This window comes from Micromonospora sp. NBC_00858 (genome assembly GCF_045207365.1).
Lineage (GTDB): Bacteria > Actinomycetota > Actinomycetes > Mycobacteriales > Micromonosporaceae > Micromonospora.
Genome location: NZ_CP108828.1, coordinates 5436199 through 5894133 on the forward strand (window position 1 = coordinate 5436199; position 457935 = coordinate 5894133).

General features: G+C 72.0%; 436 protein-coding genes, 4 tRNA genes, 4 pseudogenes and 1 riboswitch (1 of these 445 only partly in view). Of the genes and pseudogenes, 195 read left to right on the plus strand and 249 right to left on the minus strand.

Features of this window, described 5'->3' with window-relative positions; genetic code table 11:
* Window positions 1–690, minus strand: the 5' portion of a protein-coding gene (locus OG990_RS25245; protein WP_386985157.1) for a biotin--[acetyl-CoA-carboxylase] ligase. 186 nt of this gene lie to the left of the window's left edge; only the first 690 of its 876 coding nucleotides appear in the window; it begins with the start codon at window positions 688–690; its stop codon lies off the left edge, out of view.
* A gap of 84 nt (window positions 691–774) precedes the next feature.
* Here OG990_RS25245 and OG990_RS25250 point away from each other — a divergent pair, with 84 nt between their 5' ends.
* Complete coding sequence (locus OG990_RS25250; protein WP_406077384.1) at window positions 775–2358, plus strand: acyl-CoA carboxylase subunit beta; 1584 nt, start codon at window positions 775–777, stop codon at window positions 2356–2358.
* A gap of 29 nt (window positions 2359–2387) precedes the next feature.
* Here OG990_RS25250 and OG990_RS25255 read toward each other — a convergent pair whose 3' ends face one another.
* The 4 genes from OG990_RS25255 to OG990_RS25270 form a co-directional block, all read right to left on the minus strand.
* Entirely contained in the window at window positions 2388–3254 is an 867-nt protein-coding gene (locus OG990_RS25255; RefSeq protein WP_406077385.1) for a hypothetical protein, read from the minus strand.
* Window positions 3247–3750 (minus strand): SigE family RNA polymerase sigma factor, encoded by a 504-nt coding sequence (locus tag OG990_RS25260; protein WP_406077386.1) that lies wholly within the window; start codon window positions 3748–3750, stop codon window positions 3247–3249. The genes OG990_RS25255 and OG990_RS25260 overlap by 8 nt, the downstream gene beginning before the upstream one ends.
* Window positions 3751–3812: 62 nt before the next feature.
* Window positions 3813–4796, minus strand: a complete 984-nt coding sequence (locus OG990_RS25265; protein WP_406077387.1) for a ketopantoate reductase family protein — start codon at window positions 4794–4796, stop codon at window positions 3813–3815.
* Window positions 4797–4857: 61 nt separating this feature from the next.
* Window positions 4858–5601, minus strand: coding sequence for a M50 family metallopeptidase (locus tag OG990_RS25270; RefSeq protein WP_328423485.1), 744 nt, complete (start codon window positions 5599–5601; stop codon window positions 4858–4860).
* Window positions 5602–5774: 173 nt separating this feature from the next.
* Here OG990_RS25270 and OG990_RS25275 point away from each other — a divergent pair, with 173 nt between their 5' ends.
* Complete coding sequence (locus tag OG990_RS25275) at window positions 5775–6530, plus strand: GH25 family lysozyme (protein ID WP_406077388.1); 756 nt, start codon at window positions 5775–5777, stop codon at window positions 6528–6530.
* Window positions 6531–6639: 109 nt separating this feature from the next.
* Here OG990_RS25275 and OG990_RS25280 read toward each other — a convergent pair whose 3' ends face one another.
* Entirely contained in the window at window positions 6640–6873 is a 234-nt protein-coding gene (locus OG990_RS25280; protein WP_328423481.1) for a hypothetical protein, read from the minus strand.
* Window positions 6874–6962: 89 nt separating this feature from the next.
* Window positions 6963–8945, minus strand: a complete 1983-nt coding sequence (locus tag OG990_RS25285; protein WP_406077389.1) for a protein kinase domain-containing protein — start codon at window positions 8943–8945, stop codon at window positions 6963–6965.
* A 90-nt stretch (window positions 8946–9035) separates the two neighbouring features.
* Here OG990_RS25285 and OG990_RS25290 point away from each other — a divergent pair, with 90 nt between their 5' ends.
* From OG990_RS25290 to OG990_RS25315, 6 genes are all read left to right on the plus strand, one after another.
* The gene (locus OG990_RS25290) at window positions 9036–9248 is read left to right on the plus strand and encodes an acyl-CoA carboxylase subunit epsilon (RefSeq protein WP_406077390.1); all 213 of its coding nucleotides are present in this window, start codon (window positions 9036–9038) and stop codon (window positions 9246–9248) included.
* An 88-nt stretch (window positions 9249–9336) separates the two neighbouring features.
* Window positions 9337–9795 (plus strand): hypothetical protein, encoded by a 459-nt coding sequence (locus OG990_RS25295; RefSeq protein ID WP_386985170.1) that lies wholly within the window; start codon window positions 9337–9339, stop codon window positions 9793–9795.
* Entirely contained in the window at window positions 9792–11156 is a 1365-nt protein-coding gene (locus OG990_RS25300; protein ID WP_406077391.1) for a hypothetical protein, read from the plus strand. The genes OG990_RS25295 and OG990_RS25300 overlap by 4 nt, the downstream gene beginning before the upstream one ends.
* Window positions 11157–11196: 40 nt before the next feature.
* Complete coding sequence (gene mycP / locus OG990_RS25305) at window positions 11197–12306, plus strand: type VII secretion-associated serine protease mycosin (RefSeq protein ID WP_406077392.1); 1110 nt, start codon at window positions 11197–11199, stop codon at window positions 12304–12306.
* Window positions 12307–12480: 174 nt separating this feature from the next.
* A complete protein-coding gene (locus OG990_RS25310; RefSeq protein ID WP_355602466.1) occupies window positions 12481–13149 on the plus strand; it encodes a Maf family protein in 669 nt (222 codons plus the stop codon).
* On the plus strand, window positions 13146–13799 hold the full coding sequence (locus tag OG990_RS25315; RefSeq protein WP_355602464.1) for an O-methyltransferase: 654 nt from the start codon (window positions 13146–13148) through the stop codon (window positions 13797–13799). Before OG990_RS25310 ends, OG990_RS25315 begins: the two co-directional genes overlap by 4 nt.
* 77 nt (window positions 13800–13876) lie before the next feature.
* Here OG990_RS25315 and OG990_RS25320 read toward each other — a convergent pair whose 3' ends face one another.
* The 3 genes from OG990_RS25320 to OG990_RS25330 all read right to left on the minus strand — a co-directional run bounded on the left by OG990_RS25320 (window position 13877) and on the right by OG990_RS25330 (window position 16341).
* Complete coding sequence (locus OG990_RS25320; RefSeq protein ID WP_355602462.1) at window positions 13877–14632, minus strand: ABC transporter permease; 756 nt, start codon at window positions 14630–14632, stop codon at window positions 13877–13879.
* 17 nt (window positions 14633–14649) lie between these two features.
* Window positions 14650–15609 carry an ATP-binding cassette domain-containing protein gene (locus tag OG990_RS25325; RefSeq protein ID WP_328423465.1) on the minus strand — a complete coding sequence of 320 codons (960 nt, stop codon included), beginning with the start codon at window positions 15607–15609 and terminating at the stop codon, window positions 14650–14652.
* A 120-nt stretch (window positions 15610–15729) separates the two neighbouring features.
* Window positions 15730–16341: a PadR family transcriptional regulator gene (locus tag OG990_RS25330; protein WP_328426303.1), complete on the minus strand. Its 612-nt coding sequence runs from the start codon at window positions 16339–16341 to the stop codon at window positions 15730–15732.
* 147 nt (window positions 16342–16488) lie between these two features.
* On the opposite strand from OG990_RS25330, the gene OG990_RS25335 reads away from it, so the two are divergent.
* Complete coding sequence (locus OG990_RS25335) at window positions 16489–18240, plus strand: acetyl/propionyl/methylcrotonyl-CoA carboxylase subunit alpha (protein WP_406077393.1); 1752 nt, start codon at window positions 16489–16491, stop codon at window positions 18238–18240.
* 100 nt (window positions 18241–18340) lie between these two features.
* Window positions 18341–19780, plus strand: coding sequence for a GuaB1 family IMP dehydrogenase-related protein (locus OG990_RS25340; RefSeq protein WP_406077394.1), 1440 nt, complete (start codon window positions 18341–18343; stop codon window positions 19778–19780).
* 27 nt (window positions 19781–19807) lie between these two features.
* On the opposite strand, the gene OG990_RS25345 is transcribed toward OG990_RS25340, so the two are convergent.
* Window positions 19808–20368 (minus strand): TetR/AcrR family transcriptional regulator, encoded by a 561-nt coding sequence (locus OG990_RS25345; RefSeq protein WP_386985180.1) that lies wholly within the window; start codon window positions 20366–20368, stop codon window positions 19808–19810.
* An 82-nt stretch (window positions 20369–20450) separates the two neighbouring features.
* Here OG990_RS25345 and OG990_RS25350 point away from each other — a divergent pair, with 82 nt between their 5' ends.
* The 4 genes from OG990_RS25350 (at window position 20451) to OG990_RS25365 (ending at window position 25231) form a co-directional block, all read left to right on the plus strand.
* Window positions 20451–20897, plus strand: a complete 447-nt coding sequence (locus tag OG990_RS25350) for a DoxX family membrane protein (RefSeq protein ID WP_406077395.1) — start codon at window positions 20451–20453, stop codon at window positions 20895–20897.
* A 25-nt stretch (window positions 20898–20922) separates the two neighbouring features.
* A complete protein-coding gene (locus OG990_RS25355; RefSeq protein WP_355602452.1) occupies window positions 20923–21405 on the plus strand; it encodes a MarR family transcriptional regulator in 483 nt (160 codons plus the stop codon).
* Complete coding sequence (locus OG990_RS25360) at window positions 21399–23132, plus strand: ABC transporter ATP-binding protein (protein ID WP_406077396.1); 1734 nt, start codon at window positions 21399–21401, stop codon at window positions 23130–23132. The genes OG990_RS25355 and OG990_RS25360 overlap by 7 nt, the downstream gene beginning before the upstream one ends.
* A 164-nt stretch (window positions 23133–23296) precedes the next feature.
* A complete protein-coding gene (locus OG990_RS25365) occupies window positions 23297–25231 on the plus strand; it encodes an ABC transporter ATP-binding protein (protein WP_406081875.1) in 1935 nt (644 codons plus the stop codon).
* 59 nt (window positions 25232–25290) lie between these two features.
* Here the strand turns inward: OG990_RS25365 and thrS are convergent, their stop codons facing one another.
* Complete coding sequence (gene thrS / locus OG990_RS25370; protein WP_406077397.1) at window positions 25291–26508, minus strand: threonine--tRNA ligase; 1218 nt, start codon at window positions 26506–26508, stop codon at window positions 25291–25293.
* 518 nt (window positions 26509–27026) lie between these two features.
* Here thrS and OG990_RS25375 point away from each other — a divergent pair.
* Together OG990_RS25375 and OG990_RS25380 are read left to right on the plus strand one after the other, a co-directional pair.
* A complete protein-coding gene (locus tag OG990_RS25375; RefSeq protein ID WP_406077398.1) occupies window positions 27027–27647 on the plus strand; it encodes a DedA family protein in 621 nt (206 codons plus the stop codon).
* A 105-nt stretch (window positions 27648–27752) separates the two neighbouring features.
* The gene (locus tag OG990_RS25380) at window positions 27753–28391 is read left to right on the plus strand and encodes a DUF998 domain-containing protein (protein ID WP_406077399.1); all 639 of its coding nucleotides are present in this window, start codon (window positions 27753–27755) and stop codon (window positions 28389–28391) included.
* Here OG990_RS25380 and OG990_RS25385 read toward each other — a convergent pair.
* Window positions 28369–29772, minus strand: coding sequence for an NAD(P)H-quinone dehydrogenase (locus tag OG990_RS25385; protein ID WP_328423445.1), 1404 nt, complete (start codon window positions 29770–29772; stop codon window positions 28369–28371). The two genes, OG990_RS25380 and OG990_RS25385, sit on opposite strands and share 23 nt — an antisense overlap.
* A gap of 106 nt (window positions 29773–29878) precedes the next feature.
* Here OG990_RS25385 and OG990_RS25390 point away from each other — a divergent pair, with 106 nt between their 5' ends.
* The gene (locus OG990_RS25390) at window positions 29879–30334 is read left to right on the plus strand and encodes a gamma-glutamylcyclotransferase (RefSeq protein ID WP_328423443.1); all 456 of its coding nucleotides are present in this window, start codon (window positions 29879–29881) and stop codon (window positions 30332–30334) included.
* A gap of 72 nt (window positions 30335–30406) precedes the next feature.
* On the opposite strand, the gene OG990_RS25395 is transcribed toward OG990_RS25390, so the two are convergent.
* From OG990_RS25395 to OG990_RS25410, 4 genes are all read right to left on the minus strand, one after another.
* The gene (locus tag OG990_RS25395) at window positions 30407–31366 is read right to left on the minus strand and encodes a GNAT family N-acetyltransferase (protein ID WP_406077400.1); all 960 of its coding nucleotides are present in this window, start codon (window positions 31364–31366) and stop codon (window positions 30407–30409) included.
* A gap of 59 nt (window positions 31367–31425) precedes the next feature.
* On the minus strand, window positions 31426–32181 hold the full coding sequence (locus OG990_RS25400; RefSeq protein WP_328423441.1) for an SCO6745 family protein: 756 nt from the start codon (window positions 32179–32181) through the stop codon (window positions 31426–31428).
* Between the two features lie 104 nt (window positions 32182–32285).
* Window positions 32286–33263, minus strand: a complete 978-nt coding sequence (locus OG990_RS25405; protein WP_386985193.1) for a hypothetical protein — start codon at window positions 33261–33263, stop codon at window positions 32286–32288.
* A gap of 4 nt (window positions 33264–33267) precedes the next feature.
* Window positions 33268–33897, minus strand: coding sequence for an MBL fold metallo-hydrolase (locus tag OG990_RS25410; RefSeq protein ID WP_406077401.1), 630 nt, complete (start codon window positions 33895–33897; stop codon window positions 33268–33270).
* Window positions 33898–33990: 93 nt separating this feature from the next.
* Here OG990_RS25410 and OG990_RS25415 point away from each other — a divergent pair, with 93 nt between their 5' ends.
* Window positions 33991–34974, plus strand: a complete 984-nt coding sequence (locus OG990_RS25415) for a DUF4349 domain-containing protein (RefSeq protein ID WP_386986647.1) — start codon at window positions 33991–33993, stop codon at window positions 34972–34974.
* On the opposite strand, the gene OG990_RS25420 is transcribed toward OG990_RS25415, so the two are convergent.
* Both OG990_RS25420 and OG990_RS25425 read right to left on the minus strand, forming a co-directional pair.
* The gene (locus OG990_RS25420; protein ID WP_355602435.1) at window positions 34931–36190 is read right to left on the minus strand and encodes an amidohydrolase; all 1260 of its coding nucleotides are present in this window, start codon (window positions 36188–36190) and stop codon (window positions 34931–34933) included. The genes OG990_RS25415 and OG990_RS25420 overlap by 44 nt on opposite strands.
* A 543-nt stretch (window positions 36191–36733) precedes the next feature.
* Window positions 36734–38317 (minus strand): methylmalonyl-CoA mutase, encoded by a 1584-nt coding sequence (locus OG990_RS25425; protein WP_406077402.1) that lies wholly within the window; start codon window positions 38315–38317, stop codon window positions 36734–36736.
* Between the two features lie 206 nt (window positions 38318–38523).
* On the opposite strand from OG990_RS25425, the gene OG990_RS25430 reads away from it, so the two are divergent.
* Window positions 38524–40587: a protein kinase domain-containing protein gene (locus OG990_RS25430; RefSeq protein WP_406077403.1), complete on the plus strand. Its 2064-nt coding sequence runs from the start codon at window positions 38524–38526 to the stop codon at window positions 40585–40587.
* Between the two features lie 48 nt (window positions 40588–40635).
* Window positions 40636–42315, plus strand: coding sequence for a phospho-sugar mutase (locus OG990_RS25435; protein WP_406077404.1), 1680 nt, complete (start codon window positions 40636–40638; stop codon window positions 42313–42315).
* Between the two features lie 61 nt (window positions 42316–42376).
* Here the strand turns inward: OG990_RS25435 and OG990_RS25440 are convergent, their stop codons facing one another.
* Entirely contained in the window at window positions 42377–43054 is a 678-nt protein-coding gene (locus tag OG990_RS25440; RefSeq protein ID WP_328423431.1) for a GPP34 family phosphoprotein, read from the minus strand.
* Window positions 43055–43128: 74 nt separating this feature from the next.
* Window positions 43129–43761 (minus strand): uracil phosphoribosyltransferase, encoded by a 633-nt coding sequence (gene upp / locus OG990_RS25445; protein ID WP_328423429.1) that lies wholly within the window; start codon window positions 43759–43761, stop codon window positions 43129–43131.
* 133 nt (window positions 43762–43894) lie between these two features.
* On the opposite strand from upp, the gene deoC reads away from it, so the two are divergent.
* From deoC to OG990_RS25495, 10 genes are all read left to right on the plus strand, one after another.
* Window positions 43895–44854 carry a deoxyribose-phosphate aldolase gene (gene deoC, locus OG990_RS25450; RefSeq protein ID WP_406077405.1) on the plus strand — a complete coding sequence of 320 codons (960 nt, stop codon included), beginning with the start codon at window positions 43895–43897 and terminating at the stop codon, window positions 44852–44854.
* Between the two features lie 6 nt (window positions 44855–44860).
* The gene (locus tag OG990_RS25455; RefSeq protein ID WP_406077406.1) at window positions 44861–46291 is read left to right on the plus strand and encodes an aldehyde dehydrogenase family protein; all 1431 of its coding nucleotides are present in this window, start codon (window positions 44861–44863) and stop codon (window positions 46289–46291) included.
* A complete protein-coding gene (locus tag OG990_RS25460) occupies window positions 46284–47108 on the plus strand; it encodes an aldehyde dehydrogenase family protein (protein ID WP_406077407.1) in 825 nt (274 codons plus the stop codon). Before OG990_RS25455 ends, OG990_RS25460 begins: the two co-directional genes overlap by 8 nt.
* Before the next feature lie 314 nt (window positions 47109–47422).
* Entirely contained in the window at window positions 47423–47881 is a 459-nt protein-coding gene (locus OG990_RS25465) for a BlaI/MecI/CopY family transcriptional regulator (protein ID WP_328423421.1), read from the plus strand.
* Between the two features lie 6 nt (window positions 47882–47887).
* A complete protein-coding gene (locus OG990_RS25470; RefSeq protein ID WP_406077408.1) occupies window positions 47888–48793 on the plus strand; it encodes a M56 family metallopeptidase in 906 nt (301 codons plus the stop codon).
* A gap of 284 nt (window positions 48794–49077) precedes the next feature.
* On the plus strand, window positions 49078–50328 hold the full coding sequence (locus tag OG990_RS25475) for a cytochrome ubiquinol oxidase subunit I (RefSeq protein WP_406077409.1): 1251 nt from the start codon (window positions 49078–49080) through the stop codon (window positions 50326–50328).
* Between the two features lie 10 nt (window positions 50329–50338).
* Window positions 50339–51346 carry a cytochrome d ubiquinol oxidase subunit II gene (locus OG990_RS25480; RefSeq protein WP_406077410.1) on the plus strand — a complete coding sequence of 336 codons (1008 nt, stop codon included), beginning with the start codon at window positions 50339–50341 and terminating at the stop codon, window positions 51344–51346.
* Complete coding sequence (cydD, locus tag OG990_RS25485) at window positions 51343–53019, plus strand: thiol reductant ABC exporter subunit CydD (RefSeq protein WP_406077411.1); 1677 nt, start codon at window positions 51343–51345, stop codon at window positions 53017–53019. The genes OG990_RS25480 and cydD overlap by 4 nt, the downstream gene beginning before the upstream one ends.
* A complete protein-coding gene (gene cydC / locus OG990_RS25490; RefSeq protein ID WP_406077412.1) occupies window positions 53016–54851 on the plus strand; it encodes a thiol reductant ABC exporter subunit CydC in 1836 nt (611 codons plus the stop codon). The genes cydD and cydC overlap by 4 nt, the downstream gene beginning before the upstream one ends.
* 68 nt (window positions 54852–54919) lie before the next feature.
* On the plus strand, window positions 54920–55594 hold the full coding sequence (locus OG990_RS25495; protein WP_406077413.1) for a permease prefix domain 1-containing protein: 675 nt from the start codon (window positions 54920–54922) through the stop codon (window positions 55592–55594).
* 13 nt (window positions 55595–55607) lie between these two features.
* On the opposite strand, the gene OG990_RS25500 is transcribed toward OG990_RS25495, so the two are convergent.
* Window positions 55608–55952: a helix-turn-helix transcriptional regulator gene (locus tag OG990_RS25500; RefSeq protein WP_328423409.1), complete on the minus strand. Its 345-nt coding sequence runs from the start codon at window positions 55950–55952 to the stop codon at window positions 55608–55610.
* Between the two features lie 200 nt (window positions 55953–56152).
* Here OG990_RS25500 and OG990_RS25505 point away from each other — a divergent pair, with 200 nt between their 5' ends.
* Both OG990_RS25505 and OG990_RS25510 read left to right on the plus strand, forming a co-directional pair.
* A complete protein-coding gene (locus OG990_RS25505; protein ID WP_406077414.1) occupies window positions 56153–57103 on the plus strand; it encodes a DNA primase in 951 nt (316 codons plus the stop codon).
* A 39-nt stretch (window positions 57104–57142) separates the two neighbouring features.
* Complete coding sequence (locus OG990_RS25510; protein WP_406081877.1) at window positions 57143–59542, plus strand: transposase; 2400 nt, start codon at window positions 57143–57145, stop codon at window positions 59540–59542.
* Window positions 59543–59774: 232 nt separating this feature from the next.
* Here OG990_RS25510 and OG990_RS25515 read toward each other — a convergent pair whose 3' ends face one another.
* From OG990_RS25515 to OG990_RS25530, 4 genes are all read right to left on the minus strand, one after another.
* Window positions 59775–60368: an ATP/GTP-binding protein gene (locus OG990_RS25515; protein ID WP_328423405.1), complete on the minus strand. Its 594-nt coding sequence runs from the start codon at window positions 60366–60368 to the stop codon at window positions 59775–59777.
* A gap of 1 nt (window position 60369) precedes the next feature.
* Window positions 60370–60747: a DUF742 domain-containing protein gene (locus OG990_RS25520; RefSeq protein ID WP_030329021.1), complete on the minus strand. Its 378-nt coding sequence runs from the start codon at window positions 60745–60747 to the stop codon at window positions 60370–60372.
* A 98-nt stretch (window positions 60748–60845) separates the two neighbouring features.
* Window positions 60846–61250: a roadblock/LC7 domain-containing protein gene (locus OG990_RS25525; RefSeq protein ID WP_007455462.1), complete on the minus strand. Its 405-nt coding sequence runs from the start codon at window positions 61248–61250 to the stop codon at window positions 60846–60848.
* On the minus strand, window positions 61247–64834 hold the full coding sequence (locus OG990_RS25530) for a nitrate- and nitrite sensing domain-containing protein (protein ID WP_406077415.1): 3588 nt from the start codon (window positions 64832–64834) through the stop codon (window positions 61247–61249). Before OG990_RS25530 ends, OG990_RS25525 begins: the two co-directional genes overlap by 4 nt.
* 193 nt (window positions 64835–65027) lie before the next feature.
* On the opposite strand from OG990_RS25530, the gene OG990_RS25535 reads away from it, so the two are divergent.
* The gene (locus OG990_RS25535; protein ID WP_328423400.1) at window positions 65028–65630 is read left to right on the plus strand and encodes an ATP-binding protein; all 603 of its coding nucleotides are present in this window, start codon (window positions 65028–65030) and stop codon (window positions 65628–65630) included.
* A 4-nt stretch (window positions 65631–65634) separates the two neighbouring features.
* On the opposite strand, the gene OG990_RS25540 is transcribed toward OG990_RS25535, so the two are convergent.
* From OG990_RS25540 to OG990_RS25555, 4 genes are all read right to left on the minus strand, one after another.
* Window positions 65635–66714 carry an adenosine deaminase gene (locus OG990_RS25540; protein ID WP_355602404.1) on the minus strand — a complete coding sequence of 360 codons (1080 nt, stop codon included), beginning with the start codon at window positions 66712–66714 and terminating at the stop codon, window positions 65635–65637.
* 155 nt (window positions 66715–66869) lie between these two features.
* Entirely contained in the window at window positions 66870–67283 is a 414-nt protein-coding gene (locus tag OG990_RS25545; RefSeq protein ID WP_328423397.1) for a PPOX class F420-dependent oxidoreductase, read from the minus strand.
* Window positions 67280–67849: an NADPH-dependent FMN reductase gene (locus OG990_RS25550; RefSeq protein ID WP_406077416.1), complete on the minus strand. Its 570-nt coding sequence runs from the start codon at window positions 67847–67849 to the stop codon at window positions 67280–67282. Before OG990_RS25550 ends, OG990_RS25545 begins: the two co-directional genes overlap by 4 nt.
* Window positions 67837–68484 (minus strand): YitT family protein, encoded by a 648-nt coding sequence (locus OG990_RS25555; RefSeq protein WP_386986653.1) that lies wholly within the window; start codon window positions 68482–68484, stop codon window positions 67837–67839. The genes OG990_RS25550 and OG990_RS25555 overlap by 13 nt, the downstream gene beginning before the upstream one ends.
* A 41-nt stretch (window positions 68485–68525) precedes the next feature.
* On the opposite strand from OG990_RS25555, the gene OG990_RS25560 reads away from it, so the two are divergent.
* The 5 genes from OG990_RS25560 to OG990_RS25580 all read left to right on the plus strand — a co-directional run bounded on the left by OG990_RS25560 (window position 68526) and on the right by OG990_RS25580 (window position 74047).
* Entirely contained in the window at window positions 68526–68999 is a 474-nt protein-coding gene (locus tag OG990_RS25560; RefSeq protein WP_386985228.1) for a MarR family winged helix-turn-helix transcriptional regulator, read from the plus strand.
* Between the two features lie 114 nt (window positions 69000–69113).
* The gene (locus OG990_RS25565; RefSeq protein ID WP_406077417.1) at window positions 69114–71291 is read left to right on the plus strand and encodes an MMPL family transporter; all 2178 of its coding nucleotides are present in this window, start codon (window positions 69114–69116) and stop codon (window positions 71289–71291) included.
* Window positions 71288–72505: a sensor domain-containing protein gene (locus OG990_RS25570; RefSeq protein WP_328423389.1), complete on the plus strand. Its 1218-nt coding sequence runs from the start codon at window positions 71288–71290 to the stop codon at window positions 72503–72505. Before OG990_RS25565 ends, OG990_RS25570 begins: the two co-directional genes overlap by 4 nt.
* Complete coding sequence (locus OG990_RS25575; RefSeq protein ID WP_328423387.1) at window positions 72493–73137, plus strand: response regulator transcription factor; 645 nt, start codon at window positions 72493–72495, stop codon at window positions 73135–73137. The genes OG990_RS25570 and OG990_RS25575 overlap by 13 nt, the downstream gene beginning before the upstream one ends.
* Window position 73138: 1 nt before the next feature.
* Window positions 73139–74047, plus strand: coding sequence for a putative RNA methyltransferase (locus tag OG990_RS25580; RefSeq protein ID WP_406077418.1), 909 nt, complete (start codon window positions 73139–73141; stop codon window positions 74045–74047).
* Window positions 74048–74086: 39 nt separating this feature from the next.
* Here the strand turns inward: OG990_RS25580 and OG990_RS25585 are convergent, their stop codons facing one another.
* The 12 genes from OG990_RS25585 to OG990_RS25640 form a co-directional block, all read right to left on the minus strand.
* Window positions 74087–74767, minus strand: a complete 681-nt coding sequence (locus OG990_RS25585) for a DUF4272 domain-containing protein (protein WP_406077419.1) — start codon at window positions 74765–74767, stop codon at window positions 74087–74089.
* Between the two features lie 112 nt (window positions 74768–74879).
* Complete coding sequence (locus OG990_RS25590; protein ID WP_406077420.1) at window positions 74880–76163, minus strand: thymidine phosphorylase; 1284 nt, start codon at window positions 76161–76163, stop codon at window positions 74880–74882.
* A gap of 98 nt (window positions 76164–76261) precedes the next feature.
* Entirely contained in the window at window positions 76262–76990 is a 729-nt protein-coding gene (locus OG990_RS25595) for a cytidine deaminase (RefSeq protein WP_386986656.1), read from the minus strand.
* Between the two features lie 50 nt (window positions 76991–77040).
* The gene (locus OG990_RS25600) at window positions 77041–78321 is read right to left on the minus strand and encodes an ABC transporter permease (RefSeq protein WP_328423380.1); all 1281 of its coding nucleotides are present in this window, start codon (window positions 78319–78321) and stop codon (window positions 77041–77043) included.
* 3 nt (window positions 78322–78324) lie between these two features.
* Window positions 78325–79680 (minus strand): ABC transporter permease, encoded by a 1356-nt coding sequence (locus OG990_RS25605; RefSeq protein WP_406077421.1) that lies wholly within the window; start codon window positions 79678–79680, stop codon window positions 78325–78327.
* Complete coding sequence (locus OG990_RS25610; RefSeq protein ID WP_406081879.1) at window positions 79677–81329, minus strand: ABC transporter ATP-binding protein; 1653 nt, start codon at window positions 81327–81329, stop codon at window positions 79677–79679. Before OG990_RS25610 ends, OG990_RS25605 begins: the two co-directional genes overlap by 4 nt.
* A gap of 195 nt (window positions 81330–81524) precedes the next feature.
* Window positions 81525–82592, minus strand: coding sequence for a BMP family ABC transporter substrate-binding protein (locus OG990_RS25615; RefSeq protein ID WP_328426289.1), 1068 nt, complete (start codon window positions 82590–82592; stop codon window positions 81525–81527).
* 277 nt (window positions 82593–82869) lie between these two features.
* Window positions 82870–83211 carry a hypothetical protein gene (locus OG990_RS25620; protein WP_328423376.1) on the minus strand — a complete coding sequence of 114 codons (342 nt, stop codon included), beginning with the start codon at window positions 83209–83211 and terminating at the stop codon, window positions 82870–82872.
* An 81-nt stretch (window positions 83212–83292) separates the two neighbouring features.
* Entirely contained in the window at window positions 83293–85098 is a 1806-nt protein-coding gene (locus tag OG990_RS25625; protein ID WP_406077422.1) for a glycoside hydrolase family 13 protein, read from the minus strand.
* A gap of 54 nt (window positions 85099–85152) precedes the next feature.
* Window positions 85153–85968: a sugar ABC transporter permease gene (locus tag OG990_RS25630; protein ID WP_328426286.1), complete on the minus strand. Its 816-nt coding sequence runs from the start codon at window positions 85966–85968 to the stop codon at window positions 85153–85155.
* 116 nt (window positions 85969–86084) lie between these two features.
* Window positions 86085–87722, minus strand: coding sequence for an ABC transporter permease subunit (locus OG990_RS25635; protein ID WP_406077423.1), 1638 nt, complete (start codon window positions 87720–87722; stop codon window positions 86085–86087).
* A complete protein-coding gene (locus tag OG990_RS25640) occupies window positions 87722–88969 on the minus strand; it encodes a maltose ABC transporter substrate-binding protein (RefSeq protein WP_328423370.1) in 1248 nt (415 codons plus the stop codon). Before OG990_RS25640 ends, OG990_RS25635 begins: the two co-directional genes overlap by 1 nt.
* Before the next feature lie 199 nt (window positions 88970–89168).
* On the opposite strand from OG990_RS25640, the gene OG990_RS25645 reads away from it, so the two are divergent.
* Complete coding sequence (locus OG990_RS25645; protein WP_328423368.1) at window positions 89169–90254, plus strand: LacI family DNA-binding transcriptional regulator; 1086 nt, start codon at window positions 89169–89171, stop codon at window positions 90252–90254.
* A gap of 184 nt (window positions 90255–90438) precedes the next feature.
* Complete coding sequence (locus tag OG990_RS25650) at window positions 90439–92076, plus strand: glycoside hydrolase family 13 protein (RefSeq protein ID WP_406077424.1); 1638 nt, start codon at window positions 90439–90441, stop codon at window positions 92074–92076.
* Between the two features lie 199 nt (window positions 92077–92275).
* Here OG990_RS25650 and OG990_RS25655 read toward each other — a convergent pair whose 3' ends face one another.
* The 6 genes and pseudogenes from OG990_RS25655 to OG990_RS25680 all read right to left on the minus strand — a co-directional run.
* Window positions 92276–92713, minus strand: a complete 438-nt coding sequence (locus tag OG990_RS25655) for a hypothetical protein (RefSeq protein WP_328423365.1) — start codon at window positions 92711–92713, stop codon at window positions 92276–92278.
* A gap of 81 nt (window positions 92714–92794) precedes the next feature.
* Window positions 92795–93163 (minus strand): GntR family transcriptional regulator, encoded by a 369-nt coding sequence (locus OG990_RS25660; RefSeq protein WP_386985249.1) that lies wholly within the window; start codon window positions 93161–93163, stop codon window positions 92795–92797.
* A gap of 17 nt (window positions 93164–93180) precedes the next feature.
* A complete protein-coding gene (locus tag OG990_RS25665; RefSeq protein ID WP_355602373.1) occupies window positions 93181–94104 on the minus strand; it encodes a YhjD/YihY/BrkB family envelope integrity protein in 924 nt (307 codons plus the stop codon).
* Between the two features lie 108 nt (window positions 94105–94212).
* Entirely contained in the window at window positions 94213–94794 is a 582-nt protein-coding gene (locus OG990_RS25670; protein WP_406077425.1) for a 2'-5' RNA ligase family protein, read from the minus strand.
* Between the two features lie 13 nt (window positions 94795–94807).
* Window positions 94808–95833 carry a tryptophan--tRNA ligase gene (gene trpS, locus OG990_RS25675; protein WP_328423356.1) on the minus strand — a complete coding sequence of 342 codons (1026 nt, stop codon included), beginning with the start codon at window positions 95831–95833 and terminating at the stop codon, window positions 94808–94810.
* A gap of 216 nt (window positions 95834–96049) precedes the next feature.
* Window positions 96050–97057, minus strand: a pseudogene (locus OG990_RS25680) (hemolysin family protein); the annotation flags it as partial.
* A 247-nt stretch (window positions 97058–97304) separates the two neighbouring features.
* Here OG990_RS25680 and galE point away from each other — a divergent pair.
* On the plus strand, window positions 97305–98234 hold the full coding sequence (gene galE / locus OG990_RS25685) for a UDP-glucose 4-epimerase GalE (RefSeq protein WP_406081881.1): 930 nt from the start codon (window positions 97305–97307) through the stop codon (window positions 98232–98234).
* Between the two features lie 174 nt (window positions 98235–98408).
* Complete coding sequence (gene galK / locus OG990_RS25690) at window positions 98409–99578, plus strand: galactokinase (RefSeq protein ID WP_406077426.1); 1170 nt, start codon at window positions 98409–98411, stop codon at window positions 99576–99578.
* A 253-nt stretch (window positions 99579–99831) separates the two neighbouring features.
* Here galK and OG990_RS25695 read toward each other — a convergent pair whose 3' ends face one another.
* The 9 genes from OG990_RS25695 to OG990_RS25735 all read right to left on the minus strand — a co-directional run bounded on the left by OG990_RS25695 (window position 99832) and on the right by OG990_RS25735 (window position 108548).
* A complete protein-coding gene (locus OG990_RS25695) occupies window positions 99832–101148 on the minus strand; it encodes a GTP-binding protein (RefSeq protein ID WP_355602363.1) in 1317 nt (438 codons plus the stop codon).
* Window positions 101148–102059: a sulfate adenylyltransferase subunit CysD gene (gene cysD, locus OG990_RS25700; RefSeq protein WP_386985256.1), complete on the minus strand. Its 912-nt coding sequence runs from the start codon at window positions 102057–102059 to the stop codon at window positions 101148–101150. Before cysD ends, OG990_RS25695 begins: the two co-directional genes overlap by 1 nt.
* Window positions 102060–102133: 74 nt before the next feature.
* Complete coding sequence (locus tag OG990_RS25705; RefSeq protein ID WP_328423344.1) at window positions 102134–102964, minus strand: inositol monophosphatase family protein; 831 nt, start codon at window positions 102962–102964, stop codon at window positions 102134–102136.
* Window positions 102965–103151: 187 nt separating this feature from the next.
* Window positions 103152–103742, minus strand: coding sequence for an aminoacyl-tRNA hydrolase (gene pth / locus OG990_RS25710; RefSeq protein WP_328423343.1), 591 nt, complete (start codon window positions 103740–103742; stop codon window positions 103152–103154).
* 83 nt (window positions 103743–103825) lie between these two features.
* A complete protein-coding gene (locus OG990_RS25715) occupies window positions 103826–104524 on the minus strand; it encodes a 50S ribosomal protein L25/general stress protein Ctc (protein ID WP_328423342.1) in 699 nt (232 codons plus the stop codon).
* Window positions 104525–104868: 344 nt separating this feature from the next.
* Window positions 104869–105849, minus strand: a complete 981-nt coding sequence (locus OG990_RS25720) for a ribose-phosphate diphosphokinase (protein WP_328423340.1) — start codon at window positions 105847–105849, stop codon at window positions 104869–104871.
* Window positions 105850–105906: 57 nt separating this feature from the next.
* Window positions 105907–107442 (minus strand): bifunctional UDP-N-acetylglucosamine diphosphorylase/glucosamine-1-phosphate N-acetyltransferase GlmU, encoded by a 1536-nt coding sequence (gene glmU, locus OG990_RS25725; protein WP_355602596.1) that lies wholly within the window; start codon window positions 107440–107442, stop codon window positions 105907–105909.
* Window positions 107443–107549: 107 nt separating this feature from the next.
* Window positions 107550–107621 (minus strand) — tRNA-Gln (locus OG990_RS25730).
* Window positions 107622–107789: 168 nt separating this feature from the next.
* Window positions 107790–108548, minus strand: coding sequence for an SDR family NAD(P)-dependent oxidoreductase (locus OG990_RS25735; RefSeq protein WP_386985259.1), 759 nt, complete (start codon window positions 108546–108548; stop codon window positions 107790–107792).
* A gap of 437 nt (window positions 108549–108985) precedes the next feature.
* Between OG990_RS25735 and OG990_RS25740 the strand changes: the two genes are divergently transcribed.
* Both OG990_RS25740 and OG990_RS25745 read left to right on the plus strand, forming a co-directional pair.
* The gene (locus tag OG990_RS25740; RefSeq protein WP_406077427.1) at window positions 108986–109951 is read left to right on the plus strand and encodes an acyl-CoA desaturase; all 966 of its coding nucleotides are present in this window, start codon (window positions 108986–108988) and stop codon (window positions 109949–109951) included.
* A 224-nt stretch (window positions 109952–110175) separates the two neighbouring features.
* On the plus strand, window positions 110176–110862 hold the full coding sequence (locus OG990_RS25745; protein ID WP_328426281.1) for a TetR/AcrR family transcriptional regulator: 687 nt from the start codon (window positions 110176–110178) through the stop codon (window positions 110860–110862).
* A 6-nt stretch (window positions 110863–110868) separates the two neighbouring features.
* On the opposite strand, the gene OG990_RS25750 is transcribed toward OG990_RS25745, so the two are convergent.
* From OG990_RS25750 to OG990_RS25775, 6 genes are all read right to left on the minus strand, one after another.
* A complete protein-coding gene (locus OG990_RS25750) occupies window positions 110869–111345 on the minus strand; it encodes a DUF4383 domain-containing protein (RefSeq protein WP_328423334.1) in 477 nt (158 codons plus the stop codon).
* A gap of 217 nt (window positions 111346–111562) precedes the next feature.
* Entirely contained in the window at window positions 111563–112018 is a 456-nt protein-coding gene (locus OG990_RS25755) for a DUF4383 domain-containing protein (protein WP_386985264.1), read from the minus strand.
* A 100-nt stretch (window positions 112019–112118) separates the two neighbouring features.
* Window positions 112119–113924, minus strand: a complete 1806-nt coding sequence (locus OG990_RS25760; protein WP_406077428.1) for an ABC-F family ATP-binding cassette domain-containing protein — start codon at window positions 113922–113924, stop codon at window positions 112119–112121.
* Between the two features lie 171 nt (window positions 113925–114095).
* The gene (locus OG990_RS25765) at window positions 114096–115046 is read right to left on the minus strand and encodes a 4-(cytidine 5'-diphospho)-2-C-methyl-D-erythritol kinase (RefSeq protein WP_406077429.1); all 951 of its coding nucleotides are present in this window, start codon (window positions 115044–115046) and stop codon (window positions 114096–114098) included.
* Window positions 115047–115153: 107 nt separating this feature from the next.
* Window positions 115154–116023: a 16S rRNA (adenine(1518)-N(6)/adenine(1519)-N(6))-dimethyltransferase RsmA gene (gene rsmA, locus OG990_RS25770; protein ID WP_328423325.1), complete on the minus strand. Its 870-nt coding sequence runs from the start codon at window positions 116021–116023 to the stop codon at window positions 115154–115156.
* Between the two features lie 43 nt (window positions 116024–116066).
* Window positions 116067–116966 (minus strand): TatD family hydrolase, encoded by a 900-nt coding sequence (locus OG990_RS25775; RefSeq protein ID WP_328423323.1) that lies wholly within the window; start codon window positions 116964–116966, stop codon window positions 116067–116069.
* Between the two features lie 155 nt (window positions 116967–117121).
* Here OG990_RS25775 and OG990_RS25780 point away from each other — a divergent pair, with 155 nt between their 5' ends.
* Window positions 117122–118369 carry a hypothetical protein gene (locus OG990_RS25780; protein ID WP_406077430.1) on the plus strand — a complete coding sequence of 416 codons (1248 nt, stop codon included), beginning with the start codon at window positions 117122–117124 and terminating at the stop codon, window positions 118367–118369.
* A gap of 73 nt (window positions 118370–118442) precedes the next feature.
* Here OG990_RS25780 and metG read toward each other — a convergent pair whose 3' ends face one another.
* Window positions 118443–120245 carry a methionine--tRNA ligase gene (gene metG / locus OG990_RS25785; RefSeq protein WP_406077431.1) on the minus strand — a complete coding sequence of 601 codons (1803 nt, stop codon included), beginning with the start codon at window positions 120243–120245 and terminating at the stop codon, window positions 118443–118445.
* A gap of 674 nt (window positions 120246–120919) precedes the next feature.
* Here metG and OG990_RS25790 point away from each other — a divergent pair.
* On the plus strand, window positions 120920–121636 hold the full coding sequence (locus tag OG990_RS25790; RefSeq protein ID WP_406077432.1) for a hypothetical protein: 717 nt from the start codon (window positions 120920–120922) through the stop codon (window positions 121634–121636).
* A 34-nt stretch (window positions 121637–121670) separates the two neighbouring features.
* On the opposite strand, the gene rsmI is transcribed toward OG990_RS25790, so the two are convergent.
* Window positions 121671–122510 (minus strand): 16S rRNA (cytidine(1402)-2'-O)-methyltransferase, encoded by an 840-nt coding sequence (gene rsmI, locus OG990_RS25795; RefSeq protein ID WP_386985272.1) that lies wholly within the window; start codon window positions 122508–122510, stop codon window positions 121671–121673.
* 93 nt (window positions 122511–122603) lie between these two features.
* On the opposite strand from rsmI, the gene OG990_RS25800 reads away from it, so the two are divergent.
* From OG990_RS25800 to OG990_RS25815, 4 genes are all read left to right on the plus strand, one after another.
* On the plus strand, window positions 122604–124316 hold the full coding sequence (locus OG990_RS25800) for a dolichyl-phosphate-mannose--protein mannosyltransferase (protein ID WP_406077433.1): 1713 nt from the start codon (window positions 122604–122606) through the stop codon (window positions 124314–124316).
* A 376-nt stretch (window positions 124317–124692) separates the two neighbouring features.
* Window positions 124693–125070: an MmcQ/YjbR family DNA-binding protein gene (locus OG990_RS25805; protein ID WP_406077434.1), complete on the plus strand. Its 378-nt coding sequence runs from the start codon at window positions 124693–124695 to the stop codon at window positions 125068–125070.
* A gap of 111 nt (window positions 125071–125181) precedes the next feature.
* Window positions 125182–126465: a VWA domain-containing protein gene (locus tag OG990_RS25810; RefSeq protein WP_355602339.1), complete on the plus strand. Its 1284-nt coding sequence runs from the start codon at window positions 125182–125184 to the stop codon at window positions 126463–126465.
* Window positions 126465–127247 (plus strand): peptidase, encoded by a 783-nt coding sequence (locus OG990_RS25815; protein WP_406077435.1) that lies wholly within the window; start codon window positions 126465–126467, stop codon window positions 127245–127247. The genes OG990_RS25810 and OG990_RS25815 overlap by 1 nt, the downstream gene beginning before the upstream one ends.
* A gap of 49 nt (window positions 127248–127296) precedes the next feature.
* Here the strand turns inward: OG990_RS25815 and OG990_RS25820 are convergent, their stop codons facing one another.
* Entirely contained in the window at window positions 127297–127566 is a 270-nt protein-coding gene (locus tag OG990_RS25820) for a hypothetical protein (RefSeq protein WP_406077436.1), read from the minus strand.
* Between the two features lie 211 nt (window positions 127567–127777).
* Here OG990_RS25820 and OG990_RS25825 point away from each other — a divergent pair, with 211 nt between their 5' ends.
* Both OG990_RS25825 and OG990_RS25830 read left to right on the plus strand, forming a co-directional pair.
* The gene (locus OG990_RS25825) at window positions 127778–128434 is read left to right on the plus strand and encodes a 4'-phosphopantetheinyl transferase (RefSeq protein WP_386985282.1); all 657 of its coding nucleotides are present in this window, start codon (window positions 127778–127780) and stop codon (window positions 128432–128434) included.
* A 189-nt stretch (window positions 128435–128623) separates the two neighbouring features.
* Complete coding sequence (locus tag OG990_RS25830; RefSeq protein WP_406077437.1) at window positions 128624–129688, plus strand: hypothetical protein; 1065 nt, start codon at window positions 128624–128626, stop codon at window positions 129686–129688.
* A 35-nt stretch (window positions 129689–129723) separates the two neighbouring features.
* On the opposite strand, the gene OG990_RS25835 is transcribed toward OG990_RS25830, so the two are convergent.
* The gene (locus tag OG990_RS25835) at window positions 129724–132846 is read right to left on the minus strand and encodes an AfsR/SARP family transcriptional regulator (RefSeq protein WP_406077438.1); all 3123 of its coding nucleotides are present in this window, start codon (window positions 132844–132846) and stop codon (window positions 129724–129726) included.
* A 184-nt stretch (window positions 132847–133030) separates the two neighbouring features.
* Here OG990_RS25835 and OG990_RS25840 point away from each other — a divergent pair, with 184 nt between their 5' ends.
* Genes OG990_RS25840 through OG990_RS25850 form a run of 3 tightly spaced genes read left to right on the plus strand, consistent with a single transcriptional unit; the run spans window position 133031 to window position 134761 of the window.
* Window positions 133031–133741, plus strand: a complete 711-nt coding sequence (locus OG990_RS25840; RefSeq protein ID WP_406077439.1) for a hypothetical protein — start codon at window positions 133031–133033, stop codon at window positions 133739–133741.
* The gene (locus OG990_RS25845) at window positions 133738–134259 is read left to right on the plus strand and encodes a hypothetical protein (RefSeq protein ID WP_355602329.1); all 522 of its coding nucleotides are present in this window, start codon (window positions 133738–133740) and stop codon (window positions 134257–134259) included. The genes OG990_RS25840 and OG990_RS25845 overlap by 4 nt, the downstream gene beginning before the upstream one ends.
* On the plus strand, window positions 134246–134761 hold the full coding sequence (locus OG990_RS25850; RefSeq protein ID WP_406077440.1) for a hypothetical protein: 516 nt from the start codon (window positions 134246–134248) through the stop codon (window positions 134759–134761). Before OG990_RS25845 ends, OG990_RS25850 begins: the two co-directional genes overlap by 14 nt.
* A gap of 34 nt (window positions 134762–134795) precedes the next feature.
* Here the strand turns inward: OG990_RS25850 and OG990_RS25855 are convergent, their stop codons facing one another.
* Window positions 134796–135587 (minus strand): ferritin-like domain-containing protein, encoded by a 792-nt coding sequence (locus OG990_RS25855; RefSeq protein WP_406077441.1) that lies wholly within the window; start codon window positions 135585–135587, stop codon window positions 134796–134798.
* A 141-nt stretch (window positions 135588–135728) separates the two neighbouring features.
* Entirely contained in the window at window positions 135729–136814 is a 1086-nt protein-coding gene (locus OG990_RS25860; protein ID WP_406077442.1) for a Gfo/Idh/MocA family protein, read from the minus strand.
* Between the two features lie 91 nt (window positions 136815–136905).
* Here OG990_RS25860 and OG990_RS25865 point away from each other — a divergent pair, with 91 nt between their 5' ends.
* Complete coding sequence (locus OG990_RS25865; RefSeq protein ID WP_406077443.1) at window positions 136906–137664, plus strand: hypothetical protein; 759 nt, start codon at window positions 136906–136908, stop codon at window positions 137662–137664.
* An 86-nt stretch (window positions 137665–137750) separates the two neighbouring features.
* Window positions 137751–138074 carry a pentapeptide repeat-containing protein gene (locus tag OG990_RS25870; RefSeq protein WP_406077445.1) on the plus strand — a complete coding sequence of 108 codons (324 nt, stop codon included), beginning with the start codon at window positions 137751–137753 and terminating at the stop codon, window positions 138072–138074.
* Between the two features lie 37 nt (window positions 138075–138111).
* Here the strand turns inward: OG990_RS25870 and OG990_RS25875 are convergent, their stop codons facing one another.
* Entirely contained in the window at window positions 138112–138585 is a 474-nt protein-coding gene (locus OG990_RS25875; protein WP_406081882.1) for a DUF4279 domain-containing protein, read from the minus strand.
* Window positions 138586–138632: 47 nt separating this feature from the next.
* Window positions 138633–139079, minus strand: a complete 447-nt coding sequence (locus OG990_RS25880; RefSeq protein WP_406077446.1) for an Lrp/AsnC family transcriptional regulator — start codon at window positions 139077–139079, stop codon at window positions 138633–138635.
* 94 nt (window positions 139080–139173) lie between these two features.
* Between OG990_RS25880 and OG990_RS25885 the strand changes: the two genes are divergently transcribed.
* A complete protein-coding gene (locus tag OG990_RS25885) occupies window positions 139174–140025 on the plus strand; it encodes a TIGR03619 family F420-dependent LLM class oxidoreductase (protein WP_406077447.1) in 852 nt (283 codons plus the stop codon).
* Window positions 140022–140447 carry a nucleoside deaminase gene (locus OG990_RS25890; RefSeq protein WP_355602311.1) on the plus strand — a complete coding sequence of 142 codons (426 nt, stop codon included), beginning with the start codon at window positions 140022–140024 and terminating at the stop codon, window positions 140445–140447. Before OG990_RS25885 ends, OG990_RS25890 begins: the two co-directional genes overlap by 4 nt.
* 239 nt (window positions 140448–140686) lie before the next feature.
* On the opposite strand, the gene OG990_RS25895 is transcribed toward OG990_RS25890, so the two are convergent.
* From OG990_RS25895 to OG990_RS25905, 3 genes are all read right to left on the minus strand, one after another.
* A complete protein-coding gene (locus OG990_RS25895) occupies window positions 140687–141181 on the minus strand; it encodes a GNAT family N-acetyltransferase (protein ID WP_406077448.1) in 495 nt (164 codons plus the stop codon).
* Window positions 141182–141192: 11 nt separating this feature from the next.
* Complete coding sequence (locus tag OG990_RS25900; RefSeq protein ID WP_355602307.1) at window positions 141193–141576, minus strand: hypothetical protein; 384 nt, start codon at window positions 141574–141576, stop codon at window positions 141193–141195.
* A 65-nt stretch (window positions 141577–141641) separates the two neighbouring features.
* Complete coding sequence (locus tag OG990_RS25905; protein ID WP_406077449.1) at window positions 141642–142175, minus strand: hypothetical protein; 534 nt, start codon at window positions 142173–142175, stop codon at window positions 141642–141644.
* An 80-nt stretch (window positions 142176–142255) separates the two neighbouring features.
* Between OG990_RS25905 and OG990_RS25910 the strand changes: the two genes are divergently transcribed.
* Complete coding sequence (locus tag OG990_RS25910) at window positions 142256–142882, plus strand: MerR family transcriptional regulator (protein WP_406077450.1); 627 nt, start codon at window positions 142256–142258, stop codon at window positions 142880–142882.
* Between the two features lie 179 nt (window positions 142883–143061).
* On the opposite strand, the gene OG990_RS25915 is transcribed toward OG990_RS25910, so the two are convergent.
* Both OG990_RS25915 and OG990_RS25920 read right to left on the minus strand, forming a co-directional pair.
* Entirely contained in the window at window positions 143062–143184 is a 123-nt protein-coding gene (locus OG990_RS25915) for a hypothetical protein (protein ID WP_406077452.1), read from the minus strand.
* Between the two features lie 383 nt (window positions 143185–143567).
* Complete coding sequence (locus tag OG990_RS25920) at window positions 143568–143822, minus strand: hypothetical protein (RefSeq protein WP_406077453.1); 255 nt, start codon at window positions 143820–143822, stop codon at window positions 143568–143570.
* Between OG990_RS25920 and OG990_RS25925 the strand changes: the two genes are divergently transcribed.
* From OG990_RS25925 to OG990_RS25935, 3 genes are all read left to right on the plus strand, one after another.
* Entirely contained in the window at window positions 143817–144473 is a 657-nt protein-coding gene (locus OG990_RS25925) for a sulfotransferase family protein (RefSeq protein ID WP_406077454.1), read from the plus strand. The genes OG990_RS25920 and OG990_RS25925 overlap by 6 nt on opposite strands.
* Window positions 144474–144771: 298 nt before the next feature.
* Complete coding sequence (locus OG990_RS25930) at window positions 144772–145950, plus strand: low temperature requirement protein A (RefSeq protein ID WP_406077455.1); 1179 nt, start codon at window positions 144772–144774, stop codon at window positions 145948–145950.
* 136 nt (window positions 145951–146086) lie between these two features.
* Window positions 146087–146329 carry a tyrosine-type recombinase/integrase gene (locus OG990_RS25935; RefSeq protein ID WP_406077456.1) on the plus strand — a complete coding sequence of 81 codons (243 nt, stop codon included), beginning with the start codon at window positions 146087–146089 and terminating at the stop codon, window positions 146327–146329.
* A gap of 62 nt (window positions 146330–146391) precedes the next feature.
* On the opposite strand, the gene OG990_RS25940 is transcribed toward OG990_RS25935, so the two are convergent.
* The 6 genes from OG990_RS25940 to OG990_RS25965 all read right to left on the minus strand — a co-directional run bounded on the left by OG990_RS25940 (window position 146392) and on the right by OG990_RS25965 (window position 153685).
* A tRNA-Ala gene (locus OG990_RS25940) sits at window positions 146392–146468 on the minus strand.
* Window positions 146469–147206: 738 nt separating this feature from the next.
* On the minus strand, window positions 147207–147989 hold the full coding sequence (locus OG990_RS25945) for a hypothetical protein (protein ID WP_328423270.1): 783 nt from the start codon (window positions 147987–147989) through the stop codon (window positions 147207–147209).
* A 177-nt stretch (window positions 147990–148166) separates the two neighbouring features.
* The gene (locus OG990_RS25950; RefSeq protein WP_406077457.1) at window positions 148167–148817 is read right to left on the minus strand and encodes a GNAT family N-acetyltransferase; all 651 of its coding nucleotides are present in this window, start codon (window positions 148815–148817) and stop codon (window positions 148167–148169) included.
* 195 nt (window positions 148818–149012) lie between these two features.
* Window positions 149013–150326, minus strand: a complete 1314-nt coding sequence (gene glp / locus OG990_RS25955) for a gephyrin-like molybdotransferase Glp (RefSeq protein WP_328423266.1) — start codon at window positions 150324–150326, stop codon at window positions 149013–149015.
* Window positions 150323–151285, minus strand: coding sequence for a UTP--glucose-1-phosphate uridylyltransferase (locus OG990_RS25960; protein WP_328423264.1), 963 nt, complete (start codon window positions 151283–151285; stop codon window positions 150323–150325). Before OG990_RS25960 ends, glp begins: the two co-directional genes overlap by 4 nt.
* 9 nt (window positions 151286–151294) lie before the next feature.
* Window positions 151295–153685 (minus strand): diguanylate cyclase, encoded by a 2391-nt coding sequence (locus OG990_RS25965; protein ID WP_406077458.1) that lies wholly within the window; start codon window positions 153683–153685, stop codon window positions 151295–151297.
* 86 nt (window positions 153686–153771) lie between these two features.
* Between OG990_RS25965 and OG990_RS25970 the strand changes: the two genes are divergently transcribed.
* Entirely contained in the window at window positions 153772–154449 is a 678-nt protein-coding gene (locus tag OG990_RS25970) for a 5-formyltetrahydrofolate cyclo-ligase (protein ID WP_406077459.1), read from the plus strand.
* A pseudogene (locus OG990_RS25975) lies at window positions 154446–154652 on the plus strand (FmdB family zinc ribbon protein); the annotation flags it as partial. The gene OG990_RS25970 and the pseudogene OG990_RS25975, both read left to right, overlap by 4 nt.
* Before the next feature lie 14 nt (window positions 154653–154666).
* Here the strand turns inward: OG990_RS25975 and OG990_RS25980 are convergent.
* The gene (locus tag OG990_RS25980) at window positions 154667–154936 is read right to left on the minus strand and encodes a hypothetical protein (protein ID WP_328426883.1); all 270 of its coding nucleotides are present in this window, start codon (window positions 154934–154936) and stop codon (window positions 154667–154669) included.
* A gap of 176 nt (window positions 154937–155112) precedes the next feature.
* Here OG990_RS25980 and OG990_RS25985 point away from each other — a divergent pair, with 176 nt between their 5' ends.
* Entirely contained in the window at window positions 155113–155715 is a 603-nt protein-coding gene (locus tag OG990_RS25985) for a flagellar biosynthesis protein FlgA (protein ID WP_386985312.1), read from the plus strand.
* A 19-nt stretch (window positions 155716–155734) separates the two neighbouring features.
* Here the strand turns inward: OG990_RS25985 and OG990_RS25990 are convergent, their stop codons facing one another.
* The gene (locus OG990_RS25990) at window positions 155735–155917 is read right to left on the minus strand and encodes a hypothetical protein (protein ID WP_328423254.1); all 183 of its coding nucleotides are present in this window, start codon (window positions 155915–155917) and stop codon (window positions 155735–155737) included.
* A gap of 104 nt (window positions 155918–156021) precedes the next feature.
* Between OG990_RS25990 and OG990_RS25995 the strand changes: the two genes are divergently transcribed.
* Window positions 156022–156354, plus strand: coding sequence for a hypothetical protein (locus tag OG990_RS25995; protein WP_328423252.1), 333 nt, complete (start codon window positions 156022–156024; stop codon window positions 156352–156354).
* Window positions 156355–156373: 19 nt separating this feature from the next.
* On the opposite strand, the gene OG990_RS26000 is transcribed toward OG990_RS25995, so the two are convergent.
* A complete protein-coding gene (locus OG990_RS26000; protein WP_406077460.1) occupies window positions 156374–156856 on the minus strand; it encodes a DUF2231 domain-containing protein in 483 nt (160 codons plus the stop codon).
* 203 nt (window positions 156857–157059) lie between these two features.
* Between OG990_RS26000 and OG990_RS26005 the strand changes: the two genes are divergently transcribed.
* Together OG990_RS26005 and OG990_RS26010 are read left to right on the plus strand one after the other, a co-directional pair.
* Window positions 157060–157488 carry a Fur family transcriptional regulator gene (locus tag OG990_RS26005; RefSeq protein WP_328423248.1) on the plus strand — a complete coding sequence of 143 codons (429 nt, stop codon included), beginning with the start codon at window positions 157060–157062 and terminating at the stop codon, window positions 157486–157488.
* 61 nt (window positions 157489–157549) lie between these two features.
* On the plus strand, window positions 157550–158413 hold the full coding sequence (locus OG990_RS26010; RefSeq protein ID WP_328423246.1) for an oxygenase MpaB family protein: 864 nt from the start codon (window positions 157550–157552) through the stop codon (window positions 158411–158413).
* A 27-nt stretch (window positions 158414–158440) separates the two neighbouring features.
* On the opposite strand, the gene OG990_RS26015 is transcribed toward OG990_RS26010, so the two are convergent.
* The 11 genes from OG990_RS26015 to OG990_RS26065 form a co-directional block, all read right to left on the minus strand.
* The gene (locus tag OG990_RS26015; RefSeq protein WP_406081884.1) at window positions 158441–159268 is read right to left on the minus strand and encodes a RecB family exonuclease; all 828 of its coding nucleotides are present in this window, start codon (window positions 159266–159268) and stop codon (window positions 158441–158443) included.
* Between the two features lie 138 nt (window positions 159269–159406).
* On the minus strand, window positions 159407–160021 hold the full coding sequence (locus OG990_RS26020; RefSeq protein WP_328423242.1) for a MarC family protein: 615 nt from the start codon (window positions 160019–160021) through the stop codon (window positions 159407–159409).
* A 40-nt stretch (window positions 160022–160061) separates the two neighbouring features.
* Window positions 160062–160934, minus strand: coding sequence for a PHP domain-containing protein (locus OG990_RS26025; protein ID WP_386985321.1), 873 nt, complete (start codon window positions 160932–160934; stop codon window positions 160062–160064).
* A gap of 66 nt (window positions 160935–161000) precedes the next feature.
* On the minus strand, window positions 161001–162203 hold the full coding sequence (locus OG990_RS26030; RefSeq protein ID WP_328423238.1) for a hypothetical protein: 1203 nt from the start codon (window positions 162201–162203) through the stop codon (window positions 161001–161003).
* A gap of 56 nt (window positions 162204–162259) precedes the next feature.
* Window positions 162260–163033 (minus strand): SigE family RNA polymerase sigma factor, encoded by a 774-nt coding sequence (locus OG990_RS26035; RefSeq protein WP_406077461.1) that lies wholly within the window; start codon window positions 163031–163033, stop codon window positions 162260–162262.
* A 101-nt stretch (window positions 163034–163134) separates the two neighbouring features.
* A complete protein-coding gene (locus OG990_RS26040) occupies window positions 163135–164010 on the minus strand; it encodes a PH domain-containing protein (protein WP_328423235.1) in 876 nt (291 codons plus the stop codon).
* Window positions 164011–164016: 6 nt separating this feature from the next.
* Window positions 164017–164175 (minus strand): hypothetical protein, encoded by a 159-nt coding sequence (locus OG990_RS26045; RefSeq protein WP_165942702.1) that lies wholly within the window; start codon window positions 164173–164175, stop codon window positions 164017–164019.
* Window positions 164176–164274: 99 nt separating this feature from the next.
* Entirely contained in the window at window positions 164275–165036 is a 762-nt protein-coding gene (locus tag OG990_RS26050; protein WP_386985326.1) for a DUF6758 family protein, read from the minus strand.
* Window positions 165037–165046: 10 nt separating this feature from the next.
* Window positions 165047–165670, minus strand: a complete 624-nt coding sequence (locus OG990_RS26055) for an RNA methyltransferase (RefSeq protein ID WP_328426273.1) — start codon at window positions 165668–165670, stop codon at window positions 165047–165049.
* 52 nt (window positions 165671–165722) lie between these two features.
* On the minus strand, window positions 165723–166238 hold the full coding sequence (locus tag OG990_RS26060) for a hypothetical protein (RefSeq protein ID WP_328423230.1): 516 nt from the start codon (window positions 166236–166238) through the stop codon (window positions 165723–165725).
* 111 nt (window positions 166239–166349) lie between these two features.
* The gene (locus OG990_RS26065) at window positions 166350–166865 is read right to left on the minus strand and encodes a MaoC family dehydratase (protein WP_145786186.1); all 516 of its coding nucleotides are present in this window, start codon (window positions 166863–166865) and stop codon (window positions 166350–166352) included.
* Window positions 166866–167413: 548 nt separating this feature from the next.
* On the opposite strand from OG990_RS26065, the gene trxA reads away from it, so the two are divergent.
* The 3 genes from trxA to OG990_RS26080 all read left to right on the plus strand — a co-directional run bounded on the left by trxA (window position 167414) and on the right by OG990_RS26080 (window position 169321).
* The gene (gene trxA / locus OG990_RS26070) at window positions 167414–167776 is read left to right on the plus strand and encodes a thioredoxin (RefSeq protein WP_124771302.1); all 363 of its coding nucleotides are present in this window, start codon (window positions 167414–167416) and stop codon (window positions 167774–167776) included.
* A gap of 154 nt (window positions 167777–167930) precedes the next feature.
* Window positions 167931–168371 carry a hypothetical protein gene (locus OG990_RS26075; RefSeq protein WP_355602271.1) on the plus strand — a complete coding sequence of 147 codons (441 nt, stop codon included), beginning with the start codon at window positions 167931–167933 and terminating at the stop codon, window positions 168369–168371.
* A complete protein-coding gene (locus OG990_RS26080; protein ID WP_406077462.1) occupies window positions 168368–169321 on the plus strand; it encodes an MFS transporter permease in 954 nt (317 codons plus the stop codon). The genes OG990_RS26075 and OG990_RS26080 overlap by 4 nt, the downstream gene beginning before the upstream one ends.
* Here OG990_RS26080 and OG990_RS26085 read toward each other — a convergent pair.
* On the minus strand, window positions 169285–169704 hold the full coding sequence (locus OG990_RS26085) for a thiol-disulfide oxidoreductase DCC family protein (RefSeq protein ID WP_406077463.1): 420 nt from the start codon (window positions 169702–169704) through the stop codon (window positions 169285–169287). The genes OG990_RS26080 and OG990_RS26085 overlap by 37 nt on opposite strands.
* A 93-nt stretch (window positions 169705–169797) precedes the next feature.
* On the opposite strand from OG990_RS26085, the gene OG990_RS26090 reads away from it, so the two are divergent.
* The 5 genes and pseudogenes from OG990_RS26090 to OG990_RS26110 all read left to right on the plus strand — a co-directional run.
* Window positions 169798–170847: an Rv2578c family radical SAM protein gene (locus OG990_RS26090; RefSeq protein WP_406077465.1), complete on the plus strand. Its 1050-nt coding sequence runs from the start codon at window positions 169798–169800 to the stop codon at window positions 170845–170847.
* Window positions 170848–170873: 26 nt separating this feature from the next.
* A complete protein-coding gene (locus OG990_RS26095) occupies window positions 170874–171281 on the plus strand; it encodes a CoA-binding protein (RefSeq protein ID WP_328423217.1) in 408 nt (135 codons plus the stop codon).
* A 32-nt stretch (window positions 171282–171313) separates the two neighbouring features.
* The gene (locus OG990_RS26100) at window positions 171314–172048 is read left to right on the plus strand and encodes a hypothetical protein (protein ID WP_406077466.1); all 735 of its coding nucleotides are present in this window, start codon (window positions 171314–171316) and stop codon (window positions 172046–172048) included.
* Window positions 172049–172290: 242 nt separating this feature from the next.
* Complete coding sequence (locus OG990_RS26105) at window positions 172291–173472, plus strand: Cmx/CmrA family chloramphenicol efflux MFS transporter (RefSeq protein ID WP_406077468.1); 1182 nt, start codon at window positions 172291–172293, stop codon at window positions 173470–173472.
* Window positions 173469–173595 (plus strand): annotated as a pseudogene (locus OG990_RS26110) (IS481 family transposase); the annotation flags it as partial. The gene OG990_RS26105 and the pseudogene OG990_RS26110, both read left to right, overlap by 4 nt.
* An 88-nt stretch (window positions 173596–173683) precedes the next feature.
* Here the strand turns inward: OG990_RS26110 and OG990_RS26115 are convergent.
* Both OG990_RS26115 and OG990_RS26120 read right to left on the minus strand, forming a co-directional pair.
* Window positions 173684–175081 carry an IS30 family transposase gene (locus OG990_RS26115; RefSeq protein WP_406077293.1) on the minus strand — a complete coding sequence of 466 codons (1398 nt, stop codon included), beginning with the start codon at window positions 175079–175081 and terminating at the stop codon, window positions 173684–173686.
* A gap of 113 nt (window positions 175082–175194) precedes the next feature.
* Window positions 175195–176391, minus strand: coding sequence for an acyl-CoA dehydrogenase family protein (locus OG990_RS26120; protein WP_328423211.1), 1197 nt, complete (start codon window positions 176389–176391; stop codon window positions 175195–175197).
* A 177-nt stretch (window positions 176392–176568) separates the two neighbouring features.
* On the opposite strand from OG990_RS26120, the gene OG990_RS26125 reads away from it, so the two are divergent.
* Window positions 176569–177093 carry a DUF4190 domain-containing protein gene (locus tag OG990_RS26125; RefSeq protein ID WP_355602261.1) on the plus strand — a complete coding sequence of 175 codons (525 nt, stop codon included), beginning with the start codon at window positions 176569–176571 and terminating at the stop codon, window positions 177091–177093.
* A gap of 36 nt (window positions 177094–177129) precedes the next feature.
* On the opposite strand, the gene OG990_RS26130 is transcribed toward OG990_RS26125, so the two are convergent.
* On the minus strand, window positions 177130–177966 hold the full coding sequence (locus OG990_RS26130) for an SDR family NAD(P)-dependent oxidoreductase (RefSeq protein WP_328426269.1): 837 nt from the start codon (window positions 177964–177966) through the stop codon (window positions 177130–177132).
* A gap of 186 nt (window positions 177967–178152) precedes the next feature.
* On the opposite strand from OG990_RS26130, the gene OG990_RS26135 reads away from it, so the two are divergent.
* Entirely contained in the window at window positions 178153–178710 is a 558-nt protein-coding gene (locus tag OG990_RS26135; RefSeq protein WP_406077469.1) for a DUF4190 domain-containing protein, read from the plus strand.
* A 67-nt stretch (window positions 178711–178777) separates the two neighbouring features.
* On the opposite strand, the gene OG990_RS26140 is transcribed toward OG990_RS26135, so the two are convergent.
* A complete protein-coding gene (locus OG990_RS26140; RefSeq protein WP_406077470.1) occupies window positions 178778–179734 on the minus strand; it encodes an HpcH/HpaI aldolase/citrate lyase family protein in 957 nt (318 codons plus the stop codon).
* Window positions 179735–179863: 129 nt separating this feature from the next.
* On the opposite strand from OG990_RS26140, the gene OG990_RS26145 reads away from it, so the two are divergent.
* Both OG990_RS26145 and OG990_RS26150 read left to right on the plus strand, forming a co-directional pair.
* On the plus strand, window positions 179864–180688 hold the full coding sequence (locus tag OG990_RS26145) for an SDR family NAD(P)-dependent oxidoreductase (RefSeq protein ID WP_328426267.1): 825 nt from the start codon (window positions 179864–179866) through the stop codon (window positions 180686–180688).
* A 9-nt stretch (window positions 180689–180697) separates the two neighbouring features.
* Complete coding sequence (locus tag OG990_RS26150) at window positions 180698–180973, plus strand: hypothetical protein (protein ID WP_328423203.1); 276 nt, start codon at window positions 180698–180700, stop codon at window positions 180971–180973.
* On the opposite strand, the gene OG990_RS26155 is transcribed toward OG990_RS26150, so the two are convergent.
* From OG990_RS26155 to OG990_RS26165, 3 genes are all read right to left on the minus strand, one after another.
* On the minus strand, window positions 180970–182385 hold the full coding sequence (locus OG990_RS26155; RefSeq protein ID WP_406077471.1) for a hypothetical protein: 1416 nt from the start codon (window positions 182383–182385) through the stop codon (window positions 180970–180972). The two genes, OG990_RS26150 and OG990_RS26155, sit on opposite strands and share 4 nt — an antisense overlap.
* Window positions 182382–182906 (minus strand): SigE family RNA polymerase sigma factor, encoded by a 525-nt coding sequence (locus OG990_RS26160; RefSeq protein WP_355602251.1) that lies wholly within the window; start codon window positions 182904–182906, stop codon window positions 182382–182384. The genes OG990_RS26155 and OG990_RS26160 overlap by 4 nt, the downstream gene beginning before the upstream one ends.
* 102 nt (window positions 182907–183008) lie before the next feature.
* Window positions 183009–183974, minus strand: coding sequence for a DMT family transporter (locus tag OG990_RS26165; protein WP_406077472.1), 966 nt, complete (start codon window positions 183972–183974; stop codon window positions 183009–183011).
* 106 nt (window positions 183975–184080) lie between these two features.
* Here OG990_RS26165 and OG990_RS26170 point away from each other — a divergent pair, with 106 nt between their 5' ends.
* On the plus strand, window positions 184081–184788 hold the full coding sequence (locus tag OG990_RS26170) for an HAD family hydrolase (RefSeq protein ID WP_406077473.1): 708 nt from the start codon (window positions 184081–184083) through the stop codon (window positions 184786–184788).
* Between the two features lie 9 nt (window positions 184789–184797).
* Here the strand turns inward: OG990_RS26170 and OG990_RS26175 are convergent, their stop codons facing one another.
* The gene (locus OG990_RS26175) at window positions 184798–185328 is read right to left on the minus strand and encodes a hypothetical protein (RefSeq protein ID WP_406077474.1); all 531 of its coding nucleotides are present in this window, start codon (window positions 185326–185328) and stop codon (window positions 184798–184800) included.
* A 17-nt stretch (window positions 185329–185345) separates the two neighbouring features.
* The gene (locus OG990_RS26180) at window positions 185346–186215 is read right to left on the minus strand and encodes a PhzF family phenazine biosynthesis protein (RefSeq protein WP_328423191.1); all 870 of its coding nucleotides are present in this window, start codon (window positions 186213–186215) and stop codon (window positions 185346–185348) included.
* A 33-nt stretch (window positions 186216–186248) separates the two neighbouring features.
* On the opposite strand from OG990_RS26180, the gene OG990_RS26185 reads away from it, so the two are divergent.
* The 3 genes from OG990_RS26185 (at window position 186249) to OG990_RS26195 (ending at window position 189414) form a co-directional block, all read left to right on the plus strand.
* On the plus strand, window positions 186249–187535 hold the full coding sequence (locus tag OG990_RS26185) for a magnesium transporter MgtE N-terminal domain-containing protein (RefSeq protein ID WP_386985350.1): 1287 nt from the start codon (window positions 186249–186251) through the stop codon (window positions 187533–187535).
* Window positions 187528–188178, plus strand: a complete 651-nt coding sequence (locus tag OG990_RS26190) for a DUF1003 domain-containing protein (protein ID WP_386985352.1) — start codon at window positions 187528–187530, stop codon at window positions 188176–188178. The genes OG990_RS26185 and OG990_RS26190 overlap by 8 nt, the downstream gene beginning before the upstream one ends.
* An 87-nt stretch (window positions 188179–188265) precedes the next feature.
* Window positions 188266–189414 carry an Mrp/NBP35 family ATP-binding protein gene (locus OG990_RS26195; RefSeq protein ID WP_109819779.1) on the plus strand — a complete coding sequence of 383 codons (1149 nt, stop codon included), beginning with the start codon at window positions 188266–188268 and terminating at the stop codon, window positions 189412–189414.
* Between the two features lie 153 nt (window positions 189415–189567).
* On the opposite strand, the gene OG990_RS26200 is transcribed toward OG990_RS26195, so the two are convergent.
* Together OG990_RS26200 and OG990_RS26205 are read right to left on the minus strand one after the other, a co-directional pair.
* Entirely contained in the window at window positions 189568–189990 is a 423-nt protein-coding gene (locus OG990_RS26200; RefSeq protein WP_355602237.1) for a preprotein translocase subunit TatB, read from the minus strand.
* 76 nt (window positions 189991–190066) lie between these two features.
* Entirely contained in the window at window positions 190067–191527 is a 1461-nt protein-coding gene (locus OG990_RS26205) for a S1C family serine protease (RefSeq protein WP_386986682.1), read from the minus strand.
* Window positions 191528–191808: 281 nt separating this feature from the next.
* On the opposite strand from OG990_RS26205, the gene OG990_RS26210 reads away from it, so the two are divergent.
* Window positions 191809–192396 (plus strand): O-methyltransferase, encoded by a 588-nt coding sequence (locus OG990_RS26210; RefSeq protein WP_328423181.1) that lies wholly within the window; start codon window positions 191809–191811, stop codon window positions 192394–192396.
* 6 nt (window positions 192397–192402) lie between these two features.
* Here OG990_RS26210 and OG990_RS26215 read toward each other — a convergent pair whose 3' ends face one another.
* Both OG990_RS26215 and OG990_RS26220 read right to left on the minus strand, forming a co-directional pair.
* On the minus strand, window positions 192403–193878 hold the full coding sequence (locus tag OG990_RS26215; protein WP_406077475.1) for a leucyl aminopeptidase family protein: 1476 nt from the start codon (window positions 193876–193878) through the stop codon (window positions 192403–192405).
* 147 nt (window positions 193879–194025) lie between these two features.
* Window positions 194026–194193, minus strand: coding sequence for a DUF3117 domain-containing protein (locus tag OG990_RS26220; protein WP_007455245.1), 168 nt, complete (start codon window positions 194191–194193; stop codon window positions 194026–194028).
* A 189-nt stretch (window positions 194194–194382) separates the two neighbouring features.
* Here OG990_RS26220 and OG990_RS26225 point away from each other — a divergent pair, with 189 nt between their 5' ends.
* Window positions 194383–195201: a PaaX family transcriptional regulator C-terminal domain-containing protein gene (locus tag OG990_RS26225; protein WP_328423177.1), complete on the plus strand. Its 819-nt coding sequence runs from the start codon at window positions 194383–194385 to the stop codon at window positions 195199–195201.
* Between the two features lie 4 nt (window positions 195202–195205).
* Window positions 195206–195997 (plus strand): enoyl-CoA hydratase-related protein, encoded by a 792-nt coding sequence (locus tag OG990_RS26230; RefSeq protein ID WP_328423175.1) that lies wholly within the window; start codon window positions 195206–195208, stop codon window positions 195995–195997.
* Between the two features lie 12 nt (window positions 195998–196009).
* Here OG990_RS26230 and OG990_RS26235 read toward each other — a convergent pair whose 3' ends face one another.
* Genes OG990_RS26235 through OG990_RS26250 form a run of 4 tightly spaced genes read right to left on the minus strand, consistent with a single transcriptional unit; the run spans window position 196010 to window position 198407 of the window.
* Entirely contained in the window at window positions 196010–196633 is a 624-nt protein-coding gene (locus tag OG990_RS26235; protein ID WP_386985357.1) for a hypothetical protein, read from the minus strand.
* A gap of 13 nt (window positions 196634–196646) precedes the next feature.
* Window positions 196647–197228: a DNA-3-methyladenine glycosylase I gene (locus tag OG990_RS26240; protein WP_328423171.1), complete on the minus strand. Its 582-nt coding sequence runs from the start codon at window positions 197226–197228 to the stop codon at window positions 196647–196649.
* Window positions 197229–197286: 58 nt separating this feature from the next.
* Window positions 197287–197784: an SRPBCC family protein gene (locus tag OG990_RS26245; protein ID WP_328423169.1), complete on the minus strand. Its 498-nt coding sequence runs from the start codon at window positions 197782–197784 to the stop codon at window positions 197287–197289.
* A complete protein-coding gene (locus tag OG990_RS26250; protein WP_406077476.1) occupies window positions 197781–198407 on the minus strand; it encodes a DivIVA domain-containing protein in 627 nt (208 codons plus the stop codon). The genes OG990_RS26245 and OG990_RS26250 overlap by 4 nt, the downstream gene beginning before the upstream one ends.
* Window positions 198408–198559: 152 nt before the next feature.
* Here OG990_RS26250 and folP point away from each other — a divergent pair, with 152 nt between their 5' ends.
* Entirely contained in the window at window positions 198560–199429 is an 870-nt protein-coding gene (gene folP, locus OG990_RS26255) for a dihydropteroate synthase (protein WP_355602225.1), read from the plus strand.
* Between the two features lie 67 nt (window positions 199430–199496).
* Here the strand turns inward: folP and ndhC are convergent, their stop codons facing one another.
* Window positions 199497–199874 (minus strand): NADH-quinone oxidoreductase subunit A, encoded by a 378-nt coding sequence (gene ndhC / locus OG990_RS26260; protein WP_328423163.1) that lies wholly within the window; start codon window positions 199872–199874, stop codon window positions 199497–199499.
* 129 nt (window positions 199875–200003) lie between these two features.
* On the opposite strand from ndhC, the gene OG990_RS26265 reads away from it, so the two are divergent.
* The 3 genes from OG990_RS26265 to OG990_RS26275 all read left to right on the plus strand — a co-directional run bounded on the left by OG990_RS26265 (window position 200004) and on the right by OG990_RS26275 (window position 204639).
* On the plus strand, window positions 200004–201449 hold the full coding sequence (locus OG990_RS26265; RefSeq protein ID WP_406077477.1) for a hypothetical protein: 1446 nt from the start codon (window positions 200004–200006) through the stop codon (window positions 201447–201449).
* Window positions 201450–201764: 315 nt separating this feature from the next.
* A complete protein-coding gene (locus OG990_RS26270; RefSeq protein WP_328423159.1) occupies window positions 201765–203612 on the plus strand; it encodes a 2-oxoacid:acceptor oxidoreductase subunit alpha in 1848 nt (615 codons plus the stop codon).
* Window positions 203605–204639 (plus strand): 2-oxoacid:ferredoxin oxidoreductase subunit beta, encoded by a 1035-nt coding sequence (locus tag OG990_RS26275; RefSeq protein WP_406077479.1) that lies wholly within the window; start codon window positions 203605–203607, stop codon window positions 204637–204639. The genes OG990_RS26270 and OG990_RS26275 overlap by 8 nt, the downstream gene beginning before the upstream one ends.
* A gap of 69 nt (window positions 204640–204708) precedes the next feature.
* Here the strand turns inward: OG990_RS26275 and OG990_RS26280 are convergent, their stop codons facing one another.
* A complete protein-coding gene (locus OG990_RS26280; RefSeq protein WP_328423155.1) occupies window positions 204709–205353 on the minus strand; it encodes an NAD(P)H-dependent oxidoreductase in 645 nt (214 codons plus the stop codon).
* A gap of 82 nt (window positions 205354–205435) precedes the next feature.
* Here OG990_RS26280 and OG990_RS26285 point away from each other — a divergent pair, with 82 nt between their 5' ends.
* Complete coding sequence (locus OG990_RS26285) at window positions 205436–205921, plus strand: MarR family winged helix-turn-helix transcriptional regulator (RefSeq protein ID WP_328423153.1); 486 nt, start codon at window positions 205436–205438, stop codon at window positions 205919–205921.
* Between the two features lie 16 nt (window positions 205922–205937).
* Here the strand turns inward: OG990_RS26285 and OG990_RS26290 are convergent, their stop codons facing one another.
* Complete coding sequence (locus OG990_RS26290) at window positions 205938–206951, minus strand: potassium channel family protein (RefSeq protein WP_328423151.1); 1014 nt, start codon at window positions 206949–206951, stop codon at window positions 205938–205940.
* A 168-nt stretch (window positions 206952–207119) separates the two neighbouring features.
* On the opposite strand from OG990_RS26290, the gene OG990_RS26295 reads away from it, so the two are divergent.
* From OG990_RS26295 to OG990_RS26315, 5 genes are all read left to right on the plus strand, one after another.
* Window positions 207120–207632, plus strand: coding sequence for a SigE family RNA polymerase sigma factor (locus OG990_RS26295; RefSeq protein ID WP_406077480.1), 513 nt, complete (start codon window positions 207120–207122; stop codon window positions 207630–207632).
* A 13-nt stretch (window positions 207633–207645) separates the two neighbouring features.
* Window positions 207646–208764 carry a hypothetical protein gene (locus OG990_RS26300; protein ID WP_406077481.1) on the plus strand — a complete coding sequence of 373 codons (1119 nt, stop codon included), beginning with the start codon at window positions 207646–207648 and terminating at the stop codon, window positions 208762–208764.
* Window positions 208765–208878: 114 nt separating this feature from the next.
* Window positions 208879–209376, plus strand: a complete 498-nt coding sequence (locus OG990_RS26305; RefSeq protein WP_328423147.1) for a helix-turn-helix domain-containing protein — start codon at window positions 208879–208881, stop codon at window positions 209374–209376.
* A gap of 135 nt (window positions 209377–209511) precedes the next feature.
* Window positions 209512–210111, plus strand: a complete 600-nt coding sequence (locus OG990_RS26310) for an ATP-dependent Clp protease proteolytic subunit (protein WP_328423145.1) — start codon at window positions 209512–209514, stop codon at window positions 210109–210111.
* Between the two features lie 293 nt (window positions 210112–210404).
* On the plus strand, window positions 210405–211169 hold the full coding sequence (locus OG990_RS26315) for a hypothetical protein (protein ID WP_406077482.1): 765 nt from the start codon (window positions 210405–210407) through the stop codon (window positions 211167–211169).
* A gap of 89 nt (window positions 211170–211258) precedes the next feature.
* On the opposite strand, the gene OG990_RS26320 is transcribed toward OG990_RS26315, so the two are convergent.
* From OG990_RS26320 to OG990_RS26375, 12 genes are all read right to left on the minus strand, one after another.
* A complete protein-coding gene (locus OG990_RS26320; protein WP_406077483.1) occupies window positions 211259–211918 on the minus strand; it encodes a response regulator in 660 nt (219 codons plus the stop codon).
* Window positions 211915–213069: a sensor histidine kinase gene (locus tag OG990_RS26325; protein WP_406077484.1), complete on the minus strand. Its 1155-nt coding sequence runs from the start codon at window positions 213067–213069 to the stop codon at window positions 211915–211917. The genes OG990_RS26320 and OG990_RS26325 overlap by 4 nt, the downstream gene beginning before the upstream one ends.
* The gene (locus OG990_RS26330; RefSeq protein ID WP_328423137.1) at window positions 213069–213905 is read right to left on the minus strand and encodes a type II CAAX endopeptidase family protein; all 837 of its coding nucleotides are present in this window, start codon (window positions 213903–213905) and stop codon (window positions 213069–213071) included. The genes OG990_RS26325 and OG990_RS26330 overlap by 1 nt, the downstream gene beginning before the upstream one ends.
* A gap of 155 nt (window positions 213906–214060) precedes the next feature.
* A complete protein-coding gene (locus tag OG990_RS26335) occupies window positions 214061–214534 on the minus strand; it encodes an HIT family protein (protein ID WP_406077485.1) in 474 nt (157 codons plus the stop codon).
* Between the two features lie 130 nt (window positions 214535–214664).
* Window positions 214665–214740: transfer RNA gene (locus OG990_RS26340), tRNA-Arg, on the minus strand.
* 989 nt (window positions 214741–215729) lie between these two features.
* Window positions 215730–216101 (minus strand): winged helix-turn-helix domain-containing protein, encoded by a 372-nt coding sequence (locus OG990_RS26345; RefSeq protein ID WP_406077486.1) that lies wholly within the window; start codon window positions 216099–216101, stop codon window positions 215730–215732.
* Window positions 216073–216225, minus strand: coding sequence for a hypothetical protein (locus OG990_RS26350; protein ID WP_406077487.1), 153 nt, complete (start codon window positions 216223–216225; stop codon window positions 216073–216075). Before OG990_RS26350 ends, OG990_RS26345 begins: the two co-directional genes overlap by 29 nt.
* A 41-nt stretch (window positions 216226–216266) precedes the next feature.
* Window positions 216267–217166, minus strand: a complete 900-nt coding sequence (locus OG990_RS26355) for a hypothetical protein (protein WP_406077488.1) — start codon at window positions 217164–217166, stop codon at window positions 216267–216269.
* The gene (locus tag OG990_RS26360; RefSeq protein ID WP_406077490.1) at window positions 217163–217678 is read right to left on the minus strand and encodes a flavodoxin domain-containing protein; all 516 of its coding nucleotides are present in this window, start codon (window positions 217676–217678) and stop codon (window positions 217163–217165) included. Before OG990_RS26360 ends, OG990_RS26355 begins: the two co-directional genes overlap by 4 nt.
* 94 nt (window positions 217679–217772) lie before the next feature.
* Complete coding sequence (locus tag OG990_RS26365; RefSeq protein WP_406077491.1) at window positions 217773–218810, minus strand: zinc-dependent alcohol dehydrogenase family protein; 1038 nt, start codon at window positions 218808–218810, stop codon at window positions 217773–217775.
* Window positions 218811–218917: 107 nt separating this feature from the next.
* Window positions 218918–219379 carry a universal stress protein gene (locus tag OG990_RS26370; protein ID WP_406077492.1) on the minus strand — a complete coding sequence of 154 codons (462 nt, stop codon included), beginning with the start codon at window positions 219377–219379 and terminating at the stop codon, window positions 218918–218920.
* A 124-nt stretch (window positions 219380–219503) separates the two neighbouring features.
* Window positions 219504–220133 (minus strand): DoxX family protein, encoded by a 630-nt coding sequence (locus OG990_RS26375; protein ID WP_406081886.1) that lies wholly within the window; start codon window positions 220131–220133, stop codon window positions 219504–219506.
* 608 nt (window positions 220134–220741) lie between these two features.
* Between OG990_RS26375 and OG990_RS26380 the strand changes: the two genes are divergently transcribed.
* The 4 genes from OG990_RS26380 to OG990_RS26395 all read left to right on the plus strand — a co-directional run bounded on the left by OG990_RS26380 (window position 220742) and on the right by OG990_RS26395 (window position 225280).
* On the plus strand, window positions 220742–221752 hold the full coding sequence (locus tag OG990_RS26380; protein WP_406077493.1) for a zinc-dependent alcohol dehydrogenase: 1011 nt from the start codon (window positions 220742–220744) through the stop codon (window positions 221750–221752).
* Window positions 221753–221938: 186 nt separating this feature from the next.
* Complete coding sequence (locus OG990_RS26385; protein WP_406077495.1) at window positions 221939–224320, plus strand: phosphoketolase; 2382 nt, start codon at window positions 221939–221941, stop codon at window positions 224318–224320.
* A 375-nt stretch (window positions 224321–224695) separates the two neighbouring features.
* On the plus strand, window positions 224696–224872 hold the full coding sequence (locus OG990_RS26390) for a hypothetical protein (protein ID WP_406077496.1): 177 nt from the start codon (window positions 224696–224698) through the stop codon (window positions 224870–224872).
* Window positions 224873–225091: 219 nt separating this feature from the next.
* Window positions 225092–225280, plus strand: a complete 189-nt coding sequence (locus OG990_RS26395; protein ID WP_406077497.1) for a hypothetical protein — start codon at window positions 225092–225094, stop codon at window positions 225278–225280.
* Window positions 225281–225361: 81 nt separating this feature from the next.
* Here OG990_RS26395 and OG990_RS26400 read toward each other — a convergent pair whose 3' ends face one another.
* Window positions 225362–225946 (minus strand): TetR/AcrR family transcriptional regulator, encoded by a 585-nt coding sequence (locus OG990_RS26400; protein WP_406077498.1) that lies wholly within the window; start codon window positions 225944–225946, stop codon window positions 225362–225364.
* 177 nt (window positions 225947–226123) lie between these two features.
* Here OG990_RS26400 and OG990_RS26405 point away from each other — a divergent pair, with 177 nt between their 5' ends.
* Together OG990_RS26405 and OG990_RS26410 are read left to right on the plus strand one after the other, a co-directional pair.
* Window positions 226124–226804, plus strand: coding sequence for an NADPH-dependent F420 reductase (locus OG990_RS26405; RefSeq protein ID WP_406077499.1), 681 nt, complete (start codon window positions 226124–226126; stop codon window positions 226802–226804).
* 685 nt (window positions 226805–227489) lie between these two features.
* Window positions 227490–227618: a hypothetical protein gene (locus OG990_RS26410; RefSeq protein WP_406077500.1), complete on the plus strand. Its 129-nt coding sequence runs from the start codon at window positions 227490–227492 to the stop codon at window positions 227616–227618.
* Window positions 227619–227700: 82 nt separating this feature from the next.
* Here the strand turns inward: OG990_RS26410 and OG990_RS26415 are convergent, their stop codons facing one another.
* The 5 genes from OG990_RS26415 to OG990_RS26435 form a co-directional block, all read right to left on the minus strand.
* Complete coding sequence (locus tag OG990_RS26415) at window positions 227701–227838, minus strand: hypothetical protein (protein ID WP_406077501.1); 138 nt, start codon at window positions 227836–227838, stop codon at window positions 227701–227703.
* Window positions 227839–228142: 304 nt separating this feature from the next.
* Window positions 228143–231502: a S8 family serine peptidase gene (locus OG990_RS26420; RefSeq protein WP_406077502.1), complete on the minus strand. Its 3360-nt coding sequence runs from the start codon at window positions 231500–231502 to the stop codon at window positions 228143–228145.
* A 165-nt stretch (window positions 231503–231667) separates the two neighbouring features.
* On the minus strand, window positions 231668–232519 hold the full coding sequence (locus tag OG990_RS26425) for a hypothetical protein (RefSeq protein WP_406077503.1): 852 nt from the start codon (window positions 232517–232519) through the stop codon (window positions 231668–231670).
* The gene (locus OG990_RS26430; protein ID WP_406077504.1) at window positions 232516–233037 is read right to left on the minus strand and encodes a SigE family RNA polymerase sigma factor; all 522 of its coding nucleotides are present in this window, start codon (window positions 233035–233037) and stop codon (window positions 232516–232518) included. The genes OG990_RS26425 and OG990_RS26430 overlap by 4 nt, the downstream gene beginning before the upstream one ends.
* Before the next feature lie 1048 nt (window positions 233038–234085).
* The gene (locus tag OG990_RS26435) at window positions 234086–234736 is read right to left on the minus strand and encodes a DoxX family protein (RefSeq protein ID WP_406077505.1); all 651 of its coding nucleotides are present in this window, start codon (window positions 234734–234736) and stop codon (window positions 234086–234088) included.
* Window positions 234737–235569: 833 nt separating this feature from the next.
* On the opposite strand from OG990_RS26435, the gene OG990_RS26440 reads away from it, so the two are divergent.
* Window positions 235570–236799 carry a trypsin-like serine peptidase gene (locus tag OG990_RS26440; RefSeq protein ID WP_406077506.1) on the plus strand — a complete coding sequence of 410 codons (1230 nt, stop codon included), beginning with the start codon at window positions 235570–235572 and terminating at the stop codon, window positions 236797–236799.
* Window positions 236800–236873: 74 nt separating this feature from the next.
* Here the strand turns inward: OG990_RS26440 and OG990_RS26445 are convergent, their stop codons facing one another.
* The 6 genes from OG990_RS26445 to OG990_RS26470 form a co-directional block, all read right to left on the minus strand.
* The gene (locus OG990_RS26445) at window positions 236874–238019 is read right to left on the minus strand and encodes an alanine racemase (protein ID WP_406077507.1); all 1146 of its coding nucleotides are present in this window, start codon (window positions 238017–238019) and stop codon (window positions 236874–236876) included.
* On the minus strand, window positions 238016–239614 hold the full coding sequence (locus OG990_RS26450) for an IucA/IucC family protein (RefSeq protein ID WP_406077508.1): 1599 nt from the start codon (window positions 239612–239614) through the stop codon (window positions 238016–238018). The genes OG990_RS26445 and OG990_RS26450 overlap by 4 nt, the downstream gene beginning before the upstream one ends.
* Window positions 239611–241236, minus strand: coding sequence for an IucA/IucC family protein (locus OG990_RS26455; RefSeq protein WP_406077509.1), 1626 nt, complete (start codon window positions 241234–241236; stop codon window positions 239611–239613). The genes OG990_RS26450 and OG990_RS26455 overlap by 4 nt, the downstream gene beginning before the upstream one ends.
* Window positions 241233–242402: an acetyl-CoA carboxylase biotin carboxylase subunit family protein gene (locus OG990_RS26460; RefSeq protein ID WP_406077510.1), complete on the minus strand. Its 1170-nt coding sequence runs from the start codon at window positions 242400–242402 to the stop codon at window positions 241233–241235. Before OG990_RS26460 ends, OG990_RS26455 begins: the two co-directional genes overlap by 4 nt.
* A 79-nt stretch (window positions 242403–242481) precedes the next feature.
* The gene (locus tag OG990_RS26465) at window positions 242482–243969 is read right to left on the minus strand and encodes an MFS transporter (RefSeq protein ID WP_406081888.1); all 1488 of its coding nucleotides are present in this window, start codon (window positions 243967–243969) and stop codon (window positions 242482–242484) included.
* A 92-nt stretch (window positions 243970–244061) separates the two neighbouring features.
* Complete coding sequence (locus OG990_RS26470) at window positions 244062–244784, minus strand: siderophore-interacting protein (RefSeq protein WP_406077511.1); 723 nt, start codon at window positions 244782–244784, stop codon at window positions 244062–244064.
* A gap of 136 nt (window positions 244785–244920) precedes the next feature.
* On the opposite strand from OG990_RS26470, the gene OG990_RS26475 reads away from it, so the two are divergent.
* Complete coding sequence (locus OG990_RS26475; RefSeq protein ID WP_406077512.1) at window positions 244921–245481, plus strand: GNAT family N-acetyltransferase; 561 nt, start codon at window positions 244921–244923, stop codon at window positions 245479–245481.
* 11 nt (window positions 245482–245492) lie between these two features.
* On the opposite strand, the gene OG990_RS26480 is transcribed toward OG990_RS26475, so the two are convergent.
* On the minus strand, window positions 245493–247382 hold the full coding sequence (locus tag OG990_RS26480; RefSeq protein ID WP_406077513.1) for a sigma-70 family RNA polymerase sigma factor: 1890 nt from the start codon (window positions 247380–247382) through the stop codon (window positions 245493–245495).
* Window positions 247383–247731: 349 nt separating this feature from the next.
* Here OG990_RS26480 and OG990_RS26485 point away from each other — a divergent pair, with 349 nt between their 5' ends.
* The 3 genes from OG990_RS26485 (at window position 247732) to OG990_RS26495 (ending at window position 249855) form a co-directional block, all read left to right on the plus strand.
* Window positions 247732–247917 (plus strand): hypothetical protein, encoded by a 186-nt coding sequence (locus tag OG990_RS26485; protein WP_328423083.1) that lies wholly within the window; start codon window positions 247732–247734, stop codon window positions 247915–247917.
* A gap of 248 nt (window positions 247918–248165) precedes the next feature.
* Complete coding sequence (locus OG990_RS26490) at window positions 248166–248972, plus strand: SigB/SigF/SigG family RNA polymerase sigma factor (RefSeq protein ID WP_406077514.1); 807 nt, start codon at window positions 248166–248168, stop codon at window positions 248970–248972.
* A gap of 82 nt (window positions 248973–249054) precedes the next feature.
* Window positions 249055–249855, plus strand: coding sequence for an SDR family NAD(P)-dependent oxidoreductase (locus tag OG990_RS26495; RefSeq protein ID WP_386985403.1), 801 nt, complete (start codon window positions 249055–249057; stop codon window positions 249853–249855).
* Window positions 249856–249893: 38 nt separating this feature from the next.
* Here the strand turns inward: OG990_RS26495 and OG990_RS26500 are convergent, their stop codons facing one another.
* From OG990_RS26500 to OG990_RS26525, 6 genes are all read right to left on the minus strand, one after another.
* Entirely contained in the window at window positions 249894–250961 is a 1068-nt protein-coding gene (locus OG990_RS26500) for a DUF2855 family protein (protein WP_406077515.1), read from the minus strand.
* 122 nt (window positions 250962–251083) lie between these two features.
* The gene (locus OG990_RS26505) at window positions 251084–252571 is read right to left on the minus strand and encodes a glycoside hydrolase family 130 protein (protein ID WP_406077516.1); all 1488 of its coding nucleotides are present in this window, start codon (window positions 252569–252571) and stop codon (window positions 251084–251086) included.
* The gene (locus tag OG990_RS26510) at window positions 252568–253593 is read right to left on the minus strand and encodes a glycosyltransferase (RefSeq protein WP_406077517.1); all 1026 of its coding nucleotides are present in this window, start codon (window positions 253591–253593) and stop codon (window positions 252568–252570) included. The genes OG990_RS26505 and OG990_RS26510 overlap by 4 nt, the downstream gene beginning before the upstream one ends.
* Before the next feature lie 23 nt (window positions 253594–253616).
* On the minus strand, window positions 253617–254753 hold the full coding sequence (locus OG990_RS26515) for a glycosyltransferase (protein ID WP_406077518.1): 1137 nt from the start codon (window positions 254751–254753) through the stop codon (window positions 253617–253619).
* Window positions 254754–254870: 117 nt separating this feature from the next.
* A complete protein-coding gene (locus tag OG990_RS26520; RefSeq protein ID WP_328423072.1) occupies window positions 254871–255938 on the minus strand; it encodes a glycosyltransferase family 4 protein in 1068 nt (355 codons plus the stop codon).
* Entirely contained in the window at window positions 255935–256108 is a 174-nt protein-coding gene (locus OG990_RS26525; RefSeq protein ID WP_328423070.1) for a hypothetical protein, read from the minus strand. Before OG990_RS26525 ends, OG990_RS26520 begins: the two co-directional genes overlap by 4 nt.
* A gap of 652 nt (window positions 256109–256760) precedes the next feature.
* Here OG990_RS26525 and OG990_RS26530 point away from each other — a divergent pair.
* Both OG990_RS26530 and OG990_RS26535 read left to right on the plus strand, forming a co-directional pair.
* The gene (locus OG990_RS26530) at window positions 256761–257312 is read left to right on the plus strand and encodes a DUF5994 family protein (RefSeq protein WP_386985414.1); all 552 of its coding nucleotides are present in this window, start codon (window positions 256761–256763) and stop codon (window positions 257310–257312) included.
* A 99-nt stretch (window positions 257313–257411) separates the two neighbouring features.
* Window positions 257412–258596 carry a low temperature requirement protein A gene (locus tag OG990_RS26535; protein ID WP_386985416.1) on the plus strand — a complete coding sequence of 395 codons (1185 nt, stop codon included), beginning with the start codon at window positions 257412–257414 and terminating at the stop codon, window positions 258594–258596.
* 190 nt (window positions 258597–258786) lie between these two features.
* On the opposite strand, the gene OG990_RS26540 is transcribed toward OG990_RS26535, so the two are convergent.
* Window positions 258787–259119: a nuclear transport factor 2 family protein gene (locus tag OG990_RS26540; RefSeq protein WP_406077519.1), complete on the minus strand. Its 333-nt coding sequence runs from the start codon at window positions 259117–259119 to the stop codon at window positions 258787–258789.
* A 146-nt stretch (window positions 259120–259265) separates the two neighbouring features.
* Here OG990_RS26540 and OG990_RS26545 point away from each other — a divergent pair, with 146 nt between their 5' ends.
* Window positions 259266–259781, plus strand: coding sequence for a winged helix-turn-helix transcriptional regulator (locus OG990_RS26545; RefSeq protein ID WP_386985422.1), 516 nt, complete (start codon window positions 259266–259268; stop codon window positions 259779–259781).
* Window positions 259782–259865: 84 nt separating this feature from the next.
* On the opposite strand, the gene OG990_RS26550 is transcribed toward OG990_RS26545, so the two are convergent.
* Entirely contained in the window at window positions 259866–260759 is an 894-nt protein-coding gene (locus tag OG990_RS26550; RefSeq protein ID WP_386985424.1) for a LysR family transcriptional regulator, read from the minus strand.
* A gap of 79 nt (window positions 260760–260838) precedes the next feature.
* Here OG990_RS26550 and OG990_RS26555 point away from each other — a divergent pair, with 79 nt between their 5' ends.
* Both OG990_RS26555 and OG990_RS26560 read left to right on the plus strand, forming a co-directional pair.
* Window positions 260839–261669: an NAD(P)-dependent oxidoreductase gene (locus tag OG990_RS26555; protein ID WP_406077520.1), complete on the plus strand. Its 831-nt coding sequence runs from the start codon at window positions 260839–260841 to the stop codon at window positions 261667–261669.
* Window positions 261666–262073: a RidA family protein gene (locus tag OG990_RS26560; RefSeq protein WP_328423054.1), complete on the plus strand. Its 408-nt coding sequence runs from the start codon at window positions 261666–261668 to the stop codon at window positions 262071–262073. Before OG990_RS26555 ends, OG990_RS26560 begins: the two co-directional genes overlap by 4 nt.
* Before the next feature lie 22 nt (window positions 262074–262095).
* On the opposite strand, the gene OG990_RS26565 is transcribed toward OG990_RS26560, so the two are convergent.
* Window positions 262096–263673 carry an MFS transporter gene (locus OG990_RS26565; RefSeq protein WP_406077521.1) on the minus strand — a complete coding sequence of 526 codons (1578 nt, stop codon included), beginning with the start codon at window positions 263671–263673 and terminating at the stop codon, window positions 262096–262098.
* A 184-nt stretch (window positions 263674–263857) separates the two neighbouring features.
* On the opposite strand from OG990_RS26565, the gene OG990_RS26570 reads away from it, so the two are divergent.
* On the plus strand, window positions 263858–264337 hold the full coding sequence (locus tag OG990_RS26570) for a winged helix-turn-helix transcriptional regulator (RefSeq protein WP_406077522.1): 480 nt from the start codon (window positions 263858–263860) through the stop codon (window positions 264335–264337).
* A 9-nt stretch (window positions 264338–264346) separates the two neighbouring features.
* Here the strand turns inward: OG990_RS26570 and OG990_RS26575 are convergent, their stop codons facing one another.
* The 6 genes from OG990_RS26575 to OG990_RS26600 form a co-directional block, all read right to left on the minus strand.
* Window positions 264347–265522: a zinc-dependent alcohol dehydrogenase gene (locus OG990_RS26575; RefSeq protein ID WP_406081889.1), complete on the minus strand. Its 1176-nt coding sequence runs from the start codon at window positions 265520–265522 to the stop codon at window positions 264347–264349.
* Between the two features lie 126 nt (window positions 265523–265648).
* Complete coding sequence (locus tag OG990_RS26580; RefSeq protein ID WP_406077523.1) at window positions 265649–267868, minus strand: glycoside hydrolase family 27 protein; 2220 nt, start codon at window positions 267866–267868, stop codon at window positions 265649–265651.
* 47 nt (window positions 267869–267915) lie between these two features.
* Entirely contained in the window at window positions 267916–270003 is a 2088-nt protein-coding gene (locus tag OG990_RS26585) for an alpha-galactosidase (RefSeq protein ID WP_406077524.1), read from the minus strand.
* Window positions 270000–270821 (minus strand): carbohydrate ABC transporter permease, encoded by an 822-nt coding sequence (locus OG990_RS26590; RefSeq protein WP_406077525.1) that lies wholly within the window; start codon window positions 270819–270821, stop codon window positions 270000–270002. Before OG990_RS26590 ends, OG990_RS26585 begins: the two co-directional genes overlap by 4 nt.
* Window positions 270821–271738: a sugar ABC transporter permease gene (locus tag OG990_RS26595; protein ID WP_328423042.1), complete on the minus strand. Its 918-nt coding sequence runs from the start codon at window positions 271736–271738 to the stop codon at window positions 270821–270823. Before OG990_RS26595 ends, OG990_RS26590 begins: the two co-directional genes overlap by 1 nt.
* 1 nt (window position 271739) lies before the next feature.
* Window positions 271740–273035: an ABC transporter substrate-binding protein gene (locus tag OG990_RS26600; RefSeq protein WP_406077526.1), complete on the minus strand. Its 1296-nt coding sequence runs from the start codon at window positions 273033–273035 to the stop codon at window positions 271740–271742.
* A 159-nt stretch (window positions 273036–273194) separates the two neighbouring features.
* On the opposite strand from OG990_RS26600, the gene OG990_RS26605 reads away from it, so the two are divergent.
* The 8 genes from OG990_RS26605 (at window position 273195) to OG990_RS26640 (ending at window position 280371) form a co-directional block, all read left to right on the plus strand.
* Window positions 273195–273941, plus strand: a complete 747-nt coding sequence (locus OG990_RS26605; protein ID WP_386985438.1) for an SDR family NAD(P)-dependent oxidoreductase — start codon at window positions 273195–273197, stop codon at window positions 273939–273941.
* Window positions 273942–273978: 37 nt separating this feature from the next.
* Complete coding sequence (locus tag OG990_RS26610; RefSeq protein WP_328423036.1) at window positions 273979–274689, plus strand: FadR/GntR family transcriptional regulator; 711 nt, start codon at window positions 273979–273981, stop codon at window positions 274687–274689.
* Window positions 274686–275831 carry a galactonate dehydratase gene (gene dgoD / locus OG990_RS26615; RefSeq protein ID WP_355602151.1) on the plus strand — a complete coding sequence of 382 codons (1146 nt, stop codon included), beginning with the start codon at window positions 274686–274688 and terminating at the stop codon, window positions 275829–275831. Before OG990_RS26610 ends, dgoD begins: the two co-directional genes overlap by 4 nt.
* Window positions 275825–276664 (plus strand): hypothetical protein, encoded by an 840-nt coding sequence (locus OG990_RS26620; protein ID WP_406077527.1) that lies wholly within the window; start codon window positions 275825–275827, stop codon window positions 276662–276664. The genes dgoD and OG990_RS26620 overlap by 7 nt, the downstream gene beginning before the upstream one ends.
* 11 nt (window positions 276665–276675) lie before the next feature.
* Window positions 276676–277296: a bifunctional 4-hydroxy-2-oxoglutarate aldolase/2-dehydro-3-deoxy-phosphogluconate aldolase gene (locus tag OG990_RS26625; RefSeq protein ID WP_328423030.1), complete on the plus strand. Its 621-nt coding sequence runs from the start codon at window positions 276676–276678 to the stop codon at window positions 277294–277296.
* Window positions 277293–278234 carry a sugar kinase gene (locus OG990_RS26630; RefSeq protein WP_355602147.1) on the plus strand — a complete coding sequence of 314 codons (942 nt, stop codon included), beginning with the start codon at window positions 277293–277295 and terminating at the stop codon, window positions 278232–278234. The genes OG990_RS26625 and OG990_RS26630 overlap by 4 nt, the downstream gene beginning before the upstream one ends.
* Window positions 278235–278279: 45 nt before the next feature.
* Window positions 278280–279164, plus strand: a complete 885-nt coding sequence (locus tag OG990_RS26635; RefSeq protein WP_406077528.1) for an SMP-30/gluconolactonase/LRE family protein — start codon at window positions 278280–278282, stop codon at window positions 279162–279164.
* A 103-nt stretch (window positions 279165–279267) separates the two neighbouring features.
* Window positions 279268–280371 (plus strand): L-dopachrome tautomerase-related protein, encoded by a 1104-nt coding sequence (locus OG990_RS26640; RefSeq protein WP_406077529.1) that lies wholly within the window; start codon window positions 279268–279270, stop codon window positions 280369–280371.
* A gap of 96 nt (window positions 280372–280467) precedes the next feature.
* On the opposite strand, the gene OG990_RS26645 is transcribed toward OG990_RS26640, so the two are convergent.
* Window positions 280468–281223 (minus strand): dienelactone hydrolase family protein, encoded by a 756-nt coding sequence (locus OG990_RS26645; RefSeq protein ID WP_406077530.1) that lies wholly within the window; start codon window positions 281221–281223, stop codon window positions 280468–280470.
* Window positions 281224–281388: 165 nt separating this feature from the next.
* Here OG990_RS26645 and OG990_RS26650 point away from each other — a divergent pair, with 165 nt between their 5' ends.
* From OG990_RS26650 to OG990_RS26665, 4 genes are read left to right on the plus strand one after another with little or no spacing between them, the layout of a single operon-like run.
* A complete protein-coding gene (locus OG990_RS26650; RefSeq protein ID WP_328423020.1) occupies window positions 281389–281844 on the plus strand; it encodes a hypothetical protein in 456 nt (151 codons plus the stop codon).
* On the plus strand, window positions 281841–282344 hold the full coding sequence (locus OG990_RS26655; RefSeq protein ID WP_328423018.1) for a universal stress protein: 504 nt from the start codon (window positions 281841–281843) through the stop codon (window positions 282342–282344). The genes OG990_RS26650 and OG990_RS26655 overlap by 4 nt, the downstream gene beginning before the upstream one ends.
* Entirely contained in the window at window positions 282341–282862 is a 522-nt protein-coding gene (locus tag OG990_RS26660) for an SAV_915 family protein (RefSeq protein ID WP_406077531.1), read from the plus strand. Before OG990_RS26655 ends, OG990_RS26660 begins: the two co-directional genes overlap by 4 nt.
* The gene (locus OG990_RS26665) at window positions 282798–283391 is read left to right on the plus strand and encodes a winged helix-turn-helix domain-containing protein (protein ID WP_406077532.1); all 594 of its coding nucleotides are present in this window, start codon (window positions 282798–282800) and stop codon (window positions 283389–283391) included. Before OG990_RS26660 ends, OG990_RS26665 begins: the two co-directional genes overlap by 65 nt.
* Before the next feature lie 26 nt (window positions 283392–283417).
* Here OG990_RS26665 and OG990_RS26670 read toward each other — a convergent pair whose 3' ends face one another.
* The 6 genes from OG990_RS26670 to kdpF form a co-directional block, all read right to left on the minus strand.
* Window positions 283418–284098 (minus strand): response regulator, encoded by a 681-nt coding sequence (locus tag OG990_RS26670; RefSeq protein ID WP_328423012.1) that lies wholly within the window; start codon window positions 284096–284098, stop codon window positions 283418–283420.
* On the minus strand, window positions 284095–286647 hold the full coding sequence (locus OG990_RS26675; RefSeq protein WP_406077533.1) for a DUF4118 domain-containing protein: 2553 nt from the start codon (window positions 286645–286647) through the stop codon (window positions 284095–284097). Before OG990_RS26675 ends, OG990_RS26670 begins: the two co-directional genes overlap by 4 nt.
* 94 nt (window positions 286648–286741) lie before the next feature.
* Window positions 286742–287623, minus strand: a complete 882-nt coding sequence (locus OG990_RS26680) for a potassium-transporting ATPase subunit C (protein WP_406077534.1) — start codon at window positions 287621–287623, stop codon at window positions 286742–286744.
* Window positions 287623–289830, minus strand: coding sequence for a potassium-transporting ATPase subunit KdpB (gene kdpB, locus OG990_RS26685; RefSeq protein WP_406077535.1), 2208 nt, complete (start codon window positions 289828–289830; stop codon window positions 287623–287625). The genes OG990_RS26680 and kdpB overlap by 1 nt, the downstream gene beginning before the upstream one ends.
* Window positions 289831–289850: 20 nt before the next feature.
* A complete protein-coding gene (gene kdpA / locus OG990_RS26690; RefSeq protein WP_406077536.1) occupies window positions 289851–291506 on the minus strand; it encodes a potassium-transporting ATPase subunit KdpA in 1656 nt (551 codons plus the stop codon).
* A complete protein-coding gene (gene kdpF, locus OG990_RS26695) occupies window positions 291506–291595 on the minus strand; it encodes a K(+)-transporting ATPase subunit F (protein ID WP_036390805.1) in 90 nt (29 codons plus the stop codon). Before kdpF ends, kdpA begins: the two co-directional genes overlap by 1 nt.
* A 481-nt stretch (window positions 291596–292076) precedes the next feature.
* Between kdpF and OG990_RS26700 the strand changes: the two genes are divergently transcribed.
* Window positions 292077–292913 carry a transposase family protein gene (locus OG990_RS26700; RefSeq protein WP_406077537.1) on the plus strand — a complete coding sequence of 279 codons (837 nt, stop codon included), beginning with the start codon at window positions 292077–292079 and terminating at the stop codon, window positions 292911–292913.
* 290 nt (window positions 292914–293203) lie between these two features.
* Here the strand turns inward: OG990_RS26700 and OG990_RS26705 are convergent, their stop codons facing one another.
* A complete protein-coding gene (locus OG990_RS26705) occupies window positions 293204–294244 on the minus strand; it encodes a TRM11 family SAM-dependent methyltransferase (protein WP_406077538.1) in 1041 nt (346 codons plus the stop codon).
* Between the two features lie 72 nt (window positions 294245–294316).
* Between OG990_RS26705 and OG990_RS26710 the strand changes: the two genes are divergently transcribed.
* Window positions 294317–295108: a zf-HC2 domain-containing protein gene (locus OG990_RS26710; protein WP_406077539.1), complete on the plus strand. Its 792-nt coding sequence runs from the start codon at window positions 294317–294319 to the stop codon at window positions 295106–295108.
* 57 nt (window positions 295109–295165) lie between these two features.
* Here OG990_RS26710 and OG990_RS26715 read toward each other — a convergent pair whose 3' ends face one another.
* Both OG990_RS26715 and OG990_RS26720 read right to left on the minus strand, forming a co-directional pair.
* On the minus strand, window positions 295166–295840 hold the full coding sequence (locus tag OG990_RS26715; protein WP_386985465.1) for a TetR/AcrR family transcriptional regulator: 675 nt from the start codon (window positions 295838–295840) through the stop codon (window positions 295166–295168).
* Window positions 295841–295929: 89 nt separating this feature from the next.
* On the minus strand, window positions 295930–297180 hold the full coding sequence (locus OG990_RS26720; RefSeq protein ID WP_406077540.1) for a DUF222 domain-containing protein: 1251 nt from the start codon (window positions 297178–297180) through the stop codon (window positions 295930–295932).
* Window positions 297181–297484: 304 nt separating this feature from the next.
* On the opposite strand from OG990_RS26720, the gene OG990_RS26725 reads away from it, so the two are divergent.
* From OG990_RS26725 to OG990_RS26760, 8 genes are all read left to right on the plus strand, one after another.
* A complete protein-coding gene (locus tag OG990_RS26725) occupies window positions 297485–298651 on the plus strand; it encodes an acyl-CoA dehydrogenase family protein (protein ID WP_406077541.1) in 1167 nt (388 codons plus the stop codon).
* Complete coding sequence (locus tag OG990_RS26730; protein WP_406077542.1) at window positions 298641–299855, plus strand: acetyl-CoA C-acetyltransferase; 1215 nt, start codon at window positions 298641–298643, stop codon at window positions 299853–299855. The genes OG990_RS26725 and OG990_RS26730 overlap by 11 nt, the downstream gene beginning before the upstream one ends.
* 14 nt (window positions 299856–299869) lie before the next feature.
* On the plus strand, window positions 299870–302038 hold the full coding sequence (locus tag OG990_RS26735; RefSeq protein ID WP_406077543.1) for a 3-hydroxyacyl-CoA dehydrogenase NAD-binding domain-containing protein: 2169 nt from the start codon (window positions 299870–299872) through the stop codon (window positions 302036–302038).
* Window positions 302035–303180 carry a CaiB/BaiF CoA transferase family protein gene (locus OG990_RS26740; protein WP_406077544.1) on the plus strand — a complete coding sequence of 382 codons (1146 nt, stop codon included), beginning with the start codon at window positions 302035–302037 and terminating at the stop codon, window positions 303178–303180. The genes OG990_RS26735 and OG990_RS26740 overlap by 4 nt, the downstream gene beginning before the upstream one ends.
* Window positions 303181–303457: 277 nt before the next feature.
* A complete protein-coding gene (locus OG990_RS26745) occupies window positions 303458–303718 on the plus strand; it encodes a hypothetical protein (RefSeq protein WP_406077545.1) in 261 nt (86 codons plus the stop codon).
* A 521-nt stretch (window positions 303719–304239) separates the two neighbouring features.
* Window positions 304240–305499, plus strand: a complete 1260-nt coding sequence (locus tag OG990_RS26750; protein ID WP_406077546.1) for a DUF2786 domain-containing protein — start codon at window positions 304240–304242, stop codon at window positions 305497–305499.
* 148 nt (window positions 305500–305647) lie between these two features.
* Window positions 305648–306004 (plus strand): YciI family protein, encoded by a 357-nt coding sequence (locus OG990_RS26755; RefSeq protein ID WP_328426259.1) that lies wholly within the window; start codon window positions 305648–305650, stop codon window positions 306002–306004.
* Window positions 306001–307254, plus strand: a complete 1254-nt coding sequence (locus OG990_RS26760; protein WP_406077547.1) for an RNA polymerase sigma factor — start codon at window positions 306001–306003, stop codon at window positions 307252–307254. The genes OG990_RS26755 and OG990_RS26760 overlap by 4 nt, the downstream gene beginning before the upstream one ends.
* Window positions 307255–307382: 128 nt before the next feature.
* Here OG990_RS26760 and OG990_RS26765 read toward each other — a convergent pair whose 3' ends face one another.
* The 7 genes from OG990_RS26765 to OG990_RS26795 form a co-directional block, all read right to left on the minus strand.
* On the minus strand, window positions 307383–308858 hold the full coding sequence (locus OG990_RS26765; protein ID WP_406077548.1) for an alpha/beta hydrolase: 1476 nt from the start codon (window positions 308856–308858) through the stop codon (window positions 307383–307385).
* A gap of 125 nt (window positions 308859–308983) precedes the next feature.
* The gene (locus tag OG990_RS26770; protein ID WP_386985483.1) at window positions 308984–309262 is read right to left on the minus strand and encodes a hypothetical protein; all 279 of its coding nucleotides are present in this window, start codon (window positions 309260–309262) and stop codon (window positions 308984–308986) included.
* Entirely contained in the window at window positions 309259–309606 is a 348-nt protein-coding gene (locus OG990_RS26775; RefSeq protein ID WP_355602098.1) for an ArsR family transcriptional regulator, read from the minus strand. The genes OG990_RS26770 and OG990_RS26775 overlap by 4 nt, the downstream gene beginning before the upstream one ends.
* A gap of 165 nt (window positions 309607–309771) precedes the next feature.
* Window positions 309772–309945, minus strand: coding sequence for a CsbD family protein (locus OG990_RS26780; RefSeq protein WP_252416040.1), 174 nt, complete (start codon window positions 309943–309945; stop codon window positions 309772–309774).
* An 84-nt stretch (window positions 309946–310029) separates the two neighbouring features.
* Complete coding sequence (locus OG990_RS26785; protein ID WP_406077549.1) at window positions 310030–312297, minus strand: heavy metal translocating P-type ATPase; 2268 nt, start codon at window positions 312295–312297, stop codon at window positions 310030–310032.
* Between the two features lie 11 nt (window positions 312298–312308).
* Window positions 312309–313280: a hypothetical protein gene (locus OG990_RS26790; RefSeq protein ID WP_406077550.1), complete on the minus strand. Its 972-nt coding sequence runs from the start codon at window positions 313278–313280 to the stop codon at window positions 312309–312311.
* A 16-nt stretch (window positions 313281–313296) separates the two neighbouring features.
* Window positions 313297–313506 (minus strand): heavy-metal-associated domain-containing protein, encoded by a 210-nt coding sequence (locus OG990_RS26795; RefSeq protein ID WP_386985490.1) that lies wholly within the window; start codon window positions 313504–313506, stop codon window positions 313297–313299.
* 154 nt (window positions 313507–313660) lie between these two features.
* Here OG990_RS26795 and OG990_RS26800 point away from each other — a divergent pair, with 154 nt between their 5' ends.
* Complete coding sequence (locus OG990_RS26800) at window positions 313661–313957, plus strand: metal-sensitive transcriptional regulator (protein WP_328422960.1); 297 nt, start codon at window positions 313661–313663, stop codon at window positions 313955–313957.
* A 6-nt stretch (window positions 313958–313963) separates the two neighbouring features.
* Here the strand turns inward: OG990_RS26800 and OG990_RS26805 are convergent, their stop codons facing one another.
* The gene (locus OG990_RS26805) at window positions 313964–316051 is read right to left on the minus strand and encodes a copper-translocating P-type ATPase (RefSeq protein WP_406077551.1); all 2088 of its coding nucleotides are present in this window, start codon (window positions 316049–316051) and stop codon (window positions 313964–313966) included.
* Between the two features lie 311 nt (window positions 316052–316362).
* Here OG990_RS26805 and OG990_RS26810 point away from each other — a divergent pair, with 311 nt between their 5' ends.
* Both OG990_RS26810 and OG990_RS26815 read left to right on the plus strand, forming a co-directional pair.
* Window positions 316363–317751 (plus strand): YibE/F family protein, encoded by a 1389-nt coding sequence (locus tag OG990_RS26810; protein WP_406077552.1) that lies wholly within the window; start codon window positions 316363–316365, stop codon window positions 317749–317751.
* Between the two features lie 166 nt (window positions 317752–317917).
* Window positions 317918–318049: riboswitch (cyclic di-AMP (ydaO/yuaA leader) on the plus strand.
* Between the two features lie 3 nt (window positions 318050–318052).
* Window positions 318053–319072 carry a hypothetical protein gene (locus OG990_RS26815; RefSeq protein ID WP_355602086.1) on the plus strand — a complete coding sequence of 340 codons (1020 nt, stop codon included), beginning with the start codon at window positions 318053–318055 and terminating at the stop codon, window positions 319070–319072.
* Between the two features lie 55 nt (window positions 319073–319127).
* Here OG990_RS26815 and OG990_RS26820 read toward each other — a convergent pair whose 3' ends face one another.
* Window positions 319128–319865, minus strand: a complete 738-nt coding sequence (locus OG990_RS26820) for a carbonic anhydrase (RefSeq protein WP_406077553.1) — start codon at window positions 319863–319865, stop codon at window positions 319128–319130.
* A gap of 202 nt (window positions 319866–320067) precedes the next feature.
* Between OG990_RS26820 and OG990_RS26825 the strand changes: the two genes are divergently transcribed.
* Window positions 320068–320403: a MarR family winged helix-turn-helix transcriptional regulator gene (locus tag OG990_RS26825; protein WP_355602082.1), complete on the plus strand. Its 336-nt coding sequence runs from the start codon at window positions 320068–320070 to the stop codon at window positions 320401–320403.
* A gap of 51 nt (window positions 320404–320454) precedes the next feature.
* Window positions 320455–321696: a type VII secretion-associated serine protease mycosin gene (gene mycP / locus OG990_RS26830; RefSeq protein WP_328422949.1), complete on the plus strand. Its 1242-nt coding sequence runs from the start codon at window positions 320455–320457 to the stop codon at window positions 321694–321696.
* Window positions 321697–321768: 72 nt separating this feature from the next.
* Here the strand turns inward: mycP (OG990_RS26830) and OG990_RS26835 are convergent, their stop codons facing one another.
* The 3 genes from OG990_RS26835 to eccCa form a co-directional block, all read right to left on the minus strand.
* Window positions 321769–322047 carry a WXG100 family type VII secretion target gene (locus OG990_RS26835; RefSeq protein WP_328422947.1) on the minus strand — a complete coding sequence of 93 codons (279 nt, stop codon included), beginning with the start codon at window positions 322045–322047 and terminating at the stop codon, window positions 321769–321771.
* A gap of 26 nt (window positions 322048–322073) precedes the next feature.
* Window positions 322074–322382: a WXG100 family type VII secretion target gene (locus tag OG990_RS26840; protein ID WP_234590029.1), complete on the minus strand. Its 309-nt coding sequence runs from the start codon at window positions 322380–322382 to the stop codon at window positions 322074–322076.
* 271 nt (window positions 322383–322653) lie between these two features.
* Window positions 322654–326619 carry a type VII secretion protein EccCa gene (gene eccCa, locus OG990_RS26845; RefSeq protein ID WP_386985501.1) on the minus strand — a complete coding sequence of 1322 codons (3966 nt, stop codon included), beginning with the start codon at window positions 326617–326619 and terminating at the stop codon, window positions 322654–322656.
* A gap of 166 nt (window positions 326620–326785) precedes the next feature.
* Here eccCa and eccD point away from each other — a divergent pair, with 166 nt between their 5' ends.
* Complete coding sequence (gene eccD / locus OG990_RS26850; protein ID WP_355602074.1) at window positions 326786–328183, plus strand: type VII secretion integral membrane protein EccD; 1398 nt, start codon at window positions 326786–326788, stop codon at window positions 328181–328183.
* Window positions 328184–328242: 59 nt separating this feature from the next.
* Here the strand turns inward: eccD and OG990_RS26855 are convergent, their stop codons facing one another.
* Window positions 328243–329430: a type VII secretion protein EccE gene (locus OG990_RS26855; protein WP_355602072.1), complete on the minus strand. Its 1188-nt coding sequence runs from the start codon at window positions 329428–329430 to the stop codon at window positions 328243–328245.
* Window positions 329431–329589: 159 nt separating this feature from the next.
* On the opposite strand from OG990_RS26855, the gene eccB reads away from it, so the two are divergent.
* From eccB to OG990_RS26895, 8 genes are all read left to right on the plus strand, one after another.
* Window positions 329590–331116: a type VII secretion protein EccB gene (eccB, locus tag OG990_RS26860; protein WP_406077554.1), complete on the plus strand. Its 1527-nt coding sequence runs from the start codon at window positions 329590–329592 to the stop codon at window positions 331114–331116.
* A gap of 89 nt (window positions 331117–331205) precedes the next feature.
* Window positions 331206–331574: a hypothetical protein gene (locus tag OG990_RS26865; protein WP_406077555.1), complete on the plus strand. Its 369-nt coding sequence runs from the start codon at window positions 331206–331208 to the stop codon at window positions 331572–331574.
* Entirely contained in the window at window positions 331567–332829 is a 1263-nt protein-coding gene (locus tag OG990_RS26870; protein ID WP_406077556.1) for a WXG100 family type VII secretion target, read from the plus strand. Before OG990_RS26865 ends, OG990_RS26870 begins: the two co-directional genes overlap by 8 nt.
* Before the next feature lie 204 nt (window positions 332830–333033).
* Window positions 333034–333390: a hypothetical protein gene (locus OG990_RS26875; protein WP_406077557.1), complete on the plus strand. Its 357-nt coding sequence runs from the start codon at window positions 333034–333036 to the stop codon at window positions 333388–333390.
* A gap of 264 nt (window positions 333391–333654) precedes the next feature.
* Entirely contained in the window at window positions 333655–334452 is a 798-nt protein-coding gene (locus OG990_RS26880) for a hypothetical protein (protein WP_406077558.1), read from the plus strand.
* A gap of 101 nt (window positions 334453–334553) precedes the next feature.
* Window positions 334554–334895, plus strand: a complete 342-nt coding sequence (locus tag OG990_RS26885) for a YkvA family protein (protein WP_328422926.1) — start codon at window positions 334554–334556, stop codon at window positions 334893–334895.
* Between the two features lie 31 nt (window positions 334896–334926).
* Window positions 334927–335334 carry a TIGR03618 family F420-dependent PPOX class oxidoreductase gene (locus OG990_RS26890; protein ID WP_355602061.1) on the plus strand — a complete coding sequence of 136 codons (408 nt, stop codon included), beginning with the start codon at window positions 334927–334929 and terminating at the stop codon, window positions 335332–335334.
* Between the two features lie 379 nt (window positions 335335–335713).
* Window positions 335714–336376, plus strand: a complete 663-nt coding sequence (locus OG990_RS26895) for a C39 family peptidase (protein WP_328422922.1) — start codon at window positions 335714–335716, stop codon at window positions 336374–336376.
* Between the two features lie 10 nt (window positions 336377–336386).
* On the opposite strand, the gene OG990_RS26900 is transcribed toward OG990_RS26895, so the two are convergent.
* On the minus strand, window positions 336387–337712 hold the full coding sequence (locus tag OG990_RS26900) for an FUSC family protein (protein WP_406077560.1): 1326 nt from the start codon (window positions 337710–337712) through the stop codon (window positions 336387–336389).
* Window positions 337713–337911: 199 nt separating this feature from the next.
* Here OG990_RS26900 and OG990_RS26905 point away from each other — a divergent pair, with 199 nt between their 5' ends.
* A complete protein-coding gene (locus tag OG990_RS26905; RefSeq protein ID WP_386985518.1) occupies window positions 337912–339054 on the plus strand; it encodes an AI-2E family transporter in 1143 nt (380 codons plus the stop codon).
* Here OG990_RS26905 and OG990_RS26910 read toward each other — a convergent pair.
* Window positions 339049–339729 carry a dienelactone hydrolase family protein gene (locus OG990_RS26910; RefSeq protein WP_355602053.1) on the minus strand — a complete coding sequence of 227 codons (681 nt, stop codon included), beginning with the start codon at window positions 339727–339729 and terminating at the stop codon, window positions 339049–339051. The two genes, OG990_RS26905 and OG990_RS26910, sit on opposite strands and share 6 nt — an antisense overlap.
* A gap of 165 nt (window positions 339730–339894) precedes the next feature.
* Here OG990_RS26910 and OG990_RS26915 point away from each other — a divergent pair, with 165 nt between their 5' ends.
* Window positions 339895–340074, plus strand: a complete 180-nt coding sequence (locus OG990_RS26915; protein ID WP_328422914.1) for a hypothetical protein — start codon at window positions 339895–339897, stop codon at window positions 340072–340074.
* 74 nt (window positions 340075–340148) lie between these two features.
* Here the strand turns inward: OG990_RS26915 and OG990_RS26920 are convergent, their stop codons facing one another.
* From OG990_RS26920 to OG990_RS26930, 3 genes are all read right to left on the minus strand, one after another.
* Window positions 340149–342521 carry a glycoside hydrolase family 65 protein gene (locus OG990_RS26920; protein WP_406077562.1) on the minus strand — a complete coding sequence of 791 codons (2373 nt, stop codon included), beginning with the start codon at window positions 342519–342521 and terminating at the stop codon, window positions 340149–340151.
* Window positions 342518–343309: an HAD family hydrolase gene (locus OG990_RS26925; RefSeq protein ID WP_406077563.1), complete on the minus strand. Its 792-nt coding sequence runs from the start codon at window positions 343307–343309 to the stop codon at window positions 342518–342520. The genes OG990_RS26920 and OG990_RS26925 overlap by 4 nt, the downstream gene beginning before the upstream one ends.
* A gap of 61 nt (window positions 343310–343370) precedes the next feature.
* On the minus strand, window positions 343371–343835 hold the full coding sequence (locus tag OG990_RS26930; RefSeq protein WP_406077564.1) for a DUF4442 domain-containing protein: 465 nt from the start codon (window positions 343833–343835) through the stop codon (window positions 343371–343373).
* A gap of 287 nt (window positions 343836–344122) precedes the next feature.
* Between OG990_RS26930 and OG990_RS26935 the strand changes: the two genes are divergently transcribed.
* Window positions 344123–345292 carry an acyltransferase family protein gene (locus OG990_RS26935; RefSeq protein ID WP_406077565.1) on the plus strand — a complete coding sequence of 390 codons (1170 nt, stop codon included), beginning with the start codon at window positions 344123–344125 and terminating at the stop codon, window positions 345290–345292.
* A 13-nt stretch (window positions 345293–345305) separates the two neighbouring features.
* Here OG990_RS26935 and OG990_RS26940 read toward each other — a convergent pair whose 3' ends face one another.
* The 7 genes from OG990_RS26940 to OG990_RS26970 form a co-directional block, all read right to left on the minus strand.
* Complete coding sequence (locus OG990_RS26940; protein WP_406077566.1) at window positions 345306–346367, minus strand: hypothetical protein; 1062 nt, start codon at window positions 346365–346367, stop codon at window positions 345306–345308.
* Window positions 346368–346460: 93 nt separating this feature from the next.
* Window positions 346461–347813, minus strand: coding sequence for an ABC transporter ATP-binding protein (locus OG990_RS26945; RefSeq protein WP_406077567.1), 1353 nt, complete (start codon window positions 347811–347813; stop codon window positions 346461–346463).
* Window positions 347814–347894: 81 nt separating this feature from the next.
* On the minus strand, window positions 347895–350105 hold the full coding sequence (locus OG990_RS26950) for a bifunctional glycosyltransferase family 2 protein/CDP-glycerol:glycerophosphate glycerophosphotransferase (RefSeq protein ID WP_355602040.1): 2211 nt from the start codon (window positions 350103–350105) through the stop codon (window positions 347895–347897).
* Between the two features lie 15 nt (window positions 350106–350120).
* Complete coding sequence (locus OG990_RS26955) at window positions 350121–352199, minus strand: DUF5941 domain-containing protein (protein ID WP_406077568.1); 2079 nt, start codon at window positions 352197–352199, stop codon at window positions 350121–350123.
* Complete coding sequence (locus OG990_RS26960) at window positions 352196–352942, minus strand: ABC transporter ATP-binding protein (protein WP_357988412.1); 747 nt, start codon at window positions 352940–352942, stop codon at window positions 352196–352198. The genes OG990_RS26955 and OG990_RS26960 overlap by 4 nt, the downstream gene beginning before the upstream one ends.
* Window positions 352943–353770 (minus strand): ABC transporter permease, encoded by an 828-nt coding sequence (locus OG990_RS26965; RefSeq protein WP_328422898.1) that lies wholly within the window; start codon window positions 353768–353770, stop codon window positions 352943–352945.
* 71 nt (window positions 353771–353841) lie between these two features.
* The gene (locus OG990_RS26970) at window positions 353842–355212 is read right to left on the minus strand and encodes an L-serine ammonia-lyase (RefSeq protein ID WP_355602034.1); all 1371 of its coding nucleotides are present in this window, start codon (window positions 355210–355212) and stop codon (window positions 353842–353844) included.
* A gap of 649 nt (window positions 355213–355861) precedes the next feature.
* On the opposite strand from OG990_RS26970, the gene OG990_RS26975 reads away from it, so the two are divergent.
* Window positions 355862–356071 (plus strand): PspC domain-containing protein, encoded by a 210-nt coding sequence (locus OG990_RS26975; RefSeq protein ID WP_139584028.1) that lies wholly within the window; start codon window positions 355862–355864, stop codon window positions 356069–356071.
* A gap of 255 nt (window positions 356072–356326) precedes the next feature.
* Here OG990_RS26975 and OG990_RS26980 read toward each other — a convergent pair whose 3' ends face one another.
* From OG990_RS26980 to pdxH, 7 genes are all read right to left on the minus strand, one after another.
* Window positions 356327–357118 carry a DUF4230 domain-containing protein gene (locus tag OG990_RS26980; RefSeq protein ID WP_386986696.1) on the minus strand — a complete coding sequence of 264 codons (792 nt, stop codon included), beginning with the start codon at window positions 357116–357118 and terminating at the stop codon, window positions 356327–356329.
* A gap of 96 nt (window positions 357119–357214) precedes the next feature.
* Entirely contained in the window at window positions 357215–358378 is a 1164-nt protein-coding gene (locus OG990_RS26985) for an acyl-CoA dehydrogenase family protein (protein ID WP_406077569.1), read from the minus strand.
* 44 nt (window positions 358379–358422) lie between these two features.
* Window positions 358423–358728, minus strand: coding sequence for a type II toxin-antitoxin system VapB family antitoxin (locus tag OG990_RS26990; protein WP_007454850.1), 306 nt, complete (start codon window positions 358726–358728; stop codon window positions 358423–358425).
* Window positions 358729–358915: 187 nt separating this feature from the next.
* Complete coding sequence (locus OG990_RS26995; RefSeq protein WP_386985541.1) at window positions 358916–359518, minus strand: nitroreductase family protein; 603 nt, start codon at window positions 359516–359518, stop codon at window positions 358916–358918.
* Between the two features lie 22 nt (window positions 359519–359540).
* Window positions 359541–360470, minus strand: a complete 930-nt coding sequence (locus tag OG990_RS27000; protein ID WP_406077570.1) for an aldose 1-epimerase family protein — start codon at window positions 360468–360470, stop codon at window positions 359541–359543.
* Between the two features lie 18 nt (window positions 360471–360488).
* Window positions 360489–361787 (minus strand): MFS transporter, encoded by a 1299-nt coding sequence (locus OG990_RS27005; RefSeq protein ID WP_406077571.1) that lies wholly within the window; start codon window positions 361785–361787, stop codon window positions 360489–360491.
* Window positions 361784–362458: a pyridoxamine 5'-phosphate oxidase gene (gene pdxH / locus OG990_RS27010; RefSeq protein ID WP_406081892.1), complete on the minus strand. Its 675-nt coding sequence runs from the start codon at window positions 362456–362458 to the stop codon at window positions 361784–361786. The genes OG990_RS27005 and pdxH overlap by 4 nt, the downstream gene beginning before the upstream one ends.
* A 280-nt stretch (window positions 362459–362738) precedes the next feature.
* Between pdxH and OG990_RS27015 the strand changes: the two genes are divergently transcribed.
* The 4 genes and pseudogenes from OG990_RS27015 (at window position 362739) to OG990_RS27030 (ending at window position 367565) form a co-directional block, all read left to right on the plus strand.
* Window positions 362739–363845 carry a citrate synthase 2 gene (locus OG990_RS27015; RefSeq protein WP_328422882.1) on the plus strand — a complete coding sequence of 369 codons (1107 nt, stop codon included), beginning with the start codon at window positions 362739–362741 and terminating at the stop codon, window positions 363843–363845.
* 266 nt (window positions 363846–364111) lie between these two features.
* Entirely contained in the window at window positions 364112–365239 is a 1128-nt protein-coding gene (serC, locus tag OG990_RS27020) for a phosphoserine transaminase (RefSeq protein ID WP_406077572.1), read from the plus strand.
* A gap of 185 nt (window positions 365240–365424) precedes the next feature.
* Window positions 365425–366501 carry a septation protein SepH gene (sepH, locus tag OG990_RS27025; protein WP_328422878.1) on the plus strand — a complete coding sequence of 359 codons (1077 nt, stop codon included), beginning with the start codon at window positions 365425–365427 and terminating at the stop codon, window positions 366499–366501.
* A gap of 78 nt (window positions 366502–366579) precedes the next feature.
* Window positions 366580–367565 (plus strand): annotated as a pseudogene (locus OG990_RS27030) (aldo/keto reductase).
* Window positions 367566–367587: 22 nt separating this feature from the next.
* On the opposite strand, the gene thpR reads toward OG990_RS27030, so the two are convergent.
* The 5 genes from thpR to OG990_RS27055 form a co-directional block, all read right to left on the minus strand.
* Window positions 367588–368166, minus strand: a complete 579-nt coding sequence (gene thpR, locus OG990_RS27035; RefSeq protein ID WP_406077573.1) for an RNA 2',3'-cyclic phosphodiesterase — start codon at window positions 368164–368166, stop codon at window positions 367588–367590.
* Between the two features lie 12 nt (window positions 368167–368178).
* Entirely contained in the window at window positions 368179–368688 is a 510-nt protein-coding gene (locus tag OG990_RS27040) for a hypothetical protein (protein WP_328422872.1), read from the minus strand.
* 146 nt (window positions 368689–368834) lie between these two features.
* Complete coding sequence (locus tag OG990_RS27045) at window positions 368835–370118, minus strand: MFS transporter (protein ID WP_386985552.1); 1284 nt, start codon at window positions 370116–370118, stop codon at window positions 368835–368837.
* 73 nt (window positions 370119–370191) lie between these two features.
* Complete coding sequence (locus tag OG990_RS27050) at window positions 370192–370641, minus strand: MarR family winged helix-turn-helix transcriptional regulator (protein ID WP_406077574.1); 450 nt, start codon at window positions 370639–370641, stop codon at window positions 370192–370194.
* A gap of 115 nt (window positions 370642–370756) precedes the next feature.
* Window positions 370757–372235: an NCS2 family permease gene (locus tag OG990_RS27055; protein WP_328422863.1), complete on the minus strand. Its 1479-nt coding sequence runs from the start codon at window positions 372233–372235 to the stop codon at window positions 370757–370759.
* 88 nt (window positions 372236–372323) lie between these two features.
* On the opposite strand from OG990_RS27055, the gene OG990_RS27060 reads away from it, so the two are divergent.
* The gene (locus OG990_RS27060) at window positions 372324–372569 is read left to right on the plus strand and encodes a DUF2530 domain-containing protein (protein WP_328422861.1); all 246 of its coding nucleotides are present in this window, start codon (window positions 372324–372326) and stop codon (window positions 372567–372569) included.
* Between the two features lie 36 nt (window positions 372570–372605).
* Here OG990_RS27060 and OG990_RS27065 read toward each other — a convergent pair whose 3' ends face one another.
* Window positions 372606–373535 (minus strand): DUF3027 domain-containing protein, encoded by a 930-nt coding sequence (locus tag OG990_RS27065; RefSeq protein ID WP_355600477.1) that lies wholly within the window; start codon window positions 373533–373535, stop codon window positions 372606–372608.
* On the opposite strand from OG990_RS27065, the gene OG990_RS27070 reads away from it, so the two are divergent.
* Window positions 373534–375123, plus strand: coding sequence for an MFS transporter (locus OG990_RS27070; protein ID WP_406077575.1), 1590 nt, complete (start codon window positions 373534–373536; stop codon window positions 375121–375123). The two genes, OG990_RS27065 and OG990_RS27070, sit on opposite strands and share 2 nt — an antisense overlap.
* Window positions 375120–375770 carry a futalosine hydrolase gene (locus OG990_RS27075; RefSeq protein ID WP_406077576.1) on the plus strand — a complete coding sequence of 217 codons (651 nt, stop codon included), beginning with the start codon at window positions 375120–375122 and terminating at the stop codon, window positions 375768–375770. The genes OG990_RS27070 and OG990_RS27075 overlap by 4 nt, the downstream gene beginning before the upstream one ends.
* 17 nt (window positions 375771–375787) lie before the next feature.
* Here OG990_RS27075 and OG990_RS27080 read toward each other — a convergent pair whose 3' ends face one another.
* Window positions 375788–376663 (minus strand): GNAT family N-acetyltransferase, encoded by an 876-nt coding sequence (locus OG990_RS27080; RefSeq protein WP_406077577.1) that lies wholly within the window; start codon window positions 376661–376663, stop codon window positions 375788–375790.
* A gap of 482 nt (window positions 376664–377145) precedes the next feature.
* Here OG990_RS27080 and OG990_RS27085 point away from each other — a divergent pair, with 482 nt between their 5' ends.
* Entirely contained in the window at window positions 377146–377994 is an 849-nt protein-coding gene (locus tag OG990_RS27085) for a 1,4-dihydroxy-6-naphthoate synthase (RefSeq protein WP_406077578.1), read from the plus strand.
* On the opposite strand, the gene OG990_RS27090 is transcribed toward OG990_RS27085, so the two are convergent.
* A complete protein-coding gene (locus OG990_RS27090; RefSeq protein WP_030329652.1) occupies window positions 377955–378341 on the minus strand; it encodes a cold-shock protein in 387 nt (128 codons plus the stop codon). The two genes, OG990_RS27085 and OG990_RS27090, sit on opposite strands and share 40 nt — an antisense overlap.
* 28 nt (window positions 378342–378369) lie before the next feature.
* Window positions 378370–378993 (minus strand): HAD family hydrolase, encoded by a 624-nt coding sequence (locus OG990_RS27095; RefSeq protein WP_406077579.1) that lies wholly within the window; start codon window positions 378991–378993, stop codon window positions 378370–378372.
* 84 nt (window positions 378994–379077) lie between these two features.
* Here OG990_RS27095 and OG990_RS27100 point away from each other — a divergent pair, with 84 nt between their 5' ends.
* The gene (locus tag OG990_RS27100) at window positions 379078–381564 is read left to right on the plus strand and encodes a helicase-associated domain-containing protein (protein WP_406077580.1); all 2487 of its coding nucleotides are present in this window, start codon (window positions 379078–379080) and stop codon (window positions 381562–381564) included.
* Window positions 381565–381601: 37 nt separating this feature from the next.
* On the opposite strand, the gene OG990_RS27105 is transcribed toward OG990_RS27100, so the two are convergent.
* Both OG990_RS27105 and OG990_RS27110 read right to left on the minus strand, forming a co-directional pair.
* A complete protein-coding gene (locus OG990_RS27105; protein WP_355600491.1) occupies window positions 381602–381838 on the minus strand; it encodes a hypothetical protein in 237 nt (78 codons plus the stop codon).
* A 96-nt stretch (window positions 381839–381934) separates the two neighbouring features.
* On the minus strand, window positions 381935–382816 hold the full coding sequence (locus OG990_RS27110) for a L,D-transpeptidase family protein (RefSeq protein ID WP_406077581.1): 882 nt from the start codon (window positions 382814–382816) through the stop codon (window positions 381935–381937).
* Between the two features lie 174 nt (window positions 382817–382990).
* Here OG990_RS27110 and OG990_RS27115 point away from each other — a divergent pair, with 174 nt between their 5' ends.
* A complete protein-coding gene (locus OG990_RS27115; RefSeq protein ID WP_406077582.1) occupies window positions 382991–384670 on the plus strand; it encodes a DNA repair helicase XPB in 1680 nt (559 codons plus the stop codon).
* A gap of 141 nt (window positions 384671–384811) precedes the next feature.
* Here OG990_RS27115 and OG990_RS27120 read toward each other — a convergent pair whose 3' ends face one another.
* Window positions 384812–385039 (minus strand): winged helix-turn-helix domain-containing protein, encoded by a 228-nt coding sequence (locus OG990_RS27120; protein ID WP_355600497.1) that lies wholly within the window; start codon window positions 385037–385039, stop codon window positions 384812–384814.
* A gap of 367 nt (window positions 385040–385406) precedes the next feature.
* Here OG990_RS27120 and OG990_RS27125 point away from each other — a divergent pair, with 367 nt between their 5' ends.
* Together OG990_RS27125 and OG990_RS27130 are read left to right on the plus strand one after the other, a co-directional pair.
* Window positions 385407–385682 carry a DivIVA domain-containing protein gene (locus tag OG990_RS27125; RefSeq protein ID WP_386986701.1) on the plus strand — a complete coding sequence of 92 codons (276 nt, stop codon included), beginning with the start codon at window positions 385407–385409 and terminating at the stop codon, window positions 385680–385682.
* Window positions 385679–385942, plus strand: coding sequence for a hypothetical protein (locus OG990_RS27130; protein ID WP_406077583.1), 264 nt, complete (start codon window positions 385679–385681; stop codon window positions 385940–385942). The genes OG990_RS27125 and OG990_RS27130 overlap by 4 nt, the downstream gene beginning before the upstream one ends.
* Before the next feature lie 506 nt (window positions 385943–386448).
* On the opposite strand, the gene OG990_RS27135 is transcribed toward OG990_RS27130, so the two are convergent.
* Both OG990_RS27135 and OG990_RS27140 read right to left on the minus strand, forming a co-directional pair.
* Complete coding sequence (locus OG990_RS27135) at window positions 386449–387411, minus strand: zinc metalloprotease (protein ID WP_406077584.1); 963 nt, start codon at window positions 387409–387411, stop codon at window positions 386449–386451.
* A gap of 187 nt (window positions 387412–387598) precedes the next feature.
* Window positions 387599–388351, minus strand: a complete 753-nt coding sequence (locus OG990_RS27140; protein ID WP_406077585.1) for a TIGR03089 family protein — start codon at window positions 388349–388351, stop codon at window positions 387599–387601.
* Between the two features lie 141 nt (window positions 388352–388492).
* Here OG990_RS27140 and OG990_RS27145 point away from each other — a divergent pair, with 141 nt between their 5' ends.
* Both OG990_RS27145 and OG990_RS27150 read left to right on the plus strand, forming a co-directional pair.
* On the plus strand, window positions 388493–389602 hold the full coding sequence (locus OG990_RS27145; RefSeq protein WP_406077586.1) for a hypothetical protein: 1110 nt from the start codon (window positions 388493–388495) through the stop codon (window positions 389600–389602).
* A gap of 60 nt (window positions 389603–389662) precedes the next feature.
* Window positions 389663–391966: an esterase-like activity of phytase family protein gene (locus tag OG990_RS27150; RefSeq protein ID WP_406077587.1), complete on the plus strand. Its 2304-nt coding sequence runs from the start codon at window positions 389663–389665 to the stop codon at window positions 391964–391966.
* Window positions 391967–392096: 130 nt separating this feature from the next.
* On the opposite strand, the gene ligD (OG990_RS27155) is transcribed toward OG990_RS27150, so the two are convergent.
* Together ligD (OG990_RS27155) and ligD (OG990_RS27160) are read right to left on the minus strand one after the other, a co-directional pair.
* Complete coding sequence (ligD, locus tag OG990_RS27155) at window positions 392097–393011, minus strand: non-homologous end-joining DNA ligase (protein ID WP_406077588.1); 915 nt, start codon at window positions 393009–393011, stop codon at window positions 392097–392099.
* Window positions 393001–393942, minus strand: coding sequence for a non-homologous end-joining DNA ligase (gene ligD / locus OG990_RS27160; protein WP_406077589.1), 942 nt, complete (start codon window positions 393940–393942; stop codon window positions 393001–393003). The genes ligD (OG990_RS27155) and ligD (OG990_RS27160) overlap by 11 nt, the downstream gene beginning before the upstream one ends.
* A gap of 85 nt (window positions 393943–394027) precedes the next feature.
* On the opposite strand from ligD (OG990_RS27160), the gene OG990_RS27165 reads away from it, so the two are divergent.
* From OG990_RS27165 to OG990_RS27190, 6 genes are all read left to right on the plus strand, one after another.
* Window positions 394028–395062 (plus strand): Ku protein, encoded by a 1035-nt coding sequence (locus tag OG990_RS27165; protein ID WP_355600514.1) that lies wholly within the window; start codon window positions 394028–394030, stop codon window positions 395060–395062.
* 73 nt (window positions 395063–395135) lie between these two features.
* Window positions 395136–395774, plus strand: coding sequence for a DUF4241 domain-containing protein (locus OG990_RS27170; RefSeq protein WP_406077590.1), 639 nt, complete (start codon window positions 395136–395138; stop codon window positions 395772–395774).
* Between the two features lie 112 nt (window positions 395775–395886).
* Window positions 395887–396597 (plus strand): FKBP-type peptidyl-prolyl cis-trans isomerase, encoded by a 711-nt coding sequence (locus OG990_RS27175; protein ID WP_328422809.1) that lies wholly within the window; start codon window positions 395887–395889, stop codon window positions 396595–396597.
* A gap of 188 nt (window positions 396598–396785) precedes the next feature.
* A complete protein-coding gene (locus tag OG990_RS27180; RefSeq protein WP_406081893.1) occupies window positions 396786–397610 on the plus strand; it encodes an SCO6745 family protein in 825 nt (274 codons plus the stop codon).
* Window positions 397611–397642: 32 nt separating this feature from the next.
* Window positions 397643–398299 carry an HAD family phosphatase gene (locus tag OG990_RS27185; RefSeq protein ID WP_328422807.1) on the plus strand — a complete coding sequence of 219 codons (657 nt, stop codon included), beginning with the start codon at window positions 397643–397645 and terminating at the stop codon, window positions 398297–398299.
* Window positions 398300–398465: 166 nt separating this feature from the next.
* The gene (locus tag OG990_RS27190; RefSeq protein ID WP_406077591.1) at window positions 398466–399476 is read left to right on the plus strand and encodes an NADPH:quinone reductase; all 1011 of its coding nucleotides are present in this window, start codon (window positions 398466–398468) and stop codon (window positions 399474–399476) included.
* A gap of 189 nt (window positions 399477–399665) precedes the next feature.
* Here OG990_RS27190 and OG990_RS27195 read toward each other — a convergent pair whose 3' ends face one another.
* Window positions 399666–401315 carry a fatty acid--CoA ligase gene (locus OG990_RS27195; RefSeq protein ID WP_406077592.1) on the minus strand — a complete coding sequence of 550 codons (1650 nt, stop codon included), beginning with the start codon at window positions 401313–401315 and terminating at the stop codon, window positions 399666–399668.
* Window positions 401316–401371: 56 nt separating this feature from the next.
* Between OG990_RS27195 and OG990_RS27200 the strand changes: the two genes are divergently transcribed.
* Entirely contained in the window at window positions 401372–401863 is a 492-nt protein-coding gene (locus tag OG990_RS27200; protein ID WP_386985595.1) for an NUDIX domain-containing protein, read from the plus strand.
* A gap of 53 nt (window positions 401864–401916) precedes the next feature.
* On the opposite strand, the gene OG990_RS27205 is transcribed toward OG990_RS27200, so the two are convergent.
* Window positions 401917–402285 (minus strand): aldo/keto reductase, encoded by a 369-nt coding sequence (locus OG990_RS27205; protein ID WP_406081894.1) that lies wholly within the window; start codon window positions 402283–402285, stop codon window positions 401917–401919.
* Here OG990_RS27205 and OG990_RS27210 point away from each other — a divergent pair.
* Window positions 402209–402601 carry a hypothetical protein gene (locus OG990_RS27210; protein WP_406077593.1) on the plus strand — a complete coding sequence of 131 codons (393 nt, stop codon included), beginning with the start codon at window positions 402209–402211 and terminating at the stop codon, window positions 402599–402601. The genes OG990_RS27205 and OG990_RS27210 overlap by 77 nt on opposite strands.
* Window positions 402602–402647: 46 nt before the next feature.
* Here OG990_RS27210 and OG990_RS27215 read toward each other — a convergent pair whose 3' ends face one another.
* Window positions 402648–404324: an MDR family MFS transporter gene (locus OG990_RS27215; protein ID WP_386985601.1), complete on the minus strand. Its 1677-nt coding sequence runs from the start codon at window positions 404322–404324 to the stop codon at window positions 402648–402650.
* A 245-nt stretch (window positions 404325–404569) separates the two neighbouring features.
* Between OG990_RS27215 and rfaE2 the strand changes: the two genes are divergently transcribed.
* Entirely contained in the window at window positions 404570–406462 is a 1893-nt protein-coding gene (gene rfaE2, locus OG990_RS27220) for a D-glycero-beta-D-manno-heptose 1-phosphate adenylyltransferase (protein ID WP_406077594.1), read from the plus strand.
* Window positions 406459–407337 carry a glycosyltransferase gene (locus OG990_RS27225; RefSeq protein WP_328422791.1) on the plus strand — a complete coding sequence of 293 codons (879 nt, stop codon included), beginning with the start codon at window positions 406459–406461 and terminating at the stop codon, window positions 407335–407337. The genes rfaE2 and OG990_RS27225 overlap by 4 nt, the downstream gene beginning before the upstream one ends.
* Before the next feature lie 20 nt (window positions 407338–407357).
* On the opposite strand, the gene OG990_RS27230 is transcribed toward OG990_RS27225, so the two are convergent.
* The 3 genes from OG990_RS27230 to OG990_RS27240 are packed head-to-tail and all read right to left on the minus strand — an operon-like array spanning window position 407358 to window position 409543.
* Window positions 407358–408479, minus strand: coding sequence for a glycosyltransferase family 9 protein (locus tag OG990_RS27230; RefSeq protein ID WP_406077595.1), 1122 nt, complete (start codon window positions 408477–408479; stop codon window positions 407358–407360).
* A gap of 9 nt (window positions 408480–408488) precedes the next feature.
* Entirely contained in the window at window positions 408489–409040 is a 552-nt protein-coding gene (locus OG990_RS27235) for an Hsp20/alpha crystallin family protein (protein WP_406077596.1), read from the minus strand.
* Window positions 409040–409543, minus strand: a complete 504-nt coding sequence (locus OG990_RS27240; protein ID WP_386985610.1) for a DUF2231 domain-containing protein — start codon at window positions 409541–409543, stop codon at window positions 409040–409042. Before OG990_RS27240 ends, OG990_RS27235 begins: the two co-directional genes overlap by 1 nt.
* A 183-nt stretch (window positions 409544–409726) precedes the next feature.
* Between OG990_RS27240 and OG990_RS27245 the strand changes: the two genes are divergently transcribed.
* Complete coding sequence (locus OG990_RS27245) at window positions 409727–410344, plus strand: pyridoxamine 5'-phosphate oxidase family protein (RefSeq protein ID WP_328422782.1); 618 nt, start codon at window positions 409727–409729, stop codon at window positions 410342–410344.
* A gap of 19 nt (window positions 410345–410363) precedes the next feature.
* Here OG990_RS27245 and OG990_RS27250 read toward each other — a convergent pair whose 3' ends face one another.
* From OG990_RS27250 to OG990_RS27260, 3 genes are all read right to left on the minus strand, one after another.
* Window positions 410364–410924 (minus strand): DUF4240 domain-containing protein, encoded by a 561-nt coding sequence (locus tag OG990_RS27250; protein ID WP_386985611.1) that lies wholly within the window; start codon window positions 410922–410924, stop codon window positions 410364–410366.
* Window positions 410925–410956: 32 nt separating this feature from the next.
* Window positions 410957–411364, minus strand: coding sequence for a VOC family protein (locus tag OG990_RS27255; RefSeq protein ID WP_406077597.1), 408 nt, complete (start codon window positions 411362–411364; stop codon window positions 410957–410959).
* Window positions 411365–411518: 154 nt separating this feature from the next.
* Window positions 411519–411989, minus strand: coding sequence for an NUDIX hydrolase (locus tag OG990_RS27260; protein WP_406077598.1), 471 nt, complete (start codon window positions 411987–411989; stop codon window positions 411519–411521).
* 163 nt (window positions 411990–412152) lie between these two features.
* Between OG990_RS27260 and OG990_RS27265 the strand changes: the two genes are divergently transcribed.
* Window positions 412153–412620, plus strand: coding sequence for a hypothetical protein (locus OG990_RS27265; RefSeq protein WP_386985617.1), 468 nt, complete (start codon window positions 412153–412155; stop codon window positions 412618–412620).
* A gap of 383 nt (window positions 412621–413003) precedes the next feature.
* Window positions 413004–414047, plus strand: coding sequence for a hypothetical protein (locus OG990_RS27270; protein WP_406077600.1), 1044 nt, complete (start codon window positions 413004–413006; stop codon window positions 414045–414047).
* 213 nt (window positions 414048–414260) lie between these two features.
* Here the strand turns inward: OG990_RS27270 and OG990_RS27275 are convergent, their stop codons facing one another.
* Window positions 414261–414611 (minus strand): helix-turn-helix domain-containing protein, encoded by a 351-nt coding sequence (locus OG990_RS27275; RefSeq protein ID WP_355600550.1) that lies wholly within the window; start codon window positions 414609–414611, stop codon window positions 414261–414263.
* Window positions 414612–414660: 49 nt separating this feature from the next.
* Between OG990_RS27275 and OG990_RS27280 the strand changes: the two genes are divergently transcribed.
* Entirely contained in the window at window positions 414661–415545 is an 885-nt protein-coding gene (locus OG990_RS27280; RefSeq protein ID WP_406077601.1) for an NAD(P)-dependent oxidoreductase, read from the plus strand.
* Window positions 415546–415609: 64 nt separating this feature from the next.
* On the opposite strand, the gene OG990_RS27285 is transcribed toward OG990_RS27280, so the two are convergent.
* Window positions 415610–415683 (minus strand) — tRNA-Thr (locus tag OG990_RS27285).
* Between the two features lie 90 nt (window positions 415684–415773).
* Here OG990_RS27285 and OG990_RS27290 point away from each other — a divergent pair.
* A complete protein-coding gene (locus OG990_RS27290; protein ID WP_406081895.1) occupies window positions 415774–417591 on the plus strand; it encodes a metallophosphoesterase family protein in 1818 nt (605 codons plus the stop codon).
* Between the two features lie 113 nt (window positions 417592–417704).
* Here the strand turns inward: OG990_RS27290 and OG990_RS27295 are convergent, their stop codons facing one another.
* The 6 genes from OG990_RS27295 to tmk form a co-directional block, all read right to left on the minus strand.
* Window positions 417705–418544: a stage 0 sporulation family protein gene (locus tag OG990_RS27295; protein ID WP_406077602.1), complete on the minus strand. Its 840-nt coding sequence runs from the start codon at window positions 418542–418544 to the stop codon at window positions 417705–417707.
* Window positions 418545–418843: 299 nt separating this feature from the next.
* Window positions 418844–419524 (minus strand): hypothetical protein, encoded by a 681-nt coding sequence (locus OG990_RS27300; RefSeq protein ID WP_406077603.1) that lies wholly within the window; start codon window positions 419522–419524, stop codon window positions 418844–418846.
* Window positions 419524–419829, minus strand: a complete 306-nt coding sequence (locus tag OG990_RS27305; RefSeq protein WP_386985627.1) for a hypothetical protein — start codon at window positions 419827–419829, stop codon at window positions 419524–419526. Before OG990_RS27305 ends, OG990_RS27300 begins: the two co-directional genes overlap by 1 nt.
* A gap of 1 nt (window position 419830) precedes the next feature.
* A complete protein-coding gene (locus tag OG990_RS27310) occupies window positions 419831–420160 on the minus strand; it encodes a YbaB/EbfC family nucleoid-associated protein (RefSeq protein WP_406077604.1) in 330 nt (109 codons plus the stop codon).
* A gap of 145 nt (window positions 420161–420305) precedes the next feature.
* A complete protein-coding gene (locus OG990_RS27315; RefSeq protein WP_355600564.1) occupies window positions 420306–421559 on the minus strand; it encodes a DNA polymerase III subunit delta' in 1254 nt (417 codons plus the stop codon).
* Complete coding sequence (tmk, locus tag OG990_RS27320) at window positions 421559–423658, minus strand: dTMP kinase (protein ID WP_406081896.1); 2100 nt, start codon at window positions 423656–423658, stop codon at window positions 421559–421561. Before tmk ends, OG990_RS27315 begins: the two co-directional genes overlap by 1 nt.
* Before the next feature lie 308 nt (window positions 423659–423966).
* On the opposite strand from tmk, the gene OG990_RS27325 reads away from it, so the two are divergent.
* On the plus strand, window positions 423967–425175 hold the full coding sequence (locus OG990_RS27325; protein WP_406077605.1) for an amino acid deaminase/aldolase: 1209 nt from the start codon (window positions 423967–423969) through the stop codon (window positions 425173–425175).
* A 53-nt stretch (window positions 425176–425228) separates the two neighbouring features.
* On the opposite strand, the gene OG990_RS27330 is transcribed toward OG990_RS27325, so the two are convergent.
* On the minus strand, window positions 425229–425828 hold the full coding sequence (locus OG990_RS27330; RefSeq protein WP_406081897.1) for a TetR family transcriptional regulator: 600 nt from the start codon (window positions 425826–425828) through the stop codon (window positions 425229–425231).
* Between the two features lie 226 nt (window positions 425829–426054).
* Here OG990_RS27330 and OG990_RS27335 point away from each other — a divergent pair, with 226 nt between their 5' ends.
* The 4 genes from OG990_RS27335 to OG990_RS27350 all read left to right on the plus strand — a co-directional run bounded on the left by OG990_RS27335 (window position 426055) and on the right by OG990_RS27350 (window position 430682).
* Entirely contained in the window at window positions 426055–427371 is a 1317-nt protein-coding gene (locus tag OG990_RS27335) for a D-arabinono-1,4-lactone oxidase (protein WP_406077606.1), read from the plus strand.
* Between the two features lie 124 nt (window positions 427372–427495).
* The gene (locus OG990_RS27340) at window positions 427496–428395 is read left to right on the plus strand and encodes an ATP-binding cassette domain-containing protein (protein WP_406077607.1); all 900 of its coding nucleotides are present in this window, start codon (window positions 427496–427498) and stop codon (window positions 428393–428395) included.
* Window positions 428392–430023: an ABC transporter permease gene (locus OG990_RS27345; protein WP_406077608.1), complete on the plus strand. Its 1632-nt coding sequence runs from the start codon at window positions 428392–428394 to the stop codon at window positions 430021–430023. Before OG990_RS27340 ends, OG990_RS27345 begins: the two co-directional genes overlap by 4 nt.
* Before the next feature lie 158 nt (window positions 430024–430181).
* Window positions 430182–430682: a MarR family transcriptional regulator gene (locus OG990_RS27350; protein ID WP_328422737.1), complete on the plus strand. Its 501-nt coding sequence runs from the start codon at window positions 430182–430184 to the stop codon at window positions 430680–430682.
* Between the two features lie 58 nt (window positions 430683–430740).
* Here OG990_RS27350 and topA read toward each other — a convergent pair whose 3' ends face one another.
* From topA to OG990_RS27380, 6 genes are all read right to left on the minus strand, one after another.
* On the minus strand, window positions 430741–433557 hold the full coding sequence (gene topA / locus OG990_RS27355; protein WP_406077609.1) for a type I DNA topoisomerase: 2817 nt from the start codon (window positions 433555–433557) through the stop codon (window positions 430741–430743).
* 371 nt (window positions 433558–433928) lie between these two features.
* Complete coding sequence (locus tag OG990_RS27360) at window positions 433929–434699, minus strand: hypothetical protein (RefSeq protein WP_406077610.1); 771 nt, start codon at window positions 434697–434699, stop codon at window positions 433929–433931.
* On the minus strand, window positions 434690–435232 hold the full coding sequence (locus OG990_RS27365; protein WP_386985643.1) for a hypothetical protein: 543 nt from the start codon (window positions 435230–435232) through the stop codon (window positions 434690–434692). Before OG990_RS27365 ends, OG990_RS27360 begins: the two co-directional genes overlap by 10 nt.
* A gap of 115 nt (window positions 435233–435347) precedes the next feature.
* A complete protein-coding gene (locus tag OG990_RS27370) occupies window positions 435348–437696 on the minus strand; it encodes a sodium-translocating pyrophosphatase (protein WP_328422731.1) in 2349 nt (782 codons plus the stop codon).
* A gap of 317 nt (window positions 437697–438013) precedes the next feature.
* The gene (locus OG990_RS27375) at window positions 438014–438451 is read right to left on the minus strand and encodes an ATP-binding protein (protein ID WP_328422729.1); all 438 of its coding nucleotides are present in this window, start codon (window positions 438449–438451) and stop codon (window positions 438014–438016) included.
* A complete protein-coding gene (locus OG990_RS27380) occupies window positions 438448–438804 on the minus strand; it encodes an STAS domain-containing protein (RefSeq protein ID WP_074316127.1) in 357 nt (118 codons plus the stop codon). The genes OG990_RS27375 and OG990_RS27380 overlap by 4 nt, the downstream gene beginning before the upstream one ends.
* 188 nt (window positions 438805–438992) lie before the next feature.
* On the opposite strand from OG990_RS27380, the gene OG990_RS27385 reads away from it, so the two are divergent.
* Both OG990_RS27385 and OG990_RS27390 read left to right on the plus strand, forming a co-directional pair.
* The gene (locus OG990_RS27385; RefSeq protein WP_406081899.1) at window positions 438993–441377 is read left to right on the plus strand and encodes a DEAD/DEAH box helicase; all 2385 of its coding nucleotides are present in this window, start codon (window positions 438993–438995) and stop codon (window positions 441375–441377) included.
* A 292-nt stretch (window positions 441378–441669) separates the two neighbouring features.
* Entirely contained in the window at window positions 441670–442248 is a 579-nt protein-coding gene (locus tag OG990_RS27390; protein ID WP_328422721.1) for a hypothetical protein, read from the plus strand.
* Between the two features lie 150 nt (window positions 442249–442398).
* Here OG990_RS27390 and OG990_RS27395 read toward each other — a convergent pair whose 3' ends face one another.
* The 9 genes from OG990_RS27395 to OG990_RS27435 form a co-directional block, all read right to left on the minus strand.
* Window positions 442399–442899, minus strand: a complete 501-nt coding sequence (locus tag OG990_RS27395; protein ID WP_406081900.1) for an Rv3654c family TadE-like protein — start codon at window positions 442897–442899, stop codon at window positions 442399–442401.
* 32 nt (window positions 442900–442931) lie between these two features.
* A complete protein-coding gene (locus OG990_RS27400) occupies window positions 442932–443297 on the minus strand; it encodes a TadE family type IV pilus minor pilin (protein ID WP_406081901.1) in 366 nt (121 codons plus the stop codon).
* 77 nt (window positions 443298–443374) lie between these two features.
* Window positions 443375–443542: a DUF4244 domain-containing protein gene (locus OG990_RS27405; protein ID WP_151492073.1), complete on the minus strand. Its 168-nt coding sequence runs from the start codon at window positions 443540–443542 to the stop codon at window positions 443375–443377.
* A gap of 22 nt (window positions 443543–443564) precedes the next feature.
* A complete protein-coding gene (locus tag OG990_RS27410) occupies window positions 443565–444209 on the minus strand; it encodes a type II secretion system F family protein (protein WP_406077611.1) in 645 nt (214 codons plus the stop codon).
* The gene (locus tag OG990_RS27415) at window positions 444209–445180 is read right to left on the minus strand and encodes a type II secretion system F family protein (RefSeq protein WP_406081902.1); all 972 of its coding nucleotides are present in this window, start codon (window positions 445178–445180) and stop codon (window positions 444209–444211) included. The genes OG990_RS27410 and OG990_RS27415 overlap by 1 nt, the downstream gene beginning before the upstream one ends.
* A 212-nt stretch (window positions 445181–445392) precedes the next feature.
* Window positions 445393–446604 carry a TadA family conjugal transfer-associated ATPase gene (locus OG990_RS27420; RefSeq protein ID WP_406077612.1) on the minus strand — a complete coding sequence of 404 codons (1212 nt, stop codon included), beginning with the start codon at window positions 446602–446604 and terminating at the stop codon, window positions 445393–445395.
* Window positions 446601–447704, minus strand: coding sequence for a septum site-determining protein Ssd (ssd, locus tag OG990_RS27425; RefSeq protein ID WP_406077613.1), 1104 nt, complete (start codon window positions 447702–447704; stop codon window positions 446601–446603). The genes OG990_RS27420 and ssd overlap by 4 nt, the downstream gene beginning before the upstream one ends.
* 221 nt (window positions 447705–447925) lie before the next feature.
* Window positions 447926–448936: a CU044_5270 family protein gene (locus OG990_RS27430; protein WP_406077614.1), complete on the minus strand. Its 1011-nt coding sequence runs from the start codon at window positions 448934–448936 to the stop codon at window positions 447926–447928.
* Window positions 448936–449487: an RNA polymerase sigma factor gene (locus tag OG990_RS27435; RefSeq protein ID WP_406077616.1), complete on the minus strand. Its 552-nt coding sequence runs from the start codon at window positions 449485–449487 to the stop codon at window positions 448936–448938. The genes OG990_RS27430 and OG990_RS27435 overlap by 1 nt, the downstream gene beginning before the upstream one ends.
* Before the next feature lie 223 nt (window positions 449488–449710).
* Between OG990_RS27435 and OG990_RS27440 the strand changes: the two genes are divergently transcribed.
* Both OG990_RS27440 and OG990_RS27445 read left to right on the plus strand, forming a co-directional pair.
* Complete coding sequence (locus OG990_RS27440; RefSeq protein ID WP_406077617.1) at window positions 449711–450391, plus strand: TMEM175 family protein; 681 nt, start codon at window positions 449711–449713, stop codon at window positions 450389–450391.
* Between the two features lie 348 nt (window positions 450392–450739).
* Window positions 450740–451543 (plus strand): HAD-IB family hydrolase, encoded by an 804-nt coding sequence (locus OG990_RS27445; RefSeq protein WP_328422683.1) that lies wholly within the window; start codon window positions 450740–450742, stop codon window positions 451541–451543.
* Between the two features lie 105 nt (window positions 451544–451648).
* Here OG990_RS27445 and OG990_RS27450 read toward each other — a convergent pair whose 3' ends face one another.
* The gene (locus tag OG990_RS27450; RefSeq protein WP_406077618.1) at window positions 451649–452395 is read right to left on the minus strand and encodes an oxidoreductase; all 747 of its coding nucleotides are present in this window, start codon (window positions 452393–452395) and stop codon (window positions 451649–451651) included.
* A gap of 469 nt (window positions 452396–452864) precedes the next feature.
* On the opposite strand from OG990_RS27450, the gene acs reads away from it, so the two are divergent.
* Window positions 452865–454829, plus strand: a complete 1965-nt coding sequence (acs, locus tag OG990_RS27455; protein WP_406077619.1) for an acetate--CoA ligase — start codon at window positions 452865–452867, stop codon at window positions 454827–454829.
* 267 nt (window positions 454830–455096) lie between these two features.
* Entirely contained in the window at window positions 455097–457892 is a 2796-nt protein-coding gene (locus OG990_RS27460; protein ID WP_406077620.1) for an immune inhibitor A domain-containing protein, read from the plus strand.
* Window positions 457893–457935 lie beyond the last annotated feature (43 nt).

The following is a 457935-nucleotide window of genomic DNA, read 5'->3' on the forward strand; positions in this document are numbered from 1 at the left end:
GGCCACGGCATCCCCGCCAGCGGCGCGCCAACGGTCGTACCAGTCGGCCACCGCCCGTAGCAGCGCCCGGAGCAGCGGGTCCCGGTCGGTGGCCGCCGCGCCGGCCAGTTGCAGCGAGGTGGCCGGCAGCCCGGTCGGGTTCACCGGCAGCTCGTCGGCGCGCAGCGTCACGTTGAGCCCAATGCCGAGCACGATGGCTGGCGGCTGGGCCGGTGCGCGCCCGGGAATCCCCTCGGCCAGCACGCCGGCGCACTTCGCGCCGCCGATCAGCAGGTCGTTGGGCCACTTCAGGCTGGCCTCCAGCTCGGCCAGCCGGGCCACCGCCTCGACCAGCGCGACGCCGGCCAGGAGCGGCAGCCAGCCGTACCCCGTCGGTGGCGCCGCCGGCCAGCCGCGGTCCGGCACGGCCTCGCCCGGCCGGAGCAGCACGCTGGTGGCGATCCCCGCCCGCGGCGGCGACTGCCAGACCCGGCCGCGCCGGCCCCGCCCGGCGGTCTGCCGCTCGGCGACCACGACCAGACCCTCCGGCTCGCCGGCCCGCGCCGCCTCGGCCACATCGGCGTTGGTGGAGCCGGTCTCGGCGCGCAGCTCCAGCCGGGCCCACGGGCCGTGCGGCGCGACCAGCGCGCGCCGCAGCCGGGTCACCGACAGCGGCGGGCGGTCCAGATCGGTGTACGGGGAGCCCGGCATTCCGCCAGCCTACGGCGGTGGCCGGACCGGCATTGAGGCGTACTGCACAGCAGCGTCGGCCTGAACCATCGTTATATTCCCTGGGTGACTACCGAGACCGGGACCAACATCCACAGCACTGCGGGCAAGCTGGCGGACCTGGAGCGCCGGGTCGACGAGGCGGTGCACGCCGGATCGGCGCGTGCGGTCGAGAAGCAGCACGCGCGGGGTAAGAAGACCGCCCGTGAGCGGATCGAGATGCTGCTCGACGAGGGCTCCTTCGTCGAGCTGGACGAGCTGGCCCGGCACCGGTCCACAGCCTTCGGGCTGGAGAAGAACCGCCCGTACGGCGATGGCGTGGTCACCGGCTACGGCACGGTGGACGGCCGACAGGTCTGCGTCTTCGCCCAGGACTTCACGGTCTTCGGTGGCTCACTCGGCGAGGTCTTCGGCGAGAAGATCGTCAAGGTGATGGACCTGGCCATGAAGATCGGCTGCCCAGTGGTCGGCATCAACGACTCCGGCGGGGCGCGAATCCAGGAGGGCGTGGTCTCCCTCGGCCTCTACGGCGAGATCTTCTTCCGCAACGTACGGGCCTCCGGGGTCATCCCGCAGATCTCGCTGGTGATGGGGCCCTGCGCCGGCGGCGCGGTCTACTCCCCCGCGGTCACCGACTTCACCGTGATGGTCGACCAGACCTCGCACATGTTCATCACCGGCCCGGACGTGATCAAGACGGTGACCGGCGAGGACGTCGGCATGGAGGAGCTGGGCGGAGCCCGCACGCACAACTCGCGCAGCGGCAACGCGCACTACCTCGCCAGCGACGAGGAGGACGCGGTCGACTACGTCAAGGCGCTGCTGTCGTACCTGCCGTCGAACAACCTCGACGAGCCGGTGGTCCTCGAGGCCCCTGCCGACCTGGAGATCAGCGACGACGACCGCGAACTGGACACGCTGATCCCGGACTCGGCCAACCAGCCGTACGACATCCACCGGGTGATCGAGCACGTCCTCGACGACGGGGAGTTCCTCGAGGTCCAGCCGCTCTACGCGCAGAACATCGTGGTCGGCTACGGCCGGGTCGAGGGACGACCGGTCGGCGTGGTGGCCAACCAGCCGATGCACTTCGCCGGCACGCTGGACATCGCCGCCTCCGAGAAGGCCGCCCGGTTCGTCCGCACCTGCGACGCGTTCAACGTCCCGGTGCTGACCTTCGTGGACGTGCCCGGCTTCCTGCCCGGCACCGGCCAGGAGTGGGACGGCATCATCCGCCGGGGCGCCAAGCTCATCTACGCGTACGCCGAGGCGACCGTCCCCAAGGTCACTGTGATCACCCGCAAGGCGTACGGCGGGGCGTACGACGTGATGGGCTCCAAGCACCTCGGCGCGGACCTGAACTTCGCCTGGCCGACGGCGCAGATCGCGGTGATGGGCGCGCAGGGCGCGGTGAACATCCTCTACCGCTCCGAGCTGGCCGGTGCCGAGGACCCGGCTGCGGTCCGGGCCGAGAAGATCGCCGAGTACGAGGACACCCTGGCCAACCCGTACGTGGCGGCCGAGCGTGGGTACATCGACTCGGTCATCCCGCCGCACGAGACGCGCACCCAGATCGTCCGGGCGCTACGCGTCCTGCGCACCAAGCGCGAGACCCTGCCCCCGAAGAAGCACGGCAACATCCCCCTCTGAGCGCGACGGGCGCGGATCAAGAACCGGCGTCAGCACGACGGGTTGGCGGCGAGGCACATACGGCGGGCGGCCGTCTCGGCGAGGCGGCTCAGCTCCGGCTCGGTGCCGTCCTCGCCAAGGGTGAGCACCGCGATCAGGTCGCCCACCTGCACCACCGCGATGCTGGTCGACCGGGGTCCACCCCCGATGGCCTTGCCGGTCTTCTGATCGCGGGGCTGCGAGACGGTGTGGCGCAGCAGGGCTGCTCCGTCGCCCGCGAAGCCTCGCTGGACCACCGCCCAGCGGTGCACCGCCTCGCCGGTACCCGTGCGTCCGGCCACCTCGTAGGGCCCGACGCTGCGCCATTCGGCGCAGGGTGCCACCCGCCGGTCGAGGTCGCCGAAGAACGACTCCGCCGCATCCGGCGTCACCCGGTACAGGTCCTGGCTGAGCAGCACATCGGTGGGGGTGAGGGCGGCACCATCAGGGCCTTCCCGCAGCAGGGTCTGCGATCGTGACCAGCGGGACGTCTCCCAGACGGGTGTCATCCCCCGGCTCTGCCGGCAGTAACCCAGCATGTCCTCGATGAGGACCGGCTCCCCCAGCCCCGACTGGCTGAGCTGCACCTGCGCTGGCTGGGCCAGATCGGCCGGCTGCACCAGGGAGTCAGCGGTGATCTCGCCGCGGGCGGGTGCGTTCGGGGAGGCCGAGGCCGCCACCTGAGGCGGTGCCAACTCCTTCCCGCCTGAGGTCACCACGAAGGCGGACACGCCCGCGAGCGTCAACACGACCGTCGCCGCCACGGCGGCACGTCGGCTGCGTCGCCGGGCCCGCGCCCGGATCTCCTGCGGCTCTGGCCACCGCACATCCCCCAGGTCCCGGTGGACCCGCTCGATGAATGCCAGGTCGTCACGCATCGGTAGCCTCCTCCAGATCAGAGACGGCGAGCAGACCGGCGAGCGCGGCGCGCCCCCGGGAGAGTCGGGCCTTGACCGTGCCGACCGGTGCATCGGTCTCCCGCGCCACCTCGGCGACCGGCATGCCGACCAGGTAGTACAGGGCGATGGCGGTGCGTTGCTCCTCGGGCAGCCGGCGCAGCGCGGCGACCACCTCGACGGTGTCGGTGCCCGGGCCGGGAACGGCTTCGGTGGTGGCCCCGTGCCGCAGGTACGCGCTGGCGCGGCTGCGCAGGCTGCGCCACCGGCTGACCGCGATCCGGCTGGCCACCACCCGCACCCACGCCTCCGGCTCGTCGTACCGGCTGACCGTCGACCAGCGCTGCCACGCCCGGATGTACGCCTCCTGCACGGCGTCCTGCGCCTCGACCCGATCGCCGGTGAGCACGTAGACGAAACCGAGCAGCCGTTGTCGGCTCCCGCGGTAGAACTCGTCGAACCCGTCGACGTCCGGCACCCGCTACCTCCCCGTGTCGGTCGCAGGGAACACGCGTCGGGCAGGGTCGTCGGTTGCCCCGATCAGGCGATCATCTTCTCCAGCTCGGCGAGCGGGAACGCACCGGCCGCGATCCGCTCCCGGACCGCTCGGCGCACCGCGCGCTGCACGGCCACGTTGGCCGGCGTCGGTACGCCGTGCAGCCGGCCCAGCAGCGCGATCTCCCCGTTGAGGTGGTCGACCTCGGTGGAGCCGGCGCCTCGGGCGAGGCTCTGCCAGGTGGAGCCGCCGGAGCGCTCCGCACCGGCCACCGGCCGCTGCTGGACCAGGTCGCCGCGTTCGGCCTTCTCCTCCTCGGGCGAGGTGTGCGCGATGCTCGCGGCGGCGAACGCGGCGAGGCCCTCGGCGCGTACCCGCTCGGACAGCGCCTCCGGGATGTCCCGACCGAGCAGCGCCTGCAGGCCGTTGCCGAGGTTGTTGAGCAGCTTGCCGTACTTCCAGCGCAGCACATCCGGGCGGACCGGGGCCATGAACCCGGCCGCGCTCAGGTCTGCAGCTATCGCCCGATCGGTGTCGTCGGCACCGGTCGGGTACCGCCCGATATGCAGCATCCCGGGGTGCGGGTAGCCGTTCGCCACCACCACGCCCGGATCCAGGTGGGTGGCCGGCAGCCAGACGCAGACCGGGTGCACGTCGGCGAAGAGCCGCAGCGCGGCCCGCTCGTTCGCGACCCCGTTCTGCGCGGTGACCAGCGGCAGCCGCTCGCCCGCCACGCCGCCACCGGCCACCGGCGCGTCGACCCAGGCTGCCAGCGCGCCAGCGGTGTCCTGCGACTTGACGGTGAGGATCAGCACCGTGTCGGCCGGCAGCGGCTGGTCACCTGGTCCGTCCACGGCGGCGAGCCGGGCGGTGACCTCGCCGTCGGGCTGGCGCAGGGTCAGGCCCCGCGCGCGAATCGCGTCCAGGTGCGCGCCCCGGGCCACCAGGGTCACGTCCCGGCCGACCTGGGACAGCCGTACGCCGATGGTCCCGCCGACCGCGCCCGCCCCGATGATCACGTATCGCATGGCCTCATTCTGCCCGCCCAGCGAGGGGTCCCGGTGCTCGCTCCGTGCGGCGCCCTGGCGGTCAGCCGGTCAGGCCGGCGTCGGTGAGGATCGGGCCGGCGAGCAGCAGTGCGCCGGCGACGAGCGCTACCAGGTTGACCAGGGCAAAGAAGGTCACCCAGAAGAACGCCGGGAACGGGGTGAGCCCGGCGAGCTGGTCGGCGTCGGAGGCGGGCATCCGGCCACGCGAGCGCAGCCGTTGCAGCTCCACCACCGGCCGTACCCCGCCGAGCAGCAGGAACCACACCCCGGTGTACGCGAACGCGGCCTGCACCTGCGGGGTGGCGTACCACGAGACGGCGAGCACCAGCGCACCGGTGACCAGCAGCGACACCACGCCGAAGGCGTTGCGGATCATGACCAGCATGGCGAGCAACAGCACCACCGCGACCCAGAGCAGCAGGGTGATCCGGTTGCCGCCGAGCAGCCAGGCACCGGCCAACCCGACCAACGGCGGGGCGACGTAGCCGGCCAGCAGGGTGAGAATCATGCCCGGCCCGCTGGGCCGGCCGGCGGAGAGCGTCAGCCCGGAGGTGTCCGAATGCAGCCGGATGCCCCGCAGCTTGCGACCGGTGAGCAGGGCGACCAGTGCGTGCCCGCCCTCGTGCGCGATGGTGATCGCGTTACGGGCGATCCGCCACGGCAGCCGAGTGGAGACCACCACCAGCGCGACGACCGCGGTGATCAGCACCAGCAGCGGGGGCGGGTCCGGCTGCGCGCCGAACAGCGTGTCCCACAGGTCGCCCAGCCCGTCGATCGACATCATGGGGCGCGAGCCTACCGGTGCCGTTCAGTGCCCCGGGCCCTGCGCTGATCGTTCCGCTCCGGTCACCGGGCCGACTTACGCCCGTTGATGAAGATTTTCTTAACCAGTCTTGTGATCTAAGGCAGTTATCTCCAAAGATGGACGTCAATAGACCGACGTCCTTGGAGGCAGCCATGGCCCGTACCAGATCATCGCTGCGCCGCGTGCTCGCGGCCGGCCTCACCGTGCTCGCCACCGCGGCGGCGGCCCTGGTCGCGACCGCTGGCCCGGCGGCGGCAGCCACCACGCCGGGCATCGACGTGTCCAACTACCAGGGCTCCATCAACTGGACCAGCGTCCGAAACTCCGGCATCCAGTTCGCGTTCATCAAGGCGACCGAGGGCACCAGCTACAAGGACCCGCGCTTCAACGCGAACTACGTCAACGCGTACAACGCCGGGGTGATCCGCGGGGCGTACCACTTTGCCCGGCCGAACATCTCCGCCGGCTCGACCCAGGCCAACTACCTGGCCTCCAACGGCGGCGCCTGGTCGGCCGACAGCCGGACGCTCCCCGCCGCGCTGGACCTGGAGGCCAACCCGTACGCCGGCGGCTACTGCTACGGGCTCAGCACCACCGGGATGCGCAACTGGGTGCAGGACTTCCTGAACACCTACCGCTCCCGCACCGGCCGCTACGCGGTCATCTACACCACGGCCAGCTTCTGGAACCAGTGCACCGGCAGTTGGACCGGCCCGTGGGCGAACCACCCGCTCTGGCTGGCCCGCTGGGCGAGCACGCCGGGCGCCCTGCCGGCGGGTGCGCCAGTGTGGAGCTTCTGGCAGTACACCAGCACCGGCGCCGTCTCCGGGATCAGCGGCAACGTGGACCGCAACTACTGGAACGGCGACCGCACCCGGCTGGTCGCGCTGGCCAACAACACGGCCTGATCCGCGCCGCTCCGCCCGATCCGCCTGGGGAGGCAGTTGGCGGCAGCGGGATCGGCTGTCACCTCACGGTCGACAATCGGTCCGGCTGCCGCCACTGGGCCGGTACGGGTCAGGCCCGCCGCCGGCTCATCGCCGGAACCACCACGGGAGCGTCCTCGCGCGCCAGGGTCGATCTCCGGCTCAGCCGCCAGGCGCCCACGCCGCAGACGGCAACGGCCACGACGCTGAGCAGTGCGATGAGCGCCGAGATCCCCACGCTGACCAGCAGCAGGACCGCGTCGCCGAGTGCGACGAGCATCCACAGTGCCAGCCGGGGCCGGGCATCCCTCCGTCGGTAACCCATGTCGTACCTCCTTCCGTCGTCGATGGTCAGATACCCCAGACGACGGAAGGTCATGCGAATCAGTTCCGTACCGGCGCGAATCCCGCGGCTCAGTCCTTGCGGTCGGGCACGAACCCGGTGGCGATCCGCTCGAAGTTCGGCAGGTTGGCCTGCCAGTCCTTGTCGGCGACCTCCCACCGGATGGCGTACCCGCGGTTGGTGGCCGTCACGAAGCCCCGATTACGGACGTGGATCCGGGTCCCGTCGCGCGTCTCCAGCCACTCCCAGTCCGCGCAGGTCTTCCAGAAGTCGCACCGCTTGATGTCGATGTACTGGTAGTTGTTGACGAACTTCCTGCGGTCCGGCTCCTTGTCCCGCCAGTCACTGACCGCGTCCGGTGCCGGGCTGCTGGTCCACTGCACGAGCAGCTCGCCCGGCCCGTTGGACTGGTCGAAGACAACCGTGCTGCCATCGACCGGCCGGCGCACCCAGCCGTCGGGCAGCGGCAGGGCGAACCCGGCCGGGTCCTTGTGCAGCTTCCAGCCTGGCGGCAGCGCGTTCGGGTCGACCGAAGGAGTGGCCGACGGCGTCGGGCTGGGAGCGCCGCTGGTGGGCGGGGGCACCGACGGCGCGGAGGTCTGCGGCGCCGAGGTCCCGGCCGCGCCGGTCGGGCCGGCCTCCGGGGTCTCGTCCTCTTTGCCGAGCAGCGGCACGATCACCGCGAGGCCGATGAGCAGCAGGGCCACCACGGCCCCGATCAGCAGATTGCGTCGGGTGTTGTTCGGCTTCGTACCGTCGGACGGCAGCACCGCCGCGCGCCCGACCGGGTCGACCGCAGCCGCCATGACCGCCGTCGGGGTGGTCGGCCTGCGCTGCTCCGGCGCCACCGGCGGACCGTCGACCACGGTCGGTTCGTCGTCGTCGGCCGCCCTCGTACCGTCGGCGGGTGTGTCGCCCGGAACCGCGACGCTCGCGGTGGGCTCGGCGTCGGAGGTCGCCGGGCGGTCGACCGCGGCGGTCGGGTCGTCCGCCGGCACCGTCTCGGTCGGGTCAGCGTCCGCCCCGGAGGGCACGACGGCAGTCGGCGTGGCGTCGACAGCGGGGGTCGCGGCAACGGCCGCTGGTGGCGGGGTACGCGGCGCAGGTGGCGACACCGGCTGGTCGGCGCGATTCTCGGCGGGCCGCGGGACCGGCACGTGTGGCGGGCGCGGCTCGCGCGGACCGTTCGGCCCCGGCCGGCGTACGCCATCCAGCAGCGAGATGCTGCGTGCCCGCTTGCCCCCGGCGCGGCGCAGCAGCCGCTCGGCCACCTCAGCGTTGATCCGCTCGTTCGGGTCCTTGCGCAGCAGCCCGTTGAGCACGGCCTTGAGCGGGCCGGCGTTCTTCGGCGGCGGCATCGGCTCGGTGGCCAACGCGGCCAGCGTGCCGATCGCCGACGGCCGGGCGTACGGCGACTTGCCCTCCACGGCGGCGTAGAGCGTCGCGCCCAACGACCACAGGTCGGCCTCCGGCCCGGCGGTGCCGTCCCGGGCCCGCTCCGGCGAGATGTACGCCGGCGAACCGAGCACCATGCCGGTGCGGGTGACGTTCGGGTCGCCCGGAATGGTGGCGAGTCCAAAATCGGTCAACACCACCCGGCCGTCGTCGCCGAGCAGAACGTTGCCGGGCTTGACGTCGCGGTGCATGACGCCAGCCTTGTGCGCCGCGTTGAGGGCGCCCAGCACGCCGAGCCCGATCTCGACCGCGCGGGCCGGCGACACCGGCCCGTCCTCGGCGAGAGTGTCCTGCAACGACCTCGACGCCACGTACTCCATGACGATCCACGGGTCGCCGTCAGTGCGGAGGACGTCGAAGATGCGGACGACATTGACGTGGTTGAGCCGGGCGATGGCCCGCGCCTCCCGCAGCGAGCGCTCCCGCATCTCGCGGCGCTCCTCGTCGGTGAGGCCGGGAGGCGGCACCAACTCCTTGATGGCGACGTCCCGGTGCAGCACCTCGTCGCGCGCTTTCCACACCCGACCCATGCCGCCCTGGCCGAGCGGCGAGAGAAGCCGGTATCGGTCAGCGACAAGTTGGGGAAGCGCGTTCGACATCGGTGAGACGGTACCCGGAGGGCCCGACCCTCACACCGCCGGCACGCCACTCTGCGTTCCCCACAACTTCGCGCCGCGTACCCTGGCGGCATGTCTGCCGAAGAGCCCCTGTTCCGGGTCGTCCGCGGCGTGCCCACCGCCGAGGAGTTGGCCGCCCTGGTCGGTGCGATCGTCGTCCGATCCCGCCCGGCCGCCGCCCCCGCGCGAGTGGACCCCTCCGTCTGGGCCCGCAGCGGTCGACCGGCCGGCACGGCGCTCGCGGCCGGTCCGGGCGGGTGGCGCTCCGCCGGCCTGCCCCGCTGACCCGACCCGCCGTACGGGGGCTGTCAGCGTCGCTCCCAGCCGTTAATCTCACTCAGGGAAACGGTGCAGTAACGGGTAGGGAGGATCAATGATCCCCGAAGAAGACCGCCCCACGCCCTGGCTGCGCAACTACGGCGGCATCGAGGCCGACATCCGTCAGCTCCGGGAGTTCGCCGACCGGCTCGCCGCCGAGGTCGAGAGCAACTACGCGCCACACCTGTCGTACATCGCCGACGACATGTCCGCGAAGGTGCCCAACCCCTGCGACGCCTTCATCGAGCTGGTCACCTTCCTGCACGCCCATCACGAGACACAGCAGGCCACCACCGACATGGTGTACGCGGTCCGAGGTGCCACCGGCCACCTCGCCGCCGTCGCCGACCGGGTCGCCACCCAATACGCCGACACCGACGTCTTCTCCGCCGCCCGGGTGGTGGACGTCCAGCGGGCCCTCACCGACCCGGGCACCGTCCTGCCCGGCGGCCCGACGCCGATGCTGACCGACCCGACCAGCCCGGACAGCGAGAGGCCGGTGGTCCTACCGTGATCGAACGGGGCAGCGGCCGCACCTCCGGCCTCACCGACTGGCAGCTGATGGACGTCAGCAGCATGTGGGCGTGCCTACAGGACCACGACACCGCCAACCACTGGAAGCAGGTCGCCGGCTGGCGCAAGGTCTGCGACCTGGCGCAGATCCACCTCGGCCGACTCCAGGACTACCGGCGCGGGCTGGCCGAGGCATGGCCGCCGGAAACCAGCGCCGCCTCCGTCACGTACCTCGCCCAGCTCGACGAGCTGATCGACAAGGTGCGGCACACTCACGACGCCGCCGCCGCCAACTACACCGCACTCTCCGCCGCCACCGAGGCCATCGGCACCACCCGCGCCGAACTCCGCAAGGTTTATGAGGAGTACGCGACCAAGCTCCAGCAGAAGCAGGCGTACGAGGCGACGGCCGCCGACCCGAAGGCGATCATGGGCAGCCGGGTCACGGCATCACCGGTGACCGACGTCGAGTTGGAACGGCTGAACGTGCAGGCGCGCGCCATGATGTTCAACCTCAGTGGCGAACTCCAACAAGCCCAAGCCACCCTCCAAAAACCACCCCCTCCACCAAGGGGTAAACCCGTCGCCGATCAGGGAAACCCTGACATATACGCCGGGGCAACTGCCCCAATTATTCCTCCAATCGTGCCCGTTCCTCTGACGACAACTCCCGGAGTTCGGCCGCAGACAACTGTCCAGCCCGTTCCCACGCCGAATGCTCCCGGCTCCGGTCCTATCCTTGGCGCGGCGGGCAGCGGTCTAGCCAACGCTCCGGCCAACACCGGTCCAGGGCTTGCCCCCAAAGCGCCAACTAACCCAACTCTCGGCCTCGGATCACCGCCTCTATCGCCCGGCATCCCACCAATTGCTGGATCCGCTAGACCTCTTAGCTCTCAGCCGCACACCATCGGCCGTCCTGGCAGCGGCAATGGGACGCCGTCCCATACAAGCCAACCTGCATACCCGCGTTCGATGCCTCCCGGTGGCATGATCGGGGGACTCCCCGGAAGCGGCCTAGGGCAACCTGGTGCAGGCACTCCACCTCGTCGTGTCAACCCGGTTGGCGGCGTAATAGGCGGTGGAGGCGCGGGAACTGGACCGACAGGCGGAGCCGGTTCCCGACCGGGTAGCGGCCGCAGCCCCGGCTTGCCACATGGATTCACCCCCTTCGGCGGCGCTCCAAACATCAACCCCGCAGGTGGTGGCACCTCTCGTCCGGATCCCCGGGAAGCCCGCCGCGGTGAGAAGCCTTGGGATCCCGATCATCCATGGGAGACCGATCAGGGTGTCGATCCAGTCGTCCGCCCGCCCGACCAACCGGATCCTATCGATCCCGGCCCCGCCATCGGCTTTGATCGGTAAGCCGCACGCCGCTTGGGCAGTCCTGGCGAGCTTTAGCACTATGGCCGTCCTACTGCAAACCCCATTGCCGGCGCAAGCTATGCCCGACCCGCAGGGCGTGGAGCTGATTCGTGGCGATCAGTGGCATCTGAAATACCTTCACGCCGCTGAAGTCCAGAGAATCAGCAGAGGCAACGGAGTTACTGTGGCAGTGCCAGACACCGGCGTGGAGAAACATCCGGACCTACAGAGCAACCTGCTACCTGGTATCGACATCATTTCCGATGGCACCGGCGACGGTCGGAAGGATGCGAGCAGCCACGGCACTGGCATGGCAGGCCTAATTGCTGCGCATGGACGTAGCAAGACCACTGGAGCCCTCGGCATCGCCCCAGAGGCTAGCGTTCTCCCTATCCGCATCCAAATGACGGACGAGGAGGGCGATAGCGACAATCTTGCCGCCGGGATCGAATACGCTATAACCCGCGGAGCCGAAGTCATCAGCATCTCGTCTGTTGCTGGATCAAACTCGAATTTGCAAAGAGCCGTAGAAGCCGCCATACGGGCGGATATCGTCATCGTTGCAGCAGCAGGCAATAAGCCACGCGATCAGTACGTCAGCTTCCCGGCCTCTTATGCAGGAGTCATCGCTGTCGGCGGGATTGACCAGGAAGGGAATCATGCTGCTGTCTCGGTAACCGGACCGGAGATCGACGTGGTTGCACCGGCGGTCGACATCTACAGCACGAGCATCAACGGCCAGTACCGCAAAGGCACCGGCACCTCCGACGCGACCGCGATCGTGGCGGGGGCGGCGGCGCTGATCCGTTCCAAGTACCCGTACCTGCCGGCGCAGGAGGTGGCGCACCGGCTCACGGCCACGGCCGTCGACAAAGGGCCGCCGGGGCGCGACGACGAGTACGGCTATGGCGTGATCGACCTCGTGGCGGCGCTGACGGCGGACGTACCCCCGTTGGGGTTTGAGTCGGCGAGCGCGCCGGCCGGTGGTGGTCCGACTACGACGGCCGCCGTTCAGCCGGGCGACGACGGCGGTGCGACGGTACGCGGCCTGGCCACCCTAGGGGTGATCGTGGCTGCCGGTGTTGGATGGGCGCTGGTGGTGCGGCGGAGGCGGCGAGGCGACGACCCGCCACCCCGAATCAGTCGCTGACGGGTCGACGGCACGGTGATCGACTCAAGGTCGGCGATCTGGGGGCGTCCGCGAGATGGGATAGCGCGATGTCGGCGATATGGAGTGGATCAAGGCGTTCGGCGCGCGAGCTGGGGCGGCTGGGTGGTCGTGGTGCGCGGGTCGTGGGGGCGGTGGGCCGGTAACGTCGGTCGCGTGTCTGTATCTCTGCCGCTCCGCCTCGTGCTCGCCTCGGCGAGCCCTGCCCGTCGCAAGTCTCTCCAAGCCGCTGGCATCGAGCCGGACGTGCTGGTCAGTGGGGTGGACGAATCCCTGGTGGTGACCGAACGAGCCGAAGAGCTGTGCCTGGAGCTGGCTCGGCTCAAGGCGCAGGCGGTGCTGACCCGGCTGAGCCCGGCCACCGACCAGCGGACGTTGGTGATCGGCTGTGACTCGGTGCTCGCGTTCGACGGGGAGATCCTCGGCAAGCCGGCCGACCCGGCGGACGCCACCCGGCGGTGGCAGCGGATGCGGGGACGCAGCGGCGTTCTGCACAGTGGGCACTGCCTGATCGACGTTGCCGCCGGGCGTCGCGCGGAGGCGGTCGCCTCGACCACCGTCCACTTCGCCGACATCAGCGACGACGAGATCGCCGCGTACGTGGCCAGCGGCGAGCCGCTGGCCGTGGCGGGCGCGTTCACGATCGACGGGTTGGGCGGGCCGTTCGTGGAGCGGATCGAGGGTGACCCGGGGACGGTGGTCGGGCTCTCGATGCCGTTGCTGCGCCGCCTCCTCGCCGAGTTGGGCCTGCGGATCACCGACCTGTGGACGAAGGTCGCGCCTGGAGGCCAGACGATCGAGCCACTCGGTAACGTCCGGTCATGACCACCAAGTCGATCCCGCTCACCGACGAGCTGCACGCGTACCTGGTCGCGCACGGCTCTCCGCCCGACGAGATCATCCGGGACCTGGCCGAGGAGACCCGGTCGGTGCTCCCGGAGCACGCCACCATGCAGGTGGCCCCGGAACAGGCCGCGTTCCTGACCTTCCTCACCCGGCTGCTCGACGCGCGGCAGGCGGTCGAGGTCGGCACGTTCACCGGGCTCTCGGCGCTGGCGATCGCCCGAGGACTGCCCGAGGACGGGCGGCTGACCTGCTTCGACATCTCGGAGGAGTTCACCGGCATCGCCCGGCGCTACTGGGCTCGGGCCGGCGTGCAGGACCAGATCGACCTGCGTATCGGCCCGGCCGGGGACAGGCTGCGGGAGCTGCCGCACGAGCGGTACCTGGACTTCGCGTTCATCGACGCGGACAAGACCGGTTACCCGGTCTACTGGGCGGAGTTGGTGCCCCGGATGCGTCCGGGTGGGGTGATCGCCGTTGACAACGTGCTGCGCGGCGGCCGGGTGATCGCGCCGCAGAACGAAGCCGACCGGGCCATCGCCGCCTTCAACGACGAGGTGCTGGCCGACGTGCGGGTGGACCCGGTGATGCTGCCGGTCGCGGACGGCCTGACGCTCGCCCGGGTGCGCTGAACGGCGGCAACCGCTGAACGCGGATATCGGGGTGTCCACGTGCGAAGGACACCCCGATATCCAGGAACTGGGTCGCGTCAGCGCACGCTGCGGGCGAACTGGCGGGCGGCCCAGACGACCCCCGCCGCGGCGAGCACCGTGGTGATGGTCAGGCCCTGCCAGACCTTGTCGCTGCCCAGGTCGCCGGCGAACAGCGCCCGGGTGCCGTCGACCGCCCAGGAGAACGGGTTCCAGTCGGCGATGCCCTGCAACCAGCCGGGCGCGAAGGTGAGCGGCAGCAGGATGCCGGAGAGCAGCAGCACCGGCTGAGCCACCGTGTTCATCAGCGGGGCCAGCGCGTCCTCGCTCTTGACCTTGAGCGCGACGCCGTACGAGACGGCCGAGGTCATCAACGCGATCAGGGCGAGCATCAGGTACGCCAACAGCAGGTCCCCGATGAACACGCGCAGGTCGAACAGGAGCGCCAGCAGGGTGATGATGACCGCCTGCACGAGGAGCGAGACCACGTCGCGCAGCGAGCGGCCGAGCAGCAGTGCGAGCCGGCTGATCGGGGTGACCCGGGAGCGTTCGATGACCCCGGCGCGCAGCTCGGCGATCAGGCCGAAGCCCTGGAACAGGCCGCCGAAGATGGCCAGCAGCACCAGCAGACCGGGTACGAAAATCTTGTAGGCGGCGGCCTGGGTGGGCGCGTTCAGCGCCGGCTTGAGCAGCGGGGCGAAGAGCAGCAGGTACATCACCGGCTGGAAGACGCCGACGAAGACCCAGACCGGGTTGCGCAGCAGCAGCTGGGTCTGCCGCTGGAAGATCAGCCAGGTGTCACGGGCGAATTTCATGAGTCGTCTCCGGGTGGTCAGGACTCGCGCAGCGAGCGGCCGGTCTTGGTCAGGAAGACGTCGTCCAGGCTGGGCCGGTGCAGCTCGATCGAGCGCAGGTCCAGCCCGGCGTGGTCGAGTCTGCGCAGGACCTGCGGGATGGCGACGGCGCCCTCTTCGACGTAGAGGCGCAGGCCGCCCTCGTCGGCGGTCTCCAGCTTGTTGACGTACGGCTCGCCGTCGAGCACCTGGGCGGCCTGCGGGGTGGCGGCCAGGTCGAGGCCGACCAACACCACGTCGCCGGAGATCTCCCGCTTGAGCTCGGCCGGAGTGCCTTCGGCCACCACCTCGCCGTTGTCCATGATCGCGATCCGGTCGCAGAGCGCGTCGGCCTCGTCCAGGTAGTGCGTGGTGATGAAGACGGTCATCCCGTCGCTGCGCAGCCGCCGGATCTCGTCCCACATGTGGGCACGGCTCTGCGGGTCGAGGCCGGTGGTCGGCTCGTCAAGGAAGACGATCTTCGGCTCGTGGATGATGCCGAGCGCGATCTCCACCCGCCGGCGCTGGCCGCCGGAGTAGGTCTTGCACTTGCGGTCGGCGTACTCCGTGAGCTGGAAGGCGTCCAGGGCTCGGGCGGCGCGCTGCTGCGCGTCGGCCTTGCGGATGCCGTACATCCGGGCGTGCAGCACCAGCTCCTCGCGCGCGGTCGACTCGTCCCAGGTGCTGCCGCCCTGCGGGACGTAGCCGATCCGACGGCGCACCTCGGCCGGGTCCTTGCGCAGGTCGGCGCCGGCGATGGTGGCATCGCCGCCATCCGGCTCGATCAGCGTGGCGAGCATCCGCAGCGTGGTGGTCTTGCCGGCGCCGTTCGGGCCGAGGAAGCCGAAGATCTCACCCTCGGCGACCTCAAGGTTGACGCCCCGCACGGCGTCCACGGTTTTCGTCTCTCGACCCGCGCGGGAGCGGAACGACTTCCGCAGCCCCCTGGTCTCGATCATCTCTGCTCCTGGTCGTCCGGGCCGGCCGGGCCGGCCGTCAAGGGGGACGACGCCGGACGGCGCACTCCCCGCTGTGCCGTCAGCAGGCTAACGCGATATAGCTTTTGTGGTCAACGTTGATTATTTCGTGTCGGGAGCGGCCGGCTCTCCGCCGTCCGTCCACTGCGGCCAACCTTCGGCGTTCGTCAGCTCAGCAGGCAGGTACGACACTCCGGAGTCGATCCGTTCCGCGATCCGCTCGCACCAGCTCATCTCCGCCTCCGCCCGCGCCGACCAGAGCTCGAACATCCAACCGACGTGCACCGGTTTGGTGTTGCGCACCCAGTCCGACTCCAGCGAGGCGCGCATCGACTCGATGCCCGCACGCAGCAGGTTGGCCCGGTTGCGCAGGGCCGCCGCCGCCTCGGACCGCGGCATCGCGGGCAGGAACGAGAACGCCGCCGTGAACGGGTCCGTCGGCTCGTTGAAGTTCCACCAGAGGTTGCGCAGCAACGTCTCGAACTCGTCCTCCCCCTTGGCGGTCACCTCGTACGTGGTGCGTGCCGGACGGGCGCCGACCTGCTCGGTGGCGACGGCGCGGAGCAGTCCCTCCTCGGTGAGTTTGCGCAGCGCGTGGTAGATCGACCCGGGCTGCACGTTGGCCCACTTGTCGGCGCTCCAGCTCAGCAGCTCGCGGCGCACGTCGTAGCCGTGCACGGGCTGCATCCACCGCACCAGCCCGAGGATCATCATCCGAGTCGCAGACACCACACAAGCGTATTAGCCAAGTTTGACTAGAGGCGGCAGGGACAGTGCGGCATCCCACACTGAGCGATCGTTAGGGCCACCAGGGTGGCCGATACACTCCCGGTCAGTAACCTGCCGGGAGGAGCCACGAAGGTGCGCAAGGTACTCATCGCCAATCGCGGCGAGATCGCCGTCCGGGTGATCCGCGCCTGCCGCGATGCCGGCCTGGGCAGTGTCGCGGTCTACGCGGACTCCGACCGCGACGCCCTGCACGCCACTCTCGCGGACGAGGCGTACGCGCTCGGCGGGGACAGCGCGACCGAGACGTACCTGCGCATCGACAAGCTGCTCGACGTGGCCGCCCGGGCCGACGCCGACGCCGTGCACCCCGGCTACGGCTTCCTGTCCGAGAACGCCGACTTCGCCCAGGCGGTCATCGACGCCGGGCTGACCTGGATCGGCCCCACCCCGCAGGCCATCCGCGACCTGGGCGACAAGGTCACCGCCCGGCACATCGCCCAGCGTGCCGGCGCACCGCTGGTCCCCGGCACCCCCGACCCGGTGGCCAACCCGGACGAGGTGATGGCGTTCGCCGTGGACCACGGCCTGCCGGTCGCCATCAAGGCCGCCTTCGGTGGCGGCGGGCGCGGCCTCAAGGTGGCCCGGACCATGGAGGAGATCCCCCAGCTGTTCGAGTCGGCCACCCGGGAGGCGGTCGCGGCGTTCGGCCGGGGCGAGTGCTTCGTCGAGCGCTACCTGGACCAGCCGCGGCACGTCGAGGCGCAGGTCCTCGCCGACCAGCACGGCAACGTGATCGTGGTGGGCACCCGGGACTGCTCGTTGCAGCGGCGGCACCAGAAGCTCGTCGAGGAGGCGCCCGCGCCGTTCCTCACCGACGCTCAGCGCGCGCAGATCCACGACAGCGCCAAGGCGATCTGCCGCGAGGCCGGCTACCACGGCGCCGGCACGGTGGAGTACCTGGTCGGCGCCGACGGCACCATCTCCTTCCTGGAGGTCAACACCCGGCTCCAGGTCGAGCACCCGGTCACCGAGGAGACCGCCGGCATCGACCTGGTCCGCGAGCAGTTCCGGATCGCCGACGGCGAGAAGCTGCGGATCACCGAGGACCCGACGCCGCGTGGGCACTCCATCGAGTTCCGGATCAACGGCGAGGACCCGGGCCGCAACTTCCTGCCCGCCCCGGGCACGGTCACCGCGTTGCGGCTGCCCACCGGCCCCGGCGTGCGGGTGGACACCGGCATCTCGGCCGGAGACGTGATCGGAGGCAACTTCGACTCGCTGCTGGCCAAGGTGATCATCACCGGTGAGACGCGGACCGAGGCGCTGGAGCGGGCCCGGCGCGCGCTGGACGAGATGGTGATCGACGGGATGGCCACCGCGCTGCCGTTCCACCGGCTGGTGGTGCGGGACGAGGCTTTCACCGCCGAGCCGTTCACCGTGCACACCCGGTGGATCGAGACCGAGTTCCACAACACCGTGCCGCCGTTCGCCGGGGCCGCCAGCGCCGCCGAGGCGCCGGCCGAACGCGAGACCGTGGTGGTCGAGGTGGGTGGCAAGCGGCTGGAGGTCAGCCTCCCCGCCGGCTTCGGCGGGGGTACGACCACCGCCGCGCCAGCCGCGCGCAAGCCGACCCGGCGCGGCGGCGGAGCCAAGGCCGGCGCTCCGGTCGGCGGCGACGCGCTCACCTCACCGATGCAGGGCACCATCGTCAAGATCGCGGTGGCGGACGGCGACACCGTGGCCGAGGGCGACCTGGTGGTGGTCCTGGAGGCGATGAAGATGGAGCAGCCGCTGCACGCCCACAAGGCGGGCACGGTCAGCGGGCTCACCGCCGAGGTCGGTGCCGTGATCACCGCCGGTGCCGCCATCTGCACCATCGCCTGACGTACCCCTTCCGCACGCTTTGTCCGCAGGCGAGGCGTTGCGGGGGTGGTTTGCGGCACCGACGGGGGCACGGGTGGCCGCAGGCAGGAATGATGGCCGGGTGCGGTTCCTTCACGGCGCGGTCCCCGCGCACGACCTGACCTACACCGACGTCTTCATGGCGCCGGCCCGCTCCGACCTGGCTTCCCGGCTCGATGTCGACCTGTCCACCGGCGACGGCACCGGCACCACCATCCCGCTGGTGGTGTCCAACATGACCGCGGTCGCCGGCCGGCGGATGGCCGAGACGGTGGCCCGGCGGGGCGCGATCGCGGTGATCCCGCAGGACATCCCGATCGAGGTGGTGGCGAACGTCGTCGCCTGGGTCAAGCAGCGGCACCTGGTCTACGACACACCGATCACCCTGGGCCCGACCGAGACCGTGGGCGACGCCATCCACCTGCTGCCGAAGCGCTCGCACGGCGCGGTGATCGTGGTCGACGAGGCCGGCCGGCCGATGGGCGTGGTCACCGAGGCGGACACCCTGGGCGTGGACCGGTTCGCCCAGCTGCGGCACGTGATGTCCACCGAGCTGCACACCGTTCCGGCGGACGCGGACCCGCGCGCCGGCTTCGACCTGCTCTCGGCGGGTCGACGCCGACTCGCCCCCGTGGTGGACGCCGACGGCCGGCTGATCGGGGTGCTGACCCGGCAGGGCGCGCTGCGGGCCACCCTCTACACGCCGGCGGTGGACGATCGGGGTCGGCTGCGGATCGCCGCCGCGATCGGGATCAACGGGGACGTCACCGGCAAGGCCGCCGCGCTACTCGAGGCGGGGGTGGACACGCTGGTCGTGGACACCGCGCACGGCCACCAGGCGCGGATGATCTCCGCCCTCCAGGCGGTCCGCAAGCTGGACCCGGGGGTGCCGGTGGCGGCCGGCAACGTGGTCACCGCCGAGGGGGTACGCGACCTCGTCGAGGCGGGTGCCGACATCATCAAGGTCGGCGTCGGCCCGGGGGCGATGTGCACCACCCGGATGATGACCGGGGTGGGCCGGCCGCAGTTCTCCGCCGTGCTCGACTGCTCGGCGGCGGCCCGGGAGCTCGGCCGGCACGTCTGGGCCGACGGTGGCGTACGGCACCCGCGCGACGTGGCGCTCGCGCTCGCCGCCGGCGCCTCGAACGTCATGATCGGTTCCTGGTTCGCCGGCACCTACGAGTCTCCCGGTGACCTCTACACGGACGCGGACGGCCGGCGGTACAAGGAGAGCTTCGGGATGGCCTCGGCGCGGGCGGTCAGCGCCCGTACCGCCGACGACAGCCCGTACGACCGGGCCCGCAAGGCGGTGTTCGAGGAGGGCATCTCCTCGGCCCGAATGCACCTGGACCCGGCCAGGCCCGGCGTCGAGGACCTGATCGACGAGATCATCGCCGGGGTACGCAGCGCCTTCACCTATGCCGGCGCGCGGGACCTGACGCAGTTCCACGAGCGGGCGGTCGTCGGCGTACAGAGCGCCGCCGGCTACACCGAGGGGATGCCGCTGCCCACCAGCTGGTGAGGGTCGGCGCAGGCCGCCACGCGGTGGTCAGTTGACGAGCCGGCGCAGTACGGCACGGGCGGCCACGCGTGGGTCGTCACCGACCCGGTCCGGCAGTGCGCCCGCCAGCCAGAGGGTCGCGAAGCCGTGCGCGATCGACCAGGCCGCGAGCGAGTCCCGGTCGGCATCGGCGGGCGCGCCACGGGCGGGCAGTGCGCCCACCCCGGCCCGCAGTGCGGCCCGGGCCTGCCCCTGCGCGGCGACCAACTCGGCGTCGTCGGCCCGGTAGAGCTCGGGCCGGAACATCACCTCGAAGTGCGCCCGGCGTTGGACGGCGAAGTCGACGTACGCGACACCGGCCGCCAACATGTCGTCACCCGCCCTGACCAGCGCCTGCGCCAACAGGTCGAAGCCCTGGGCTGCCAGCGCGGTGAGCAGACCCGCCTTGTCGCCGAAGTGGTGCGCGGGCGCGGCATGCGAGACGCCGGCCCTGCGGGCTAGATCGCGCAGGCTCAACGCGGCCGGCCCGACCTCCTCGATCGCCTCCACCGCAGCGGCGAGCAGGGCACGGCGCAGGTCGCCGTGGTGGTACGCGCGCGTTTCGGTCATGCCCGAATCATATCTTGCCATTGACAAGATGCCGGTCCAGGCCGCAATCTTGTCACTGACAAGTTTTCCCGAGGAGGATTCGATGGCACCCCTGATCGCCCTGGTGGTCGGCACCGCACTGGCCCGCCTGGCCGGCCTGGCCGGCATCACCGCACTGGAGGGCTGGCACCCCGCACTACGGGTCGGGCTGGCCCTGATGTTCGTGTTGACCGGCGTCGCGCACTTCGTCGGCCAGCGGCGCGCCGGCCTGATCGCGATGGTCCCGCCCGCCCTGCCCAGGCCGGCCCTGCTGGTCACCCTGACCGGCGTACTGGAACTGGTCGGCGCGGTCGGCCTGCTGGTGCCGGCGACAGCCCGCCTGGCCGCGGCCGGGCTCGGCCTTCTCATGCTCGCGATGTTCCCGGCCAACGTCTCGGCCGCCCGCCGAGGGCTGACCCTGGGCGGGAAGCCGGTCACCCCGCTCGGCCCGCGCACCGCCCTGCAGATCGTGTTCGTGGCTACTGCGGCGGTTATTTCATTTGGCCCCTGACTATCAGGGGACTAACCTGCCTTCCGTGGAACTCGTCTCACTCCAGGATGTGCCGCTCGGCCGGCTGGTGGTGGTGGCCGGGCACCTGGTCGGGCAGCGGTGGAACCGCTACCTCGCCGAGGAGCACGGCCTCACCCAGGCTGGCATGGTGACGCTGATGACGCTCGCCCGACACGGCGAGCTGCCCCACCGGAAGGTCGCCGAAAAGGGCTTCGTGCGCCCGGCGACCCTGACCGGCATCGTGGACACGCTGGCCCGCGAAGGGCTGGTCGAGCGGCAGCGCGACGAGAGCGACCGGCGCAGCGTCCGGCTCGCCATCACTCCCGCCGGGCGGGAGCGGGTGGCGGCGCTCACCACGCTGATGCACTCCGGAATTCCGCTCACCTCGGTCGACGCCGACCCGGCGAAGGCCCAGGTCATCCGCGAGTTCCTGCTCGAGGTCATCGGCAGCGGGGACGACCCGCGGATGGCCGGACGTGACACCGAACCGAAGGATCCGTCGTGCTGATCCGACTGTTACGCAGTCACCTGCGTCCCTACCACCAACCGTTGACGGCGGTCGTGCTGCTCCAGTTCGTGGGCACCATGGCCTCGCTCTACCTGCCCAGCCTCAACGCCGACATCATCGACCAGGGCGTGGCCCGGGGCGACACCGACTACATCGTGCGCACCGGCGGCTGGATGCTGCTGGTCAGCCTGATCCAGATCATCTGCTCGATCGCGGCGGTCTACCTGGGCGCGCGGATCGCGATGGGCTTCGGTCGGGACGTCCGCGCATCGCTGTTCGGGCACGTCAACCGCTTCTCCGCCCGCGAGGTGGCCCGGTTCGGCGCGCCGTCGCTGATCACCCGCAACACGAACGACGTGCAGCAGGTGCAGATGCTCGTGCTGATGAGCTGCACCATGCTCGTCGCCGCACCGATCATGAGCGTCGGCGGCGTGTTCATGGCGCTGCGGGAGGATCTCGGGCTCTCCTGGCTGATGCTGGTCAGCGTGCCGGTGCTGGCCGTCGCGCTCAGCGCGATCATCCGCCGGATGGTCCCGGGGTTCCGGCTGATGCAGACCCGGATCGACACGGTCAACCGCGTGCTGCGCGAGCAGATCACCGGCATTCGGGTGGTCCGCGCCTTCGTCCGCGAGCCGTACGAGACGGATCGCTTCGGCGTCGCCAACGCCGACCTGACCGCCACGGCGCTGCGTACCGGCCGACTGCTGGCCCTGATCTTCCCGGTGGTCATGCTGGTGCTGAACGTCTCCAGCGTGGCGGTGCTCTGGTTCGGCGCGCAGCGGGTCGACGCCGGTGCGATCCAGGTCGGCGCGCTCACCGCCTTCCTTCAGTACCTGATGCAGATCCTGATGGCCGTGATGATGGCCACCTTCATGCTGATGATGGTGCCCCGGGCCGCGGTCTGCTCCGAGCGGATCATCGAGGTGCTGGACACCGACTCGTCGGTGGTCCCCGCCGCCGACCCGGTCACCGAGCTGCCCACCCGGGCCGAACTGGAGCTGCGCGGGGTGCGTTTCCAGTACCCGGGCGCGGTCGAGCCGGTGTTGCGGGACATCTCCTTCCGGGCCACCCCGGGCACCACCACGGCGATCATCGGCAGCACCGGTGCCGGCAAGACCACCCTGCTGTCGCTCGTTCCCCGCCTGGTCGACGTCACTGCCGGGGCGGTGCTGGTCGACGGGGTGGACGTACGGGAGCTGGCACCCGACGAGCTGTGGCGGCGCATCGGCCTGGTGCCGCAGCGGCCGTACCTGTTCACCGGCACGGTCGCCAGCAACCTGCGCTACGGCAACCCGGACGCCACCGACGACGAGCTGTGGGCGGCGCTGGAGATCGCCCAGGCCCGGGACTTCGTGGCCGAGATGCCCGGCGGGCTGGACGCCCCGATCGCCCAGGGCGGCAGCACGGTCTCCGGTGGGCAGCGGCAACGTCTGGCCATCGCCCGGGCGCTGGTCCGGCAGCCCGAGATCTACCTGTTCGACGACTCGTTCTCGGCGCTCGACCTCGGCACGGACGCGCGGCTGCGGGCGGCGCTGCGCCCGGTCACCGCGCAGGCCGCGGTGGTGATCGTGGCCCAGCGGGTCTCCACGATCGTCGACGCCGACCAGATCATCGTGCTTGAGGACGGAGGGGTCGTCGGAGTGGGACGACACGAGGAGTTGCTGGAGAGCTGCCCGACGTACGCCGAGATCGTGGCCTCCCAGCAGACGGCGGAGGTGCCGGCATGAGCGAGCCCGACGAGTCGCGGACCGCGGCCGTACCCACGCAGAAGCCGGCCGGCGACGCGCGGACGCCGGAGGGCGACGCGCAACAGCCCGGCGGCGACGCGGCGACGCCGAAGCGGCTGCCTCCGGGCCGCCAGGGCGGCGGGCCGCCGTGGGCGGGCGCCGGGATGCCCGCCGAGAAGTCGATGAACTTCGGGCCGTCCGCCCGGCGGCTGCTCGGCCGGCTGCGCCCACACCGGCTGCACCTGACCGCGATCATCACGCTGGCCGTGGTGAGCGTCGGCTTCAGTGTCGCCGGGCCGAAGATCCTCGGCCACGCCACCGACCTGATCTTCAACGGGGTGATCGGCCGGCAGTTGGAGGCGGGGACGACCACCGAGCAGGCCGTCGCGGCGGCCCGGGCCGGCGGCAACGAGAGCTTCGCCGACATGCTGGCCCGGATGGACATCGTGCCCGGGGCGGGCATCGACTTCAGCGCCCTGAGCCGGGTGCTTTTGTTGGCGCTCGGGCTCTACCTGGCCGCGAGTGTGTTGTCGTGGTGGCAGGGCTGGCTGCTCAATGGGGTGGTCCAGCGCACCGTGCTGCGGCTGCGGGCGGAGGTGGAGGAGAAGCTCAACCGGCTGCCGCTGCCCTACTTCGACCGGCAGCCCCGCGGTGAGCTGCTCAGCCGGGTCACCAACGACATCGACAACATCTCGACCAGTCTCCAGCAGACCCTCAGCCAGCTGCTCACCTCGCTGCTGACCGTGATCGGCGTGCTGGGCGTGATGTTCTGGATCTCGCCGCTGCTGGCCCTGGTGGCCCTGGTCGCGGTGCCGTTGTCGGTGCTGGTCACCCAGCGCATCGCCAAGCGCTCGCAGCAGCAGTTCATCGCGCAGTGGAAGCACACCGGCGAGCTGAACGGCCAGATCGAGGAGGCGTACACCGGTCACGAGCTGGTGAAGGTCTTCGGCCGGCAGCGCGAGGTGGAGGCCGCGTTCGCCGCGAAGAACGAGGAGCTGTTCCGGGCCAGCTTCGGCGCGCAGTTCATCTCCGGGATCATCATGCCGTCGATGATGTTCATCGGGAACCTCAGCTACGTGGCGATCGCCGTGGTCGGCGGGCTGCGGGTGGCGTCCGGGACAATGAGCCTTGGCGACGTGCAGGCGTTCATCCAGTACTCCCGCCAGTTCACCCAACCCCTCACCCAGCTCGCCTCGATGGCCAACCTGCTCCAGTCCGGGGTGGCCTCGGCCGAGCGGGTCTTCGCGGTCCTCGACGCCGAGGAGCAGAGCCCCGACCCGGTCGAACCGGCCCGGGTTCTCGACCCGCACGGCCGGGTCGAGTTCGAGCACGTCTCGTTCCGCTACGAGCTCGACAAGCCGCTGATCGACGACCTGTCACTGGTCGCCGAGCCGGGGCACACGGTTGCCATCGTCGGCCCGACCGGCGCCGGCAAGACCACACTGGTCAACCTGGTCATGCGGTTCTACGAGCTGGACGCCGGGCGGATCACCCTGGACGGGGTGGACATCACCACCATGCGCCGCGACGACCTGCGCGGTCGGATCGGCATGGTGCTCCAGGACACCTGGCTCTTCGGCGGCACCATCCGGGACAACATCGCCTACGGCCGGCCGGACGCGACCGAGGAGGAGATCCTCGCCGCGGCCCGGGCCACCTTCGTCGACCGGTTCGTGCACAGCCTGCCGGACGGCTACGACACGGTGATCGACGAGGAGGGCAGCAACGTCAGCGCTGGCGAGAAGCAGCTCATCACCATCGCCCGGGCGTTCCTCGCCGAGCCGTCCCTGCTGATCCTGGACGAGGCGACCAGCTCGGTGGACACCCGCACCGAGGTGCTGCTCCAGCGGGCGATGGCGGCGCTGCGCTCGGATCGGACCAGCTTCGTCATCGCGCACCGGCTCTCCACCATCCGGGACGCCGACCTGATCCTCATGATGGAGAACGGTCGCATCGTCGAGCAGGGCACCCACGAGCAGTTGCTCGTCGCTCAGGGCGCGTACCACCGGCTCTACCGCTCCCAGTTCACCGGCGCCGCTGTGGACGACGACTCCGCCGCCCCGGCCGCGCCCGCCAACGCCCAGCCCGCGTCGGTCTAGGGCGGATCGCCGTGCGCCTTGTTCGGTCGACGACGATCCGCCCCGGATCGGCGGGTGGGTCAGTCCGGCGGCAGCAGGTCGGCCGCGCGGCTGGCGACCTGTCGGCTGATCAGGGCGAGCGCGGCGGCGGCGGGCATCGGGTCCGGGGCGCGGCCGCCGCGCAGGCGCAGCGCGAGGTGCCCGTCGGCCGCCTCGCGGGAGCCGAGCACCCCGAGGTACGGGACGCGGCGGCGGGCCGCGTCCCGGATCCGGGCGCCCAGCGAACCGGCGGCGTCGACCTCGACCCGCAGGCCGGCGTCGACGGCCCGCCGGGCCAGCTCGGTCACCGCGTCGACCTGCCCGTCATCCACCGGCAGCAGCATCAGCTGGACCGGCGCGTACCAGGCCGGGAAGGCGCCCTCGTGCACCTCGATGAGGTACGCGAACAGCCGCTCCATGCTGCCGACCAGGCTGCGGTGCACCATCACCGGCCGCCGCCGGCTGCCGTCCCGATCGGTGTACGACAGGTCGAACCGCTCCGGCTTGTCGAAGTCCAGCTGGATGGTGGAGATGGTCGACTCCCGGCCGGCCGCGTCCACGATCTGTATGTCGATCTTCGGGCCGTAGAAGGCGGCCTCCCCCGGCGCCTCGACGTAGTCCACCCCGGCCAGCGCACCCCGGAGCAACTCCTCGGCGCGGGCCCACTGCGCGTCGTCGCCGACGTACTTCTCGCCCGGCCCGCGCAGCGACAGCCGGAAGCCGGCCGGGCGGACGCCGAGCGCGGCGTGCGCGGCGCGGATCAGCCCCAGGATCTCCACGACCTCCTCGCCCACCTGGTCCGGAGCGCAGAAGGTGTGCGCGTCGTTGAGCGAGATGGCACGTACCCGGGACAGCCCGCCGAGCACCCCGGAGCGCTCCGAGCGGTACATCCCGCCCAGCTCCGCGATCCGCAGCGGCAGCTCCCGATAGGAGCGGCCCCGGGCCCGGAAGACCAGCGCATGGTGTGGGCAGAGTGCCGGCCGGAGCACGAACTCGTCGTCGGCGCTCAGCCGCATCGGCGGGAACATGTCGTCGGCGAAGTAGCCGAAGTGCCCGGAGAGTTCGAAGAGTTCCCGCTTGCCCAACGGTGGCGAGTAGACGTGCTGGTGGCCGGAGCGGCGCTCCAACTCCCGGACGTACTCCTCGACGGCGTGCCGGGCGGCGGCGCCGGCCGGCAGCCAGATCGGCAGGCCGGCGCCGGCCAGCGGGTCGGAGACGAACAGGTCCAGCTCCCGGCCGAGCCTGCGGTGGTCAATCATGTCGCGCTCCTGGATCGGATACGACCCGGAGGCGACCTGTACTCCGAACGCCGCGCGGCCCTCGGGGGCGGATCGCCCCGGGGCCTGGTCGACGGTGGTTACGTCAGAGCGGCACGCCGGGGACACCCGGCGTCGTGGTCACCACTACCGCGCTGCGCATGCGGCGACGGTACCCGCCGGGCGGACGCGGACGCACCCGGATTTGTGGTGCCGAAGGAAGGGGCGGGCCGCCGGCGCGGGACCCGCCGGCGGCCCTGGGCGGCCCGAATCGTCAGGAACGGGGGACCCGACGGACGGGGCCGCGCGCACAACGGTACGCCGACGGACGCCGATCCGCCGACCCCACGCGGGCCCGGTGGGACGGTGGTCGAGCCGTCACCCGAGGACCGTTCGCCTCGTTGTACAGGGGTGGCCCGGCAGTGTCGACGGTCACGACGGGACGGGGCTGTCCACGGTGACGCCGGACACGCCGTCAGGCTCAGGACACTCAATCGGCCGCATCCGGCGAGGTGGCAGGCGTGCCCGAACTACTGACTGACGTCGCATCGCCGACGTGGGCGTACCTCGTGCTGCTTAGCCTGCTGATCGCGGACGCCTTCGTTCCGGTGATCCCCACCCAGATCATCATGATCACCAGCGGCGCGCTCACCGTCTACGGCGGGCTCAACCTGCCGGTCACCATCGCCGTCGGCGCGCTCGGTGTGTTCGCTGGCGACCTGGCCTGCTACCTGCTCGGTCGGAGTGCACCGGACCGGCGGGCGCCCCGGCACACCGAGCCGAGCCGTGCCCGCCGGATGGCCAGCCGGGTCACCCAGGGGCTGCGCCAGCCTGGGCCGGTGGTCATCCTGCTGTGCCGGTTTGTGCCCGGCGGTCGGATGGCGGCCTGCTTCTCGGCCGGCCGCAGCCGCTACCCGTACCGGCTGTTCGTGCTCTACGAGGCGGTCGCCGCACTGGGCTGGGCCACCTACGGCGCACTGGTCGGGCACCTGGGCGGCACCGCGCTGACCGAGTCGGCGTGGCGGCTGGCCATCATCGCCACCGCCGCGGCGGCCGGCTTCGCCGCGGCCGGCTGGGCGATGACCCTGGTCAGCGCCCGGCACGCCCGCGCCGCCGCCGCAGCCGACATCCCCATCGACTGAGGGTCGCACCGGTCGCTGTCCGGGTACCTCTAGGGGTGGTCCCCCGGGACGATTTCGGTGGCCATCCCGGATCCGGCTCGGGTCTCTGCGGCGACAGGCTGAGGCATGCCTGGAACCCGGAGCACCGGCCTGCTCGCCCTCGGCGGAATCGCGCTGGCGGCGCTGCTCACCGTGATCGGTCACCTCGAAGTCAACGACGACCTCAATCCGTGGGCGCTGACCATCAGCGACTTCGCGGTCTCCGACCGGGGCGGCGTCATCGACATCGCGATGGTGGTGCTCGCGCTCGCCACCGTGGCGCTGCTGTACGGGCTGCGCCGCACCGGACCGCCCCAGCCGGTCTCCGATCGACCGACCGAGCTGCTTCTCGGCGCGTGGGTGGCCGGGCTGCTGCTGGCCGCGGTGGTGCCGACGAACGAGCCGGGCACCGCCATGACCACCGCCGCGTACCTGCACCGGTACGCCTCGGTGGTCGCCTTCCTGGCGCTGCCGGCCGCCGGCTGGCTGCTCGCCCGCCGGCCCGACCTGGCACCCGCCGCCCGGACGCTGCGCACCCTCGTCCTGCTCAGCCTGGCCCTGGCGGCGGCGATGATCTGGTCCGCCTACCCCGGTGAGCGCCTGCTCATCGGCCTGGCCGAGCGCCTGCTCATCCTCACCGAGGTGGCAGTGCTCGGCACCGTCGCGGTGACCCTGGCCCGGACGCCGGTCGCCCGGTGGCGGGTCACTCCAGCTCGTGGAGCATGAGCTGGCGGGCCGCCTCGGTGATCGAGCCGGACAGCGACGGGTAGATGGTGATGGTCTGTGCCAGCTCGTTGACGGTGAGGTTGTTCTCCACCGCCATGGTGATCGGCAGGATCAGCTCGCTGGCCTTAGGGGCGACCACCACACCGCCGACCACCTGACCGCTGGCCGGCCGGCAGAACAGCTTCACGAAGCCGTCGGAAAGATCGTCCATCTTGGCCCGGGCGTTGCCGGACAGCGGCAGCATCACCTGCCGGGCCGGCACCTTGCCGGAGTCCACCTCGTCCTGGGAGACACCCACCGTGGCCAGCTCCGGGTCGGTGAAGACGTTCGCCGCGACGGTGCGCAGCCGCAGCGGGCGGACCGCCTCGCCGAGCGCGTGCCACATCGCGATCCGGCCCTGCATGGCGGCGACGCTGGCCAGCAGCAGCACGCCGGTGCAGTCACCGGCGGCGTAGATGCCGGGCACGTTGGTGCGGGACACCCGGTCGACCGTGACGTAGCCACCCCGGCCCAACTGCACGCCGTACTCGGCGAGGCCCAGGTCGGCGGTGTTCGGGATCGAACCGACCGCGATCAGCGCGTGGGAGCCGAAGACCTTGCGGCCGTCGGAGAGCTCCACCTCGACGCCGTCCGCGGTACGCCGGACCGCGTCGGCCCGGGAGTTGTTGAGGATGTTCATGCCCCGGTTGCGGAACACCCGCTCGATGGCAGCGGCAGCGTCGGCGTCCTCGTGCGGCATCACCCGGTCCCGGCTGGAGACCAGGGTGACCTCGACCCCCATCGCCAGGTACGCGCTGGCGAACTCGGCGCCGGTCACGCCGGAGCCGACCACGATCAGGTGCGCGGGCAACTCCGGCAGGTCGTACACCTGACGCCAGGTCAGGATGCGCTCGCCGTCCGGTACGGCGGTGGGCAGTTGGCGGGGCGTCGAGCCGGTGGCCACCAGCACGGTGGACGCGGCGATCGAGTACTCCTCGCCGCCGCCGGCCGGGGTGACGATGACCCGGTGGGTGTGCCCGAGAGCGTCCTCGCCCAGCCGGGCGGTGCCGGCCACGAAGGTGACACCCGCCTTGAGCAGCTTGGCGTGGATGTCGGCGGACTGCGCCAGCGCGAGTCGCTTGACCCGCTCGTGCACCGCCCGCGCGTCGACGGTGACCGCCTCCAGGCCGTCCGAGTGCACCCCGAACTCCTCGGTGTCCCGGTAACCGGTGACCACCCCCGAGCTGGCGATGAAGGTCTTCGACGGTACGCAGTCGGAGAGCACGCAGGCCCCGCCCGCGCCGTCCGCCTCCACCACGGTGACATCGGCATCCAGCTGGGCGGCGACCAGCGCCGCCTCGTACCCGGCCGGCCCCCCGCCGATGATCACGATCCGGCTCACAACGTTCGCCCTTCGTCGATGCTCACAGTGACTTTCTTCTCCCGAGCGCACCCGACACGCACAGTCGTATTCTCCCCCACCCGTCGGCAGGGCTATCGTCATCGCCGTGCGTCATCACGCCGCCTACGGCTCAAATCTCGACCCCGCCCGGATGCGCGCCTACTGCCCGCATTCGCCGATGGTGGGCACCGGCTGGCTGGAGGGGTGGCGGCTGACCTTCGCCGGGGCGGACGTGATCGGCTGGGAGGGCGCGGTGAGCACTCTGGTCGAGTCCCCCGGCGACCGCGTCTTCGTGGCGATCTACGACATCCACCCGTACGACGCGGCCCAGCTCGACGAGCTTGAGGGGGTGGCCGCCGGCACGTACCGCAAGCTGCACGTCCGGGTCTCCACCCTCGACGGCGACGTGACCGCGTGGATCTACGTCTTCGACGGGTACGAGGGCGGCCTGCCGACGTCGTGGTACCTCTCGGAGATCGCGAACGCCGCCGAGAAGGCGGGCGCGCCGGACGACTACGTCACCGAGCTGCGGTCCCGCCCCACCGGCACCGCGTCGGCGTAGGGCGTATCGCACGCCCTCAGTCTGCTCCCGCAGCCAGCCGGACCGTTCGTCGGCCCCGGCCGGGGTCGTCAATCACACACCGGCCGCCGGGACGAGCACCTCGAACATGTCGGTCCACCGCGTCTGCCGCAGGCCCACCGACCGGTAGAGCGACAGCGGCGCGGTCGGGTTGGTGAGGTCCACCCCGAGGCCGGCCGCCTGCCGGCCCTTCTCGGCGTAGCGGGCGAAGGCACGACGCAGCAGCGCGGCGCCCACCCCCCGCCGGCGGTACGCGGGCAGCACCGACAGGCTCCGCACGAAGCCCTCCTGCTGGTCGAGCGCCTGGTCCGAGGACTGCAACGCACCGGCTGGTACCCCGTCCACCTCGGCGACGAACCACTCGTCCCAGGCGGTCACGTCACCGATCCGGGCCCGCCACCGCTCGTACGACAGCGGCTCGTGGTCCGGGGTGTCGCCGAAGGCGATGTCGTGGATCCGGTGGAACTCCCGCAGCTCGGCCTCGTCGTCCGGGCGGACCGGTCGCACCGTCACGCCGGGCGGCGAGGGCGGCTCGGCGGGCAGGTCGGCCAGCGGACGGCTCATCCGGACGTACCGCTTGGCCAGGGTGAACCCGGCCGTGCGCAGGTCCCGTTCCCAGTCGCGTTCCGGCTCGAAGACCGCGCACCGGACGGTGAGCGCGGGCAGCCCCCGCTCGGCCGCCCGCTCGGCGACCCGGTCCAGTTGCCGGGCCAGCAGCGGAGCCCGCACCGCGGCGGCCCGCTCCGGGTCGACGTAGACCTCCACGAACTCCCGGCCGACCCCGGTCGGGTTGTCCAGGGTCGCCCAGGCGACCACGGCGTCGTCCGGGTCCACCGCCAGCCAGGAGTCCCGCGCGGGGTCGAAGAAGGGGGCGCCCAGCGACTCGGCGACGTCCTCGGCGTCGAAGTCGGGATGGCCGATGGCGAAGGTGTCGGCGGCGTGCACCACCGCGAGGATCGCCGGAACGTCGTCGAGGGTGGGCCGGCGCGTGGTCCAGCCAGCGGGAAGGGTCACGGCAGGTGATCCTGACAGCCGACCGCCGCCGGCGCCGCCCATTTTTGGACAGCCCGTCGTCACCGGCCGAGGGGCAGCGTGGGGGCGAGGTCGGCCCGGGTCCGGTGCAACAGCTCCACCAGCTCGGCGCCGTCGGCGGCGCCGAGCACCGCGAACGCCGGCGCGGCCAGCCGGTTGGTCACCGCCTCCGCCCAGAGCCGCCGACGCACCAGCGGCCCGACCGGCGGGTACGGCGGCGGCCAGCCACAGGCCACCGCGCCGGCCTCCCCCTCGGGCCCGGCCAGCACGGCCTCCAGCGGGGTCATTCCGGCGGCGCGCACCGCCAGCAGGTAGGCGCCGGTGAAGTGTTCGCGGAGCAGTCGCAGCCCCGCGGCGCTCCGTGCGCCGGCGGAGAGATCCGGCAGCGGCATGGCCCGCCAGGCGGCGAAGAGCGGCATGCCACTGGCGTCCGCCGCCGTCACCGCGCGCTCGACCAGCCCGGCCAGGCGCTCGGTGCCGGGCAGCGCGCCCAGGTGCTGCGTCCCCCACCGGCAACACTCGGCGAGGCTCGCGGCGGCCACCTCGGCCGGCCGGAGGACCCGGGCCGCGGCGTCCCAACCGTCCGCGACCGCGTCCGGGGCGATGAAGCCGAGGGCGGCGGCGGCCGTCTCGGCCCGTACGTCGCCGAGCGCGCCGGCCCTGCCGCTGATGTAGAAGGCCCAGCCGGAGATGCCGAGCAGCCGAGCCCGGCGCAGCGTGGTCGGGCATCGACTGAACCCGTCGCCCAGGTCGAGCACGACCGGCTTGCTGGCGGCGGCGACCTGCTCCGGCGTCATCCGAACGCCACCCCCGGGCGCACCGGCCCACCAGCCACGGCGCCTTCCCGATCCGGGACTGCCAGCCCGCGACGGCCCGCCCGCTCGTCGTCGTCCATCGATGGTCAGTCTGCCGGGCCACCGCCGGAGTCCGCAGTCCCCTCTTCGGCCGCCAGCGCCTCGACCGCCGCCTCGACCTCGCCCGCGCGCCGCCGGGCCACGGTGACCGCCCGCTCGGCCGCGCGCCGGGCCAGCTTGGCCCGGCTGAGATCCTGCTCCGCGACCGCCCGCCGCCGCTCCAACTCGGCCAGCTCGGTCTCGATCCGATCGAGTACGGCGGCGCCGTCGCGCTCATGGTCGGTCGCCTCGGTCAACTCGGCTTCGGCACGCTCCTGGTCGGTGCGGGCCCTGGCCAGTTCCCGGTCCAGTGCCCGGCGCTGCCGGTCCCGCTCGGCGCGGGCCGCCCGCTGCGCCGCCCGCTCGGCCCGCTCTGCGGCCCGGTCGGTACGGGGGGCCGCCTCCTCGGGGCGGGCCCGCTGGGCACCGGGGCGGCGGACCGGGCGTTCCACGGCCGGCCCCTCGTCGTCGCCGGTGACCAGCCGCAACTGCGGGCGGGGCACCTCGCCGAAGCCGGCGTAGCTGGCCGCTCGGATCAGGCGTCCGGCCCGGACCTGCTCGGCGACCTCGGTGTCGGAGAGCGCCGCGTTCAGGGTCGCCTCCACCTCGGCCAGCGGCAGCTTGCTGGCCGGCGGGGCGTCCGGCTCCGCTGCGGCGAGCTTGCGGACCTCGGCGACCAGGGCGGCCACCACCGCCCGACGCTGCGCGGACAGCTCCCGGAGCCGAGGCCCGCGCAACTCCCGCTGGGCGGCACGCAGCGCGTCGGCGAGCTGGACGAGGTCGGCGACCAGCTCGGGGCGGTGGATGGCGAGCAGGTTGACCAGCCAGGCGGCCACCGTGGGGCGGCGCAGTCGGGCCAACTGCCGGGCGGTGGTCGGGTCGCCGGCGCGGCGGGCCTCGGACACGGCGGCGTCCCGGGCGGCCACGAACCGCTCCGGTGGGGTGCGGTAGAGCTGCTCCACCAGCTCCGGGGAGGGGCCGGGCATGGCCTCAGACGTCCACCCGGCTACCGGGCTCCAGACGCTGGTACTCGGTGCCGGACAGCGCGGCGTACTGCCGGTCGAGCACGCCCAGCCCGTTTGCGTTGAGCAGCCCGTCATGCAGCGCGTACGCACGCCGCGGGGCGACCGCCCGGATGAAGTCGACCACCTCGGAGAACTTCGACCAGGGGGCGTGGATCGGCGCGAAGAGCGTGTCGACCGGGGTTTCGTCCGGCACCACCAGGGCGTCCCCGGGGTGGTAGACCACGTCGTTGATCAGGAAACCGAGGTTGTCCACCACCGGGATGTCCGGGTGGATCACCGCGTGCCGCCCGCCGTACGCGCGGATGGCGACCCCGGCGGCGGTGAACGACTCGCCGGCCGCGACCGGGTGCAACGCCTCGGCCGCGTCGCCGAGGGTGCCGGCGAGCGAGGCGGGCCCGTGGATCGTGAGCGGTCCCCGGTCGAGCTGGAGACACACCGCCGCCACATCGAGGTGGTCGGCATGTTCATGGGTGACCAGCACCGCGTCCGCACCTTCCAGCGCTGCGGGATCGCTGAACACCCCGGGGTCGACGACGAGCACTCCCCCGTCGTGTTCCACCCGGAGGCAGGAGTGGGCGTACTTGGTGAGCCGCATCGTGACTCCTCGATTATCGAATCGTGACGTCCTCAGCGCAGTCTGCCGGAACCAGCCGACGAGCGCGCCGCGTCCGAGGTATCGCCACACCGGCTGACGACAGAAGGAGCGGGGATGGACGAACGGGCGGGACGACGCCACGGCACACTGCTGGCGGTAACGGCACTGGCGGCGGCACTGGTGTTGACGGGGTGCGGTGCCGGCGACAGCGGGGCACGGGACACGGCCGGCTCGGCGGCCGACGCGCCGGCCGCGAACGGCGGCGCGGACAAGGACAGCGCCGCGGGCGCACCGGAGGCGGCCGGGGCTGGCGGGCCCGGGGCGGCCGGGGCCGGCGCACCGGACCTGCGGATCGACCAGCGGGCGATCATCTACACCGGAGCGATGCGGGTCCAGGTGAACGATGTGGACGCGGCCGCCCGCGAGGTCACTGCCGTGGTCACCCGGGCCGGTGGCTTCATCGGTGGCGACCAGCGACACAGCGCCGAGGCCGACGCGGTGGCGGAGTTGCAGTTGCGGGTGCCGGCGCCGAAGTTTTCCGGCGTGGTGGACGAGATCGCCAAGCTCGGGCGGCAGCAGAGCCGGGAGATCAGCACCCAGGACGTCACCGAGGAGACGGTCGACCTGGACGCGCGGATCATCAGTCAGCGGGCCCGGGTGGACAGCGCCCGCCGGCTGCTCGCCCGCGCCACCTCGATCACCGACCTGGTGTCGCTGGAGAACGAGCTTGGTCGCCGGGAGGCGGACCTGGCCTCACTGGAGGCCAAGAAGCGGCGGTTGGCCGACCTGACCGCCCTCTCCACGATCACCGTGTCACTGGCCGGCCCGGCGGCGAAGACCACCGAAGAGAAGACCGAAACCGGCTTCCTGGTCGGGCTGAAGGGCGGCTGGAAGGCGTTCGTCGCCTCGCTGACCGTCCTGCTCACCGTGCTGGGCGCGCTGCTGCCCTGGCTGGTGGCGCTCGGCGTACCGCTGGCGGTGCTGCTGCTGGTGCTGCGCCGGCGGCGGAAGGATCCGGCCCTGGTGGCACCGGTCAGCGCGCCGCCGCCAGTGCCCGCAGCGCGGTCTGCACCATGACGCGTACGCCGGCCGGGATGGCCCGCTCGTCCACGTCGAAGGACGCGCGGTGCAGGTCGACGTTGGGGCCGGAACGGCCCACGCCGAGGCGGGCGAGGGCGCCGGGGACGTACTCCAGATACCAGGAGAAGTCCTCGCCGCCCATGCTCTGCGGCGTCTCGGCGATCCCTTGCGGGCCGAGCGCGGCGGCGGTGGCTGCCGTCAGCACCTGGATGGCCCGGGAGTCGTTGCTCACCGGCGGCCGGCCGCGCAGGTACTCCAGGTCGACCGTGGCGCCGGTCGGAGCGATCACGTCGCGGACCACCTGAGCCACGATCTTGGGAGCCTGCTCCCAGGTGTCGCGGTCCATCACCCGCAGCGTGCCCGAGGCGCACGCCTCGGAGGGGATGACGTTGTAGCGGGTGCCGGCCGAGGCGTGGCCGAAGACCAGCAGCAGCCCGCTGTTGGCCGGCACCCGGCGGCTGACCAGGGCGGGCACCTCGGTGATCAGCCGGCCGAGCGCGTCGACCAGGTCGACCGTCAGGTGCGGGCGGGCGGTGTGCCCGCCCGGGCCGGAGAGCCGGACGGTGACGTTGTCGGCGGCCGCGGTGATCGGGCCGACCCTCAGGCCGACCTGACCCACCGGCAGGTTCGGGTCGCAGTGCAGCGCGAAGATCTGCACCACGTCGTCCAGGCCGCCGGCCTCGATGACCTCGAGCGAGCCGCAGGGCAGGATCTCCTCGGCGGGCTGGAAGATGAGCCGGACCCGGCCGTCCAGCTCACCGAGGTCGGCGAGCTGGGCCAGCAGCATGCCGACGCCGAGCAGGATCGAGGTGTGCACGTCGTGGCCGCAGGCGTGGCAGACGCCCTCCACGGTGGACCGGTAGGGGACGTCCTTGGGATCGTGCAGCGGAAGGGCGTCGATGTCGGCGCGCAGCGCGATGACCGGGCCGTCCGGGCGGCCGTCGACGTCGCAGATCACGCCGTTGCCCTTGGGCAGCAGTCGTGGGTGCAGCCCGGCCAGTGAGAGCTCCCGGGCGATCAGGGCGGCCGTCTCGAACTCGGTGCCGGAAAGCTCTGGGTGCGAGTGGAGGTGACGGCGCGTAGCGATCAGCCCTGGTACGCGGAGCGCGAGGAGGTGGTCCAGATCGCGGGGCAGAGGGATGGACCCGGGCGGCGTTTCCGGCCAGGACGACGCCAGCTGGCTGCCCGTGGGCAGCGTCAACGCACTCGTCACGTCGAATTCTCGATCACTAGAGATGGATGGATCATCGGGGACAGCAGACAGCCTAGACCTCCGGCGGTGACGCTGCGCAACCTCGTTACGGTAATGATCAGACCGCGCAGCGTCACGTATGCCCTGCTGAGGGCGCTCGGAGATGTGTGGGACAGCAGGTAGATCACGGTCGAACGCCGTCATCCGCCCCTCACCTCCTACAACGCGTAACCGATCTCGGCGGTCACGAATCTCGGCGCCACTCGTAGGCCCCCGTTGCGAATTGTCGCATTAGTCCGGCTGATGAACGGACACTCCGACAATTAGCCGACCACGCTCCGCAACGAGCCGGATAAAGACGCTCACACGCACCCGTCCGTCGTGACCGCACACCGTGTGCGTCCGCGTTCACCCGGTCGGGTTACCCCTAAACCTGGTGGACACACCCCGGACGCCGTCGGGGGCCACGCCGCCCCCGGCCCAGCCGGGGGATCCGCTTCCGACTGTAGCTCCGCCGACGCCCAGCAAACCCGCCTTGACCTGGCAAAACAGCCGATCGTCCGATCAGAACCGGTCGGTGGGCCGGTACAGCCCCCACGCCTCGCGCAGCGTCCCGCAGACCTCACCGACCGTGGCCCGGGCCCGCAGCGCCTCCTTCATCGGGTACAGCACGTTCTCCGTCCCGTCGGCAGCGGCCCGGAGCCCGGCGAGGGCCCGCGCCACCGCGTCGGCGTCCCGTTCGGCGCGCAGCCGGGCCAGCCGCTCGGCCTGAGCCGCCTCGATCGTCGGGTCGACCCGCAACGGCTCGTACGGCTCCTCCTCGTCCACCGCGAACCGGTTGAGCCCCACCACCACCCGCTCGCCCGAGTCGATCTCCTGGGCGATCCGGTACGCGGACTGCTCGATCTCCCGCTTCTGGAACCCGGCCTCGATCGCGTCGACCGCCGAGCCGTGGTCGGCCACCCGCTCCATCAGCTCGACGGCGGCGGCCTCGATCTCGGCGGTCATCGCCTCCACCACGTACGAGCCGGCGAACGGGTCGACGGTGGCGGTCAGGTCCGTCTCGTACGCCAGCACCTGCTGGGTACGCAGCGCGAGCCGGGCCGCCTTCTCGGTGGGCAGCGCGATCGCCTCGTCGAAGCTGTTGGTGTGCAGCGACTGGGTGCCACCGAGCACCGCGCCCAACCCCTGCACCGCCACCCGGACCAGGTTCACCTCCGGCTGCTGGGCGGTGAGCTGCACGCCCGCGGTCTGGGTGTGGAAGCGCAACATCATGGACTTCGGATCCTTGGCGCCGAAGTCGTCGCGCATCAGCCGGGCCCAGATCCGCCGGGCGGCGCGGAACTTCGCCACCTCCTCCAGCAGCGTGGTGCGGGCCACGAAGAAGAACGACAGCCGGGGGGCGAAGTCGTCCACGGCCAGCCCCGCCGCCAGCGCGGCCCGGACGTACTCCACGCCGTTGGCGAGGGTGAACGCGATCTCCTGCGCGGGCGTCGCTCCGGCCTCCGCCATGTGGTAGCCGGAGATGGAGATGGTGTTCCACTTCGGCACCTCCTTGCGGCAGTACGCGAACGTGTCGGCCACCAGGCGCAGCGACGGCTTCGGCGGGAAGATGTACGTCCCCCGGGCGATGTACTCCTTGAGGATGTCGTTCTGGATGGTGCCGTTGAGCGCCGAGCCGGGGACGCCGTTCTCCTCGGCGACGAGCTGGTAGAGCAGCAGCAGCACCGACCCGGGCGCGTTGATGGTCATCGAGGTGGAGACCTTGTCCAGCGGGATGTCGGCGAAGAGCAGCCGCATGTCGTCGATGGAGTCGATGGCGACGCCCACCTTGCCGACCTCGCCGTGCGCGATCGGCTCGTCCGAGTCGTAGCCCATCTGGGTGGGCAGGTCGAAGGCGACCGAGAGGCCCATCGTGCCGGCACGCAACAGCTGGTGGTACCGCGCGTTGGACTCGGTGGCGGTGCCGAAGCCGGCGTACTGGCGCATGGTCCACGGGCGGGAGGTGTACATCGTGGGGTAGACCCCCCGGGTGTACGGGAACTCGCCCGGGCCGCCCAGGCGGGTGTCCAGGTCCTCCGGAAGGTCGGCCGCCGAGTAGACGTCCTTGATCGGGAAACCGGACTCGCTTGACCGCCGTTCGCTCATCCCCGGATGGTAGGACCCGTGGGCGCGCCGTCGGGTGAGGGATACCGCACAGTGCGTCCCGACAGCTCAACAGGAGGTGAACGGTTGGCCACGTTCTGTCGAGTTGGATAAACGTCCGTCGCGTCGGCTTTCGCATCGGGCGTCGGAACCAGCAAGATAGGGGGGTTGTGTCCCAGCCCCCCTCGATTTCCCCCGGTGGCTTTTCTGTGACTCAGATCCCGACGTGGAGCGGCGGACCGGTTAGTTCCGCCAACGGACGAGCGGCGCCCGGCACCACCATCGGTGGCCGGTACTCGCTGCGGTCCTCGGTGGGCAACGGCGGCATGGGTACGGTGTGGCGCGCCACAGACACCCTGCTGCGCCGGGACGTGGCGGTGAAGGAGGTCGTCCTGCCCCCGGGGCTGGCCCCCAGCGACCGCGACGCCATGTACGAACGCACCCTGCGCGAGGCCCGCGCCGCGGCTGCCATCCAGCACCCCGCGGTGGTCCAGGTGTACGACGTGGTCACCGAGGCCGGCCGGCCGTGGATCGTCATGGAGCTGCTGGACGCCCGCAGCCTCGCCGACATGGTGATCGAGGACGGGCCGGTCGCGCAGCGCGCGGTTGCCAAGATCGGCATCGCGCTGCTCGGCGCGTTGGAGGTCGCACACGCGATCGGCGTGCTGCACCGCGACGTCAAACCGGCCAACGTGCTGATCTGCACCGACGGGCGCTGCGTGCTGACCGACTTCGGGGTCGCCCGGATGCCCACCGACGTGCAGCTCACCACCCCCGGCATGGTGCTCGGCTCGCCGCACTTCATCTCGCCTGAGCGGGCCATGGGCCAGGAGTTCGGGCCGCCGAGCGACCTCTTCTCGCTGGGCGTGACGCTCTACACGGCGGTCGAGGGGCGGCCCCCGTTCGACAAGGGCGACCCGATCGAAACCATGCACGCCGTCGTCGAGGACCCGCCCGCCCCGCCGCAGCGCAGCGGTCCGCTGACCCGGGTGCTGATGGGCCTGTTGGAGAAGGACCCGGCCCGCCGGCTGGACGTGCACACCTCCCGGTCCATGCTGCGCGAGCTGCTCGCCGGCCCGCTGGGCAGCACCGCCACCGCCGTGCACTCGGTCACCGACCCGTACGCCGTGGTGCCGGTGCAGCAGCGACCGGCGCCCCTCGCCCTGCCGGCCCAGCCGGAGCCGAAGCCGGACAACCAGATCGGCGGCCGGGCGATGCTGGCCCCGGGCGAGTCGTTGACCGACCGGCTGGCCGCGCTGCGCCGGGGCGAACGCCCGCAGCCGGCCGGCGCGGCCGGCGCCACCGGGCTCGACGAAACCAGCGCCGACGCGCTGGCCGGCCCGCTGCACACGCCCACCGGCGCCATGCCGGTTCCCGGCCGACCCACTACCGGGCGCACCTACGGCGGCAACGCGGACGCCACCCAGCGGGTGGACGCCGGCGGGCACCCGGACGCCACCCAGCGGGTCAGTTACGGCAGCCGGTCCGACGCCACCCAGCAGGTCGCCTACGGCGGCGCGCCGGAGGCCACCCAGCGCATCGGCGGCACCTACGGCGGTGGAAACCAGTGGTCGGTGCCCGGCACCGGGCAGCCCTGGGCCACGCCGCCTGCCCCGTCGGGCGGCGGCGCCCTCGGCAAGGTCCGTGCCACCGGTGGTCAACTGGTCAGCACCGTGAAGGGCTGGCCGCGCAAGGTGCAGTTGGCCGCGGCCGGTGGGCTGGTCGTGGTGCTGCTGCTCGGCATCGTGGCGCTGTCCAGCGGCGGCGACGAACCCCCGCCGGTCACCCCCCAGGCCCAGCCCACCGCGTCCGCCCCGGCTGATCCGGGGGTGGAGATGCAGGAGCACTCCGCCCGGGGCGTCCAGGTGCTGGTGCCGAAGGGCTGGAAGAAGTCCACCGGCGGCAGCTACACCGACTACATCGACCCGGAGGACGACGGTCGCAAGATCCGGATCCTCACCGAGAAGTGGACCGGGACGCCCACCCGCTGGGCGGAGAGCGCACAGAACTTCCTCCGCACCAAGAGCACGTCCTGCAAGAAGCCGTACGAGCAGGTCGCCATCAGCGAGCGGGAGTCGGCGGGCAGCCCCGGCGTCGAATTCGAGTACACCTGTGGCGAGGGTGGCGACATGCGCCACGGGGTGTGGCACGCGGTGGTCAACGACGGCAAGGCCTACTCGTTCTACCTGTCCTCCAGCGACACCCGGTACGGCGAGAGCAAGCCGATCTTCGACGAGATGGTCCGGACGTTCCAGCTCACCGGCGACGGCTGAGCCGGAGGGAACCGACAGCGGTGATCCGCCGCCGTGCTATCAAGGGGCATGGCGGCGGACACCACTGACATCGACGACATTCGCGAGCAAGCCCGGCGCTGGCTCGCCGACGACCCGGACCCGGCCAGCCGGGATGAGCTGACGGCAGTGCTCGACCGGCTGCCGGCGAGCGCCCCGGAGTTGGCCGACCGGTTCGCCGGGCCGCTGACCTTCGGCACCGCGGGCCTCCGCGGCCCGCTGCGCGCCGGCCCCAATGGAATGAACCTCGCCGTGGTCACCCAGGCCGCCGCTGGCCTGGTCGGCTGGCTCGCCGCCCAGGGCGGCACCGGCCCACTGGTGATCGGGTACGACGCCCGGCACGGCTCCCGCGAGTTCGCCGAGCGGACGGCCCAGGTGGCCACCGGTGCCGGCCGGCCGGCGCTGCTGCTGCCCCGCCCGCTACCCACCCCGGTGCTGGCGTACGTGGTGCGCCAGCTCGGCGCGGTCGCTGGCGTGATGGTCACGGCCAGCCACAACCCACCGCAGGACAACGGCTACAAGGTCTACCTCGGCGCCGAGCTGGGCGGGGAACTGGGCGCGGGAGCGCAGATCGTGCCGCCCGCCGACGCCGGCATCGAGGCCGCCATCCGCGCGGTCGGCCCGCTGACCCAGGTGCCGCTGGGCCAACCCGGTCAGGTGCTCGGCGACGACGTGGTCGCCTCGTACGTCGAGCGGGCCACCGCGGTGATCGCGCCGGACGGGTCACGGGACCTGACGGTGGCGTACACCCCGCTGCACGGGGTGGGCGCCGCGGTGCTCACCGCCGCCTTCGCCCGCGCCGGCTTCCCGGTGCCCGGTGTGGTGCCCGATCAGGCCGAACCGGACCCGGAGTTTCCCACCGTGTCATTCCCCAACCCGGAGGAGCCGGGAGCGGTGGACCGGCTGATCGCGTTGGCCGACTCCACCGGTGCCGACCTCGCCATCGCCAATGACCCCGACGCGGACCGCTGCGCGGTGGTGGTCCGCGACGGCACGAGCGACGGCGGGCAGGGCTGGCGGATGCTGCGCGGCGACGAGGTGGGCGTACTGCTCGCCGACCACCTGATGCGCCGCGGGGTGACCGGGCTCTACGCCACCACCATCGTCTCGTCGTCACTGCTCCGGGCGATGTGCGCGGCCCGGGGGCTGCCCTACGACGAGACGCTGACCGGCTTCAAGTGGATCGTCCGGGCCGGCGGCGGGAGCGCGCCGCTGGTCTACGGCTACGAGGAGGCGCTCGGCTACTGCGTCGCCCCGGAGCACGTACGCGACAAGGACGGCATCACCGCCGCGCTGACCGTGGCCGAACTGGCCGCCGGCCTCAAGGCGCAGGGTCGTACGCTGACCGACCGGCTGGACGAGCTGGCCGCCGAGTTCGGCGTGCACCACACCGACCAGCTCTCCGTCCGGGTGGACGACCTGCGGGAGATCGCCCGAGCGATGGCCCGGATCCGCGCGGCCACCCCGACCACGCTGCTGGGCCACCCGGTCGACAGCACCCAGGACCTGCTGCCGGAGGCGGACGTGGTGATCCTGCGCACCGGGGCAGCCCGGGTGGTGATCCGGCCGTCCGGCACCGAGCCGAAGCTCAAGGCGTACCTCGAGGTGGTCGAGCCGGTCACGGACGGTGACGTCGCGGCGGCCCGGACCCGCGCGCAGGCCGCGATCGCGCAGCTCCGCACCGAGATCGCCGCCGCCCTCGGCCTCTAGTGCGAGGAAGGGCCCCTTGCCGACGCCTGGTGCGTGGGCAAGGGGTCCTTTCGTGTCGGGGTCAGGCGCGCTTGCCGAGGGCCTGGTCGACGGCCTTCGCCAAGGCGGCGACGACCAGGCCGACCGAGGGGCGGACCACCGAGTCGTCGGTGCTCACCTCGCCGGAGAAACCGGCGCCGGTGGCGATCTCCGCCAGCCGGCGGCGGGCGTCCGCGGCGGCCTCGCCGGTCACCCCGAGCGCCGATTCCATCCGGAGCACCACGACCAGGGTGGCCAGCGCGGCGGTCCGCTCGTCCGGTGCGGCCACGCCGGTCAGCGCCTCGGCCAGCCGCAGCCGGGTTTCCGCCTCGACGGACGTGTCCACCACCGGGTAGCGGTGCACGTGGATGAAGCCCAGCTCGGTCTCGTCGATGTCCCGGACCACGCCCTGCCGGCACAGGTCACCGAGGATCCGGTCGCGCAGGCCGTGCCGCAGGCGCTGCACCCACGAGGCCGGGGTGTGCGGGGTGTCGGCGGCGATCCGGCCGAGCACCTCGTCGGTGACCGGCTCGCCGGTGGGCGTCGGGTCGACCACGGTCAGGGACCCGTCGGCGTACGCGATCCGGCCGGCCAGGGCCAGCTCGACCAGGACCGCGGCGGCCATGCCCAGGTCCAGGCTGATCCGCGGCATGGTCGCCTTGCCGGTCGTGTCGTCGTAGGCGAGGAGCAGCAACTCCTCGGCGAGCGCAACACCAGTCATGGCCGGAGACGGTAGCGGGTCCGCGCACCACCGCGCGCGAACCCGCCGGACCCGGCACCGACCGGGGTAACGCGTCAGAAGCGGGGCATGCCGCCGAACTGGCGGTCGCCAGCGTCACCGAGCCCGGGGACGATGAACTTCCGGTCGTTGAGCCCCTCGTCGATCGAGGCGGTGACCAGCCGCAACGGCAGGCCGGAGCGTTCCAGCCGCTCGATGCCGACCGGCGCGGCCAGCACGCAGAGCACGGTGATGTCGGTGCAGCCCCGATCGGCCAGCAGCCGGCAGCAGTGCTCCAGCGAGCCACCGGTGGCCAGCATCGGGTCGAGCACCAGCACCGGCAGCCCGGACAGCTCCCGGGGCAGCGACTCCATGTACGCGCGCGGCTCGTAGGTCTCCTCGTCGCGGGCCAGGCCCACGAAGCCCATCGAGGACTCGGGCAGCAGGCCGAGCGCGGCGTCCGCCATGCCCAGGCCGGCCCGCAGCACCGGCACCAGCAGCGGCGGGTTGGCCAGCCTGGTGCCCACGGTGGCGGTGACCGGCGTCTGCACCGGGTACCGCTCGACGGGGAAGGAGCGCGCCGCCTCGTACACCAGCATGGTGGTCAGTTCGTGCAGCGCGGCCCGGAACGTCGAGGAATCGGTGCGCGAGTCCCGCATGGCGGTCAGCCGAGACTGGGCCAGCGGGTGGTCAATGACGTGTACGTCCACGATCGCTCAACCTACCGGTCCGTCCGGCGTGGCGGTGCGGCTGCGGCCGGACCAGCGACGCCGCTCACGCCGGCGCGTCACCGGGCGGGCGTGAGCAAGATCACTCAGTGGTCCCGTGCGTAGACTTCTCGGCATGACGGCGACAACGACGTCGGCCCGGTCGGAGCTCTCCGAGCTGGGACGATCCGAGACCGCTCTGCGGACCTTCCTGCACGGCCTGCCCGGCGTGGACCAGGTCGGCGCGGAGCAGCGGGCGGCACAGCTCGGCACCCGCTCCATCAAGACCACCGCGAAGGCCCAGGCGATCGACCTGGCCATCCGGATGGTCGACCTGACCACCCTGGAGGGGGCGGACACCCCCGGCAAGGTGCGCGCGCTGGCCGCGAAGGCGCTGCGCCCGGACCCGGCCGACCCGTCCTGCCCACACGTCGGCGCCGTCTGCGTCTACCCGGCGATGGTCCCGTACGTCGCCGAGGTGCTGCGCGGCAGCGGAGTGCACCTGGCCAGCGTGGCGACCGCCTTCCCATCGGGCCAGGCGCCGCTGGAGATCAAGCTCGCCGACACCCGGGCCGCCGTCAAGGCCGGTGCCGACGAGATCGACATGGTCATCAACCGGGGCGCGTTCCTGGCCGGGCGGTACAAGGAGGTCTACGACGAGATCGTGGCCACCAAGGAAGCCTGCGGGGACGCCCACCTCAAGGTGATCCTGGAGACCGGCGAGCTGGCCACCTACGACAACGTGCGTCGGGCCTCCTGGCTGGCCATGCTGGCCGGCGGCGACTTCATCAAGACCTCCACCGGGAAGGTCCCGGTCGCCGCGACGCTGCCGGTGACCCTGGTGATGGTGGAGGCGGTCCGCGACTTCCGGGCCGCCACCGGGCGGCAGGTCGGCGTGAAGCCGGCCGGCGGCATCAAGAACACCAAGGACGCGATCAAGTACCTGGTGATGGTCAACGAGACCGTCGGCCCAGACTGGCTCGACCCGGACTGGTTCCGCTTCGGCGCGTCCAGCCTGCTCAACGACCTGCTGATGCAACGCACCAAGCTGACGACCGGCGCCTACTCCGGTCCCGACTACTTCACCCTGGACTGATAGCCGATGTTCGAATACGCACCCGCCCCCGAGTCCCGCTCGGTGGTGGACCTCAAGCCCTCGTACGGGCTGTTCATCGACGGTGAGTTCGTCGACCCGACCGACGGCGGCAGCTTCAAGTCGATCAACCCCGCGTCCGAGGAGGTGCTGGCCGAGGTATCCGAGGCCGGCACGCAGGACGTGGAGCGCGCGGTACGCGCCGCCCGCAAGGCGTACGAGAAGGTCTGGGGTCCGATGCCGGGCCGGGACCGGGCCAAGTACCTGTTCCGGATCGCCCGGATCATCCAGGAGCGCTCCCGCGAGCTGGCCGTGCTGGAGTCGCTGGACAACGGCAAGCCGATCAGGGAGTCCCGCGACGTCGACCTGCCGCTGGTCGCCGCGCACTTCTTCTACTACGCCGGCTGGGCCGACAAGCTGGAGCACGCCGGCTTCGGGTCGAACCCGCAGCCGGTCGGTGTCGCCGCGCAGGTCATCCCGTGGAACTTCCCGCTGCTCATGCTGGCCTGGAAGATCGCCCCTGCCCTCGCGGCGGGCAACACGGTGGTGCTGAAGCCGGCGGAGACCACCCCGCTGACCGCGCTGCTCTTCGCCGAGATCTGCCAGCAGGCCGAGCTGCCGGCCGGCGTCGTCAACATCATCACCGGCGCCGGTGACACCGGCCGGACGCTGGTCGAGCACCCCGGCGTGGACAAGGTCGCCTTCACCGGCTCCACCGACGTCGGCCGGGCCATCGCCCGGTCCGTCGCCGGCACCCGCAAGAAGCTCACCCTGGAGCTGGGCGGCAAGGCCGCCAACATCGTCTTCGACGACGCACCGATCGACCAGGCCGTCGAGGGGATCGTCAACGGCATCTTCTTCAACCAGGGGCACGTCTGCTGCGCCGGCTCCCGGCTGCTGGTCCAGGAGAACGTCGCCGACCGGGTGCTCGAGTCGCTGAAGCGGCGGATGGCCCAGCTGCGGGTGGGCGACCCGCTGGACAAGAACACCGACGTCGGTGCGATCAACTCCGCCGCCCAGCTGGAGCGGATCCGCGAGCTGTCCGACGCCGGCTCGGCCGAGGGCGCCGAGCGGTGGTCGCCGCCGTGCGAGCTGCCCGACCGGGGCTTCTGGTTCGCGCCGACCATCTTCACCGGGGTCACCCAGGCGCACCGGATCGCCCGCGAGGAGATCTTCGGCCCGGTGCTGTCGGTGCTCACCTTCCGCACCCCGGCCGAGGCCGTGGAGAAGGCCAACAACACGCCGTACGGGCTGTCGGCGGGGATCTGGACCGACAAGGGTTCCCGGATCCTCTGGATGGCCGACCGGCTGCGCGCCGGCGTCGTCTGGGCCAACACGTTCAACAAGTTCGACCCCACCTCGCCGTTCGGCGGGTACAAGGAGTCGGGCTACGGTCGCGAGGGCGGCCGGCACGGGCTGGAGGGCTACCTCAATGTCTGAGCGGGTCGCGGTACGCAAGACGTACAAGCTCTTCATCGGCGGGAAGTTCCCGCGCAGCGAGTCGGGACGGTCGTATCTCGTGCAGTCCTCGAATGTGTCACTGGCCTCCCGCAAGGACGCCCGGGACGCGGTGGTCGCCGCCCGCGCCGCCGTGAAGGGCTGGGCCGGGGCGACCGCGTACAACCGGGGTCAGATCCTCTACCGGGCCGCCGAGATGCTGGAGGGTCGCCGCGAGCAGTTCGTGGCCCTCGGCGTGCCGGGCGACGAGGTGGATGCCGCGGTGGACCGCTGGGTCTGGTACGCCGGCTGGTCCGACAAGCTCCCCCAGGTGTACGGCGGCGCCAACCCGGTCGCCGGGCCGTACTTCAACCTGTCTTCGCCCGAGCCGACCGGCGTGGTCGCCGTCGTCGCCCCGGAGCGCCCGGCGCTGCTCGGCCTGGTCAGCGTGATCGCACCGGCGATCGTCACCGGTAACACGGTGGTGGTGGCGGCGTCCCCGACCGAGCCGCTGGCGGCGGTGACGCTGGCCGAGGTGCTGGCCACCTCCGACCTGCCCGGCGGGGTGGTCAACATCCTCACCGGCAGGATCACGGAGACCGCGCCGACGCTGGCCGCCCACATGGACGTCAACGCGATCGACCTGACCGGGGTGACCGACGCCGAGCTGGCGGCCGAGCTGGAGGTCAGGGCGGCGGAGAACCTCAAGCGGGTGCTCCGGCCGGCCCCGGCCGACCACGACTGGTCCGTCGACCCCGGCCTGGCCCGAATGACGAACCTGCTGGAGACGAAGACCGTCTGGCACCCCAAGGGGGTGTGATCGGTCGGTCCCGGCCGTGGGGTTTCGGGGGGGGGAGCCCGCCCGCTCCGGGCGGTCAGGCTTGATCCCTCCGCAGGCGGGCTCCCCCCGAAACCCTGACCTGGGCCGGGCCCGCCCGGGTATTCGATCTTGCTGGCCGGTGCCTCCTGTGGGAGTCACCGGCCAGCGGTGTATCCGGTCGACCGACCACGCCGGTGATCATGGGGTTGGCGAGAGGATCGATCTCGCCCGACCCAGCCAACCTGGTGATCGTCGGTGGCGGGGCGGGTGACCTCTCGGGGTGGCGGATCTACTACCGGGGGTAGGATTGCGGAGTGACTCGGTTGGGCGATCTTGAGCGTGCGGTGATGGACGTGCTGTGGGACGTGGTTCCCGGCACGTCGGACGGAGTGACCGTGCGCGAGGTGGCCGACGCGCTCGACGGCCGCGAGCTGGCGTACACCACGGTGATGACCGTGCTGGACCGGCTCGCCGGCAAGGGCATGGTGCAGCGGGAGCGGGAGGGCCGGGCCTGGCGGTACCGGCCGGCGGCCAGCCGCGAGGCGCACATCGCCCAGCTCATGCTCGACGCCCTCGACCTGGGCGGCAGCCGGGACGCCGCGCTGGTGCGCTTCGCCCGCTCGGTCACCGGCACCGAGGCCGAGGTGCTGCGCGCGGCCCTGGGGAGCGAGGCCGGGCTGACCCGGCCCGCGCCCACCGAAGGGGCCGAGCTGACCGACCGGGTGGACGGACCGGCGGGCCGGCGGGCAGCCGACGAGGCAGCGGAGCGGTAGGGCGCCATGGCGTACGCCGCGCACTTCGCCGCCACCATGCTGGCCTGCTATCTGACCGCGCAGGTACTGGCCCGGTCGACCTGGACGTGGCGTAGCCCTCGGGTGGCGATCATCTGCTGGCAGGCCGTCGGGTTGGCCCTGGGCCTCTCCGCGATGGGCCTGCCGATGGCGCTCGGAGTGAGCGGGTACGACCTGCCGACCGGCAGCGCACTGCTCGCCCTGACGACCGACCTCGCTCACGGCACCCTGCCGGTCGGGGAGACCGCCTTCCACCTGGCCGGTGTGGGCGTGGGCTTCGGCATCGGGGCGGTGCTGGTCACCACGACCGTGCGCAGCATCCACGGCACCGTACGCGCCCAGCGCCGCCACCGGGACCTGCTCACGCTGGTCGCCCGGGACGACCCGGCCGCGCCCGGCGCGCTGGTGCTGGACCATCCGAGCGCCGCGGCGTACTGCCTGCCGGGGGTGAAGCCGCAGGTGGTGGTCAGCGCCGGCACACTGACCCTGCTGGACCGGGCCGAACTGGCGGCGGTGCTCAGCCACGAGCGGGCGCACGCCCATGAGCGGCACGACCTGGTGCTGCTGCCGTTCACCGCGCTCTGCCGCGCGTTGCCGTGGTTCCGCTGGGTCCGTGACGCACACGAGCGGGTCGCCCTGCTGGTCGAGATGCGCGCCGACGACAAGGCACGCGAGCTGCACGCCGAGGCACCGCTGGCGGGCGCGCTGCGCCGGTTCGCCGCCGCCGGCCACCGGATCACCCCGGCCGGGGCGCTGGGCATGGGCGATCGGGACCTGGACGTACGCGTGCAGCGCCTGCTGGTCAGCGACCAACCGCCCCGGATCCTCGGCGCCGCGGCCCTCGCGGTCGCCAGCACGCTGGTCGCCCTCCCGATCAGCCTCTTCCTGAACTGACCCGCACCCGCGCCCGCGCCCACTGCACCGCACACCGCGCGACTTCGCGCCGCGCCGCCGTGCCCGTGCCTGCACCCATTCAAGATCGCGCTAGATCCAGGATGTAGTGGCCTCTCGGGTCCGTGAGGCCACTACATCCAGGTTCGAGCGCGATCTTCCCCGAACCCCAGAACTACTACGTCCTGTCGTAGACTGTCTTACGACAGGACGTAGTAGTTAATGTGTAGCCAAGCTACGTGTAGGGTGGCTATGACAAGGGAGCCAACGCTTACGGAGAGCCGGCCATGGACACGCTGCTCCTCGCTCGCCTGCAGTTCGCCACCACCACCTCGATCCACTTCCTGTTCGTGGTCGTCACGCTCGGGCTGGTCACCCTGCTGGTCGGGATGCAGACCGCCTGGGTGGTCACCGGCAACCCGACCTGGGAGCGGCTCACCCGGTTCTGGGGTCAGCTCTACGTGATCAACTACGTGCTCGGCATCGCCACCGGCATCGTCATGGAGTTCCAGTTCGGGCTGAACTGGAGCGGCCTGTCGCGCTACGTCGGCAACGTCTTCGGCGCACCGCTGGCCATCGAGACACTGGTGGCGTTCTTCCTGGAGTCCACGTTCCTCGGCATGTGGATCTTCGGCTGGCACCGGCTCCGCAAGGGCGTGCACCTCGCGCTGCTCTGGGGCGTGGCGCTCACCGCGTACGCCTCGGCGTTCTGGATCATGGTGGCCAACTCCTGGTTGCAGCATCCGGTCGGCTACGAGGTGCGCGACGGGATCGCCCACCTCACCGACTTCGGCGCGCTGCTCACCAACCCCAGCCTCGGCATGGCCTTCGGGCACGTGGTCTCGGCGGCGTTGCTGGTCGGCGGGATGCTGATGGCGGCCATCAGCGCCTGGCACCTGATCCGGCGCACCCCCGACTTCGCGCTCTTCCGCACCTCGCTGCGGATCGGCCTGGTCACCGCAGCGGTGGCGATCACCCTGGTGCAGGGCTTCGGCTTCGCCCAGTTCGGCCCGGTCGGCGCGGTGCAACCGACCAAGTTCGGCCAGGGCCCGGAGGCGCAGGCGCTGATCGCCGAGTGGACGGCCCGGTTCGGCCCCGGCGACTACACCCCACCGGTGCTGGCCAGCGTCGGGCTGGGCTTCATGATCCTGATCGGCTTCACCCTCGGCTGCGTCTGGTTCCTGCTCCCCCTGCTCTACCGGGACTGGATCATCCGACTGCGCTTCCCGCTCTGGCTGGTCCTGCTCGCCCTGCCGCTGCCGTTCGTCGCGGTGATCCTCGGCTGGATCTCCCGGGAGGTCGGCCGTCAACCCTGGGTGGCGTACGGGCTGCTCCCCACCGAGCAGGCGGTCTCCCCGGTCGGCGCACCGGTGATGCTCGCCTCGCTGATCGGCTTCAGCCTGCTGCTGGGCACCCTCGCCGTCACCAACTGGGTCCTGCTCGCCCGGCACGCGGCCCGCGGCGCGGGCGACCCGCCGCTCGGCCGCCCGCCGGCAGTGCCGCACGAGCCGTCCCAGCCCGAACCCGCCCTCGCCTGAGGAGATCTCCGTGGACCTCGCCTGGTACGCCCTGCTCGGCCTCTTCTTCTGCGGGTACCTGGTGCTCGCCGGGTACGACTACGGCGTCGGGCTGCTGCTCGCCCGGGGTGGTGGTCCGGCCGGGCGGCGGGCGACGCTGACCGCGCTCGGCCCGTTCTTCCTCGGCAACGAGGTCTGGCTGGTCGCTGCCATGGGCATCCTCTTCGGTGCCTTCCCGGTACTGGAGGGCGAGTTGCTCTCCGGGTGCTACCCGGCCGTCGCCGGCGCGCTGACCGGAGTGATCCTGGTCACCGCCGGGGTGCAGCTTCGCAGCAGACCGACCGACGAACGGATTCGGGCCCGTTGGGACCGGGTCGTGGTGGTCGGCAGTGCGCTCGCCGCGCTGGGCTGGGGTGTGCTGCTGGCCGCGCTGCTGCAGGGCATGCCGCGGCAGGCCGACGGGCACGTCGCCGGGGTGTCGCATCTGGCCACCCCGTTCGCGGCCACCGCCGGGCTCACCATGGTCGCCCTGGTCGCGGTGCACGGTGCGACCTTCCTCACCCTGCGGCTGCCGGCCGCCGACGCCGCCGCGGTCGGCCGGTTGGCCCGCCGGCTGGTACGGGTGGCGCTCACCGCGGTCGCCCTGGCCACCGTCGTGGGCCTGCTCTCCGCCCGGGTACGCGACGCCGTCCAGCGGCCCGCAGTGGCCGTACTCCTGCCGGTGCTGCTGGCGGCGGCGCTGCTGGTGGCCCGCGCGGCGCTGACCAGGCATCGGCCGGGGTGGGCGCTGATCGCCACCGGCGCGGCCCTGGCGCTGCCGGTGGCGCTGGTCGGCGCGGCCCTCTGGCCCTACGTGCTGGTGTCCACGACCGACCCGGACGCCTCGCTGACGGTGGCCGACGCCGCCGCCAGCGCACCGACGCTGCGGCTGCTCGGCTGGGTGGTGCTGCCCCTGCTGCCGGCCCTACTAGGCTTCCAGGCAATGTGTTGGTGGGTTTTCCGGGGACGGACCGACGGCAGGGCACCGGTGTACTGGTGAACCGCCGTCCCTTCGACCCGCGTCTGCTGCGCCGGGTCCCCGAGGCCCGGCGTGATCTTGCCGTGCTCGCCCTGCTCGGCGTGCTCGCCGCCGGGTTGATCGTCGCGCAGGCCACCGCGCTGGCGACGGTGCTGGCCACGGCCTTCGACGGGCGGCTGGACCGGCCGGCGCTGGCCGGCTTCGTGCTCACGGTCGCCGCCCGTTCGGCGTTGGTCTGGGCGCAGGGCACGGTCTCGGCGCGGGTCGCCGCCACGGTCAAGGCCACGCTGCGGGCCGACCTGCTCGGCGCGGTGGGCCGGCACGGGCCGGCCTGGGTGGCCGGTCAGCGGGCCGGTCAGCTCGCGACCCTGACCGGGCGCGGGCTCGACGCGTTGGACGCGTACTTCACCGGGTACCTGCCGCAGTTGGTGCTGAGCGTGACGGTGCCACTGGCGGTGCTGGCCCGGGTCGTCCTCGCCGACTGGAGCTCGGCGGTGATCATCGCGCTGACCCTGCCGCTGATCCCGGTCTTCGGCGCGCTGCTCGGCTGGCAGGCGCAGGCCGCCACGGAGCGGCAGTGGCGCCGGCTCTCCCTGCTGGGCGGGCACTTCCTCGACATGGTCGCCGGGCTGCCGACGCTGCGCGCGTTCGGGCGGGCCCGGGCGCAGACCGAGGTGGTCCGCCGGATGGCCGACGGGCACCGGGTCGCCACCATGAAGACGCTGCGGATCGCGTTCCTCTCCGCGCTGGTGCTGGAGCTGGTCGCCACCCTCTCGGTGGCCCTGGTCGCGGTGCCGGTCGGCATCCGGCTGCTGGGCGGCGGCCTGGCCCTGCAGACCGCGCTGCTGATCCTGCTGCTCACCCCGGAGGCGTACCTGCCGCTGCGGGCCGCCGGCAGCCGCTTCCACGCCAGCATGGAGGGGCTCACCGCGCTGGACGAGGCGCTCACCATCTCCGCCGCGCCGGCCGCACCCCGGGCCGCCGAGGGCGCGGCCACTCCGGACGGCCGGGGCGAGGTCCGGTTCGAGTCGGTGACCGTGGCGTACGAGCGGACCACCGCACTGCACGACGTGACCCTGACCGTCCGGCCCGGCGAGCGGATCGCCATCATCGGGCCCAGCGGCGCCGGCAAGAGCACACTGCTCGGCCTGCTGCTCGGCTTCGTGACCCCGACCAGCGGCCGGATCACGGTGGGCGGGGTCGACCTCGCCGCCGCCGACCCGGACGCCTGGCGCAGGCAGTTGGCCTGGGTGCCGCAACGGGCCCACCTCTTCGCCGCCTCACTGGCCGACAACATCCGGCTCGGCGCGCCGGACACCCGGCCCGAGGCACTCGCCGCCGCCGTACACGACGCGGCCCTGGACGACGTGGTGGCCGGCCTGCCGGACGGGCTGGACACGCTGCTCGGCGAGCGCGGGCATGGCCTGTCCAGCGGGCAGCGGCAACGGGTGGCCCTGGCGCGGGCGTTCCTCCGGGACGCCCCGGTGGTGCTGCTCGACGAGCCCACCGCCCGGTTGGACACCGCAGCCGAGGCCGTGGTGCTCGACGCCACCCGCCGGCTGGTCGCCGGGCGGACCGCGCTGCTGGTCGCGCACCGGCCGGCGCTGCTGGCCGACGCCGACCGGATCCTGCGGATCGAGGACGGCCGGGTCACCGAGCTGACGCCCGAGCCGACCGGGAAGGTGACCCGATGAGCACGGCACCCGATCCCCTGGCGGCCGGGCCGGGCCCGCTGGACGCGATGCCGGAGTTGGCGGCTGGCGCGGCACCGGCCGGGCGGGCGACCGCCGAGCGGACGGTGCTGCGGCTGGCCCGGCCGTACCTGAGCCGGCTCGTCGGCGCAGGGCTGCTCGCCGCTGCCACCGAGTTCGCCGGGCTCGCCCTGATGGCCACCGCGACCTGGCTGCTGATGAGCGCCGCCGGCCAGCCGCCGCTGGACCGGCTCACCGTGGCGATCGTCGCGGTCCGGGCACTGGCGATCAGCCGGGGCGTGTTCCGCTACACCGAACGGCTCGCCGGGCACGACGCCGTGCTCCGCATGATCACCGACGTTCGGGCCCGGGTCTTCGCCACCCTCGCCGCCCGCCGCACCGCCGGGCACCGCTCGGGGGACGTGCTGAGCCGGCTGGTCTCCGACGTCGAGGCGGTCCAGGACCTGCTGCTGCGGGTGCTGGTGCCGGCCTCGGCGGCAGCCCTGGTCGGGTTGTTGGCGGTGGGCGGGGCGGCGCTGATCTCGCCGCCGGCCGCCGGTGTGCTCGCCATCGGCCTGCTCGTGGCCGGGGTGGCGCTGCCCGTACTGGCCACCGCGGTCACCCGGCGTAGCGCGGCCGAGGTGGCCCCGCTGCGCGGCGCACTGGCCACCGACGCGATCGACCTCACCCACGGCGCCGCCGACCTGGCCGCGTTCGGCGCGACCGACACCGCTCTGCACGCCGCCGAGCAGCGGGCCGGACGGCTGGCGCGGCTGGAACGCCGGCTGGCCGCCACCGGGTTCGCGGTGGACGCGGCGGGCGTTCTCGTCGCCGGCCTGACCGCTGCCGCGGTGGTGCTGGTCGCGCTCGCCGCCGACGTGCGGGGCGTACTGATCGGCGTGCTGGCCGTCGGCACCCTGACTGCCGTCGAGGTGGCGCTGGCCCTGGTCGCGGCGTCCCGCCAGTGGACCCAGCTACGGGCCGCCCTGACCCGCGTTGCCGCCCTGCTCGATGCGGACGCACCGACTCCCCCGGCCGCCGATCTCAAGCCGGACGGCGTGGACCCGGGCGGCCCGCACGAGCTGCGCTTCGTCGACGTGACCGTGCGGTACCGGGCCGGTGCCGCGCCCGCGCTGGACCGGGTGAGCCTGGACCTGCCGGCCGGGCGGCGGATCGCGGTGGTCGGCCCGAGCGGCGCCGGCAAGAGCACCCTGGCGGCCGTGTTGACCGGCGCGGTCCGGCCCGCGTCCGGCCGGGTCACCCTGGACGGCCACGACCTGTCGGCGTACTCCCAGGAGGAGCTGCCCCGCGCGGTCGGCGGGCTGCTCGCCGAGGCGTACGTCTTCCACGCCACCGTGCGGGAGAACCTGCTGCTCGGCCGGGCCATGGCGGACGACGAGGAGCTGACCGCGACGACCGCCGCCGCTGGCCTGCTGGACTGGGTACGCGCCCAGCCTGCGGGTTGGGACACCCTGGTCGGCGAGGAGGGCGCCCAGCTCTCCGGCGGCCAGCGGCAGCGGCTCGCGCTCGCCCGGGCCCTGCTCGCCGCGCCGTCGGTGCTGGTGCTCGACGAGCCCACCGAAGGGCTGGACCCGGCCGCCGCGGACGCGGTGCTCGCCTCCGCCCTCGCCGCCACCCCCACCGGGCACTCGGTGTTGCTGATCAGCCACCGGCTCAGCGGGCTGGCCGACCTGGACGAGATCGTCGTCCTCGACGGCGGCCGGGTGATCCAGCGCGGCCGGCACGCCGAGCTGATCGCCACCCCCGGCTGGTACCGGGACCAGTGGCTGCTCCAGGCGGCGGCCGAACGCGGGTATCTGGCCCTCGCCCCCTGACCGGCCTCCGGGACCGACCAGGGTTTTCCCGGACGTCCGCGCACCGACGTCCGTGGCAGGGTGGTGCCATGCCGCGCTGTGAGGACGTGTTGGTGGAGGAGCACCTCCGGGAGCTGGCCGCCCGGTTGCAGGGGCCCGCGCGGCTGAAGACCGACCTGCTGACCGAAGCCCGGCACGGGCTGCTGGACGCCGTCGAGGCGTACCGCGAGGACGGGGTGCCGCCCACCGAGGCGCAGCGGCGGGCGGTGGCCGAGTTCGGCACACCGGCGCAGTTGCTCCCCTCCTGGCAGGCCGAGTTGGCGGTGGGTGCGCTGCGCGGGCTCTCGCTGCGGATGCTGGCCGTGGCCGGGGTGCTGGTGGTGGCGGGCGACCTGACCTGGAGCGGGGCGGCCTGGAGCGATGGCCCGCGCCCGCCGGCCGTCTACCTGCTGCTCTCCGCCTCGGTCGACTGGATCTGGATGGGCGCGCTGCTGTTCGCGGTGGCCGGTCTGCTGGTGGTGGTGGCGAGCGGCCGGTCCGCCCGGCCGGGCCTCGTGGTGGCGCAGCGGGCGGTGGGCGCCGGCCTGACCGGCACCCTGGTCCTCGGCATGCTGGCCGGCGGCGCTCTCTTCGCCTGGTCGATCGGGCTCTGGGACGCGGCGCTGAGCTGGCCGCCAATGATCATCGGCGCGGTGCTGATCAGCGCCGCCTACTTCTCGCTGACCCGCGCGGCGCGCGGCTGGTTGCGGGCCACCGCCCGCTGAGTCGGCGGGCGGCTCAGGCCGGGGTGCCGGGAGGTGGGCTGCCCGGGTCGAGGAACTGGCCGACCGTCGTGCGGAACTCGCGCCAACCCGCCCGCTCCCCGGCCAGCGCCCGCCGGCCGGGGTCGGTGAGCTGATACGTCCGCCGCTCCCGGCCGTTGACCGTGCTCCAGGTGCTCGCCACGTGCCCGGCGCGCTCCAGCCGGCGCAGAGCCGGGTAGATGGTGCCGGTGGGCAGGTCGAGGTTGCCGTCGCTGCGCGCCCGCAGCGCCTCGATGATGGCGTAGCCGTGCAGCGCGCCCTGTTCGAGAACGGCGAGCAGCAGTGCGTCGAGGTGGCCGTGCAACGCCTGGGCCTTCATGCGTAGCAAGGCTACTTGTCCGACGGCCGGTCCGCCACCGGCAGCCCCCGGAGACGCCGGCGGTAACCTGTGGCTGCCGGCGCTGACCCGGAGGCCCGAACCGGTGCACCGCCCGGCCTTCGGGGTGCGGGCACCGGCCACCCAGACCCGCCGACTAGGGTATGTGCCCAGAGTCACTCGCCGGTCGGAGACGCCGGCGGGTGGGCAACCCGAAGCACACGGAGGTCAGCGTGGCCCGCCAGTCGCCCCAACGGCCCGACGCCGACGAGCCCGAGCTCGACGACACCACCGGCCCGGCCGAGCCAGACGAGACCGGCCGCGCGTCGACGCCGGCCGACCGGTCGCTCTGGGACGAGGTGCGGATCGACCCGGTGGAGATCGCCCTGCCCGCCGGCACCGGCTTCACGCTGCGGGCGTACCGGACGGCGGGGGAGCTGACCCCGACCGACGTGACCGAGCGGGACCAGGACGACCCGTTCCTCGCTCGCCGTCAGGTGGTCGAGGAGGAGGACGACGAGACCGTCGTCATCCTCGACGAGGAGTTGGCCGAGGAGTTCGCCGAGAGCGACGAGGAGGAGCCGTCGCGCCGTCGCCGCGACGGTGCCACGGACGCCGACGCGACCAAGGACGACGAGGACGAGGACGTCGCCAACGAGGCGGACGACGAGGAGGTGCCCGCCTTCCTCAGCCACCGGGGCAAGCTGCTGCTGTTCAAAACCCCCGAGTCGTTGGTGAGTTTCATCCGATCCGGCGCGCCCAACGATCTGTCCCAACTGGACAGCTGGAATGAATTGGCCGAACGGGTAGAGCCGGCCGATATCGCGCCGCTGGAAGAGGACACCTACGAGCTCGACCTCGTGGTGGAGAACCTGCGCGGCGGGCACGACAGCTGGGATTCGACCCTGCTGATCGAGGCTGGTGAGGTCGCCCGTGACCTGTCGTACGCGTTGCGGCTGCCTGCGGTGTTGGACATGCTCTCCGCCGGGTCCAGCCTCGACGATCTGGACGAGGCGCTGCGGGCCACCGTCAACGGTGGGATCGGCGGTTTCATGGGCCGACGGCGGCTGAAGAAAATCGGGGCACAAACCGCAAGTCTGGGTTGGCGCACCATTGTCGGCAAGATCTCTGCGGTCGTGGACTGGCGCGACTGACCCGTACCGGGGAGCATCAGTTGCTGGCAGAGGAAAGACCTGTCCCGGGAGGAGGACGACGCCGTGGCGCTCGTGCGCGTGTACTGCGGTCTGGCCTCGGCGGACCCGGCTGATCGATCGGCCTCGGCCGGTTCGACGCTGACGTCCGCTGTGGTCGACGACGCAGGCCGTCTGCTGCATGTCTGCGAGATCGGCGACGACCCGGCTGGCTACGCCCAGCTCGTCGCGCTACTCGTGGAGCGGTCGGGCGGGCCGAGCGGTGCGGCCATCGCCGCCGACAGCGACGACCACACGGTCACCTCGCTGTTGAGCGCGGCGGGTCGGCCCCTGGCGATCGCCGACGACGACTCGGTGGACGACTTCGCCGAGCGGTTCGCCGACGACGACTCCCTGGAGGAGATGCAGTCGCCGCCGGCCGAACGTCGGGCTGTCGGCCTTGCCCGCGCGTTGCAGGCCGGCGCGCTCTCCGCGGTCACCCTGCCAGCACCGCGGGACCTCGCCGGCTACAAGCAGGTGCTCTCCGCGCACGCCGCGCTGGCCAGCGGTCGTCACTCCGCCGCCGTGGCCCTGCGCGAGGTGCTGCGCGAGCTCTACCCGGCGGCGCTGCGCGCGTACCCCGATCCGGCCGAGCCGGTCTCGCTGGCGGTGCTGGACGCGCTGCCCGAGCCGGGCATGCTCGGCGGCACCGTCGCCCGGGGCCGCGAGGTCTCGGTGGCGGCCGACGCCATCGCCGCGCACCTCGCCGCGGACGGGGTGGCCGACGCCGACGAGATCAACGATGCGGTCACCGCGTTGCGGGTCGCCATCTCCGAGACGCCGCGCCGCGCCGCGGTGAACCGGGCGCTCACCTCAGCGGTGGCCGAGACGGTCCGGCAGGCGGTCGCCTCGGTGCGCGCCTGCGACGCCGGTTGCGAGGCTCTGGTGAGCGCGCTCAGCTCGCGGGTCAGCACTCCCGCACCGGCGCCCGGCCGCCGGGCCGCCACCCGTCGTGGCGAGTCGATCAGCGACCTGGCCGGCATGGCCAACACCAGCACCGGGTTGCGGACGGTCCGGCCGACCTCGGCCCCGGCCGCCGCCGAGCCCGCACCCACCGGTGGTCGGCGCAGCCGCCCCGAGCCGGTCCCGGGCGGCGCCCCGCTGGCGTCGCCCCGCCCACTCGGGCCGCCGCCGGTCGCACCGGCTCCGGTCACCCCGCCGCCGGTCGCGCCCGCTCCGGTGGCCCCGGCCGCGTTCGCCGGCCCGCCGGTGTCCGCCCCGCCCGGGCGAGCCGAGTTCGGCCCGAGCCGGATCGACGGTCCGACCAACCGGCCGGTCTCCTCGCCGCCGCCCCCGCCTCCGGGGATCACGCCGATCGCACCGGCGCAGCGCGGCACGGTCCCGCCGGCCGAAGCCGGCGAGCCGTTCCGGCCGACGCTGACCACCGCCGCGATCAACAACGCGCGGGCCGAGCGGCAGCGCACCGTCATCCCGCCCCGCCCGAAGACCAACGGCCAGCCCCGCCCGAACCACCTGCAGCGTCCGGTCGAGGAGCCGCCCACCGGCGGGTTCAGCGCCACCGACCTCAGCATCCCGGTGCCCATCCCCCGGCCCGACCAGGAGTCGGCAGCGCCGGGCTCCCGGGCCAACTGGCCGCTGGTCAACAACCCGGAGGACCCGGCCGACAGTTCGCCGAACAACCCGGCCGCCTACTCGTACGGCGGCGGCCGTGGCATCGACGCCCCGACCGACCCGGGTCGCGCCGACGGCCGCGTCACCCCGCCCTGGCTGGCGGACGACCTGCCCCAGGAGCCACCCATGCTGCGGCTGGTGGAGCCGCCGCCGCTGGCCGATCGGGCGCTGCGCGAAGGGCTCAACCCGTCCGCCGACCCGCGCCTGGAGACGCCGCCGCTGCGGTTGGTCGACGCGGAGCAGGCCGCTCGCAACAGCCGCCCCGCAGCCCGCGCCGAGCGCGCTCCCGAGCACCGGCCGGCGCCCCCGGTCGAGCACCGGCCACCGCCGGTAGCAGACGAGGGCGACGGTGACCTCCTGATCTTCGCGCAGGCCAAGTCGGCCTGGTTCGTCGGGCAGCCCGAGGAATCCGACCTGGACTGGTCGACGAAGGCCGACACCGGGTGGCAGGCCGCCGAGCAGGCCGCCCGCCCCGCGGTGGGTGCCGAGACGACGGCCGGGCTGCCAAAGCGGGTGCCGCAGGCCAACCTGGTCCCGGGTTCCCCGCTGCGCGAAGAGCGTCCACTGCGGATAGTTCGTGACGCTGCGAGCCTCGCCGAGAACACCACCGGCTACTTCCGCGGTTGGCGCCGCGGCCAGGAGATCGGCGGGTTCGCAGTGGGCGGTCGGCCGGGTCGCGAGGCCGCTGGCGGCTGGGACTTCAGCCGCGACCACGGCGACCGCGATGACGACCGGGAGTACGAGTACCGCTCCGCCGGCTACCAGTCCTGAGCACTGTCAGCCACTCCGACTGACGGCGCAGCGACACAAGCGCAGACCGACGACAAACGTCCGGGGTGAGAGGTCTCACCCCGGACGACGTCTATGTAAAGACCTTGGAAGGGGCCTGCCCCTCCAGGGGTCGGATCCTTCCACGATCTCCGACGGTCGCGCACCGACCGGTCCTGGACAGCATTTAGCGCCCGGTGGCGGCCGAAGCTACCACCGGGCGCTGATCGCCCGATCAGGCCGGGGCGACGGCGCGCGTACGACGCATGGTGAGCACGTACTCGACCAGCGAGATCAGCACGTGCTTCGTCGACTCCCGGTTACGGGCGTCGCAGGCCACCACCGGCACGTCGCTCGAGATCGCCAGCGCGTCCCGAACGTCCTGCGGGTCGTGGTACTGCATCCCGTCGAAGCAGTTGATGGCCACCAGGTACGGAAGCCGCCGGTGCTCGAAGAAGTCGATCGCCGCGAAGCAGTCGGCCAGCCGGCGAGTGTCCACCAGCACGACCGCACCGATGGCGCCCCGGACCAGTTCGTCCCACATGAACCAGAATCGGGTCTGACCCGGCGTACCGAACAGGTACAGGATCAGGTCACGATCGATCGAGATCCGGCCGAAGTCCATGGCCACCGTGGTCGTCGTCTTGCCCGGCACCTGCCGGGTGTCGTCGACGCCCACGCCGGCGGAGGTCATGATGGCCTCGGTGGTCAGCGGCGTGATCTCCGAGACCGAGCCGACCAGCGTCGTCTTGCCGACGCCGAATCCACCGGCGATAACGATCTTCGCCGACGTCACGCGCGCGCTCGGGTTCGGCGGGCGGTGCGACATGTCAGAGCCTGCGAAGTCCACTCAGCACCCTCTCCAGCAGTTCAGTGCCCACCGCGTCGTCGGAGTCGTCCAGGATGGTCGGCTCGTGGACTGCGACCAGGCCGTCCGTCGCCATGTCGGCGATGAGCACCCGGGCCACACCGAGCGGGAGCTGCATCCGCGCCGCGATCTCGGCGAGCGATTGCACGCGTCCGTCACACAGCGCGGCGATGTACTGGTGTTCGCGGCCCTGGCCGCCGTTGCCATTGGCAGCGGCCCGACCGCGCACCGTCGTCTCGACGAGCGCCTCCAGCGCGATGTCGAGCCGGGGACGGGTACGACCACGGGTAACGGCGTATGGACGGACCAACGCTCCGGTCGGTTCGTCACGATCGGCCATGTCGCCGGTCACCTCCTTCGTACCCCGTACCGGCTCCCACCGGTGACACCCGTCGTTGTTGTCGTTGCAGTTGCGCCGACCTCACGATCGGCGCGACGTCAGCCCAGCATTCCCGCGGCCGCACGCGGCTGCGGGGTCAAGGCGTCGCCCACCCGGTCGACCAGCAGCGCCATCTCGTAGCCGACCTGCCCGACGTCAGAGCTGCGGGCGGCCAGTACGGCGAAGGACGAGCCATCCGAGATGGACATCAGGAACAGGAAGCCATTGTCCATCTCCACGACGGTCTGCAGTACGGCGCCTCCCTCGAAGCAGCGAGCCGCCCCCTGGGTCAGGCTGACCAGACCGGACGCGATCGCGGCGAGCTGGTCGGCCCGGTCCCGTGGCAGATCCCGTGACGACGCGAGGAGCAGGCCATCCGCCGAGACGGCGACCGCATGCGCGACACCGGGAACCCGGTCGGCGAAGTTGGCCAGCAGCCAACCAAGATCCTGCGTAGTTGTCATCCTTCTTGCTCCTTCTGCCCGCTCCCGGCCGCTGAGCCTGAGCCAGACTGCGAGGATTGCTGCCCTCCCGGAGTCGCCTCCGGGCTGGTCGGGTTGTCCGAGGTGCTACGCCCTCGCTGCACGCCCCGGTGGTAGGCGGAGAGCAGGCCACGGACCGCCTCCGGGGAGCGCCGCTGGACCGAGGTGGTGGGCTTCTCCACCGCGCCTGGCACCAGCTGCGCCATCGGCTTGCGCTTCGGCAGACCGGTCGTGGTGGTCTCGCTCACTGGCGCCGTGCTGGCCGCTGCCGTGGCGGCACGCCAGCCGTCGTCGGCGGCGGTCTGCCAGCCGTTGGTCTGCTGCGGTTGGGGCCGGCGGGTCGGCAGGCTCTCGGCGAGGCTGGGGCGAGCGCCCCCGTTCGCTGTAGACCCGTTGTCCCGCGGCGCTCCTCCGGCCGTCGGAGTGTCTGCCATCGGCGTGTTACCTGTCGTCCCGGGTGGTGTCTTGTGGACGGCCCGACCGCTGGCCTCGACCGTAGCGAACTGCTGTGTCGCGGTGCCGCCGTTCGCCGCCGGCTGGGCTGCCGGGGCCGCCGCCTCATCCGTACCCGGCCGGCGGGTACGGAACCAGGCCGACTCGAGCTCCCGGAAGATCGGCAGCTCCATGGTCTCGTCCGCGTACCGCTGCCTGTTCTGGGCCTGCGGCTGGCGCGGCGCGGGCCGGCTCTGCGCCGGTGCCGGCGGGGTCGGTGCCGGCGGCTGGGCCGCGGCGGCCGACTGCTCGGGTCGTTGCACCCGTGGCAGTTCCGTCGTCATGTCCAGGGCGGCGGCGAGCCGCTCGGGAACCGGCGGGGTCGCCGCGTCCCGGTCGCCACCCGGCACCGGCGGCCAGGCCGGCGGTGCGGGAGCGCTCGGCGTCGACGCGGGCGGGGCGGATCGGGGCGCGAAGCCGCTGAACGACTGGCCGGAGGCCGGTGGCGCCGAGTACGGCTGACCGGACGCCGGGGTGGCCGAGACCGGCGACGCGGACACCGGAGGACCGGCGTACGGCTGCCCGGAGGCCGGGGCGGCGGACACCGGCGAACCGGTGTACGGCGCACCCGAGTACGGCTGCCCGGAGTACGGCTGGCCGGAGGCTGGCGAGGCGGAGACCGGCGCACCGGAGTAGGGCTGGGCAGAGACCGGCGGCAGTGGCGGCGCGGAGACCGGCGGCGGCGAGTACGGGCGCGTCTCCGGGCTGCTGGGCAACTGCCTCGGGATGGCCTGCTGCTGACCGGTGTTCTGGGGCTCGTCACCGGACCGGCGCTGCGGCAGCGGGTCGATCGGCTGGCCGTTGGCCGTCCGCGGGGTGAACCCGTCCCCGCCGTTCGTCCCGGCCGCACCGGTCAGGTCCGACCAGGCCGGCATCGAGCGGTACGCACCGGTGTTGGCGGGGGTGCCGGCGCCGTTGCGCGAGGCCGGATCGAACGGGCGACCGCCCAGGGTGACCTGGTTGCCGGACTCGCTCGGGCGAGGGCCGTTGCCCAGTGCGGGCAGCGCGCCGAAGGCCGGCGCGGGCCCACCGTGCTGCTGCGGGCCGCCGGCAGCCGGCAGCGCCGGCGGCTGCTGCACCCGGCCGGAGAGCGCCCGGGGCACCAGCACCGAGGTCGGCAGGGTCACGTCGGCGACCGTGCCACGGTCACCGCCGGGACGCAGCTCGACCCGGACCCCGTGCCGGGACGCCAGCCGGGCGACCACGACCAGGCCCATCATTCGGGACACGGCCACGTCCACCTGCGGCGGCGTGGCGAGCCGCTCGTTGAGCTCGTACAGCTGCTCGCGGCTGATGCCGATGCCGCGGTCCTCGACGTAGAGCGAGGCACGGTCGCCGACCCGGCGGGCCTCGACCATCACCTGCGAATCCGGCGGGGAGAACGCGGTGGCGTTGTCGAACAGCTCGGCGACGAGGTGCACCAGGTCGTTGACCGCGTGTGCGGCGACCTCGATGTCCCGGTCGATGACACCGAACTCGATCCGGGTGTAGTGCTCGACCTCGGACTGCGCGGCGCGCAGCACGTCGATGAGCGCAGCCGGCTCGCGCTGGACGCGGGTGGAGTCGGCGCCGGCGAGCACCAGCAGGTTCTCGTCGTTGCGGCGCATCCGGGTGGCCAGGTGGTCGAGCTGGAACAGCTCGGCCAGCCGGTCCGGGTCTTCCTCGCCGCGCTCCAGCCGGTCGAGGTGACCGATGAGGCGGTCGACCAGGATCTGCGATCGGCGGGCCAGGTTGACGAACATGGTCGCGACGGAGGCGCGCAGCGCCGCCTGTTCGGCGGCCGTCCGGACGGCCTCCAGGTGGACGGCGTTGAACGCCTCGGTCACCTGGCCGAACTCGTCCTTGCTGCGGACCGGCAGCGGCTCGGCGATCTGGTTGGCCAGCTGCACCGGGGACAACTGCCCGACGACCTGCGGGTCGCGCAGCCGGGCCACCGCCTGCGGCAGACCGTACTGGGCGACGGAGAGGGCGCCCTGCCGCAGCTCACGCAGCGAGCGGGCCATCGAGCGGGCGACCAGGTAGGCGAAGAGGATGGCCAGCAGCAGCATGCTGAGCAGCAGGCCGGTCTCCAGGAACACCTGGCGCTGGACGTCCGAGCGCAGGTTGTCGGCCTCGGCGACCACGTCGCGGTCGAGCTTCGTCTCGACCGAGCGGATCAGCTTGGCGTTGGCCGTCATGGCCGAGTCCCACTGGTCCGGACCGAAGATCGCGCCGCGCATGTCGCCGGTGGTGTTGCCGTCCATCCAGCCGATGTAGTTCTGCGCCTCGCGACGGTCACCGCCGGCGATCGTCTGATCGTGGAACGCGGCCTCTTCAGGGGTGGCGACGGCCTTGAAGCTCTGCTCCGCCTGCTGCTGGCCGGTGCCGCTGGCGATGTAGTCGGTACGCAGCACCGGGGTCAGCTGCTTCTGGTCCAGTGCGCGGTGCACGACGACCCGGCGTACGGAAAGGAACTCCTTCTCCCGGGCGACGGCCGCAGCGGCTCGCATCCGGTCGCTCAGCTCGTTGTTACCGGCGAGCTGGGTGGCCGACTCACGGATGGCGAGCAGGTTGTTGATCAGACCCTCGTACGCCTGGACGGTCTCGGTGAGCTTGAGCTTGCTGTTGTACACCTGGCTGCGGGCGCCCGGCAGATCCTTCAGGTCCTGGTCGATCTGGTCGAGCAGGCCCTCCAGGCTGGCTGGCAGGTCCTCGATCTCGGCCCGCTGTTGCAGGTAGGGACCCTTCGCCTGGTCGACCCGGGAATTCACCCGGTTGTAGGCCTCCTGGTACTGCGCCTTCGGCTGCAGCCCGTCCGCCGCGGACAGCAGCACGGCGGCCGTCCGCTCGTCCTGCAGCGTGTCGACCAGGTCACCCGAGTAGCTCGACAGGTTGGCCAGGTCGCCGGCCCGGTTGGCATTGTTGAGGGTCTCCAGGTGGTCGACCAGACCACTGGTACCCACAACGACCGTGGCGATGGTCGGCACGATCATGATGAGACCGAGCTTGGACCAGATCGGCATGTCCCGGAGCCGGCTGGCCGGCCGGCGCAGCCGCGACAGGAAGGAGCCCGCCGTCTTTGGCCGTTTGCTCACGTCACCGCCCTCGCGATTACAGCTTCAGCGCGTTGCCCCGGGCAACGCCCAGCGACCGACCCGGCGGGTCGGACCCCCGAGATTCCACCATGTCGCCCGGCAAGAAGAAAGCCCAGGTTGTCACCGGCCGAATGTGTGATGAGATGTTGATACGATTTGATAGCAGTCCGTCTGGCCGGAGTAACTGAAGGTAATGGAACATCCGCACCGCGTTGTCCTGCTCGCCGGCCCTTCTGGCTCCGGAAAGTCCTACATAGCACAGCAAACCGGCCTACCGGTGCTCTGCCTGGACGACTTCTACAAGGACGGCGATGACCCTACGTTGCCGCACCGAAACGGTCAGGTCGATTGGGAATCACCTGAGTCGTGGGACGCCCTGACCGCGGTGGAGACGATTGCCCGCCTCGCCCGCGAAGGTCGGGCGGAAGTGCCGGTTTATGCGATCGGCGCAGATCGACGGGTGGCCACCCGGCCATTTGACGTCGCCGGATCGCCACTTTTCGTGGCCGAAGGGATCTTCGCCGCCGAGATTGTCGAGGAGTGCCGGCGCCGAGGGCTGCTCGCTGGCGCGTACGCGCTGCGCCGCCCGCGCGGCGCGACCTTCCTACGCCGGTTGGCCCGCGACCTGTCCGAGCAGCGCAAAGCGCCCCGCGTGCTGGTTCGACGCGGCGTGGCGCTGCTGCGCGCCGAGCCCGCGGTGTTGCGCCGGCAGACCGGGCTGGGTGCGGAGGCGGCCCGGGCCCGGGAGGTGCTGCACCGCGTGGCCGGCCTGCTCGCCGGACACCCGCGCGGCTGACCGGTCAGGGCAGCAGCTTGGCGTACGCCGGCTTGATCACCTCATCGATGATCCGCAGCCGCTCGTCGAACGGGATGAAGGCGCTCTTCATCGCGTTGATGGTGAACCACTGCAGCTCCCGCCAGCCGTAGCCGAACGTCTCCACCAACAGCGCCATCTCCCGAGACATCGAGGTGCCGCTCATCAGCCGGTTGTCGGTGTTCACGGTGACCCGGAAGCGCAGGTCCCGCAGTAGGCCGATGGGATGGTCCGCGATCGAGTCCACCGCACCGGTCTGCACGTTCGACGACGGGCACAGTTCCAGCGGGATCCGCTTGTCCCGGACGTACGCGGCCAGCCGGCCGAGCACCGGCACCCCGCCCGGGGTGATGTCGTCGACGATCCGTACCCCGTGGCCGAGTCGGTCCGCGCCGCACCACTGGATCGCCTGCCAGATCGACGGCAGGCCGAACGCCTCGCCGGCGTGGATGGTGAAGTGGAAGTTCTCCCGCTGGAGGTACTCGAAGGCGTCCAGGTGCCGGGTGGGCGGGAAGCCCGCCTCGGCGCCGGCGATGTCGAAGCCGACCACCCCGCTGTCCCGGTGCCGCACGGCCAACTCGGCGATCTCCTGCGAGCGGGCCGCGTGCCGCATCGCGGTGAGCAGAGTGCCCACCCGGATGCTCAGACCCGCCTCGACGGCCTGGGCGGTGCCCTCGGCGAACCCGCCCAGCACCGCCTCGACCACCTCGTCCAGGCTCAGGTCCTGTTCGAGGTGCTGCTCCGGGGCGAAGCGCACCTCGGCGTAGACCACGCCGTCGGCGGCCAGGTCCAGCGCACACTCGCGGGCCACCCGGCGCAGCGCCGGCGCGGTCTGCATGACCGCCACGGTGTGCGCGAACGTCTCCAGGTAGCGCTCCAGGGAGCCCGAGTCGGCCGCGTCGACGAACCAGCGCCCGAGCGCCTCCGCGTCGGTGGTGGGCAGTTCGTGGCCCACCTCGGCGGCCAACTCGACGATTGTCGCCGGCCGCAGCCCGCCGTCGAGGTGGTCGTGCAGCAGCGCCTTCGGGACCTTGACGATGTCCTCGTAACGGATTGTCGCGACCATGCTCAGACCCTAGTCGGCCGCACCGGGCCGGCCGACGGGACCGGCACGGACCGGTGGTCGGTGCGCCGCCCCGCCGGCACCAACTTCCGCACCATTCCGGCCGGACGCCCCGCGTCGCCCGGCCGCAACGGCCGGCATGGCCTGACCGGCGCCGGTCAGGGACGCCAGCCGTACACCCGCTCGACGGCGAGCCGGAGCACCAGCCGGCCGTCAGCGACCATCGCCGCCCGGTACTCGGCCCAGTCGGGGTGCTCGCCGCGGATCCGCCGGTAGACCTCGACCAGTTCCTCGACGCCTGCGTCGTCGAGCGCCGCCGCCGGCGGGGTGAATGTGACCACGCCCTCCGCGACCGCATACGCCCCGCCGTCGGCGGTGGTGACGTGCAGGCTGGCCCGGGGATCGCGGCGCAGGTTGCGCACCTTGGCCCGGTCGCCGGTGGTGGAGCAGCGGATCAGGCCGGGTTCGGCGAGGTAGTCGAGGTTGGACAGCTGGGGCCGCCCGTCGCGGCGCAGGGTGACCAGCACGCCCCGGCCCCGCTCCCCGAACAGCTCCCACAGCCGTGCGTTCACGCCGGCACCCGCAGCGGGGCGAGGGCGGCGGCGAGCCGGTCCAGCTCGCCGAGCATCGTCTCGGCGGCGGCGTCACGCGCCGGGTTCGGCACCAGCTCGCCGGCATCGTCGAGGGCCTCCCGCAGGAACACGGTCACCGCCTCGTTGGCCGGCATCATCTTGAGGGTGGTCACCACCTGCTTGATCATCTGGACCGCGCGCAGGCCGCCCGAGGTCATGCCGTAGCTGACGAAGCCGACCGGCTTGTACTGCCACTCGGTGTAGAGGTAGTCGATCGCGTTCTTCAGCGGCGCGCTGAAGCCGTAGTTGTATTCCGGCATGACGAAGACGAAGGCGTCCCCGGCGTCGACGGTGGCGCTCCACTCCCGGGTGTGCCGGTGCAGGTAGTGACCCTCGGAGGGGTGGTGCGGCTCGTCGTGGAAGGGCAGGCCCACCTCGGCTAGGTCGACGAGGCGTACGTCGTCGAAGGCGTCGTGTGCGGTGGCGATGGCGGTGAACCAGTCGCCGATCCGGCGGCCCACCCGGCCGGGCCGGGTGCTGGCGACGATGACGGTCAGGCAGGGCATGGCGGTGTCGCTCCTGTGGTGGCGGGCCGGCGCGGGGCCGGCACGGTGAACGTGGGGATGAGGCGCTGCGCCAGCGGTCCGATGCTGACGGCGAAGAGGAGGGTGCCGGGGCCGACGGTGCCGCCGAGCGCCCAGCCCAGCGCGAGCACGCCGAGCTCGATGGCCGTGCGTACCCGCCCGATCGGCAGGCCGCGGGCGGCCAGCCCGGTCATCAGGCCGTCGCGTGGCCCGGGCCCGAGGCGTGCCCCGAGGTAGAGGGCCGTGGCGAACCCGTTGAGCAGGATGCCGGCGACCAGCAGGCCGATCTGGCCCGCGACCGGGGTCACCGGCGGCAGGACGGCGAGCGCGGCGTCGGCGGTGAACCCGACCACCACCGCGTTCGCGAGGGTGCCGACCCCGGGGCGCTGCCGCAGCGGGATCCAGAGCAGCAGCACGACCACGGCGACCAGGTTCACCACCTGGCCGAGGGGCAGCCCGGTCCGCTCGGCCAGCCCTTGATGCAGCACGTCCCAGGACGCGAGGCCCAGGTCGGCGCGGACCATCAGGGCCACGCTGACGCCGAACAGCACGAGGCCGGTCAGCAGGCGGACCAGCCGGCCCGGCAATCTGGTTGACATGTCACCAACCTTAGGCAGTGGATTGATGACATGTCAACCAGATGGCTAGGATGGTCGGCATGGACGAACCACGCTGGCTCGACGAGCAGGAGCAGAGCGCCTGGCGGGGCTACCGGCAGATGCGCCGCCTGCTCGACCTGGAACTGGCCCGCGAGCTGATGCGGGACGCGGGGCTCTCCGAGCCCGACTACGACGTCCTCTCCGACCTGTCGGAGACTCCCGACCAGCGGCTGCGACTCAGCGAACTGGCCGACCGGATGCTCTGGTCACGCAGCCGGCTCTCCCATCACCTGACCCGCATGCAGCAGCGCGGCCTGGTCACCCGCGAGGAGTGCGCGACGGATGGGCGGGGTGCCGTCGTCGCGCTCACCGCCGAGGGTCGACGCGCCATCGAGGCGGCGGCCCCCGGCCACGTGGCGGCGGTCCGCCGGCACTTCATCGACCTGCTCACCCCCGACGAGATCGTCGCGCTGGACGCGCTGGCCCACCGCGTGGTCGACCACCTGACCGGCCCGGACGACGCGCGGCGGTGACCGATGGTGGTGCAGGCACCACCATCGGACCGGCGTACGCGCACCATCGAAGTGACCCGTCCGGCTGCCTAGCGTCAACGGCATCACCAGAAGCCGACGCGGGGAGAGTTGCACGTGTTCACCACATTGGCCACAGCGGTGGTCCGCCGTCCGGGTCGGGTGATCGCCGGCTGGCTGCTCGCCATCGCCGCGCTCACCGCCGCCACCTTCGCCGTCTACGGGCCGACCGGACCGCGCCCCGCCGACAGCCAGGCCGACTTCCTGCCGGCCCGGTACGAGTCCGCGCAGGCCGCCGGCATCGCGGCGCGGATCTTCCCCGCGCAGCCCGGCAGCAGCGCGGTGCTGGTCGTCCGCCGGGCCGACGGGACCCCGCTGACCGCCGACGACAGCGCCCGCATCGACCGGCTGCCGCAGGAGCTACGGGTCGCCGGCGTCACCGAGGTGACCCCCGGCGCGGTCGCCCCGGACGGGCGGCTGCGGCTGGCCGAGGCCCGCCTGTCCGGGGACGCGTACGAGGAGACCACCATCGCGGCCGTCGGGCGGCTTCGGGACGCCACCGACGACGCTCTGGCCGGCAGCGGACTGGTCGCCGGCTGGACCGGGGAGGCGGCCGGCGCCGCCGACAGCTTCCTGCTCGACATGATCGTCAACGGCGCCATGATGCTGGTGATCCTGCTCCTGCTGCTCGTCGTCTTCCGCAGCCCCACGATCGCGCTGGTCAACCTGTTCCTGGTGCTGCTGGTCGCGCAGGCCGCCACCGGCCTGCTCGCGCTGGGCGGAAAGGTCTTCGGGTACGCCCTGGACGCCTCCACCACGGGCCTGCTCCCGGTCGTGCTGCTCGGCATCGGCACCGACTACGCGGTCTTCCTGCTCTTCCGCTACCGGGAACGGCTGCGGGCCGGCGAGGACCGGCGCGCCGCCATGGTCCACGCGGTCGGCCGCATCGGCGGCCCGGTCACCGTGTCCGCGCTGGTCGTGGCGGTGGCGTTCGGCGCGCTGGTGCTCTCCCAACTGGCCTCCTTCCGGGTGCTCGGGCCTGCCCTGGCCGTCGCCGTCCTGCTCATGGTGGCGGCCGCGCTGACGCTGTTCCCCGCGGTCTACTCGCTGCTCGGCCGCCGGGCGTACTGGCCGGCGAAGCTGGTCGCGTCGGGTGACGGCGGGACGTCGGGTGACGGTGCCGCCGCGCCGACCGGTCTGGCGGCCCGCGCCGGCCGGCTGGTCGCCCGCCGGCCCGCCCGGGTCGTGCTGGCCACGGTCGCCGCGCTCGGACTGCTCGGCCTCGGCGCGCTGCACCACCGGCCGAGCTACGAGCTCGACGCGCTGCCACCCGGCTCCGAGTCGGCCCGGGCCCTGGACTGGCTCCGCTCCGGGCTGCCGGCCGGGACCCTCTCCCCGACCGTCGTCTACCTCACCGGGCCCGGGGTGGACGGGATCACCGCCGAACGGTTCGCCGCACGGCTCGCCGAGGTGCCCATCGTGGCGGCGCCGGGCGGGGTCGAGGTCAAGGGGGACGTGGCCCAGGTTCAGGTGCTGCTCGCCGAGCCGCCGTACTCGCAGCGGGCCATGGACGCGGTGGAGCACCAACTGCGGCCGGCCGCGCACGCCGCGGCGCCGCCCGGCACGCAGGTGTACGTCGGCGGGGAGACCGCCACCTTCGCCGACATCCGGACCGTGCTCGACGAGGACCTCCGGCTGGTCTTCCCGGTGGCCGCCGGGCTGATCGGGCTGCTCCTGCTGCTGATGCTGCGCGGCCTGCTCGCCTCGCTGGGACTGCTCGCCGCCGTCGCGCTCGGCTTCGCCGCCACCCTCGGCACCAGTGTGCTGGTGTTCCAGGTCCTCGGCGGGCAGTCCGGGCTCAACTTCCAGCTGCCGCTGGTCGTGTTCCTCTTCGTCACCGCGATCGGAACCGACTACAACATCCTGATGGTCGCCCGGCTCCGGGAGGAGCTGCGCGCGGGACGCTCGCCCCGCCAGGCCGCCGAGGAGGCGGTACGCCGGGCCGGGCCCGCCGTCGCCGCGGCCGGGGTGATCCTGGCCGGCAGCTTCGGGGTGCTCGTGGCGTCGCCGATGATGGCCCAGATCGGGCTCGCCGTCGCCGTCGGCGTACTGATCGCCACGTTCGGGCTCTCCTGGTTGCTGGTGCCGGCGTCGACCGCGCTCACCGGCCGAGTGGCCTTCTGGCCGGCCCGTACCCGTCCCGAGCCCGGTGCGGCCACCCTGCCGGCGAGCGACACGGCCTCGGCCCCCGCGCTGGCGGCGGACGCCGTGACGGCTGGGACAATGGCCCGATGAGCGGGGTGCGGCGGGCCTGGGGCGAGCTGAACCAGTTGGCCGTCACGGCGGGGCTGGCCTGCGCGGGCATCGGCTTCGCGCTGGCCACACTCCTGACCGCCGGGCTCAGCCTGCTCGGCGTCGGCCTGCCTCTGCTCGACCGCACCCTCACCGGCACCCGGGCGCTGCTGGAGCGGCAGCGTCACCGGGTGCCCGACCCGCCGATCCGGTCGGCGTACCGGCCGGTGTCGGGCGGGCTGACGGCCCGGCTGCGGACGATGGCCGGCGACCCGGCCACCTACCGGGACCTCGCGTTCCTGTTCGCCCACTTCGCCTACGCCCCGGTCGCCGTGGTGCTCGCCGTGGGTATCTGGCTCGGCGCCGCGCAGGGCCTCGCCATGCCGGCGATCCACACCGTGGCGCCCGGCGCCGTCGACAACTACCTGGGCCTGCCGATCGACTCACTGGGCAACGCGGGGCTGGCCGTGGTGCTCGGGCTGCTGGTGGGGGTCGGGGCGTACTGGCTGCCCCGAGGGCTGGTCCACCTGGACGAGGCGCTGACCCGTGCGCTGCTCGCGCCGACCGCCCGGGCTGCCCTCGCCGAGCGGGTGGTGGAACTGGCCGACACCCGCGCCCAGAGCGTCGACGCGCAGGCGGCCGAGCTGCGCCGCATCGAGCGGGACCTGCACGACGGCGCGCAGGCGCGGCTGGTCGCGATGGCGATGAACCTCGGCCTCGCCGAGGAGCTGCTGGCCCGCGACCCGGAGGCGGCCCGCGGGCTGGTCACCGAGGCCCGTACGAGCGCCGGCACCGCCCTGTCCGAGCTGCGCGACGTGGTACGCGGCATCCACCCGCCGGTGCTGGCCGACCGAGGGCTCGCCGGCGGCCTCGCCGCCCTCGCCCTCGGCGCGGCCCTGCCGGTCGACCTGGACGTCGACCTGCCCGATCGGCTGGCACCCCCGCTGGAGTCGGCGCTCTACTTCACCGCCGCCGAGCTGCTCACCAACGCGGCCCGACACAGCGGGGCGGAGCGGGTGGCGATGCGGCTGCGCCGGGTCGGCACCACGGTCCGGCTGACCGTCTCCGACGACGGCCGGGGCGGCGCCGACCCGGAGCGGGGCACCGGGCTGGCCGGCATCCGGCAGCGGCTCGCCGTCTTCGACGGCCGCGTCCGGATCAGCTCGCCGGCCGGTGGGCCTACCGTGGTCGACGTGGAGCTGCCGTGCGAGTCGTGATCGCCGAGGACCTGGCACTGCTGCGCGACGGGCTGATCCGCCTCCTCACCGCGTACGGCGACGAGGTGGTGGCCGCCGTGGAGACCGGCGACGAACTGCTCGCCGCCCTGCTGGAGCACCGTCCCGACGTGGCGGTGGTGGACGTCCGCCTCCCGCCGACCCACACCGACGAGGGGCTGCGCGCCGCGCTGACCGCCCGGGAACGGCTTCCCGGCCTGCCGGTGCTGGTCCTCTCCCAGTACGTCGAGCAGCTCTACGCCCGGGAGCTGCTCTCCGACGGCGCCGGGGCGGTGGGCTACCTGCTCAAGGACCGGGTGGCCGATGTGACGCAGTTCGTCGCCGCGGTGCACCGGGTCGCCGACGGCGGGATGGCGATGGACCCCGAGGTGATCTCGCAGTTGCTGGCCCGGCCCGCCCGGGCCGCACCGCTGCGCCGGCTCACCCCGCGCGAGCACGAGGTGCTGGCGCTGATGGCCGAGGGACGCTCCAACGGCGCGATCGCCCAGCGCATGGTGGTCACCGAGAAGGCGGTCAGCAAGCACATCAACTCGATCTTCGCGAAGCTCGACCTGCGCGACTGCGACGACGACCACCGCAGGGTCCGCGCGGTGCTGACCTACCTGGACGCCTGACGTGGACCCCCGCATCGTCGACCGGCTCCGCTGCCCGGTCTGCGCCGAGCCGCTGGCCGAGGTCGCCGCCGGCGGTGCCAGCGCGCTGCGCTGCCCGCGCCGGCACAGCTTCGACGTGGCCCGCCAGGGCTACGTGAACCTGCTCGCCGGCCGCGCCCCGCACGTCGGGGACACCGCCGAGATGGTGGCCGCCCGCGCCGACTTCCTCTCCGCCGGCCACTACGACCTGATCTCGACCGCCCTCGCCGCCGCCGCGACACAGGCCGTTGAGCACCTGGCCGGGGAGCACTTGGCCGAGGAGTGCGAAGCCGGGGAGCGCGCCGTCGGGTCGTACCCCCTGGTGGTGGATGCCGGGGCGGGGACGGGCCGGCACCTCGCGGCGGTGCTGGCGGCGCTGCCGGACGCCGCGGGTCTCGCCCTGGACGTGTCGAAGCCGGCGCTGCGCCGGGCCGCGCGGGCGCACCCGCGCGCGGCGGCGGCGCTCGCCGACACCTGGCAGCGGCTGCCCCTGGCCGACGCCGGCACGGCCGTGCTGCTGAACGTCTTCGCCCCGCGCAACGGGGCGGAGTTCCACCGGGTGCTCGACCCGGCCGGGTCTCTGCTCGTGGTGACGCCGGCCGAGGACCACCTCACCGAACTGGTCGGCGCCCTCGGCCTGCTGCGGGTGGACCCGGCCAAGGCCGACCGGGTCGCCGAGAGCCTCGGGGGGCATTTCACCCCGGCGACGTCGAACGTGCACCGGCGGGAGCTGGCACTGACCGGCCCGGAGGTCGCGACGCTGGTCGGGATGGGCCCCAGCGCCTGGCACACCGACCCGGCCGGGCTCGCCGCCCGGGTGACGGCCCTCGCCGAGCCGGTACGGGTGACCGTCGCGGTGCGGCTGACCGTCTGGCGCCCGATGCCCCGCTGACCGCCCGCCGCTTCCCGTGCCGGCACCCGACCGGGCCGGTCAGGTGGAGAGGTCGACCTCTTCCCAGCCGGGGGGCTCGTCGTGGTACGGCCCGCGCAGGATCACCGCCCACTCCAGCGCCCAACGCCGCTGCCCGATCGCGTTCGCGTCGACCAGCCCGGGCACCGGCCGGCCGCTCCGCTCGGTCTCCAGGTACGCCCAGTCCAGGCAGTAGTGCAGGTCGAGCAGGGCGGCCACATCGGCGGGGTGCTGCGGCGCGGTGAGGATCCGGGATCGCCAGTGCGGGAACATCTCCCCCGCGGCGATGTGCGGCAACCGCTCCATCAGCTGCTCGTCCACGGCGAGGGTCGGGTCGAGCTGCTTGGTCAGCCCGAGCACCCAGGCGAGCGCGAAGAGCGCGTCGTGGTGCAGCACGAACGAGCGGTGGTCGCCCTTGCCGCCCATCACGAACTGCCATTCCGGCGGGGTGACCATCTCGACCAGGTGCGAGCCGAGCAGCCAGCTCATCGCCGCCTGCGGGGGCATCCCGAAGCAGCGGGCCAGGATCAGGTGCAGCACGGCGATCCGCGCCTCGATCTCCGCCGTGGGACGCAGCTCGATCTTGTCACCCGGCTCCCAGACGAGCGGGAACTGGGCCGGCGGCAACGGCAGGCCGAGCCGGGACAGCTCGTCCAGGCTCGCCTCGCGCACCTCACGGGGGTTGGGGGCACGTACGGTCACGGCGGAGTCTTCCTGTCTGCTCGCGACGGCTCAAGGCCGGCTATCCCCCCTTGGCCTGCGAGAATAGCGCCCCCTGGTGACGGGCACCATGCCACCCCGACTCCGCGCTTGGTCAGCCGATCCGCTCGATGACCAACGGCCTTGCCGCTGGTGCGGTCGGCGCGATCCGCACGGCACGGGCAGCCTCTGCCAGCGCCGCCGGGATCCGCGCCGGGTCCTCGGCGCGGAGCTCGTAGAGGGGGTCGCCGGCCCGTACCGGGTCGCCCGGCCGCTTGTGCAGCACCACCCCGGCCGGCACGCTCACCGGGTCCTCCTTGCGAGCCCGGCCCGCGCCGAGCCGCCAGGCCGCCACCCCCATGGCGTACGCGTCGACGGCCGCGACGTGCCCGTCCTGCTCGGCGCGGACCACCTCGACCTCCGGGGCGACCGGCATCGGCGCGTCCGGGTCGCCGCCCTGCGCCCGGACCATCGCCCGCCAGGAATCCATCGCCCGGCCGTCCCGCAACGCCGCCGCCGGATCGGCGTCCGGCAGGCCGGCCGCGTCGAGCATCTCCCGGGCCAGGGCCAGCGTCAGCTCCACCACGTCGGCCGGCCCGCCACCGGCCAGCACCTCGACCGACTCGGTCACCTCGACCGCGTTGCCGATCGCCAGGCCGAGCGGCGTGGACATGTCGGTGAGCAGGGCGACCGTCCGGACACCGTGCGCGCCACCCAGCTCGACCATGGTGCGGGCCAGCTCGCGGGCCTGGTCGACGGACTTCATGAAGGCGCCGGAGCCGACCTTGACATCGAGGACCAACGCCCCGGTGCCCTCGGCGATCTTCTTGCTCATGATCGAGCTGGCGATCAGCGGGATCGCCTCCACCGTGCCGGTCACGTCGCGCAGCGCGTACAGCTTGCGGTCGGCGGGGGCGAGCCCAGCGCCGGCCGCGCAGATCACCGCGCCGACGTCGCCGAGCTGCGTGATGAACTCGTCGTTGCTCAGCGCGGCCCGCCAGCCCGGGATGGACTCCAACTTGTCCAGCGTGCCGCCGGTGTGGCCGAGGCCGCGCCCGCTCAGCTGCGGCACGGCCGCGCCGCACGCCGCCACCAGCGGGGTGAGCGGCAGGGTGATCTTGTCGCCGACGCCGCCGGTGGAGTGCTTGTCGACGGTCGGGCGACGCACCGCCGAGAGGTCGAGCCGCTCACCGCTGGCGATCATCGCGGCGGTCCACCGCGCGATCTCCGGCCCGGTCATGCCGTTGAGCAGGATCGCCATGGCCAGCGCCGACATCTGCTCGTCGGCGACCACCCCCCGGGTGTACGCGTCCACGACCCAGTCGATCTGCGCGTCCGACAGCACACCCCCGTCCCGCTTCACCCGAATGACATCAACAGCAGCAAAACCACTACTCATCAGAAGATCTCTCTAGTCGTATCGAGATACCGGCCCGCAACCGTGACCGACGTACGGCCGTGCCCACGACGGGGCCGGGGCGCAACCAGCAACAAAGATCAAGACCAGCGAACCGGGATCTCCATCGGCGGCTCACCCTCACCGGCCCAGAAGATGGTCCCGGTCGCGTCGACCACCACCACCCGGGGCGTCCGGGCCATTCCCCAGGTGATCGCCTCTGCGGGGTCGTCCCAGCTCGGGGCCTCCTCCAGCACACCGGTCTCGGCGCCCGCGTCGTCCCCGGCCGACCGCTCCCAGTACGCCGTCCAGACCTGCTGCCCGGCGGACATGTCCGGGTGCACGAAGACGGTGCCGCGTCCACGCCAGGCTGCCAGGCGCTCCGGAACCACCGGCACCGGCGTCTCGCCGGTCACCGCCTCCAGGTCCTCCACGCCGAAGGCGTGTGGCAGCAGCTCGGCCATCCGCAGCGGGCGGTCCCTGGTCTCGATCAGGCACTCCGGCCCACCGTGCTCCCAGAGCAGCTGCCGGCACCGGCCGCACGGCATCAGCGGCTCACCCGTGGCGTCGACGCAGGAGAGCGCGACGAGCCGACCGCCGCCGGTGGCGTGCAGGCTGGAGACCACCCCGCACTCGGCGCAGAGGGTCACCCCGTACGCGGCGTTCTCCACGTTGCAGCCAACCACCACCCGGCCGTCGTCGACCAGAGCGGCCGCACCGACCGGGAACGTCGAGTACGGCGCGTACGCATGCCGCATCGCATCCGTGGCGGCGGCGCGCAGGCGCGCCCAGTCGATCTCGGTCATCCCATCATTCTGCCGCACCGCCATCGTGGCCTGCGGCGGGACCACCTCGGCCCCGCCGCGTCGGCCACCGGGCGTCAGCCCTTGATGTACGGCTTGCCGTCGGCGGCCGGTGCCCGGACCCGGCCGACCAGCCCGGCCACCGCCAGGATCGTCGCCAGGTAGGGCAGCATGGCCAGGAACTGGCTGGGGATCGCGCTGTTGATCGCACCGAGATAGGTGGCGAGCTGGTCGGCGAAGCCGAAGAAGAGCGCGGCGAGCAGCGCCCCGGTCGGGTTCCACCGGCCGAAGATCAGCGCGGCCAGCGCGATGAAGCCCTTGCCGCCGATCATGTTCTTGGTGAACGAGTAGAGCGCCAGCGTGTAGGAGGCACCGCCGATGCCGGCGACCACACCGGCCAGCAGCACGTTGCGGTACCGCACCCGCAGCACCTTGACGCCGAGCGTGTCGGCGGCGGTCGGGTGCTCACCGACCGAGCGGGTACGCAGCCCCCACCGGGTGCGGAACAGCGCGATGTGGATCACCAGCACCAGGAGCAGGCCGAGGTAGAGGAAGATGTTGCCGCGGAACAGCGCCGGGCCGAGCACCGGGATGTCCTTGAGCAGCGGGATCTCCCAGTTGCTGAACCGGGGAGCGCTGTTGTACCGCTCGATGTTGGTCTGCATCAGCCGCTCGTAGAGGAAGCCGGTGACGCCGACCGCGAGCAGGTTCAGCACGATGCCGATGACCACCTGGTCGACCAGGTAGCGGATGGCGAAGATGGCCAGCAGCAGCGAGATGAACGCGCCGCCGAGGGCGGCGGCCACCAGGCCCACCCAGACGTTGCCGGAGATGCTGCCGAAGAGCGCGCCGCTGAACGCGCCCATCAGCAACTGCCCCTCGATGGCCACGTTGACCACACCGGAACGCTCACAGAGCACGCCGGCCAGCGCACCGAAGATCAGCGGCAGAGCCAGGATGAAGGTGCCCCGGATGATGTTGACCAGCGGCATGAAGTTCTGCCCGGTCGGCGCGGCGGAGACCTGCCAGCAGAGGAACGACAGGACGAAGCCGATCAGCCCGACCCCGAGCACGGTGGTGAACCAGCGCTTGGGCACCCCGGCGAGCAGGGCCGCGCCGGCGGCGATCGCGATGATCCCGAACAGGATCGCGCCGATCGTGCCGTTGATCTCCAGCGCGGCGCCGCCCGCGTCATCGCTGAGCGTGAACCGGGCCTGCTGGTCGGTGGCGAGCGCGCCGAAGAGCACCGCCGAGAGCAGGCCGAGCGCGAGCAGCACGAGGCCGACCTTGCGGTTCCGGGTCCAGAAGCCCTCGTCGACCGCGGCGACCGCCACGTCGGGGACAGCCATGGTGGACATGAGTTACCAGCCCTTCGCCAGGCTCGTCTGCAACCGGGCTGCTCGTGCGGCCCGGAGCTGGAAGATCGCCTTCACCAGGGCGGGCGCGGCGATGAAGATGACGATCAGGGCCTGGAGCACCGTGACCAGCTCCAGTGAGATCCCCGAGTACGACTGCATCCGGTTGCCGCCGGCCTGTAGCGCCCCGAACAGCAGCGCCGCCAGCAACACCCCCCAGGGCTTCACCCGCCCGAGGAGCGCCACCAGGATGCCGTCGAAGCCGATCTGCGCGACCACCAGCGGGGTCAACGCGCTGGCGGTGGAGCCGAGCACCATGTTCGAGCCGCCGAGACCGGCCAGGATCCCGGCGAAGACCATGATCAGGATGTACGTCCGGGTGACGCTGATGCCGGCGGTGCGGGCGGCGTCCGGGTTGGCACCGACCGCGCGCAGCTCGAAGCCGAGCGTGGAGCGGTTGAGCAGCCAGGCGACCGCCCAGGTGGCCAGCACAGCGAGCAGGATGCCGGCGTGCACCCGCAGGTTGTCACCGAGCAGCCGGGGCAGCTGCGCGGAGCTGTCCACCGCCTTGCTGATCGCGTCGGTGCGGGTCGGATCCTGCACGCCGTTCTGCACGATGAGCCAGGTCAGGAAGTACGTGGCGACGTAGTTGAGCATGATCGTGTTGATCACCTCGTGCGCACCGGCACGGGCCTTGAGGATGCCGGGGATGAAGCCCCAGATCGCCCCGCCCAGAGCGCCGGCCAGCACCGCCACCAGCAGGTGCAGGCCGGGCGGCAGCGGCAGCAGGAAGCCGGCCAGCGCGGCGAAGATCACGCCGATGGTGGCCTGGCCCTGGGCGCCGATGTTGAACAGGCCGCCACGGAAGGCCAGCGCCACCGACAGGCCGGTGAAGACCAGCGGCGCGCTGTAGGTGAGCGTCTCGGAGATCGGCGCGAGCACGGCCTCCCAGCCGCTCGTGCCGTTCAGCCAGCCGGAGAACGCCTCCGGGTCGAAGATCGAGCCCTTGAACAGGTTCGCGTACGCCTCGCTGACCAGCGTCCAGCTCGAATTGAGCGCGTCGGACGGGCGGGAGGTGATGTACGAGTAGGTGGCGAGCACGTCCGGATCAGAAATGATCATCAAGACCGCGCCGACCACGATCGCCAGCACCAGCGACAGCAGGGTCACCGTGAAGGTGTTGGCCGCCCAGAGGTTGTCCAGGAACAGCCGGCCCAGGGCGGGCTTCGGCTCCGGCGCCGGCCGGCCGGGCGCGGTCGCCGACTCGGCCTGTTCGGTGTTACCCAGAGCGGTCTGCGCGGCCTGCGCCTCGCTCGCCGGTTCCTTGTCCGGCGAGCCGGACTGCGGGTTGGGGTGGCTCATTCCTCGTCCTCGCTCGCGGGGCGTGCGGCGCTCGCCGGGCCCCCGTCGGTCACCGGGCCGTCGGTCGGCGCACCGCCGGTGGCCGTGCCGTCCGTGGCCGTCCCGTCGGTCGGCGCGGCGTCCGCACCGCGCTCGGGAAGCGCGTCGGGGCTGATGCCGGCCATCAGCAGGCCGATCTCCTCGCGCGGGGTGTCCGGGCCGACGATGCCGATGATGCGGCCCCGGTACATCACCGCGATCCGGTCGGCCAGCCCGATCACCTCGTCGAGTTCGCTGGAGACCACCATGACGGCGGTGCCGATGTCCCGCTCGCGGATGATCCGGCTGTGGATGAACTCGATCGACCCGACGTCGACGCCGCGGGTCGGCTGGGCGGCGATGAAGAGCTTCAGCGGCCGGGACATCTCCCGGGCCACGATCACCTTCTGCTGGTTGCCGCCGGAGAGGGTGCCCACCGGCGCGTCGGCCGATGAGGTGCGCACGTCGAACTGCTCGATCCGCTCCTTCGCCGACGTCGCGATCGCGTCCGGCTTGAGCGCGAGCCCGGCGCCGAACGGCGGCCGGTCGTAGATGTCCAGCACGAGGTTCTCCGCGACGCTGAACTCCTTGACCAAGCCGTCCACGCTGCGGTCCTCGGGCACGTAGCCGACGCCGGCGCGGAGCACCTTCTTGGTCTTCCAGCCGTCGATCCGGTCGCCGGCCAGGCTGACCGTGCCGGCGAGCAACGGGCGCAGGCCCATGATCGCCTCGATCAGCTCGGTCTGGCCGTTGCCCTGCACGCCCGCCACGCCGAGCACCTCGCCCGCGCGCACGGTCAGGTCCACGCCGTCGACCGCCCGGATCTGCCGGTCGTCGTCGACGACCAGCCCGGCCACCTCCAGCACCGGCTCGCCCGGCGTGGCCGGGGACTTCTCCACGGTGAGCCGGACGTTGCGCCCGACCATCAGGGCGGCCAACTCGTCGCGACTGGCCTCCGGCAGGGCGGTGCCGACGGTCTTGCCGCGCCGGATCACGGTGATCCGGTCGGCGATCGCCTTGACCTCGCCGAGCTTGTGGGTGATGAAGACGATCGACTTGCCGGCGGCCTTGAGCGACCGCATGACCGTCAGCAACTCCTCGGTCTCCTGCGGGGTGAGCACCGCCGTCGGCTCGTCCAGGATGAGCAGGTCGACATTGCGGGTGAGCGCCTTGACGATCTCGACGCGCTGCTGGATGCCGACCGGCAGGTCCTCGATCACCGCGTCCGGGTCGACCCGCAGGTTATAGCGCTCGGACACCTCGGCGACCTCGCGCCGGGCCCGCCGCCGGTCCAGGAAGCCGGCGATGCCGCCCCGGACCTGCTCGGCGCCGAGCATGATGTTCTCCGCCACGGTGAAGACCGGCACCAGCATGAAGTGCTGGTGCACCATGCCGATCCCGGCGGCGATCGCGTCGGACGGGCCCTTCAGCTTCAGCGGCTTGCCGTCGACCAGGATCTCGCCCTCGTCGGGCTGGTAGAGCCCGTAGAGGACGTTCATCAGGGTCGACTTGCCCGCGCCGTTCTCGCCGAGCAGGGCGTGAATCTCTCCAGGCTCGACCGTCAGATCGATGTGGTCGTTGGCGACCAGATCACCGAACCTCTTGGTGATGCCGCGCAGTTCGAGTCTCAGCGCAACCTCCTGGAGTGCGAGCGATGGTGCAGCGTAGCTGCCGTTGACCGAGCCGGACTGGCCCGGTCACCGTGGCGCGCGATCGGCCGCTCCGGCCCCACGGGTGGTTAACCCGCGGGGCCGGAGCGGCCGGATCGGTCGTACCTGTCCCCCGCCGACCCTCCCGATGATCTCATCGGAGGGACCGGCCGGTCGTCACTTGGTCGGCTGGGCCTTCGAGGTGACGGTGATGGTGCCAGCGGCGATGTCCGCCTTGATCTTGTCGACCTCGGCCTTCAGCTCGGCCGGAACCTTGCTGTCGAAGTCGTGGTACGGGGCGATCGAGACACCGGTGTTGGCCAGGGTGCCCACGAAGCCCGGCTTGGCCTGCAGCTTCTCGCCACCGGCAGCCTTGAGCACGGCCTCCTTGACGGCCTCCGGGATGTTCTTGACGACCGTGGTGATGATCGCGGAGCAGTCCGGCGTGCTCTCGCAGCCGTCGACGTCCACCCAGATGGTGTTGTACTTGCCGCCCGAGGCCTTGGCCGCGGAGGTGGTGCCGAGGCCGGCGCCGCCGGCGACCGGCATGATGATGTCCGCGCCCTGGGCGACCAGCGCGTCGGAGACCTTCTTGCCCTCGTCCTGCTTGGCGAAGTCGTTGGTGAAGGAACCCTTCTGGGTCTCCTTGTTCCAACCCAGCGCCTGGACGTTCTTGCCCTTGGTCTGGTTGTAGTACGCCACGCCGTCGACGAAGCCATCCATGAAGATGGTCACCGGCGGGATCGGCAGACCGCCGTAGGTGCCCACCTTGCCGGACTTGCTCATCCCAGCGGCCAGGTAGCCGGCCTGGAACGCGGCCTGCGCGGTGTCGAACTGCATCGGGTAGACGTTGGCGTCACCCGGGTTGGCGTCGACGATGCCGAACGTCTGGTTCGGGTTGGCCTTGGCGATCTTCGAGGTGGCGTTGGCCATCAGGCCACCGACCGCCAGGATGAAGTCGCACTTCTGGTTGACGTACTGCGTCAGGTTCGGCTCGTAGTCGGCCTCGGCCTTCGACGCCACGAACTTGGTCTCGATGTTGCTGTTGGCGGCCTTGGCCTCCTCGAGACCCTTCCAGGCCGAGGTGTTGAACGACTTGTCGTCGATGCCGCCGACGTCGGTCACCATGCAGGCGCTGAACTTCTTGGCGCCACTGCCGGCGTTGTTGTCATCATCGGGGGCCTCGCCACACGCGGCGGCGCTGAGCACGAGCCCACCCACCGCGAAGATCGAGGCGATCCGCATCCCACGCACCGAGCGCAAGACGTCTCCTTCCCATTGCACACCGCGCCTAGTGCGGTGGCAGCCCATCAGCCGACCTGCGGTGTGCCGCCGGCTGTCCCACGTTACGGACGGGAGCGTACGCCCGCGCCCACCCACCGGCCGACAATCGTGCACGACTGTTGAGCGCCTGTTACCCGCGTGTAACCCTTGCGTGGGGCAAGTCACTCATCGTGCTGGTAGGCGAGCAGCCGAGGCGCCCTCAAAGTCCCGTTTTCGAGGGGTGGCCCCCCGTCGGACGTTACCGCCAAAAGACCGCGACCGCCGCGTTGACCAGGGTCAGACCGGCAATCGCGAGGAAGTGGCCGCGGTTGACCGCGTCCCGCTTCCGGGAGAAGAAGACCATGACGAAGATCAGCAGCGCGAGCACCAGCTTCGTCACAATCTTCGCCGGGGCCGGCTCGTCACCGTCCCGCAGCGGGGCGGAGAGCCCGATCCCGGTCAGCAGACCGATCACGGACCCCCACAGCATGGCCGGGTTGATCCGTAGCCGGCCGCTGACGTACTGGGCGATCGTGCCGCCGAGCAACAGGGCGAACCCGATGAGATGGACATAGAGGAGAGTCAGTCTCAGTGCTTCCACGCCGCCCATCTTCCCCTATCAACGACAGTTTGTAGTAGCCCGGTCGTGGCGTTCGGCGCGTCCGAGCCACCGCGGCGGCGTTCAGCACAGCCGCCAGACCTGGAAGGTGGGGCCGTCCGCGGGCAGGGTCAGCGCACCGTCCGGGCCGGGCCGCAGCGCCGGCGCGCCGCCGTACACGTTCTCCGCCGCCGGCAGCCCGGCCAGCCGCACCGGCGCCCCGGCCGCCCGCCGAGCCAGCACCAGCACCGCCCCGGTCGGTGCCTCGCGCAGGAAGACGATCGTGTCGGGGTCGTGGTGCAGCCGGCGTAGGCCGCCGTGGCGCAGCGCCGGCTCGCCGCGGCGCAGCGCGATCAGCGCCTGGTACGCGGCGAGCGTGCCGGCGTCCCAGCTCTGCGGGCGGTGCCACGGCATCGGGGTACGCGAGGACTCGCCGTTCGTGCCGACCAGACCGAGCTCGTCCCCCGCGAAGATCATCGGGATACCGGGCATGGTGGCGAGCAGACCGGCGGCCACCTCCTGCCGGGCGGCGTCGCCGACCACCGTCCGGATCCGGGCCGAGTCGTGCGAGCCGAGCAGTTGCCAGGAGTGCGTGTACGAGCGCCAGGAGATCAGCGACCGGTAGGCGTCCATGGTGCCGAGCACCGCGTCCGCGTCCCGCCGTGGCACCCCGCCCGGGGTGCCGAGGAAGTTCGGCACCGGCTGGTCACCGTGCCGCAGCCAGGACCAGACCGGGTCGGTGAAGCCGACGTAGTTCATGGTGCCGTGCCAGCCGTCGCGGTCCAGGTCGCCGGTGTGGTCGTGGCCGTGCTCTGCCATCAACAGGCCGTCCGGCCGATCCCGGGCCAGCACCGAGCGGAGCAGCGCCGCCACCTCGTGGGTGTACGCGTCGGCGCCCCGTCGGCCGGTCATGTTCGCCACGTCCACCCGCCACCCGTCCAGCCCGTACGGCGGGCGGAGCCAGCGGCGCAGCGCCGCGTCGTCGGCGGTGGCGAAGCGGCGGCGCAGCTCGGCGCTGCCCCAGTTCAGCTTCGGCAGCGACTTGATCCCGTTCCAGGACTCGTAGTCCCCGGTGATCTCGTCGAAGTAGTACAGCTCCCGCTCCGGGGCACGCACGTCGGAGGAGGCGGCGGTGAACCAGTCGTGCGCGTCGCCGGTGTGGTTGCTGGTGATGTCGCCGAGCAGCCGCCAGCCCCGGGCCCGTACCGCGTCCGCGAGCCGGGCCAGCGCGGCGTCCCCGCCGAGCAGCGGGTCGACCCGGTCGAAGCTGGCCGCGTCGTAGCGGTGGTTGGAGCGGGCCGGGAAGATCGGGGTCAGGTAGACCGTGTTCACCCCGAGCCGATCCAGGTGGTCCAACCGCTCGGCGATCCCGTCCAGATCGCCACCGTAGAGCTGGTGCGACGTTTCCGGGCCACGGCCGACCACGGGAGTGTCCCAGTGGCACGGGATCGCCCAGTCCGGCAGCGGCCGGGCGTCGGCCGCGGCGGACCGGGCGAACCGGTCCGGGAAGATCTGGTAGATCACCGCGTCCCGCGCCCAAGCCGGTGGCGGGGCGTGGGTGACCAGCTTGAAGTCGCCGTGGTCGGGCACGTCGTGGTCGACCAGCCCCGCCGCGGTCAGCCACCGGGGACCGCGCCGCCCCGAGAGCAGGAAGCGGTAGTTGCTCACCGGGTTGCGGGCCGGCACCTCGGCCCGCCACCAGACGTCTCCGCCGTCGGTGCGATCCACCACCGCCTCGGTGAACCTCGGCTCACCGTCACCGGTGGTGCGTACGTGTACCTGGCGGACGTCGGCGCCGGCCGGCGCCCGGACGAAGACGTCGACGACCTCCCCCAGCGTGGGCTCCTGCTGCGGGACGTAGCAGGCGGATCCGTCATGGTGCGGCTGCACGGCTGGCTCTCCTCTCGGGTGCACTCGGGGGTACTCGCAGACGGGCGCCGACGGCTACCCCTTCACGGCGCCGGCGGTCAGCCCGGAGACGATGTAGCGCTGGAGGAGCTGGAAGACCAGCACGGTGGGGATCGCGGTGAGCAGGGTCCCGGCGGCGAAGATCCCGAAATTGTTGTTGCGCTCGTTGCCCTGCAACATGCCGTACATGCCGACCGCGAGCGTCTTCGAGTCGCTGCTGGTGAGGAACACGTTGGCCATCAGGAACTCGTTGATGGTGCCGATGAACGCCAGTAGCCCGGTCACCGCCAGGATCGGCGCCACCAGCGGCAGCATGATCCGGAAGAAGACCTGGGCGTGCGAGGCCCCGTCCATGGTGGCCGACTCGTCCAGCTCCCGGGGCAGGGTGTCGAAGAAGCCCTTCATCAGCCAGGTGTTCACCCCGAGCGCGCCACCCATGTAGAGCAGCAGCAGCCCCCACGGGGTGTTGAAGCCGATCGACGGCCACAGGTCGGTGATCGTGCCGAAGATCAGGTAGATCGCCACGATCGCCAGGAACTGCGGGAACATCTGGATCAACAGCAGCGAGAGCAGCCCCACCCGCCGGCCGCGGAACCGCATCCGGGAGAAGGCGTACGCGGCCAGCGCGGAGAGGAACACCGACGCGAACGAGGCCACTCCGGCGATCAGCAGCGAGTTGACGAACCACCGCTCGAAGGCGGTCCGTTCGAACAACTCGCCGAAGTTGCCGAGCGACACCCCGCCGGTGGGCACCAGCTCGGTGGTGGAGAGCGTGCCGAGCGGGTTGAGCGCGGCGGAGAGCACGAACACGATCGGGAAGAGGCTGAACAGCACGCCGAGCACGGCGACCAGGTGCCGCCAGCCGACCTGGGCGAACCAGCGGTTGCGGCGCCGGCCTGTGGCGTTGCGGTTGGCCGCGGGCGGCCGGCCCGCCGTGTCGCCGGTACGCGCGGCCCCGGTGAGTGTGGTCACGAGTACACCTCCTCCTGCTTGCGGGTCCGCCGGAAGCTGACGGTCGAGACCACCGCGACGATGGCGAAGATGAACAGCGAGATCGCGGCCGCGAAGCCGAACTCCGCGCCCTGCCCGCCGAAGGCGAGCCGATAGGTGTACGTGATCAGCAGATCGGTGGCGCCGTTGGTCGGGTTGTCGGCCGGGAAGGGCGCGCCCTCTGTGGTCAGGTAGATCGCGTTGAAGTTGTTGAAGTTGTACGCGAACGACGAGATCAGCAGCGGGGAGAGTGCGATCAGCAGCAGCGGCAGGGTGACCGCGCGGAAGGACTGCCAGGGCGAGGCCCCGTCGACCGAGGTCGCCTCGGTCAGCTCCCGCGGGATGGCCTGCAACGCGCCGGTGGCCACCAGGAACATGTACGGGTAGCCGAGCCAGAGCTGCACCAGGATGACCGCGAGGCGCGCCGTCCACGGCTGGCCGAACCAGTCCACGTCCAGTCCGAACAGGTTGTTGATCAGCCCGAAGTCGGCGTTGAACATGTCCCGCCAGGCCAGCAGCATCGCGAACGACGGCATGGCGTACGGCAGGACCAGCAGCACCCGGTAGAGGTTGCTGCCGCGCATCCGGGGCGAGTGCAGCACGAGCGCGATCATCATGCCGAGCAGGAACGTCCCGCCGGTGGACGCGATGGCGAAGGCGAAGTTCCAGATCAGGGTGCTGAGGAAGGGGCCGGAGATGTTCTCGTCGGTGAGCACCCGGGTGAAGTTGCTCAGCCCGACGTTGACCTTCCAGCCCTGGGCCAGCCGCTCGCCGTCGGCGGCGACGAAGGCGCCCACCTCCTCGTCGGCGGTCCAGGTCTGCCCGGTCCCGGTGTCCCGGACGCAGTCGCAGCCGGCCTCGTACGCCCGCACCGCCTTGCCCTCGTAGGCGCGGGACAGGCCGCTGGAGCGCAGCGCGCCGCCGGCGGTGGGCACCACCAGGTCGGTGATCTCCTTGCTGCGGGCGCTGGCCTGGCCGAAGTTCAGCACGGTGTAGCCCTCGGCGGCGGTGACCTTGCCGCCCGCGGCGACCGTGACGTCGGCGGCGTCGAGCTGGCGTAGCCCACCGGTGTCACCGGCGGAGACCGTGCCGGTGGTGGGGTCGGTGACCAGGAAGACCAGCGGGGCGGAGGCCGGGTCGCCCTTCGTGGCGATCGACAGGGCGTACTCGGCGGAGCCGGGCACCTGGGTGACCGAGGAGGTCTGGATCGCGACGATCGCGTCGTCCTTGCTGCCCCGGTGCCCGTCACCGAAATTGGTGAAGGCGGTGCTGGCGGTGTACAGCACCGGGAAGACCTGGAAGGCGATCAGGAACAGGGTGCCCGGGACCAGGTACTTGGCCGGGATGTGCCGGCGGGTGAGGTACAGGTAGAACAGTCCGGCGGTGGTCGCCGCCAGCAGGGCCAGGCCGGCCCACTTTCCGCCGTCGATGAGCGGGAAGGCCGCCCAGACCGCGATACCGGCGGTCAGGCCGAGCAGGAGCACCTTGCCGGCGAGGCCGGTCAGGGTGATCGGCGCGTGGTCACGCGCGGCACGGGAGCGCGGGGGCCGGGAGCCGACCGGCCCCCGGCCCGGGGTCCGCGTGGCGGACCCCGGGCCGGACTGCGGCGTGCTCATTACTTGATCTGGCCCGAGATGGTCTTGCCGGCCGCGGTGATGGTGCTGGTCGGGTCGGCCCCACCGATGACGGCGGCCTGGGCCTTGCCGAACGGGTCCCAGATCGCGGCCATCGCCGGGATGGCCGGGAGCACCTGACCGTTCTTGCCGGCCTCCTGGAACTTGGCCAGGTCCGGGTCACTGCCCTTGACCTGGTCGAGGGCGGCGGTCAGCGCCGGCGGCCGGGGCTCGGCGTTGTACAGCGCGACGGCCAGCTCGGGCGTCGTGGTGTAGTTGGCCACGAACTCCTGGGCCAGCGCCTTGTTCTTGCCCTTGGCGGCGACGTAGAACGCCTGCACGCCCACGAACGGCTGGGCCTCCTTGCCGCCGGCGAAGCCGGGGATGGCGGAGATGTCGTACTTGATGTTGGCCTTCTTGACGTCGGCCACCGCCCACGGGCCGGAGACCAGGTAGGCGCACTTCTTACCGGTGAAGGTGGCGATCGAGTTGGTGTCCGAGATGGAGCGCTTGAGCACGCCCTCGCCCTTCTCGCCCAGCGCGCCGATCTTCTTGAACGCCTCGATCGACGCGGGCTTGCCCACGCCCAGGTCCTTCGGGTCGTAGTCGCCGTTGGCGCCGGCACCGAAGAGGTAGCCGCCGGCCGAGGTGTACAGCGGGTAGATGTGGTACGCGTCGCCGTTCTGGCCGACCTGGAGGCAGAGCGTCTCGGTGGCCTTCTTCGCCGCCTTGAGCTGCTTGCCCTGGGCGACCAGGTCCTCGATGGTCTTCGGCGCCTCGGGGGCCAGCTCGGTGTTGCGGATCAGCGCCAGGTTCTCCTGGGCGTACGGCACGCCGTAGAGCTGACCGTTGAAGGTGACCGCCTTGACGGCGGTCTGGTTGAACCCGCTCTTCTGCTCGGCGGAGAGCTGCACCGGGTCGATGGCGCCGTTCTGCACCAGGTTGCCGATCCAGTCGTGCGCGCCGACCACCACGTCGGGGCCGCTGCCCTGCTGCGAGGCGGTGACGAAGTTGGTCTGCAGGTCCTTGCTGACGGCCTGGACCTCGACGGTGACGCCGTTCTCCTGGCCGAACTTCTCGGCGAACGGCTTGAGAGCGGCGGTCCGCTTGTCGTCTGCCCAGATCACCAGTTTGCCGCCGGCCGCCTTGGGGGACTGGTTCGCGGCCGGCTCGTCGCTGTCGCCACCACAGCCCGAGGCGGCGAGCGCCAGGGCGAAGAGGGCGACCACACCCGCGGTACGGATGCGCATCGGTACTCCTGTCGTCATGGCGGGTCCGCCGGGGGAAGGGCGGCCCACCGATGGGAAGCTCTGGAAGTTTTTGCCTACCGGCGCTCGGGTGCTGCGCCGCTGCTCTCGCATGTTGCGGGGACGTTAGCAAGAGGTTGCAGATTATGGAAGCGTTTGCAGAGCGCCCCGCAAGAACTTGCCGGTGGGCTAAAGTGCCGCCATGCGCGCTCGACTGTCCGACATCGCCCAGCAGGCCGAAGTCAGCGAGGCCACGGTGTCGCGGGTGCTCAACGACCGCCCCGGCGTGGCCCCGGAGACCCGGCAGGCCGTCCTCACCGCTCTCGACGTGCTCGGCTACGAGCGCCCGGCTCGGCTGCGCAAGCGCAGCGCCGGGCTGGTCGGCCTGGTGGTGCCGGAGCTGGACAACCCGATCTTCCCCGCCTTCGCCCAGGTCATCGAGTCGACCCTGGCGCAGAGCGGGTTCACCCCGGTGCTCTGCACCCAGACCGCCGGTGGCGTCACCGAGGACGAGTACGTCGAGATGCTGCTGGACCGTCAGGTCTCCGGGATCGCCTTCGTCTCCGGTCTGCACGCTGACACCGCCGCCAACCACGACCGCTACCGGGCGTTGATCGCCCGGCCGTTGCCCGTCGTGATGATCAACGGGTACGTGCCCGGCATCGGTGCCCCCTTCGTCTCCTGTGACGACCGGGAGGCGGCCGAGCTGGCCGTGGCCCACCTGGTCGCGCTCGGGCACCGTCGGATCGGCCTGATCACCGGCCCGGACCGCTTCGTCCCGGTGCAGCGCAAGGTGGCCGGCTGGCGCTCCGCGATGACCCGGCTGGCCGGGGTCGCCGAGGCCGACCTGGGCCCGCTGGCCGAGCTGTCCCTGTTCGGTGTGGAGGGTGGCGAGGCCGCGGCCGGCCGGCTGCTGGACCGCGGCGTGACCGGCGTGGTGTGCGGCTCGGACCTGATGGCGCTCGGCGCGATCCGGGCGGCCCGCCAGCGCGGCCTGACCGTCCCCGGCGACCTCTCCGTGGTCGGCTACGACGACTCGCCACTGATGGCCTTCACCGACCCGCCACTGACCACCATGCGGCAGCCGGTCATCGCGATGGCGGTGGCCGCGGTCCGGGCCCTGGTCGACGAGATCAACGGGCACGGCGCCCCGCACTCGGAGTACCTGTTCCGCCCGGAGCTGGTGGTGCGCGGCTCCACGGCGGTCGCCCCGGCCGGCACCCGGACCGGCGGAGGCGGATCGAACCGGCACCGACCCGGCTCGTCGGCGCTGGCCGTCCCCGCCTGAGCGGCACCCCACCAGGCTGGGCAGCCGACTAACGCAGCAGCAACCCCGGCACGTCTTGCGCAAGAACTGCTTGACTCTTGCAGTGTTCGGGCGGCATATTGCTCAGACACCCGCGCTGCCACCGTCCGCGCCGCGCCGGGTGCCGCCGCCGCACCTGACCCGAGACAGACGGGGAACGCCAACGATGACCGTCAGCACCACCACCCCGCACCACACCGCCGACGACGACTGGTGGCGCTCCGCGGTCGTCTACCAGGTCTACGTGCGCAGCTTCGCCGACAGCGACGGCGACGGCATCGGTGACCTCCAGGGCATCCGGCAACGCCTGCCGTACCTGCGCGACCTCGGGGTGGACGCGCTCTGGCTGACCCCCTTCTACACCTCCCCCATGGTCGACGGCGGGTACGACGTCGCCGACTACCGGGACGTCGACCCGATGTTCGGCACCCTCAGCGACTTCGACGCGATGATCGCCGACGCGCACGCCCTCGACCTGCGGATCATCGTCGACCTGGTGCCCAACCACACCTCCGACGTCCACCGCTGGTTCGCCGCCGCCCTCGCCGCCGGCCCCGGCTCCCCGGAGCGGGCCCGCTACCTCTTCGCCGAGGGCCGGGGTGCGCACGGCGAACTGCCGCCGAACGACTGGGAGAGCATCTTCGGCGGCCCGGCGTGGACCCGGGTCGCGGACGGCGAGTGGTACCTGCACCTGTTCGACCCGGCTCAGCCGGACCTGAACTGGCGCCACCCCGAGGTCCGCGCCGAGTTCGAGGACGTGCTGCGGTTCTGGCTGGACCGGGGCGTGGACGGCTTCCGGATCGACGTGGCCCACGGCATGATCAAGGCCGAGGGGCTGCCGGACGTCGGCTTCAGCACGATGACCACCGGCCAGCGCCAGGTCGAGCTGCTCGGCAAGGGCCGGCTGCCCTACTTCGACCAGGACGAGGTCCACGAGATCTACCGCGCCTGGCGGCCCATCCTGGACAGCTACCCAGGCGGCCGGATGGCGGTCGCCGAGGCGTGGGCCGAGACCCCGCAGCGGCTGGCCCGCTACATCGGCCCGGACGAGCTGCACCAGGCGTTCAGCTTCGACTTCCTCGACGCCACCTGGTCGGCCGACTCGTTCCGCAAGGTGATCGACACCGCGCTGTCCGAGTCGACGGTGGTCGGCGCACCCACCACCTGGGTGCTGTCCAACCACGACAAGCAGCGGCACGTCACCCGTTACGGTGACGGCGCCGAGGGGCTGCGCCGGGCTCGCGCCGCCAGCCTGCTGATGCTCGCCCTGCCCGGCTGCGCCTACCTCTACCAGGGCGAGGAGCTCGGCCTACCCGAGGTGCTCGACCTCCCCGACGAGCTGCGCCAGGACCCGGCGTTCCTGCGCACCGGCGAGAGTCGGGACGGCTGCCGGGTGCCCATCCCGTGGAGCGGCGAGCTGGCCCCGTACGGCTTCGGGCCGGCCGGCGGCGAGCTGAGCTGGCTACCGGCCCCGGCGACCTGGCGGGCCCTGTCGGTCACCGCGCAGACCGGCGTGCCCGGCTCGACGCTGGAGCTGTACCGGGCCGCGCTGCGCATCCGGCACGAGCACCCGGCGCTGGCCGTCGACGCTGGCGGGGTGACCTGGCTGGAGAGCGAGCCGGGCGTGCTGGCCTTCTCCCGCACCTCCGGCGCGACCGTGCTGACCTGCGTGGTCAACCTCAGCGGCGCGCCGGTCCTGATCGACGGATACGGCCAACCGCTCGTCGCCAGCGCGGCGCTCACCGAGCAGGGCTCCGGCCATCTGCTTCCGGTTGACGCGGCCGCCTGGTTGGAACGGCGCTGAGCGGGTAACCCGTCACCAACCTGGTCGTCCGTCGTGCCCCGCGCCGGCGGGCGACTGGGCTACCGGCCCCTTGTGGTGGGGGGTGAGGTGGCACCGGCGCCACGCGGAGTCCGCTCCGGGTGGCGCCGGTGTCCGTCTGCGCCAAGGTGTGCTCCGCCCGCTGACCGCCCCGACGCGCGGCGTCCCGGTCCGGAGCGGCTCACTTCGCGGTGAGCAGCGCCGCGATGCGGGTGAAGCCGGCGCGTACCTCGGCCTCGTCCGGCGGCTCGGCGGGCTCGCCGTGGCCCGCCTCGTCAGCAGCGGCGTCCAACTCCTCGTCGATCACGTCCTCGAAGTCGCCGTACAGGTCGGCCCCCTCGACCTGGCGGTCCTCGTCCTCGGCGGCGACCTGCGCGGCGGCGATCTCGCTGCGGATCTCGTCGGCCGACAGCGCCGGCAGCAGCGGCTCCACGACGGCTATCAGCTGCTCGTCGGCCACCACCGCCTCGGCCAGCGCCAACGCGTGCGGCCGCTCGTACGGCCCGCAGACCACCGGCTCCCACTCGTCGAGGTCACCGAGTGGACCAAAGGTGATGATCCACGGCAGACCGAGCATCGGCGAGTCGGCCGGCAGGTCCAGTGTCATGAGTGCGCCCACCGGCTCATCATGGTCCGCGAACACGAGCGCCGACGCCGTTCGCCTCAGTTTCCGCCCGCCGGGCGCCAGATCAGCGACCGGTCAGCCGGGACGGGCGGCGTCCAGGGCGGCGCGGACCAGGGCGAGCGCGGTGGCGGGCGGCACGCCCAGCCGGGTCGCCTCGGCCGCGTACCCGGCTGCCGCCCGGTGCAGTCGGTCGACGGCGTCGTCCCGGCCGGGAGCGACGAAGGTGCCGTTGCGCCCCCGGGTCTCCAGCAGCCCGGCCGCCTCCAACTCCCGGTACGCGCGGGCCACCGTGTTCGCGGCCAGCCGCAGGTCGGCGGCGAGCTGCCGGACGGTGGGCAGTCGGCTGCCCACCGGCAACCGGCCGTCGCCGATCAACTCGGCGAGCTGCCCGCGTACCTGCTCGTACGGGGGCACCGACGAGTCCGAGTCGACCGAGATCGTCACCTGCGCACCTTCCGCCATCAGCCCGCACCGCCCGGCGTACCGGGATCGGTGTCCTCGTCGAGAGCCACCGGCGGGGCACCCTCCGCCAGATCCAACACCCGCCCACGCTGACTGGTCGCGAGGAGCGCCGCCCCGAACAGCACCAGCTGGTTGAGCAGGTAGAGGTAGAGCAGCAGGCCGACGGCGCCGGCCACCACGGTGTACGCCGGGTTCCGCTCGGTGCGCACCACGTAGTACCGCCCGACCGTGTTGAGCAGCGTGATACCGATCGCGACCAGCACCACCACCGGGCGCAGCCGGGACCGGCTCACCCGCAGCCGGGGCACCGCGACCAGCAGCGCGGTCGCGAGCACCGCGTTGATCAGCACGCTGAGGATCGCGCTGATCGTGGTCAGACCGACCGAGCCGGTGCTGCGCAGCAGGAAACGCAGCAGCGACTCCAGGGCGTCCACCGCCGCCACCGAGACACCGAGCAGCACGAAGACGCCGATCATCACCCCGAGGTCGACCAGCCGCCGGATCACCAGGTTTCCGGGTTGCTGGTTGAGCCGGTACATCAGCCGCTGTGAGGAGCGGATCGCCTCCACCCAGCCGATCCCGGTGAAGACCAGGATGACCAGGCCGACCACGCCGACCGTGCCGCTGGAGTTGGCGATCTGCTCCGCGTCCAGGAACGGCAGGTTCTCCTTCAGGAACCCGGCCGCCGCCGCGCTGACCTCGTCGTTGTCCTCCAGGATCGCGCCGAAGATCGAGTACGCGACCAGCGCGAGGGCGAACACCGCGAAGAAGCCGTAGTAAGCGATCGCAGCGGCCAGCCGCCCGGCCAGCAACTCGGCGTAGAGCGCGCCGGCCCGCCACACGTGGTCGAATAGCCCCGACCGGGAGCGCGCGGCGCTCACCCAGCGGTCGATGCCCGCCTCGATCGCCCCGATCACGTTCACGCGATCATCCTCGCCGATCTCCCGCCGCCATAGGGGCAACCGGCTCCCGATGCTCGCCGACCGGCGCGTCGCCGAACGATGCGTCGCCCCCGGCGCGTCGCCGAACGGTCAGCCGCCGAGGCGGAAGTACCGACGGGGCTGCCACCGGGCCTGCCCGCTGTGCGAGAACAGGGTGAACGCGTCGACCTCGAACATCGCGGAGAAGTCGGCCAGATCCTCGTACGCCTTGTCCAGCGCCTCCGGTGCCACGTCCTGTGCCACGGTGACGTGCGGATGGTACGGGAAACGGGTCTCGCGGTGCAGCTCCGGTGCCGCGCGGATGGCGCCGGCCAGCAGCTCGCACTCGCTGATCCCGGCTGCCACCGCCACGAACACCACCTGGGTCACCGGGCGGAACGTGCCGGTGCCCCGCAGGTGCAGCGCGAACGGCAGGTGCGCGGCGGCGACGGCGGCCAGGTGCCGTTCGACGGCGGGCAGGGCGGCCGTCGGGATCTCGGTCGGCCCGAGCAGCGTCACGTGCGCGGGCACCGCCAGCGGGTCGCCGGCCTCAACCCGCCGTCGGGTGAGCTGCGCCCCCCACGGCTCCGGGATGTCCACCGCGATGCCGACCTGGATCGTGTCGCCGGCTGGCGGCACCCCGCCACTGCGATCCACGCTCCGCGCCGCCCCTTCGGCCACCGACCCGCCCACCTGTCCCGGGGCGCTATTCGCCGCGTACCGGCGGGAAGAACCCGACCCGCTCGTACGCGGACCGCAGGGTCGGTCCGGCCACCGCACGGGCCTTCTCCGCGCCGGCGGCGAGCAGCTTGTCGAGCTGCGCCGGGTCGTCGAGGTAGGTGCGGGTGCGCTCCTGGATCGGGCGGACGAACTCCGCCACCACCTCGGCCAGGTCCTTCTTCAGGTCGCCGTAACCGCGACCGGCGTACGCGGCCACCAGATCGTCGATGCCGCGCCCGCTGAGCGCCGAGTGGATGGTCAGCAGGTTGGACACGCCCGGCTTGGTCTCGGCGTCGAAGACGATCTCCCGGCCGGTGTCGGTCACCGCCGAACGGATCTTCTTCGCCGACCGGGCCGGGTCCTCCAGCAGGTCGATGATGCCGGCCGGCGAGGACGACGACTTGGACATCTTCGCGGTCGGGTCCTGGAGGTCGGTGATCTTCGCGGTGTCCTTGACGATGTGCGGCGCGGGCACCGTGAACGTCGGGCCGAACAGCGAGTTGAAGCGCTGGGCCAGGTCCCGGGAGAGCTCCAGGTGCTGACGCTGGTCCTCGCCGACCGGCACCGCGTTGGCCTGGTAGAGCAGGATGTCGGCGGCCTGCAGGATCGGGTAGGTGAACAGGCCGACGCTGGCCCGCTCGTTGCCCTGCTTCTGTGACTTGTCCTTGAACTGGGTCATCCGGCTGGCCTCGCCGAAGCCGGTGATGCAGCCGAGCACCCAGGCCAGCTGCGAGTGCTCAGGCACCTGTGACTGCACGAACAGGGTGCTGCGCTCCGGGTCCAGACCGACCGCGAAGAGCTGGGCGGCAGCCACCCGGGTCCGCTGGCGCAGCAGCACCGGGTCGTGCCCCGCGGTGATGGCGTGCAGATCCACGACGCAGTAGAACGCGTCGTGGGTCTCCTGCAGGGCCACCCAGTGCCGCACCGCGCCGAGGTAGTTGCCGAGGTGGAAAGAGTCGGCCGTCGGCTGGATGCCGGAGAAGACGCGGGGGCGGGCGGGAACGTCGGACATGGCGATAATTCTGTCAGCAAGCGACGGGGTCCGTCATGACGGGCCGGCGGGTCGGCCGCGGCCCGCCGCTGTCGGGGCGTTGACCTCGCGCGGGTCCCCCTGGCCGACCCGGCGGATCGGCCCGACCACGGCCCCGCGTTGCTGCCCGGCCACCGGCTCCGACGACCACCGCGCGCCGGCCTCCCTCGACTGCCCGGTGCCAGCCTCGCGGCGCTGCTCGGTGCCGGCCTCCCTCGACTGCCCGGTGCCGGCCTCGCGGCGCTGCTCGGGCATCCGCACGGCGGAGACCGCGAGCCGGGCCACCCGGCGTCCATCCAGCGTCAGCACCCGCAACAGCCAGCCGCCCGACGGGTCGGCCGGGTCGGGCCCGTCGGCGTCGACCGGTTCAGCGGGCACCGGTACTTCGTCGCCGGTCACCGGCAGCCGACCCAGCGCGGCCATCACGAACCCACCGACCGTCTCGTACGGCCCGGCGGGCAGCACCAGCCCGGTCCGCTCGGCGAAGTCGGCCAGGTTGAGCCGACCGTCCACCACGGCGGGCAGGCCGTGCACCGGGTCCGGCTTGGTGTCGTACTCGTCGTGGATCTCGCCGATCAGCTCCTCGATCAGGTCCTCCAGGGTGACGATCCCGGCGGTGCCGCCGTACTCGTCGACCACCACCGCCAGGTGCTGACCCTCCCGGCGCATCTCGGTGAGTGCGGGCAGCACCCGCTTGCTGCCGGGCAGTCGCTTCACCTCCCGGGCCAGCTCGCCGACGGTGACGCACGGGTCGGCGTCCGGGCGCAGCAGTACGTCGCGCAGGTGCACGAAGCCGACCACGTCGTCGTGGGTGCCGTCGGTGACCGGGTAGCGGGTGTGCGTCTCGGCCCGGACCAACCGGGCGGCCTCGGCGATGGTCAGCCGGGCGGGCAGGAAGACCACCTCGGTGCGGGGCATCATCACCTCGCGGATCAGGCTGGCGCCGGCCACCAGGACCTCGTCGATGATCCGCCGTTCGTCCGGGTCGAGCACCGTGTTCGCGGCGACCAGGTCCCGCAGCTCGGCCTCGGAGATGCGCTCGCGGCCGGCCGCCGGGCCAGCTCCGAGCAGGTCGGTGACGAGGCGGGTGGCACCGTCGGCGGCGCGGACCACCATCCGGGCGACAGCCCGGGCGAGCGGACCGGGGTCACGGCGGGGCCGCCCCCGCGCGCGTCGCCGGAGCCCCGTATGGGCCGCTTCCCGCATGACAGAGATGGTAGACATCGACGGCCCATCGCACCGGGGATCACGCACGCCCGACGGCTATGTTCGGGTCTGTTTAATCGTGAGAGATTATGATGGAATGTGGATGGCGGCATGGTCGGTCGGGGTACACCCGCCGCCGTAGGGTGATCACCGAAGGGCCACGTCCCGGGCGGGCCAGGCAGGAGGCAACGACGTGAAACTGCTCGTCACGGGGGGCGCCGGCTTCATCGGCAGCGTAGTGACCCGAATGCTGCTCGACGCGGGCCACCAGGTCGTCGTCCTGGACGACCTGCGCACCGGCCACCGCGAGGCGCTCGCTCCGGACGCGACCCACGTCGAGGCGTCCATCCACGACGCCGCCCGGATCGTCACCCCCGACGCAGGCTTCGACGGGGTGCTGCATTTCGCCGCCCTGATCGCCGCCGGCGAGTCGATGGTCAAGCCGGAGCTGTACTGGCAGACCAACACTGTCGGCACCCTCGCCCTGATCGACGCGGTCCGGGCCGCCGGGGTGCCCCGGATGGTCTTCTCCTCCACCGCCGCCGTCTACGGCAACCCCACCGAGCTGCCCATCCCGGAGACCGCGGTCAAGGCGCCCACCAACACGTACGGCGCCACCAAGCTCGCCGTCGACATGGCGCTCACCTCCGAGGCGATCGCGCACGGGCTGGCCGCCGTGTCGCTGCGCTACTTCAACGTGGCCGGCGCGCACCTCGACGGCGACGTCGCGCTCGGCGAACGGCACGACCCGGAGACGCACCTGATCCCGATCGCGTTGGAGGTCGCCGCCGGCCGGCGGGAGAAGCTCCAGCTCTTCGGCGACGACTACCCCACCGTGGACGGCACGTGCGTCCGCGACTACATCCACGTCGCCGACCTGGCCCGAGCCCACCTGTTGGCACTCGACGCCGCCGCCGCGGGCCAGCACCGGATCTACAACCTGGGCAACGGCAACGGTTTCACCAACCGGCAGGTGGCCGACGTGGTCCGCGAGGTCACCGGGCATGCGCTGCCGGTCGAGGTGGCGCCACGCCGCGAGGGCGACCCGGCCGAGCTGGTCGCCTCCTCCGCTCTGGCCCGCGACGAGCTGGGCTGGGTGCCGCAGAAGCCGACCCTGCACGACATGGTCGGCGACGCCTGGGCCTTCTACCGCACCCACATCCTGGAGCAGCGGTGAGCGCGAGGAGTGAGCCGGTGTTGCGAGCCCCGCAGTCGCGAACGGCGCAGGCAGCGGTGAGCGCGAGGAGTGAGCCGGTGTTGCGAGCCCCGCAGTCGCGAACGGCGGAGGCACGGTGAGCGCGAGGAGTGAGCCGGTGTTGCGAGCCCCGCAGTCGCGAACGGAGGAAGCAGCGTGACCGGCCACACCGGTGACGTCGCCGAGCGGGCCGCCGCCGGCTTCACCGAGCAGTACGGCGGTCAGGCCGCTGGCCGCTGGGCGGCTCCCGGCCGGGTCAACCTGATCGGCGAGCACACCGACTACAACGACGGGTTCGTGCTGCCCTTCGCGCTGCCGCTGCGTACCGTGGTCGCCGCCGACCGGCAGGACGGGGAGCGCTGGACGGTCTGGTCCGAGCTGTCCGGCGAGACGATCACCTTCGGCGCGGACGACGTGACCCAGCCGGGCCGGGTCACCGGCTGGGGCGCGTACGTGGCCGGGGTGGTCTGGGCGCTGCGCGAGGCCGGCCACCCGGTACCCGGCGCCCGGTTGGCGATCGCCTCCGACGTGCCGCTGGGCTCCGGGCTCTCCTCCTCGGCCGCACTGGAGTCGGCCGTGCTCGCCGCCCTGCTCGACCTGGGTGGGGTGGAGCTGGCCGCCGAACGGCAACCTCGGCTGGCGCAACGCGCGGAGAACCTCTACGTCGGTGCACCGACCGGAATCATGGACCAGTCCGCGGCGATCCGCTGCCGCGCCGGGCACGCCCTCTTCCTGGACTGCCGCGACGAGTCGGTCGAGCACATCCCGTTCGACCTGGACGCCGCTGGGCTGGCCGTGCTGGTCATCGACAGCCGGGCGCCGCACCGGCACGCCGACGGCGAGTACGCCGCCCGCCGCCGGTCCTGCGAGGCGGCGGCCAAGACCCTCGGCGTCGCCGCGCTGCGTGACGTCGCCATCGACCAGCTCGACACCGCGCTGGCCCGACTCGACGACGAGGAGACCCGGCGGCGGGTCCGGCACGTGGTCACCGAGGACCAGCGGGTGTTGGACACGGTGGCACTGCTGCGCGCCGGCCGGGTCCGGGACATCGGCCCGCTGCTCACCGCCTCGCACGTCTCGATGCGCGACGACTTCGAGATCACCGTGCCGGAGATCGACACCGCGGTCGAGGCGGCGCTGGCGGCCGGCGCGCTGGGTGCCCGGATGACCGGCGGTGGCTTCGGTGGCTGCGTCCTCGCCCTGATAGCGGCGGACCGGACCGACGCGGTAGCCGCCGCCATAACGGCCGCCTACGCCGAACGCGGCTTCACCGCACCCACCACCATCCCAGTCCTCCCATCCCCCGGCGCCACCCGCCTCAACTAACCCCACCCACCCCACCCCACCGGGTTGATCAAGAGGTTTGCGTCAGTCCGAGCCCGGATCCTGACGCAAACCTCTTGATCACCGGTGGAGGTGGTGGGGGGTGGGTCGGGTTCGGGGTCGGGGTCGGGGTCGGGGTCGGGGTGAGATCGTGCTCGTTCTTGGAAGTAGTGGCCTCGCCCATCGGGCGAGGCCACTACTTCCTGGATGGAGCGCGATCTTGCGGGCAACCGGGCCGGGTCGGGCCGAGCCTCGATCAGCTGGCTTCGACGATCATGCCGGCGCCGACGGTGCGGTTGGTGGCCTCGTCGATGATGACGAAGCCGCCGGTGGTGCGGTTGCGCCGGTACTCGTCGGCCAGCAGCGGCACCGTGGTGCGCAGCCGCAGCCGGCCGATCTCGTTGAGCCGCAGCTCATCGGCCGACTCGTCGCGGTGCAGCGAGTTGATGTCCAGCCGGTAGTGCAGCCCGCGCACGATCGCCCGCGCCGACCGGGTGGTGTGCTTGATCGCGTACCGGCCGCCGACCCGCAGCGGGCGGGTCTCGTCCATCCAGCACACCATCGCCTCGATGTCCTGGGCCACCGCGGGAGCGTTGTTCGGCCGGCAGATCATGTCGCCCCGGGAGATGTCGATCTCGTCGGCCAGCCGTACCGTCACCGACATCGGCGGGAACGCCTCCGCGACCGGCCCGTCGGCGGTCTCCACCGCGGCGATCCGGCTGGTGAAGCCGGACGGCAGCACCATCACCTCGTCGCCCGGCTTGAGCACGCCGGAGGCGACCTGACCGGCGTAGCCGCGGTAGTCGGTGACCGTGGTGGACTGCGGCCGGATCACGTACTGCACCGGGAACCGGACGTCGACCAGGTTGCGGTCGCTGGCGATGTGCACCCGCTCCAGGTGGTGCAGCAGCGACGAGCCCTCGTACCACGGCATGTTCTCCGACCGGGTGACGATGTTGTCGCCACGCAGCGCGGAGATCGGCACCACGGTCAGGTCCGGCACGTCGAGCTTCGCGGCGAACGCGGTGAACTCGTCGGCGATCCGCTCGTAGACCTCCTGCGACCAGTCCACCAGGTCCATCTTGTTGACGCAGAGGACCAGGTGCGGCACCCGCAGCAGGGAGCAGAGGAACGCGTGCCGGCGGGACTGCTCGACCAGGCCCTTGCGCGCGTCCACCAGGATCAGCGCGAGGTCGGCGGTGGACGCCCCGGTCACCATGTTGCGGGTGTACTGAATGTGCCCCGGGGTGTCGGCGATGATGAACTTGCGCCGCGGCGTGGCGAAGTACCGGTAGGCCACGTCGATGGTGATGCCCTGCTCCCGCTCGGCGCGCAGGCCGTCGGTGAGCAGCGCCAGGTTGGTGTACTCGTCGCCGCGGGCCGCGCTGACCGCCTCCACCGCGGCCAACTGGTCGGTGAAGAGCGACTTGGTGTCGTAGAGCAGCCGGCCGATCAGGGTCGACTTGCCGTCGTCCACGCTGCCCGCGGTGGCGAACCGCAGCAGGTCCATCGGCCGGGCCTCCGGCCCGGACCCGCTGGGGACGGCGGCCGGTGCCACGATCTCGGTGGTCATCAGAAGTAGCCTTCCCGCTTGCGGTCTTCCATGGCGGCCTCGCTGACCCGGTCGTCACCACGGGTCGCGCCGCGCTCGGTGATCCGGGTGGCCGCCACCTCCTCGATGACCTTCTCCACGGTGTCCGCGTCGGAGCGGACCGCGGCGGTGCAGGAAGCGTCGCCCACGGTGCGGTAGCGCACCTGCGCCTTGAACCGCTCCTCGCCCGCCCGTGGACGGAAGAACTCGTTGACCGCGTAGAACATCCCGTCCCGCTCGATCACCTCGCGCTCGTGCGCGTAATAGATCGACGGCAGGGGGATCCGTTCCCGGGCGATGTAGTGCCAGACGTCCAGCTCGGTCCAGTTGGACAGCGGGAAGACCCGGATCGACTCGCCCGGGTGGTGCCGGCCGTTGTACAGCGACCACAGCTCGGGCCGCTGGTTCTTCGGGTCCCACTGGCCGAACTCGTCCCGGAAGCTGAACACCCGCTCCTTGGCCCGGGCCTTCTCCTCGTCCCGGCGGGCGCCACCGAACAGCGCGTCGAAGCGGTGCTTCTCCACCGCGTCCAGCAGCACCGGTGTCTGGATCCGGTTACGCATGCCGTCGCCGGACTCCCGGACCAGCCCGCTGGCCAGGGCCTCCGGCACGCTCGCCACCACGAGCTGCAACCCCAGCTCGGCGACCCGCTGGTCGCGGTATTCCAGCACCTCGGGGAAGTTGTGGCCGGTGTCGACGTGCATGACCGGGAAGGGGATGTTGGCCGGAGCGAACGACTTCTGCGCCAGCCGCAGCATGACGATCGAGTCCTTGCCGCCGGAGAAGAGCAGCACCGGGCGTTCCATCTCGGCGACCACCTCGCGCATCACGAAGATGCTCTCCGCCTCCAGGGCGTCCAGGTGGGAGACCCGGTAGGCCGCGGGGGTGGTCATGACACCGGCTCGATTCGCTCGCTCATCCGATTTCCAGACCTTTCCGGTCGGACATGTCAAGAAGTGCGCCCAGGCTACCCGGAATGCCTCTGCAGCGCTGCAAGCAACCGGGAGGCGAGATCCTTGCGGCAGACCAACAGGTCCGGCAGGCGTGGATCCGCCTCGTTGTATCTCAGCGCAGAACCGTCGATCCGGGAAGCGTGTAGTCCGGTGGCCGTCGCCACAGCCACCGGCGCCGCCGAATCCCACTCGTACTGCCCACCGGCGTGGATGTACGCGTCCACCTCTCCGGTGATGACCGCGGCGATCTTCGCGCCGGCCGAACCCATCGGCACCAGCTTCGCCCCCACGTCCTCGGCCAGGTCGGTGAGGAACACCGGCGGCCGGCTCCGGCTCGCCGCCAACCGGATCACCCGCGCGCCGGCCGTCGCCGCCTCCACCGTCATCGGCGGGTACGCCGGCGGGTAGTCCGTGCCCAGCACCCGGTGCTGTGCCGGCAGCCCCACCGCCCCGGCGACCAGCCCGTGCGGGCTCGGCGCGCTACGCGCCCAGAGCGCCACGTGCACCGCCCAGTCCGAGCGGCCCTCCTCGGCGAACTCGCGGGTGCCGTCCAACGGATCGATGATCCACACTCGGTCTGCGGCCAACCGGGACACCGCCTCGGCGTTCACCTCCGCCGCCCAGGCCAGCCGCGACCCCTCGTCCTCCTCGGAGAGCACGGCGTCCCCCGGCCGCCACTTCGCCAACTCCGTGCGGATCAGGTCGTGCGACACCTTGTCCCCGGCCGACTTCAGCGCGCCGGCGTCGCCGAAACCCAGCTCGGCCCGCAGGTCGAGCAGCGCCTGACCGGCCCGGGCCGCCAACCACCGGGCGAACGCACCGTCGATCATCGGAGGACTGCTCATCTGCCCGCTCCCGTCGCCTCGCCGCGACCCGTGCCCGCACCGGCCGCTCCGCCGCGACCCGCGTCGTCGGTCGCGGCACGCCGAAGGCGCAGACTACCGGCCGATCGACCCCGATCCGGTACGCCCCGCCCGGCTCAGAGACTGTCGGAAAGTCCCGAGGCGAGCGAGGCGGGGCTTCCCGACAGTCTCAACCGCCGTGGTAGAGGTTCTGAGTCGGCTCCACGCCCTTGACGACCACCGACTCCACCACGTCGGCGGCCCGGTCCACCAGGAAATCCAGCTCCTTGCGCTCCGCGGCGCCGAAATCCGACAGCACGTAGTCCGCCGGGTCCTGCCGCCCGGGTGGCCGGCCGATGCCGAACCGCACCCGGACGTACTCCTTGGTGCCCAACGACTTCGACATCGAACGCAGGCCGTTGTGCCCGCCCTCGCCGCCACCGCACTTGACCCGCACCTGGCCGTACCCGATGTCCAGTTCGTCGTGCACCGCGATCACCTGTGCCGGCGGCACCTTGTAGAACTGCGCCAGCGCCGCCACCGGCGCGCCGGAGAGGTTCATGTACGTCAGTGGCTTCGCCAGCACCAGCTTCGGCCCGCCGAAACCCAGTCGACCCTCGGCCACCTCGGCCACCGCCCGCTTGTGCCGGCCGAACCGCGCGCCCACCCGTCCGGCCAGCAGGTCAGCCACCATGAACCCGACGTTGTGCCGGTTCCCGGCGTACTCCCGACCCGGGTTGCCCAGGCCGACCACCAGCCACGGCCCCGCCTCGTCCGTCACGACCCGTCCCTCCCGCCGAACTCCCGATACGCCGACAGGCGCCCCCGAACGCTCGGGGACGCCTGCCGCACAGTACGAACCGATCAGGCCTCGGTGCGCGCCTCGGTGTTCTCCGCGCCCTCGGCGGTCGGGGCGGCGTCCGCACCCTCGGAACCCTCGGTGACCTCGCCGACCTCGGCCTCGGCCTCCTCGGTGGCCTCCTCGACCTCGGGCAGCGTCGCCTCGAGCTGCTCGGCGGTCGGCGCGGCGGTCACCGCAGCGACCGGCAGCGTCGCGTCGACGGCCAGCTCGACACCGGCCGGGAGCTGCACGTCGCCGGCGGTCACCTGGGAGCCCGCCTCCAGGCCCTCGATCGACGCCTCGAGGTGGTCCGGCACCTTGGTGGCGTCGGCGGTCACCGAGAGGGTGTCGTGGTCGTGCACGATCAGGGTGTCCCGCGCGGCCTCGCCGGTCAGCTGGACCGGGACCTCGACGGTGACCTTCTCGCCCCGGCGGACCAGGATGAGGTCCACGTGCTCGAAGGTGTCCTTGATCGGGTCACGCTGAATCGCCTTCGGCAGCGCCAGCACCTGCGTGCCGTCGGTGATGTCGATCGCGAACAGCTGGTTGGCGCCACCCTTGCGGATCGCCGCGGCGAACTCCCGGGACGGCAGCGCGATGTGCTTGGGCTTCTCGCCGTGGCCGTACAGCACGGCGGGCACCTTGCCGGCCCGGCGGGTACGGCGGGCACCACCCTTGCCGAACTCGGTACGGGGCTCGGCGCTGATCTTTACCTCGGACACGGGGAAACTCCTGATGCTTTTCGCTGCGGCGGCTTGTCGTCTTGCGGTGCTGGGGCGAGGGGCTCGCTGGGGCTCATGCGTCATGAACGACTGCCCGGAGCACCGCGTCGATGACGGTACCTCCGTGCGGCGCTGTTCAGCGGCCCGCCGGGCACCCTCGCCGTGGCAACCGCACCAGTCTACCCGAGCTGATTCCGGGGTTTCCGGCAGTCCCCGGTCACGGGCCCAGGCCGGCGCGTCGGTGGCGTTCCCACCAGCGTGCCAGCCCCGTTTCCACCAGCTTGGCAGCCCCGGCCCGGCCGGAGCGCCGGATGGCGGAAACGGGGTTCACCGCAGTGCGACGCTCAGCTCAGGCCACCGAAGAGGGTGGTCACCGAGCCGTCGTCGAAGACCTCCCGGATCGCCCGCGCCAGCAGCGGCGCGATCGACAGCACGGTCAGCTTGTCCAACTGCTTCTCCGGCGGCAACGGCAGCGTGTTGGTCACCACGACCTCACTGATCGAGCTGTTCTTCAGCCGCTCGGTGGCCGGATCCGACAGCAGCGCGTGGGTGGACGCGACCACGATCTCCGCCGCGCCCGACTCCTTGAGGATGTCCGCCGCGCCGGTGATCGTGCCACCGGTGTCGATCATGTCGTCGACGATCAGGCAGACCCGACCCTCCACCTCGCCGACCACGCGGTTCGCCACCACCTGGTTCGGCTTCATCGGGTCGCGGGTCTTGTGGATGAACGCCAGCGGGCAACCGCCCAGCCGGTCGGTCCACCGCTCGGCCACCCGTACCCGGCCCGAGTCCGGCGCCACCACGGTCATCGGCCGGCCCGCGTACTTGTGCTCCACGTACTCGGCGAGGATGTCCATCGCGAAGAGGTGGTCGACCGGACCGTCGAAGAAGCCCTGGATCTGCGCGGTGTGCAGATCGACGGTGAGGATCCGGTTCGCGCCGGCCGTCTTCAGCAGGTCCGCCACCAGCCGGGCCGAGATCGGCTCGCGGCCGCGGTGCTTCTTGTCCTGACGTGCGTACGGGTAGAACGGCAGCACCACGGTGATCCGCTTGGCCGACCCCCGCTTCAGCGCGTCCACCATGATCAGGGTCTCCATGACCCAGGTGTTCACCCCGTGCGTCACGGACTGCACCACGAAGGCGTCCGAACCACGCACCGAGTCCTTGAACCGTACGAAGATCTCGCCGTTGGCGAACTCGTACGCGTCGGCCGGCGTCGGCGCCACGCCGAGCACCTCACCGATCTCCTTGGCCAGCTCCGGAAAGCCACGTCCGGAAAAGAGCATCAGGCTTTTGCGGTTTTCGGCGACGATGCTGCCCATAGGCCCGTCTGCTCCCGTTTCTCGGTGGTACCCGGCCCGGTGGTGGTGGCGCGGGGACTATTCGGTTGCAGTATCTCCCGTGCCGGACGCACCGCCCACCGTCTCGGCCCTCCCGTGCATTGCCTCACTGTCGCTTGCGGTGGGGGCCACACCCGACGCACCCTCGCCGGCGCGGGCCCGCTGCGCGGCCTCCGCCGCGGCCGTGCCGGCCCGCCGCTTCACCACCCAGCCCTCGATGTTGCGCTGGCGTGCCCGGGCGACGCCCATCGCGCCCGCCGGCACGTCCTCCACGATCACCGAGCCGGCCGCCGTGTACGCCCCGTCGCCCACCTCGACCGGCGCCACGAACATGTTGTCCGCCCCGGTCCGGGCGTGGCTGCCGATGACCGTGCGGTGCTTGTTGACCCCGTCGTAGTTCACGAAGACCGACGCCGCGCCGATGTTGCTCTGCTCGCCGATCGTCGCGTCACCTACGTACGTTAGGTGCGGCACCTTGGAGCCGGCGCCGATCTGCGAGTTCTTCACCTCGACGAACGTGCCGACCTTCGCCTTCTCGGCCAGCCGCGCGGCCGGCCGCAGGTACGCGTACGGACCGACGCTGGCGCCCGCGCCCACCTCGGCACCCACCGCGTGGCTGCGCACCACCGACGCGCCGGGGCCGACGATGGTGTCGACCAGCGTGACGTCCGGCCCGACCAGCGCGCCGGTGCCGACCACCGTGCCGCCGCGCAGTTGGGTGTTCTGGTCGACGACCGCGTCGCGGTCCAGCGCCACCGTCACGTCGATCCAGGTGGTCGCCGGGTCCAGCAGGCTCACCCCGGTACGCATCCACGCCTCGTTGACCCGGTCGCGCAGCAGCCGGCGCAGCGTCGCCAACTCCACCCGGTCGTTGCAGCCCAGCGTCTCCACGTGGTCGACGGCCACGTGCACCGCCACCGGCTCGCCAGCCGAGCGGAGCAGCCCGAAGACGTCGGTCAGGTACTCCTCGCCCTGGTCGTTGTCGGTGGAGAGCTTGCCCAGCGCGGCGCGCAGCCGCACCGCGTCGAACGCGTAGATGCCGGCGTTGATCTCCCGGATCGCGCGCTGCGTCGCGTCGGCGTCGCGCTCCTCGACGATCTGCTCCAGCCGACCGTCGGCGTCCCGGACGATCCGCCCGAGCCCGGTCGGGTCGGGCACCTCGGCGGCCAGCACGGTGGCCGCCGCGGCGGCCTCCTCGTGCGCGGTCACCAGCGCGCCGACCGTCTCCGGCCGCAGCAGCGGTACGTCCCCGTTGATCACCACGACGGTGCCGGCGCCGTCCGGGACAGCGTCCAGCGCGATCCGGACGGCGTGCCCGGTGCCGAGTTGCTCGGCCTGGAGGACCGGCGTCGTGTCCGGTGCGATCTCGGTCAGGTGTCCCCGGACCTGGTCGGCGCCGTGGCCGACCACCACGACGGTGCGGTCCGCGGCCAGCGGAGCGGCCGCGCTCAGCACGTGGCCGAGCAGCGTCCGACCGAGCAGCGGGTGCAGCACCTTGGGCAGTGTCGACTTCATCCGCTTGCCCTCACCGGCGGCAAGTACGACGACGGTACGGAGGTGGGGCTGGGGCACGATGTGGCTCCCGTCGGGACGGCGGACACTCTCGCGGCCATGCTAACCGCGGTGCCAGGCGCGTTCCCGTCTTACCCCCACTGGAACCTAAAACGGACTTAGGGGGGCAGCTCGGCCGCCAGGGTTCGAACCTGAAATACGGGTACCAAAGACCCGGGTGTTGCCAATTACACCACGGCCGATCAGCGACGCGAGCGCGTCACATCAGGGATGAGCATCCCGCGCTACACCTTAGCGCCCCGGCCGCCGGACGCCATCGCTCATTCCGCCACGCCCGGCGACCGGCGGCGCGCCCGGACGGCGTCCGGGCGGGCAGTCCGAACCGGGCCCGGACGCCGCAGACGGGTTGACTAGAGGTTGTACCCGCCGGCGACCTCGATGTTCTGCGCGGTGATCCAGCGGCCCTCCTCGCCGAGCAGCGTGGCGATCACCATGCCGATGTCGTCGGGCTCGCCCACCCGACCGAGTGCGGTCTTCGCTGCGAGAAGCGGAATCACCTCGGGGAACCGCTCGAAGGCGTTGTCGGCGAGGCGCGTCCGGGTGGAGCCCGGGGCGACGGAGTTGACCCGGATGCCGCGGTTGCTGAACTCCTTGGCCATGTACCGGGTCAGCACCATGAGGCCGCCCTTCATCGAGGCGTACGCGGAGTAGCCGGGCTCAAGGCCGGAGGCCAGCGCCGAGTTGCTGCTGGTGTTGACGATCGCGCCGCCGTCGGCCAGCAGTGGCAGCAGTGCCTGGGTGAGGAAGAACGGCCCCTTGAGCAGCACCCGCATGAACCCGTCGAACAGCTCCTCGGAGGTGTCCTCGAAAAGCGCCATCCGCGCGAACCCGGCGTTGTTGACCAGGGAGTCGAACGTGTCCCGCTGCCAGGTGTCGCGCAGCGCGGCGACGACCGACTCGCGGAAGGCCGGAAAGGTCTCACTCCGGCCGACGTCCAGTGGCAGCGCGACGGCCGTGCCGCCCTCCTTCTCGATGCTCTCCACGGTCTCCAGCGCCCCGGGTTGGTTGTTGCTGTAGGTCAGGATGACCCCCGATCCGCGCTTGGCGAGCTGGATGGCAGCGCTCTGGCCGATGCCCGAGCTGGCGCCGGTGACGATAGCGACCCGCATGATTCGCCTACCTGTTCATTCGTGGAGCCATCACATGCTCCTGGGAGTTGGGCTAACCCCAGAAAACCAGCGTGAGCAGGGCGAGTGATAGAAGAATGCTCTCCACCTCTTGCCTGATCCTCTCTTTGTTGCGATTCACCCTGGACGGCACCACCACCGCTATCGCCACCCACCCCACCGACGTCACCGGTGTCGGTTCGGCGCACTGCCGAGCATCGATGCCACCAAGCTGCACGGGGCGGGCCCGCAGTGCCACGCCGTCCCTGCGGTGAGGGACTGACCGCGCCCCGGATCGCCGCACACCTCACGGCTCTGACCTGCGTTTTGGCCCGACCGTGCAAGGGTTTTCGGAACTTCCTCGTGCGATCTACGGTGCCGTAAGTTACGGTAACGTAGGCGTAGCTTCGTGATCGTTTCCGTCCCCTCTGCGAGGTGAAATGTCCACCGCTCTGCTCGAACCCAACACCGCCGGCCCCGGCCCGAAACCGCTCACCGACGGCAGTCAGTCCCCCGGAATTCTGGCCGCCCTCTGGGCCTTCGTAGTGATCCCCTTCGTCGCCCTGCTGGTCGCCGTACCGGTGGCCTGGGGTGGCTGGCTCGGCTGGACCGATGTCGTCATCGGCCTGGTCTGGTACGTGGTCTCCGGGCTGGGCATCACGGTCGGCTTCCACCGCTACTTCACCCACGGCTCGTTCAAGGCCAAGCGGTGGCTGCGGGTGACGTTGGCGGTCGCGGGCTCGCTGGCCGTGCAGGGCGAGATCATCCAGTGGGTGGCCGACCACCGGCGGCACCACGCCTTCTCCGACATGGAGGGCGACCCGCACTCGCCGTGGCGCTTCGGCACCAGCTTCTGGGCGCTGACCCGGGGCCTGTTCCACGCGCACGTGGGCTGGCTGTTCCGCCGGGAGCTGTCAAACCGGGCGCGGTTCGCCCCGGACCTGCAAGCCGACCGCGACATCAGCCGGGTGGACCGGCTCTTCCCGATGCTGGTGGCCATCTCACTGCTCGGCCCGGCGTTGATCGGTGGCCTGGTGACCTGGTCCTGGCAGGGCGCACTGACCGCGTTCTTCTGGGCCGGGCTGGTCCGCATCGGTCTGCTGCACCACGTCACCTGGGCGATCAACTCGGTCTGCCACGTCTACGGCGAGCGCCCGTTCGCGATGCGGCAGGGCGACCGCGCGTCGAACTTCTGGCCGCTGGCGATCCTGTCGTTCGGCGAGAGCTGGCACAACCTGCACCACGCCGACCCGACCAGTGCCCGGCACGGCGTGCTGCGTGGTCAGGTGGACATCTCCGCCCGGGTGATCTGGCTGTTCGAGAAGGTCGGCGCGGCGTCACAGGTGCGCTGGCCGAAGCCGGAGCGCATCGCGGCCAAGCTGGTGAAGCCGGTCGCACCCCGCTAAATGCGGGCGGTGCTCCTGGAGGTCGCCTGGCAGGATGGTCGGATGACCGAGCGACGCGGGGGGACCGGACGGCTCGGCAGACGGGGGGCCGGGCCCGATCCGGGTACGGTCGGACGGCGCGGCTGGGCGGTCGGACCGCCCGCCAGTGAGGCGACGACGTGAACGGGCACAGCGGAGGCACCATCCCACGGCAGGGCGTCACCGAGCGCCAGCGAGGCGGCGACATGGCCGAGGTCAGCGACGGCGCCGACAGTCGGCGTACGGCGGCGGTCCCGCCGGCGAAACCCAAGTCCACCTCCCGGGTCCGGATGTCCGCGGCCCAGCGGCGGGAGCAGTTGATCGCGACCGGCCGGCAGCTCTTCGCCGAGCGGGGTTTCGACGCCACCTCCATCGAGGAGGTGGCGGCCCGCGCCAAGGTCTCCAAGCCGGTCGTGTACGAGCACTTCGGCGGCAAGGAGGGGCTCTACGCGGTGGTGGTGGACCGGGAGGTCCGGGCATTGCTGGACCGGATCACCACGGCGTTGACCGCCGGGCACCCGCGGGAGCTGTTGGAGCAGGCGGCGATGGCCCTGCTGGGCTACATCGAGGAGGAGACCAGCGGGTTCCGCGTGCTGGTCCGCGAGTCGCCGCTGATGTCCGCGACAGGCACCTTCAGCAGCGTGATGAACGACGTGGCACACCAGGTCGAGCACATCCTGGGCGCCGAGTTCAAGAGCCGCGGGTACGACCCGAAGCTGGCCGAGCTGTACTCGCAGGCGCTGGTGGGCATGGTTGCGCTGACCGGCAGTTGGTGGCTGGAGGTGCGCAAGCCGCGCAAGGAGACGGTTGCGGCGCACCTGGTCAACCTCGCCTGGAACGGGTTGTCGCACCTGGAGGCGAAGCCGACGTTGATCACCGCCCGCCGCCACTGACTTCACTCAGCGGCGGTGCACCTCGGCCACCGGATGATGACGGTGGCGCCGTTCCGCCTCGGCGTGCTCCTCGGGGCCGACCTTGTCGTACAGGCCGGTGCCGAGCAGGATCAGGCCGAACAGCATCGACACGACCACGGTCGACATCGAGAAGTTCAGGAAGTTCGCCTCGGTCTGCAGCACGGACATCATCAGGATGCTGGTCACCAGGAACACCACCCCGGCGGTGAGGTTCATGTAGTGGCCGAGGTTGCTGCGCCGGGACGCCCCCACGATCAGGACGACTCCGAAGACCACCGAGGCGAGCGAGAAGGCCAGGTTGGTACGCAGACCGAGGGCCCAGTGGCTGCCCCGGTCGAAGAGCGGATCGCCGATCGTCTCGACGACGCCCCAGATTCCGAAGACCAGGATGTAGACACCGATCAGGCCGGCGAGGACCCGGTAGAGCGGCCGTGCCGGATGGTTAACCGGAAAGTGCGGCATGCCCTGATCCCCATCCACCTGAGTTAGACCGTTTCAGGAGGATTGTCACCCGGGACAGAGGTGACTGTCCGGAGAACCACAATGGCGAGCAGGGTCCGCCGAAGGATGGACCAGGTCAGGTTTTCGCCGGAGCCCGAGCTGCGCAGGGATCAAGCCTGACCGCCCGGAGCAGCTCGGGCTCCGGCGAAAACCCACGGCCGCAACCAGAGGAAAACGATCAGAGGACCAGGCGAGCCTTCTGGAACGCCTCCGCCTCCTCGTCCGTGCCGACCTTGCCGTACATGCCGACCATGAGCAGCACCAGGGCGGCCACCATCACGACGACCACGGTGGCGATGCTGAAGTTGAAGAAGTTGGCATCGGTGCGGATGAACGCCAGACCGGCCAGGCTGACCACCATCATGATGTACGCCAGCCACTGGTTGACCGCCACGTCGATGTTGCGGCCGAGCGCGGTGCCACCCAGCACGATGACCCCGAGCAGCACGCTGAGCAGCGAGAAGCCGAGGTTGGTGCCCTGGCCGAGGACCCGGGTGCCGTCCTGCGCGAGGACCTCGTTGCCGGCGCTCTCGATGATGCCGAGCGCACCGAAGACCACCAGGTACAGACCGGTCAGCCCGCCGATCGCCCGGTAGACCGGCCGCGCGGGGTGGTTGACGGGGGTATGGGCCATGTCTGATCTCCAACGCCGTGGGGTAGGTGTCGCCGACGATTGTCCCGCATGTGGCGGTGTGACGCCGCACACGGCCCCCGGCCCGGCGCGCGCGGCCCGGTCAGCTCTCGGGCAGGTCCTCGGCGAGGGTCATCCAGGTCTCCTCGATCCGCTCCCGCTCGGCGCGCAGATCCTTGAGCTGGGTGTCCAGCTCGGCGACCCGGGCGTAGTCGGTGGCGTCGGCGGCGAGCTGGTCGAGCAAGGTGGTCTCGCGCTGGTCGAGCTTGCCGAGCTGGCGTTCCAGCCGGGTCAGCTCCTTGCGGGCCTGGCGGACCTCGGCCGCGGACATGCCGCCCGCGGAGGGGCCGGTGGGCGCGGCGGTCGAGGTGGCACCGGCCCGCGGCGCGCCGGCACGCTCGGCGGTCCGCGCGAGGTACTCGTCGACGCCGCCGGGCAGGTGCACCAGCCGGCCGTCGCCGAACATCCCGAACGCCGACTCGGTGACCCGTTCGATCAGGTAGCGGTCGTGGCTGGCCACGATGATCGTGCCGGGCCAGGAGTCGAGCAGGTCCTCCAGTGCGGCCAGGGTGTCGGTGTCCAGGTCGTTGGTGGGCTCGTCGAAGAGCAGCACGTTGGGCTCGCCGGCGAGCAGCCGCAGCATCTGCAGCCGGCGGCGTTCCCCACCGGAAAGGTCGCTGACCGGAGTCCAGAGCCGGCGGTCGTCGAAGCCGAAGACCTCGGCGAGCTGGGCGGCGGAGACCTCCCGGTCGCCGAGCTGGACCCGGCGGGCGACCTCTTCCACGGCTTCGAGCACCCGCAGGTGCCCGGGCAGCTCGGCGAGCTCCTGGGACAGGAACGCCGGACGCACGGTGGAGCCGGTGCCGAGGCGGCCGCCGTCGGGGCGGGTGATGCCGGCGAGCATCCGCAGCAGCGTGGTCTTGCCGGCACCGTTGGCACCCAGGATGGCGATCCGGTCGCCCGGCCCGACCTGCCAGGTGACGTCGCGCAGGATCTCCTTGGGGCCGGCGAGCAGCTCGACGTTCTCCAGGTCGTACACCTGCTTGCCGAGCCGGGAGGTGGCCATCCGTTGCAGCGACATGGTGTCCCGCGCTGGCGGCACGTCGGCGATCAACGCGTTGGCGGCGTCGATGCGGAACTGGGGCTTGGAGGTGCGGGCGGGCGGACCGCGGCGCAGCCAGGCGATCTCCTTGCGGAGCAGGTTCTGTCGGCGGGCCTCGGTGGCGGCGGCGACGCGTTCGCGCTCGGCTCGGGCGAGGATCCAGGCGGCGAAGCCGCCCTCGTACACGCGGACGGCCTGGTCGGCGACCTCCCAGGTGTTGGTGCAGACCGCGTCCAGGAACCACCGATCGTGGGTGACCACGACCAGGGCACCCTTGCGGCCGACCAGGTGCCGGGCCAGCCAGTCGACGCCGCCGACGTCGAGGTGGTTGGTGGGCTCGTCGAGGATGAGCAGGTCGGAGTCGCGGACGAGCAGCGCGGCGAGCGCGACCCGGCGCCGTTCGCCACCGGACATCGGGCCGACCGGCTGGTCGAGGCCCAGGTGCGGCATGCCGAGGCCGTCGAGGATGGCGCGCACCCCGGCGTCGCCGGCCCACTCGTGCTCGGCGCCCATGCCCTCGCCGAGCCAGGCGGTGCCGAGCACGACATCCCGGACGGTGGCGTCGGGAGCGAGGGTGAGCTGCTGCGGCAGCCAGAGCACCCGCAGGTCGCGGCGATGGGTGACCCGGCCGTCGTCAGGGTCCTCCTGCTTGGTGAGCAACCGCAGCAGGGTGGACTTGCCGGCACCGTTGAGGCCGACCACGCCGATCCGGTCGGCGTCGTCCAGGCCGAGCGAGACGTCCGTGAGTAGCCGCCCGGCGGCGCCGTACCCCTTGGACACCCGGTCCAGATTGACGATGTTGGCCACACTCCCACCCTTCATGATCAAGGCGTCCCGGTGCCGGCGGGCACCTGGACGCCTGACCCAAGGGTACGCGGACGCACCGGGCGCCCGCCGGGGCACCGACGGCGACTTGGTCAACTCCAGGTCGCGGCGGGACGCACCGACGTCGCCCCCTGGAGTTGACCTTGAGCAGGGTCAGACGACGCGGGCGCCGACCACCGGGCCGTGGGCGACCCGCGCCGCACGGCACACGCCCGCGGTGGTCAACTCGGCGGCGATCCGCTCCGCGTCGGCCGCCCCGGCGGCGAGGAAGACGCAGGTCGGGCCGGAGCCGGAGACGATGCCGGTGAGCGCGCCGGCCGCCTCGCCGGCCTTGAGGGTGTCGGCCAGCGCCGGGCGCATGGCCAGCGCGGCGTCCTGGAGATCGTTGCCGAGCGTACGGGCGAGCACCCGGGGGTCGCGCTGGCGCAGCGCGCCCAGCAGCGCGTCGGTGCTGCCCAGCGGGGCGCCGGCCGTACCGGAGTCGCGGAGCCGGTCCAGCTCGCGGTACGCGGCCGGGGTGGACAGGCCGCCGTCGGCGATGGCCACGACCCAGTACCAGGAGGTGGGGCGTGCCAGTACGGGGCTCACGGCCTCACCCCGGCCGGTGCCCAGCGCGGTGCCGCCGTAGATCAGAAACGGCACGTCGGAGCCCAGATCGGCGGCGATCCCGGCCAACTCGTCGCGGGACAGCCCGGTGCCCCAGAGCGCGTCGCAGGCCACCAGCGCGGCGGCCGCGTCGGCACTGCCGCCGGCCAGCCCGCCGGCGAGCGGGATCTGCTTGCGCAGGTGCAGCCGGGCGTGCGGCAGCACCCCGGCGTATCCGGCGAGGGCGTGCGCGGCGCGGATCACCAGGTTGGTGTCGTCCAGCGCCAACTCGCCGGTGCCCTCGCCCTCCATGGTCAGCGCGAGCGTGTCGCCGCGCCGAGCGGTCAGCTCGTCGTAGATGGAGATGGCGTGGTAGACGGTGTTCAGCTCGTGGTAGCCGTCCCGGCGCAGCGGGCCCACCCCGAGGTGCAGGTTGACCTTCGCGGGCACCCGGACCTTCACCGGGCCGCTGGCCCCACGCCGCTCGTCCTCCTCGTCCGGTCGCCAGGCCTCGGTCACGGGGCGATCTCCCGCACGCGCAGGCGAATGTCGAACGGCTTGGCCACGATCAGCTCCTCGGTGTGGTCGGTACTCACCCGGACCTCCTCGACGGGCACGGCGTCAGCCTACTTCGCGGCCGGCGTACCGACTGGAGCCGACGCGGCGATGGCGGCGAACTGCTCGACGGTGAGCGACTCCCCCCGGGCGCCGGGGTCGACGCCGGCGGCGGTGAGCGCGGCCGCGGCCCGGTCCGCGCCGCCGGCCCAGCCGGCCAGCGCGGCGCGCAGGGTCTTGCGGCGCTGCGCGAACGCCGCGTCCACCACGGCGAAGACCCGTTGCCGGGGTACGTCGGCGCGGGGTGGTTGACGGCAGGTGAAGGCGACCAGACCGGAGTCGACGTTGGGCACCGGCCAGAACACGTTCGGCGGCACCCGGCCGGCGCCCCGGGCCTGGGCGTACCAGGCGAGCTTGACCGACGGGATGCCGTACACCTTGGAGCCGGGACCGGCGACCAGCCGGTCGGCGACCTCCTTCTGCACCATCACCAGGCCGTGCCGCAGGCTGGGCAGCTCGGCGAGCAGGTGCAGCACCACCGGCACGGCCACGTTGTAGGGCAGGTTCGCCACCAGCGCGGTCGGCGGAGGGTCGGCCAGCTCGGCGGCGTCGATGCGCAGCGCGTCGGCGCGATGCACGGTGAGCCGGCCGGCGTCCGCCCCGGCGTGCCGGGCGACGGTCTCCGGCAGCGCGCCGGCGAGCACCGGGTCGATCTCCACAGCGTGCACGTGCCCGGCGACCGGCAGCAGCCCCAGGGTGAGCGAGCCGAGCCCGGGGCCGACCTCCAGGGCCACGTCATCGGGAGTCAGGCCGGCGGCCGTGACGATCCGGCGCACGGTGTTCGGATCGTGCACGAAGTTCTGGCCCAGCTTCTTGGTGGGCGCGACGCCCAGCCGGGCGGCGAGTTCCCGGATCTCCGCCGGGCCGAGGAGACCGGTCATGCCTGGGAGCGTAGCGGCGGCAGGGCCGACCGTCGGGCCGGGCTCACCACGGGCCGAAGACCCGGTCGCCGGTGGCCGAGATGGCCGCGCACAGCTCGTCCAGGTCGGTGCCGGTGGTCGCGGCGAGCGAGCGGACGGTGAGCGGGATCAGGTACGACGCGTTCGGCCGGCCCCGGTGCGGCATCGGGGTGAGATAGGGCGCGTCGGTCTCCACCAGGATCTGATCCACGGGGGTGAGCGCGGCGGCCTCCCGCAGCGCGGTGGCACTGCCGAAGGTGACGGTGCCGGCGAAGCTGAGCAGGTAGCCGCGGCGGACGCACTCGCGGGCGAAGTCGGCGTCACCGGAGAAGCAGTGCAGCACCACGGTGTCCGGGGAGCCCTCGTCGTCGAGGATCCGCAGCACGTCGGCGTGCGCGTCCCGGTCATGGATGACCAGCGCCCGGCCGTACCGCTTGGCGATGGCGATGTGCGCCCGGAAGCTCTCCTCCTGCGCGGCGCGCCCCTCGTCGCCGGTCCGGAAGAAGTCCATCCCGGTCTCGCCGATCCCCCGGACCCGCTCCCGGGCGGCGAGCGACTCGATCTCCCGCAGCGCCTCGTCGAGGTCGGCCAGCCGGGGCGCCTCGTTGGGGTGCAGCGCCACCGTGGCCAGCACGGCGGGGTGCCGGTCGGCGGTGTCCGCGCCCCACCGGGAGGAGGCGACGTCCACACCCACCTGGACCAGCCGGTCCACCCCGACGTCGGTGGCCAGCGCGATCGCCGCGGCGACCGGGTCATCGGCGGACCCGCCGCCGGGTACGCCGGCCTCGCTGACGGTGATGTCCAGGTGGGTGTGGCTGTCCAGCACCGGCCGGGGCAGTGGTTCGGGGGCGGGCGGGAACTCTCCGGCCCGCCGGGCGGCCCGCTCGCGGCGGGTTTCAGTGGGCTCGCTCATCAGCGACAGCATCACACACCGGGGCTGTCCATCCGCCCGCCACCCGACGTTCACCTCGACTACGCCGCGCGACTCTACCGTCGCCGCGTGAGCGAGCGCAGCGAGCGAACCATGAGGCGCAGCAGCGTGGCGTCTCGCGCCGCTGCCGAGCGGAGCGAGGTGGCGGTGTGAGCGTCACCCCCCAGTCAAGCGGCGCCGCCAGCGAACGTACCGGGCTGCGCGTGGCGTTCGGCGGCGGCGTCTACCCGGCCGAGGAGATCGCCCGGGGCGCCGCGTACGAGCTGTTCAGCGCCGACGAGGTGCAGGGCTTCGAGTGGGCGCCCCGACCGGGCAGCGCCCTGCCGTGGCGCCGGTTCGTGCACGTCACCGAGGTGACCGCGGTGCACGGGGCGCCCGAGCCGGCCGAGGAGCCGGAGACGCCGCTGATGATGCCTGCGCACCGGGAGCGGGGTTGGGCGCAGCTGCAACAGCTCAGCCAGCAGCCGGCCTCGGCGGGTGACCCGATGCTGGCCGCGGCACGCTCGTCGGCGGTGATCCGGCGGGGCACCCGGATGGTGAAGGTGCTCTCCCCCCGGCAGCTCGCCGGGTACGTGCGGGGGTGGTTGCCGCACGGCTTCTGCTACCGCGAGCACGACGTGGCACACCTGCGCACACCAGCGGCGACCACGGTGCTGCGTACCGACGGCGAGGTCGGGCGGGACGGCCTGGACGTGGCGTACGCGCTGCGCTGGCGGGCCGCCGACCCGGGGGACTACGCCGTGCCGGTGGGCGAGGCGCACCGTGGCCTGACCGCGCTGGCTCCCCGGGACCGACTGGGTCCGCCGGTGCTGGGCACGGGCTTCGTGCCGAGCAACGGCCAGCTCATCCCGGAGTTCATCACCCGGGACTTCGCCGATCTGCCGATGCCGGCGAACGCCGCCCTGCTCGCCTACCCGGCGGAGGGGGTGGAGGTGGTGCTCTACACCTACCAGGCCGAGCAGCGCGGCTGGCTACGGATGGTGGGCCCGCAGTGGCGACACCTGCTGTCGGCGGTGCCGGGTCTCTCCCCGGACCAGGAGTACGTGCCGACCGGGGACTCCCTGCGCTCCACCCAACTGGTCGGCGTGCACGGCGACAGCGAGTACGAGGCGGTGGCCGATCTGCCCGGCGGGTTCCGGGTGCTGGCGATGACCCGGGCGGCCCGCTACCCGGTGGAGCAGGTCGCCCGGCGGCTCCGGTTCGCGCAGTGGCGGGGCGTGCCCTGCCTGGTGCTGCGGGAGGAGGCCGGCTGGCTGCGGTTGCGGCTGCGCTTCCCGGACCCGGACACGGTGCTCGCCACCGGGGCGCAGTGCCACGATCGCGGCGTCTACGAGGCGTGGGCGCCGGGCGCCGAGGTGACCGACGACCAGGTGATGGACACGCGGTACGCGATGTGACGCCGGCCGTCCAGGCGAGGCGCGGCCCCGGGATTCCCCCGGGGCCGCGCTCAGCCGTGCGGCCGTGTCGTGCTCAGCCGGCCAGCCGGGCCAGCTCCTCGTCGACGATCGACGGGTCGAGCTTGCGGAACACCGGCTTCGGCGCGGCCAGCGGCCGCCCCGACTCCAGCGGCACCGACTCCCAGCGCGCGCCGACCGTGTAGTCCCCGGTCAGCACCGGGTACGCCGGCCCGCCGTCCAGGTCGTCGACCTGCTCGATGACCGGCATCGGCGCGTGCACGCCGGTGCCGCCGAGCAGCTCGTGCACCTGCTGCGCGGAGTGCGGCAGGAACGGGGTGAGCAGCGTGTTGGCGTCGCTGACCACCTGGAGCGCGACGTGCAGGATGGTGCCCATCCGGGGCTTGTCCGCCTCGTCCTTGAGCTTCCACGGCGCCTGCTCGGAGAGGTACCGGTTGGCCTCGGCGACCACCCTCATGGCCTCACCGATCGCCTGCTTCTGCCGGTGCCGGCCGATCAGGTCGCCGACCGTGGTGAAGCCGGCCCGGGCCACCGCGAGCAGCGCCTCGTCGGCCTCGGTGAGCCCGGCCGCGTCGACCGGCGGGATGGCGCCGAAGTTCTTCGCCGCCATCGAGACGGACCGGTTGACCAGGTTGCCCCAGCCGGCGACCAGTTCGTCGTTGTTGCGGCGGAGGAACTCGGCCCAGGTGAAGTCGGTGTCGTTGCTCTCCGGGCCGGCGGCGGCGATGAAGTAGCGCAGCGCATCGGCGTCGTAGCGCTCCAGGAAGTCCCGGACGTAGATGACCACCTTGCGGGACGAGGAGAACTTCCGGCCCTCCATGGTCAGGTACTCGCTGGAGACCACCTCGGTGGGCAGGTTGAGCCGGCCCAACTCGCCCGGCTCACCATCGCGGGAACCCTCACCGGAGTAGCCGGAGAGCAGCGCCGGCCAGATCACCGAGTGGAAGACGATGTTGTCCTTGCCCATGAAGTAGTACGACCGGGCGTCCTTGCCCTCGCCGTCGGTGGACCACCACCGGCGCCAGGCCTCCGGGTCGCCCGAGCGGCGGGCCCACTCGATCGAGGCGGACAGGTAGCCGATCACGGCGTCGAACCAGACGTAGATCCGCTTGTCCGGCCGGTCCCGCCAGCCGTCCAACGGGATCGGTACGCCCCACTCCAGGTCCCGGGTGATCGCCCGGGGCTGGAGGTCGTCAAGCAGGTTGCGGGAGAACCGCAGCACGTTGGGCCGCCACCCCTCCCGGGTGTCCAGCCACTGCCGCAGCACGTCGGCCAGGGCGGGCAGGTCCAGGAAGAAGTGCTCGGTCTCGACGAACTTCGGGGTCTCCCCGTTGATCCGCGACTTCGGGTTGATCAGGTCGATCGGGTCGAGCTGGTTGCCGCAGTTGTCGCACTGGTCGCCACGGGCGCTGTCGTACCCGCAGATCGGGCAGGTGCCCTCGATGTACCGGTCGGGCAGGGTGCGCCCGGTGGACGGGGAGATCGCGCCCATGGTGGTCTTCGGCACGATGTAGCCGTTGCGGTACATCCCCTCGAACAACTCCTGCACCACCGCGTAGTGGTTGCGGGTGGTGGTGCGGGTGAACAGGTCGTAGGTGAGCCCGAGACCGTGCAGGTCCTCCACGATCACCCGGTTGTACCGGTCGGCCAACTCGCGCGGGGTCACCCCGTCGGCGTCGGCCTGCACCTGGATCGGGGTGCCGTGCTCGTCGGTGCCCGAGACCATGAGCACGTCGTGGCCGGCCATCCGCATGTACCGGGCGAAGACGTCAGAGGGAACGCCGAAACCGGAGACGTGGCCGATGTGGCGGGGGCCGTTGGCGTACGGCCAGGCCACTGCCGCGAGAACGTGACTCATGAGCAGCAAGCCTAGTGACCCGTCCGGTGCGACCGCGAACCAATAGGGGGTGCCGGGGCGGCGGACCATGCCGACCACCCCGTCCATTGGTCCGATTTGTCGCCGACACGCGGCTGAGCTGCCCGATCCTCCTCGTGGACCGGTGTGCAATGAACGACGTGACTGGCAGACGAGCGGCCCGGGATCACGACGACCGTCCCACCGGTCCCGCGGTCGACGACGACCCGAGCCCCGGACCCGGCGGGTCGCGGGGCGCGTCGGTCGCGCCCCAACCCCGGCCGGTGCCCGGGGGAGACGCGAACCGTGCCCCGGACGACGCCACTCCCCGACCAGCCGTCGCCCCACGACCTGGCCCCAACCCCCGACCAGCCGTCGCCCCACGACCTGGCCCCAACCCCCGACCGGGCGCCGCGCCGGCACCCGGCTCCGCCCCCGCCGCCGATCGGCCGGGCCGGCAGCGACCCACGCCGGCAGGGCGGGCGGCCACGCCGAGGCGGGACAACGCGGCGGGGCTCGCCGCCACCCCGGCCCGTCCGGCGCCGGCCGCGCCGGCACCCACCCCGGCCCGTCCCGCTCCGGCGGCACCGGCACCCAGCCCGGCCCGCCCCGCCCCGTCGGGCTCGACGGACGGCTCACCGTCCGGCGGTGGGGAGCCCGCCGCAGGGGTCGTCGAAGTGGAGCCGACCACCGGGGCGCCGGTGGACGCGGTGCCGCGCCGGGTGCCGGTCCGGCAGCTGAGCCGCTGGCACCGGGGTGCACGCCGGATCGACGACGGCGCCGTCTGGGCGCCGATCGAACAGGTGCACTGGGACGGCACCCCCGTCCGGGAGGACCCCGCGCCGGAACGGGACCGCGGCTCCGGCGTGGCGTGGCGCCGGGCGGGGGCCCGTACCGCCCCGCCGCCGGACCCGCTGCCCGGGCTCGCCGCGCTGGTGCTGCTGAGCCTGGTCACGGCCTTCTTCGCCTGGGTCAGCGCCGGCCCGTTCTGGCTCGCGGTCGGTCATGCCCGGGTCGGCACGGTGGTGATCGACAAGTGCACCGGCGGCGAGCTCACCCAGCGTTGCCGGGGGATCTTCATGGCCGACGGCGGACGGTTCCTGGCACACGGGGTACGGGTCACCGGGGTGCCCGCCGGGAAGAACGCTCCGGGGACGGCTCTGCCAGCGAGGATGGCCGGCCCGGACGGCGGCACCGCGTACGCCGACACCGGCATGGGCCGGCACCTGCGCTGGGTGCCCGGCCTGTTGGTGATCCTCGCGTGCGCGGCCGGCATCACCCGGTGGACCGGGTCGACCCGGCTGGCCGGCCGGCGGAACCGCCGCTGGGCGGTGAGCGCCGCGATCGCCGGCCCGGCCCTGATCACCCTCGGCTTCCTGGCCGCCGCCTGGTGAACACGCCTCGGGGCCGGCGCGGCGGGAGTGGGGGTCAGCTGTGCACGATCGTGTAGACGTCGCGGCGGCGCAGCGCGTACTCGGTGGCGACCTCGGTGATGGCGTCGCGGCGGGACCGGCCGGCCGCCTCCCGCTCGGCGACGGCCGCGCGCAGGGTGTCGTCGTCGGGCCGTTCCGGGGCCGTCACCGGCGCCCCGGCCACGACGAGGGTGATCTCCCCGCGCGGATCCCCCTCGGCGGCCCACCGGGCCAGCTCGCCGAGCGGGCGACGGAGCACCTCCTCGTAGGTCTTCGTGAGCTCGCGGCAGACCGCGGCCGGCCGGTCCGCGCCGAACGTCTCGGCCAGGTCGGTGAGCGCCGCGCCGATCCGGTGCGGCGCCTCGAAGAAGACGAGGGTGCGCTCCTCGGCGGCGAGGGCGCGCAGCCGCGACCGGCGGGCCCCGGGGGTACGGGGCAGGAACCCCTCGAAGCAGAACCGGTCGACGGGCAGCCCGGAGACGGCCAACGCCGTGGTCACCGCACTCGGCCCGGGGGCGACGCTGACCGGGGCCCCGGCGTCCAGTGCGGCCCGGACCAGTCGGTAGCCGGGGTCGGAGACGCTCGGCATTCCGCCGTCGGTCACCAGCGCCACCACGTACCCGCCGAGGATGACCTCGACCAGCTCGGGGGTCCGCCGCTCCTCGTTGCCCTCGAAGTAGGAGACGATCCGACCGCCGACGGTGATGTCGAGGTCGCGGGCCAGCCGGGTGAGCCGCCGGGTGTCCTCGGCGGCCACCACGTCGGCGCTGGTCAGCACCTCCCGGAACCGGGCCGAGGCGTCGGCGGGGTTGCCGAGCGGGGCACCGAGCAGGATCAGGCGCCCAGCTTCGGACATTTCACCCACGGGATCGTCTCCTTCATTGACAGCGGATACCGGTATCGGGGACGACGGGCGCCACAGGACACGTTGGCAGCCTACGATCGCCGGGTGACGAGTGCGTCGACAGCGCAGAGCCGGAGCGCCGACCCGGCAAAGACGGTCGAAGTGACCGCAGGCGAGCACCGCCCCGACCAGACAGCAGCGGCGCCCAGCGTCGCCGGGACCGGGGCGACCGGCGTGATCCGGCGTGGGTTCACCACCGTCGATACCCGGCTGGACCGGTTCTCGTGGCTGGCCACCGCCGTGGTGGTGGCCATCGCGGCGATCCTGCGCTTCGTCGGCCTGTCCGGGCCGAAGGGCAAGATCTTCGACGAAACGTACTACGCCAAGGACGCCTACGGGCTGATCAGCCGCGGCGTCGAGTGGAACTACAAGGACAACGCCCCGTCGTACGTGGTGCACCCGCCGCTGGGCAAGTGGCTGATCGGCCTCGGCGAGTGGGCCTTCGGCTACCAGGACGCCGAGTCGAAGGTCTCCGTCCCCGGGCACCTGTTCACCACCGCGCCGGAGTTCGGCTGGCGGTTCTCGGCGGCCGTGGTCGGCACCCTGTCGGTGCTGCTGCTGGTCCGCATCGGCCGGCGGATGTTCCGTTCGACCGTGCTGGGCTGCGCGGCCGGCCTGCTGCTCGCCCTGGACGGCTTCCACCTGGTGCTGTCCCGCGCGGCGCTGCTCGACATCTTCCTGCTCTTCTTCGTGCTGGCCGCGTTCGGCGCGCTGGTGCTCGACCGGGACGCCCGCCGTCGGCGCTGGGCGCGGGCCCTGGACGACGGGCTCGACCCGACCCAGCGGGGCCGCGCCGGCCGACCGCCGACCGGCTGGCGCACCTGGCCGTGGTGGCGGCTCGCCGCCGGGGTGCTGCTCGGCTGCGCCTGCGCGGTGAAGTGGAGCGCGCTGTACTTCGTGCCGGTCTTCGCGCTGCTGGTGCTTTTCTGGGAGGTCGGCGTCCGCCGCTCGGCAGGGGTCCGCCGGCCCTGGCGGGACACCCTGCTCGACGAGCTGCCCTGGCTGGTGCTGGCCGGCGTGCTCATGGTGGGCACCTACATCGCCACCTGGTCGGGCTGGCTGCTCAGCGACGACGGCTACTACCGGCTCGCGTCGTCCTACCCGAACGCCCCGCTCAGTGACACCCCGCTGATCGGCCCGCTGATCAACCTCTTCGAGTACCACCGCGCGGCGTACGGCTTCCACACCGGGCTGGACGACCCGCACAAGTATCAGTCGTGGCCGTGGCAGTGGCTGCTGCTCGGCCGTCCGGTCGCGTTCCACTACTCCGGCGACGGCGCCTGCGGCGCGCCGAGCTGCGCCTCCGAGATCCTGCTGCTCGGCACCCCGCTGCTCTGGTGGTCGTTCCTGCCCGCCCTGGTGGCGCTGACCTGGCTGGGCGTGGCCCGCCGGGACTGGCGGGCCGGCGCGATCCTGCTCAGCGTGGCGGCGGGCCTGCTGCCCTGGTTCGTGTTCGCTCTCGATGGCCGGACGATGTTCTCGTTCTACACCGCTCCGGCGCTGCCCTTCATGGTCCTGGCCGTGGTGTACGTGCTGGGCGCGCTGATCGCCCCGGCCGGGGGTGACGTCGGTGCGGTGGCCCCGCTGGTGCCCGGTGACCCGGGCTACGAACGCCGGCTGGTGGGCAGCATCGCGGCCGGGGCGTACGTGCTGCTGGTGGCGCTCTGCTTCGCGTACTTCTATCCGATCTTCGTGGGCAAGGTGATTCCGTACTCGGACTGGCTGTCCCGGATGTGGCTGGACGGTCGCTGGATATAAGCATCGAAAGGCGACGCGCAGCGCAGCGCGACGAAAACGGGCCCGCACGCTTCAAGCGTGCGGGCCCGTTTCGACAAAGACGCGCGCCCCGATCGCCTGCCACGGGGGAAGCGGGCGATTGGGGCGCGCATGAAGAGCTTAACCACCGCGCACCACCGGCACAACGGGTCGACTTAGGTCAGATTTCCGACGGATGCCGGCCGGGCCGACACCTCCCCTCCAGGCGTTGACCGAGGGTGACCCGGCGTGGACCCAGAGCCAAGAACGGGCTGGTCCGAGGCCGTCGCCGACCCGTTTCGAGACCGCCATCGAGCGACCCGGGGCGCTAGGCTCGCCGGGACCGGGCGCCGCGATCGTGACGAGGGCGGGGGATGCCATGCAGTTGCTGGACCGGGTCCGGGTGATCTGCCTGGCCCTGCCCGAGGTGACCGAGCGGCCCAGCCACGGGTCGCCCACCTGGTTCGTCCGGGACAAGAGCGTCTTCGTGACCCTGCACGCCGATGGGCACCACCACAACGACTTTCCCCACCTGTGGTGCGCCGCCCCTCCGGGAGCCCAGGCCGAGCTGACCGCCGCCGATTCGGCCCGGTTCTTCCGACCGCCCTATGTGGGCGGTCGGGGCTGGCTCGGCGTACGGCTCGACGGCACGGTCGACTGGACCGAGATCGACGAGTTGTGCCGCGATGCCTACCGGGAGATCGCGCCGAAGCGGCTGGTCACGCTGCTTGACGCCGCTCCCGACGAGCCGGCCTGACCCCACCCGCCACACCCCACCGCTCTCGCCCACCGCCGGTCCGGCACCTGGACGATCGCCAATCCGCCACCCAAATGATCATCCAAAGTGGATCTCACTACACTGCGGCCCGTGATCAACTTCAGACGATCGGCGGCCGTCCTCCTCGGACTGCTGGCGACCACCGCACTGACCGGGCCGGCCCCGGCGGCGGCCGACGACCAGGAGCCGGTGGCCGAGCCGCCCCGGGTCGAGCTGGTGCTCGACGTCAGCGGCTCGATGCGGGCCGCGGACATCGACGGGCGCAGCCGGATCTCGGTCGCCCAGCAGGCGTTCAACGAGGTGGTGGACGCGCTTCCGGCGGAGACCCAGCTCGGCATCCGGGTGCTCGGCGCGACCTACCGGGGCAAGGACAAGAAGGTCGGCTGCCAGGACACCCAGCAGATCGTGCCGGTCGGGCCGGTCGACCGGGCCCGGGCCAAGGCGGCGGTGGCAACGCTGCGACCGACCGGGTTCACGCCCGTCGGCCTCGCGCTGCGCTCCGCCGCGCAGGACCTGGGCACCGGGGCCACCACCCGGAGGATCGTGCTGATCACCGACGGAGAGGACACCTGCGCTCCGCCGGACCCGTGCGAGGTGGCCCGGGAGCTGGCCGCCCAGGGCACCAGCCTGGTGGTCGACACGCTCGGTCTGGCCCCCGACGAGAAGGTCCGCAAGCAGCTGCTCTGCATCGCCGGTGCGACCGGTGGCACCTACACGGCGGCGCAGAGCGCCGAGGAGCTGACCGACCGCATCAAGCAGCTCGTCGAGCGGGCCGGCGACACGCACACCCTGGCCCCGACCGTGGTCGGCGGCACGAACGCCTGCGACTCCGCCCCGCTGCTGGCCCCCGGCGTGTACGCCGACCGGGAGTCGTTCTCCGAGCACCGGTACTACCGGGTGCCGGTGCGTCCCGGGCAGGAGCTGCGCGCGTCAGTGAGCATGGCGCTGGACCGGCCGGTGAACCGGGACTACGGCGTGCTGCTGCGGGCCACCGCGGCGGACGGCCGGGAACTGGTCCGCGGCGCGGACGCCGGCAGCGGGCGCGCCGACGTGCTCTCCGCCGGGCTGCGCTGGTCGGCCAGCGCCGACGACGAGGACGCCACCGAGGCCGAGGCAACCCCGACGGCGATCGAGCCCACCACTGTCTGCCTGGTGGTCAGCAACTCCTTCGCCCCGCGCCCCGGCACCTCGGCGACCCCCGGCATGCCGGTGGAGCTGACCATCGACGTGGTCGCCGCCGCGCCCGCGCCGGACGGGCCGGACCTCGGCCGGGGCTGGATGCTGCTCGCCCTGCTCACCGTGGCCGGCCTGCTCACCGGCCTGCTCGCCGGGCTGCTCACCCGCTGGTGGGTCGCCACCTGGAGGGAGAACTGATGCGTACCGCACTGTTCCGGTCGCTGGCGGCGCTGGTCGCCGCCGGCGGGTCCGCGCTGCTGCCCGCGGCGGCCGTGGCCGCCCCCACCCCCTCTCCGGGAGCCACACCGGTCACCCGGGCCGGCACGTCGTTCCTCACTGCCACGCCGATCAGCGCCGGGCAACCGGTGCGGGTGGACGCTTCGGTCGGCGACCACCTCTACTGGTCGTTCCCGGCGACGGCCGGGCAGGTGCACGAGATCAGCGCCACCGTCACCTTCCCGAAGGCGCGCAGCGGAGCCTCCACCTGGACCGTCGACGTCTTCGACGGGTTGCGCCGCCGCCAGGCGTGCACCGCCGGGGCGCAGACGCCGACGGTGGACGCGCAGGCGTCGAGCGTGGCGCTGGGCTGCACCCTGCGTGAGGTGCGGCCCTGGGCGGAGCCATGGTCGGCCGACCCGCTGCCCGGCACGTACGTCATCCGGCTCTCCGTGGTGGACCTGCCGGAGCCGGACCTGGGCGCGCCGATCGACGTGGACCTGCTGGTCGGCACGGTCGCCGACCGGGGCGCCTCGGCCGACGACGGCGAACTGGCCGCGCCGCTGGTGCCGAACACCAAGGCGGGCACGGTGCTCAACGCCGTACCGGCGGCGGACCCGGAAGCCGACGACGAGGGCGACTCACCGGCGGACTGGGTCCCGGATCTCGGCTCGCGCTGGGTCTGGACCGGCATCGGCGGCGTGCTCGCCGCGGTGGCCGGCGTGGTCGGCTTCGCCCTGACCCGCAGGCCCGGACGCCGCTGAAATCGTCCGGCCCCGGTGGCCGCCGCCGAGCGGCGGCCACCGGGCGGCCTCAGCCGCGCTGCGAACCGCGCGGCAGCCAGCCGATGAACCGATTCTGGAGCGACATCACCGGGGCGGCGCGCAGGTCCTCCGTGGCGGCGGCGAGACAGGAGCCGAGGTAGACGCTGAGCATCGCCCGGTCACCCCCGTACTCCGCCAGCAGCCGACTGCGCTTCGTCGCACACGGCCACTCATCGCCGCAGGAGCCGCAGCTCCAGCCGGGGGTTGTCGGGGCGTGCTCGTCAGCCCGCGCCCCCGGCCGTTCCGCACCATGGGTCATCGCACGTCCTCTCCAGATGTCCGCGGGACTGCCTGTTGCCGTGCCCCGGCCGGCGGCTGATGGTCCTCACCCCCGGTGTTGTCCGGGGAGCGCTGTGCGTACCTCCGGTGTTACATCTTTGCGGTACGTTGTCCCCTCGTGACAGTCGGAAAGTTGACGGTTGACCGCATGCCCTGGCAGCACGTCCATTCCTACCGACGGGTAAGCGGTCATGCGTGACCTGCTGCCAGCAACGGTCGCGGTGGCCGTCGCCGGCCCGGACGACTGGGCCGGGGACCTGCTCGCCGCCGAGCAGGCATGTCTCGGTGAGCGGGCGGTGCAGACCCGTCGGCGGGACTTCACCGCCGGGCGGGTGTGCGCCCGCCGGGCGATGACCGGCCTCGGCCTCCCGCCGGCGGCCGTGCCCGCCGCCGCCGACCGAGCTCCGGTCTGGCCGGCCGGGATCGTCGGAGCCATCACCCACACCACCGGCTACTGCGCCGCCGCGGCGGCGCGCAGCACGGATATCCGGTCCGTCGGAATGGACGCCGAGCAGCACCGCGAGGTCAATGCGGGAGTACGCCGACTCGTGCTGCTGCCCGAGGAGGAGGAGAGCTGCGCCCGGCTGCCCGGCGGCATCTCCTGGCCGGTGGTGCTGTTCAGCGCCAAGGAAACCGTCTACAAGGTCTGGTACCCGATCGTCGGGAGCTGGCTGGACTTCCACGACGCCCGGCTGGACCTGGACCCGGACGCCGGTACGTTCACCGCCCGGATCGCTCCGGCGCGAGTGGACGCGGCGGCGGTCGCTGACCCGCCGGCCACCGTCACCGGCAGGTTCGTGGTCGCCGACGGGCTGGTCCGCACCGCCGCCATCCTCCCGCTCCGCTGACTCCCGGGTGCCACACGTCCATCCGTCGGGCATCCCGGCCCGGCACCGTCCATGGTGGTCGGTCGGCTGCTCTGCCGCCCATCCGACGGCAGCGTGGGACGGGGTCCGGAGCGGCGACCGGGCGGTACGCGACACACGGTAGCGTCGGCGAGTTCCCGAACCGCACGTACCGAAGTGTCTAGGAGTACGGTGACCCACCCCCAGCCCCCCGTCGGGCCGCAGGACCCTCAGCAGCCGAGCCCGGAGCCGCCGACCCAGCGGTTCCCGGCGACATCGCAGCCGCAGTCCGCCGCCGACCCGACGGTCCCGCAGGCACCCGTGCCGGCCAACCCGTGGTCGGCGGCGGCGAACGCGCCGCAGCCGCCGGTGTCCGGGATGCCGGTGTCCGGGGTGTCGCAGCCGGGCGTACCGGATCAGTGGGCGCCACCGACCGTGCCGCAGCCCCCGTACGCCAACGCACCGCAACCCCCGTACGCCGCCGCGCCGCAGCCGCCCTATGCCAGCACGCCCTACCCGGCCTCGCCCGACCAGCCCTGGCCGCAGCCGCCGTTCTCGGGCGGCGCGTACCCGGCGGCTGGCGGCGGCGCGTACCCGCCGCCCGGCGGCCCGGGCCATCCGCTCACCATGCCGCCGCCCGCGCCAGCGAAGAAGTCCAAGAAGACCGTGGTGATCGTCGCGGTGACCGCGGCCGTGCTCACCCTGCTGTGCTGCGCCGGCGGCATCGTGGCCGTGGTCATCGGCGCGAACCGGGCCGCCAACGAGGTGACCGAGGCGCTGCCCACCCCCGGCGTGACCCGGGGCGTCGGGCAGTCGCCGAGAACCGCCCCCTCGTCGAACCCGCCCTCGACCGACGACGACACCCGGAACATGTCGGCCGGGGAAACCCTGGTCATCGATGGCGACGACGGCACCGTCGAGGTCACCGTGACGAAGTTCAGCACCGCCACCAAGCCCTGCGCGTCCTACGGACTCAAGCCCGACAACGGCATGTACGTGATCGCCGACGTGACCGTGACGGTCACCAAGGGCACCGGTTCGGCGAACCCGCTCTACTTCCAGTGGGTCGCCGCCGACGGCACCGAGACCAATGCGATCGCCGGCATCTTCTCCGGCTGCGGCAAGTCCATGTCGGCGGGCAACGGCCTGGCCGCCGGCACCAAGCGCACCGGCACCGTGGTGTTCGACGTGTCGGGCACCAACGGCGTGCTGGAGTACCAGCACGAGTTCGAGACCGCCGGTTCCTGGAGGCCGTAACGCCTGCGGCGGGGCCGGCCCAATGACCGGCCCCGCTACCGGTGCGGCTGCGGAGCTGAGCAGTCCGGCGGCGCGTACCCGGTCTCCCCTGCCAACCGCGCCGCCCGGCCGTCCAGCCGCAGTGCCTCGACGGCGTCTCCGGACTGCTCGGCGACACGGGCGAGGACGCGGGACACCCGGATCTCGATCGGCCGGTATCCGGAGCGGGCGGCCAGGGTCAACGCGGCCCGGCCGTGCCGCCCGGCGGCCTCCGGGTCGCCCCCGGCCAACTCGGCGGCGGCGAGGCCGGTCAGGGTCGTCGCCTCGCACCAGCAGAACCTCGTACGCCGTGCCAGTTCGAGCGCTCGGGCATGCTGCTCGGCCGCCTCGCCCGCGTGCCCCAGCGCCAGCAGCACCCGCCCCAGTGCGTCCGCCGCCCATGCCTCGGTTCCCGCATCGCCGATCTCCCGGGTCAGGGCCACCGCCCGCTCGGCGTCGGCACGGGCCAACTCCGCTCGATCCGTGCCGCACCAGAGCACTGCCCGGCCGGCCAGAGCGGTCGCCTCGCCGTAGCGGTAGCCGAGGTCCTGATTGGCGGTGAGCGCCCGGGCGTAGAGATCATCGGCGCCGCGCTGGTCTCCCCGATCCCGGCGCACGTTGGCCAGGTCGACCAGGAGCACGGCCACGTTGTAGTGCGCGCCGGCCCGCTCACCGCGTTCCAGGGCGGCCCGGAAGTGGGCGTCCGCCTCCGCGAACGCGCCGAGCTGCCAGTGTGAAAACCCGAGGTTGGCCAGGGACATCGCCTCCCCGCCGTCGTTGCCCGATCGGCGGCTGAGCGCCAACGAGAGGCGGGCACAGTCGATCGCCGCCTGCGGGTCGCCGAGTCGCTGGTGCACCGCGCTGAGGTTGTTGAGGATTCCGGTTCGTCCCTCCTCCCAGCAGTCCGCGTCAGTGCACCGCAGCCCGTCGAGCAGATGGTCGCGAGCCTCCTCGTACCGGCCGCTGTTGACCTGCACGAGCGCGATGCTCTGGTGCATCGCGGCCTGGGCGCGGGCGTCGCCCTCGGCCTGGGCCGCGGCCAGCGCCACCGTGGCCGCGGTCAGCCATTCCTCCCGCCGACCCCGCTGGTGGAAGTAGGCGCGCAGCGCGTCGGTGAGGTGCCAGGCGTACCGGCGGGGACCGCGCCGGGCAGCCTGCTCCACCGCCGCGGTGAGGTTCGCCGACTCGGCATCCAGCCAGGCCAGGGCCGCGTCGTTGTCCGGGAAGGGATCCACGGCCACCGGTCGCGGCAGCCGCACGAAGTGCGGGATGATCCGGCGGCCCGCGGCGTCCGCCGTGTCCAGGTAGTGGTCGAGCAGCCGCCGCAGGGCCTCTTCCTGGGCGGCCTCGTCCTCCTCCCCGGTGACCCGGTCCATGGCGTAGCGACGCAGCAGGTCGTGGAAGCGGTAGCGCTCCCCCGGCTGCCGTTCCAGCAGGTGCGCGGCGGCCAACGCACGCAGCCGCTGGGTGGCGGTGGCCACCGGCACGCCGGCGACCGCGCCCGCCGGGCCGGCGGTGACGCTCGGCCCGGGTACCAGAGCGAGGCGGCGGAACAGCTCCCGCTGCGGCTCCGGCAACACCCGGTACGACAGGGCGAACGCCTTCGTGACCGCGCCCTCCTCGGCGCCGTCGACGGTGAGCCCAGCCAACGGGTCCCCGTCGGTCAGCTCGCGGACCAGACCGGCGATATCCGGTTTTCCCGCCGCCTGGACATTGGCAGCGGCAATGCGAAGTGCCAGCGGCAGGTGACCGCAGAGCCGGGCCAGCTCGGCTGCCGCAGTCGCATCGGTCTGCACGGCCGCCTCACCCAGCAGCGTCGCCAGCAGGCGTACCGACTCCACCGGGGTGAGCACGTCCAGCGGGAGCGGTCGGGCGTCGGCTCGGACCACCAGCTCGCCGAGGCGGTGCCGGCTGGTGACCAGTACGGTGCCGCAGGACGGGATCAGCGGCAGCACCTGGTCGGCGTGGCGGGCATTGTCCAGCACCAGCAGCACGTCCCGGCCGTCCAGCAACGAGCGGAGCAGTGCCGCTCGGCTGTCCAACCCGTCCGGCACCGCCCTCGGGTCGACCCCGAGCACTGTCAGCAGGTGGGTGAGCGCCGTTTCCGGCGGCACCGGATCTCGGTCGGCGTCGAAGCCCCGCAGGTCCAGGTGGAGCTGCCCGTCCGGAAACGCCGCGCGGACCCGTTGCGCCCAGTGCACCGCGAGGGCGGTCTTGCCCACCCCGGCGGTGCCGCTGATCACCCAGACCCGGGTGCCGGCGGCTGGCTCGGCCAACCCGGCGTCGAGCCGGGCCAACTCGGCGTCCCGGCCGGTGAGGGTCGTGCTGCTGTGCGGCAGCCCGGCGGGGCGGACCGGCACGGAACCGGCTCCTCCGAGCGGTACGGCGACGTCAACGGGCGGCCCCAGCGCCGGGTCGGCGCGCAGGATCCGTTCCTCAAGGCGGCGCAGTGCCGGGGCCGGGTCGAGGCCGAACTCGTCGGCGAGGCGATCGCGTACCTGTCGGTAGGTGGTCAGCGCCCGGTCGGCGCGACCCTCCCGGTACAGGGCGAGCATGAGCTGACCGACCAGCCGCTGGCGGCCGGGTTGCCGGACCACCGCGTCGGTCAACTCGTCGGCGACCTGCCGGGAACGCCCCCGCCGCAGCAGCACCTCGGCCCGCTCCTCCACTGCCGCCCAGCGGGCCTCGCGCAGGCCGGCGCACAGCCGGTGCCGCACCTGCTCGTCGGCCACGCCGGCGAGCGGCTCCCCCCGCCACAGAGCCAGCGCCTGATCGAACAGATCCACGGCGATGTCGTCGCCGGCCGTCCGGGCCTGCGCGATCAGTGCGGTGAACTGGTGCGCGTCGACCGCCAGTGGGTCGACCCGGAGCAGGTAGCCGGGCTCGCGGCCGATCAGCTCCACCGGCGCCCCCGCCCGCCGCAACGCGGTGCGCAGCCGCGAGACCAGCGCCTGCACGGTGCCCCGGGCACTGCGTGGCGGCGCCTGACCCCACACCAGGTCGATCAGTCGGTCTACCGCCACCACTCGGTCCGGCTCCAGCAGCAGCACCGCGAGAACGAGTCGGGGCTGGCGCCCACCGAGGTCGACCCGGACACCGTGCGTCCACGCCTCAACCGAGCCCAACACACGGAACTCCATCGACCCACCTCCCCGTCGGCGAGTATGACGGTCTGCAATGGACTGTCTGCAAGCCGGTTGCAAGCTGCCTGCATACATGGCTGTGGATCGTGACTCCCATCCCGACCCGGCGGTCCTGTGGCCGTCCGGTTGGGACGCGCGGTCGACACCGGCCGCACGTCACCTCGAAGAGGGAGAACTGCGAGTGGAGAAACTCAGGCGGCCCGGCCTACGCCGGCTGGGCCTGGCGGCGGCGGGCGCGGTCGCGGTGACCGCGCTCGTGGCGGCCGCAGGTATCGGTCGGGCCGACCCCGGCGTGCGCTACGACGCGCGACCCGAGTCGCTGGCCTTCGGCAAGGAGATGTACGACTTCCAGACCGTCGAGCAGATGACGGCCACCTCACACCTGGTGGTCTACGGCACGGTCACCTCGGTGGAGCCCGGCCGGCTCGCCAGCACGGACGAGGACCCGGCAGCGGTTGGCGGTGACGTTCGGCTGCGAACGGTGACGATCAGCCGGTCCGACATCCTGCACAACCCGAAGGGGTTGATCATCCCGGCGTCCATCACGCTCGAGGAGGAGGGCTGGGACGAGGAGGGCCGCGGCTACGTCTCCAACAACGTGGCGTGGAGTGAGGTGGGCGACACCGGCTACTTCTTCCTGCGCCGCGCCGCCGGCGTCAGCGACCCGTACACCTACCAGCTCGCCAGCTCCGACGGGCGGGCGCTGGTGGTCGACGGCGCGCTCCGGCCGAGCAACGTGGAGACCGAGCTCGCCACGTCAATCACCACGATGGGGCCGTCGTTCCTGAACAACACGGTCGTCGCGGCGAGCGGGCAGGTCGCCGCAGGCACGTTGACCGAGTCGGTGCCGACCGCGGAGCTGCCGCTGCCTCCCGAGGAGAGTGGGGAATGAAGCGAACGACGATGGTCCTGGGTGCCACGCTGATCGCCGTGGTGGCGTTCGCGCCACCGGCCGTGGCCGGACACGGAGGCAAGGCCAACAGCGGCAAGCCGGACAACAAGGAACAGGCGGTGGAGTCGAACTCGTTGACCACCGCCGGCAAGGCGGCGGTCTCGCACGGGCGGGCGCAGCTCGACCGTTCGCAGATCAACACCTCGGCCGGCGGCGGGGACATCCACGTCTACGACAAGTCGTACTCCAACTCCTGGTACGGCCAGACGCGCTGCACCGACACCAACTGGTGGAACGGACTGTGCGACCAATACGACGTCAAGTTCAACACTCGGACGATGAGCGGCAAGTCCACGGCCTCCTGGCAGAGCCTCGGCTGCCACGAGCTCGGGCACACCGGCTCGCTGGGCCACCGCTCGAAAGCCGCCGACACGGACAACAACTCCTGTATGCGTAGCGATATCTGGCCCAAGAACTTCGACACCCATGACATCAACGCGATCAATGACAACGTCTAAGGGTCGCCTGCTGTTCTCCGGTGGGGCGGTGGCCGCGGTGGCCGCCGTCGCACTGGGCGGCTGGTGGCTGTCCCGGCCAGAGCTGCCCTCGGACTGGTCAGGTCGGAGCCAGTTCTGCGCCGAGGCGCAGAACTTCGCCCTGGCCAACCAGGGCGAAATCACCGGTGATCAGCGGGTCGAGGCGATGACCGGCCTGATCCGCTCCGCACCACGGGAGCTGACCCCGGACCTGGAACGGCTCGCCGGTGCACTGGGGGGTCACCACGAGCCTGCCACCGCGCACGACCACGGCACGACCGGGTCGAGCCCGGAGACAGCCGAGCACGACGGGGGCACGGCTGCCCACGAGCACGACGCGGGTACGACTGCGCACGAGCACGAACACGCGTCCGCCGCGGACGCCTCCCCGCCGGACACGGCGGCTGTGCAGGCGAGCGGACGCCGCGCGGGTGAGTTCATCGAACGCACCTGCGGGGTCAATCTGCCCAACATCCGCACCTGACCGACGGGCATCGCCGGGGGCGTCGTAAGACGGTTCACGCGCCACGGGGGGCGGCCGGCCCGGACCACGCGTCCGGGTCGGTCGGGCCGCCGACCGGCGGGTACGCCGCCAGCTCCAGATCGTCCCGAACGGGATCGATCAGTACGTCGCGCACGACCGGCCGGAAGAGCGCCACGGTCTCGGCGATGAACCGAAGCCGGCCAACGCCGAGCACACGTAGTGCCGAGCCGTGGCCGTACCCGACCACACAGGCCGCGCCGAGCAGTAGTGCCCACCAGCCGACTGCCACCGCTGCCCGGGCCGGTCGTCCGACCGAGGCGAATCCCCCGCGCAGCCGTTGGATGTGGAACGGCACGTGCGACTGCTCGTCAGCCAGGATCCGGCCACCAACATCCGTCAGCAACGGGTCAGCGGTGCCGTCGCGTACCGCTCGGTAGTAGCGCAACGCCACTACCTCAGCGACCATCAGCGTCATCAGCTCCAGCCGCAGGCCCAGTGCGCGCCGCAGCGCCACGAACACGCGGTCGCTCCAGTGTCCGTCGATGATCGACGCGCCCGTACTGACCAGCAGATGCTTGAGGAGCCGGGCGTGGTTCTGCTCCTCGGCGACGAACATCCGGACGGCCACCAGATAGTCCGGGTCGCCGGCACGTTCGCTCTTGCCGATGAGGTTCGCGCCGTCGCCATCTTCGCCGGCCTGAAATCTCTGCAGGCTCCGAATCAGGGCTCGGTCCAGCGGGTGCCCCGCATCCCACGGTGGGTCCGATTCAAGCCGGCGCCGCTCGGCATTGGCCTCAAATGTGCGTACCCATTCCTGGAAACTCATGTCGCCCGCCCCCGTTTTCCTTGCGCTGTCTCACAACGCTAGGTGGATGGCTTCCGGGGCGACAACGGTCAGCAATCGACCTCCACGGGATCTGCACGTCCCGATCACATCTCGTCCTGCTCCGAGACTGTTACCGCAGGCCTACCGCGCCCACGCCTCCCGCCCGGTGGCGACCGGCCGGCCGGTGCGTACCGATTCCTCGATGGCGAGGCTGATCAGGTGGTCCTGGCACGCCTCGGCCAGGGAATACGGCGCCGGGCCCTCCTCCCGCGCCCAAGCGCCGGCGCGAGCCATGATGTCGGCCACGGCGATGTCGTCGTCGGACATTCCGCTGCCGACGAACGGATTGCGGTAGACCACGCCGCCCTCGAAGCTGATGTGCTTCAGGTCGAGCCCTTCCAGGTTCAGGTCGATGCCGGTCTGCCGCCGCACCAGGGACGACTCGACCGGCGTGGTCGGGTCGACCAGCCGGACGACCCGATCGTCCACCAACTCACCGAGCGAACCCCGCACGACCAACCGGCGGGTGCGCAACGGGTTCCACCACTGGTTGTCGGTGAAGTCGTACAGCCCCATCCGCCCGCCGAAGTCGATGGTCGCGAGGGTGGTGGTGAGCTGCTGCGGGGTGGCGTCGCCGCTCCAGCCGGCGGGCGACAGCGGGTTGGCCAGCGGCGCGACGAAGGCCCGCGCGCTGACCTCGGCGGCGTCGTACCCGACGCCGAGCAGGCCACGGATCAGCGAGACCGCGTGGTACAGGTGCGTCGAGGAGATCTGCACGGAGGTCGGCTCGCCGAGCAGCCCGGCGCGGACCAGCTCCAGGCGGGCAGCGTGCCCGGGCATCAGCAGGTACTGCTCGGCGACCTGCACCAGGCCGCTGTCCCCGACGTCGGACCAGAGCGACCGCAGCCCCGCGAGGTCGGGCGCGGGCGGCGTCTCGGCGAGCACCGGCACACCAGCGGCGACCAGCTCGCGGGTCGCGTCGGGCGTCACCGACCAGGGCACCGAAACGATGACGAAGTCCGGCCGCTCGTGGGCGAGCAGCTCGGCCGTCGTGCGGAAGGTCCGCACGCCCCACTCGGCCGTCACGGCGTCACCGCGCGATTCGGTACGCGTGACCACCCCGGTCGCGCGGAACCGCTCCGGCAGCAGCCGAGCCAGACGTAGGAAGAACTCGCCCCGCCAGCCGCTGCCGACCATGCCGAACCGAGTCTGGGCGGTGGAATTCATGTGGACTCCTCACGTCGAGTCCGGATGCTAACCGGCCTACCGCGCCCTCCCTCGCTACGGTTGCTCGGGATCCCGCAGAAGGAGGTCACTGATGGCTGTCGGGCAGCTTGGCGCAGAACCTGGGACGACGGTGGCCGAGGTATCCGAGCCCCGACCTCCGCTCGACTACTACCTGCTCCTGACGAAGCCGGGCGACCGCGATCCGACTGGTGAGGTGGAGGGAATCGTGGTCGAGGAGTTCACCCGTCACCACGATTTCTCGGCGGCGGGGCTGGACAGCGCGGGCTGGACGCCTTCGGGTGACGGCTGGTGGAGTTCCGCTTCTTTCAGCCGCGCCATGCGCACCGATCCGGCCTTGCTGGCGAGGGTTGTTCCCACCTCTCGCAGCACTGCCGAAGATGTCCACCGCAAGCTGGGTGGCGGGCAACTACCTGTCGAAGCAGTGCTGCGTACCTACTTCCGCGACCACCAACCGTTCCCGAACGTTCCGCCGCTGCGACTCGGTCCCGCGCAGCCACCCACCGGTTTCCAGGAACGGCGCGTCTACCGCGTCCTCTTCGCCAAGGATCTCCGGGAGGAGCAGGTGGCGAGCCTCAGGGCGGTCTGGCAGCCTGCGGTCGACGGCGCTGCTCCTGCACCGGGATCAGTCGTCGCCGGTGCCCTGGACAAGGACGGCGACCGGTTCACCTGGGACGTGCGCAGAGTCGGTCGAGGGCTTGCCTGGTCCCTCGACCTCACCGTCCTGTTGGGATCCAACGCCTCGCAGGCGCTGGGATCGACCCTGTACGACTTGACGAACGTGCTGCGTCAGCACGGCTTGATACCCGTGACGACCGAGAGGTTCTCCTGAACGCGAGTCTCGACAACGCCGGGCCGCAGGAGTAGGCGGTATCAAGTCGATGGTTCGGCACCGGACGATCGCGCTACGGTTCGCCGATGAGCATCCTGCCCGGTGCGACGAGACAGTCGTTCGCAGGCCGCGATCTTCGGCACCGCACCCTTGACAGGCACTCTTTCAAGTTGTGCGACTTTCGCGGCGCCGACCTGCGGGGTGCCTCCCTCCGAGGTGCCAGTTTTGCTGGCTGCGATCTTCGGGATGCCGACCTGCGTGACACGGATCTGTCCTACGCGAGTTTCAGCGACGTTCGGACTCACGATCCGGAGTACGGGCGCACGGATGTCAGTGAAGCCCGGTGGGACGGGGCCAACCTTCGAGGCGTCCGCACCGAGCGCGTCATCGGGTGGCCGGACGACCTCTGAGGGGCGGAAGCGCTGCCGTCGATGTGGGTGACCGGCCTCAGCCATAGGCGTACTCGTCCACGTCAAGCTCTGCTCGCGTCAGGCGAAGAAACTCCAACACCCGGGCATCAAGGTGCCAGCCCAGCAACTGGTGCTGACCGGGAAGCTTCTCCAAGCCTTCGACCGGGGTGGTCAGGTCTTCTTCCTCGCCGTCCGGATGCTCGAACACCCGGACGACCTGCAGCATGCTTCCGCCCGGCCCTCCGTCAAGGCTCTCCAACTCGGCGGCGAGTTCCCCGAGACGTTCCGCGTGCGCGAACAACCGATCAAGGATCTGGCTGATCTGGTCGTCGACCGTCAACCCCGGCCTGCGACACACGACCTTCCACCGGTGGCTGGCGGGCCTCGCAGGGTTGGCGTGACGACTGCCGCGAACGCTGATCTCGTCCGGCTCGATACCGAGCCTCGCGGTGATCTCGGCGGCCGAAACCCGGTGCGAACTCAGCGCGAAGTACGCGTGCTGGGAGATCATCACCGCCGGACCCTATCCACACTTGCACCGGCTTCGGTCCCCCCGGATTACACCGGGCGTGGGCCGCGATAGGGCAGGGTGGCGCTGTAGACCACGTTCGTGGTGGTGCTGCCGAACGAGGCGAGTGCGTTGACGACCTGTTCGAGGTGCGCCATCGACGTCGCGGCCACCTTCAGCACGTAACAATCGTCTCCGGTGGTACGCAGGCACTCCAGAATTTCCGGCCGTCGCTCCAGCAGGTCGCGCAGTGGTTCGTGCCGGCTGCCGGGGTACTTCAGCCGCACCACCGCGAGTACGGCGAAGCCCGCCTTGGGCAGATCCACCTCGGCGCGGTAACCGCTGATCACACCGGTCGCCTCCAGCCGTCTCACCCGTTCGGTGGTGGCCGACGCGCTCAGCTTGACCCGGCGGCTGAGCTCGGTGATCGGCAGGCGGCCGTCGTCCTGCAACTCGATCAGGATGGACCAATCGACAGCATCAAGATTCTCGGCCATCAGACCAATCTACCGACGGATTCACGGCAAAATCCAGCAAGGGCAGGGAACACGGTGTTCACAAGCCAGAGCCACGCTGGCTAGCCTCAGAGCTGTGCAAATTGGCGTGAACGTACCGAACTTTGCCCCAGGCACCGACCCTGAGGTGCTGCGACAGTGGGCGCAGACGGTCGAGGGCCTCGGCTTCGACCTGCTGATGGTCTCCGACCACATCGCGGTGACCCCGGACGTGGCCGAGCAGTATCCTGCGCCGTTCTACGAGCCGTTCACCACACTGTCCTGGCTGGCTGGGGTGACCCGCCGGGTCCGGCTGGGCACCACCGTGCTCATCGTCCCGTACCGGCACCCGCTGCTCACCGCCCGGATGGCGGCGAATCTCAACCGGCTCAGCGGCGGCCGGCTCGTCCTCGGGGTCGGCGTCGGCTGGGCCCGGCAGGAGTTCGAGGCGCTCGGCGTACCGTTCCGGCGGCGCGGCGCGCTGACCGACGAGTACCTGCTCGCCATGCGTGACGCCTGGGCCAACACCGACGACTATGACACGGAAGCGATCCCGATCTGGGTCGGCGGCAACAGCGACGCCGGCATGCGTCGCGCGGTACAACTCGGAGACGCGTGGCACCCGCTGCGGATCACGCCTGGATGGTTGGCGGAGGCGGCCGGGCGGCTCAAGGCCATCGCCGACGAACTGGGTCGGCCGGCGCCCCCGTTGATGCCGCGCATCGCACTCCGGGAGACCCGTGAACCGGTCACCGCCCCAGACCGGCTCGCCGGTGTCGGCACCATCGAGCAGATCATCGCCGACATCGATCAGATCCGTCTGCTCGGCGCGGAGACGGTGGTGCTCGACCCGTTCAACGGCGACCTGACCGAAATCCGCCAGCCCGAACGCGCCTGGCGGACACTCGCGGCCGTGGCCGCACACCACAAATCCCAGGAGGACCGATGACCCCCGACGACGAGAAGTTTCTCCGCCGTGCCGTGGAAATCGCCGACCAGGCCGGGGCGTCCGGCGAACGGCCGTTCGGCTCGTTGCTCGTCGGTGCGGACGGCACAGTCCTGATCGAGGACCACAACACCGTGGTCTCCGACTCGGACATCACGGCCCACCCGGAACTGAAGCTGGCCCGCTGGGCCGCCCGGGAACTCGCCCCCGACGTGGCGGCCGGCACCACCATGTTCACCAGTTGCCAGCCCTGCCCGATGTGCGCGACCGCGATCGATCGGTCCGGCCTGGGCCGGGTGGTGTACGCCCTGTCCACCGAACAGTTCGAGGCTGTCAAACCGGCGACCCCGCCGCTGCCCCCGGTGCGGTACGAAGGACCGGCGCTGTTCGACGAGGCGCGCCAGCCGATCGAGAACCACTACTAGTTCGTCACAGCGTCGATCACTTGTCCGCCGTACTCGACGAGGGTTTCAGCCTCCGGATCGCCACCGGGATGATGGTCGTGCTCGTCGGGGTACGGCCTGACCCGCGGACGCAGACGGTCTCCGCCGACACCGGTGCCGGCGGAGACCCCGCCGCGCTGCCCGCGCCGAGAGCCTGGCCCGCCCCTGCCTCCGGTAAGCACGAGCCCCGCCACCACGCATCGCCGGGCCGCCGCCAAGTCTCACAAATCCCGACGCATGCACACCCGCGGCCACCGGTCCAGTCCATGCGCCGCTTCCCGCCGCCGGATCGCACGGAGCCCTGGCGTCCACTGGCTCTCATCCAGGACCCGGAAGCCACATCGCAGGTAGTACGGCCCGTTCCACGGCACCTCGGCAAACGTGGTCAACGTCAGCGCCAACACGCCACCGGCCATCGCACGATCCGCAGCATGCTCCAGCAGCGCCCGGCCCACTCCCCGGCGCGCATGATCCGGATGTACCGACACCTGCTCGACGTGGAGGTTCCCGTCGATGTGATCGGTGATCAAATACGCCACCGGACGATCGGCCCGATCGACCGCCACCCAGCCCCGACCAGCCCGCTGATACCCCGACAGCACCCCCACCGGCAGCGGCTCGTCGTCGGCGATCTCCGGCATGCCGACATCGCGGAAGCACTGTCCGGCTGCACGCTCGATGTCCCGCAGAACCTCAAGTTCATCTACGCCGACCACCCGGATTCTCATCACGCGGTCAGCAGGCCGACGCCGAGGCTGATCACACCCGCAGCTAGGGAGAGCGCGCCGATCCACAGCACCCAGACGAACCTGTTGGGTCCGGTGATGTTCCTGCCGGCGGAAGAGGCGAAGAACCCGGCGGGCATCAGGATCGCGGCGACGGGCAATCCCAACCGGGCGATCCACAGCAGGACGCCGGTGAGGCTCGTGGCGTCCACATAGAGCAGTCCGACCAGGCTCAGGATCACCAGTACGCCGGCATGGCCGTGCCCGGCGCGCGCGAAGGACTTCTGAAAGTCGGTCATCGGCGCAGCGCCCTGGGCGATCCGGGTCATGAACCAGCCGCCGAACTGGATGGTGACGATGGTGAGTAGAACCACCCCGGCGATCACGCGGGATTCGGTACTGAGAGCCATGGTCTGCACGGCGAACTCCTTCAGATCAGCTTGACGAGGGGCTATCGGGCAACGGTCGCTGATCTTGCGATGCCGGAGCGCGGCAAGCGCAGGACGCGTCGGGCCACGGTGCTGTCGGCCGATCGGGCCACCCAGACAGCGATGACGACGTAGAGGACCTGCTGTGGGATTCGCAGCCACAGCGGAGTCGGCTCATCCCCGTTGAACGGCACATCGGCGACGGCGGCGTAGACGTTCGCCGGAAGCAGCAGCACGTAGAGCGCGGCAAGGCTGATCCCGGCCGCCCAGCGAGTCGCGGTCAACACCAGGCCCACGGCGCCCAGCAGCTCCAGCACGCCGGTCAGGTAGACCATCGCATCGGCGAACGGCACGACTGGCGGCACCATCCGGACCAGATCGGCGTGATTCGGCATCACGGTGACGCTCGGCGGAACGAAATGCGCGACCGCGGTGACGACGAGCATGACCGCCATCGCGTGTGCCGCGCTGGCCGCCCAGGTGGCGAACCGGCGCACACCGAGCGCACCCAGTAGGCGGGAGCCCAGCAAGGCGATCACCAGAATCACTTCGAGCATGATCTTCTCTTTCAACGGATAGTGAAGCTATCTGTTTATAGATACTGGTACTATCCATCATGGGAGAGACGGAGTCAAGGATGCGCATCGCGGAGCTGAGTCGGCGGTCAGGGGTTGCGGTACCGACGATCAAGTACTACCTACGGGAGAGCCTCCTGCCGCCCGGCGAGCTGACCAGCCCCAACCAGGCCAGCTACGACGAGCATCACCTCAATCGACTTCGCCTGACCCGAGCCATGATCGACCTGGCCCAGGTTCCGGTAGCCAGAGTCAGAGCCGTGCTGGAAGCGCTCGATTCCGACACCCTGTCCCTGCACGAACGGATCGGGGTGGCGCATCGGGCCGTCACCCCGAGTCGGCAGCTAGCCGTAGGCGACAGCGCGCGCACAGCCGCCGCCATGCAGGTGCAAGAACTCCTCCAACGGCGAGGCTGGGCTGTCGAGCCGGATTCACCTGCGATCGCCACCCTGGTCGAAACCATCTCCGTTCTGCGATCGCTCGGCCAGGATCACCTGGTCAGCTTCCTGGACTCCTACGCAGAGGCGGTTGAGCGGTTCGCCGAACTGGAGGTCGCTGCGGTCGCCTCCCGCACCGAGCCCGACCAGATCGCCGAGAGCGTGGTGATCGGAACCATCCTCGGCGAGACCCTCGTCGCGTCGCTGCGACTGTTGGCCCAGGAGAGCATCTCGTCCCGGCGCCTTGGCTAGTCAGCGGGAGGAATATCCCGGTCCTCGTTTACCGCTCGCCGTCGTCGCCGTGTCCCGCAACCACCACGCTCCCCGACGATCGGTCAGGGCTGTGGATCATCCTGGTTGTCTGCCCGTCCGGCGAGGTCAATTGTTCTTGCTGCTGAGACTCGGAAGCCCCGGTTTGGTCGGTCGCCGCGTCAGCGACGGTCGCGCGGGTGCTGCGGCGGCTCCAGAACGTCCGATGGTGGTGGTGGCTTCTTCGGGCCGAACCCGCGCCGCACCGCCCAGAACGCGATGCCCGCCACGATGACGACGACCAAGAAGAAGCATGCTATGCCCCCGGTGATGCCCATATCGCAAAATTATCGTGTTGCGCACAGCGGGGGACTCTGTTTCGAGGACCTACCTGACTACTCAGGCGACCCGGGCTTCGTCGTATGGCGCGCCGCCGGCGGGCTGCAACCGACGCCTGGCGGCCGAAGGCCAGAGGCGCGGCGGCGGGCCATCGGCCCGGCCCAGGTTCGGCGGCGCGAGCGTCCGGACGCGGGCCGCCAGCACGCACTCGGCGCGGCGGGTGCGGGTCCGGCCGGTAGCACGGGTGAAGGGGACAAATGGCTTGCACAGGCGTCGGCTGGGAGTTTGACTGCTCGCCATGCCTTTCCCCTCACCGATCTTCGTTGCGGGTACGGGTCGTTCGGGAACGTCACGGATCGCCGACATCATCGGCGAACATCCGCTGATCCATCGGATTCCCATGGAGACCCGGTTCCTCATCGACCCGGGTGGCCTGCGGGACCTGGCCGATGCGCTCACCGATCGATACGACCCCACCGTCGGTGAGGACGCCCTGCACCGACTGAGCGACTTCCTCACCGTACGAGTGCCGGGCCGGCGCGACGATCGCGGCAGAACCGTTCCCGAGCTGGTCGGCGAGCGGCGCTACCGGGACGCGGTGCAACAGCTCTGGCCGCAGTTGATCGCGTACACATACGACGAACCTGCGCCCGCGGAAGGCTTCGGGAACGCCGACCGGCCTGCCGGGCCGTTCGAGCCGCTGAGCCGCCGGCGGGTACTTCCCAGGTATTTCAGCGACCGGGGCGAACTGCTCGGAATCTTGCGGGGCCTGATCGACACCATGTTCGGCGGAGCAGCCGCCGACGCGGGCAAGCCGACCTGGTGCGAGAAGACACCGTTCAACCTGCTGTGCATGGAGTTCCTCTGGGAACTGGTCCCCGAAGCGACCATCGTGCACATCAAGCGTCACCCGGTCTCAGTGCTCGCATCCCACCTGGCCCAGCCATGGGCACCGCCCACCGTCGACGGCGCGCTCGCATACCTCAAGCCGGTCTACCACCGATGGCTCACCTGGAAGAACACGGTCGACCTGACGGGCAGGCGATACATCGAGGTGAAAGCAGAAGATCTCGCAGCCGACTGGCCCGGGCAGCGCCGCGCCCTGTTCGAACGGCTCGACGTCGACGACTTCGCCACCCCTTCAACGTTTCAGTCGCACAAGCTGACGAACCGCAACGACCAATTCGACGACGAAACCCGCGAGTTCATCGAAGAAGCACTCGGCAAGGTCATCCCGGCCATGGGATATGAGTGACGGCTCTGGCTGTCCACCTTGACGACGCCGCGTCGCGCCCCTCGAACGCCCGGTAAACGCTGCTTCAGCCGAACCGCATCGCAGACCACTCGTTCCTAACCTTTCCGGCCGTCTTTTGAGCCCGCGCTTGTGGGCGGGTGCACGCTTCTGCCGCTGTCCGCGCGTCCCTGGACCGTCGCCCGTCCGTGTAACGCGGGTCGCTCGATCCAGTCCACGGCAGCACGTCCGCGGTCAGCGCCGCTGCCGCATGTCAGAATGCTCCCAAACCTGGAGCAGAGCTGGCAGAACGGGCGAGCCGATGACGACGAGCAGGGCCGAGCTGGTGCGGAAAGCCGGGGATCCGCAGCGGGCTACGTTCCTGGAACTCTTCTTCGACCTGGTGTTTGTCCTCGCGCTCGCTCAGCTCTCGCGCGGCCTGGCCGAGGATCTCGGGTGGAGCGGTGCTTTCCGGACGCTGGTGCTGTTGGGGGCCATGTGGTGGGTCTGGTCCAGCACCGCGTGGCTAACCGACCGGACGGACCCGCAACGACCGGTAATCCAGGCGCTGGTCATCGCGACCATGGTCGGCAGCCTGGTGATGGCGGCCGCGGTGCCCGAGGCATTCGGCGACACGGGCCTGATCTTCGCGGGTACGTACGTCGCCGTCCAGCTCGCCCGCGGGCTCGTCCTCGTGGCCGTTCTGCGTGGCCACGAGCTGCAGCGCACCGGCGTGCGCGGGCTGTTCTGGTACGGCCTGTCGGCGTTGCCGTGGATCGCGGGGGCGCTCGTGCACGGTACGGCGCGTGGCGCGTTGTGGGCACTCGCGGTGGTCCTTGACCACACGGCAGGCAGAATCGGCTTCCCCACCCCAGGGGCGGGCCGTACGCCCAGCCAAGACCTTGTGATCTCGGGCGAGCACCTGTCCGAGCGCTACCGGCAGTTCTTCATCATCGCGCTCGGCGAGCTGATCCTGGTGACGGGACTGGCGTTGAGCAGCAGCGGCTTCGCGCCTGACGGGGTCGCCGCGTTCGCAGTGTCGATCGCGACCACCGTGCTGCTGTGGCGGATCTACATCTACCGCGCTGGGCAAGTCCTGGCGGAAGCCATCGCCGCGTCTGCCGACCCGGTCCGCCTCGCCCGATCGGCGTCATACGCCCACCTGGTGATGGTGGCCGGCGTGGTCGTTGCCGCCGTCGGCGCCGAACTCGTCATCTCCCATCCACTCGGGCACACCCCACCGGCCTGGATCGCCGTCATCCTCGGCGGACCCGCGCTGTACCTGGCCGGGCGTGCCCACTTCGAGTACGCGGTATTCGGCCGCGTATCCCGGTCCCGACCGATCGGCGTCCTTGCGCTGGCCGCCCTGACACCGGCGATGCTCCCCCTGCCGCCACTCGTGGTCGCCACCGCCGCTGCCCTCGTCCTGACCGGGATCGCCATATCCGACGCAGCCCGCGCCCGCAGACGCCCGCCCGAGCCGCCGTCACCACCCGGCTAGCCGGAAAGTGTCACCCATGTCTTGAGACTGTTCTGCCACGCAGGTCCTGAGACCCGACACGCGGATCATCCGAGTGTCGTACTCCGCTTGATCCGTTACACGGTGGCTTCAGCTGATACGTGACGCTTCGCCAGCGTTGGGCCGAGGCCCCCGCACCTCTCACTCGCTGCGGCACTATTTCGCTACCCGCCTGATCACCTCGGGTGCCGACCCCACCGACGTGCAGAACGCGCTACGGCACTCCAGCCAGCGGATCACCCTGGAAACCTACGTGCGCTGGTGGCCGAAGAAGGACCGCCGCCGCAACATCATCAGCGGCGCGCTCCGCGACGCGAGCGCCAAACGAAAACGGGGCCCGAAGGCCCCGGATCCTCGCTGATTTGTGCCGGATCTGTGCCCGCCGATCTTGCTGGCGGGATTTCCCCTGGTCAACGGTATTGCTGGTGGAGCTGAGGGGATTTGAACCCCTGACCCCCTCGATGCGAACGAGGTGCGCTACCAGTCTGCGCCACAGCCCCTCCGCCGGCGAACCGGCTTCGGTCCCACCCGGCTTACACCGGGCGGGCCGGCAGCAAGGCTAACAGGTCGCCGGCTCTCACCGCGAATCCGCCCCCGGTGCGGCGCTCCCCCACCCCAAAGATCCACTCGACGTCCCCGAAACCGGGGCATCAAGGACGCCGCGACACCCCGACCCCCAGGAAACGAGTCGATCAAGCGCCAGCGCCGACAGCTCGCCGACATGGGGGTGTCGCCGCGGACGGACACCCCCACATCGGCGCCCTGGAGTCGATCAAGCGGTCGGCGCCGGCAGCTCGCCGACATGGGGGTGTCACCGCGGACGGATACCCCATATCGGCGCCCTGGAGTCGATCAAGCGCCAGCGGCGGCGGCGAGCCGACGTGGGGGTATCGCCGCGGACGGATGCCCCCACATCGCCGCCCTGGAGTCGATCAAGCATCGGCGCCGGCAGCTCGCCGAAATGGGGGTATCGCCGCGGACGGATGCCCCCACATCGCCGCCCTGGAGTCGATCAAGCATCGGCGCCGGCAGCTCGCCGAAATGGGGGTATCGCCGCGGACGGACACCCCACATCGCCGCCCCGGAGTCGATCAAGCGCTCGCGCCCCGCCAGGGAGAGGGATCGCCGCAGCTGGCCGCGCAGGGCCGACCAAGCACCGGCGCGGCCGCGCAGGCCGACCAAGCACCGCAGCGGCCGCGCGGGGACGATCAAGCACCGCAGCGGCTGCGCGGGGCCGATCAGGCGCCGCGGCCGGCCTCGTAGGGGCGTCCGCGCAGTCCGCCCGACCGCCGGTACGAGACCGATCCGCCGTTGACCGCAGCCGGCAGGTCGCCCGGCCGGTCCAGGCCCATCGCGGCCCGGCGTACCCCCTCGCGCTGGGCGGCCAGGCGGCGCTGGACCTCCCGCCGGGCCGTTGCCCGGCGGGCCTGCTCGCGGCGCACCTCGGCCTGGCGGGCTGCCAGCCAGGCCGCCTCCCGGGCCCGGGCGCGACGCCGACGGCGGCCGGCCAGTGCCTGACCCCGCAGGTGGACGACGTACACGGCCAGCAGCAGGAACGTGACCGAGAAGCTGATCCAGAAGCCGGGGCTGACGAACAGCACGCCGATCAACTCGACGAAGTTGAGCAGCAGCAGGGCGGCGAGCACCCGGCGACGGCGGTACACGGCGGGGGTGTGCTGCCGGCGGGGCGGCGGGCGGCGGCGGGACCGCTTCGGGGCGGGGGGCACGGCTCGCAGCCGGCCGGAGCGGCGGCCCGCCGGAGGCGCGGAGACCGGCGCGGTCAGCACTCCAGTCGTCGCATCCTCACTGAGGGTGACGACTAGCGAACGCGGAGGGTGAACGGGTCGCCGTCCCGGCACAGTGCGGCGTCGCCGGCGGCGCTGGAGCACCCGCGCCGTCGACTGCGCCCGCTCCGCCACCAGCCGCTCGGTGGCGTCGTACCGGCGGACCAACGCCGGGGCCAGGGCGAGCAGGCCAGCGGCGGCGAGGACGGCGAGGAGCACCGAGGTCGGCACCCTCACCCCTCCCGTCACCGAATTCGGAGCAACCGCCTTTCGACCGCAGGATCTTCCACCGATTGCGCTCGGTTGCGTGGATCGTCCGGACGGGCAGCGCTTGCCGCAGCTTGCAGTTACTTGAGGTTACGGCGCACCGACCGGGATGCCGCCGCGCCGCGCCGATCCCGCCCATGGGACGACCTACCGCGCAGCGGCGCGCACCCGGTGCCAGCGGGCCAGCAGACCGCCTTCGGCAGCGATCTCCTCACTGGTCATCGCGTATCCGATGTGGTCCCGCCAGGCGCCGTCGATGTGCATGTAGCGCACGTGGTACGACTCCTCGCGGAAGCCCAGCTTCTCCACCACCCGCCGGGACGGCCGGTTCTCCGGCCGGATGTTGACCTCCACCCGGTGCAGCCCGCCCGGGCCGAACGCGTGATCCACGGCCAGCGCGAGCGCCGTCGGGATCACCCCCTGACCAGCGACTCGGGCATCCACCCAGTAGCCGACGTACCCGGAGCAGAACGCCCGCCGCACGACGCTGCCCACGTTGAGGTGCCCGACCAGCCGATCCCGGTCGGCCTCACGCAGGCAGACGGCGAACGGCATGCCCTCACCCTCGCGGGCCGAGCGCCGCTGGTCGCGGTGCACCCAGCGGAACGCGGCCGGCGAGTTCAGCTCGTCCCAGCTACCGGGCAGCGACGACTCCCAGGGTGCCAGCCAGGCCCGGTTGGCACGGCGCACCTCCGACCACGCGGCGGCGTCGGAGCGCCGGTAGGGCCGCAGCAGCACCGGACCGTCGACCAGCACCGCCGGCCAGCCGGGCGCCCGCGCGGGGCCGAAGAGACTCACCCGGACAGTCTCCCGCGCGGGACCGTGTCGTGCGCAAGTGGACCCACCGCGCTCACGACAAAGGACCGCACAACCGCGCGGGCATATGCGGCCCGCGAACCGCCCGAACGGACCGCCGCAACCACGCGGACGAATGCGGCCCGCGAAACACCCGAACGGACCACCGCAACCGCGGGCGGGCCGACCGGGGTACCGTCACCGGCGACGGTCCAACAGCAGGACGTCCACCGTGGAGCCGGCGGCGGCGGTGGTGACCCGTTCGCCGAGCACCAGCAGCCCGTTCGCCTCGGCCAGCCCGGAGAGGGTGAACGGCCCACCGCTGAGCGGCTGCACCGTGTAACCGCCGCCGCGCCGCTCAGCGACGTGTGCGGGCCGGAACTCGCGCAGCCCACCCGGGGACGACACGGTCTCCAGCAGGTGAGCCCGCACGCTGGGCCGGAAGACCGGCTCGGCGCCGGCGAGCAGTTGGATGGCAGGGCGGGCCAGCACCTCGAAGCCGATCAGCGCGGCGCCCGGGTCGCCGGGCAGGCAGACCACCGGCACCTCCTCGGCGCCGACCGTGCCGAACCCGAGCGCGGTACCGGGATAGAGCGCCACGTCGGTGAAGGTGACCGGCCCGGCCCGGCTGCCCTCCCGGCGGGACAGGATCCGGCGCACCATGTCGCCGGGGCCGGTGCCGGTCCCCCCGGTGGTGATGATCAGGTCGGCGCGCAGGGTCTGGTCCTCCAGCAGACCGCGCAGCCCTTCCGGGTCGTCGTCGCAGATGCCCACCCGGTACGCCAGTGCGCCCACTTCGGCGGCGGCGGCGGTCAACGCGTGCGAGTTCGCGTCCACCACCTGCCCGGGCTGGCTGCCCCGGCCCACGTCGACCAGTTCGTCACCGGTCGCCACGATGACCACCCGCGGACTGGGCCGGACCACCACGTGCCCGATGCCGGTGGCGGCGAAGACCGCGACCAGCGCCGGGGAGACGTACGTGCCGGCCCGGGCGAGCAGGGTGCCGGCGGGCAACTCCTCACCGGCGCGGCGGACCCCGTACCCCCGCTTGGGGGTGCGGAAGATCTCCACCGCGGCCATGCCCTGGTCGGTCCACTCCACCGGGACCACGACGTCGGCGGCGACCGGCAGCGGCGCCCCGGCGGCCACCGAGAAGCACGAGCCCGGGGTGAGCCGGACGGGCCGCCAGCTCGCCGCGCCGAGGTCGCCGACCACGTTGAGCCGGATGGTCCGACCCCCGGGCGTGCCGGAAGGAGCCGGGACGTAGCTCGGCCCCCGGCCCCCTCCCGAGATGTCCTCCCAGCGGGCCGCGTACCCGTCCACGGCCGCCTGGTCGAAGGCCGGGAAGGCGTGCGGCGCGACAACGTCCTCCGCGAGGACGTTGCCGTGCGCCTGGGTGAGGTCGAGGTCGAGTGGCGGCAGCGCGCGTAACCTGCGCAGCACGCTGCCCAGGTAGTCGGCGAGCGGCGTCAACTCGTTCGCGGCCGCCTCGGCGTCGGCCGTCGCGGTCATGTACCAGATCCGCCTGCCGCGTCGGCGTTGACGAAGTCGGCCAGCCAGGCGCGGAACTCGGTGCCGAGGTCCTCGCGTTCGGCGGCGATCTGCACCACCGTCTGGAGGTAGCCCAGCGGCATGCCGGTGTCGTAGCGGGTGCCCCGGTAGACGATCGCGTGCACCGGCGTGCCCTCGGTGCGCAGCAGCTCCATCGCGTCGGTCAGCTGGATCTCGCCGCCGCTGCCCGGCTTGGTCCGCCGGATCGCGTCGAAGATCCGGCCCGGCAGCACGTAGCGGCCGAGCACGGCGAGGTTGCTCGGCGCGTCCTCCGGCTGCGGCTTCTCCACCATGCCGGTCACCTTGACGACCTCGCCGATGTCGGTCAGCTCCGCCTCGGCGGGCTCCACGGAGGCGATGCCGTACCGCTTGGTGTCGGCCGGGTCGACCTCGAAGAAGGCGAGCACCACACCGCCGGTGCGGGCCTGCAGCTCCAGCATCGCCGGCAGCAGCGGCTCGGACGGCTTGACGAACTCGTCGCCGAGCAGCACCGCGAAGGGCTGGTCACCGACGTGCGACTCGGCGTACCCGACGGCGTGGCCGAGGCCGAGTTGCTCCGGCTGCCGGACGGTGTAGATCTCGGCGAGTTCGCTGGGCCGGCGCACGGCGGCCAGCCGCTCGGTGTCGCCCTTCTCCTCCAGCCTGGTCTCCAGGTCGGGGCGACGGTCGAAGTGATCCACCATCGATGTCTTACCCCGGCCGGTAATCAGTAACACGTCACCGATGCCGGCCTGGGTGGCCTCCTCGACGATGTACTGCAACACCGGCCGGTCCACCACCGGCAGCAACTCCTTGGGCACCGCCTTGGTGGCAGGCAGGAACCGGGTGGCCAGTCCGGCCGCCGGGATGACGGCCTTGACCGCCAGGGGACGGCCGGTTGCGGCGACCGTCGGTGAAGGGCTCGCTGAGTGCTCCGACATGCCGCGAGACTATCGGCCACGGCTCTGCCGCGGCGGGTGTGGCCCGGAAGACGCGCCGCCGCCCGACCCAGGCCGGGCAGCGTCCGGGCCGGCCAGGGCCTCGTCCGCGGCGCTGGCCGCCGGGTCGTTGGCCGGTTCCGGCCGAGCGTGCGCCGGCCCCACCGGCGGCGATTCCGGTACGCCCACAGCCGGCTCCGACCGGGCGTGCCCGCCCGGCTCCCGGATGACCTGCACGGGCTGGCCGGCGCGCGGCAGCCCGTCCGGTGGGCTCACCGCCCCCGCCGGGACCGGGATCTCCCGCGTCGGCACGTCCGGGCACAACTCGGCGATCCGGTAGGTGTCCCGGCCGGCAGCCTTGGCTGCGTAGAGCGCGTCGTCGGCGGCCTCCAGCACGTCCCGCCCGGTGCTGCCGTGGTCCGGGTAGACGGCGATGCCCACCGACACGGTCACCACGATCGGCCCCGCGTACGCCTCGACGGCGATCGGCGTCTCCCGGACCGCCGCGCCCAGCCGCTCCGCCACGATCGCCGCGCCCCGGGAGTCGGTCTCCGGCAGCAGCAGCACGAACTCCTCGCCGCCCTGCCGGAAGGCCAGGTCCACCTCGCGGATCTCGCCGCGCATCCGCCGGGCGAACTCGGCCAGCACGGTGTCCCCCGCCGCGTGTCCGTACGTGTCGTTGACGTCCTTGAACCGGTCCAGGTCCAGGGCGAGGACGCTGAGCATCCGGCCGAACCGGCTGGCCCGTTCCACCTCCCGTCGGATCGACTCGCGCAGGTAGCGGTAGTTCCACAGCCCGGTGAGCGGGTCGGTGAGCGAGAGCCGCTGCGCCTCCTCGTGCACCCGGACGTTGTCCACCGCCACCGCCGCGTGCCCGGCGAAGGTGCGCAGGGTGACCAGGTCGTCGTCGTCGAACTCGTCGGCGCCCAGCCGGTCGTAGAGGGCCAGCACGCCGAGTGCCGCCGCTGGTGCGCCAGCCTCCTCGGCGGGCGCGGAGCCACCAGCAGCGCCCCCGATCGGTCCGAACGACCCGACCGGCCCGACGCCCCCGATCGGCCCGGCCGGGGTGGCCGTCGCGCCGCCGCCCGGAGTGGCGAACGGGACCGCGACGTACGTGCGGCAGCGCGGCTCACCCACCGGGACCTCGGTGGGCTCCATCCGCCCCCGCTGCGGCTCCCCGGTGGCGGCCACCGCGCCGACCACCCCGACGCCCACCGGCACCCGCAACGTCTGCGGCCCGTCCGCGGCCCCCTGCGGCCAGCGCCCGTCCAGCCCTTCGGTGCACTGCGCCACGAGCACCCCACCGGCCTCCACCAGCAGCACCGCTCCGGCCCGCGCCCCGGTTGCCGCGATGGCGCTGTGCAGGATCACCCGCAGGATGCGCTGCAGGTCGTGCGTGCTGGCCAGGGTGTCGCCGAGCACCGCGAGGTGCCCGCGTAACTGGTCCCGGCTGCTGGTGAGCGCCGCGACGTAGGACCCGGTCTCCCGGGTCATCCGGTTGAACGCCGCGGCCAGCCGGCCCAACTCGTCGCGGCTGCGCACCGGCACCCGGGCGGTCAGGTCGCCGTGTGCCACCCGGTCCACCGCGCCGGCGAGTTCCATCAGCGGCCGGGTGGTCACCCGGGCCAGTCGCCAGGCGGTCAGGACGGCGAGCAGTCCGGCCAGCCCGACCACGCCGGCCAGCGTGGCATGCAGTCCCGGTGGCCGCTCGCTGGGTACCGAGAGCACCAGCGGCAGCGGCTGCCCGGTCGACGGGCCGATCCGCCGCACGTACCGGCCCTCGCTGGTCTCGGTGACCCGCTCGTTGTCGACCGTGCTGGCGGCGGCCAGCACCGCGTCGCGTACCTCGCGCGACTCGGTGGTGTGGGTGAACCGCGCGGCGCTCGCACCGCCGTCGAGCAGGGTGACCGCCACCCCGGTCACCGCCGCGAGCCGGGCCACGAAGGCCGGGTCGACCAGTTGCGCGGCCGCCACCGTGCCGAGCAGGGTGCCGGCCCGGTCGCGCAGGTCGACCCGGGCGGCCAGGGCACGGACCGGGCCGGACGACACCGCGGTCGGACCGGTGCAGTCCCGCCAGGGGGTCGACGGCGCGCCGGGCGAGGCGTAGGTGACCCGACCGGTCACGTCGGTGATCAGCACTGCGGCGGCCAGCCCCCGGCCGACCAGTTGATCGGCGGCACCGGACGGGTCGGCGGTGAGGGCGACCGCGTCGGCGGTGGCACGTAGCTGCTGGCAGAGCGCGTCGATCGAGGTACGGACGGTGGACGCAGCCACCCCCAGGCGCTCGGTGGAGCGGCTGCGATCGACGGCGGTGACGATGGAGGCGACAAAGAACGCGCCGAGCAGGACCGGGCCGAGCACCACTACGAGGAAGGCTGCCGTCAACCGCCCGCGTAGCGTCACTCGGTCCCCCCCGGAAGTTCCGCCTCCGTTGCTTGCGATGCTGACACAGAGCAACCGTGGGAGAGGCGTTGCGTCAGGAGTGTTGCGTGCCGGAATTTTCTGATGAAGCGGAAGTGACCCGAGTGACCAAGCGGGACACCCGCGCCGAGCTGCTCGCCCACCGCCGGTCGCTGTCCGGGCCGGCCCGGACCGCAGCCGCCGAGCGCGTCCAGGCCGAGCTGGTCGCGCTGGTACGCCGGCTGCGCCCCAGCCGGATGACGGCGTACGTGCCGGTCGGTTCCGAACCGGGCGGGGCTGATCTACCGGAGGTGCTGCGGGCGGCGCTGCCGGCCGATGCCGAGCTGCTGCTGCCGGTGCTCCGTGACGACCTGGATCTGGACTGGGCGGCGTATACCGGACCGGACGCTTTGATCGCTGCCGGCCGGGGTATCCGGGAGCCGACCGGTGCCCGGCTGGGGGTGGCCGCGGTGACCGGCGCGGAGTTGGTGGTCGTACCGGCTCTGGCGGTCGACCGGCAGGGCCGGCGGCTGGGGCGTGGCGGCGGCTCGTACGACCGGGCGCTGGCCCGGGTGCCCACGGCGACGCTGACCGTGGTCCCGTTGCACGATGGCGAGCTGGTCGAGGCGCTGCCCGTCGAGCCGCACGACCGCCCGGTCCGCGCGGTCGTCACCCCGGCCGACGGGGTGCGTACGCTTGACGGCGGCCCGGGTACGGCGCATGGTGTCGCGCCCCACACGTCCGCTGGACGAACCCGGGCCGAATGACGCACCATTGGCACTCGAATAGGTCGAGTGCCAACTGGCCGAGTCCAGATCCGGAGGAGAACGTGCCCACGTACCAGTACGCCTGCACCGCGTGCGGTAACCAGCTCGAGGCGGTGCAGTCCTTCTCTGACGAGCCGCTGACCGAGTGCCCGGCGTGTCAGGGGCGGCTGCGCAAGGTCTTCAACTCGGTCGGCATCGTCTTCAAGGGCTCCGGCTTCTACCGCACCGACTCGCGGGCGTCCGGCTCCGAGACGACGGCCGCCGGCACGGCGGGCAAGCCGGCCAAGTCCGAGTCGTCCTCGTCGTCCTCGGGTGGGGACTCCGGGTCATCCTCCAGCTCCTCGTCCGGTTCCTCCTCGTCGTCCGGGTCGTCCTCGTCGTCCAACTCCTCCTCGTCGTCGTCCGGCGGGTCGAGCAGCGGCAAAGCCCCGGCGGCCAGCACCACGTCCTGACCGCCGCCCATTGATCCGGGTCGGGTCTGATCCACTCGGGTCGATCGGGCGGTCCTCCCGCGCCATAGCAGGTCGGATCGGTCGGTAGGTGGTTGTCCACAGGCCGGCCGGTTGTCCACAGGCGCCGGGGGACGGCCGTCTGAGCGAGCCCCGACCGTCCTAACCTGCCGCCCACGGGTGTCGCTGCGGCACCCGGGACGGGAGGCGGCAGATGGCGACCGGCGATCCAGACTCCGCGCGGGCGTTGCGCCCGCTGCGCCGGCTCGCCCTGCCCGGCGGGCGCACCCTGCTCCGGGCCGGTCTGGTCGCCGCGCTGCTGGGCCTGGCCGCCGCCGTCCTGCACACCCCGACCGGCTGCCCGCCGACCACGGCCGCGCGGTCGCCTGGAGCAGCGGGCGCGGATGGCACGGTCGACAGCGCGGGAAAGGCCGACGGGAGTGGGCCGGCCGACCCGAACGGCCCGGTCGACGGGCTGGTGCCGACCGGGAGTAGCGCGGCGGCCGACGGGACGCAGGCGACGTCCAGGCCGTTACCGCTGCCCAGTGGCGCGGTCGGGGTGCCGGTCCGGCTGGCCGAGCCGGCCGCACTGGCGGTCGTCCGCCCCGGGGCACGGGTCGATCTGCTGGCGGCGCCACCGGGCGGGACGGGCACCGAGGCGGCGCTGCTCGCTCCCCGAGCGCTGGTGCTGGACGTGCTGGGTGCCGGGGCGACAGACGGGTCCGCGGCGCTCTATCTGGCGCTCCGCCCCGACCAGGCGCAACGCGCGGTCGGGCTGCCCGAGGGAAGCCGGTTCGCCATCGTCGTCCGCGGTTGACCGCGACCCGCCGCCGGGGTCAGTCCCAGTGCGGGGGGCGTTCGGCGAGCAGCCAGTCGTCGTTGCCGCCGGTCCGCTCGCCCCAGCCGCGGTCGGTGTCGTCGGTGGTCTGCTCGGGCAGCACCACGAAGTCATCGCTCAGGTCGACGGTGCGCTCATCGTCGCCACGCGCGCCCTGCGTGCCGGGGTCCTCGGTGCTCACGAGCGGCAAGACTAACGCAGCCGACGGCAGCGGACCGATCGCGGACGGTGGCGCGCCGGCCAGAAGCGACCGGGCCGCCGGCCGCGTTGGTAGCGTCGGACGGCGTGACGACCCCCAGCGGTGGCAACACCCCGGACGACTACTGGCGACGGCCCGGGAGCGGTGGTGACGCGGCGGCGGACCAACCCTCCGCCGCACCCGGAACCGCACCGGCGAGCGCGTACGCCGGCCCGCCGCCGAGCGTGCCGCCACCAGCGGGCTGGCGTCCACCCGTACACCTGGAAGCGGCGCCGCCCCGGCGGCTGCCGCCGCAGGACATGGCCGGCCTGGACGCGGCCGAACAGCGCTCGCAGCGGCTCACCTACGGCTTCGGCGCGGCGGCCGGCGTGGTGCTGGTGGTGCTGGTCTGTCTGCTCTGCTCGCGGATCATCTTCTGACTCGCGTCCCGGCCGACGGTCAGAGGGTGGTGCTCCAGACGGCCTGGGCGCCGGAGTGGCCGGTCAGGTAGACGTAGACCAGGGCGGCGATGGACAGCGCGACGACCGCCACCGCCAGCACCGGGGTCACCAACGCCGGCAGCCGCGGCACCCGGGGATGCCCGCTGGTCGCCACCAGCAACAGGATCGCCACGATCCCGAGCGGCAGCACGATCCGGAACAAAATGTCGCCGTAGCGGGAGTGCTCGAAGATCTGGTCGAGGATCGGGCCCTGAAAACCCTTGGCGACCAGCGCGTCGGTGAACGCCTCACCCGACTGGACGGCCACGAAGGCGGTCAGCGGCGCGGCCACGGCGAGGAAGCCCAGTGCCCAGTCCAGCCGGTGCCGCCAGCGCGGCAGCCCCACGTACGCGATGGCCAGCACGGCCAGCAGCGGCACGAACACGACCACCGCGTGGACCACCAGGACGTGTACCGGTAGACCCAGGATCTCCTCGAACATCGACACCCTCCAGGTAGATCACGGTCACGGGTTCGCCAGCCTACGGGTCCGTAGGTTGTCCCCAGGCTCTCGACCGGACACACGCGCGGCGTCCCGATCGGGTTCATCGCGAGGCGATCCAGCCTCCGCCTTCCGGCTGTGTCCGTGACCACCCCGCCCGGACGTCGGTTGTCGGCACTGGTCACACGTGCTGTCATTGGCGTATGTCCGCTGCCGAGGAGCTGCTGCGATCGAGAGGCCTGCGCGTCACGCGACCGCGCCTCGCGGTGCTGGACGTGCTGGCCGGCGGCGGCCACCTGGAGGTCGACGAGATCACCCGGCAGGTCCGCGAACGCCTCGACTCGGTCTCCACCCAGGCGGTCTACGACGTGCTGGGGGCGCTGTCCCGGGCCGGGCTGTCCCGCCGGATCGAGCCAGCCGGCAGCCCCGCCCGCTACGAGGCGCGTACCGGTGACAACCACCACCACGTGGTCTGCCGGGGCTGCGGCGAGATCGCCGACATCGACTGCACGGTGGGCAGCGCTCCCTGCCTGGAGGCGAACGTCGCGCACGGCTTCGAGGTGGACGAGGCGGAAGTGACGTTCTGGGGTCTCTGCCCGGGCTGCCAGGCCCGCCGCTCCGCCGACAGCTGACCCGGCCCGAGCCGCCGGGAGGTGACCGGCGAGGTCGGCCCGCCCGTGGCACTCTTGGGCGGTGGACTCCGATGACCTCGGTCTCTTCGGTCCGGGTTCGGTCACGTGGAAGGTGCACGAGGAGCCGATCCTGATCGTCGCCGGCCTGCGCTCGCTCTACCTCCAGGCGTTGCACCCGCTGGCGATGGCCGGGGTCGCGCAGAACAGCAACTACCGCACCGACGCCTGGGGCCGCCTGGTCCGCACCGCCACCTACGTGGCGACCACCGTCTACGGGACCACCGCCGAGGCGGAGGCAGCCGGAGCGCGGCTGCGCCGGCTGCACGGCCGGATGCGGGCCACCGACCCGCTCACCGGCGAGGAGTTCCGGATCGACGATCCGGACCTGCTGCGCTGGGTGCACGTCACCGAGGTCGAGTCGTTCCTCAGCACGGCCCGCCGAGCCGGCCTGCCGCTCACCGACGATGAGGTGGACGGCTACTACACCGAGCAACGCCGCTCCGCCGCGCTGGTCGGCCTGGACCCGACGAGCGTCCCGGGCACCGCCGCCGAGGTGGCGGCGTACTACCGCGCCGTGCGGCCGGAGCTGCGGATGACCCGGGAGGCCGCCGAGACCGCGCTCTTCCTCACCGCCCCGCCGCTGCCGTGGAAGCTCAGCCTGCCGGCCCGGCTGGGGCTCACCCTCGGGCCACCACGCTGGGCGTACCTGGGGATCGCCGGGACCGCGCTCGCGCTGCTGCCGGCCTGGGCCCACCGGATGTACGGCGGGCTCGGACTGCCCACCACCGCCCTGACGGCGGACCTGACCGTGCGCGCCCTGCGGCTGGCGCTCGGCGCGGTGCCCCGCCGCTACATCGAGGGACCGTTGTTACAGGCCGCGAAGCAGCGGGCCGAACGGCTCACCGCCACCCCGCTGGCCGGCTGACCCAACCGACCCCCGCCAAGCCGGGGGTCAGCCGTCGGCGGACCGGTCCATTGCCGCCCACGGCTCCTTGCCCGGCGTCTGCGCCCCCGTCGGACAGTGACGCCGGAAGTCGCACCAGCCACAACGGGAGCCGGGCGCCACCGGGAACGCCTCATCCGGGTCGCCGCCGTCGGCGACCGTCCGCTCGGCCACCATGATGTCGCGCGCCGTCTCCTCGGCCCGCGTCAACTGCCGGGCCAGCGACTCGACGGTGTGGTCATGGGCGGCGACGGTGCCGGTCGGCAGGTGGTGCAACTCCACCCGACGGCACGGCCGGCGGAACACCCGCTCGGCCGCGTACGCGTAGAGCGCCAGCGCCTGCGAGCCCCGGGCGTCGTCCGTGTCCAGCCCGGTCCGGCCCGTCTTGTAGTCGACGATGACCAGCTCCTGGCCGTCCGGCCCGGGGCGGGAGTCGATGCGGTCGGCTCGACCGTTGAAGGCCAGCACCGCGGTCTTGACCGCCACCACCCGCTCCACGCCGAGCGGGTCGGCCTCCGGCTCCAGCGTCTCGACGTACGCCTCCAGCCAGCCCAACGCCCGCCGGTAGGCGGCCCGCTCCTGCTCGTCGTCGCGGTAGCCCTCGCGGACCCAGGTGCCCTTGAGCAGGGCGGCCAGCGCCTCAGGGCGGCGCCGGTCGGCGGGCAGCGCATACCAGTTTTTCAGGGCGGTGTGCACGCTGGCGCCGAGCGAGTTGTGCGCCCACGGCGGGCCCTTGGGCGGGGCCGGCCGGTCGACGTAGGAGTAGCGGTAGCGGCGCGGGCAGTCCGCGTACGCGCCGAGCTTGCTCGGGGTGCAGACGAAGAGCCGCTCCGGCATGCCCTCGAAGCCGAGCTGCTCGGCGCCGCCGGCGCGCTGCTGTGGGGCCCGGCCGCCAGCGGCGGGTCGTCCGGCTGAAGAGGCTCTTCGCACGCCTGCGATCCTGCCATCCACCCCCGACATCGCGAGTGTCCCGGGTCAGGTCATGTTCATGTACTGCGTGACGAAGGCGGCCACCGCGTCGGCGATGAGCTGCACGGCGATCGCGGCCAGCAACAGGCCGGCGATCCGGGTCAGCACCTCGATCCCGCCGGGGCGCAGGATCTTCACGATGCCACCGGAGAAGCGCAGCACGATCCAGACCGCGACCATCACGGCGAGGATCGCCGCGGCGATGGCGGTGAAGTCGCCCAGCCCGTCGGCCTGCTGGACGAAGAGCATGGTCGCGACGATGGCGCCGGGGCCGGCCAGCAGCGGGGTGCCCAGCGGCACCAGCGCGATGTTCGAGGTGGCCTGCTGACTGGGGTCGTCGGTCTTGCCGGTCAGCAGTTCCAGGGCGACCAGAATGAGCAGCAGCCCACCTGCCGCCTGCAGGGCCGGCAGGTCCACGTGCAGGTAGTCGAGCAGGGTCTGCCCGGCCACCGCGAAGACCACGATCACGCCGAGCGCCAACGCGACCGCCTGCCAGGCTGCCCGGTTGCGGTCCCGGGCCGTCAGCGGGCCGGTCAGCGCAAGGAAGATCGGCATCATGCCCGGCGGGTCGGTGATCACCAGCAGGGTCACGAAAACCTCGCCGAACAGCTTCAGATCCACGTGATCAACCTAGCCGCGCCACTGTCGGCCCAAACCGGGATCAGCCCGAAGCGACCTCGGTCACCCCGGCGGCGACGATCCGCTCGTACGCCTCGACGCTGGTGGTGAACGCGCCGAGCTGGACGGTCTTGTGGGTGCCGTGGAAGTCCGAGGAGCCGGTGACCAGCAGGCCCAGCTCGGCGGCGAGCCCCCGTACGTGCGCCTGCTCGGCCGGGCTGTGGTCCTCGTGGTCGGCCTCCAGGCCGGCCAGCCCGGCGGCGGCCAGCTCGGCGATCAGCTCGTCGGGCACCACCCGGCCGCGTCGGGTGGCTCGTGGATGGGCGAAGACCGGCACGCCGCCGGCCTCCCGGACCAGCCGGATCGCCCGGAACACGTCGATGTCCTCCTTGGGCAGCCGGTACCGCTCGCCCAGCCAGTCCGGGCCGAACGCCTCGCGGGTGTTGCCGACCAGGCCGGCCCGGATCAGCGCCTGCGCGATGTGCGGCCGACCCACCGTGCCGCCGCCCGCGCCGGCCAGGATGTCCGCCCAGCTCACGTCGATACCGTCGGCGCGCAGCAGCGTGACGATCCGTTCGCCCCGCTCCTCGCGGGCGACCCGCACCCGGGCCAGCTCGGCGACCAGCTCCGGGTGGTCCGGGTCGAACAGGTACGCCAGCAGGTGCAACGGCACCGCCGGCTGCACGCCGGACCAGCGACAGGACAGCTCCGCACCCCGGATCAGGCGCAGCCCGGGTGGCAGCGCCCGCACGGCCGGAGCCCAGCCGGCGGTGGTGTCGTGGTCGGTGATCGCCAGCACGTCCAGCCCGGCGTGCGCGGCCGCACGGACCAGTTCGGCCGGGCTCAGCGTGCCATCGCTGGCCGTCGAGTGGGCGTGCAGGTCGATCCGCGGGGACGGGCCGGTACGCGAGGTCACCGCTCGACGCTATCGAGGACCGCCGAGCCGGGCGCGCCGAGGTCCACCGAGCGCGACCGGTGGAGGTCAGGAGCCGGTCACCAGCACCGGCCGATCCCCCGGCTGCACGCCGGGCACCGGGGTCGGGTCGGCCAGCTTGCCGGACCGCACCCGGTCGACGTTGACCCGGACCACGTTGCCGGCGCCGTCGACGTAGGTGGCGTCCGAGGCGGTCGTCCAGGCGATCTCGCCGGTAACCGGCGGGCCTGCTGGTACGGCGGTCACGTCCGGCCCGAGCCGTTGCAGGTCGACCAGCAGGGACCCGCTGGCCTTGCCGACCGACCCGTTCACCAGCAGCCATCGCCCGTCGGCCGAGATTCCACCAGCTCCGTCCGGGCTCAGCTCCGGGCCACAGCCGGTGAGCACCGGCTTCAGGCCACGCTTCGGGTCGAGCATCGCCAGGCAGGTCCTGGCCGGGTCGCCCGTGGACACCTGACCGACCAGCCGTCCGTCGGGCAGCGCGCCGTAGACGTTCAGCGTGCTCCGGTCGGTGCCCGCGGTGAGCTGTCCGACGCCCGGCCGCCACAGGATGTGGCCCGCATCGTCCGGGTTGAGCCGCACCAGCACGCTGTCGCCGATGAATCGGACCGGCTCCGCGTTGGTCGGCATGGGCGTGCGCACCGGCCCGATGAGCTGGGTGCCCACCACCCCCGCCACCAGCAGGCCGGTGCCGTCGCGCCAGGCGACCTGGCGACCGTCGGGTGCCACGACGATCGAGCCCGCGCCGGCCAGCAGCACCTGCACCAACCCGTCGCGCTGCGCCACCCAGAGGGAGCGGCCGGCGGTGGTCGGCGCGCCGACCACCAACCAACCACCGCCGCTGGGCAGCAGGTGGGCGCGCTCCGCCGGGCCGACGCCGGGCAGTTCCAGGCGCCCACCGCTCACGCTGATCAGCGTCGCGCCGGCCAGCACGTCCACGGACGTCCCGGGTGTAGGCGCGGCGACGGAAGCCGTGGCCGAGGGAATCGGCCGGCCCGACGGGTTCGGGTCACCGATCACGACGATGGGTGTGCCTTGCCGGCCAGGGTCGTCGACGAGTTGCGCCATGCCGGTGCTGACCAGCACGGTGGCGACTGCCGCGAGGGCGAGGCCGGCACCGGTACGCCGGCGCCGGATCCGCTTCGCTCGGCGGATGGCCTGACCGGCCGGGTCGGCGCTCAGTGGGCGGGCGACGGCGACCTGGTGCGAGAGGGTCTCCCGCACCGCCCCTTCCAGCTCGTCACGTCGCACGTGGTAAGGACGCGGCGGGTGGCCCGTCAGGTTGTCGGACCGGCCCGGGATTGCGTTCACCGCTGCTCACCGGAGCCCGTGCCGACGGGCACGGCCGCCGGGGCTGCGGGCATCTCGACCGGCACTTCGGCTTGGCGGGGCACGGCCGGACGGGGCACGGCCGCGCGGGGCGTGGCCGGACGAGGTGCGGCTCGGCCGGACGCCGTCCGGGGCTGCCTGGCCGCGGCGGCTCCGGTGGCGGGGGCTGGCCCGGTCGGGGCGCCCGCGCCGCCGGCCCGGTCGGTGCCGGCGGCCGTCCGGCGCTCGGTGGCGGACCCGCCGACCAGGTCCGGCGCGTCGGCTCCCATTCGCCGGCGCAGCGTGGACAGCGCCCGGGAGGCCTGGCTCTTCACCGTGCCCGGGGAGATGTCCAGCATCGCGGCGGTCTGCGCCTCCGACATGTCCTCGTAGTAGCGCAGCACCAGCACCGCCCGCTGCCGGTTGGGCAGCTCTCTGAGGTGCCGCCAGAGAAGGTCACGATCCAGTTGCTGTTCGATCTCGTCGACGCCGGCCCGCTCGGGCAGCACCTCGGTGGGGCGCTCACCGTGCCAGCGCCGCCGCCACCAACTCGTCGATGTATTGACCATCACGCGGCGGGCGTACGGCTCGACGGCCTCGATCCCGCCGAGCCGCTTCCACGCCAGGTAGGTCTTGGTCAGCGCCGTCTGGAGCAGGTCTTCGGCCGTGGCCCAGTCGCCGGTGAGCAGATACGCGGTGCGCAGCAGGGCGGCGGAGCGAGCCGCGACGAAGTCGCGAAACTCCTCCTCCAACGGGTCCCTGCTCGCCACCATCGCACCTCCGCGCCCCAGCCGTCCTGGCAGAGTGCCACGTCAGAGGCGCTCCGGTCCATGACGAAAGGTGCGCACTTGCTCCGATGTTCGGACGAAAACCTTCACGCCCCGTCGTCGGCCTTGGCCTCGTCGGCCTCCTTGCCCAGCCGGGCCTCGACCGCCTGCGGCTCGTACATCTCCTCGACCACTCGCAGGTAGAGCTCGTTCGGGTTGGGCAGGTTCTTGATCTCGCGCAGCGCCTGCTCCTGGCCGGCGGACTCCAGCACGAAGGTGCCGTAGTTGAGCGCCCGGCCGCTCGGCGTCTGCTCGTACTTCATGTCGGTGACCCGGACCAGCGGCATCATGGCGACCCGGCGGGTGATGATGCCGTTGACCACCATGACCCGCTTGTTGGTCAGAATGAACCGGTCATACCACCAGTCGGCGACCTTCCAGGCCACCCAACCCATCACCGCGAACCAGAGCAGCACGGCGATGGTGGTCAGCGCGCCCACGTTCTGCCCGGCGAGGAAGCCGGAGAGGTAACCGAGCACGAAGGTCGCCGCGATGCCGATCAACAGCGGGGTGGTGAGGTGGATCCAGTGCCGCTTCCACTCACCCCGGTAGCGCTCGGTGGGGAAGAGGTAGCGGGCGACCAGGGAGCTGGGCTCGTCCTCCAGTGGCAGCACCCGCCGGGGAGTCGAGCCGGTCGCGTCGGCGCGCAACCCGGCCAGCTCGTCCTCGGAGATCTGCGGCGGCTGGTAGCCGGCCTCTGGATCACGGATCCAGGCGCGACCGGAACGACCCTCGCCGGCATAGCCGGGCCCATCGCCGTAGCCGACGTCGTCCGATAGGGACGGACCGTCGGACAGGCCGGGCCCGGCACCGTAGCCCGGGCCGTCATCTGGCCCGATCCGCGGAATCGGCTCGGTGTCGCGCTCCCGGCGGGCCCGATCGGGGTCGTCCGGGTCGAAGGGTGGACCGGAGGGGCTGCCCATCGACGGTTAGGCGACGAGGCTGGTGAAGAAGTCGCCGAACCCCTGGGCGATGTCGACGATCCCGCCGCCGAGCGACTTGAACACATCCGCCGCCGAGTTTGGCCGGTAGGCGACGAAGAAGATCAAGAATGCGATTCCGGCCCAGGTGAGGACCTTCTTGACCATGGCGGGCCATCCTCTCGCGCGGCGCCGGGTCCCATTACCGCAGCGGCACCCAGAGTATCAGTGTGGTGTCGTACAGTGAATATCTGCGACCGTTCTCCGTCAATCCGGAAGGATGTCAGGCCTCCCGGGCAGGTACGGGGACGGTGCGCCGTACACGAGTTCGGGCGGAGTCCACTCGGTCAGGTCGTGCAGCACGACATCTTCCGCGAGTAGGTGACCCGCACTCGCCGGCCAGGCTATCGCATGCAGCCACATTCCCCGAGCCTCGCCGGCGTACGCGCTTCGATCCGTCGGCGAATTCACCAGCCACAGTGGAGTTGGATGCCCGCCGACCCGGATCCGCGCCTGCCCGACGTGCTCGGGGTGACCTGGCCCGGGGTCGGCCAGCGCGTCGACCAACTCCGGCCCGGGGTCCGGACCGGCCAGGCCGGCCAGCCTGGTGCCCAGGCCCACGCCCGGCTCCTCGGCCACGAAAACCAGGTCCGCCGGGCCACCACCGAGCGGCGCCGGGCCGGCGCAGGCCACCGCAGTCGCCCGCACTCCCGTCCGGTCGTCCCCGGCGTACGCCACACCGGTCAGGGTCCAGCCGAGCGGTAGTGGCCACGGGCACCACAGCGGGGTACCGGGTGGACCCGCAGTCGCGGTGATCCGGTCCACCACGCTCGCCACGATCTCCGCTCCGATGTGCTCGGGCACGTGCAGCGGCGGCACCGGGCCGCAGCGCAGGCACCTCGATTCGGTGTGCATCAGATCCGGCGCCCGCACTGGGCCCCCGCATCTCGGACAACTCACCGCGACACTCACATCCCCACCGTCACCCCGGACCACCGGCACGTCAAGCCGGACCGTCCGATTCGGCACCGAGCGGGGGTCAGTCCGGCGGCGGGCCGGCGTGGGTACGGATCCAGGCGTGCATGGCGATGCCGCTGGCCACGCCCGCGTTGATCGACCGCGTGGAGCCGTACTGGGCGATGGAGTAAAGCTGGGCGCAGGCGGCGCGCGCCGGTTCGGAGAGACCGGGCCCCTCCTGGCCGAACAGCAGCACGCAGTCCCGCGGCAGGGTGCCGGTCTCCAGCGGGCGCGAGCCGGGCAGGTTGTCGATACCGAACACCGGCAGCCCTCGCTCGGCCGCCCAGCCGACGAACTCCTCGATCGTCTCGTGGTGCCGGACGTGCTGGTAGCGATCGGTCACCATGGCGCCGCGCCGGTTCCACCGACGCCGTCCGACGATGTGCACCTCGGCGGCGAGGAACGCGTTCGCGTTGCGGACCACCGTGCCGATGTTGAAATCGTGCTGCCAGTTCTCGATGGCGACGTGAAAGCCGTGCCGATGCAGGTCGAGGTCCGCGACGATCGCCTCGTGCCGCCAGTAGCGGTAGCGGTCGACCACGTTGCGCCGGTCCCCCTCGGCCAGCAACTGCGGGTCGTAGCGCGGGTCGTCCGGCGGGTCCCCCGGCCAGGGGCCCACGCCCACCTCGAACTGGTCGTCGGTCACGGTCATCAGAGGGTACGGACACCGCCGGCGCGTGCCACGCCGGCCTGCCGGTTCAGCCCAGCCCCAGCGCGCCACCGAGCCGGTCCAGGAAGCGCCGGTCGGCCGGGCTGGCCGGCTGGCCCGCCGGATGCTCGCGGGGGCCGGGCACCACCCGGCAGACCCGGGCCGCGACCGACTGCACCCACTGGCGGTACGCGGCGGAGTCGGCGGGGTCGGCGCGCCGGTGCAGGACCCGGACCGCCGCCCGGCAGGCCGCCAGCAGGTCCACGAGGTCGGTGAGCCGCTCGACAGGCGCCGGGGTGCCGTCGTGGCGGGCGTAGATGGCGGCGACCACCGCGCGGACCAGGTCGCTGTCGAACGCCCGGCCGGCGGCCACGGCATCCAGGCCGGCCAGGCCCGCCATGACCCCCCGTTCCGGACGGCCGGGACCGGGCGCGGCGGCGGCCACGAGGACCTGACCGGGCAGGCTGGTGAGCAGTTCCCACTCGGCGGCGGAGTAGACAGCGGTCGTCAAGGGTGCGGCTCGGCGGCCGGCAGAGGGCGGCTCTCCGGCGACGGAGTGGCTCATCGGAACCTCCGGCGTCAGCATATGCCCCGAAACGGGAAAAGGGCCCCTTCCCCAGCAGAACCTGATGCGGGGAAGGAGCCCGGGTCGGCGGAAGTCGATCCGCCGCGGTGCTCAGCGCGGCTCGGGGAAGCTGGGCCGCTCCGGGTCCACTCCGTCGGGGACGGCGCTGGCCGCGTACTCCCGCTTGGGGACCATGACCTTGCGGCGGAAGACGCAGACCATGGTGCCGTCCTGGTTGTAGCCGCGGGTCTCCACCGACACCACGCCCCGGTCGGGCTTGGAGCCGGACTCGCGCTTGTCCAGCACGGTGGTCTCGCCGTAGATGGTGTCGCCGTGGAAGGTGGGCGCCACGTGTCGCAGCGACTCGACCTCCAGGTTGGCGATCGCCTTGCCGCTGACATCCGGCACCGACATGCCGAGCAGCAGCGAGTAGATGTAGTTGCCGACCACGACGTTGCGCTTGAACTGGCTGGCCGTCTCGGCGTAGTGCGCGTCCATGTGCAGCGGGTGGTGGTTCATGGTGAGCAGGCAGAAGAGGTGGTCGTCGTACTCGGTGACGGTCTTGCCCGGCCAGTGCCGGTAGACCGCTCCGACCTCGAACTCCTCGTAGTAACGGCCGAACTGCATCCTGGTCCCCTTCGACGGGCGGCGATGGAGTTCGGCACAGCATGCCTTACCGGTGGTTAAGGCGACCCGTGGGGCGCGACCCCGGCGGAAATGTCACACCGGTCACTCGAACGGGGGGAGACGCAATGAGCGGCGGGGCCCTCCCCGGCACCCGCCGCCCACGCTCTGATGCGGAGAATTCTGCCCTACGGCACCGTAGGTTCGACAGAGACGGGAGTCACATTTACCTTTTTGTAACACTACTCTCCGTGGTCGAGGATGGGTTGATCAGCGATCTCTGCAGGCCGGATACCTCCTTGTCAAGGGGCAAGTTACCGATTCGTAGCGCTCGATCTAGTGGATCTCTTTGGAAGCGCTCCCATCACGGCAGGTCACGCAAGTGCGTCGTGCACTTGCGTTCGGCACATCGGAACGGACAGACGTCAGTCGATGACCCTCGGTGCCCCCAGGCAGCCCGGAGCACGTTTCGTGCCCGACCGCCCGGGAATTCGATACGGTCAGCCCTGGTTCTACGGGACGTAGATAAACCGCGGTGATCGGAGAGTGCAATGGCAACCGTTGAGCTGACCTCGACGAACTTCGACGAGGTGACCGGCAACGACGGCATCGTCCTGGTCGACTTCTGGGCCGACTGGTGTGGTCCGTGCAAGCGGTTCGCCCCGGTCTACGAGCGCTCCTCGGAGAAGCACCAGAACATCGTCTTCGGCAAGGTCGACACCGAGGCGCAGCAGGAGCTGGGCGCCAAGTTCGACATCCGCTCGATCCCGACGATCATGGCGATCCGCGACGGCGTCATCGTCTTCGCCCAGCCGGGAGCTCTCCCCGAGTCCGCGCTGGAGAACCTGATCGAGCAGGTCGAGGCGCTGGACATGGACGACGTCCGCAAGCAGCTGGCCGAGCACAAGCACTGAGCCGTCCCCGCGACGGCACGCGAGGCCGGGCCCGGTACGGGCCCGGCCTTCGTCGTACCCGGACGCGCGCCCGCCCGGTCGCCGACCCGGACAGCGGGAACTGACCGACGGAGGGAATCAACGCGGCCGGTAGATCCCGTATCGTCACGACCTGATGGAGAACTTGACCACCCGCGGGCGCGTGACCCGGCTGGGCGCGACCGCACTCGGTGCCGTCCTGCTGCTCGTCGGCACCCTGTGGGGCAGCGATGACGACTTCCCGTTCGGCCCGTTCCGGATGTACTCCACCTCCAACCCGCCGAACGCACCCGCCCCGGACACCCGGGTGGAGGGGGTGAGCAGCACCGGCGCCGTGATCGACCTCGGCCAGGAGGCGACCGGCATCCGCCGCGCCGAGATCGAGGGTCAGCAGGACCGGTACGCCGCCGAGCCGGCGCTGCTCGCCGAGGTCGCCGACGCGTACGCCGAACGCCACCCGGACGCCGCCACCCTGGTCGAGGTCCGCATCGTCATCCGCTGGCACGGCATCCGCGCCGGCCGCCCAACCGGCAAGCACACCGACGAGACCATCGTTCGTTGGCAGGCGCCCCGATGACCCGCTGGCTGACCGAGGCGGTGCCGCGAGGTCGGGTGGCGGCCTTCCGCACCCTGATCTACCTCTTCGTCGCCGCCGACCTGGTGATCTTCACTCCCTGGGTGCGCACCCGGGTCAGCGTGCCCGGCGAGCTGTACCAGCCACTGCTGGTCGGCCGGATGCTCCCGCTGCCCACGCCGACCCCGGCACTGGTGGCGGTGATCTTCTGGGCGCTGCTGCTGCTCGCCCTGCTCGCCGCGACCGGACGGGCGCCCCGGCTGCTCGGCTGGTCGGTCTGCGCGCTGTATCTGGAGTGGATGATCATCGCGATGAGCTACGGAAAGGTCGACCACGACCGGTTCGGGCTGCTCGTCGCGCTGGCCGTGCTGCCCACCGCCGGCCGGGCCCGGCACGGCGACACCACCCGCACCGAGGCCGGCGGCTGGGCGCTGCGGGTCACCCAGATCGCGGTGATCTGCACGTACTTCCTGGCCGCCTGGGCCAAGCTGCGCTTCGGCGGGCTGGACTGGCTGACCGGCTCAGTGCTGGCCCGGGCCATCATTCGGCGCGGCACCGATCTGGCGGACCTGATCGCCCAGGTGCCGTACCTGCTGATCGTCGCCCAGTTCGGCATCGTGGCCTTCGAGCTGTTCAGCCCGGTGATCTTCCTGCTGTCGGCCCGCTGGCGAGTGGCCATGGTCGGCTTCTTCTACTCGTTCCATGCGGTCACCATCGCGACCATCACCATCTCGTTCGCCCCGCACCTGGCCGCGATGACCAGCTTCCTGCCCCTGGAGCGGGTCCGCCCGCTGGTCTGGGCTCGCCGGCTCGCCGGCCGCCCCGCGCCAGCGAGCGGCGCGGTCGACGACCCGCCGGAGCCCGGCGCGGAACCGGACCCGGTGGGCGCCGGCACGGAGTCGGTGCCGCTCGGCGCTCAGCCCCCGGTGGTCGGGCGACCAGCAGGGCCGTAGAGCCGCTCCCGGGCCTCCTGCGGCAGGGCGCAGGCCGCCGTGCCGCCGGGCAGCCGGTGCCGGTTGCGCGCCACCCAGCGGTACACCGGCCAGGCCACGGCACGCGCCGGCGGGAACCGCAGGCCGGCCCCGGCGACCCGCCACACCGGACCACTCGCGGCGAGCAGCTTTCCGATGGCGTCCGGGCCGGCGGCGCGTGAGCCGTCCGCGCCGACCCATTGCACGGCCTCCTCGCACTCGGCGGCGGTGAGACCGAGCGCGTCCAGGTCGGCGAACTGCCACGGCACCACCCGCGCGGCGGTGGGGATCCGGCGTTCGATGAACTCCGCGCACCGGGTGCAGAACGCGCAGTCCCCGTCGTAGACGAAGGTCGACGTCTTCATGGTGTCCATCCTCCCCTCCCCGACCGCCCGAGCGGGCATCGGTGTCCGGTGGGTCACTTGCGCATCACTCGTACACGTGTTCGAATAGTGGCCATGCGCTGGGACAACCTCACCGCTCCCCCGGTTGAGGGAGACCCCGAGCGGGCAGCGCCAGCGACGCCACCCCTGCCGCTGGCGCTGCCCGGCGCCGTCGCCCGCACCTTCGACACCCCGGAGTTCGCCGGGATGACCTTCTACGAGGTGCGGGCCAAATCCATCATCAACCGGGTGCCCGGGCAGTCCCGCGTCCCGTTCGAGTGGACCATCAACCCATACCGGGGCTGCTCCCATGCATGTGTGTACTGCTTCGCGAGAAACACGCACACCTACCTCGACCTGGACGCCGGAGCGGACTTCGACCGGAAGGTGATCGTCAAGGTCAACGCCGGTGAGCTGGTCCGGCGGGAAATGGCCGCGCCGAAATGGCGGGGCGCGCACGTGGCGATGGGCACCAACGTGGACTGCTACCAGCGGGCCGAGGGGCGCTACCGGCTGATGCCGCAGATCATCGCGGCTCTGCGGGACTTCGCCAACCCGTTCTCGATCCTGACCAAGGGCACGCTGATCCTGCGGGACCTGCCCCTGCTGCGCGAGGCCGCCGAGGTGACCAGGGTCGGCATCTCCTACTCGGTGGGCTTCGTCGACGAGCAGCTCTGGCGCTCCGTCGAGCCGGGCACGCCGCACCCGCGTCGCCGGCTGGACGCGGTCCGGGCGCTCGCCGATGCCGGCTTCTCCGTCGGGGTGCTGATGGCCCCGATCCTGCCGGGGCTGAGCGACAGCGACGAATCGATCGACGCCACCGTGTCGGCGATCACCGCCGCCGGGGCGACCAGCGTGACCCCGCTGGCCCTGCACCTGCGTCCCGGGGCACGGGAGTGGTACGCGCACTGGCTGGCCCGGGAGTACCCACACCTCGTGCCCCGCTACCGCGAGCTCTACCGGGCCGGCTCCTACGCCCCACAGGCGTACCAGCGGGAGCTGACCGCTCGGGTGCGGATCGCGGCCCGCCGGCACGGGCTCCACCGTGGTGAGCAGGGCGACAACCGCCACCTGCCCGAGCCGCCCCCACCGCCGGCCGCCGCCGAGCAACTGACCCTGCTCTAGAACGAGGGCGGCGCTACAGTCGGCGGGTGCGTACCGCTCAGCAGATCCTCGCCGACTCCGCCGTGATCGCCGTCGTGGGCGCGTCCCGCGACCCGTTGAAGGCCGCGCACGGCGTGCCGTTGCAGATGCAGCAGTACGGGTGGCGGATCATCCCGGTCAACCCGACGGTCGACGAACTCTTCGGGGAGCGGGCGTACCCGACCCTCGCCGACATCCCGCACCCGGTCGACCTGGTGGACGTGTTCCGGCCGGCGGCCGACGCCGTGCAGGTGGTTCGGGACGCGGCGGCGATCGGCGCCCCGGCCGTCTGGTTGCAACTGGGCATCGTCTCGGCCGAGGCGCGGCGGATCGCCGAGGAGGCCGGAATGGACTACGTCGAGGACCGCTGCCTCATCGTCGAACGCGCCGCCGCCGGTCTGACCCGCCTCCCCTGACGGCTCCCGGACGGCGGACGTACTCTGCGGCCATGTCTCTGCCGCGGTCAGGTCGCCTGCCATCGCTGCGGGACGGAGTCTGGCCACGCCGGCTGCTGGCCCTGACCGTCGCGGTGTTGGTGGCGGCGGTGGTCGCCGCCGGCCTGTTCCGGGTGCCCCCGCTCTCCGGCGTGAGCTGGGTCGTCTGGCTGGCCTTCGGCGCCTGGCTGCTCGCGCAGCGGTGGTGGCCACGGCGGGACGGCCGGCTGCACTGGCGGGAGCGGGTCACAGGCCTGGACGCGGTCGAACCCGGCCTGGTGGCGCACCGGTCGCTCGCCGGCTGGGTCGACCTGGCCGCGGAGACGGTTTTGCTGATCGTGATCGGGGCGGGCCTGCTCGCCACACTGCCCCAGCACGGCTGGTGGGTCGAGGTTGCCCGACCGGTGCTCGCCGTCGGGGTCGCGGGGTGGCTCGGTCGGACGGCCTACGAGCAGGTGCGGTTCACTGGTCGGCTGGCGCTGACCGCCAGCGCGATCCGGCACGGCCGCCAGGTCCTGGACTGGGCGAACATCGACCGGGTCACCCCGCACCGGCGCGACGGCCGGCTGAACGGCGTACGGCTGCGGCTGACGGTCCGGCGATCACTGCAGCCCGCCCCGGTCGTTGGTGGCCGGGACACGGCGGTGCCGGAGGACCGGTTGATCGCCGCGATCGAGGAGTACCGGTTCCGGCCGCAGGAGTTGGCCAGGGAGCCGGCTGGCGCTAGGTCTTGCGGGGCACCAGGTTGACGACACGCGCCTCGGGCGGAACTCGGTTGCGTAATGACCGGTGGGTTTGAGTAGTGTTCGCGCCATGTCGAGCCCTGAGGCATCCAAGGTGGGGGCTTTCGGTCACGCCGTCAGCCCCCTGAACCACTGAGTTCATAGCTCGCTTCCCAGCAGCCTTCGCTGCATGGGTTCTTTCGCGCACCCTTGGGCGCTGGCCGCGGTGACGAGACGTCTCCTCGTTCTCTCTCACCTCGGAGCTCTTGATGCCTCTACCGCTCTACCTGCTTGCCGTGGCGGTCTTCGCCATGGGCACCTCGGAGTTCATGCTCGCCGGACTGGTGCCGGACATCGCCACAAGCCTCGACGTGTCGGTCGGGGCCGCCGGGCTTCTGACCTCGGCGTTCGCCGTCGGGATGATCGTCGGCGCACCGCTGATGGCGGCGCTCGCGCGCCGGTGGCCTGCCCGGGCCAGCCTGCTGGGCTTCGTGCTGGTTTTCGCCATGGCCCACGTCGTGGGCGCCCTCACGGCGAGCTTCGCGGTTCTGCTTGTCACCCGGGTGGTCGCCGCCGGGGCCAACGCGGGCTTCCTGGCCGTGGCACTGAGCACGGCGGCCACGCTCGTCGCAGCTGATCAGAAAGGGCGCGCGCTGGCGGTGCTGCTCTCGGGTACGACGGTGGCCACCATCGCTGGAGTTCCCGGCGGTGCGGTGCTCGGCACGGTGCTTAGCTGGCGGGCAACCTTCTGGGCGATCGCATTGCTCTGCCTTCCCGCTGCCTTCGGCGTCGTGAAGGGCATCCCGGCGCGTGTCGGAAAGACCCCTCGGGACACTCCGGCCGACTCGTCTCTTCGGGACGAGATCGCCCAGCTCGCGATGCCCCGGCTGGTCCTGGTCATGCTGCTCGGTGCCCTAGCCAACGCTGCCACCTTCGCCACGTTCACCTTCCTGGCACCGATCGTGACCGACACCGCCGGCCTGGGCGAGCTGTGGGTTTCGGTCGTGCTGGTGCTCTTTGGTGCTGGGTCCTTCGTCGGCGTCACCCTCGCGGGACGGCTCTCCGATCAGCGTCCCGGCATCGTGATCGCAGTTGGTGGCCCCTTGCTGTTGCTCGGCTGGGTCGCGTTGGCGACGCTGGCTGCCCAACCGGTGGCGCTTCTGCTCCTCGTGTTCGTGCAGGGCACGCTTTCCTTCGCGTTGGGCAGCACCCTGATCGCCAGAGTGCTCTACGAGGCAGCGGGCGCTCCCACCATGGGAGGGTCGTATGCGACCGCGGCGCTTAACATCGGTGCTGCTAGCGGCCCCGTCGTTGCAGCAGCGACCCTCGGGACCAATGCCGGCGACCTCGGCCCGGTGTGGGTCAGCGGCCTCCTGGTTACGGTCGCACTGCTCATCGCCCTGCCCCTCCGGCGATTCATCGCACCCCGCGTCGGCCAGGTGATTCGATGACCCACGCGAACGCCCCGTTGAGGTCGAGGGACGGCGGCGACTCATCGAGCGCTGCCGAACTCGCCCTATCGCTCATGTTGCCGCCGAGATGGGATCTCGCGGGCCTGTGCCAGCAAGTGGGTCAAGGCTGCCGGCCGAGCGAAGTCTGTGGGCGCCAAGGCGTCGCATCCGCGGCGGTCGCGGGTGATGGTGCGCGGAGCGTGACTTAGGTTCAAGGAGTCGTTGCAACACCGGCTTGTTGGATAGATCTTAGGTGATCGTCGAGGGCTTCTGCGGGGGTCTTCCAGCCCAGGGCCTTTCGTGGCCGGCTGTTGAGGGCGGCGGCGACGGCGTCGAGGTCGGTGATGCTGTGTCGGGATAGGTCGGTTCCCTTGGGGAAGTACTGCCGTAGCAGACCGTTGGTGTTCTCGTTGGTTCCGCGTTGCCATGGACTGTGGGGGTCGCAGAAGTAGACCTCGATCCCGGTGTCCAGGCGCAGCCGCGCGTGCTGGGTCATCTCCGATCCCTGATCCCAGGTCAGCGATCGGCGTAGTTGCTCGGGCAGGGTGGTGATCTGGCCGGCGATCGCGTCGCGGACCGCCTCAGCACCGTGTCCGGCCAACGGCGGGCCGTTCTTCACGACCGGTTGCTGGCCGTGTCCTTCCATGCGGGGTAGGTGCAGCAGCATCGTGAAGCGGGTGGTGCGCTCGACCAGCGTGCCGATCGCGGACCGTTGCAGGCCGATGATCAGGTCGCCTTCCCAGTGCCCCGGGACAGCGCGGTCGTCGGCTTCGGCCGGCCGTTGACTGATCATGACTTCGGGGCTGAGGAAGTGCTGGCCCCGCCTGCGGGTCCGGGCCTGCGGCACCCGCAAAGCTCGTCCGGTGCGCAGGCACGCCGTCAGCTCCCGGCGCAGCGTGCCGCGGCCTTGAACGTAGAGCGACTGGTAGATCGCCTCGTGCGAGATCCGCATCGACTCATCATCGGGGAAGTCCAGCCGCAGCCGGCGGCTGATCTGCTCCGGGCTCCACGCGGTGCCCCAGCGACGGTCGGCGCGACGTCCGTGGCGGCGTCCCTTCCACGGCACGTTCGGACCTGGAATCGGCCGGCCCTCGCCGTCAGTGACCGCCCCGGCAAGCCGTTCCTGAACATAGTCGCGCAGCCGCTGGTTAGCGGCGAGCTTGGCGACCTTCGGCCGACGGCCGCGGCGTTCGGCATGCCACTGCGCGACCGAGGCCCGATACTCCAGCCGACCGCAACGGGTGGCCGCGTTGCGGCGCAGCTCCCGCGAGATCGTCGACGCATCACGGCCGATGAGCCGGGCAATCTCACGCACGCCCTTGTCCTGGGCCTTGAGCAGCGCAATCTCCTCCCGCTCGGCGATCGACAGGTACCGGCCTGACGGCGGCTTGAGACACAGCGGCGGCATGCCGCCACCGTGACGGAACCACCGTCCGCCCACCGGCTGCGACACACCGCAGGCCAGCGCGGCTTCCTCGCTCGACAAGCCTTCGGCGATCCGCCGCCAGAACTGTCGCTGGACATCCCTGGCGTTCAGGTCCGGCCGTCCTGGTGACCGCATCGCCGGTCGACCCGTCATCGCGGTCACCCAGCCCGGTGGTCTCCCCATTCGCACACCCCTTGATCGAGGTGTTGCGACGACCACTGGAATCCGCCTGATACCCCAGAGTCATATTGATACCTCAGAGTCATCACGCTCGAGACCGACAGACCGGGCGCGGATCAGAGCTTGTACTCCTTGAGCAGGCCGCGGGAGATGATGGTCTTCTGGATCTCCGAGGTGCCCTCGCCGATGAGCAGGAACGGGGCCTCCCGCATCAGCCGCTCGATCTCGTACTCCTTGGAGTAGCCGTAGCCGCCGTGGATGCGGAACGCCTCCTGGACCACCTCGGCGCAGTACTCGGAGGCGAGCAGCTTGGCCATTCCGGCCTCGACATCGTTGCGCTGGCCGGCGTCCTTGAGCCGGGCGGCGTTGACCATGAGGGCGTGCGCGGCCTCGATCTTCGTGCCCATCTCGGCGAGCTTGAAGGCGATGGCCTGGTGCTTGGCGAGCGGCTGGCCGAAGGTCTTGCGCTGCTGGGCGTAGCCGACCGCCAATTCGAAGGCGCGGATGGAGATGCCGCAGGCGCGGGCGGCGACGTTGACGCGACCCACCTCGATGCCGTCCATCATCTGGTAGAAGCCCCGGCCCACCTTGTCGGCGCCGCCGAGGATCGCCGAGTCGGGCACGGTCACGCCGTCGAGCACCATCTCGGTGGTCTCGACGCCCTTGTAGCCCATCTTTTCGATCTTGCCGGGGATGGTCAGCCCGGGTGCGGTCTCGCCGAAGCCCGGCTCCTTCTCCAGCAGGAAGGTGCTCATGTTGCCGTACACCGACTCGGCGCCGGTGTCGGTCTTGACCAGGGTGGCCACCACGGAGGAGTACGCCCCGTTGGTCAGCCACATCTTCTGTCCGTTGAGCACGTAGCGGTCGCCGTCGCGGACCGCGCGGGACTTGATCGCCGAGACGTCGGAGCCGGTCTCCGGCTCGGACATCGAGAAGGCGCCGCGCACCTCGCCGGTGGCCATCTTCGGCAGCAGCCGGGCCTTCTGCTCGGCCGAGCCGTGCTGGGAGATCAGGTACGCCACGATGAAGTGGGTGTTGACGATGCCGGAGATCGACATCCAGCCCCGGGAGAGCTGTTCCACCACCAGCGCGTAGGTGAGCAGCGACTCGCCCAGCCCGCCGTACTCCTCGTCGATGGTGAGGCCGAACAACCCCATCTCGCGCATCCCGTCAAGGATGTCGGTGGGGTACTCGTCGGCGTGCTCCAGCCGCTGGGCGTGCGGGATGATCTCCTTGTCGGCGAACTCCCGGACGGTCTCCAGGATCGACCGCTGCACATCGGTGAGGCCGGGTGTCTGGGCGAGTCGGGCCATCTCAGCCTCCGGGGATCAGCGCACTACTGATGGGTAACTGAACGCTGGGTCAGTATCGGCCTCCGGGGCCGGCGAGGCCAAGGTGACCAGTCCACACAACCGCTGTGAAAAGGTTCACCGCTGCGGGTAGCGTCCGGCAAGAGGGACTTTTCCGGCACCGGCAGGAGGAGGACAGCCGTGAGCTACCCGCCGCCGTCGGGACCGCCCGGGGACGAGCAGCCGCCGTCACCCTACGAGCCACCCCGGGACCAGTCGCCCTACGCGCCGCCGCCGGCAGGCCAGTCGCCGTACCCTCCGCCGCCGGACCAGTCGTCGTTCGGGCCGCCGGAGCGCTCACCGTACGGCCCACCCGCGGACGACCCGTCGCCGTACGGGCAGCAGGGGCCGCACCAGCCGGCGCAGCCGCCGTACCCCCCGCAGGGCCCCTACGGTCAGTACGGCCCCCCGTCGTCCGGACCAGGTCGAGGCACCAACGTGCTGGCGATCCTGTCGCTGGTGTTCGCCTTCGTGTTCCCGCCGGCCGGCGCCGTCCTCGGCCATGTGGCCAAGCGGCAGATCCGGACCAGCGGCGAGGAGGGCGACCAGCTCGCCACCTGGGGGCTGATCCTCGGCTACGTCTTCACCGGGCTCACCCTGCTGGCCTGCTGTGGCTGGCTGGCCCTGGTCCTCATCGGCAACACCGGCGACAGCGGCGGCTACTGAACGGCGACGAACGCCCTACGACGTGAACCGGACCGATCAGCGGAACCGGGCCTCGCGGACGCTGTTGCCGCCGTCCACCACCAGCATCTGGCCGGTGATGTACGAGGCGGCCGGCGAGCAGAGGAAGCTGATGGCGGCGGCGACCTCGTCCGGGGTGCCCGGTCGACCGACCGGCGTGCCCAGCCCCTGCTTGATCTCGGCCATCGTGGACGCCGCGGTGTAGATGGTGCCGGGCGCCACCGCGTTCACGGTCACCCCGTCGGCGATCATCTCCATGGCCAGTGCCCGGGTCAGCCCGACCACCCCGGCCTTCGCCGCCGCGTACGCGGCCTCGGTGGGCAGGGCGTTGACCGGGCCGGCGGTGGCCGACAGGTTGACGATCCGCCCCCAGCCCCGCTCGGCCATCCCGCCGATGAAGGCTCGGCTGCACAGGAATGCGGTGGTCAGGTTGCGGTCGATCTCGCCGCGCCACTCGTCGTAGCTGAGCTGCGCGACCGGTCGCAGCACCTCCGGACTGGCCCGGCTGGCGAGGCCGGCGTTGTTGACCAGCACCTCGACGTCGCCCAACTGCTCGGCGACCGCGTCGGCCAGCGCGCCGACCTCGGACTCGTCGGTCAGGTCCGCGACGAAACCGGTCACCCCCAGCTCGGTGGCCCGCTCGTGGATGCGCCGGGTGGTGGAGACGATGGCCACCCGGGCGCCCAGGTCCGCGAGTCGGCGGGCCGTGGCGTACCCGATGCCGTCCGGGCTGCCCGCCCCGGTCACCAGGGCAACCCGCCCGTCGAGCCGCATGGTCACCGGGTCGGTGAGCGGTACCGGCTCGTCGGGGCCGGGGGAGCCGGCCGGTGTGGCCGCGCGGCCACGCCGGGCCACACCCGGGCGGCTGACGTCCCGCCTCGGTCGACCGCCGGAACGATCCGCGGCTCGCGCGTCGATTGCCATGCCAGGATCCTGCCCGTTGCGACCGGCCCGGGCAACGCGGCACCCGGTAGCAGGGGCATCGGGTTTCGCCGCCGCTGGCTACCCTGACGGGCGCACCCGACCTGACGGAGAGTTCGCATGACCAATCCCCCACCGCCCGGCGGCTGGACCGATCCCACGTGGTCGGGTCCGCAGTCGAGCCCACCGGTCGACCCGACCCTCGTGGCCGGGCAGCCGGTGCCCACCCAAGCCGGCCCCGCGGACCCGTACGCGCCGGTCGACCCGTACGCCGGTGGGCAGCTGCCGCCGGGGCAGCCCATGCCCGGCTACGCCCAGCCCGGATACGCCCCGCCCGGATACGCCCAGCCCGGATACGCCCAGCCCGGCTATCCGCCGCAGTACCCCGGCTACGGCTACCCGCCTCCGCCGAAGACCAACGGGATGGCCCTCGCGGCGTTCGTGCTGGCCCTGCTCGGCTTCACGTCCTGCATCACCGCGCCGGTCGGCGCGATCCTCGGTCACGTGGCGCGCAAGCAGATCCAGGCCAGTGGCGAGGGCGGTGAAGGGATGGCGAAGGCAGCCATCATCATCGGCTGGATCCTCACCGGGCTGTTGGTGGTGGTGATCGCCTTCTACATCGCCGCGATCGTCTTTGCGGTCACGACGAGTGCCGGCAGCGACAGCAGCAGCTACTGATCAATGGGCGGGCCGGCGTACCGGGGCCGGGACGACAGCCGCTGGCGGTCGTCCCGGCCCAGCGCACTCACTCCGCCTGTGGGGTGAACGACGAGGTACGGCTCATGCCGGCGGCCCGGCCCTTGGCGGAGACCACCAGCGCCATCTTGCGGGACGCCTCGTCGATCATCTCGTCGCCGAGCATCACCGCGCCGAGCCGGCCACCGGCCTCCGAGGTGTAGTGCTCGTAGGCGTCCAGGATGAGCTCGGCGTGGTCGTAGTCGGACTGCGCCGGCTGGTAGACCTCGTTGGCGGCGTCGATCTGGCCCGGGTGCAGCACCCACTTGCCGTCGAAGCCCAGCGCCGCCGAGCGCTTGGCCACCTCGCGGAAGGCGTCCACGTCCCGGATCTGCAGGAACGGGCCGTCGATGGCCTGCTTGTCGTGCATCCGAGCGGCCATCAGGATCCGCATCAGGATGTAGTGGTACGGGTCGCCCGGGTAGTCCGGGATCAGCGCGCCGACCACCAGCGACTTCATGTTGATCGAGGCCATGAAGTCGGCCGGGCCGAAGATGATGGTCTCCACCCGGGGCGAGGCGGCGGCGATGGCGTCCACATTGACCAGACCGGCGGCGTTCTCGATCTGCGCCTCGATACCGATCCGGCCGACCTCCAGGCCGAGCGTCTTCTCGATCTGGGTGAGCGTCAGGTCCAGCCACTGCACCTGAGCGGCGGTCTGCACCTTCGGCAGCATGATGCAGTCCAGGTTCGCGCCGGCGCCCTCGACCACCTCGATGACGTCGCGGTAGGTCCACGGGGTGGTCAGGTCGTTGACCCGGACGACCCGGGTCTTGCCGGCCCAGTCACCCTCGTTGAGCGCGGCCACGATGTTCTTGCGCGCATCCGGCTTGGCCAGCGGGGCGACGGCGTCCTCCAGGTCGAGGAAGACCTGGTCGGCCGGGAGTCCCTGCGCCTTGCCGAGCATCTTGACGCTGGAACCCGGTACGGCGAGGCAGGACCGACGGGGACGACCGACTGCGGCCATGGATGGACTCCTTCCAGCGTCCGGCGGGCACGCCGACGCCACCTGATGACAGATCCGAGAAACTTAACGATCCCAAAGGGCGTGGTGACGCCACGGTAACCTCGCGCCATGACCGGGGTGAATGGACCTGTGGAAGATCTCACTGAGCGTCGACTGGTGGTGGTGACCGGGGCCAGCTCCGGCATTGGGCTGGCCGCCGCCGTCAACCTGGCGTGCCGTGGTGACCGGTTGGTGCTGGTCGGGCGGGACCCGGCCCGCTTGCAGGCCGCGGCGGAACGGGTACGGGAGAACTCGGGCGAGCGTCCGGAGCTGTTCCGGGCCGACTTCGCGGTGCTGGATGACGTGCGCCGCCTCGCCGAGCGGCTGCGGGAGGCGTACGACCGGATCGACGTGCTGGCCAACAACGCGGGTGCGATCGCGCTCCAACCGCTCACCACCGTCGACGGCTTCGAGCTGTCGATCCAGGCCAACCACCTGGCCCCGTTCCTGCTGACCAACCTGCTCGCCGACCGGATCGGCCGGATCGTGGTCACCGCCTCCGGAGCGCACCGCAGCGGCGCGTTGGACCCGGACGACCTGAACAAGCCGCTGCGCCGCTACCGGCCGCTGGTCGCGTACGGCACCAGCAAGCAGGCGAACATCCTGTTCACCGCCGAGGCGGCCCGCCGTTGGCCGGACATCCCGGCACACAGCTTCCACCCGGGAGTGGTGCGGACCCGGTTCGCCAACGACAGTCGGGTGGTCGCCCTCGGCATGCGGATCCTGCCGTTCCGCAGCCCCGAGAAGGGCGCCGAGACCCTCGTCTGGCTCGCCAACCAGGCCCCGGCTCGACTGGTCGACGGTGGCTACTACGCCGACCGTCGGCTGCGCCAGCCGTACCGCAAAGCCGCCGATCCGCAGCTCGCGGCCCGACTCTGGGCGGCCAGCGCCAAGGCCGTCGGCATCGCCGAATAGGGTGCCGTCATGCTGAATCTGGTCGCGCTGGTCGAGTTCTCCGCCGGAGCCGAGGCTGCCGGGCAGCGTTACGAGGACATGGTGCTGGCCCTGCTCGGGCGGCACGGCGGCCGGCTGGAACGGCGGCTGCGCGGCACCGACGGGCGGACCGAGGTCCACCTGATCGGGTTCGACGCCCGAGCCGGGTACGAGGCGTTCCTCGCCGACCCGGAGCGGGCGGCGCTGCGCGCCGGCCTCGGCGAAGCCGCGCCGACCACCCGGGTGATCGAGGTGCACGAGGGCTAGCCGTTGTCGGGATGCGGCTGCGGGGGTACGGCCTCGACGCGCCGGTGGAGCCGTCGACCACGCCAGCGCCGCAACAGCGACAGCACGGGCAGGGCGACCACGAGCGCCACGACGAACCCCACGGCGAGCAGCCAGAACGGCAACGGTCCGTAGTCGGGGCGGCCAGCCTCGCGTACCGCGCCGTCGACCGCGAGGTCGGCGGCGACCGTCAGGTCGGTGATGCCTTCCGGAGTGTGGAAGAGCACCTCCGGCGCGGGTGCGCCCCGGCGCAGCACCACGAGTTCCACCGAGCTCGTGCCGGGCTCGTGATAGGGACCCCAGGAGATGTCGTGGTCCTCCGGCCGGTCGACCGCCTCCGGGCCGGGCACGCCGACCAGCGCGACCGCTTCGTCCGCCGAACGCCAGCCGAGCAGTTGCACGAACGTACGGGAGCGCAGCGGCGGAAAGGCCTGGCCGGCCTGCGGTGTGTCGTCGACGATGGACCGCAGGGCCAGCGTCCAGGTACGCCGGTAGGACGGCACCGGACAGTCCGTGCAGGTGGACCGGCTCAGGACGGCCACCGACCGCCCGTCCGGCAGCCAGGACCCGGCCCCGGCGAGCCGGCCGCCGGCCAGCGGCAGCTTCCGGTACGGCTCGGCGGCACGGTCGGCGCCGGCGTCGGCGACCCGGGTGAGCCAGACCTCGTCGCGAACCTGGAGGGCCAGCTCGCCGCCGTCCGGGGAGAGCGCCGCCGTGCGTCCCGGCGGAATCCAGGCGGTACCCACCGGCACCCGCAGCACGTCCGTCCGAAGCTCCCGGTCGTAGACCCCGACGTACGGGGTGGTGTAGGTGTTCGGCGGGGTGAACGTGGCCTCATCGTCGGCGTACACGAGCCGCTCACCATCCGGCGCGAAGGCGAGCGGGTACCCGTCCGTACGGTCCGGGGTGAACCGTCCGGACGTCAGGTCCAGCAGTGACGCGCCGATCCAGGCGTACCGGCCGTCCGGGGAGAGCAGCGCGTCGAAGCCCGGGACGAGCGGACCGGCGTCCAGCACCCGGTACCGGTCGGCGTCGGCGGCCACCACACCCATTCGGGTCTCGAACCAGTCGGTGCGCACGGCCGGACCGCCGAAGAGCATGGCCGCCGCCCCGGGTGCCGAGTCCCGCACCGTGGCGGTACGCAGCGGCGGGTCGACGAGTCGGGTCGGCAGGCCGGGTGCGTCTGAATACGGGCCAGCAGGCGCCGGCAGGGACACCGGGTGCAACGCGTACCCGGTGCCAAGAAGCAGGACCAGGACGGCGAACGCGCCGGCCACGGCCGCCCGCCGGCGGCGATGCCGGTTGCGGGCCGCGTCGAAGAGCCCTTCCGGTACGGCGGCCGGCGGCACGTCGTCGGCGAGGCGGCGCAGCGCCTCGGAGAGCCGGGCGGTCATCGGGCCACCTCCTGCGGGCTACGGCCGACCAGCTCGGCCAACTCGGGGGCGAGGACACGCAGCCGCCCGAGGGCGTGGCGGGTCTGGCTCTTCACGGTGCCGACCCGACAGCCGAGCAGCACGGCGGTCTCGGTCTCGGTGCGATCCTCGTAGTAGCGCAGGACCAGGACCGCGCGCTGGCGTACGGTCAGCCGGTCCAGCGCCGCCCGCAGCACCAGCCGCAGGTCGGTGTCGTCGCCCGGACCCGTCCGCTCCGGTAGCGCGGCACCCAGCCGCTCCGGCGGCCGGGCCCGCCGCCACCGCCACCAGCTGGCCGCCTGTGTGCAGAGCACCCGACGCAGGTATGCGGCCGGATCGTCGATCCGTTCCCACCGCACCGCCACCCGCGCCAGCGCCACCTGGACCAGATCCTCGGCGTGGTGCCGATCACCGGTCAGCAGGTACGCGAACCGGGTCAGCCCGGCGGTCTCCGCCCGGACGAAGTCGGCGAAGCCGTCCCGGGTGCGGTCCTCAGTCGTCAACGGATCGCCCTCCTCACCCGGACAGACGCTGGGCGGGCCCGCCGCGGAGGGAGCCGGTGCCCACATTTCTCGATCGTCCTGGATCCGCCAGGCGCCGGGCGGTCAGTCGCCCAGCGGAGCGGCGTCGGCGGGGAGCGGGGTTGGCGGCGGCGTGGCTCGGCGGCGACCGGCCCGGGCGCCGCCGAGCACCACCACCGCGACACCGACCAGCAGCAGCGCCATCCCCAGCAGAGCGTACGGGCGGGGCAGCTGATCCAGCCAGACCCAGGCGAGCAGGGCGGCGCCGGGCACCTCCAGCAGGATCAGCACGCTGACCGTGGTCGCCGGGATCCGGTGCAGGGCGTAGTTGAACATCGAGTGGCCGAGCAGTTGGGCGCCGGCCACCAGCGCCAGGATGGCCAGCCAGGTGCGCCCGTCGAAGCCGGTCATCCGCACGCCGCCGAGCAGGCAGACCACCAGCAGGATCAGCGCGCAGATCCCGTAGCAGATGGTGGTGTACGTGGTGGTGCTGATGCTGGCCCGGGCCCGTTCGCCGAAGGCCGTGTAGACGGCCGCGAAGATGCCGCCGGTCACGGCCAGCAGGTCACCGAGGACGGCCCGCCCGGAGATGCCGACGTCCGCGCCGGTGGCGATCACCGCGCCGCCCACCGCCACCGCGATGCCGATCCAGACCACCCGGGGCAGCCGGCGGCCCTGGGCGCGTGCGATCAGCCCCTGCCAGACCGGCTGGGTGGCGACCAGGGCGGTGGCCGTGGCGACCGAGGTGAGCTGCGCGCTCGGCATCCAGGTGGCGAAGTGCGCGGCCAGCGCGACCCCGGAGAGTACGCAGAACAGCCCCTCCCGCCGGCCCACACCCACGGTCAGCCTGCGGAACTCGGCGCGGCGTCGGGCCAGCGAGAAGGGGCTCAGCACGGCCACCGCGAGCAGGTTGCGCCAGAACGCGATGGCCAGCGCTGGAGCGGCGGCGTAGGCGATCAACGGCGCGGACGACGACACGGCAACCACGGCCAGGCCGACGGCGCCGGTGGTCAGCGGATCCAGGGGCGGGCGAGGCGAAGGAGAGGGCACGAGTAGGAATCCTCACACGACCGCGGACACCACGGAACGTCAGCACTCCGTTACGATCACGCAGGTCCGCGCCGGCGACCCCCCGACCGCCCGGAGGCGCTCCCCCATGCCCAGCTACCAGGCTGTGCTGTTCGATTTCTTCGGCACACTGACCCGTTCGGTGCAGCGCGGCGTCGCACATCTCGGCACCGCCGAGCTGCTCGGCTGCCCCACCGACACGCTGACCGAGGTGCTGAACCGCACGTACTACGAGCGGGCCACCGGCCGGCTCGGCAACGCGGAGGCGACCCTGCGTTGGGTGTGCGCCCAGGCCGGCGTACACCCCAGCGACCATGCGGTGCGCGCGGCGGTGGCGTCCCGGCACCGGGCGGTGCGCGCGGACACCCGGCTGCGGGCCGACGCGGTGCCCGTGTTGGCGGCGCTGCGCCAGCGCGGCCTGCACACCGGCGTGATCAGCGACTGTACGCACGAACTGCCGGCCTTCCTGCCGCAGCTCGCGGTCGCCCCGCTGCTCGACGTGCGGGTCTTCTCGGTGCAGGTCGGACAGTGCAAGCCGGACCCGGCGCTGTACCTGACGGCGTGCCAGCGGCTCGGGCTGGCGCCGCAGGACTGCCTGTACGTCGGCGACGGCGGCAGCCAGGAACTGACCGGCGCCGAGCGAGCCGGGATGACCGCGGTCCGGCTCGCCGCGCCCGATCTCGGCGAGCACATGGTGTTCAACGCCGACCGGGAGTGGCGTGGACCGACGCTCGGCACGCTGCGCGAGGTGCTCGACCTCATCGACGCCCAGGTCGTCCGTGCCGGGGCCGGCTGAGGCGCTGGGTCAGCGGCGGCGGACCCGGTGCAGGCGGAACGGCTTGCGGGTGGCCCGTACCGCCGGGCTGTCCCGGGGCGGCTCGGCCTGCGCGTCGGCCGGCAGGTCGGCGCCGGCCAGCGGCTCGCCGGCCGGGGCGAGCCGGTTCACCGCGCAGCCGTCCGCGGCCCACCGGGCCACCAGGTCGGCGGTAGGGCCCGACGCGTTGAGCCGCTTTCCCGCCACCAGCGGTGCGGTGGTGTCCCACGCCTCGGTGCCCGGCTGCACCCGGGTCACCCGGGCCGGCCAGGTGACGATCCGGCCGCCGTGGTCGCCGCGCAGCGTGACCTGTGCATCGGTCGCGTCGGCCAGCCCGGGCGCGGCCTGCTCGCCCGGCCCGCTGACCACGAACAACGCGCCCTCCAGCGGCGCGCACCAGAGCGCGAGCGCCGGACCGCCGGGCACGCTGACCCAGGCCACGGCGGCCTTCTTCATCGCCTCGTCGACCAGCGGCGTGCCACCGGGGGCATCCTCGTTCGTCACACCCGCATTCTCCCGCATGGACACCTCCGCACCGGTCAGCCCACGAAGGGTGGCACGGCGATCTCGCCGCGCGCCACCGGCATCACCTGGCCGGCGACGGTCGCGCCGACCGCCACGCCGTTCGCCGCGGTGACCGTGCAGGACAACGCGGACGGACGGTTCATCTCCACACCCTGGCGCACCGCGTAGCGGGACAGCCCGTCGCCGGGCAGCAGGCCGCTGGCCACCAGCCAGACACCGAGACCGAGCGCCGCCGAGCCGGTCGCCGGGTCCTCCGGTACGCCGAGCCCCGGCACGAAGACCCGGGCGTGCGCGGTTTGCGCGGTGGGGTCCCAGGAGAAGACGCTGACATGCGCCACCCCGTACCGCTCCGCCGCCGCCGGGTTCACCCGCGCCCGGGCCACCGACTCCGGCCGCACCGGCAGGTACGGGAACTCCAGCCCGCAGCCGGCGACCCGTGGTGCGGGCCCGGCGTGGTCGTCCGCGACCAGCCCGGCAATCTCCAGCAGCGGCTCCGGGTCCAACTCGGGGCCGAGCGTGGCGCTGCCACCGGTCAGCGTCGCCCCGGACGCGGTCACCTCGATCGGCAGCACGCCGGCGCCGCACTCCTGGGTGACCTGCCCCACACCGAACATTCCGCGCCGGCTCGCGGTGACCGCCGCGCCGACGCTGGGGTGCCCGGCGAACGGCAACTCCTCGACCGGCGTGAAGATCCGTGCCCGGTAGGTGGCACCGAACTGGGTCGGGGGCAGCACGAACACGGTCTCGGAGAGATTGAACTCCAGCGCGAGCGCCTGCATCTGCTCGGTGGCCAACGCCTCCGCGCCAAACACCACGGCCAGCGGGTTGCCGGCGAAGGGGCGGTCGGTGAAGACGTCCACGATCTCGTAGGCCAAGGTCGACATGTTGATAAACACTAGGCGCTTAGGCTGGTGCCCGTGAGCACGCCGACCCGGGTCTACATCGCCCGTCTCGCCGGAGTCGCCGTCTTCGACCCGAACGGTGACCAGGTGGGCCGGGTCCGCGACGCCGTTGCCCGGCTGCGGGCGACCTCGCGTCCCCCGGAGGTCGTGGGCCTGGTCGCCGAGATGCCGATGCGCCGGCGGATCTTCCTGTCCATCAACCGGATCACGTCCATCGACGCGGACGCCGTCGTGCTCGGCTCCGGCACCCTCAACCTGCGGCGCTTCGAGAAGCGCCCGAACGAGCTGTTGGTGCTCCAGGAGCTGCTGGACCGGCGGGTGCAACTCGAACCGGGCGGCCAGCCCGGCGCGGTGGTGGACGTCGCCATGGAATGTGCCCGGGGCGGCGAGTGGTCGCTCACCCGGGTCGCGGTCCGCGAGCAGACCGGCCGGCTCAGCCGCCGCGGCCACCTGCACCAGGTGGAGTGGGACCGGGTGCGCGGGTTGAGCGGCATCGCCGACAACCGGGGTACGGCGAACCTGCTCGCCGTGCTGGAGGACATGCGCCCGGCAGACCTCGCCAACGCCTTGCAGGACCTGCCCGACGCGCGACGCAACGAGGTCGCGGCGGCCCTGGACGACGAGCGACTCGCCGACGTACTCAGCGAGTTGCCGGAGCACGACCAGGTGGAGATCCTCGCCGCGCTGGACCGGGAACGGGCCGCCGACGTGCTGGAGGAGATGGACCCGGACGACGCCGCGGACCTGCTCAACGAGCTGCCCCCACCGGAGCAGGACGTGCTGCTGGACCTGATGGAGCCGGACGAGGCCGACCCGGTGCGCCAGTTGCTCAAGTACACCCCCGGCACGGCGGGCAGCGTGATGACCTCGGAGCCGGTCATCCTGCCGCCGGACGCCACCGTCGCCGAGGCACTCGCCCGGATCCGGGAGCCGCAGCTCTCCCCCGCCGTCGCCGCCCAGGTCTTCGTGACCCGGGCCCCGCAGAACACCCCGACCGGCCGCTACCTGGGCATGGTGCACTTCCAGGCCTTGCTGCGCGAACCGCCGGCCGACCTGCTGGGCAAGGTGGTGGTCAACGACATCGATCCGTTGCGCCCGACCACCCCGCTGCCGGAGATCACCCGCCGGATGGCCACCTACGACCTGGTCGCCATGCCGGTGATCGACCGGAACAACCGGCTGGTCGGCGCCGTGACGGTGGACGACGTACTGGACCACTCGCTGCCCCGTGACTGGCGGGACCGCGACGCCATTGCCGCAGCGGGCGCCACCGACCCGGTGCTGGACGGCACGGATGGCTGACCAGCGGCGGGCGGAACGGCTCGACCAGCCACGCGAGCCCCGGGGCATCAAGCTGCCCCGGTTCGACGCCGAGGCGTTCGGCCGGTGGTCGGAGGGCATCGCCCGCGGCATGGGCACCGCGAACTTCATCGTCGTCATGACGGTGGTGATCGCGATCTGGTTCGGCTGGAACACGCTCGCCCCGGCCGACCTGCGCTTCGACCCGTACACGTTCACGTTCCTCACCCTGGTGCTGTCGTTGCAGGCCAGCTACGCCGCGCCGTTGATCCTGCTGGCGCAGAACCGGCAGGCGGACCGGGACCGGGTGGCGCTGGAGGAGGACCGGCGGCGGGCCACGGCGCAGAAGGCGGACACCGAGTACCTGGCCCGGGAGATCGCCGCGCTGCGGATCGCACTGGGTGAGGTGGCCACCCGCGACTTCCTCCGCTCCGAGCTGACCCGGCTGGCCGAGGAGTTGGACGAGGCGGGGCAGCGCCGACAGCGGTTGGAGCGCCGCCAGCAGCAGAAGGACAGCCGGCAGGAGAAGCGTGGCCAGCGGCCGACCGACGGCGCGGGGCTGGACGAACCCCGCGACGACCTGGACGGCGACTTCACCTCCGAGGCCCGGCCGGACGGCACCGGGCCACGCCCGCAGGACGGCTGACCGGGGAGCCGAGGCCGGCCATCGATTGGCTCACACCGTTCCCGGCCAACGGCCGTAGCGGATGCCCCGCGACGTAGCATTGCGGGCATGTCAGCACCTGTCAGCACCGTCGAGGACGCGATCCAGGCCGCCCTGGCCACCGTCAACGACCCGGAGATCCGCCGGCCCATCACCGAGCTGGGCATGGTCCGCTCCGCGACGATCGGTGCCAGTGGCGTCGTACGGGTCGAGCTGCTGCTCACCGTCGCCGGCTGTCCGCTCAAGGACAAGCTGCGTACGGACATCACCGCCGCCGTCGCCGCAGTGCCCGGAGTGACCGGTGTGGAGATCGACTTCGGTGTGATGAGCCCGGAGCAGCGGCAGTCGTTGCAGTCGCAGCTACGCGGTGGGGGCGCCAGCGAGGAGCCGGTCATCCCGTTCGCCCAGCCCGGCTCGCGGACCCGCGTGTACGCGGTGGCCAGCGGCAAGGGCGGCGTCGGCAAGTCCAGCGTGACGGTCAACCTGGCTGCGGCGCTGGCCGCCCGCGGGCTCTCCGTGGGCGTGGTCGACGCGGACATCTACGGCCACTCGGTGCCCCGGATGCTCGGCGCGGACGGCCGGCCGACCCGTGTCGAGGACATGATCATGCCGCCGCAGTCGCACGGCGTGAAGGTGATCTCGATCGGCATGTTCACCTCCGGCAACGCCGCCGTGGTGTGGCGCGGCCCGATGCTGCACCGGGCCTTGCAGCAGTTCCTGGCCGACGTCTACTGGGGCGACCTGGACGTGCTCCTGCTCGACCTGCCCCCGGGCACCGGCGACGTGGCCATCTCGCTGGCCCAGTTGCTGCCCAACTCGGAGATCCTGGTGGTCACCACCCCGCAGGCCGCTGCCGCCGAGGTGGCGGAGCGGGCCGGTGCGATCGCTCTGCAGACCCACCAGCGGGTGGTCGGCGTCATCGAGAACATGTCCTGGCTGGAGCTGCCGGACGGCTCCCGGATGGAGATCTTCGGTGCCGGCGGCGGCGCGGCGGTCGCCGAGTCGCTGAGCCGGACCATCGGCGCGCAGGTGCCGCTGCTCGGGCAGATCCCGCTGGACACCCGCGTCCGGGAGGCCGGCGACGCCGGCAACCCGATCGTGCTGGCCGAGCCGGAGTCGCCGGCCGCACAGGCACTCGGCACGATCGCCGACCGGCTCGCGCTGCGCCGTGAGTCGCTGCTCGGCAAGCCGCTCGGCCTCAAGCCCGCCGGGCGCTGAGCGCCCGATCCACCGTTCGCCCGCCGGCCGCTCGGCCGGCGGGTCCGGTCAGGCGCCGGCCCCGGTCAGGGTGACGGGACGATTTGCCGGGCCGGTCAGGTGACGGGTCTATTTGCTCGATCGGTCAGGTGATGGCCCGTTTGCCCGGGTCGGTCAGGTGGCGTCGTCGTAGCTGGCCCGGGGGGCCGGCGTCGACGGGGTGCCGGTGGCCGTGCTGGACCGGGTCCCCTTCGACCGCGGGTCCGCCGCGTTGGCCACGTCCTTCAGCTCGTCGTGCACGCCGCCGACGTCCGCACGCAGGTTGTCGTAGACGCCCTGCAACGGCTTACGGATCGCCGCCTCGTCCTCCTCGCTGAGGAGGTGCTTGCGGATGAAAGCCTTCGGGTGCAGATCCTCGAGCTGGATGTCGGTGCCCAACTCGCGACTCAGGTCGCCGGTGGCGTTGCGGGCCATGTTGCGCAGGTTACGCACGAGCCGCAGGCCATCGGTGATGACTCCGGGCAGCCGGTCACCGAAGATCAACAGCGCCAGGAGCAGCAGCGCACCGATCTCCCACCAGTTCAGGTTGTCGAGCATTCCGCGGGCCTCCTCTCGGCGTCAGCAGCAAGACTACGCACGCCAGACCGCTTTCGGGCAGGGGGTGACCCGCTGTTCACTTCGCGTCCGCGGCGAGGGTGACCGACGCGTTCTGCCGGTCAGCGCCGCGCCGGAACTCGACGGTGACCACCGAGCCGGGCGCGAACTTGCGGACCAGGGCGATCAGGTCCGTCGGCTCGGTCATCGGCCGGCCGTTGAGCTTCGTGATCACATCGCCGACTTTCAGCCCGGCGCCGGCCGCCGGCCCGGAGGGCTCCACGGCGGCCAGCCGTACGCCGCCGCCGGCACCCGCGCCCGGGCCGCCGACCTGGGCGCCGATCACCGTACGCCGGGCCTTGCCGGTGCCGATGATGTCCTGGGTCACCCGCTTGGCCTGGTTGATCGGGATGGCGAAGGCGAGCCCGATGTTGCCGGCCTCCTGCCCCTCGGCGACCAGCGACTTGATGGTGGAGTTCACCCCGACCACCCGCCCGGCGCCGTCGACCAGTGGGCCACCCGAGTTGCCGTGGTTGACCGCCGCGTCGGTCTGGATCGCCGCGTAGTAACGCACCGGACCGCCCGGCTCCCCGGCCTGCATCGTCCGGTCCAGGGCGCTCACGATGCCGGCGGTGACGGTGTTGGCCAGCGAGAGCGGTGAGCCCATGGCGAGCACCGGGTCGCCGACGGCCAGCGCGTCGGAGTCGCCGAACTCCACGGGCCGCAGCCCGGTCCGGCTCACCTTGATCACCGCGATGTCCGACTCCGGGTCCTGACCAACGACGGTCGCCGGCGCGGAGCTGCCGTCGTTGAAGATCACGGAGGCCTTGCCGTTGCTGCCGGCCACCACGTGGTCGTTGGTGATCACATGACCTTCCGCGCTGGCGATGAAGCCGGAGCCCTCACTCGTCCCGACGAGGCTGCTCACCCGCACGGTGACCACGCTGGGCAGGACCCGTTCGGCCACCCCGGCCAGCGACTCCGGCTTGCGCTGGGCCAGCGCGGGCGCCTGCGCCGGTTCGCCGCCGAGAACCGTCCCGCCGGCCGCGCCGCGTACGGCGAACGCGTAGCCCAGCGCGCCGCCGAGGGTGCCGGCCAGCAGCGCGGTGATCACCGGGATGAGCAGCAGGTGGCGCAGTGTCGGACGGCCTGGTGCGTCCGGGTCGGTGACCGGCTCCGGCTCGGTGCCGGCCATCACCACCGCGGGCACCACCACCGCGGCCGGAGCCGCCGGGTCCCGCCACGGATCGGCCAGCGCGTCCGACCACCAGGGCGAGGTGCCGGGTGCGCTCGACGGAGTCGTCGGTGCCGGCCAGGTCGTGGGCGGCCCAGCGATCGGTGCGCCCGCCACGGGCGTTGATCCCACCGGCGGGCTCCCGGCCGCCGGTGGGCCACCAGGCGACACCGCGGGCGTGCTACCGGCCCCCGGCGCGGTCGGCGGCCCCGCCGGCGGGGTCCCTGCCCCGGGCGGGGTTGCCGGAGCCGGAGTCTCACCGCCCCGGCGCCAGTCCCAGCCGTCGGTCACGTAGGTGCCTCCCAGTCCGTCCCCGGATCCCGCGCCGCGTCGCCCGGCCACGGACCGGCGCGGTCGCAGCTGACGGGATACCGCCTCCAGGATTGCACGGATGCGCGCGGTGGAGTCAGCGGTTGCCCCCGGTGATCGCGAGGGACGGAGGCGCGGCTGCGCCCCGCGGCGGTCGCCTCTACGCTCACAGTGCCAACCCGCCCCCGCACCACGCACCGTCCCGGAGGTGCCCCATCGCCACGGTCGCCGGTTCCGGCAGTTCGACGACCCAGGCTCAGCAGTTCGCCGAGTCGTACGTGACCGAGGATCTTGTCCTGCGTACCGCGCGCAGCCTGGCCCACGAGGTGGGCCTCGACGCGGTCACCCCCGGCGCGGGAGCGGCGCTGCGGCTGCTGGCTGCGGCCGGCAACGCCCGGGCGGTGGTGGAGATCGGCACCGGCACCGGGGTGAGCGGGGTCTGGCTGCTGCGCGGCATGCGCGCCGACGGCGTGCTCACCACCATCGACGTGGAGGTGGAGCATCAGCGGATCGCCCGCCGGATCTTCACCGAGGCGGGCTTCGCCGCCGGTCGCACCCGGATCATCACCGGTCGCGCACTGGACGTGCTGCCGCGGCTCGCCGACGGGGCGTACGACCTGGTCTTCGTGGACGCCGAGGCGACCGGCTTCCACGCCTGCGTGGAAGCCGCGCTGCGGCTGCTGCGCCCCGGAGGCGTGCTGGCACTCAACGGCATGCTGGCCGGCGGCCGGATCGGTGACCCGGCCGCCCGGGACGCCGAGACGGTGACGGTCCGCGAGACGATCAAGGCGGTCCGGGAGTCGGAGCACTGGATACCCGCGCTCCTTCCGGTCGGTCACGGGGTGCTCGCGGCGGTGAAGTGCTGACCCCGGTCAGTTGACGTTGGCCAGCCAGCGCAGCAGCGAGCGGACGCCCCAGCCGGTCGCGCCGCGGCTGAGCTCGGCGTGGTCGCCATCCGCCCAGGACGGGGCCGACATGTCCAGGTGCAGCCAGCGGTCCCGCAGCTCGCCGGTGAACTCGCGCAGGTAGAGCGCGGCCACCACCGACCCGGCGCCCTGGGCCGGTGCGCTGTACAGGTCGGCGACCTCGCTGCCCAGGTACTCGACGTAGTCGGTGTGCAGCGGCATCCGCCAGGCCGCCTCGCCAGCCGCCTCGACCGCGGCCAGCACGTCGGCTGCCAGCTGGTCGTTCTCGCTGTACAGGGCGGCGGTGCGCTTGCCCAACGCCACCGCGTTGGCCCCGGTGAGGGTGGCCAGGTCGAGCAGCAGGTCCGGCGCGAGCTGGTCCACCGCGTACGCCAGCGCGTCGGCGAGGACCAGCCGGCCCTCGGCGTCGGAGTTGGTCGTCTCGCTGGTCGTCCCGCCGTAGTGCCGGATGACGTCGCCGGGGCGGAACGCCGAACCGCTGACCATGTTCTCGGCCAGCGGGGCCAGCGTGGTGATCCGGACCGGCAGCCGCAGCGCCGCGGCGCCGAGGGTGGCGGCGACGACCGCCGCCGCGCCGGCCATGTCCTTGCGCATCAGCTTCATCGCCGGCACCGGCTTGATCGAGATGCCGCCGGTGTCGAACGTGATGCCCTTGCCGATCAGCACCACATGGGTACGCGCGTCGGCCGGGTGCCAGTCCAGTTCGACCAGACGCGGGCCGCTGGCGGAGCCGCCGCCCACGGCGAGGATTCCGCCGAAACCCTCGGCGGCCAGCTCGGCCGGACCACGGACCCGCAGGCGCAGGTCGGGCAGGTCGGCCGCAGCGGAGGCCACCTGGTCGGCGAACCACTCCGGGTTCTTCACCGAGGAGGGTGCGTTGGTCAGATCGCGGGCGAGGCGGGTCATCGCGGCGGTGGTCCGGGCCGTGGCGACGGTCGCCTCGTGCGCGGCCGGGTCGGCAAGCAGCAGATCGACGCCGCTGAGTGCGGGCGGATCGCCGGCCTCGGTCAGGCGGAACCGGTACGAGGCGAGCAGCAGCCCCTCGGTCAACCCGCGGACCGCAGCCGGAGTCACGTCGGACGGCAGCGCAATAGTGATATGCGTCTCATCTACGGCGGAGCGGGCCAGAGCCGCACCAGCGGCCCGCCAGGCGGCCTCACCGCCGTCGCCGATGCCGATGAGCAACAGCCGGCCGGGGGAACGCCCGGCGCGTAGCTGGGTGTGGACCTCGCCGGCCCGACCGGTCAGTCGGGCGGCCGGCGCCAGCGCGGTGGCCTCCTCGGCGGTGCCGTCCGGGGGTGCCACAGCGGTGGGCACCGGTACGGCCGGGGCATCGCCATCAGCTGCCTGCTCGGCGGGACGGACGGGTAGAACGAGGACGTCGAGCCGGTCGGGCTCGGCGATCGGGCGGATGGCGAGCACGCGGAACCGTACCTCCAGGAAAGTGTCGCGGAGCGGGACCGGACCCGCCTGTCCGCAGCGATGAAGACCCTGAGCCACCGGCGATACCGGTGGCTCAGGGACCGAGGAACGGCCCGGGCGGCATACACCGCCCGGATCACTCCTCACTCAGCCGGCAGCTGCCTTCAACGCGTCACCGAGCGCGTTGGCCTCGTCGGGAGTCATCTCGACGACGAGCCGGCCACCGCCTTCCAGCGGGACCCGCATAACGATGCCCCGACCCTCCTTGGTGACTTCCAGCGGACCGTCGCCCGTCCGCGGCTTCATCGCCGCCATGTTGTCTCCCCTCAGACCTACACCAGGGTCGGTGGGTTGCCCCACAGCCACTTCTCACGACCACCCGCAACAGTCGCGGGGGTGTCGACCAACGATTTTCCCTGATGAACACCGCCGGACCCAAACCGGAGCAGCATTGATGTAACAGCATCTAGCTTATCTTGAGAAGGCCTGTCACAATGTGCGGTCATGCAGGCACGGTCGGCACTCTTCGACCTGTACGGCGACCACCTCCGACCGAGGGGTGGCCGGGCACCGGTCGCCGCCCTGGTCAAGCTGCTGGCGCCGTTGGGAATCGCGCCGCCGGCCGTTCGCACCGCCGTGTCCCGGATGGTGCGTCAGGGCTGGCTCGACCCGCTCCGGTTGGCGTCCGGACCGGGATATTCGATCACACCGAAAGCTGCCCGACGACTGGACGAAGCGGCAGCCCGGATCTACCGGACCGGCCGGGTCAGCTGGGACGGCCGGTTCGATCTGCTCGTGCTGGAGGCGCCGGGCTCCCGGCGGGACCGCCAGCGACTCGCCGCCAACCTCAGCTTCCTCGGCTACGGCACGCTGGACGAGCAGACCTGGGTGGCCACCCGGCCCGCCGAGGACGTCGACCTGCTGCTCGCTGAGGCCGGTGTCCGGTTCGAGAGGTTCACCGCCTCCCACTTCTCCGGCACCCCGGGCGCGATGGGCGTGGTCCGCCGGGCCTGGAACCTGACCGAGATCGGCCGCGCCTACGAGCGGTTCGTCGGCGACCAGCGCCCGCTGCTCGGCGCGGTCACCGTGCGCAGCACCGACGAGGAGGCGTACGCGGCCCGGTTCCGGCTCGTGCACGCGTGGCGTACGTTCCTGTTCCGGGACCCGCAGCTGCCCCCGGCGCTGCTGCCCGAGCGCTGGCCCGGCACCGCCGCGGCCAGCTTCTTCGACCGGCACGCGGCACGCCTGCGTCCGGCCGCAGACCGGTACGTCGAGCAGTGCCTCGACGCCGGTAACCGCATCGTCCGACAGAAGGGTCGTTAGACACGTGACCGAGCCGTTGCTGGTCGACCGGACCGATGCCGTCGTCACCCTCACGCTGAACCGGCCGCACGCCATGAACGCGCTCGACGTGGCGCTCAAGGAGGCCCTGCGGGACGCCCTGGCCGAGCTGGAGACCGACCGGTCCTGCCGGGCGGTCGTGCTGGCCGGCGCGGGCGGGTCGTTCAGCGCCGGCCAGGACCTGCGCGAGCACGTGGCGACCCTGGAGGGCGGGGCGGGTAACCCGCTGGACACCGTGCGGGCGCACTACAACCCGATCGCCGCCCGGCTGGCCAATCTGCCCAAGCCGGTGGTGGCCGCCGTCCGTGGGATGGCCGCCGGGGCGGGCGCTTCGCTGGCCTTCCTCGCCGACATCCGGATCGGCGGCCCGGCCACGAGCTTCCTGATGGCCTTCGCCAAGGTCGGCCTCGCCGCTGACACCGGCGCTTCCTGGACGCTGCCCCGACTGGTCGGGCACGCCAAGGCGGTGGAGCTGCTGATGCTGGCCGAGCCGGTCCGCGCCAAGGAGGCCTGCCAGCTGGGGCTGCTCAACCGGCTGGTGGACGACGACGAGCAGGTGCTGCCGGCCGCGCAGGAACTGGCCGCCCGGCTCGCCGCCGGCCCGACCGTCGCGTACGGGGCGATCAAGCGGCAGCTCTCCATCGCCGACGCCGGCACCCTCGCCGACGCGCTGGCCGCCGAGGCGCAGGCGCAGGCGATCTGCGGCGCCACGACCGACCACCGGGCGGCCACCATCGCCTTCGTCGGTAAGCAGAAACCGGTCTTCGAGGGACGCTGACGGCTGGGCCTTCTAGTCGTCCTCTTCCGGGTCCTGGTTGGCCTCCTCGCCCAGCACGAACGCCTGCATGGCCAGCTCGTCCCCGGACGGCGAGACGAAGGCGGGCAGCTCACGCGGGCCCAGCTCCTGCACGTACGACCAGAACAGCCGGACCGCCTCGGCCGGCGTGCCGGCCTCGATCGGCAGGTCGAGGCTGACCAGCCAGGTGCGCCGCGCCGGGGGCGGGCCGAGCCGGTCGGCCAGCGCCCGGAAGGCCGCCGGGGCCAGCGCGGTGACCGGCCCGTCGAGCGTCAGCCGGTCGGCCGGCACCGGCTCGTCGAAGGCCCGCCGGGTGTACGCCACGACGAGCGTCCCGGGCTCGACCGGGGACTGGGGGTCGTCCGGGTCTTCCCGGTGCCGCTGGCCTGGGGCGGTGACCCGGCCGAGCGCCACCAGCCGGAGCGGCGCGTCGGCCAGCACCGCCACCCGGTCACCGGGGCTCGGCCGGCCGACGTCGGTCAACCCGGTCAGCTCCAGCGCGTCGTGGTGCACGAGCCGTTCGGCCTCGTACCGTTCGGCGGGCAGCAGCACGGCCCAGGTGCCCGTCCCGTCGGTGTGGCCGGCCTCGCCGGCCCGGTGCGCGGTCTCGGTCGTCATGCCTGCCATCCCATCACGCCGCGAGTGGGAGCGTGACGTGGCAGCCGACGATGTGATCGTCGACCATCCCGGTCGCCTGCATGAGCGCGTACGCGGTGGTCGGGCCGACGAACCGGAAGCCGCGCTTCTTGAGCGCCTTGGCCATCGCGGTCGACTCGGGGGTGATCGCCGCGAGCTCGGCGAACGAGGCGGGACGGGCCGGCCGGGCCGGCGGGGCGAAGGACCAGAGCAGCGCGGAGAGCCCGTCGGGCAGCTCCAGCGCGGCGCGGGCATTGGCGATCGCCGCCTCGATCTTGGCCCGGTTACGGACGATGCCGGCGTCGGCGAGCAGCCGGGTCACGTCGGCGTCGTCGTAGCCGGCGACGGTCGGGATCCGGAACTCGTCGAAGGCCAGCCGGAACGCCGGGCGCTTGCGCAGGATGGTCAGCCAGGACAGACCGGACTGGAACGCCTCGAGGGTCATCCGCTCGTAGAGGGCGTCGTCGCCGCGCAGCGGCCGCCCCCACTCGGTGTCGTGGTAGACGGCGTAGTCGGGGGTGCTCGCCCCCCAGGCGCAGCGGGGCAGCCCGTCGGCGCCGATCACCAGGTCAGTCACCTCGTACACGCTAGGCCATCCGACTGACACGCCATTGCCGCCGGCCGCCGGGCGTGGGTCAGGGCAGTCGGCCCTGCTCGACCAGACGGGCGAACCTCTTCAGCGTCTGGGTGAGGCCGACCTTGGAACCGGGCCAGAGCACCGGCCACGCCAGCTGACCGGCCCGGCCACCCGGAAGGTGGAACCACTCGTGCCAGACCACCTGGGTGCGGTCCCGGTCCATCTGGGTGCAGCGCAGCACGCCCGGGCCACGCAGCAGTTGGCCACAGTGCACCACGCCGATCTCGTACGGCTCGTCGACCCGGACCACCCGCATCTCGTCGCGCAGCACCGCCGGGCCGACCGTGGTCACCGCCTCGATCCGGCTGCCCTCGCGGCCGTCGCCCTCGACCACCCGCACCCGCGTGAACGGGATCCAGTCGGACTGACGGTCCCAGGCGAGCAGCGCGGCGAAGACCCGCTCCGCCGGGGCTTTGACGATCACCGTGGCGGTCACCTCGCCAGCGCCCGGTTGGGCCGCCTCGCGAAGATCGTCGGCGCCCTCCGGGCCGGTCACGCGCTCTCCGACCGCACCACCGCGCCGTGCTGTCCGTTGCCGCCGGCCGGCTCGCCGACGATCGGCGCCACGCCGTCGGAGTCTGCCGGAGAGGAGGTGGCATCGGGCAGCGAACCAGTGCCGGCCGACCCGGCCGCGGCCGTGGTCGGCTCGCCGTTGGCCGGTGCCACGCCGTCGGAGTCCGCTGGGGAAGAGGTGGCGTCGGGCAGCGAACCAGTGCCGGCCGCGCCCGGCCCAGCCACCGCGCCCTCGTCGGTCGCCGCGCCAGCCGACTGCTCACGGGCCTGGCGCAGCGCGTCCGCGTCGGTGGTGCGTCCCTCGCGCAACGCGATGACCTCCGCCTCCAGCACGCCGATCAGCTCGGCCTTGTAGCCGATGTCGTAGGCGGCGCGACGCATCGCCTGATCGACCTGGGCCATCCGGTACCCGCGCAGCGCGGTATCGAAACGGACCGAGCCCACATCGGATTCGCGCAATGGCCGGGTGCCCGGCAGGGGCACGGCCTGCGAATCCGGCTCGGCCGGCGCCAGGCCGGGATCACGGCCGCTGACCAGCACCGTCACGCCGAAAACCACCGCTGCGACGGTCAACGCCACGACCAGGAGGAGCAGAAGCTGACCCATGCACTGATCGTGGCACGGCGACCGGCCGGGAGCGACCCCACCACCCCGATCACGATCGGCGTCGACGCCCGACCGGCATGGCGGTCGGCTGACCGGCTAGCGTCGGACCCGCCGGCGCTAGCGGCGACGGTGCGGATTCTCAGGAGGCGGGCATGGCCGGGGCGCTTCGGCTGGGTGGGCGGACGTTCGCCCCCGGTGAGCTGGTAGTGATGGCGATCGTCAACCGCACGCCGGACTCGTTCTTCGACCGGGGCGCCACCTTCGCCGCCGACAGCGCGCTGCGGGCGGTCGAGCGGGCGGTCGAGGAGGGCGCGGAGATCATCGACATCGGCGGGGTGAAGGCCGGGCCGGGCGCCGAGGTGGACGCCACCGAGGAGATCCGCCGCACGGTCGACACCATCGCCGCCGTGCGGGCCGCCTTCCCGGACGTGGTGATCTCCATCGACACCTGGCGTGCCGAGGTGGCGGTGGAGGCCGTGGCAGCCGGTGCCGACCTGCTCAACGACACCTGGTCGGGTGCCGACCCGGCGCTGGCCCGGGTAGCCGCGCAGACCGGCGCCGGCCTGGTCTGCTCACACGCGGGCGGGCTGGTTCCGCGGACCCGACCGCACCGGGCCGCCTTCGACGATGTGGTCGCCGACGTGGTCGCGACGGTCACCGGGCTCGCCGAGCGCGCGGTGGCGGCGGGGGTACGCCCCGACGGGATCCTCGTCGACCCGGCACATGACTTCGGCAAGAACACGCGGCACTCCCTGGAGATCACCCGCCGGCTGGACGAGCTGTCCGGGACCGGCTGGCCGCTGCTGGTGGCGCTGTCCAACAAGGACTTCATCGGCGAGACGCTGGACCTGCCGGTGGCCGAGCGGCTGGAGGGGACGCTCGCCGCGACCGCCATCTCCGCCTGGCTGGGTGCCCAGGTGTTCCGCGCACACCAGGTCGGGCCCACCCGCCGGGTGCTGGACATGGTGGCCTCGATCCGCGGTGACCGACCGCCCGCGGTGACCCGCCGGGGCCTGGCCTGACCGGTCGTCGCGACAACGGGCCGCGAACGGCCGGGCGGACCGACACGATCGCCGGAGGCCGCGGCGGTCAGGTCCAGCGCAGGATGTTCCTACGCCAGGCATAGAGGATGCCGAGCGCGAGCACCGCCACGAACACCGCCATCTCCACCACCGTGACCAGGCCGAAGCCCGGCCGGTCGAAGACCACCGCCCAGGGGAAGAGGAACACCGCCTCGACCGCGAACAGGACGTACAGGTAGGCGTAGACGTAGTAGCGGATCTGCATCTGCGCCCAGTCCGCGCCGACCGGGTCGAGCCCGCACTCGTAGCTGGTCCGCTTACCGACCGGATTGGCCGGACGGGCGGGACGTAACACCCGGTTGGCAGAGAACGCAGTGACGAAGAACAGGACGCTGGCGAGCAGCAAGAGCCCGAGCGTCGCGTACGAGCCCAGGTAACCGGTCACGACGGGAGCCTACCGCCCGCCCCGAACGGCCGTCCCAAACACGTTACGGATTTGTTTCCAGATGGGACTAGTGCACTGGGGCAACTGTGACCGAATACTGGAACCCTCACCCATGTCACCGGAGGACAGATGGCCCGCCTGAACTTACCGCCCGGTGGCCGGGCGGCGGGTCGGCGTTCCACGCCCCTGCTGCCGACATCGCTCGCGCTCGGCCTGCTCGCGGCACTCGCCGTGGGGCCGACCTGGGCCGGCGCGGCGGTGCCGGAGGCCAACCCGATCGCGGTGATGACCGACCCGGCGACGGAACCTGAGCCGGGCCCCGGGACAACCCCGACGGATGAGCCCACCCCGACCGAGGGACCGGGCGACGATCCCGTGCCGACCGACCCGGCCCCGGAGACCACCGCGCCGCCGCCGGAGACGACGCCACCGGCCCCGGAGACCACCGCGCCGGACGTGCCGCCGCCACCGACCACCACCGCACCCGCGCCGGGCAGCACCACCCGGCCTCCCACGCCCCGGCCGCCGGCGCCCACCGTGCCGCCGGTCCGCCCGTCGGCGCCCGGCCCGGACGCCCCGCCGCCGAACCCGCTCGGCGTGCAGGTCACCACCGAGGACGTCACCGTCACCGGGACGTACTGGAACGCGGCCAGCACGGTCACCACGCTCCGGGTCACGGTGACCAATACAGGCACCGCCGCCCAGCGGATCCGGCTCTCGTACACCCTGCCCGCCGGCCTGACCGATGCCGGGACGAGGGGATGCGCCACCACCGGCGGCGGCGCGTACCGGTGCGGGGCCTGGACGGCCATGGCGGGCGCCCGGTTCAGCAGCCTGCTCCGGCTGCGGGTGGCCGGCAACGCCTGGCGCCAGATGCCGCTCAGCGGGTCCGTGCAGGTCGCCGCGGACGCGCCGGGAGTGGCCGGCGAGGCGACCGACGACCAGGGCTTCGCGGTGCTCTTCCCGCCCGGCCCGCCGGTCTCCGGGATCTCGCTGGCCGCCGACGAGGTGGCCTTCGACATCAGCGGCGCCCCGAGCACCCTCGCGGTCCGGCTGGGCAACACCGGCAGGGCGGACGCCGCAGGCCGGGTCGAGGTGGTCCTGCCGGCAGGGGTGAGCGTGCCGACCCCGCCGGCTGGCTGCGTGGCGGTCGACCTGACCCGCACCCGCTGCGACGTCGGCTCGGTACCGGCGGGCAGGACCGTCGAGTTGCTGCTCCCGGTGGAGGCGACGCCGCAGGCCCAGCGGGAAGCGCCGCTGTCCGGTGCGGTGATCGGCCAGCTCGACCCGCGCAGTGGCCCGACCCGACAGGTGCAGATGAGCTTCCGGATCACCGCGGCGGCCGCGCTGGCCACCCCGGTGGTCTCACCCCCCGCGCCGACCGGCTCTCAGGGCGTACTCGGCGGCGGCGGGACCGCCGACGACGGCCCGATGACCTCGGTACGGCGCACTGCGGTCATCCTGATCGCGGTCTCCGCGCTGCTGGTGGTGCTGGCCCTGGCGCTGGCCACCATCTCGCTGCGTCGCCGGCTCACCGACCGGGCACCCAACCGGCCCACCACCGCCACCGACTGAGCAGCGACACCTGGGCCCGCCGGCCGATCGGGGTCGCCGGCGCGACGTCGACGGTGATCTGGATTACGGCGGGCCGGGCGAAACGTCGCAAAACCGGGTAATTCTCGGCCCGATCCGGTCCCAGTCGGCGGACCTCTGGGGAGGGTCGGGGGTCCGTTCGACGTAGGCTCTCAGGTGAGGAACGACAGCGGACCGGACCAGCCTGGGGCGGTGCGTTGCAGCGTTGCGTCAAGGAGGTTCCGTGGCCGGGCAAGGCGAGGTCACCATCATGTTCAGCCGCCCGCGCGACCGCGCGCAGCGAAGCGAGGTGCAGGCGTGACCAAGCAGATCCGTCAACTCGACCGGGTGGTCATCCGGTTCGCCGGTGACTCCGGCGATGGCATGCAGTTGACCGGCGACCGGTTCACCTCGGAGACGGCACAGCTCGGCAACGACATCTCCACGCTGCCCAACTTCCCCGCCGAGATCCGGGCTCCCGCCGGCACCCTGCCCGGCGTGTCGAGCTTCCAGGTGCACTTCGCCGACTACGACATCCTCACCCCGGGCGACGCGCCCAACGTGCTGGTGGCGATGAACCCCGCGGCGCTCAAGGCCAACCTGGCCGACCTGCCGCGCGGCGCGGACATCATCGTCAACACCGACGAGTTCACCAGGCGCAACCTGGCCAAGGTCGGCTACCAGACCAGCCCGCTCGACGACGAGTCGCTGGCCGGCTACGTCGTGCACCCGGTGGCGCTGACCTCGATGACGGTCGGCGCGCTCGCCGCCCACGAGGTGTCCAAGAAGGACGCCGAGCGGTCGAAGAACATGTTCGCCCTCGGCCTGCTCTCCTGGATGTACTCCCGGCCGTACGAGTCGACGCTGCGCTTCCTGGAGCGTAAGTTCGCGGCCCGCCCGGAGTTGGTCGCGGCGAACGTGGCCGCGTTCAAGGCCGGCTGGAACTTCGGCGAGACCACCGAGGACTTCGCGGTCCGCTACGAGGTCAAGCCGGCGAAGATGAAGCCGGGCACCTACCGCAACATCACCGGCAACGCCGCACTCTCGCTGGGTCTGGTCGCTGCCGGAGTCCGCTCCGGGCTGCCGGTCTTCCTCGGCGCGTACCCGATCACGCCGGCCTCGGACATCCTGCACGAGCTGAGCAAGCACAAGCGCTTCGGCGTGCTCACCATGCAGGCGGAGGACGAGATCGCCGCGGTCGGCGCCGCACTGGGCGCGTCGTACGGCGGGTCGCTCGGGGTGACCACCACCAGCGGCCCCGGCGTGGCGCTCAAGAGCGAGACGATCTCGCTCGCGGTGGCGCTGGAGCTGCCGCTGGTGATCGTGGACGTGCAGCGCGCCGGCCCGTCGACCGGCATGCCGACCAAGACCGAGCAGGCCGACCTCAACATCGCGCTCTACGGCCGGCACGGCGAGGCGCCGATCGCGGTGATCGCGCCCAGATCGCCGTCGGACTGCTTCTTCGCCGCGCTGGAGGCCGCCCGGATCGCGCTGACCTACCGCACCCCGGTGATCCTCCTGTCGGACAACTACGTCGCCAACGGCTCGGAGCCGTGGCTGCTGCCCGACGTCGAGTCACTCCCCGACCTGCGGGTGGAGTTCGCCACCAAGCCCAACGGCGAGGACGGCACCACCTTCCTGCCGTACCTGCGCGACCCGGAGACCCTGGCCCGGCCGTGGGCGATCCCGGGCACCGCAGGGCTGGAGCACCGGATCGGCGGGCTGGAGAAGGCCGACAAGACCGGGGACATCTCCTACGATCCGGCCAACCACGACTTCATGGTGCGTACGAGGGCAGCCCGGATCGAGACCATCCCGGTGCCGGACATCGAGGTGGAGGACCCGGACGGCGACGCACGGGTGCTGGTGCTCGGCTGGGGCTCGACGTACGGGCCGATCGGCGCGGCCTGCCGTGGGCTGCGCCAGCGGGGCCTGTCCGTCGCCCAGGCGCACCTGCGGCACCTGGCGCCGATGCCGGCCAACCTCGGCGAGGTGCTGCGCTCCTACGACCGCGTGGTCATTCCGGAGATGAACCTGGGCCAGCTGGCGCACGTCATCCGGGCCCGCTACCTGGTCGACGCGATCAGCTACAACCAGGTCCGCGGCCTGCCGTTCACGTCCGCCGAGCTGGAGACGACGCTGGAAGAGGTGCTGAAGAATGTCTGAGTCCGTCGCGCTCAAGCTCACCGCCAAGGACTTCAAGTCCGACCAGGAAGTGCGCTGGTGCCCTGGCTGCGGCGACTACGCCATCCTGGCGGCGATCCAGCAGTTCATGCCGGAGCTGAACATCCCCCGGGAACGGACTGTCTTCGTCTCCGGGATCGGCTGCTCGTCCCGCTTCCCGTACTACATGAACACGTACGGGATGCACTCGATCCACGGCCGCGCCCCGGCGATCGCCACCGGCCTGTCGGTGTCCCGGCCGGACCTCTCGGTCTGGGTGGTCACCGGTGACGGTGACGCGCTCTCCATCGGCGGCAACCACCTGATCCACGCGCTGCGGCGGAACGTCAACCTCAAGATCCTGCTGTTCAACAACCGGATCTACGGGCTGACCAAGGGGCAGTATTCGCCGACCTCCGAGGTCGGGAAGATCACCAAGTCCACTCCGTCCGGCTCGGCGGACGCCCCGTTCAACCCGCTCTCCCTCGCCCTCGGCGCGGAGGCCAGCTTCGTCGGCCGGACCATCGACTCCGACCGCAAGCACCTGCAGTCGGTGCTGCGGGCCGCCGCCGAGCACGAGGGCTCGGCGTTCGTGGAGATCTACCAGAACTGCAACATCTTCAACGATGGGGCGTTCGACCAGCTCAAGGACCCGTCCACCCGGGACGACTACCTGATTCGCCTGGAGCACGGGCAGCCGATCACCTTCGGCGCCGACGGGCGGTTCTGCGTCGTACACCCGCCGGGCGGGTTCGGCCTGGAGGTCCGGGACACCAGCTCGGTCCGCCCGGAGGAAATCGTCGTGCACGACGCGACGGTGGCCGACCCGGCGTACGCCTTCGCGCTGTCCCGGCTGCCCGGCCTGGACCTGCGCAACACCCCGATCGGGGTGTTCCGCAACGTGGACCGGCCGTCCTACGACAGCGTGGTGCAGAGCCAGCTCGCCGCCGCCAAGGCGAAGGTCACCGAGACCCCCGAGCAGCAACTCGCCGGCCTGCTGGGCAGCGGCGACACCTGGACGATCCTCTGACCCGTACGACCTGACGAGAGAGCGGCCGTCCCCGGGTGGGGGCGGCCGCTCTCGTCGTATCGGCTCTGCTCAGCGCTGGGTGGAGGCCGGCAGCCAGAGGTTGTCGATCTCCTTCTCGGTCGCCGCGAGGCTCGCCTCGTGCAGCGGGATGAGTTCGGCCATCGCCGGGACCGCGGGGGCGAGGGTCAGTTCGGTGGCGATGAAGCGCGGCTCCAGGCCGGTCTGCGACAGGCCGTGCGGGAGCCACGGCTCGGCGTGGTCCCAGCCGTTGCGGGGCGTGCCCTCGCCGTAGCCGCCACCACGGGTGGCGAGCACGACGAACTCCCGCCCGCCGAGCAGGCCCTTCTGGGTCACCGGGTCATAGGCCAACCCGGGCAGGATCAGGTGGTCGACCCAGGCCTTCACGCTGCTGGGCGCGCCGTAGTTGTAGAGCGGCAGCCCGAGAAGCACCACGTCGGCCTGCTGCACCTCACGGACCACGCGCTCGCTGAGCTCCCAGGAGTCACGCTGCGCCGGGGTGTGCTGGTCCGGTGGCGTCATCCGGGCCAGGCCACCCGCCGCGTCCAGGTGTGGCAGCGGCTCGGCGCCCAGATCTCGATAGGTCACAGTGCCGTCCGGGTGGGCGGCACGCCAGGTGGCGACGGCGCGGGCGGTGAGCCGTCGGCTGACCGACCAATCGCCTCGGATGCTCGAATCGATATGCAACAGATGCATTATTCCTCCTCCAAGGATCGTCTGTGTAGCACCAACTATTTATAGCAGGCAGATGTTTCATCAGCTCGGTAGACTGGGTCACATGTCCGCCATGCAGCTCGACCCCCCGGAGCACCGCTCGGGCGCGCTGCTGGACCACCTGGCCCGGCGTATGCGGCTGCGGTCCGAGTCGGTGCTGGCGCCGCTGGGTCTACGGCCGCGGCATCTGGTCGCGCTCACCGTGCTGCGGGACGGCGGCGGAATCAGCCAACAGGCGCTCGCCAGCACCCTGGAGATGGACAGCACCAACATCGTCGGGCTGCTGAACGATCTGGAGGCGATGCAGCTGATCGAGCGTCGCCGCTCACCCGAGGACCGTCGCCGGCACGTCGTCGAGCTCACGGACGACGGGGCGAAACGCCTCAACCAGGCCGAATGTGCCCTCGTGGGCGCCGAGGACGAGGTGTTGGGGGCGCTGGAGCCCGCCGATCGGGAGAGGCTCTACCTGCTACTCCGGCAGGCGACCAGCGGGACGGCGATCACCTGCGCAGCGATCTACCCGGACGAGTCGGCCGCCGACAACTGCTGACCCCGCCGGGGGCGGCTCAGACCGTCGAGGCGGACTGAGGGCGGTCGTCGCGGACGTGCACCAGCATGTCGCCGGTCTCGATCACGGCGCCTGCCCGGTCGGCCAGGGTGACCACCTTGCCCCGGCGGACCAGGGCGATCACCAACGACTCCAGCTCGCGCGGTGAGCGACCCACCTCGTCCCGCTCCGCCGAGCGCATCGCCAGCGCCATTCCCTGACCCGGGGTGAGCAGGTCCTCCACCACGTCGATCAGCGGCGGCGCCGAGGTGGACAGGCCGAGCAGCCGACCGGCGGTGGCCGAGGAAACGATCACGTGGTGCGCGCCGCTCTGCTTGAGCAGCGGGGCGTTCTCCGCCTCCCGGGCCGCCGCGATGATCCGTACCTGCCCGGCGGTGACCTGGCGGACGGTCAGTGCCACCAACACCGAGGCATCGTCACTGTCGGTCGCGATGATCACGGCCTTCGCCGTCCGGACGTGCGCCTCCTCCAGCACGGACGACCGGGTCGCCGAGCCCTCGATGGCGACCAGCCCGGCGGAGGTGGCCTGCCGCAGGGCGGGGCCGCTGCGCTCCACCACCACGATCCTCGACCGGTCCAGACCGTTCTCCACCAGGGCGGAGACCGCGCTGCGGCCCTTGGTGCCGTAGCCGCAGATGATGACGTGGTCCTTCACGGTTCTCCTCCACCGCGACAGGCGACGGCCGGTCCGGTACTGCTCGGTCAGGACTTCCAGGGTGGTGCCGACCAGGATGATCAGGAAAAGCACCCGGGCCGGGGTGACGAAGAGGACGTTGACCAGCCGGGCCGACGGCGCGGCAGGAGTGATGTCACCGTAGCCCGTGGTGGAGAGCGAGACGACCGCGTAATAGAAGCAGTCGAGCAGGGTGAGGCCATCCTCGTTGACGTCGCGGTAGCCGTCCCGGTCCAGGTAGACCGCGGCGACCACTGAGAAGACCAGACCCAGGGCGGCGGCCAGTCGGAGGCTCAGCGCACTCAGCGGGCCCCGGCGCTGCGCGGGAAAATGGATCACCGTCGAACCTGCTCCACCACCGTCGCCTGCACGCCCACAACATAGCGGTTACGGCGCGGTCCGCACCCCCGGGTCGCCGACCGGGCAACCGATCACGGCGCCGGACCCGACTACCAGCCGACAGCGACGAACCGGTCGAGGCCGGCAGACGGAGGGGGCACGACCCTCGTGACGAGAAGCGGCGAACGCGGCGGCGGGGCCGACGACGAGTACACCGAGTACGTCCAGGCCCGGATGGTCCAGTGGCGACGGACCGCGTACCTGATGAGCGGGGACTGGGACCGGGGCGGCGACATCCTGCAACGGGTCCTCACCGACCTGTATCGCACCTGGGCGCGAGCCCGCCGCGCCGACCACCTGGACGCTCTGGTGCGCACCATGCTGCTACGGCGGCTGATCGACGAGCGACGCCTGCGCTGGTCCCGGGTACGGCTCGGGGCCGCGTTGCCCGAACGGCCGACCGCCGCCGCCGATCCCACGGACCGGATCACCCTTGTCGGGGCGCTGCGCCGGGTCCCGCCCCGGCAGCGCGCCGTGCTGGTGCTGCGGTACTTCCAGGACCTCAGCGTCGAGGAGACAGCGCAGGCCCTGGGCTGTTCGGCCGGCACCGTGAAGAGCCAGGCCGCCAAGGGTCTGGCCACCCTGCGTGCCCTGCTCACCCCCAGCCTCACCGGAAACTGAGAGGAGCGACGAGATGCTGGACGAACGCCAGATGGCCGACCTGATGCTCGCCGAGGTCGAATCGGCGGAAACACCCTCCCGGGTGCTCGACGTGGAAGGGGCGATGAGCACCGCGCGCCGTCAGCGTCGCGTCGCCCGCGGCACCGGCGCGGTGCTGCTCGCGGCGGCGCTGACCGTGGGCGCGCTGACCGTGCCCAACATGCTGACCCCGGACCGTTCGCCGGCCACGATGTCGCCCGGCGACGCGGGGAAGGAGACAGCGAGCGGCCTGCCGGCCGCGTTGACCACGGTCGACCCCGGGCGGGTGTACGTGCGGTTCGGCTGGCTGCCGGACGGGATCCGCGACCTCCAGTACCAGGCCGGGCTGCTGCTCGCCGGCCCCGGCGTGTACCTCGGCGCGACCAGCAGCCAAAACGGCGATCCGTGGCAGGGCGTCTCCGTCACGCTCTACCCGGCGGGGGTGGAGCCGCCTGCCCCGCAGCGGGACAGCGGGGAGCCGGCCACCGCGATCGGCACCAGCGACGGACCCGAGTTGAACGGCGCGGCCAGCAGCTTCGTCGCGTACAGCGGCGCGGAGCGGCCGGAGGCAATCCTGCGCTGGCGGTACGCCCCGGACGGCTGGGCACAGGCCCGGGTGGTCGGGGCCGGACCGGACGCGCGGGGCGCCGCGGCGCGGGTGGCTGAGTCGCTGCGGTTCGGCAACGACCCAGTCCCGATGCCGGCGACGGTGGCGGGCGTACCGGCCAACCTGCGGGTGATCACTGTCGAGGTGTTCGAGTCGCTGGAAGAACCTGCGTCCTGGTACGCGTCGACCACCTGGTCGCCGGAGCCGGCCACCGCCGAGCCCAGCTGGCAGCGGGCTCGCACGTTGACTGTGAGCGCCTCCCGATACCGCCACGTCACCGATCCCGCTGACAAGGCGTTCGTAAACCCGAACACCACGTTCGACGGGCATCCGGCGCGGTTCGGCGGGCAGGACGGCGACGAGTCACTGACGGTCTACGACGTGAACGGGGCGACCGTGACGATCGACGACCGCGCGCTGCTGCCCAGCGGCGGCACCCGGGCTCTGTTCCGCGCGGTCACGCTGGTGCCGGAGCCGGCGGACTGGCACACCCACCTGCGCCGATGAGGCCCCGGGCCCGCGCCAAAGTGGCGGCGCGGGCCCGCGCGGGTCGGCCCGGAAGGCCGGGAACGGGCATGATGGGGGTGTTCCCCGCACGACGACCGCGAAAGCGAGGCCCGCATGTCATTGCTGCGACGAGTGATCGGCGGGGTGCTGCGCCGGCTCCGCCAGCGCCAGGGCCGCACGCTCCGCGAGGTGGCCGCAGCGGCCGGGGTCTCCGTGCCCTACCTCTCCGAGGTCGAGCGGGGCCGCAAGGAAGCCTCGTCGGAGGTGCTTGCCGCGATCTGCCGGGCGCTCGGCATCCGCCTCTCCGACCTGCTCGAGGAGGCCCGCGACGACCTGCGCCAGGTCGAGCCGCGCATCCCGACCGCGCCACGGGCCGTGTTGACCCGGCTGGAGCGGGTCGAGGTGGCCCGACGCGACGCCGGCAACCACACCCTGCGGGTGGGCCCACGCACCGCCGGGCCGATTCTGCACCGGGCACCGGGGGCGGCCGGGCCGACACTGTGCGTCCGCCCGATGGCCTCCGCCGGTGGCTCGCGCCCCGGTCCGCGTACCGCCGCCCTGCTGGGCTGCGCGCGGGCCAGGGCGGGCGCGCGGCGGCTGACCGCCGCGTAGGTCGCGCCGGTTCTGCCATCGGCGGATCTGCCACTGGCAGAATCCCTGGTCCCGCCACCGCCGCCGCACGCACGCTGGAGGAGCCGGTCCACCGGGCGGTCCGCCGCCCGCCGGCACGGCGGAAGGCGGCGGCGAATGATCGGGTACGGCGTGCGAATGCTGGACGGCGGGCAGCCGTCCTTCGGTGACCAGGTCTTCGAGCGGCTGCTGCGCGAGCGGATCGTCTTCCTCGGCACCGAGGTGACCGAGGAATCGGCCAACCAGATCTGTGCGCAGATCCTGCTGCTCGCCGCCGAGGACGCCGATCGGGACATCTACCTCTACATCAACTCGCCGGGCGGCTCGGTGAGCGCGGGGATGGCGGTCTACGACACGATGCGCTACGTCCGCAACGACGTGGCCACGCTGGCGCTGGGGTTCGCCGGCTCGATGGGGCAGTTCCTGCTCTGCGCCGGCACGGCCGGCAAGCGGTACGCGCTGCCACACTCGCGGATCATGATGCACCAGCCGTCCGGCGGAATGGGCGGCACCGCCTCGGACATCACCATCCAGGCCGAGAACATGCTGCACGTGAAGCGGACCATGCAGGAGCTGATCGCCCAGCACAGTGGACGGACCCTGGACGAGATCCAGCGGGACTGGGACCGGGACCGCTGGTTCACCGCCGAGCAGGCCCGCGAGTACGGCCTGATCGACCAGGTGCTCACCCGAGCCGAGCAGCTACCGGCGGTCTGACCCGCGGTGGCGGCCGGCGATGGTCCCGCCGGCCGCCACCGCGGCACGGCGCACGACGTCCTCCGACGAGTCCAGCGGTGACCCGTGCCGACGCCGGACGCGGCCCCCTCGATCCGCGTCCGACCAGGCACGGGCCTGTGGTGCTGGCCATCGATACGTCGGAGCCTATTCCCAGCGGTGGGAATACGGGCGGCCCGCGAGTCGCAGCGCATTTCCATGGATTCTCGTTACAGCGTCACGCAGGTGCCATGCTCGCGGAAATGGGGTAGCGGTCGCCCGTTAGGGTCACCTCTATGCGTCGACTGATCCCTGCCATTTCGATCGCCCTCGCCGCCGCCCTCATGGCTGGCTGCGGCACCGACTCCGGCGACACCGCGCAGAACACCTCACCCGCCCCCGCAACGTCCGCGGCCGACCCGGTCGCAGCCATCCAGCAGGCGATGGACCGCAGTCTCTCCGGCCCGGTCACCATGGACGCCGCTGTGAAGGCCGGCGGCCAGTCCATCACTCTCAGCGGAAAGATGGACCCTGCCACCAAGACGATCCAGGTCACCGGTAACGCCCCGGAGCCGATCGAGGCCCGGCTGATCGGCGACACCGCCTACATCAAGTCCGAGTCGGGCGAAGGCAAGAAGCCGTGGATGAAGGTCGACCTCACCAAGCTCCGGCCCACCAGCGCGCTGCGCCAGTCCTTCGACCTCAAGTCGCAGACCGGCATCATCGGCGGCATCGTAACCGCCGAGTCGACTGGCGCTGGCACCTACAAGGGCACCGCTGACCTGGAGAAGGCGGCCGCCGCCGCCAGCTCGGATGGCGGAATGCGCGAGGGCATCGAGTCGTCCGCCAAACTGGCGAAGGACCCCAAGGCGATCCCGTTCGAAGCGACCGTCGACGGCGAGGGCCGGCTCACCGCACTGTCCTACACCGTCGCCACGAAGACCCTGGGTGATCTCGTCACCGACATGAAGATGAGCGACTTCGGCAAGTCTGTCTCGGTGTCGGCGCCGCCCGCCGGCGAGGTCGAGGAAGCGTCCGAGGAGATGTACAAGTTCCTCTGACCGGGCCGGCACGTCTGGCTCACCGCGCTCAACAGGCCTGATTGTGGTAGCGAAAGGGAGCGTCGTCGGATCTCACCGACGGCGCTCCCTCAGGTCACCAGGCCAGCACGGTAGGCGTAGACCACCGCCTGCACGCGGTCGCGCAGGTCGAGCTTGGTGAGGATGCGTGACACGTACGTCTTGACGGTCTCCTGGCTGATCACCAGGGTCGCGGCGATCTCGCCGTTGGACAGGCCGTTGGCGATGAGACGCGACACCTCCAGTTCGCGCGGGGTCAGCCCAACGTCGTCCGGCGTGCCCTCGGCGGGACGGATCCGCGCCGCGTACCTGCCCACGAGTTGCCGGGTCACCTCGGGCGCCAGCAGCGCGGCACCGGTCGCGACGGTGCGGATACCGTGCAGCAACTGGGCCGGAGGGGCGTCCTTGAGCAGGAACCCGCTTGCTCCCGCGCGCAGCGCCTCGTACACGTACTCATCGAGGTTGAACGTCGTCACCACGAGCACCTTGACGGGTTGAGCGACTCCGGCACCGGCCAGCAGGCGGGTTGCCTTGATGCCGTCGAGTACCGGCATCCGTACGTCCATCACGACCACGTCCGGATGCAGCCGGCCGGCGAGGTCGACCGCGGCGCGCCCGTCCCCGCACTCGCCCACCACCTCGAGGTCGGGCTGAGCGTCGATGATGGTCGCGAAGCCGGTACGGATCAGCGCCTGGTCGTCGCAGACCAGCACCCGGATCGGCGCCGTCATGACGGGCTCCCGGTAGGAATCCGGGCCTGCACGACGAAGCCGCCGTCCGCCCGCCGTCCTGCGCTGAACTCGCCAGCGAGCACGCCGACCCGCTCGCTGAGCCCCGCGAGGCCGCGTCCGCTCCCGCCGGGGGCCCCGGCGTACGAGCCCGAGCCTTCGGTGCTGACCTCCACAGTGGTCTCTCTCTCGCCATGGTGCACGTGAACAGTGGTGCGGCTGCCGTGGGCGTACTTGAGGGCGTTCGTCAGCGCCTCCTGCACGACTCGGTAGGCCGCTACCTCGGCACCGCCGGTCGTGCCCGCCGGGCTGCCCTCCTCGGTGAACTCCACCGGCTGCCCGGCCTGCCGGGTCTGCTCCACGAGGGCGTGGAGCTCGCCGACGGACGGCGTACGCGGATCGATGCTGTGGTCGGGGTTGAGCAGGTCGAGCAGATGGCGCAGGTCGGTGATGGCCCGCCGGCCGGTGTCGGTGATGGCGGTCAGGGCCGTGTCGAGGCGTTCGGGGGCGGCGGTCAGGTAGCGCGCAGCCTCGGCCTGCACGACCATCGCCGTCACGTGGTGGGTCACGATGTCGTGGAGTTCGCTGGCGATCCGGGTGCGTTCGGCGGCGCGGGCGGTCAGGGCGACGTCGCGGCGGCGTTCGGCCTCGACGGCCCGGGACTGCCGCAGCCAGGCTCCGATGCCCCACGCCAGGGCCGCCGCCAGGTAGAACGTGACGAACCCGGTCACGCCTTCGGTCGACCCGTGCCGGTCGAGAGCGACGGCCAGCGCCACGTACGCGGCGGAGGCCAGGACCATGGTGGTGCGCCGACGACATTCCAGGTGGGCCCCCGCGCTCAGCAGCGCGATGGCCAGCGCGGAGCCCGCGACCGTGTGATAGCCGCGGAGCTGGTCGATCGCGAAGCCGACCGACACCAGGGCGAGGCAGAGGGCCGGCCAGCGCCGGCGGACGGCGAGCGGGAGGCACTCCAGGGCGAGCACCACGACGGTCAGCGCGTCGAAGGGACGCCCCGGCAGGTCGCCGAGCTGCGTACCGTGGTTGTGTAGCGCCGGCACCACCGACGCGAGGGCGAGCAGCAGCGCCAACGGGAGATCCCGGACCGTGACGTCCCACCGCCGCCACGAGTCCGGGACCATCCGAAGGCCGACCATCAGGAGACCGTAGCGGTCGCCGGCTGGACGCCGACCGCGCGACGGTGACGCGGGACGAGGTGACCGCGGCGGTGGGCCAGCCACATGAACACCAGGGTCAGCGCCACACCCGCCGCCACCGTGTAGAGGCTTCCCTCCGGCCCGAAGTCGCCGCCGGTGAGCAGGGTCGGGCCCGACATCGTGGTGTCCAGCAGGCCCTCGGACTGGCCGTTGCCGGAGACCACGACGCTGAAGATGCCGCCGGCGGCGAAGTTCCAGCCGAAGTGCAGGCCGATCGGCACCCACAGGTTGCGGGTGGCGGCGTAGCAGGCGGCGAGCATGAAACCGGCCTCGACTGCGATGGCGATCGCGCCCCACAGGCTGGCGTCCGGGTTGAGCAGGTGCATCAGGCCGAACACCACGCCGGTCAGCAACAGCGCGATCCAGGTGCCCATGCGTTCCTCGACGACTCGGAACAGGACGCCGCGGAAGATCAGTTCCTCGGTCGTGGCGGCGGCGGCCATGAACCCGAACAGCGCCACCGCGCCTGTCACCGAGCCCAGGCCGTTGACGTGGTAGTCGCCGACGAAGGCAATGTTGACGATCACTGCCGCGAACATCCCGAACCCGATCAGCACCCCTCGGGTGATCCGAGCGCCGGCTCCGGCCCGAGCAACCTCCGTGACCGCGCGACGTTCGGTACGCCGTACCACCCACGCGTAGACGAGGATCGCGGCCACCGCCGTCAACACACCCAGGGCCAGGGTGAGCCAGGCGTTCCCCTCCACCGCGGCGATGGCCTGGCTGCCGATGAAGGTGACCGCCACAACGGCCACAAGCTGCTTCAACAAACGCATGACGACTCCTTCAACGAGGTCCGCGACTGGAGCGCAGCGGCCACGTCAAACGCTATGGAGTCGCCGGTCAGGAATCGTCACCGTGCGGTGGACACTTGCGGGTAGCTCGCACGGGGGACAAGCACCTGCGCACGAGGCCGTCGGGCGGGTCTTGCTCAAGATGGCCGAGCCGCCACCTGAGCGGCGGTCATCCCCTCGCGAACGGCAGCTGCTGCCGTGTCCAGCTCGACGCGCTCCCTGCGCCGCCAGTCCGCGTCGATACGGAATGTGTCACCGGCGAAGCGCGGGAACACGTGCAGGTGCACATGGAAGATCTCCTGGAATGCAGCTTTTCCGTCGGCGAGGAACATGTTTACCCCCTCGCACCGCAGCGTGGAACGGCGAAGCGCTCTGGCGAGCCGATGCGCCTGCGTCCACATCCGTCCACCAGCATCCTCGGGCAGGTCTTCCAAGCCGACGGCGTGCAGGCGTGGCACGACGAGCAGATGCCCCGGGGTCACGGGGTGCAAGTCCATGAATGCGATGATCTCGTCATCCTGATGGACAAGGCTTGCTTCCAATTCACCTCGCACGATGGCGCAGAAGAGGCAGCCCTCTGGCTGGGCGAGCTCGTTGCCAGGCAAGTTCATGCACTAAACGTAGTCATCAGGATCTATATCGCAACCGGATTCCCGAGCGACGATGATGCAGCCAGCCGCCGCTTGCCTGCCATCCCCGGGGCCGGAGATCCCCGCCGGAGGCACGCTCAAGGGTGTGACCTGGTGCCCCCGGCAGGATTCGAACCTGCGACACACGGTTTAGGAAACCGATGCTCTATCCCCTGAGCTACGAGGGCGCGAGTCATCAGGGTACCTGCCTGCGGTCGGTAGCCGTCGACAGGGAGCGGTAGGCGTCGTTAGTCGTCGGTAGGCGTCGCAGCCCCGACCAGGGACCCCACGCGGACCCCACGAGCCGGCCGATGATCTTGGCGTAGGGTCGCGTCGCCGAGCGGCGGTAGTTGTCGTCAATCCTCGATGAACGACGGTAATCGCAACGGACCCCACGCCGCTCCCACGCAAGATCAACTACTCGCCACATTTTGCAGCACGGACCAGGGCTGGATCGGCTCCTCAGCAGCGTGGTCAGCTCCGCGGCCGGCGGTTACGACCGGAACGTCGCGGACTTCGCCTAGCGGTGAGGGTGCCGGCGAGATCGTCATGCTCGTCGGTTACGGCAAGCCTCGTATAGCTTGGCCCGCCCGGAGGCGAGGTCGCCACGGGCGGCGCCGGTGCCGGGCCAACGTTGGGCTCGTCGCACAACTGCGACAGGTCGTTCGGCGCTGGCCCGGTCATGCCCCACGCCACCAGACCAAGCTCGCGTCCGGTAGCCATCGCCCGCACCACATTCGCGCACCAGAGGCGAACAGCCGGTTCGAGACAACGTTCTGGACCACCACCAGTATCGGGCCACCGGCCGGGGGCCTGCTCATCTCCTGGCTTGGCCCGACCATCACCGTGGCCATCGACGCGGTCAGCTTCCTCGCCTCGGCCTTGGGGATCCGCAACCTCCGCACCCCGGAAGCATCGCCACCTGTCCGTACCTCCAACCGTCGCTGGTCCGCGGACCTCACCGGAGGTTGGCGGTACATCTTCGGCCACCGCGGGCTGAACCTTGAGTTTTAACCCCTTGAGGCACGTCCGCAGGCGTCCGAGGTGTGCTTCAGTCGCCGCTGCCTGGCGTTGGCCCACCGTCAACAGCTCAGCGTTCCTGCTGGTCAACGTCCTTTCGCTGGCGTGGGGCGAGGTCGAGGCGACACTGGGTGTGGGGCAGGACGAGGACAGGAGGTTAGTCGACCTCCAGCCAACGGGCGACCGCCTCGGAATTCTGCTCGTAGGCCTCGCGGATCGGCTTCTGTGGCGACAGCCGCCACGAGCGCAGGTGAGTGCCATGCCGACGGCGCCGTAGATGACCAGCAGCGGTGACATGCCGACATAGGCCCACTCGACGACAATCCCCGTCACCTGGCCGAGTCCCAGCAGGATGGTCGCCATCCAGGACCAGTGCATGCCGGTCCGCCTGGTGAAGTCCAGCCACGGCCAGCGCGGCTTGCGCAGGACGCCGTAAGCGGCGGTCAGCGAGTCCAACCCGAAACCGATTCCCAGCACCAGCCCCGGAAGAAGCCAGGTGTCTATACCGGGATACGGTCGAGCGGTGCACGGGGAATCAGTTGCATGCCCCAGATCCCGAAGATCAGCCCGATGCCCCCGAACATCGCACTGAGGCTGAGGAACACGAGCAGCCCGAAGGTGACCCACGCCGGCGCCGGACGAGGCTGGGACACCGTGGAAGGATCAGCGGCCGCCCGTGCCGTTGGGGCCCGCATCATGGTGACGTCGCGTTCGTCGGGACGGGATCTGGCGTGGGCACCATCGACGACAGCAGGCGTACGGCGAGGGCGAGGCTGGCGATGGTGACGGCAGCCACTGGCGGGAGAACCGCCCAGGCTGGGGTACCGCCGCGGGCGCTGGCGATGAGCGGGGTGAGCATGATCGGCAGGCCGGTGAGGGTGAGGAAGATGAGCAGCCCGGGTGCGGTCGCATACCCGTACGCCTGGTGGCGCAGCAACCCGATCCCGGCGGCGCACGTCGCGGGCAGGTAGAACGCCAGGTCCAGGACGTGCACCGGGTTGGACGGCAGGCCCAGTTCCAGCGCCCCGGAAGGCACCTGCCCGGCTAGCAGCGCCGGGATGATGTCGGTCAGCCACAGTCCGGCGAACGCGACGGCGACGATGATGAGGAACCATCCGGCCGTGCGCCGGGGAGCCCGAACGAAGTCGGCTTGGACGGCGTGCCGGTCGAGGGCAGCCAGTCCGCCGATCACCGCGAACAGGGACAGGCCCAGCACTGCTATCCATGGCAGGAACAGCGCTCCGGCGTGCAACGACAGGGTGTAGATGACGTAGTTGTAGACGGTGAACGCCATCGTGCCCAGCCACGCAAGGTAGGCGGCCATCGAGCCGCGGCTGGCCAGCAGCGCCAGCACGATGATCGCCGGGGAGACGACCGCGAGGCTGATGATGTCCTGGGCGAGGGCCTGGTTGACGAATGCGTCGGTTTCCCGGCCGTACACATCGCCGAGCCCGGTGAGGCCGACGATATTGCCGGCGGCGGCGATCAACGCGGCGGCGATCGACATCCACTGCCACACTCTGCCGGGCCCAGCGTACGGCGCGGGTATGAGCGAGGTGTCCGGCGCGCGGACGGCGACCGAAGGTCTGGTCACGGTCGGTCTGCCGGGCTGGGCAGGTTCAGTTCGTCGGCGATCTGCCCGGCCCAGGCGGCGATCGCATCCCAGTCACGGAAATCACCGTCGGCAACCCGCAGCGCCATGACCATCGCTTTCTCGGCGAAGCCGAGCTGGTGCCGGTCGAGACACCCAGCGAAGACACAGTGTCCGCGGGCGTGGGTGATCGTGATGAGGTCGCTGACGTCGGCCGGTTCCTCGTCGGGTTTGGGCGGGTCGCCGATCGGGCCGCTGGAAAACAGCCACACCGGCCGCGGCGGATAGGGCACGATCCGGGCAGCGGCCTGGCGGGCGTCGGGCAGCCACCGGCCCATGTAGACGGCGCTGCCCAGCACCACCGCGTCGTAAGCGGTCACGTCGTCGACCTCGGCGGCGGGACCCACGTCGACGACGGTGCCGCCGGGCAGGCCCGCGCGGAGAGTCTCGGCGATACGTGCGCCGATCTGCGTGGTGGACCCGTGTTTGCTGGCGGTGCTGACAAGAATCCTCACGGTCGTCTCCCTTTCCTCTTGACGTCGTTGGTGACCTGGCCCTGTGAGCTGAGCAGTGGTGGTGCTGCGTCTGGTCAGCTCACGTGATGCGGGGTTATCGGCTCAGGACGACTTTCAGCGCGCCCGTGGTGGCGGCGCGGGAGAACACGTCGTATGCATCGACGATGTCGCCCAGCGGCATCCGGTGGGTGATGAGCGCCTCGATGTCGAGTTGCCCGTGGCCGAGCATGCGCAGCAGGTCCGGGGTGGTGTGGGTGTCGACGAGTCCGGTGGTGATGGTGATGTCGCGGATCCACAGGTCCTCCAGGTGCAGGGTGACGGGTTTGCCGTGGACGCCGATGTTGGCGATCCGCCCGCCGGGCCGCACGAGGGTGGTGCACAGTTCGAATGTCGCCGGTATGCCGACGGCTTCGATCACCACGTCGGCGCCGAGCCCGCCGGTGGCCGCCTGGACCAGTTCGAGAATGTTGCTGTCGGGGGCGGCGACGATGTGCGCGCCGAGGTCCTTGGCTGCCTGCAGCCGGGTGGCGGCTTTGTCGATGACGATGATGGTGGATGGGGAGTAGAGGCGGGCGGTGAGGACTGCGGCCAGGCCGACCGGCCCAGCTCCGACGATGACGACGGTGTCGCCGGGCTGGACGTGTCCGTTGCGGACGCCGACCTCGTAGGCGGTGGGCAGGATGTCGGATACCAACAGGGCTTGTTCGTCACTAATTCCGGCGGGGATCGGGTAGGTGGACATGTCGGCGAACGGGATCCGGGCGTACTGGGCTTGGACGCCGTCGATGAGGTGCCCGAGGATCCAGCCTCCGCCGTCGCGGCATTGCCCGTAGCGGCCATGCCGGCAGTATGAGCAGCGGCCACAGCCGGAGATGCATGAGGCGACCACCCGGTCACCGGGGCGCAGGGTGCTGACCGCGGCGCCGACCGCGGTGACGGTGCCGACAGCTTCGTGGCCCAAGATCCGGCCGGGGGTCACGGCGGGCACATCGCCTTTGAGGATGTGCAGATCGGAGCCGCAGATAGTGACAGCATCGATCTGGATGATCGCGTCGCCGTTGTCGCGGATCACCGGGTCGGGAACCTCCGCCCATTCCTTGGTGTTTTCTCCTTGGTAGACCAGGGCTTTCATCGTGTACTCCTCGAATAGGTCCGCCGGAGCCGGGTACGGCTCGCCGGCGCCGGGCGGGGCCGTGTGGTGACGGCCCAGCCCTGGCGCCGGCATGCGGAAGGGGTCTGCTACTGCGGAATGACGGTCACCGGGCACGGGGCGTGCTGCACGCAGTGCTGGCTGACCGAACCGAGCACTATCCCGGCGAAGGTGCCGTGCCCGCGGCTGCCCACGACCAGCATCTGCGCCCCGGCGGCGGCGTTCATCAGGACCTGGGCCGGATGGCCCTGGACCACGCTGGTGGTGACCTGTCCAGGCGGGCTGTCGGGTCCGGCGACGCCGGCGACGGTGTCGGCGAGGGTCTTCTCGGTGAGGGCCTGGATGCCGTCGCCTTCGACCACCGGCGGCGCCCATCCGTAGGAGTAGCCGTACATCGCCGGAGGGTCCTGCCATGCGGCGACGGCCTCGACCGTCGCGCCGGTCAGCTGTGCCTGGCCGATGGCCCAGCGCAGGGCTGTTTTGGAGCATTCCGAGCTGTCCACACCCACGACGATCCGCGGCGTACTCTGATCATTATCTTGATCTTGCATGTCGGTCTCCTGGAGTCTGCGTGTGGGCCGCGCCTCGCCAGGCCGCCGAGGCGGCGTAGGCCTGACGATGCGCGGTGTCCCATGGGCGTGCTTGACACCGTTGGTGTTGCGCCGGTGGGCGTGGCTATTTGAGCCAGCCGGTGCGCTGCACCAGTGGGATGGCGGCCCAGGCCCGGCCGAGGCCGAGGGTGTTGCCGGCGCCCAGCAGGGCCAGGACGATCAGGATGGCCGCGTAGATGAGGTGGTCGTCCATGAACGGGTTGGTGGTCGGCGGGAGGACCGCGGCCCACATCATCACGGTCAGCAGCGCGCCGCCGGCGGCGGCCAGTCGCATCCCGATGCCGAGGATCAGTGCGGTGCCGATGGCCAGCAGGCCACCCATGAACAGGACGTTCGCGGCTCCGGTGCCGGCGATGGCGTGGAAGAAGCCACTGAACGGGCCTTTGGCCGACCCGAGGAAGCCTTGGGTCGGGTTGCCGCCGTTGAGCCAGGACTTCGCCGAGGCTGTGGCGAAGCCCAAGCCGAAGACCTTGTCCAGGAACGCCCACATGAAGATGAACCCCAGCGCGATGCGGATGCCCGCCAGCAGGTATCGGGCCGTGTTGGCGGCACGCGGGCTGGTGGCGAGCGCGTCCAGCGGCGCCGGGCCGTGGTCGCTGATCCGTGCCGGATCAGCGGTGGTTCGCAGTGCACCGGTGCGGGGGTTGTCGGTGGCGGTGACGGCGGAGTCGTGCTGTTTGGCGATGTCGACCATCGCACTCACGTCCTTCAGGTTTTCATTGATCAGGTTCCCGCAGCGCGAACGCCGGCAGGTGGAAGTAGATCCGCGAAGAGCGCTAGGCGGCGCCTCGGGTCAGGCCGGTCCGAGAAGAGAGCCTGGATGGCACCGATCGCCGATGATCATGGCTGATCGGATGCTGATCGAGATCGATGCGGCGTTGCTGGCCTCGGCTCGTGGGCCTGGCGAAGACGGCGGCGTGGCTGGCAGCCACCCGGGGACCGGGGCGACAACCTGACCCTACGCCCGTTTCGCCCTCGGCGCGCGGCAGTGCTGCAGGGCTGGCCTCTGCTGCCCTTCGGCGGACAGCCGCGCGGGCGGTGGACAGGCAACCCGGCCACGGCCCCCCAGCGGGCCGAACGCGACCCGGGCACCGGATCGGGACGGCACGGATCATCGTGGCCCTGGGAGATACTGCACATACGGCGTGAGCCCACCGGAGAGGTGCGGCGCGGGGAGCGCCACCACGACTCCTCGACGCACCCGCGGCGCCACAGGTCCTGGCCGCAACGGCCCAACGCCCCTGCCCGCGGGCCCGCGATGCGACGACGCTGGGAACGGAAGCACGACCGAAGGAGGAAGCCATGCGCGCGGCGGTTGTCACCCGATTCGACAGTCCATTGGAAATCAGAGAAGTTCCGGTTCCGGAGCCGGCGGACGGCGAGGTGCTGGTCCGGATCGAGGCCAGCGGGCTGTGCCACACCGACATCCACGCCGCCCGTGGCGACTGTCCGGTCAAGCCGACTCCACCGTTCATCCCCGGCCACGAGGGCGTCGGTATCGTCGTACGCCTCGGTACCGGCGTCGACGAACGGACGGTCGGCGAACGGGTCGCCATCCCGTGGCTCGGCTACGCCTGCGGCACCTGCGACTACTGCGTCAGCGGCTGGGAAACCCTCTGCCAGGCGCAACGAAACACCGGAAACGCCATCAACGGCGGACACGCCGAGTTCGTGGTAGCCGACGCCCGATACGTAGTGCACGTCCCCGAGGGGATCAACCCGGCCGAGGCCGCGCCGCTGACCTGCGCCGGGGTCACCACCTACAAGGCGGTGAAGGTCGGCGGGGTGACGCCGGGCGACCGGGTGGCCATCTTCGGCATCGGCGGACTCGGCCACCTCGCCCAGCAGTACGCGCAGATCTTCGGCGGCGAGACGATCGCGATCGACGTCACCGCGGAGAAACTCGACCTCGCCAAGCGGCTCGGCGCCGACCATCTCGTCAACGCCGCCAGCACCGACCCGGTGGCCGCGATCGAGGCGCTGGGCGGTGCGGACGTGGCCGTGGTGCTGGCCGCTGACCCCCGGGTGATCGAGCAGGCGCACGCCTGCCTGCGCCCCGGCGGAAGGCTGGTCCTCGTGTCGCTGCCGAAGGACGACGCCATGTCGCTGCCGATCTTCCAGACGGTGCTGAAGGGCATCACGGTCATCGGGTCCATCGTCGGCACCCGTGCCGACCTGGCCGAGGTCTTCCGGCTGCACGCCGCCGGCCGGACCACCGTGCTGTACGACACCCGCGAACTCGACGAGATCAACGAATCGATCGAGGACGTGCTGGCCAGCAGGGTGCCCGCCCGCGTGGTACTACGCCCGTAACGGGTGGCGACGCCCGGGCACGACCGCTGGTCGTCGTACCCGACCAACGTAGGTCCCGACGGCCCGGCCCTCGAGACCTACGGCCCTGTCTGGCCCCGCTCATCGGCGGCAGCATTGCTTGCGCGGCCGAGGAATTGTGGTCGTCTCCGCTGCACGAGGCAGCATGTGACGGAACGCCTACCAGCCATGAGTACCTCGACCACACCGGCCCTGCAGGGCCCGCTGACGGATGACGAACTGCGCCGGCTGGACGCGTACTGGCGCGCGGCGAACTGCCTGACGGTAGGACAGATCTACCTGATGGGAAACCCGCTGCTACGTGAGCCCCTGCGCGCCGAGCACATCAAGCCGCGGCTACTCGGGCACTGGGGCACCAGCCCAGGACTGAGCCTGCTCTACGCGCACGCCAACCGGCAGATCGTCAACCGGGACCTGAACGCCATCTACGTCACCGGCCCCGGCCACGGCGGACCGGCGCTGGTCGCCAACACCTGGCTGGAGGGCACCTACAGCGAGCTGTACCCGTCGGTCAGTCGCGACGAGGACGGCATGGCCCGGCTGTTCCGGCAGTTCTCCTTCCCTGGAGGCATCCCGAGCCACGTCGCCCCGGAGGTGCCCGGCTCGATCCACGAGGGCGGCGAGTTGGGGTACGCCCTCATGCACGCCTACGGCGCCGCCTTCGACAACCCCGACCTGGTGGTCTTCTGCGTCGTCGGCGACGGCGAGGCCGAGACCGGCCCGCTCGCCGCGAGCTGGCTGTCGAACGTCTTCCTCAACCCAGCCCGGGACGGGGCGGTGCTACCCATCCTCCACCTCAACGGCTGGAAGATCGCCAACCCGACCGTCCTCGACCGGATCCCCGAGACGGATCTCGTGTCGATGATGCGCGGCTTCGGCTACGAGCCCCACATCGTGGCAGGCGACGATCCGACACAGGTGCACCAGCAACTCGCGGCGACGATGGACACCGCGCTCGACACCATCCAGGCGATCCAGGCCCACGCCCGTACCACCGGCAACGGTGACCGCCCCCGCTGGCCGATGATCGTCCTGCGCACACCAAAGGGCTGGACTGGTCCGCACGAGGTCGACGGCACACTGGTCGAGGGCACCTTCCGCGCCCATCAGGTGCCGCTGCCCGGCACCCGGGAGAATCCGGAACACCTGGCCCAACTGGAACGGTGGCTGCGCAGCTACCGGCCGGAGGAACTGTTCGACGCGACCGGCGCACCCGTCGCGTCGCTGACTGGGCTGGCGCCGCGCGGGACCCGGCGAATGAGCGCGAACCCGCACGCCAACGGCGGCGAACTACTGCGCGACCTGGTGCTACCAGACTTCCGCGACTACGCCGTACCGGTGCCGCAGCCCGGCGAACCGGTCCGCGAGGCGACCCGCGTCCTCGGCGAGTGGGTACGCGACGTCATCCACGCCAACCCGGACCGGTTCCGTCTCTTCGGACCCGACGAGGTCGCCTCGAACCGGCTCGGCGCCGCGTTCGAGGTCACCGACCGGGCATTCGCCGCCGAACGCCGCGACGGCGACGACCACCTGTCGCCGGACGGACGGGTCATGGAGGTCCTCTCCGAACACCTCTGCCAGGGCTGGCTCGAGGGCTACCTGCTGACCGGCCGGCACGGCATCTTCACCAGCTACGAGGCGTTCATCCACATCATCGACTCGATGCTCAACCAACACGCCAAATGGCTGAAGGTCACCCGGCACATCCCCTGGCGGCGGCCCGTCGCCTCACTGAACTACCTGCTGTCCAGCCACGTCTGGCGGCAGGACAACAACGGGTTCTCCCACCAGGACCCCGGCTTCATCGACCACGTCATCAACAAAAAAGCCGAGGTGGTCCGGGTGTACCTGCCGCCGGACGCCAACACGCTGCTCTCGACAATGGACCACTGCCTACGCAGCCGCCACTACATCAACGTGGTCATCGCCGGCAAGCAACCGGGACCGAGCTGGCTCACCATGGACCAGGCCGTCCTGCACTGCCGGCGCGGCGTCGGAATCTGGGACTGGGCCAGCAACGACACCGACAGCGAACCGGACGTGGTGCTCGGCTGCGCCGGCGACGTACCGACCATGGAGACGCTGGCCGCGGCGGACCTGCTGCGCCAGCACCTGCCGCAGCTCAAGGTCCGGGTAGTCAACGTCGTCGACCTGATGCGCCTGCAACCGGAAAGCGAGCACCTCCACGGGCTGCCCGACTCCGAATTCGACACCATCTTCACCCAGGACAAGCCGATCATCTTCGCCTACCACGGCTATCCCTGGCTGATCCACCGCCTCACCTACCGACGCACCAACCACCACAACCTCCACGTACGCGGGTACAAGGAAGAGGGCACCACCACCACACCCTTCGACATGGTGATGCTCAACGACCTCGACCGCTTCCACCTCGTCATCGACGTCATCGACCGGGTACCCGGACTCGGCGCGAAGGCCGCCCACCTACGCCAGGCGATGGTCGACGCCCGACAGAAATGCCGCGACTACACCCGCGAACACGGCGAGGACGACCCACGCGTCGTCGAATGGACCTGGCCGAACCCCTAGCGGACGGCGGTAAGTCGGGCGAGGGTCCGGGGCAGCACACTCGGAATCCTCGCCCGTCTACCTCGGTGGCAGGCTGCGCCTGACCCGCCCAGCCAGACAGGTCCCGATCGGCCCGCCCCCGGTCGGGACCTCCGGCTCCAGGCCGGCGCCGCAGCGGATTAAGGCTTGAGTGCGCAGATGACGGAGGATGCGGTGGCAGACGACGACCGTCGGGCTCGACAGATCCGCGTCCGCGCAGCACGCGCTGGCGTGGCGGCGTGAGAGGCGATGCGCGTCCACGCCGCGCTACTGGTGGTTACCGCATGGCCGGACGTGGAGCGGATACCCGCACGGGACAGCGGCGAACTCGTCGGCGGGCGGGTGAGGCTGCATTAGATGCAGCGTGACGCCGTCGCCGCCGCGGCCGCCGGACTCGCTCACCAGCCCTTGGAGGCCCGGAAGATCGTATTCGCCGACCCGGTCACCGCGTTGTGCTACGCGGCCGGCTTCGCCGACCTGGTCGCGCTCGGCGGCAAACCGCCGCCGGCCTGCGCCCGCAATCGGTCGCGTTGAGGTCGCCACCCGGCTGGCGTGGCGGCGCCGTAAGGACTGGGTGCTCATCGTCGTCGTGGCGCCGCGTGGCGCCGTGTCGCTCCACCAACCCGGCCGAGAAACGCACGATGACCCCGACGCCGCCCTCCCCGCGGTCGCCTGAGCGACGCACCAGGCCGGAAGGTTGGTCACGTTCCGGGCGAGGCGATCCTTCAATGAGCGGCGGAATCCGGGTGCGAGTTGTGGGACTGGCCCGGCAAGGACGGATTCGTCGAGATCGTCGAGTACGCCGACCAGGCAGTCCATGACCGGGACCAGTTGCGGGTCGGCACGAGGATCAGTAGATGCAGACCTATCTGGCGCGTCGGCGTACTGCTGGACGGTCCGCCGCAGGTCGAGACCTACCGGGTCGACACACCGCAGGGCTGAGGTTCACAGGTCCGGGCGCTGCGCCCGCGGCGTGTGCCGGGACGAGCAGGGTGCGGTTGTGCACGGGCGGAGGGGTACGCGTCAGGCGGCGGGACAGGCAGCGTCGACCAGCATCCGCGCGGCGGCCTTGGCCGCCCGTGGGGTGGCGGGGTCGGCGTCGAGGACCCCTGCGGCGAGGCCGCCGTCGAGGAGGAGGGTGAGCTGCCGGGCGAGCAGGTCGGGGTCGGTGGCGCCGGCGCGGCGGGCCAGGTCGGTGACCCAGGCGCGTACGACCTGTTTGTGTTCGACGGTGCGCGCGTGCACGTCGCTGCCGGTCTCGCTCTCCGCGGCGGTGTTGATGAAGGCGCAGCCGTGGTAGCCCTCACGCCGGCAGGCGGAGTTCAGCGCGTCGAACATGCCGACCAGCCGTGCCTGCGGGTCATCGCCGGCGGCGCGGGCGGCGGCGCGCAGGCCGCCGAACCATGCCTGATCAACCTTGTCTAGGTATGCCAGAACCAGGTCGTCTTTACGCCGGAAGTGCTTGTAAAGGGTCGCCTTGGCCACGCCGGACTCGGCGATGACGGTGTCCACGCCGACGCCGCGCGGGCCGTGGGCGTAGAACAACCGAAACGCGGCGTCGAGGATGCGTTCGCGGGCGGGCTGCTGCGCGGTGCCTGCTTGGGTCATCGGTGTCACCTCCAGGGTGGATGCCGGTCGCCGATACTACAGACAAGTCTGTCTGCCGCGTCGGCGGCAATGTGCGTAGAAGATAACCGCCCGAGCCTGATAGTGGTAGACGGACCTGTCTGTTAGCCTCGTCGTTGCACACGGGAGACACCGATAAGGCGGCAAGGAGCAACCAGAATGAAGATTGCAATTGTGGGCACGGGCATGGTCGGGCAGGCCCTCGCGGGCCGGCTGGCCGAGCTGGGCCACGAGGTGACCGTCGGCACACGCGACGTCGCGGCCACGATGGTGCACACCGAGCCCGACGGCATGGGCAACCCGCCGTTCAGCGCATGGGCGCCCGCGCACCCCACGGTGAAGCTGGACACCTTCGCCGCCGCCACCGCCGACGCCGAGCTGATCGTCAACGCCACCTCCGGCAACGTCTCGATGGCCGCGCTGACGGCGGTCGGCGCGGACAACCTCGCGGGCAAGGTCGTGCTCGACATCGCCAACCCGCTCGATTTCTCCAATGGATTCCCGCCGACCCTGTTCGTCAAGGACACCGACTCCCTCGGTGAGCAGATCCAGGCGGCGTTCCCGCAGGCCAAGGTCGTCAAAGCGCTCAACACACTGACCGCGGCCCTGATGGTCAACCCGAAGCTGCTCGCCGACGGCGACCACTCGGTGTTCGTCTGCGGCAACGACGCCGAGGCGAAGAGGACTGTCACCGATCTGCTGGAAAGCTTTGGCCACACCGACGTCATCGACCTCGGCGACATCACCACCGCACGAGGCACGGAGATGGTTCTGCCGATCTGGCTGCGGCTGATGGGCACGCTGAACACCCCGATGTTCAACTTCAAGATCGTCCGCTGATTCGCTGCGGAGGTCGCCGGCAGCGCCGCCGGGCCCGCTCAGCGTCGCATCTCCGCTGGATGGACAAAAGGTCTGCCACGGCTGGCAGGCCCATCTGTCGATAGCCGGCAACACCGGCGGCAGCGGCGGGATGGGCAAAGGCCCTCGCAATCGGGCTCGCCAGGCTGGGCGCCCGGGTCGCCGTCACCAGCCGGGCACTCAACCGCGCCGAGGCGGTCGCGGCCCGACATCCGGTGTTCTCCAGCCCTGCCAACCGGCACAAGGCCATCGGGTTCACCCACGAGCAAATGGCACTACGCCTTCACCAACACCTTCACCGAGGAACAGTGACGCGCCCTCTTCGACCGCTACCACATCCCGGCAGCCGGCTCCATCCTCTGGGGCAGCGTCCTGGCGAACCTGCAGCCCGGCCACCAGGATGCCTGGGTCGACTACCACAACAACCGCGCACCGCTGCTGTTCATCTCCGGCGAGAAGGACCACCTCATGCCGCCGGCCATCCAGCGCTCCAACGCCAAGCACTACAAGTCCAACACCATCACCGAGGTCACCGAGTTCCCCGGTCGGGCACACCTGCTGCCCGCCTAGGACGGCTGGGAGGAGATCGCCGACTACGCCCTGAACTGGACCGTCGAGCACGCCGGCCAGAGCAGCCCGTCAACCGCCGGCTGAAGCCGGCGCACCGATGCTGGTCTCCGGTGTGCGGCTGCTGCACCCGGAGGACGCCGTGCTGCGGGCCACTGCGGCGATGGTCGCCGGCTCCCCGGAAGAGTACGGCGCGGGCGGCGGCTGGACGTGGATCTCAGCGGCCTGAAGACGCTCGTCGTGACCGGCGACGCGTTCAACGACTGAGCCGGGGCGGCCCGGTGGCGGCGCACACCGCCACCGGGGTTCGGTCACGCACGGCGGCGCGCGACCAGGACGGCGTCGTGGATGGTGACGTCGCGGCCCTCGGGGTCCAAGGTGGCGCGCGGCCGGGCCTCGGCGGCCAGCAGCTCCCACGCTCCGACCGACCCGCCGTCGACCTTTCCCACGAGAGGATCAAACGCCGGCCCGTCCTCGGCGGGCTGATCAACGAGTACGAACGAGCCGCGTAGAAGGCCAGCCCAGACCAAGTAACAGGGTTTTTGGAACCCGACACCCAACGGCGGTCCGGTCCACCTCGATGCGGACCTATCAATGACATGTTTCGGCCCAGCCCTTTCTTCGGGCAGGACGCGGCCACTTCCCCGGATGGGAAGTCAGGGGCCTTGCGTCCGGCGGGTCCGGCGGGCAGCGGAGTGAGCCCGCTGGCCTGGCCACCGCGCGAGTGGCCAGGCCAGCGATTCGAACCGGCCGCTACTTCGCGGTGCCGTACCGGTAGGCGCGGATCACGGTCTGCTCCACCGTGTTCCCCTCGCTGTCGGCGGCCTTTGCCCGCAGCGACACGAACCCGCTGCCGCCGGGCTGGGGGACGAGGACGGCGCCGTCCGTCACCGGTACCGGCCGCCACGTGACGCCGTCGTCGAACGACGCCTCCACGCTACGGCTGACCAGCTTGCCGGTCTGCGAGCCCGGTTGGGCCGTGATGGACATCGGCACGGTCAGCGGGCCACGCGCGGGCGCCCTGTTGTACTGGTCAAGCTTCGGGCTGAACCGGACGGTCCACAGTGGCAGCGCGGTCGGTGCCTCCGCGGCGACCCGGCCGGAGCGGAATGTCCAGGCGATGTCGGTGCTCGTCGACAGGGCGGCGGCCGGGGGCAGCTCGGCGTGCATCGCCAACCGGTAGGACGCCTCCGCGGCGGGAACCTCGAACCGGGACCACCGGAACTCGCCGGTGGTGCCGATCTTCGTTCCGTCGCGGAACAGGGTCGCGCTGAAATCCTCCGTGTCACCGGCCCCGGGCCGGCCGGCACCGTCGCTGAACATCGGCACGTCGATCCCGATGGTGTTTTCGGCCCGGAAGACCCCCTCCCAGCCGTTAAGCGAAACGGCTGGCAGAGACGGCGCGAAGACACCCCGGTTCCACTCCTCGGAGTACGTCCGGCCGGCGTCGTACACGATGTTGGGTGTCGAAGCGGTGCTTGTCAGGACAACCTCCCCCGACAATTCCAAGAACTGATGAGTCGAGCCCACCCCGGGATCGGCGTTGTAGTACTCGACCCGTCTGAACGGCAGGTGGTAACTCATGAAGGGGCCGAAGAAGCCGGACCCGGTGCTGGCCAGGCCGGTGCCGACACGCCTCAGACCGATCGTGCCGGGCTGGCTGGCGGCGAAGTCGATGTGTACCTGCGCCAACTCCCGCTCGGCCACGCTGCGCTGGTAGCCCGTGATCATACGGCCGGGTATCGGGAACAACAGCGAGTAGAAGTACGGGCTGTCGTCCGTGCTGCCGTCCGCCTTGGCCTGGGCCCACTGACCCCCGACGGCGGAGGTGAAGTTGTCGTCCCCGGAGTCGGGCCCTAGCTGGGCGGTGTAGATGTTCGCGAACGTTTCCGCCTCGATGTATTTGCCGGTGCTCGAGTGTGGCGCCGTGGACATCGCCGAGACATAGGCCAGGATCTGCTGGGCCGAGGATCGCGGCACGGTCACCGAGATCGGCTGCCCCAACTGGGCGTCGAGGTCAACCGTCAGCGGCCGGTCGACGTACAGCTCGGGTTGAGCGAGCAGGACCGCGGCGGAGGTATCGACCAGTTCGCTCGTGAGGGTGTAGTGGCCCTTCGGCACCCGAACCGTCACGTTGCCGCCCTGGCCCTGGTCGGACGCCGGGTAGCCTACGGAGTCGCTGCCGCGCAGGGCAATTGTGGTGTTGGCGTACCGCGGCGTGGATCCGGCGCGGTACCGGTGCGTCAGGAGCACGTCGTAGCTCTCGACCTCCTTGTGCACCGCGACCGGCGTGCGTACCACCAGATCCGGTGCGGTCGCGGTCAGCCAACCCCCGACGTAGCCGTCCGGTCCCGGCACACGGGTGTCGACGGTGACCGTCACCTTCGCCTCGCCACCGGCCGGCACCTCCACGGACGGCCGGTCGACGGTGAACATCCCCGCCGGAGTCGGTGTGTCGTCCGGGCTGAAGGTGTCCATGGTCAGGGCCAGGGTCACCCCGGCTGGTCCGTCGTTGCGGTAGGTAACCTCCCGGGTCAGCACCGGATCGTCGGCGTGCGGCCACCGCTGCTCACCGAGACTGACCCCGCCGGTAACGCTGATCACGTCCTGCCGGACCGCGCGGGCCACGTCGACGCGCCCGGCTCCCTGGGCGTACGCCCCGAACGCCTGGTTCGGCTGCGCCGACGACATCAGCGCCGCCTTCAATCGTTTGGGATCCCAGTCGGCATGCCGCTGGGCCAGGATGGCCGCCGCACCCGCCACGTGCGGCGCCGCCATCGACGTACCCGACAGCGTGGTGTACGCGTCCCCCCGCGCGCCGGGAACATCGATGGCATCCTTACCCCGCGCCGCCATGATGTTCACGCCGGGCGCCGTGATCTCCGGCTTCAACCCGCCATCGGGCGCCCGCGGGCCGCGCCGGGAGAAGTCCGCCAACGCATCCTTGTCGTCCACCGCCCCCACGGTCAGCGCGGCGGGAGCCGTACCGGGGGACGAGATCACACCTTCCGTGACGCCGTCGGCGTTGCCGGCGGCGATCACGAACAGTGTCCCGTACTGGTCCGTCAGATCCTGCACGGCCTGCTCGACCGGATCCACCACCTCCGGGTCGTCCTCCCCGCCGAGGCTGAGGTTGACCACCTCGGCGTGCTGATCAGCCGCCGCCCACGTCATCCCGGCGATGATCCACGACTCGGCACAGCCCGGGATCGCGCAGACCTTGCCGTCCAGCAGCTTCGCACCCGGTGCCACCCCCTTGTACTTCCCGCCGGAGCCCGCTCCGGTGCCGGCGATCGTCGCCGCCACATGGGTACCGTGCCCCGACATATCCGCGTCGGGCTCGTAGTCCTCGGTGAAGTTGGCCCGGCCGATGACCTGACCGGCCAGGTCCGGGTGGGTGTCGTCGACACCGCTGTCCAGCACCGCGACCGTGGCGCCGGCACCGGTGTAACCCGCACCCCACGCCGCCGGCGCCCCGATCTGCGGCACGCTCACGTCCAGCGACGGCTTGCGCATGCCGTCCAGCCACACCTTCGCCACGCCCGAACGCAACGAACGCCCGGTCGCGCCGCCGCCGGCCAGTGCCCGCCAGGACTCGACCGCCCGGTCGCGCGGCTGGCGCACCGCCACCCCGTTGACCGCTGGCAGGTCCCGTACCTTGGCCAGCCCGTCGACAGCCGCGACACTGGCGCGGGTCGCGGCCACCGTGGTACCCGGACCACCCGTCACGATCAACGGCAACTGGTCCCGGCGGTCGTATCCGGACTCCACCAACTCGGTCACGTCGAACAGCCGCGGATCCAACCGCCCGGCGGCCAGCAGCGCCCCCGCATCACTGGGCACGACCTGTACGCGGCCAGCGGCCGTGGTGGTGGTGAAGGTGATGCCTTTGCGGCCCGGTCCGGCCTGCGCCGACACCTGGCCGCCGTCGGCGGACACCGTCACCCGGTCCCCCGTCACCAGGGTCAGCGTGTGTCCACCGCTGCGGTCAGCCACCGGGGGTGCGGGGTCCGACGGTGGGGCGGCTCCCGCCGCCGCGACGCCAGCGACGGCGGTGCCCGCCCCCAGCGCCGCGGCGGCGAGGCCCGCGCTCAATCGTCGTGATAGGTTCATTGTTGACCCTTTCTGTCTTCTGTGCAGACAGAGCTGCCCACGGCCCGGCCAGCCGCAGGCAGCTCGAACAAATCTGGGTGGATCAAAAGAATTTGGGCGGATCAGAGTTCCCGCTGACTCGATGTGGCGAAATCAGCGATGACCCTGGCTCGATGCAGGCCGCAGCTAGTCGACAACGACCACGTCGGTTGGCCGCTTGACCTGCACCGGCGTGCCGTAGTCGGACAGCTGCACCGTCGCCACGCTGGTGTCGGTGTGGGTCTGACCGCCCTTCGACACCTGCCTCGTCCGCTCGTAGGCCACCTTCGCGATCCGCTTGTCGGCGCCGAGTACCACGTCACCGGCGAGAGTGTCGCCCTTGATCGCGGCGGTGCTGGCCTTCAGCGAGACCTTGAAGTGGTAGGTGTCGGCACCGGTTCGCGTGATGACGGCTCCCGTCTGCCGGAGCGCCTCGAACAACTGGTCCGGGTCCGCCGAAGCGCTCACCGCACCGTCTAGCGAACTGTCGTAGGCGAGCCGGTCGTGCTTGCCCGGATACTGCTTCCACTTGTCCTTCGAGCCCGAGGAGCTGACGAACCGGACGCCGTCGATCAGGCGCTCGTAGTAGACGACCCCGGCGCCGGGAGACGACGAGTTCAGGTAGCCGGTGCCGGTCGCAGGATCAAAGGCGCCCTCAGTGGTCCCCCAGCCGGTCGGGTTCTCCTTGCCGCCCTGCGTCACCCGGACCTTGTAACTGATGTTCTCGCTGGCCTTGATCGCCGCGACCAGGTCCAGCTCCGGCGCTGCCGCGACGGCATTCGGACGACTCGATGCGGGCGACTCTCCGCCGCCGGTGGCCACGACCCCGACCCCGCCCACCACCAGCACCGCGAACGAGGCGGCCGTCACGACCAGCGCCTTGCGGCGGCGCGCCCGCCGTCCCCGGGTCATCATCAGCTGCGTCGGCGGCGCCGAGGCGAGTTCGTCGTCGACCACATTGTGCAGCCAGCTGGCCAGCTGCGAGTCAAAGGCATTCATCGGTTTCCCCTGTTCCCCGCGAAGTTTGGCTCGCGCACCAACTGCCGCAGCTTGTCCAGCGCGCGAGCGTACTGACTTTTCACCGTGCCGACCGAGCAGCCGAGCGCCTCCGCGGCCTGCCGCTCCGACAGGTCCTCGTAGAGCCGCAGCACGACCACGGCCCGCTGCCGGGGTGGCAACGACAGCAGGGCGCGCTTGAGCTCGGCGTCGGAGTCCGCAGCGGCGGGAGCCGCACGTTCCGGCACGTCCGCGACGAGGCTCTCCCGCCGGCGCCGCCGCCACATCGAGGTGTGGTTGTTGGCCAGCACCTTCCGCAGGTACGCGTGCAGGTCGTCGTGCTGCGACAGCTTGCGCCACCGCTCGTACATCTTGACCAGACTGTCCTGCAGCAGCTCCTCGGCCTGCCAACGGTCGCCCGTCAGCAGCATCGCCAGCCGGAGATGGCGCTGCCAGGCCGACTCCACGAATACCGCAAAGGCTGTGTCGGCCGCCGACAGCGGCCTCGCTCGGTCCGTCACGCATCTACCACGGAGCCGCACCGAAAAAGGTTGCCTCCGGAGGGGAAATCGTCCCGCCATTTGTGAGGAAGTAGAGCGTACCCGGACGGCTCGCCCCGAATAGCTGGCGCGATGGCCCCACACCGACCGGCTTCCCGTACCACTTGACCTGCGCGAACACTCCGGTCACGGTCACGTCGATCCCACCGTCTGCGCCCGGTTTCGTCGGCCGCGCATCGCGGTGGCCGAGCCAGTTCATCCACGCCACCGCGTTTGCTTCAGCGGCTTGCCAACCGCCAACCTCCGAGGCGGGGGCGCTCCTTCTGGTCGGGCTTGCATCATCCGCCTCTCCCACCAACACCGCTCGGCGACGGTAGCAGGATGCCCCAGCTGGCGAGTACGGCGAGCCAGTTCGTTCGAAGGAGCGGCCGACAGAGAGGAGCTCCGAGGAATGCATCCCGAACGGTCGCGAGCAGCTTATATCGACGCCATGCGATGGATATTTGATCATGAGCGACAAGCAATCCGCAACGGACCCCACGACGCTCCCACCAGTGCCGCAAAACGGACGCCCGAAAACACGAAACCGCAGGTCAGATGACCTGCGGCGGCGTCTAGTGTCACGGATTAGGAAACCGATGCTCTATCCCCTGAGCTACGAGGGCGCGAGGGCCTAGTCTAGCGACCTGCGCGTTGGCATGGGTTGACCGGGAGTGGCTTACGTTCACCCACGTCACCGCCCTGGTCAGGCCTGACCGACGACCACACGTGGAACTCCTATGGACTTCTGGTCGATCTTGGTGGGCGGGGTGGGGTAACCGGATCGACGGCGCCGTCCGGTGATCTCGTCTGCTGGCTGCCTCAAGCAGTTCGGGGGTGATGGCGGTGCGTAGGGCTTGTGGTCGCGGACGATCGCCCAGAGGACGTCGACGCGGCGGCGGGAGAGGCGATCATGGCGTCGGTGGGATGCACCGCGACGCGCTCCACAGGGCGACGGACCTCTCTCAATCGGGGAGGACGGGTGGGCACGACCCGCCGGCGTGCGGCAGATCATGCCCACCCGCTGTTCCTAGTTGAGCCAGGTGTTGCGGCGCACGAACGGAGTCGCCGCCCACATACGGCCGAAGCCCCAGGTGTTTCCCGCGCCCAGCAGGGCCAGGACGATCAGGACGGCGGCGTAGATCAGGTGGTCGTCCATGAACGGGTTGCTGGCCGGCGGCAGGACCGCGGTCCACATCAGCACGGTCAACAGCGCGCCGGCGGCCGCGGCGATCCGCATGCCGATGCCGAGGATCAGCGCAGCGCCGATACCTAGCAGGGCGGCCATGAACAGCACGTCAGCAACGGCGCTGCCGGCGATCGAATGGTAGAAGCCGGTGAACGGGCCGGTGGCGGCCTTGCCGAGGAACCCGGCGGTGGGGCTGCCGCCGTTGAGCCACGCATTGCCGGAAACGGTGCTCTGGCCGAGGCCGAACAGTTTGTCCAGGAAGGCCCACAGGAACACCCAGCCCAGGGCGAGACGGATGCCGGCCAGCAGATACCGCGTCGCGGTGGCCGCTCGCCCGGTCACTGTGAACGCGGTGTCCGGCGCCACCGTAGACCCGGGGATGCCGCGCCGGGTGGTGCCGGGTTCACGCCCGGTGCCCAGTACTGGCCGCTCGGTAGTGGCCAGGGGGGTGATCGGGGTAGAGGTTTCGTGACCGCTGGCGACGTTGACCATCGCACTCACATTCCTTCGTGTTGCTCATGGCGCATGTTCCGCGACGCGTCGAGCGCGTTCGCGGATGGATCAGATGGCGCCGCCGGCTCGGGGCGTAGGCCCTGTCCCTCGTATGGGACGACAACGAGATCGGTGCGCCGATCGGGCCTGGCCCCGAAGCCGTTCGCGGGCGCGTCGGCTGCGTTCGGGGTCGGCTCGGAACCGTCATCCACGGCTCGTGGGAGATTTCCAAGGCTGCGATGGGCTCATGGCCACCGTTGGGTCCCGGGCGGCACTCTTACCGTACGCGCATCTCGTGCTATCGGCAGGCGCAGCGGCGGCGGGCCTCGGGCGACCGCCGCTGCAAAGCGGTGTGAGCAACTCGCCGCCATCTACGCCCCGCCGCCGCGTCAGCTGCTCGGCACCGAACCGGTCACCGCCACCGACCTGCTGATCGTTGCGGTTGTCTCTACCCTGGGTTATGCCGCGATCCGCCTCGACCGCCGCATCCGCCCGAGCCCGGCCCGCACCAGGCAAGGCCGGTAGGCCCGCTCCGGCATGCCCGGAGTCGACCTGGACGTTGGAGGCGCTCGAAGACGCCGCGGTGCTGCTCACCGTCACCAAGCGCTCATGACCGGCCTCCGGTGAACATCCAGCAAGCATCCACCGGGGAGCAGGCCATGCGCCCTCGTTTCAGTCGCCCGGAGACCGCGCCTCGGAACGGTCCTGGCCCAGGGGAAGAACTGGCCCGGCGGTGCCGTAGCAAGAGATAGATAGATTTGCATGTTTATCTAGCTTCCGGTATGAAGGCTACAAGCGCACGTCTGGGTGCTGGTTCCTGGGGAGGAGCGACGATGAAACATGCCCTGCGACGCCTTCGAACGGTGGCCGTCTCGCTCGGCGCCTGCACACTGGGGCTGAGCTTGCTGTCGGTACCCGCCGCCGAGGCGTACTCGGTTCAACCTCTCGCACCGCAGTCCGAGCGGGCACCCGAATCGGATCAGTTCTCGGCCGAGGGCGTCACCACGGTCGGTGAGCTTCGTACCATCAACGGCTCGCTGTCTTTCGCTGAGGACGGCGGGACGCAGATCATCCGGCACCCCGGCGCGTCGTACGTGAAGGTGCACTTCAGCTCGCTGCGACTGGCTGACGGCGAGTACGTGACCGTGTCGAGCCCCGACGGCCGGGAGAGCTACCGGTACGACCGCTACCTGAACCGGAAGACCGGCGCGGACTACACCACCGACGGACAACCGGGCTTCTGGGCGATGTCGGTGGACGGCGACACCGCGGTGGTGACGGTGCACAGCAGCCGCACCTCCCGCAGCAGCGCCGCGACCATCGACCGGTTCTGGCGCGGCTACGACCCGACGGAGATCACGCAGCACAACTTCTCCACGCAGTCCGTCTGCAGCACCGACGCCCGCCGCGACGTGGTCTGCTACCAGACCAGCCACCCCAACGAGTACGCCAAGGGCAGGGCGGTGGCGCGGCTGCTGATCAGCGGCGGTGGAATGTGCACCACCTGGCGGGTGGGCAACACCAACCGCATGCTGACGAACAAGCACTGCTTCTCGACGCAGTCCGCAGTCAGCGGCAGCGAGATGCAGTTCAACTACCAGTGCGCCACCTGTGGCGGCTCGAACCCCGGCGCCGGCACCAAGGTCAGTGGCGCCACCCTCTACAAGGTGAGCAGCGGCGGCTCCAACCAACTGGACTACACCCTGTACTCGGTGAACAACTTCGCCAACATCCAGACCTTCGGCACCCTGTACCTGGCGACGACCGCCACCACGACCGGCACGCGGATGTACGTCCCGGGGCACGGTGACGGCAGCCCGAAGCGACTGTCGATCTTCGAGGACACCCAGAACGGCGCGAACTGCACCGTCAAGAACGCGAACTACAACACCTGGAACATCAGCTACAGCTGTGACACCTCCGGCGGCAACTCGGGCTCGCCGGTGCTGAACGCCAGCCACCGGGTGATCGCCCTGCACCACCTCGGCGGTTGCCCGTCGAACCAGGGCGCGAAGGCACACCTCATCTACAACGAGATCGCCAGCCTGATCGACAACGGCTAACGGCAACTGACGACCACGGGCCGTCGGGGCGCGCTGCGCTCCGACGGCCCACCGGCATCCAGCACCTGCCGGGGTCACGACCCCAGCGGTCGGGCCGCCCAGTCGGCGGCGAGTTCATCTGGGTCACCGGTCCGGAACAGCGGCGGCTCGTGCAGCAGGAAGTCGCGGTGGCTGATGTTCCAGGCGTACGCCCCGGCCATGGCGAAGGCCAGCACGTCCCCCACGCCGATCGGCCCCGCGGTGGCCGAGCGGGACAGCACGTCCTTCGGGGTGCAGAGTTGCCCGACCACGGTGACCGGCCCTCCGTCGGTCCGTGGAACGTCGACGTCCCGTCGCCGGTGCACGCGGAACGGCTGCGGGTGCCCCTTTGCCACGGGTGTGCGCAGGTGGTGGGTGCCGCCGGCCACCACCACGAACCACTCGCCGTAGGAGCGTTTCACGTCGATCACCTCGGTGAGGTACGCCCCGCAGTAGGCGGTGACCGACCGGCCCGGCTCGATGCGCAGCCGCAGGTGCGGGTACGCGTCGACCACCTCCGCCAGTGCCTGGCCGTAGCTCACCCAGTCGAACCGTGCCGTCGGGTCGGCGTAGTCGACGGCCATGCCGCCGCCGACGTCAACCTCGGCGGCATCGATCTCGGTGACGGACCAGCGGACCACGGCGGCGGCGACCTCGCCGGCGAGCGGGGCGTCCAGCCCGCTGGCCAGGTGGGCGTGGATTCCGCGTACCTCGATGCCGGCAGGTGGGCGGCGGGCACACTCCACCGCGTCGGCCGGGTCCATGCCGAACGGGCTGGGTCCGCCGCCCATGACCAGGCTCGCCCCGGGCGCGTCCACCGGCAGGTTCACCCGCAGCAGCACCTGGGCCGACCTGCCGGAGGCGGCGGCCAGTGCGCCGAGACGCCGTAGCTCGGTCGGCGACTCGACGTGGATGCGGTGCACCCCGGCGGCGAGGGCGGCGGCGAGGTCCTCGTCGGTCTTGCCGGGCCCGGCGTACGCGGCCGGCTCCTGCCCCGGCAGCACCTCGGACAGCCTCCGCAGCTCGCCGCGGCTGGCGGCCTCGAACCCGTCGACAACCGGAGCCAGGGTACGCAGCACGCCCGGATCCGGGTTCGCCTTGACCGCGTAGAGCAGCTCCACCCGCCGTGGCAGCGCGGCACGGATGGACCGGGCGTGCGCGGCCAGCCCGTCGAGGTCGTGGACGTAGACCGGTCGGGTCACCGTGGCCCGCCCATCGGGTTCGGCACCGGCACGAACGGCGCGGCCCGGTCGGCGTCGCGTCGCCACCGGACCAGCAGGTTCGCCTTGGCCACCAGCGGCTCCCCGTTCAGCAGCCCGCGCAGCTCGGGCGGCTCGCCGAGGTCGGCGGCCACCGCCGCAACGACCGCACGGAGCTCCTGCCACAGCGACCGTTCGATCCCCGGCTGCGCGTCGGCGAGCGCACCGCAGACGCCGGCCAGGTGGTTGACGAACAGGCAGTAGACGGTTCGGCGGCGAGCGGCTCGCGGACCGTAGCCGGCCTGCGGTGGGACGCCGTCCGGCCAGGTGGCCCACCGCTCGGTGTCCAGCTTCACCCCCTCCAGGTCGCGCAGCAGCATCCGTACCGGATGGCGCTCCCGGTCGAGCACCACGACCACGTTCTGCAGGTGTGCCTCGTGCACGACGCCGTGGCTGAGCCAGCAGCGCAGCACCGCCGGCACCAGCAGCCCGATGTACGCCCGCCACCAGGCCACCGGATCCGGTACCGCCAGCGGCGCGGCGGCCAACGCCGCCGCGAGGATCGGAGTGTCCCCGGGTCGCAGGTGCGGACGCAGGCCGGTGCGCAGGATCGTCCCGTACGCCTCGTCCGCTCCTGGGACGTCGACCGTGCGGTACGCGGGCTCGGCCAGCAGCCCGACCCCGGCCGGCATCGGCACCCGGGCCAGCAGGTCGGTCAGGGTGACCGCGCCGGTGAGCTCGTACCGCGCGTTCTTGCGCAGGCAGTTGGTGATCCGGACGTGCAGGCTGGTCTTGACGAACAGGTCGGCCTCGGGGGCGTAGAGGGTGCGGACGCTCGCCGTCGGCCGTACCGGAACACCGGATGCACCCAGGTGACGCAGCCGGGGATGCGCTGGCGGGATCAGCGACAGTTGCCAGGGGTGTACCGGCAGCACCCGGTGCCCGGCCGGGGGCCGCGGCGGGTCGAGGGCGGTGATGAGCGGGTCGAACGGCCCGGCGCCGGCGACGAGGTCGTCCGGCACGGCGAGCCAGTGCAGTCGGAACGCGGTACGCAGCTCCGGCGCGTACCCCCGCCAGGTGTCCGGATCACCGCTGCGCCACTTCGGCGCCGGATGGTGCGGGTGGCCGAAGACCAGCGACTGTTCGGAGTCGACGTACGCGTCGATGGCCGGCTCGCCGGTGGGAGTGGGGTCCTGTGCCGGGCGCTCGGCCAGCAGCCGGGCCACCGTGTCGCGGCTGGCCCGGACCTGCCCGACGAACTCGTCGTTCACCAGGCCGGTACGGGCGGCGAGTTCCGCCGCGACCAGCGTGGCCAGCCCGTCCGCGTCCAGGTCCTCCCACCGGCCGTCGTCGGCCATCCGCTGCACCGGGCCTGCGTAGCGGTGCGCGCCGAGCGGGGAGGTTCGCGCGACGGCGCAGCGCAGCGTCACGTCGAGGTGCCGCAACGGCAGACGCGCGGCACCGCCGGCCACGGTGGTGTCCCCGTCGGGCAGGGCGATCTCCCGCAGCAGACAGCCGAACACGGCGTGGGCGGTGGCCAGGTCGGCGCGCTGGCTGGTGTCGAGGCCCGGCCGGGAGCGCAACTGTGCGCTCGTCATCGTGTCTCCTGTAGGTAGTTCGGGCCGGTGCGCCGGTAGTACTTGTTGATGTCGGCGCAGCCCAGCCGCTGCTTGGGCAGCAGGGTGCCGGCAGTGAGCATCGCCTTGATGGGTAGTCGGGCCGCCTGGAGAACCCCCTCGGTGAAGGATCGCACCGCCGGCCCGTCGCCCCAACGGTCGCGGGCCGCGGCCAGCCGGGGTGCCAGCGCGGCGGCCGGTGACGGCACGGGCAGGCCTCGGGCGGCCAGGGCGATCAGGGGCGCCGCCGCGGCCAGGTGCAGGGTGATGGTGATGAACACGTCGGCGAGCTCCTGCGGATCGCGCGCCCACATCCGGTCGTCCCGCAGCGGGAGCCCGCCGGGACCGTGATGCCGGAGGTCCAGTCGGGCGCCGTCGTTGTCCTTGTAGAGCAGGCCGATCGACCCGTCGGGATGCACCAGCAGCTGGATGTTCTGCGGGTGCGCCTCAAGGGCCACCCCGTGGCGTAGCCAGAGACAGACATGCCAGTCGAGCAGGAGGTCCAGGTAGGACCCGAGCACCCTCTCGGGCTGTCCGGCGCTGATCCGTTCGAGGACGGTGCCCGCGACCGGGTCGGGTGCGGCGAGGGCTGCGACCGGCACCACGTGCACGCCGGTCAGGTCGCGCGGAAAGCGGCGCAGCAGGAAACTGCGGCGCTCGTCGCCGTCGACGTGTGCGTAGGTGCTCTCGTCGGCGTGCCGGATCCGGCCGGTAAAGGCTGGTTCCGCGCTGGCGATCCGGTCGAGCAGCCCGGCGACCGCCGCGCCGTCGGCGAGCGAGCCCGGGTCCAGTGTCCGCCGGTTGCGGGCGCCGAGGCTCGCTGTCGGCAGCGGCAACTTCAGGTGAACGTACGGGTCGTGGTCGAGCGCCACCGTCCGCATGGAGAGGGTAGGCCGCGCGGAGAACGTCGGCAGGTCCGCCACCGGTAGCGCGTCGCGTGCCGCGATGAGCGGATGCACCGGCATCAGCAGCTGATCCGGGCGCTGTGCCCGCGGCCACCACGGCGGGAGATCGCCGGTGAGCCGCACCTGTTCGGCGGAGGCGGCGTACCAGCTCAGCCGGAAACGCGGCGCGTGTTCGGGCGCGTAGCGGAGCAGTTCGTCGTCGCTGAGCCCCGGACGGGAGCGGTCGGTGGGGTAGACCGGATGACCGTGGTGCGCGGCGAGTACGTCGTCCAGGAGCGCCGCCGGCATACCCGTGGGGATGATCGCGCGCTCGACGGCCACCTCGGCGAGCACCCGTGGCCGGGCAGCGGTGGCGAGCCGTCGCGCCCGCAGGTCGGCTCGGCACTCGGCTCCGAAGTCCCGCCAGCCTGCCTCGGCCTCCGGGTCGTCGTGCGGAGCGAGCAACGTCAGCAGCCCCTCCACGGTGTCCGTCCGGCGGGTGTCTCCGTCCACGACGACGTGCACCATCGGTGCGGCGCTGCGCAGGGCCTGCTGGAAGCCGCCAGCGCGGACCGGTATCCGCAGCAGCCCGGCACCGTGCGGCACCTCCCACCTGTCGGGGCCGCCCGGCCGGCCTCGGCTGAGCAGACCGAGGTGGTCCTCGCGCAGCAGGGCGTCGAGCACCCGGACAAACACCTCCCGCTCGCAGTCGTCGCTCACTCGACGATCGTCCACTGCAACCCTTGGTGGAAGGCGGCCAGCGACTCCCGCACGGTGTCCTGGTCGGGGCCGATCGCGTGCAGCGCGGCGAGGTAGTCGCGGTTCGTGCCGGTACGGTCCGCGATCCGGCCCAGCTCGCGCAGGGGTCGGCAGCCCAACCGGACCTCGCCGTGGACCGTGTCCAGTGGGCCGGGTGCGGCGGTGAGCCGGCCGGACCGGTCCGCGCAGACGTACTCGACCCGGGCGTACCGGTCGACGGTGGCGGGCAGGTCGAGGGCGGCCAGCGGCTCGCCGAGGTGCAGCCGGATGACGTACTCGAACAGCGGCACGCCGAGCAGCTCGGCGAGGATCAGGTCCATCCGGTCGCCGATGAGGCGGTAGTTCACCTCGATCAGCCGGACCCGGCCGTCCTGGACGACGTACTCGGTGTGGCAGGCGCCGAAGCCGACACCGAGCGCGTCGAGGCACGCCCGAAGCTGGGTGCTGATCTGCTCCGCCGGGGGCGACCAGTCGAGGCTCTCCTCGGTGAAGGTCGGTGGCGGGCCGAGGTGGGTGCGCCACCCGCCGAGGACAGCCAGCGCCGTACCGTCGCCGAGAGTGTCATGTGTCCGCAGCTCCCCGGCGAGGTACTCCTCGACCACCAGTGCCACATCCGGCCGCCGGCTGCGGATCTCGGCAACCCGGGCGTCCAGCTCTCGGTGATCGGCCACCAGGTAGGCGTCCTCGCTGGCCACCCCCTCGCGGGGTTTGACCACCGCCGGGAACATCTCGCCCGGCGCGGCGGGTGGGACACCAGGGTCGACGGCGACGGCGCGGACCAGGTCGAGCCCGGCAACCTCGATCGCCCGGCGGGTGGCGGCCTTGTCCTTGCAGAGCCGGGCGGCGTCGGGATCCTTGCCGGGCAGGCCGAGCTTGCGGGCGGCGATCGCGGTGACCTCCTGAAGGTGGTCGCTGTTGGACAGTAGCGCCGCCGGTCGGTCCCCTGCTGTCGCCGCGACCACCGCTGCCGCGTCCCGGATCGCACACCGCGCCACCGGCACCTCGGCCGGCCACTGCTCGGGCCGGTCGGTCAGCACGGTGACCGGCAGTTCGAGTGCGGCCGCCGCTGGGAGGAACCCTTCCAGGACGGCGTCGGTGGGGTTGAGCGCGGTGATGTACAGCCGCATACGGCCTCCGTCGAGGGCGACGATCGTCGTGATTAGGGTAGCCTACCCTTATTGTCGAGATGTAAGCGGCTTGTCCTGACTACCTGCCAGCGGCCGGATCGGCTGGCCCGGGGCGCACGGACTCCGATCGCTGCGCCCGGTGCAGCAGCCCGGCGGCGACCAGGCCACCGACGAGCACGGCGGCAGCGCCCACCGTCTGCCCGGTCTCCAGCGCCGAGGCGAAGGCGACGGTGACGGCCTCCCGCTCCGGCCCCTCGCCGGCAGCGGCGAGCGCTGCGGGAAACGACCCGGCGCCGGCCAGGGCGGCGGGCAGCAGGGCGGCGAACCGGGCGTTCAGCACGGCGCCCAGCACCGCGATGCCGAGGCTGCTGCCGACCTCGGTCATGGTGCCGTCGACGCCGGCACCGGCACCGGCCTTCTCCGCCGGGATCGCGCTCATCACCGCCTCGACGATCGCCGGGTTGGCCAGCGCGCAGCCGACGCCCATGACGAGCAGCCCACCCAGCAGCAGCCCGTAGCCGTCGGAGGGGACGAGGGTGATCACCGCGAGGCCACCCGCGAGCAGCGTCATGCCGATGGCGATGGCGGCCGCCAGGCCGAGCCGACGGATCAGGGCGGCGGCGACGCCGCTGACGTTGAGCAGCACGATGGACAGGGCGAAGGGTGCCATCCGCAGGCCCGCCTCCCAGGCGGGGTAGCCGCGGACGAACTGCAGGTGCTGGGTGAGCAGGAACAGCGCGCCGGTGGCCCCGAACGTGATCAGGACGACCCCGGAGACCGCGCCGACGAAGCGCCGGTCCCGAAAGAAGTGCATGTCCAGCATGGGATCGGAGATCCGCCGCTCCCAGCGGACGAAGAGCCCGAGCAGGAGCACGCCGACGGCTGCCGTGCCGAGCACCTCGGGCGACGCCCACCCCCGGTCCGGCCCGGAGATGATGGACCAGACGACCCCGGTCAGTCCGGCGGTGGAGAGCGCCGCGCCGACCACGTCGAGGCGACCACCCGCCGGGCCGCGGGACTCGGGTATCAGCGCACGGCCGGCGACGAGGCAGACCAGCACGATGGGGACGTTCATCAGGAAGATCGCGCCCCACGGCAGGTGGGCGAGGATGGTGCCACCGATCGGTGGCCCGACGGCGAAGCCCAACGCGCTGGTGGCGGCCCAGATGCCGATCGCCCGGGACCGCTCGGCGCCGTCGAAGACCTGCATGGCGATCGCGAGGGTGGAGGTGGCCAGCAGCGCACCGCCGACGCCCATTCCGGCCCGGGCGGCGATCAGCTGCCCGCTGGTGGTGGCGAGCCCGGCGGCGAGCGAGCCGAGTCCGAACAGGACGAGCCCAGCGAGCAACATCCGGCGGCGCCCGTACCGGTCCGCGGCGCTGCCGGCGGTGAGCAGCAGACCCGACAGCACCAGCGCGTACGCGTTGATCATCCATTGCACATCGGCGGTGCTGGCGCCCAGCTCGGTCGTGAGCACCGGCACCGCCACGGTCAGCACCGTGTTGTCCAGCACCACGACGAGTTGGGCGACGCAGAGCACGGCCAGGATGAGCCACCGGTGGGGCAACCGGGTCGATGCCGTGAGCGCGGCGGTCGGTTGAACCGCCGCGTGGGTGTTCGTCGACGTGTCGACGACCGCTCCGCGTCGGCCAGCGGGGGTCACGCCACGGCCTTCGCGGCTTTCCAGTAGCCGAGGGAGATCAGCTGGCTCTTGTCGACGCCCAGGGTACGGCGGATGTGCCGGATGATGCCGCGGGTGCTGGCCGCCTCGCAGGCCACCCAGTAGTGGGCGGTGTCGCTGGCCGGCAGGGTGGCGCAGACCGTGTCGACCAGGTGTTGACCCGCGTCGCGCCGGGGCACCCAGGTGACGTCGTGGTGCGCCCGAGCCCGTGGCGCGAGTGCCTTCTCACCCTCGTGGGCGTACTCCAGCCAGACCGTCGCCGGGATGTCGGCGCCGGCGTCGAGCAGGCTGTTCACCGCTGGCAGGGACGCCGCGTCGCCGACGAGGTAGAGGTGCTCGGGCGCGGGGTCGGGCAGTTGGTAGGCGCTGCCCTGGACGGTGGCTCCGATGGTGTCGCCGACCTGCGCCGTGGTGGCCCAGCGGGCGGCGCAGCCGTCGTGGATGGCGAATTCGAGGCTGAATCGGCCGGTGGCCGGGTCCGGGTCCACCAACGTGTAGGCACGCTGGTGCGCCCGGCCGTCGTTGTCGAACCAGAGCCGGATCCACATGGTGGGGTGAACCCCGCACGCCTCCAGCAGGCCGCCCCCGTCCAGGAGCAGCCGCTGGTAGTGCCCTTCGACCGACTCGGTGCCCAGCACGGTCAACCGAAAGTCCCGGCCTCCCATGGCCTTGAGGACCAGGGCCTCCCAGTTCCGTTTCACGCACCCTCCAAGTAAGGTCAGCCTTCGTTAGGGCAGGGTAACCTAAGTTGAGCGCCCGACGGAACATGCAACCCTCTCGCCTCGGTGCCACGCACCGATGAGCCACTCACCACTCCGCAGCAAGGGACGGCGCCTCATGACATACCAGGAGAAGATCTCGGGCCTCGGCGAGTTGTCGTTGGTAACCGTGCAACCCGACCGGCACGCCGAACTGCTGCACAGCTGGGTGACCCGGCCCCGCAACTCTTTCTGGGGCATGGGGTCGCACACCCTGGAAGAGGTACGCGAGATCTACGCGTTAGTCGACAGCCTGCCGACGCACCACGCGTACCTGATCATGATCGACGCGGAACCGGTCGGCCTCTTCCAGACCTATCAGCCCGAGGCGGACCCGGTCGGCGAGCGCTACCCGGTGCAGCCCGGCGATGTCGGGATGCACCTGCTGCTCAGCCCTGACCGGCGCCTCGCCCAGGGCATCACCAGCGCCGTCGGCCCCGCCCTCGCCCGCTTCCTGTTCCGTGACCCCGCTGCCCAGCGGATCGTGGTCGAGCCGGACGTCCGCAACCACCTCGCACTACGCCGGCTGGAGAGCGAGGGCTTCACCTTCGGGTCCGAGATCGACATGCCGGACAAGCGTGCCCAACTCGCGTTCCTGACGCGCGCCCGGTTCGAGTCGAACCACCCGACGTCGGCCTGACCGTCGGCTGCTCAGCGGGCGGCCTGGAACGCGCGTCCGACCAGGGTCGCCTCGGTGCCGTCGCTGAACAGCCCGGACCGGTCCTTGTCGGTGGCGGGTAGGCCGAACCAGGCGTAGCGCTGCACGTAGGAGAGTTGGCCCAGCATGCTGGTGGCCGCGGTGAGGAAGGCTGCCTGTTGCTCCTGACTGGGAAACTGCTGGCGCCCGCCGTCGAAGCGGATCAGTGCGAACTCGGTCAGCCAGATCGGCTTCTTGTACCGCTGGTACACGGCCTGCAGGTACTGCTTGAGCTGGTTCACCGCGGTGGCTGTGGTGAACTCGGCACCGAACCAGTGCAGGGTGATGAAGTCGACCCGGTGACCGCGGGAGGTCGCGCCGATCATGAACCTGTCGAGCCAGCCCTGCGGGTCGGCCCCGCCCCAGGCGACCGCCGGGCTGCCCAGCCTGCTGCCGGTCGCCATCAACTGCGGCCACAGGTCCAGCGCCCGCTCGACGGTCATGTTCGCCTGCTCGGGCAGGTCCGGTTCGTTGAACGTGAGCAGGTACGGCCCGGCTGATCTGGCCCGGGCCAGATCGGCGGCGGTCACATTCTCGGCGCCACGGATCATCGGTACGAATGTCGCACCCTGCGGAGTGCTGATACCTGGGTGCTGGGTGCCCCAGGTGTAGTACCAGCCGGCCTTCGAGTTCGCCAACGCCTGGCTGACCCCGGCGAAGTTCCACACCCCGACGCCCTTCCTCGTCGAACTGACCGCCGGTGCGGCCGGTGCCCTCGACGACGGTCGCGCACTCGGTGACGGCGCGCCGCTCGGGGATGGGACGGCGGCAGGTGCCACGGCGGGCGGGACGGCCCACGAGGGTGCGGGCGGATCGTCCGGTCGGATCACCACCAACGCGGTGAGGGCGAGGATGACGGCTGCGGCGCCACCGACAAGCGCCGGAAGCAGGCCGCGGGGCCGGTTCACCGCCAGGTTGGCGATGCCCTGTCCGCTGCCGACGTCGGCGGGCACACCGCCGGGTGGGGTCGTCCCGGCGGTGTGCCCGGCCGTCGGGTCCGGGGGGTGGTACCCGACGGCCTGCGAGGCGGCCGGGGGAAGGGGGGCGCTCGGGAAGTGGGCGCTGAGGCTGGCCGGCAGCGGCAGCAGCGACAGACCGGCGAGCAGCCGGTCGATCGGCACCAGGCCGGTGCCCAGGCGCCCGCAGGACGCGCAGTCCCGGACGTGCCGGGCCAGTCGTTTGCGCCACAGTGGATTGGGGGTGCCGTCCCACCCGACGGCCGCGGCCCGCAGGTCTGGGCAGCCGGGGCGGGTCCGTAGCGCACGGACGACGGCCCGCGCACTCTGGATCTGTTCCTTCATCCGGTGGATCCGCACGGCGACGTGGCCTGGGGAAAGCGCGAGCGCGTCGGCGACCTCGATCCGCGCGAGCACGCCGGTCTCCTCCAGCCACCAGAGCGACAGCAGTTCCTGGTCGTCCGGGTCGAGCCAGCGGGTCGCCTCGGCGACCTCGCGTCGTTGGTCGGTGAGACCGAGCCGGAGGATGGTGATCGCCGCGAAGTCGGAGGCCGGGTCGGGCACGTTGTGGATCGCATCGAGCACGGCGTCGCGGTTGAGTGCGACCCGTCGGCGCTGCTCCCAGTCACGCACCTGACGGATGGTGATCGCCACCAGCCAGGACCGGAAGGCTGCCGGGTCGTTGAGCGCGGGCAGGTGCCGGACCACCCGTACCAATGTCTCCTGGACCACGTCGTCGACGTCGGCGTGGCCGCGGAGCGCCCGGCCGACGATGTTGTAGACCAACGGGAGGGAGGCCGCTACGACGTCATTGAGAGCGCGCTGGTCGCCCTGTCGGGCCGCGACGACCAACCCGGTGTCGGGTTGTCCTCGACCGGTTGACGACATGGGTCTCACTCCTTCTGCGCTCATCGTCGGGGCGCTAGCGCTGTGCACGCGGACACCCTCTTGATCGGAGACCGGTGGCGGCGGGTCGGATTACGGAATTCTCCAGAGACAACTGTCGGCCACCTACCGCCCGGGTGCGAGTCAGGGCGGATGTGGATGGCCCCCGATGGCGGCGCATGGTCGACGGCGACGCCGGGTATGGTGCGTGTGTAGGTGTCGCCGGGCGCTCGCCCGCGATCGAGACACCGTGCTCTGGCGCCAGAGTGAGCGCCGGGTTTATCGCGAGGTTGTGCGGCAGGAATTGCCGACGGCCCGGGTGCACCCCCTCTGCTGAAGACAGGACCCTTTCATGACTTCGAACAACAGTGATCGACCGGCGTTGTTTCTCGCCACCGCGAGCGCCGACGGGCTCGACGACCCCGGCGTGACCTTCGACGGCAGCGAGGAGGCCATGCGGCGACTGCGCCACCCGTTCGCGGTGAACGCGAGCCGGCCGACCGCACAGGCCGGCGACAACCCGGATCAGCGCGACTGATCCGGCGGGACTACCGCCGCTCCACGGCATAGTCCGTCTGCCAGGCGGCCATCCTACTTTCGGCTAGTAATAAGTCACTCTTTCGGGTATCGTTCCGCCCATCAAGTGGAACGACATGACGCGGTGGCGAGGCCCGTGCTCGTGGCCTTGCGACAGCGCACCCCGCCCGTCCGTGCGCTCCGGTGACAGCCGGTTCGGAGATCTTCCGGTCGACCCGATCGACGGGCACATGCGGGAAGGACCATCCCATGGTCACTACCTTCGAACCGGCGACCAGCACGCGCGTCAGCCAACGTAGCGCGGTCCACAGCGGGGATGAACTGCTGGTCGCGATGGCCGCGATGCGAGCCGACGACCCCCGCCGCCCGGCACTGCGGGACCGCACCATCGAGGCGTGGTTGCCGCTCGCCCGCCACCTGGCGCGCCGTTACTCCGGACGCGGCGCAGCCGACGAGGACCTGGCCCAGACCGCCGCACTCGGTCTCATCAAGGCCGTCGACCACTTTGACTCCACCCGGGGCGTCGACTTCACCGGGTACGCCATCCCGACCATCATCGGCGAGATCAAGCGGTACTTCCGCGACCGCACCTGGGCCGTGCGGGTGCCCCGCCGTCTGCAGGAACTGCGCCTGTCGATCAGCGCGGCGAACAGCACCCTGACCCACACGTTGGGCCGCTCGCCGACCGTGGCGGACATCGCGACCTACCTCGAACTGTCGGAGGAGACCGTGCTGGAGGGACTGGAAGGGGCCCGCGCCTACCAGGCCACCTCACTGTCCACCCCGGTCGGCGCCGACGGCAACCGGGAGCTCGGGGACACCCTCGGCGCCGAGGACCACGAGATGGACCGCGTCGAGATCCGCGTCGCCCTCGGCCCCGCCCTCGCCACGCTGCCGGAACGCGAGCGCGAGATCCTGAGTCTGCGCTTTCACGGCAACCTGACCCAGGCCCAGATCGCCGACCGGATCGGCGTCTCACAGATGCACGTCTCCCGGCTGATCACCCGATCGTTGGCCGCTCTGCGCCGCCACCTCTCCGACGACAACGCCTTCTGACCACCGGCACCGTTACGGTCAAGGTTGCCGGAGGCGGTCCCCGACCCGGGGCCGCCGGGAAGTGCGAACGAACAGGACAACCATGACCGTCCACATCGATCTTGCCGGAAAGACCGCGCTGGTCACCGGTTCGACCCAGGGAATCGGTGCCGCCATCGCCACCGGGCTCGCCCGCGCCGGGGCCCGGGTGGCGGTCAACGGTCGTACCGCCGCTGGCGTACAGCGGGCAGCGGTGGCGCTGCGCAGCGAGGTTCCCGGCGCCGACGTGATCGAGGTCGATGCCGACGTGTCCAGCGACGAGGGCACGGCGCGGGCGCTCGACCTGCTGCCCACCGTCGACATTCTGATCAACAACCTCGGCATCTTCGGCCCCACTCCGGCGCTGGAGATCTCCGATGACGAGTGGCGTCGCTACTTCGAGGTGAACGTACTGGCCGGCGTCCGGCTGACCCGCGCCTACCTGCCCGCGATGATGGAACGCGGCTGGGGGCGGGTGCAGTACATCGCCAGCGACTCGGCGGTCGTGATCCCGGCCGAAATGATCCACTACGGCGTCTCCAAGACGGCCCTGCTCGGCGTCTCGCGCGGGTTCGCGAAGGCTGCCGCCGGCACCGGCGTGACCGTCAACTCGGTGCTCGCCGGGCCGACACACACCGGCGGCGTCGAGGACTTCGTCTCCGAACTCGTGGGCGACAGCCTGCCGTGGGATGAGGCGCAGCGGGAGTTCATGCGGCTGCACCGGCCGCAGTCCCTGCTTCAGCGGCTGATCGAGCCCGAGGAGATCGCCAACATGGTCACCTACCTCGCCTCTCCCCTCGCCTCCGCGACGACCGGCGCCGCCGTCCGGGTCGACGGCGGCTACGTCGACGCGATCATCCCGTAACCGGCTACCGCCGCCGGCACGCGTCGGCCATCAACCGTTCAGAACTGGACGACGTGGCCCATGCGCGGTGGCGTGCGACCCGCGAGGACCTCGAGCCACGCGTGCTGCAGGGCTTCGGGTCCCGTACCGACCTGGACGTCGAGCCACCCGCTCACCACGCCGGTGAACCGTCGCCAGGCCTCGGTGAACCGTTGGTCGAGCCCTTCGCGGCCCCAGTCCAGGCTGCGCTTGCGCATCTGAACCGGTGCGAAGAACACCTCCTCGGCGGCGTCGGCGTTCGGCGTCTGGTTGGTGAGCCCGACCGCGATGTCCCGGACGAGTTGGTCGCCGAGGTGCCCGCGCAGAGCGGCTCGGGTCGAGGACGCGCCGGACAGGTCGAGATAGACGGTCGGGACCGCGTCCAGGACGCCGATGTCGTGGTAGGAAACGACCTCGTCGTAGCAGCCGAGTGACCGCGTGAAGGCGAGGTTGCCGGGTGAGGTGAGCCCGACCAGCCGGGGGCCACGACCGTGCAGTTCGAACGCGGCGGCATAGGCGGTCTTACTGGACGCCGATGACAGCACCAGCGACGCCGCGCTGTAGAAGTCGTTGTCGACGATCTGATCGGCCAGCATGAAGGAGGTGAAGAACAGCGGCCGGAACAGGATCAGCAGGTCCTCCTGGTCCGCCCGGTACGCCGGGTCGCCGGTGGTCGACCGGTAGACGTTGTACGGCGAGGGCAGCCCGGCCCGGTGCGCGCTCGCGTCGCGGAACCCGGACTCGTCCACTCGGTCCGGCCGCACCACCAGGTGACCGGCTGGCGGGAGGTAGCCGTAGACCCGCAGCCCCGCCGCGACCTCCGGAACCCGCGACGCGATCACCTCGGCGAAGCCCCACAACGGCGGCAGCCCCCACTCCCGCCCGAGCCCGCGCGGGTCCGGCGGGAAGAACTGCCAGTAACGCATCGAGTCACCGAGCACCGCGTAGGTCACATTGTTGGCGGTGAGGCCGACGCGGTCCACGCGTAACAGCACCTCGCCGTCGGACAGAGCCGGCGTCGCGCCCTCGACGAGCGTGCTCCGACCGAGGTCGTCACGGGCCACGGCGAATGTCCACGAGTCAGCCATGGTCTGACGCTAGACAGCCCTCGAAACGGAGACAAGTGCACTGCGGGTGCAAAATCCCACTCGCCGTTGCTGAGGAGGCCGCTGCTCAGGAGCCGGACGCGCTGAGCGCGGCCAACGGTGTCTCAGGCGCGCAGCCGCCGCTCACCGGATTCCACCATCGTGGCCAGGAGTGCGGCGACCGGCACGGTGGCGAATCCGACCCGGGTGTCGCTGGCCCCGTACGGCAGCCACAGCTCACCGTCGTGGATGAGCCCCCCGCAGGAGTAGACGACGTTGGGCACGTACCCGTCCCGGTCGGCATCGTCGGGTGACAGGAGCACACCGGGAAGCCGCCCGATGACCCGTTCCGGCCGGTGCAGGTCGAGCAGGAGCGCGCCGATCGCGTAGCGGCGCATCGGACCGACACCGTGGGTGAGCACAAGCCAGCCGGCTTCGGTTTCGATGGGAGATCCACAGTTGCCGACCTGGATCAACTCCCAGCTGTCTCGGGGAGCATGCAGCGGGACCGGGGACTGCCACCGGTTGTCGCCGTCCAGGCCCGTCAGACCGATGGTCTCGCCGTCGGCGCGGCACAGTGCCAGGTGCCGGCCGCCGACGGTACGCGGAAACAGCGCGATCCCCTTGTTACGGGCGCCCGGGCCGCGCATCGGGGTCATCTCGAAACGGCGCAGGTCGTTGCTGACCAGCGCGCGGGTGGCGATGCTCCGGCCGTCGTAGGCGGTGTAGGTGGCCCGGTACATCCGTCCGGACTCGTCCTCGAACCTGACGAACCGGGCGTCCTCCATGCCGTTGCTCTCCACTGCGGTGGCCGGCCAGAGCACCCGTTGGTGCAGGGACGTGTCGGCGGGGAACGCGGTGGCGTAGCTGTCGGCGTTGGTGCGACGCAGTTGTTCGAGGGTGCCCATTCCGGAGGCGCGGGAGAGCAGGTCCGCTGGCAGGTTGCCGAGCACCCGCTCGAAGGTGGCCTCGTCGTACCGGTCGGGCAGGGCGTCCAGCACCGTGGCGGTGACCTCGTTGTCGTAGTCCTCCTCGGCCAGGCCGGCGGCGAGCAGGTCCCGGCGGTGCCGTACGCCCATCCGCTGCCCGACGACCAGTGGGCCGGGCCGGTCGGCGACGGCGAGCCGGCGCCCGGGTCCGAGGACCGCGGTGGCGAACCCGATGGACGACAGGTGGCCCTCGCCGATCTGGCGCAGGCTGACCGCGACGCGCAGCTGGCCGGCACCCAACTCGGTCTGGTCGGGGTGGGCCACCATGGACGGGTTGCACAGGGCGGCGGACTCGACGGCGTACTCGTGGCTGAAGTAGGCGCCGACCAGGAGCCGGCTGGTCGGGGAGAGATCCCCGGCCCGGGCGGCACGGTGCCGGACGAGGTCGTAGTGGTGGTGGAACGTGCCGGCCAGATCGCGGTGCCGGCTGCCGAAACGGTCGAAGGTGTCCCGCAGGAGCCGGCCGGTCTCCTCGTCGTCGAGGTGCGCGACGCGGTCGATGAGCGCCCGCGCGCGGGTGCGTACCACCGCGGCGTCCTCACCCGGGACGAAGAGCTTGACGATGACCCGGCGTGGATCCGGGGTGAGGGTGACGTCCTGCCGGACGGCCAGGTTTTCGGTCACGACCACCGCCGGGCGTGCTGCAGGGTGGAGATGAGCGCGAGGGTCGATTCGGCGCCCTGGTTGAGGTTCGGTCCGTGCGCGGTCAGCCCGTCGTAGCCGCCGCCGGTCGCCGGATCCCACATCGGCGTGCCGAGGTCGTTGTCGCCGAGGAACCAGCCGATCGCCTGCCTGATCCCGGTCTCCCAGTCGAGGTCGCCGGTGACCGTGGCGGCGGTGGCGCAGGCATCGGCGAGGGCGGCGACCTCGATCGGCTGCTGGTCGTGGTGGAACCGCACCGCGCCGTGCCGCCATCCCTTGGCGGGCACAACCGACAGCCGTCCGTCGCGGAGCTGGACGTCGCGCAGCCAGGTCAGCATCCGCAGACCATCGTCGAGGGGTGGGCCGCCGTGGCGCAGCTGGCTGGCGACGATGACAACCTCGGCGAGGGCCGGGTTGGCGTAGGTCAGCTGCTCCCTCGGCCAGGGCCATCGCGGGTCGGCTGCGGGGGCGCCGACGGTGGTGGCCGCGTCCGCCAGCAGCGTGGCCGCCGTGGAGTGGCCCGGGTGGCGGCGCAGCACCTCGGCCGCGCCGAGCCCGGCGAAGGCCATCGCGTGCGGCGCCGGGGAACGCCGCGTGGCACCCCTGCTGAAGGCGACCAGCGCCTCCTCCCGTATCCAGGCGGCGGGGCTGCGGGCGACGGCGGTGCCCAACCCCCACAGCGCCCGGCCCCACCAGTCGCCGAGCCCCGGCTCGTCGGTCCAACGCCGGTCGTGCCCGAGCCGGTTGTGGAAGGCGCCGCTGGCGTCCTGGGCGTGGGTCAGGAAGGCGAGGTAGCGCTCGGCGAGCCGGAGCACCTCCTCGGTCGGCTCCGGCTCGCGGCTGGTGACGACCAGGCCACGGGCCACGTCGTCGGTGCAGTAGCCGTGCTCGCGGCGGACGATGGCGTGCCGGGCGTGCTCGAACAGACCAGTGTCGTCGCTCAGCCGGATCAGGTGCGCGAAGCTCGGGGCGGGCGCCGTCACCCAACGGGCGCCGGACGGCATGCGAGGGTGGCCGGTGGTCGCGGTCACACCGATGCCGCGCTGACGGCGGCCGGCCTGGTCTCGGTGAGCCCTTCGGCGAGAGTGCCGTAGCGGGCCGCGACCGCCGGCCAGCGCAGGTTCGCGGCCAGCGGCCGGACGCGGCCGGCCAGCCGGGCGGTCAGCCCCGGTTCGGTCAGGATCCGCCGGATCGCGGCGGCCAGCGCCGTCGGATCCCGGTGGGGTACGACCAGACCGGGCCCGCCGGTGAGCAGCTCGACGGCGTGCGGGAACGCCGTGGCCACGACGGGCACCCCGGCGGCCACGGCCTCGATGAGCACACCGGAGGTGACCTGTTCGCGAGAGTCATAGGGCAGGACGACCACGTCGGCGGAGCGGATCAACCGGCCGAGCGCCTCCTGGTCGTGGTAGACGTCCTGGTAGTCCACGGCGTGCGCGATGCCCAGCTGGGCGCCGAGCCGGTGCAGCCCCGACCGGTACGTCTCACCCTGGTGCTCGATCACCTTCGGGTGGGTCCGACCCGCCACGGTGTAGGTGGGTGCCGGTTCCAGGTCCTGCAACCGGGCAAGCGCCCGCAACGACCATTCGAGGCCCTTGCCGGGGCCGAGCAGCCCCCAGGTCAGCAGGTGCGGTCGGGTACGTCGGTCGACGGGTACGCCGACGTGATCGGCGGCGCCGTGCGGGATGACCGTCACCTTGTCCGGGGTCACGGAGTAGCCGACGAGCAGCCGGTCCCGGGCGGTGTCGGTCATCGTGACGACCGCCCCGGCGGTGGCGGCGATCTGCTCCAGCAGGGACTTCTGCCGGGCGGAGGGCTGGCGGAGCACGGTGTGCAGGACCACGATGCTCGGCACGGTCAGCCGGCGCAGCAACGGCAGGACGTCCTCGCCGTCGGTGCCGGGGTAGATGCCGTACTCGTGCTGGACGATGGCCACGTCGAAGGTGTTCAGGGCCGCGGCGGCGTCCCGCCAGCCGGCCGAGGTCCGCGTCGACCAGGTGTGCACGACGCCGGGCCCGGGTCGCGGGTCGTCGCCGTGGTCGGTGACCCGCACGATGCCGCCGCGCGTGCCGTCGGCGGTCAGGTGGGCGGCGAGGGCGGAGTTGAAGGTGGCCAGTCCGCACCGGGTCGGTGGGTGGGTGCTGAGGAATCCGTAGCTGGGCATGGGTGTGTCGGGCCTTCCGGTTGTCGGCTGCCCATGGCGTACGGGGGCGAAACCTCACGCGGTGTCGGCGTACGCCGGCCAGCGTGTGTGGCCGGCGGAACGGATTGGTGCGGTCAGCTACGGACGGGACCTGACCAGGCCTGCCTGGTCAGGAACGGTCGGTCGCTCAGCGGGTTCCGCGTTGCGGCGAATGACCTGGTCGTAGACGGAGAGATAGTCGGTGACCATCCGGTCCGCGCTGAAGCGCTGCCGCGCCCGCGCCCGGCAACCGGCCCGGTCGAGGCCGGCGACCCGGGTCACCGCGTCGACGGCCTGCTCGACGGTGTGCACGAGGAATCCCGTCACCCCATCGTCCACGACCTCCGGCATGGACCCCCGGGCGTACGCGACAACCGGCGTGCCGCAGACCATCGACTCCACCACCGACAGTCCGAACGGCTCGTCGAAGGCGATCGGGTGCAGCAGGGCGGTGCTGGTGCCCAGCACCTCCGCGCGTCGTCGGGGACCCACGGATCCGAGGAAGACGACCTGGTCACCGTCGATGTGCGGGGCCACCTGCTCGGCGAAGTAGCGCTCGTCCTGGACGATGCCGCAGATGGTCAGCGGCCGGCCGGCACGGCGGGCGATCTCGATGGCGGTGTGGGTGCCCTTGTCGGGGTGGATCCGGCCGAACGCGGCCAGTCCGGGGCCGGCGTCGCGGGTGAACGGCAGCCCGGTGAGATCGACGCCGTGCTGCACCGTGGCGACGTAGTCGAGCTCGGGGGCCCGGTCAGCGTCGGAGATCGACACGTAGGACGAGCGGGCTCGGGCGTAGGCGGGCAGGATCCCCGCGCCTGAGAAGCCGTGCACGGTGGTGAGCAGCGGAGCGCGACAGTGTTCGGCGAAGGCCAGCGGCAGCCAGTCGAGGTGGCTGTGCACCAGGTCGAACTGCGCCGAGCGGGCCAACGCGTAGGAGACGTGCATCGCCTCCCACACCCGGCCGTCCATGTCGGGATCTTCCGCGTACCCGCGGGGGCAGACGCCGTCGAGCTGGGCGGAGGTGACGGAGTCCAGCGTCGCGAACAGGGTCACGTCCACGCCGCGACTGGCCAGCCCTTCGGCGAGCAGGCCGGTCACCTGCTCCCAGGGGCCGTAGTGGTGCGGGGGTGTGCGCCAGGCGACCGGTCCGAGCAGCGCAACCCTCACGGGGAGGGCGCGTCGACGAGCTCAGCAGGATCGAGGTGCAGGGTGGCGAGCAGCCCGGTGTGCTTGGCCGGGTCGACCCGCTCGGGAAGTTCGCGCTCGACCCAGTCGGCCCTGGCCTGCTGACCCCGGTCGCGAAGGGCATTGACGATCTTGCTTCGGGCGATCCTCATCTGGTGCTCCCTGATAGTGCCGTCCGGAACGATCATGCTCATGGACGGCGGTGTGAACGCGGGTCGGGTCTCACCAGTGACCATCGCGCCGAACCCGAGATGTGCGGTAGTCGGTGAATCCGACGGCCGGGACGAGGTCGGCGAATCACCAACACGACCAGCACATCGCGGCGATGGGGATCGATAACGCCCCTTCGGGCTGGTGGCGACGGCATCTGGCGACCACCGGAGGTCCCGGGCGACATGTTCACCGTACGCCCTCGCCGTGTCGGACTGCACCTGCACCGCTGGCCGGGCTCGTCGGAAACTGCCTGCACAGCGGTACCAACTGCGGAGGCGTACGCTGGAATCGCCCGCCGCCGCACATCCATCGGCCAGGACGCCGACTCTCCGTGGCGCCGATGGCCGGCACCCCCCGCATCGGCACGCCCGAGCCGCGACGGTCTGTCGCCGGCCCGCTCTCACCCCCGCCCGGCGCTGGCGCGCGCATACCGCCAGCTACGCCGGGCACCCATCGGAAGGCGGCGGTTCGTCATGACCGCACCCCGAGACAGGCACGCCCGACCCTCCCCCATCAATGGACACGACGGCCCCGCCGCTGCCCGCCCGGCGCCGCTTCGGCCACCGTCCCATCAGGAAAGCTGAGCCAGCCATGTCCGTCACCCCGCAGCACGCCATCCCGGTCATCGCCTCGACGTCGGCCGCACCTCGGCTCGTTCTCGCCACCGCCCGGGGCCGGACGGTGCTCGACGGCGGCTGGTGGCCGCGGTCCTGGGATCCGACCGCCGAGCTCCCCGGCCTTCTCCTCGCCCTCACCGAACGACATGGCCGGATCCGGCACCTCATGCTCAACATCCGCGCCTGGGACAACCGGCCCCGTCGGTTGACCGTCGGACCGGACATGGTTCGCATCGGCTGGTTCGACACCCTCGACCCGGCCGTGCTGATCGCCACCACCGGCCAGGACATCCAGGTCGACCTGCTCGTGGTGCCGCCCGTCACCCCACCGGCCGCAGCCGAGTGGGCGATGGCTACCGCCGCCGACCAGGCCAACCTCCGACGCGCGCCCGACATCCTGGCCGCCGCCCGGGTGCAGCCGGCGCCGACAACCCGCGCCGATCGGTACGAGATCTGGGACAACGAGGGTGGTAGCAACGCCGTTGCCACGAAGGGCAGGGGTCATCGAGCCAGCCCGACGCGCTAGTGGCCGATCCAGCCGAAAGAGGACAGCCTGCGGCTTTGCCCGAATTGGAGCCGGTGTTTCACTACCATCAAGGGCCCGGAGTCACTAGACGGGCGCCTGATGACGATCGATCGAGCGGTGGGGCTGTCCCGCGAGGATGAGGGGCCCCAGCGGGCAACCTTGCTGGAGCTGTTTCTCGATCTGGTGTTCGTCGCTGCGCTCGCCCTGACGTCCCGAACCTTGGCGCAGCGTCTCGACTGGGTAGGCGCCTTCCAGACCGTGCTGCTGCTGATGGCGATCTGGTGGGTCTGGTCCGCTACCGCGCTGGCAACCGACCTCTACCACACGCAGCGACCCCCCATTTTCGTCACGACGCTCTGGGTCATGCTCGGGACCATCCTGCTGACTGGCTCACTGCCCGGAGCCTTCGCCGAGCACGCTCTGCTCTTCGCGGGCGCATACGTGGCGATCCAGGTGGGACGTGGCATCTTTCTCGTCGCCGCGCTGCACGGCCGCGGCACGGCGCAACTGCCCGCCAGGCGGTTCATCTTCTGGTTCGTCGTGTCCGCCGTACCGTGGCTCGCTGGTGGTCTCGTGGCGGGCCCGGCGCGGGGCCTGCTGTGGACCGCTGCGCTCGCGGTCGACTACGGGGCAGCCTGGCTCCGCTACCCGACGCCGCGACTGGGCCGGCTACCCATGCGCCAGTACGCGGTGGCGGCCGACCACCTGGCGGAGCGCTACCAGCAGTTCTTCACTCTCGCCCTCGGTGATCTCATCCTCGTCACCACACTGGCCTTCGCCGACAACGATGTGACGCCCATCCGTACGGCGGCGCTCCTGGTCGGCTTCGCCGCCACCGTGCTGCTGTGGCAGATCTACGTCCACCGCGCCGGTGCCCTGCTGCAAGCCGCCATCGAGGCCTCCCGGGATCCGGGCGAATTCGTGCGGTCTGCGCCCTACACCCACCTGCTCATGGTGGCCGGAGTGGTCGCCACCGCCGCCGGTTTCGAAGTCGTCATCATCCACCCCACCGAGCAGACGCCGCCCTGGTTGGCCGGCGTCATTCTCGGCGGACCCGCGTTGTTCCTGGCCGGACGCGCCAGGTTCGAGTACGAGGTGTTCAGCCGGGTGTCCCCGTCCCGGCTGGTCGCGCTGCTCGTGCTGGTGGTCGCGGGACCCGCTCTGTTGCTCACGCCCGCGCTGGTGGCCGGTCTCGCCGCCGCCCTCGTACTGGCCGGGGTCGCCGTCTCGGACGGCATCCGCGCCTACGGAAACCCACCCGAGCCGCCAGCGCCCTCCGTGTAGCGGAAGGTCAGGGTCGCAGCACCACCTTGCCCGCCCGGCTGCGGGTCTCGGCGAAGACGGGTGCGGCGGCCACCTCGGTGAGCGGATGGCGGGCCGCGATCTGCGGCACGATCACTCCCTGGCGGCAGCAGGTCGAGCAGGTGCAGGCGGGCCAGCACCCCGATGAAGACCCACAACCGTCAAGCCGTCCTCAGGGAGCGATACGCAGGACCCGGATCGAGCTGTCGTCGTAGTCGCTGAAGCGGTATCGGAGCCCGGCGAACGGGCTGCCGGGGAAGTCGCCGGCGATCGTTGCGGTCACGATGGTGCCGGCGGGGGTGTCCTCGACGTCGGTGATCTCGTACGTCACCAGCGGCACCTCGCGGCGCCACCGGCGGATGGCCTCGATGCCGCGGTACTCGGTCGACTCATCCTCGACGACGGCGTCGTCGGCGAAGAGGGCGAAGTAGTCATCGTGGTCCGGCTGGCCGGCGAGCTCGAAGTAGCGGCGGATGATTGCCGGCGCGGTGTGGCTGGCGGTCATGGTCGGTGTCCTTTCCGGAGGGAATGATCGGCATCGTTACCCCTCCCGGCAGCATGGAGTGGACGTCTCCGAGACGCCGTACAGTTGCTTCTGAAACAGCACCTACTGACTTCGAGACTAGCACCGACTCGGGAGAGGGCAACTTCGTGGCAGGGAAGATCCGGCTGGAGGACCGCGAATGCCCGCTGTCCAGCGCACTGGGCTACGTGGGCGAGTGGTGGACGCTCCTGATCTTGCACGATGCTTTCGACGGCTACACCCGCTTTGATCAGTTCCAGGCCAATCTGGGTGTCTCGTCCAGCATTCTGACCAGCCGGCTCAAGACGCTCACCAGCCAGGGGCTGCTCGAACGGCGCCGCTACCAGACCAGGCCGGACCGCTACGAGTACGTCCTCACCGATCTCGGGCGCAGCCTGCGCCCCGTCGTCGTCGCCCTCGCCGCCTGGGGAAACTCCCGCCTCGACCCCAGCGAGCGCAGCATGATCCTGGTCGACCGGCACACCGGCGTGGAGGCCGACCCGATCATCGTCGACCGGAGCAGCGGACGTGCGCTCGACGACAGCGACTTCGTCTTCGCCGCCGGCCCCGCCGCGAGCGAGGCCATGCGCAAGCGCTACGAGCACATCCCGACCCGAACGGTCCCCGACCAGCACCAACCCTGACGGTCAGCGGTCGCCAGGCCAGTCGGTTGAGGCCGGCGCGCAGACCGGCGCGCCGCGTTCCCGGTACCGCCAGATTCGCCAGGCTCAGCCCAGCCCTGCCGCCCGGTCCAGATGGGTAAGGAACCGCCGCACCGCCGGAGGTCGGCTCCGCCCGGCGACGGTGGCGGCGAAGACCCGCCGGACGGAGGCGTCGTCGGGGTGCAGGCGGAGCAGGGTCAGGTCGGGCGGAGCGGCGCGTACGGCCAGGGCCGGCACCAGCGCGACGCCCAGGCCGGCCGCGACACAGCCCAGCTTGCCGGTCCACTCCGCCGCGACGATGTCGATCCGTGGTCGGAAACCCGCTGGCAGGGTGGCTCGCAGCAGGGTCTCCTCAGCGGTCGCCGAGCCAGCGATGAACGACTCGTCGGCCAGGTCGCGCAGGCGGATGGTCCGCCGGTGGGCGAGCCGATGCGTGCGGGGAACGGCCACCAGCAGCGCCTCGTCGACGAGGTGGTGCAGGTCGAAGTGGTCGCCGTCGAGCGGCTGGTCGGCCGCGGCGCTCACCACGGCGACATCGGCGTCACCGTCGACCAGGCGTTCCAGCAGCCCCGGCGTGAGCCCTTCGACCAGCGACAGGGCCACCTCGGGATGGTCGGACTTGAAGCTGGCCAGAGCACGCGGCACGAGCGCGGCGACCGCGGTGGGGAACGCGCCGACCCGCAACCGGCCGGCGGACAGGTCACGCAGCGCCGCCAGGTCCCGCCGGGCGGTGTCCAGCCGGTCGAGCACGGCCTCGGTGTGGCCGAGCAGGCAACGGCCCTGCTCGGTCAGGGCGACACCGCGCGGCAGCCGGTCCAGCAACGGCGACCCGGCCTCGGCTTCCAGCGCGGCGATCTGTCGGGACACCGCCGACTGGGTGTAGCGCAGGCTGCGGGCCGCAGCCGTAATGGAGCCGTGCTCGGCGACGGCACGGAAGACCTGGAGCGCGTTCAGCTGCATCCTGCCATGTTCTCCCAGCATGGCAGCGATGCGTAACAGTCGTTGGTGGCATGGCTTCCCGCCACCTAGCGTTGGCGACATGAACGAGATCGCCCTGCTGGGCACCGGCACGATGGGCACCGCGATCGGCCGCCGGCTGCTGGCCACGGGCCAGCGGCTCACCGTCTGGAACCGCACGTCCGGCAGGACGGCGCCGCTCGTCGAGGCCGGGGCGCGAGCCGCCGGGAGCCCTGCCGAGGCGGTCCGGAACGCCGACATGGTGATCACCATGCTCACCGACGCGGTCGCCGTCCGGCACACGTTGGTCGACTCCGGCGCGGCGTTGGCGCTGCGCCCGGGCACCCCCGTGGTCGAGATGTCCACCATCGGTCCCCAGGCCGTGGCGGAGTTGGCCGCGCTGCTGCCGGCGGGAGTGCCCCTGGTGGACGCGCCGGTCGCCGGCAGTGCCGGCGCTGCCGAGACGGGCCGGCTCGTGGTGTTGGCCGGCGGCGAGGAGGCGGCCGTGGAGCGGGTCGCCCCGCTGCTGGAGACGTTGGGCACGGTCCGCCGCTGCGGCGGCTCCGGCCGGGGCGCCGCGCTGAAGCTGGTGCTCAACACCGCACTGGTCACCGCGGTCACCGCGGTCGCGGACGCGCTCGCCGTCGCGGACGCCGTCGGCGTCGACCGACGTACGGCGGTCGAGGCGCTCGGCACCGGGCCGCTCGGTGGTGCGGTCGCCCGGGCGACCGCCACGGACGCCGCGTTCGCCACCGCCCTGGCCGCCAAGGACGCCCGGCTCGCCCTCGACGTGCTGGGCGACGCGCCGGTGCCCGTTCTGCGCGCCGCCGCGTCGGCGTTGGCGGCCGCGCCCCATCCGCAGGACGACATCGCCCGCCTCACTGAGGCTGCCGCACAGAAGGAGAGAAAATGAACGTGACCCTGGACAATCCGACGACCGTCGCCGCGCCGTTCGGCGACCGGTTCGCGCACGTCGCCCGCCTCGACCTGCCAGGGGGCGCGCTGTTGATGCTCTCCGGTCAGGTCGGGGTGGACGACGCCGGCGCGGTCGTCGCACCCGGGGACGTGCGGGCGCAGTCCGAGCGGATCTTCGAGTTGATCGGTGCGCTACTCGCGGCGCACGGCGCCACCTTCGCCGACGTGCTGCACGTCCGGACCTTCCTGACCGACCTCGGTGACCTGGCCGGCTACGCGACCGTCCGCAACCGGTACTTCGTGGAGACCAGGCCCGCCAGCACCACTGTCGAGGTGAACCGGCTCTTCCTCGACGGCGCGGTGCTGGAGGTCGAGATCACCGCGGCCGTGACCACGGGCTGACCGCCATCGGCGACCGCTGGCGTCAGTGCTGGTGCGGCCGATTCCGCACGAGGGCGAGCGCGAGCACGGCGGTGGCCAGGAAGACGATGCCGTTGACCCGTAGCCCGGCCTGCACGCCGGCGGTCAGGGCCTCGGCGAGCGCTGACCGGACCGGGTCGGGCATCGCCTGGTCGCCGGTGGCGCCGGCGACCACCGCCGAATGCACGGCGGTCCGGGTGGGCTCGCCGACCTGGTGGGCGGCGAGCCGGTCGGGCAGGTCGGCCAGCATCGTGGTGGTGAGCAACGTGCCCAGCAGGGACGAGCCGAGCACCGAGCCGACCTGGCGGGCGGCGTTGACCGCGCCGGAGGCCATGCCCGCCTGGGCGGGCGCGACGCTGGCCAGCGCCGCCGCGGTCGCCGGGGCCACCACCAGGGCGCTGGCGGCGCCGAACAGCGCGAGCAGTGGCCAACGGTGGCCGAACGGGGTGGCCGGGCCCTGGGCGGCCAGCCCGAAGCTGGCCAGGGCACCGAGGACGAGACCGGCGGTGAGGGGTGCCTTGAACCCGGTACGGCGGATCATCCGCCCGGCGCCGAAGGCCGCGACCGCGTAGACACCGAAGAGCACCAGCATCCGCCAGCCCGTGTCCAGCGGGCTGAGCGCCTGAGCGCGTTCGTGGAACAGGACGAGCAGGATCGCCACGCCGGTGAAGCCGAACAGCGACACCGCGGCGACGACCATGACGGCGCTGAACGACGCGGACCGGAACAGCCGCACATCGAGCATCGGCGCACTGGTGCGCAACTCGACCAGCACGAAACTGACCAGCGCGGCGGCCGAGACGATCCAGGTCGTGGCCACCACCGGGCTGGTGTAGCCGTCCCGACCGCCCTGGATCATGGCGTAGACGGCGGCGGCGATGGCGAGGGTGCCGAGGAGCAGGCCGGGCACGTCGAGTCGGCCTGCGCTCGGCCGAGACTCGGCCACTCCGATGGCGGCCACGACGAGGGTGACCACGCCCAGCACGATCGTCGACACGTACACGCTGTGCCACTGGTGGTGGCGCAGCAGGGCGCCGGCGATGAGCGGACCTACCGCGAGGCCGATGCCGGAGGCGGCCGACCAGGCGGTGATGACCTCGGTGCGCCGGTGCGGGTCGGTGAAGGTCGCGCCGAGGATCGCCAGGCTGTTCGGCAGGATCAGGGCCCCGCCGAGGCCCGCGAGCAGCTGCCCGGCGATCACCCAGGACACGGTGGGAGCGCCGGCCACGACGGCGCCGCCGGCGATCATGGCCACGACGCCGGCGCTGAACATGCGCCTGCGCCCGTATCGGTTGCCCAGCGTGGCGGCGGACAGCACCAGGCTCGCCACCACCAGGGTGTAGGCGCTGGGAATCCAGATCAGGGTGGTCGGGTCGACGCGCAGGTCCCGCTGGATGGTGGTCAGGGCGGAGACGGTCGCGGTGATCTGGAGGAACGTGATCATCGCGCCCAGGCACATGGCGATCAGGGTGACCGCGCGGGAGCCGCGAAGGGATGGCCGCGCGGTGGCGTCCGGCCCGGGGGCGCTCGCGTGCCGCAGGCGTGCTGGCCTGGTCGGGGCCGTGGTGCGCTGATCGGTCACAGGGGTTCCTAGGGGTCGATCCGCGCGGGCACCGGTGGTCCAGCGCTGGCGGCGGGCGGAGAGGTGGGTGGTGGCGGTCGGGGCAGCTGAGGCCCGGCACCTGGCTATGGCAAGACGAAGCCAGCCGGACCCTAGTGAAGCACCTGACTAGCCGTCGTGCAAGTCAGGTCGTACCCTGGTAACCATGGGTGACCTCCTGGAGGACCGCGACTCCTGGTCGGCGGCGAACTGCTCCATCGCGCGCGCGATGGATATCGTGGGCAGCAGGTCGACGATTCTGATCATGCGCGAGGCCCTGCTCGGAACGCGCCGATTCGACGACTTCGTCCGCCGTGCCGGGATCGGCGAGCCCGCCATGGCGGCCCGACTCAAGGAGCTGGTCACCGCCGGCGTGCTCGAACGGATCCCCTACCGGGAGCCGGGGCAGCGCACCCGCCACGAGTACCAGCTCACCCGCAAGGGTCGTGAGCTGTTGCCCGTCATCACCGCGCTGCGCAACTGGGGCGACACCTGGGCCGCTGACGACGCCGGCCCCTCCGTGCTCGCCACCCACCATGACTGCGGCCAGCCGGTCCGGGCTGTGCTGCGCTGCGCGGCCGGACACGACGTTGAGGAGGGTGAGATCGACATCGCCGCCGGGCCCGGCCTCATCCGGCACGGATGAGGCCGGGTGTCATCCAGCGGGCTCGAAGACGGCCCGTACGCAGCCGTCGGTCTTGTTCTTGAACATGTCGTAGCCCTGCGGAGCCTGGTCGAGCGGCATGGTGTGAGTCGCCAGGTGCTCGGTGACGAGTTCGCCGCGCGCCATCCGTTCGAGCAACATCGGAATGTAGCGGTGGCCGTGCTGCCGCGCGCCGCGCAGCGTGAGGCCCTTGCTCAGCACCGCGCCGAGCGGGAACCTGTCCACCGGGCCGGCGTAGACGCCGAGCAGGAACACGTTGCCGCCCTTGCGGCAGTGGTGGATCGCGTCGCGGGCGGCGACCGGCCGGTCCGATTCCAGCCGCAACTGCTGCTTGATCTGGTCGTACCAGAATTGCTGGCCGGTGCCGTGCGACTCCATCCCGACCGCCTCGATGCACACGTCCGGCCCGCGCCCGCCGCTGCGTTCCAGCAGCTCACCGCCCACGTCGTGGGTCTGATAGTTGAGGGTCTCCACCCCCAGGCTCGTCTCCGCCATCCGTAGCCGGTTGTCGAGACGGTCGATCACGATCACCCGCTCCGCGCCCAGCAGGACCGCTGCCCGCGCCGCCATCTGGCCCACCCCGCCGGCACCCCACACCGCCACCACGTCACCCGGCCGCACACCGCCCAGGTCGGCGCCCATCCACCCGGTCGGAGCAGCGTCGGAGGCGAACAGCGCACGCTCATCGCTCACCGCGTCCGGAACGGTGAACGCGCCCTGGTCGGCGTACGGGACCCGGACGTACTCCGCATGACTGCCGGCGAAGCCGCCGAGGGCCTGCGAGTAGCCGTAGCAGCCGGCGGGTGCGAAACCCCGGTCGCTCTCGGCGATCACCGGGTCGGTGGTGCCGTTGTCGCACAACGAGAACTGCTGCTGCTGGCAGTACCAGCAGCGACCGCACGAGACGAATGAGCAGACCACCACCCGGTCGCCCACGGTGTGCCTGCGCACCTGCGGACCGACCTCGACCACCTCACCCAGGAACTCGTGGCCGAGGACGTCACCGCGACTCAGGAACGGGATGTGGCCGCCCAGCAGGTGCAGGTCGGAGCCGCAGGTCACCGTCTTGCGCACCCTGATGATGACGTCCTGCTCGTTGCGCAGCTGCGGGTCCGGCACCTGGGTCACCGCCAGTTCGTTGGCGCCCTGCCACACGAGTGCCTTCACCGTCGTCCCCGCCGCGTTGCCATCCACCCAGCCTGGGGTGCCCGCCCCTTCCGTTGCGGTGATCACCGCAGCACCACCGGAACGGGTGCGGGTGGCGGGCTGCCGGCCGGCGGCCGCCACCGTGGATCAGAGGACGAGCTGGTGCACCCGGTCGTCCACGCCGCGTACCGCCAGCCAGGCGCTGCCGTTGGCACCAGCGGCGGCACCCGGTGCGCCCCGGAAGGCGTCGGTGGCGAACTCGCCACGGCGGAACCAGCCGCCCCACGCCCCGTCGACCAGGTTGCGTTGCCAGAGCCGGTTGTCGGCGGCCAACGCGAACAGGTAGACCCGGCCGGCGGTGGCGAGCAGGGTCGGGCTGCCGCTGGTGGTGCCGCCCACGCTGGTCCAGGCCGACCAGGTGGTGCCGGTCCGGCTGCGCCACCACACCTCGTCGGTCCGGCTGCGGACCGCCACGTGCAGCACGCCGGCGTCATCGACGACCGCACTCGGCCGCCCGTAGAACGGCCGGTCCTCGGGCGCGCCGATCCCGGTCCAGCCGGTGCTCGGGGTCCGCGACCAGAGCTTGCCGTCGGCGCCGCGGACGACGAGCGTCCACTCGGTCGGGCTGGTCCAGGCCACCGTGGGTCCGTCGGTCAGCGTGCCACCGAGGCTGCGCCACGGCCCCCACTTCCCGACGACGTAACTCCGCTGCCAGGCAGCGTTGTCGGTGCCCCGGACGAAGACGTCCAGCCGGCCACCCGGTGAGGCGTACGCCGCCGGCTGGCCGAGGATCCGGCCACCGACCGGGCCGCCGAGTGACGTCCAGCCGGTGCCCCACGTCGCGCCGGAGCGGGTGTTCACCGCCAGCGCGCCCTGCCCGTTGCGAACGAAGGCGGTGGCATGCGCGTCGTCCACCCGGACCAGCGCCGGGCTGGCGCTGGCGGTGCCGCCGAGGCTGGCGCCGGCGACCTGGTCGGTGCCGGTCAGGCCGAGCATGGCCACCCCGTGCGCCGGGACCTCGACGGTGTACGAGCCGGTGAACGGCTGAATGCCGGCGGTGCCCGGCGCGGCGTCGACGGTGGCACGGGACCACAGGTCGCGGATCGTGACCGACCCGCCGAGCGCGACATCGGCGAAGTTCACCGTGATCGTCTGCGCGGTGTCGTGCCGGTTGAGCAGGGCGACCGCCCGCCGGCCCGAGCCGGTGAGCACCTTGCTCCAGACCTGCGCGTCGACCCCGGTGTCGGCGACCTTGATGCCCTGCCGGACCAACGGGTCCTGGTTCACCGCGATGATCTCCGGGTTGGTCAGCGCCGAAATCATCTCGGTGGGCAGGCCGCGCGGGTCGGAGCCGATCACCAGCGGGGCGGCCATGATGGACCACATGCCGAGCTGCGTCTTGGACTCCTCCAGGCTCAGCTCGTACCCGCCGCCGGGCAGCGGGCGCATCGGCAGCAGGTAGTCCGGGTCGTTGTAGTGCCCCGGCCCGGTGGCCGCCGGGTGGTACGCGTTGACGTCCATGTTGCGCAGCACCCAGGGGAAGGCCCACTGCGGGGTCGGATCGGTGAGCCCCACGTCGGTGTAGGTCCGCCAGGAGTCGGCGATGGTGGGCGCGTAGGTGTAGCTCCAGGTGGAGAGCTGTTCCGGGGTGTACGGCCCGCCGCCCCAGTCGGAGCTGACCGGGTTGCAGATGTTGAGCAGCATCGGCCGGGGCGACTGGCGTACCGCCTCGGCGAGCTCGCGGAAGGTGGTCTCCGGGTCCAGGCCCGCGGCCCGGCCGCAGAGCCAGTCGGCCTTGAGAGCGTCGAAGCCCCAGCCGGCGAACTGGGCCACGTCGGCCCGGTAGTGGCCGTTGCTGCCCAGCCCACACTGCCCCGGCAGGTACGGCCCGGCGTCGGTGTAGATGCCGGCCTTCATCCCCTTGCTGTGGATGTACGCGGCCAGCCCGGCCATCCCGCCGGGGAACCGGGCCGGGTCGGCGACCAGCCGGCCGGCCTCGTCACGCGGGGTGGGCGCGGCCCAGTTGCCGTCGATCCAGACGTACGTGTAGCCGGCGTCCCGCAGGCCGCTGCTGACCATGAAATCGGTGACCGACCGGACCTCGGCCTCGGTGGGATCGCCACCGAGACCGAAGTAGGTGTTCCAGCCCTGGTACGGCGTCGGCGCGAGCCCACTGTTGAAGAAGGCCGGCGCACCCTGGTCCTCAGCGCCGGTGGCGGCCGGGGCGTGACCGGGTCGGCCCGGCCCGCCGTGGCCGCCTGCCGGTGGTGGAGCGGTGTGCGGTGGGCCGGCCATGGCCGGCAGCGGGCCGACCAGGCCCAGGCCGAACACGGCCAGGGCGGCGGTCAGCGGTCGGATCAGGCGCATGGGGGTACTCCTGTCCCTCGGGGGTGGGGTGCGGTGGTGCTCCGGCCTCAGTCGCGGTGCAGCACGATGAGGTCGGCGTCGTGGGTCGGGCCCCAGTGCACGGGCAGGCCGACCGCGCTGAGGTGGCTGCCGGAGTAGTGCCGATCGCCGTGCCGGTAACGGGCGGCCGGATCCAGGCCGCGCAGTGGCAACCGGACCGGGCGGGACGGGAGCAGGCCTGCGCCGTCCAGCCGGCCGGTGTGCCAGGCCAGCACGACCACCCGGCGCTCGTCCGGCGCGGTGTACTGCACCGCGCAGCGGGCCTGGTGGGGGCCTCCGATCAGGTGCACCTCGCCGTACGTGACGACGTCCCGGATCTCCTTGTACCGGGCGATCCAGCCGGCCGCCTCGGCCCGCTGTGCCGGCGTCCAGGCCCGGATGTCCGCGCCGATGCCGAGCACGCCGGCCATCGCGAGCACGAACCGGAACGCCAGTGAGCGCGGGCGCGGGTCGAACAGGCCGGGCGCGTCGGTCACCCAGGAACTGAGCAGGTGCGGGGCGTTGGCGTGCAGGAAGCCGTACTGGATGGCCAGTCGGTCGAGCGGGCCGGTGTTGTCGCTGGGCCAGAAGACGTCGGCCCGCGCGGCCATCGCCAGGTCGGTGCGCGCGCCCCCGCCGGCGCACGCCTCGATCAGCACGCCGGGGTGGTCCCGGCGCAGCCGCTCGTAGATCCGGTGCAGGTTGGCCACGTGCGCGCCGTCCAGGTCGAGCGCGCCGACCCCGTCCGGCCGCCCCGGCTCGGTACGCGGGCGGTTGAAGTCCCACTTCAGGTAGTCGATGTCGTACCGGCGGAGCAGACCGTCCACGGTGGAGTGGACGAACTCGGCGACCTCCGGCCGGCCCAGGTCGAGCAGGTACTGGTTGCGTACCGGGGTGAGCGGCCGGCCGTCGACGGCGTAGACCCACTCCGGGTGCTCGGCGTAGAGCGTGGATCGTGGGTTGACGCACTCCGGCTCGACCCAGAGCCCGAAGTTCAGCCCGAGCGCGCGGACGTCGGCGATGAACGCGTCGAACCCGGCCGGGAACTTCGCCGGGTCGGGCGTCCAGTCACCCAGGCCGGCGGTGTCGTCGTCGCGGCCGACGAACCAGCCGTCGTCCACCACGAACGTCTCCACGCCCAACTCGGCGGCGATCCTGGCGAGCGCCAACTGGCTCTCCGCCTCGACGGCGAAGTAGGTGGCCTCCCAGGAGTTGTAGAGCACCGGACGTGGGGTGAGCCGCTCTCCGGCGAGCAGCCGCTGGTGGGTGTGCCAGACCCGGGCCAGCCCGTCCAGGCCGTCCGGGCTGTACGCCCCGGTGACCACCGGCAGGGTCAGCCGGTCACCAGGGGCCAACTCCAGCGGGCCGTCGACCAGCTGACGGCCGGCCCGGACGCGGGTCAGGCCGCCGGTGTCCCGATCGGCGCTGATCTCCCACGAGCCGGTCCAGGCCAGCGCCACCCCCCAGGCCGGGCCGGCCGGCTCGGCCGTGTCCCGGACGGCCAGCCAGGGCACGTGCAGGTGTCCGGGCACGCCCTGGGCACTGCCGATGGTGAACGTGCCGTGGCCCAGCTCGACGTGGGAGAGCTGGAACTCCTGCGCCCACTGCCCCCACTGGTGGCTGAGCAACGCGCCGTGCGGGGTCGGTACGCAGAACCCGGCCGATCCAGCCCGGACCACCCGCAGCGGACCCGTGCCGCCGTTGGTCAGCTCGACCCACCGCTGCACCACGTCGGTGCCGGCGGGCACCCGGTAGTGCACGGTCGCGCGCAGCCCGGTGACCGGGTCGGCGAACCCGACCGCCAGCTCCCGCTGGTCGGCGTCGGCCCGTACGTCGGTGTGATCGAAGCCCACCCGGCGCTGCCCCGCGGAGGTCTCCACCACCAGGTCCGCACCGGTGAACGGCCGGTCGGCGTCGGTGGCGTACTCGATCGGGGCGGCATCTCCGGCGGTGAGGAACGGCACCGGGCCGTCGTAGGCGACCGGCGACGGCCCGTCGGAGACCCCGTGCGGGCCCCACGCGACCAGCTCCAGCCACCGGCCGTGCGCCGGCACGGTGACGGTGTACTCGGTGTGCGCGCCGCGCAGCGTCCAGCGCCGCCCGGCCAGGGTGCTCACTTGACCGCCCCGAGCGCCAGACCGGAGACGAAGTGCCGCTGGAAGCGCAGGAAGACCGCGACCGTGGGCACGGCCGCGATGACCGTGCCGGCGGCGATGACGTTCCAGGAGGACACGAACTGCCCCTGGAGGCCGAGCAGCGCGGGGGTGACCGGCATGTTGTCGTCGGTACGCAGCACGGTGATCGCCCAGAGCAGGTCGTTGAAGATCCAGGTGAAGGAGAGCGCGCCGAGGGCGGCGAGCGCGGGCCGGGTCAGCGGCAGCATCACCTTGGTGAAGATCTGCGCCGGCCCGGCGCCGTCGATCGTGGCCGCCTCCTGGATCTCGCCCGGCAGCTCACGCATGAAGCCGTGCAGGACGAAGGTGTAGAAGCCGAGGCCGAAGCCGACCTGCACCGCGATCAACGCCCAGAGCGTGTCGTACAGGCCGGTCAGCTCGCTGAACTTGGCCACCGGGATGAGCAGGATCTGTGGTGGCAGCAGGTTGCCGGCGAGCATCAGCAGCAGGATGGTCCGCCGGCCGGGGATCCGGAAGCGGCTGAGGGCGAACGCGGCCATCGCGGCCAGGGTCAGGCTCAGCGCCACCGACGGGACCGTGACCAGCATGCTGTTGATGAGAGCCCGCAGCTCACCGCCGTCGGTCCACGCCTGCCGGTAGGTGTCCAGGGTGAACGAGCGCGGCAGGCTGCCGACCCCGTGCGCGGCGATGTCGTCGAACGATCGGGTCGACATCACCACGACCCAGATCACCGGCCCCAGCCACAGCAGCGAGAGCAGGATCATTCCGGTGTGGAAGGCCCCGGTGCGGAGCTTGTTCATCACGCTTCCTCCCGGAACGCGCGGACCAGGTAGCCGAGGATGACCGCCAGCGCCAGCACGAAGATCACCACGGCGATCGCGGAGGCGTAGCCGAGCCGCAGGCTCTGGAACGCGGTCGAGTACATGTAGGTGCTGAGCAGCTCCGACGAGTGGTACGGCCCGCCCTTGGTGAGTGACCAGACGATGTCGAACGAACGCAGCGAGTCGATCACGATGACCGAGAGCACCACGGCGTTGACCCCACGGAGCTGGGGAATGGTGACGTGTCGCAGCCGCTGCCAGGAGCTGGCGCCGTCCATCCGTGCGGCCTCGTGCAGCGCCGGGTCGATCGCTTTCAGCCCGGCCAGGTACAGCACCATGACGTAGCCGATCTGCCGCCACAGGGCGGGCAGGATCACCGCGTACAGCGCGGTCTGCGGATCGGCGAGCCACGGCCGGATCAGTTGCTCCAGGCCCACGGCCCGCAGCAGCGTGTCGGCCACACCATCGGGCTGGTAGAAGACCCGCCAGACCAGCGCGGTAACCACCAGGGAGAAGACGACCGGGGTGAACAGGGCGGCCCGGTAGAAGCCGACTCCGCGCCGTTCCCGTTGCAGGACCAGCGCCATGCCGAAGCCGCCAAGCACGGAGAGGCCACCGAAGAGGACCAGCCAGATCACCGTGTTGAGCAGCGCGCCCCGGAAGGTGGCGTCGCCGGCCAACTCGACGTAGTTGTCGACGCCGACGAACGTGGGCGGCGACATGCCGTCCCAGCGGGTGAGGGAGAACCAGAAGCCCTGCAACGCCGGCCAGAAGACCCAGACGCTCTCGACCGCGAACGGCACCAGGACGAACGCCACCAGCAGCGGCGACAGTCGGGCCGACCGTCGCCGCCGCCGGGTGGGGGTGACCGGAGTCGTGGAGATCGTTGCTGTCACGTCAGCCCTTGAAGACCTTCTCGGCGCTGGTCTGCCACTCCCGCAGGATCGCGTCGATCTGGTCCGGCTTGTCCATGAACTTGGTCAGCGCGGTGTCCGCGGTCGGCTGGAGCGCGTCGCTGGAGTCGCGGTTGAAGAACTGGGTCAGCTCCTTGGCGTCGTCGAGCATCGCCTTGCCCTTGGCCACCAACGGCGAGTCGGCCGCCTTGGCCCTGGGGTTGGCCGGCAGCACGATGCCCGAGCTGGCCTTGACGTACGCCTCCTGCGCCTCGACCGAGGACAGGTAGCCGAGCAGGGCCTTGGTGCCGGTCGGGTTGGCGGTCTTCGCGCTGGCGAAGAAGCCGTCGGTCGGGGCCTCCTCGACCACCGGCACCGCCGGGTCGATGATCGGGAACCGGAAGAAGTCCAGGTCGCCGAGGGCGTCCTTCGGCGCCGCGTCGGCGAAGAAGGTGCCGATCAGGAACATGCCGGTCTTGCCGGCCAGCAGCGCGGTCGTCGCCTCCTGGAACGGGTACGCCTTGCCCTTGGGGTCGAAGTAGGGCAGGGCCTCGCGCCAGCGGGTGAAGACCGCCTTGACCTTGGGGTCGTCGAAGCGCTGCTTGCCGGCGAGCAACTCGCGGTGGAACGGGGCGCCGTTGATCCGGATGTTGAGGTAGTCGAACCAGGCCGAGGCCACCCACGGGGTGTCGCCGAGACCGATGCCGATCGGCGGGATGCCCTTGCCCTTCAGCGTCTCGCACAGCGCCAGGAACTCGGTCCAGGTCTTCGGCTCCTGCACGCCCCACTTGGCGAAGTTGGACTTGCGGTAGAAGAAGCCCCACCAGTAGTTGTTCATCGGCACGAAGACCTGCTTGCCGCTGGCGTCGGTGGAGAGGGTGCGCAGCGACTGGGGGTAGTCGCCCAGCGACTTCCAGACGTCGGAGACGTCCAGCAGCAGGTTGCGGCTGGCGTAGTCGTTGGCGACCGAGCCCGCGTACCAGGTGTAGAGGTCCGGCGGGTTGGCCGAGGTCAGGTAGGTGGGCAGCTGGGTCCGGAAGGTCTCCGAGGCGATCGTGTTGAGGCTCGCCGTGCCCTTGCCCTGCGCGTTGAAGTTCGCGATCAGCTTCTCCATCGCCGCCTTGGCCTGCGGCGAGGAGAGATTGGACTGAATGGTGACCGCGCCGGATCCGTTGCCCGTCGTCGGCCCGCTGGCCGAGCTGGCGCACGCGCTGAGGAACGAGCTGGCGCCGAGTGCGCCCAGGCCGGCGAGCCCGAGGTGACCAAGGAATCGCCGGCGACCGGGGTCGAAGTCGCTCACGAGGGTGTCCTTCCTCTACGACACGTAGCGTCACGGCGCGATGTGTCGTCCATGTGAATGTGTGTGACCAGAAGGTTGCATCGGCACTCGTCGGCTGTCAAGATATCTTCGTAATTAATGATTAGATGAGATCCGAGGCGAGGTCAGGTGGATCAGCCTATGCGCCGACTTGAAGGCAGGAACGCACTGGTCACCGGCGCGATGGGCGGCATCGGTGCGGCCACCGCACGGCGGCTCGTCGCCGAGGGAGCGGCGGTCGCGCTGCTCGACGTGCGCGATCCGGCCCCGCTGGCCGAGGAGCTGACCGCCCAGGGCGGGCGAGCACTGTCCGTAGTGGGCGACGTTAGCGAGGAGGCCGACTGGACGGCCGCTGTGGCGGCGGTACGGGGCGGTCTCGGGCCGGTGGACATTCTGGTCAGCAACGCGTACGCGGTGCAGGTCGCGCCGGCGCACGAGACCAGCAGGCAGTCCTGGGACCACCAGATCGGGGTCAGCCTCACCGGCTCCTTCCTCGGCGTCCGGGCCTGCCTCGACGACCTGCGGTCGCGTGCGGGCGCGGTGGTGCTGGTCTCCTCGGTGCACGCTCTCGTCGGGCTGCCCGGCCGGCCCGCGTACGCCGCGGCCAAGGGCGGCCTGGTCGCGCTCGGTCGCCAGCTCGCCGTGGAGTACGGCCCACAGGTGCGGGTCAACACCGTGCTGCCCGGGCCGATCCTCACCGGCGCCTGGGCCGACGTGTCCGAAGAGGACCGCCAGCGCAGCGTCACGGAGACTGTGGCGAAGCGCTTCGGCACGCCGGACGAGGTGGCCGCGACAGTGGCCTTCCTCGCCTCACCGGACGCCGCCTATGTCACCGGCGCGAGCCTGGTGGTGGACGGTGGCTGGACCGCAGTGAAAGCCTCGGCCTGAGAGATCGACACCGACCAACAAGAAGGCCAGGAGAGCATTGGCACAGTACGCACGCCGCGGCGTCCACGGGCAGACCGTCGAAGCCATCGCCCGTCGCATCCTCACCGGTGAGATCGCCGCCGGGGCGACCCTGAACATCGTCGCGTTGCAGGAGGAGTTCGACGTCAGCCTGACGGCACTGCGTGAGGCGCTGAAGGTGCTCTCGGCCAAGGGCATCGTCGACGCCCGGCAGAAGCGCGGCACGTTCGTCCGGCCGCGAGCGGACTGGAACCTGCTCGACGGCGACGTGATCCGCTGGCAGTTCGCCGAAGGGGCCGACGAGCACCTGCTCGAAAAGCTGCACGAGGTACGCGCCATCATCGAACCGGCCGCCGCCCGGCTGGCCGCCAGTCGGGCCACCGAGGACGACGTGGCCGCTCTCGACCGGGCGCTGGACGAGATGGCCGAGGCCAACGGTGACCCCGCCGCCGCCGTCGCCGCCGACCTGTCCTTCCACCGCGCGCTGCTCGCCGCCACCCACAACGAGCTGCTGGAGCGGATGGAGGTGGTGATGGAGACCGGGCTCGCCGAGCGGGACCGGCTGGTGCACGGCGGCGCCCCGCACGACGACCCGGTGCCCAGCCACCGCGCGGTGGTCGACGCGCTGCGCGCACGGGACGAGACGGCGGCCGAGACCGCCATGCGTGAGTTGCTGGACAAGGCCGTCCGGGACGTGGAAAAGGCAAGGAAACAGAGGGGCAGTCGGTGAAGATCGAGCGGATCGAGACCTTCCTGGTCGCGCCACGGTGGTTGTTCTGCCGGGTGGAGACCGACGACGGGCTGGTCGGGTGGGGTGAACCGGTGGTCGAGGGGCGCGCCGAGGTGGTGCGCAGCGCGGTCGAGGTGCTCTCCGAATATCTGATCGGCGAGGATCCGCTGCGGATCGAGCAGCACTGGCAGGTCCTCACCAAGGGCGGCTTCTACCGTGGCGGCCCGATCCTCTCCAGCGCCGTCGCCGGCCTCGACCAGGCACTCTGGGACATCGCCGGGCAGGCGTACGGGGCACCGGTGCACGCCCTGCTCGGCGGTGCCGTCCGGGACCGGGTGCGGGTCTACTCCTGGATCGGCGGGGACGAGCCCGACGAGGTCGCCGACGCCGCCGCCGCGCAGGTCGCCGCCGGTTTCACCGGGGTCAAGATGAACGCCTGCGGGCGGCTCTCCGCCATCCCGACCTCCGCCGAGGTGGACGCGGTGATCGGCCGGGTCGCCGCCGCCCGGGAGGTGCTCGGCGCCGACCGGGACATCGCGCTGGACTTCCACGGCCGCGCCGGGCTGGCCGCGGTACGCCGGATCCTGCCCGAGCTGGCACCCCTGCGCCCCTTCTTCGTGGAGGAGCCGGTCCTGCCCGACCAGGCCCACCACCTGCGCGACATCGTCGCCGGCACGCCGATCCCGGTGGCCACCGGCGAACGGCTCTACGGCCGCTCCGAGTTCCTCGGCCCGTTGCAGGCCGGGGTCGCCGTGGTCCAGCCGGACCTGTCGCACGCCGGTGGGATCTCCGAGGTCCGCCGGATCGCCGCGCTGGCCGAGACGTACGGGGCGCTGCTCGCCCCGCACTGCCCGCTCGGCCCGATCTCCCTGGCGGCCAGCCTCCAGGTGGCCTTCGCGACACCGAACTTCCTGATCCAGGAGCAGAGCATCGGCATCCACTACCACGCCGGCTCCGAGCTGCTGGACTACGTCGTCGACCCGGAGCCCTTCCGGTTCGTGGACGGGCACATCGCCAGGCTCGACCGGCCCGGGCTGGGCATCACCGTGGACGAGGCGGCGGTCCGCCAGGCCGCCCGTACCCCGCATGCCTGGCGCAACCCGGTCTGGCAGCACCGCGACGGGTCGTTCGCCGAGTGGTGACCGGAGCGACGTCGGTGCGGCTGCGGGTGGCGTACGACGCGGCGCGCGGCGGCCGATGGACCAGCCTGCGCGGCGGCGGCCGGGAGTGGCTCTGGCGCGGCCCGGAGCCCGGCCGGCACGAGGTACGCCCCGACGACGCGTTCATCGACGCCGGCGGGCTGGAAGAGTGCCTGCCCACCGTGCGCGGCCGGCCCGACCACGGCGAGGTGTGGTCCCGGCCTTGGCGTGCCTGCGGTCCCGACACCCTGGTCATCGAGCGCCCGGCGTTCACCCTGACCCGCCGGATCAGCGACCGGGACGGCGTGGTGGTGGCCGACTACCGACTGGCCGCCGACCCCGGCCACCGGTTCGTCTGGGCGGCGCACGCCCTGCTCGACCTCTCCCCCGAGGCCCGCCTCGACGCGCCCGCCGGCACCCTGACCCGACTGCACCCGGAGGCCGCCGCGCTGCTTCCCCCGGGCGACTGGCCCGCCGGCAGCCCCTGGCTGACCGGGCCCTGGCCGACGCCGGCCGGGTTGACGCTGGACACCCTCGGCCCGGACGACGGCACCGCGCTCGGCGCGGTGCTGCTCGACTGCCCCCGGGTCCAGGTGACCGACGGCGCCGACCGGCTGACCCTGGAGCTGGAGTGCTCCGACCAGCCCCGCAGCACCGCGCTCTGGCGCAACCTGAACGGTTGGCCAACCGCCGCTCCCTACCGCAGCATCGGAGTCGAACCCATGCTGGGCGCCGCCTTCGACCTGACCGACGCCGGCCCAGCCGACGCGGCGGTCGTCCCGCCCGCCGGTGAGGTCGCGTGGCGGCTCACCATCTCCGCCCACCGCTTCCACTGAGGACAATCTCGATGAACCTGCTCGACGAGTTGCGTACCCACCGGCTGCTGGCCATCGTGCGCGGCCCCGACCCGGCCGCCGCACTGACCGCCGTGCTCACCCTGGCCGAGAGCGGCGTCGCCCTGATCGAGGTCTCGCTGACCGGTGCCGACGCGCTCGGCACCATCCGGCGGGCCCGGGCCGCCCTCGGGCCCGACTTCGCCCTGGGCGCGGGCACCGTGCTCAGCGCAGAGGACACCCGGGCGGCGGCTGACGCCGGCGCCGGCTTCCTGGTCACCCCGGCGCTGGCACCGAGCCTCGCCGAGGCCGGCCGACTCGGGCTGCCGGTGCTCGCCGGCGCGCTCACCCCCAGCGAGGTGGTGCAGGCCAGCGGCGCCGGGGCCGCCGCCATCAAGCTCTTCCCGGCTTCCCTCGGCGGGCCCGACTACCTCGGCGCGCTGCGCGACCCGTTCCCCGGTACCGCGTTCGTGCCGGTGGGTGGGGTCGACGCCGACGGCGCGCGGCGCTACCTCGACCGGGGAGCGGTCGCGGTCGGCGTCGGCTCCCCGCTTCTCGGCGACGCCGTCCGCGGCGGCGACCCAGCGGCGCTGCGCGAGCGCGCCGCCGCCTTCCTCGCGGCGGTCCGGCCGTGACCGACCTGCTCACCCTCGGCGAGACGATGGCGGCCTTCCGCACCACCGGCCCGCTGCGGCTGGGCGGCACCGCCGGGATCTCCGTTGCCGGGTCCGAGTCGACGGTGGCGATCGGGCTGGCCCGGCTCGGCCACCGGGCCGCCTGGGTCGGGGTCACCGGAGCCGACGAGCCCGGTGAGCTGGTTCGCCGCACGCTGCGCGCCGAAGGCGTCGACCTGACCTGGTCCCGGGTCGACCCGGCGGCCGCCACCGGGCTGATCCTCTTCGAATCCCGGGTCGCCGACATCAACCGGGTCACCTACCACCGCACCGGGTCGGCCGGCTCCCGGCTGCGACCGGCCGACGTCACCCCCGCCTTCGACCCGCCTGGGCCGCCGCCCCGGCTGCTGCACGTCACCGGCATCACCTGCGCGCTGGGCGCCGAGCCGTACCAGGCAGTGGTGGCGGCGGTACGCCTCGCACGTGCGGCGGGCAGCACGGTCTGCCTGGACGTCAACCACCGGCACCGGCTCTGGTCGGTCGCCGCAGCCGCCGACGCGCTGCGGCCGCTGCTGCCCTCGATCGACCTGGTGGTCGCCTCCGACGACGAGTTGGCCGTGCTGACCGATGCGGCCGACCCGGTCGCGGCGCTGCGGGCGGCCGGGGTGGCCGAGGTCGTCGTGAAGCACGGTGCCGGCGGGGCGACCAGCCACAGCGCGCTCGGCACGGTGCACCGCCCCGCCCGGACGGTGCCGGTGGTGGACACCGTCGGCGCCGGCGACGCCTTCGTGGCCGGGCTGCTCTCCGGCTGGCTGGACGGCGCCGACGCGCCGGCCCGGCTGGACCGGGCGGTCACCACCGGCGCGTTCGCGGTGGCCACCCGGGGCGACTGGGAGGGCCTGCCCGACCGTGCCGAGCTGTCGCTGCTCGACCACGGGCCCGGCGGCACGGTGCGCTGACCACTGGGGGCGGCCGACCGCCGCGCCGATCGTCGAAGGAGCGAGATGGAGCTGACCGAACCGACCGTGTGGAGCGCGGACCGGTTGGAGCTGGGCGAAGGGCTGCGCTGGGTGGCCGGCCGGCTGGTCCTGGTCGACCTGCTGGCCGGGCGTCTGCTGGAGACCGCCGGCGACCGACCGGGCCCACTGCGGGAGCTGCGCCGGCTGGACGTCCCGCTGGGCGCGGTCGCCCCGGTCGCGGGCAGTCCCGGCGACTGGCTGGCCGCCGCCGGGACCGGCGTCGCCCTGCTGCCCGCCACCGGGGACCCCCGGACGGTCGCCGATCTGGTCAGCGACGGTCCCGAGCCGGCCCGGATGAACGACGCGGTCGCCGACCCGCACGGCCGGTTCTGGGCCGGCAGCATGACGTACGCCGGGGTGCCCGGTGCGGGCTCCCTGTTCCGGCTGGCTTCGGGCGCGGCACCGGTGCCGGCCGTGACCGGGCTGACCGTGCCGAATGGGCCGGCGTTCGACGCCACCGGCACCACCATGTACCTGGCCGACTCGCCACGCGGGGAGGTCGACCGGTTCACCGTCGACCCACGCACCGGGGCCCTGCACGGGCGCGAGCCGTTCCTGCGGCTGGCCGCCGGGGAGGGCGGCCCGGACGGGATGACCGTCGACGCGGCCGGCCACCTCTGGGTCGCGCTCTGGGGCGGCTCGGCCGTACGCCGCTACCGGCCGGACGGCACGCTGGATCGGGAGATCCAGCTGCCGGCAACCCAGCCGGCCGGCATCTGCCTGGGCGGCCCCGACCTGCGCCGGCTCTTCGTCGGCACCGCGCGGTACGGGCTGACGTCGGCGGGACCGGTGGATGGCGCCCTGCTCGCCGTGGACGTTCCGGTCCCCGGCCTACCCACCGCGCTCGCCGCCGCGCCGGGCACGAGCTGACCGGAGGCATGTCGGCCGCCGGGGCGGGAATAGCCACCACGGCCGGCGTGAGGTCCGGCCGACCGGTTGGGGGCGAGACGATGAGAACCGTGGTGCGGGCGTCATGAACGGACCGGTCGGCGACGAGCCGCTCGGCGAGTTGGAGCTGGTGCACACCTTCACCGGCCCGATGCCGACCGGGGTGAGCGTCTCGCATCGGGGCCGGATCTTCGTCAACTTCCCCCGGTGGGGCGACGAGGTGCCAGCCACCGTCGTCGAGCTGCGCGACGGCCGGGAGGTGCCCTACCCCGACCAGTCGTGGAACGACCCGTCGGGCGACAACGACGCCGGCGCGTTCGTCTCGGTGCAGAGCGTCGTGGTGGACCCGGCCGACCGGCTCTGGGTGCTGGACACCGGCAGCCCGATGTACCAGCCGGCGACGCCGGGCGGGCCGAAGCTGGTCCGGGTCGACCTGGACACCGACACGGTCGCTCAGGTGATCACCTTCCCGGCGGAGGTGGCGCTGCCGACGACGTACCTCAACGACGTCCGCTTCGACCTGCGGCGAGGTGAGTCCGGGGTCGCGTACATCACCGACTCGGCGTCCGCCGGGCCGAACGGGATCATCGTGGTGGACCTGGCCAGTGGGGCGTCCTGGCGGCGGCTGCACGACCACCCGTCCACGAAGGCGGAGCCGCTGACGACGTTCCGGCCGGTGGTCGAGGGCCGGCCGTTCCTGAAGCGGCCGGCGGACGGGCCGCCGAAGCCGGTGTCGACAGGCTCCGACGGCATCGCCATCTCGGCTGACGGCACCCGGCTGCACTACTGCCCGCTGGCGTCCCGCCGTTGGTACAGCGTGGCCGCCAAGGCGTTGGCCGACCCGTCGGTCACCCAGGAGGCGGTCGCGGCGACGGTGGTCGACGAGGGAGACAAGGGCACTGCGTCGGACGGGCTGGAGTCCGACGACGCGGGGCGGCTCTACCTCACCTCCTACGAACACAACGCGGTGCTGCGCCGGCGGCCGGACGGCGAGTACGAGACGGTGGTCCACGACCCGCGACTGCTCTGGCCGGACACCATGTCGGTGGCCACCGACGGGTACCTGTACGTGACCGCCAACCAACTGCACCGGCAGCCGCAGTACCAGCGGGGCCAGGACCTGCGGCGCCGGCCGTACGCGCTGTTCCGCACCCGGATCGACGCCGGGCCGGTGCTGCTGCGCCGCTGACCGTCCGAGCGCACACCCGGCCGGCCCCGGAACGACCGGGACGCGCCGGGCGGCTTCGGCTGACGACCGGCCCGGAGCGCAACCCGCTGGGCTTCTTCAGCCGACCGGCAGGGCCCGGTCCAGCAGGTCGAACAGGGCGGCCCAGTGCCGCTCGGTGGCCTGCTCGTCGTACGCCGGGGTGTCGGCCATGGTGTAGCCGTGGTGCGCGCCCGCGTACACCTCGGAGCGGTACCGCACACCGGCGGCGTCGAGCGCCTTCTCCAGCGTCGCGATCTGCTCGGGCGTCATCGACTGGTCCGCGTCGGCGTGCCCGAAGTACACCTCGCCGGTGATCGAGTCGACGCCCAGGTGCGGGCTGTCCGGCGCGTCGGTGACGATCCGCCCGCCGTGGAAGCTCGCCGCTGCGGCGATCCGGTCCGGGTACGCCTCGATCGCCCGCAGCGCGTTGGTGCCCCCCATGCAGTAACCGGTGATCGCCACCGGCCCCGGCCGGACGTCGTCGCGGGCCGCCAGGAAGTCGAGGTAGGCGGCGGTGTCCCGGATGATCACGTCGGGGGTCAACGCACCGACCAGCGGCATGATCTTCTCGAAGATCGCGCCGCGCTGGTCCGCCTCACCGAGGCGGGACAGGTCGAACAGCGGCGCCCGGCCGGCCCGGTAGAACAGGTGGGGTGTCAGCACGAGGTAACCCCGGGCGGCGATCCGCTCCGCCATCTCCACCAGACGGGGCCGCGGGCCGAAGGCGTCCTGGAAGAGGAGCACCGCCGGGAACGGGCCGTCCCCGTCCGGCCTGGTGAGGCAGGCGTCGGCGACCCCGTCGCCGGTCGGAACGTCCACCGTCGTCGTCTGCACGCGATCCTCCTCGTACGCCAACCGTTGGTCCGTCCGGGACGCTACTCCCCGCGTCAGCGGGGCCGGCCGGCACCGGCGTGAACGGGGCGTCAAGAATTGGCGGTGGTCCGTCAGAACGGCGTATCGGCGCTCGATCCGCCGTCGCCGGGTGGTGACGATGGGTCCATGAGTCCTTGGCGGATGACGCGCTGGGAACGCGGAGACCTGCCACCCGGCACCGACACGACGTCGGGCCGGGACGGCGAACCGCAGGCCCCTGACGGCAACCCCGACGAGCCGGCGGAACCTCCCGCGAACGGGACGGACGGGCCCGATCGGCGGCACGAGGCGCTGGTCAGCGTCCGGCTCGGCCCGTCCGCGCCCGGCAGTCACCTGGTGGAATATCTGCGGCACGAGCCGTGCGCGGTCGCCGCGTGGTGGATCGCGGCCGACGTCGACGCCGTGGTGCGGCTCTCCGCCGACAGCATCACCGTGCTGCACCGGGCCGTGGCCGACCTGCGACGTCGCGCCGGGGTGGAGGTGGTGGTGGCGCACTTCATCCTCCGCGCGCTCGACCTGACCACACCGGCCGACCCGCGCGTCATGCGGGACGCCCCAGCGTGGGCGGTGCCCGCAGCATGAGCAGCCCTTGCCCCGCCCCCCGGATCGTGGTGGGCGTCGACCGGTCGTTCGCCGGGATGCAGGCGCTGCGCCGCGCGGTGCAACTGGCCCGCCGCGACGGTGCGCAGTTGGACGCCGTACGGGCGTGGGTCTTCGCGCCGACGTGGCGGCCCGGCACGCTGACCTGGCGCTGGCAGGACGAGTGCGACCGGGCGGCCCTGACCTACCTGCGGGGCGTCTTCGACGCGGCGCTGGGTGGGCTGCCCCGCGACGTACCCGTGCGGATGGTGGTGACGCAGGGCTACGCCGGGCAGGTGCTGGTCGACCACGCACACCGGCAGTCCGACCTGCTCGTCGTCGGCAGCCCGGAACGCGGCCGGTTCGGCGGGTCGCGCGGTCACGTCACCCGGTACTGCGTGACGCGGGCGGCCGTGCCGGTCGTCGCGGTGCCCGCACCGTCCTGGGCCCGGGCCGCGACGATCCGCCGCTTCGCCCGCGACCTCGAACGTTTCAGCAGATGACCGCCGCCAGAGCGGCGGCGCGAACAGAAAGGACCACCTCGACCATGGACGAGGCCCCGATAATCTACGCCGTTCCGGTGCGAGAGCTGCCGGGACGGCTGGTGGGGACGGTACGGACCGGCCGGTCACCACAGGGTCAGCGGGTGGGCATCGCCTTCACCCGGCCCGAGCTGCTGGTCGCCGCGATGGGCGCGGATCAGGCGTGGGAAGAACTCTGCGAGTCCGCTCTGCGCGGCATGCTGCGCCCGCTCGGGATCGACCGGATCCAGGTCGACCCGCTGCTGGTGGCGCCGCCGCTCGACCCGAGCTTCGGCGACCGGGCGGTGCCGACCGTACCGGCCATGGTTCCGGCCGCACTCGTCAGCCCGCGGTCCGGGGCCGACCCGGTCGCGGTCGCGGTCGGCACCTTCCAGCGCCCGGTCGACCCGGGCCCGTCTCTGCGGAGGTCTCCAGATGCTGTCCCCGGTCACCGTTCTGCCGGTCGTGCCACGCCGGTCGTCATCCGCACCCGAACCTGATCCGCAGATCGTCACGGTCGAGATCTCCATCGTGGTCCGATCCGGTGCGGCCGGCATCGAGCGGCTGGCCGAGTTCGCCGAACGGGTCTCCGCGCTCGCCGCCGGCGTGCTCCACCAGGAGGTGTCGTCCGGCGGCCCGATCATCGGGATCGACAGCCCCTCGGCATCCTTCGGCGACGGCGGTGCCACACCAAGCAGGTCGTCGGCCGCTCCCCAAACAACCCGCCCCGAGCTGCTGCTGCGACCGGTACGCCGGACCGCCCAGCTCAGTGGCGAGCCGGTGACGTTCACCCGGCGCGAGTACGACCTGCTGCTCCACCTGGCCCGCCACCCTCGTCAGGCACTCACCCGGGGGCAGCTACTGCGCGAGGTCTGGGGCTACGAGATGTGCCGAGGCGCGCGAACCGTGGATGTGCACGTGCGTCGGCTACGGCAGAAGCTGGCCGGGCGCGGTCCGGTCATCACGACCGTGCACGGCATCGGCTACCGCCTGGACGCCATCGAACGGCTACGGGTTGCCGCGGACTGACGTCACGCACGGTCGGACGCTGCCGGTCACGGCCGGTAGCGGTAGCCCATCCCGGGCTCGGTGATGAGATGCCGGGGGCGGGCCGGGTCGTCCTCCAGCTTGCGCCGTAGCTGGGCCAGGTACTGCCGCAGGTAGTTGGTCTCGTTCTGGTACTCCGGCCCCCACACGTCGTGCAGGAGCTGGCGCTGACTGACCAGCTTGCCGGGGTGGCGCAGCAGCTTCTCCAGCACGCTCCACTGGGTGGGGGTCAGCTTGACCTCGGTCCCGTCGTCCCGCCGCACGGCGTGGTCGGCCAGGTCGACGGTGTGCTGGCCGATCCGCAGCGCGGGCACCGCCTCGCTGGGCGCGCCGAGCCGCCGGGTCACCGCGCGGATGCGGGCCAGCAACTCCTCCACCCCGAACGGCTTGGTGACGTAGTCGTCCGCTCCGGCGTCGAGCGCGGCGACCTTGTCCTCACTGCCGGCCCGCCCGGAGAGCACGATGATCGGCACGGCGGTCCAGCCGCGCAGGCCGCGAATCACCTCGACCCCGTCGATGTCGGGCAGGCCGAGGTCGAGCACCACCAGGTCGGGCGGGTGGCTGGCGGCGGCTTTCAGCGCGGCCGCCCCGGTCCCTGCGACGTCCACGTCGTAACGGCGTGCCCGCAGGTTGATCCGCAGGGCGCGCAGGATCTGCGGTTCGTCGTCGACGACCAGGATGCGCGTCATTCCTGCGGAGCCTCCGAGCTGGTCTGTACGGCGGCGGGCAGCCGCAGCACCATGGTGAGCCCACCACCAGGGGTGGTCTCAGGAGTGATGCTGCCACCCATCGCCTCGGCCAGACCCCGGGACAGGGCAAGCCCGAGGCCGACTCCGGTCTGGTTGTCCCGGTCGCCGAGGCGCTGGAACGGCAGGAAGACGTGCTCCCACTGCTCCTCCGGAATGCCCGGTCCCTGGTCGATGATCCGCAGCTCCACCTGGCCGGCGTGCGCGCTCCCGGTGATGGTGGGCGGCTGCCCGGGCGGGCTGTACCGCAACGCGTTCGCGATGACGTTGACCAGCACTCGTTCCAACAGGCCGGGGTCGGCGGTGGCTGCGGGCAGGTCGGCCGGGATGTCGGTCACGACGGCGGCGGCGGGCGGGCCGAGCTCGTCCAGCGCCCGGGGTACGGCGTCCTCCAGGCCGATCACGGTCGCCGTGATGCCGAGAACGCCGGCCTGGAGCCGACTCATGTCCAGCAGGTTGCCGACCAGCCGGGCGAGCCGGTCCAGCGACTCCTCGGCGGTCTCCAGCAGCTCCTCGCGGTCCTGCTCGTCGAACTCGATGTCCTGGCTGCGCAGGCTGGTCACGGCGGCCTTCGCCGAGGCCAGCGGGGTACGCAGGTCGTGGCTCACCGCGGCGAGCAGCGCGGTCCGCATCCGGTCCGCCGCGGCGAGAGGCCGGGCGGTGGCCGCCTCCTCGGCCAGCCGTTCCTGGCGCAGCGCGACGGCGGCCTGGGCGGCGAACGCCTCGACGATCCGCCGGTCGGCGGCCTCCAGCCGACGGCCGCTGAGCACGACGGTGATCCGCTCGTCGACCGGCACCGCCGTCTCGCCCTCGTCCGGCGTGCAGGCCGGACGGTCGCCGACGCTGGCCACCACGCACCAGGCGTGCTCCTCGCGGGCCCGCTCCGGGCGACCGCTTGCCTCCTCGGCCAACTCCAGCACGCTCACCGCGCGCAGCCCGAAGGTTTCCCGGAGCTGGTCGAGCAGCGCGGGCAGCGGACGTTCACCGCGCAGCACGCCACCGGCGACGGCCGCGAGGGTCTGCGCGTCGGCGGCGGCACGGGCGGCCTCCCGGGTCCGCCGCGCGGCCACGTCGACGATCCAGCTCACCGCCAGCGCCACGCCGACGAAGACGGCCAGGGCGAGCAGGTTGTCCGCCTCCGCGATGGTCAGCGTGCGGAACGGCGGGGTGAAGAACCAGTTGAGCAGCAGCGAGCCGCCGAGCGCAGCCACCAGGGCCGGCCACAGCCCACCGACCAGGGCGACCGCCACCACCGCCACCAGGAAGAGCAGGATGTCGTTGGTCAGCGTCAGGTCGGGCAGCACCGTCAGCAGCAGGGTGAGCAGTGGTACGCCGACCACGGCCAGGGCGAAGCCGAGCAACCGGCGGCGCCGGGACAACGCCGCCGGCACGGCCGCCGCCCGGCGTCCCCTACCGGCCTCGGTGTGGGTGACCAGGTGCACGTCGATCGAGCCGGAGAGCGCGGTGGTGGTCACCCCGACGCCCCTGGCGAACAGCTGCGCGAAGCGGCCCCGCCGGCTGGCGCCGAGCACCAGCTGGGTGGCGTTCACGCCACGGGCGAAGTCCAGCAGCGCGGCGGGGACGTCGGTGCCCAGCACCTGGTGGTAGGTGCCGCCGAGGCTCTCCACCAGCACCCGCTGGCGGGCCAGTTGGGCCGGGTCCGCGCCGGCCAGGCCGTCGCTGCGGGAGACGTGTACGGCGAGCAGATCGGCGCCCTTGCTGCGGGCCGCGACCCGCGCCGCCCGGCGGATCAGTGTCTCGCCCTCCGGGCCGCCGGTCAGCGCCACCACGACCCGCTCCCGGGCCTCCCAGGTGGCGGCGATGCCCTGCTGGCTGCGGTACCGGTCGAGCTGTTCGTCGACCTTGTCGGCCAGCCAGAGCAGCGCCAGCTCGCGCAGGGCGGTGAGGTTGCCGACACGGAAGTAGTTGCCCAGCGCGGCATCGATCTTGTCGGGTCGGTAGATGTTGCCGTGCGCCATCCGCCGGCGTAGCGCCTCGGGGGTCATGTCGACCAGCTCGACCTGTTCGGCGGCACGGACGATCTCGTCCGGGATGGTCTCCCGCTGGGTGGTGCCGGTGATCTGCGCGACCACGTCGTTGACCGACTCCAGGTGCTGCACGTTGACCGTGGACAGCACGTCGATCCCCGCGTCGAGCAGCTCCTGGACGTCCTGCCAGCGCTTGTCGTGCCGGGAGCCGGGCACGTTGGTGTGCGCCAGCTCGTCGACCACCGCGACCTCCGGCCGGCGGGCCAGCACCGCGTCCAGGTCCATCTCGGTGAACTCGGCGCCCCGGTAGTCCATCGTGCGGCGCGGGACCTGCTCCAGGTCACCGAGCATGGCCGCGGTGTGCTGGCGGCCGTGGGTCTCCACGAAGCCGATCACCACGTCGGTGCCTCGCGCGGCACGCCGCTGGGCCTCCTCCAACATGGCGTACGTCTTGCCGACGCCGGGGGCGGCCCCGAGATAGATGCGCAGTTCTCCGCGTGGCACGGGAACATCCTTCCTGGTCGGGTTCGCCGATGCGGGAACCGGGCGAGGCCGTCCCCGTGGAACGGCCTCGCCCGGTGTCGTACTCAGGGCTTGCTCAGCGCGCCGCGAACTGCTTGTCCAGCGCGATGTTGAGCTCCAGCACGTTGACTCCCGGCTCGCCCATGAAGCCGAGTCCTCGCCCGGTAGTGTGCTCGTCCACCAGCCGGCGGACCGCCTCCGGGTCCGCGCCGCGCTCCCGCGCGACCCGGTTCACCTGCAACTCGGCGTACGCCGGACTGATCTGCGGGTCGAGGCCGCTGCCGCTCGCGGTGACCGCGTCGGCGGGCACCGCCGGGTCGGCGGGCGCGTTGCCGCGGATCGGGGTGACCACCCCGCCAGCGGCCACGTAGTCCTCGTCGGGCTGCGCCAGTTCCACCGGCACCCCCTGGTACGAGCCGACGAACGGGGTGGCAGGGGCGACCTGGTTGACGCTGACCACCCGGGTGACCGGGCCGGTCAGACCGTCCGCGCGGAAGACCGCGAGCACGGCACCCACGCCATCGGTGGTGCAGAAGGGGCGCCCGCCGTCGACGCCGTTGAGCTCGCCGACCTCCTTGCTGCGCCCGCAGACCTGGGTGAGCAGGCTCTCGGTGGACTCCTCCGGGTCGCTGGCGATGGTGTCGACCACGCTCTCCGGGCCCAGGTTGCTGGCCGAGGTGGAGGTCGGGTCGTAGCCGTCGCCGGCGGCCGACGGGCGGGACTGGAAGTAACGCGGGACGGGGTTGCCGTCGGCGTCGGTGAAGGACTGACCGATCAGTGAGCTGCCGACCGTCGTCCCGCCCTCGTCGATCAGCGAGCCGTCGGCCTTGTGGTTGAGGCCGGGCAGCTGGCCGACCGCGACCAGGGCCAGCGGGTAGACCAGCCCGAGCAGCACCGTGAAGACGAGCACGGCGCGCAGGGCGGCGAGGTGTTGGGCGAGCCAGTTGGGTAGGCGCATCACGAAATCCCCGGGATGAACTGGATGAGCAGGTCGATGAGCTTGATCCCGATGAACGGCACGATGATGCCGCCCAGTCCGTACAGCCACAGGTTGCGGCTGAGCAGCTTCGACGCGGCGGCCGGCCGGTACCGCACGCCACGGAGGGCGAGCGGGATCAGCGCGATGATCACCAGGGCGTTGAAGATGACCGCGGACAGGATCGCCGACTCCGGGCTGGACAGCCGCATGATGTTCAGCGCGTCCAGGCTCGGGTAGAGGCCGGCGAACATGGCCGGGATGATCGCGAAGTACTTCGCGATGTCGTTGGCGATGCTGAACGTGGTCAGCGCGCCCCGGGTGATCAGCAACTGCTTGCCGATCTCCACGATCTCGATGAGCTTGGTCGGGTCGGAGTCGAGGTCGACCATGTTGCCGGCCTCCTTGGCGGCCGACGTACCGGTGTTCATGGCCACCCCGACGTCGGCCTGGGCGAGCGCCGGTGCGTCGTTGGTGCCGTCGCCGGTCATGGCGACCAGCCGGCCACCCTCCTGCTCCCGCTTGATCAGCGCGAGCTTGTCCTCCGGCGTCGCCTCGGCCAGGAAGTCGTCGACCCCGGCCTCGTCGGCGATCGCCTTCGCGGTACGCGGGTTGTCGCCGGTGATCATCACGGTCCGGATGCCCATCCGGCGCATCTCGTCGAACCGCTCCCGCATCCCGGACTTGACGACGTCCTTGAGGTGGATGACGCCCAGCGCGCGAGCCGGCTCACCGTCGACGTGCTCGGCGACGACCAGCGGCGTGCCGCCGGTGCTGCTGATGCCGTCCACGATCTCGCCGACCTGCTCGGTCGGGTGCCCGCCGTTCTCGCGGACCCACTTCATGACCGCGGCGGCGGCGCCCTTGCGGACCCGGCGCCCCGTTCCGGCCGCCCCGGCGTCCACGCTGGCCTCCGGGGCCATGTCGACGCCGCTCATCCGCGTCTGGGCGGTGAACGGTACGAAGGTGGCGTGCGGCATCACGCCGGGCTCGCGCTCGCGCAGCCCGAACTCGTTCTTCGCCAGCACCACCACCGAGCGCCCCTCCGGGGTCTCGTCGGCCAGGCTGGACAGTTGCGCGGCGTCGGCCAGGGTCGCGGCCGTCACCCCTTCGACCGGTACGAACTCGGCGGCCTGCCGGTTGCCCAGCGTGATGGTGCCGGTCTTGTCCAGCAGCAGGGTGTTGACGTCGCCGGCCGCCTCGACGGCCCGGCCGCTCATGGCCAGGACGTTGCGCTGCACCAGCCGGTCCATGCCGGCGATGCCGATGGCGGAGAGCAACGCACCGATCGTGGTGGGGATGAGGCAGACCAGCAGCGAGATCAGCACCACCCCGGTGACACCGGAGTCGGTGATCGCGCCGCTGTCCGGCGCGGCCGCCTGGTACGCCTTGGAGAAAATGGCCAGCGGCTGAAGGGTGACCACGGCCAGCAGGAAGATGATCGTGAGCGCGGCGAGCAGGATGTTCAGCGCGATCTCGTTCGGCGTCTTCTGCCGGTTGGCACCCTCGACCAGGGCGATCATCCGGTCGATGAAGCTCTCCCCCGGCTTCTGGGTGATCTTCACGACGATCCGGTCGGAGAGCACCTTGGTGCCGCCCGTGACCGCGCTGCGGTCGCCACCGGACTCCCGGATGACCGGGGCCGACTCGCCGGTGATGGCCGACTCGTCGACACTGGCGATGCCCTCGACGATGTCGCCGTCACCGGGGATGATGCCGCCCGCCTCGACCAGCACGATGTCGCCCTGGCGTAGCTGCGGCGCGGGCACCGCCTCGTCCCGGTAGGTGTTGGCTCGGGCGCCCGGCGACCAGTCGACCAACCGGGTGGCGATGGTGTCCTGCTTGGCCTGCCGCAACGCGGCAGCCTGGGCCTTGCCCCGACCCTCGGCGACCGCCTCGGCCAGGTTGGCGAAGAGCACGGTCAGCCAGAGCCAGATGGTGATCGCCCAGGCGAACACCGACGGGTCGGTCACCGCCAGGACGGTGGTGAAGGCCGCGCCGACTTCCACGATCAGCATCACCGGGTTGCGCCACAGCGTGCCCGGGTTGAGCTTGCGCGCGGCGTCCGGCAGGGACCGGATCAGCTGCTTGGGGTCGAGCAGTCCCCCGCCGACCCGGTTGCCCTGGGTGGCCGGGGTGCCGGCGGTCGGTTGCTCGCCGGCCCCGGATGTCACGGAGGTGACGGACATGTCCTCGTTCCTCATGATGGTCAGAGCCCCTCTGCCAGCGGGCCGAGCGCGAGTGCGGGCAGGAAGGTCAGCGCGACGAGGATCACCGTGACGCCGACGACCATCCCGATGAACAGCGGTCGGTGGGTCGGCAGGGTGCCTTCGGACGCGGGGGTGGGTGCCTGGCGGGCCAACGAACCGGCCAACGCAAGCACGAAGATGATCGGCAGGAACCTGCCCAGCAACATGCACAGCCCGAGCGCGGTGTCCCACCAGGTGGTGTTGACGGTGATGCCGCCGAACGCGGAGCCGTTGTTGTTGCTGGCCGAGGTGAACGCGTAGAGCACCTCGGAGAGGCCGTGCGGACCGACGTTGAGCGCGGTGGAGTTGTTACCGGTGGCGAACGCCGCCGCCGTGCCGACCAGCACCAGGATCGGCGTGATCAGGAAGTACAGCGAGGCGAACTTGATCTCCCGCGAGCCGATCTTCTTGCCCAGGTACTCCGGGGTACGGCCCACCATCAGGCCGGCCACGAAGACCGTGATCACGGCGAGGATGAGCAGGCCGTAGAGACCGGAACCGGTACCGCCCGGGGCGACCTCGCCGAGCATCATGTTGAACATGGTCATCATGCCGCCGAGCGAGGTGAACGAGTCGTGGAACGAGTTCACCGCACCGGTCGAGGTCAGCGTGGTGGCCGCGGCGAAGGTGGCCGAGTTCGACACGTCGAACCGAACCTCCTTGCCCTCCAGCGCCGCGCCGACCGCCTGCGGCACCGTGCCGTGGCCGGCCAACTCGAAGACGTTGGTGATGACCACGCTGGCGAACGCGAGGATGGCCATCACCGCGGCGATGGCGTAGCCCTGGCGGTTCTGCCCCACCATCCGACCGAAGACCCGGGGCATGCTGAACGGAATCACGAAGATCAGGAAGATCTCGATCCAGTTCGTCCACGTGGTGGGGTTCTCGAACGGGTGGGCGCTGTTGACGTTGTAGAAGCCGCCACCGTTGGTGCCCAGCTCCTTGATCACTTCCTGGCTGGCAACCGGCCCTCCGGTGATGGTCTGGGTGCCGCCGGTCAGCGTGGTCACGTCGGTGCCGGCCGAGAGGTTCTGCACCACCCCGCCGATCATCAGCGCGATGGCGCCGAGCACCGCGATCGGCAGCAGGATCCGCAGCGTGATCCGGGTCAGGTCGACCCAGAAGTTGCCGAGCTGCCCGGTACGGCTGCGGGCGAACCCCCGCAGCAACGCCACCGCCACCGCGATGCCGACCGCCGCCGAGACGAAGTTCTGCACCGCCAGACCGGCCATCTGCACCAGGTGGCCCATCGTCGACTCACCCGAGTACGACTGCCAGTTGGTGTTGGTCACGAACGACACGGCGGTGTTCCACGCGCCGTGCGGCACGACCGAGTCGAAGCCCAGCGACAGCCACAGGTGGTTCTGCACCCGCTGGAACAGGTACAGGAACAGGATCGAGATCCCGGAGAACGCCAGCACGCTGCGGGCGTACACGCCCCAGGTCTGTTCGGCGGCCGGGTTTACCCCGACCAGACGGTAGATCCCCCGCTCGACCCGGGACTGCCGGGTGCCGGAGACCGCGCGGAACATGTAGTCGCCGAACGGCTTGTAGACGGCGACCAGGGCCGCCACCAGCGCCAGCACGAAGATGACGCCCGCTGTTGTCATGGTCATCAGAAGCGCTCCGGAAACAACAGGGCGAACACCAGGAACGCGCCCAGGACGATCGCGAGCACCAGACCGACGGCATTGACCGCGTTCACAGCTTCTCCACCGCCCGGACCACCAGGGCGAGCACTGCGAACAGCGCCACCGTCAGGATCACGAACACCACGTCAGACACGCTGACTCCTCATACCGGGAAAGTTCGCCGCGACCGCCTCCCGGTCGCGCCGGGCAATCAAAGCCCCACCACCTCGCGAATGGCAGGGGTCATAACGCGACCATGACGGAGGCGAACCTTTTATTGACGCGGTTTTCACATCGCCACCTGAACAGGTGAAACGCGGCACAAAGCTCTCGGCAGGGCGCAGACGGGCCAACGTTCAAGTTCCGCACAACTTCAGGGAGCTTGTCTCATCCTGTTTGGGCTGGTGGGGTGGTGTTGACAGGACGAGTCGTGGGGTCGCGGCGCTGGTCAGGGTGTGGTGATCTTCGCTGATGATCGACTGCCCTCGGGAAGGTTCGATCTGTTCCGGTGTTGCGCGTGGCTCATAGCAGGGCCCTCGGTGAGGGTTGCAGGTCGTGACACACGACAACACGCCCACCGAGGGCCATGCTCTGGTCTACCAGGTCCATCTGCCCTTGTCGACGAAGTCGCTGACCATGATCACTCAAGCGATCCGCCGGTATCGCCGTGGTGTGCGCTCGCGGTGGCGCAAGCTGCCCGATGAGCAGGTCGCCCTCATCGTGCTGGCCGTGCTCCGCCATGATCAGCGTCCCGCCGACCTCGCCGCCGCCTACGGGGTGTCGCATCACAGCGTGCGCCGCTGGGTTCGGCAAACCATCACCACTCTCGCCGCGATGGCGCCCCGCCTGGACCGAGTCCTCACCCACACCGCCCGCACCAGCAGTGAGGACCCGCTGCTGTTCGACGGCACCTGCCTGCCCGTGCACCGCCCGAGCGGCCGCGCCGAACGACGCCTGTGGTGCGGCAAACACAAGGCTCACCACCTACGCGTACTCACCCTCACCGACCACCACGGCCGGCTGCTCTGGATCTCCGCCGCCGCCGGCGCCCGCACCCACGAAGCCACCCAAGCCAAACGCCTACGCCTACCCACCCGGCTACGCCGTCATGACCTCGCCGTCATCTGCGACCGCATCCACACCCGCCTCGACGACCAACCCGAGAACCCCACCGTCATCACCGGACGACGCGGCAACCGCCACCACCCCCTCACCCCCGCCCAACACAGCGTGAACACCCTGCTCAGCCGCGAACGCGCGGCCAATGAACACGCCCACGCTCACCTCAAGAACTGGCGCATCCTCACCCGACTACGCCACGGCTGGCGCCCACACGCCACCACCCTGCTACGCGCCCTACTCGTGCTGACCAACACCGAAATCAACCGCTAGACAGATGATCAACACCGAAGATCCACACCCGCACACCAGCACCCCAACCACACCACCACGACCTGTCAACCATCCCTGAGCAGCCCAAACAGGATGAGACAAGCTCAGGGAAGTAGTCGCCTCCCGCACGCGCGAGGCGACACTTTCCTTGTTCTTGTGCAGATCTGGCAATACGAGGGCAGGCGGACAGCCCGCGGGCGACACCTCGCGGGTCGGCATGTGCGGACGCGGTGGTGCGACGGAGTGCTGTGGCGGGTGTGGGCCGGTGGCGGGTGTGGTGCGGCGGCCGGTCAGGCCGGGCGGCGGGCCACCAGCACGTCACGCATGATCGACTGGTCGACGCGGTGGCGCAGCGCGCGGTAGGGCTCCGCGTCGACCACGGTCAGGCCGGCCGCGGCCAGTGCCACCGCAGCGTCGTCCCGGCTGGCCACGTGGGTGTTCCAGGAGATGCCGAGCGCTCCACCGGGGCGCAACAGCCGCGCCCAGACCGGCGCGGCGTCGGCGAGCAGCGCCAGCGGGTCCCGGGTCAGCCCGTGCTCGGCCGTCCGGCTGCCGTGCTGGACGCCGTACGGGGCGTCCGCGACGACCAGGTCGACGGTCTCCGGGCGGAAGAACTCGCCCGCACGGGTGGTGTCGGCGTTGACCACGTCCAGCAGTTGGAGGTCGCCGGCCTTGTGCGCCTCGCGCGTGGGGGCCAGCTCGATCCGCACCCGGCGACCGACCACCTTGCGCTCCCGGCGCACCGGCCCCGACTCCAGCACCCGGTGCTTGATCCGCTTCTGCTTCAGCCAGGTGGTGATGAACGCCCGGTACGCCTCGACATCCTTCTGGTCGCGGTCCATCCCGGCGGCGTCGAAGCCGTACATCAGCGCCTGGTTGAGGGTGGTGCCGCGACCGCAGAGCGGGTCGAGCACCCGGAACCGGCGGCTGGTCAGCTCAGCGGCCCAGTCCGAGGCGAGCAACGTGACGTTGAGCAGCAGCTTGGTGAACTGCTCGTTGGTCTTGCCCGGGTACTTCTGGATGGTGATCAGGTCATCGTCGTAGCGGTCCAGCCGGCTCCACTCGATCGGGCGCAGCAGCTCGCCGACGAACTCGAACAGCGCGTACCCGGCGGAGAGATTGCCCAGCACGGCCAGGTCCCGCTCGGTCAGCCCGTCGCCGGTGAAGGTGACGTAGCTGGCCCCGCCGACGGTCGCGGTGTCCAACTCGCCGATCCGGCCGTCGATCGCCGAACGGCCGAAGATCTCCAGCTCGGCCCGGGTGAGGTCGACGGCGGAGCGGGCGTACACCCGGTTGGTGGAGGGCAGGATCAGCAGGCCGTAGCGCGTCATGATCGGGCGAGTATTCCATAACGGGCCACAGCCGCCGGGAACCGGAGTGGCGGCCGGACCGACTACCCCTACATGGGGTGTGAGCAGTGGCGGGAGGTCCTGTCCGCGCAGTTGGACGGCGAGGAGACCGCCGAGGAACGGGCGGCGGCTCAGCGGCACCTGGACGGGTGCGCCGAGTGCCGGGTCTGGTTCACGGCGGCGGCCGGGGTGACCCGTCGGGTGCGTACCCGATTGGTCACCGAACCGCCCGACCGGACGGAGGCGATCCTCGCCGCCGCCGCTGCCGCGCCGCCGGCCCGTCGGTGGCGGTGGTGGCCCGGTGCGGCCGGGCGCGGCCGGCTGGTCACTGGGCTGCGCGGAGCGCTCGGGCTGCTCGGGGCGGTGCAGTTGGTGCTCGGCCTGGCCCAGGTGGGCCGAGGCACGGCCGCCGATCACCTGCACCCGGCCGGTCAGCACCTGTGGCACGAGTCGGCCGCGTGGAACGTGGCGGTGGGCGCCGGCTTCCTCTTCGTGGCGGTACGCCGCAGCCCGCCGGCCGGCCTGCTGCCAATGCTCAGCGCGTTCGTCGGCACGCTGCTGCTGCTGTCGGTCAACGACCTGGCCACCGGAACGGTGAGCGGGGAGCGGCTGGTCAGCCACGGTTTCCTGGTGATCGGCTACCTGATCACCGTGCTGCTGTCCCGGCCCGGGTTGCGCCCCGGAGGCCCCGCGCCGCAGCGCCAGCCCGCGCCGTCGCGCTGGCGGTTCCGGGCGGACGAGGTCGACCGGCCGCTGCGGGTGGTCCGGTCCGAGCCGTACCCGGCACAGGCGGCCGAGCGCCACGCCGCCCCAGCCGCACGGTCCACCGACCGACGGGCCGCCTGAGCGTCGGCCGTGCGCCCGGTCAACCGGCGCGGCCATGGTCGGTCTGTGGGCCAGACGTCAGGAAGACATCGGTTGAGCGGGCCGGGTCGTCTCCGTCGCGCCAGCCTGGCCGCCGCCTGCGATGGCCGCCGGGATGACCTGTTCGACGATGGCCAGCAGCGTGGTGGTGAGCAGCAGGTGCACCTGGTCGCGGGTCAGCGCGCCGCGTTGGAGCCACTCCCGGGCGGTCGAGGTGGCCAGCCCGCCGTACGCCCGGACCATCCCGCGCAGCTCCTCGCGGTGCTCCGCCTCGTCCGCCAGGCCGACGGCGACCAGCATCCGGTCGGCGGCGACCTCCTCGGCCTCGGCGAGCACCCGCTCCACGTCGGCGTCGCCGCCCATCCCCCGAGCGGTGACGGCGGCCAGCCAGGAGGTGCCGTGCCGGGAGACCACGTCGAGGAACCAGGAGACGCTGGCGTCGACCCGGGACCGCAGGTCTCCCTTGGGCAGCCGCTCCAGGGCTACCTCCGGGATGGTCACCATGACCCGGACGACCTCCAGGTAGAGGTCCTTCTTGGTGCCGAAGTAGTGGTTGACCAGGCCGCGCGCGACACCCGCCTCCCGGGCGATGTCGGTGGTCGACACATCCGGGTACGCGCGCTCGCCGAACAGCCGGACCGCGCAGGCCAGGATCTGCCCACGCCGGGCATCCGGCTCCAACCGGCGGCGGCGCGGAGCGGTCTCGACAATCATCTGCCCGACCCTATCGGCAGCTCACGAGGTCGGCCTACGAGTTCAGCCTCTGGTTGATCCATGATGCGTGCTGGTGAAACAGCCGAGATTTACGTGCGATGGTGGTAGTGGTTGCGGCGGGGTAGCTGATCCGGATCGAGCCAGGCCGGGGGCACGAACTCCGGGTGACCATCGCCGCCAAGCCGGACGGTCCAGTCGCTGTGATGGATGTGCCGGTGGTGATGGCCGCAGAGCAGCAGCGCGTTCGTAAGACTGGTGGGACCGCCGTCGGCCCAGTGGCGGATGTGGTGGGCGTCGCACCAGCGTGGTGGACGGTCACAACCTGGAAAAGCGCAGCCGTGATCGCGCAGCACCAGGGCCCGCCGCAGGGGACCGGTGATGAGGCGGCGTTGCCGGCCCATGTCGAGGACCTGACCCGCGCCGCCGAGCACGGCAGGCAGGATGCTCGCGTCGCAGGCCAGGCGGCGCACCGCCTCCGACGTGAGCGCGAGACCGGTGTCGAGCGCACCCGCGTCGAGGTCCTTGAGCAAGGTGTCGTACGCGGTGGTGACCACGACCTGCGCCGGATCGCCACCGTGCTCGGGCAACTCACCCGTGCGCAGCGCGAGTCGACACACGTCGGCGAGCGCGTCGTGACGACGCTGCCCCGGGGTGCGAGTGTCATCCGGCCCAGCGGGCCCGCTGAGCGGGTCGATGACGGCGCGCAGCACTGCGGCGGCTTCGGTGTCGAGGTTGCCGGCCAGGCGCAGCCGACCATCGGCCTGCTCGCTTATGGTGACGTGCCGGTCCCGGGCAGTCCGGCGGGCCTCCGCCTCCAACCCGGCCCGGGCTGCGGCGTCGGCGACCTCAGGGGCGACATGCTCGAGAATCCGACCGCCGAGTTTGCGCAGCAGCGTCGGGTCGAACTGCCCGGCCCAGTCGACCAGCACGCCGACGGCCTTGTCGGCGGCCTCGACACCGGCCGAGGCCGACACGGTCGCGACCGTGTCGGCGATGACCCGGGCCTGTTCCACGGTGATGCTTCCGTAGGCGAGCGCACCACGCACGCCCGAGGCGCCGGCGTCCAGCGCCGCAGCGAGGTCGACCAGTCGGCGGGCAGCGGGGACGGTGAGCCGCAACCGCTCCCGCAGCCACACCGCAGTCGACGAGGCGCCCTGCGCAACCGCCGTGCCACGCCCGTCCAAATCCCGCACGGCCGCCAACTGCACCGCTGCCAACCGCTGCTGAAGGCGATGCGACGCGTCGATCACCGCGACCAGATCCGACTCCGACATGGCCCAGGTGGCCGCGCCAACGCACGCCGCTACTGCGGCTTCTGCCTGCGCCAACTCATCGACCACCAGGCGAGATTAGAACAGACGTACGACAATTTCGCCGGCGCTGGATCCCGCCGCAGGCATGCCGCCGCGGGCTGGCCCACTCGGTCGCCGCGTTCCCGCCGATTCGGGTTCTGGAGTGCGATCGGGCGGCGCTGGCGCCGGGTCGCCGTCGGCGGCGTGCGAGCACACCGACGAGTTCCCGGGCGGCCTGCGATCGCCAGCGTCGTCCTTCGGCCGGCGCTGCCCAGCGTCCGGCACCCGGGGACGGACGACTGTTGATCGAGACTTATTGACATGCCGTCAACAGCGCGCGAGGGTGATGCACATGCCGACGCTCGCATCCGACGGTCCCCCCTCGCCCTGGCGCGAACCGGAGCACGACGACCTGGCCGATCTGGCCCGCACCTTCTTCACCAAGGACGTGCTGCCGCACGCCGACCGGCTGCTGGCGCAGGGGCATCCGGACCGCGAGCACTACCGGCGCGCCGGTGAGCTGGGGCTGCTCGGCCTCTCCGTGCCGGAGGAGTACGGCGGCGGAGGCGGCGGGTTCACCCACGAGGCGGTCCTGCTGCACGAGCAGGCGTACACCGGGGAGGGCAGCCTCGGGCTGGCCGTCCACAGTGGCATCGTCACCGGCTATCTGGTGGCGTACGGCAGCGAGGAGCAGAAGCGGCGCTGGCTGCCCGGCCTGTGCAGCGGTGAGTTGGTCGGCGCGATCGCGATGACCGAGCCGGACGGCGGCTCCGACCTCCAAGCGATGCGTACCCGGGCGATCCGCGACGGCGACGACTATCTGGTCACCGGCGCGAAGACGTTCATCACCAACGGTGGGCTCGCGGATCTGATCATCGTGGCCGTGAAGACCGACCCCGAGCAGCGGGCGGCCGGTGTCTCGTTGCTGGTCTGCGAGGTCGGGGGCGACCCGGCGGGCTTCCGTCGGGGCCGGCTGTTGTCCAAGATCGGTCTGCACGCCAACGACACCGCCGAACTGTTCTTCGACGAGTTCCGGGTGCCGGCGGACAACCTGCTCGGCGGTGCCGAAGGGCTGGGCTTCATCCAGCTCATGCAGCAGCTTCCGCAGGAACGACTGGTGATCAGCGTCGGCGCGGTCGCCGCCATGGAACGCGCCGTCGAGCTGACCGTCGCGTACACCAGGGAGCGCACCGCCTTCGGCAAGCCGCTGATGGGCCACCAGAACACCCGGATGGTGCTCGCCGAGTGCGCCACCCGCACCCGGGTCAGCCGGGTCTTCCTGGACGACTGCATCGTCCGGCACACCCGCGGCGACCTGGACGTGGCCACCGCCGCGATGGCGAAGTGGTGGCTCACCGACGGCCAGTGCGAGGTCATCGACCGCTGCCTGCAACTCTTCGGCGGTTACGGCTACACCACCGAGTACCCGATCGCCCGGATGTACGCCGACGCCCGTGTCCAGAAGATCTACGGCGGCACCAACGAGATCATGAAGGAGCTGATCGCCCGTGCCCTCTGAGGCGTACGTCTACGACGCGGTCCGCACCCCGCGCGGACGCGGCCGGGACACCGGCGCGCTGCACGGGGTCAAGCCGATCTCCCTGGTGGTCGGCCTGATCGACGCGCTGCGCGAGCGCAACCCCGGCCTGGACGTCGACCGGCTGGAGGACCTGCTGCTCGGCATCGTCACCCCGGTGGGTGAGCAGGGCGGCGACCTGGCCCGGGCCGCCGCGCTGCTGGCCGGGCTGCCCGACCAGGTGGGCGGGGTGCAGCTCAACCGGTTCTGCGCGTCCGGGCTGGAGGCGGTCAACGCCGCCGCCGCGCGGATCCGCTCCGGCTGGGAGCACCTGCTGCTCGCGGGCGGGGTGGAGTCGATGTCCCGGGTGCCGATGGGCTCCGACGGCGCGGCCTGGGCCACCGACCCGCAGACCGCCCTGGCCACCTCGTTCGTGCCGCAGGGCGTCAGCGCCGACCTGATCGCCACCCTGGAGGGCTTCACCCGCGACGACGTGGACGGCTACGCGCTGCGCTCGCAGGAGCGGGCCGCCAAGGCGTGGGCCGGCGGGCACTTCGCCCGCTCGGTGGTGCCGGTACGCGACGACAACGGGCTGGACATCCTCACCGTGGACGAGCACCTCCGCCCGGAGACCACCCGGGAGGCGCTGGGCCGGCTCACCCCGTCCTTCGCCACGATGGGCGAGGCGGCCGGCTTCGACGCGGTGGCCTTGCAGAAGTTCCACTGGCTGGAGGCGATCGAGCACGTCCACCACGCCGGCAACTCGTCCGGCATCGTGGACGGCGCGGCGCTGGTGCTGATCGGCTCGGCGGAGGTGGGCCGGGACCTCGGCCTCACCCCGCGCGCCCGGATCGTCGGCGCGGCGGTCACCGGCGCCGACCCGACGCTGATGCTGACCGGCCCGATCCCGGCCACCCACAAGGCGCTCGCCGCCGCCGGGCTGACCCTCGCCGACATCGACCTGTTCGAGATCAACGAGGCGTTCGCAGCGGTGGTGCTCAAGTACGTCCGCGACCTGGGCCTGGACCCGGACCGGGTGAACGTCAACGGCGGTGCGATCGCCCTCGGCCACCCGCTCGGCGCCACCGGCGCGATGTTGCTCGGCACCGCGTTGGACGAGCTGGAGCGCCGCGACCTGCGCCGCGCCGTGGTGACCCTCTGCATCGGCGGCGGCATGGGCGTCGCCACCGTCATCGAGCGCTGCTGACCCGGAGGACGACCATGACCGACACCATCCGGTACGACCGCGGCGCCGACGGCATCGTCACGCTCACCCTGGACGACCCCGACCAGTCCGCCAACACCATGAACCGGGCGTACGCCGCGTCGATGAGCGCGGTACTGGATCGGTTGGAGGCCGAGCGCGACGATCTGACCGGGGTCATCGTGACCAGCGCGAAGTCGACCTTCTTCGCCGGCGGCGATCTGCCGGAGATGGTCCGGGCGACCCGCGCCGACGCGCCCGCGCTGGCCGAGCTGCTCGGCATCATCAAGCGGGACCTGCGCCGGCTGGAGACGCTGGGCCGGCCCGTGGTCGCCGCAGTCAACGGCTCGGCGCTCGGCGGCGGCCTGGAGATCGCGCTCGCCTGCCACCACCGGGTCGCGCTGGACGCGCCCGGCAGCCGACTCGGGCTGCCCGAGGTGACCCTGGGGCTGCTGCCCGGCGCTGGCGGCGTCACCCGGACGGTACGGATGCTCGGCCTGGCCGGGGCGTTGACCACGGTGCTGCTCACCGGCCGGCGGATGCGCCCGGCCGACGCGCTGGCCGCCGGGCTGGTGGACGAGGTGGTGGCCACCCCGGAGGAGATGCAGGACCGGGCCCGCGCCTGGATCGCCACCAACCCTCACCCGGCCCAGCCGTGGGATCGACCGGACTACCGGATGCCCGGCGGCAGCCCGGCCAGCCGGTCGCTGGCCGCCCAGCTGCCGGCCTTCCCGGCGACCCTGCGCAAGCAGCTCAAAGGGGCCCGGCTGCCCGCACCCGAGGCGATCCTGGCGACCGCCGTCGAGGGGGCGCAGGTCGATCTGGAGACCGCGTTCACCGTGGAGACCCGGCACCTGATCGGCCTGCTCACCGGGCAGGTCGCCAAGAACATGATCGGCGCGTTCTTCTTCGACCTGAAGGCGGTCAACGGCGGGGCGGCCCGACCGTCCGGAGTCACCGTCTCCCCGGTACGCCGGGTGGCGGTGCTCGGCGCCGGCATGATGGGCGCGGGCATCGCGTACGCCTGCGCCAGCGCCGGGCTGGACGTGGTGGTCCGGGATGTCTCGCCGGAGGCCGCGGGCCGGGCCCGGGAGCACGCCGAGCGGCTGTTGGCCCGGAAGGTCCGCAAGGGCCGCGCGACGGAGGCCGACGCCCGGGCCGTGCTGGACCGGATCACCACCACCGACCAGGTGGACGCGCTGGCCGGCTGCGACGCGGTGATCGAGGCGGTCTTCGAGGACCCGGCGCTGAAGCGGACGGTCTTCGCCGAGGTGCTGCCGGTGCTGGCGCCGGACGCGCTGCTCGCCTCCAACACCTCCACCCTGCCGATCACCGGTCTGGCCGCCGGGGTGGACCGGCCGGACGACTTCATCGGCATGCACTTCTTCTCCCCGGTGGACCGGATGCCGCTGCTGGAGATCGTGGTCGGCGAGCGGACCAGCGACACCGCGCTGGCCCGGGCGTTCGACCTGGGCCGGCGGATCGGCAAGACCCCGATCGTGGTCAACGACGGCCGGGGCTTCTTCACCAGCCGGGTGATCGGCCGGTTCATCGACGAGGCGGTCGGCATGGTCGCCGAGGGGGTGCCGGCCGCCTCGGTGGAGCAGGCCGCCCTGCAGGCCGGCTACCCGACCGGGCCGCTGGCGCTGGCCGACGAGGTGAGCCTCACCCTGATCCAGCGGATCCGTCGACAGTTCGAGGCGGCCGGCGAAGGCTTCCTGCCACTGCCGGCGCACCGGCTCGTGGACGAGCTGGTCGACGCGTACGACCGGCCGGGGCGTGCCGCCGGGCGCGGCTTCTACGGGTACGACGACGGCACCCGGGGCCGGTTGTGGACCGGTCTCGCCGACCTGACCACCGACGCGGGCCGTGCCGTGCCGTTCACCGATCTCCAGGAGCGGATGCTCTTCGCCGAGGCGCTCGACGCGCTGCGCTGCCTCGACGAGGGGGTGCTGCGGACCGAGACCGACGCCAACATCGGCTCGATCTTCGGCATCGGCTTCCCGGCCTGGACCGGCGGGGTGATCCGCTACGTCCGGCAGTACGCGGGCGGCCCGGGCGGCTTCGCGGCCCGCGCCACCGAGCTGGCCGCCCGCTACGGCGACCGGTTCACGCCCCCCGACGACCTGGCCGACCGGCTCGCCGCCTCGGCCACCCGCCCCGCCGAAACAGTGAGCGCCGCATGACGGCGTCCAACGAGCCGGCGGGCGGGTCTGCGCGCGGCGGGCCGCTGGCCGGGGTGCGGGTGGTCGAGCTGGCCAGCCTGGCCCCGGCGCCATTCGGCTGCATGGTGCTCGCCGACCTCGGCGCGGACGTGGTGCGGGTGGACCGGCCGGGCGGCCCGGGTGCGGGGCGGCTGGCCGCGCCGACCGGCGGGCCGTTGCAGCGCGGCCGGCGGGTCACCGCGCTGGACCTGAAGTCCCCGACCGGGGTGGCGGACCTGCTGCGCCTGGTCGAGCGGGCGGACGTTCTGGTCGAGGCGTACCGGCCGGGCGTGGCCGAGCGGCTGGGCTTCGGGCCCGAGGTCTGCCAGGCCCGCAACCCCCGGCTGGTGTACGCGCGGATGACCGGCTGGGGCCAGGACGGGCCGCTGGCGCCCCGCGCCGGGCACGACATCGACTACATCGCGGTGGCCGGTGCGCTGGAGCCACTGGGTCGGGCCGGCGAGCGCCCGTACGCGCCGATGAATCTGCTCGGCGACTTCGGCGGGGGCGGCATGCTGCTCGCCGTGGGAGTGCTGGCCGCGCTGCTGGAACGGGAACGCTCCGGTGCCGGCCAGGTGGTCGACGCGGCGATGGTGGACGGCTCGGCGCTGCTCACCGCGTTCCTGCACGGGCTGCTCAGCACCGGCCTGTGGGCCGCGCCGCGCGGACACAACATGTTCGACGGCGGGGCGCCGTTCTACGACACGTACCGCACCGCCGACGGCGGCTTCATGGCCGTCGGCGCGATGGAGCCGGCCTTCTACGCCGAGCTGCTGACCGGCCTCGGCCTCGCCGACGAGGCGGACCTGCCCGCCCAGTACGACCCGAGCGGCTGGGACGGGCTGCGCCGGCGCTTCACCGAGCGTTTCGCCGAGCGGACCCGCGACGAGTGGACGGCCGTCTTCGCCGACCTGGACGCCTGCGTCGCGCCGGTGCTCGCCCCCCGCGAGGCACACCGGCATCCGCACAACGCCGCCCGGGGCACCTTCGTCGACGTGGGCGGCGAGATCCAGCCGGCCGCGGCACCCCGCTTCGACCGGACGCCGACCGGCCAGCCAACCCCAGCACCGGACCCGGAGCGGGACGTCCTGCCGGTCGACACGATCCTCACCGACTGGCAGTGAGCCCCGGCGGGCCACGGGCCCGCCCGGCGGCCGCGCACTGTCGCCGGCCGTGCCGCGCGCCGAGTACGACCGGCTGCGGGCCATCCTGCACAACGCCGCCCGCCCGGCCTGGACACCCAGAACCGGGCCGGGCACCCGGCGTTCGTCGAGCACCTGGCGGGCCGCGTCGCCTGGACGGCCACGCCCATCCCACCCGCGCTGCCAAACTGGCGACGCTCATCGCCGCCGCCCAGTCTGGCGAGGACGGCAGCCAGTTCTTTCAGGGGAGTCGACAAGCATGAGTTGGAAGGGCCACGTCAACGGAATCCTCTACGGGATCCAGTTCGACCAGACGCTTGACGACACGGTGGTGACCCGGGTCGCCGACGGGGTGACCGGCAGCCTCTACCCGGGCGACCGGATTGAGACGCTCGATGCGCTCGATCAGGCGCTGCGCCACCCTGGCCCACTCAACGACGAGGCCGAGACACACCACAGCGAGGAGAACATCCGCGCATTCCTAACCCACCTCTCCACCGCCCTAACAGCGCGCGCCTAACCCCCGGGCCCTCGGGGTTGATCAAGAGGTTTGCGTCAAGGAAGCGCCTTTTCGTGACGCAAACCTCTTGATCAACCGAGGTGGTCGGGCCGACCGGGGGTGGGTGGGGCGGTGGTACCAGGTGGCGAAGAGGGCGATGGCCAGCAGGAGCTCCGCTACGTCGCCGCCGTAGTACATGAGCTGGGCGGCGGAGCGGAACGCCGCCGGGTCCCGATCGGTGAGGCCGAGCGGGAGGGTGCTTGTGGCGCTGCTCTCCGACGGGCTGCTGCACGCCGCCGAGCTGATCGCCCTGGTCCGCGCGGCACGGCACCGACCAAGATCGACACGAGATCGGCGACATCGGGGGGTCCGACCTGGCCGGATGCCACGACTTCCCTGACCTCGTGTTGATCACGCGGTGCTTGCCGTCCGCGGGCGACAACATCCCCGTTTCGCGCCTCCGACCCGGCTAACGGCATGATCATGGAGCTGGGGTCGGGCCGGAAGCCTCGCCGGCAGCGGAACCCGAGAAGGAGGTGCCCGTGCCGGACGCAGAGGAACTCGTCGCCGACGCGCTCGCAGCGGTGCGCGGCACCGACGTACGCCAGGCCGAACGGCAGCTGGACCGGCTGATGGTCGGCACCGGCGCGGCGGACGGCACGGCGGCGGTGGACGTGGCGCTGCTGCGTCGCCTGGTCCGCAGCGTGGGGCGGCTCTGGCCACGCGGCTGGCAGCCGGTGGACCTGGACCGGCTCACCACCCGACGGCTCGGAGCACGCCAGGCCCGGCTGGTCCGGGACGCGATGGCCGCCCAGCGGCGCGACCAGGCCGGGCCGGTCCCGGACTGGTGGGACGAGCAGCTGGGCGAGTTGGCTGTCGAGGTCTGGTGGGACGACGACCGTGGCATGCTGGCCGGCTGGTCGGCCCGGGAAGGGCTGGACCGCGTCGACGCGCTACGCGTGGCGGTGGACACCCTGGTGCTGGTGGAGAGCCTGCCGCCCATCGCGGTGCTGCGCCCGCCACCCGGCACGACCGGCGCGGCGGCCGCCAGCCGACCGGCCGGCCGGGCCCGCAGTGGGTCACCGATGCTCGACCGGGTACGGGCGCTGCTGGCCAAGGCCGAGTCGACCACCTTCCCGGCCGAGGCCGAGGCGTTGACCGGCAAGGCACAGGAGCTGATCGCCCGGCACAGCATCGACGAGGCGCTGCTGGCCGCCGGGGCCGATCGTGGCGACCTGCCCGGCGGGGTGCGGCTCGGCACCGAATCCCCGTACGCGGGGGCCAAGGCGCTCCTGGTGCAGGAGGTGGCGGCGGCGAACCGGTGCGAGGCGGTCTGGTCCGCCGACCTCGGCTTCGCCACCGTGCTGGGCTGGCCGGCCGACCTGGTGGCGGTAGAGTTGCTGTACACCTCGCTGCTGGTCCAGGCCACCGCCGCGATGCTGCGCGGACGGGCCGAGCGCCGGCCCGGGGCCGGGCGGCGGACCCGCGTCTGGGACGAGTCCTTCCTCAACGCGTTCGCGCTGCGGATCGGCGAGCGGCTACGGGCGGCCACCGACGCGGCGGACCGGGCGGCGGCCGAGACGGCCGGCCCGGAGCGGCTGCTACCGGTGCTCGCGGCACGCGGCGAGGCGGTCCGGGAGCGCCTGGACACGCTCTTCCCCGGCGTCACCCGGCACCGCCTCAGCGTCCGCGACGCCGAGGGCTGGTCGTCCGGCACCTCTGCCGCCGACCGGGCGTCGCTGGACGTCGGCGGCGGGCGACCACCACCCCGACAGGTACCCGGCCGGCCCGACCCGCGCTGACCCGCCCGGTGTGGGACCGCCACCGTCGAAAAAATTCTGCGATGTTCTTCGGTAGTCGGTAGGGAACGGAGTTTCGGTTCCGACCCTCCGGTGAGCCGCGCCCCGGCCGGGGCGCGACCAGGACCTGAGGAGCATCGCCGTGAAGTACATGCTGCTGATCTGGAACCGGCCCGGCTTCACCGAGGAGCTGTCCGAGCGGGAGCGCACCGTCCTGTTCGGCGAGGTCGACGAGATCATGAAGGAGCTGACCGAGACCGGCGAGCTGGTCGACGGGCAGGCGCTCGCCAACCCGTCGCAGACGTTGACGGTCCGGCTCGCTGGCGGCCACCCGGAGGTCATCGACGGGCCGTTCATGGAGAGCAAGGAGCAGTTCGCCGGTTACCTGACCGTCGACTGCGACACCCCCGAGCGGGCCGCCGAGATCGCCGCCCGCTGGCCGGACGTGCGCTTCGGCGGCGCCATGGAGGTTCGCCCGATCATGAACCAGGCCGGGACGGAGATGTGACCGAGGACCGGACGGTCGAGGAGCTGCTGCGCACGCTCGCGCCGCAGCTCCTCGGCCTGCTGGTCCGTCGGCACGGCCAGTTCGACCGGTGCGAGGACGCGGTCCAGGAGGCGCTGCTCGCCGCCGCCACGCAGTGGCCCGGCCAGGGCGTACCGGACAATCCCCGCGCCTGGCTGCTCACCGTCGCCACCCGCCGGCTCACCGACGAGTGGCGCAGCGAGAGCGCCCGCCGGGACCGCGAGGTGGCGGTGGCGTTGCGCGAGCCGGCGTACGCCGGGGTGGCGCCGGCGGCCGACGCGGAGCCGGCGGTGGCGGACGCCGACGACACGCTCACCCTGCTGTTCCTCTGCTGCCACCCGGCGCTGACCCCCACGGCGCAGGTGACGCTCACCCTGCGCGCGGTCGGCGGTCTCAGCACCGCACAGATCGCCCGGGCGCACCTGGTGCCGGAGGCGACGATGAGGCAGCGGATCCGCCGGGCCAAACAGCGGATCGAGGTCGCCGGCGCCCGGTTCACCATGCCCGCACCGGATGAGCGGCACGAGCGGCTGCGCACGGTGCTCCGGGTGCTCTACCTGATCTTCAACGAGGGGTACACCGCGTCCAGCGGGCCGGACCTGCACCGGGCCGAACTCACCGGCGAGGCGATCCGGCTGGCCCGCATCCTGCACGGGCTGCTGCCGGACGAGGGCGAGGTGGCCGGACTGCTGGCGCTGATGCTGCTCACCGACGCGCACCGGGCGGCCCGGGTCGGCCCGGACGGGGAGTTGGTGCCGCTGGCCGAGCAGGACCGCACACTCTGGGACCGGGCGGCCATCGCGGAGGGGATCGCGCTGATCACCGAGGCGTTGACCTGGTCGCCGCCCGGCCCGTACCAGCTCCAGGCGGCGATCGCCGCGGTGCACGCCGAGGCGCCGACGGCGGCGGTGACGGACTGGCCGCAGATCGTCGCGCTCTACCGGCTGCTCGCCCGGATCGCACCGAACCCGATGGTCACCCTCAACCAGGCGGTGGCGGTGGCCATGGTGGACGGGCCATTGGCCGGGCTGGCCCTGCTCACACCCTTGGATGCCGACGAGCGCACCGCCGGGCACCACCGGCTCGCCGCAGTCCGGGCCCACCTGCTGGAGCTGGCCGGTGAGCCCGGCGCGGCGCGTGACGCGTACCTGGCGGCGGCGCGGGGCACCACCAGCCTGCCCGAGCAGCGGTACCTGGAGCTGCGGGCCGCCCGACTGGCGGGGCACCGATGAGGCCGGCGGTGGCCAGCGGTGCGGTTGGTCCGGCCGTCGTCGACCCGCCCGGACTGCCGGTCTCCCAGCCGGCGGTCACGCCGCCGGCCGTCGGGCGGAGCTGACCACCCGACGGCGACGGCGCACGGTCACACCTCGGGCTCGATGGCCGGGCAGCGGGTGCCGGGGCCGGGCACCACTCCGTCGATCAGGTAGGAGTCAACGGCCTGCCCCACGCACGGGCTGGTGGTGTAGCTGCCGTGCCCGCACCCCTGGTAGGTGAGCAGCACGCCGTGCCTACCCAGTTGTCGCGCCACGTTGGTGGCCCAGTTGTAGCCGCTGGCGGGGTCGTGCACGGTGGCGGCGATCAGCATCGGCACGTCGGTGCGTACCCGCAGGCGGTGCTGCGGGTTGGCGACCGGCGTCGGGGTGCCCAGGCAGGTGACGAGGGCGAACAGGGCCGGCGGGTAGCGCAGGTCGGGAGCGAGCCGGGCCATCCGGCCCAGGTGTCCGGCGTACTCGCGGTAGTCGCGGACGGGCAGGCTCCAGTCCTGGCAGAAGACCGCGAAGGGGTACGGAGCCACGGCATCGTCCGTCGGCGTGGCGGCCGGCGGGCCGACGCTCGGCGTGGTGGTGGCGGCCTCCAGTTTCACGATCCACTCGGCCAGTTCCGGCCACCACCGCGTCTCGTAGAGCTTCCGGTGGGCGAGGCGGCTCAGCTCGAACGGGGGCAACACGGCCCCACCTCGGTCCGGGTCGGTCAGCGCGCCACGCTCGGCCCGGCCGTGCAACCCTGCCCAGACCGCACGGACGTCCCGCCCGTTGAGCAGGCAGCCGGTGGACCCGGCACACCAGGCCACGAACTCGTCGAACGCGCCTTCCGTGGTGACCGCCTGGGTGTCGAGGAAGGCGCGGGTGTCGACGCTGTGGTCCATCGCGGCCTCCAGCACCACGGCCCGGACCCGGTCGGGGAACAGCTCGGCGTACCGGGTGCCGAGCAGGGTGCCGTACGAGCTGCCGTGGAAGGTCAGCCGCCGCTCGCCCAGCGCGGCGCGGACCGCGTCGAGGTCGCGGGCGGCACTGGTGGTGTCCACGTGGTCGTAGAGCGGCCCGGTGCGGGCCCGGCAGTCGGCGCGCAGCAGCGCGTTGTTGGCCAGCGTGGCGTCGAACTGAGCCTGGTCGGCGATCAGTTGCGGTTGCCGGGCGAGCAGGTCCCTGGAGCAGATCACCGGGTGGCTGCGGCCGGTGCCGCGTGGGTCGAAGCTGACGATGTCGAACCGGCGGCGCAGCTCGGCGCTGAACCGTGAACTGCCGGTCACCACCCGGTCGACTCCGCTGTCGCCCGGCCCACCAGGACCGAACACCAGGGTGCCGGTGCGGGCGGCCGGATCGGTGGCGACCCGGCGGGCCAGCGCCAGGTCGAACCGCTCCCCCCGGGGCTGGCGCCAGTCCACCGGCAGCGACAGAGTGCCGCACTCGGCGGTGGCGTCCTTGGGGCACGGCTGCCAGTCGATGCTCGGCGGCGGTTGGGGTCGGGCGGTGGCCGGGCTGGCCGGGGCCAGGGCGGTGGCCGTGATGGCCAGGGCGACCGCCCAGCCGACGGCGGATTTGCGTACACGCAGCATCAAGTGCTGTCCTCTCCTCGAAGGAGCGTCACCGGGAAGAACTCGCCCACTGGGCGAGGTGGTGCTACTTCCATCCGGGCCGTCGAGTAGCCGCTCGACGGCCCGGGGTCTCTGGTCCGCCGGGGTCAGTCGACCTCGCGCAGGACGCGTTCGAGTGTGGTCATCCGGGATTCCATTCCGCCCAGCCGGCCGTCCAGCGCCGCGAGCAGACGGGAGTTCTCCGCCTGCGCCTGGGCGGCGGTCTCGGCGAGCCGGCGGTAGTCGTCCGAGCGGGCCGATTCGAGCCGGGCCCGTCGGGTCTTGGAGATCTGGACGACGGTTACCGCGAACACGGTGATCAGCAGGGCGAAGATGCCGATCGCGCCGACCACTTCGGTCCAGTCGTGGTCGCTCATCCCGGTCATCGGTCCGCTCCGGGCTGCTCGGCCGAGTCGGGCACGGTCAGCGTCTCGACCGCCGCCGCGATGATCTCGGGGGTGAGTGTGAGCACGAACGGCTCCACCTCGTAGTAGTTCATGGCCTTTCCGTCCTCCGACAACTCCATGCTGGCGGTGACCAGCCCGGCCGCCGCCAGCTTCCGTAGGTGGACCTGCAACAGCGCCCGGCTGATGCCCAGTTGCCGGGCCAGCCCGCTGACGTAGGCGCGCTCGCGAGCCAGCGCCGCGACGATCCGCAGCCGGTGCGGGTTGGCCAGGGTGGCCAGCACCCGGACCAGGTCGTCGCCGGTCGGCGGCGGACCAGCACTCATAACCAGCCCTTGCACATGCGAACAGAAGTTAGCGGGTGATGGCGCACGGAGGCCAGGGGTTCCGGACGGGATCAGGGGGATCTCAGGGTCACCACACGGGGTCGGACAGACAGCACGCCGGGCCGGTGATCGATCACCGGCCCGGCGTGTGGAGTGCGTCGTACGTCAGCTCTTGAAGGCGTCCTTGATCTTCTCGCCCGCCTGCTTGAGCTTGGCCCCGGCCTGGTCATTGCGACCCTCGGCCTCGAGGCGCTCATTGTCGGTGGCCCGGCCGGCGCCTTCCTTGATCTTGCCGGCCGCGTCCTCGCTGGCGTTGTTGATCTTGTCGTCGATACCCATTTGCGAACCTCCATTGCGAGCGTCGCTACGCCATCAGCAGTACCCCCGCCACGGACGGCCCAACCATTTACGATCCGAGGAACGTCACAACCCGTCACCGCCGGCTGCCGAACGGAACCGGCGCAGGCGCAGGCTGTTGGCCACCACGAAGACCGAGGAGAAGGCCATCGTGGCGCCCGCGATCATGGGGTTGAGCAGCCCGGCGGCAGCCAACGGCAGGGCCGCCACGTTGTACCCGAACGCCCAGAACAGGTTGCCCCGGATGATGCCGAGCGTGCGCCGGGACAGCCGGATGGCGTCCACCGCGGCGTCCAGGTCACCGCGGACCAGGGTGAGGTCGGACGCCTCGATCGCCACGTCGGTGCCGGTGCCCATGGCGAGGCCCAGGTCGGCCTGGGCCAGCGCCGGGGCGTCGTTGACCCCGTCGCCGACCATCGCCACCGACCTACCCTCGGCCTGGAGCCGTTTGACGACGTCGACCTTGCCGGCCGGCAGCACCTCCGCGATCACCTCGTCCACGCCCACCTCGGCGGCGACCGCCCGGGCCACGGTGACGTTGTCCCCGGTCAGCAGGACCGGGGTGAGCCCCAGGGCGCGCAGCCGGGCCACGGCCGCCCGGCTGGTCGGCCGGACCACGTCGGCGACCGCGAGCACGCCCCGAGCCCGCCCGTCCCAGCCGGCGAGGATCGCCGTCCGGCCGGCGGCCTCCGCGTCGGTGACCGCCTGCTCGATCTCCGGCGGTACGTCGAGCCCGCGCTCCCGCAGCAGCCGGAGTCGGCCGATCAGCACCGCCCGCCCGTCGACGGTGGCGGTCACGCCCAGCCCTTCGAGGTTGACGAAGCCGGTCACCGGGGGCAGCGCCCCGGCGTCGGCGGCGCCTGCGGCGACCGCCCGGGCGATCGGGTGCTCGGAGGCGGCCTCCACCGCCCCGGCGAGCCGGAGCAGCTCGGCACGGTCCTCCCCGGCCGCCGGCACCACGTCCACCAGGGTCATCCGGCCGGTCGTCACGGTGCCGGTCTTGTCCAGCACCACGGTGTCCACCCGCCGGGTCGACTCCAGCACCTCCGGCCCCTTGATCAGCACGCCGAGCTGGGCGCCCCGGCCAGTGCCGACCAGCAGCGCGGTCGGCGTGGCCAGGCCGAGCGCGCACGGGCAGGCGATGATCAGCACGGCCACCGCCGCGGTGAAGGCAGCGGTCGGCCCGGCCCCGGTGCCGAGCCACCAGCCGAGGGTGCCCGCGGCGAGCGTGATGACGATCGGCACGAAGACGCCCGAGATCCGGTCCGCCAGCCGCTGCACGGCGGCCTTGCCGCTCTGCGCCTGCTCGACCAGGTCCGCCATGCGGGCGAGCTGGGTGTCCCCGCCGACCCGGGTGGCGGTGACGACCAGCCGGCCGCCCGCGTTGACGGTGGCGCCCACCACGGTGTCGCCCGGGCCGACCTCGACCGGCACCGACTCGCCGGTGAGCATGCTGGCGTCGACGGCCGAGGTGCCCTCGTCGACCACCCCGTCGGTGGCGATCTTCTCGCCGGGGCGGACCACGAACCGATCGCCGACGGCGAGCTGCTCCACCGGGATCAGGGTCTCCACCCCGTCGCGCAGCACCGCCACCTCCTTGGCGCCGAGTTCGAGCAGGGCGCGCAGGGCGGCGCCGGCGGTCCGCTTGGACCTGGCCTCGAAGTAGCGGCCGGCCAGGATGAACACCGTCACCCCGGCGGCCGCCTCCAGGTAGATGTTGCCGGCGCCGTCGGTGCGGGTGATGTCGAAGCGGAACGGGTGCGTCATCCCGGGCATCCCCGCGTCGCCGAGGAAGAGCGCCCAGAGCGACCAACCGAACGCGGCGAGGGTGCCGAGCGAGACCAGGGTGTCCATGGTCGCCGCGCCGTGCCGCAGGTTGGTCCAGGCGGCCCGGTGGAAGGGCAGCCCACCCCAGACCACCACCGGGGCGGCCAGGGTCAGCGACAGCCACTGCCAGTAGTCGAACTGCCAGGCCGGGACCATGGCCAGCAGGATCACCGGCACGCTGAGCGCCACCGAAACCCAGAGCCGGGTACGCGGCCCGCGCAGCGCGTCCACCGGCTGCTCGGTCGGCCCGGCGGCGGCCGGCGGGGGCGGAAGCGCGGCGCTGTAACCGGTCTTCCGGACCGTGTCGATCAGGTCGTCCGGCGTGACGCCGTCGTCGTACCGGACGGTGGCCTTCTCGGTGGCGTAGTTGACGGTGGCGCTGACCCCGTCCATCCGGTTCAGCTTCTTCTCGATCCGGGCGGCGCAGGCGGCGCAGGTCATCCCGGCGATCGCCAGCTCGATCCGGTTCGGCGCCTCGGGCAGCGGTCTGCTGCTGGTGGTGGTCATCGTCATTCCCGTCAGTTGTGCCCGTGGCCGGGGGTGCCGTGGTCGGTGCCACCGGTCGGTGCGGGCCCGCTCGGGGTGGGCTCGCCACCGGTCGGCGGGGTGCCGGTCGTCGGGGTGCCGGCCACGACGGTGAACTCGGCGGTGTGCACCGCTCCGCCGTGCCGGAAGTCGAGGTAGAGCCGGTACGTACCGGCCGAGGGCACCTCGGCGAGGAAGGTGACGGCCGGGCCGGGTGGGGTCCGCCCGTCGCCGGGCACCCCGTCCGGGTGCACGTGCAGGTACGCCAGGTCGCCCCGGCGCAGTGCCACCAGGTGCCCGTACGCGCCCAGGTAGGGCTCCAGGTCGGTGACCGGCTGCCCGTCCCGGCTGACGGTCAGGGTCAGCGGTGAGGTGCGGCCGGGCTGCGGCGCGCCGGTCAGGGTGACCGTGTAGCCGTCGACGGTGGTGCTGGTCGCCGGGGCGGGCAGCGGTCGCTCGGTCAGCGCTCCGGGGACGGTCACGTCCACACCAAGGGTCAGCGGCTCGCCCCCGGTCGGGGTGAAGTCGGCGAACGCCCGCCACTGCCCGGGGCCAGCCAGCGGGGTGGCGACCCGCCAGGTGCCGTCCGGGGCCAGGTCGGGGTGCACGTGGCGGAAGCCGGACAGGTCCCGTCGAGCCACGATCAGGTGCATCTGCTTGTCGTGCGCCACGTCGTACCGGGTCACCGGCTTGCCGTCCGGGCCGCCGATCCGGAAGGCGAACTCGCCTGCCGGGGCGGCGACCGGTTCGAGGGTGTAGCCCTGGTCGGAGACGAGCAGCCCGCCGGGGAACCGGTCGACCGCCTCCCCGTGGCCCGCTGAGTCCGCCTCGTGGGCGGCTCCGCCGTCGTGCCGACTCTCGGCAACCGGGGCGGCGGGGCCGGCCACCTGGCCGATCCCGTACGCCGCGCCGAAGACCGCTGCGAGGCCGAGGGCGAACCCGCCCAGTCTGGTCACCGTGTTCATGTCGGGCTCCCCGGGATCAGGCGTCGACGAGGTTGTAGCCGGCCTCGTCGACGGCGGCCCGGACGGTTTCCACGTCCAGTGGCTGGTCGCTGTTGACGGTGACCCGGCCGGTGGCAAGGTCGACCTGGACGTCGCTCACCCCCGTGATGGCGCCCACCTCGGCGCTGACCGCGCTGACGCAGTGCCCACAGGTCATGCCCTGCACCTGGTACGTCGTGTTGACCATCGGACTGATCTCCCCTCTGCCGCCTCCGAGCCTATACCCCCCGGGGGTAATCTGGAGACGGACCTCCGCCTTTGCCTGTACCGGTACCCGGTTGGGGTATCGTGGCAGGAGACGAACGTACCATACCCCCCCGGGGTACGCTATCCTGGTCGTCATGACCACACCCACCCCGATCCGCGGATACACCGCCAGCAAGGACCAGTTGCTCACGCGGCTCCGCCGCGTCGAGGGGCAGGTCCGTGGCATCGAGAAGATGGTCGACGAGGACCGTTACTGCATCGACGTGCTCACCCAGATCTCCGCGATCCAGGCCGCCCTGGACAAGGTGGCGTTGGGCCTGCTCGACGGGCACGCCCGGCACTGCATGCACGAAGGAGCGGCCGAGGGCAGGGCCGACGAGATGGCCTCCGAGATGATGGCGGCGGTCGGCCGGCTGATGAAGCGCGGCTGAGGGCTCTCAGCCGGGCTCCGGGGCGAGGCGTACCCGGCGCAGCAACTGGGCGTTGAGCGCCACCACGATGGTGGACGCGGACATCAGCACCGCCGCCAGCGCCGGGCTCAACGCCACCCCCGCCCAGGCCAGCACACCGGCCGCCAGCGGCAGCGTCACCACGTTGTAGCCCGCCGCCCAGGCCAGGTTCTGCCGCATCTTGCGGTACGACGCCCGGGAGAGCCGGACCACGGCACCGACCCCGCGCGGGTCCGACGACGCCAGCACCACCCCGGCGGACTCGATCGCGACATCGGTGCCCGCGCCGATCGCGATGCCCACGTCGGCACGAGCCAACGCCGGGGCGTCGTTCACCCCGTCGCCGACCATCGCCACGGTCAACCCCCGCCGCTGGAGTTCGGCAACCCGGTCGTCCTTCTCGGCCGGCAGCACCTCGGCGAAGACCTCGTCGACGCCGGGCCGGAAGCCGAGGTCGGCGGCCACCGCCTCGGCTACCGGTCGGGCATCACCGGTGATCATGGCGATGGTCCGGACGCCCTCGGTGCGCAGCTCGACGATGGCCTGACGGGCCTCCGGACGCACCTCGTCGGTCAGTGCGAACGCGCCAAGCACCGTGTCCGGCAGCCGTACCAGGTGCAGCACGGCGGCACCCCGCGCCGACCATCGCCCGGTCGCCGCGTCCAACTCGGCCGGAAGCGACAGGCCCAGCTCCCGCAGCAGCGCCGGCCCGCCCACCGCGTACTCCGTACCGTCGATGGTGGCCTGCACGCCGCGACCCGGCAGCGACCGGAACCCGGCGGCCCGGGTCGGGCCGGCGCGTCCGGCCGCCGCCACGATCGCCCGGGCCAGCGGATGCTCGCTGTCGGATTCCACGCCGGCCGCGATCCGCAGCACCTCGTCCCGCCCGACGCCGGACACCGTCACCACGTCGGTGACCGCGTGCTCACCCCGGGTCAGGGTGCCGGTCTTGTCGAAGAGCACCACGGCCACGGTCCGCATCCGCTCCAGCGCCAACCGGTCCTTGACCAGGATCCCGGATCGCGCGGCCAGCGCGGTGGAGAGCGCGACGACCAGCGGGATGGCCAGACCGAGCGCGTGCGGGCAGGCGATCACCAGGACGGTGACCGCGCGGACCACCGCCTCGTCCGGCTCGCCGAGCGCGGTCCAGACCAGCACGGTCAGCACCGCGGTGCCGGTGGCCACGTAGAACAGCGCGGCGGCGAACCGGTCAGCCAGCAGTTGTGCCCGCCCGCCGGAGCGCTGCGCCTGCGCGACCATCCGCTGGATGCCGGCGAGCGCGGTCTGCTCACCCAGCGCCTCGACGCGGACCCGGATCGCCGAGTCGGTGGCGACGGTGCCGGCCACCACCCGGTCCCCTGCCGACCGGGCGACCGGACGCGACTCGCCGGTGATCATCGATTCGTCCAGCTCGGCGCCGCCGTCCACGATCCGGCCGTCCGCCGGTACTCGGCCCCCGGGCCGGACCAGCACCACATCGCCGATCCGCAGCTCGGCCACCGACACCGCCTCGACCCGCCCGTCCGCCGTCACCTGCTCGGCCTCGTCGGGCAGCAGTGCGGCCAGCGCCGCGAGTGCGCCCCGGGCCTGCCCGATGGCCTTCATCTCCTGCCAGTGCCCGAGCAGCATGATGGTGACCAGCGCGGCCAGCTCCCACCAGAAGTCCAGGTCGAAGGCTCCCAGGCTGGTGGCCAGCGACGCGGTGTAGGCGACGGTTATCGCCATCGCGACCAGCAGCATCATGCCCGGCGCCCGGTCCCGCACCTCGCGGACCGCACCGACCAGGAACGGCCAGCCACCCCACCAGAACACAACCGAGCCGAGCACCGGCCCGACCCAGGAGCGCCCCGGTACGTCCAGCCGGAGGCCGAGCCGGTCCAGCACCAGGTCGCTCGTCAGCACCACCGGGACGGTGAGCACCAGGCAGACCCAGAACCGACGGCGGAACATCGCCGGGTCGTGCCCGGCGTGCTTGTCATGCCCGGCGTGCTCGTCCTGCTGCTTCGGCCCGGCGGACCCGGCGTGCTGCTGGTGACTGCCGGGACGGTCGGGCTCGGGCTGTGACGGAGCGGACATGACTCCAACATGCCGGTCCGGTCACCGCCGTGCGGGCGGTTCGACCGCGCGACACCCCGCCACAACCTGCGTCCGCGGGTCGGGCTGGCTAGCATTTCCCACGATGGCCCTCCGGACCTCGCTACGCAGTCGGGCGCCGACGCCGCCACGATGTGGCGTCGCCTCCGGTCGACCGCGCCGAGCACTCACCGTCCGTAGCCGTCATGTCGCCACCCAGCGATTCGTCATGCCCGTCGCCGCATTCCCGCGGCGGCGGTGAACCGACCGGCCCGCCGGCACGTACCCCGCACCGGATCGTTGGGAGTCTCGCATTGGGTTCCGACCACAGCCGTTCCACTCCGTCCGCCCCGCCCCGGGTACGACGGATCCTCATCGCGACCGTGGTACCGCTCTTCGTCGCCACCGTGCTCGCCGCGGTGGTGCTCTGGCCACGCGACGGGTCGCCGCAGACCGCCGGGGGCACGGACGTGCCGCGCTACCACGGCACGGTGACCCGGGTGGTGACCGAGCCGTGCCCGCCGGCCGCACCGAGTCCCGAGGGCACGCCGGACGCCGGGGCCGGGCTGTGCGGCACCGTGGACGTCCGGGTGGCCGACGGGCCAGCTGCCGGCCAGCAGGTCCAGACGCCGGTGCCGGACGGACCCGGCGCACCCCGGGTCGAGGTCGGTGACGAGGTCATCCTGGTCGAGCTGACCGATCCGGCCGATCCCGTCGCCAGCAGCTGGAACATCGCGGAGCACCAGCGCGGCACGCCGTTGGTCTGGCTGGCGGTGGTCTTCGCCGCCGCGATCGTCGCGTTCGGCCGGTGGCGGGGCCTGGCCGCGCTGGCTGGGCTGGCCGCCAGCTTCGCCATCCTGCTCACCTTCGTGCTCCCGGGGATCGGCGCTGGCCGATCACCGCTGCTGGTGGCGGTGGTCGGCGCCGCCCTGATCATGTTCGTGGTGCTCTACCTGACGCACGGGGTCACCGCGCAGACCTCGGTCGCGGTGCTCGGCACCCTGGGCAGCCTGGTGTTGACCGGCGTGCTCGCCACCATCGCCACCGCCGCCACCCACCTCACCGGCTTCGGCAGCGAGGACGCCACCACGCTGTCGATGTTCCAGGCCAACGTGGACCTGCACGGCCTGCTGCTCGCCGGGATCATCATCGGCTCGCTCGGGGTCCTCGACGACGTGACGGTCACCCAGGCGGCCACCGTCACCGAGCTGGCGAACGCCAACCCCGGGCTGACCCGGTTGCAGCTCTACCGGGCGGCCACCCGAGTCGGCCGGGCGCACATCGCCTCCACCGTCAACACCATCGTGCTGGCGTACGCGGGCGCCTCACTGCCGCTACTGCTCCTGCTCACCGCCGACTCGCGGCCGCTCGGGCAGATCCTGACCAGCGAGTTCCTCGCGCAGGAGATCGTCCGCAGCGCGGTCGCCACGCTCGGCCTCATCGCAGCCGTACCGCTGACCACCGGACTGGCCGCCGTGGTGACCGCAGCCGGCCGGTCGGGTGCCGAGCTGCCCGCCGACCCGGCCGCCGAGCCGCCCGCCGAGCGACCCAGGCCGGACCGCGCGGAGGCACTGGCCGCACTCAGCTCACCGCGCACGGGTCGACCCGACCCAACCGGACCCGATCCGGCGCGGGCCACACCCCCAACCACCGCCACCGACCGGTGGCACGAGCCGGACAGGAGCACGGAGACGGCATGGTGACACTCCTCAGCGTGACGAGGTGGGGCATCCGCCCTGAGAACCGCGTCACTGGTCACTCAGCGCCATGGCGAAATGACGCTTTTAGTCGGCATCTGGACGTAGCTCAGCCGGTCGACTCTCGGGTAACCTCGCTGCCGGTTACCGCTGAAGGCGCGACGCAGCGCCTGCGGTGCCACCGCCCAATCGCCAGCTGGCGAGCCGGGGACCCAGGCACGTGGGGTGAATCCGCGTCAGCGGTAGGGGCCACTTCCGCCCCGAACCCGTCAGCTAACCCGGTCGGCGGTCGACGGAAGGGAATATTGTGACGGCACCCCTACGCCGCTGGTTGACACCCGTGGTGGCCGTGATCGCCGCACTGACCGTGCTCGCCGGCCCCCTCCCGGCGCACGCCGCCCCGACGACCCCCACACCGTCCGGGCACGAGGAGGACGGCGAGCCCGCGCTGCTCAACGACGTGATCGAGAAGGCCAACCGCGACTACTCCGCCGCCAAGTCCAAGTTGGACAAGTCCAAGAAGCGGCAGATTGAGCTGGCGGCGGAGGTCGACCGGGCCAACGCGGAGTTGGAGAAGCTGGCCCCCCAGGTCGGGCAGATCGCCGCCCAGTCGTACCGGACCGGCCGGATCGGCGCGATCGCGATGCTGTTGGAGAGCGACGCCCCCGACTCGTTCGTCCAGCGCGCCGCGGTGCTCGACGAGATGAACATGGTCAACGAGAAGAAGCTCTCCGAGGTCAACACGGTGAAGTCCCGCGCCGAGCAGGCCAAGCTGGCCCTCGACGCGGAGGTCCGCGAGCAGCAGAAGCAGACCGCCCTGATGGCGAAGGAGAAGCGCGACGCCGACAAGGCGCTCGCGCTGGTCGGTGGGAAGGGCTTCACCGGCGGCCTGGTGTCGGCGACCTCACCGGTCGCCCGGATCGGCCCCAACCGGACCGCCGACGGTGACTGGAAGTCCGAGTCGTGCAGCGAGAACGACCCCACCACCTCCGGCTGCGTCACCCCGCGCACGCTGCACGCGTACAAGGAGGTCAAGCGGGCCGGCTTCAACCGGTTCGTCGGCTGCTACCGCTCCGGCGGGCCGTGGGAGCACCCGAAGGGCCGCGCCTGCGACTGGTCGTTGCAGAAGAGCGGCTTCAGCCCGTGGCACAACGAGGACACCCGGACGTACGGCAACAACGTGGCCGCGTTCCTCATCCGCAACGCCGACCGGCTCGGCATCTACTACGTGATCTGGAACCGACAGATCTGGTTCCCGGCGACCGGCTGGAAGTCGTACAGCGGGCCGTCGAACCACACCGACCACGTACACATGTCGATGCTCTGACCGCATGTCCACCCGTCGAAGGGCCGTCCCGCGTCGCGGGGCGGCCCTCGTCGCGTCAGGCGGCGGCGGGCGCGGTCGGGCTGGCCGCCGTGCTGGGCCCGGTCGGTACGTCGAGCGCCGTGGCGGTAGCCGGCACGGCGGCCACCGGGCGCACCGCGCCGGCGGCGAGCCGGTACGACACCCCCACCACCGCGCAGCGCCCCTGCGCCACCTCGGCTGCCAGCACGGGCGACTGGCCGAGCAGCGCCTCGACGGTCTGCGCGATGTGGATGTCGACGATGCCGTCGATGTCGTCCACCCCCTCGGCCTCGGCGCGACGCAGGCTGGGCAGCACGGCGTCGACCACGGCACGCAGGTGCCCCCGGGGCGGGGTGCCGGTGGCGGCTGCCTCCCGGGCCGCCTGGACCGCACCGCAGGAGTCGTGGCCGAGCACCACCACCAGCGGGGTGCCGAGCACGGTCACCGCGTATTCCACGCTGCCCAGCACCTCCGGGCCGGTCGTGTGCCCGGCCGTGCGGACCACGAAGAGGTCGCCCAGCCCCCGGTCAAAGATGATCTCGGCGGCCAGTCGGGAGTCGGAGCAGCCGACGATCACCGCGAACGGGTGCTGTCCGTCGGCGACCGCCGCCCGGTGCCCGGCGTCCTGGTTGGGGTGGCGCGGGGCGCCGCTGACGAAGCGCCGGTTGCCGGCGGCCAGCTCGGCGTACGCCCGGGCCGGCTCGGTGAGCGCCGGCGCCCGGTCGGTGGCCCGCTGCGGACCCGGCTTACCGCCGGGTGTACCGGGACTACTCATCCCGCACCTCGTCTCACGCGTTTGACCTGCTCAAATGGCTCTTCAGCCGGGCCTGCGGCGGGCGCTGGCCCGGGCTCCACGGTCACACGCACCACAAGATGCGTCAAGATATGCGTGAGTTAGATTTCATACGTTGGCCCTGGGCCGGCCCTTCGGAGGTGCCACCGAGGCCAGGGCGGACAACCGGAGAGGCGGACCCACGATGGCGAGCACGGCGGCGGGCGACACCGGCAGCGGCCGGAACTGGACGTTCCTCACCAACCACGGACACGTCCTGCTGGCCATCGCCCGCGACCCCACCGCCCGGCTGCGCGACGTGGCGGCCGAGGTCGGCGTGACCGAGCGGGCCGCACAGGCGATCGTCGCGGACCTGGAGGCCGGCGGCTACCTGCACCGCACCCGGGTCGGCCGGCGCAACGAGTACACCCTCAACCCGGCCGGCCGGTTCCGGCACCCCGCCGAAGCAGACCGTCAGGTCGGTGATCTGCTCGCGCTCTTCGCCGAGACGCCCGCCGCAGCAGCCACCCACCCGTCCTGACCGCCGTCCCTCGGGCCGCGGCCCGAGGGAGCACAGCGGTAATCTCTGTGGGTGCGCGAATGCCTGCCGTCAAGCGCGACCGATCCGTCCCGCCACACCGGCCGTGCCATCCGAGGGGTCCTCAGTGGAACGCTGGCGGCCCTACTCGGCGCCGCCCTGGTGGCTCCCTCCCCAGCGGCCGCGGCACCGCCCACCTGCGGCCCCGCCGGCGAGGACGGCCTGGTGGAGATGCCGTGGGCACTGCGCCGACTGGAGCCGTCCTCGGCGTGGCCGCTGTCCCGGGGCGCCGGGGTGACCGTGGCGGTGATTGACTCCGGGGTCTCCGCCATTCACCCACTGCTCAAGGGCCAGGTGATGGAGGGCCGCGACTTCAACAGCCTGCCGGCCAACCAGGGCCAGTGCGACCTGGTCGGGCACGGCACGATGGTGGCCGGCATCATCGCCGGCCGGGAGGGCACCGGCGTCCCGTTCAGCGGCATCGCACCGGCCGCCCGCATCCTGCCGATCCGGGTGCTGCCGGACGCCAAGGGCACCAACGACGAGGCGCTACCCGGGCAGATCGCCGCGGCCATCGACTGGGCGGTCGACAACGGCGCCGACGTGATCAACCTGTCCCTGGTGACCCTGCCCCGCCCCGAGCTGGCGGAGGCCGTCGAGAACGCGCTCGCCAAGGGTGTCGTGCTCGTCGCCGCCGCCGGCAACCGGCAGGAGCAGCAGGAGGACAAGCCGGCCTACCCGGCCGCGTACCCCGGGGTGATCGCGGTCGCCGGTGTGGACGAGCAGGGCGGCCACGTGGGCACCTCGGTCAGCGGCACCTACGTCGACGTCGCCGCCCCGGGGTTGAACATCGTCGGCCCGGCACCGGGCGGCAGCGGCTACCGCGCCGAGCCGACCGGCGGCACCAGCTTCGCCGCCGCGTACGTCTCGGGTGTGGCCGCGCTGGTCCGGGCGGCCTACCCGGACCTCCGTCCACAGCAGATCGCCGAGCGGCTGGAACGGACGGCGGACAACCCGCCGGACGGGCACAACGCGGAGGTCGGCTACGGCGTCGTCAACCCGTACCGGGCGCTGTCGAGCCTGCTGGGCACCCGGACGGACCCGCCCGCTGGCGCGCTCCCGCCGCCCGCCCGCCCGGACGACCCGCTGGGCTGGCAGCGCACCGCCGCGATCTGGGCGGCGGCGGCCGGCGGTCTGCTCACCGTGCTACTGCTGGCCGCCCGGCCGATCATGATCCGGGGCCGCCGACGCGGCTGGCGCCCGGGCCGGCGCACCGACTCACCGGTCGCCGGCTGACGGCGCCGGACGGCACAACGCAATGCGGCTCCGGCCCGGTGGAACCGGACCGGAGCCGCATCGGCGCTTGCCTCAGCCCCACACCTTCGAGTTGCTCATCTCGGTGGTGAGGTAGTTCTCACGGGCGATGCCAACGGCACCACCGATCTCGTTCAGGATCCGGTTGATGTCCCGGACCGACGAGTCCCACTTGGCCTGGTGCTGCTCGTAGGCAGCCCGGTCCTGGCCGTCCCACTCGAGCTTGCTCAGCATCTGCCGCAGCGTGTCGAGCTTCTCTTCGAGAGTCTTCGAGATGGCCTGCATCTGCTGGTTGCTGCTCTCGAGGACCGCGTAGTCAACTTTGATAGCCATGGTTTCCTCCTCTGCTGGCTACGGGATCACGGGTTGAGAGCAGAGTGGAACTTGTCCAGCATCTGCTGCTGCTCTTCGTCGTTGACCTGGTGCGTCGTACCCGACTTGTCGAGCAGGTCAGCGATGTTGTCCATCGCCGTCAGCAGATTGACGGTGTCCTCGTTCCAGCGCGTCATCAACGACTGGAAGCCCGTGGACGCCTGACCCTTCCACGCCATGGCCAGGTCGTCGACTACGTTCCACAGCTTCTTCAGCTCGCCGTCGACCTCGCTGCGCGTGGACCGCACGTCACTCGCGGCAGTATGCAGAGTCGCAGCTTCGACCTCGAACGCCATGCTTCACACCCTTCCGTCTTGTTGTGGCGGCGGCTTTGCCGCACCCCTCCCCCGCGGCAAGGTAGCAACACCCCACCGACGGACACTCCAGTAGAGACCGTAGCGGAACCTGTCCAGCCCGCGCAGCCCTGACCGGCCGCGTTCCATGGATACTGGTGAATCGGGTCAGGTGGATCGGGAATGCGACCGAAAATTCATCACCAAACTCACCACTGGAGCGACGCGCCGATCGATCCTGACGCACGGAACGACGTGGCCTGACCCGGCCTCGTCACGACGGCTCCGACCAGGCGGTCTGGATCAGCTGCTGGCCGTCGCGGCGGCGCACCAGCGTGCCCCGGCCGGGCGGCTGCGGGCTCGGCCGCAACGCGCCGAAGACCGCACCCTCCTCCCGGCTGCCGGACATCAGCAGGCCGGGCGAATCCAGCTCACGCAGCCTCTGCAGCACAGGCTCGTAGAGCGCCCGGGACACCCCGCCGACCCGCCGCGTGATGACCAGGTGCAGGCCGATGTCGCGGGCCTGCGGCAGCAGCTCCAGCAGGGCGCTGAGCGGGTTGCTGCCACCCGAGGCCACCAGGTCGTAGTCGTCCACCAGGATGTACAGGTCCGGGCCCTTCCACCAGCTGCGGTCGCGCAACTGGGCGGTGGTCACGTCCGGGCCGGGCAACCGGTTGGTCAGCGCACTGCGGATCGAGCCCAACCCCTGGGCGAACGCCTGGTTGGACGGGGCGTAGTCCAGCAGGTGATCGCCCTCCACCGCGCCCAGCAGCCCGCGCCGGTAGTCGGCGATCACCAGCCGGGCCTGGGCGGGCGTGTACCGGTCGGTGATGCCCCGGGCGATCAGTCGCAGCAGGTTGGTCTTGCCGCACTCGGCATCGCCGAAGACCGTCAGGTGCGGCTCGTTCGCCAGGTCCAGGTAGACCGGTGCCAGCGCCGACTCGTTCACGCCGATCGGCAGGCCGGGCGCCGACCGGTCGATGATCCGGGCCAGCTCGGCCACCGGCAGCTTGCGCGGCAGCAGCCGCACCTTCGGCGCCGGCCGGCCCGGCCAGTTGGCCGCCACGTGCCCGGCCAGAGCGATCGACGCCTCGCTCAGATCGTCGATGTCCCGGCGGCCGTCGATCCGCGAGACCGCAGTGAGGAAGTGCAGCTTGTCGCGGGTCAGGCCGCGACCGGGCGCCTTCTCCGGCACATTCATCGCCGAGCGACGGTCGATCTCGGACTCGGACGCGTCACCCAGGCGCAGCTCCAGCTTGGTGCCGAGCAGATCCCGCATGTTGATCCGGATCTCCGCCCAGCGCACCGCCGTCAGCACCACGTGCACGCCGAAGCCGAGGCCCCGGTTGGCCAGCGTGGTGATGGTCTGCTCCAGCTCCTCGTACTCCTGGCGCAGCGTGTTCCACCCGTCCACCACCAGGAACACGTCGCCGAACGGGTCGTCGGCGAACTCGCCGGCGGCCCGACGACGGCGGTAGCTGGCCACCGAGTCGATGCCGTGCTGGGCGAAGCGCGCCTCCCGCTCGTCCAGGACGGCGACCACCTCGGCCACCGTACGGCGCACCGCCTCGACGTCCCGCCGGCCGGCCACCCCGGCCATGTGCGGCAGCCGCTCCAGGCTGCGCAGCGCGCCACCGCCGAAGTCCAGGCAGAAGAACTGCACCTCGCGCGGCGTGTGGGTGAGCGACAGCGAGGCGAGCAGCGAGCGCAGCATGGTGCTCTTGCCGCTGAGTGAACGGCCGACGATGACCACGTTCCCGCCGGCCCCGGCGAGCTCGACCATCATCGGGTCACGGCGCTGCTCGTACGGCCGGTCCACCACGCCGACCGGCACGGTCAGCCGCCCTCGGCCCGGCCAGGACGCGGTGCACAGCCCGTACGTCGGGTCGACGGCCAGCGGGCCGAGCAGCTCACCCAGGCCCGGCGGGTCGGCGAGCGGCGGCAGCCACACCTGGTGCGCCGGACGACCCCGGCCCCTGAGCTGGTCGATCAGCACGTCGAGCATCGCGACGGCCTTACCGTCGGCCGGCTGCTCCGGCTCCGGCGCGGTGTCCACCGGCATCTGCGGGATCTGCGCCGGTATGAAGTCGAGGCCGTACGGCACGATCCGGCGCTGCACCAGGGCCTGCGACGCGGATGCCTGCTGCCCCGGCGCCCGGTACGCCCCGGACACGTACGCCGCTCGGAACCGCAGCATCGTGCTGGTGTCGGTCTTCAGATAGCCGTGGCCCGGCGCGTTCGGCAGCTCGTACGCGTCCGGCACGCCGAGCACGATCCGGCTCTCCACGGCGGAGAAGGTACGCAGACCGATCCGGTACGACAGGTGCGTGTCCAGGCCGCGCAGCTTGCCCTCTTCCAGCCGCTGGCTGGCCAGCAGCAGGTGCACGCCGAGCGACCGGCCGAGCCGGCCGATCATCACGAACAGGTCGATGAAGTCGGGCTTGGCGGCGAGCAGCTCACTGAACTCGTCGCAGATGATCAGCAGGCTGGGCATCGGCGCCAGCGGTTCGCCGGCCGCCCGGGCCTTCTCGTACTCGAAGCGGGAGACGTAGTTGCCGGCCGCCCGCAGCAACTCCTGCCGACGCACCATCTCGCCCGCGAGCGCGTCGCGCATCCGGTCGACCAACGGCAGCTCGTCGGCCAGGTTGGTGATCACGGCGCTGGTGTGTGGCAGCGCCTCCAGGGAGGCGAACGTCGCGCCACCCTTGAAGTCCACCAGGACGAAGTTCAGCTCCTCCGACGAGTGGGTCACCGCCAGTGCGGCCACCACCGTACGGAGCAACTCGCTCTTGCCGGACCCGGTCGCACCGATCACCAGGCCGTGCGGGCCCATGCCCTCGTGCGCCGACTCCTTGAAGTCGAGCTCGACCACGTTGCCGTCCGGGCCGACGCCGAGCGGGATGCGCAGCCGGTCCCGGTGACCGCGCGGGCGCCAGGTCTGGTGGACGTCCACCGCCGCGGCGTCGCCGACGCCGAGCAGGTCCGGTAGCTCCGTGCTGCGAGCCAGCGGCTCCTCGTTGCTGGTCTGCTGCTGGGAGAGCCGGAAGGGGGCGATCTGCCGGGCCAGCCCCTCGGCGGCCTCGGCGCTGAGCCGGTCCGGTCGGCCGAGCTGCGAGGACGTGCTGCCCCGGACCAGGTCGAGCGTGCTTCCGTCGCCCACGTCGAGGCAGAGCAGCCAGCGGCCGGCGTCGCGCGGCACCGTTCCGGAGAGGTCGATCATGGTGGCGCCGAGCAGGCCCTGACCCACCAGCTGGCAGGTCGGTGAGACCTCGCCGCCGTCGATCACCAAGACCAGGTGCTGCGCGGTCGTGAGCGGCTTGGCCTCGGGCGCGAACCGGGGCCGCCCGGCCAGCTCCCCGGCGAGCGCCGCCTCGGCCTCGGCCAGGCTGGCGAAGACCAGCCGGCGGGCGCCGGCGGCGTCCGTACGTCCACTGTGGTGGGCGTGCGGCAGCCACTTCACCCAGCCCCAGGCCGACTGCCGGTCGGGCGCGGCGACCACCGCGATCACCAGGTCCTCCGGGGCGTGGAACGTGGCCAGCTGGCCCAGTGCCGCCCGGGTCAGGTCGAGCACGGGCTCCCGGTCGCCGCGCAGCACCACCCGACTGAACGCGCGCACCGACAGCGCGGTCGGCAGGTCGGGCACGGTGGAGTGGGCGCGGACGAACCGGCGCAACGCGATGGCGCTCATCGGCTCCAGGTCCTCGACCGGCTTCGTCTCCGGCGGAACGATCTCCACCGCCAGCCGCTGCGGGCCGAGCGCGATCCGGGTCTCGCCGAAGTCGTCCTCGGTGATCCGTCGCTCCCAGAGCCGCCGGGACGCGGCGATCGACCAGAGCGCGTCGGGCTCCGGGTGACGCCAGGCCATCGCCGCCCGCTGCTGCTCCGCCGCGCGCCGGGTGCGCTTGCGCATCTGGGCCAGGTAGCGCATGTAGTCGCGGCGTTCGGCGTTCACCTCGGCCTTGTCCTTGCCGCCGCTGTTGCTCAGCGAGCCGATCGCCATCCCGAGCATCGAGACGCCGAACAGGCCACCGGCGACGTACGTCATCATGCCGCCGCCCCGGCCGGCGTAGAGGAAGGCCATCGCGCCGACGCCACAGAACATCGGCAGGATCATGAGCACCTGCCCCATCCCGCGGGGCGTGGGCTCGGGCAGCTCAGGAGGTGACTCCAGTAGCACCTCACCGCGCGGCAAGGCAGGCCCCGGCTGACGCGGGAGCCGGCGGAACACGACCGTGCTCACGGCTGTCTCCTCCCCAGAAGCGGCCCTGATGACGTGCAGTCGCGAACCAAAGTCCGCGGGTGGGCATCGTACGTGCCCGCCATCGTAGGTAATCTCCCGTGGGCGCGGTGGACCCGCACCGCGGCACCCCGGCCAGCTGATCGTAGACGGACACCTGGAGGCCACTGTGGCGACGAAGACGGCGACCGGTGGTCTGAGCCGGATCACCATCGTGGCACCCCGTACCCGAATGGACCTGGCCCTACCGTCGGACGTGCCGATGGCGGACCTGCTGCCCACCCTGCTGCGCTACGCCGGGGAGGACCTGGCCGACGACGGCGTGCGGCACGGCGGCTGGGCACTGTCCCGATTGGGCGGTGCCCCCCTGGATGGCGGACGTACCGCCGCGCAGCTCGGCGTGCGCGACGGTGAGGTGTTGTATTTCAACCCCCGGTCCGCCGCCGCGCCGGAGATCGTCTTTGACGACGTGGTGGACGCGGTCGCCACCGCGACCAACCAGCGCCCCGGCGCCTGGCAGGCCGGCTCGACCCGGTCCTTCGCGGTGCTCTTCGCGGCGGCCGCGCTCGGTGCCGGAGCGCTCGCCGCACTCTTCGCGGGTCCGCCACACCTGCCCGGCGCGCTGGCCGCCCTGCTCGTCACGGTGGCGCTGCTGGTCGTCGCCGCGGTGCTGTCCCGGGCTGCGGGTGACAGCCGGACCGGGGCGGTGCTGGCCATTGTCGGCCTGGTGCACGCCGGCACCGGCGGTCTGCTGCTGCTCGCCGGCGACCGGTCGCTGACCGACCTGGCCAGCCCGCACGTCCTGCTCGCGGCCACCGCCGTGGTGGTCGCCGGGGCGGTGGCCGCGCTGGCCGTCGGCGACCGCTACCCGCTCTTCTTCGGCGCGATCGGGGTGGGTGCGGCGACCGGTTTCGGCGCGGTGCTCTGCCTGATCTTCGGCATCGACGCGCCGGCCGCCGCCGCGGTGATTGCGGCGGTCGCGTTCGGCGCGGTGCCGGCGCTGCCGATGCTGGCCTACCGGCTTGCCCGACTGCCGGTGCCGTCGATCCCGACCGGTCCGGAGGACCTGAAGACCGACAGCGAGTCGGTCGACGGGCGCCAGGTGCTCCAGCTCAGCGAGCGGGCCGACCAGTTCCTCACCGGCCTGCTGTGGACGGTGTCGCTGCTGGTGCTCGGCGCGCAACTGGTGCTGGCCCTGGACGGTCGGCTGCCGGCGGTGCTGTTCTGCCTGGTGCTGGCCCTGCTCTCGCTGCTGCGGGCCCGTCCGCTCCTGGGCCGCGCCCAGCGCACCCCGGTGCTGCTGGCCGGCACCGTCGGGCTGGGCCTGGCCGCCGCGGCCACCTTCGCCGGCGGGTCGCTGCCGGTCCGGCTCGGCCTGATCCTCGGCGGGCTGCTGCTGGCCGCCGTGGTCAGCCTGATCTACGGCCTGACCGTGGCCGGCAAGCGCATCTCCCCGGTCTGGGGCCGGTTGCTCGACATCGTGGAGATCCTGCTGATCATCTCGCTGGTCCCGCTCGCCGTCTGGGTCTGTGGCCTGTACGGCTGGATCGTGAACCTGCGGCCCTGACCCGAGGGCTCCGCCGCCCACTGACCGGCCAGGCGAACGGCCGGTCAGCGGGCGGGCGGTCAGCGGGGTTGTGGGCCGGAGAAGCCGCCCAGCGCCGATGCGACCGGTGCGCTGGCGTACACGCCGGGGGCGTGCTGCCCGTCCACCGGTCGGGGTGAGGTGCCGGCCCGCTGCGCGACGTCCTGGACGACCTTGACCAGCGCCTCGACGTGGTTGTCCATCGCCGCGACGCGCACCAGCGGCGCCGCCACCCGCCCGTCCGGCGACACCGCCGCGGCCACCGTATGCGAAGGCGCGGAGGTCGCGGTGATCGCTTCCACCAACGGGCCGAGCGGTGCGTCCGATCGGCCCCGCAGGGCCAGACAGCGGTGCGTCCAGCCGCCGCCGCGCAGCCCCTGCCAGGTCTCCGCTGGCGGCTCCGGCACCAGGTCCAGCCCTGCGGCCGAGACCACGGCCGCGCGCAGCTCGTCGCGGCCCAGCGGTCGGTGGGCCAGCCCGGCGGCGGTCAGTGCTTTGCCCAATCTGCCAATTCCGGCAGCCAACGTCCGGTGTACGCCGGGCAGCCCGCCGCCCCGGCTCACCGTCTCCACCCGAGCGTCGCGGACGGTGAGCCGCAGCGCCACCCAGACGGTTCGGTGCGCTGCCGGCGGTGCACCGGGCGCCGGGTACCAGACCAGGGTGTGCGCGACGACCTGAGCCCGGGACACCGGCGCGGCGAATTCCGTGAGCACCCGCAGCGCCCGGTCCACCGCCGACGCGTCCATCGAACCGACCGTCGTGCCGGAGGCGGGTTGCAGCGCGACCGCGGCGAACCAGCCCTGGGCGTCCTGCCCGATGCCGAGCCGGGTGCCCCGGTCGGTCAGCTCGATGACGGTCAGCTCGGGGGCGAGCGCGGCCAGCCGGGGGTCCGCCGCCGTACCGTCGGCCAGCGTCGCCGCGGCACGCTCGCGGCGACGCCGCAGCCGCCGCCGCAGCAGCAGGTCCTCGAACCACCAGCGGCCACCCCGACGCGCGAACACGGCCAGGACGACCAGCGCCGCCACCGTGCCCACCGCGGCGAGCAACCAGCTGGGCCCGGCCCCCGCGGCCCAGACGGCGACCGCGCAGACCTCCAGCACGACGAGCTGCCCGACCAGCACCGGGCCGACCCGTCCCCGGCCGGGGCGATCGGCCGGCGGGGTCGCCCGCGCCGGGACGCCGGACGGGTTCTTGGCCACTCGGGCGGGTCGCGCCTGAACCTGCGTCATCGGTGACTGTCCCTCCTGCACGGTACGGCTGCGCCGGGTCGTTCCGGCGTCGGCCAAGGGCGGTGGTCCCAAAGACCCGCCGTCGGCCCCTTATCGTAGGGAAGCCCGCGACGGCGTTCCGACCTGATCGTCGCGGATCCACCCCGCCGGAGGTAAGTCATGCGGACCCGCCGCGATCAGGTGCAGGCGTACCGCTTCGTCACCCGCCGGATCGTCTCGGCGTTGCTGTCGGGCGATCCGGAGACCACCAACCTGCCGATGCGACGGCTCGGCATGGCGATCTTCGGCAGTGTCATCGCCGCCGCCGTGGTGCTCGGCGGGGTCGGCGCGTACGGCCAGTTGACCGGGAACACCGCGCCACTGGAAGAGAACACGCTGGTCATCGAGCGGGAGAGCGGCGCGACGTACGTGTTCGTGGAGGGGAAGCTGCTCCCGACGCTCAACTACACGTCCGCCCGGCTGATCCTGGACACGGCGGATCCGACGGTGCGGACGATGTCCCAGGCGTCGCTGCGGGACCGGCCGCGCGGCCGCACCGTCGGCATCGTCGGCGCGCCGGACGCGTTGCCGGACCGCAAGTCGCTGACCGGTCTGCCCTGGTCTGTCTGCGACGTGCCCGACCCGGCCGACCCGCGCCGCTCCAGCACCCGGGTGGTGATCGACCGTGCGCTGCCCGGCGGCACGCCGCTGGGTGACCGCGCGGCACTGGTCACCGTGGACGGTCAGCGGTACCTGCTCACCGGCGGCGCCCGGCTCCAGGTGCTCGGCGGCGACCAGGCGATCGCGGCGCTGAAGATGACCGGCACGACACCGCTGCCGGTCGGGCAGCAACTGCTCAATGCCGTACCGGCCGGGCCCCCGCTGCGTAAGCCGTCGCTGCCTGGCGAGGGCGAGCGCAGCGGCCTTGCCGTGGCCGATCGACAGGCCAACATCGGTCAGGTGTTCAAGGCGGCCGGCCAGCACTACGTGCTGACTCGGGAAGGTCTCGTCTCAATTACTGAGATCACCGCGCTCTTGATGATCGGCGGCGGCGGTCAGATCACCGACATCACCCCGGATCAGGCCGGCCGGCTGCTGACCCAGCAACGGGTGGACGAGGAAGGCCTGCCCCTGACGCTGCCCACGCTGTACGCGGCCCGGTCCGGGCAGACCGTGCTCTGCGCCACGTACCGGGCGGGCAGTGGGGGCGGCCCGCCGACCACCACCGTCGAGGTCTTCGACCGTGCTCCGGCGGAGCTGACCGCGAGCGCGTCAGGCCCGGTGCCGGTACGCCAGGCTGCCCGGGACTCGGTGCGCACGGCCGAGGCGGTGCTGCTGCCCGGCGGCAAGGGCGTGCTCGCCCAGGCCGCGCCCGGCGCCGGGACCAGTGGTTCCGTCGCCGCCGGGTCGACGATCTACCTGATCAGTCCGCAGGGCGTCCGGTACCCGCTCGGGTCGGCTGAGACGCCGGCCGTCCTCGGCTACAGCGGGGTCACCCCGCTGGCGGTGCCCGGCTCGCTGCTCTCGTTGATCCCGACCGGGCCGAACCTCAACCGGGCGGACGCGTCGGCCTTCTTTTCGCCCGGTGGTCCGTCGTCGGCCGCGCCAGCACCGGAGTCGACGCCGCCCGCCTCGCCCAGCGGCACGCCGGCGAGCGGTGGGGCGGGTGGCGGGGTGCCCGCGGCATCGACTGGAGCCGACGACTGAGCGGCCCGGACGGGTCGCCCCGCGTCGCACTGGTGGACTAACCTGAGAGCTGCTGACGGTTGTCAACCAGAACGACGGGGATGTTTGCCATGACCGGGCGTACGGAAGTCGACCTGCTGTCCCTTGAGGACTTCCACCTGCACCTGGCGGCTCGGCTGAGCCAGGCCGATTCGGTGCTGCGAAAGCTCAACACCGAGATGCAGTGCCGCCCTCCGGCGTTGGGCTCGTTCACCGACGCCACCGACAACGCGAGGCGCTACAGCGATGTCCACCAGTCCTACGTGGTGCAGGCCGAGCGGCTCCGGCAGGCGGTGCAGGCGGCACAGCAGGCGACCAGCACGATCCTGACCAACTACCGCACCGCCGAGGCGCGCAACGCGGCCAACGCCACCGACATCACCGCCGCGCTGACCGGGGTCGACCGGGCGTTGGGGCCGAAGGAGGACGGGCGTGTCTGAGTACACCCAGCGCTACCAGGGCAACAGCCACCAGCAGCTGTACGACGCCGTGATGGCCGGCAAGCCCGAGCAGATCGAGGGTGTGGCCGCCCAGTGGTCCGCCCTCAAAGGCATCCTGGACGGTCTCGGCCGGGAGCTGAGCGGCGACCTCGAAAAGCTCGGCAACACCTGGACGGGCTCGGCAGGTCTCGAGTTCCAGCGACGGCTGATGATGATCGTCGCCCACACCGAGGCGCTGGGCGAGGGGATGGCCGGCGTCCAGCAGGGGCTGACCATGATGGCCGGCCAGCTGCGCACCGCGCACAAGCAGGCGGAGAGCCCGGAAGAGACCGACGACAACGACCAGACGATCTCCGGCGCCCTCCGGGGCGGCGCCACGTTCGGCCTGCCCGGCGCGGTGGTCGGGGGCATTCTGGGTCACCAGCAGGACAAGGCAGAGCAGGAGAAGGCCCATCAGCGGATGGTGAACGTGGTGGCCGAGCTGGCAGCCGGCTACGACCTCTCCGCCTATGACCGGGTGGTCGACCCGCCGCCTCCCGACCCCGAGACGCCGAAGACGGTCCGCGAGGACTCGACGACGCCACGCAGCGTTCCGGGCACCGACACGCCGAGCGCCGCGCCCCTCGCCACCAAGCACACGGCACACACCGGCGACGCGACCATCACGACGCCCGACCGTGTGGGCCAGCCACAGGTCGTCGGCGTCGGGCCAGGCACTGGCCAGGACGGCGTGGGCACCGGCGGCGCGCCAGCAGTCGTCACCGGTCCGGGCAGCGACTCCGCCACCGAAGGCGGCACCTCCCTGGCCGGCGCGGAGCCGGTGCTCGGCGGAGCGCCGCCCGCCGGCGGGACCGCCGGCCTGTCCGGGCCGACCACCGTGACCGCCAGCGCCGGCGCTGGGTCAGGCCTGCTCTTCGGAGGGCACGGCGGGGCTCCGGCCGGCGGGGTGCTTCGCACCGCTGCCCTCGCCGGTTCGAGCAGCACGCCCACCGCCTCGGTCCGGCCGGCCGCTGGCCCGGCTGCACCCGACAACCGCCCCGCCACCGGGGTGGGTCGCAGCATTGACGGGCGGCGCGGCGAGACTGCCGGCCGAGCGGCGGCCGGCAGCGGCGCGAAACGCCCCGGGGTGCTTGGCGGGCACGGCCGGCCGGAGGACGACGAGTCCGACGACCGGCTGACCTGGCTGACCGAGGACGAGATGGTGTGGGGAGACCACGGGGACGCTCCGCCGCCGGTGCTCGGCACCTCCGGCTGACCCGATCCGCCGCCGATGCCCGACAGCGTCGGCGGCGCCCGAACGTGCCGCGGTGGCCCCGGCCGGACCCGATCCGGCTGGGGCCATCGTCATGTCGGGAAGGTGGATGGCCTGTCCGTCCACAGTGCGCATCGTGGCGGTGGTCACGCCCGAATGAGCCGTTGCCGAGCTGCGACCCGGCGGGTCGGGGGTTAGGTTGGTCGGGTGTCCTCCGCAGCGCTCGTCCGCCCAGCCCGGCGGGCCGTGCTGCGGTCACTGCGTGAGCTGACCCGGCTGGCGGTCACCGCGTTGGTGCTCGCGGTCGGCCTCGGCGGCGCGCTCGGCGCGACGCCACCCCCCGCCCCGACGCAGCTGCGGCCCAGCGCCGTGAGCAGTCGGGTGGACACGCTCCGACCCGACGCCGTCGCCGCCACCGAGCGGGCGAGCCAGCCGGCCGCACCTCGGCCGGTCAGCACGGTCGTCGCCGCCGTGGCGACCGGTCCGGTCACCGCCGCGGAGCACCCGGTGACCGTCGAGCCCGGCTACGGCACCCCGTCCCGACGCGGCCCGCCCACCCGCTGATCCTGGCCGGCCACCGGCGCCCCCGACCGACCCGGTCCGGTGCCGGGTCACCGGTCCGGGTGCCGGAGTCGTCGCCGTCCGCGTGACCACGCCGGCCGGAGATCACCAAACGGTGACCAGCCCGGCAGCCGCCGCACAGCGGTACCGCCCCGGGGCCCGGCGGCTCACTCCGCCCCGACGGCCAACCCGCCCCGGCCCGTGTTGCCGGAACACCCGTCCGCCGCCACCCGTCGATACCCGTCGTTCGACCGCGAGGTGCTGATCATGCAGACCGTCCTCTCCGCCTTCCTGCCCGACGTGCCCCGGGCCGCCGCCATCTGGCTGAGCCTGCTCGGGGTGGTCGTGGTCGCTGTCGCCGCCCTGCTGCTGCGGCCCGGCAAGTTCCGCCTCGACCCGGGCTCCCGGATCCGTCGCGCGGCCATGCCCAGCCAACTCGAACAGGCCCACGAGGAACGGGAGCAGAGCCGCTACGCGCAGGAGGTGACGGTGGCCGCCGAGCGGGCCACCACCACCGCCCAACGCCGCCGGACGGAGTGGGTGGCCGCGCAGGAGACCGTCGAGGCCGCCTGGCAGGCGTACGAGGCGGCCGAGGCGGCCGTCCGACGGTTCGGCGCCGCAGCCGCGATGCCGCTGCCGCACACGGCCCGGACCCCGTCCGAGTACGTCGACCGCGAGCGCTACCTGCACCGGGCCGCACTGGACGCGTACTGGCGGCGGGAACTGTCGGTGGAGCAGCTCAGTGACGTCTTCGGGCACCGCGACGGGTGGGACCCGCGGTTGCATCCGGTCGAGCAGGAGCTGGTGTTGCAGCGGGCGATCCGGGACAACCTGGCGGCCCGACACACTGCCGCCGTGGAGCGGGAGCAGGCCGCCTGGCGGGCCGCGGAGTCGGCTGTGGTGGCGGCCCGCAGCCTGCGCGAGGAGGCCCACGAGGCCACCGGACGGCGGGTGGCGGAGTCGGCTTCGGCGTTGCCGCTGAGCGAGGTCGTCCGGCCGCCGGTCGAGCAGACCCGGGAAGACGCCGTGGTCGCCCGCGGACGCGCGGCGGTACCCGCGTTCTGACCGCTGGGATGCGCTGGTGCTGCCCGCCGGCCCCACGCCCGTGCGTAGCGGGCCGGTCCCGTCACCGGGCCGGGGCGGCCGTGGTGGGTTAGCGTGACGGAATGTCTCGACAGGCGTGGGTCCTCGTGGTGATCGCCGGCATCCTGGCCGTCGCCACACTGGCCGGTGCGGTGGTGCTGGCGGTGCGGGTGGTACGGACCCGGCGTCTGCTGAGCGGTCTCGGGGCGGGCGGCAAGGTCGCCTTCTACGGGGCGCTGATCTACACGATCTTCCCGGTCGACCTGCTCCCGGACCCGATCTACCTGGACGACATGGGCGTCCTGGCCGGCGCGCTGATCTACCTGACCCGCCTGGTGCACCAGCGCCGGGCGGCCGATCGCCGGCTGCCCGGGCAGCCGGACGCGCCGCCGGATCCCGACCGGGTACGCCGCCGCGTGCCATGATCGAGGCCGGTTCGGTGGACGGGGGACAGGCATGGCGGGCGATCACCAGTTGGACGTACGCGACGACCGCGTTGCCGCCTTCTGCGCGGAACGGCACCTCGCGACGCTGACCACGCTGCGCGCCGACGGCACCCCGCACGTGGTGCCGGTCGGGGTCACCCTCGACCCGGCAGCCGGGCTGGCCCGGGTGATCACCTCCGGCACCTCCCGCAAGGCCCGCCAGGTAGCCGCCGCCGGCGCGGCAGGCACCCCGGTGGCCGTCTGCCACGTGGATGGCCGCCGCTGGCTGACCATTGAGGGCCGGGCGGTGCTCCGGTCGGATCCGGCCGCCGTCGCGGAGGCGGAGCGCCGCTACGCCGAGCGGTACCGAACCCCGCGCCCGAATCCGGAGCGCGTGGTCATCGAGATCAGCGTTACCGGCCTCCTGGGCAGCCTCTGACGCCGCGCCACCTGCGCCGCTGGTCATCCTTCGCCGGTCATGCGAGTCGTGATCAGGCCGTCCCCGGTGTCCGGTCCGTTGATCGCTGCCCGGATCGTCCGGTTCTTCGCTCGACCCGGTGATGGTGTGGCGGGAGAGCCGTGAGCAGCGGCACGTCGAACCCGGAATCCCGCCCGGCCAGCAGCCGTTGCACCTGATCGCACCGCGCCTTGCCGGTTGCCGGCGGCGGAATGCCCGCCGGAGCAGGACGGTTACGTCCCCGGTGAGCCCACGGCCCGAGGCCGCCGCGGGTCGTCGCCCACCTCGATGAGCCGAGCGCCATTCCCGGTGCTGCTGCCCTCCACCAGTTGGAGGCACCAACCCCCGAGGAGACTCGACCATGAACCCGATCATCCAGAAGAGCACGCTGTCCGTCGCCGGCCTGCTGGTCGCCGGCGGTTGCGCCCTCGGTCCCGCACTGGCCGCGCAGGCCGCCCCGGTGCAGGGCACCCCGACCCCGTCGAGCCAGACCGACCGGGGCAGCCAGCCCGGCCGCTCCGCCGAGCGGATCCTCGGCATCGACTACCAGGCCCAGCCAAACTTCTACTACTGCGGCCCGGCAGCGACCCGGATCGCGCTGTCCGCCCAGGGCAAGGCTCTGTCCCAGGACGAGGTGGCCAAGCTCCTCGGCACCACCGAGGCGGGCACTCCCTCGGCCCTGGACACCACCCGCGTGCTGAACGAGCTGACCGGCGGCAAGTACCGGACCACCGAGATCCGTGACTCGGTGGCCCGCCCCGAACAGGTCGAGCAGCTACGCCGGGACGTGCTGGCCGCGCTGGACGCCGGCCGACCGGTGGTGGCCAACATCAAGGGCACGGCCGTGGACACCGACGGCAACCCGCACTCGTACGAGGGCGGCCACTACCTGACCCTGGTCGGCTACCGCGACGGGGGCGACACCATCCGGATCGCCGACCCGGCCAACCCGGCGCTGGGCGAGTACTGGATGAGCCTGCCGAAGGTCGCCAACTGGATCGCCGAGCGCGGCTACTCCTCCTGATTCTGGCGGTTCACCGGGCCGGTCTCCCCCTGTCGGGGAGGCCGGCCCATTCGTCGTGCCGGGTCCGAGCGCTGAGCCGCGTCCGCCTGCGGACCCGGGCGGCGCGGTTCGGCGGGGCCCGGTGGATCTGCCGACGGGGCGGCGGATGGACTTCCGCCTCACCGGCGCCGGCCGCTCGGCGCACCATCCGATTGGCGTCGTCCGGGTCGCAACCGGTGGCCCGGAGCAGGTCGCTGCACGCGGTACGCAGGCCGGTCACCAGCGCGTCGCCGAACGAGTGCACCCCGATCGCAGTGGACCGACCGGCCAGTTCGGCGCATTCCCGCACCAGCTGGCGGGTCCGCTCGGGATCCTTGCCGCTCCGGTGCTCGGAGTGCATCTCGGCCACCGCCTCGCCCAGCCGGGCCACCGCATTCGGCAACTCGTCCGGAATCGGCTCACCGTACTGGAGAGCGGTCGCCGTCCAACGAGCCAGCGCTCGGACGTCCAGCGTCAACCGCTCCAGGTGCTCCGCGCCGTTGGCGTACCGGCGGTACTGCTGACGCCGGTGCCAGCGGGCCGGCGCGATCGTCACCACCTCCTCCGCCCCGCTGAGCGACTCGTGCAGCCGACCCAGGTCACCCTCGGTGGCGCGCAGCCGCTCCAGAATCTGCACCGCCCGTTCGGCGTCGCGCTCCCGCAGCGTCTGTGCCAGTTCGGCGAGCTGCTCGCGAAGGACCGTGACGATCGGCGCCACGGCCCGGTCCAGCACGCGCATCGGATTGACCGGCAACAGCAGAGCGACGACCAGCAGGCCGACCACCCCACCGACCAGTGCGTCGAAGATCCGGGGCAGCTCCAGGCCGCGTCCCATCGGGGCCAGCGTGGCGATCAGCACGGCGGTACCACCGGCCTGACCGACCAGCGCGCCACCCCGTCCCGCCACCAGCAGCGCGCTGGCGATGGCGAGCGCGACCACCGCGCCGGTCTGCCACGGCCCCGAGCCGAGCAGGAAGCGCAGCGCGTCACCGATGACGATGCCGATGCCCACCCCGGCCAGCAGCTCGAAGGTGCGCCGGGCCCGCTGCCCGATAGCGGTGGCGATCGTACCGACGGCGGCGGCCGGCGCGAAGACGTGCGCTCCGGGGCCGAGCAGGTGCTGGGCGATCAGGGCGGCCAGCGCCGCGGCCAGCCCGGCCTGGATCGCGATCACCAGGGTGATCTCCCACTGCCGGGCCCGAACCCGGCCGGCCTGCCCGCCCCGGCGCCGCACCTGTTCGACTGCCTGGCCGCCCAGCTCGGCGGCCTCGCCGAGCCGCGACCGGTCGCGGTCGGCTGGTGGGCGGTCATCGGCCATGGCGACGGTTACCCGGGCGCCTCGCGGACAATCGTGCCAGGCCCCGCCGGGTGCAAACCGGGCAATTCTTCCTTCACCGGATGACTCGGACTACCTGGGCGCACCCACCACGCCAGCGCCTCAACCGGCGTTGGAGCGATATGGGTGTCGGCGCGCCACTGGCCGGGTACCGACCTCGCGGAGATCGAGGAGGACCGACATGGCGGTAGACGAACCCGGGGCGGGCACCGGGGCGACGACGGACGGCTCCGGGCCGCGCCAGGCGTGGGCGGCCCTGCCCTGGCTGGTCCGGACCGCGGTGCTGTGGAGCGCCTGCCTGGTGGTGGTCGTCGCCGGGCTCTACCTGTTGGGCCGGATCGCCGTACTCCTGGCGCCGCTGGCCATCGCGCTGGCCGCAACCATCTTCCTCACCGCGCTGCTCGACCCGGTGCTGCTCCGGCTGCGCCGGCTGCGGCTACCCGGGTCGCTGGCCGCGCTGCTCACCGTGCTGCTGCTCCTCGGCATCCTGGTGGGGGTCGGCGCGCTGGTTTGGAACCTGACCGCCAGCCAGTTCGACCAGCTCAGCCAGGAGCTGACCCAGGGGCTGGACCGAAGCCGGGACTTCGTCACATCCACCCTGCCGGTCACCGACGCCCAACTGGACCGACTGGTCGACCAGGCGCGGCAGGGGCTGGGTGGCAGCTCGCCGGACCCGGTGGCCGGTGCCCGGACCGCCAGCGAAGTGGTCGGCTCCGCGCTGCTCGCCCTGGTGCTGCTCTTCTTCCTGCTCAAGGACGGCCGGTCCATGTGGCACTGGGTCCTGTCCCGGATGACCGGCCCGAACCGGCCCCTGGTGACCGAGGCCGGCCGGGCCGGATGGCAGACGTTGGGCGCGTACAGCCGGGGCACGATGCTGATCGCCGCGATCGACGCGATCGGCATCGGCCTGGCCCTGGTGGTGCTCGGAGTGCCGCTCGCCCTGCCGCTGGCGCTGATCACCTTCCTCGGGGGCTTCGTGCCGATCATCGGGGCGACGGTGGCCGGCGCGGTGGCGGTGCTGGTGGCGCTGGCCGCCAACGGGCCGACCACCGCGCTGCTCACCCTCGCCGCGGTGATCGCCGTGCAGCAGATCGAGGGCAACCTGCTGGAGCCGCTGGTCATGAAGCGGCAGGTCCGGCTGCACCCGGCGGTCATCCTGGTGGCGGTCACCGCCGGCACCCTCATCGCTGGCATCGCCGGCGCTTTCGTCAGCGTTCCGATCACCGCCGTCCTCTGGCGCATCATCGACACCGTGCAACGCCACCACTCCGCCTCGGGCGCCCCCGCTCCAGTAGGGGTGACCGATCCCCCGCCGACCTCATGATCGACGTACCGGGCTGGGAACAGCGCGGCTGAGGTGGGTGGTGAACCAGGTGCCGGCGTGGTCGGCGACCTGCTCGAGGGTGCCCGGCTCCTCGAAGAGGTGGGTTGCCCCGGGGACCACCCGCAGCTCGCCGACCTCCCCCAGCTCGGCCAGCGCCTGCTCGTTGAGCGCGATCACTTCCTCGTCCAGGCCACCGACCAGCAGCAACGTCGGCGTACGTACCTGGGCCAGAGCGGTGCCGGCCAGGTCCGGTCGCCCGCCCCGGGAGACCACCGCGCCCACCCGGTCGGCGCGGGACGCCGCCGCGACAAGGGCGGCGGCGGCACCCGTACTGGCCCCGAACAGGCCGATCGGCACCTCACCGGCGGGGCGCTCGGCCGCCAACCAGTCGACGATGCCGGCCAGCCGACTGGCCAGGAGCCCGATGTCGAACCGCAGTTCGGCGGTGCGCGCGTCCACCTCGTCCTCGGCCGGGGTGAGCAGGTCCACGAGCACCGTGCCGAGCCCTCGGCCGTTCAGCGTCTCGGCCACCGCCACGTTGCGGGGGCTGTGCCGGGAGCTGCCGCTGCCATGCGCGAAGAGCACCACGCCGCCCGGTTGAGCGGGCAACATCAGGTCGGCGGGGAGCTGGGCGTCCCCGACCGGAATGGTCACCGTGCTGCGTTGCTCGTCCATGCCCCACCTCCGCGTGCTGGCCTTCGTCCCGGATACCCCGCCTGCCGCCTGGCACGCCCCCGCACCGCCGCCGGGCCGCGTTTGCCGGATGGGCCGCCGGGTACGCGACGGGCGACCGCAGACCGTGTCGGCGCAGCCGCGCCCCGACGGATCGCGAGGATCGCCATGGCTCAGCAGCAGTCGTCCCGGCAACAGCAGATGAGCGAGCGGGACCGGCGCCAACAGGACGCCGAGCGCAACCGGGACTGGGCGGACGACGCCGCGCAGGCCCGCCTACCCGATGATCCCCGGGCGATGGCGCCCCGGGACGCGATCGGACGCCCGTCGACCGGCGAGCCCATCTGACCTCGAAGTCGACGACCGGGCGGGCACCGGCCCGTCAGGTGGCGGCCGGGGCGGGATCACTCCCGCCCCGGCCGTCACTGCTCGTGCTCGGGCAACCGCATCAGCGGCGACCGACCCGGCGGCTGCTCCGGCGGCGGCCCGGACGGGTCGGCCGGCGGCACCGGCACGGTGACCGGCTCATCGAAGGTGACCCGCAGCAGCTGGTCGTGGTGGCGCAACTCCACCACATCGTCCGGCCCACCGTGGCGCAGCGAGTACGTGGTCTGGTGCGGCCGTACATCCACCCGCAGTGCCAGCCCGCGCCACTGGAGGGAAAACTCCAGCCGGCTGAGCCGGCTGGAGAGCCGAGGCGCGAACGACAGCTCACCGTCGTGGTCCCGCAACCCGCCGAGCCCTCCGACCAGGGCGAGCCACGCGCCGGCCAGTGAGGCCATGTGCACGCCGTCCCGGGTGTTCTCGTTGAGGTCGTGCAGATCCATCAGCGCGGCTTCGCGCAGGTAGATGTGCGCCAGCTCGGGATGGCCCACCTCGGCGGCGAGCACGGCCTGGGTGCAGGCCGACAGCGACGAGTCGCGCACGGTCCGGCGCTCGTAGTAGAGAAAGTTGCGCACCTTCTGCTCGGGGGTGAACGCGTCCCCCCGCCAGTGCATGGCCAGGACCAGGTCGGCCTGCTTCACCACCTGCTTGCGGTACAGCTCGAAGTACGGGTAATGCAGCAGCAGCGGGTACTTCTCCGCCGGCGTGTGCGCGAAGTCCCACTCCTCGAGCCGGGTGAAACCCTCCACCTGCTGGTGGACGTCGAGCTCCTCGTCGTACGGGACGTGCATCGAGGTGGCCGCGTCCCGCCAGCTCGCCGCCTCCTCGTCGGTGACCCCGAGGTGGAACGCCGCCTCCCGGTAGCGCATCACCACCTCGGCGGCGGCGAGCAGGTTCCGCTGCGCCATCAGGTTGGTGTAGAGGTTGTCGTTCTTCACCGCGGTGTACTCGTCCGGGCCGGTGACCCCGTCGATGTGGAACTGCCCGTGCCGGTCGTGGTGGCCGACCGAACGCCACAGCCGGGCGGTCTCCACCAGCAGGTCGAGCCCGATCTCCTGCTCCAACTCGGTGTCCCCGGTGACCAGCACGTAGCGCCGCAGCGCGTCGGCGATGTCCGCGGCGATGTGGAAGGCCGCTGTGCCGGCCGGCCAGTACCCGGAGGACTCCGGGCCCTCGATGGTCCGCCAGGGAAAGGCGGCACCCTTGAGGTTGAGCGTCTCGGCTCGCTCCTTGGCCTGCTCCAGCGTGCTGTGTCGCCAGTGCAGCGCGTTGCGCACCGCGCTCGGCTGGGTGTAGGTGAGCACCGGCAGGACGAACATCTCGGTGTCCCAGAAGGCGTGCCCGTCGTAGCCGGGGCCGGTCAGCCCCTTCGCCGCGATCGGCCGACGCTCGGCCCGGGCACCGGCCTGGAGCACGTGGAAAAGGCCGAACCGGACGGCCTGCTGCACCTCCGGGTCCCCGTCGACCCGCACATCGGCCGCGTCCCAGAACTCGTCGAGGTAGCCGCGCTGCTCCCGGCAGAGCCCGTCCCAGCCGTCCAGCCGGGCCCCGGCCAGCGCCGCGCCGACCTGGTCTCGCAGGGCGGGCAGCGACCGCCGGCTCGACCAGCCGTACGTCAGGTACTTGACCACCCGCAGCTTCTCGCCGGGCTTGAGCACGCAGCCGATCGTGGTGCGGACCCAGTCCTCGTAGCCCTCGGACTCGATGGTGGTGCGGTCTGGCCCGTGCACCTCGTGCTCCATCGCGGCGGCCACCCGCAGCCCGGAGACCTTGGTGCGGTGGATCAGCTGCCCACCGTCCGGGGTGGTCAGCTCCTCCTCGGCCTGCAACGGCGACTCCAGCACCGCGGCGACCCGGGGGTCCTTGCTCTGCGCGGGCAGCGTCTCGTTGGCCACCAACTCGGACTGCACGATCAGCCGGAGCGGGCCGTCAACGGCCTCCACCTCGTAGTTGATGGCGGCGACCGACCGCTGGGTGAACGACACCAGTCGGGTGCTGCGGACCTTGACCTCCCGGCCGGCCGGCGAGCGCCAGTGCAACTCCCGGTGCAGGGTGCCGGCCCGCAGGTCGAGGATCCGCTCGTGGGCGAGCAACTCGCCGTAGCGCACGTCGAGCGGCTCGTCGTCGACCAGCAGCCGGATCAGTTTGCCGTTGGTGACGTTGACGATGGTCTGCCCGGACTCGGGGAAGCCGTAGCCGGCCTCCGCGTAGGGCAGGGGGCGCAGCTCGTAGAACGAGTTGAGGTACGTGCCGGGCAGGCCGTGCGGCTCGCCCTCGTCGAGGTTGCCGCGCAGCCCGACGTGGCCGTTGGAGAGCGCGAAGACCGACTCCGACTGGGCCAGCACGTCCATGTCCAGCCGGGTCTCCCGGACGTGCCACGGTTCGACCGGATAGGCCCGTTCCCGGATCACGCGAGACCCCGCTCTCCGGTCGGGCGTGCCGCCGACGGGTGGGCGTCGTCCGCTTCGAGCAGCTCCGCGAGGTCCTTGACCACGATGTCGGCGCCGTGCGCGCGCAGCTCGTCGGCCTGTCCGACCCGATCGACGCCGACCACATAGCCGAAGCCGCCGGCCCGGCCGGCGGCCACCCCGGACAGCGCGTCCTCGAAGACGGCGGCCTGCGTCGCGTCGACGCCGAGCAGCCTGGCCCCGGCCAGGAAGGTGTCCGGGTGCGGCTTGCCACGCAGCCCCTGCGCCCGGGCGACCAGCCCGTCGACCCGCGCCTCCAGCAGTGGTTCCAGTCCGGCGGCAGCGACCACCTCGCGCCCGTTGGCGCTCGCGGTCACCACGACCCGACGCAACCCAGCGGCGGTGGCCTCCTTCAGGTAGCGCACCGAGCCCGGGTAGACCTCGACACCGGAGCTGCGCAGGCGCTCCAGCAGCAGGACGTTCTTGCGGTTGCCGACGCCGTTGACGGTGTCGGCGTCCGGCGGGTCGTCCGGGCTGCCTTCGGGGAGCACGATCCCGCGGGAGGCGAGGAACGACCGGACGCCGTCGGCGCGGGGCCGGCCGTCGACGTAGTGGTTGTAGTCCGCGCCGGGATCGAACGGCTGGAACGGCTCACCAGTCGCCGTGGCCCGCTGCCGGAGGAACTCGTCGAACGTCCGCGTCCAGGCGGCGTTGTGCACCCGGGCGGTCTGCGTCAGCACACCGTCCAGATCGAAGAGACAGGCGGTCACATGAGCAGGTAGGCCCAGCACGCTACGAATCTAACCACCCAGCCAGGCCGCCAAACCCCGTTTCCGCCGCCGCCAGCGCGGCTCACTGCGGCCGCAGCGTCCAGACCACGGTCATCGCCGAGGTGAGCGTGCCGTCCTCGGTGGCGATCTCCACCTCGACCGGGAACTCGGGTCGCTGGCCGGACTCCAGCTCTTCGATCACATCGAGAGCCGGCCGGCCGAGCCGCGCGGTGGCCAGCACCGGCCCCAGTGCCAGCTTGCGGTAGGCGATCTCGGCCCGGACGGCGAGCGGCACGGCTCGGTCCAACAGCTGCCCGAAGGCGGCCAGCACCACCGCGCCGGAGGCCGTCTCACCGAGGGTGAACATGGCTCCGGCGTGCGGCCCGCCGACGTGGTTGTGGGTGGCCGGCGAGTCGGGGAGCCGGACGACTGCCCGCACCCCGCCCTCCGCCTCGGGGGCCACCTCGACGATTTCGAAACCGAGCGTACGGGCGAACGGCACCGCTTCCAGCAGGCCGGCCGCCACCTGGCGAGAGTCGATGGTCATGCCCTGACGCTACTCGCGGGTAACTTGCCGGGGCAAGGCCGGCGTGGGTTCGGCCGGTGTTCATTGTTCGAACATTCGCCGGCCACCAGCGGATCACCCATTTCCACTAGCCCTCTCGGCGCACACGAAAATTGTCGAATGCGGCAAGCCGAATCAGGTGAACAGCCGGCGAATAACCGGGGTTCCCGCACCGGAATCTGTGGGCTATACGCCTGATCAGAGCGCCTCCCGGAGGGCGGCCGGGGCAGCGCAGAGTGCTATAACCTGGCGCGGAACTGGAGGAATGAATGACGTCGACGCCCGCAGCCATCACACAAAAGCTGCACATCCCCGCCTTGACCGGATTGCGCTGGTTCGCTGCTCTCGCTGTTTTCTTTCATCACTCGGCAGCGCACGAGTCGCTGCCGGATCCGGTCCGCCGGATCATGGGAGCGGGCAGCAACGGCGTCACTTTCTTCTTTCTCTTGTCGGGGTTCGTCATCGCGTTGAACTACTTCGACGGCGCCACTCGGCCGAGCCCCCGCAGCACCTGGAACTACCTGATCGGTCGGCTGGCCCGGGTCTACCCGCTCTATCTGCTGGTCCTCGTCGTCGTCTGGCTGGCCGTGGACGACCACTCCAACGTGAGTCGGTTCCTCATCCAGGTCCTCGCCCTGCAGTCCTGGCATCCGTCGCTCGTCGTCACTTACGGCATCAACGCACCGGGCTGGTCGATCGGCGTCGAGTTCTTTCTCTACGCCTGCTTCCCGCTACTGGTGTTGGCGCTGCGCCCGATCGCCAACAACGCCAAGGCTCTCCTCGCCGTGGCCGTGGCGGCGATAGTCGCGGCCTTCGTACTCGCGGCGTTGTTCCAGCACTTCCGCAACGGTCTGCCCGCCACGAACCCGTTCAGTGCGCACCGGTGGCTCTACCGAACGCCCGCCACCCGCCTGGGGGACTTCACGCTCGGCATGGTGGCGGCACTGCTCCTCCGCCAGGCCAAGCGGTCGTGGCCCGCGTCGGCCGCCCGGGACCGGGTGCTGTCGCCGTTGCTCACCTGGCTTCCCCTCGCGGCGGCACTGCTGCTGATGGCCTGGCCCGGCCGGACCCACTACTACGCCAGTTACGACGCGATGTGGATGCTCCCCGGAGTGCTGCTCTTCTTCGGCCTGAGCCAGTACCCACAGTCCGCGCTCGGCCGCTTTCTCAGCACCCGGCTCGTCGTGTTTCTCGGCGAGGTCTCCTTCGCCTTCTATCTGGTGCATCGCCCGCTGATGCAGGTGGTCGGTGCAGCGTCGTGGGTGGACGACAGCTTCATGGCCTACTTCACCAAGATGACGCTGCTCATCGTCTTCATCACTGCGGTCGCGACCGCCTGCCACTTCCTCTGGGAGCGGCCGGCCCAGCGGTTCGTCAACCGCTGGCTGAGGATCAAGTCGCCGGCCGCGCCCAGCAGCAGGCCCACCACGCCTGCGTGATCGACAAGGGTCGTCAGAGGTTGCCGATGGTCCGCAGGATCTCCGCGTAGAAGTTGCCGTCGATGCTGCGGAAGAACGCGAAATCCTGCCCCGGGTCGCCGAAGAACGGACGCAGCGTCCAGGCCAGTTGGGTGCCGACGAAGCCGAAGAGCAGGATCCAGATGTAGAGCAGGGTCATGCTGGCCGGCCGCTGCGTCGGCTCGGCGCGCCGTGCCGGCGGGTTGCCCCACGGGCGCTGCGGCTGCGCGTAACCGGGCGGCAGCATGCCGGGCGGGAAGGAAGCGACGGCCGGCTGCCCGGCCCACTGGGCCGGGACCTGCGCCGGGACCTGCGCCGGGACCTGGGCCGGGACCTGCGCGGCGGGCGACGCCACGTCGGGGGTGGCGCCGTTCGGGACCGCACCGGCCGACCCGGCCGCCGCCGCTCCGGCCGGCACGGCCACCGGCTCGGCGACCTGGCCAGCCACCGGGGCGGCAGCGGGCGCCGTGCCTGCGGGCACCGCGGCCGGCACGGCCTGCGCCGGGGCCTGAGCCTGGGTCTGGGCCTGAGCCTGGGCCTGGGCCGCCTCCGGGGCGAGCAGACCGTGGTCGTTGAGCACCTGCATGCCACCGGTCAGGAAACGCAGCCCGACCAGCGCCGACAGGGTCAGGATCGCCACGTTGAGCAGCTTGAAGAAGCCGTAGTCGGGCGCGGTAATCAGGAAGAAGAGGCTGATCGGCGCGAACGCCACCGCGAGCATCGAGGTGACCGTAATCGCCACCATCACCAGCGCCAGCGACTGGCGCACCGAGAGCCGGGCACCGAAGACCAGGTTGAACAGGTAAAGCGTGGGCAGGCAGATGGCCAGCGTGACCAGGAACAGCAGCGGCAGCTTCAGCGCGGAGGTCAGCGCCATCAGCGGGCTGTGGAAGGCGCCCAGCACCGCACCGTAACAGGCGAGCGCGATGGCGGAGCTGGCCAGCATCCGCCCGGTCATCGCGTTCAGGTCACGCTCGGCCACGATCTGCTGCCAGATGCCCTGCCGGTCGCGCAGGATGCGCTCGATGACGAGCGGGCTGGGACGATCACCCGACACGGGTGGACCCCTCTCGGTGGTCTTTAAAGTGGACTGGGTGCGCAGACGGTAGGACACCGGGTGGCGCCTCCGCCACCCCGCTCCGGCGTGGTGTCAACGCCACCCCACGTCGATCCGGGCTCCGCGCTCGTCGAAGAAGTGCAGCGCGTCCATCCGGACCGAGACGGCGAGCGCGTGGCCGGCGGCAACCGCCGGGTACGGCGCCAGCCGCACGGCCAGCTCCGCCGGCCGGCGATGGTGTCGGCCCGGATCGGGGAGCACGCTGGTCCGGGTGCCACCACCCGCCACGTCTTCCGCCTCCACGGGCTTGCCGGTGAGTCGCTGCATCACCGAGCCGAACCGGCGCAGGCCGCGCTGGCCCACCGGCGCCGGGTCCAGCCGCGTGCCCATCTCGTCGACCACGATCGCGGTCGCCCCGATGTCGAGGAACGCCAGTGACTCGTGCCCGTGGTGCTCCAGGTAGCGGATCCGACCACGCAGCACGTCGCCGGGGCTGTCCGGGGAGACCGGGGTGAGCGCCTCGGCCCGCATGCCGACGACGATCCGCTCACCGTGGTAGTGCGCGATCGCCCGGCTGCGGATGTCGTTCCAGGGCAGGTAGAGCGACTGCTCGCCGAGGTTGAGCGTGACGTACCGGTCGAGGTGGACGTAGACCGACGCCTCCAGCAGGTTCATCCGCGGGCTACCCAGGAAGGCGGCCACATAGAGCGTCGCCGGCCGGCCGTACACCTGGGTGGGGGTGCCCACGTCCTGGAGCACGCCGCGACGCATGATGGCCACCCGGTCGGCCATGGTGAGCGCCTCGGCCTGGTCGTGGGTGACGTAAACGGTGGTGACGCCCAACTCCCGGGTCAGGCCCGAGATCTCCGCGCGCAGCTCGGCGCGCAGCCCGCTGTCGAGGTTGGACAGCGGCTCGTCCATCAGGAACAGCCCGGGTCGACGGACGATCGCCCGACCCATCGCGACCCGCTGCCGCTGGCCGCCGGAGAGCTGGCCGGGCTTGCGGGCCAGCACGTCGCCGATGCCCAGCGCGCTGGCCACGTCGCTGACCCGCTCACCCCGCGGTTCCGGCTCCACCCCGGCCAGCCGCAGCGGAAACGCGATGTTGTCGCCGACGGTCATGTGCGGATAGAGCGCGAAGTCCTGGAAGACCATGGCGATCTTCCGATCCCGTGGTGGCAGGTCGTTCGCGAGTTCCCCGTCGAGCAGCACCGCGCCCTGGGTCGGATCCTCCAGCCCGGCGATCATCCGCAGCACCGTGGACTTGCCGCAGCCGGACGGGCCGAGCAGCACCATGAACTCGCCGTCGTTCACGTCCAGGTTGACGCTGTCGACGGCCAATGTGCCGTCCTTGAAGATCTTGGTGACATCCTTGAGCGCGACGGTGGTCACCGTCTCCTCCCCCAGCTCGTCGACCGAACCCCACAAGACTGTGACCAGGATCATTGAATTAGCACATCGGGTGAACGTCTCATGTTCGATCGGTGACGCTGCAATTAAGCGACAGAGGGCCGGCGCCGGACGCGATCAACAGCGCGGCGACAGCCCCACCGACTCGCCCAGAAACACCCGGCGCACCACCCGCTCCGCCGCGCGCCCGTCGTCCAGCGCGCAGAACCGGCCCCGGAAGTGCTCGCGGGCCTTGGCCGCCGCGTCCGAGCGCAGCGCGTCGGTACGGAACAGGTCGAGCAGGTCGGCGAAGGTGACGGCCACCGCGCCCGGCGGCTCCGCCGTGACGTCGAAGTAGACCCCCCGGGCCAGCCGGTACGCCTCCCAATCGGGGGCGTAGAGCACGATCGGCCGGTCCAGCACCGCATAGTCGAACATCGCCGAGGAGTAGTCGGTGACCAGCACGTCGGCGATCAGGTAGAGGTCCTCCACCCGCTGGTAGCCGCTGACGTCGCGGACCCGCTCCCGGTCCACCGCCCGGCGGGGGCGGCGATCCCGGTCATGGAAGTAGTGGCTGCGCATCAGCAGCCGGCCGGAGTCACCCAGCGCGTCGACGAACCGGTCGGGGTCGAACGGCGGCCGGTAGCCGGGCAGATGCTCGCGGTGCGTCGGGGCGTACAGCACCACCTGCTCGTCGGGGCCGAGGCCGAACTCCGCACGTAGTCGGCGCACCTCCTCCGGGCTGGCGGTGGCCAGTCGGTCGTTGCGCGGGTAGCCGACCTCCAGGGTGGTGTACGTGGCCGGGTAAGCCCGGTCCCACATCTGGGTGGAGAAGCTGTTCGCGCTGACGCTGTAGTCCCAGCGGTCCACCCGGCGCAGCAGCCCGGCGAAGTCCATCCGGCCCGCCCCGATCGGATAGCGCTGCTGGTCCAGCCCCATCACCTTGACCGGCGTGCCGTGGTGGGTCTGCACGTGCACCTGTTCCGGCCGCTTACGGACGAAGTCCGGGAAGTTGACGTTGTTGACCAGCCAGCGGGCCCGGGCCAGCGCCCGGTAGTAGGCCGGGGTGCCGGCGATGACGTACTCCGCCCCGGCCGGCACGCTGTCCACCCGGTCCCGGCGCACGATCCACACCCCACGCACCCCCGGCGCCAGCCGGCGGGCCACCTCGTAGATCGCCGCCGGGTTGCAGGCGTACCCCCGGTACCAGTAGGCCGCGTACACCGCGAGCGTCGGATCCACCGGCCGGCGCAGCTCCGCCCGGTAGTACTCGTACAGCAGGCCGTCCCGTGTCAGCCGCGCGCCGCGCCGGGCCGCCGGGCCGACCCGGCGTCGCGCGGTACGGACCTTCCGGCGGGCGACGTCGCGGGTCCGGCTGGCGGTCCGCAACGCGCTGAACGTCCGCCAGCGGCCGGCGGCGACCAGCCGATGCTTGATCCCCTCCACCCCGTCCGGCACCGGGTAGCCGCCGTCCGGCAGCCAACGGGCGTAGTCCGCCGTGATCTGCGCGAAGAAGGCGGGCCGCAGCTCCGGGGCGATCCGCTGGCCGTTGCCGAGCACGGTCAGGTAGTGCCAGATCATCCGCTCGAAGACCGCAGGGCGCAGGGCGCCCACCGCCGGCCCCCAGGAATCCATCAGGTGGAAGACCCGGTGCCACTGCGGGAACACCTCGAAGTGCCGGTCACCCCGGGTCCGGGTGATCGCACCGGCGCGGCGCTGCCGGTAGTTGACGCAGACGAGGTCGAGTACGCCGATCCGCTGCGCCGCCATCAGCACCGGGTAGCTGAACGAGACATCCTCGTACCAGCCGGGCGCGAAGCGGAGACCCAACTCGACCAGGAACTCCCGGCGGACCAGCCGGTTCCACGCGGTGTGCAGCAGCCGCATCGCCTCCGGCCGCTCCCGCAGCCGGAAGGGGGCCGCGCCGGGCGACTCCGGGAACACCTCGGCCATCGCGCTCCGGGTGACGGTGTCGTTCCAGTGCGTCCGGACATGGTCGACCAGCAGCACATCCGGCCGGGTGGCTCGCAGCCGCTCGGCCACCTCCGGCAGGCACTCCGGTGCCAGCCAGTCGTCGCCGTCGAGGAACCACACGTACTCGCCGACGGCCCGGTCCAGCCCGACGTTGCGGGCCGGACCGAGGCCGACGTTCTCCGGCAGCCGGACTGACCGGACCCGCTGGTCGCGGGCCGCGTACTCATCGATGATCTCGCCGCTGGCGTCCGGTGAGCAGTCGTCGATGGCGATCACTTCGAGGTCGGTCTCCGGCTGGCCGAGGATCGAGTCGAGGCACTCGCGCAGGTATCCCTGCACCCGGAAGGCCGGTACCACGAAACTGATCAGGGTCATCCGGCCGTCCCTCCGTCAGCGCGGCGCGGCCCCTCCCGCGCCCACCGGCGCGGCCGACGCCCGCGCGCTACGGGCCGGCCGGACGAACCAGGCCAGGACGGCGCTCGCCACGAAAACCACGAGAAGGTACGTACCGAGTGTAGCCATTCCGATACTCACGATTCCGGCAATCGCGGCGAGGGCCAGCAGCACCGAGCGTCCCTCCCAGCCCAGCGTGGCCGGGTGCAGCGGTGGTGCCGCCTGCCGCTTCTCCAGCCGGGCCGTCAGGTCGTAGTGGTGCACGGTGAGCACGAAGACGTAGCCGAAGATCAGCCACCCCGGCGCCCCGCCGACCACCCCGACCGCGATCGCGAACAGGTACTCGGCGGCCCGCAGCGCGGCGGGCACCAGCCAGTCCAGCGGGCCGTTGTGCGCGGCCCCGGAGCCCAGGCCGCCGACCAGCAGCACCAGCAGCGCCACCGGCACCGCCCACCGCAACCCGTCGGGCGCGTCGGTGAGCAGCGCCGCGACCAGCAGAGCCGCCGAGCCGAGCGCGGCGATCACCGCCAGGGTGAGCGGCCCCATCGGGCGGACCACCGGCAACCGGCGGGCCAACGGACCGTCGTCGCGGTGCAGGGTGGCATCGACGGTGTCCAGCACCGGCACCCACATCCAGCGGGCCCGCAGTGTCCGCAACGCCCCGGTGTACGCGAACGCCAGCACACCCCAGACCAGCACCGCGATGAGGCTGACCAACGGGTTGAACAGCGCCACGGTCAGCGCGATCAGCGCCCACCGCTCGCCGATCGGAAAGACCACGGTCCGCTTCAGCCAGTACGACAGCGAGCCGGTGTCCGCCTGCACCCGGGTCGACGCGGCGTTCAACCGGTCACCGATCCCACCACTGGCACCCGTCGCCGCCCGTGGCCGGCGAGCCGCCTCGTCGTGCAGCACCCCGTACCAGGTGTCGGTCATGTGGCGGACGGTCTGCAACGTCATCGCGGCGATCGCCAACGCCCAGCCGTTGCCCAGCCCGGCGTGGCTCACCCCGAAGCCCAACCCGGCGTAGACCAGGTACTCCTTGGCCCGGTCGGCCATCGTGTCCAGCCAGCCACCCCAGGCGCTGAAGTGCCGCGTGTAGCGGGCCAGTTGGCCGTCGACGCAGTCCAGCACGAAGCCGAGGTAGAGCAGCACGGCGCCGCTGACCAGCGCGGGTCGACCGCCGACCCCGAACAGCACCGCAGCGGCCAACGCGAAGAGCACCGAGATCACCGTCACCCCGGTCGGGGTGAGCCGGAGCCGGGCCGACAGCCGGACCACGTACGGCGACCAGGTGCTGACGAAGTAGGTGGAGAAGAAGTCGTCCCTCTCCTTCACCGACAGCCGCAATTCGGCCCGGTCCTCGTCGACCGCGGTCACCGCAGCCTCGGCCGCGGCCAGCCCGGCCGCGTCGTCGACCCGGTGCGCGACGAGCAGGCGTACCCGCTGGGCGAAGATCAGGGTGCCGAGCGCGGCGAGACCCGCGACGAGCCGGTCCACGGCGGACCCGGGGCCACCGGCCGCGACCGGCGCGGGACGCTCGCCGGCGTCGGGCCGCCCCGTCCCGGGGGCGGGCTCGAACGGCGCGACGTCCCCGGCCGGGCCGAGCGGGGTGGCGATGGGCAGCAGGCCGATCGCTGCCGCCCGGGCAGCGGCGGCGAGGTTCGGAAGGTCGTCCACGCCGACCCGCAGCGCGCCGCCGAACATGCCGGTGGCGTCGCCGTCGAGAGCGTCCACCGCGCCGGCGTCGACGATCTGGCCGCGCTCCTCACGCACGACGGTCCGCCCGGGCACGGGTGGGTCGCCGAGCACCAGCGCCACCGTCGGCCCCACCGGGCTGGTGGCCAGGTGCCGCAGCACGGCGGTGTGTGCGACCAGGTCGGTGCCGGTGACCAGCAGCGGACCGGTGGCGGAGTCGGCCAGCGCGGCCAACTCGTCGAGGTTGGCGGCGAAGCGCACCTCGTCCGCCCCCGCCCGGCGCAACTGGTCGGCGAGCCGGTCGGCCAGCGGCTCGCCGGTCGCGGTGGTCAGGCCCGCCGCGGGCGTCCCGGCGGCGAGCACGATCGCGACCGTCACCGCGGGACCGCGGCGTGGTACGCGTCGAGCGCCTCGGCGATCGTGCCGTCGAGCGTCAACCGGCCCGCGTCGAGGTACAACCCCCGACGGCAGAACCGGGTCAGGTCCTTTTCGTTGTGTGACACCAGCACGAGCGTGCGCCCCTCCCCGAGCAGACGATCAATCGTCGCGTAACACTTCTTGCGGAACTCCGCGTCCCCGACCGCGGTCACCTCGTCCATCAGCAGGATCGGGTGCGGCAGGTGCGAGATGATCGCGAAACCGAGCCGCACCTTCATCCCCGACGAGTAGTGCCGAACCGACGTGTCGATGGCCCGTTCCACCTGCTCGCCGGCGAACTCGACGATCTCGTCGAAGTGCCGCTTCAGATAGCCCGTCGACAGTCCGTGCAGCCCACCGACCAGGTGCAGGTTCTCCCGCCCGGTCAGGTCGTTGGAGAAACCGGCGGAGAGCTCCAGCAGCGGGGCCACGGCGCCGTGCACCCGGATACTGCCCTCGTCCGGAATGAGCACTCCGGCGATCAGCCGCAGCAGGGTGCTCTTGCCGGTGCCGTTGCGGCCGATCACCCCGACGGTCTCCCCCGGCTCGACGGTGAACGACACGTCGCGCAGCGGCCAGAACTGGCCGGGCAGGGCACCGCGCCCACCCCGGTGGATGAACAGCTCCCGCAGCCGCAACTGGCGGCGACGGTTGCGGACGAACCGGATGCCCAGGCCGTCTGCCTCGATGATCGGCGCGGCCATTCAGAGTTCCTTGAGCACGGCGGGTTCCAACCGGCGGAACGACCACCAGCCGGCGGCCAGCACCAGCAGGCTGACGGCGACCGTGGTGGCGAGCAGCCGGGCGTCCGGGAACTCGTCCGGGTACCAGATCGCGTGGTGCAGCTGGAAGATCCCGACCAGCGGGTTCAGCTCGTACAGCACCTTCAGCCATCCGGGCAGGCCGGACTCCCGGACCAGGCTGAGCGGGTAGATGATCGGCGTGGCGTAGAAGAGCACCCGAATGATCAGCCGCATGAGCCGCTCCACGTCGCGCATCAGCACGTTCCACGCGGAGAGCAACAGCGCGAGCCCGACCAGCAGGACCGCCTGGACGGCCACCGCCAGCGGCAGGGAAAGCAGCGACCAGCCCAGGTGGATCCGGCCGTGCGCCACGTAGATCACCGCGATGGCGATCAGGATCGGCAGCCCGGCCGCGTACTCGGCGAACCGGCCGGTGACCCGGCCGATCGGGAAGACCTGGCGCGGCACGTTCATCGTGGTGATCAGCCGGGACTGGCCGGTCAGGGCGTTGGTCGCCTCGCTCAACGCCGAACTGGTCCACATCCAGGCGAAGATTCCGGTGATCAGGAACAGCGGGTACGACCCGGCCGCCTCGCCGAGGTGCCGCCCGGTGTCCCGGGAGTAAAGCACGCCGAAGACGAACCAGTAGATGGCGCCCATACCCAGCGGCTCGATCAGCGACCAGAAATAGCCCAGCACCGACTGCTGGTACTTGACCGCCAGGTCGCGCCTGACCAGGATTCGCAGCGAGTTGCGGTGCGACCACAACGCCGCGACGCCAGAGGTCACCGCAGCCTCCCGCCTCCTGAAACGGACGACAGGTTAGCAGTCGGTGAACGAATGCCCCGAGTCGGCCAGACTCAGCATTCGATCACGTTGACGGCCAGTCCGCCGCGCGCCGTCTCCTTGTACTTGACCTTCATGTCGGCGCCCGTCTCCCGCATGGTCTTGATGACCTTGTCCAGCGACACCGCGTGCACCCCGTCGCCGCGCAGCGCCAGCCGGGCGGCCGTGATCGCCTTGATGCTAGCCACCGCGTTCCGCTCGATGCAGGGGATCTGCACCAGGCCACCCACCGGGTCGCAGGTCAAGCCGAGGTTGTGCTCCATCCCGATCTCGGCGGCGTTCTCCACCTGTTCCGGAGTGCCGCCCAGCGCCTCGGCGAGCCCCGCCGCGGCCATCGAGCAGGCCGAACCGACCTCACCCTGGCAGCCGACCTCCGCGCCGGAGATCGACGCGTTCTCCTTGAACAGCACGCCGATCGCCCCGGCCGCCAGCAGGAACCGCACCACGCCATCGTCGGTGGCACCCGGCACGAACCGGGTGTAGTAGTGCAGCACCGCCGGGATGATCCCGGCCGCGCCGTTGGTCGGCGCGGTGACCACCCGGCCGCCGGCGGCGTTCTCCTCGTTCACCGCGAGGGCGAACAGCGTCACCCAGTCCATCACGCGCAGCGGGTCGGTGGTCCCGGTGTCCGCCTCCAGGCTGCGCCGCAGCTCCGCGGCGCGCCGCCGGACCTTCAACCCACCCGGGAGTACGCCGTCCCGCTCGCAGCCGCGCTCCACGCACTCCCGCATCACCCGCCAGATCTCCAGCAGGCCAGCCCGGATCTCCGCCTCGCTGCGCCAGGAACGCTCGTTGGCCAGCATCACCTCGCTGATCGACAGGCCACTCGAGGTGGTCGCCTCCAGCAGCTGCGCCCCGGTCAAAAAGGGGTACCGCACCTTGGTGCTGTCCGGCTTGATCCGGTCCGCGCCGGCAGCCGCCTCGTCCACCACGAAGCCGCCACCGACCGAGTAGTAGGTACGGCTGCGCAGCTCGGCACCAGCCCTGTCGTACGCCACGAAGGTCATCCCGTTCGGGTGGTACGGCAGCGACCGGCGGCGGTGCAGGGTCAGGTCCCGGCCCGGGTCGAAGTCGATCTCGTGCGCGTCCAGCAGGCTGATCCGCCGCTCGGCCCGGATCCGCTCGACCCGAGGGCCGACGGTGTCCGTGTCGACCGTCTCCGGCGCCTCGCCGGCCAGCCCGAGCAGCACCGCCCGGTCGCTGCCGTGGCCGTGCCCAGTGGCACCCAGTGAGCCGAACAACTCGGCCTGCACCCGCGTCGTGTCGGTGAGCAGCCCGTCGGCTTTGAGCCCGGCCGCGAAGGTGCGAGCGGCCCGCATCGGCCCCACGGTGTGCGAGCTGGACGGCCCGATGCCGACGCTGAAGAGGTCGAAAACACTGATCATGGCTGCGCTTCCTCGCCGTCGTCCCGTCGTGCGGGATCCGGCCCTGTCGTGGCCGCCTGGTCAGGTGGCCCCGCTCGTGGCCGCCCGGTCGGGCGGCCGCTGGTCACCCAGGGTGTGGGTGCCCAACCAGCGAGCCTACCCGCCCAGCTCACCGCCCACCCGGCCAGCGCGACGCGGCCACCTGACCGCCGCCCACCCGCCGTCTCACCGCCACCTCCTCGCAGCATCCCGGCGCCCATGGCACACGGACCGCCCGCTCGGCCGGCTGCCCGGCCGCCCCAAGATCACGCTCGATCCTGGTTGTAGTGGCCTCCTCCCGCCCCAAGGCCACTACATCCAGGATCGAGCACGATCTCGCGCGGGGCGCGGGGCGCGGGGCGCGGGGCGCGGGGCGCGAGGCGCGAGGCGCGAGGCGCGAGGCGCGAGGCGCGAGGCGCGAGGCGCGAGGCGCGAGGCGCGAGGCGCGAGGCGCGAGGCGCGAGGCGGAGGGCCGCAGGCGGGGCGCGGGAGGCGTTGGAGCGGGGCCGCACGGGTAAGTACCTACGGGTCCACGGGTTGCCGATCCTCCTCGGGACGGAGGGCAAGGTGGCCGCACTTTTCTACCGTGGATTGCAGACGCGGCGTACCGCCGCAGAGTGGGAGTACGACGATGAGTCGCAAACTGGTCCGGCCCCGCCAGGGGCGCATGCTCGCCGGTGTCTGTGCTGGCCTCGGTCAGCGGTTCGGCATGTCCGCCGGGATGGTTCGGCTGCTGTTCCTGCTGTCGCTGCTGCTGCCCGGCACCCAGGTGATCGTCTACCTGATCCTCTGGGTCCTCATGCCGAACGAGGACCGCTACCTCGCGTCGACCCGGCACTGACCCACCCCCGCAGCACGCAGCACTGCCCCACCCGGACCACACCACCGGGCTGAGACCGCACCGACGGGCTGGGAGGCCACAACATCGGGGATGTTGTCGCTTCCCGAGCGTCGCAAGCAGCTACATCCCCGATGTTGCGCGGATCTTGCGCCCGAGCCCGCGGCGCGAGGCGCAAGCGATGCGGATCTTGGGCTCGCACGGAATCGCCCGCCCCGACGAACGTCGGGGCGGGCGATTCGGCGTACGGGGTGGGGGTCAGGGGGCGGTGTAGGTGACCGTGATCCGCTGGTACCCGAGGGAGCGCAGCAGCCCCTCCAGCATCTTGCGGGTGTTCTCCTCGGCCCGGGCCGAGAGCCCGCTGTCCCGGGCGGCGGCGGTGATCCGTTCCTCGGCGAGCTGGTAGACCTGCTGCTGCCGGTTGGGGTCGTTGCCGACCAGGTCACCGAGCCGGTTGAGCAGGCCGCGCTGCTCGGCGAAGACGTAGCTCTTCTCCAGGTCGAGGTTGGTCTGGCCGAGCTGCGGCGCGGGCAGCTTGATCTCGACCGAGGTGCCGTCGGCGGACTCGACGATCGCACCATCACCGATCTTGGCGAAGTCGACGTACGCCTCGACGCTGCCCGCCCCGACGAACAGGGTGCGCTCGTTGAGCAGGAAGTCCGGAACGTTGCGCCGGTCGTTCTGGGTGTCGACCACGACCTGGAAGTTGCCCTCCGCGGCCACGTAGCGGCTGAGGTCCTGGATGGACTTCAGCAGCGGCGGCTGGCTGCGGTCGGTCTGCTCCTTGGCGAACGGGTTGCGGAACTCCGGCAGGAGGCCGGTCGCCTGGACGCCGAGCAGCACCACCACGGCCAGCGCGGCAGCCCCGAGCAGCAGGAGCAGGCCACGCGCCGGCCCACCGTTGCCACCGGTCGTCGGGTCGCCGGAGCCGCCCGGTGTATCCGTGGTCGACTCGGGTGTCACGGCCGACCGCTCCTTAAGGTCGTCGCCGGTCGGGTAACCGGGGAACTCCCTCGTGGGCTCGTTGATGCCAGCGTCGCGGGCCATCACGCTCACCGTCCTCGTCAGACACGTCGTCTGTCAATGACGGTACGGCCCCGGTACGACAGCCGCGCGTCGAGCGACCGGAATGTGCAGACGGGCAGGTCAGGCGAAGGCGGAGAGCCCGGTGAGCCGCTGCCCGACGACCAGTTGGTGGATCTCCGAGGTGCCCTCGTACGTCAGGACGCTCTCCAGGTTGTTCGCGTGCCGCATCACCGGGTACTCACCTGAGACGCCGTTGGCGCCGAGGATGGTGCGGCACTGCCGGGCGATGGCCAGGGCCTCCCGCACGTTGTTCAGTTTGCCCACGCTGACCTGCTCGGGCCGCAGTCGACCCGCGTCGCCGAGCCGGCCCAGGTGCAGAGCGAGCAGCTGCGCCTTCACCAACTCGACGGCCATGTCGGCGAGCTTGGCCTGGGTGAGCTGGAAGCCGGCCAGCGGGCGACCGAACTGGGTGCGGGTGGTGGCGTACGCCAGGGTGGTTTCCAGGCAGTCCCGGGCTGCGCCGACCGCGCCCCAGACGATGCCGTACCGGGCCTCGGTGAGGCAGCTCAGCGGGGCCTTGAGCCCGACCGCCTCGGGCAGTTGGGCGTCCGCCGGGAGCCGGACGTCGTCGAGCACGATCTCGCCGGTCACCGACGCGCGCAGGGACATCTTGCGGCGGATCTCCCGGGCCGTGACACCGGGGGTGTCCATTGGTACGGCGAAACCCCGCACGCCGGCGTCGGTGCGCGCCCAGATCACCGCGACATCGGCGATCGGCGCGTTGGTGATCCACATCTTGCCGCCGCTGAGCACCCAGTCGTCGCCGTCGCGGCGTGCCCGGGTGGCCATCGAGGCCGGGTCGGAGCCGTGGTCCGGCTCGGTCAGGCCGAAGCAGCCGATCGCCTCGCCGGTCGCCATCGGCGGCAGCCAGCGCTGCTTCTGCTCCTCGCTGCCGTAGCGCCAGATGGCGTACATGGCCAGCGACCCCTGCACCGAGACCAGCGAGCGGATGCCCGAGTCGCCGGCCTCCAGTTCCTGGCAGGCCAGCCCGTACGCGACCGCGGAGGCGCCAGCGCAGCCGTAGCCGGTGAGGTGCATGCCGAGCAGCCCGAGCTTGCCGAACTCCCGAGCCAGCTCGCGGGCCGGCACCCGACCCTCCTCGTACCAGTCGGCGACGTGCGGCCGCACCCGGTCGTCGATGAGCTGGCGTACGACGTCGCGGATCTGCCGCTCCTCCTCGGTGAGCGACGGGTCCAGGTCGAGCAGGTCCAGCGGTGCGGTCATGGACGCCACCTTAACGAAGACTCAGGCCAGCGGGTGGGGGCGCGTCACTCGATCGGTTCGGAGAGCACCAGCACGCGAGCGTGGATCTGGTTGCGCTGTTGCAGGGCGGCGCGCAACGCCCGGTGCAGCCCGTCCTCCAGGTAGAGCCCGCCGTTCCACTGCACCACGTGCGGAAACAGGTCGCCGTAGAAGGTGGAGTCCTCGGCGAGGAGCTTGTCGAGCGCCAACTCACGCTTGGTGGTGATCAACTGGTCCAGGCGCAGCGGTCGCGGCGGAATCTCCGCCCACTGCTTGAGCGTCAGGTTGTGCTCCGGATAGGGACGCCCGTCCCGGACCGCTCTGAAGATCACGACGGCACGCTCCCCTCCCCGTGGCCGGGCCGACCGACGGCGCCGAGCCGGGCCGCGGCGGGCACCGCGCGGCGCGGCACCGATGACCGTGCCAGCCTAGCCGCCCAGCGCACACTGCGTTCTGCTCCCTGATGTCAGTTTCGCTACCGCTCGTCCGATCCTTAACGGGATGAACGGGACGCCGCGCTCAACTCCACCGGCCGCGCCGCACCACCTCGTCCACCGGACGACGCCCACGGCGCAACGATGGTGACCGATGGTCGGGTGCTCGGTAACCGATTGTGACGGCACCGATGGGTTGGTACTCCGTCGGCACCCCGAACGCGTCGCGGTAGGCGGCCAGCCGTTGCGGCGGGATGCCGAAGAAACACGCCCCCAGACCCTCGTCCACGGCGGTGAGCAGCATCAGCAGCGCGGCGAAGCCGCTGTCCACGTACCAGTAGGGCACCGGCCAGCGGTCGGTGGACCGGTCCGTCCAGCCCTTGTCCGGCTCCGCGTACCGCTGCAGGTAGGCCGACTCGTTGGCGTGCGGCACCACGATCAGCGGCGCCCGGCGCATCCCGGCCAACCAGCGCTCCCGCCCGCCGGTGTCGGGCGTGGTGGCGGCCCAGAACCGCTCCCGGTCGGCGGCCTCCTCCAACACCAGGAAGCCCCAGCCCTGGGCGAACCCGGCCGACGGGGCGCGGACCGCGTGGTCGAGCAGCCGGTCGACCACGTCGGGCGGGACCGGGCGGTCCGGGTCGTAGTTGCGCACCATCCGCCGGCGCCGGACGACCTCGGCGAACTCCATTCCGCTCCCCCCGCCGGCTCGGTCAGGCCCCGGGCCGGATGCCCCAGGCACCCCGCCAGGTCGTGCCGGGCTTGAGCGTGAGCAGGTCCTTGCCGGAGCGGAACGCGTCCGGCGGGCAGGTCATCGGCTCGATCGCCACCGAGCGGCGGTGCCGAACGCCCATGAGCGCGTCCCCGGTGAACACCTGCCACCAGCCGAACTCCTGGTCCGCCCAGATGCTCACCCCGGCCGAGCCGTCCGGCGCCGCCAGGCTCACCGACGAACCGCCGTCGGCGTCGGGGATCACCTGGCCGAAGCAGAGATCCAGCCGGGCAGTGCCGATCCGGCGCGGGCTGGTCCAGTCGTACTCGGTGCCGGCCACCGGGGTCGCCCCGACCGGCAGCAGCCGCCCGTCCACCAGCAGCCGGGTACGGGTCGGCAGCCGCATGACCAGGTCGTCCACCGCGACGCCCGGCAGTTGCAGGTACGGGTGCACGGAGAAGCCGAACGGTGCCAGCTCACCACCGGTGTTGGTCACCTCGTGCTCGGCGCGCAGTCCGTCCGCGCCGATGCTCCACCGGCTGCGCAGCCGCAGCGGCCACGGGTAGCCGGGCTGCGGTGGCAGGTCGTAGCCGACCGTCACTGCGTCCGCCGACTGCTCCAGCAGCCGCCACGGCACCCAGTTGACCAGCCCGTGGATGGCCACGTGCCGCTCCGGCTCGGTCAGCGGGAGCTGGTGGGTCCGATCCCCGAACGGGTAGCGACCATCCCGGATCCGGTTCGGCCAGGGGGCCAGCACCTGCCCGGCGCAGCCGGGGCAGACCTCGTCGACCTGGTACCCGTCGACCAGGTCGACACCGTCATGCCGGTACGTCCGCAACCCGCCGCCGACCTCCACGATGACGGCCTCGTGGCCGGCCGCGGAGATGGTCCACTGAGCGCCGGAGAACGGACGCTGATCGGGGCTTTCCATGCCGGCGACCCTAACCGGTCACGTCCGGTCGCCGCTCGACGCCGTGGCGGCGCGGTAGCGCAGCAGCGCCGGGAAGGCGACCGCGAGCACCACCACGAGCACCGCCGAGGCGAGCCCGCCGGCCACCCAGGCCACCCCGCCACCGAACCCGGCGGCCATGGTGCCGGCCCGCAGGTCACCCAGGCGCGGACCACCGGCCACCACCACCGTGTTGACGCCCTGGAGTCGGCCGCGCATCCGGTCCGGCGCGTACACGAGCAGCATGGACTGACGCAGCACCGCGCTGACCAGGTCGGCGGCACCGGCCACGGCGAGCAGCAGGACCATCAGCCAGAGTTGGTGGGCCAGCCCGGCCGCGGCGATCGCGAGCCCCCAGGCGACCACCGCGACCACCAGGCCGAGCCCCTGCCGACGGAGCCGACCGATCCAGCCGGAGGTGAGCCCGCCGATCATCGACCCGATGGCGATGGCGGCGTAGAGCAGGCCGACCGCGCCACCGCCGCCGAACCGCTCATGGGCGATCTCCGGGAAGAGCGCCCGCGGCATGGCCAGGATCATGGCGATCAGGTCCACCCCGAAGGAGAGCAGCAGCACGGGCGTGGTGGCCAGGTAACGGAACCCGTCGATCACGCTGGCCAGCCCGGCGCGGCGGGGCTCGCCGTCGGCGGTCGGTTCGGGGGGCAGTGAGGGCAGGCGCAGGGCGGCCCAGAGCATCGCGGTGAACAGCAGCGCGTCGACCCCGTACGCGATCGGCAGGACCACCGCGGTGTCCGGCGAGGCGGCGAGGATCAGGCCGGCGGCGAGCGGGCCGGCCACCGAGGCGGCGGTGAAGGTGGTGTAGTTCAGGGTGCTGGCGGCTGGGACCAGGTCCGCCGGGACCAGCCGGGGCAACATGGCGCTGCGGGCCGGTGAGCTGATCGCGAACGCCACCGACTGCACCGCCATCAACGCCAGCAGCAGCACCGGGCTGCCCACGTCCAGCAGCGCCTGGACCAGCAGACCGATAGTGGACGCCCAGAGCAGCACCGACCCGCCGAGCAGCACCACCCGGCGGTCGCGGGCGTCGGCGACCGCGCCACCCCAGAGCCCGAAGACCAGCAGCGGTACGAAGGCGGCCACGCCGAGCAGGCCGACCCAGAACGAGTCCCTGGTCAGCGCGTACATCTCCACCGGCACCGCGACGGCCGTGAACTGGAAGCCGAACATGGCCACGGTGTTGCCGAGCCAGAGCCGCCGGTACGCCGGCACGCGAAGCGGACGTACGTCGATCGCCCATCGGCGCGCTCCGCGCGGCCGGGCCTCCTGCACCCCCGTCACGGCGCCAACCGCTCGACGGTCCAGCTCTCGCCCTCGGTGCCCGGGCCGTCGGGCGGACCGTCGCCGGGTGGGCCGTCGTCAGTGCGGCGGAAGCGGAGCCGGTCGTGCAACCGGCCGGCCCGGCCCTGCCAGAACTCCACCGACTCGGGCCGGACCCGCAACCCACCCCAGTGCGGCGGGGTCGGGATGACGGCCTCGTCGGCGAACCGCTCGGCCGCCGCGCGGTAGCGCTCCTCCAGCGCGGCCCGGTCCGGCACCACCTGCGACTGCGGGCTGGCCCAGGCGCCCAGTTGGGAGGCGCGCGGGCGGCTGGCGAAGTACGACTCGACCGCCGCCCGGTCGACCGGCGCGATCCGCCCGGTGACCAGCACCTGACGCTGCATCGGGAACCACGGGAAGACCAGGCTGGCGTACGGGTTGGCCGACGCCTCGACGCCCTTGCGGGAGAGGTGGTTGGTGAAGAAGACGAAGCCGTCAGGGTCGTACCCCTTGAGCAGTACGGTCCGCCCGCTCGGCCGGCCGGCGGCGTCGGCGGTGCCGACCACCATCGCGTTCGGTTCGGGTAGCCCGAAGGCCACCGCGTCGGCGAACCAGCGGTCGAACTGGGTGTGCCAGTCGGCGGCCAGGTCAGCTTCGGTCAGGCCCAGGTCCGCGGCGTACTCGTTACGCATCGCGGCCGGGGCGGGTGTGTCGCCCGTCACGTCCCCACTCCTTCTCGGCGGCCTGGTCGGCGCCCTCCCGCGCTGGCCAGCCCGCACCGCCCAGTCTCACTGAGCGGCGCGGAGAATGCGCGTCCGGGGATGTCATGTGCAGCACAGTCGCAGCGGGTCGCGTATCCGGTTACTCACCAGGCAAGATGTTCCGAACACATCCCTGAGGGTCGCCTAAGGCGCTCGGCCGACCGGGCCGGATGAGCTGATCGGGCGCACCGACCAGATCCAGGAGAGCGACATGGCCGATTTCAAACCCGGGCTGGAGGGCGTAGTCGCCTTCGAGACCGAGATCGCCGAACCGGACCGTGAGGGTGGCGCGCTGCGCTATCGCGGGGTCGACATCGAGGATCTGATCGGCCAGGTCTCGTTCGGCAACGTCTGGGCGCTGCTGGTCGACGGCCGGTTCGGGCCGGGCCTGCCACCGGCGGAGCCGTTCCCGGTGCCGGTGCACTCCGGCGACATCCGCGTCGACGTGCAGTCCGCGGTCGCCATGCTGGCCCCGTACTGGGGGCTCAACCAGCTGCTGGACATCTCCGACGAGCAGGCCCGCGAGGACCTCGCCCGGGTCTCGGTGACCGCGCTCTCCTTCGTCGCCCAGTCCGCCCGGGGCCTCGGCCTGCCGGCGGTGCCGCAGAAGGAGATCGACAAGGCACAGACCATCGTCGAGCGGTTCATGAAGCGCTGGCGGGGCGAGCCCGACCCGCGGCACGTCAAGGCCGTCGACGCGTACTTCATCTCGGCCGCCGAGCACGGCCTGAACGCCTCCACCTTCACCGCCCGCATCGTCGCCTCCACCGGGGCGGACGCGGCGGCCTGCATCTCCTCCGGCATCGGCGCCCTCTCCGGCCCGCTGCACGGCGGGGCCCCGTCCCGGGTGCTCAGCATGCTGGAGGCCGTGGAGCGCAGCGGTGACGCGGAGGGCTACGTCAAGGGCGTGCTCGACCGCGGCGAGCGGCTGATGGGCTTCGGCCACCGGGTCTACCGGGCCGAGGACCCGCGCGCCCGAGTGCTCCGGCGCACCGCCAAGGAGCTGGGCGCGCCGCGCTTCGAGATCGCCGAGGCGCTGGAGAAGGCGGCCCTGGCCGAGTTGCAGGCCCGCCGCCCGGACCGGGTGCTGGCCACCAACGTCGAGTTCTGGTCGGCCGTGGTGCTGGACTTCGCCGAGGTGCCGGCGCACATGTTCACCTCGATGTTCACCTGCGCCCGGATGGGCGGCTGGAGCGCGCACATCCTGGAGCAGAAGCGCCTGCAGCGGCTGGTCCGTCCGTCCGCCCGGTACATCGGCCCGAACACCCGCAAGCCCAGCGAGGTCGAAGGCTGGAGCGCCATCCCGCACGGCGTCTGAGCGGCAAGGAAGGGCCCCTCCTGAACGTCCGTCGTGCAGGAGGGGCTTTTTCCAACCGCCGTCCGGGCGGTCTGCGCCGGGTGTGGCGAAGGACTCAGGCCGTCCCTCGGGACCCCGCCTGCCCCGCGCGGGTCAGGGTGCGAGGATGAGGGTCGGCAGTGTCGCCGGATCGCCGGTCGGATCCCGGCTGCCGTGCGCCCGCGTACGCGCCCGCCGCCGGTCCGCACCGAGCCCGCCCTCGCCCTTGCGGAAGGACCTTCAAGACCGTGGCTGACGCACCGCTCATCCGGATTCCCGACGAGATCAAGCCCGCCGACGGACGCTTCGGCTGCGGCCCGTCCAAGGTCCGGCCGGCGGCCGTGTCCGCCCTCGCCGAGGTGGCGACCAGCTACCTGGGCACCTCGCACCGGCAGAAGACGGTCCGCGACCAGGTGGCCCGGCTGCGCGCCGGCATCGCCGAGTTCTTCTCGCTGCCCGAGGACTACGAGGTGGTGATCGGCAACGGTGGCACCACCGCGTTCTGGGAGGTCGCCACCTTCGGCCTGATCCGGGACCGGGCGCAGTTCGCCAGCTTCGGCGAGTTCGGCGCCAAGTTCGCCAAGTCGGTCAAGGACGCCCCGTTCCTGGGCGAGCCGACCGTCCGCAAGGCCGACGCGGGCACTGCGCCGACCCTGGTCGCCGAGGCCGGCGTGGACGTCTACGCGACGCCGCAGAACGAGACCTCGACCGGTGTGGCGGTGCCGATCAGCCGGGTGGCCGGGGCGGACGAGGGCTCGCTCCTGCTGGTCGACGCCACCTCCGGCGCCGGCGGCCTGGAGGTCAACGTCGGCGAGACCGACGTCTACTACTTCGCGCCGCAGAAGTGCTTCGGCTCCGACGGTGGTCTCTGGCTGGCCCTGATGTCGCCGGCCGCGCTCGACCGGGCCGCCGAGATCAAGGCGTCCGGGCGGTACATCCCTGCCTTCCTCGACCTGGTCACCGCGATCGACAACTCGCGGCTGGAGCAGACGTACAACACCCCGGCGCTGGCCACCATCTTCCTGGCCGCCGAGCAGACCGACTGGATGAACGCGCAGGGCGGGCTGGCCTGGGCCGCCAAGCGCACCGCCGAGAGCGCCGCCACGGTGTACGGCTGGGCGGAGCGGTCCACGGTGGCCACCCCGTTCGTCACCGACCCGGCGCTGCGGTCCAACGTGGTCGCCACCATCGACTTCGCCGACGGGGTGGACGCCACCGCGATCGCCAAGGCGCTGCGCGCCAACGGCATCGTGGACACCGAGCCGTACCGCAAGCTCGGTCGCAACCAGCTGCGGGTGGCGTTGTTCCCGGCCATCGAGCCGGCCGACGTCGAGGCGCTGACGGCGTCCATCGACTACGTGGTCGAACGACTCTGAGGATCGTCACGGACGGTGTTCGTCGGGGCCCCGGCGGACACCGACCGTGATCATCGTTGCAGCTCAGTCGCGACATGCGGGGTGTCGCTTCCCCCACCCCGAGACAGATGCGCGTACGGTGGTCCGAGACGCCTGGGTGGCCGACTCGTGGCGTGCGGCCAGCGAAGCGGGACGGAGGCAACGCTATGCGCCCAGTACGCTTCGTCGCCCTCTCCGAGGACGGCCATGCCCTGGTTCTCGCCGACGAGGTCGGGCGGCTGCTCGCCCTGCCGATCGACGAGCGGATCGCCGGCGCGATGCACGCCGAGCCGGGTGCCCCGCCGCTCGCGGCGGCACCGACGGCTGCCGACCCGATCCCGTCACTGTCCCCTCGGGACATCCAGGCCCGCATCCGCTCCGGTGAGTCCGCCGAGGATGTCGCCCGGATCGCCGGGGTGCCGGTCGACCGGGTGCTGCGCTACGCCGGCCCGGTGCTCCAGGAGCGGGCGATGCTCGCCCAGCACGCCCGCCGCACCCGGCTCAAGGGCGCGGAGAAGCCCACCCCGCTCGCCGAGGTGGTCAACGGCCGGCTGAGCCAGCACGGCATCGACACCGAGAAGATCTCCTGGGACGCGTACCGGCGCGACGACGGCACCTGGCGGATCATCGCCACCTGGCCGTCCGGCAAGGCCACCGCGCAGGCGATCTGGGATCTCGACAAGACCCGGCAGGCGGTCACCCCGCACGACGACATGGCGCAGTACCTGTGCGCCGAGCGACCCACGCCGATCCTCGGCCAGGAGCCGGCGCCGGAGCGGGGCGGGCACTCCCTGCCCGGTCCGTCGCGCGGTGAGCCGAGTCGCGGCGGGCACGGGCTGCCGGCGGCGTCCGAGCACCCGCGCACCGGCCGGGACCCGATCCGGGCCGGGCGGGACGCGCTGCTCGCCTCGCTGGACCGCCCGCTCGGCGCCTCGTCGGGCCGCGGCCTGGAGCCGCGTACCCCGGCCGCCCTTGCCGGCTCGGACGCCCCCCGGCAGCGGCCGGTCGGCGGTGGTGCCGCGGCACTGCTCGGCGGCGGCCAGGGGTCGGCCTTCGACGACGACTCGGACGCGCCCAAGGAGGTGCCGGCCGTGCCGTCGCTGGCGGTGCTGCGGCCCCGCCGGACTGGCGCGGCGGCGGCCGGTGGCGAGTCCACCGACGCCAACGGCAAGCCGCGCAAGCGGCTGCCGAGCTGGGACGACGTGCTCTTCGGCAGCGGTCCGGCCGCCCGCGAGTCCTCCTGACGCTTCGCGTTGACGGGTGGCGGTTCGCCACCCGTCGGCGCGAGGCACTCGAAGTGCCCCCGTGGCAGTGTGGGCTTCATGGAGTACACGAATCTGGGCCGCACCGGTCTCTCGGTCAGTCGGCTCTGCCTGGGAACGATGAACTTCGGGCCGCAGACGAGCGAGCCGGACAGCTTCGCGATCATGGATCGCGCGCTGGAGCACGGGATCAACTTCTTCGACACCGCCAACGTCTACGGCTGGCAGACCGGGGAGGGGATCACCGAGCAGATCATCGGCCGCTGGTTCGCCCAGGGCGGCGGCCGGCGGGAGAAGGTCGTCCTGGCCACCAAGGTCTACGGCAAGATGGGCACCTGGCCCAACGAGCAGGGCCTCTCCGCCCGGCACATCATCCGGGCCTGTGAGGACTCGCTGCGCCGGTTGCAGACCGACACCATCGACCTCTACCAGATGCACCACATCTCCCGGAGCACGCCATGGGAGGAGATCTGGCAGGCAATGGAGACGCTCGTGGCGCAGGGCAAGGTGCTCTACGTCGGGTCGTCCAACTTCGCCGGTTGGCACATCTCAGTGGCGCAGGAAGCCGCCGGCCGTCGCAACTTCCTCGGCCTCGTCTCCGAACAGTGCATCTACAACCTGCTCACCCGGCACGTCGAGTTGGAGGTGGTACCGGCCGCGCAGCACCACGGCCTGGGCATCATCCCCTGGTCGCCGCTGCACGGTGGGCTGCTCGCCGGGGTGCTGCGCAAGATGGCCGAGGGCGTTGCCGCGCGCGGCACCAGCGGCCGCGCGGCCGACTCGCTGGTTGAGCACCGGCCGACTATCGAGGCGTACGAGAAGCTCTGCGCCGATCTCGGCCACGACCCGGCCGACGTGGCGCTCGGCTGGCTGCTGAGCCGGCCGGGGGTGACCGCACCGATCATCGGCCCGCGCACCACCGAGCAGTTGGACCGGTCGCTCGGCGCGCTGGAGGTCACGTTCGACGAGGCGACGCTGGGTCGGCTGGACGAGCTGTTCCCGCCGGTCGGCAAGGCGGCCCCGGCCCGGAGGCGTGGGCCTGGTGACCATCCGTCACCGTGGGCTGAGTCAGAGCGGCCAGGCGGCGAGGCGGTCGTAGCGTGGCTGGGGGCCGAGGTGGCTGCGTACCAGCAGCAGCTCGGTCGCCGGCCACGGCGGCCCCTGGTAGCCGTCCAGGGTGGCCTGGTCGGCCTCGATGTCGGCCGGGTCCACCCGGTCGCCGGGCCGGGCGACGGTCAGGTGCGGGCGGTACGGCTTGTCGTCGTACGGCAGCCGGGCGTGCCGTAGCCGGGACCGGATGAGCCGGGCCAGTGCGTGCAGCGACTCGACGTCGCCCTGGAGGTCCACCCAGAGCACGGTGGACCGCCCCTGGCCGAATCGGCCGCCACCGCCGAGGCTCAGTCGGGGCGAGGCGTCCCGGCCGTCGCGGAACCACTCGGCGGCCAGCCCGAGCGCGCTCTCCACCTCGACCAGCCGGGCCGTCTCGACCTCACCAAGGAAGGCCAGGGTGAGGTGCAGGTCGGCCGGGTCGGCGAGCCGGACGTTGGTGCCGGCGGCGGCCGCCGCGCCGATTCGCAGTCGGGCGACCTCTGCGCCGAGGTGGGTAAGGGCCTCAAGGGGCGGGCAGACCGCCACGAAGAGCCGCAACCGTCGGGCCTCTCAGCGGTGCCGTTGCCGGTGCCCGGCCCGGGCCGCCGGCAGGGCCAGCCCGGCGGCGTGCAACACGCCCTCCACCCGGACCCGCTCGATCTCCTGGTCGACGCCGGTCAACTCGGCGAGATGTTCGGTGATGCCGAGGGCGCGGCAGGCCAGCCGGAGCCGGTCGTCGTACGCCTGGAGCACCGCGCCATGCCACACCATCGACCGGCCGGTCCCGCCGAGCCGTTGGCCGCCGAGGCGGCGCAGGTCGGCGGCGAGTTGTTCGAGAGGGCGTCGGTCGATCCGGTCGAACTCGCTGAGGTCGATGTCCCGGGTCAGTGCGTCGGCTTCGATGGCACGGTCGAGACGGGCGATGGTTCGTCGTTCCCGCCGGCGCTCACGCCACTCGGACCAGCCGCAGACCACCCGGTCCAGGATCTCGTCGGCGCAGAAGAGCAGGGCGAAGGCCGCCGGCAGACTGGCCACGGCGAGGAACGCCAGGGCCAGCATCAGCGCGCGTCCGACTCCCACGTATCGACGCTAAGCCCCGTCGTGCCGCCCCGCCACCGAATTGGCCGCATCCGCGCCATCCGCTCAACGGGACCTGCCCGGGCTCGACAGTGCGGAAAGGGCCCCCTGTTACGCGGAATCCGATAACAGGGGGCCCTTCCCACACCTCAGCAGTCGGTGGAGGTGACGTAGAAGCGGGGCATCGGCAGCACCCGGAAGCGCAGCCGGGCACCCGAGCGGCGCAGCTGCCAGGTGAGCGCAATCAGCGCGGTGGTCAGCGAGATCAGGCCACCCATCCAGATACTCGCGCCGGCACCGTAGTGTTCCGCGACCCAGCCGATCAGCGGCGCGCCGACCGGGTTGGTACCCAGGAACACCAGCACCCACAGGGCCATCACCCGACCCCGGAAGGCCGCGTCCACACCCAACTGGACCCGCTGGTTGGCGGCCTGAGCGAAGAAGACCATGAAGAAGCCGGTCGGCACCAGCAGCGTCACGACCAGCCAGTACGCCGAGGCGAAGCCGACCATGGTGCCGAAGCTGGCGCAGGCGATCGCGGCACCGAGCACCAGCCAGACCGACGGTCGACTGCGCCGGCTGGTGCCGCTGAGCGCGCCACCCAGCGCGCCGACCGCGAGCGCGGTGCTGAACAGGCCGAAGGAGGCGGCACCGGTGTGGAACACCGTCTTGGCCAGCGCGGCCAGGGTGAGCTGGAAGTTGAACAGCGACATGCCGATCACCGACATCACCGCCATCGGCAGTAGCAGGTCCGGGCGGCGCCACACGTACCGCAGCCCGTCGATCACCCGGGCCGACGCCCGCTCGTCCCGGGGCAGCAGGGCGTCGCGGTGCAGCTCGGCCGTGCGCATCCGGACCACGTTGACCAGCGGCGCGATCGAGCTGAGCGCGGTGAAGAGGAAGACCGGCCCCACGTCGAAGGCGGCGATGGCCAGACCGGCGACGGCCGGGCCGACGATCCGGGCGGAGTTGAACACGGCCGCGTTGAGCGACAGCGCGTTGGGCAGCAGTGGCGTACCGACCAACTCGGAGACGAACGCCTGGCGGACCGGGGTCTCCACGGCATTGGCGGTGCCGAGCAGCGCGGCGAAGGCGAAGACGTGCCAGAGCTGCACCAGGTCGGTGAGGACCAGCACGGCCATGCCGAGCGCCAACACGGTCCAGAAGGCGTTCGCGGCGAAGAGCAGCACCCGCTTGTCGTACCGGTCGGCGAGCCGGCCGGAGAGCAGCGTGAGCAGCAGCACCGGGGTGAACTGGAGTGCGGTGACCACGCCGAGCGCGGTGGCCGAGTTGTCGGAGAGCTCGAGGACGAGCCAGTCCTGGGCGATGAACATCATCCAGACGCCGATCAGCTTGATCAGCTGCCCGGATGCGAAAAGGCGGTAGTTGCGGACCTGCAGGGACTGGAACATCGTGCTCAGCTTGGACTGCACTCTTAGTGCGCCTCCTCCGGGACGTACGCGTCATCGACACGTGACGGCACGGCCCGGTGGCGCGGGCGCGGGCTCAGGCGCGAGCGAGCTGCTGAAGAATCCCGGCGGCCCTGTGCAGGGTCTCCCGTTCGTCCTCGTCGAGTGCGGCCAGCCGGTGGGCCAACCACTCATCGCGGGCCCGCTCGAACTGGTCGAGCACGGCCTGCCCTCCTTCGGTCGCCGCGAGGATGACCTGCCGGCCGTCGGTCGGATGGGGGGTCCGCTGCACGAGGCCGCGGTCCTCCAACTTCGCAACGATCTTGGTCATCGTCGGTGGCTGCACCCGCTCCACGTCGGCCAGTTCCCGGGGCGTCAGCGCGCCAGCCAGCCGCAGGCTGGTGAGCGCAGAGACCTGGGTGACCGTGAGGTCGCCGACCGGTCGGGCCTGGCGGACCCGTCGGTTGAGTCGGGTGATCGCATCACGCAACTGGGGAGCCAGCTGCGCCGGTGGCACGCGTTTCGCCGTCACCGTCCGCTCCGTCACAATAGTTAGCTTAACTAATGAGCCTGGCTAACGACATCCGATATGATCAGGCTCACGAGGAAGTTTGTGCTGGCCCGGGCGGGGAATCCGATTGGGTCCCCGCCCGGACGTGCGGTCAGAGCACCAGAGACTCGATCGGCCCGCGCAGGAAGTACAGCACGAACAGCGCGGCCACCCCGTACAGCAGCGGGTGGATTTCCCGGGCCTTACCCCTGGCCAGCTTGACCACCACGAAGGTGATCAGGCCAGCGCCGATGCCGTTGGAGATCGAGTAGGTGAACGGCATCAGCACGATGGTGAGGAACGCCGGGATGGCGATCTCGTAGTCGGACCAGTCGATCGTCCGCACCGCGGTCATCATCAGGAAGCCGACCACCACCAGGGCCGTCGAGGCCGCCTCGAACGGCACGACCACCACCAGCGGCGCCAGGAACATCGCCAGCAGGAAGAGCACGCCGGTGACCAGGTTGGCCACACCGGTCCGGGCGCCCTCCGCGACACCGGCGGCGCTTTCGATGTACGACGTGTTGCTGGACGTGCTGGCCGCGCCGCCGGCCGCCGCGGCGATCGAGTCGACCAGCAGGATCTCCTTGGCCTTCGGCGGGGTGCCCTTCTCGTCGAGCAGGCCACCCTCCTGGCCCACCGCGACCATCGTGCCCATGGTGTCGAAGAAGTCCGTGATCAGCAGCGTGAAGACGAACATCAGCACGACCAGCCAGCCGGCCCGGCCCCACGAGTCGAGCACGTTGAACTTGCCGAGCAGCGACAGGTCCGGCAGGTCCACCACCGTCTTCGGCAGCTCCGGCACGTTCAGCGACCAGCCCTTCGGGTTGGGCTGACCATTGACGAACGACGGGCCGATGTTGCCGATGGCCTCCACGATCACCGCCAGCACCGTCGAGGCGAGGATGCCGATCAGGATCGCGCCCTTCACCCGGCGGACCACCAGCACCAGGGTGATCAGCAGACCCACCACGAAGACCAGCATCGGCCAGCTCACCAGCTTGCCGCCGATGCCCAGGCCGACCGGGACGGTCGTGTTGGCGGCATCCGGGATCCGCCGGACGAAGCCGGCGTCCACCAGGCCGATGATGGTCAGGAAGAGGCCGATGCCGACCCCGATCGCGGTCTTCATCTGGGTCGGCACCGAGCGGAACACCGCAGTCCGCAGGCCGGTGAGCACCAGCACCGCGATGATCACACCTTCGATCACGACCAGGCCCATGGCGTCGGCCCAGGTCATCTCGGGGGCGATCTCGTACGCCACCAGCGCGTTGACGCCCAGACCGGCGGCGAGCGCCAGCGGGAACCGGCCCACCACACCCATCAGGATGGTCATCAGGCCGGCGACCAGGGCGGTCGCCGCGGCCAGCGCGGGGATCGGGAGGGTCTTGCCGTCACCGTCGACGGCACCGCCCAGGATCAGTGGGTTGAGCACCACGATGTACGCCATCGTGAAGAAGGTCGCCAGGCCACCGCGTACCTCACGGCTCACCGTCGAGCCGCGGGCGGAGATCTCGAAGAACCGGTCGAAGCCGTTACGCGGGTGAGCGGGGTCGGGTGGTGTGCCGTTCTCGGGCGGCTCTACTGCCATCAGGTCCTCGCAGGTGATCTTCCGGTTGTCGCGCGCATCGTCCCAGATCGCGGGTCGGCAGGGGAAGTTGATCGCGTACGCTTGCGCGATGCCGAACGAGCAGCCACCGCGGCCCGCGCCGCTGGACCCACCGATGGTGCCGTTCGCCGTCGCCGGGCTGATCGCGTGGGCAGTGGCCGGGCTGGTCCTGTTGATCTTCTTCCGGGGCTGGCTCACCGAGCACGATCACGAGAACTGGCTGTGGACCTGCCTGGCCGGTTTCCTGTGGGGCTTCCCCGGTCTCGCCGTGATGCTGCGGCACGACGCCAACCGACGCCGCCGCCGAGCGAGCTGACCCGGACGGGTGCGCCGGGACACCCGGCGCGGACGGTCAGGAGTGCCCGTACGGCTCCGCCGGCTCGGCGGCCTCCACCGAGCCCGGGGCACGGCTGACCGACATGGCCTCCACCGCGCTGTCGTCGTACACCGTGGGCAACTCCTCGACGGCGGTCTCGGCCGCCTCGATCAGCGTCTCGGAGTGGGCGCCGCAACCGTGGTCGGCACTCACCACCCGGCCGTCATCGGGGGCGTAGAAGTTGCCGCACGCGCCAAAGGCCTGCCGCATGGCACCGGCCAGCGGCAGGTAGAACCCGCAGGTGCCGCAGCGGGCGGCGGACGGCGCCGAAGCGGAGATGGCCGCGGCGGGGCCGTGGTCACCCTCGTACCAGCGCTGCGCGGCATCGGCGCGGCCCTCCCGGGAGAGCACCCGGGCTCGCCCGAGGCCCAACTCCCAGGCGGTCTCCTCGACCGCCGGGTCGTCGGAGAGCAGGTAGCCGGGGACCAGCCGGTCATCGTCCGGCGAGGTCGGCAGCAGGTCACCCGGGCCCAGGTCGCCCGGCTTGAGCCGCTCCTGCCAGGGCAGCCACCCCGGCGCGAGCAGCGCGTCCGGGCCGGGCAGCAGCACCGTCTCGCAGATGGTCACCGTGCGGCTGCGCGGCACCCGGGTGACGGTGACCGCCCACCGCCAGCCGCGGTAGCCGGCGAGGCGGCATTCGAAGTAATGGGTGACCAGGCGATCACCCTCGGCCACGACCTGCAGGTGGTCGCCGACATCGTCGGCGTCCACCTCGGTGATGCCAGCGCGGGCCACCTCGACGGCAGCGGCGCAGACCTGGTCGAGACGGGCGGCACGGGTGGAGACGGGCCTGGTCACCTCACCATTGTTCCCCATGCGCCCCGCAGGGGTGACAGGGACTCCCGGGGAACCTTTCGCCGCAGTGGTGCGGCGTACCTGGATCAGATGGGCGAGGATGGTGCACATGCCGTCGTACTCCCGCTCCGGGCGATCCGTCCTCGGGCGGACCGTCGGCACCGGCATCCGCGCCGTCCGTCTGCTGCTGCGTGGTTCGGTGGGCAGCGGGCGCTGGATGACCCGCCGAGCCGGCCGGGCCCGGGCCCGGGGCGCCGGCGGCGAGGTCGGCATGGTCCGGCTGTTCGACCTGCACGCCGTCTCCTGCGCTGGCGACACTCTGATCGCCATCGGCCTGGCCGGGACGATCTTCTTCAACGTGCCGCTGGGTGAGGCCCGCAGCAAGGTCGCGCTCTATCTGCTGGTGACCATGGTGCCGTTCGCGATGCTCGCCCCCGTGGTCGGTCCGCTGCTGGACCATTTCCGGCATGGCCGGCGGTACGCCCTGGCCGCCACCATGCTCGGCCGGGCGTTCCTGGCTTGGTTGATCTCCGACTACATCCACGGCTTCGGGCTCTATCCGGCCGCGTTCGGGGTGCTCGCGCTCTCCCGGGCGTACGGCGTGGCCCGGTCGGCGGCCGTGCCCCGGCTGTTGCCGGAAGGGCTCGGCCTCTCCCAGGTGGGCGCCCGGGCCAGCGTCTACGGCACGGTGGCGGGCGCACTGGTGGCGCCGATCGGGCTGGCCGCGTTCTGGTTCGGGCCGCAGTGGCCGCTTCGGGTCGCTTCGGTGATCTTCCTGGTCGGCATGGTGATCTCCCTGCGCCTGCCACCGAAAGCCGACTCCGAGCCACCGGAAAGAGTCCCTCGGGCGCTGCGCGCGCTGGGCCGACGCCGGGGCGACCGGCCACTGGGTCGGGGCCGCCCGGCCGGCCGGCTGGTGATCGCCACCCTGATCGGTGCCGCGACCCTGCGCGCGGTCTACGGCTTCCTGCTGCTCTTCCTCGCCTTCGCGATCAAGAAGGGCGACCTGACCACCGTCGTGTTCGGCCGGGACCTGGGTGCCGAGTGGGCGCTCGGGTTGGTCGGCGGCGCGCTGGCGGTCGGCACCTTCCTGGCCACCGCCATCGGCACCCGGCTGCGCATCCATCGGCCGACCGCCATCCAGTCCAGCAGCATGGTCATCGTGGCCGGGGTGGCCGTGCTCGCCGTCATCCAGTTCTCGCTGCCGATGGTCGCCCTGCTCTGCCTGGTCACCGCTCTGGCCAGCGGTGTCTCCAAGCTGGCCGTTGACGCCTCGATCCAGGAGCGCATCCCGGAGCGGCTGCGGGCCAGCTCCTTCGCCCACTCCGAGACGGTGCTGATGCTCGCCTTCGTCGCCGGTGGCGGGCTCGGGCTGGTCCCGTTCGACGGTCGGATGGGCATCGCGGTTGCCGGCGGGGTGGGCGTACTGGCCGCCGTCCGGGGTGTGCTGGTCGCCGCCCGGCTGCGCGGCGAGAAGCTGGCAGGTCGGCCGCTGGGCGACGACGAACTGGCCGACGACGAGCCGACGGACCCCACGCCCACCTCGCCGGCACCCAACCAGGCTGGCTCGCCACACTTCGACGACCCGGGCCTGGCCCCACCGGGCTACCACATCTACCGCCCCTCGTCGGCGGTCGGCGGACCGGGTGGCGGCGCGGACGACGACACCCGCCGGGAGTCCCCCGGGTCCGTCTCGTGACCGGCCTGCTGGTGGTGACCGCAGTGCCCGCCGAGGCGGACGCGATCCGGGCCGGGCTGACCGACGCCAGCGTGACCGTGACTCCGGTCGGGGTGGGCCCGGCCGTGGCCGGCGCCGCCACCGCTCGAATGCTGGCGCTGGCCGAGGCGGCCGGCCGCCCGTACCGAGCAGTGGTCAGCGCCGGTGTGGCCGGCGGCTTCGCCGGTCAGGCCGCGGTCGGGGACACGGTGCTCGGCACCGCCAGCATCGCCGCCGACCTGGGCGCCGAGTCACCGGACGGCTTCATCCCCGTCGACGAGCTGGGCATGCCGCCCGCGCTGCTCGGTAGCGGCAGCGTCGTGCCGGCCGACCCGCGGCTGCTAGCGGCTCTGCGGGCCGCCCTGCCGGCCGCCACGGCCGGCCCGGTGCTCACGGTCAGCACGGTCACCGGCACCGCCGCCAGCACCGAGGAGCTGCGCCGGCGGCATCCGGAAGCGGTCGCCGAGGCCATGGAGGGGTACGGGGTGGCGGTCGCCGCGGCACAGGCCGGGGTGCCCTTCGCCGAGCTGCGTACCATCTCCAACCCGATCGGCCCCCGCAATCGGGACGCCTGGCGGCTGCGTGCGGCCCTCACCGCCCTCACCGCGGCAGCCCCGGCCCTGCGTTGACCCGGCGGACGCCGAGATCAGAGCCGTAGGGCCAGCGCCGACGGCCGGGCCGCCTCCAGCTCGAACCCGCAGGCCAGCAGGAAGTCGACGATGCTGTACTCGGCAATGGCGTGGACGGTCCGGATGCTGGTCCCGGTCATCTCCGCCACCAGCAACTCGACCAGGCGGCGCCCGATACCCAGCCATCGCAGCTCGGGCACCACGACCACGCTCTCCAGCACCAGCTCGCGCCGATCACCGAGGTCGTCACCGAGGAGCAGATCAACACTCCGCTCGTGCGCCCACAGCTCGCCGACGATCTCCCCGTCAGACATCTCGGCGAGGAACCGCCGGGACGTCTCCGGTGCTCCGCCCACGTCGCGCCGGTAGGACACCCGCCCCAACATCCGTTGCCGCCACCGCTTCTCGTCGCGGCGAGCGCGGTCGAGATCGTAGGTCCACTCCGGCACCGGTAGCGGCCACAGCTCCGGCGGCAGGGTGTACGAGTACGCCCACCAGGCGCCCGGCCAGTCCTTGAGTGTCCGGACCGGTCGCACGTCGAGATGCGCTGGGTAGCGGCGCCCCGCCTCGTCCCGTGGCTCGTCCCGTGGCTCGTCCCGTGGCTCGTCCGGCGGCTCGACGTCGCTACGGCGGGGGTTTGGGTGGGCAGCGCTGGGGTGGGCGTTGGCATGGGCATCGCTGGGCACGGCGAAGGCCACCTCACCCCCGGCCGCACGAATCAGCCGCTCCACCGTGCGGAACCCCGGGTCGCCAACCCCCCCGGCCTCGATCCGCGCCAGCGTGCTCTTCGGCACACCGGATCGTTCGGCCAGCTCTCGTTGGCTCAGATCCGCACGTCGACGCAGCGAACGCAACGCCGCACCCACATTGATGAGCCCGTCCCCGTCAACCACCCGTCCATGCTTTTCAATCGGCCGAGCGCCGTCAACAGCCCCGATCCGTCCTGTGGATAACTCGGTGAACGGGTCTCCCACCGCGGCTGACAGGGTGCGGGCACTGTGCTCCGAGCCTGTCGAGCTGCCCCAGATGTGGGGCAGAGCCGGGTACCAAGAAAGTGGCCGCAGCGAACCGGCTGGGTGCGCGACCAACCGACCGACCCCACCCAAACTCGCCCCACCAACCCGCGCATCCGGCCCACCCACCGGCAGGCCACTGCCCCATATCTGGGGCAGCTCGACAGGCAGCGAGGTGACACGTCTGCCCCTGGTGGCCGCCGCGGAGCACGTCGGGCTGGAATGACCGATAGCGCGGGACGAGCAACCGGGCCAGCAACCAGGCCGGCGACCAGGCGAGCAACCAGGCGGGCAACCGGGCCGGGTCACAGCCGGTGGGGTGGGCGCGGGTGGCTGCGCGGGGGCGGGGCTAACGTGGGGGCGTGGCGCTCTCCCTGGCGATCTCGCCCTGCCCCAACGACACGTTCGTCTTCCACGCCCTGGTGCACGGTCGGGTGCCCGGCGCGCCACCGGTTGAGGTGACGTACGCCGACGTGGACGTCACCAACACGGCGGCCGAGCGGGGCGCGTTCGACCTCGTGAAGGTGAGCTTCGCGGCGCTACCCTGGCTGCTCGACGACTACCACCTGCTGCCCTGCGGTGGCGCGCTCGGTCGCGGGTGCGGGCCACTGGTGCTCACCCGGGGCGACCGCGCCGGCGGGCCGGACCGCACCGACCTGACCGGTGCCACGGTGGCGGTGCCAGGCGACCGGACCACCGCGTACCTGCTGTTCCGGCTCTGGTCGGCCGGGCGACCGCCAGCCCGGATCGAAGTGGTCCCGTTCCACGAGATCATGCCGGGCGTCGCGGCCGGCCGCTACGACGCCGGGCTGGTGATCCACGAGGCCCGGTTCACCTACCACCGGCACGGCCTGACCGCGCTGGTCGACCTCGGCGAGTGGTGGGAGGCCGACACCGGCCTGCCCATTCCCCTCGGCGCGATCCTGGCCCGACGCGGCGCAGTGGACCCGCAGGCCGCCGCCGGCTGGGTCCGCGAGTCGGTCCGGCAGGCCTGGGCCGACCCGGCGGCCAGTCGGGAGTACGTGCTCGCGCACGCCCAGGAGATGGAGCTCGACGTCGTGGACCGACACATCGGCCTCTACGTCAACGAGTTCACCGCCGACCTCGGCGAGGCCGGTTTCGCAGCGGTCGCGGCGCTGCTCGACCGGGCCGCCGACGCCGGGCTGGTGCCTCAGACCTCCAGCTCGCGCGCGACCGCGTGGACCAGCTGAGCGATCTTCTGCGCGGCCTTCCTGTCCGGGTACCGGCCTCGGCGCAGGTCCGGCTGGACCTTCGCCTCCAGCACCTTGATCATGTCCTCGACGAGGCCGTGCAGCTCCTCGGCCGGCCGGCGGCGCAGCTCCGCCATCGACGGCGGCGCGTCCAGCAGCTTGACGCCCATGGCCTGCGCACCCCGCCGGCTGTCCACCACGCTGAAGTCGACCCGCTGACCGCCCTTGAGGTCGGTGACACCCGCAGGCAGCGCGCCCTTGGGCAGGAAAACGTCGCCGCCCTCGTCACTGGTGACGAAGCCGTATCCCTTGGCCGTGTCGTACCACTTCACTCGACCCGTAGGCACCTGAGATCCCCTGCTTCACTTGAGCCGTCTACTGCTCCAAGGCTAGCTGGATCATGCCGTCGAGCGCCGCTGGGAATCTGGTGAGATCATCCAGCACCACTTCCGCCCCGGCCGCGAGCAGCTCGTCCGGAGAGCACGGCCCGGTCGCGACGCCAATTCCGGGCACCCCGGCCGCCCCCGCCGCCACCATGTCCGCCACGTGGTCCCCGACGTAGTGGGTCGCGTCGTGCTCCCGCAGGGCGGTGGCCTTCTCCTCGGCGAACAGGTCGCCAGCCAGCTCGTCGACGACCAGGCCGAGGTGGTCCAGGTGCAGCCGAGCCAGCCGGCCGAGCTTGGAAGTGACGACCAGCACCCGGCCGCCCCGGGCGCGGATCGCGTCGATCGCCGCCTGTGCTCCGGGCAGCGGCACCGTCGGGGTGATCGCGTACGCCGGGTAAAGCTCGCGGAACATGTGCACGGCCGACTCGACCTGCTCCGGCGGAAACCAGTGCCCGATCTCGGTGCGCAGCGGCGGGCCGAGCCGGGACACCGCCAGGTCAGCATCCACCGGCACGCCGGTCCTGGCGGTCAGCGCCCGGTAGGCCGCGGCGATGCCGGGGCGGGAGTCAACCAGGGTCATGTCGAGATCGAATCCGACGGTCAGTGCGGGCATGTCGAGAAACGTACCCGGCGACTCCCGGCCGGGCGGACGTCCGACGGGCGCGACGGGTCGTTGCCGGGCTAGCGTGGGAAGACGATGACCACCTCACTCGCCGACCACCTGCGGTCGCTGCCCGACGAGTCGCTGGCCGCGCTCCTCCAGCTGCGGCCCGACCTCGTCGTGCCCGTACCGGCCGACATCTCCGCCCTGGCCATCCGCGCTCAGTCCCGGGTCTCGGTGGCCCGTGCGCTGGACGGGCTGGACCAGTTCACCCTCCAGATCCTCGACGCCGCCCGACTCACCCGGGACCCGGACGAGGGCACCACCGCCACCGACGCGGTGCTCGCCATGGCGACCAGCGGACCGCAACCACCGGCGCCGACGGCCGTCCGGGCCGCCGTCGGCCGGCTGCGCGCGCTCTTCCTGCTGTACGGCCCGGAGCACGCGCTTGAGGTGGTCCCCGCCGTCGACGAGGTCGCCCCGTACCCCGCCGGGCTCGGCCGCCCCGCCGCGGAGCTGGACCCGCGCACGGCCGCGCTCTGCGCGGACCCGGCGAAGCTACGTCGAACACTGCTCGCCGCGCCCCCCTCAGCCCGGGCGATCCTGGACCGGCTGGCGGCCGGACCACCGGTGGGCAGCGTGCCCCCGGGCGCGTTGCAGGCGCCACCGCTCGGGGCGGAGGACACCGTGCTCTCCGACCCGACCAACGGCGGCGCCCCGACCGGCTCCCCGGTGCGCTGGCTGGTCGACAACCGGCTGCTCGTTCCCATCTCGAACGGCTCGTCGACGACCAGCGGCACGGTGGAGCTACCCCGCGAGGTCGGCCTGCTGCTGCGCCGCGACAGCGGCCCGCTCGGGCCGCTGCGCACCAGCCCGCCGCCAGTGGCCGCCGCGCCACGCGAGGCGAAGGCGGTCGACTCGGCCGGAGCCGGGCAGACCATGGAGGTGGTCCGGCACACCGAAGGGCTGTTGGAGCAGCTCGCTGCCGAGCCCGCGCCGGTGCTGCGCTCGGGCGGCATTGGCGTCCGGGACCTGCGCCGGCTGGCCCGTACCGCCGGGTTGGACGAGCCGACCACCGCGCTGCTGCTGGAGGTGGCGTACGCGGCAGGGCTCGCCGGCGAGATGGAGCTGCCCGGCGTGACCACCACCCGGTACGGGGCGGATCAGCAGGTACTGCCGACCGGCGGGTACGAGGTGTGGCGGGCCGCCTCGCTGGCCCAGCGCTGGGAGCAACTGGCCCGCGCGTGGCTGACCATGACCCGACAGGTGGGGCTGGTCGGCCGGCGCGATGACCGGGACCGGCCGATCACCGCGCTCTCCGCCGAGGTCGAGCGGGCCGGCGCGCCGCCCACCCGGCGGGGGGTGCTCGGCGTACTCGCCGACCTGGAGCCCGCGACCGCACCCACCCCGGAAGAGGTGCAGGACCTGCTGGACTGGCGGGCGCCACGGCGCAGCCGAGGCCGGGAGGCCGCCCACCGGGAGGTGCTGACCGAGGCGGCGCAGCTCGGCGTCACCGGCCTGGGGGCGCTCACCTCGTACGGCCGACTGCTGCTGGTCGACCTGACCTCTGCCGACGAGCGGGGCGGCGGCGACCCGCTGGGGCTGCACGCCGATGTCGAGAGCGGCGACCCGTCGGGTGCCGCCCGAGCGCTGGACGCGCTGCTGCCCGCCCCGGTCGACCACTTCCTGGTGCAGGCCGACCTGACCGTGGTGGTGCCCGGGCCGCCCGAGCCGGCGCTCGCCGCCGAGTTGGAGGCGATGACCGAGCTCGAGTCGGCCGGCGGGGCGAGCGTGCACCGGGTCACCACGGCGAGCGTGCGGCGGGCGCTGGACGCCGGCTACTCGGCCGACGACCTGCACGAGGTGTTCCGGCGGCGGTCCCGTACCCCGGTGCCGCAGGGGCTGAGCTACCTGGTGGACGACGTGGCCCGCAAGCACGGCGGCCTGCGGGCCGGCTCGGCCGGGGCGTACCTGCGCAGCGACGACGAGGCGCTGCTCAACGAGGTGCTGGCCGACCGGCGGTTGGAGTCGCTGAATCTGCGCCGGCTCGCCCCGACGGTGCTGAGCACCCCGTACCAGGTCGGTCGGCTGCTGGGCGCGCTGCGCGACGCCGGGTACGCCCCGGTGCCGGAGGACGCCAGCGGCAGCACCGTGCTGTCCCGGCCAAGGATCCGGCGGGCCCCCGCCCGAGTGTTGTCGACCAGCTGGACGCTGGATCCGGTGGCCACCCAGAAGCTGCCCATGCCGCGGCTGCTCGGCGTGGTGGAGCAGATCCGGCGGGGTGAGGCGGCGGCGCGGGCGGCCCGACGGGCACCGGCGGTGGTGCGCGGCGGGGCCGCGGGGCTCGGCGGCGGCCCGGTGCCGGTGCACACGCACAGCGAGGCGCTGGCCGTGCTCCAGCAGGCGGTCCGGGACCGGGCGCTGGTCTGGGTGGGGTACGTGGACGCGCACGGGGCGACCGCGTCCCGGCTGGTCAAGCCGGTCTCGATCGGTGCCGGCTACCTGCGCGCCGAGGACGAGCGGACGGAGATGCTGCACACCTTCGCGCTGCACCGGGTCACCGCGGCGGTGCTGGCGGACTGACCAGTATCACCGCCGGCCGGCCGCCGGGGCGCGCCGGTCAGCGTCGGCTGCGGCGTACGGTGCCGACGACCGAGACAACCAGCAGCAGCGCGAAGCCGGCGCCGGCGGACTCCCCGACCGAGTCGACGAAGCCCTGCCGCAGCACCAGCCAGCCGAAGAGGAACCACCCGACGAGGAGCGCCGCCGCGACGGCGTAAGCGACCACGGTCGCGCGGGACACCTCGTCGGGTGGTGCCTGCTCGTGCGCTTCGATCACGTCACGGTCGACCGTCATGCCCAGCCTCCCCGCCCGGTCCGGCCCTGTACTCCCAGGGTGTCACTCAAGGGACCGGTGGGACAGGGGGTTATCCCCCGCGATTCGCCGCGTGGCTCAGGTGCCGGGACGGCGGCCGATCAGCACCACGCGGGTGCCCACCTTCCCCAACTCCCACATCCGGACGGCGTCGACGTGCAGCAGGTTGACGCAGCCGTGTGAGCCGATCGACTTCTCGTGCAGGTACGTGGTGGTCTCGTGGAAGCCCATCCCCTGGGTGAAGTGCTGCCAGTACGGCAGCCACACCTCGTACGGGTCGGACCACTCCTTAGGGTTGCGGTAGTTGACGGTGTACGTGCCGGCCGGGGTGCGGTAGCCGGACATTCCGGTCCGGGTCACCGTCGGCGCCATGATCACCTTGCTGCCCCGGAGAGCCCAGACGGTCTGCCGCGTGAGATCCACGCAGAACGTGGTGCCGGTGCCGGCCTTGCAGCGCGCCGTCTCGGTGGTGGCGAGCCGCTGGGCCACGTCGTGTGTGGTCGGCCCGGCGCGACCCTCGACGGGGCGGATGCCGTACCGCCGCTGGAACTTCTTGATCGCGGCGCAGTCGGCGGCGGACTGCCGGCCGTCGACGGTCACCGACCCGAACCCACCCAACCGGGCCAGGTACGTCTCCACCGCGCGCTGGTGCTCGCCCTGCGGACAGCCGGCGGCCGGCGCGGCGGTGCTGGTGGCCGGTGCCGGCGTGCTGCGGGTCGGCTTGGGCGTGGGCTTCGGCGTGGCGCTCCGGGTCGGCGTCGGCGCGGCCGGCGTGGGCCGGCCGCGCTGGTCCGGCCCGGACGTGCCGCTCGCCCCCGTTGCCTGTTCCGCCGCGCCCGCCGGTGCGGCTCCCCCGCCGCCACCCCCGCCCGCCTGCGGATCGAACGCGCACGCACCGGCGCCGACCAACGTGACCACCATCAGGGCGACCAGCCGGGAAATGATCCGGACACGCTTCATGGGACCTCCCCTGGACAGTCGTCCCTTTCCTAGACGTTCGTCACTGCCGTGACGGTTGCGTCTGATGAGCATCTTTCTTGCGACACCCCGCACCGTGCAACACTGGATGGTCGGTCAGCGGCGGGTATTCAGCCCCGTCCCGGCCGGACGGCCAACCGAGGAGAGGACGCTGGCGTGAGCGGTGGACCACTGATCGTGCAGTCGGACAAGACCCTGCTGCTGGAGATCGACCACCCGGACGCGCAGGCCTGTCGGATGGCGATCGCGCCCTTCGCCGAGCTGGAGCGCTCTCCCGAACACGTGCACACCTACCGGCTGACCCCGCTGGGGCTGTGGAACGCCCGAGCCGCGGGTCACGACGCCGAGGGCGTGGTCGACTCCCTGATCAAGTACTCGCGCTACCCGGTGCCGCACGCGCTGCTGGTGGACGTGGCCGAGACGATGGACCGCTACGGGCGGCTCCAGCTCGCCAACGACCCGGCGTACGGGCTGGTGCTGCGGGCGCTGGACCGGCTGGTGCTGATCGAGGTCGCCAAGAGCAAGAAGCTCGCCGGCATGCTCGGCGACAAGATCGACGATGACACCATCCGGGTGCACCCGTCCGAGCGGGGCCGGCTCAAGCAGGCACTGCTCAAGCTGGGTTGGCCGGCGGAGGACCTGGCCGGTTACGTCGACGGCGAGGCGCACCCGATCGAGCTGGCCGAGGCCGGCAAGGACGGCCGCAAGCCGTGGACGCTGCGGTCGTACCAGCGGGAAGCTGTCGAGGCGTTCTGGGCCGGCGGGTCGGGCGTCGTGGTGCTGCCCTGCGGCGCCGGCAAGACCCTGGTCGGCGCGGCGGCGATGGCCGAGGCGAAGGCGACCACGCTGATCCTGGTCACCAACACCGTCGCCGGCCGGCAGTGGAAGCGGGAGCTGATCGCGCGCACCTCGCTGACCGAGGAGGAGATCGGGGAGTACTCCGGCGAGCGCAAGGAGATCCGACCGGTCACCATCGCCACGTACCAGGTGCTCACCGCGCGGCGCGGCGGCACGTTCACCCACCTGGACCTGTTCGGGGCCCGCGACTGGGGCCTGGTCGTCTACGACGAGGTGCACCTGCTGCCCGCGCCGATCTTCCGGTTCACCGCGGACCTCCAGGCCCGCCGCCGGCTGGGCCTGACGGCGACTCTGGTACGCGAGGACGGCCGCGAGGGCGACGTGTTCAGCCTGATCGGCCCGAAGCGGTACGACGCGCCGTGGAAGGACATCGAGTCGCAGGGCTGGATCGCCCCGGCGGAGTGCACCGAGGTCCGGGTGACACTGACCGACGCGGAGCGCATGACGTACGCGACGGCGGAGGCCGAGGAGCGCTACCGGATGGCGGCGACCGCGCGCACCAAGCTGCCGGTGGTGAAGGCGCTGGTCGACCGGCACCCGGACGACCAGGTGCTGGTGATCGGCGCGTACATCGACCAGCTGCACCAGCTCGGGGAGTACCTGGACGCGCCCATCATCCAGGGCTCGACCACGAACAAGGAGCGGGAACGGCTGTTCGACGCGTTCCGGTCCGGGGAGATCCGCACCCTGGTCATCTCCAAGGTCGGCAACTTCTCCATCGACCTGCCCGAGGCGGCGGTGGCGATCCAGGTGTCGGGGACGTTCGGCTCCCGGCAGGAGGAAGCACAGCGGTTGGGGCGGGTGCTGCGTCCGAAGGCCGACGGTCGACAGGCGCACTTCTACACGGTGGTCTCCCGCGACACCATCGACACGGAGTACGCCGCACACCGGCAGCGGTTCCTGGCCGAGCAGGGCTACGCGTACACCATCGTGGACGCCGACGACGTCCTCGGCCCGTCACTGCCGTCCTTCGACTGACCCCGACGGCCCTTGATCGACTCCGTATCCCCGACACGGGGGTGTCCGAGGCACCCCGACACCCCCATGTCGCCGATACGGAGTTGGTCATCGTGCGGGCCGTCAGCCCGGCCCTGACGCCGAGCTGCCACGGCGTTCTGTCTAGCGTCGGCGGGACTCCGCGACGAAGACGCCGCGACCCGGGCGACCGACCAGCACACCCTCGCCTCGCAGCCTCGCCACCGCGCGATGGATGGTCGACACCGACACGTCGTAGTGATCGGACAGCTCCTGGGTGGACGGTATCTGCGACCCAGGCTCGAATTCGCCGACCTTGATCCGCCTCAGCAGATCATCGATCAACTCGTCCATGGTTGGCGGAATCGGCACGTGGTGGCCCCTTGCAGTCGGTTGGCCCGCCCAGTATCGAGCACCAGGTGAGAGAGCGGCAACAACTGGAAGCGAAGCGGCAGCCAGTGCATCAGCGAGGTTTGGCCGGTACGAGAGCGTTGACAGAGGTGAGAGGTATCGGTAGCGTCGCTCTCGGTGATGCGGTGCTGCTGCGGTCGGTTGGCGCCTCTCGTACTGGTCTCGCATCGCCGCCGAGACCTCACCCTCCGCGCTCCCCCGGCGCGGCCCTGCTGCCGTACCTCCGGAACGGCCGCGGGGCGGGGCGGTCTTCGTCGATCGCAACCGGCGGAGACCGCCCCTTCACGTCGACTCCATCCGACGAAGGGCAGTCACCGTGCGCAACCTGATCCGTCGGCTGGCGAGCCGACGCGACGCAACACGTCCGACGAGAGAAATCCAGCGAGGGACACCGCTGCGGCCGTGGCAGATCCGCGAGCGATGTTTCAACGTCCGCCGACAGGGCCTCGATCCCGTCGAGATCCGGGCCTTCCTGCACCGGGTGGCCGACGAACTCACCGTCGCGCAGACCGCCCTGGTCGCGGTGCAGGAGGAGAACGTACGGATCAAGAACGCCCTGCGTACGTGGCAGAGCGCCCAGTCGGCGAACCACCGCTACCGATGAGCGAGCGTTGGGTGATCCACCTGCCGATCACCGCGCCGGACCTGCTCCGCGCCCGGATCTTCGCGCGTACCGCCGCCCGGGTGCTGGTCCGGCTCAACGCGCGGGTCGAGCCGGGCGGGGTCACCGTCTCGGCCGAGGACCAGCAGGGCGTACGCCATTGGGTCTTCTGCGACCGACCACTTCCCGGCGGGGCGCGCTGTGCGTTGCCCACCGATCACCTGTCGCCCTGCTCAACCCGGGCGCGGCCGAGTGGTCGTTGATCGACTCCACTTCGGCGATGTGGCGGCATCAAGGCACTTTGATGCCCCGATATCGCCGACACCGAGTCGATCAAGGCGAGCGGCGCGCGCTCAGCCCACGGCACGTCGATGCCGAGGTCGCGGACGATGTACCGGCCTGTGCCCTGGAAATCCGCCGGAAGCTGCGGGGGACGCGGCACTTTCGGGCTGGACGAGTCGACCGCACCGTCGACCTGGACCGCGCGGGGAAGCGGCGGGGCGCCAGCCGGCCCTGGTGCCAGCACACCGAGGACGAGCAGGCCGCCGGCCACCACCGAAACCACTGTCCGACGTGCACGGATCGACGCCATATCCCCTCCGCCGCTGTGGGAAGTGGCCGGCGCTCCGACAGCGCACGTGCCTTCGGCGAAGCGTATGAGCAGGAAAAATGTGAGAGATGGCGGAACGCGTCGGCTCCACCGGAAGGGTGAGACGACGGGGTCGACGAGCCGCCACGCGGCTGCCCGTCGACCCCGACACGTGCCGATCTAGCCGGCGCCGCCGGCCCGGAATGCCACCCAGGCGTCGCTCATCCGGTCCGCCTGTCCGGCGGTGAACATGTCCATGCAGGAGTCCTGCGTGTAGTCCATGAAGTTGTGGATCGGGTCCAGCCCGGGTGCGGTGCAGGTGTCCGCGCCCACCGGGCAGTTGAACTGCGGCGCCGCCTCGCGCGGAGTGTCCGCGACGAAGTCGCCGGAGGCGGAGCAGCCGTGCGCGAAGGTGTGCTCCAGCATCAGCCAGTGCCCGACCTCATGCGTCAGCGTGTCACCGAGGGCGTACTTGCCGGCCGTGCCGCCCGGCATCGACTCGTCGAGCATCACCACCCCGTCGATGTAGTCGCGGCCGTTGTTGTAACCCTTCGGGAAGTACGCCCAGCCGAGGAGCCCGCCGCCGATGTTGGCCGCGTACACGTTCAGGGTGCGGGAGTCACCGGTGTACAGCGCCTTCTTCATGTCCCGCTCGTTCTTGCCCGGCTCGACGGTGTACCAGTTGCTGTTCACCGTCCAGGTGGTGTCGATCAGCGAGAAGCGGAACGGCGTGTTGGAGGCGCTCGTCGCCGTGCGGCCCGCGAACGAGTCGTTGAGCACGGTCATCTGCGCCGCGATCAGGGTGTTCCACCTGTTGGTCTCGGCCGCGCTGAGGGGATGGTCGGAGACCATGTGGAAGACCGTCGGCACGGTGACGCTGCCGTTGGCCAGGCGCGGGGCATCCTTGATCACCCCATAGGCGTTCGCCTCGTTCTTGGAATACAGCTCCGGCTCGTGCGCGGTGGCGCCCTCGGCGACCCGAGCCACGCTGTGTGCCTCGGCGCCCGGCTCACACGCCGCGACACCCGGAGAGACGGGCGCGGGCGCGGCCACGCCCACCGCGCCGTAGGCGCCCCCGGAAGTCAGGAACGTCGCAGCGGTGGCGGTGAGGAGGGCCAGTCGGAAAGTCGATCTCCTGTGCATCGGTGCACCTTTCAGGGAGGCGGTGCGGGTCGACGCGGTGTTGTCATGACCGGGTCAATGACGTCGTCGTTCGGGTATGAGACCACGCCGACGGCATCGAAAAAAGACCCGCTGAGCAGGGCAGACGTCGATGTAACGGAAGAAGATCGCGGAGCGCTGTTTGGTTTCGCCGGCCGAATGACGGGACTCAGAGGACCCGGGTTATCTGCTCGGCGGCGACCACTGTGTCCCGCCGCGCCGGGTCGAGGTTGGCGCTGATGACCACGGACGCGCCGGCGGAGAGCGGAGCCAGCAGCCACTTCAGCGGCTGCTCGTGCTCGGCGGCGTCGACCAGCAGCCGGTCACCGGCACGCAGGTCGAGCATCTCGGCGATCCCCTGGGCGATCACGCCCCACTGGCCGTAGGTGGTGCCGTCCGCGCTGGCCGGGTCCGACGGGTGGATGGCGGTGTGGTCGGGTGTGGCGTCCGGGTACCGGAGCACCTCGGCGGACCAGTCGAACCAGCCCAGCGGCACGTCGGCCAGCGGCCCCGGCCCGGTGCCGACGAGGTAGCGGTGCGGTGCCTCCGGGACGTCCTCCAGCCAGTCGTCCTGCCGTTCGGGGGTCACGAAGACCGCGTCGAACGGCCGGTCGCCGCCCGGTTCGATGACTGGCAGGCCCGCGGTGGCGCGCGGCCGGAACGACACCGCCAGGCCGGAGGCCCAGGCCCCCAACAACACCGCGGCGGTACGCCAGTGCGGCGGCAGCAGCACCGCGACCCGGCTGCCCGGGCCGAGCCCGCAGCCGTCCCGCAGCAGAGCCGCGCTACGCGCCGCCCAGGAACCGACCTGGTGCGCGGTCAGGTCGACCCGTTCGCCGGTTGTCTCGTCGCGGTAGCTGAGCAGTGGGTGCTCGGCGTCGGCGGGCCGCGCCGCCAGGTCGGCCGTGACGGTTGGCTGCATCTCCACGCTCCCCGGTGACGACGTCGGAACCACCCTACTCAACGACTTTGGTCGCGCCAGCCGTCGGCCGATGGCGGTAGCGGCCGGCCGGGTGGCTGGCGCACGGTACGGGTGACCCCGAAGCGTCGCCGAGGAGCGCCCATGCCGGCCGAGCCCCGCCCCGCCACCGCCGACCGTCTTCCACTGCGCCGCCGGCTCGTGCCGGTGGTCGCGTTGCTGCTGCTCGCGCCCTGGGCCGCCGAGTGCTCCTGGGGCGGCTTCACCCTCGCCGACTTCCTCCCGGTGCTGATCTTCCTCGGCCCGATGTACGGCGGGGCGGCCATCCTGATCCGGGAGACCGCCCGGCACCTCGGCGCGGGATGGCCGGCGATCGTGCTGCTCGCCGCCGCGTTCGGCGTGCTTCAGGCCGGCCTGGTCGACCAGTCGCTGTTCAACCCCGGCTACCTGGATGACACGGAGTACGCCGACACTCGGGCAGCCGCCGAGGCGACGCTGGTGCCAGGGCTCGGGTTCAGTGTCCGGCAGGCCTTCGACTACGTGGGCAACCACATCACGTTGACCATCTGCGCGCCGATCGTGATCATCGAGTCGTTCCTCGGGCGGGGCCGCCGGCTGCGGCCGTGGCTCGGCCGGCCGGGCCTCGTCGTGGTCGGCGTGATCTACCTGCTCGGCAGTCTGCTGATCTTCTCGGACAGCGGCCGGAAGGGCTTCCTGGCCAGCCCGCTCCAGCTGACCTTCGCCGCCGCGGTGGTCCTGACCCTCATCGCGACGGCCCTACTGCCCCGCTGGCGACGCCCTCGCCCGCGACCCACCGACACACCGGCCGTCGAGACGGGACCCGCCGGCGCGCCGCCCGCCAACTCGGACACGGCGACGGCGCGACGCGTCCGTCGAGCGCCACACCCACTCTGGGTGGGCCTGGTGGTCGTCCTCGTCCACCTCGGCACCGATCTGGCGCCCGGCTGGCCGGGGGTGGCCATCGCGCTGGCGATCGCCGCCACCACCGGGGGCCTGATCGCATACTGGTCGTCCCGCGCCGGCTGGCGGCAGCGACACGTGCTCGCCGCCGGCTCGGCGAGCCTGGTCAGCGCCGCCGCGTTCGCGTACCTGGTGCCGCCGTACTCCCCGGCGAGCCCGGCAGCGGCGCTGGCCGGCGACGTCGCGGTCACCGTGGTCACCGTGGTCCTGATCAGTGCCGCCTGGTGGCGGCTGCGGGGCACTTCGCCGGCTGTTCATGTCCGCGCAAGCTGATGCTCCTTCTCGGGTGTCAGCCTCCGTCCGGGTATCAGCAGACGGAGGAACTCCTTGTCAGTGAGAAGAGCAATCACCGCGCTCACCGCAGCCGGGGTCGCGGTCGCCACCATCACCGGCGCCACCTCGGCGAGTGCCGGCGAGCGGCACCACCCGGGCGGGCCGATGGCCTTCGACCGGGTTGCCACGTACCCGGTCTTCCAGAACCGTCCGGCCGGTGAGGACCCGGCGACCCCGACGGTCGCCGAGATCTCGGCGGTCAGTCCGGACGGCCGCACCCTGATCCACACCGACGCACTGGCCCGGCGGATCGGCTTCCTCGACATCTCCCGGGCCGACCGCCCACGCGGCCTCGGCACCCTCTCCCTCGCCCAACTCGGCAACGCCGAGGACGAGCCCACGTCGGTCGCCGTGGTCGGCAAGTACGTGCTGGTGGTGGTGAACACCAGCAGCAGCTACACCGAGCCGTCCGGCCGGCTGGACGTGATCGAGCTGGCCAGCCGCAAGCGGGTGGCCAGCTTCGACCTCGCCGGCCAGCCCGACTCGATCGCGATCAGCAAGGACCAGCGGTACGCCGCGATCGCCATCGAGAACGAGCGCGACGAGGAGGCCACCCCGCCCGGCGGCGAGGAGGGCGACCTGCCCCAGCTCCCGGCCGGCTTCGTGCAGATCGTCGACCTCACCGGCAAGACCCCGGCCGGCTGGCGGCTGCGGCCCGTCCCGCTGACCGGCGCGAACGGGCAGGCACTGCCCGCGCTGGTCCAGGCCGGTCTCGCCGAGCCGACCGACCCGGAGCCCGAGTACGTCTCGATCAACAGCCACAACCAGCTGGCGGTGACCCTCCAGGAGAACAACGGCGTCGCCCTGATCGACCTGCCCACCGGCCGGATCACCCGGGTGTTCAGCGCGGGCACGGCGACCATCAGCGGGATCGACACCGTCAAGGACGGCACGATCAACCTGACCGGCACCATCACCGATGTGCCGCGCGAGCCGGACGCGGTCGCCTGGATCGACGACCGCTACCTCGCCACGGCCAACGAGGGCGACTGGCGGGGCGGCACCCGCGGCTGGTCCGTCTTCGACAGCCGCAACGGGCGGGTCGCCTGGGACGCCGGCAACAGCTTCGAGCGGCTCGCCGTCACCTATGGGCTGCACAACGAGGACCGTGCCGGGAAGAAGGGCACCGAGCCGGAGGGCGTCGCCATCGCCGAGTACGACGGCGTGCGGTACGCGTTCGTCGGCTCGGAGCGCAGCAACTTCGTCGCCGTCTACGACCTGGGCAACCCCACCAAGCCGGTCTTCAAGCAGGTGCTGCCGGCCACCAACGGGCCGGAGGGGCTGCTGCCCATCCCGTCGCGAGGGCTGCTCGCTGTCTCCAGCGAGGAGGACGACGCGTCGGTCAACGTCCGGGCCTCGGTGTCGCTGTTCCAGCTCGGCAAGGGCGCCCCGGCGTTTCCGAGCATCGTCTCCGACACGGACCAGGCCGGCACGCCGATCGGCTGGGGTGCCCTCGGCGCCCTGACGGCGGTGCCCGGCAAGCGGGACCAGCTCTACAGCGTCACCGACGCGGCGTACAGCCAGACCCGGATCCTCACCATCGACGCGAAGCGGACGCCGGCCCTGATCACCGGTGCGCTGCCGGTGAAGGACGCGACCGGCGCGCCGGTCGGGTACGACGCGGAGGGCATCTTCGCCCGCCCGCAGGGCGGCTTCTGGCTCGCCGTGGAGGGCGCCAAGGGCCCGGAGAACAAGCTGGTCCGGCTGGACGCCTCCGGGGTCACCCGGCAGACCGTCCCGCTGCCCACCGAGGTCGCCGCCGGCCTGGCCAAGCAGGGCCTGGAGGGGGTCACCGCCACCACCGACCGGCAGGGTCGGGAGATCGTCTGGGTGGCCGTGCAGCGGGAGCTGAGCACCGATCCGGCCGGTGTGGTCCGGCTGGGCCGCTACGACGTCGCGGCGGGCACCTGGAGCTGGTTCGGTTACCAGTTGGGCAGCACCAGCGTGCCGGGTGACTGGATGGGCCTCTCCGAGATCACCGTGGTCGGCGACCGGCTCGCGGTCATCGAGCGGGACAAGCTGAACGGCCCGGCCGCCACGGTGAAGCGCGTCTACACGGTGCCGCTGCCGGGTGCGGCGGCACCGGCCGGTCCGCTGACGGTGCTGCCGAAGACGCTCGCCGTCGACGTGCTGCCCGCACTGCGCGCCACCAACGGGTGGACGCAGGAGAAGCTGGAGGGTCTGACCGTGGCCGGCAACGGCGACGTGTACGCGATCACCGACAACGACGCGGTGCAGGACGCCACCGGCGAGACGGTCCTCCTGCGGCTCGGCTCCAGCCACAAGGTCTTCGGACACCGCTGATCCGGTACCGCCGGTGGGGCTGTCCGCCCCCTCCGGCACCGGCCGGATGAGCCGCCGAGGCCCGGCGTCCACCAACGTGGGCGCCGGGCCTCGTCGCCTCTGCGGGCGGGCGCGGATGTTTCTCGCACCGTCAGCGGGTGGGCAGTTCCGGGCCTCCGTCGAGCAGTGCCGCGAGCAGGTCGCCGTACTCGTCGACCCGGTCCAGGACCTCGGCGGCGGTGAACTGGCGGACGGCCGGCTTCCGGCCGCGGGCGCCGGCCTCGACCTCGTCCCAGGTCAGCGGCGTGGACACCGACGGCACCGACTGGGCCCGCAGTGAGTACGGCGCCACCGTGGTCTTCGCCGCGTTGTTCTGACTCCAGTCGATGAAGACCTTCCCGGGGCGCAGGTTCTTCGCCATCTTCGACACGACCAGCTTGGGATGCGCCTGCTCCAACTCCTGCGCAATGCGCTTGGCGTAGTCGGAAACGAGATCGGAGGACTGGGTGCCGGCGATCGGGCAGCAGAGCTGCATGCCCTTCTTACCCGACGTCTTCGGGTACGAGTCGATGCCGTCGTCGGCGAGCCGGTCGCGCATCAGCACCGCCACCGGGCAGCACTCGGCGAGCCCGGCCGGCGGCCCCGGGTCCAGGTCCACCACCATCATGTCCGGGTGCGTGCCGACCCTCCACTGCGGCGTGTGCAGCTCCAGCGCGGCCAGGTTGGCCAGCCAGACGAGGGTGGGCAGGTCGTCGGCGACCACGTAGTCGATGGTCTCCCGGCCCTTGGTCGACCCGGGCGCGGGCAGCGTCTCCACCCGCACCCAGTCCGGAGTCGCCGCCGGCTTGTTCTTCTCGAAGAACGACTTGTCGTCCACCCCATTGGGGAACCGGATCCGGGTCACCGGCCGGTCCCGCAGGTGCGGCAGCAGCACCGCCGAGATCCGGGTGTAGTAGTCGATCACCTCACCCTTGGTGAAGCCGGCCGCGGGATAGAGCACCTTGTCCAGGTTGGACAGCTCCAACGGGCGACCCTCGACATCAACACGCAGCCGGTCAGCCGGCATCGTCGACCTCCTCCGGTGGCTTGTCCGGGCGCAACCGCAGCACCCGGGGGAAGCGCAGCCGACCGTCGGGGGTGCGTTGGCCGTACTTCACCTCCACCACCACCTTGGGGGCTACCCAGATGGCACCCCGGGCATCCTCGCGCGGCACGCCCGGCGCGAACGGTGACACGCCGGAGCGCAGCGGCTCCAGCTCGGCGAGGAGTTGCCGTTCGATGGCCGCGCCGATCCCGCCGCCGACCCGGCCCCGGTAGATCAGCCGGCCGTCCGGACCAGGCACCCCGACCAGCAGTCCGCCGATCCGGCGCGCGCCCGGTCGCCAGCCGCCGATGACGAAGTCCCCGGTGATCTCCAGCTTGACCTTCACCCAGTCGGGCGAGCGCACTCCGGGGCGGTAGACGGAGCCCACCCGCTTGGCCATCACCCCTTCCAGGCCGTGCTCGGCGGCCGCCTCATAGGTGGCCGGGCCGTCGGCGAACACCGGTGGCACCGCCCACCGGGCGCCGCCGAGGGTGAGCTGGTCCAGGGCCTCCCGGCGGCGCTCGTACGGCCAGCCGGTCAGATCGTCGCCGTTGAGGCGGAGCAGGTCGAAGATCATGTAAGTCACCGGAAGGACCGCCGCCAACCGGGCCGCCTTGTTCCGGTCCCGGACGTGCATCCGTTCGGCCAACGCGGTGAACGAGGGCTGCCCACCCTCGCCCAGCAGCACCACCTCGCCGTCGAGCAGCGCGTCGTCGACCTGCTCGGACAGGGTGGCCAGTTCGGGGTACGCGGCGGTGATCTGCACGCCGGAGCGGGCGTACAGGTGCTGGCCGCCGCCGGAGATGTCGGCGAGCGCGCGCACCCCGTCCCACTTGAACTCGTACGCCCAGCCGGCACCCGCCGGGAGCGGCCCGGTCATCGCGAGCATCGGCTTGAGCGGCGCGCCGGGCACGACCCGACTGTAGTAGCAGGCCGAACACCTCGCGCCAGGTTCGATCGGATGCGAGCATGGTCGATACCGGGGAAGGGAGCGCAGGATGCGGGCCATCTGGAAGGGAGCCGTGTCGTTCGGGCTCGTCTCGATCGGGGTGAAGCTCTACTCCGCGACCGAGGAGAAGGACATCCGGTTCCACCAGGTACACCGCGAGGACGGTGGCCGGATCCGCTACAAGCGCACCTGCTCGGTCTGCGGCGAGGAGGTCACCTACGACGACATCGCCAAGGGCTACGACATCGGCGGCGGCGAGATGGTGATCCTCACCGATGAGGACTTCGCCGAGCTGCCGTTGACCAGCTCGCGCGCGATCGACGTGCTGGAGTTCGTGCCGGCCGAGCAGGTCGACCCGATCCTCTACAACAAGGCATACTTCCTGGAGCCGGAGGGCGCGGCGACCAAGCCGTACGTGCTGCTGCGCGACGCGCTGATCGACTCCGAGCGGGTGGCCATCGTCAAGGTGGCGCTGCGCCAGCGGGAGCAGCTTGCCACGTTGCGGGTCCGCGAGGGCGTACTGCTGCTCAACACCATGCTCTGGCCGGACGAGATCCGTAACCCGGACTTCGGTTTCCTCGATGAGGACCTGAAGGTGCGCCCGCCGGAGCTGGCAATGGCCAGCTCTCTGATCGACTCGATGACCGGCGAGTTCGAGCCGGACGTCTTCACCGACGACTACCGGGCGGCGTTGCAGGAGGTCATCGACGCCAAGGTGGAGGGTCGGGAGGTCGTCCAGCCGGAGGAGGTCGAGGAGGCCCCGGCCGCGGCGGTGGACCTGATGGCCGCGCTGAAGGCGTCGGTGGAGCGCGCCAAGTCGGCCCGCGGCGAGGCTGCCCGCGGCGGCGGTGGCGGCGAGCCGACGCCCATCTCGTCGGCGCGTTCGGCGCAGAAGGCGGCCGAGAAGAAGGCCGCCAAGGCACCGGCGAAGAAGACGGCGGCGAAGAAGACCGCCGAGAAGAAGACGGCTGCGGCCAAGGCCGAGCCGGCGAAGAAGACCGCCGCGAAGAAGACCCCGGCCAAGAAGGCGGAGCCGGCGAAGAAGACGGCGGCCAGGAAGGCCGCACCCCGCAAGACCGCCTGACCGCACGGCAGCGCCGACGGCGTCTGCCGCACCGGGTACGCTCCGCCGGCCGTTGGCCACCGGAGGAGACCCCATGCCGTACACCCCTGACCTGGACCGGTTGTTGACGCCCGGTGCCCGCTTCACCGACGAGCACGGGGCGTACCTGATCGAGGTCCACCCGGTGGGCGACATCGTGCTGCCGACCGGCCGGGTGGTCGGGTGTGACCCGCTGGTCTGCCCGGAGGCCGAGCCGTTCACGGTCACCGTGCCGCCGGGCCGGCATCCCGGCCGGGCCTGGGTGGCGGTGGTGCTCCGAGAGGACGCCGAGGTGGACCGGCGGGTGGCCGCGCTGGAGCTGGTGATCCACGACGAACCGACGGTCCGCTGGGAGCTGGCCGTCGCCGGCGACCAGGACGTCGCGACCCTCGGCGCGGACGACTACTTCGGGTACGGGGTGGACGCCGGCGCCGGCACCTTCGCCGACCCGACGGCGCTCAGCGCCCTGGAAGGCTGGGACGAGGACCAGGTCGAGGAGGTCTTCATCCCCGCCGAACTGCCCGCCTCGCCGGTCCCGGGGCTGATCACCGCGGTCCTGGACGAGCCCACCGGCGCGAACGTCGTCACCGTCGCCACGGGGTGGGGCGACGGCTGCTACGGCACCTGGATCGGGCGTGCCCCCGACGGTCGGGTCACCTCGTTCGTGACCGACTTCATGGTGGTCCCGGAATAACCGCCCGGATGGCCCGGGAACGATGCCGCAGGGCGATTCGGCCGGTCCGGGGCGGGCACGGGGGGCCGCCAGGCGGGTACCGTGTGCGTCGGCCTTCCCCCCGGCACCGGGTGTGCCGGCCACACCTTCGCAGCAGGGAGTCGACGACGTGAGCGAGCGCACGCAGCAGAACCGGTCGGAGGGCCAGGGCCCGGCAACCAAGGCGGGGCGCCGTCTGGCCGCCCAGCTGGCGGCGCAGAAGGCGGCCGAGGCGAAGCGGCGTCGCCAGGCGTGGGCCGGCGGGCTCGCCGGTGTCGCCGTGGTGGCGGTGCTGATCACCGTCTTCGTGCTGGTCGGCGGGGGCGACGACAAGCCCGCGAACCAGGCCGGCGCGACCCCGTCCGCCTCTGCGCCGGCCCCGGATGCCGCCGGCGCGCCCCCCGCGCCGCAGCTGCCGGAGGGCACCGACCCGGCGCTCGGCACCAAGCCGACCGTCGAGGCGGGCAAGGGCGAGCTGAAGAAGCTCACCGTGACGCCGCTGATCAAGGGCACCGGCCCGGCGGTCACGAAGGGCCAGACCATCACCACGAACTACGTGGGCGTCTTCTACAAGGACGGCCAGGAGTTCGACGCGTCCTGGAAGACCGGCCAGCCGGCTACCTTCCCGATCGGCGTGGGTCAGGTCATTCCCGGCTGGGACCAGGGCCTGGTCGGCGTGACCGTGGGCAGCCGGGTGCAGCTCGACATCCCGGGCGAGCTGGCGTACGGCAACGACGAGGCTGCCGCCGGTGGCCGTCCGACCGGCCCGCTGCGCTTCGTGGTGGACGTGCTCGCCGCCCAGTGACCCGTCCGGATCGCCCCGGTTGTCGCCCGAGGGCGATGCAGTTGTTCACATGGGGCTTCCGGCCCGTCACCCACCGGCAGTAGGTTCGGCGTCACCCCGGGCGGCTCGCCGCCCGGGGTGAGCATCCGGGACGGGACGCGGAGGTGCACGTGACGGCGCTGGACGAGCCTGGGCGGACCGCCCGGTTGATGTGGGCGCACTTCGAGCCGGTGCACGCGGTCACCTACTTTCACCCCCGGGCCCGCGCCGCGTACGAGGCGGTGGGGTTGCGCGGCTACTGGCGGGGCTACTTCGCCGGCCGCGCGGCGCCGCTCGGCCCCACCGAGGCGGCCCCGGTGATCGCCGTCTTCTTCAGTTTCGCGCCCCCGATGGTGAGCCGGGCGCTGCCGGCGGTGTGGCGGTTGGCCACCCCCGCGGAGGCGCTGCGCGCCCGGCTGACGGGCGCGGTGCAGGCGCTCGCGGAGCTGACCTACGAACTGCCGGAGGCGCACCTGGCCGAGGCCGCCGACCTGCTGGAGCGGGCCGCCTCGGCGGTGCAGACCGCCGGCCGGGTGCTCGGCGCGGTCAACGCGGCGCTGCCGATCGGCGAGTACCCGCTGGCCCGGCTCTGGCAGGCCGCCACGACGCTGCGCGAGCACCGGGGCGACGGGCACGTGGCGGCGCTGGTGGCCGCCGGCCTGGACCCGGTGGAGACGCTGGCCTGGCGGGTCGCCGTGGACATGTCGCCGCAGAACCTGCTCGGCCGGGGCTGGTCCGAGGAGCAGTGGCGGGCCGCCCGCGAGCGGCTGGCGCAACGGGGCTGGCTGACCCCGGACGGCGCGGCCACCGAGCACGGTCGGGCCGGTTTCCAGGCGGTCGAGGACGCCACCGACCGTGCCGCCGCACACCCGTGGGAGGCGCTCGGCCAGGACGGCACGGATCGTCTGCGGGCGTTGCTGGAGCCGATGGCCCGGGCCTGCCACACGGTGATCCCGGTAGGCAGCCCGATCGGGCTGCCCGCACTGCCCGGCTGACCGGGGACCCGCCGGTCGGGCAGGATGGGCCCGTGGTGGATGCGGTGGTCTTCGACCTGGACGGCGTGATCGTGGATTCCGAACCGGTGTGGGAGGAGGTCCGGCGGGCGTACGTGGCGGCGCACGGCGGGACCTGGCAGCCGGACACCCAGCGCCGGCTGATGGGCATGAGCACCGGCGAGTGGGCCCACTACCTCAGCGGCGAGTTGGGCGTGGCACGCACCGCCCAGCAGGTTGCCGACGAGGTGGTCGAGGAGATGACCCGGCGCTACCGGGAGCACGTACCGCTGATCGATGACGCCGACCAGGTGGTGCGCCGGCTCGCCGCGCGGTGGCCGCTCGGGTTGGCCAGTTCGTCGCCGACCCGGCTGATCGCGGCGGCGTTGGCCGCCACCGACCTGACCGACGCGTTCGCGGCCACCCTGTCCACCGAGGAGACCGAGCGGGGCAAGCCGGCACCGGACGTGTACCTGGCTGTCGCGCGCCGCCTGGGCGTCGACCCGGCCCGATGCGTGGCGGTGGAGGACTCGTCCAACGGGGTGCGGTCGGCCGCCTCGGCGGGGATGCGGGTGGTGGCGGTGCCGCACGGCGCGTACCCGCTGGATCCGGACGCCGCCCGGCTGGCGGCGGTGACGCTGGGCGGGATCGACGAGCTGAGCGCGGAGACGATCGACGCGCTCGCCGACTGACCCGGCCGGGTGCGCGGCGTCACGGCCGTCCGGTCCCTGCCGACCTGCGTACGGTTATACGGTTTTCGGGGGCCGGCGGGATCGGCATGACGGGGACTGAGCGGGGTACCGCAGCCGGCGGTGCTCGACCCGGGTGCTGCGCGCCGGACGGGTGAGGAGACGACGGATGAAAGCCATCGTGTACGAGCGCACCGGCGACCCTTCGGTGCTGGAGTTGGTCGACCGGCCGGTGCCGGAGCCGGCTGCGGGCGAGGTCCTGGTCCGGGTGGCGGTGTCGGGGGTGAACCCGACGGACTGGAAGGCTCGCCGCTCCTCTCCGTTGCCGGCGGGGTGGCAGATCCCCGGGCAGGACGGCGCGGGAGTGGTGGAGGCGGTCGGCCCGGGGGTGGACCAGGAGCTGATCGGCGAGCGGGTCTGGATCTGGGAGGCGGCCTGGCAGCGGCCGTGGGGCACCTCGGCGGAGTACACGCTGGTGCCGGTCCGGCAGGTGGTCCGCCTCGGCGACGCCTCGTTCGACCTGGGGGCCAGCCTGGGCATCCCGTTCCTCACCGCGCACCGTTGCCTGACCGCCGGCGAGTTCATGCCGGACTCGCTGCGCCCCGGCGCGCTGGCCGACCACACCGTGCTGGTCCAGGGCGGGGCGGGTGCGGTCGGGAACGCCGCGATCCAGCTCGCCCGCTGGTCCGACGCCACGGTGATCACCACGGTGAGCAGCGCGGAGAAGGCGCAGCTCGCGGCGGCGGCGGGCGCCTCCTTCGTGATCAACTACCGGAAACAGGACGTGGTCGAGGAGATCCGCAAGATCGCTCCCGACGGGGTGCACACGATCGTCGAGGTGTCCCCGTCCCGTAACGCCGCGACGGACGTACAGGTGCTGCGAAACGCTGGCGCGGTCTGCGTCTACGCCGACGACGAGCCCGAAGTGGGCATCCCGGTCCGGCCGTCGATGATGCGGAACGTCCGGTGGCAGTTCGTGCTGGTCTACACGGAGCCGACGGTGGCCAAGGCCCATGCCGTACGGGACGTGGCGGCGGCGGCCGACCAGGGCGGCATCCGGGTTGGTGTGGACGCCGGCCTGCCGCTGCACTACCACCCGCTGGCCGAGACGGCGGCGGCGCACCAGGCGGTGGAGAACTCGGCGGTGGGCAAGGTGCTGATCATGACGAGCGACGCCTGATCGAGGCGCTGACTACGCGATTTCCCCATCATCAGGACAGAGGCGAACAACTTTCGCAACAATGACGGTGCGGGTCGCCCCGCAAGTAAAGGGCGGCCCCGGCGCGGTGCGAACGCCGGGGCCGCCCTCCTGGGGAGGAATGTTCAGGAGAATCCTCTGCCCCAACAGGCGACGGCGCCCGGTAAAACGTTACGGGGCTGTCAGCTCCCGGACAGTCAGCTCGCCCCCCGCGTACCGCGATCGGACGACCTTCTTGTCGAACTTGCCCACGCTGGTCTTCGGCACGGTGTCGATGAACGCCCACCGCTCGGGCAACTGCCAGCGGGCCACCGAGCCGGCCAGGAAGTCGCGCAGCTCCTCGGCGGTCACCGAGGCACCCTCCCGGACCACCACGGTGGCCAACGGTCGCTCGTCCCACCGCTCGTCCGGCACGCCCACCACGCACGCCTCCAGCACCGCCGGGTGGGCCATCAGCGCGTTCTCCAGCTCCACCGACGAGATCCACTCACCGCCGGACTTGATGACGTCCTTGGCCCGGTCCGTCAGGGTCAGGTAGCCGTCCGGAGAGAGGTTGCCCACGTCGCCGGTGCGCAGCCAGCCGTCCCGGAACTTCTCCTCGTCCGGGGCGTCGTCGCCGACGTACCGGGCGGTCACCCACGGCCCGCGGACCTCCAGCTCACCCACGGCCCTGCCATCGGCGGGCAGCGGCTCACCCAGCGCGCCGACGATCCTCGCCTGCACCCCGGCCGGCACCCGGCCCTGCGTGTAGCGGTAGCGCCACGCCTCATCACCGGTCGCGCCGGCCGGTGGACGGGAGACCGAGCCCAGCGGGGACATCTCGGTCATACCCCAGGCATGGATGACGTCGATCCCGTGCCGCTCGTCGAACGCGTGCATCAGCGCCGGCGGACAGGCCGAGCCACCGACGATCACCTCCTTGAGCGAGGAGGTGTCCACGTCGTGGCCGTCCAGATAGGTCAGCAGATCGGTCCAGATGGTCGGCACCGCGCCAGCCAGGGTGGGTCGCTCGGCGGCGATCATCTCGGCGATCGGCGCGGCCTGGAGGAACCGGTCCGGCATGATCAGCGATGCGCCGGAGAGGAACGCGGCGTACGGCAGCCCCCACGACATGGCGTGGAACATCGGCACGATGGCCAACTCCCGGTCGGTCGGCGCGAGGCCGAAGCCCTCCGGCATGCAGACCTGCAACGAGTGCAGGTAGATCGACCGGTGCGAGTAGGCGACGCCCTTCGGGTTGCCGGTGGTGCCGGAGGTGTAGCAGAGGGCTGCCGCGTCGCGCTCGTCCACCTCGGGCCAGTCGAACACCTCCGGCCGGTCCGCGAGCAGCGCGTCCCAGTGGTGCACGGTGATCCGGTCACCGGCCGCCGCCACCAGCGGCGCCGGGTCGCCACCGCCGACCACCACGACGTGCCGCACCGTGGCTAGCTCGCCGATCACCCGGGCCAGCAGCGGGATGAGCGTGCTGTCGACCAGCACCACCCGGTCCTCGGCGTGGTTGGCGATGTAGGCGACCTGGTCGGGAAAGAGCCGGATGTTGAGGGTGTGCAGCACCGCGCCCATGCTCGGCACCGCGAAGTAGGCCACCAGGTGCTCGTTGTTGTTCCACATGAAGGTGGCGACGCGCTCGTCGCCGGTCACCCCGCACTCGTCACGCAGCGCGTGTGCCAGCCGGGCAGCCGACCGCCCCACCTCGGCGTACGTCATTCGGCGGGGTTCCCCGCCGGTCCACGTGACCACCTCGGCCGTGCCGTGCACGGTGGCGCCGTGGTCGAGGATCCGGGAGATCTGCAGAGGGGCGTCCATCATCGTGCTACGCATGGGTAACAAGTTAGTGTCGCCGGTCACAGCTTGGGAACCCCCGTAAATTGTCGCAGGTGAGCATCTCCTGGGCCGACTCATACGTAGGGCAGTTGCGTGCGCTCGCCGGGGACCGGACGCTGATGTTCGTGGGCGCCCGCGCCGTGGTCCGCGACAACGCCGGGCGCATCCTGCTGATCCAACGCTCAGACAACGGCCAGTGGGCCATGCCGGCCGGGGCGATGGAGCTGGGCGAGTCGATCGCGGACTGCGCGGTACGGGAGGTCCGCGAGGAGACCGGGCTACGGGCGCTGCGCGTCTGCGCGTTCGCCCTCTACACCGGCCCGGACCGGACCAGCACCAACATGTACGGGCACACGTACCAGGTCTTCACCGCGGCGTTCCGGGTCGAGGAGTGGGACGGCCAGCTGGCCCGGGTCACCGACGAGACCACCGACGCCGGTTTCTTCCCCCGGGACCGGTTTCCCGACCCGCTCTCCGCCTCGGTCAACGAGACCCTGGCCGACCTGGACGTCTTCGAGCAGACCAACCGGCTGATCCTCAAGTAGGTCGGCCCCGCCGCGCCCGGTCCGGCGGGTGAGCGCCGGACCGGGCGAACGCCTCACTGCGGCAAGCGGGTCCCCGCGAACGCGTCCTGGATCCAGTTCGGGTACGCGACCGGCATCTTGGAGACCTCGTCCAGCTCGCTGAGATCCTGGGCGGTCAGCGTGAGGTCGGTGGCGGCGATGTTGTCCACCAACTGCTCCTGCTTGCGGGCACCGACGATCACGCTGGTCACGGCCGGTCGGGACAGCAGCCAGGCGACTGCCACCCGGGCCGGGCTGACCCCGTGCCGCTCGGCGATGACCTTGAGTACGTCGACGACCGTGAAGGCATGCTCCGGGTCAAACGGCGTGAAGCTGGTGAAGCCGGGCTGGGCGCTGCGCGAGCCACTGTCGGCGACCGAGGTCTTCGCCGACGTGATCCGGATCTACCGGACGTACGCGCCGGTGCTGGCCGCGATCACCGAGGTCGCCGCGTACGACGAGGTGGTCCGGGAGTACTGGGCGGCCGGGTTCGAGCAGTTCGTGGCGCGTACCGAGGAGGTGCTCCGGGCCGAGCAACGAGCCGGACGCACCCCGGCGGACCTGGACCCGGCAGCCGCGACCCGGCTGGTCGTGCTCGGCGGTGACCGGTTCCTCGCCCACCACGTCGGCCTGATCCCGGCCGACCCCGACGCCGACGCCGCGGCCGCCCGGGAGTTGGCCGCGACCTGGTGGTACGGCGTCTACCACCGCCCCGCCTGACCGCTGACCGCCCCGGAGGGGTCCGGGGCGGTCGGTCGACGCGCGGTCAGATCATCGTCTGGGACTTGGCCTCCATGTCGGCGGCCGCCTCCTCCTTGGATTCGCGGGTCAGCGGCTTGCCGCCCGGTGCCGGGGCCTCACCGCCGAGCGGGTCGGCGCCGCCCTTGGCGCCCTGCGGACCGGCGCCCCGGAGCTGCTCGTTCGGCAGCGCCACGGTGACCAGCACCGCCACGATCGCGATCAGACCGGCGGTCAGGAAGACCATGTCCAGCGCGTCGACGAACGCGCCCTGGATCGCCGCCCGCACCGGCCCGGGCAGGGCCAAGATGGTCGCCGGATCGTTGATCGAGATGTCCGCTCCGCCGCTTGCCGCCACCTCGGCCTGCTGCTGCGGCGGAAGCTGGGCGATCGCGCCGGGCAGCCGGTCGGCCAGTCCTCCGGTGAGCCTGGAGGAGAGCACCGCGCCGAGGATCGCCACTCCGAACGAACCGCCCAACGACCGGAAGAAGGTCGCCGAGGATGTGCCGGCGCCTAGGTCGCGCACGGAGACCGCGTTCTGCACCGCGAGGACCAGCGACTGCATGCAGAGGCCCAGGCCGACGCCGATCACCACCATGAAGCCGAAGGCGATCCACAGCGAGGTGGCCACCTCCAGTCGGGTGAACAGCAACATGCCGACCAGCAGGGTCACCGACCCGGCCACCGGGAACCACTTGTACCGACCGATCCGGCTCATCGCCCGACCGGTGAGGATCGAGGTGACGATGATGCCGGCCATCATCGGCAGCATCAGCAGACCGCTTCGGGTCGGCGAGGCGCCCTTCACGATCTGCAGGTACAGCGGAATGAAGATGATCGACCCGAACATCACCAGACCGAGCACGAAACCGGCCGAGTTGGCGAGCGCGAAGGTCGCGCTGCGGAACAGCCGCAGCGGCAGGATGGGTTCGGCGACCCGGGCCTCCTGGAGCACGAAGAGCACGGCGAGCACGGCCCCCGCAGCGAGGAGGCCGATGATCACGCCGGAGCCCCAGGGGTACTCACTCCCACCCCAGCTCAGCGCGAGCAGCAGGCAGCTCACCCCGGCGACCAGCAGGCCTGCGCCGAGCCAGTCGATCGCGTGGTCCCGGCGCTCGAACGGGATCAGCCGCATCACGTGGTAGCAGACGATGATGGCGAGGATCGCCAGCGGCACGTTGATGTAGAAGATCCACCGCCAGTCGGTCTCCGCGAAGTAACCACCCACCAGCGGGCCGGCCACCGACGAGATCCCGAAGACGGCACCGAAGAGACCCTGGTAGCGGCCCCGCTCCCGGGGTGAGACCACGTCCGAGATGATGGTGAACGCCAGCGTCAACAGACCACCCGCACCGACGCCCTGGATGCCCCGGGTGATGATCAGCTGGGTCATGTTCTGCGACAGGCCGGCCAGCAACGACCCGACCAGGAACGTGCCGATCGAGAAGAGGAAGACCGGGCGGCGCCCGTACAGGTCGGCCATCTTGCCGTACAGCGGCGTCGACGCGGTCGAGGCGAGCAGGTACGCGGTGACAACCCACGAGTAGTGGTTGATCCCGCCCAACTCGCCGACGATGGTCGGCAGGGCCGTACCGACGATGGTCTGGTCAAGGGCGGCCAGCAGCATGCCGGTCATCAGACCGATCATGAGCAGCCGGATCTGCTGACGGTTCAGCACCGGCGCGGCGGAGGCTTCGGTGGTCATCTCGCCTTCTTTCCCGACCGACAAGGAACATGCGCCGGACCGGGAAAGGACTTCCACCCATCCCCCTGTCGATCATGAAGTTAGCAACGCCGCCAAGGGCGTGTCGCGCCGCTAACTTCATGATCAACGGGGGGGATGGGTGGTTCGGGCACTGATGTGCTGGGGCGGGGCTGGAAGGCCGGTGGGTCGGGCTGGGTCGATCACCGCGAGGTTTGACCTCCAGGGCGGTGGGGACCCGGGGAGGCATGGCAGGAGCAGCAGCGGAACAGCGCCGGCTCGCGACCGTCGTGGAGAGCTGGCTCGGGCGCCCGGTCCTGATCGTCGGCGACGCCATGTTGGACGAATGGCGGTTCGCCGACTCCGACCGGCTCTGCCGGGAGGCACCCGCCCCGGTCCTCACCCTGCGCCGGCGGATCTCCGCCGCCGGTGGAGCCGCCAACACCGCGGTCAACGTCGCCACCCTCGGCGGCCGGGCGGTGCTGGTGGCACCCGTCGGCGCCGACGTCGCCGGCGACGAGCTACACGACTGTCTGGACCGCGCCGGAGTCTGGGACCGCACGGTCAACCAGGCCGGACGGCCCACCCCGGTGAAGCGGCGGATGCTGGCCGGCAACCAGATCCTGCTCCGGGAGGACTCCGGCGACCCGGACGACGCGCTCGACCCGGACGGGGTGACCCGGCTGCTCACCGCCCTGAACTGCGCCACCGAGGAGCTGCGCGCCGCCGCCGGTGGAGAGGCGCCGACCCTGGTGGTCTGCGACTACGGCCTGGGCGCCCTGCCCGCGCCCGTCCGCGCCTGGCTGGTCGAGCAGCGGGAACGGTACGCCACGGTCGCGCTGGACGCCCACGACCTGGCCGACTGGCGGGGCCTCGCGCCGACCGTGGTCACCCCCAGCTTCGCCGAGGCGACCCGACTGCTGGCCCGGGCCGGCGGTGCGACCCGGCCGCCTTCCGGCGCCGGACTGCACCTGGAGCACCCCGACAGCGACCCGGCCGACGGACCGTCCGAACTGACCGTCGGCGCCGCCCCGGGCGGGGCCCACGCGGACGACGTCAGCGCCGAGACCACCCCGGACCCGGTGCGGGCCGACCGCCCGGGGCCCGTCGGCGAGCCCACCCCGAGCGAGGGCCGGGTGGCCCTCACCGGCGACGGACTCAGCGTCACCGGCACCGGCGTGACCGTGAACTCCGAGGCCGGCGAGGGCGTCGACCGGGCCGTACTGGCCGAGTCGCGCCTGGCCGAGTTGCGCGCGCACACAGGTGCCGACGTGGTCGCGGTGACCCTGGACACCGAGGGCGCGGTGGTCGGCGGCGCCGACGGGGAGCCTCGGCGCAGCCACAGCACACCGGTCCCGGCGAGCCACGCCGTGGGTGCCGGCGACGCGTACCTGGCGGCGATGACGCTGGCCCTGGCCGCCGACGCGCCGCTGCCCACCGCCGCCCAGCTCGCCCAACTGGCGGCCACCATCACCGTGTCCGACACCGGCACCTGCGTGTGCCGGCGCGAGGACCTGCTCACCGCACTCGACCAGCCGTCGGTGACCAGCGGGCATCCGTCGCTGGTCGGCACCGACGAGTTGGACGCGATCGTCGCCGAGCATCGCGAAGCGGGGCGGTCGGTGGTGTTCACCAACGGCTGCTTCGACGTCCTGCACCGCGGGCACGTGCGCTACCTGGAGCAGGCCCGCGCCCTGGGCGACCTGCTCATCGTGGCGGTCAACTCGGACGGCAGCGTACGCCGGCTGAAGGGGCCGGACCGGCCGGTCAACCCGGTCGAGGACCGGGGTGCCCTGCTCGCCGCGCTGTCCTGCGTGGACCACGTCGTCGTCTTCGAGGAGGACTCACCCGCCGCGCTGATCGAGGCGGTCCGGCCGGACGTCTACGTCAAGGGCGGCGACTACCCGCCGGAGCTGGTGCCGGAGGCGCCGCTGGTGCGCCGACTGGGCGGCCAGGTGCGCACCCTGGGGTACGTGCCGGACCGATCCACCTCGGCGATCATCGAGCGGATCCGGTCGCACAACCAGGACCGGGAACCCGACCCGTCGTCGCACAGCCACAACCGGCAGCCCGACCCGTCGTCGCACAGCCACCACCGGCAGGCCGACCCGTCGCTGAGCACCCGCACCCACGCGTCGTGAATCGGCCCCTCGATCTCGACACCCCGGCGGCCTTCCGCGCCGACCGGCAGGTCGACGTGCTGATCCCGACCCGTAACCGGCCCGCCGAGCTGGCGGTCACCCTGGCCGGGCTCGCCGCCCAGGAGGGGGTGCCCGGCTTCGGGGTGGTGGTCAGCGACCAGTCCGACGGGGAACCGGCGTACGCCCACCCCGCCGCGGCCACCATGGTCCGGGCGCTGCGCCACCGGGGTCACCCGGTGCTGCTGACCCGCCGGCTACCCCGGCGTGGGCTGGCCGAACACCGGGCGTACCTGCTCGCCGCCTCGGACGCCCGGTACGTGCTCAGCCTCGACGACGACGTCTGGCTGGAGCCGGGGGCACTGCACCGGCTGGTCACCGCGCTCGGAGAGCTGGGCTGCGGGTTCGTCGGCAACGGCGTGCACGGGCTCTCGTACGTTGACGACGTCCGACCGGAGACGCACGGGCACTACGAGGAATGGATCGGCCCACCCACACCGGAGCGGATCCGGCCGGGCACCCCGGAGTGGAACCGGGCCCGGATCCACTCGGCGGCGAACCTGCTGCACGTCACCGCGCAGTTGGCGCTGCCGCCGGGCGCGTGGCGGGCGTACAAGGTCTCCTGGATCGGCGGGTGCGTGCTCTTCGACCGGGCCAAACTCGTCGACTCCGGTGGCTTCGACTTCTGGCGTCGGTTGCCGGACAAGCACCAGGGCGAGGACGTGGCCGCCCAACTCGCGGTGCTGGCCCGGTACGGCGGGGCTGGCATCCTGCCCAGCGGCGCCCACCACCTGGAGTCCCCCACCACGGTCACCGAGCGGGACGTCGAGGCGTGGGAGGTCGTGCTCGCCGACGAGGACACTCCGCAGCCGGCCTGATCCGCTGGCGGCCGGGGCGGTCAGGGTGCGCCGGGCTCGGGGTTGAGCAGCTCGCGGGCCGCCTCCAGCACCTCCACCATCGGCACGTCCGTCACGAAGGAATCCCGGTGCGGGCACTCGCCGTCGCCGGGCCGGTGCGGGTAGATGCCCGGCGTGCAGTCCACCCCGCAAACCGGGCAGTGCACCGTCCACGAGCTGATCGGCCGGTGCCGGCCGCGCAGCGGACTCGCCGTGTTGATCAGGTTGCCGACCCAGTAGATGCCGACCGTGGAGGTACCCACCGCGGCGGCCAGGTGCAGCGGGCCGGTGTCGTTGGAGACGACCAGCGCGCAGTCCGTGTAGCAACCGGCCAACCCGCCGAGGCTGAGCGTGCCCACCAGCGGCCGGACCGGCACCCCCGCCGCCGCGACCACCCGGTCCACCACCTCCCGCTCGGCGGGCGTACCGGTGACCAGCAGCTCGTGGCCGTCGCGGTGCAGCTCGCGGGCCACCTCGGCGAAGCGCTCAGCGGGCCAACGGCGGCGGGTGTCGGTGGCGCCCGGATGCAGCGCCACCCGGGGTCGGCCCGCCGGGCCGAGCACCTGGGCCGCTTCGGCCCGGTCGGCGTCGGTGACCGCCAGCGCGGGCACGATGGTGGTCGCGGGTGCGCCCACCAGACCCACCACCTCCAGATAGCGGATCACCTCGTGCTGGTAGTAGACGTAGCGGATCCACCGGTCCAGCGGCGGTGCGTCGTCGGCCCGCAGCCCCACGGTGACCCGGGCGCCGAGGCGACTGACCAGCGGATTGGAGTTGGCGCCCCCGCCGTGGATCTGCACCGCCAGGTCGAAGCCCTCGCCGGCGGCCGCCGCCAGGAAGTCGTCCATCGCCGACTCCGGCTCGCCCGGTTCCGGCTCGCGAATGCCGGGTGCCGGCGGCACCACCAGCACCCGGTCCACCGGGCCGGGCCGGTCGCGCCAGAGCTTCGCGTGCCACGGCGCGCCGAGCAGCACGATCTCCGCCCCGGGGTACGCGACTCGCAGCGCCTCCAGCGCCGGCAGGGCGAAGATGAAGTCTCCGAGCGCGTTGGCGCGCAGCACCGCGATCCGTCGCACGTCGGGCACGAGCCCGGCCGACGGGCCGAGCAGGGACGCGGTGACCACGCAGTCCCGCTACAGCCGGTCGATCTCGCCGACAGTGTCCGGGCGGTGCAGCTCCCGGTCCGCGGCGGGATCGGCTGGCATCGGCGTACCACGGGAGAGGCCGCCGGAGCGCGGCCCGGTGCGGCCGACGGTGATGGTGCGCGGCGTGGGCCGGGCGGCGCGGGGCAACCGGACCCGGAGCAGGCCGTGGTCCATCACCGCGTCGATGCCCTCGGGGTCGACGCGGGACGGCAGGTCGACGCGGTACTCGAACCCGCGGGTCTCGAAGCCGCCCGGGATGCCCTGGTCGGCGTTGACCTCCGCCTCGGAGCGGGCCCGCACGCACAGCTCCCGGTCGTCCAGCTCGACCGCCACCTCTTCCGGCGCCACCCCGGGCAGCCGGACGACGACCTCCCAGCCGTCCGAGGTGTCGGTCAGCTCGACGTCGGACGCTCCGGCCCGGCCACCGACCAGCCGGCTCAGCTCGGTGCGCAGCGACTGCAGCTCGCCCATCGGGTCCCAGCCCTGCTGCCGGCCCCGCCATCCCCGGCCGAAGCCGCCGGTCTGCTGTTGCTCACTCATCACACCTCTCCGATCCGGTGGGGGGCCGCGGTCGGCCGCAGTGAGCTCGGGGCGTCGAGGCCGGCGTCGCGGTCGACGCCCACGCCGAGCCGGTCCACCAACTCGCCGCCGAGCCAGGCGCTGATGCCGAGGATGGCCACCGCGACCACCTCGACGACGAGCAACGCTCCGCCGGCGGCGCGGGAGTCGGCGTTGAGCCGGACCACCCAGATCGCGGCGAAGAGCAGGATCACCGCGACGTTGGCCCCGGCGTGCAGCAACGCCACCCGCTTGGCGCGGGTGCCGGTCGGGATGGCCAGCAGGTCGAACGTGCCGGCCGCCGCGGCCAGCAGGCCGCCGATCAGGCCGACGGTGATGTTCCAGTACGCGACCTCGCCGAGGAGGTCGGGCCCGCCGAGGGTGTCCACCAGGTCGAACAGCACCGCGGTGACCAGCAGCGCGACCGGGAACATGACCAGCATCGGATGGACCGGGTGGCCCAGCACCTTGAGTCGGCTCTCCATCTCCCGGCCTCCACTGGTCGGCTTTGCCTGGCGTGACGGTTCGTGCGGCGGAGCGTCCGCGTGAGGCCGTACCCCCGACAACCGGGCGCAAACCTCCCGCTGGCCGCGCGGGCCTAGGCTGGCGACTGACGCCGTTGGGACGGTGGCACCCGCCACCCGGGTCAACGGCTGGGGGAGGATCACGTGACGGTGGAGATCACCTCGCACGAGGAGCTGCGCGATCTGCTCGGCGTGCCGAACGCGCGGGCCGTGAACAAGGAGCGCACCCGCCTGCACGAGCGGGACCGCGACTGGCTCGCCGCCGCGCCGTTCTGCCTGGTGGCGACGGCCGGCGCGGACGGCAGCTGCGACGTCTCGCCCAAGGGCGACCCGGCCGGGTTCGCCCTGGTGCTGGACGACACGACCATCGCGCTGCCGGAGCGGCCGGGCAACAAGCGCGCCGACGGCTACCGCAACATCCTGGACAACCCGCACGTCGGGTTGCTCTTCATGATCCCGGGGCGGACCGACACGCTGCGGATCAACGGGCGGGCCCGGCTGGTACGGGACGCGCCGTGGTTCGACGACATGGTGGTCAAGGGACACCGGCCGGTGCTCGCGGTGGTGGTGGAGATCGAGCAGATCTTCTACCACTGCGCCAAGGCGTTCCTGCGGTCCGCGCTGTGGCAGCCGGAGACCTGGCAGCCAGACCTGTTGCCGACCCGAGCCCGCCTGATCAAGGAGGTCGAGGCGCCGACGGAGAGCCTGGAAGACCTGGAACGGCACTACGGCCCGGAGTACGCCAAGAAGATCTACGTCTGACCCCGCCTGCCGTTGTCGGTCAACTCGACCAGCCGGCGGGATTGCCGAACGACTCCCGGGAGATGCCGGAGCCCGTCTCCGGCCAGGAGCCGAACCGGTCGTTGTGCAGGTGGGCGAAGAAGTAGCACAGGCCCTCGCAGTCGGCGTCGAGCAGGGCCATTGCGGGGTCGGCGCGGACCGCCTCGTAGTACGCCCGGCCGAGGGCGACGATAAAGCCCCGGCAGTAGAGGAAACCGTCGTCCGAACCGTCGGTCACCTCGTGGATGTCCTCCCGGTCGATGTCGTGCAGCTTGCGCTCCACCACCCGGTCGAGGTCGGTCAACTCCTGCCCGGACAACTCGGCGCTGAGGTGCCCGAGGCGGTCCAGGAGCGGGTCGAGCCAGGCGTCGATCGCGTAGAGACCGGCGTCATCGTCATCGTCGTCGCCGTTGTCGTCCCGGGGGTCACGCTCGACGAGGGCCCGGCGTAGCGCCAGGGCCTCGGCGCCCAACTCGGCCCACGCCGACTCGATGAGCGCCCACAGCCGGGCCTCGTCGGCGGGGGTGGGCAACGTCCCAGTGGCATCGGTGGTCACGGTCACGGCCGGACCGTACCCGGTACCACCGACGCTTTTCAGGACTCCGAATCGGCGGACACCATCCACAAGTGACCGTCCGGGTCGGCGAACACGCCCGTGTATCCCCAGGGCTGTGCCACCGGCTCGCTGACCACCTCGGCCCCCGCGGCGCGGGCCCGCTCGACGATCGCGTCCGCGTCGGCGGCCGAGGCGACGCTGAGGCTGAGCACGCACTCACTCTGCCCCCGCGCGGCGACCTCGTGCCCGCCGATCACCCAGCCGAAGCCCCCGGTCGGGATCAGCATCAGCCGCAGCCCGTCGTTGACCACGAACTGCAGAGGCTCCGGGATGCCGTCGTCGGCCAACTCCCCCACGGTGTCCAGACCGAGGCCGTCGCGGTAGAAGCGGTGCGAGGTCGGCCGGTCGGCGATGGGCAGACTGATGATCACGGGTGCGAAGGTCATGGAAGGACGCCTCCAGGATGTCGGACGGGACATTTGCCGGATGTACTGCTTTGGACCGCGAAACTCGTCGGACCCACCGTGTCATCACCCCCTGACAAACCTCGGCCGCTGCGCTCGCGCGGCTTGCCTCCTGACCGAGGTACGCCTTTGCCTCTCAACCCACGTACGCCTCGCGGCGGTCTTCGTAGCCATGCTTGATGCGGAGCATCGTCGACGGGTGGACCGATAGTCGACTCAACTCCTCGCGCGTCACCCACCGCACCGCGGTTGGCTCACCGCTCGGCGTCGATACGCCGGTTAGTGGCCGTGCTCGGAAGCAGAGCGATAGTTGCTGCCGCACTTCGCCATCGGCGTGCTCGATGACATGCGCAGGGTCGGAGTACACGCCAACCACGCCCGCCACCTCGACGAGCACGCCGGTTGCCGCAAGGGTCGCGCGTACGGCCGTCTCGGCGACGTACTCGCCGATCTCCTGCTCCCCACCGGGCAGGGACCACACGCCGTTGTCGTCGCGCTTGATGAGGAGCAGCAGACCCTGTTGGTCGGTGACGAAGACGGAGACCGCCACAACGATGCTGTTGGCCGTGGGGGCGTCCGGGTCGTGGTAGTGCTCAGTCCGCGCCATAGCTCCAGGCTGCCACCTCGGCAGCCCGAGCCGGTGTTACGGCGGACATGCCGCCACACCTTTAGAGCCTGACCAGGCCGGCAGAGTCCTAACGCGAGCGAGTTGCGGGATCGCGGTAGCGGCACACCTGGCCCTTGGGGCGGCCTGCGGCATACTTGGCCTCGTGCCACCTCGGCCGTTCATTCGCAGGGTTCGTTTCGAGATCCGTCCATGGGGCGGTGGGCCGAACCCAGCGCGCGAGCTGTTGCCGTACGTCGACGACGTGAGCCTGGTGGACCTGGTTTCCGGCTTCGAACATGCCGCCGGCCACGATGTGCCTGGTGCGTATGCCGGGCTCGTGCTCGACCACTTCAACTTCGGCGACCTGGCCGCCTACCTCGCTGGACGACCGGACTCCGCGTACTGGGCCAGGATGGGTGTGATCAACCTGCTCGGTTGCGACTGCGGCGAGGTTGGCTGCTGGCCACTGGATGCCCAGGTGGTCACTGCTGACGACTCGGTGACGTGGCGCGGCTTCGCACAGCCCCATCGCCCCAAGCGCGACTACGGGAGCTTCGGTCCTTTCGTGTTCCGTCGGAACCAGTACGAGCGCGCAGTCCGCGAGGTCGTTGCCGCCACGTCCAGCTCTTGATCACTTCCGCCGTCGCCACGAACACCGTCGCCAGGAGTCAGATTCATGACTGCCAACGACGCGGAGCTGGCTGTCGAAGGCCGGTCCTGCTCGGGATTGTCCTGAATCACTATGAAGTCCCGGCTTTCTGAGCGGGCGACGAGCCTCCGCTTTTGCCGCTACGATGCGGCCCCCGAGGCACGTCGCACCACCGGAGGGCGCGGATGCTTGGACCGAAGAGAATGGTGAGAACAAAGACCGCCATCTGGCGCTACAGACTGTGGCGATACAGGCTGACCACCGTTGGTTTGGTTCTAGCCTCGTTCGGGTTGGCGACGTCTCTGGTCGACCCGCCTCGGCCGGTCAGTGTAGCCGCAGGCCTCGCTGGCGCTACCCTCTCCCTCATGGAGACCGGAGCCAACCGACGCCGTTCAAAAGAGGTCCGGTTCCAGCAACGGACGGGCGACAACTACCGGGACGTAATTAGCCTTTCGGCGAACCTCGGGCCAAGCGTGGAAAGCGCCCGCGACGTAGGAATTCTGCTGTCCCGTGAGAACGCCGAGCTGCGCAAGCGGCCCATCCGAGCTATTGTCCAGACCCCCGATTACAAACTTCCACGTGACCTGAGAACCTGGTCGCTTGACTATCTAACCTACCGTGCGAGAACGGGAAAGATCTACAACGACAGCACGCTCTGTCTGGCGTCGGATCTTTTGAGCGACGATGTCGTCAAGCTGAGAGCCGGCCGCTATTTCGACTTTATGTGCAGCAACCTGCTCGCCCCGTTGGACATCTGGGAGGTGGGTCGGAAGAGCCCAGCTGTTCGTGGACGGGACCTCATCCTCGACCTGGACGGCCGGCTGATCCCTTTCAAGCGCAGTCGTCTGGCGAACCTGATCGGCGTATCGACGCTAGCCTTCACCACCGACGGGCAGTTGCTTCTTGTCGCGCAGACCGACGGCAACATCGGCAGTCCTGGCTTGCTCGCCCCGTCCGGCTCGGGGGCGCTCGAACCCAAGGACGTGCCCCAAGACATGGCCGACTGGACTATCCAGAAAATCGCGATAAGCGGAGCCGAGCGTGAGTTGCGGGAAGAGTGCCACCTGAAGGCACGCGATATAGAAGAGAGCTCTCTCGTTGGTCACGGTCGGTGGGTCAGCCGGGGCGCGATGCCAGAGTTCTGCGCCGTGACCCTCCTCAACCTTACGGGCGATCAGGTGGTCGACCGGTCACCGCGCCGGGTCGAACGGTCTTATGTTCACGAATTCATGGCGGTCAGCCTCGCGCCTCTGCGACTGTGGGATCCCAGCCGACCGCTCGATATGTTGCCGCAGCACAGACAGGCGGTTTCCTGGCCCTTGGCACTCGGGCTCGCCTGCCTAGCTGAGTGCATCAACGACGAGTCGTGGTCCCTGCAAAAGGATTTGCTGGCGCGACTCGAAGGGTAGTTCGCCGAACTAAATTACCTGGGCTAACCCCTGCTGTCCTGACCCAACGGCACGCTGGTCCCCCTGCGCGTGGATGTGACCGGCCTGAGCACCCCACGCCTCCCGCGTAGCCACCTTTTTGTGGGTACTTGTCGGCGCGGGGCGGCCGGGTGAATCTGGTTGTGGGTGGTCGCGAGACGGCCAGATCGGGTGGACGGGGAGGTAGGCGATGTTTCAGGAGGCCCGATCGGCCTCGGTGAGCTTCTCCAGACGGCGGTGGCCCCAGTCGGAAAGGGGGGACAACGCCTCGGCGAGCTCGCGGCCGAACGCGGTCAGCAGGTATTCGGTCTTCAGCGGCAGCACGTCGTGCACCTCCCGGTGCACCAGTCCGTCGGCCTCCATTTCCCGGAGCGCCTGAGTCAGCACCTTCTCGGTGAGGCCCGGCAGCTGCCGGCGCAGCTCTCCGGGACGGCGCGGACCGGATTCCAGCAGCCAGAGCAGAGTCGTCTTCCACTTGCCGTCGATCACAGCGATCGCGGCGGTCACTCCGCAGACATTCGGGTCCTGGGCACGACTGCGCGTCATCTTCGTCCTATTCACTACCGTTTAATGACATTTATGGTGGGAGTCAAGCATGTCCCCGTACACCGAAAAGTCTGTCACCGTGCTCGGTCTGGGACCGATGGGGCGGTCCCTCGCCGGCGCCTTCCTGGACGCCGGTCTGCAGACCACGGTCTGGAACCGGACCCCGGGCCGGGATCGGGAGCTGGTCGAGCGGGGCGCGGTCAGCGCCCGATCGGTCGAGGAGGCGGTCGCCGCGAGCGGGTTGACCGTGGTCTGTGTGGTGAACTACGACGCGTCGGACGCCATCCTGCGACGCGACGCGGTCACCGATGCGCTCAAGGGGCGCACCGTGGAGAACCTGACCGCCGACACTCCGGACCGAGCCCGGGACACCGCGGACTGGGCGGCCAAGCACGGCGTCCGATACCTCGACGGTGCCATCATGACGCCGATCACCACCATCGGAACGCCGCACGCGGTGCTGATCCACAGCGGCCCGACGGAACTCTATGCGGAGCACCAGCCGGTGCTGGACGCGTTGGGCGGCAGCCACACCCACCTCGGCGAGGAGATCGGCCGGGCTGCGGCGTACGACATCGCGCTGCTCGACATCTTCTGGACCGCGATGGCGGGCTACGCGCACGCACTCGCGGTGGCGAAGGTCGAGGGTGTCACCGCGAGGGAGCTGGCACCGTTCGCCAAGGGAATCGCCACGATCCTGCCTCCGATTTTCGAGGAGGCCGCGGAGGAGATGGACCATGGCAGCTTCTCCGGCGAGGGCAACCCGATCACCTCAACGGTGTCGTCCATGGCTCATATCGTGCACACCTCCGAGGCGCACGGCATCGACGCGGGCGTGATGCGCGCGGCCGAGGGCCTGGCCCGCCGCGCCATCGGACTGGGCCACGGCACTGACGGGTTCATGCGGGTCGCCGAGGTCCTGGGGCGACGCTGAGGGTCCGCCACCGGTAAGTGGGGAAACGGCGAAGCCCAGGTCGTTGACCTGGGCTTCGGTGCCGAGCCGCCTGACGGAATCGAACCGTCGACCTACGCATTACGAGTGCGTCGCTCTAGCCGACTGAGCTAAGGCGGCAACGATCAGCAAGTGTACGGCACCTCGCGGCCACCAACCGAACGGGATACCCCCACCGAGTGCGGTGCCTCCAACCGGACATCGGCCGCCATCTGGACGCTTACCGGACAGCGGATCATCGAGGTCGGGACTACGCTGCGGCGGGTGAGCGACGATCACGCCCCCCTCGACGACCCCGACCAGCAGGACCCAGCGGACGGACGTCCCGACGGTGCGCCGGCCGGGGAGCGGGCCGCCCACCGCCCGCGCACCACAGACCCGCTGGAGCTGGGTTTCACCCCGCGCAAGCCGGTGCCCTGGCTGGCCCCGTTCCTGCTGATCAGCACCGGCATCCGGACGCTGTTGGCGGTGCTGTTCGGGGCGTACCTGGACAAGCGCGAGCTGCAGAACGCTTTCGGCGACGGCATCTTCCGCCAGGTCGGGCCGGATGGCGGGCTCTGGCTCGACTACGTGGCCGACCTGGGTGACGGCTTCAATGCCACCTACTCGGTCGCGTACCTGCTGGCACAGCCGGAGCTGACCGTGGACGGGCACCGGCTGCCCCGGGCGCAGACCCTGGTGATGGGCGGCGACCAGGTGTACCCGTCGGCGGCCTACGAGGAGTACGAGAACCGGTGCAAGGGCCCCTACCAGGCCGCGCTGCCGGGGACCCCGCCGGAGCGGCCCACTCTCTACGCGGTGCCGGGCAACCACGACTGGTACGACGGTCTGACCGCCTTCCTGCGGCTGTTCGTCCGCTCCCGGGACCGACACTTCGGCGGCTGGGGCACCGGGCAGTCGAGGTCGTACTTCGCTGTGGAGCTGCCGGCAGGCTGGTGGCTGCTCGGCGTGGACGACCAGTCCGGCTCGTACCTGGACGACCCGCAGCTGGCCTACTTCGACGAGGTGGCCCGGCGGCTCGGCCCGGAGTCGAAGGTGATCATCGCGGCGCCGGCGCCGACCTGGGTCAAGGCCGTCGACCAACCGACGGCGTACGACTCGATCGACTACTTCATCCGGACGATCATCGACCCGACCGGGGCACGGGTCCGGCTGCTGCTCTCGGGCGACCTGCACCACTACGCCCGCTACGCCGGGCCGGACCGGCAACTGATCACGTGCGGCGGCGGCGGCGCGTACCTCTACCCCACCCACAAGCTGGCGGAGCGTATCGAGGTACCGCCTCGGGACACCCTGGCCCGCCGGGCCAGCCGCACCCAGCCGTACGACCTGGTGGCCCGCTATCCGGACGCGGCCCGCTCCCGCCGCTACGGCTGGGGCATCTTCGCCCGGCTGCCGTTCCGCAATCCCGGCTTCACCACCCTGCTCGGCACCGTGCACACGCTGCTGATGCTGGCCATGGCGGGCGCGGCGGCGAACTGGGCGGACACCACCGAGCAACGGCTGTTCAGCGTCCCGCTGGTGGTGATGCTGCTCGTGACGGTGTTGGCGGCGGCCCTGTTCGCCAAGCCGCCCAGCGCCAGCGGCAAGCGGCACGCGCGGCACTGGATTCTCGGTGTCACCCACGGCCTGGCGCACGTCGGGCTGGCTGCCGCCGGCACCTGGGTCTGGTTGGCACTGCCGTTCTACGACTGGCCATGGCCGCTGCCCCTGGTCGCCGCGGCGGTGCTCTACGGTCCGGTGATCGGCCTGGTGGCAAGCCAACTGCTCGCGGCGTACCTGCTGGTGGCGGCGTCGTTCGGGGTGAACGTCAACGAACTCTTCGCCGGTCAGGGCATTGAGGACTCCAAGTCGTTCCTCCGGCTGCGCATCGACCCGGACGGCACGCTGACCATCTACCCGATCGCGGTCGACCGGGTCGCCCGTGACTGGCAACCCAACCCCGACCAGACCCCCACCGCCAGCTGGCTGACCCCGAAGACCCCCCTGACCGCCCGCCTGGCCGAACCCCCCGTCACCCTGCCCTGAGGCCCGGTCGCCGCCGTTGACCATGAAGTTATTGCTGCGACACGCCGGTCCGCCGGGCAACAACTTCATGATCACCGGGCGGGACGGGACGGGGAGCGGCGGGGCCGGTGGGGTTAGGGGGTGTAGTGCTGGTCGTGGGCTTGGCGGGGGGCGCAGACGGAGGCGCGGGAGCAGGAGCAGCGGGAGCCGTCGGCGTCCAGCCGGACCGTCACCGCGTCGCGGGGGACGCTGTGGCCGACCACCCGGCCTTCACCTTCCGACGTGGAGACCCTGCTGCCGACGGCTGGGGCGGTCTCCTGGAAGCGCTGGTAGAGCGGGTGCTCGTACTTCAGGCAGCACATCAGCCGGCCACAGGCGCCGGAGATGCGCAGCGGGTTCAGCGGCAGGTCCTGGTCCTTGGCCATCCGGATGGTCACCGGCTCGAAGTCGGTGAGGAACGTGGCGCAGCACAGGTCCCGGCCGCACGAACCGATGCCGCCCTGCACCCGCGCCGAATCCCGTGCGGAGAGCTGCCGTAGCTCGACCCGACAGTGCAGGGTGGCGCCCAGGTCGCGGACCAGGGATCGGAAGTCCACCCGGTGCGGGGCGGTGAAGTAGACGGTGCTGCGCTCGCCGCCGCCGTCGGTGGAGCCGAGCACGTGGTCGACGGCCACCACCTTCATCGGTAGGCCGTGCGCGCGGATCAGCCGCTTCGCGGCCACCTTGGCCTCGGCCTTGCGCCGACGCAGCGCCTCGTCCCGGTGCAGGTCGTCGTCGCCGGCCAGCCCCACCAACTGGGGGAAGCCGTCGGTCTCCTCCGTCACCCACTGCGCGGCCCAGACGCACTCGGCCACCTCGGGCCCGTCGTCGGTGGGCACCAGCACCTTGTCGCCGACCTGCGGGCGCAACTCACCGGGGTCGAGGTAGTAGAGGCGCCCGTACCGGTTGAAGCTGACCGCACAGAGCATGCCCATCTCCCCACCCTACGACGGATCACCGGTGAAGCGCGCGCCGGCCGTCGCCAACCAACTACGCCCCGCTGCCATCCATGACCGTCGACTTGACCGATTGCCGGGCCACCCCGTCGTGCCGTTGCACCTCGCCCGGACGGTTGAATCCGGGCCAGGGCAGGGGACAAACGCGTCCGGGCGGCGTTGAGTGGAGGCAGACCTGCGGGGGGTGCAGGGGGAAGACCACGGCGTCGCCGCCGGTGCCGGCTCAGGCCGGGTGCCCGCGAGCGACGCCGTGGCCTGTCCGGGGCCCAGTGGCCCGGCTACCAGCCGACCCGGGTGGGCTGACCGTAGTGGGGCCGACCGTCTGTCGACGGCCGCCAGGCGGACTCGGCCAGGCTCGGCGCCCACTGGCGCAGCAACGTCTCCGCACCGTCGTACGCGACGCAGAGCACCGCCAGCACCCGCGCGGCGATCTCGGCCGCGTCGGCCACCCCGGGCCCGACCGGCCCGTGCCGGGGCGACGCGCCGGTCGCGGTGGCGGCGACCACGCTGACCGCCTCGGCCGAGCGGAGCACGTCGGCCAGCGTCCGGGCCAGGGCGAGGCGGCTGCCCTCGACCCAGTCGGCGAGCGCGTCGGCGTACCCGGCGGTGGATTCCAGACGCCCGACCAGGCTCTCCGGCCCCTCGTCCAGGTGGCGCAGCAGCGCGGCCCGCTCCTGCCCGTACGCCGAGGCGGCCGGGCCGGACCAGAGCACCGGGTCGGTGAGCGCGGCGGAGACGTCGTCGTACCCCCGGACCAGCCGGCGCACCGCGCGCCCGGCGCCGGCGAGCGGCGCCGGGTGGAGGTCGAGGAAGCCGCGGACCGCGTCGCCGGGGAGCACCTGCATCCGGCGTAGCAGCGGCCAGACCCAGTGCCCCTCGGGGACACCGGCGGCGAGCAGAGTGTCCACCCGGCGCAGCAGGTCCAGGCCGGGCTCGGCGAGCCGGTCCAACGGGTCCATCACGGCTCTCCGGTGATCCGGCGGCGGGCGGCCCGGTCGACCTCGCCGTAGCGGTCGGCGGCCTCGCGCACCGCTGCTGCGGCGGCGGCCAGCCGGCCGGCGGCAGCCCGCGCCTCGCGGGACCGGTCGTCGGTGGCGACGGTCCACTGCCGGTGCAGCGCGCGGCCGATCTCACCGGGCCGGCCGGGGGCGTCCGCGCCGAACGCGGTCTGGGCCGGATCGCTGGCGGTGACCGTGCGGGACAGGGCGGTGAGCGTGGCGCTCGCCTCGTCCAGCCGGGCGGAGAGCCGGCGCAGTGTCTCCATCTCAGGCTCCCGCGAGCGGTCGGTAGGCGGCGAAGGTCTCGTTGTGCAGCTTTTCCCGAGCCCACTCGGCGGCGTCGGCCGCCGCGGTGACCGCGGCCTGCACGGAGCCGGCCACGTCCCGTGGGCTGCGGCTGTGCAGCGGCCCGAGGAACCGGACGTCGGTGATCCGCCCAGCGGCGGTGACCACCACCTCGACCAGCCCGTCCGGCGACCGGACGGTGACCTCGACGGTCGACACCGCCTGGTCGAACTCGGCCTGGAGCGACTCGATCCGGCGGTAGCGCCGCACCGCCTCCTCGATCCAGGCTTCGTCGATCTCCCCCCGCGGCATCGGCCGACTCCTCCCGGATGATCCCTCACTCTGCGTGCTGCCACCGTCACCACGGCACACCGGACCGTACCGCACAGCAATCGCGCGTGTCGATGCCTGTGGATGACCGGTCCGCCCGGTGGGACCAGGGGTCGGGAGCTGCGGGTCAGCCCTTCCAGAGGGCGAGCATCATCGCCTCGACCGCGATCCGCGGCTTGACGTTCGCCTCGATCGCCGCCCGGCAGGCCAGCACGGCCTCCAGCCGGCGCAGCGATCCCTCGGCGTCCCACTTCTGCGCCCCGGCGCCGGCCAGCGCGGCGGTGTCGGTGTGCACCGGGGCGACGGGGGCGCGCAGCGCCATGGTGAGCGCATCCCGGTAGAAGCCGGCCAGGTCGACCAGGGCCCGGTCCAGCGCGTCCCGCTGGGCTCGGGTGGCCCGCGACTTCTGTCGCTTCTCCAGCTCCTTGAGTTGCCCGGCGGCGCCCCGAACAGCGCCGGCCGCGCCCCGGCCGGTGCCGCCCGCGCCGAGCGCCATCTCCAGCGCCGCCCGCTCGGTCGTGTCGGCCTCGGCGACCGACGCCTCGGCCTCCGCCTCGGCCGCCTCGATCAGCGCGGAGGCCGCGTCGAACGCCGCGCCGACGCCGGTCAGCCGGCGCGGCACGGCGAGCACCGCCTCACGCCGCTTGCGGGCCTCCGGGTCGCGGGCCAGCCGGCGGGCCCGACCCACGTGCCCCTGCGCGGCCGCCGCAGCCCACTGGGCCACGTCGGGCGCGATGCCGTCCCGACGGACCAGCACCTCGGCCACCGCCGTGGCCGGCGGCTGCCGCAGGGGTACGACCCGACAGCGCGACCGAATGGTCACCGAGATGTCATCCGGGTGGGTGGACGGGGCGCAGAGCAGGAACACGGTACGCGGCGGAGGCTCCTCGATCGCCTTGAGCAGCGCGTTGCCGGCCGCCTCGGTGAGCCGGTCGGCGTCCTCGATGACCACCACCTGCCAGCGCCCGCCGGACGGGGTGCTGGCCGCTCGGAGCACCAGCGCGCGCATCTCACCGACACCGATGGAGAGCCCTTCCGGCACGACCAGCCGGACGTCGGCGTGCGTACCGCCCATCGTGGTGTGGCAGCCGGGGCACTCGCCGCAGCCGGTGCCGTGTACGCACTGCAGGGCGGCGGCGAAGGCCCGCGCGGCGACCGAGCGGCCGGAGCCGGGTGGCCCGGTGAAGATCCAGGCGTGGGTCATCCCGGTGGATGGGTCCACCCCGTCGGGCGTGGCACCGCCGGCCGGGCCGGCGGCGATCAGCGCGGGCTCCCGAGCGGCTGCGCCAGCGCGCAGCACGGCCGCCGCGGCGGCGGCTGCCCGGCGCAGCTCGTCCACCGCCTCGTCCTGACCGACCAGGTCGGCGAAGACGTCCGGCATCAGGTCCGATGCTCCATCGTCACCAGCTCCGCGTCGGATAACTCAGGCTGCACCGAGGTGTCCGGACCGTGAGCCGGACGGGGGTGCACGATGCCACCCGGCTTGCCGAGCATCTCCTCGATCCGACGGACCACCTGCCCGGTGATCTCCTCGGCCGGCCGGGACGCGTCGAGCACCAGGTAGCGCTTCGGGTCGGCGGCGGCGAGGTCGAGGAAGGCGTACCGGACGCGCTCGTGGAAGGCCACCGACTCGGCCTCCAGCCGGTCGGCGCCCGCGCTGCGGGACGCCACCCGGGACAGGCCGGTCTGCGGCTCGACGTCCAGCAGCACCACCAGGTCGGGCTTGAGCCCGCCGGTGGCCCAGGAGGAGAGCCAGGAGACCTCGTCGACCGGGAGTGTCCGCCCGGCGCCCTGGTAGGCCAGGGACGAGTCGACGTACCGGTCGCTGATCACCACACCACCCCGGACCAGCGCGGGCCGGACCACGGCGGCCACATGGTGCGCCCGGTCGGCGGCGTAGAGCAGCGCCTCGGCCCGTGGCGAGGGCGCCTCGTCGCCGGAGGTGTCCAGCACCAGCGACCGGATCCGCTGACCGACCGCGGTCGCGCCCGGCTCGCGGGTGACCACGACGTCGCGCCCCTTGCCGCGCAGCCGCTCGGCGAGCGCGGCGAGCTGGGTGGACTTGCCGGCACCCTCGCCGCCCTCGAACACCACGAACAGCCCGGCGGAGACGAACGGCTCGGAGGGCATCAGCGGGCGACCCCGGATCGAGCCCCAGAGGTCGGCCAGGACGGGGACGCCCTTCTTGTCGTCCATCTGGCCGAACGCGCTGATGCCGGCGAAGATGCCGGCGGCACCAGCGGCGAGCAGCAGCAGCCGGGTCGACGAGATGGACAGGCCCAGGTCGGCGATCTCCAGCTTGCGGGAGCCGCCGACACCGGCGAGCAGGCTGCTCAGCGCGATGGCCAGGATCAGCACCAGTCGGGTGCCGATCTGCACCACGGCGAAGACCCGGCCGCGCACCTCGTCCTTGATCTCGCCGCCGAGCAGGGTGGTGCCGGCCAGGAAGGCCATTCCGGCGCCGGCGCCGACCAGCACCGCGCCGACGATCGCCATGGACAGGTGGATGGCGAAGGCGAGGGTCATCACGGCGGCGCTGGCCAGCACGATGCTCATGCCGAACCAGCGACGCCGGGACATTTCCTTGACGATCATCGGGCCGAGGCCGATGCCGATCGCCAGACCGACGAAGATCGCGCCGAAGAGCAGCGAGAACGCGGCGTCACCAGCACCTAGCGAGCTGGCGAAGAACTTCGCAGTGCCGATCACGATGCCGCCGCCGGCGAACGCGCCCAGGATGCCGAGGACCAGCCCGCGCACCAGCGGGGTCTGGCCGATGAACCGCCAGCCCTCCTTGAACTGGCGCAGCATGCTCTGCTCGTGACGGTCGCCCTCGGCGGTCTGCCCCTGGCTGATCTCCTTGATGCCGAACGCGACGACCAGTGCGGTGGCCAGCCGGGAGAAGGAGTTGAACCAGAGCGCCAGTTGGGCCGGCTCGGCCCAGTTCGGGAAGTTGCCGCCGGTCACGCCCCGGACGCTGCGGTCCAGAACGGCGCTGACCAGCGCGGCGAGCACCGGGGTCAGGCCGTAGGTGGTGATCAGCGTGAGCTGGTTGGCCGCCTCCAGCCGGGCGCGCGGGATCAGGTTGGGGACCGCCGCTTCCTTGGCTGGGATCCAGATCAGCGTGATCGACTCGATCAGGAACGTGGCGATGGTCGCCCACAGAACCACCATCGCGCCGCTGGCGCCGGCCAGCGCCACCAGCGGAATCGAGGCGAAGAGCACGAACCGGAGCAGGTCGCAGATGACCATCGTCCAGCGCCGGTCGAACCGGTCGGCGAGCACGCCGGCGACCGGACCGAGCACCAGCGCGGGCAGCAGCCGGATGGCGATGACACCACCGAAGGCCGCACCCTGGGCGGTGCTGCCCTGCACCTGAGAGGCGGCGAAGACCGAGGTCGCCAGCAGGCCGAGCCAGTCACCAAAGGAGGCCGCGCCGAGGACGATCCAGAGCCGCCGGAACGGCCGGATCCGCAGCACCGAGCGGATCGCGGCGTAGCCGGACGGGTCCACCTGGGCACCGTTGGACTGGTTGGCGGCGTTGCCCGACTGATCGCCCGAGCGCGACACGCCGTGCGACTCGCCGCTGTTCTGGCTTTCGATGGCCGTACCTCCACGTGCCGGCCCATCGCTGGGCGCCTCCGGTGGAACACTCTAGACCCGGTGGGGGGCCGTCCCACCGGCGACATTCTCCTGCTCGCTGAGCCTAGGCCGCCAGAGGCACCAGCCGCAGCCCGGACGTACGCGAGGGTATTTCGCATTCACCGTCGGACAGTTAGCGTGCACACGTGGCCAGAGAAAGCGACAAACTTCGCGAGCGCCTGGATCGGGCGACCGCCCACCTCGACCCGCCGTACGCGGTGGTTGATCTCACCGCCTTCGACGCCAACTCGGCCGCCCTGGCCGACCGCGCGGCCGGCAAACCGGTCCGGCTGGCCAGCAAGTCGGTCCGCAGCCGGGAGCTGATCAGCCGGGCGCTCGCCCGACCCGGCTGGCGGGGCGTGATGGCGTTCACCCTGCCCGAGGCGATCTGGCTGGTACGCGCCGGAGTGAGCGACGACGTGCTGGTCGCGTACCCGAGCGTGGACCGGGCGGCACTCGCCGAGCTGGCCGCCGACCCGGCGCTGGCCGCCGCGATCACCCTGATGATCGACGGCACCGGGCAGCTCGACCTGATCGACGCCGTGGAGCCCCCTGGGCAGCGCGCCGAGCTGCGGGTCTGCCTCGAACTGGACGCCTCGTGGCGACCGCTGCGCGGGCGGGTGCACGTCGGCGTCCGCCGCTCACCGGTGCACAGCGCGCGGGCGGCCGGTGCGCTCGCCGCCACCGTCGCCGGTCGGGCCGGCTTCCGGCTGGTCGGCCTCATGGCGTACGAGGCGCAGATCGCCGGCCTGGGCGACGCGCCGCCGGGGCAGACGATGCTGGCCGGCGCGATCCGGCTGGCCCAGCGCGGGTCGTACCGCGAGCTGCTGGCCCGCCGGAGCGCGGCGGTGGCCGCAGTGGGCGAGCACGCCGAGCTGGAGTTCGTCAACGGCGGCGGGACCGGCAGCGTGGCCGCGACCAGCGCCGATCCCGCGGTCACCGAGGTCACCGCGGGATCGGGCCTGTACGGGCCGACGCTGTTCGACGCCTACCGCGCCTGGCGCCCCACCCCGGCGGCGTTCTTCGCCTGCGCGGTGGTCCGTCGGCCGACGCCCGAGCTGGCGACCGTGCTCGGCGGGGGCTGGATCGCCTCCGGCCCGGCCGCCGACAGCCGACTGCCCCGACCGTGGCTGCCGGCCGGCCTGAAGCTCGTCGGCAGCGAGGGGGCCGGCGAGGTGCAGACCCCGCTCTCCGGCGCGGCGGCGGCCACCCTGCGCATCGGCGACCGGGTGTGGTTCCGGCACGCCAAGGCCGGTGAGTTGTGCGAGCGGGTCAACGAACTGCACCTGGTCGAGGGGGACGCGATCGTGGCGACCGTGCCCACCTACCGGGGCGAGGGGCTGGCCTTCCTCTGACGCCACCCCGCCGCGCCTTGCCGACCCATCGGCCGAGCCAAGGCGCGGGCGGGTCAGGCCGGCTGGGTCGCCTGCTGCTCGGCGGTGTACCGCTCGCCCTCCGGACCGTCGACCTGACGGTGCAGGTACTCCCGGATCAGCGCCTTCGCCTCGAGCAGCACCCGCTCGTCGCCGTTGGGCTGCCGCCGGAACGCGAGCTTGATCAGCGCGTCGGCCGCCTCCACCGCGATCTCCAGGACGAAGCGCAGCTTCGGCACGTCGGTCAGCCCGAAGCGCTCGGTGAGCACCCGAGCCAACTGGTCGGCGATCACGCCGTTGTTGTCCCGCTGCTCATCGAGCAGGTGCAGGTCGACCACGTCGCCGAAGTGCAGGGTACGGAAACCGGGGACGGTGCGGTGCATCGTGATGTACTCATCGATCCCCGCGTCGACGCCGTCCCACCAGTGCGTCATCTCGTCCGAGGCGAACCGCTCGTCGAGCCGCTGGAGGTAGGACTCCATCGTGCGCAGGGTCAACGCCTGCACGATCGCCCGCTTGTCCGGGAAGAACTGGTAGACCGACCCGATCGCCACCTCGGCACGCTCGGCGAGCAGGGTCGTTGTCAGACCCTCGTACCCCACCTCGTCGACGAGTTCGGCGCAGGCGTCCAACATGCGCTGTACCCGCGCGACACTTCGACCCTGCACCGGTACGCGGCGCAGCGGCCCGGTCGTGGCGGCTGGTGTGGACACTCGGCGCCACCCCCCTTCGACGAATGAACATATCTGCACGTCACGACTCCGTGACTACCGGTACAACGAGCGGACCCTGATTGCGGTATTTACCAGGTACAACGTTCCTGATATGAAGTCAGTTCATATTCATCTCTGAGGAGCGCGCATGGTTGGCACCGCACCGCTCACCATCCGCTGGTCCAACTGGGCCGGCAACCAGCGTGGCAGCGCCACCGCCATCCTGCGCCCCGGCACGCCGACCGACATCGTCGAGGCTGTCCGCGCCGCCGCCGCCGACGGCGGCCGAATCCGGGTGACCGGCAGCGGCCACTCCTTCACCGCTGTCGCGCTCGCCGACGACCGGCGGATGGAACTGTCGCAGCTGGACACCACCGTCAGCGTCGACGTCGAACAGCGGCTCGTCACCGTACCGGCGGGGATGACCCTGCGGGCGCTCAACGGCCTGCTCGCCCGACACTGCCTCGCCCTGCCCAACCTTGGTGACATCGACGCTCAGACGGTGGCCGGGGCGATCTCCACGGGCACCCATGGCACCGGCGCCCGCTACGGCTGCCTGTCCACCTTCGTCGAGGCGATCACCCTGGTCACCGGCACCGGAGAGGTGCTGCGCTGCTCCGCCGACGAGAACCCGGACGTCTTCGCCGCCGCCCGGGTGTCGCTCGGCGCGCTCGGGGTGCTGGTCGAGGTGACCCTGCGCTGCGTCGATGCCTTCGTGCTGCACGCCCACGAGCGCCCAGCCGCGCTGGCCGACGTGCTCGGCGACCTGCCCGACCTGATCGGCCGCCACGACCACGTGGAGTTCTACTGGTTCCCCTACACCACACGAGTCCAGGTCAAGACCAACGACCGGGTACCCGCCAACGACCGGCCGCTGCCCCGGTGGCGCGGCTGGCTCGACGACGACTTCCTGTCCAACACCGTCTTCGCTGGCGCGTGCCGGCTCGGTCGGGCCGTGCCGGCGCTGGCCCCGGGAATCAGCGCGGTCTCCGCCCGCGCGCTCACCGAACGCCGCTACACCGGCCGCTCCGACCGGGTTTTCTGCACCCCGCGCCGGGTCCGCTTCGTGGAGATGGAGTACGGCCTGCCCCGCGAGGCGCTGCCCGAGGCGCTGGCCGCGCTCCAGCGGATCGTCGACGGGCTGCCGTTCAAGGTGCTCTTCCCGGTGGAGGTGCGGTTCACCGCCGCCGACGACATCTGGCTGTCGCACGGCTACGGCCGGGACTCCGCGTACATCGCCGTGCACCAGTACGTCGGGATGCCGTACGAGCCGTACTTCCGTGCCTTCGAAGAGGTGGCCGCCGGGCTGGGTGGCCGGCCGCACTGGGGCAAGCTGCACTACCGCGACGCCGCCTCGTTGGCCACCGCCTACCCGCGCTTCGCCGACTTCCAGACCCTCCGCGACCGCCTGGACCCCGACCGCGTCTTCGCCAGCCCGCACCTGACCCACATCCTCGGCGGCTGACCGCCGGGCGGCACGGCCCCCGTGGTGGCCCGCCCTCGGGCTCGACGTCCACCCTCGGATTTTAACGAGATTCATACGGTTCAGAGAATTCACGATTCTGTGAAACCGGCGTAGCGTTCCGGGCATGACTAGTGCTATCTCAGTCTCCGGCCTGGTGAAGACCTTCGGTCGGGAACGCGCCCTCGACGGACTGGACCTGCACGTCGACACCGGCGAGGTGCACGGCTTCCTGGGCCCGAACGGCTCCGGGAAGTCCACCACCATCCGCGTCCTGCTCGGGTTGCTGCGGGCGGACGCCGGGACGGTCAACCTGCTCGGTGGCGACCCGTGGCGGAGCGCGGTGGATCTGCACCGACGGCTGGCGTACGTGCCGGGCGACGTGAACCTGTGGCCGAACCTGACCGGCGGGGAGGCGATCGACCTCTTCAGCTCGCTGCGGGGCGGCCTGGACAAGCAGCGCAGGGACGAGCTGCTCCAGCGATTCCAGCTCGACCCCTCGAAGCGGGCCCGCACGTACTCGAAGGGAAACCGGCAGAAGGTCGCCATCGTCGCCGCCTTCGCCTCCGACGTCGAGCTCTACATCCTCGACGAGCCCACCTCGGGGCTGGACCCGCTGATGGAGGCGGCCTTCCAGGAGTGCGTAAGCGAGGTGAAGCGGCAGGGCCGGACCGTCCTGCTCTCCAGCCACATCTTCTCCGAGGTGGAGGCGCTCTGTGACCGGGTGAGCATCATCCGGCAGGGCCGGACGGTGGAGAGTGGGACCCTCACCCAGCTGCGACACCTGACCCGCACCACGGTCACGGTGGAGACCGCGCTGCCCATCGACGGGCTGGCGAAGCTGCCCGGCGTACACGACGCCGACGTGACGGCCACCCACGCGACGTTCGCCGTCGACGCCGCCGAGCTGAACCGCGTGCTGGAGTATCTGACCCAGTTCGAGGTTCGTGCCCTTTCGAGTGCCCCGCCGTCGCTGGAGGAGCTCTTCCTGCGGCACTACGGCGACGAGCTGGCGGGTGCGCGATGAGCGGTGCCTACACCGGAACGGCCCGGCTGGCCCGCCTCGCGCTGCGGCGCGACCGCATGCAGTTGCCGGTCTGGATCCTGAGCACCGTCGCGCTCGGCGCCTTCGCCAGCTCGGCAATCGACACGCAGTACCCGACCGAGGCGGACCGGGTCGCCGTCCTGCGGGTGGCCGTCGACACGCCCGGGCTGCTGATGTTCCGCGCCGCACCCACCGGCACCAGCGACGGCCAGATGACCGTCTTCGGAATCCTGGCGTTCCTGGCGTTGATGGCGGGCTTCATGAGCACCCTCGCCGTCATTCGGCACAGCCGGCAGAACGAGGAGACCGGACGCGCCGAGATGATCGGCGCGACGGCCGTCGGCCGACACGCCAGCCTGACCGCCGCCCTGGTGGTCGTGGTCGGGGCGAACATCGCGCTCGCGGCGCTGATCGGGCTCACCCTCGCCGGCGGCGGCGAACCTGTCGCCGGATCCTTCGCCGCCGGCGCCGGAGTCGGTGCCGCCGGCATCTCCTTCGCCGCGATCACGGCCGTCGTCGCACAGCTGACCCAGGGTGCGCGCGCCGCCAACGGAATCGCCGCCGCGGCGGTCGGCACCGGCTATCTGATCCGTGGCCTCGCGGACGCGTTCGGCGAGGTGCAGCCGGACGGGTACACCATGAGCAGCGCCTGGCCCTCCTGGCTTTCCCCGATCGGTTGGACCATGCAGATGCGGCCCTTCGCCGGCGACCGGTGGTGGGTCCTCGCGCTCCCGCTCGTGTTCCTCGGGATCATGACAGCGGTGGCCTTCGCCCTGACGGCACGGCGCGACGTGGGCATGGGCCTGTTCCCGGACCGCCCCGGCCCGGCGCGGGCGTCCTCCGCGCTGCTCAGCCCGCTCGGCCTGGCCTGGCGGCTGCAACGTGGCACGGTGCTCGGCTGGGCGGTGACGATCGCGGCGTTCGGGCTGCTCGTCGGCTCGATAGCCAACGCGGTCAAGGATCAGCTGGCCACCAACGAGAACGTGACGGGGAGGCTCGACGACCTCGCCGGTGGGGGCGGGCACGAGGTGATGGACACCTTCTTCGCCGCGATGATGGCGACCATCGGCATGCTGGTCGCCGGCTTCCTGGTCCAGGCGCTGCTGCGGGTGAGAGCCGAGGAGGCCAGCGGGCGGGCCGAGGCGGTGCTCGCCACCGCGACCGGCCGGCTGACCTGGCTGGGCAGCCACGTCGTGGTCGCCACGGCCGGCGCCGTGGGCATGCTCGGGCTCGCTGCGGTCTCGATCGGCCTGGTGTACGGCGCGAGCGTCGACGATCTCGCCGGCCAGACGGGGCATCTGGCCGGCACCGCGTCCCTGCAACTGCCGGCGGTGCTGACCCTGGCCGGGCTGGCCGTGGCACTCTTCGGCCTCGTGCCGCGGATCGCGGTCGGGCTGACCTGGTTCGGCTTCGCCCTCAGCTTCGTCCTGGGTCCGTACGGATCACTCTTCGGCGTGCCCGAGGCGGTGCGGGAGCTCTCGCCGTTCAGCCACATCCCGGCGGTGCCGGCCGACGCCACGGCAGCGCCGATCGTGGTCATGTCCGCCGTCGCGCTGGCACTGGGCGGGGCGGGGCTGATCCTCTTCCGCCGACGTAACCTCGTCTCGTAACCCGATGGACGATCGATGTTCATGGCGCGGCCGGCTTCGAGCCGGCCGCGCCGTCGGCCAACTGGACCGGTTCCGGGCGGCCGCGCCGTCGACGTCCCGCCGTCGGCCGTCCCGAACGCTCGTTGGAAGAAATTCAGAAAGTAGTGAGAGATAAGTTGATGCAACCCGCAGGCCACCGCGACGAGGAAGCGGTACGACGCTTCGTCGAGCACTTCGCTCTGACCTTCAGCGACATGGGCGTACCCAGGATGCCCTCGCGGGTGCTGGCTGCGCTCCTGGTCGCCGAGGAGCCCGGGTTGACCGCGGCGCAGATCAGCGAGCGGCTCGGGGTCAGCCCCGCCGCCGTGTCCGGGGCGGTGCGCTACCTGATCCACGTCGGCATGGCGGTGCGCGAGCCGGCCCCCGGGTCCCGCCGGGACCTCTACAAGGCGGCCGAGTCCCGCACGTACACCTCGATGATCCGCGGCGGGATCTACACGAGGTTCGCCGACGTCGTCCACGAGGGTGTGGTGGCGGTCGGTGCGGACGAGTCGTCGGCCAGCGCGCGACTGGGCGAGCTACGCGACTTCTTCCTCTTCGTCCAGGACGTGATGAGCGACGCCGCGGAGCGGTGGGAGAAGAACTACGACGAACGGCGGAAGCCACCGCCGGCCGGCTGACCTGCCCGGCGGGCGCACGGCCGAGCAACGCTGGCCATGCGCCCCGCCTCGACGGGAGTTACTCCGCCGGCGCCTTGCGGGGGGTCGCCTTCTTGGCGGCGGTCGCCTTGGCGGTGGTGGTCTTCTTGGCCGCAGTGGACTTCGTGGCCGCCGCGGTCTTCTTGGCCGCCGTCGCCTTCTTGGCCGGGGCCTTCTTCGCCGCCGCCTTCTTGCGCGGCGCCGGACCCTTGGCCCGCTTCTCGGCCAGCATCTCCGAGGCTTCCTCGAGGCTCAGCGCCTCCGGGGTCTGTCCGCGGCGCAGCGACGCGTTGAACTCCCCGTCGGTGACGTACGGGCCGAACCGGCCGTCCTTGATGACCAGCGGCTTCTCGGTCGCCGGGTCGACGCCCATCTCCCGCAGGGGCGGTGCCGCGGCCCGCCGCCCACGGGCCTTCGGTGCGGCCAGCAGGGCCAGAGCCTCGTCCAGGCCGACCGTGAACATCTGGTCCTCGGACTCCAGCGACCGGAACTCCTCACCCCGCTTGACGTACGGGCCGTACCGACCGTTGTTGGCGAACACCTCGACGCCGTCCGGCGCGACGCCGACCAGCCGGGGCAGGCTGAGCAGCCTGAGCGCCTCCTCGAGGGTCAGTGAGTCCGGCGTCTGCGAGCGCAGCAGCGAGGACTTCCGCTCGCCGCTGGACACGTACGGGCCGAACCGGCCGGACTTGAGCACGATGGGCTCGCCGGTGGCCGGGTCGTCGCCGAGCTTGCGCTCGCCGCTGCCGCCGAGGAACAGCTCGTGCACCTTCTCCGGGGTCAGCTCGTCCGGGGCCAGGCCCTCGGGGATCGGCGCCCGGTCGCCCTGGGCGCCGCCCTCCTCGCCCTCGCCCGCCGCAGCCGGCGTCGGCTGCTCGCCGCCGGGCAGCTCCCGCTGGAGGTACGGCCCGTACCGGCCGACCCGGACGACGACCTCGCGGCCGTCGTCGTCGGTGAAGAGCGGGATGGAGTTGACGCTGCGCGCGTCGATGTCGCTGAGGTTCTCGGTGACCAGCTTCTTGAGCCCGCCGGAGCGGGCGATGTCCTGGTCGCCTGCGCCGTTGGCGCTGCCGAAGTAGAACGCGGTGAGGAAGTCGACCGCGGCGTGGTCGCCGCCGGCGATCTCATCCAGCTCGTTCTCCATGCTGGCGGTGAAGTCGTAGTCGATCAGCCGGGGGTAGTGCCGCTCCATCAGCCCGATCACCGCGAAGGCCAGGAACGTGGGGATCATCGCCTGGCCGCGCTTGGTGACGTACCCCCGGTCCTGGATCGTCTGCATGATCGACGCGTAGGTGGACGGGCGACCGATGCCCAGCTCTTCCAGGGCCTTGACCAGGGACGCTTCGGTGTAGCGCGACGGCGGCTGGGTGTGGTGACCCTGGGCGGCCAGCTCGTCGGCGGTCAGCGGCTGGTCCTTGACCAGGGTGGGCAGCCGGCGCTCGGCGTCCTCGGCCTCGGCGTTCTCGTCGTCGCTGGACTCGACGTACGCCCGCAGGAAGCCCGGGTCGGTGATGGTCTTGCCGGTGGCGCCGAAGTCGGCTTCCTCCTGGGCGGCGGAGACCGCGCGGATGCGCACCGAGACGCTGGAGCCGACCGCGTCGGTCATCTGCGAGGCGATGGTCCGGCGCCAGATCAGCTCGTAGAGCTTGAACTCCTCGGCGGACAACTCCTTGGCGACCTCGCCCGGGGTACGGAAGTTGTCCCCCGCCGGGCGGATCGCCTCGTGCGCCTCCTGCGCGTTCTTCACCTTGCCGGTGTAGCGGCGCGGCTCCGGCGGCACGCTGCGCTCGCCGTACAGCTCGACGATCTGGCGGCGGGCCGCCGAGATGGCGGTCTCCGACAGGTTCACCGAGTCGGTACGCATATAGGTGATGTAGCCGTTCTCGTACAGCCGCTGCGCGGTGCGCATCGTCTGCTGAGACGAGAGGCGCAGCTTGCGGGCCGCCTCCTGCTGGAGGGTCGAGGTGATGAACGGCGCGTACGGGCGGCGACGGTAGGGCTTCTCCTCGACCCGGGTGACGGTGAACGGCCGTCCCTCGAGCCGGGCCGCCAGCCCACGGGCGCCACTCTCGTCCAGGTGCACGACGCCGGCTCCGGGCTTCACCTTGCCGGTGGTCGGCTCGAAGTCCTTGCCGGTGGCGATCCGGTCGCCGTTCAGCGCGATCAGGGTGGCGTTGAAGGCGCGCGGCCCCTCGCCGGCGTTCGCCACGGCGAGGCTGGCCAGGATGTCCCAGTATTCAGCGGTGCGGAAGGCCATCCGCTGGCGCTCCCGCTCGACCACGATCCGGGTCGCCACGGACTGGACGCGGCCGGCCGAGAGCTTCGGCATGACCTTCTTCCACAGCACCGGGGAGACCTCGTAGCCGTAGAGCCGGTCGAGGATCCGCCGGGCCTCCTGGGCGTCGACCAGATCGCGGTCGATCTCCCGCGGGTTGGCCACCGCCGCCTGGATCGCCGGCTTGGTGATCTCGTGGAACACCATCCGCTTGACCGGCACCTTGGGCTTGAGCGTCTCCACCAGGTGCCAGGCGATCGCCTCGCCCTCGCGGTCCTCATCCGTCGCCAGGAAGATCTCGTCGACTTCCTTGGCCAGCTTCACCAGCTTGCTGATCTGCTGCTTACGGTCGGCGGAGACGACGTAGAGGGCCTGGAAGCCGTTGTCGACGTCCACCCCGAGCCGGGCCCAGGCCTCGCCCTTGTACTTGGCCGGCACGTCGGCGGCGTTGCGCGGGAGGTCCCGGACGTGGCCGAAGCTGGCCTCCACGACGTACCCCGGGCCAAGGTAGCCCGAGATCGTCTTGGCCTTCGCCGGTGACTCGACGATGACCAGACGGGTGGTTCCAGCGTTGCTCGGCACGTCTCTCCCCGACCTCACTCCTGCTCGTGGCCTGCCGGCGCTCGGACAGCGACCGCTCTCGACCCCGCCGTCGCACCGGCGCTCCGGATGTCCAACGTAACGCGCCGCCCGTGTTTCGGGTTTCGGGGGCGGCAAACCGCTCTGTGCGGCGGTCAACTCCCGCCCCGCCGCGCTCGGCACTGTCGGACGGCGCCACCGTACACCGTGGGTAGGGCTCCAAGCGGGTCACTGTGACGATGGCAGACCCTCGGCCGAGGTCCGACCCGCCCGTTTTCCGCCAGGATCGGCCCGCCGGCTGTCCGGGACCGGACAGCCGGCCGCGGCGCCGACCTCCGCTGCGCACTGGGCGGAATGACCGGTTCGCCCCTCGTTCAGGGTCGGGTCGGCCAGGCGTCGGCCGGTGCCGCGCGCGGCGGCCCTCCGACCAGCTCAGCGAGCCGACCCAACCGGCGGCGGCCGGTGATCCGGTACCCCGGGCCGCCCTCGCCTCGGCCAAGCAGTGTGCCGGCCAGGCCGGCGGCGGCGAGGGCCGCACCGATGGGTTGCCAGCACTCCTGGTCGCCCTCGCCGAGCCGGAGCAGGAAGCCGCCGGAGGGCTCCGGCGTCCCGGCCGCGGCGAGCCAGAGCCGCAGCCGCCGGCCGGTGAGGTGAAAGGCGGCCGGCGGGCGTTTCGCCGGGCCGTGCAGCCAGGCGACCGCGAGCGGCTTCAAGACCCGGGTGTACGAGGTACGGACGGCGTGTCGCTCGTCCCCGGTCGGCTCCCAGCTCGCCGCCAGCCCGCGCAGCGCCAACTCGGCGACGAGCACGTGCACCCGCCAGGCGGCGTCCACCTGTACCGAGAGGCGGGCGGTGCCGCCCATCCGCACCACCTCGCCCGGCCCGGCGAGCAGCCCGGCCAGGTCGGCGACCGTCGGTTCGGCCGCCTCCGCACCGAAGAAGACCAGTTGCCGCCCCGCGTCGTCGCTCTGCGGCGGCGAGGACGACGGCACGCTCGCCCCGGAGCGGAGCGGCCGGGTGCGCCGTCGTGCCGACCCGGGTGCCGGCGCGTCGGGCTCGGGTGCCTGCGCGTGGGGCTCGGGTGCCGGGAACAGCGCCGGCAGCGGCTGGGCCGCTCCGGTGTCGCCGACCCCGCTCAGCGACACTCCGGCACCTCGTCGAAGGCTTGTTTCAGCTCCTCGGAGTTGAGCTGGCTGGTGTCCAGGGCGCTGGCGTCGTACTCCTTGTTGAGCGTCTCCACCGCGGCCCGCACACCGTCGTAGAAGACAGTCGGCTCGCCGGTGCCCAACCCGTCGATGGTGTCGCGGGCCCGACCGTAGGCGTCCCGCATCTTCTCCAGTGAGCTGCGGAAACCGGCGGAGATGGCCGCGCCGTTGTCCGTCTCCGGGACGCCGGCCTGCTCCACCTTGCGGCGCGCGGTCTCGCTGGCCCGTTCCGCCCCACCGAAGAGCCGCACCAGGTTCTCCTTGGCCTGCGCCGGCGTGGTCTGCGCGGTCATCTGCTCATCCGTGCTGCTGGTCAACTTGCTGATCTCGGAGCGCCACGGGGTGAGCGCGCCGCAGACCGTGGCCGCCCAGGCCCGTGGGCTGGGGCCGCCGCCACAGCCGGCGAGCAGGACGACGAACGTGGCCAGGACCACCGTGAACTTTCCGGCGGCTGACGCCCGGCACGTACGCATGCGTTGCAGCGTACGGCCTTTGGCCAGGTGTGGCACCGGTCAGGACGGCCCGGAGGAGGACCGGCGGTCCCCGGTCGGCGCAGCACGCCGACCGGGGACCCGATGCCGCGGATGGTCAGGCGTTGACCGTCTCCGGCCGGTGGTCCGTGCTGCCCGCACCGGTGTCGGAGTCGTCCATCGCGATGCCCTTGCGCTTGCTGAACACCACCGACGCCACGATGATCAGCGTGGCCACCACCGCGATGCTCACCCGCACAGGGGTGTTCCGGTCGTCGCCGATGCTGAACGCCACCACAGCCGGCGCGATCAGCAGCGAGACCAGGTTCATCACCTTGAGCAGCGGGTTGATGGCCGGGCCGGCGGTGTCCTTGAACGGGTCACCGACCGTGTCGCCGATGACCGTCGCGGCGTGCGCCTCGGAGCCCTTGCCCCCGTACGCGCCGTCCTCCACCAGCTTCTTGGCGTTGTCCCAGGCACCACCGGAGTTCGCCAGGAAGACCGCCATCAGCGTGCCGGCACCGATCGCCCCGGCCAGGTACGCCGCGAGCGCGCCGGGCCCGAGGCCGAAGCCGACCGCGATCGGCGCCAGGATGGCGAGCAGGCCGGGGGTCATCAGCTCGCGCTGCGCGTCCCGGGTGCAGATGTCCACGACCTTGCCGTACTCCGGGCGCTGGGTGCGGTCCATGATGCCGGGCAGCTCACGGAACTGCCGGCGGACCTCCATCACGACGGCACCGGCCGAGCGGGACACCGCGTTGATGGCCAGCCCGGAGAAGAGGAAGACCACCGCCGCACCGATGATCAGGCCGACCAGGTTGCGCGGGTTGGCCACGTTCAGCGAGTTGAGGATCTCCGTCCCGACGTCGCCCACGCCGGCATCCGCGTACGCGGTGCGGAGCGAGTCGGTGTACGAGCCGAACAGCGCGGTCGCGGCGAGCACCGCGGTGGCGATCGCGATGCCCTTGGTGATCGCCTTGGTGGTGTTGCCGACCGCGTCCAGCTCGGTGAGCGTCCGGGCGCCGTGCTCGTCGATGTCACCGGACATCTCGGCGATGCCCTGGGCGTTGTCGGAGATCGGCCCGAAGGTGTCCATGGCGACGATCACGCCGACCGTGGTGAGCAGGCCGGTACCGGCCAGCGCCACCGCGAACAGCGACAGCGTGATGGAGCTGCCGCCGAGCAGGAACGCGCCGAAGACACCGGCGCCGATCAGCAGCGCCGAGTAGACGGCCGACTCCAGGCCGATGCTGATGCCAGCCAGGATGACGGTGGCCGCACCGGTCTGCGAGCTCTTGCCGATGTCCTGCACCGGGCGCCGGTTGGTCTCGGTGAAGTAGCCGGTCAGTGCCTGGATCGCGGCGGCCAGCACGATGCCGATCACCACCGCGCCGATGGCCACGAGTCGCGGGTTGCGGTCGACGTCGGTGAGCCCACCCTCCAACTCGGCGAAGGTCGCCGGCAGGTAGGCGTAGGCGGCGATCGCCACCAGCACCGCGGAGAGCACCGCCGAGATGTAGAAGGCCCGGTTGATCGCGGTCAGGGCGTTGCGGTCGGACGCGCGCAGCCGGGTGATGAAGACTCCGAAGATCGCGACTAGCACGCCGATGGTGGAGATGATCAGCGGGAAGACCAGGCCGTCCTCGCCGAACGCGGCGCGACCCAGGATCAGAGCGGCGACCAGCGTGACCGCGTACGACTCGAACAGGTCGGCGGCCATGCCAGCGCAGTCACCGACGTTGTCGCCCACGTTGTCGGCGATGGTGGCGGCGTTGCGCGGGTCGTCCTCGGGGATGCCCTTCTCGACCTTGCCGACCAGGTCGGCGCCGACGTCGGCGGCCTTGGTGAAGATGCCGCCGCCGACCCGCATGAACATGGCCAGCAGGGCGGCGCCGAAGCCGAAGCCCTCCAGCACGGTCGGCGCGTCGCCCCGGTAGACCAGGACGACCAGCGCGGCGCCGAAGAGGCCGAGGCCGACGGTGAGGAAGCCGACCACACCGCCGGTGCGGAAGGCGATCTTCATGGCCGCCTCACGGCCGCCTTCGCGCTCCCGGGCGGCGGCGGCCACACGCAGGTTCGCGCGAGTGGCCAGCCACATGCCCGCGCCGCCGATGGACGCGCTGAACAGGGCACCCACCACGAAGAAGAGCGAGCGGCCGAACTTCACTGCGGTCTCGCTGCCGTCGGTGTCGTGCACCGGTAGCAGGAAGAGCAGCACCACGGCGATGACAACGAAGATCGCCAGGGTGCGGAATTGGCGGAGCAGGTAGGCCGAGGCGCCCTCCTGGACCGCCCCCGAGATCTCCTGCATGTTGGTGGTGCCCTTGCCGGCTGCCAGTACCGCCTTTGTCAGGGCGGCGGCGAAAGCGAGCGCTACCAGCGCAAGTACCGCGGCGATGACGACGTACGTGACATTGCTACCGGTAAGGGAAAGCCCGCCGCCGTCGGCGGCCAAGGTCTCGGACATCTGTGTCCTCCTGTTACCGAACACTCGCGCCGGTGAGTGGAGACGCACCGACCAGCGCCTGAATGCGGACTCGCAAGCGCGCGCCAACCCACCCCAGCGGACCAGCGATGAACACCCATACCCGCTGGCTGCGGGATGGATCACTTGCTGACAACCCGGGTACTGTAGCCCTCTGCAGTGTCGGAGGTCACACCCAGGTGGCACCGTGTCTCGATGATCTTCGTCGCTGTGTTATGAAACGAAATCTGATATAGGGCCCGGTCCATCACAACAAGGCCGCCTCCCCCGTGGGGAAGCGGCCTGTGGAGCGGGACGGATCAGCGGCCGAGCGGCCACACCATCCGCACCTCGGTGCCGATGCCCTCGTCGACCGGACGCACCTGAAGGTCCTCGACGAAGCCGGCGAGCAGCGCGAAGCCGACGCCGGTGGTCAGCGCCTCGTCGGTGAGCGACTCGTTGGCCAGCGCGTCCGGCGGCAACGCGGCCAGCCCGATGCCGGCCTCGATCGGCGCGCGGTCGACCACCCGCACCGAGTACGACCCGGCGTCGGACATCTCCACCAGCACCGGGTCGGCCAGGCCGTACTGGCGGTGCAGGGCCACCGCCCGGGTGCACGCCTCGCCGATGGCCAGGCGCACCTCGTCCAGCAGGTCCTCCCGGACCCCGGCACGCCGGGCGACGGCGACACCGACCAGCCTGGCGGTGCGCACGTGAACCGGCGCTGGGGAGAAGGAGAGGCGGACCGTCGCCATCACGCGCTGGCGCCGGTCGGCTCCGCGCCAACGGCAGCGTCGACCGTGGGGTGCAGCGGGAACACCTGGTCCAACGCGGTGATCCGGAAGATCTTGAGCAGGGGCTCCTTGTCGCAGACCAGGGCGAACGAGCCGCCGGCCGTACGGAGCCGCTTGAGCGCGCCCACCAGCACGCCCAGCCCGGTGGAGTCGAGGAAGTCCACCCGACCGAGGTCGACCACCACGTGCCGGGCGCCACCGTCGATCAGTTCGAGAAGCCGTTCGCGGAGCCGGGGCGCGGTGTAGACGTCCACCTCACCGCCGACCTCGAGCACCGTGTGTTCGCCCACGGTGCGGGTCGCCAGCGACAGCTCCATCGGTCCTCCTTGCCAGAGCCGTAAACTCTCCTGGGCATCTAACCACTACCGCCGGGACACCCTGCGGTCACCGGCGGCGGCTTCCCTATACCCCCCGGTCCGACTTTTCATCTCCGAACACCAGTGCGAGAGTGCAGGACGTGACTCACGACAGCTTCAGCTCGGCGCACCTGTCGCCGCGCCACGACCTGAAGCCGTCGTCTCTCGCCACCGTATCCGCAGGTCCCGGCCCCGGACCATCGCCGACCGACCTGCTGCGCCGGCTGCGCGCCCGGGGCGCCGGCGACCCGGTCACCCACGTCGAGCGGGTGCCAGCCCGCGCCGGGGTGCCCGCGCCGTGGCCGACATGGGCACCGACGGAGCTTCGCACGGCGTTCGCCGGCCGTGGCGTGGTCGCGCCCTGGCGGCATCAGGCCGAGGCGGCCAACCTGGCGTACGACGGTGGGCACGTGGTGGTCGCCACCGGCACCGCGTCCGGCAAGTCACTGGCGTACCAGCTCCCGGCGCTGGCCACGCTGCTCGCCGACCCCCGGGCCACCGTGCTCTACCTGGCGCCGACCAAGGCGCTCGCCGCCGACCAGCTGCGGGCCGTCACCGCGCTGGAGCTGGAGGGGGTACGCCCGGCCTGCTACGACGGGGACACTCCGCGCGCCGAGCGGGAGTGGATCCGCCGGCACTCCCGGTTCGTGCTGACCAACCCGGACATGCTGCACCACGGCATCCTGCCCGGGCACGCCCAGTGGTCCGGCTTCCTGCGCCGCCTGGCGTACGTGGTGATCGACGAGTGCCACACCTACCGGGGCGTCTTCGGCTCACACGTGGCGCACGTGCTGCGCCGGCTGCGCCGCCAGTGCGCCCGGTTCGGGGCGACCCCGGTGTTCGTGCTCGCCTCGGCGACCTCCGGCGACCCGGCGACCGCGGCCGGGCGGCTGACCGGCCTGCCGGTGACCGCCGTCACCGAGGACGCCTCACCGCGCGGCGGGGTGACCTTCGCGCTCTGGGAACCACCGCTGCTCCCACCCGACTCCTCGTCGGCCTCTTCCCTGGCGCCGGCCCAGGCGGCGGGCGGGCACGACGATATGCCGGACCTCGTCCAGGTCCGCCGGTCGGCGCTGCGGGAGACCGCGGACCTGCTCGCCGACACGGTCGCCGAGGGGGTACGCACGCTCGCGTTCGTCCGGTCCCGCAAGGGCGCCGAGGTGGTGGCGGCCAGCGCGCGTCGGGCGTTGGACGATGCGGTCCCCGGGCTCGGCGACCGGGTGGCCGCCTACCGGGGCGGCTACCTACGCGAGGAGCGGCGCGAGCTGGAGCGGGCGCTCCTGGAGGGTGACCTGCTCGGCCTGGCCTCCACCAACGCGCTGGAGCTGGGCGTCGACCTGATCGGGCTGGACGCGGTGCTGATCTGCGGATACCCCGGCACCCGGGCATCGCTCTGGCAACAGGCGGGCCGCGCCGGGCGCTCCGGGCAGGAGGCTCTGGCGGTGCTGGTGGCCCGGGACGACCCGCTGGACACCTATCTGGTGCACCACCCGGAGGCCATCTTCGGGGCGCCGGTCGAGGCGACGGTGCTCGACCCGGCCAACCCGTACGTGCTGGCCCCGCAGTTGGCCTGCGCCGCCGTCGAGGCACCGCTCACCCCGGCTGACCTGGCGCTCTTCGGCGACGGGGCGAAGGAGGCGATCGACGAGCTGGTGGCGGCCGGGGCGCTGCGGCAGCGACCCACCGGCTGGTACTGGCGGCACCGGGAGCGCCCCGAGGTGGACCTACGCGGCGAGGGCGGCGCCCCGGTAGCCGTGGTGGAGTCGGCCACCGGCCGGCTGCTCGGCACGGTGGACGGCGGCTCCTCGCACTTCCTGCTCCACTCCGGCGCGGTCTACCTGCACCAGGGCGTCTCGTACGTGGTCGACGACCTCGACCTCGCCGACGGCTGCGCGCTGGTGCACGTCGAGGAGCCGGACTGGTCCACCCACGCCCGGGACGTCACCGATCTCTCCGTGGTCTCGGTGCGCTCCTACGTGGACGCCGGGCCGGTCGGCATGTTCCTCGGCGAGGTCGACGTGACCAGTCAGGTGGTGTCGTACCAGCGGCGCCGGATCGCCACCGGCGAGGTGATCGACACCCGGCCGCTCGACCTGCCCACCCGGGAGTTGCGCACGGTCGCGGTCTGGTTCACCCTGTCGCCGCAGTCACTGGCTCTTGCCGGGGTCCAGCCGGCCGACGTACCGGGTGCGCTGCACGCCGCCGAACACGCCGCGATCGGCCTGCTGCCGCTGATGGCCACCTGCGACCGGTGGGACATCGGCGGGCTCTCCACCGCGGTGCACCCGGACACCGAGGCACCGACCGTCTTCGTCTACGACGGACATCCGGGCGGCGCCGGCTTCGCCGAGCGGGCGTACGGGACGGCTTCGGCGTGGCTGCGGGCCACCCGGGACGCGATCGCGGAGTGCGGCTGCGAGACCGGCTGCCCGTCCTGCGTGCAGTCGCCGAAGTGCGGCAACGGCAACAACCCGCTCTCCAAGCCGGACGCGATCCGGGTGCTCGACGTGGTGCTGGCGAACCTGCCCGCCTGAGCGTCGCTGCATGATCAGGAGAAACTCACCACCGACCAGCAGATCGCGCTCGGGTCCGCGCTGGCCGCCCTGGCCCAGGCGGAACGGCTGGAGCAGATCAACGAACGGCTGCGCGGTATCCACCAGATCCTCAACGGCTGGGCGATACGCGCCACCGTCGACGGCCGCTGACCGTCACCGGAACCGATGGACGAGGTGGATCCACCGCTGGTGGGAGCGCCGGGGGATGCGGGCCGGCGGCAGTTGCCGGGCTGTGCGAGACTCCGGCCCACCAACCCCCTGAGGAGACCACATGCAGCTCGACAATTTGCAGACCCTGCGGCAGTTCCACATCCGCCAGCGACTGCGGATGATGGTCAACCAGTACGAGGTCCGGGCGGTCTCGCCGGACGGCACCGAAGGTGAGCTGCTGGCGTTCGCGCAGCAGAAGCGGCTCGCCTTCAAGGAGCAGGTGACGATCTACACCGATGACTCCAAGCAGCAGCCCCTGCTCGGCTTCAAGGCCCGCCAGCGCATCGACCTCGGCGCCACGTACGACGTCACCGACGCGGCCGGCAACCCGATCGGCCTGTTCCGCAAGGACTTCGCCCAGTCGCTGCTCCGCTCCACCTGGCACGTCGAGCAGGCCGGCCTGCCGCAGGTGACCGGTCAGGAGCGCAGCATGCCGGTGGCGCTGCTGCGCCGCTTCGTCGACTCGCTGTCCTGGCTGCCGTACCACTTCGACTTCACCGCTGGCGGCCAGCCGGTCTTCTCCGTGATCAAGAAGTGGGGCCTGCGCGACAAGTACGTCGTCGAGGTGCACAACCCGCAGATCGACCGCCGTCTGGTCATCGCGATGGCCGTCGCCCTCGACGCGCTCCAGTCCCGCTGACGCACCCGGCCCACTCGGCCACCCACCCCTTCGGCCGCTGGCCGGGACACGGGCCCCCAGCCCACGTTCCGGCCAGCAGGCTGCCGGCCGCCGGCTATCGGCTGCGTCTGCGTCTGCGTCATGGCGATCGACGGGTAGGGGTCGAGCCGTTCAGCCGCGCACCGGGCCGGCGCGGGCCGTAGACGCCGCGACCCGGGTCAGACCGGGTAGGGGCGTGATCACGACCTCGACGGTCACCAGCACGTCCAGCCCGTCGAGACGACAGGCGACCATCCGCCCACCGTTGCGACCGGTGACGTCGGCGGCGAACGCGCATGCCGCCGCGTCGCCGTCGAACGCCCTGGCGGCCCCGGCCAGCGCACCCAGGTCGGCCGCCACCGCCGCCCGTTGAGCCGCCATTCTGGTCGCGGCGACGGCGGCGCCGAACGTCCCTACCAGCACGAAGACCAGCCCCACCGCCAGCAGGAGAACGGTAGCCCCACCGCGATCACGATCCTGCCGCTCGGCACCGAGCCGCTCGGTGCTCGGTCGTCCCCCGCGCGACCAGTCAACCTCCGGGCGCTCGGTGCTCGGCCGTTCCCCGCGCGACCAGTCAACCTCCGGGCGGTCGGCGTTCGGCCGCCTGTGGCGCAGGTACGGCGGGCTCGTCATGGTTGCCTGCTCCGACATTCCCTGCCGACTGTTCACCGGCTCTCCTCCATGGCCCCGGGTTCCACGGCCGCGACGGCGGTGACGACCACGGTGATCCGCGGGAGTCGACCGCCCAACGCGCGTACAGGTGCCCGCACCGTCGCCTGCGCGAGATCCCCGTCGATTGACACCGACACCTCCGCCCCCGGCGGTGCCACGTCCCGGCCGTCGGCGCTGCCGTCCGCGCCCCGGGCGCCGGCCAGCGCGGCCTCCCGGGCCGCGTGCAGGCAACTCGCCCGGATGCTGACGGCGTTGACAGCGGTCAGGCCCGCGAGCAGAAGCAGGAGCAGCGCCGGCAGGCCGGCCGCCAGTTCGGCGGTGAAGGACCCTCGGTCGCCATCGCCCGCCCGGAGGCCGATGCGGAATCTCCGCCCGCCGCCGGCCGTCCACTCGGTGGCCCCGATCCCCCGATCGCGGCAAGCCTGCCGGCGCCCGATCACTTGAGCGCCCGGTCGATGACGGCGGTCAGCGCCGACTGGACGTTGCCGGAGGTCAGCACCTTCAACAGGATCCCGGCGAACGCGACGGCAGCGAGAGTGCCGACGGCGTACTCGGCGGTGTTCATCCCGGCGTCACCGCGCAGGCGGCCGATGAGTTTGCGCATGGCTGTTTCCCTTCTCGATGGGTCAGAGCACGTCGCCGAGGACGGCGACGATCACCGGCACCAGGCCGGCGAGAATGAACGCCGGGAGGAAGCAGAGCCCCAACGGCAGGACGATGAGCACACCCGCTCGGCGGGCCGACGCTTCGGCAGCGGTGGCCCGGTCGGCGCGCAGGTCGTCGGCAAGCCGGGTCAGCGCACCGGCCAGGGCGGCCCCGCTGTTGGCCGAGCGGAACGCGGCCGCGGTCAATCGCTCCGCCCCTGGCACCCCATCCAGCGCGGACCACGCCTCCGCCGGACCACCGCCGAGCAGCAGGGTGCGGCCGACCCGGGCCAGCCGGTCGGCGAGCGGGCCGTCCAGCGCCTCGGCCACGGCCAGCACCGAGCGGTCCACCGGGGCGCCCGCCCGCATCGCAGCGGCCAGCAGGTCGGCGGCGAGCGGCAGGTCGGCGGCCTCCCGGAGTCGCCGGTTGCGGGCGGTCGGCGACTCGATCCGCCGCAGCAGCAGGTCCAGCAGGACCGCGGTCGGAACCGCGCCGAGCAGCCCGAACCAGCCTCCGATCACCACGGCCACGGCGAGCCCGCCCAGAGCTGCGGCGAGCCGGATCACGTCCGGGCGCCGCCGGCCGGCCGCTGCGCTCGCTCCCGCACTGGGAACCGTCCGGGACATCAACCGGCCCGCCCCGGCGTCGCGCCGAGCCGCTCGGCCCAGAACAGGCCGACGACCTGCAGGGCGACCGCGAGGACCGCACAGACCCCGCCGACCGTGCTGTGCAGGAGCACCGCCACGGGATCCACGCCGATCCCGTAACCGAGCCCGATCCCGCCGATCGGCAGGGCCGCCAGTAGCCAGGCCGTGGCCCGAGCGCCGGCCGCCTGCGCCGCCGCGGCGGCCAGCCCCCGGTCGGTCGCCCGGGCGTCCGCCTCGATCCGCTCGACGAGTTCGGCGAGCGGCGCGCCCGTCCGGTCCGCCAGCCGCACCGCGGCCGAGGTCAACTGGCGAAGCCGGTCCGCACCACCCGGCCCGCTTGCGTTGGCGACCTCGACGACCGACGGGACGGGCAGGCCCGCCCGGAGATCCGCCGCGAGACCGCACAGCTGGTCCAACCCGCGCCGTCGGTTCCGCTCGACATGTCGGTTCGTCCGCCAGCGCAAGAGAGCGCGCACGGCCAGCGTGCCGTAGCCGGCAGCCGCGACGGCGGCCACCGGGCCGGCGAGCACGGCGCCAGTGCCGGCGCCCGCCAGGCCGACCAGCAGCAGTACGCGCGCCGGTGATGGCGGGACGCGCGCCGGCGCACCCGCCCCGCGCGGTCCGCCGACCGGCATCCCCGCCGGACCGACGAGCTGGCGCCCACGGCGATCGACGTCTCTGGACCCGTCGGCCGTGCCGGCGGGATCGCCCCGACGCTCCACCTCTGGGCCTCCGCCGTCGACCGTCGGCACGGAGATGGACGTGGCGGCACCCCGCCCGGCCTCCAGGGGCCCGGCCGCTGGCCGGGCGGTACCTGCCGGCCGACGGGGATCCCGACGGGTCGGCGGGCGTGCCGGACCTGCCGGACGCGTGGACCCCGCCGAGGCGCTCGCCAACGATGGCCAGGTCTGGCCGCCAGCGACGTCCCGAGTGGGCCAGCCGACCGGCATCCGCGCACCACTGAACCCGTCGGCCGGTCCGTCAAGGGGACGGCCGAGTTCGGTGACCCAGTCCACCAGCGGGTCGTCCGGTTCGGCCCGCGCGTTTCCACGGCCCGCCGACGTCAGCACCCGACGGCGGCGCCCCCGGATGCTGTGCACGGGCCAGGCCACCAGTGCCGCGGCGGCCAACAGCAGCGTCACCACCAGCACCGCTCCGCCGGTCATGCCGGACCCGCCGATCCGGGCCACGGCTCGCCGAGTATCGGAGGTACCGCCACGCCACGGTCCCGCAGCAGCGCCCCGAACGCGCGCGCGGCCAGCCCTAGCCCCCGACCGCGTACCCAGGCGGGCACCACGGTGACCAACCGGTCGGGTCCCTCCGGGAGCAGTAGGCAGATCGACTCCAGGACCCGCCCCCGGTCGCCGCGGCGTACCTGGAACAGCACCTGCAACGCGGCGATCACCTGGGCGTGCAGCGCGGCGCGGGGCAGCCCACCCAGCATGCCGAGCGCCTCCAGCCGGGCCGGTACGTCGGACGGGGTGTTGGCGTGCAGCGTGCCGGCGCCCCCGTCGTGGCCCGTGTTCAGTGCGGCAAGCAGGTCGACCACCTCGCCGCCCCGGCACTCCCCGACCACCAGCCGGTCCGGGCGCATCCGCAACGCCTGCCGGACCAGATCGCCGAGGCTCACCACGCCCGATCCCTCCACATTGGCGGTACGCGCCTGGAGCCCCACCACATGCGGGTGCCCCGGGTGCAGCTCGGCGGCGTCCTCCACCAGCACGATCCGCTCGGTGGACGGCACCAACCCGAGCAGCGTGTTGAGCAGCGTGGTCTTGCCCGACCCCGTGCCGCCGGTGACCAGGTACGCCAGCCGGGCCGCGACGACGGCGGCGAGCACCGGTGCCACTGGTCGCGGCACGGTCCCCTGGTGCACCAGCTCGTCGAGGGTGAACGGCCGGTGCCGGAAGGTCCGTAGGGACAGGTACGGGCCCTCGGTCGCCACCGGCGGCAGCACGGCGTGCAGCCGGGTGCCGTCGGGGAGCCGGGCGTCCGCGTACGGGGAGCCGTCGTCGAGCCGCCGCCCGGCGCTGGCGATCAGTCGCTGCGCCAACCGGCGGACGTCCTCCACCGAGCCCACCGGGATCGCCACCTGGTGCAGCCCTGCCCCCCGGTCGACCCAGACCCGGGTGCCGTTGACCAGCACGTCGGTCACCTCCGGGTCGGCCAGCAGCGGAGCCAGTGGCCCGGCGCCGACGAGGTCGTCGTGGACCCGGTCGGCGATCCGAAGCACGGCGGTGTCACCGAGCACCGCGGCGGTGGGCTCGGCCCGTACCGCCGAGACGATCGCCGCCGGGGTGACCGGGGTGGTGGCCGCGGCGATGCGCTGCCGTACCCGGGCGGCGAGGGTGGCGTCCTCCGGCCGGCCCGTCATGCCGCACCAGCGGCCGGAACGCCGGTGAGCTCGGTGACGATCCGCTGGCAGAGGGCGGCCAGCGGACCCCTGCCGGCGGCGGCCGGGGCCTCGCCCCGCTCCAGCCCGCGGCAGAGCCCCGGCTCGGGCCGCAGCGTGCCGGCGAGCGGAAGCCCGAGTGCTCGCGCCACCTCGGTCGCGCGCAACCGGCCCGGGGCGGGCCCGCGCACCACCACCGAGAGCGCGGCGCAGTGCGGGACGGCGGCGGCCACCACCCGCGCGGCCGCCGCGGTGGCTCGCAGCTCGGCCGGGACGACGACGAACGCCTGATCGGCCGCCTGCAATGCCATCACGGCGGCGTCGTCCAGCTGCCGAGGCAGGTCGATCACCACGAAGTCCCGGCCACGCCGGGCCGCGTCGAGGGTCGCCGCCATCGCCGCCGCGGGCAACGCCAGCAGGTCGCCGCGGTCCCAGGAGAGCACCACCAGGTCACCGCGGCTGGGTAGGGCCCGGACCAACGCTGGGGCGTCGACCCTCCCGTCCGCACCGGTGAGTGAGGGCCAGCGCAGCCCTTCCAACTGCTCCCAGCCCAGCACGAGGTCGAGGCCACCGCCGAGCGGGTCGGCGTCGACCAGCAGGGTGCGCAGCCGGGCCCGGGCGGCGGTCACGGCAAGCCCGCCGGCGAGCACGCTCGCTCCGGCGCCGCCCCGCCCACCGAGCAGCGCGACGATCCGGGCGCCGGAGCCGTCCGGACCGTCCGGGCCGTGCTCGGCGAACCGATCCACCAGCCACGGTTCCGCGGCGGGCAACGCGGCGACGTGCTCGGCGCCGATCAGCTCGGCGATCTGCCAGCCGGGGTCGATCTGGCCGGCCCGGCCGACCAGCACCAGCCGGGGCCGGTGCGGCAGCCGGGCACGCAGGCACGGCTGCGCCTGGTCGGCGCCGAGCAGCACCAGCGGTGCGGGAAGCCAGCGGGTACGGGCGGCCGCCGGGTCGGCGGCGAGCTCAACCTCGGTCCCGCCTGCGGCGGCGAGCCGGAGCAGGTCGTCGAGCAGCTCGCCGTCCCCTGTGACGACCAGGGGAAGTCGTCGGATCGGCGGAACGGAGGTACGGGGTGCCATCGCGGCCTCCAGCGGGTCGGGCTCGGGTGTGCCGCCGACCCTGCTCGGGATCCGCCCCGCAAACCGTCCCGACCGCGCCGCCTGTGGACAACGCGGCGGGCTGTGGACAACGCCCGGCGAGACAGTTGATCTGCTACGCGCGGGGCATGTCCGACCGATGCTCCGGCTGGAATGGAAACGCGGCGGGGCCGCTCCCGAGGGAGCGGCCCCGCCGCTGGCGGTCAGCCGAGCCGGTCGGTCCAGGCGGTATCGAGGATCACCTTGTACGAGCTGATCCGCACGGGCGCGAGCGTCAGCCGCTCGTGGGCGAGCAGCTCGCCCGTCTTCGGGTCGAAGATCAGCAGGGACTGCGCGTCGTGCTCGCGGTCGTCGAAGGTGACCGCGACACCCTTCCGTCCAGCCCGGTCGGTCACCTGCCCGCGCCAGCGGAAGCCGGGAACGTCGGCGAGGACCCGCAGGATCTCCGCGCGGGTCTGCCGCGGCACCACGTACCGCCCGTACACCGTGCTGACCTCCTTGCTCACGGCGCCCGCGCCGTGGGCGGCCTTCAGCAACTCGCGCAGCTGCGACCGATCAGCCCGCGGTGGCGTGAGTTCCGTGGGCGGCAGCGGAACGGTGTCGGGCGCGGGGGTGCCGGCGACCGCAGGGCCCTTCCCGAGATTGCGTTGCCAGTAGTCCCGGGACTCCTGGTCGGGATACTGCGGTTCCAGTTGGACGGTGGTCTGGTTCCCGGTCCCGTCGACGGCCCGCCAGACCTTGGTCTCGTCGGCGAATGCGACGTTGTAGCGGCCGTCAGCGGAGGTCATCACCGGGTCGCCCCACAGCTTCGTGTGGTGATACATGTAGCGCCCGCTGCTGTTGTCGTACTCCGCGTCGACGAGCCTGCTGGCCAGGGCGCGCAGCTGCGGGCCGGCCGCTGGGGCGTCCGAGTCGAACTGGTACGCGACCGGCACGAGCACCGATCCGGGCATGGCCTTCGGCACGTCCCCGGTGTCCGGGGCGACCTTGTCGAACGGCTGGAGGACCGCCACGGCGCCGGCCGCGACGGCCAACGTCCCGGCCGTCAGAACCAGCCGACGGGTCGGGCGTGCGCGGCGATGACCGACGACTGGCTCGGCGGCGCCGGCACGGTCGATCAGGTCGTGCGCCGAGACCGAGGATGGCGCCACGGCGGTGTCCCGGGCCGGGTCGACCGGGCCGAGGAGGGTACGGGTTCGCTCTGCTCCGAACATCACAGGTCCTCTCGAATGGTCGCCAACACCGGACGCCGGGGCCGGACGGGCTGCTCTGACATCGCTTCGGTGAGACGGCGGCGGGCACGGTGCAGACGCACCGCCACGGTGGCGCGAGCGCAGCCCAGAACCTGGGCCGCCTCGGAGACCGTCAGCTCCTCCCAGCCGATCAGCCGGAGGATCTCCTGGTCGAGGTCGCTGAGGGTGGCCAGGGCCGCCCGGACGTCGGCGACCCCCACGGTGGCGTCGGCGCCGGACGGATGCGCCACCCGCGCGAGGTCGGCGTCGGTGATCGGCAGGACGTCCGGGGCGGCGCGCCGGGACCGCCACTGGTTCGCCAGCAGGCGCCGGGCCACCCCGTACAGCCAGGGCAGGCTGCGGTCCGGCACCTCAGCGCGACGCCGCCACGCGACGACGAAGACCTCCTGGGCGAGCTCCGCCGACGCGTCCGCGTCGGCGAGTCGACGCAGTCCGTACCTGACGATGTGCGCGTACTCGGCGGCGTAGAGCCTGGTGAACCAGACCTCGTCGCGTTTCTCCGGTGGACCCACCCGAACCCCCATTGCCTCGGCGACTCTCACCCTGGCTTGTGTCGCGACCGGCCCGACGATTACCGCACGACGGCCGCTGAGCTTTCGCTCTCGCAACCTCCCAGTGCCCTGATCACAAGGCTCGGAGTATCGGGGTGACACGCCCGCCCGGCTGCACGCCCAGCTGGGTCCCGTGTCTCAGGCTTGGGCGGTGGCAGAACCTGTTCGCGGACCAGGAAGGTCAATGGCGTTCGGCGTGGAACGCAAACCGGCGCGGCTCGTCGCCTTCAGCGATGCGGTCTTCGCGATCTCCATCACCCTGCTCGTCCTGGAGATCCACCCGCCGCAGGACACCCGACACCTGGCCCACGGCCTTGCTGAGCTGTGGCCCTCCTACCTGGCTTACGCCCTCACCTTCCTTCTCATTGGGCAGGTGTGGGCCAACCACCACGTCATGTTCGACCACCTCCGTGGCGTCGACCGGGTGGTGCTGTTGCTCAACACCCTGCTGCTGATGACCATCGCGTTCCTGCCATTCGCCGCTTCCGTGCTGGCCGCCGCGTTCCGCGACGGACACGGGCAGCGGACTGCGGTCGTCTTCTACGGCATCGCGCTCGGAGTGGCAGCCTCTCTTTTCAACGCGATCTGGGAGTACGCGCGCCGTGATCATCGGCTGCTGGCCAGCACCGTCGATCCCGCAGGTGAGAGGGCGATCAGCAGGCGTTTCCGGGTCGCACCCTTCTGGATCGCCGCCGGAGTCGTGCTGGGTGCCCTACTCCCCGCCCTCGGCGTGGCCGTGATCACCGCGTTGATCCCCTTCTACTGGTTACCAATCGCGGGCGAAATGTCCAGGTCGAAGCGTGGGCGCGCCGGTCGGAGTGACGATCGGGAGGAGCGGCCCGAAGGAGGACGGGGCGACCTGTGACCTGCCCGGCACACTCCCTGGAAAGGGACGACCCCCGTCGGGGGGAGACGGGGGTCGTCGGAGGTTCGGCTCCGGGGGGGTCGAGCCGAACCGCTCAGCGGTTACGGGGGGTGCAACCGCCGAGGGTCTGTCTGTTTTCGGAGATATGAAAACTCGTCGTGCGGACAAGTCTGCCTGAGCGGGCCCGTCACGTCGAGTGGTGTCGACCCCACTCAGTGCGAAAATCTCCTCGCAAAGTGTGAGCACGGTCACGCCGAGTGGAGGTGGTGGTGCCGGCCCGCAGGTCCGAGGGGTGGCGTGACCCCGGGCACCCGCCGACGATAGACCATCCGGCTAGACTTTCGCGCCGTGGGCCGAAGTGCCGCTTTCTTCGATCTGGACAAGACCGTCATCGCCAAGTCGAGCGCCCTGGCGTTCGGTCGGCCGTTCTACCGGGACGGGCTGATCACCCGGCGTGACGTGGTCAAGTCGGCGTACGCGCAGCTGATGTTCCGGCTGGGCGGCACCGACGAGCAGACCATGGCCCGAACACGGGACTACCTGGCTGCGCTCTGCAAGGGCTGGCAGGTGGAACAGGTCCGCCAGATCGTCGCGGAGACACTGCATGAGCTCATCAACCCCTACGTGTACGCCGAGGCCGCCGCGCTGATCGAGGAGCACCAGGCGGCCGGCCGGGACGTGGTGCTGGTCTCCGCCTCCGGCGAGGAGATGGTCCGGCCGATCGGCGAGCTGCTCGGGGTGACCGACGTGATCGCCACGCGGATGACCGTGCGGGACGGCCGGTACAGCGGTGAGGTCGAGTTCTACGCGGCCGGCCCGAGCAAGGTCGAGGCGGTCGGCGAGCTGGCCGCCGCTCGGGGCTACGACCTGGCCGACTCGTACGCCTACTCCGACTCGTACAGCGACCGCCCCCTACTGGAGTGCGTCGGGCACCCGAGCGTGGTGAACCCGGACCGGCAGCTGCGCAAGCTGGCCTCGGAGAACGCCTGGCCGGTCCTGGAGTTCCGGCACCCGATCCCGCTGGGCCGTCGGCTGCGGGAGCGGCCCGCCGTCCCGGTCGCCGCGGCGGCCCTGGGGGTCGGCGTGGGCGTCGCCATCGGCATCGCCTGGTACGGCCGGCACCGTCGCACCCGCGCCGCCGCCTCCGCCTGACCTCCTCGTGACGAGGGCGATCATCAAATCGGTGGTCGCCTCAGGCAGTGTTGCGCCCGTTGTGAGGCAGCACAGCGAAATGATCGACGGCCGCAGGTGCGCAGCTCAGGCGGCGGCGAGGATCTCGTCGCCGATGACGGTGAGCTGGTCGGCGCCGACCTCCACGGCCGCCATGTAGTGGCGCAGCCAGGATCGCAGGCCATCCGGGGTGCCGGTGGCGAAGGCGCCGGCCGAGCCGACGTACTCGGGCTCTCGCTCACGGTGCCCGACGTCGACGGCAAGCAGGCCGCGCGGGTCGAGGCCGCTGGCGAGCAGCACCAGCCGCGCGGCACCGCGGGCCACCACGCCGGACGGGCCGGCGAACGGGCGCAGGTTCAGCAGTTCCCCGTGGACCACGGCGGCGAGCACCAGCGGCGACACCTTGGTGCCGCCGGCGACCAGCCCGGCCAGCCCGTCCAGCCGGGCGGCGACCACCGGGTCGGCGACCGGTCGGCCCAGTTCGTCCTCCGGCACCATGTCCCGGGCAGCGAGTACGTGCAGCTTCGCGAGGGCCTGTCGGGGGGCCTTCGGCCAGAGCTCGCTCAGCCCGGGCAGCGCCCCGGCGACCCGTAGCGCCCCCTGGAGCACCGGGTCGGTGACCGTGCCGCTCCGGACGGCTTCGCGCTCGTGGGCGTACCCCTCGAGAGCGGCGCTGGCCACCGCGGACCGGAGGCTGACCTCGGCCGCGACCTGGCCGCCGTGCCGGCGCAGCGCGCGGTGCCCGAGTGCCTGGTCGAACCGCTCGCGGGCGCGCTCGACGGCGGTGGAGATGTCGGCGAGCGCGAGCAGCGGGGCGAGCGGGTCCGTGGTCACCCCGCCACGCTAGCGACCCGTCCCGACCTCCCGAGCCGCACCCGGCCGCAACGCGACCCGGGCCACCGCCCGGCGCGGCCGCGCCCCCTCGGGCAGGGCAAGGTCAACACCATGTCGCCGATAACGGGGGGGTTCCAACCGCGGGATACCGCGACATCCCCGACCTCGTGTCGATCAAGGCCCACGACGCAGACCGGCCACGCGAGCACGGCCGCACGACGCAGGCGGGCACGACCGCCCGACGCACGCCGGCCACGCGGACCGCGCGCACGGCCGCCCGACGCAGGCTGACCACGCGGACCGGCCCGGCGGGCACGGTCGCGCGGCGCAGGCACCGTCGCGAGGGCCGTCGGGCGCGCGGCGGGGGCCGCTCGGCGCGACGGAGCGGGCAGCCGTCGCGAGCCGGGGGCACCGCGACTACCCTCGTGCCCAGCGAGACGCAGGTCACCCGAGGACGAGGAGTCACGGCATGAGCGAGGCATTGGCCAATCTGCTGAACGAGACGCGCCAGTTCCCCCCGCCGGCCGAGCTCGCCGCGCACGCCAACGTCACCGCCGACGCCTACGCCGAGGCGGACGCCGACCGGCTCGCGTTCTGGGCGAAGCAGGCCGACCGGCTGGCCTGGTCGAAGAAGTGGGACGAGGTGCTCGACTGGTCGAACCCGCCGTTCGCGAAGTGGTTCGTCGGTGGGCAACTCAATGTGGCGTACAACTGCCTGGACCGGCACGTCGAGGCGGGTCGGGGCGACAAGGTCGCCATCCACTGGGAGGGCGAGCCCGGCGATACCCGCACTCTCACCTACGCCGACCTGCACGAGCTGACCTGCCGGGCGGCGAACGCGCTCACCGACCTGGGTGTCACCGCCGGCGACCGGGTGGCGATTTACATGCCGATGATCCCGGAGGCGGCGGTCGCGATGCTGGCCTGCGCCCGGATCGGCGCGGCGCACAGCGTGGTCTTCGGCGGCTTCTCGGCCGACTCGCTGAGCAACCGGATCCAGGACGCCAGCGCCAAGGTGGTGATCACCGCAGACGGCGGTTACCGGCGGGGCAAGCCGTCAGCGCTGAAGCCGACCGTGGACGAGGCGGTGGCGAACTGCCCGTCGATCGAGCACGTCCTGGTGGTCCGCCGCACCGGCGAGGAGGTGGCCTGGTCGTCGAAGGACCACTGGTGGCACGAGACGGTGGAGACCGCTTCGGCCGAGCACACCGCGCAGCCGTTCGACGCCGAGCACCCGCTGTTCATCCTCTACACCAGCGGCACCACGGCCCGGCCGAAGGGCATCCTGCACACCACCGGTGGGTACCTCACCCAGACGTCGTACACGGCGAACGCGGTCTTCGACCTGAAGCCGGAGACGGACGTCTACTGGTGCACCGCCGACATCGGCTGGGTCACCGGCCACTCCTACATCGTGTACGGCCCGCTCTCCAACGGCGTCACCCAGGTGATGTACGAGGGCACCCCGGACACCCCGAACAAGGGCCGGTTCTGGGAGATCGTCGACAAGTACGGCGTCACCATCCTCTACACCGCTCCCACCCTGATCCGGACGATGATGAAGTGGGGCGACGACATCCCGGCCGGCTTCGACCTGTCCTCGCTGCGGCTGCTGGGCAGCGTCGGCGAGCCGATCAACCCGGAGGCGTGGATCTGGTACCGGCAACACATCGGCCGGGGTGAGCTGCCCGTCGTGGACACCTGGTGGCAGACCGAGACGGGCGCCATCATGATCTCCCCGCTGCCCGGGGTGACCGCCGCCAAGCCGGGCTCGGCGATGACCCCGCTGCCGGGCATCGTGGCCGACGTGGTGGACGACCAGGGCCAGTCGGTGCCCAACGGCGGTGGCGGCTACCTGGTGCTGCGCGAGCCATGGCCCTCGATGCTGCGCACCATCTGGGGTGACGACAACCGGTTCATCGAGACGTACTGGAGCCGGTTCGAGGGCATGTACTTCGCCGGTGACGGGGCGAAGAAGGACGACGACGGGCACATCTGGCTGCTCGGCCGGGTCGACGACGTGATGCTGGTGTCCGGGCACAACATCTCCACCACCGAGGTGGAGTCGGCGCTGGTGTCGCACCCGTCGGTGGCCGAGGCGGCGGTCGTGGGCGCGACCGACCCGACCACCGGTCAGGCGATCGTCGCGTTCGCCATTCCACGCGGCAGCACCGACATCGCCGGCGAGGCGGGCGAGAAGCTGATCGCCGATCTGCGCAACCACGTGTCGAAGACGCTCGGCCCGATCGCCAAGCCCCGGCAGATCATGCTGGTGCCGGAGCTGCCGAAGACCCGCTCGGGCAAGATCATGCGCCGGTTGCTGCGGGACGTCGCGGAGCACCGGTCACTGGGCGACGTGACCACGTTGCAGGACTCGTCCGTGATGGAGCTGATCTCCTCCGGGATGAGCGGCGCGAAGTCCGACGAGGACTGACAGCAGGCGTACACACCGGAGGGTGGCGGTCCGTGCGGACCGCCACCCTCCGTTATTTCTTACGGGTACGACCCACACAGCCCCACCAGTGTCACATCGGTCAGTCGGATGAGCCCGGAGAAGCTGAACGGACACAGGCGGCGGGTCGCCTCTGTCCTTTCGGCCAGTTGTGATTTAGGTTCACGCAGGTTGGGACAGTTCGACGTTCATCACATCGATGGTCGGCGCCCCAACGTCCCCCTCCCCATGCCCGAGAAACGGAGCGGCATGAACCACAAACCGCAGTCTGGGGCGCGACGACGACTACTCGTCGCGCTGCCCGCCATCGCCCTTGCGGCCACGTCACTGACCGTGACCGGCAGCGCGGCGGCCCAGTCGTCGTCCGCCACCCCCAGGGCGGTGATCGGCGCCGATGAGTACTACATCAACTACGCCGAGCCCGAAGTTCAGCCGGACACCGCCGGCCGCGAGGTCAAGGGCAAGGCTGGCGTCTACACCCCCGCCGTCGACGCCGCGCGCGCGTTCGACCAGAAGCACGCTCGGGGCAACCCGGTGACGGCCCAGCAGCTGGCGAAGATCGAGGCCAAGTCGATCAAGACCGGCAAGAACCCCCGGAAGATCAAGCAGGCGCCGACCACCCAGACGGCGAAGCTGCTGACGCTGCTGGTGGAGTTCAACGACCAGGCGAACGACGATTTCACCGGTGTGATGGTCCCGAAGACGGTGTTCGAGGACCGGACCTGTGTCCCCGGTACCGTCCAGAACGGCCCGAAGCACAACAACATCGTGAACCCGGCGACCCTGCCGCACGAGGACAACAACTCGATGTGGGTGCCGGACTTCTCGCCGGCCCACTACGACAAGATGCTCTACAGCAAGAAGGGCATCACCGAGCGGGTCCGCAAGGACCTGACGGGCCCGGACGGCAAGCGGGGCATCGACATCTCCGGTCGCACCATGCACAACATGTACCTGGAGATGTCCAAGAACGCGTACACGGTCGCGGGGCAGGCCAGCCCGTGGATCACCGTGCCGCACTCGGAGGGCTGGTACGCCGCCAACCGCTGCTTCCAGGACGCGAGCGGCAACTGGGTCCCCGGCCGTGAGCAGTCGATGAACGGTCACCCGGACAACCCGGCCGGCGCGGGCCGGCTGGCCACCGACGCGATCGACTCGCTCGCCGCGAAGGACCCCAACTTCCCCTGGGCCGACTACGACATCGAGGACCAGGCCGACCGGGACGGTGACGGCAACGTCTTCGAGCCGGACGGCGTGATCGACCACCTGGTGCTCGTGCACGCCGGTCAGGGCAAGTCCCGCGGCGGCGGCGCCGAGGGTGTGTACGCCGTCTGGGCGCACTCCTCGTCGGTTGCCGGTGGCTACCGCATCCCGGGCACCAACCTCCAGGTGTCGAACTACATCGTGCAGCCGGAGGACGCCGGCGTCGGCGTCTTCGCGCACGAGTTCGGTCACGACCTCGGTCTGCCGGACCTCTACGACACCTCCGGCAACGCCGACTCCGACGTGGACTTCTGGGACCTGATGGCCTCCGGATCGCACTCGGGTGAGATCTTCCAGGCGCTGCCGACCCACATGGGTATCTGGGACAAGTGGGTGCTCGGCTGGGCCGACCCGCTCACCGTGACCCCCGGCTCCAGTGGGCGCAACGTGGAACTCGGGCAGACCTCGCGTACCCCGGTCCGCACCGAGGACGGCATCAAGATCGACCTGCCGGACAAGGTGACCACGCTGGCCACGCCGCACAGTGGCACCAAGATGTGGCACAGCAACAACGACCAGGAGTGGGCCGACGTCAAGCTGGGCCGCTCGGTCGACGTGCCGGCGGCGGCGGACGCGAAGTTCTGGATGTGGAACAACTACATCATCGAGCAGGACTGGGACTACGGCTTCGTCGAGATCTCGACGAACGGCGGCACGTCCTGGACCGAGGCGAAGGTGTACGACGAGGCCGGCACGGCGGTCACCACGCCCGACGGTTACCCGGACCCGAACGGCCGGATGAACGACTTCGGCGGCAAGAAGTACGGGCTGACCGGCAGCACCGACGGCTGGCGCCACGACTACGTCGATCTGTCGGCGTACGCCGGCACGACGATCCAGCTGCGGCTGCGTCTGGCCACCGACGAGGCGTTCGAGGAGCGCAACTGGTTCGTCGACGACTTCTCGGTCACCGGCGGCGGCGCCACCACCTGGAGCGACGACGTCGAGGGCGGCGACAACGGCTGGACGGCCACCGGCGGCACCTGGGTCGACACCACGGGCGCGGGCTGGAAGGTCAGCAGTGGCACCGAGAATCACGCGCACTACTACCTGGCCGAGTGGCGCAACTTCGACGGCTTCGACAAGGGCCTGAAGTACGCCTACGACACGATCTACTCGCATGACGCGTGGAAGGTCGACCGGATCTCGTACAACGCGCCGGGCATGCTGGTCTGGTACCGGGACACCGCGCTCGGCGACGTCAACCACGTCACCGGGCAGATGACCGCGCTGCCCAGCTACGGCGCGAAGGGCGGGTTGCTCATCGTCGACTCGCACTTCGACCCGTACCGGCGCACTGGTGAGGCGGCCGTGAAGGACCCGTCGGTGACGGACAACCTGCCCAGCCGTCCGCAGTCGGCGAACGCGGCGTTCTCGCTGAAGCCGACGTACTCCTTCACGGAGTGCCTGGAGGCGGCGGGCGAGCCGTACAGCGCGTACTGCACCAAGTTCAAGTCCCAGCCGGGCGTGAAGACCTTCACCGATGCCAAGACCTGGTACCCGGGCATCGAGATGCGGGATGGCGCGGCGTACGCGCGGGACAACGACGCCTCGGTGGTGCTCCCGTCGCGGAACAACGCGCCGTACACCACCCGGGTCACCCACCCGGACGGCAGCCCGGCGCCGGAGTTCTACGGCGTGACCCTGGGCGGCGGGGCGATCGTGCTGGGCACCGGCAACCCCGGTGACCAGGGCGTCAACTTCGGCGTCTCGCTCACCATCAAGCGGACCGCACGGGACAACTCGTCCGCCACGGTGTACGTCACCTCGGCGAGGAACTGACCCCAACAGGTCCGTCGTCCGACGGAACAACGGGCGGCCCGTC

Bases quoted from the DNA above. Each gene is read 5' to 3' on its own strand.
- OG990_RS25255 (WP_406077385.1), bottom strand. From the start codon at position 3,254: ATGCGTGACGACCTGGCATTCATCGAGCGGGTCCACCGGGACCTGGGG.
- OG990_RS25265 (WP_406077387.1), bottom strand. From the start codon at position 4,796: ATGCGATACGTGATCATCGGGGCGGGCGCGGTCGGCGGGACCATCGGC.
- OG990_RS25270 (WP_328423485.1), bottom strand. From the start codon at position 5,601: ATGATGTCGATCGACGGGCTGGGCGACCTGTGGGACACGCTGTTCGGC.
- OG990_RS25275 (WP_406077388.1), top strand. From the start codon at position 5,775: ATGGCCCGTACCAGATCATCGCTGCGCCGCGTGCTCGCGGCCGGCCTC.
- OG990_RS25280 (WP_328423481.1), bottom strand. From the start codon at position 6,873: ATGGGTTACCGACGGAGGGATGCCCGGCCCCGGCTGGCACTGTGGATG.
- OG990_RS25285 (WP_406077389.1), bottom strand. From the start codon at position 8,945: ATGTCGAACGCGCTTCCCCAACTTGTCGCTGACCGATACCGGCTTCTC.
- OG990_RS25290 (WP_406077390.1), top strand. From the start codon at position 9,036: ATGTCTGCCGAAGAGCCCCTGTTCCGGGTCGTCCGCGGCGTGCCCACC.
- OG990_RS25295 (WP_386985170.1), top strand. From the start codon at position 9,337: ATGATCCCCGAAGAAGACCGCCCCACGCCCTGGCTGCGCAACTACGGC.
- mycP (WP_406077392.1), top strand. From the start codon at position 11,197: ATGGCCGTCCTACTGCAAACCCCATTGCCGGCGCAAGCTATGCCCGAC.
- OG990_RS25315 (WP_355602464.1), top strand. From the start codon at position 13,146: ATGACCACCAAGTCGATCCCGCTCACCGACGAGCTGCACGCGTACCTG.
- OG990_RS25320 (WP_355602462.1), bottom strand. From the start codon at position 14,632: ATGAAATTCGCCCGTGACACCTGGCTGATCTTCCAGCGGCAGACCCAG.
- OG990_RS25325 (WP_328423465.1), bottom strand. From the start codon at position 15,609: ATGATCGAGACCAGGGGGCTGCGGAAGTCGTTCCGCTCCCGCGCGGGT.
- OG990_RS25330 (WP_328426303.1), bottom strand. From the start codon at position 16,341: ATGATGATCCTCGGGCTGGTGCGGTGGATGCAGCCCGTGCACGGCTAC.
- OG990_RS25345 (WP_386985180.1), bottom strand. From the start codon at position 20,368: ATGACCGAAACGCGCGCGTACCACCACGGCGACCTGCGCCGTGCCCTG.
- OG990_RS25350 (WP_406077395.1), top strand. From the start codon at position 20,451: ATGGCACCCCTGATCGCCCTGGTGGTCGGCACCGCACTGGCCCGCCTG.
- OG990_RS25365 (WP_406081875.1), top strand. From the start codon at position 23,297: ATGCCCGCCGAGAAGTCGATGAACTTCGGGCCGTCCGCCCGGCGGCTG.
- thrS (WP_406077397.1), bottom strand. From the start codon at position 26,508: ATGATTGACCACCGCAGGCTCGGCCGGGAGCTGGACCTGTTCGTCTCC.
- OG990_RS25380 (WP_406077399.1), top strand. From the start codon at position 27,753: ATGCCTGGAACCCGGAGCACCGGCCTGCTCGCCCTCGGCGGAATCGCG.
- OG990_RS25400 (WP_328423441.1), bottom strand. From the start codon at position 32,181: ATGACGCCGGAGCAGGTCGCCGCCGCCAGCAAGCCGGTCGTGCTCGAC.
- OG990_RS25405 (WP_386985193.1), bottom strand. From the start codon at position 33,263: ATGCCCGGCCCCTCCCCGGAGCTGGTGGAGCAGCTCTACCGCACCCCA.
- OG990_RS25410 (WP_406077401.1), bottom strand. From the start codon at position 33,897: ATGCGGCTCACCAAGTACGCCCACTCCTGCCTCCGGGTGGAACACGAC.
- OG990_RS25425 (WP_406077402.1), bottom strand. From the start codon at position 38,317: ATGAGCGAACGGCGGTCAAGCGAGTCCGGTTTCCCGATCAAGGACGTC.
- OG990_RS25435 (WP_406077404.1), top strand. From the start codon at position 40,636: ATGGCGGCGGACACCACTGACATCGACGACATTCGCGAGCAAGCCCGG.
- OG990_RS25440 (WP_328423431.1), bottom strand. From the start codon at position 43,054: ATGACTGGTGTTGCGCTCGCCGAGGAGTTGCTGCTCCTCGCCTACGAC.
- deoC (WP_406077405.1), top strand. From the start codon at position 43,895: ATGACGGCGACAACGACGTCGGCCCGGTCGGAGCTCTCCGAGCTGGGA.
- OG990_RS25455 (WP_406077406.1), top strand. From the start codon at position 44,861: ATGTTCGAATACGCACCCGCCCCCGAGTCCCGCTCGGTGGTGGACCTC.
- OG990_RS25460 (WP_406077407.1), top strand. From the start codon at position 46,284: ATGTCTGAGCGGGTCGCGGTACGCAAGACGTACAAGCTCTTCATCGGC.
- OG990_RS25470 (WP_406077408.1), top strand. From the start codon at position 47,888: ATGGCGTACGCCGCGCACTTCGCCGCCACCATGCTGGCCTGCTATCTG.
- OG990_RS25475 (WP_406077409.1), top strand. From the start codon at position 49,078: ATGGACACGCTGCTCCTCGCTCGCCTGCAGTTCGCCACCACCACCTCG.
- cydC (WP_406077412.1), top strand. From the start codon at position 53,016: ATGAGCACGGCACCCGATCCCCTGGCGGCCGGGCCGGGCCCGCTGGAC.
- OG990_RS25495 (WP_406077413.1), top strand. From the start codon at position 54,920: ATGCCGCGCTGTGAGGACGTGTTGGTGGAGGAGCACCTCCGGGAGCTG.
- OG990_RS25500 (WP_328423409.1), bottom strand. From the start codon at position 55,952: ATGAAGGCCCAGGCGTTGCACGGCCACCTCGACGCACTGCTGCTCGCC.
- OG990_RS25515 (WP_328423405.1), bottom strand. From the start codon at position 60,368: ATGTCGCACCGCCCGCCGAACCCGAGCGCGCGCGTGACGTCGGCGAAG.
- OG990_RS25520 (WP_030329021.1), bottom strand. From the start codon at position 60,747: ATGGCCGATCGTGACGAACCGACCGGAGCGTTGGTCCGTCCATACGCC.
- OG990_RS25525 (WP_007455462.1), bottom strand. From the start codon at position 61,250: ATGACAACTACGCAGGATCTTGGTTGGCTGCTGGCCAACTTCGCCGAC.
- OG990_RS25535 (WP_328423400.1), top strand. From the start codon at position 65,028: ATGGAACATCCGCACCGCGTTGTCCTGCTCGCCGGCCCTTCTGGCTCC.
- OG990_RS25540 (WP_355602404.1), bottom strand. From the start codon at position 66,714: ATGGTCGCGACAATCCGTTACGAGGACATCGTCAAGGTCCCGAAGGCG.
- OG990_RS25550 (WP_406077416.1), bottom strand. From the start codon at position 67,849: ATGCCCTGCCTGACCGTCATCGTCGCCAGCACCCGGCCCGGCCGGGTG.
- OG990_RS25560 (WP_386985228.1), top strand. From the start codon at position 68,526: ATGGACGAACCACGCTGGCTCGACGAGCAGGAGCAGAGCGCCTGGCGG.
- OG990_RS25570 (WP_328423389.1), top strand. From the start codon at position 71,288: ATGAGCGGGGTGCGGCGGGCCTGGGGCGAGCTGAACCAGTTGGCCGTC.
- OG990_RS25590 (WP_406077420.1), bottom strand. From the start codon at position 76,163: ATGAGTAGTGGTTTTGCTGCTGTTGATGTCATTCGGGTGAAGCGGGAC.
- OG990_RS25595 (WP_386986656.1), bottom strand. From the start codon at position 76,990: ATGGCGGTGCGGCAGAATGATGGGATGACCGAGATCGACTGGGCGCGC.
- OG990_RS25600 (WP_328423380.1), bottom strand. From the start codon at position 78,321: ATGTCCACCATGGCTGTCCCCGACGTGGCGGTCGCCGCGGTCGACGAG.
- OG990_RS25605 (WP_406077421.1), bottom strand. From the start codon at position 79,680: ATGAGCCACCCCAACCCGCAGTCCGGCTCGCCGGACAAGGAACCGGCG.
- OG990_RS25615 (WP_328426289.1), bottom strand. From the start codon at position 82,592: ATGCGGATCGCCTCGATCTTCGCGGTGGGTGGGCTCGTGCTCAGCGCC.
- OG990_RS25635 (WP_406077423.1), bottom strand. From the start codon at position 87,722: ATGAGCACGCCGCAGTCCGGCCCGGGGTCCGCCACGCGGACCCCGGGC.
- OG990_RS25640 (WP_328423370.1), bottom strand. From the start codon at position 88,969: ATGCGCATCCGTACCGCGGGTGTGGTCGCCCTCTTCGCCCTGGCGCTC.
- OG990_RS25645 (WP_328423368.1), top strand. From the start codon at position 89,169: ATGCGCGCTCGACTGTCCGACATCGCCCAGCAGGCCGAAGTCAGCGAG.
- OG990_RS25650 (WP_406077424.1), top strand. From the start codon at position 90,439: ATGACCGTCAGCACCACCACCCCGCACCACACCGCCGACGACGACTGG.
- trpS (WP_328423356.1), bottom strand. From the start codon at position 95,833: ATGTCCGACGTTCCCGCCCGCCCCCGCGTCTTCTCCGGCATCCAGCCG.
- galE (WP_406081881.1), top strand. From the start codon at position 97,305: ATGCTGCTCGACGCGGGCCACCAGGTCGTCGTCCTGGACGACCTGCGC.
- OG990_RS25695 (WP_355602363.1), bottom strand. From the start codon at position 101,148: ATGACCACCGAGATCGTGGCACCGGCCGCCGTCCCCAGCGGGTCCGGG.
- cysD (WP_386985256.1), bottom strand. From the start codon at position 102,059: ATGACCACCCCCGCGGCCTACCGGGTCTCCCACCTGGACGCCCTGGAG.
- OG990_RS25705 (WP_328423344.1), bottom strand. From the start codon at position 102,964: ATGAGCAGTCCTCCGATGATCGACGGTGCGTTCGCCCGGTGGTTGGCG.
- OG990_RS25720 (WP_328423340.1), bottom strand. From the start codon at position 105,849: ATGGGCAGCATCGTCGCCGAAAACCGCAAAAGCCTGATGCTCTTTTCC.
- OG990_RS25735 (WP_386985259.1), bottom strand. From the start codon at position 108,548: ATGCGGGTCGCTATCGTCACCGGCGCCAGCTCGGGCATCGGCCAGAGC.
- OG990_RS25740 (WP_406077427.1), top strand. From the start codon at position 108,986: ATGTCCACCGCTCTGCTCGAACCCAACACCGCCGGCCCCGGCCCGAAA.
- OG990_RS25745 (WP_328426281.1), top strand. From the start codon at position 110,176: ATGGCCGAGGTCAGCGACGGCGCCGACAGTCGGCGTACGGCGGCGGTC.
- OG990_RS25750 (WP_328423334.1), bottom strand. From the start codon at position 111,345: ATGCCGCACTTTCCGGTTAACCATCCGGCACGGCCGCTCTACCGGGTC.
- OG990_RS25755 (WP_386985264.1), bottom strand. From the start codon at position 112,018: ATGGCCCATACCCCCGTCAACCACCCCGCGCGGCCGGTCTACCGGGCG.
- rsmA (WP_328423325.1), bottom strand. From the start codon at position 116,023: ATGACCGGTCTCCTCGGCCCGGCGGAGATCCGGGAACTCGCCGCCCGG.
- OG990_RS25775 (WP_328423323.1), bottom strand. From the start codon at position 116,966: ATGCTGTCGCTGATGAGCGAGCCCACTGAAACCCGCCGCGAGCGGGCC.
- metG (WP_406077431.1), bottom strand. From the start codon at position 120,245: ATGAGTCACGTTCTCGCGGCAGTGGCCTGGCCGTACGCCAACGGCCCC.
- rsmI (WP_386985272.1), bottom strand. From the start codon at position 122,510: ATGTCCGAAGCTGGGCGCCTGATCCTGCTCGGTGCCCCGCTCGGCAAC.
- OG990_RS25805 (WP_406077434.1), top strand. From the start codon at position 124,693: ATGCAGTTGCTGGACCGGGTCCGGGTGATCTGCCTGGCCCTGCCCGAG.
- OG990_RS25815 (WP_406077435.1), top strand. From the start codon at position 126,465: ATGCGTACCGCACTGTTCCGGTCGCTGGCGGCGCTGGTCGCCGCCGGC.
- OG990_RS25820 (WP_406077436.1), bottom strand. From the start codon at position 127,566: ATGACCCATGGTGCGGAACGGCCGGGGGCGCGGGCTGACGAGCACGCC.
- OG990_RS25825 (WP_386985282.1), top strand. From the start codon at position 127,778: ATGCGTGACCTGCTGCCAGCAACGGTCGCGGTGGCCGTCGCCGGCCCG.
- OG990_RS25835 (WP_406077438.1), bottom strand. From the start codon at position 132,846: ATGGAGTTCCGTGTGTTGGGCTCGGTTGAGGCGTGGACGCACGGTGTC.
- OG990_RS25845 (WP_355602329.1), top strand. From the start codon at position 133,738: ATGAAGCGAACGACGATGGTCCTGGGTGCCACGCTGATCGCCGTGGTG.
- OG990_RS25850 (WP_406077440.1), top strand. From the start codon at position 134,246: ATGACAACGTCTAAGGGTCGCCTGCTGTTCTCCGGTGGGGCGGTGGCC.
- OG990_RS25855 (WP_406077441.1), bottom strand. From the start codon at position 135,587: ATGAGTTTCCAGGAATGGGTACGCACATTTGAGGCCAATGCCGAGCGG.
- OG990_RS25860 (WP_406077442.1), bottom strand. From the start codon at position 136,814: ATGAATTCCACCGCCCAGACTCGGTTCGGCATGGTCGGCAGCGGCTGG.
- OG990_RS25865 (WP_406077443.1), top strand. From the start codon at position 136,906: ATGGCTGTCGGGCAGCTTGGCGCAGAACCTGGGACGACGGTGGCCGAG.
- OG990_RS25870 (WP_406077445.1), top strand. From the start codon at position 137,751: ATGAGCATCCTGCCCGGTGCGACGAGACAGTCGTTCGCAGGCCGCGAT.
- OG990_RS25875 (WP_406081882.1), bottom strand. From the start codon at position 138,585: ATGATCTCCCAGCACGCGTACTTCGCGCTGAGTTCGCACCGGGTTTCG.
- OG990_RS25880 (WP_406077446.1), bottom strand. From the start codon at position 139,079: ATGGCCGAGAATCTTGATGCTGTCGATTGGTCCATCCTGATCGAGTTG.
- OG990_RS25890 (WP_355602311.1), top strand. From the start codon at position 140,022: ATGACCCCCGACGACGAGAAGTTTCTCCGCCGTGCCGTGGAAATCGCC.
- OG990_RS25905 (WP_406077449.1), bottom strand. From the start codon at position 142,175: ATGCTCGAAGTGATTCTGGTGATCGCCTTGCTGGGCTCCCGCCTACTG.
- OG990_RS25910 (WP_406077450.1), top strand. From the start codon at position 142,256: ATGCGCATCGCGGAGCTGAGTCGGCGGTCAGGGGTTGCGGTACCGACG.
- OG990_RS25930 (WP_406077455.1), top strand. From the start codon at position 144,772: ATGACGACGAGCAGGGCCGAGCTGGTGCGGAAAGCCGGGGATCCGCAG.
- glp (WP_328423266.1), bottom strand. From the start codon at position 150,326: ATGACCGCGACGGCCGACGCCGAGGCGGCCGCGAACGAGTTGACGCCG.
- OG990_RS25960 (WP_328423264.1), bottom strand. From the start codon at position 151,285: ATGTCGGAGCACTCAGCGAGCCCTTCACCGACGGTCGCCGCAACCGGC.
- OG990_RS25985 (WP_386985312.1), top strand. From the start codon at position 155,113: ATGGCGACCGGCGATCCAGACTCCGCGCGGGCGTTGCGCCCGCTGCGC.
- OG990_RS26000 (WP_406077460.1), bottom strand. From the start codon at position 156,856: ATGTTCGAGGAGATCCTGGGTCTACCGGTACACGTCCTGGTGGTCCAC.
- OG990_RS26005 (WP_328423248.1), top strand. From the start codon at position 157,060: ATGTCCGCTGCCGAGGAGCTGCTGCGATCGAGAGGCCTGCGCGTCACG.
- OG990_RS26015 (WP_406081884.1), bottom strand. From the start codon at position 159,268: ATGCCGGAGCGGCTCTTCGTCTGCACCCCGAGCAAGCTCGGCGCGTAC.
- OG990_RS26035 (WP_406077461.1), bottom strand. From the start codon at position 163,033: ATGGTGGCGAGCAGGGACCCGTTGGAGGAGGAGTTTCGCGACTTCGTC.
- OG990_RS26040 (WP_328423235.1), bottom strand. From the start codon at position 164,010: ATGGGCAGCCCCTCCGGTCCACCCTTCGACCCGGACGACCCCGATCGG.
- OG990_RS26045 (WP_165942702.1), bottom strand. From the start codon at position 164,175: ATGGTCAAGAAGGTCCTCACCTGGGCCGGAATCGCATTCTTGATCTTC.
- OG990_RS26060 (WP_328423230.1), bottom strand. From the start codon at position 166,238: ATGAGCCACTCCGTCGCCGGAGAGCCGCCCTCTGCCGGCCGCCGAGCC.
- OG990_RS26065 (WP_145786186.1), bottom strand. From the start codon at position 166,865: ATGCAGTTCGGCCGTTACTACGAGGAGTTCGAGGTCGGAGCGGTCTAC.
- trxA (WP_124771302.1), top strand. From the start codon at position 167,414: ATGGCAACCGTTGAGCTGACCTCGACGAACTTCGACGAGGTGACCGGC.
- OG990_RS26075 (WP_355602271.1), top strand. From the start codon at position 167,931: ATGGAGAACTTGACCACCCGCGGGCGCGTGACCCGGCTGGGCGCGACC.
- OG990_RS26080 (WP_406077462.1), top strand. From the start codon at position 168,368: ATGACCCGCTGGCTGACCGAGGCGGTGCCGCGAGGTCGGGTGGCGGCC.
- OG990_RS26085 (WP_406077463.1), bottom strand. From the start codon at position 169,704: ATGAAGACGTCGACCTTCGTCTACGACGGGGACTGCGCGTTCTGCACC.
- OG990_RS26090 (WP_406077465.1), top strand. From the start codon at position 169,798: ATGCGCTGGGACAACCTCACCGCTCCCCCGGTTGAGGGAGACCCCGAG.
- OG990_RS26100 (WP_406077466.1), top strand. From the start codon at position 171,314: ATGTCTCTGCCGCGGTCAGGTCGCCTGCCATCGCTGCGGGACGGAGTC.
- OG990_RS26105 (WP_406077468.1), top strand. From the start codon at position 172,291: ATGCCTCTACCGCTCTACCTGCTTGCCGTGGCGGTCTTCGCCATGGGC.
- OG990_RS26115 (WP_406077293.1), bottom strand. From the start codon at position 175,081: ATGGGGAGACCACCGGGCTGGGTGACCGCGATGACGGGTCGACCGGCG.
- OG990_RS26120 (WP_328423211.1), bottom strand. From the start codon at position 176,391: ATGGCCCGACTCGCCCAGACACCCGGCCTCACCGATGTGCAGCGGTCG.
- OG990_RS26135 (WP_406077469.1), top strand. From the start codon at position 178,153: ATGACCAATCCCCCACCGCCCGGCGGCTGGACCGATCCCACGTGGTCG.
- OG990_RS26140 (WP_406077470.1), bottom strand. From the start codon at position 179,734: ATGGCCGCAGTCGGTCGTCCCCGTCGGTCCTGCCTCGCCGTACCGGGT.
- OG990_RS26150 (WP_328423203.1), top strand. From the start codon at position 180,698: ATGCTGAATCTGGTCGCGCTGGTCGAGTTCTCCGCCGGAGCCGAGGCT.
- OG990_RS26155 (WP_406077471.1), bottom strand. From the start codon at position 182,385: ATGACCGCCCGGCTCTCCGAGGCGCTGCGCCGCCTCGCCGACGACGTG.
- OG990_RS26170 (WP_406077473.1), top strand. From the start codon at position 184,081: ATGCCCAGCTACCAGGCTGTGCTGTTCGATTTCTTCGGCACACTGACC.
- OG990_RS26175 (WP_406077474.1), bottom strand. From the start codon at position 185,328: ATGCGGGAGAATGCGGGTGTGACGAACGAGGATGCCCCCGGTGGCACG.
- OG990_RS26180 (WP_328423191.1), bottom strand. From the start codon at position 186,215: ATGTCGACCTTGGCCTACGAGATCGTGGACGTCTTCACCGACCGCCCC.
- OG990_RS26190 (WP_386985352.1), top strand. From the start codon at position 187,528: ATGGCTGACCAGCGGCGGGCGGAACGGCTCGACCAGCCACGCGAGCCC.
- OG990_RS26195 (WP_109819779.1), top strand. From the start codon at position 188,266: ATGTCAGCACCTGTCAGCACCGTCGAGGACGCGATCCAGGCCGCCCTG.
- OG990_RS26200 (WP_355602237.1), bottom strand. From the start codon at position 189,990: ATGCTCGACAACCTGAACTGGTGGGAGATCGGTGCGCTGCTGCTCCTG.
- OG990_RS26220 (WP_007455245.1), bottom strand. From the start codon at position 194,193: ATGGCGGCGATGAAGCCGCGGACGGGCGACGGTCCGCTGGAAGTCACC.
- OG990_RS26225 (WP_328423177.1), top strand. From the start codon at position 194,383: ATGCAGGCACGGTCGGCACTCTTCGACCTGTACGGCGACCACCTCCGA.
- OG990_RS26235 (WP_386985357.1), bottom strand. From the start codon at position 196,633: ATGACGACCGAGACCGCGCACCGGGCCGGCGAGGCCGGCCACACCGAC.
- OG990_RS26250 (WP_406077476.1), bottom strand. From the start codon at position 198,407: ATGGGTCAGCTTCTGCTCCTCCTGGTCGTGGCGTTGACCGTCGCAGCG.
- folP (WP_355602225.1), top strand. From the start codon at position 198,560: ATGGCCGGGGCGCTTCGGCTGGGTGGGCGGACGTTCGCCCCCGGTGAG.
- OG990_RS26265 (WP_406077477.1), top strand. From the start codon at position 200,004: ATGGCCCGCCTGAACTTACCGCCCGGTGGCCGGGCGGCGGGTCGGCGT.
- OG990_RS26275 (WP_406077479.1), top strand. From the start codon at position 203,605: ATGTCTGAGTCCGTCGCGCTCAAGCTCACCGCCAAGGACTTCAAGTCC.
- OG990_RS26280 (WP_328423155.1), bottom strand. From the start codon at position 205,353: ATGCATCTGTTGCATATCGATTCGAGCATCCGAGGCGATTGGTCGGTC.
- OG990_RS26285 (WP_328423153.1), top strand. From the start codon at position 205,436: ATGTCCGCCATGCAGCTCGACCCCCCGGAGCACCGCTCGGGCGCGCTG.
- OG990_RS26300 (WP_406077481.1), top strand. From the start codon at position 207,646: ATGCTGGACGAACGCCAGATGGCCGACCTGATGCTCGCCGAGGTCGAA.
- OG990_RS26305 (WP_328423147.1), top strand. From the start codon at position 208,879: ATGTCATTGCTGCGACGAGTGATCGGCGGGGTGCTGCGCCGGCTCCGC.
- OG990_RS26310 (WP_328423145.1), top strand. From the start codon at position 209,512: ATGATCGGGTACGGCGTGCGAATGCTGGACGGCGGGCAGCCGTCCTTC.
- OG990_RS26315 (WP_406077482.1), top strand. From the start codon at position 210,405: ATGCGTCGACTGATCCCTGCCATTTCGATCGCCCTCGCCGCCGCCCTC.
- OG990_RS26320 (WP_406077483.1), bottom strand. From the start codon at position 211,918: ATGACGGCGCCGATCCGGGTGCTGGTCTGCGACGACCAGGCGCTGATC.
- OG990_RS26325 (WP_406077484.1), bottom strand. From the start codon at position 213,069: ATGGTCGGCCTTCGGATGGTCCCGGACTCGTGGCGGCGGTGGGACGTC.
- OG990_RS26330 (WP_328423137.1), bottom strand. From the start codon at position 213,905: ATGCGTTTGTTGAAGCAGCTTGTGGCCGTTGTGGCGGTCACCTTCATC.
- OG990_RS26335 (WP_406077485.1), bottom strand. From the start codon at position 214,534: ATGAACTTGCCTGGCAACGAGCTCGCCCAGCCAGAGGGCTGCCTCTTC.
- OG990_RS26365 (WP_406077491.1), bottom strand. From the start codon at position 218,810: ATGAAAGCCCTGGTCTACCAAGGAGAAAACACCAAGGAATGGGCGGAG.
- OG990_RS26370 (WP_406077492.1), bottom strand. From the start codon at position 219,379: ATGCAAGATCAAGATAATGATCAGAGTACGCCGCGGATCGTCGTGGGT.
- OG990_RS26375 (WP_406081886.1), bottom strand. From the start codon at position 220,133: ATGGTCGACATCGCCAAACAGCACGACTCCGCCGTCACCGCCACCGAC.
- OG990_RS26380 (WP_406077493.1), top strand. From the start codon at position 220,742: ATGCGCGCGGCGGTTGTCACCCGATTCGACAGTCCATTGGAAATCAGA.
- OG990_RS26385 (WP_406077495.1), top strand. From the start codon at position 221,939: ATGAGTACCTCGACCACACCGGCCCTGCAGGGCCCGCTGACGGATGAC.
- OG990_RS26390 (WP_406077496.1), top strand. From the start codon at position 224,696: ATGCAGCGTGACGCCGTCGCCGCCGCGGCCGCCGGACTCGCTCACCAG.
- OG990_RS26400 (WP_406077498.1), bottom strand. From the start codon at position 225,946: ATGACCCAAGCAGGCACCGCGCAGCAGCCCGCCCGCGAACGCATCCTC.
- OG990_RS26405 (WP_406077499.1), top strand. From the start codon at position 226,124: ATGAAGATTGCAATTGTGGGCACGGGCATGGTCGGGCAGGCCCTCGCG.
- OG990_RS26410 (WP_406077500.1), top strand. From the start codon at position 227,490: ATGCTGGTCTCCGGTGTGCGGCTGCTGCACCCGGAGGACGCCGTGCTG.
- OG990_RS26420 (WP_406077502.1), bottom strand. From the start codon at position 231,502: ATGAACCTATCACGACGATTGAGCGCGGGCCTCGCCGCCGCGGCGCTG.
- OG990_RS26425 (WP_406077503.1), bottom strand. From the start codon at position 232,519: ATGAATGCCTTTGACTCGCAGCTGGCCAGCTGGCTGCACAATGTGGTC.
- OG990_RS26435 (WP_406077505.1), bottom strand. From the start codon at position 234,736: ATGGTCAACGTCGCCAGCGGTCACGAAACCTCTACCCCGATCACCCCC.
- OG990_RS26440 (WP_406077506.1), top strand. From the start codon at position 235,570: ATGAAACATGCCCTGCGACGCCTTCGAACGGTGGCCGTCTCGCTCGGC.
- OG990_RS26450 (WP_406077508.1), bottom strand. From the start codon at position 239,614: ATGACGAGCGCACAGTTGCGCTCCCGGCCGGGCCTCGACACCAGCCAG.
- OG990_RS26460 (WP_406077510.1), bottom strand. From the start codon at position 242,402: ATGCGGCTGTACATCACCGCGCTCAACCCCACCGACGCCGTCCTGGAA.
- OG990_RS26475 (WP_406077512.1), top strand. From the start codon at position 244,921: ATGACATACCAGGAGAAGATCTCGGGCCTCGGCGAGTTGTCGTTGGTA.
- OG990_RS26480 (WP_406077513.1), bottom strand. From the start codon at position 247,382: ATGTCGTCAACCGGTCGAGGACAACCCGACACCGGGTTGGTCGTCGCG.
- OG990_RS26485 (WP_328423083.1), top strand. From the start codon at position 247,732: ATGACTTCGAACAACAGTGATCGACCGGCGTTGTTTCTCGCCACCGCG.
- OG990_RS26490 (WP_406077514.1), top strand. From the start codon at position 248,166: ATGGTCACTACCTTCGAACCGGCGACCAGCACGCGCGTCAGCCAACGT.
- OG990_RS26495 (WP_386985403.1), top strand. From the start codon at position 249,055: ATGACCGTCCACATCGATCTTGCCGGAAAGACCGCGCTGGTCACCGGT.
- OG990_RS26500 (WP_406077515.1), bottom strand. From the start codon at position 250,961: ATGGCTGACTCGTGGACATTCGCCGTGGCCCGTGACGACCTCGGTCGG.
- OG990_RS26510 (WP_406077517.1), bottom strand. From the start codon at position 253,593: ATGCCGTCCGGCGCCCGTTGGGTGACGGCGCCCGCCCCGAGCTTCGCG.
- OG990_RS26515 (WP_406077518.1), bottom strand. From the start codon at position 254,753: ATGCCCAGCTACGGATTCCTCAGCACCCACCCACCGACCCGGTGCGGA.
- OG990_RS26525 (WP_328423070.1), bottom strand. From the start codon at position 256,108: ATGAGGATCGCCCGAAGCAAGATCGTCAATGCCCTTCGCGACCGGGGT.
- OG990_RS26530 (WP_386985414.1), top strand. From the start codon at position 256,761: ATGTCCGTCACCCCGCAGCACGCCATCCCGGTCATCGCCTCGACGTCG.
- OG990_RS26535 (WP_386985416.1), top strand. From the start codon at position 257,412: ATGACGATCGATCGAGCGGTGGGGCTGTCCCGCGAGGATGAGGGGCCC.
- OG990_RS26540 (WP_406077519.1), bottom strand. From the start codon at position 259,119: ATGACCGCCAGCCACACCGCGCCGGCAATCATCCGCCGCTACTTCGAG.
- OG990_RS26550 (WP_386985424.1), bottom strand. From the start codon at position 260,759: ATGCAGCTGAACGCGCTCCAGGTCTTCCGTGCCGTCGCCGAGCACGGC.
- OG990_RS26555 (WP_406077520.1), top strand. From the start codon at position 260,839: ATGAACGAGATCGCCCTGCTGGGCACCGGCACGATGGGCACCGCGATC.
- OG990_RS26560 (WP_328423054.1), top strand. From the start codon at position 261,666: ATGAACGTGACCCTGGACAATCCGACGACCGTCGCCGCGCCGTTCGGC.
- OG990_RS26570 (WP_406077522.1), top strand. From the start codon at position 263,858: ATGGGTGACCTCCTGGAGGACCGCGACTCCTGGTCGGCGGCGAACTGC.
- OG990_RS26580 (WP_406077523.1), bottom strand. From the start codon at position 267,868: ATGCGCCTGATCCGACCGCTGACCGCCGCCCTGGCCGTGTTCGGCCTG.
- OG990_RS26590 (WP_406077525.1), bottom strand. From the start codon at position 270,821: ATGAACAAGCTCCGCACCGGGGCCTTCCACACCGGAATGATCCTGCTC.
- OG990_RS26605 (WP_386985438.1), top strand. From the start codon at position 273,195: ATGCGCCGACTTGAAGGCAGGAACGCACTGGTCACCGGCGCGATGGGC.
- OG990_RS26625 (WP_328423030.1), top strand. From the start codon at position 276,676: ATGAACCTGCTCGACGAGTTGCGTACCCACCGGCTGCTGGCCATCGTG.
- OG990_RS26635 (WP_406077528.1), top strand. From the start codon at position 278,280: ATGGAGCTGACCGAACCGACCGTGTGGAGCGCGGACCGGTTGGAGCTG.
- OG990_RS26640 (WP_406077529.1), top strand. From the start codon at position 279,268: ATGAACGGACCGGTCGGCGACGAGCCGCTCGGCGAGTTGGAGCTGGTG.
- OG990_RS26650 (WP_328423020.1), top strand. From the start codon at position 281,389: ATGAGTCCTTGGCGGATGACGCGCTGGGAACGCGGAGACCTGCCACCC.
- OG990_RS26655 (WP_328423018.1), top strand. From the start codon at position 281,841: ATGAGCAGCCCTTGCCCCGCCCCCCGGATCGTGGTGGGCGTCGACCGG.
- OG990_RS26660 (WP_406077531.1), top strand. From the start codon at position 282,341: ATGACCGCCGCCAGAGCGGCGGCGCGAACAGAAAGGACCACCTCGACC.
- OG990_RS26665 (WP_406077532.1), top strand. From the start codon at position 282,798: ATGCTGTCCCCGGTCACCGTTCTGCCGGTCGTGCCACGCCGGTCGTCA.
- OG990_RS26670 (WP_328423012.1), bottom strand. From the start codon at position 284,098: ATGACGCGCATCCTGGTCGTCGACGACGAACCGCAGATCCTGCGCGCC.
- OG990_RS26680 (WP_406077534.1), bottom strand. From the start codon at position 287,623: ATGCGCCTACCCAACTGGCTCGCCCAACACCTCGCCGCCCTGCGCGCC.
- kdpB (WP_406077535.1), bottom strand. From the start codon at position 289,830: ATGTCCGTCACCTCCGTGACATCCGGGGCCGGCGAGCAACCGACCGCC.
- kdpA (WP_406077536.1), bottom strand. From the start codon at position 291,506: ATGACCATGACAACAGCGGGCGTCATCTTCGTGCTGGCGCTGGTGGCG.
- OG990_RS26705 (WP_406077538.1), bottom strand. From the start codon at position 294,244: ATGACGCGCTACGGCCTGCTGATCCTGCCCTCCACCAACCGGGTGTAC.
- OG990_RS26710 (WP_406077539.1), top strand. From the start codon at position 294,317: ATGGGGTGTGAGCAGTGGCGGGAGGTCCTGTCCGCGCAGTTGGACGGC.
- OG990_RS26715 (WP_386985465.1), bottom strand. From the start codon at position 295,840: ATGATTGTCGAGACCGCTCCGCGCCGCCGCCGGTTGGAGCCGGATGCC.
- OG990_RS26725 (WP_406077541.1), top strand. From the start codon at position 297,485: ATGCCGACGCTCGCATCCGACGGTCCCCCCTCGCCCTGGCGCGAACCG.
- OG990_RS26735 (WP_406077543.1), top strand. From the start codon at position 299,870: ATGACCGACACCATCCGGTACGACCGCGGCGCCGACGGCATCGTCACG.
- OG990_RS26740 (WP_406077544.1), top strand. From the start codon at position 302,035: ATGACGGCGTCCAACGAGCCGGCGGGCGGGTCTGCGCGCGGCGGGCCG.
- OG990_RS26745 (WP_406077545.1), top strand. From the start codon at position 303,458: ATGAGTTGGAAGGGCCACGTCAACGGAATCCTCTACGGGATCCAGTTC.
- OG990_RS26755 (WP_328426259.1), top strand. From the start codon at position 305,648: ATGCTGCTGATCTGGAACCGGCCCGGCTTCACCGAGGAGCTGTCCGAG.
- OG990_RS26765 (WP_406077548.1), bottom strand. From the start codon at position 308,858: ATGCTGCGTGTACGCAAATCCGCCGTCGGCTGGGCGGTCGCCCTGGCC.
- OG990_RS26770 (WP_386985483.1), bottom strand. From the start codon at position 309,262: ATGACCGGGATGAGCGACCACGACTGGACCGAAGTGGTCGGCGCGATC.
- OG990_RS26775 (WP_355602098.1), bottom strand. From the start codon at position 309,606: ATGAGTGCTGGTCCGCCGCCGACCGGCGACGACCTGGTCCGGGTGCTG.
- OG990_RS26780 (WP_252416040.1), bottom strand. From the start codon at position 309,945: ATGGGTATCGACGACAAGATCAACAACGCCAGCGAGGACGCGGCCGGC.
- OG990_RS26785 (WP_406077549.1), bottom strand. From the start codon at position 312,297: ATGACCACCACCAGCAGCAGACCGCTGCCCGAGGCGCCGAACCGGATC.
- OG990_RS26790 (WP_406077550.1), bottom strand. From the start codon at position 313,280: ATGAACACGGTGACCAGACTGGGCGGGTTCGCCCTCGGCCTCGCAGCG.
- OG990_RS26795 (WP_386985490.1), bottom strand. From the start codon at position 313,506: ATGGTCAACACGACGTACCAGGTGCAGGGCATGACCTGTGGGCACTGC.
- OG990_RS26800 (WP_328422960.1), top strand. From the start codon at position 313,661: ATGACCACACCCACCCCGATCCGCGGATACACCGCCAGCAAGGACCAG.
- OG990_RS26805 (WP_406077551.1), bottom strand. From the start codon at position 316,051: ATGTCCGCTCCGTCACAGCCCGAGCCCGACCGTCCCGGCAGTCACCAG.
- OG990_RS26820 (WP_406077553.1), bottom strand. From the start codon at position 319,865: ATGAGTAGTCCCGGTACACCCGGCGGTAAGCCGGGTCCGCAGCGGGCC.
- OG990_RS26825 (WP_355602082.1), top strand. From the start codon at position 320,068: ATGGCGAGCACGGCGGCGGGCGACACCGGCAGCGGCCGGAACTGGACG.
- OG990_RS26835 (WP_328422947.1), bottom strand. From the start codon at position 322,047: ATGGCTATCAAAGTTGACTACGCGGTCCTCGAGAGCAGCAACCAGCAG.
- OG990_RS26840 (WP_234590029.1), bottom strand. From the start codon at position 322,382: ATGGCGTTCGAGGTCGAAGCTGCGACTCTGCATACTGCCGCGAGTGAC.
- OG990_RS26855 (WP_355602072.1), bottom strand. From the start codon at position 329,430: ATGACGCAGGTTCAGGCGCGACCCGCCCGAGTGGCCAAGAACCCGTCC.
- eccB (WP_406077554.1), top strand. From the start codon at position 329,590: ATGCGGACCCGCCGCGATCAGGTGCAGGCGTACCGCTTCGTCACCCGC.
- OG990_RS26865 (WP_406077555.1), top strand. From the start codon at position 331,206: ATGACCGGGCGTACGGAAGTCGACCTGCTGTCCCTTGAGGACTTCCAC.
- OG990_RS26880 (WP_406077558.1), top strand. From the start codon at position 333,655: ATGCAGACCGTCCTCTCCGCCTTCCTGCCCGACGTGCCCCGGGCCGCC.
- OG990_RS26885 (WP_328422926.1), top strand. From the start codon at position 334,554: ATGTCTCGACAGGCGTGGGTCCTCGTGGTGATCGCCGGCATCCTGGCC.
- OG990_RS26890 (WP_355602061.1), top strand. From the start codon at position 334,927: ATGGCGGGCGATCACCAGTTGGACGTACGCGACGACCGCGTTGCCGCC.
- OG990_RS26895 (WP_328422922.1), top strand. From the start codon at position 335,714: ATGAACCCGATCATCCAGAAGAGCACGCTGTCCGTCGCCGGCCTGCTG.
- OG990_RS26900 (WP_406077560.1), bottom strand. From the start codon at position 337,712: ATGGCCGATGACCGCCCACCAGCCGACCGCGACCGGTCGCGGCTCGGC.
- OG990_RS26905 (WP_386985518.1), top strand. From the start codon at position 337,912: ATGGCGGTAGACGAACCCGGGGCGGGCACCGGGGCGACGACGGACGGC.
- OG990_RS26910 (WP_355602053.1), bottom strand. From the start codon at position 339,729: ATGGACGAGCAACGCAGCACGGTGACCATTCCGGTCGGGGACGCCCAG.
- OG990_RS26915 (WP_328422914.1), top strand. From the start codon at position 339,895: ATGGCTCAGCAGCAGTCGTCCCGGCAACAGCAGATGAGCGAGCGGGAC.
- OG990_RS26930 (WP_406077564.1), bottom strand. From the start codon at position 343,835: ATGACCATCGACTCTCGCCAGGTGGCGGCCGGCCTGCTGGAAGCGGTG.
- OG990_RS26935 (WP_406077565.1), top strand. From the start codon at position 344,123: ATGACGTCGACGCCCGCAGCCATCACACAAAAGCTGCACATCCCCGCC.
- OG990_RS26945 (WP_406077567.1), bottom strand. From the start codon at position 347,813: ATGATCCTGGTCACAGTCTTGTGGGGTTCGGTCGACGAGCTGGGGGAG.
- OG990_RS26950 (WP_355602040.1), bottom strand. From the start codon at position 350,105: ATGACCCTGATCAGTTTCGTGGTACCGGCCTTCCGGGTGCAGGGATAC.
- OG990_RS26960 (WP_357988412.1), bottom strand. From the start codon at position 352,942: ATGGCCGCGCCGATCATCGAGGCAGACGGCCTGGGCATCCGGTTCGTC.
- OG990_RS26970 (WP_355602034.1), bottom strand. From the start codon at position 355,212: ATGATCAGTGTTTTCGACCTCTTCAGCGTCGGCATCGGGCCGTCCAGC.
- OG990_RS26975 (WP_139584028.1), top strand. From the start codon at position 355,862: ATGAGTCGCAAACTGGTCCGGCCCCGCCAGGGGCGCATGCTCGCCGGT.
- OG990_RS26985 (WP_406077569.1), bottom strand. From the start codon at position 358,378: ATGACCGCACCGCTGGACCTGCTCGACCTGGACCCGTCGCTCACCGAG.
- OG990_RS26995 (WP_386985541.1), bottom strand. From the start codon at position 359,518: ATGGAGTTCGCCGAGGTCGTCCGGCGCCGGCGGATGGTGCGCAACTAC.
- OG990_RS27000 (WP_406077570.1), bottom strand. From the start codon at position 360,470: ATGGAAAGCCCCGATCAGCGTCCGTTCTCCGGCGCTCAGTGGACCATC.
- pdxH (WP_406081892.1), bottom strand. From the start codon at position 362,458: ATGCGTAACGAGTACGCCGCGGACCTGGGCCTGACCGAAGCTGACCTG.
- OG990_RS27015 (WP_328422882.1), top strand. From the start codon at position 362,739: ATGGCCGATTTCAAACCCGGGCTGGAGGGCGTAGTCGCCTTCGAGACC.
- sepH (WP_328422878.1), top strand. From the start codon at position 365,425: ATGCGCCCAGTACGCTTCGTCGCCCTCTCCGAGGACGGCCATGCCCTG.
- OG990_RS27055 (WP_328422863.1), bottom strand. From the start codon at position 372,235: ATGGCAGTAGAGCCGCCCGAGAACGGCACACCACCCGACCCCGCTCAC.
- OG990_RS27060 (WP_328422861.1), top strand. From the start codon at position 372,324: ATGCCGAACGAGCAGCCACCGCGGCCCGCGCCGCTGGACCCACCGATG.
- OG990_RS27070 (WP_406077575.1), top strand. From the start codon at position 373,534: ATGCCGTCGTACTCCCGCTCCGGGCGATCCGTCCTCGGGCGGACCGTC.
- OG990_RS27065 (WP_355600477.1), bottom strand. From the start codon at position 373,535: ATGTGCACCATCCTCGCCCATCTGATCCAGGTACGCCGCACCACTGCG.
- OG990_RS27095 (WP_406077579.1), bottom strand. From the start codon at position 378,993: ATGCCCGCACTGACCGTCGGATTCGATCTCGACATGACCCTGGTTGAC.
- OG990_RS27100 (WP_406077580.1), top strand. From the start codon at position 379,078: ATGACCACCTCACTCGCCGACCACCTGCGGTCGCTGCCCGACGAGTCG.
- OG990_RS27105 (WP_355600491.1), bottom strand. From the start codon at position 381,838: ATGACGGTCGACCGTGACGTGATCGAAGCGCACGAGCAGGCACCACCC.
- OG990_RS27110 (WP_406077581.1), bottom strand. From the start codon at position 382,816: ATGAAGCGTGTCCGGATCATTTCCCGGCTGGTCGCCCTGATGGTGGTC.
- OG990_RS27130 (WP_406077583.1), top strand. From the start codon at position 385,679: ATGAGCGAGCGTTGGGTGATCCACCTGCCGATCACCGCGCCGGACCTG.
- OG990_RS27135 (WP_406077584.1), bottom strand. From the start codon at position 387,411: ATGCACAGGAGATCGACTTTCCGACTGGCCCTCCTCACCGCCACCGCT.
- OG990_RS27140 (WP_406077585.1), bottom strand. From the start codon at position 388,351: ATGCAGCCAACCGTCACGGCCGACCTGGCGGCGCGGCCCGCCGACGCC.
- OG990_RS27145 (WP_406077586.1), top strand. From the start codon at position 388,493: ATGCCGGCCGAGCCCCGCCCCGCCACCGCCGACCGTCTTCCACTGCGC.
- ligD (WP_406077588.1), bottom strand. From the start codon at position 393,011: ATGCCGGCTGACCGGCTGCGTGTTGATGTCGAGGGTCGCCCGTTGGAG.
- OG990_RS27165 (WP_355600514.1), top strand. From the start codon at position 394,028: ATGCGGGCCATCTGGAAGGGAGCCGTGTCGTTCGGGCTCGTCTCGATC.
- OG990_RS27170 (WP_406077590.1), top strand. From the start codon at position 395,136: ATGCCGTACACCCCTGACCTGGACCGGTTGTTGACGCCCGGTGCCCGC.
- OG990_RS27180 (WP_406081893.1), top strand. From the start codon at position 396,786: ATGTGGGCGCACTTCGAGCCGGTGCACGCGGTCACCTACTTTCACCCC.
- OG990_RS27190 (WP_406077591.1), top strand. From the start codon at position 398,466: ATGAAAGCCATCGTGTACGAGCGCACCGGCGACCCTTCGGTGCTGGAG.
- OG990_RS27195 (WP_406077592.1), bottom strand. From the start codon at position 401,315: ATGCGTAGCACGATGATGGACGCCCCTCTGCAGATCTCCCGGATCCTC.
- OG990_RS27215 (WP_386985601.1), bottom strand. From the start codon at position 404,324: ATGACCACCGAAGCCTCCGCCGCGCCGGTGCTGAACCGTCAGCAGATC.
- rfaE2 (WP_406077594.1), top strand. From the start codon at position 404,570: ATGGCAGGAGCAGCAGCGGAACAGCGCCGGCTCGCGACCGTCGTGGAG.
- OG990_RS27235 (WP_406077596.1), bottom strand. From the start codon at position 409,040: ATGAGTGAGCAACAGCAGACCGGCGGCTTCGGCCGGGGATGGCGGGGC.
- OG990_RS27240 (WP_386985610.1), bottom strand. From the start codon at position 409,543: ATGGAGAGCCGACTCAAGGTGCTGGGCCACCCGGTCCATCCGATGCTG.
- OG990_RS27255 (WP_406077597.1), bottom strand. From the start codon at position 411,364: ATGACCTTCGCACCCGTGATCATCAGTCTGCCCATCGCCGACCGGCCG.
- OG990_RS27260 (WP_406077598.1), bottom strand. From the start codon at position 411,989: ATGGCGCGGACTGAGCACTACCACGACCCGGACGCCCCCACGGCCAAC.
- OG990_RS27270 (WP_406077600.1), top strand. From the start codon at position 413,004: ATGGAGACCGGAGCCAACCGACGCCGTTCAAAAGAGGTCCGGTTCCAG.
- OG990_RS27275 (WP_355600550.1), bottom strand. From the start codon at position 414,611: ATGACGCGCAGTCGTGCCCAGGACCCGAATGTCTGCGGAGTGACCGCC.
- OG990_RS27280 (WP_406077601.1), top strand. From the start codon at position 414,661: ATGTCCCCGTACACCGAAAAGTCTGTCACCGTGCTCGGTCTGGGACCG.
- OG990_RS27295 (WP_406077602.1), bottom strand. From the start codon at position 418,544: ATGGGCATGCTCTGTGCGGTCAGCTTCAACCGGTACGGGCGCCTCTAC.
- OG990_RS27300 (WP_406077603.1), bottom strand. From the start codon at position 419,524: ATGGACCCGTTGGACCGGCTCGCCGAGCCCGGCCTGGACCTGCTGCGC.
- OG990_RS27305 (WP_386985627.1), bottom strand. From the start codon at position 419,829: ATGGAGACACTGCGCCGGCTCTCCGCCCGGCTGGACGAGGCGAGCGCC.
- OG990_RS27310 (WP_406077604.1), bottom strand. From the start codon at position 420,160: ATGCCGCGGGGGGAGATCGACGAAGCCTGGATCGAGGAGGCGGTGCGG.
- OG990_RS27315 (WP_355600564.1), bottom strand. From the start codon at position 421,559: ATGCCGGACGTCTTCGCCGACCTGGTCGGTCAGGACGAGGCGGTGGAC.
- OG990_RS27330 (WP_406081897.1), bottom strand. From the start codon at position 425,828: ATGTTGGACGCCTGCGCCGAACTCGTCGACGAGGTGGGGTACGAGGGT.
- OG990_RS27335 (WP_406077606.1), top strand. From the start codon at position 426,055: ATGGTTGGCACCGCACCGCTCACCATCCGCTGGTCCAACTGGGCCGGC.
- OG990_RS27340 (WP_406077607.1), top strand. From the start codon at position 427,496: ATGACTAGTGCTATCTCAGTCTCCGGCCTGGTGAAGACCTTCGGTCGG.
- OG990_RS27345 (WP_406077608.1), top strand. From the start codon at position 428,392: ATGAGCGGTGCCTACACCGGAACGGCCCGGCTGGCCCGCCTCGCGCTG.
- OG990_RS27350 (WP_328422737.1), top strand. From the start codon at position 430,182: ATGCAACCCGCAGGCCACCGCGACGAGGAAGCGGTACGACGCTTCGTC.
- OG990_RS27365 (WP_386985643.1), bottom strand. From the start codon at position 435,232: ATGCGTACGTGCCGGGCGTCAGCCGCCGGAAAGTTCACGGTGGTCCTG.
- OG990_RS27370 (WP_328422731.1), bottom strand. From the start codon at position 437,696: ATGTCCGAGACCTTGGCCGCCGACGGCGGCGGGCTTTCCCTTACCGGT.
- OG990_RS27380 (WP_074316127.1), bottom strand. From the start codon at position 438,804: ATGGAGCTGTCGCTGGCGACCCGCACCGTGGGCGAACACACGGTGCTC.
- OG990_RS27390 (WP_328422721.1), top strand. From the start codon at position 441,670: ATGCAGCTCGACAATTTGCAGACCCTGCGGCAGTTCCACATCCGCCAG.
- OG990_RS27395 (WP_406081900.1), bottom strand. From the start codon at position 442,899: ATGACGAGCCCGCCGTACCTGCGCCACAGGCGGCCGAACGCCGACCGC.
- OG990_RS27405 (WP_151492073.1), bottom strand. From the start codon at position 443,542: ATGCGCAAACTCATCGGCCGCCTGCGCGGTGACGCCGGGATGAACACC.
- OG990_RS27410 (WP_406077611.1), bottom strand. From the start codon at position 444,209: ATGTCCCGGACGGTTCCCAGTGCGGGAGCGAGCGCAGCGGCCGGCCGG.
- OG990_RS27415 (WP_406081902.1), bottom strand. From the start codon at position 445,180: ATGCCGGTCGGCTGGCCCACTCGGGACGTCGCTGGCGGCCAGACCTGG.
- OG990_RS27420 (WP_406077612.1), bottom strand. From the start codon at position 446,604: ATGACGGGCCGGCCGGAGGACGCCACCCTCGCCGCCCGGGTACGGCAG.
- ssd (WP_406077613.1), bottom strand. From the start codon at position 447,704: ATGGCACCCCGTACCTCCGTTCCGCCGATCCGACGACTTCCCCTGGTC.
- OG990_RS27430 (WP_406077614.1), bottom strand. From the start codon at position 448,936: ATGTTCGGAGCAGAGCGAACCCGTACCCTCCTCGGCCCGGTCGACCCG.
- OG990_RS27440 (WP_406077617.1), top strand. From the start codon at position 449,711: ATGGCGTTCGGCGTGGAACGCAAACCGGCGCGGCTCGTCGCCTTCAGC.
- acs (WP_406077619.1), top strand. From the start codon at position 452,865: ATGAGCGAGGCATTGGCCAATCTGCTGAACGAGACGCGCCAGTTCCCC.
- OG990_RS27460 (WP_406077620.1), top strand. From the start codon at position 455,097: ATGAACCACAAACCGCAGTCTGGGGCGCGACGACGACTACTCGTCGCG.